This is a genomic window from Cryobacterium sp. TS_SC_7 (genome assembly GCF_056156285.1).
In genome coordinates this window covers 1,427,372-1,883,997 of the sequence record NZ_CM149589.1, presented here as the reverse complement: position 1 = coordinate 1,883,997, position 456,626 = coordinate 1,427,372, and the positions used below count along the sequence as shown (strand labels likewise).

The window sequence follows — 456,626 nt, the reverse complement described above, 5'->3', positions numbered from 1 at the left end:
CACACCCTGCTCGCTGCGGTGAACGCCATCGAGAACGAGCACGGCCGGGTGCGCGCCGAGCGCTGGGGCGACCGCACGCTCGACATCGACATCGTGGTGTTCGGCGGGCTCGAACTGCACGATGCCCGCCTCGACGTGCCGCATCCGAGGGCCTTCGAGCGCGACTTCGTGCTCGCGCCCTGGCTGGACCTCGACCCGGAGGCCGTGCTGCCGGGCCGAGGCACCGTGCGCGCGCTGCTCGCGGCGATCGGCAGCACGGTGTCGCCGCACCCGGTTGCGCTGACTCTGGGCGGCAGTCGGTGAAACGCACGCAGCCGACCCCCGTGATCGCGCTGGGCCTGCTCGGTCTGGTCATCGGCTTCCTGCTTGAAGTGACCGCTGTCGCCGGCGGCTCGGCGATGATCCTGCCGCCGGTCACCCTGCCGATCGCCCTGGTCGCCATCGGCGTCGGCGTGCTGCTGCTGGCCCGGCCGATCCGTCAGGCCACCCGCGGCACCGCACGGAGGCACGTCAACCCGTTCCTGGCCATGCGGGTGGCGCTGCTGGCGAAGGCGTCGGCGCTCAGCGGCGCGCTCGTGCTGGGCGGCGGGCTCGGGATCGTGCTCTACATCCTGACCCGGTCGGTCACACCGGCGGTAACATCGTTATGGCCTGCACTCGGGACGGCGGTGGGTGCCGCGATCCTGCTGACACTGGGGCTGGTGGCCGAGCATTTCTGCACGCTGCCCCCGGATGACGACGATGAAGAGCAGGGAGAAGTGCGTGCCTGACACCGCCGAGCGACTGGACCTTTCCAACGTGGGCGAATGGAAGCGCGTCTCGCCGCGTTACGTCGTGGTCGAAACCGTCGGCACGATCGTCTTCGGGCTGGTGCTCACCGGTGCCGCCGCCGCGCTGTGGCTGCTGGCCGACGTGCAGTGGGCTCTCTACGTGATGGGGGCGATCGTCGTGATCACCGCCGCCACGGTCGCCTTCGAACCCCGCCGGGTACGGGCCATCGGTTACCAGCTGCGGCAGGACGACCTGCTCTTCCGCCGCGGCATCATGTTCACCCGGTTCGTGTCCGTTCCCTACGGCCGCATGCAGCTGGTCGACATCACGCGCGGTCCGATCGCGCGGTGGCTGGGGCTGGCCGACCTCAAATTCGTGACCGCCGCGGCCTCGTCCGGTGTACTCATCCCCGGACTCGCCGAAGCCGACGCGGAGAGCCTGCGCGACCGGCTGGTAGAGCTGGCCGAGAGCCGTCGGGCCGGACTGTGACCACGCTCGCCGACGGGGAATGGCATCGGCTGCACCCGGCCAGCCCCCTGTTGCGCGGCGGGATCTTCATCGTCGCGGTGCTCGGCTTCATCATCACCAACCTGCGCGAGCGGTTCGTCGAGGTGTTTTTCGGGGTGCCGCGTTACGGCGGGGACCCGGTCGACGAGATCCTCGAGCGCGGCGCCGTCGGCTGGGCGCTGCTCGCCGTCGCCGTCGTGCTCCTGCTGATCCTTGCCGTGTTCTACCTCTCCTGGCGCATGCACACCTTCCGGGTCACCGCGGAGGTTGTGGAGGTGCGCAGCGGGATGCTGTTCCGCAGCAACCGCCGGGCCCGGGTCGACCGCATCCAGGGTGTGAACATCGTGCGCCCGCTCATCCCACGCCTGTTCGGCGCCGCCAAGCTCGAGGTCAGCGTGGCCGGCCAGGATGCCAACGTGCAACTGGCCTACCTCGGATCGTCCCTGGCCGACCAACTGCGCCGCGACATCCTTCGCCTGGCATCCGGACTGCGGCAGCCGGCACCGACGCCCCCGACCGCTGCGACCGACCCGGACGGCGCCCTGACCCCGGACGCAGCCCTGGCCCCGAACGGTCTCGTGCTCGCACCCGCCGCCGGGGCCTCCTTCTCTCCGGCAACCGCCGTCGCCGACCGGGCGCGGGATTTCTTCGCGCCCGAGCTGGACCCTGACGCTGCCCCGCCGGAATCGGTGGTGCGCATTCCGCCCGGCCGGCTGATCGGATCCGTCATTCTCAGTGGGTTCACGGTCTTCGTCGTGCTCGCCGGAATCGCGATGATCGTCAGTGTGATCGCCGGCGTCAGCGACTGGTTGCTCGTGGCCTTCATCCCCACCCTGATCGCCAGCGTCAGTTTCTACTTCACCCGTGTGACCAAGTCGCTGCGGTACAGCATCGCGGGCACGCCCGATGGGGTGCGGGTGGGCTTCGGTCTGCTCACCACGAGCAATGAAACCCTGCCTCCGGGCCGGATCCACGCGATCGGCGTCTCGCAGCCGCTCCTGTGGCGTCCGTCCGGCTGGTGGCAGGTGCGCATCAACACGGCCGGCCACTCCAGCACCAAGGGTGCCGCCGGCGAAGCCAACACCACCATCCTCCCGGTGGGCACGCTCGCCGACGTCGCCCGGGTGCTCGAGCTGATCCTGCCCGGATTCGACTCGGAGGAACAGCAGGCCCTGATCGAACGGGGCCTCCGCTCGAAGGGCGGCATCGACGGCTTCACGAACGCGCCGCGCCGGGCGGCCTGGCTGCATCCGTTCTCGTGGCGCCGCACCGGCTACACCGTCTCGAACGGCATCGCCCTGCTTCGCCGCGGAGTGATCTCGCGCGAGCTGGTGCTGGTGCCGCTGGCCCGGTTGCAGAGTGTCGCCATCTCGCAGGGCCCACTGACCCGGATGCTCCGCCTCGCCTCCGCCCGGCTGCACACCGTCGCCGGGCCGGTCTCCGCTGACCTCGGGGTGGTGGACGCCGCCGAGGCCCCGGTGCTCTTCGACCGGATCTCGTCCGGGGCCATCTCGTCGGCCCGGGCGGACACAAGCCACCACTGGAACCAACCTGACGGAGTGACGGAATGACGCAGCGCCCCGGACGTCTCGGAATCGGCATCATCGGTGCCGGCCGGGTCGGTCCCATCCTCGGTGCCGCCCTCGCAGGTGCCGGCCACGCGATCGTCGGGATCTCCGCCATCTCGCAGTCCAGCCGTGACCGGGCCGAGGCGATCCTGCCTCAGGTGCCCATCCTCACCGTTCCCGAGATCGTCGAGCGCAGCGAGCTGGTCATCATCGCTGTTCCTGACGCGCAGCTCGAGAGCCTCGTGAGCGGGCTCGCAGCCACCGGAACCTGGCAGGCCGGGCAGCTCGTGCTGCACACCTCGGCTCGATACGGCACGGCGGTGCTCGCACCGGCACAGGCCGGCGGCGCGATCCCGCTGGCCATCCACCCGGCCATGAGTTTCACGGGCACCAGCATCGACCTGGCCCGCCTCGCCGACAGCTACTTCGCGGTGACGGCGCCAACACCGGTGCTGCCGATCGGGCAGGCTCTCGTCGTGGAGATGGGCGGTGAGCCCGTGATCGTCGCGGAGGCCGACCGGGCCGGCTACGCCGAAGCCGTGGAGACCGCCACGGCGTTCTCCACGTCGATCGTGGAGCAGGCCACGGGACTGCTGGCGGGCATCGGTATCGAGCATCCGGGAGCGGTGATCGCGCCACTGATGCGCTCCGCCATGGAGAACGCGCTGGCCCGCACCAGTCCCGACCGCCTCGACCTCTCGCAGCTCGACGCGCTCGACCCGCTCGACACCCGCGAGCCGCGCGACCAGGACGATTTCGACGAATGACACAACCGCAACACACCGGAGGACGAGTGAACGTGCTCACCAAACCAGAAGTCATCGGCACCATCGAGGAACTGCGGAGCCGCCTGATCGACGCGCAGAGTCGCATCGAGAGCGAGCGTGCCGGGCGCGGCGACGACGCGGGCGGCACACCCCGCATCGTGCTGGTCCCGACCATGGGGGCGCTGCACGCCGGACACCTGACCCTGGTGCGTCGGGCCCGCAGCCTGGGCGAGATCGTGGTGGTGTCGATTTTCGTCAACCCGCTGCAGTTCGGCGCGGGAGAAGACCTCGGCACCTATCCGCGTACCCTCGATGCCGACGTCGCCGCCCTGGCCGCCGAGGGCGTTCCGTTCGTTTTCGCCCCGACCAGCCAGGTGATGTATCCCGACGGTGACGCCTCCACCCGGGTGACCGCCGGCACCGTCGGGAGCCTCTTCGAGGGAGCCGCGCGCCCCGGGCACTTCGACGGCATGCTGACGGTCGTCGCGAAGCTGTTCAACATCGTCGGTCCCGACGTGGCCGTCTTCGGCCAGAAAGACGCGCAGCAGGTGTTCCTGGTCGAACGGATGCTGGCTGACCTCGACTTCCGAACCCGCATCGAGGTCGTCCCGATCGTGCGCGAAGACGGCGGACTCGCCCTGTCCAGCCGCAATCGCGCTCTCGAACCTGACCAGCGCGCCGCCGCCCGGGCGCTGTCCGCGGGGCTTGCGGACGCGGCCTCCGTCGCCGGTCAGGGAGCCGAGGTCGCGCTGCAGGTCGCTCACGCGCGGATCGACGCCGAACCGCTGGTTAAACTGGACTATCTCGTTGTCGTCGACCCCCGGACCTTCCTTCCGGTCCGGGCCCTGCATCACGGCCCGGCTCGCATGCTGGTCGCCGCGCTGGTCGGTCACACCCGGCTGATCGACAACGTGGCCCTGGAACTTTCCTAGGACGCACCACCAGCCGCACCTGTCACCACCACGTCGTCACACCCCTTTATGAGCAAGCGCGGGAGCGCCGGGCACCGCCCGGCCGCCACCTGCCACGGAGAACCGCATGAGCGAGCAGCAGAACCCAGAACCCACCGAGGACGAGACCAACGAGCAGAAGGCCGTGCGTCTGGCCAAGCGTGACCGGCTGAACGCCGCGGCGACCAGCCCCGCCGGCGGCGCCTACCCGGTGTCCGTGCCCGTCACCGACACGATCCCGGCCGTGCGCGCACAGTTCGGCGACCTCGAAGCGGATGCCGTCACCGGGGTCATGGTCGGCCTCGCCGGCCGCGTGGTGCACCTCCGCAACACCGGCAAGCTCTGCTTCGCCAGCCTGCAGTCCGGCGACGGCAGCCGGATCCAGGCCATGATCTCCCTCGGTGAGGTGGGGGAGGAGTCCCTCGCCGACTGGAAGGACCTGGTCGACCTCGGTGACCACCTCTTCGTCTCCGGTGAGGTGATCTCCTCCCGCCGCGGCGAGCTCTCCATCATGGCGACGGAGTGGCAGGTCGCCGCGAAAGCGCTGCTGCCGCTGCCGAACCTGCACACCGAGCTCAGCGAGGAGACCCGCGTGCGCAGCCGGTACCTCGACCTGATCAACCGCGAGCAGGCCCGCCGCAGCGTGATCCAGCGCTCGCAGACCGTCGCGAGCCTGCGTCGCACTTTCACTGAGCGCAACTTCATCGAGATCGAGACGCCGATGCTGCAGGTCATGCACGGCGGCGCATCCGCTCGCCCGTTCACGACCCACTCCAACGCCTTCGACACCGACCTCTACCTGCGGATCGCGCCGGAGCTGTTCCTCAAGCGCGCCGTCGTCGGCGGCATCGACCGGGTCTACGAGATCAACCGCAACTTCCGCAACGAGGGCGCCGACTCCACCCACTCGCCCGAGTTCGCCATGCTGGAGGCCTACGAGGCCTACGGCGACTACAACTCGATCGCCGACCTCACCCAGACCCTGATCCAGGATGCCGCGCTCGCCATCGCCGGCTCGCACGTGGTGACCTGGGCCGACGGCACCGAATTCGACCTGGGCGGCGACTGGGACCGCATCGGCATGTACGACAGCCTGTCCGCGGCTGTCGGCTACGAGATTTCGCCGGCCACCCCGCTGGCCGAGCTGAAGGTGCTCGCCGACACGGAGGGCCTCGATATCGACCACCCCATCCACGGCAAGTACGTCGAGGAGCTGTGGGAGCACTTCGTCAAGGGTGGCCTGACCCGCCCGACCTTCGTGATGGACTTCCCGATCGACACCAGCCCCCTTGTGCGCGGCCACCGGAAGATCGTCGGTGTGGTTGAGAAATGGGACCTGTATGTGCGCGGCTTCGAACTGGCCACCGGCTACTCCGAGCTCGTCGACCCGGTCATTCAGCGGGAGCGTTTCGTCGAGCAGGCCCGTCTCGCCGCCGGCGGCGACCCGGAGGCCATGCGTCTCGACGAGGAATTCCTGCGGGCCCTCGAATACGGGATGCCGCCCACCGGCGGCATGGGCATGGGCATCGACCGTCTGCTGATGGCACTGTCCGGGCTGGGCATCCGGGAGACCATCCTGTTCCCGCTGGTGAAATAATCGCGGTATGAGTTCCGAGCCTCCCCGCGAGCCCGCGCCGGGCGAAGCCGAGCCCGGCGTGCCGGCCCGACGCGCCCGCCGTCGCCCGACCCTGCTGGAACTCTCGATCTGGGTGGGCGTCGCGGGAACCGGGATCTACGCCATCGGCACCGGCATCGCGGGGATGCTGGACAAGTAGCACCGCGCCCCGCCCGCCGTTTTCCCGTATCGTTGGAGACATCATGGACAACTTCTGGGTCAGCGCTTTCTGGTCGCTCCTGCCCACCGTCGCGGTCGGGCTCATCTTCTGGATTGTGATGCGTTCCATCGTGCGGGCCGACCGCACGGAGCGGAAGGTTTACGCCCGGATCGAGGCGGAAGAACGCGCCAAGCTCGGGCTCGACAAACCGGTCACCTAGCACCCGATGTTCGGCATCGACATCTCGACCGTCATCCTGGTGATTGCCCTGGTGGTCGATTTCACCATCCGTGTGGTGGCCATCATCGTCGTTCCCCGCAACAGACGGCCCACCTCGGGCATGGCCTGGCTGCTCGCCATCTTCTTCCTGCCGTATATCGGAGCGCTGCTCTTCCTGCTGATCGGCTACCGCACCCTGCCGAAGAAGCGGTTGGAGATGCAGGAGGAGATCAACCAGTTCATCCTCGACAGCACCGAGGGGATCGAGCAGGTGCGCCGCGACCACCCCTGGCCGCCGTGGCTCGATTCCGTCGTCGAACTCAACCGCAACCTGGGGTCGATGCCCCTGGTCGGTGGCAATCAGGCTCGGCTGCTCGGCGACTACGAGAGCACGTTCGCCGAGATGGTGACCGACATCGACCGGGCGCGCAACTTCGTTCACGTCGAGTTCTACATCCTCTCTCTGGATCCGACCACCGCGCCGTTCTTCGATTCCCTCGAGAACGCCGTCAAGCGCGGCGTCACGGTGCGGGTGCTGATGGACCACATCCAGTCGATGCGCAAACCCGGCTACCGCGAAACCCTGCGACGACTCACCGACTCCGGCGTGAAGTGGGAGTTGCTCCTGCCGCTGCAGCCGCTCAAGGGCAAGTGGCAGCGACCTGACCTGCGCAACCACCGTAAGGTGCTGGTGATCGATGGCACGGTCGGCTACATGGGGTCGCAGAACGTCATCGACCGCACGTACAACATGCCCAGGAACATCCGTCGCGGCCTGAAGTGGAAAGACCTGATGACCCGGGTCGAGGGGCCGATCGTGTCGGGTCTCAACGCGATCTTCATCACCGACTGGTACAGCGAGACCAACGACTTGCTCACCCGGGACATCCAGCCCGTGCCGACCGACATCGCGCCGCACTCCCTGGACTGTCAGGTCGTGCCCAGCGGGCCCGGCTTCGAGGGTGAGAATAACCTGCGCCTGTTCCTCGCATTGCTCTACTACGCCCAGGAACGCATCGTCATCACCAGCCCGTATTTCGTGCCTGATGAGTCGATCATGTACGCCATCACGACGGCCACCCAGCGGGGGCTGCACGTGGAGCTGTTCGTCTCAGAGGTCGGCGATCAGGCCCTCGTGCACCACGCGCAACGCTCGTACTACGAGGAACTGCTGCGGGCGGGCGTGAAGATCTACCTCTACAAGGCGCCCTACGTGCTGCACGCCAAGCACTTCACGATCGACGACGAGGTGGCCGTGATCGGGTCGAGCAACATGGACATGCGGTCATTCAGTCTCAACTTCGAGGTGTCGATGATGGTGCGTGGCCGTTCCTTCGTGAAGCAGCTGCGGGAGGTCGAAGACGGCTACCGGGCTGACAGCCGCGAGCTCACCCTGGAGGAGTGGATGAAGCAGCCGCTGCGCTCCACGGTGCTCGACAACCTCGCCCGGCTGACCTCCGCCGTGCAGTAGCCCACACGGACCAAAACCGTCGTCTCGCCGGGCATCGGTGGTCGAGCCTGTCGAGACCGTGTCACACCCGCACGTAGGCCCAACCCGTGAACTGCCGCGCCGCCAGGTGGGCGACGGCCGCCGGCACGACGCCGACGCCGCCCCGCAACCGGCCGGCTTCCATCCCGGCCGATCGCAGGCTGTTGGTACAGGCCACAACCTGGACGGGCCCGCCATCCAGTGCGGCCAAGTGATGCTCGAGCACCGATCCGGCCGTCAGAAAACTGACGCACGGCCCCTGGATCACGAGCTCGACGATGACGTGCGGCAACTGTTCCCGGGCGTTGAGGGCCATACGGATGCCGGCCTGGATGCTCGCCGCATCGGCGCCGCTGACGTGGAGGAGCAGTCCGGTGTCGTTCCTGCGAGCGCTCACGGCCGGGCGATCGGCTCTGCCGGCTGCCCCTGGTCGGCCTGATCCGGATCCGCCGGTCGGCGGCCGCGCAGGAAGGAGATCACGCCGACGACCATCAGCACGCCGATCGCCAGCAGGCCGAACAGAAGATTGGACATGCCCGATGAGGCATTCAACACGAAGGACTCGGCGGCGAACTGATCGCCGATGGTCAGGATGCCCCCCAGTCCGGCCGTTCCGTCGGTCGCCAGGAGGAGCGCACCGATTCCGATGGAGAGCAAGCCGGAGATGATCAGCAACCACGAGTTCCGCCAGGGTCCGATCTGGACCATCCGGGGCCGAAGCCAGCCTCGCTCCGCGATCCGCAGCCGGTCCCAGACCAGCGCCAGCACGAACAGGGGCACCGTCATTCCGAGCGCGTAGATGGCCAGCAGGACACCGCCGTAGGCGGCGTTTCCGCTCACGGCGGCAACCGTGAGTACCGAGCCGAGGATCGGCCCCGCGCACACCCCGGCAACCCCGTAGACCGATCCCAGGAGGAAGACCGAGGCCGACGAGGTGCCCTCAGCGCCGCCGCCGCGGGAGAACGCCGGCAGTCTGATGCCGAAGAGCTGGACCAGGCCGAGTGCGATGACGAGTGATGCTGCGACGATCACGAATCCGGTTCGGTTCTGAGTCAGGAAGGCCCCGAGCGTGCCGGCGAGAACGCCGATCGGCACCAGAGTGGTGATCAGCCCCAGGTAGAAGAGGCCGGTGCGCGCGAGGAGTTTCGTGGGCGTCGAGAACGCGTAGGCGAAGAACGCGGGGAGGAGCAGGACCGAACAGGGGCTCAGCAGCGTCAGGACGCCGCCGATCAGTGCTCCGGCGTATCCGATATCCATTACGGGGTGGCTTCGGCGAGTTCGCGATCAATGGCCTGGCGGAAGACCTCGACGGGTTGGGCGCCGGAGATGGGAGTGTCGTTCACGAGGAACAGCGGTGTTCCCGTTGCGCCGAACGAGTGAGCCTCATCGGTGTCTGCGGTTACGGACTCCAGGAACCCCGGGTCGTCCAGGTCGCTCTCGAAGCGAGCCATGTCGGGCACCCCGATGTCCCGGCCGATCTGGAGCAGGCGCTCCCGTGGAAGGTCGAGGTGAGCCCGCTCGGGGGCATCCCGGAACGTCGCCTCGTTGAACTCCCAGAACAAACCCTGCGCCCCGGCCGCCCGGCCCGCAACGGCGGCGTCGATCGACTCCTGGCCGAAGACGGTCAGGTCGCGCCATTCGATGCGCACCTGGCCGGACTGCACGTATTCGTCGACGATGGTCGGGAGCGTGTCTCGGGCGAAGACGGCGCAGAAGGGGCACCGGTAGTCCGAATACTCCACCAGGACGACGGGGGCATCCGTTTCACCGAGTGCCGTCGGGTCCCCGTCAATTCGACGGGACATGTCGATGGTCGGTTCCTCGGCGCCCTGTTCGTCGGCAGCTCCTGTTGTCGCCCCCTGCTGGGCTGCGCCGGTCTGCGCCGCGTACCCGACTCCCAGCACGGCTACAATCGCGACAGCAGCAAGGATGAAGTACAGGCGTCCGCGTCGCCGGGGGGAGCCCGCTGAACGGTTGGTCGGTGGTGCAGTCGCCATGCTTTTTTGCCCTCCAAGGTGCGTGAACGAGACGTTCATAATGTATATACATTTAGCGAGAAAGGACAGCGGTGACAGGACACGCACAGGTAGACGCGCGCGCCGCTGAGCCGGCTTTGCGCAGGCCTCTCTGGGAGAGCATCGGCGCGGACCTCGCGGACCGCGTTGCCAGGGGTGAGTTCACGGACGGGTTTCCCGGTGAACTCGGCCTGGCCGAGGCGTACGGCGTCAGCCGGGGTACGATCCGCAACGCGTTGCGCCCCCTCAGGGAGGCGGGCGTCGTCAGCGCGCAGAGAGGCAAGAAGCCTCGGGCGATCGTGGGTGGCCGGGGGAGCGCTTTCGGCCCCGTCTACAGCCTGTTCGCGTCGGTGCAGGAATCCGGGATGTCGCAGCGCAGCATCGTCCTGGAGCGACGCCTCGTGACCGATCCGGCCATCGCCGCACGCCTCTCGCTTCCGCCGACCGAGGAGCTGCTCAAGCTGTCGCGCCTGCGTCTCGCCGACGAGGAACCGTTTGCGGTCGATCACGTGTGGCTTCCGGCCGCGCTGGTTCGCCCGCTTCTCGACGTTGACTTCGCCGAAACCGCGCTCTACAAGGAACTCTCGGAACGATGCGGCATCACCGTGGACGGTGGAGTCGAGGAACTGCGCGCCGACACCGCCGCGGCATTGGATGTCGAACGCCTCGGCTGTGCCCTGGGTGCCCCGATGTTTCGCATCCAGCGAATCGGCTACCACCGAGGGGCCGCCGTCGAACTGCGCTGCAGCCATATTCTGGGCGAGCACTATTCCGTGACCGCAACGTTCGGTGCGGGAGTGCCGAGCTCCTAGGCCCGATGCGCCGACAGCGACAGCGACAGCGACAGCGACAGCGAAAGCAAAATCCGGGGCGATCGGGTCACCGGGCCGGCCTGTGCTGTCGGGGTTGATCAGGACAAGGCGGAGAGGGCACCTCGAGCGCGTTTCAGGGAGGAGTCCAGCCCCCACGCGATCGACAGACGCTCCAGCTCGGCACCCTGTTCGGGGGTGCTCGAGCGGATGCGGGCATCGAACGCCGGCAGGGTGAGGTCGCGCACCACATTCACCACGGCCGGGGCCACCGTGAGGTACTGCGCGGCGGCGAGGATCTTCGCGCGCACGGCCGCGCCCAGAGTGGAACTCGGATCGGCGGCGGCCGCCACGATCGCGTTCAGGTCTCCGTAGTCGGCGAGCAGTGACGCCGCGGTCTTCTCACCCACACCGGCCACGCCGGGCAGCCCGTCCGAGGCGTCGCCGCGCAACGCGGCGAAGTCTGCGTATTGTGCCGGGGTCACGCCGGTCTTGATCGTGAGGGTTGCGTCGGTGAGCACTTCCAGTCGTGCCATACCGCGACCGGTGTAGATCACCCGCACGCCGCGCGAGTCGTCGACGAGTTGAAACAGATCGCGGTCTCCGGTGATCACGTCTACCGGAATGTCGGAGTGTGAGGCGAGGGTGCCGATCACGTCATCGGCTTCGTGGTGGGCGGCGCCGATGATGGGAATTCCCAGAGCGGTGAGCACGTCGCGGATGATCGGAACCTGCGGGCTGAGCAGGTCGGGTACAACCTCGATCGACGAGCCCGCATCAGTTGCCGGCTCCGCGGCCACTCGGTGGGTCTTGTAGGTCGGGATGAGATCAACCCGCCACTGCGGGCGCCAGTCGTCATCCCAGCAGGCCACGATCTCCGTCGGCGCGAACTCGGTCGCAAGCCGGGCGATCATGTCGAGCAGCCCCCGCACCGCGTTGACCGGCTCGCCACTGGGCGCGCGCACGGTGTCGGGAACACCGTAGAACGCCCGGAAATACAGGGCAGCGGTGTCGAGGAGCATCCGGCGCTCGGGCTGAGTGGTCACGGGGGCATCCTTGCACGATGATCGACCGAGTCGCCACTTCCACTTTCCTGCCAACCGGACTGCTCAGGTCGGCAGGAAAGTGGCTCCGCCGGGGTGGAGTCAGTTGCGCAACTCGAGGTACTTGCGGATCAGGGCCTTCGTCGACGAGTCCTGGGATTCGAGGGCATCCTCATCGCCGTCGACGGCAGGAGCGATCTGCTGCGCAAGCTGCTTGCCCAGTTCGACACCCCACTGGTCGAAGGAGTCGATGCCCCAGATGATGCCTTCGGTGAACACAATGTGTTCGTAGAGGGCGATCAGCTGGCCGACGACGCTCGGGGTGAGGGCCGGCGCGAGGATGGACGTGGTGGGCCGGTTCCCGCTGAACTCGCGGGCCGGTACGACGGACTCTGTGGTGCCTTCTGCGCGAACCTCAGCGGCCGTTTTTCCGAAGGCGAGAGCCTTGGTCTGGGCGAAGAAGTTCGCCAGGAACAGCGCGTGGACGTCCTGGCCTGGCTCCACAGCGCCACCGTCACCGGTCTTGTCCTTCAGGGCATGGGCCGGATTCGCGACGGCGATGAAGTCCGCCGGGATCAGGCGCGTGCCCTGGTGGATGAGCTGGAAGAAAGCGTGTTGACCATTCGTGCCCGGTTCGCCCCAGAAAATCTCCCCGGTGTCGGTTGTGACCGGTGTGCCGTCCCAACGCACGCTCTTCCCGTTGGATTCCATCGTGAGCTGTTGCAGGTAGGCCGGGAAACGGTGGAGATACTGCGCGTACGGCAGAACGGCGTGGCTCTGGGCCTTGAGGAAGTTGGAGTACCAGACGTTGAGGAGGCCCATCAGTACGGGAACGTTCCGCTCGAGGGGGGCGGTTCGCATGTGCTCATCGATGGCGTGGAAGCCGGACAGGAATTCGCGCCAGTTGTCGGGGCCGATGGCGATGATCACGGACGTACCGATGGCGGAGCAGATCGAGAAGCGACCGCCGACCCAGTCCCAGAATCCGAAGACGTTCTCGGGATCGATTCCGAAGGCTGCGACCTTGTCCAGAGCGGTGGAAACGGCGACGAAGTGCTTGGTGACGGCGTCGTCCCGCGCAGCGTCTGAATCATCGATGGCGCCCGAGCTGAGCAGCCGGGCCCAGAGCCACTCTCGTGCCAAACGGGCGTTCGTGAGCGTCTCGAGCGTGCCGAACGTCTTCGATGCAACGATGAAGAGGGTGGTCTCCGGGTCCAGGTCCGCCGTCTTCTCGTAGACGTCGACGGGGTCGATGTTCGAGATGAAGCGGCACTCCAGGCCTGCCTGCACGTACGGTTTCAAAGCCTCGTAGACCATCACGGGGCCGAGGTCGGAACCGCCGATCCCGATGTTGACGATCGTCGTGATTCGTTTGCCGGTCACGCCGGTCCAGGCGCCGGACCGTACCTTGTCCGCGAACCCGTAAACCTTGTCGAGTGTGGCGTGAACGTCGGCGTCGACATCCTGACCGTCGACGACGAACCCCGTCGGCGGCACGAGGTCGGCGCCGTCCTTCGGGCGGCGCAGCGCAGTGTGGAGAACAGCGCGGTCTTCGGTCACGTTGATGTGTTCGCCGGCGAGCATGGCCTGGAACCTGTCGGCGACGCCGATCTCCGTCGCGAGTTGCACGAGGTGAGTCAGGATCTCGTCGGTCAGGAGATTCTTCGATAGATCAACGGTGAGGTCGGCCGCTTGAAAGGTGAATCGATCGGCTCGTGCTGCGTCGGAATCGAACCAACCGCGGAGATCAGGAGAAAAGCCCTCGGCGAGGCCGGCGAGCTGGCCCCAGGCTTCGGTGGCGGTGGGATCAACGGGGGCGGATTCGATCATGATTTCTCCTGGATACCGGAATAACACTGTGCCCGCGACTCCCGCAGCACAGCGAGGCGAACCGCTCTCAAGGCTACTGCTCACCGCCGTGTCACCGCTCGCTGAGAGACTAGAGCTGTCACGCACAACCGAGGCCATCCGCCCCAGTCAGGAACCACATGCTCACACCAGCCCCATCGTCGATATGACCTCGGGCGACGGCAACGTCTCCGAGGACAAGTTCGCTCGAGCGGCGCCGGAGGCCGTGCACGCCGGATTCCCCTCACCGGCCGCCGGCTACTACGACGGACCCGTCGATCTGAATCGCCACCCGATCCAGGACCCGACGGCCACGTTCATTGTGCGTGTCAGCGGGGACAGCATGACGGGCGCCGGCATCTTCGACGGCGATGAAATCATCGTCGACCGTTCCCTCGACGCCAGCGACGGCAGTGTCGTCGTTGCTGTTGTCGACAGCGAACTCACCATCAAACGGCTCCGGATCGATGAGTCGGGCATCCGTCTGGTTCCAGAGAACCCGGCGTACCCCGACATCGTCCTCGGGGAGATGAGCGAACTCACCATCTGGGGCGTCGTCACCCGGTGCCTGCACCGTGTCTGACCTGCCCTCGATCGCGATCGTCGACGCCAACAACTTCTACGTCTCCTGCGAGCGCATCTTCGATCCACGACTCGAGGGCAAACCGGTTGTCGTCTTGTCGAACAACGATGGATGCGTCATCGCGCGCTCCCAGGAGGCCAAGGCACTCGGTATCGACATGGCCTCGCCCTGGCACAGCATCGCCGCCGAAGCCACCGCCCGGGGCGTCATCGCCCGGTCCAGCAACTACGAGCTCTACGGCGACCTGTCCGCACGGACAGTGGAACTGCTCGGCCGCTACACCTCGTCTCAAGAGGTGTATTCGATCGACGAGAGCTTCATTCGCCTCACCGGCACTCCGCAGCAGGTGTCGGCGATCGCCCGTGAGATCCGCGTCGCCACGAAGAAACTGATCGGTCTCCCGGTCAGCATCGGGATCGCACCGAGCAAGACCCTGGCCAAACTGGCCAATCGCGGCTCGAAGACCGCTCCGGCGCTGCTCGGAGTCTGCAACCTCGCGGCCTACTCGCCCGCCCAACTGACCTCAATCCTGCAGTCCGTCGAGGTTGGTCAGGTGTGGGGTATCGGAGGCCGCACGGCGAAGAAATTGATCGGCTTGGGCATCTACACCGCCGCCGACCTCCGTGACGCGGATGCGGCGGGCATTCGGAGACGTTTCGGGGTTGTCCAGGAGCGGGTTGTTCAAGAACTCCGCGGTATCGACTGTCTGCCGCTGGAGGAGATGCCGGCCGACCGGGAGCAGATCCAGTTCTCCCGCTCTTTCGCGATACCGATCAGCACAGTCCCGGAACTCCAGGAGGTCCTGTCCGTTTACACGCAGCGAGCTTCAGCCCGGCTGCGCCGGCAGAACTCCCTCGCCCGTCTCATGCGGTGTTATGCGTCAACCTCGCCCTTCCAGGACGAGCACGTGACTCATGCCGTCTCCCTCGCGTTTCCCGACCCCACCGACGATCCGGTCGTAATGTACCGGGCTGCACTCACCGCCCTCGGTCCGCAACTGCAAGCGCACCGGCAGTACGTGCGCGTGGGGGTGAGCCTGCACGAGTTCTCCTCGCGAGACACCCATGCCGCCCTCGACATCTTCGACACCAACCCGGCCCCCTTCGCCGCCGGAGACGTGCTGGACTCCATCACCGCGAAGTACGGCCAGGAAACCCTGGGGCTCGGCCTGGCCGGGTTCAAGAGCAACCGGGCCTGGACCATGCGGCGGAACATGGTCTCACCCCGAGCAACCACGCACTGGGATGAGTTGGCCACCGTCTTCGCCCACTGACGGAGGAACGCGCTAGTTGATGCGGAATGTCGACATGGCGTCGTCAAGGTATTCGCCGAAGGGCTGATCCTGGCTCGATTCGAGCCAGGCCGTTCGGGCCGCCTGCATGCACGCGAACGCTGCGCCGACGACGGCGGCAGGTTTGGGATCGTTCCGCCCGCTCGACTGATCCGCCATCCGCGTGGCGACGCGGCCCACCAGGATCTCCTGAACTCGTTGCATTTTCTCGAGGTAACGGGCATGGAGTTGCGGGCTGCTGCGCACGATGCGTTCCATCGCGTCATTGCGTGCCCGAGCATGATCGTCCTGCACGTAGTCCAGGGTGAGGTCGAACATGCGCCGCAGAGAGTCCCACACCGGTTCGTCAGCGGGTCGGGCATCGAGCGCTTCAGCGATCCGATCGCCGAAGAGGTCGTACTTGCCGATAACCAGGTCGTCTTTCGATGCGAAGTAACGAAAGAAGGTGCGCTTGGACATGCCGGCGGCGGCGGCGATCTCGTCGACGGTCGTGTTTTCGTAACCGTGCTCCAAGAAGAGGTCCTGCGCAACAATGGTGAGTTCGGTCTGCGCGAGACGGCGTGTTCGCTCTCGGATGGACTGCGGGATCGTCTCGGACATATCCCCAGCATACTCCCATGGGCGCGAAGTTGACACCGAGTGACACTACCGGCATATAGTTGCCTCAGTGGCGTCAAGCGGCGCCCAATGTCGAAGGAGTAACACCATGAGCATGGTCTGGTTCATCACGGGTTCATCCAAGGGGTTCGGCCGGGAGTTCGTCCTTGCCGCCCTCGAACGCGGGGACAAGGTCGCAGCGACCGCCCGCAACACCGACTCCCTCTCCGGCCTGGTCGAGCAGTACGGCGATGCCATTCTCCCGATCCGGCTCGATGTCACCGACCGCGACCAGGTCTTCGCCGCCGTGAAGACCGCCCATGAGGCCTTCGGCCGCCTGGATGTCGTCATCAACAACGCCGGCTACGGTCTCTTCGGCGCCGTGGAAGAAATCTCCGAGCAGCAGCTGCGGGACCAGTTCGAGGTGAACCTGTTCGGCGTCTTCCACGTCACCCAGGCCGTCCTGCCGATCCTGCGCGAGCAGCAGTCGGGGCACATCATCCAGATCTCCTCCATCGGCGGCCTCGTCGCGTTCCCGAACCTGGGCGGGTATCACGCCTCCAAGTGGGCTCTCGAAGGCCTGTCCGACTCCCTCGCGCAGGAAGTCGCCGGATTCGGGATCAAGGTCACCCTTGTCGAGCCCGGCGGGTTCGACACCGACTGGTCCAGCGCATCCGCTGTCGCAGCCGACGCGCAGCCGCAGTACGCCCCGCTGCACGAGGGAATGGCCGCGCAGCGGGCCAACACTGTGCAGCCCAAGCCGGTCGGCTTCGGCGCCGCGATTCTCACGGTCGTCGACGCGGAGACGGCGCCACGGCGCGTGTTCTTCGGCGAGATGGCCACACAGGCCGTGCCGTACCTTGTCAATGAGCGTCTCGCCGCGCTGGCCGAATGGGCCCCCGTGGCGCTGCTGGCGGAAGGGAAATAGCGTCGTGGCGACACATAAAACCGTCCTCGTGACCGGTGCTTCCGACGGAATCGGTGCCGCGTCCGCCCGTCAGCTTGCTGCCCGGGGGCACCGGGTTCTCATCACCGGCCGTTCGAAGGAGAAGATCGAGGCGGTCGCCCACGAGACCGGGGCGAAGGCATTCATCGCCGACTACACCCGGCTCGACGACGTCAGGCGTCTGGCCGACGAGGTGCGGGCCGAACTCGACGGTGCGGGGCTGGACGTGCTGGCCAACAACGCCGGCGGTCTCTTCGGCGACCGTGCCAGGACCATCGACGGCCACGAGAAGACCTTCCAGGTCAACCACCTCGCGGCGTTCCTGCTGACCGAGCTTCTCCGCGACGCCCTCAGGGTCGGTGCGGGTGGCCGGTCGAGCGTGATCAACACCTCGAGCATCGGCAACCGGTTGTTCGGCCACCTCGACCTCGATGATCTGAACAACGACAAGAAGTTCAGTGCGAACAAGGCGTATGGCGATGCGAAGCTCGCCAACATCCTCCATGCCCGCGGACTCCAGGCCCGGTACCACGACCAGGGCTTGTCGGCTGTGGCCTTCCATCCGGGCAACGTCGCAACCAACTTCGCATCGGACACCACGAGCTTCATGCGCTTCATCTACCAGACGCCGCTGAAGAGACTCAACCTCATCAGCGCCGACAGGGGAGGCGCGAACCTGACCTGGTTCGTCGACGGCACCCCCGGAACCACCTGGCAGCCCGGCGCCTACTACGACCAGCAGAAGCTCACCACGAAGGTGAATCCGCAAGCCCTCGATGACGCCCTCGTCGACGGCCTCTGGGAACGCAGCGCCGCCCTCGTCGGGATCGCCTGATCGATGGAAAGCGATCGGTGTCGTCAGCCCATGGTTGAGTGCAGGCTCGAGTCATCGACCGCGGTTGCTCGGGGAAGTGGTGCTTCCTGCCCTGACACGATGCTGCGGATGACAGCGACCGGCAGTTTGGGCTTCCGGTACGCGTCGGTCAGCCCGTTGGTTTCCTGCATCGTGTCCGTCAGCTGCGTGTAGCAGAAGCCGGAGAGTATCGGGTTGTCCCGAAGGCTGCTGACGAGACCTGACACTCGACGTTCAAAGTCCTCATAGGTGGTTGCTGTCGTGTATCCCCAGGAGTCATCGGCAGCGTCGGGTGCGAAGCTGACCCCACCGAATTCGGTGACCATGATCGACTGACCATCCACCTCGCGGGGAATGAGCTGCAGGCGACGGCCTGCTGGGCCCATACCCGCAACCAGGGCGCGGATGGCGTCGATGTCCTTGTAGTTGGCGTCGAGTTGTTCGGCCGTACCGGCATAGTCGTGGATCGTGAGGATGTCTGAAATGGCGTGTTCCCAGCCGTCATTGGAGATGACGGGGCGGGTCGGATCGAGCGCTCGAGTCAGGTGGTAGAGCGACTGGGCGAAGTTCAACTGAGCGTCGTCGTGTGCGATCTGTTGAACACCCCAACTTTCATTGAGGGGAACCCAGGTGACGATTGACGGATGCGAACGGTCGCGGCGCACGACGTCGATCCATTCGCGGGTGACTCGTGACACCGCCTCCGAAGAGAACTCGTAGGTACTGCCCATTTCACCCCAAATCAGCAATCCGAGCCGGTCTGCCCAGTAAAGGAAGCGGGGGTCCTCGACCTTCTCGTGGATTCTCGCCGCGTTGAACCCGAGGGCCTTGATAAGCTCCACCTCGGCACGGAGGGCTTCGGCCGACGGTGCAGCGAGGTGCGACTGGGGCCAATAGCCCTGCTCCAGCACCGAGCGTACGAAATAGGGCCGGTCGTTGAGCAGGAAACTGCCGCCCGCGACGCCGACGCTGCGAAGACCGAAGTAGGAGAAGGACTCGTCGAGGAGGGTGCCGTCTTCAGCAGCAATCACGACGTGCGCGTCGATCAGGCGCGGGTTTTCCGGTGACCACAGGAGAGCCTCGAAGGCCTGACCGTTCGCCTGGCGTGCAATCTGAATGGTTGCCTGTGATCGCGGCTCCACGGTCGAGTACGACTGCCGGGCCAGGATTTCACCCTCCAGAGACAGTTCCACGTGAACGGTCAGGATCGTCGCCGGTCGTCGAGTCAGATCCACCTCGATCGCGACGTTCCCTGTCGGTACGTTCGGAGTCCAACTCAGCGCCTGGATGCGCTGTTCTGGCACGGATTCGAGCCAGACGGGTTGCCAGATCCCCGTGGTTCGGTGGTACCAAATGACGTGCGGTTCTTCGAGCCAATCCTGTTTGCCTCTGGGCTGGGCGACGTCGTGAGGGTCATCCTCGGCTCGAACCACGAGAACGCCGTTTTTTTGGGGCGACAGTGCTTCGGTGACGTCGAAGGAGAACGGAGTCTGGCCGCCCTCGTGTGATCCGATGAACTGACCATCGATCCATACAGAGGCACGGTAGTCGACTGCACCAAAATGCAACACAACCCGGTCACGCTCGGGGGACCAGCCACTGGCGGCGACGTCCTCGGGGCTGATGACGCGGGAGTACCAGACAACGGGATGGAAGCCTGGATCGGTGATTCCGGACATCTCCGACTCCGGCGGGAAGGGAACTGTGATGACCCGGCCCAGGTGTGCAGCGTCTACGAACCATTTTTCACTTCTGCCGATGTCCTGGTCGTCGTGTTCGAATGCCCACTCGCCGGCGAGGTCGTGCCAATTCGGGCGGACAAGTTGGGGGCGGGGATAGACGCCGCCCTGGGCACTGGCAGAAATCGGGAGAGAACGCGACATACCGCAATCATGCCGCCAAATTACAGCGCTGTAAAGTCCGGGTGGGATCTGGGTTGCTAGGGCGCGAGCGGCGCGCTCTCGCGCACCTCGAGCGAATGGCCCACGATCATGTGGCGCCCGACCCCTCGGTAGCCTGCGATTCGTTCCTCGAGGAGATCGAACGCAGCCGCAGCAATCGCGGTCTTCTGCGGTGCCACCGAGGTGAGCGTTGGGGATGTGTAAGCGGCCAGGAAGGTGTTGTCCCAGCCGACCACGGACACATCTGCGGGTACCGATCGCCCGGAGTCGTGCAGGGCTTTCAGTGCTCCGATCGCAAACCGGTCATCGCGGCAGACCACGCCGTCGAATCGCACCCCGCGCTCAATCGCCTCAGCGACCGAACGAAGGCCTGCTTCCGCGGTGAATTCCGACGCCGTGAATACCAGCTCAGGATCAAGTGGAACCCCGGCTTCCAGGAGGCCCTGTTGGTAGCCGAGAAGACGCTGATTCGTCGAACCCGTGATGTCCGCCGCGATGACTCCGAGAAAAGCGATGCGTCGACATCCTCTCGCCACCAGGTGCCGCGTAGCGTCGAGAGCGGCGGAGATGTTATCGATCATCACGTGGTCAGTCATGACGGGCATCGCCGCCTCGCCGAGTAGAACCAGCGGAGTGCCGGGATCGAGCTTCGCAATGTCGAGAGATTCCATGCGGACAGGGTGAAAGATGACGCCGTCGACCAGCCCGGCTTCCCGATCGCTGAGTACGGCCCGTTCAACGACGGGATCGCTCAGGGTCTGCTCGATGATTACGCGGTATCCCCGTCGAGTGGCTTCCTCGGCAATATGGCGAGAGAGTTCTGAAAAGTACGGGTGGTCGATCTCGGGGATTGCCAGGGCGATCATTCCCGTTTTTCCGGTAGCCAAACGCCGCGCCGTAAGATTGGGGCGGTAGCCGAGCTGGTCGATGGCCGCTTGCACCTTCTCGCGAAGCGCTGGGGCCACGTGGGGGTAGTTGTGCACCACGTTCGACACGGTCTTCATGGATACGCCCGCGAGTTCCGCGACGTCGATTAGTCGAACCCTTGCCATGTTTGTTCCGTCCAGTCGGTCCGGTCCATCTTAGGGCGACTGTGGCCGGGCGCTGCAAAGGGTGTTTGTCGTGGATTCGCACAGACTAGACAAACATCTTTCCAGCGCTGTACATTGACGGAAGGTGCTCGTGAAACGCTCCGATCGGTGCGGGAAATGGGCGGCGCGCTTCGCACATGGGTTGCGGAGCGATGTTTTCGATGAGGAGGACGAACGATCATGAATCAGAAAGACTTCCTGGGGCGGCGAGCGATTGCGGCTACCGCCCTCGGTGCCGCACTCATGCTGGTGCTGGCCGGATGCTCTGCAGGCGGAACCGGGCAAGCGGCGAGTGAGCCCTTCACCGGTGAATACACCGGGCCTGAAGTGGAGCTGTCCTACTGGAACGGCTTCACCGGCGGGGACGGTCCATTCATGGAGAAGATGGTGTCCGACTTCAATGCCGAGCATGACAACATCAAGGTTGTCTCGAACACGATGCAGTGGACCGACTTCTATCAGCGACTTCCCGCAGCGGTGACCGCCGGCGAGGGTCCCGACGTCGGTGTGATGCACCTGGACCAGCTTGCGTCGAATGCCGCTCGGAACGTCATCGTACCGATCGACGATCTCGCCGATGACCTGGGTCTGTCGGCAGCTGACTTCACCGACGACGTCTGGGATGCCGGCGTTTATAAAGACGCCCGATACGGCATTCCGCTCGACGTGCATTCCCTGGCCATGTACTACAACACCGAACATTTCGCCGCCGCTGGAATCGAAGAGGCCCCGACCGATGCGGCTTCTTTCCAGGATGCGCTCGTCAAGCTCAAAGCAGCCGGCTATGAAACACCCTTCTGGATGCCGACGAGATGGCCGAGCCACCTCATGAACCTCTCCCTGCTGTGGCAGAACGGCGGTGAACCGTATGGTGACGACGGAGCAACGTTCGATTCCGCAGCCGGGGTAGAGGCGCTTGAGTGGCAGCGCTCCATCGTGGATGACGGGTACAGCCCGGGTGACGTCGCCATCGACTCTCAGTACGTCGCCTTCAAGAACGGTGAGACCTCGATCACGTGGGACGGAATCTGGCAGATCAACGATCTCGCCGAGTCCGGACTTCCTCACGCGGTCGCCCCGGTCCCCACGATCGGTGACACGGATGCCGTCTGGGCCAACTCCCATAACTTCTTCCTCCCCCGTCAGGCAAATGCCGATCAGAACAAGGTCAACGCGTCAAAGGTGTTCATCGCCTGGATGAGCGAGCAGTCTGCTGAGTGGGCTGGCTCGGGCATGATCCCGGCTCGTCAGTCGGTGCGCGATGCGGGTGCCCTCGACGGTCTGCCGCAGGAAGCAATCGCGGAGAAAATCGACTCGATGCGTTTCTTGCCGCCCATCCCAGGAATCGGTGGAGTGCAGGCCGAGACCCTCGAAATCGCCGTCGCTGACGGGGTTCAGGGAACGACGTCACCGAGTGAGGCGCTCAAAAAAGCCGCCGGCACGGCGACGAAGCTCATGGCTGACAACAAAGCCTCGTTCGGGGACTGACCAATGTCGACGAAGGTCGGTGAGCGCGCCCTCCCCACGGGGAGGGCGCGCCGCCCCTCGGCTTCCGACCAGAAGCCCCAGAAGAATCGTGGAGTGCCAGCGGGCACTCGGCAACAGGGGGTAGCAACACCCTGGCTCTTTCTTGCCCCCTACCTCCTGCTTTTTGGCAGCTTCGTCATCCTCCCGGCAGTACTCGGCGTCTGGATCAGTCTTCATTCGTGGGACTACACGCTGCCGAACAAACCCTTTATCGGCCTCGACAACTACGTCGCCTTGTTCTCGCCCGGATCTACCGTTTTCGGTCCGTTCTGGGGATCCATGCGGGCTACCGGAATCTTCACGGTGCTCAGCGTGCCATTGCTCCTGATCGTCCCCCTCGCCGTCGCCTTGCTCATGAGCAAGAAATTTCCCGGACGGGACTTTCTCCGAGCCATCTACTTCGCCCCCTACGTTCTCGGCGTCGCCGTCATCTCGGTGCTCTGGCGATACCTGCTCGATAACAACATCGGGCTGGTGAACCACTATCTGGGCCTCCTCGGGCTTCCCGATGACACCGCGTGGACAACAACGACGCCCGCGGCCTGGGTCGCGCTCGTGGGAGTGACCGTATGGTGGACGCTCGGATTCAACGCCGTCATCTACCTTGCCGGCCTTCAGGACATTCCGATCGAACTCTATGAAGCCGCACGAGTTGATGGAGCCGGACCGTGGATGCAGTTCCTGCATGTGACGATCCCGGGCCTCAAGCCCATCCTGTCGTTCATCACGATCATCACCCTCCTCGCATCCGCCAACATGTTCGGCCAGTCCTATCTCATGACGCAGGGCGGCCCCGGACGAGAAACGCGCACGGCCATTTATCAAATCGCCGATGCGGGACTGCGCAACTTCCAGATGGGCAGCGCCGCGGCGATGAGTTACGTCCTGACAGTTTTCCTGATGGCGATCAGCGCTTTGGTCTTCTACATCTTTCGCGAGAAACAGCCCAAGAAGCTCAAGAAGGAGGTGCGTTCGTGAACGCTCTCACGACCACGATGAGTGCAGATTCCCGTGGACGTCGTGCACGCCGGCGGAGTGGCACCATCACTCGGGTCGTCGTTCTCGGCGCGATCGCAATCGCGTTCATCAGCCCGATCATCTTCATGATCGTGACCAGCCTCAAGACCCGGGCTGACGCGACGGCTATTCCACCATCGTGGATTCCCAATCCGATCTCTCTGCAAGCTTTCGCGTCAATCCTCGCTCCCGGGACCTCGACTCCGGTGCTGCAATGGTTTGCAAACAGCATGGTTGCAGCCGCCCTCAATGCCACGCTCGTCGTCATCACGGCGTCACTAGCGGCGTATCCGCTCGCACGAATGCAGTTTCGCGGCAAGAATTTCGTCTTCGTCATCATCGTCGCAACCCTGCTGGTGCCGCCGGTCATCCTGGTGATCCCCAACTACCTCATCGTGAGCGAGCTGGGGTGGCTCAACTCGCTCGTCGCGATCATCATTCCCACGGCGGCATCCGCCTTCGGGGTGTTCTTCATGCGGCAGTTCTTCGTGGGACTGCCGATCGAGTTGGAGGAGGCCGCGCGGCTCGATGGGGCGAATCGATTTGTGATCTTCATGCAAGTCGTTCTGCCGCTCGCCAAGCCAGCTCTTGCAACACTCGCGCTGCTCGCGTTTCTTGGCAACTGGAATGACTTTCTCTGGCCCGTCTACGTCCTGTTCAGCCCGGAGGTACAGACACTGCCAGCTGGACTGTCCACCCTCCAGTCCGCAAACGCCGTGCGCTACGACCTCCTGATGGCCGGCGCGGTCGTCGCGAGCGTACCTGTGCTGGCTCTGTTCATCTTCCTCCAGCGGTTCATCATCGAGGGCGTTTCCCGCTCTGGTGTGAAGGGGTAACGACTGATGAATCCTGATCGCCGCAGAGCGGTCGCGTGGGCTTCTGCAGCCATCATCACTGTTCTCGCGGTGAGTGGCTGCACGGCGGCGGCGGAGCCATCGGCACCCCCGCCGTCTGCCGCAGCAGGCGCCCCGGTCCTCAACGCAAATTTCGCCGACCCCGACCTGGTGGAAGTCGACGGTACGTATTTCGCGTACGCCACCAACGACAACAACCGCAACGTGCAGGTGGCCTCGTCCACCGATCTGGTCGATTGGGAGGTGCTACCCGACGCGTTGCCGGATCTCCCGAGCTGGGTCATTCCGGGCAAGACGTGGGCGCCTGAGGTGACGAGACTGGCCGATGATTCGTTCGTCATGTACTTCACGGCGACGAATTTTGCGCCAACGCTGCAGTGCATCGGTGTCGCCACGGCCAGCGACCCAGCCGGGCCGTTCACCGTTCAGGGCGACGCCATGATCATCTGTCCAGAAGACGAAGGTGGCGCGATCGATGCGAGCACCGTGGTCATCGACGGCGTCTTGCACCTCGTCTGGAAAAATGACGGCAATTGTTGCGACCTCGACACCTGGATCCAGGTGGCCCCGCTCACTTCCGATGGGCTCGGTGTTACTGGTGACCCCATCAGGATCGTGAAGCAGACCGAGGTGTGGGAGGGCGATCTGATCGAGGCTCCCACCATCGTCGCGCGAGGTTCAGGACTCGTGCTGCTGTACTCCGCGAACGCTTACGGAGGCGACCGTTATGCGGTCGGTGCTGCAACGGCTGCGTCGATCGACGGCCCGTGGACGAAGGAGAAGGGCCCGATCCTCTCGACCGACGGGTCGGGTGGTCTCTATCGCGGCCCCGGTGGCCAGGACTTGGTCGTGGGGCTGAACGGCAAGGACTATCTCGTTTTCCACGGATGGGACAAGGACTATACGTACCGCGGACTGCACGTGGCCGAGGCCGAATGGGACGCCGACGTTCCTCGGATCGTGGTCCCCAAGTAACCCCATTGGGAATGAAATCCCAGGTATCTCCACTGAACGGTGTTCACATGTCTCTCACTCCACTGTCGGGAACTCAATTCGTTCTCGAGGCTTCCGGCTACTCCGCATCGATCGCGAGTATCGGCGCGAGCGTTCGATCGCTCCAGCATTACGGACGTAACCTCATCGTGCCGTTCGATGCCGACCAGGTGCGGCCCTTCTTCCGCGGCGCCATTCTGGCGCCCTGGCCGAACCGAGTCGTTGATGGAAGGTACACATTCGCTGGCGTCGAGCGACAGCTGAACATCACCGAGCCGTCACGAGTCCACGCGCTCCACGGCCTCGCGTCGTGGCTGAATTTCGTTGCGGTCAGGCAGGCGGCCGATCGGCTCGTTCTGCAGGCAACCGTCGAGCCGCAACCTGGATATCCCCACCGGATCACGCTGGAGGTGGATTTCACCCTCGACGACGGGGGCCTTCGCACAATCGTGACGGCAGTGAACGCCGGTCCCGACGCCGCCCCTTTCGGTGTCGCTCCACACCCCTATCTTGTCGCCGGTGAGGGCCGCGTCAACGACTGGAGGCTTGAACTCCCAGCCAGGCTCATGCTGACCGTGACTCCTGACCGACTTATTCCCCTTCGCCTGGGTGACGTCAACGCTGAAGATCTTGCCGCCTTTGATTTTCGTGCGCCACGAACAATCGATGACACCTTCATCGACCATGCCTTCACGGGCCTGGACAGGGACGAGGCAGGCGAAGCGACAGTGCGAGTGACGACGACCGCGGGCAGTGGAGTCGAACTGAGTTGGGGTGGCGAATGCCCGTGGGTACAGGTGCACACGGCTGACCAACCCGAACCTTCGACTGACAGGATTGGACTAGCCGTCGAACCGATGACCTGTCCGCCGGACGCCTTCAACTCCGGGACGGACCTCAAGGTCCTGGAGGCGGGAGAGTCCACAAGCGCCTCGTGGACCATTCGAGCCATCGCCTAGCGAGGCGCGGACGCTCCGAAATCGTCGGAACATACCGGCTGGCAGCCTCGAACATCGCGGCGAGTTCACGGGCGCCCGCTGGATCCGGCGGACCCGGGTCAGTTGCGGGGCTTCAGACGCACGGTCGGCAGCTGGGGCGCGGGGAGCGGGGGACCCTCAAAGCCGGCGACCGTGCCGAAGCGGCCCGCGGCATCCGTGCCCTCGATCACCGCGGACTGCCACTCGTCCCGCCATCGGGTGATCTCGTCATGGCTGCGGCCGACGAAGTTCCACCACATCACCAGCTGCTCGCCGAGCGGTTGCCCGCCGAGCAGGATCACCCGGGCCGGCTGCATGGTCTCGTTCGCCAGGCGGATGATGCCGCGCCCCGGCTCCACATAGCCGAGTTCCCAGCGCGCGAGCGTGCTGCCCTCGACAGCGACCGTGCCTGCGTCCACCAGCACGCCGTGCTCGAACGAGGTGTCGACCGGCAGATCGACGGCGACGCCGGCCGGCAGGGTGAGCTCCGCGCCGACGAGGGGGCTGTAGACCGCTGCGGGGGAGCGGATGCCCGCCAGCTCGCCCGCGAACACGCGCAGGCCGACCCCGTCCAGGACGACCGGCGGGATGCGGTGGCTCTCGAAGTGCGGCGCCTGGTGCCGGTGCCGGTCGGGCAGGGCGATCCAGAGCTGCACGCCGTGCAGGGAGCGGGAGCCCGCCGTGGACACCTCGGAGTGGCTGACACCCTGCCCGGCCGTCATCAGATTCAGCTCGCCCGGGCGCACCGGCGCGTGGGCGCCCGTGCTGTCCCGGTGCTCGATCTCGCCCTCGAGCAGCCAGCTCACGGTCTGCAGCCCGGTGTGCGGGTGCGGCGGCACGAGCATGGCGGTGACCGCGTCGGGTCCGTAGTGGTCGATGAAGCACCAGGCGCCGATGGTGGAACGGCCACGTTGGGGGAGGGTGCGCCGCACGTTCATCGCGCGCGGACCGCCGAGGGGAACGTCGCGGGGCAGATAACGGATGAGGGGAGCGCGGGCATCCGTTTCGGCGGCGCATTCAGCGATGACCTCGGCCGGTTCCCGCTCCAGATTGCTCACGCCGAAAAGTCTAACGAGGGACGCTCAGTCGGCGTCGTCGCGGCTGACCGGGACGGTCGCACCCTGCGACTGCGGCGGAAGCTCGGCCGTCTCGGTGAGATCGGCGGTCGTGCTCTCGCCCGCGCCCGGCCCTCCCGGCTCGGCCTGGGCCGTGGTCGCGGTCAGCATCTCCGCGGGCGGGCGCTGCAGCAGTTCGAGCAGCAGCACCACGATGAGGGCGAGCACAGCGGTCCAGATGATGACGGCCGGGGTGAGCGGGCGCCAGAAGAGGGCGACGGCGGCCGCCCCGATGCCGACGGCGGCCCGGATGAAGCGGCGGGCCCGGTAGAGCCAGCTGCCGGTTCGCCCGGTGGTCACTCCGCTGCCGGCGGCGCTGGCCCGCAGGTGTCGTGCGCCGTCGGTAATCAGGCGCCGCACCGCGATGGCGCCGCGGAACGACCCGGCCAGATAGGCCACGATGGCGACGGTCACGGCGGCGAGCCCCACCGACAGGGCGGAGGCGTAGACCAGCGGCACGAGTGAGTCGTAGACCGTGCCGGCCAGGTCGCTCGGCAGGTACTCCGGTGACAGCGCGTTGACGACGAAGAACCGGCCCACCGAGACCCCCGCGGCCAGGAGGGCCATCGAGAGGCCGAGCGTGACGCCCGCCCAGATCAGCGCGAGAGATCTCCGCCGGGCCACGAGCACACCCGCCGCGACGAGGATCAAGCTCACCCACGGCAACCAGGTGCCGGCCACGTTGAGGAGCTGGTAGGCCGTGCGGGCCTGCACGAGGGCGTCCGACTGGGCGATCGGGATCGTGCGGTCGATCTCCGGGATGTTCGCGGCCAGGCCGAAGCCCTGGGCCAGGAGCTGCTGCTTCACCTCCGCGATGATCGGGCCGAGCTGGATGCCGACCTCGCCGGTGTCACTGATGACGAGCGCCGACGAGGTGTCACCCTCCAGAGCGGCGATGATCTGCGTCTGGCTGAGACGCAGCGCCTCTTCCCAAACGTTCGCGAAGGCATCCGAAGTCACCACCCGCTCGGCTGCCGTGCGGACGAGCGAGCGCACCCCCTCCACCGCCGGCGCCTCGAGGAGGATGAGCGCGTCCTGCGCCCGCGGAGGCAGATCAAGGCTGGCCAGACCGTCGAAGAGGTCCGTCGCCAGAGCCTCGATGTCGACCTGTTCCTCGACCACGCCGACGATCTCGGTGACGAGGAACGTCTGGAACGCCGGGTCCTCCGCCAGGGGCGCGACGGTCGCGACGAACGTGTCGGTGTCGGTGACGACCGTCTTGGTCCACTGGGACACCACGGCGACGGGCGCGAGCAGCACGCCGAAGGCGATCAGCACCACGGCCAGGAACGACCGCCAGCGCTGACGGGAGGGTGGGGGCGCGGCCGGGGCGGCGAGCCCGGCAAGCGGGACGGTCTCGGCGCTCGCCGCAGAGGCTGCCTCCACCGCGTCGAGCCGCTCCCGGAGAATCGCATTCTCACGCGACAGCCGCACGAGCTCCGTCTGTTCGAGGGAATTCTGCGCGGGATCGTTCTGCTCGGGGTTGTCGGACTCGGCCATGGACTCCGCCTCTCGCCTGCCTGCGATGGACACGGTCCCCCCGGCGCCCCCGGCCACCGTACGGAGTCATTATTGCGCTCGACAGGCGATGCGCAAGGCGCGCGGGCGCCCCGGCGCACGCTGTCCGTGACCGGTCGCTGTCGACATCCGTCACGCCTGCGGCGAACAGAGGCATGCATTTCAGGGTTCGCTCGTTACTCTCGATGTATCGGCGCCACAACTGCCCTGGCGCCAAGGGAGCGATCACATGTTTGAGAGATTTACCGACCGAGCTCGTCGCGTCGTCGTTTTGGCCCAGGAAGAGGCCAAAATGCTCAACCACAACTACATCGGTACTGAGCACATCCTGCTCGGCCTGATCCACGAAGGCGAGGGAGTTGCCGCCAAGGCCCTCGAGAGCCTGGGTATTTCCCTCGACGCCGTGCGCGAGCAGGTGCAGGACATCATCGGCCAGGGCCAGCAGCAGCCGACGGGTCACATCCCGTTCACGCCGCGCGCCAAGAAGGTTCTCGAACTGAGCCTGCGCGAAGCGCTGCAGCTCGGCCACAACTACATCGGCACCGAGCACATCCTGCTCGGCCTCATCCGCGAGGGTGAAGGCGTTGCCGCCCAGGTGCTCGTCAAGCTCGGCGCCGACCTCAACCGGGTGCGCCAGCAGGTCATCCAGCTCCTCTCTGGATACCAGGGCAAGGAGCAGGTGCAGGTTGGTGCGAATGAGCAGGCGAGCGGTCCGGCGGGCAGCCAGATTCTCGACCAGTTCGGACGCAACCTCACCCAGGCCGCGCGCGACAACAAGCTCGACCCGGTCATCGGCCGCGAGAAAGAGATCGAGCGGGTCATGCAGATCCTGTCCCGCCGATCCAAGAACAACCCTGTTCTGATCGGTGAGCCCGGCGTCGGCAAGACCGCTGTGGTCGAGGGCCTCGCCCAGGCCATCGTCAAGGGCGATGTGCCCGAGACGCTCAAAGACAAGCAGCTCTACTCGCTCGACCTCGGCTCGCTCATCGCCGGAAGCCGCTACCGCGGTGACTTCGAGGAGCGCCTGAAGAAGGTCACCAAGGAGATCCGCACCCGCGGCGACATCATCATCTTCATCGACGAGATCCACACCCTCGTCGGTGCCGGTGCCGCCGAGGGTGCCATCGACGCGGCCAGCATCCTGAAGCCTCTCCTCGCCCGGGGCGAGCTGCAGACGATCGGTGCCACCACGATCGACGAGTACCGCAAGCACTTCGAGAAGGATGCCGCGCTCGAGCGCCGCTTCCAGCCGATCCAGGTGGCCGAGCCGTCGCTGCCCCACACGATCAACATCCTCAAGGGCCTGCGCGACCGCTACGAGGCGCACCACAAGGTGTCCATCACCGACGGTGCCCTCGTGGCCGCGGCGAACCTCGCCGACCGTTACGTCTCCGACCGGTTCCTGCCGGACAAGGCCATCGACCTGATCGACGAGGCCGGCGCCCGCCTGCGCCTGTCGATCCTGTCGAGCCCGCCCGAACTGCGCGAATTCGACGAGAAGATCGCCGTGGTGCGCGCCGCCAAGGAGACCGCCATCGAGGAGCAGGACTTCGAGAAGGCCGCCGGCCTGCGCGACGAGGAGAAGAACCTCCTCGGCGAGCGTCTGCGCCTGGAGAAGAAGTGGAAGTCGGGCGACGTCAAGACGACCGCCGTCGTCGACGAGGGACTGATCGCCGAGGTTCTGGCCCAGGCCACCGGCATCCCCGTCTTCAAGCTCACCGAGGAGGAGTCCTCGCGGCTCGTCTTCATGGAGAAGGCCCTGCACCAGCGCGTCATCGGTCAGGAAGAGGCAATCTCGGCGCTCGCCAAGACCATCCGTCGCACCCGTGCCGGCCTGAAGGACCCGAAGCGTCCGAGCGGTTCGTTCATCTTCGCCGGCCCCACCGGCGTCGGAAAGACCGAGCTGGCCAAGGCGCTCGCCGAGTTCCTGTTCGACGACGAGGCCGCCATGATCTCGCTCGACATGAGCGAGTACGGCGAGAAGCACACCGTGTCGCGTCTGTTCGGTGCCCCTCCCGGGTTCGTCGGCTTCGAAGAGGGCGGCCAGCTCACCGAGAAGGTGCGCCGCAAGCCGTTCTCCGTGGTGCTGTTCGACGAGATCGAGAAGGCCCACCCCGACATCTTCAACTCGCTCCTCCAGATTCTGGAAGAGGGCCGGTTGACGGATGGCCAGGGTCGCGTGGTCGACTTCAAGAACACCGTGATCATCATGACCACGAACCTCGGCACCAAGGACATCAGCGGCGCGCCCGTCGGTTTCCAGCTCGAGGGCGACACGTCCACCAGCTACGACCGGATGAGTGGCAAGGTGAAGGAGGAACTGAAGAAGCACTTCAAGCCCGAGTTCCTCAACCGCGTGGACGAGGTCATCGTCTTCCCGCAGCTGACCAAGCCGGAACTGCTGCAGATCGTGGACCTGTTCATCAAGCGCCTGGGCGAGCGCCTGCTCGACCGCGACATGACCGTGGACCTGACCCTCGCCGTGAAAGAGCACCTGATCGAGGTCGGCTTCGACCCCGCACTCGGTGCCCGCCCGCTGCGTCGCGCGATCCAGCGCGAGGTGGAGGACCGCCTCTCGGAGAAGATCCTGCAGGGCGAGCTCAACGCCGGCGACCACGTGCACGTGGACTTCGTGGCCGGGGAGTACATCTTCACCACGACAGTGCGCGCCTCCACCGTCGCCGTGGGCGTCAACACCACGGCAGCGATCGGAACGGGGCCGGGCTCGCCCGACCTCGCCGTGACCAGCGAGTAGCGGTAACCCGACAGACAGGGCCCGGCGGAGACATCCGCCGGGCCCTGTCTCGTTCTCGTCCGGCCAGAGCTGCCCAACGAATTCGACGGAGATTTTGCTCCTACAACCCCGTTTCGGTCCCAAAACAGGCAAAAACGGCAAAATCTCCGTCGAATTGGCTCGCTGCCTAGACTGGGGGTTTGGGTAACTGAAGCACGAGCGCCAGGAGAGGGCCGGTAGCGACACAATGCAGGAGTATTCGGTGCGCCGGGCTCGCACCACCGACGTACCCAAGATTCAGGCTCTCGTGGCGCCGCTCGTGCAGGAGAGGATTCTGCTCGGCAAGGAAAGCGTCGTCTTCTACGAGGCCGTGCAGGAATTCCGCGTGATCGAGGATGCCGACGGAGCCCTGATCGGCTGCGGCGCCCTGCACGTGATGTGGGAGGACCTGGGCGAGGTGCGCACCCTCGCCGTGACCGCTGAGTGGCTCGGCCGCGGCGTGGGCCACGCGCTGATGGACCGGCTCGAAGCGGATGCCCGCGAGCTCGGCCTGAGCCGCCTCTTCTGCCTGACCTTCGAGGTGCCGTTCTTCGCGCGGCACGGGTTCACCGACATGGGCTCCGAAACCGTCGACCCGCTCGTGTACGCCGAACTCGTGCGTTCGCACGACGAGGGCGTGGCGGAATTCCTCGATCTGGCCCGCGTCAAGCCGAACACCCTGGGCAACACAAGGATGGTCAAGCGGCTCGTCTGACCCGAGCGTTGCCGCTCATGCGAGCGAAATGTTCGAATTCACGAATCGTTACCTTGCACGACGCTCAAACAAACCCCGCTTTCCCTAGTCTTACGAACAATGTCGTTCGTTGAGTAGCTAGGGGAACAATGTCGTCCGCACCACGCAGCCATCTGAAGCTGACCTGTGCCACCCTTCTGGGGTTGGGCCTGGTCGTCTCACCGCTCGTCGCACTGCCTGCCTCCGCCAACACCGGGGGAACCGGCGTCGTCATCAATGAGGCCTATCTCAACGGCGGCAGCGTCGGAGCCATCTATCTGAACAAGTTCGTGGAGCTCTACAACCCCACGGATGCCGCGATCACCCTCGACGGGATGTCGCTGCAGTACCGCAAGCCCTTGGGTACCGCCCTGGAAGCGGCCACCACCGCAGTTGCCCTCACTGGAACGATCCCCGCCAAGGGCCACTATCTTGTGCAGGGTTCCTCCAACGGGGCCAACGGCGCGGCTCTTCCCACTCCGGACGCCACAGTCAGTGACTCCTTCGGCGGCGGAGGCGGCACGCTCTTCCTCGCGAACACGACCACCAAGATGACCTTGCCCCAGGGGAATCAGGCTGGTGCCCCCGGCGTCATCGACCTGCTCGGCTACGGCACCTCACTGACCTTCGAGACCGCGGTCGCCTCCGCGGCATCCGTCACCACGGCTCTCGGTCGCACGGCCGGCGCCGACGCCGACACGAACCTCAGCGACTTCATCCCCGCGGCTCCCACCCCGACCAACAGGGCCGGAGAGACCGCCGCCCCGGTGGTCACTCCGCCGCCCGCACAGCCTCCGGTCACCCCGGTCACCCCGGTCACCCCGGCCAACGCCATCCCGATCAAGGAGATCCAGGGCACGACGGATGTCAGCCCGAAGGCCGGCCAGATCGTCACCACGACCGGCGTCGTCACCGCCTCCTACCCCACGGGTGGGTTCAAGGGCTTCTACCTGCAGACCGCCGGCACGGGCGGCACGGTCGACCTGACCACGCACACCGCTTCCGACGGGATCTTCGTCTACACGAACACCCTCACCGCGCCGGTTGCGATCGGCGACTACGTCTCCGTCACCGGCACCGCGAGCGATTTCGCAAACCTGACCCAGCTCACGGTGTCATCGCTCAACGACGTGACCGCACTGGACAAGGCCGGAATCGTGGCGCCGCTGCCCGCGACCGTCGGGCTGCCGGCAACGGATGCCGCCCGCGAATCGCTCGAGGGCATGCTCGTCTCCCCGCAGGGCGACTTCACGGTCACCAGCAACTACACGACCAACCAGTATGGCGAGATCGGCCTGGCCGCGGGAAAGACCCCTCTCGTGGGTCCGACCGTCACGGCACGTCCCGGAACGGCCGCCTACACCGCGGCCGTCGCCGACAACGCGGCGCGTGCGGTCACCCTCGATGACGGCGCCAGCACGAATTACCTCAGCAACGCGACGAACAAGGGTCTTCCGGTCCCGTACCTCACGACAGCCAACCCCCTGCGCATCGGTGCGGCGACCACCTTCACCAAGCCGGTCATCTTCGATTACCGCAACAAGACGTGGAAGTTCCAGCCGACCACCGAGCTGGTCCCCGCCAACGCGGCCACGGTTCAGCCGGCGACCTTCAGCAACACCCGCACCGCGGCTCCCCGCGCAGTCGGCGGCGACATCCGTCTGGCCACGTTCAACGTGCTGAACTACTTCGCCACCACCGGCGACTCCATTCAGGGCTGCACCTACTACTCCGACCGGGCCGGAACCCCGATCACGGTCAACAGCGGCTGCGACGCCCGCGGCGCGGCCACCCAGGTCAGCTTCGAGCGCCAGCAGGCCAAGATCGTCTCGGCGATCAATGGCCTCGACGCCCAGGTCGTCTCGCTCCTCGAGGTCGAGAACTCCGCCCGTTTCGGCAAGGACCGCGATTTCGCCCTCAAGGCTCTTGTCACCGCGCTGAACGCACAGGCAGGCAGCAACGTCTGGGCGCACGTGCCCTCGCCGGCCGCCCTCCCCGCCACCGAAGACGTCATCCGATCCGGCTTCATCTACAAGACGGCCGCCGTTGAAACCGTGGGCGACTCCGTCATCTTCGACAACGTCGCGTTCGCCAACGCTCGCCAGCCGCTCGCCCAGGCCTTCCAGCTGGTCGGAGACACCGGAAGCAGCTTCGTCGCCATCGCCAACCACTTCAAGTCCAAGGGGTCCGGAAGCGGCGTCAACGCCGATCAGGGCGACGGCCAGGGAGCCTCGAACCTGTCCCGTGTGGAGCAGGCCACCGCCCTCGTCGGGTTCGCCGCCACCATCAAGAAGAGCACCGGCATCGCCCGCGTGCTGCTCACCGGCGACTTCAACGCCTACGACCAGGAAGACCCGATCAAGGTCATCACCGACGCGGGTTACCTCAGCCAGGAAGCCAAGAGCGGCGAATACACCTACGCCTTCGGCGGCACGGTCGGCTCACTCGACCACGTGTTCGCATCGCCCGAGGCCAACGCCGCGGTCACCGATGTGGACGTCTGGAACATCAACTCGGTCGAGTCCGTCGCCCTCGAGTACAGCCGGTACAACAACAACGTCACCGACTTCTACGCGGCCGACGCCTTCCGCTCCTCCGACCACGACCCGGCCATCGTCGGATTGAAGCTGTCCAGCAGCGTCGACATCAACCTGCTGAACATCAACGACTTCCACGGTCGCATCGATGCCAACACGGTGAAGTTCGCCGGCACGATCGAGCAGCTCCGCGCGGAGTATGGTGACGCGGCAACGCTGTTCCTCTCCGACGGTGACAACATCGGCGCCTCTCTGTTCGCCTCGGCGTCGCAGCAGGACAGGCCGACCATTGACGTGCTGAACGCCCTGGATCTCAAGACCTCGGCCGTGGGCAACCACGAGTTCGACCAGGGGTTCGCGGACCTGAACGGGCGCGTCGCTGACAGGGCCAACTTCGAGTACCTCGGAGCCAACGTCTACAAGCTCGGCACGACGACCCCGGCGATGAAGGAATACGCCCTCTTCGAGGTCGACGGTGTCACGGTCGGCGTCATCGGCGCCGTCACGCAGGAGACCCCGAGTCTGGTGTCCCCGAACGGGATCGCCAGCCTCACCTTCGGTGACCCGGTCGCCGCGGTCAACCGGGTCGCGGCCCAGCTGTCCGACGGAATCGTGGAAAACGGCGAAGCCGACGTGTTGATCGCCGAATATCACGAGGGTGCCGGCGCGGGAACGGTTGAGAAGGCCACGCTCGAGCAGGAGCTCGCCCTCACCGACAGTGCCTTCGCCAAGATCGTGACGCAGACCTCAGCGAAGGTCGACGCCATTTTCACCGGCCACACGCACAAGCTGTACGCCTGGGACGCTCAGGTTCCCGGCGCCGCGGCCGGCGTCACCCGCCCGGTGCTCCAGACCGGCAGCTACGGCGAATTCATCGGCCAGGTCGTGCTCAACTACGACCGTGCCACCGGGGCCACCACCACCGTGGTCAATAAAAATGTCAAACGGCTCACCGCAACCCACTCGGTGACCGGAACGTCCACAGAGGTCGCAGCGGCCCAGAAGGCGGCCGATGCCGCACTGGACGCCAAATTGATCGCAACCTACAAGCGCGTTTCCGCAGTCAACGGCATCGTCACGGCCGCACTCGCCGAGGCCGCCGTCATCGGCAACCAGTCGATCGGCAAGGTCACGGCTGACGTGACGCGTGCCTGCCTCGGCGGCGTCGCACCGTGCGTCGAGAACCGGGCCGCACCGTCGGCGATGGGCACCCTGGTGGCCAACTCGCTGCGCGAATCGCTCTCCGACCCGCTCAAGGGCGGCGCCGAAATCGGCGTGGTCAACCCGGGCGGCATGCGCGCCGAGCTGGTCTACTCACCTGACGGCGTGGTCACCTACGCCGAGGCCAACGCGGTGCTGCCGTTCCTGAACAACCTCTGGACCACGAGCCTCACCGGCGCGCAGTTCAAGACCGTTCTGGAACAGCAGTGGCAGCGCAACGCCGACGGCACCGTGCCGTCCCGTCCGTTCCTGCAGCTGGGTCTCTCCGACAACGTGAACTACACGTTCGACGCGAGCCGGGCCGAGGGTGACCGCGTGACGGGCATCTGGATCGATGGTTCGGCCATCGACCCGGCGCGCTCCTACCGAATCGGTTCGTTCAACTTCCTGCTCACCGGCGGCGACAACTTCCGGGAGTTCAAGAACGGAACGGGCACGCGCGACTCCGGTCTCGTCGACCGGGACGCCTGGATCTCCTACCTCACGGCCAACAGCCCGGTCACGCCGTCGTTCGCGGCCCGCCAGGCCAGTGTCACGGGAGTGCCGGCCACGGCCGTCAACCCCGGAGACTCGGTCACCCTCACGGTGTCCAGCCTTAACCTGACCTCGCTCGGGGCCCCGAAGAACACCGAGCTGACCCTGCTCTGGCCGGGCAGCACGGCGGTGCTGGGCACGGCATCCGTTGATGCCAACGGTTCGTCGGTCGTCACCTTCACGGTGCCGCTCGACGCACCGGCCGACAGCGTGCTCGAGCTGACGGCGAAGGAATCCGGCACCATTGTGCGGGTTGCCATCGACGTCAACGCTCCGATCGCGCCGACGGATGCCCCGGCCAGCGTGGGCGACGTCGACGCCGATCTGGAAAACGTCGTCACGACCGACAAGGCCGTCTACAACGCCGGCGACCCGATCACGGTCACCGTGGGTGAGAAGTTCGCCGGACAGTACGTCTGGGTCTCGCTCGACGGCACGAGCCTGGGCGGCTGGCTTCGCGCCAACGCTCAGGGCCAGGTGACCACCGTGGTTCCGGCCGACGCCACGGCGGGTATGTCCCGCCTCGTCGTGCAGGATGCCGCCGGAGGCGTGATCGGCTGGACCGAGATCGAGGTGCTCGCCGCGGCGATCACGCCGACCACGCCGCCGACCACGACGACGCCCGGCACGTCCGCCAGCGCCGCCTCAGGTTCGAGCATGGGCGGCGGCCTGGCGCGAACCGGAGTCGAGCTCGCGCCTCTCGTCGCGGGCGGCACTCTGATGCTGCTGCTCGGCGGATTGCTGCTGGCGCGGCGTCGCCGCGTGGGATTCGGGGAATCGTAAACCGACACGCACAGTAGTGCCGGCGGCGCCGGTATACCTCGCTAGCCTTGGGTCATGTCGACGATCAAACATCCAGTCGGCCCCCAGTCCAGCACGGTGTACTGGCGCCGTCGTCTTGTGGTGGGCCTGGGCCTGCTCCTCGTGCTTGCCCTCCTCATCCTGGTCGTCTCGTTCATCGTGCGCCCGGCCGCCGGCAACGGCGGGCCGGGCAGCACGCCGACCTCATCGGCCACGGCTCCGTCAACGGCGACGGATGCCGCCGCCCCTGACCCGGCGGCCGGCCCGGCCGCGTGCGACCCGGCATCCGTGCAGGTCGAGGCCATCACCGACGCGGTCACGTACGAGCCGGGAGCGGAGCCCCTGCTCTCCCTGAGCGTCACCAATATCGGCACGGAACCCTGCGTGCTGAATGCCGGCACTTCGACGCAGGTCTTCACGGTGTCGAGCGGCGCGGACGTCTACTGGACGTCGACCGACTGCCAGCAGGATCCGGCCGACGCGGACGTCACTCTGACGCCCGGGAAGCCGCTGAGTTCGGGGGCGCCGATCGCCTGGGACCGCACCCGGTCGAGCCCGGAGACCTGCGGCGAAGCCAGCCGTGAGGCCGCACCGGCCGGGGGAGCGGCGTACAACCTGAGCGTGTCCATCGGCGGCGTCGAGGCGGCCACTCCGAAGCAGTTCCTGCTCTCCTGACCCGTCGGTCGTCGAGCCCGTTGCGGTGGTCGAGCCCGTTTCGGTGGTCGAGATCCGTTGCGGTGGTCGAGCCTGTTTCGGTGGTCGAGCCTGTTTCGGTGGTCGAGCCTGTCGAGACCCGCCCGTTCGCTCACGGCAGGTCTCCACGGCTCGAATTCGTCGAGGCCCCGTTGACCCAACTGATTGAATAGATGCCGTGACTGACGAGACTCCACCGACGAATTCCCCCGCCCTCGCCGCGGCCCTGGCCGCGCAGGACGTGGTGGCCGTGGCCTACGCCCTCCGCAATGACGTGATCATCGTGCCCCAACTGGTCGTGAACGGCCAGGCGGAGCAGGTGCGCGTGTTCGGCCGGGAGGGTACCGACCGGCGCACGCTGCTGCTCTTCTCCTCTGCCGAGAACTACGCCAGCATGATTCCCGACGAGGTCGATCAGCGGTTCATGATCGGTGATGCCCAGTGGCTTCGCGAGTTCCTCACGGTGCACCAGAATGTGCTTGAGATGGTGTTCTTCGACGTTGCCGGCCCGCACGTGATGCAGGCTGCTCCGGCGGACCTGATGCGTGCTCTCGGACCGCTTCCCGGCGAGGAACTTCCCGACGGGACCGAAGCCGGGCGATAACCGGCCGCAGCACCTGATTCTGCCCCCTCATGCTGGGGGTCTGCGGCGACGCGGTGTGGCGGCAGGCTGGCGCTAGGCTGACGCTAGACAGTGTTCGGCCCGCTCTGTGAGCGGTATCCGACGGACTTTTCACGGTCAGCATTCGGCCTGTCAGGGAGCAGGTCGCAATGGCGGGGACTCAGGCAGATCCGACCGACGTGCGCTTGGCGCGCGTCGAACGTCAATTCTGGATCGACCGTAATGTGGCCCTCGAATCCGCAGAGGCCTGGCTCGCCGAACTGGGTGACGGGGAGCACGGTGCCACCGCACGTCGATTGCGGGTTGTCGTCGCGGCCGTGCGCATGGATCGCGGAGACCCGAGTCAGAGCGCTGTCGAGGTGCAGGAGATCCTGAGTTGGGCGGAGCAGCACGGCGAGCTCGCCCTGCAATCGCGTTGTCACGACGTGCTGGGGTCGATTTTCGAGTTGGTGGGCGACCGGGCCCTGGCCCTGGAACACGCCGTCGCCGCGAACGACCTGCTCGAGGACTCAGAGGTTCCGCTCATGCGCGCGGCCGCTCGCAAGTGCCTGGCTGACGCGCTGGGCTCGGCCGGGTCCCTCGACGAGGCCCGGCGCCGCTACGCCGACGCCCTCCGTCTCGTCATTGACGACCCTGAGACCATGATTCGCTACAACATCCTCAACAATCTCGCCTACACCGAGTACCTGGCCCACAATCAGGCCGAGGCCCTCGCGGCCGTGGAACAGCTGATCTGCCTGTCCGAGGTGGGGGACCGCCAGATCGGCATGTACGCCCTCGACACCGTCGCGCGCGTCTATCTCACGGCAGGTCGGCTGGACGAGGCGGAGCAGAAACTCCTGCCGGCGATGGACCCGGCCGTGGGCGACCTCCACCCCGACGGCTCGACGGCGGCCCTGGTCACCCTGGCCGAGATCTACCGCACACAGGGCAAGCTCGAGCAGGCGCAGACTGTGATCGATCGGTGCCGGGACCTGTCGCAGCGCCACGGATTGATCCGCTGGTCGACGGAAGCGGCCAGGGAACAGGCCGAGATTCACGCTGCGAACGGGGATTTTCGTGCGGCGTTCGAGGCGTATAGGGATTTCCACGAGCAGTCCGAGGCGCTCGGCGCCAGCGAGGACAAGTCCCGCGGCCGCATCCTGGAGGCTGTATTCCAGACGGCCGAGGCCCGCCGGGAGAGCGAGCGCTACCGGGAGCTGGCCGAGCGCGACCCGCTCACCGGACTGCACAATCGCCGGTTCGTCGACGAGCGCCTCGGCGTCGCGCTGCTCCGGATGCGCGAGGGCGGGCCGACCCTGGCCATCGCGATGGTCGACCTGGACCATTTCAAACGCATCAACGACACCCTGTCGCACGAGGTCGGCGACAGCGTGCTGCGGGAGGTCGGTCGTCTGCTGATCGACGCCGCGGCATCCGTGGCCGACGGTATCGCCGCGCGCCTCGGCGGGGAGGAATTTTTGCTGGCGCTGCCCGGCTTGGAAGCCGGCGAAGCCCAATTGCACTTCGAAGCGGTGTGCCGGGCGATCGCGGATCACGACTGGTCTCCGATCACGGGCACGCTGCCGGTGACCGCGAGCATCGGGGTGGCCCTCGCTCCGGCCGACGGACAGCAGAGCTCCGACCTGCTGCGGGCGGCGGATGTGCGCCTGTACGTGGCCAAGCGCGACGGTCGCAACCGGGTCGTGCACGCGGCCGTCGTCTCGACGCCGGCCCCGGTGCCGGACCTGCTCGAGGCCCGCTGACCGTCAGCCCTTGTGGTCGAGCGCCGCGGTGGTCGAGCCCGCGGTGGTCGAGCTTGTCGAGACCGACCCTAGAACGCCCGGTCGAGCTCGGCGTCCCGTGCGGACTGACCGGTCGCCATCGCCGCGGCCACCGCGGTGCCGATCGCCCCGGCCTGGGCATCGATCCGGATGGTGAACCCCAGCCGTGCGGCCTCGGCCGCGCGCAGCTTCGCCGCCGACACCGGCCGCACCTCCCCGGCAAGGCTGATCTCACCGAAGGCCACGGCGCCCTGGGCGATGGGTTGGTCCTTGAAGGCCGACGCGATGGCGAGGGCGATGGCGAGGTCGGCGGCCGGCTCGGTCAGACGGATGCCGCCCACCGTCGACACGTAGACATCCATGCTGCCCAGCCCTGACAGGCTCGCCCGGCGCTCGAGTACCGCGAGGAGCATGGCCACTCGGGAACTGTCGACCCCGTTGGTGACGCGGCGGGGGTTCGGGGCCTGGGTCTTGATCACGAGCGCCTGCACTTCGACCGGCATCGCCCGGCGGCCCTCGAGCGCCACCGTGACGCACGTGCCGGACACGGGGGTGGAGCCGCGGCTGAGGAACAGGGCGCTGGGGTCGGGAACCTCGGCGATGCCGTCGCCGGTCATCTCGAAGCAGCCCACCTCATCGGTCGAGCCGAACCGGTTCTTCAGCGCGCGCACGAAGCGCAGGGCCGTCTGCCGGTCGCCCTCGAACTGGCACACCACGTCGACGAGGTGCTCGAGCAGCCGGGGCCCGGCGATCGAGCCGTCTTTGGTGACGTGGCCCACGAGCAGGATGGGCAGGTTGCGGTCTTTCGCGACCCGGATCAGCGTGGAGGCCACCTCCCGCACCTGGCTGGGCATGCCCGCGAGGCCGTCGGAGAGCGAGCTGGCCACCGTCTGCACCGAGTCGACGATGACCAGGTTGGGCTGCACGGCGTCGATCTGGCCGAGAATGGTGGCCAGATCGGTTTCGGCCGCGATGTACAACTCGGGCTGCAGCGCGCCGGTGCGCTCGGCCCGCAGGCGCACCTGGCTGACCGACTCCTCGGCGCTGACGTAGAGCACCCGGGACTTGGCAGCCGCGGCCTTGGAGGCCACCTCGAGCAGCAGCGTCGACTTGCCGACGCCGGGCTCACCGCTGAGCAGGATGACCGAGCCCGGCACGATGCCGCCGCCGAGCACCCGGTCGAACTCGGCGATGCCGGTGGGCCAGTGCGAGACGGCCGTGGTGTCGACGTGCGTGATCGGGCGGGCCACGCCGGCGCCGCTGACGCTGGCCGGCTTGAGGGCACGGGCCAGGCTCGCCTTCTCGGTGGTGTCGACCACGGTTCCCCATTGCTGGCATTCGCCGCAGCGACCTGCCCACTTCAGGGTGGTCCAGCCACACTCGGTGCAGCGGAAGGAGGAAACGGGTCTGGCCATTCTGCGAGCCTAGCTCGGGCCGCTGACACCCTCCGTCGCGGAGGTGGCGCCGGCCGGTGAGGCCACGGATTCCGGCTCGGGGGAGGGAAGGTCGGCCGGCGCGGCGGAAGCGTCAGGCGCGGCGGAAGCGTCAGGTGCGGCGGAAGCGGCGGGCGAGGCGGAGCGGCCAGGCACGGTCAGGGTGGCTGCGTGGAGGCCCCGCCCCAGATGAGAGCTCAGCGCCGGCAGGAAGGCCTCGGCCCAGGCCCGGTAGCCGCGGTTATTGGGGTGGAACAGGTCGCCCGCGACATGCGTGGCGACGCTGCGGAGCCCGAGCCGCTTCGTCGTGGCGTGCAACGGCACCACGGTCAGCCGGTGCTCCGTGGCCACCTGGCGGATGATGCGGTTGGCGACGGCGACCATCCGTTCGTTGCGGGGCAGGTGGAAGCAGGGCAGGTCGGCCACCAGCGCGTGCGGGGGCAGCGCCTGGAAGATCTGCCGGATGCCGGCCTCGAACACGGCGGCGTCCCAGAGGGCGATGTCGTTGGCGCCGATCGCGACCGTGACCACGTCGGGGGTGAGCTTCACGAATCTGGGCAGCTGGTCGCGCACGGCGAGCTCGACGGTCGCGCCCGACACGCTCAGGTTCACCACGCGCACCGACCGGCCCGTGGTCAAACGGATGTGGTCGGTCAGGATTCCGACATAGCCGCGATGCGGGGAACTCGCCCCGATGCCCTGCGCGGCGCTGTCGCCGATGACGGCGTAGAGCAGCTCGCCCTTGTCTTTGGCGCGCGTGCGCCACCAGAGGGAGTGCACGGGGAGGGTCTCGTTGAGCATCACCGAGCTCTCGGCGATGCGGCGCTGGAAGCCCCGGTAGTTGACCAGGGCGGCGGCGCCGATCCCGGCCGCCGTGGCCAGGCTCCCGGCCGTCAGAGCGAGAGTCCGGATGCTGTGGTTCGTCGTTATCACCCGGTGAGAATACCGCTCCGCGCTGGGTTCCCGCCGGTCAGGGGCGCTTCAGGGCCTGCTCACGCCCGGATGTCCGCTGCGCGATTCGCGCACGAGCCCCGCTTTCAACTAAACTCTCCCTCGGTACCGTGTCCGAGCGGCCGAAGGTGCAACTCTCGAAAAGTTGTGTGGGGGAGACTCCACCGTGGGTTCAAATCCCACCGGTACCGCCACAGGGTTGTTCTTAGAACTGGTTGATTCTGTTCCTAGAACTCGTCCCAAAACGAATGGCCTCCGAGATTTCGGAGGCCATTCGTCGTTCCGGCGTGGGTGGCGCGTGGTTTCCCGCTCATGCGGGCTGGTGGGCGCGGATTAAATGACAACGCACGGCCAGGGATGCCCGAGAGGCCGTTTTTCGGCGCTGCGGATTGTCCTGGTCTTGCGGTGGAGTGATGAGTGGCGGCGTCGGTGTGCGCGGTTAGGTTCGGAGCGGCGGGTCGAGTTCCTCGCCGGCCGGGGCGCCGGGGAGCACCTTGAGTGGCCACTTCGCTTTGTAGTTGGATATGCCTTCGCGGTCACGGCGGCGCGTCTTCCGCAGGGGCCCCAAGTTCTGACCGGTCGTGTTGCTCTTGGACGTTCGAGTTTCTCGGTCAGTGAGGAAGGTCACGATTTTCCTGATGTTGGCCGACACGAGCAGCATGGTCGCCATGATCTGGTGTGCGGCGAATCCGCGGATTCGGCGGCGTGCTGGAGTGTCAACTGCTTCGTGTCCGACGTCTTTCACGTAGGCGTGGTAGCTCTCGCCGGTGTTGCGGCCGATGCGGTACGCGTCGCTCTATTCCTTCGACTGGTACCGGCGGAGTTGTGCGTCGCGGATGCCGTCTTCGGGTCCAAAGTCCACCGAGGTCTGCGTGCAGATTAAATCGGGGGCCTCTGGAACATTGCCCTTAAGAACGGCGATGCGGATTTTATCGGTCGCGTTGCGGTGGAGTTCGCGTAGGGGGCATCCCAAGGTCGCGTTCGGACCGACGGCGGGGCACATCATCGGTGTGTGCCCCCGTGCGTCGGCTTTCTCCTTGGGGCGGAGCTCGAAGGCCGTTCGAAACGGGGGCTACACCGGTGTCGTCGAGATTGGCCATTTCCGCAGAAGATGCCCGACGACTGCAGGCGTCGCCGCCAGAACGTCGATGTTGGATCCATACTCGCCTGGCGACTGCCCGGCGAGCGAGATCGCCCTGAGCGGCGCACCGGACCCAATGAGCTTCGACAACCCAGTAGCCATCCCCTTATTGATGTAACCGGCCGGATGGTCATCGTCCGCCGAGCACACTGCGACCGCATTCTTGTCGTAAGCGTTGTCAGGCTCCCGCAACAGACGGACGGGTGCTCCTGGTTGAAACGCCCCATTCCGAACGGCTACCGTGTGGTAGCCGACACCCCGCACCCTGGCCGTCCAGATCCCCATGCGGCGCAGTCGCCTGTTGCCGACGCTCACGAGGAGACCCGTCGATGGTTCCGTTAGCCACAGCCGTCCGTCGTGCATCTGGAGGAATAGCGTGGGCAGTCCCTGATCGGTCGTGACCAGGAGTTCGTCCCACTTCTCGCTGGGGAGGTAGATGCTGGCCTCGGCCTGGCTGCGGCTGACTGCCATCTGGGGAGGAAGGTGTTCGACGTTCTTCTTGACGTAGCTGGTTCCCGATCGGGTTCCGGCAGTCGGCGCGGATGGCGGGTGTGTTTTCTCGTTTGGCGGCGGCGGAGACAGCAGGTTTGTGGCCCATTTCAGCACGAAGATGGCCAGTGCCACAACGGCCACCAGGACGAACAATAACTCCATCGAATACCCCCAAGCCAAACCTCTCACAGAAACTTCGAGGTGGGCTATCCCCACTTCAGTGAAGGGAGAGCTTCGACTCAAAGGCTATTCGGGCGAATGTCATATGGAGTGTTATCGGCCATTCGGGGGTCGATGAGGCCATGCGGCCGCTCACCTGTGGCCCGGCGCACGCAACGAAAGTTCACTCAGCTTTCGGTCTGTGAAGTGCCTTCGCGTGTACGAACGGTGACAGAGGGGTAGGGCTGGCTCTCGAAACGGAAACATGGTGGCTTTCTGGCCGATCGACGAATTCGACTCTTGCCGAGCGACCCGCTGCAGTCTCCTGCCTCCCCGCCGCGCTTGTCCGATGGATCGCGAACTCAAGGGCATTCCACCTGTAATGGTTGCGTACAGAGCGGGGTGCGAGGCGGTTGACCCGCAAGAAGCACGACCGGTGCGGCTGCTGAACTGTAGCTTTTCGGCATGTGCTAGTCCGCATTAAGGGGGACTCTATATATAGGGAGCCCTGCTGACTGCTAGACCCTAACTCGCCGACGCGTGGCTGCTGGTCCGGCTTTGCTTCATCCAGAAGAGTGCCTGATAGAAAGGCTTTTTATCCACAGGCTGTGGATAACGACCGAGAAAGCTGCGGACATTCTGTGGATAACATGTGCACTACATATAGTGTCTGTCACCATGGCTTCCGCTAGGCTGAGGCAAGCAAAAGACCCCGGTTGGCAGATAGCTAACCGAAAAGGTCAACGGCCAAACGGGGTCGTGTGTTCTGGCGAGAACTATACGATCTTAAACCTAATTGCCTGGATGAAGTCAATGAGACTGAACGCCGAGCGAGTCAGGGGCCGCTTTGCTTGGAAGGATACGAAATGGCACGCGCCTTGAAGCCCGGTGAAGAAGCGCCCAGGTCAGGTCAGTACGAGCAGGTAGGGCCGCGTGGAGGCCGCACCGGCCATGAGCGGACTGTGACACGGGGCGAACCGTTGCCCCCCACGCCGCGCCCTGGTATGAAATACGTCATGGTAGACCCGACCAAGAAGTAGCCGTCAACAGAGGCGCGGTGCCGTCGGTTCCGCGCCTCTGTTGCGATTTGGACTGACGAGAATCGGAAATGGAACGGGTGCCACACCGGCCCTCACTACCCATTCAGCTCTCACCGGCTGCCCAGTCCGGCAACGGGATTCCAAGTTATTGAAGCAACTTGCCACAGGGTTGTTCTTCGAACTAGTTGATTCGGTTCCAACGACTCGTCCCCACTCGAATGGCCTCCGAGGTTGGGGAGGCCTTTCGTCGTTGCCGGCGGTGCTGGCGTTCGTCTGGTGCTATAGGCCCTGAGCCAGCCTGTAGTACGCCTGGTTCCAGCGCACCTCGCGGCCGAAATCGCGCAGCGTCGTGGACTCTTCGATCACGAGCAGTTCGGTCCGGGCCATCTCGGCGTAGTCCTGGAAGACCTCGATGCCGACCGCGGTCGACATGACCGTGTGGTGCGCGGCACCGGCGGTCAGCCAGGCCGCGGCGGAGGTGGCGAAGTCGGGCGCGGGGCGCCAGACGGCGCGGCCGACCGGGAGATTCGGGAGCGCCTCGGTGGGCTCGACGACCTCGACCACGTTGGCGATGAGCCGGAACCGGTCGCGCATATCGCTCATCGCGACCACGACGGCCGGTCCGGGGGCGGCGTTGAAGACCAAGCGCACGGGGTCTTCGCGGTCGCCGATGCCGAGCGGGTGGATCTCGAGGGTCGGCTTCTCGGTGGAGAGCGCCGGGTTCACCTCGAGCATGTGGGCGCCGAGGATCAGTTCGGCCCCGGGGGTGAGGTCGTAGGTGTAGTCCTCCATCAGGCTCGCACCGCCGGGCAGGCCGGCTCCCATCACGTTGGCCACCCGCACGAGGATGGCCGTCTTCCAGTCGCCCTCCCCGGCGAAGCCGTAGCCCTGTTCCATCAGCCGCTGCACGGCGAGGCCGGGCAGCTGGCGGAGCGCGCCGAGGTCTTCGAAGCTCGTGGTGAAGGCGCTGAAGCCGCCGGCCTCAAGGAAGCTCTTGAGCCCGATCTCGATCGCGGCGCCGTAGCGGAGCGACTCGTGGCGCTCGCCGCCGACTCGCAGCTCGGGGGCAACATCGTAGAGGTCGTCGTACTCCTCGACCAGGGCGGTGATGTCGGCATCCGTCGCCGCGTGCACGGCCTCGGCGAGTTCGTTGACCGGCCAGGTGTTCACCTGCACGCCGAAGCGCAGTTCGGCCTCGGTCTTGTCGCCCTCGGTGACGGCGACGTAGCGCATGTTGTCGCCGAAGCGGGCGAGTTTCATGCTGCGGGATGCGGCCCAGCCGGCGGCCGCGCGGGTCCAGGTTCCGACCTGGTGCGTCACGGCCGGGTTGGAGACGTGGCCGACGACGGTCTTGCGGGACACGCCGAGGCGGGTCTGGATGTAGCCGAACTCACGGTCGCCGTGCGCGGCCTGGTTGAGGTTCATGAAGTCGAAGTCGATCTCGCTCCACGGCAGTTCGACGTTGGCCTGGGTGTGCAGGTGCAGCAGTGGCTTGGTCAGGGCGTCGAGCCCGGAGATCCACATCTTCGCGGGGGAGAAGGTGTGCATCCACGCGATCAGGCCGATCACGCGGTCGTCGGAGTTCGCGTCGAGCGCGGCGCGGCGGATCGAATCCGAGTCGGTGAGCACGGGCTTCCAGACGATTTTCACCGGGATGTCGCTGCTTGCGCCGAGCGCGTCGGCGATGGCCCGGGACTGCTCGGCGACCTGCCGCAGGGTCTCTTCTCCGTAGAGGTTCTGGCTGCCGGTGAGGAACCAGACTTCGTAGTGGTCGAGGGTGGTGGTGAGTGTTGGCATTAGCGCAGTGCTCCTTGCGGTGCTTGTCCGTAGACGTTTTGGTAGCGGTTGAAGAGGGAGTCGATCGCCGCTTGCGGGATCGGGATGAGGTTGCCGCCCTGGCGGGCGAGGTGCACGGTGCGGGCGACGTCTTCGACCATCACGGCGGCCTTGACGGCGTCGCGGGCGTCCTTGCCGATCGTGAACGGGCCGTGGTTCTGCATCAGCACCGCGCGGGAACGGTGGCCGGTGAGGGTGTCGACGATGCCGCGGCCGATCGTGTCGTCGCCGATGATGGCGAACCGGCCGACCGGCACGGGTCCGCCGAACTCGTCGGCCATGGCCGTGATCACGCACGGGATCTCCTCGCCGCGGGCGGCCCAGGCGGTGGCGTAGGTGGAGTGCGTGTGCACGACTCCGCCCACCTCCGGCAGGTTCCGGTAGACGTAGGCGTGCGCGGCGGTGTCGCTCGACGGCGACCGGTCGGAACCGGGGGAGCCGGGGATGACGGCGCCGTCGAGATCGCAGAGGATCATGTTCTCCGGCGTGAGGTCGTCGTAGTCGACGCCGCTGGGCTTGATCACGAAGAGGTCGGCGCCGGGCACCCGGCCGGAGACGTTGCCGCCGGTCCAGACCACGAGCCCGTATCGGGTGAGCTCGCCGTGCAGGCGGGCGACGTCCTCGCGGACACGCAGGATGGCCGCGTCGACGGCGGGGCCGAAGGCGCTCATGCGGGCACCGCCGCGGAGTCGACGGATGCGACCGAGTCGACGGATGCTGCGGCGTCGCGCTTGAGTGCCTTCAGCCGGTGCATCACCTCGTTCTCGCCGCGACCGAAGTAGTCGTGCAGGAGCGTGTACTCGGCGAACAGTTTGTCGTAGGCCGTCGCCGCCGCGTCGTTGGGCGTGTACACGTTCTTGTTGAGCTTGCCCATGGCCTGGCCGGCCGCGCGCACATCGGGATACGCGCCGGCGGCGACCGCCGCGTGGATGGCCGAGCCGAGTGCGGGCCCCTGCCCGCTGTCGATGGTGGAAATCGGCATTCGCAGAATGTCGCTGTAGGTCTGCATCAGGAACGCGTTCTTGAGCAGGCCGCCGGCCACGATGAACTCGGTCACTGGAACCCCGCTCGCATTGAAGGTCTCGACGATCGTGCGCGCGCCGAACGCGGTGGCCTCGAGCAGGGCTCGGTAGATCTCCTCCGGCCGGGTGGTGAGCGTCGTGCCCAGCACGAGGCCGGAGAGTTCGTGGTCGACGAGCACCGAGCGGTTGCCGCTGTGCCAGTCCAGGGCGATCAGTCCGTGCCCGCCGACGGGCTGATTTTTGATCAGTTCCGTGAGGTGCTGGTGCACGCTCAGCCCCGCCGCCTCCGCCGCGGCAAAGTAGCGGGCGGGGACCTGGTCGTTGACGTACCAGGCGAAGATGTCACCCACGCCGGACTGCCCGGCCTCGTAGCCGTAGAGCCCGGAGACGATGCCGCCGTCGACGACGCCGCACATGCCGGGCACCTCGGCGAGCCGGTCCGAGTTCATCACGTGGCAGGTCGAGGTGCCCATGATGGCCACCATCTGGCCCGGCAGCACGGCCTGGGCGGCCGGAGCGCTGACGTGCGCGTCGACGTTGCCGACCGCCACCGCGATGCCCTCCGGCAGTCCGGTCCAGGCCGCGGCCTCTGCGGAGAGGGTGCCGGCGGATGCGCCCAGCTGCCCGATCTCATGGGCCACCTTCTCGGTGGCGAACCGCGCGAAGCCGGGATTGAGCGCGGCGAGGAAGTCTTCGCCGGGGTAGTCGCCGTCCTGCAGGATGCCCTTGTACCCGGCGGTACAGGCGTTGCGCACGTACGAGCCGGTCAGCTGCCAGACGATCCAGTCGGCGGCCTCGACCCAGTGGTCCATCCGGGCGTAGAGCTCGGGGTCCTCTTCCAGCAGCTGGAGACCCTTCGCGAACTCCCATTCGCTGGAAATCAGTCCGCCGTAGCGCGGCAGCCAGCTCTCGCCGCGCTCCGCCGCGAGCTCGTTGATGCGGTCGGCCTGGGGCTGTGCCGCGTGGTGCTTCCACAGTTTGACGTAGGCGTGCGGGCGGTCGGCGTACCCGGGGATCTCATTGAGCGGGGTGCCGTCGGCGATGACCGGAACCATGGTGCAGGCGGTGAAGTCGGTGCCGACGCCGATGACCCGGGCCGGGTCGATGCCCGCGTCGGCGACGGCGGCCGGCACGGCGCTCTTCAGCACGGCGACGTAGTCCTGCGGAACCTGCAACGCCCACTCCGGCGGCAGCTTCGCGCCCGTGGCAGCGAGGGTGGTGTCCATGACCGCGTGCGGATAGTCGAGCACGGCCGAGCCGAGTTCGGCGCCGTCCGAGACCCGCACGACGACCGCGCGGCCGGACAGGGTGCCGTAGTCGACGCCGATGACATAGGACTCGGCGCCGGATGATGTGGGCGCATCGGGCTGTGCTGCGGTCTCGCTCATGAATCGACTCCCTTGCCGGCATGCGGATACAGAACGCCAACTTCGTGCGGGATTCGCCGTTGATGATTGTTGACGTTGATGCATGTTAGCGCACTATCAAGGCGTGTCAATCAGTGATCGGTGCGCTGTTGCCACGGCTTTACTGCCGTTGGAGCGGCTGATTCCCTCTCCCTTCAGGCATTAAAGACACTGCGCAGGGTGCGCTAACATATTTCAACCAGGGATCTCCCCTCGGGAGGGGAGTGCGGATGAGCAGGGAGCCTCGACCGGGCGGCCGCAGCGTGCGCATGATCGACGTGGCGAAACTCGCCGGAGTGTCGCAGCAGACCGTGTCCCGCGTCGTCAACGGGCACAGCAACGTCGGTCCGGAGGTGCGCGAACGGGTCGAACGGGCCATCACGCAGCTGCGCTACAACCGCAATTCCGCCGCACGCGCCCTCGCGACGAACCGGTCGATGAACCTGGGCGTGGTCTCGTACTCCCTCCCGGTGCACGGTTCCGCCCTGGTGCTGTTCGGGATCGCCGAGGAGGCGCGGCGCAACGGCTACGCCACCAGCCTGGTGAGCATTCCCCAGGTCGATTCTGCGAGCATCCGTGGCGCGCTGGACACGCTCGTCGCGGACGCGGTCGACGGGATCATCGTACTCGCCCCCATGACGGCCGCCGTCGAGGTGCTGCGCGGGCTGGACCCCGAGGTGGCAATCGTGCGGTTCGAGCAGGGCTCCCCGGCCAGTTCGACGGCCGTGTCGATGGACGATGTTCTCGGCGCGCGACTGGCCACCCGGCACCTGCTCGAGCTGGGCCACGAGACCGTCTGGCACGTGGGTGGTCCGCCCGGCTGGATGGCCTCTGACGCGCGCCGTACGGGCTGGCTGGCCGAACTCGCCGAGCACCGTCGAACGGTCAATCCCGAGTTCCGCACCGACGACTGGACGGCCGATTCCGGCTACCGGGCCGGCCTGGCCATCGCGGACGACCCCTCCATCACCGCGGTCCTGGTGGCCAACGACTCGATGGCCTTGGGCGTGATCAAGGCGCTGGCCGAGCGGGGCGTCCAGGTGCCCGGCGACGTGAGCGTGGTCGGCTTCGACGACATGAGCGAGGCTCGCTACTTCCAGCCGAGCCTCACCACCGTTCGCCTCGACTTCAACGAGGTCGGCCGGCTGGCGGTGGAGCGGGTGCTGCGCCTGATGGGCGGCGAGCCCGCCGAGCTGATCCCCGTGATCCAGCCGGAATTGATCGTGCGGGGGAGTACTGCGCCCCCACGCCCCTGACTGCACGGGAGAGGGGTGCAACGTTGTAAAATATCTGAGAACGGATGTCGACGCATCCGTCGTTCGCATATCAAAGGGGTCCTCATGGCGGCAACGCTGCACGACGTTGCGCGGATCGCCGGGGTCTCGATCAAGACGGTCTCCAACGTCATCAACGACTACCCGCACATCCGGCCGTCCACCAAGCAGCGTGTCGTCGAGGCGATTGCGGAGCTGGACTACCAGCCCAACCTATCGGCCCGCAGCCTGCGGTCCGGGCGCACCGGAGTGATCGGCCTCGCCGTGCCCGAGCTGTCGCTGAGCTATTTCGCGGAGCTCGCGGACGCCGTGATCCGCTCGGCCGAGCGCCACCACGTGACCGTGCTGATTGAGCAGACCGGCGGCGACCGCCGGCGGGAGATCGAGCTGCTCTCCAGTCCGCGCCGGCAGATGACCGACGGCCTGCTCTTCAGCGCCCTCGGCATGGACAGCGGAGACGCCGAGCACCTGCGGGTGGGCTATCCGCTCGTGCTGCTGGGTGAACGCATCTTCGGTGGTCCGACGGACCACGTCACGATGCGCAACGTGGACGCCGCGCGGGCCGCGACCGAACACCTGATCAGTCGCGGGCGCCGCCGCATTGCCATCATCGGCGCGCACGAGGGGGAGATCATCGGTTCGGCCGGTCTGCGCCTGCGCGGCTACCGCGAGGCGCTCGAGGCCGCCGGCATCCCGTTCGACCCGGCCCTGATCGGTTACACGACGCTGTGGCACCGGTCGAACGGCGCGACCGCGATGCGCGAACTGCTCGCGTCCGGTGTGCAGTTTGACGCCGTCTTCGGGCTCAACGACACCCTGACTCTGGGCGCCATGCGGGTGTTGCAGGAGGCCGGGCTGCGCATTCCGGCGGATGTCGCGGCGATCGGCTTCGACGATCTCGACGAGGCCCAGTACAGCCTGCCGACCCTCTCCACCGTCGATCCGGGCCGGGAGGAGATCGCCGAGACCGCCGTGCGCATCCTGCTCGAGCGCATCGCGGAGAGCGCCCCCGTGGCGCCGCCCCGCGAGATCCTGGCCGACTTCCGCGTGGTCGAACGCGAGTCCACCGGACCCCTGCCTGCCTGATCAATTTTGTTCGGACCAATCTCGGCGAGTCGCTTGACAGCGCGCCTCGAAAGTCGCGATGATTCTTTTACAACGTTTACCTACAACGTTGTAAACCAGCCAGCGACGGCCCCTCGCTCCGCTGGCGTCTCAGAATGACCGCACCACCTCCTGCACCACTCAGCCGCCTCCCGCGCTGATCACAGTATGAACAACGGTGTTCCACCACCGTGAGAGGAAACCAACAACATGAAGGTCAAGTTCATGGCCGCGGTCGGCGTCATCGCCGTCGCCGCCGTCGCGCTCACCGGATGCTCCGCCGACGGCGCGGCATCAAAGCCGAAGGCGGAAGCCTCCTGCACGAACAAAATCGTGAACAAGGATGCACCTCAGGTCAGCGTCTGGGCCTGGTACCCCGCGTTCGAAGAGGTCGTCGACGTGTTCAACAACAGCCACGACGATGTGCAGGTCTGCTGGACCAACGCCGGCCAGGGCAACGACGAGTACACCAAGTTCTCCACCGCGATCGAGTCGAAGTCCGGTGCCCCGGACGTCATCATGCTCGAGTCCGAGGTGCTCTCGAGCTTCACGATCCGCAATGCTCTCGTCGACCTCACCGAGTACGGTGCCAACGATGTGAAGGACAAGTACACCGAGGGTTCCTGGAAGGATGCGTCGAGCGGCGACGCCGTCTACGCCATCCCGGTCGACGGCGGCCCGATGGGCATGCTCTACCGGCAGGACCTCTTCGACCAGTACGGCATCCCCGTTCCTACGACCTGGGCCGAGTTCGAGACCGCGGCGCAGGCACTCAAGACCGCCGGCTCCGACGGCGTGCTGGTCAACTTCCCGACCAACGGCCGCGCCTTCAACCAGGCACTCTTCGCCCAGGCCGGATCGGTGCCGTTCGTCTACGACTCGACCAGCCCGACCGACATCGGCATCGCCGTTGACGACCAGGGGTCGAAGGACGTGCTGAACTATTGGAACGGTCTCGTGCAGAAGGGCCTCGTCACGACCGACGACGCCTTCACCGCCGACTACAACACCAGCCTGGTCGACGGCACCTACGCCGTCTACCTCGCCGCTGCGTGGGGACCCGGCTACCTGCAGGGACTCTCCGACGCCGACACGGATGCCGTCTGGCGCGTCGCCCCTCTGCCGCAGTGGGATCCCGCTAACCCGGTGCAGGTCAACTGGGGTGGTTCGACCTTCGCGGTGACCAGCCAGGCCACGGACAAGGATCTCGCGGCCCAGGTGGCCATCGAGATCTTCGGCACCGACGAAGCGTGGAAGATCGGCGTCGAAAAGGGCGCACTGTTCCCCTCGTACGCGCCGATGCTCGACTCCGACTACTTCGTCAACCTCGAGTACCCGTTCTTCGGCGGGCAGCAGATCAACAAGGAGGTCTTCCTGACCGCGGCCGCCGGCTACGACGGCGCCACGTTCAGCCCCTTCCAGAACTACGCCTACGACCAGCTCACCGAGGAGCTGTTCTCCATGGTGCAGGGCGAGCAGGACGGTTCGCAGGCTCTCGACGACCTGCAGGCCACCCTCGTGAAGTACGCGGCCGAGCAGGGATTCACGGTCGCCGAGTAAGGCGGCTCACGCCGCACCCGCTGTCGGCCGGTCTCACCGGCCGGCCGGCAGCATCCCTCAGCCCGTTTGGGCTTCGCTTTGAAAAAGGATGAATTCATGGCACTCACGCCTGCGGCTACCAGGGCGGCACCGCCGCTGCCGGTACGGAAGCCGCGAAAAAACAGCATCGACCGGATAGACCGCAAGCGCCAGCGCTGGGGCTGGCTGTTCGTGGCCCCGTTCGGAATCGTTTTCCTCACCTTCCTGGTGGCGCCGCTCGCCTACGCGTTCTGGATGAGCCTGCACACGAGCACCCTCGCCACCGGCACCTCCTTCACCTGGTTCGCGAACTATGTGAAGGCCTTCACCGACCCGATCTTCCTCGGCGGGCTCGGCCGGGTGGGCCAGTTCGCGCTGATTATGATTCCCGCCCAGATGATCGTCGCCCTTGTGGCCGCGCTCGTTCTCGACAACCTCTCGACCGCCCTGTCGAAGTTCTCCCGTCTGATGATCTTCGTGCCCTACGCCATCCCCGTCGTGATCGGGGCGTTGATGTGGGGCTTCCTCTACAGCCCCCGCTTCGGACCGGCCACCGACATCTTCGGCCTGGTCGGCCTCGCCGCACCCGACTTCCTGTCCCAGGGGAGCATCTTTGCCAGCCTCGTCAACATCGTCACCTGGCAGTGGGCCGGCTACTACATGATCATCATCTACGCCGCCCTGCGTGGTATCGACCCGGCCATCTACGAGGCCGCCCGACTGGACGGCGCGAACGGCCGCCAGATCGCCCTGCGGGTCAAGGTACCGATGATCTCCTCCTCGATGGTGATGGTGCTGATCTTCTCCCTGATCGGCACCCTGCAGTTCTTCACCGAACCGCAGGTGCTGCGGGCCGTCGCCCAGGGCGCCATCCCGGTCTCATACACACCGAACATGTACGCGTACTCGCTCGCCTTCTCCTACAGCCAGTTCAACTACGCCGCGGCGATCTCGTTCGCGCTCGGCATCGTGGTCTTCATCGGCTCCTACCTCTTCCTCTTCCTCACCCGCAAGCAGAGCGGACTCAAATAATGGCCATTCTCACGCCCCGGAAGGATGCCCCCGTGCAGCCCGCCCCGGCCGGCTCCGGCTCCCTCGTGCGCCGCCGCAACACCACGCGCGACGGCGGCAAACGGATCGGGTCGCACATCCTGCTGCTCATCCTCGTGATCTACTTCATCACCCCGCTGTGGTGGCTCCTCGTGGCCGCGACCAAGGACACTGCCGGGCTCTTCAGCGGCACCGGCGGGCCGCTCTGGTTCGACGAGAACTTCAACCTGTGGAACAACATCGCCGGGCTGTTCGAACACCAGGGCGGCATCTACTGGCGCTGGCTGGGCAACTCGTTCTTCTACGCGTTCACCGCCGGCATCGGCGCCACCATCCTCGCAGTGCTCGCCGGCTACGGCTTCGCGAAGTACCGGTTCCGCGGGCGCAACGCGTTCTTCGCGCTGCTGCTGGGCGCCGTGATGGTGCCCATGACGGCGCTCGTGATCCCGACCTTCGTGCTGCTGAGCAACTTCGGCCTGGTCAACACGATCTGGGCCGTCATCCTGCCCTCGCTGCTCAGCCCCTTCGGCGTCTACCTGATGAGGGTGTACACGCAGGATGCCATTCCGGACGAACTGCTCGACGCCGCTCGCGTCGACGGTGCCGGCGAACTGCGCACCTTCTTCCAGGTGGCGCTGCCGCTGCTGCGGCCCGCCATCGTCACGGTGCTGCTGCTCTCGGTGGTCGGCACCTGGAACAACTTCTTCCTGCCCCTGGCCGTGCTCAGCGACCCGAACCTGCTGCCCGTGACCGTCGGGCTGAATAACTGGCAGGCGCTCTCCAACGCCGGCGCCGGCGGCGAACAGGTCTGGAACCTGATCGTCACGGGGGCCTTCGTCTCGGTGCTCCCGCTCATCATCGCGTTCCTCTCCCTGCAGAAGTACTGGCAGGGCGGCCTCTCGCTCGGCGCACTCAAGTAGGCGGCCGGCCCGGACTCCGGGCATCCGTCGATCGCACCCTTCCATGTCTTGACCAGCTCGAAGAAAGAATCACCATGTCTACCGCCAGCCTCACCCTCGACCCGCACTTCACGGTCGGAGCCATCAACCGCCGCCTGTTCGGATCGTTCGTCGAACACCTCGGCCGGTGCGTCTACGACGGCATCTACGAACCCGGGCACGCCTCGGCCGACGCGGAGGGATTCCGTGAAGACGTGATCGACCTCGTCAAGGAGCTCGGCGTCTCGGCGATCCGCTACCCGGGCGGCAACTTCGTCTCCGGCTTCCGCTGGGAGGACAGCGTCGGCCCGCGGGCCGCGCGACCGACCCGGCTCGACCTGGCCTGGCACTCCACCGAGACCAACCAGATCGGCCTGCACGAGTTCTCGTCGTGGCTGGAAAAGGTCGGCAGCGAGCTCATGCTCGCCGTCAACCTCGGCACCCGGGGCGTGGCCGAAGCGCTCGACCTGCTCGAGTACGCCAACCTCGGTAACGGCACGGACCTCGCCGAACGCCGGATCGCCAACGGCAAGCGGGACGCCTTCGGCGTGAAGATGTGGTGCCTCGGCAACGAGATGGACGGCCCATGGCAGCTCGGCCACCGCTCGGCCGACGACTACGGCAAGATCGCGTCCCGCACCGCGAAAGGGATGCGCCAGCTCGACCCGTCGGTCGAACTGGTCGTCTGCGGCTCCTCGAGCGCGCAGATGCCGACTTTCGGCGAGTGGGAACGCGTCGTCCTCGGCCACACCTACGATGACGTCGACTACATCTCCTGCCACGCCTACTACGAGGAAAAGAACGGCGACCTCGACTCGTTCCTGGCCTCCGGCGTCAACATGGACCGGTTCATCGAATCGGTCGTGGCGACCGCCGACCACGTGAGGGCCGTGCGGGGCAGCGACAAGACCATCAACATCTCCTTCGACGAGTGGAACGTCTGGTACATCGACCGGTTCGAGGGCGTCGACAAGATCACCGGGATCGACAACTGGCCCGTCGCCCCGCGCCTGCTCGAAGACTCCTACACGGTGGCGGACGCCGTGGTGTTCGGCAGCCTGCTCATCTCACTGCTCAAGCATGCCGACCGCGTGACGAGCGCATCCCTCGCCCAGCTTGTCAACGTGATCGCGCCGATCATGACCGAGCCGAACGGCCCGGCCTGGCGGCAGACCACGTTCTTCCCCTTCGCGGTCACCTCCCGGCTCGCCACCGGGGTCGCCCTCGAGGTCAAGCTCGAGGCAGAGCACTACGACACCGAGGTGTACGGCACCGTGCCGCTCGTGGACGCGGTCGCGACGCACGACGCGGCGACCGGGGGGACATCCGTGTTCCTGGTGAACCGCTCCCAGACCGAGGACGCGACGATCACGATCGACGTCGCCGCGCTCGGGCCCGTCGGCATCGTCGAGGCGCAGACCCTGAGCGACACGGATGTCTACGCCGCGAACACGCTCGAGGCCCGCGACCGTGTCGGCCTCGCCGCCAACGCGTCGGCGCTGTGCGCGAACGGAGTGGTCACGCTCACCCTGCCGCCGGTCTCCTGGACGGCCCTCGAACTGCGGACGGAGTGACCGAGCCGTCGGGGGCCCAGTACGAGATCTCCGGCCATGGCTACCGGGCCGTCGTGACGGGGATCGGGGCCACCCTGCGGGTGTTGCAGCATGACGAACGGGACCTGATCGTCAGCTTCGCGGAGGATCAGCCGATGGTCAACTTCCGCGGGGCGCTCGCCGCACCCTGGCCCAACCGGGTCGCCGACGGGCGGTACCCCCTCGACGGGGAGACTCGGCAACTGCCGGTCAACGAACCGTCGCGCGACTGCGCCTTGCACGGGCTCGTCTTCGACCGGGACTGGCAGCTGGTGACTCACAGTGACAGCGAGGTGGTTCTGGGCGTGCGGCTTCCGGCCAGCGACGGCTACCCGTTCCAGCTCGACCTGGTCGCCCACTATTCGCTCTCGACGGAGGGGCTCACGACCACGGTCGAGGCCACGAACTCCGGCACCGGCACTGCTCCGCACGGAGTCTGCCCGCATCCCTACCTGCGGGCCGGCGACTCGCCGCTGGACAGCTGGCAGCTCATCCTGCCAGCCGAGCGGTACCTGCGGGTCACACCCGACCGGTTGCTGCCGGTCGGCCTCGCCGACGTCGACGGCGGCCCGTTCGACTTCCGGCAGCCGCACCCGATCGGTTCCCTGCAGATCGACCACGCCTTCACCGGGCTCGTGCGCGACGCCGACGGCGTCGCCACGGTCGAGCTGCGTGAGGCCGGGGGCAGCGGCGTGGCGATGAGCTGGGGAACGGACTGCCCGTGGCTACAGATCCACACCGCCGACCTGCCCGCGCCGGGGATCAACCGGCTCGGCCTGGCCGTCGAACCGATGACCTGCCCGCCGGACGCCTTCAATTCCGGGACCGATCTCATCCGTCTGGCGCCGGGCCGGTCGCACCGCGCGAGTTGGACCATCGCGGCCCTCGCGTAGCGGTGGTCGGCGCAATCGTGGCGACAATCCCCAGACCCAAGGAGCAATGACATGACCACCACCCCCACACAGCAGCTGTCCGACGCCGGCGTTTCCATCTGGCTCGACGACCTCTCCCGGGGCCGCCTGCGGACGGGCGGCCTTCGGAAGTTGACTGAACAGAAGAAAGTTACCGGTGTCACCACCAACCCCAGCATCTTCCACGCCGCAATCACGTCCGGTTCGGATTACGACGACGCCATTGCCCAGAAAGCGGCGGACGGCACCAGCGTCGCTGACACCGTCTTCGAGCTCACCACGGAAGACGTTTCCAACGCCTGCGACGTCTTCCGCACCATTTTTGACTCGACGAACGGGGTCGACGGTCGGGTGTCCATCGAGGTTGAACCCGACCTCGCTGACGACGCGCAGGGGACGATCGCGCGTGCAAAGACACTCTTCAACGCCGTCGACAGGCCCAACGTGCTCATCAAGATCCCGGCCACACGCGCCGGTCTGACCGCGATCACGGAAACAATCGCCGCCGGCATCAGCGTCAATGTCACCCTCATCTTCAGCCTGTCGCGCTACACCGACGTCATCGACGCGTACCTCGCGGGACTCGAAAAGGCTCACCAAGCAGGCATCGACCTGTCGACAATCCACTCCGTCGCTTCATTCTTCATCTCACGCTTCGATCTTGAAATTGACAAGCGCCTGGAGGCGATCGGCACCGCAGAAGCACGTGCCCTCAAGGGCAAATCCGGCGTCGCAAACGCCCAGCTCGCCTACGAAGTGTACGAAAACGCGTTCAGGACTGAACGCGCCGCCGAGCTCCTATCCGCGGGGGCCAACAGGCAACGACCGCTGTGGGCGTCCACCGGAGTCAAGGATCCCGCCCTCCTCGACACCACCTATGTCGTCGAGCTCGTCGCGCCGGGTGTTGTGAACACGATGCCCGAGAAGACGCTTGACGCGGTCCACGACCACGGTGTCGTCGCCGGCGACACGATCACGGGCTCATACAGCGTAGCCAGGGAGTTGCTCAACTCAATTGCTGACGAAGGTATCTCCTACGACCAGGTCGCCGAGCTGCTGGAGCGCCAGGGTGTCGAAAAATTCGTTGTCTCCTGGAATGAGCTCCTCCACGCCGTCGGCAAAGCATTGCAAGTGCAGACCCCGTCGGCCACGGTATAACCCGCTTCTGACTCGCTCCCCAGGCAGCCCCCAGGACCGGGAAGGGGCGGCTGCAGTCCCTCGTACAAAGAATGGAAGTACCTTCATGTCCACGTTCCTCTGGAATTCCCTCGACGACAAAGCCGTTGATACGAGCCGCATCCTGGCTGCCGATGCAGTCGAGAAGGTGGGAAACGGGCACCCCGGGACGGCCATGAGCCTCGCACCCGTCGCCTACCTGCTGTTCCAAAAGGTCATGCGCCGTGACCCCAGTGACAGTTCCTGGCTCGGTCGGGACCGATTCATTCTCTCCGTCGGACACAGCTCCCTGACGCAGTACATCCAGCTCTATCTGGGCGGCTATGGTCTGGAGATCGAAGACCTGAAGGCACTGCGGACCTGGGGATCCAAGACACCCGGACATCCGGAATACGGCCACACGGACGGGGTGGAGATCACGACAGGGCCGCTCGGCCAGGGTCTTGCCTCCGCCGTCGGATTCGCGTACGCGTCACGTTTTGAACGCGGCCTGTTCGATCCGGATGCAGTGGCTGGCAGCAGCCCGTTCGATCACTTCGTGTACGTGATCGCCGGTGACGGTGATCTGCAGGAGGGAATCACGAGTGAGGCGTCCTCGCTGGCCGGTCACCAGCAGCTCGGCAACCTCGTGGTGATCTATGACTCGAACCAGATTTCCATCGAGGACGATACCAATATCGCGTTCACCGAGGACGTTGCCGCCCGCTACGCTGCGTACGACTGGCACGTGCAGACCGTGGACTGGAAGAAGACGGGCGACTACGTCGAAGACGTCGCAGCCCTGAACCATGCGATCGAGGCCGCCCAAGCAGAGACGTCCAAGCCGTCGATCATCATCCTCAAGACGATCATCGGTTGGCCGTCGCCCACGAAACAGAACAGCGGCAAGATCCACGGGTCGGCCCTCGGCTCGGAGGAACTCGCCGCGGTCAAGGTCATGCTCGGCTTCGACCCGGCAGAAGCCTTTACCGTCGATCCGGCCGTGCTCGCTCACACCCGCGGTGCCATCGAGCGTGGCGGGGAATCCCGTGCCCAGTGGCAGCTGCAGTTCGACGCCTGGGCGCTGGCCCAGCCCGACCGCAAAGTGTTGCTGGACCGGGTGCTGAGCGGAGATCTGCCGGAAGGAATCCAGGACGCACTACCCGTCTTCCCCGCCGGAAAGGACCTATCGACCCGTGCCGCGTCCGGTAAGGTCATCAACGCTCTGGCGGGCGTGATCCCGGAGCTCTGGGGTGGCTCAGCGGACCTGGCCGAGTCCAACCTCACCACTATCGCAGGTGCGGGTTCCTTCGTGCCCGAGCAGTGGTCGACCCGGGACTGGGCAGCGAGTCCCTCCGGGCGAGTGCTGCACTTCGGTATCCGCGAACATGCCATGGGGGCGATCCTCAACGGGATCGTCCTCCATGGGAACACACGGCCCTTCGGCGGCACATTTCTCATCTTCAGCGACTACATGCGCCCAGCTGTGCGTCTCGCGGCGCTGATGCAGGCCCCGGCGATCTACGTGTGGACCCACGATTCCGTGGCCTTGGGGGAGGATGGTCCCACCCACCAGCCGATTGAGCAGCTCGCGACACTCCGCGCCATCCCTGGCCTGGACATTGTGCGGCCGGGCGACGCGAACGAAACCGCATGGGCATGGAAGACCATTCTCGAACGGCGCAAGGGGCCAGCCGGAATCGCCCTGAGCCGCCAGAATATGCCCGTGTTCGAGCGCGGTGAGGGAGCCGCAGCGGGCGACACGTTTGCTCACGCCCGAAACGTGGCACGGGGCGCCTACGTGCTCGCTGAGGCGGCGAATGGTGCACCAGACGTGATCTTCATCGCCACGGGTTCGGAAGTCCAGATCGCCATCGAAGCCCGCCAGGTGCTGAAGGAGGAAGGTATTCACGCGCGAGTTGTTTCGGCACCGAGCCTGGAGTGGTTCGAAGAGCAGACGGCCGAATATCGCGAGTCCGTGCTGCCCGCCGCGATGACTGCCCGCGTCTCCATTGAGGCCGGGCTCTCCCTGACCTGGGACCGCTATGTCGGTGGTGCCGGCCGCAGTGTCTCCATCGAACACTTCGGGGCCTCCGCCGACTACCAGACCCTGTTCCGGGAGTTCGGAATCACGACAGACGCGGTCATTGTCGCGGCCCGGGATTCACTCGCGGAGCAGCAGCCCCGTTGACGGTCTCCCGCCTGACGCAGGGTTTCCTGCGTTGGCCTCGAGTCGAACACGTAAGACGGAACAGCTGCCTGTGTTCTGAGGAGCCGCAGCCCTTTCGGCAGGCAGCGATGGCGAGCACGTCGCTCGTGCCTAGTTCATTGGAGCGAACCGTGGCAGTGCTCAAGCGGGCATGGATTCCTTCTGCGGATAATGCCCGTCTGTTCCGCCTCCGGGCTGAAACTTGTCAACACCCCAGCGACGGGTTGTCACAGCATCGCTCGCACCTCGTTTTTCGGGCGCTCGCCCCGGTGTCGAGGGAGCATGCATTTGTGTCTTCTGCAAGGAGGTGAGTCGGTCGTGGAGTACAACGTGCGGCCCATAGTGTCGAAGCGGCCCACCTCTCGCATCGAGAGAGAGAGAGAGAGAGAGAGAGAGAGAGCCGTCAAGTTCCCGGCCAGTGGGGATCTCTGGTTGGGTTACCGACTTCGTCGCCAGATGCCTACGGTGTGCGTGTTCGAAGTGGGTGGGTGGGGTGTCTTGCAGAACATTGCGCGACGGGTCGATGGCGTGCTTGCTCTCCCGAACGCCTAACCACGTCTCGCTGCCGAAGGCGCTAGCAGCCGGAGGATACGGCGTTGCCAGCGGGGGAATGAATGGGTTCAGGGCTCTGCTCGTCCGGGGCGTTTGGTGGTCTCTTTCTGGCTGCCCAGTTACTGCAGTTCACACAGAAGTCGAAGACGAGGTCGCTCTGCTAGGTGCGCTTTAGGGCTCAGCCCGAGCGATCATGGCGAGGGCAGATCGATTATCGGCACCCTCGTATGCTGGGCAGCGCTTCTGGCCCGAATGGCGCTCATTCCTTCGTGACTGGCAAAGCAGGTAGTCCGGGGTGTCATGTCGGGACAAGCGGGGTAGCAGGGGGGATAGAGGATTATTTGGCAGAGTGCGGAGGATGTGCGTCAAAGTGCCGAAAAACTGCCCAGTGATTCAGCGGCCTGTGAGTTATAGGAACAACCCGCCACAGGGTTGTTCTTAGAACTGGTTGATTCTGTTCCAAGTACTCGTCCCGCAACGAATGGCCTCCGATATTTCGGAGGCCATTTGTCGTTTCTGGCGCGCGTGGCGCGTGGGTTCCCGCTCATGCTGGCTGGTGGGAAGGGATCATCTGACAATGCACGGCCAGGAATGCCCGAGCGAACTCCTTGGCCGGCTCACTCGTTTCACTAGTATGTCCGCAGCGACGGCTACGCGAATCGGAAGCAGGCGTGAAGATGAACAACATGAGCAAAGGATTCCCCATGGTGATGCGGAGCCTCAGCGCGATCACTCTCGCGGCGACCGGCGCCATCCACCTGTTCCTGGTGTTCGACGGTGTAGGCGGCGTGCTCGGCGTGTCTTTCGTTCTCAACGGCATCGCGGGGATCCTGCTGGCCGTCGGGGTCCTGACCCTGCGTGGCAGGCTTCTGGGGCTCACCACCGTGCTTGGCCTTCTGTTCCTGATCGCGAGCCTTCTGGCGCTGGTGCTCGCCCTGACGGTGGGATTGTTCGGCATTGAGCAGACGTGGAGTTTCACGCTCGTGCCGGCGACGGTCGTCATCGAGGCTGCCGGCGTCGTGGTGCTGGCCATCACCTCGGCATTGGTGCTTCGCAAACCACGATCTGCCTGAGCAGACCACGACGTGGATGGCAGGCTGGCACCCCGCGGAGCTGCATCATCCCATCGTCCGCGTCACGTGCGAGTCCTCCTCCTCGCTGTCGGGACGTGCCCGCCGCACAGCGAGCCAAATGACGTCTCGACCGAAGGATTCGACGAGCAGGGCCAGCGCAATCGCGACCAGCAGGGCATCCAACCCCGGGAGGATCCGCGCCACGGCCGTCGCCAGCGCAATGCCCTGCACGGCCGTGACCACCTTCCGCCACGGGCGGGATGGCAATAACCGACGAAACCAGGGAAAGATCAGGCCCGCAAGCACGAAGGCGTAGCGCATCGAGCCGATTGCCAGCACCCAGATCCCGAGGTCATTCGAAACGTACACGCTCAGCACGAGCAACAGGAACGCGTCGACTTCCATGTCGAACCGCGCGCCCAGCTCGCTCACAGAATCTGTACGGCGGGCGACCCAACCGTCGACAGCGTCCAGAAGCAGGGCCGGCACGATCAGGGCGACCAGGAGGGCGACGGGAATCGGCACCGCGAACGATACAACGACCATCCCTCCGATCAGGCCGACCAACGTCGATCGGACCGCTGTGACGACGTTTGCCGGCCCGAACAAAGTTGTCCTCCTGCGTCGAAGCCCGTTCAGCAGGAATACAGTCGACAGCAAAAGATAGCTCAGAGTGGCCAACCACCCGACGATCGGCACCCATGACCGGTACCAGTGCACAGCGACAAGGCCGAGGGCCGTCGCGGCTGCCGCCCCCACGATCGCGGCTGAAATCGGCACGAAGTGAACTCTGGCCATCCCTGCCTCGTTTCTCTTTTGATCCATCTATTCAGGAAGACGGCACTCCGCCGGGAATCGTCCACTTTAGGGGGAAATATGCTCGAATCCACCGCTTTCTGGATTGACAGGCCTGGCGTCGGGGAACTTCGTCGGGAACCGTTGGCGCCACCCGGCGACGGGGAGGTGCTCGTGAGGACTCTCTACACGGCAGTGAGCCGAGGAACCGAAGTCTCGGTGTTCGGCGGACATGTGCCACCCAGTGAGTACGACCGGATGCGTGCACCATATCAGGACGGCGACTTTCCCGGCCCGGTCAAATACGGGTACCTCAATGTCGGCGTCGTTGAGGGTGGGCCGGAGTCGCTCAGAGGCCGGACCGTGTTCACGCTTTTCCCGCACCAGTCCGCATTCGTGGTGCCCGCCGATGCTGTCACCCCGATTCCCGAGGGAGTTCCGGCCCGTCGGGCCGTACTCGCGGGCGCGGTTGAAACGGCCGTCAATGTGCTCTGGGATGCTCGTCCTCATCTCGGTGACCGTGTCTCCGTCATCGGCGCGGGCATGATCGGATGTTGCGTGGCACGACTTCTGCGCGGCGTCCCCGGCGTCGAGGTGGCTTTAATCGACGTGAACCCGGCACGGAAGAAGGTGGCGGACCAACTTGGCGTGGGCTTCGCCGACGCGTCCAGCCCCCCCGGCAACCGGGACATCGTGATCAATACGAGTGGTTCGGATGCCGGTTTGCAGCTCGCACTCGAAACGGTGGTCACCGACGGTGACGTGATCGAGGCGAGCTGGTACGGAGATCGCCCGGCCACACTCAGGCTCGGGACCGACTTCCACTCACGGCGACTGACCATCCGGTCGAGCCAGGTCGGCGCGGTAGCCGCGGGCCATCGGCGGAACCGTACGACGCGGGAACGCCTCGTGCTGGCCCTGCACCTTCTCCAAGACCCGGCCTTCGAGGCCTTGCTGACGGACGAATCCTGCTGGCATGATCTCCCCGAGGTGATGACGGGTCTGGCCAACGGAGCGCCGAACACCCTGTGTCACACAATCAGTTGGGGAGGACCAGAATGACATTCACGGTGACGGTCCGGGACCACATGATGATCGCCCATAGCCTCGCCGGCGAATCGTTCGGGCCCGCGCAACAACTCCATGGAGCCACATTCGTCGTCGACGCCTCCTTCGCGGCCACCGACCTGGACGCCGACGGCGTCGTGGTGGACATCGGAAGGGTGACTGCCGCGCTTGCAGAGATCACGGGTTCTCTCACCTATCGCAACCTCGACGAGGATCCTCGTTTCGCCGGCAGAAACACGACCACCGAAGTGCTCTGCAAGGTGATCGCGGATCGCCTGGCAGAACAGGTGACCACGGGGGCTCTCGCCCCCGGCCAGCAGTTTCAGTCCATCACGGTCACGCTCCACGAGTCGCACATTGCGTGGGCAAGTTACACGAGGGCACCGTGAGCGTCTCCTCGGCACGGTGGGTGTGCTTCTTCGTCCCTGATTCGATCGACGACGCGGACAGGGTCAGCGGCGGCAATGTCTACGACCGTCACGTTCGCGAGGGGCTTCGACGCAGCGGCTGGACGGTTCACACGGTTCTGATTCCGCGGGATGATCACACGCTGACGGCTCAGACCATGGCCCAGCTGCCGAACGGCGCCGTCGCACTCGTCGATGGTCTGGTCGCTGTGCGCGAATCGGTGGCGTTGAGGGCACATTCCACCCGGCTCCGGCTCATCATCCTGGCGCACATGGTCGGAAATGTCGTCTCAGCGGCACTAGCGGAAGCCGATGCCGTGTCTGCCGATCGTGAGCGACACGCATTTCGCGCGGCGAAACGCATCATCGCAACGAGCGGATGGACACGGTCAGAAATCATCGCGCGCCGCCTCGGTCGGCCCCCCGACGTGATCGTCGCCTACCCCGGAACGGATCCGGCCGCCCCGACGAGTGCTTCACGATCTGGCAACCGGCTGCTGTGCATTGGCGCGGTCGCCCCGCACAAGGGTCAGGACGTTCTCCTCGGCGCACTGGCGCAGCTCACCGACATCGACGGGTGGACGTGCACCTTTGCCGGATCACTCGACATTGCAACGGATTTCGTCGACGAGCTGACGCGGATGGCCCACCGAACTCGCCTCACCGACAGGGTAACGTTCACCGGCTCTCTCGCCGGAGCACGACTGGACGAGGCATACGCCCGAGCTGACCTCGTCGTGGTGCCGTCCCGAAGCGAGAGCTTCGGCATGGTTGTCGCGGAGGCGCTGGCACGGGGCATCCCCGTCGTGGCCGCCCGCGTCGGTGGCATACCCGAAGCCTTATCGAGCATGACGGCAGGAATCCTTGTCCCGCCGGACGATGCGCAGGCCCTCGCAGTGGTGCTGCGCCGCTGGTGGGCCAGTCCGGCCCAGAGGTCGCGGCTCACCGAGGCCGCGGTGGAGGCTCGCGGATCGGTCCGACCCTGGAGCGCGACAGTCGCTGCGATTGCATCAACGCTCGACGAGATGGCACTCATTGGAAGGGCGGTGTCCGCATGATCGGAATTCCTCTTGTCAGTGCGGACTGGCTGGCTCTTCGGGAACCGGAGGACGCGGATGCGCGATCACACGACCTCGCGCTGGCAGCTGCCGCGAGGATCGCCGAGGGTCCGGTGATTGTTCACGATCTGGGCAGCGGGACCGGTTCGATGATGCGCTGGCTGGCTCCGCTCCTTCCCGGACCCCAGACGTGGGTTCTCCATGACTGGAATGCGGACCTGATCGAACGGGCGATCGACAGCACGCGTCCGAGGGACGCGAACAATGTGGCGATCTCGGTTCTCGCGCAGCCGGGTGATCTCGCCGACTTGCGTCCGTCCGATCTGGCGGGAGCGTCACTCGTGACAGCGTCCGCATTGCTCGACGTGCTGAGCTCGCACGAGACCCACACGATCGTGAACGCCTGCGTTGAGGCCAGGTGCCCTGCTCTCCTGTCGCTCAGTGTGACTGGACAGGTTCGCTTCAGCCCTCGCGACGACCTGGACGCAGCATTTGAGGCCGCCTTCAATGCGCATCAACTTCGACTGACCGACGATCGCCGGCAGCTCGGTCCGCATGGCGCGCCCATCGCGCGGGGACTGTTCACGGCGGCCGGTTGGACTGTGCGGCCGAGCACGACGGAATGGCGGCTTGACCACCGCCTGCAACGCCTGCTGGTCGAGTGGTTTCACGGCTGGGTGGATGCCGCCATCGAACAGGATCCCCGGCTGCGCACCGAGGTCGACCGATACCGCCGGCTGCGGTTGTCTCAGATCGCGCGCGGGGAACTGGCCGCACGCATCCGTCACGTCGACCTCCTGGCCTGGCCCCGCGGATGACACACGCCATCCGACCCCTGCTTCGCCGGGCAGTTCACTCTCCCGGCTTCCGCCGGACCGTTCGTCTCATCGTCGGCGGCGGCGTTCTCGTCGGTGTGGGCGCGCATGTGGGCGCTGACCCGTTCATCGATGGCATCCTCAGCCTGAACGGTACGAATATCGTCGCGGCTCTCCTCTTCGCGGCGGCCGCAACCGTGGCAGCCGCGTGGCGGTGGCAACTCATCGCGTCGCGCCTGGGAATCCCCCTGCGCCTGCCGACTGCTGTCGGAATGTACTATCAGTCCCAGTTCGTGAACATGATGCTTCCCGGCGGCATCATCGGGGACATCCGACGGGCCGTCACCCGCGTTCCGAGCGGAACACGTCTCGGGCAAGCTGCACGCGCAGTCGCGATCGAACGCTTCTCCGGGCAGGCCGTTCAGCTCGCACTGACCCTGATGGTGCTGGCGTATTTGGGCACCGAGATCGAGGGATTCCTGCTGCCGGCGCTGGGGATCGGTTTCGGTGTTGTCATCGGAGCGCTTGCTGCGGCGTCGGCGGCAAGCGCCCGCGTGCGCCGGGCATTGCTGCGTGAGGCGCACGAACTCCGCGCCGCCCTCGGGTCGATTCGCACCTCCCTGCAGGTCGCGATCGCATCGGTCATCGTGATCGGCTGCCATGTGGCGACCTTCACGATCGCAACCGCGGCGGTGGGCGAGAGAGTGCCGGCGGGGCCCATGCTCACTCTCGCTCTGGTCGTCCTGCTCGGCGCCTCGATTCCGGTGAACATCGGCGGCTGGGGACCGCGCGAGGGAATCGCCGGTTGGGCCTTCGCACTGACCGGCTTCGGAGCCTCGGCGGGGGTGGCAGCATCCACCCTGTTCGGCGTGCTCGCCATCATCTCCATCGCGCCGGGGGCCGTCGTCGCCGCCGTCTTCGCCGTCCGCCGACGAGGATCGAAACACGCCATGCCGGGGACGCCTCGCCGAACGCTTCCGCGCGAGTCATCGACGACGCCACCGACCCGCACAGCATCCATCCTCATTCCGACCGCTCTCGACCAGGAGGAGACATCATGAGCGTCACGCCCTACGTCACTCTGAGTTGCGCCATCTCACTCGATGGGTATCTCGACACAGCGAGTCCTCCACGGCTCACGCTCTCGAATGACGACGACTTCGATCGTGTCGATGAGGTGCGAGCACGCAGCGACGCCATTCTGATCGGGGCACGCACCGTGCGGCGCGACAACCCGCGACTGCTGGTGCGCAGCGTTGCCCGCCAAGGCCGTCGAGAGACCACCGGCCTGGCCCGTTCACCGTGGAAGGTGACGGTGACGGCGACGGGCGATCTGGATCCGAACGCCGCATTCTTCACCGCAGGCGACACCACCAGGCTGGTGTACTGCCCCGCACCGATCGCCGAAAGCCTCCGGCGACGGCTCGGAGGCGCCGTCGTCGTCGGCCTGGGCGGCGACGTGACGATGACCGACCTCGTTGCGGACCTGGGGGATCGCGGGATTGGCGAGCTCATGGTCGAGGGAGGAGCCATGATCCACACCCAGTTTCTGGCCGCGAATCTCGTCGACGAACTCCACCTTTCGATGGCACCGTTCTTCCTCGGCAACGCCGGCGGCGCCCGATTCGTCGGCGACGGAGTGTTTCCGTGGAACAGCGATCGGCGGGCGACCCTCGCGGAGGTCCGGCAGATCGGCGACATGGTCCTGATGCGATATGCACTCTCAGGTCGATTCGCCGAGCACGACACCGAAGCCCAGCACCGCGCCATGACCGCGCCGCTCACGGTGGGAATGCGGTGAAAGCGGGAAAACCCGGAACGTCCACCGGGCGAACCGCACGAGACCCGTCGGCCCGTCGGCGCCTTCGTCCAACACGGGCTGCTTCCCGCATCCACAGTACGCTCGAGGAGGTGCGTTGGCAGAACTAGTTGACGTGCCGCTCGGCGGGCAATGTCCCGTCGCGCTCGGCCCGATTGTGAAGGAAACACCGTGTCTGATCACGCAAGAATCAAGGGCCACACCGTGACCCGCACCGTGCACATCGAGGCCTCGCGCGCGAGCGTCTGGAAGGCGCTGACCGACCCCGAGGTGATGGTCCAGTGGTTCGGAGACGGTGTGGTGTTCGCCGCGCTCGAGCCCGGCGCTACGGGCAGCATCCACTGGGATGACTACGGCAGCTTCCCGATCGAAATCACCGAGGTGGTGCCCGACAGCTCGTTCGGCTTCCGTTGGTCGGGAATCCCCGCCGAGAAGCTCGACGAGTACGCGACGCACGTGCGCTTCACCATCGCCGATGCTGGTACCGGGACGGATGTCACGGTGGTCGAATCGGGCTTCGACACACTCCCCGGCGGCACCCTGTACCGTCGCGAACGTCTTGAGCAGAACCGGGAGGGCTGGGACGTCGAATTCGACGAGCTCGCGATTTTGCTCGAGGGTGTCACCCCGTAGTTCACGATTACGGGGGAGTCGCTCGACGAGTTGGCCGTGTTGCTCGGCCGGCCTCAGAGATTTCGGAGGCCATTCGTCGTGTCCGGGGTGGCGATCATCGTGCGGAATGCCGGGTTAGCCAGCAGAGTGCCGTCGGCGAGTTGCACGAGCACGGCGATGTGGAATCTGTCGGCGACGTGATCCAGCGTCGCCTGGCCGCCCGCGATGATCGCTGTGGTCAGGACATCCGCGGTGACGATGTCCTCGGCGATGACGGTGGCCTGGAGGAAGGACCGGTCGGTGTCTGGCCGCCGCCAGATGTGGTTGCCCCGTTCGGCCGAACCCGACGTCGCTGCGGCCGACCATCCGGGAGTGAGGCACACGCTGGTCAGCAGCCGGGTCCGGTCGGCCGCATCGGTGATCCCGGTGACCCAGATGCCTTCCCTAGGCACACCGCCGGTGAGGATGTCGCCACCCGCGTTGATGGAGAAGACCCGGTGTCCGTGGCCCTCGAGGACCCGGCCGGCCTGCTCCACCGCGACGCCCTTGATCAGGCCCGATAGATCGAGCACGCCGTCTGGCCGGTGCGGCGTGAAGGCGCCGTTTGTGCGCTCCCGCCAACCCAGGGCATCCGTGTAGGCGCCGCGCAGTTCCGGGCTGGCGTGGGAGAGCGCCAGGACGCCCGCGGCGACCAGGGACAGCTCCGAATCGGGGTCGTAGAGGCTGAAGCGTCGGTCGAGGTCGTCGAAAACCCGGGGGACGTCGGCCAGGGCGCCAGCACCGGCATCCGGTGTCAGACGGATGCTGACCACGGTGCCCATGGTCTCGAAGGTGTGCACGCCCATCGGATCGTCCCGCTTATCCCGTGAATCCCGCGGCATCCAGCGCCGATTGTACCGAGCTGAGATAGCCCTGGCACGTGTAGGTGGCCCCGCTGACGTTGCTCACGGCAGTCGACTGTGCCGCCAGTACCTCTTCGCGCAGGATCGGCGCCGCCCGTGCGCTGATCTCCACCGAGGTCTCACTCGTGTCGGTGAGTTTGAGGGCGACGACGTCCGTGATGACACCGTCGGCGAGGACGACCCGCACCTGCACCGTTCCATACCTGGTCTCGATCACTTGGCCGTCATGGGCCGTGGCGAGCGGCTCCACCTCGGTGGGTGTCGGAACCGCGCTCGGCCCGGAATCAGACGGGGGCGGGCTTGGGCTCGCGGTTGGGAGCAGCGTCGGTGGGGCGGCAGGCAGGTCGTCGGCGAATCTGTTCGAACCTGCCTGCCAGCCCATGACCAGCACGGCGACGGAGCCCACCCCGACGATGGCGGTGCTCGACCGTCGCATCACCAGTCGAACCGTTCAGCATGGATCCGGTGTGCGGGAATACCGGCCTCGCGCGCATCGCGGATCACGAGTTCCGCCCATGGCTTCGGGCCACAGACGAAGAGGTCGGCATCGGGGATGTCGGGCGCGAGAGTCGAAATCGTCTGGCCCGCAGCGAACACGGCCGACGGCAGCCAGGTATGACCTTCGCGAGGCGGCAAACCCACGAGGACCTCGAGGCGGGCGCCGACACGGCCGCAGATGTCTTCGACCTCCCGCCTCAGATACACGTGTTCCGAGTCGTCGCCGCGCAGGATCACGGTGAGTGCCCCCGGTGGCGTGTCGATGTCCTCGAGGAGGGCTCTGATCGGAGTGATTCCAATTCCCCCGCCGACCAGCACCGCTCTGCCGGTGGTGCGGGCCGCGGCGGTGAACAGGCCGTACGGTCCCTCGAAGAACACCCGGGTCCCCGGCTGCACCCCTAGAAGGCGGTGACTGCCGTTGCCTAGATTGCGCACTGTGATCCGCAGGCTTCGGCCGTCGGGAGCCGCCGAGAGTGAGTACGGGTGAGCCTCCAGGCGAAGCCCGGGCGACCAGAACCGCCAGCTGAAGAACTGACCGCCGTGCGCGGCCAACCGGTCAAGGTCGTGACCCGTCATCACGATCGACGCTACGCCGGGTGCCTCGGTGCGCACCTCTGACACCCGAAGCCGGTGACGCAGATTACGCACGAGCGGGATCAGGAACCGGAACACTGCGACGGCGGCAAAGGCACCGACATACAGAGACAGCCAATACCAGCGCGCCCAGGATCCGACAGCGAAAAGCTCCCCCTGACCGAACTGGTGGGGGAGCGCGAGCAGCACGGCGGCATAGACCAGGAGATGCACCAAGTACCAGGCCAGGTACGGAAGCTTGTGCCGCACGATCACGAGGGAGGTCACGACAACGAGAACGAAGAGAGCGAGGGCGAGGAACGCCTGCGGCATGTCCGGCATCGCCGTGATCATGGCGATTGCTTCCGCCACGGGGTTGCGCCCCAGTGCGAGGCCGTAGCCGATGAGCAGCAGAACCATGTGGGCGAGAATCAGATAGAGCACAGGTTTGCCGAGCCGCCGGTGGGCCGCAAGGGCGCGGTCGTAGCCGATCGCCCCGTCGATGACCGGCAAGCGGGCGGCGAGCAGGAGCATGACGAGCAGCAGATCGCTGCCGACCAGGCCGGCCACGATCCCCGTTCCCGTGGCGACGTCACGGATATTCGTGAAGTAGGTCCAGCCCCCGTCGGCCAGGAAAAGGGCCAACACCACGGCAACCGAGAACCATGCCAGTCCCTCCAGGGTGTCCGCCCGGCGCTGACGCCACAAGAATCGCCGTGCGTGCGGTTCGGCGACCGGCACGACGGAATCGACACCAACGCCGTTGGGCCGAGTCACGTCGCTCCTCTTATCTCACCGGATGGCTCTCAATGTAGCCGGTTCCGCGCCGGCGCACGGCGACCCAGCAGGCCCTAAACGCGGGCGCGCTGCAGCGACTGGGTGATGCGGCTGGCCTCCTCGAGCAGCAGTTGGCCGAGCACCACGCGTCGATCCGGCGCGAAGCGACGCTCGATGCCGGTCAGTGACAGCGCCCAGCCGGGCTGGCCGGATCGGTCGAAGATCGCGGCCCCCATTCCCCAACTGCCCTCGAGGATGAGCCCCGGGTTCACTGAATAGCCGGTGATCCGGGTCTGTTCCAGATTGGCACGGATGGCCGCGGGCGAGTGCTTCTCACCCCACCGCTCGACGAAGGCGTCGTCCTGCACCAGGAACTGCTCGATCTCTGTCTCCGGCAGATAGGCGAGGATGGCCAACCCCGCCGAGGCGACTCCCAGCGGCAGTCGCAGACCCTCGTGCAGCACGAAGGAGCGAATCGGAAAGCTGCCTTCCTCGCGCAGCAGGCACACGGTTTCGGCGCCGCGCCGGATGGAGAGGAATGCGCTCTCGCCGGTCTCCTCGGCCAGCCGCAGCAGGCTGGGTCGGGCAAGCTCCTCGATCGGGTAGCGGTGGGCGGCGACCGTGCCCATCACGAAGATCTCGGGGCCGTAGTGCCAGGTGTGCCTGACCGGGTTGTGGTCGAGCAGGCCCTCGGCGGCGAGGGAGCTCAGCAGCCGGTGCACGGTGGGGCGGGTCAGCCCGGAGTCCCGCACGATCTCGGCCAGGGGTGTGCCGGCGGGATTGCGCCCTACGAGCTGCAGGATGCGGGCGATCCGGGTGACCACCTGGGCTCCCTGCACGGGCACGGACTGCGGGGATTTGATGCCGGTCACGGTGGACTCCTGTCCATAATGTGGATTCAAGTGAGCCTAGTGCTCATGGCGTGGATGCTCAACGAATTCCGCTTTGTTGTTGCGATTGACAGTCCCTTTCGCGGCCCCCTAACATGACCAACGGAAGTCGTGTCCACAAGGTGGATACATTTACGGATACTCAACGAGGAGAATTCCATGACCAAGGTCCGGTCCAGCGCACGTGAAGCTCTCGGAGACGTGCTCCGCGACGGCATGACTCTCGCCGTCGGGGGCTTCGGCCTCAGCGGTATCCCGGCCGACCTGATCGACGCCGTGCGGGCATCCGGTGTGAAGGATCTCACCGTGGTGTCCAACAACATGGGCGTCGACGGCAAGGGCCTCGGCGTGCTGCTCGAGGCCGGTCAGGTGCGACGCGTGATCGCCTCCTACGTGGGCGAGAACAGGCTCTTCGCCGAGCAGCTGCTCGACGGTCGGCTCGAGGTGGAGTTCAGCCCGCAGGGAACCCTGGCGGAACGGCTCCGCGCGGGCGGGGCCGGCATCCCCGCGTTCTACACGAAGACGGGCGTGGGTACCCTGATCGCCGAGGGCAAGCCGCTGGCCGACTTCGACGGGGAGACCTATCTGCAGGAACGGGCGATCATCGCGGATGTCTCCCTCGTGCATGCCTACCGGGCCGACACCGAGGGCAATCTCGTCTACCGCTATACCGCCCGCAACTTCAACCCCGTAGTGGCCGCGGCGGGCCGCGTGACGATCGCCGAGGCCGAGGTCATCGTGGAACGCGGCGAGATCGATCCGCACGACGTCGTGACTCCGGGGGTGTTCGTGCAGCGGCTGGTGCAGGCCTCGAATCGGGTCAAGGACATCGAGCAGCGCACGGTGCGCCCCCGCCCCGCCGCAATGCCGGCCTGATACGCATCCGACTTCACCGACCACCCACCGACTGCAGGGAGCAAGACCATGGCATGGACGCGCGACGAGATGGCTGCAATCGCGGCCGAAGAACTGAGCGACGGCGACTACGTGAACCTGGGCATCGGCATCCCGACGCTCGTCGCCAACAACCTGCCCGAGGGGGTGCAGGTGACGCTGCAGAGTGAGAACGGGCTGCTCGGCATGGGCCCGTTCCCGTTCGAGGGCGAGGAGGACGCCGACCTCATCAACGCCGGCAAGCAGACCGTCACGGTGCAGCCCGGCGGCTCCATCTTCGACTCCTCGGCCTCGTTCGGCATGATTCGTGGCGGTCATATCAAGGTGGCCATTCTCGGGGCCATGCAGGTGTCGGGCCGGGGAGACCTGGCCAACTGGACCATCCCGGGCAAGATGGTCAAGGGCATGGGCGGTGCGATGGACCTCGTCGCGGGAACGCCTCGCGTGGTCGTGCTCACCGAGCACACGGCCAGGGACGGCTCGCCCAAAATCGTCAATGAGTGCAGCCTCCCCCTGACCGGCCTCAAGGTCGTCGACCGCATCATCTCCGATATCGCAGTCTTCGATGTGACGGATGCCGGACTCCTCCTGCGCCGTCTGGCTCCCGGCGTCAGCATCGAGGAGGTTCGGGCGGCGACAGAGCCGGACTTCACCGTCGCCGCCGACCTGAACGGGGTGGCCGCATGAGCCTGCGCGAGCAGTTCGGCACGGATGTGCTGCTGGCCGGCTGGGGCCACAGCCGCTTCGGCAAGCTCACGGACGAGACCCTGGAATCCCTGATCGTGCAGGTGGCCTCCGAAGCGATCGCCAACGCCGGCGTCCAACCCGCCGACATCGACGAGATCTTCCTCGGCCAGTTCAACTCGGGTCTGCTTCCGCTCGGCTTCCCCTCATCCCTGGTGCTGCAGACCGACCCGGCCCTGGCGAACGTGCCGGCCACCCGGGTGGAGAACGCCTGCGCCTCGGGCTCGGCGGCGTTCCAGCAGGGCGTGAAGTCGATCCTGGCGGGCACCGCCCGCACGGTGCTCGTGGTCGGAGCCGAAAAGATGACCCAGGCCGCACCCGAACTTGTCGGTTCGGCACTGCTCGGCGCCGATTACGACATGGCCGGCAAGCGCTCGACGACGGGATTCGCCGGGCTCTTCGCCACGGTCGCCCAGGCCTACGAGGAACGCTACGGCGCCGTCGGGGACGTGCTCGGGTCGATCGCGGCCAAGAACCACCGCAATGGCGTGGCCAATCCCTACGCCCAGCTGCGCAAGGACCTCGGTGAAGAGTTCTGCCGCACCGTCTCGGACAGGAACCCGATGGTGGCCAGCCCGTTGCGCCGCACCGACTGCTCCCCGGTCTCCGATGGGGCTGCCGCCGTGGTGCTGACCTCTGAGCGGTTCCGCTCGGGCAGCGCGGCAACCGTGCCCGTGCGCCTGGCCGGCTTCGGCCAGGCCAACGATTTCCTGCCGGCCGCGCGGCGTGACCCCACCGAATTCGCGGCCACCCGCGTCTCCTTCGAACGTGCCCTCGCGATGGCCGGCGTGGGGCTGGACGACATCGACTTCGCCGAGGTGCACGACTGTTTCACCATCGCGGAACTGATCATGTACGAGGTCATGGGTCTCACCGAACCGGGGCAGGGCCGTCGGGCCGTCGAGGAGGGCTGGGTGTTCCGTGGCGGCAGGATGCCCGTGAACATCTCCGGCGGGCTCAAGGCCAAGGGGCACCCGGTCGGCGCCACCGGGGTTTCCCAGCACGTGGTGTCGGCCATGCAGCTGACCGGTACGGCGGGGGAGATGCAGCTGCCGGATCCGCGCCGGGCCGTCGTGCAGAACATGGGTGGTGTAGGGATCGCCAACTACGTCAGCGTGCTGGAGCAGGTCTAGCGGTGAAGGGCGGAGCCCCGCCCCTCACTACGCCATATGGGTGCGGGCGAAGGCGGATGCCTCGGCGACCTGCTCCGGAGTCGGGCGCACCCCGGTGTAGCGCTCGAACTGCTCCGCCGCCTGCAGGGCGATGACCTCGGCGCCCGTGATCACCACTTTGCCGGCCGCCCGCGCGGCCAGAATGAGCGGAGTCTCCGCGGGCAGAGCGACCACGTCGAAAACGGTGGTCGCCTCGGCGATGGCCTCGGCAGAATAGGACAGGTCGTTCGCCTCGGCCCCACCCGTCATCCCGATCGGGGTGACGTTCACCAGCAGGGGCGCGGACAGCCCGGCCGGCTCCGCCGCCCACCGGTAGCCGAGCTCGGTGGCGAGAGCCTGCCCCCGCGTCTTGTTCCGGGCGATCAGGGTGCCGTTTTCGAATCCGGAATCGCGGAAGGCGGCAGCGACGGCCTTCGCCATGCCGCCGCTGCCGCGCAGCAGGAACGGGGTGGCCGGATCGATGCCGCGCGCGTGAATCAGGTCGGCCGCGGCGATGTAGTCGGTGTTCGACGCCCGCAGGCAGCCGTCGTCGTTCACGATCGTGTTGATCGACTGAATCGCGCTCGCCGAGGCATCCATCTCGTCGACCAGGGCGATCACGTCTTCCTTGAACGGCATCGACACCGAACAGCCACGGATGCCCAGCGCCCGTACCCCACCGATCGCCGACGCGAGATTCGCCGTCGTGAACGCTTTGTAGACGAAATCGAGCCCCAGCTCGGCATAGAGGTAGTTGTGGAAGCGGGTGCCGAAGTTGCTGGGCCGGGCTGCGAGCGAGATGCAGAGGCGGGTGTCTTTGTTGAGCAGGGGCTGCGAGGTCATGCGTCCCAGTTTACGAGCGCACCGTTGCCATCCCGCGATAGCGGCGCCGAGCTCGCCCCGTGCGGTCGAGCCCTGGCGGTACGCCGGTCGAACTCGACCGGATCTGCCGATCTCGGCGCCGGGGGCGGGCGCCCCATCCGTCCCGCAACACGAGTATGCCCTTGCCGTCCGCCGCCGATAGAGTCTGTCGTAGGAGGCTGGGGGTCAGACGATGGATGCAGAGCCGCGCGAGACAGCGAGCACGACGATCAGCCTGCTGCTGCGCTACGTCCGCGAGCAGGGCGGCGACGGGGCCGTGGCCGAAGTGCTCGACCGGGCTGGTGTGCAGCAGGATGCTGCGGCCTTGGAGGCCACGTCGATGTGGGTCGGGTACGACACACGCATCCGGCTGTTCGAGGCTGCGACGGCGGTTCTGGGCGACGCGACGACCATGTTCGCCGTGGGCGCCAGCGCGGTCAGCGAGAACATCCCGCCCGTGCTCGTGCAGCTCCTGAGCCTGTTCGCCTCGCCCAGTGCGGTGTATCGCCAGATGCCGCGGATTGTGCCCAAGTTCACCACGACTTCCACGATCGATGCAATCGAGGTCGGACGCACCTCGGCCCACCTGCGCTACCGCCTCCACGACGGGTATCGCCCGTCCCGACTGGACTGCCAATACGCCCAGGGGCTGTTCTCCGCCGTCACGGCAAGCTTCGGGCTTGCGCCCGCGGAGGTCAGCCACCCGGAATGCCAGTCGGACGGCTACCCGGCCTGCGAATATGTGCTGACGTGGTCGACGCGGGTGCGCTGGCGGGCGTGGCGCACCCGGAACCGGCTGGTTGCCGCCGCCCTGGACGTTCTCCGGAACAAGGTGCGTGAGGTGCAGTCGGCCGCCGCCGACCTCGTCAGCAGCGACGACGTCGACGAGGTGCTCGCGCGGATCGTCGATCGGGCTGCCTCTGCGGTGCTTGCTCCGGGGTACCTGCTTCTGATCGAATCCGACGGTGATGGTGCGCCGCTGGTTCGCCATCGCGGGCTCAGTGACACCGTTGCCGACGGCCTCGTGACACAGATGTTGCGTGGCGAGTACCTGGGCGAGCATGCGCTGGTCGTCGACATCGCCTCCAACCGCAGGACCCACGGCCGCCTGGCCGCACTGTTTGCGCAGGGACAGGCCCCGATGCCCGGAGACCGGGCTCTTCTGGAGGCCTACGCCGGGCACGCCGCGGCAGCCCTCGACCTGTTCACCGCGCTCGACGAATCACGCCGGGAGGGGCTGCGAACGGCCGCGCTGCTCGGCCTCGCGCACCGACTGGCCACGAGCGACGGCGTCGAGGCGATCGCCGGGGTGCTCACGGCGGCCCTCCCGACGATCGTCGAATGCGACGCGGCCTCGGTGCTGCTGTGGGACGCCGAAATCGGCGTGCTTCGTCCGGCCTCGGTCGTCGGCTTCGAGCCGGCTGTTCGAGACCACTTTCTGAGCGTCGCACTGACGGTGGAGCAGACCCCGGAGTTGCTCGGGGTGCTCCAGCGGCAGGAACTCGTGGTCTTCACCGCGGACACGGCCAGCCCGGCCCTGGCTGTGCTGCTGCGTGATGTCGGGGCACACACCGTCGTGGCGGTTCCGCTTCTGGCCGGCGACACCCTGATGGGGGTGGCCACGGTCAGCTGGACCGGAGCGGTCTCAGCCTCGGTCCTGGCGGAGGCCAGCGCCCTGCTCGAGGGCGTCGGTCACCAGGGGGCGACCGCCATGCAGAAGGCCCGGCTGCTCGCCACGGTTCGGCACCAGTCACAGCACGACGCCCTGACGGGCCTGCCGAATCGTGTCCTCTTCGCCGCAGAGCTGCACACTGCACTAGCGGAGGGTCAGAACCACACCACCACGGCGGTCCTGTTCTGCGACCTTGACAACTTCAAGCGCGTGAACGACCGCCTGGGTCACCGGGTCGGCGATGAGCTGCTGCGGCAGGTCGCGATGCGACTGCGCGCGGAGGTCCGCAGCGGTGACGTGATCGGACGGCTCGGGGGTGACGAGTTCGCGGTCCTGGTCACAGGCCTGGAGGGAGAGGCTGCGGCCATCGACCTGGCCCGTCGGGCGGTGGACCGCCTGAACCTCCCCTTCCACCTCGCCGGCCAGGATCTTCGGATCTCTGCCAGCGTGGGCGTGGCCGTGCACACGGGACAGGGAGGCCGCGGAGAGCGCCTGCTCGACGAAGCCGACGGCGCGATGTACACGGCGAAGAGAACCGGACGCAACCAGATCGCCCTCGCGGGACGCCAGGAGCCGGGGGTCGCCGACACGTCCCTGCCGCTGGAACTGGCGTGCGCCCTGGACGAGAACCAGATGAGGCTGCACTTCCAGCCGGTGGTCGACATCTCCCGCGCGGGGGAGGAGAGCGTGGTCGGCGCGGAGGCTCTCATCCGCTGGGAGCACCCCCGCCTGGGTCTCCTGGCTCCGGCCGCGTTCCTTCCGGTGGCTCAGGAGACGGGTCTGATCACTGACCTGGACCTGTGGGTTGTCGGCGCCGCCTGTGCCGCCCTGGCCGGCTGGCCGCAGCGGGCAGGGCGACCGTACGGCGTCGCGGTCAACCTCGACGCCGCCACGCTGCTCGACCGAAGACTGGTTCCCACGGTTCGTGCCGCCCTCAACCGGCATTCCCTCGAGCCGGAGCGGCTCATTCTGGAGGTTGTGGAGAGCAGCGCCCTCATCGACACCCCTCGCATCGTCGAACGCCTGGTGGAATTGCGTCGCCTGGGCATCCATATCTCACTGGACGACTTCGGGACCGGTTTTTCGACGCTCGCCTGGCTGAACAGCCTGCCGGTCGATCAGATCAAGATCGACCGCAGCTTCATCATGAATCTGCCTGACTCCGCCTCCGTGCCGCTCGTGCAGGGAATCCTGGCGCTCGCGTCCAAGCTTGGCGTCGAGGTGGTCGCCGAGGGTGTGGAGACCCTCGACCAACTCGAAATTCTGCGTGCCAGCGGATGCGTGCTGGCCCAGGGCTACCTGCTGGGTCGCCCGAGCGCGACCTTCGACCCGGCCAGCATGCGGTCCGTGGCGCCCGCCCGCCCTGCCCAGCGCCAGGCGCGCATCCCGGCGGGGACAGCCCCCACGAATTCGACGGAGATTCTGCCGTAAACACCCTCACAGCCGTGGAAACGGGCGCTGGAAGGCGAAATCTCCGTCGAATTGGTTCGGGCCGAGCGGGCCGGCCCGGCGTGCTGCGGCGGGGTCAGTCGATGCGGGCGACGCTGACGGCGATCTCGGCCACGTCCGGGTTGCCGTTCTGCTCGAGCTGATCCGTGATCGCGTCGTGCACGCGACGACTCACATCGATCGCCGTGTAGGGGGCGTTGACTCCGATCTTGACCGCGATCTCCAGGCCGGCCTTCTTCTCGTCGACCGAGACGGAACTGTTCGATTTCTGCTCGCCGGTCACGGCTTCGACGGTGGTGGCGATCACCGTTTTGACCACGGCCGCGACGAGCGGCGCCGCCGAGTACAGCTCATCCACGCCGGGGACGGCCAGCACCACCTTGTCGAGCCGGTCGGGAAGCGTGGACGACGTTCCGGGGTCGGTCGACACCGGGTCCGGCGAAGGGGCGTCACTCATCACTGCTCGCTTTCGCCGGTGGGACAAAGGGTTGGTACAGATCGCGGATGGTGATGTCGATGGCCTCGACCGCGAGCTCGGTGTGCTGGCGCAGCGCGGCGTAGAGCGCCTCCCGGAGCTGATCGGCGAGCGATGCGATGATCTCGCCCTCTAGGACCGTGGCATCCACGCGCACCGTGATGGGTGCGCCCGGCTCGGTGACATCGCCGTCGAGGTGGCACCGTCCGACGATGATGTTCGGCACGCTGTCGCCGGCGGCACGCAGGATGCCGCGCACCGCGCCTTCGGTCACGCTCAGGCGAGCGGTCGGCGAGGAGTGACTGATCGGGATATCGCGGCCTGCGCGGGCCTCGAGGCTGATGTGTTGCAGAATCGAGCTGACCCAGCTGTCCTCGCGCTCGGATTCACGTTGAGCGTCTTTGAGGAGCAGGTCGCGGTGCACGCTGCGCAGTCGCTGCATCCCGTTCAGTGCGGTCTGGCACTCGGGGGAGCCTTCGATGCTCGGATCGGCCGGGGTACGGTCCCGATCGAGGTAGTCGCTCAGCTCTTCGAAGGTGTGTCCGGCAAGCGCGTCGGAGGATGTCATCGCCATTCCTCCATCTCTTGGAGCAGTGTTTTTCGTGCACGGGCCAGTAAGCCGCGAACCGTCGAAACGGGGATCTCCAGTTCGGCAGCGATCTCGCCGTAGCTGCATTCCGCGAGTTCCCGCAGCATCCAGCAGCGGCGCTGGTCTTCGGGTAGTTCGGCAAGGACCCGAGTCAGTGCTTCGGTCTGCGACCCTGCCTCTGCCAGTCTATGGGGGGACTGCTGTGCGGGGGCTGGGGCGTCGGTGAGGTCGATGTTCACGTGCTGGCGCCGGGCGCGAACCCGGTCGACGCTCTTGCGGCTCACGATGCGCATCAACCAGCTCTTGACCGCGGCGCCGTTCTCGAGCGTGGGCAGTTGCTGCCAGGCCGTGATGAAGGACTCCTGAACGACGTCATCCATTTCATCGTTCGATCCCAGGACCCGGCTGGCGTAGACCCGCATCAACGGTCCGTAGCGACGAACCAGCACCTCGAACGCCCGCATGTCCCCGTCTGCGGCGCGATCGGAGAGGACCTGGTCGGGGAACGACTCGAGCGGAGACGCGACTGGTTCGCGGGTCGGGGTAGGTGGCATCGTCCGTTCGCCCTCCATTCACCAGCAAGAAAAACACATGACAGATCCGTGTGACAAATATCCCACAAACAACGTCCTATAACTGACAGCCTCTGTCACCCGCAGACCCGAAGGACGCCCGATGCTCTATCTACCCGCCGCCGATGACACTCGACCCGCCATCGCGATCGTGCCAACGTTCGATGCCCTGCTCGCCGGACCGGCCGACGATGACGCCGAAACCGGGGAGCCGGTGGCTGCGTCCCCGTATGTGTGGCGCACCCGCGCCTGGCTGCCCCCCACGAAACACCAGCGGAAAACCGACATCAGCGTGGCGAAGGCCGGCGCAATCGCCAAGGACACCGTCACGCACTGAACCACTCCCTCAAGACTGGCGCTCGGGCATCCGAGGCGCCGCATGACCGGGGGCCGCGATCGACAGGGGCGAAAAGCGGCCCCCACCACCTCACCGGCTCCGCGCCGTCCGCCCCGGTCGACCTCTCAGATCCAGTCGTTGCGTTTGAAGAGCACATAGAGCAGCGCCGAGAGGCCAACGATGAGCGCGGCCGAACTGTAGTAGCCCAGAGGTTGGGCGAAGCCCGGATACGGCACGTTCTGGCCATAGAAACCCGTGATGGCCGTGGGCACGGCGATGATGGCTGCATAGCCGGTGACCTTCTTGGTGATCACGTTCAGTCGGTTTCCCTGAATCGCCAGGTTCGCTTCGAGGATGCTGGTCGCCAGATCGCGCAGGCTCTCCGTCCATTCCATGGCCCGAAGCACGTGGTCGTACACGTCCTGGAAATACGGTCCCATTTCGTCCTGGAGCAGATGCAAGTCCCGCCGGAGCAGCGTGTTCACTACTTCGCGCATGGGAAGGATGATCCGCCGCAGCGTGACCAGGCTTTTCCGCAGTTGGAAAGAGCGGCGCTGCACCTGCTCCTGATCGGAATTAGGCAGGAAGAGCTGATCCTCGAGGTCCTCGATTTCATCGTCGAGGGCTTCAACCGCCTCGAAGTAGCCGTCGACGAGATAGTCGAGCAGACCGTGCAGCAGGTAGGACACACCGTTGCGAGCCAGATCGGGTGAAGAATCCCACCGGTTCACAACCGCAGCCAGGTCGAACTGTCCGTTGGTGTGCACGGTCACGAGCGCCCGGTCGGTGATGAACGCAGCGATTTCGTTCGTGGTCACCTTCGCCGTGGACGGCTCGATGTCGATGGAATACGCAGACAGGAACAGGTGGTCCGGGTACCGGTCGAGCTTCGGGCGCTGACGCAGGGTGAGAGCGTCTTCCACCGCCAGCTCGTGCAGCCCCAGCTCCCCGGCCAGCAGGGCCAGGTCGCTCTCGCCGGGATCGGACAGATCCACCCAGACGACGCTGTCGGGCAGGGCGAGATGCTCCGACACCTCGGCGAGGGGAAAGTCCTCATCGACGAGGGTGCCGTCGCGGTAACAGCGGGTTCGTGTGCGCACACCTCAGTCAAGCGCGCCGAACGGGTTGCGCCCGCGGGGCGCGCCGGATCAGTCGTTCGAGCCGACCCAGGCGGCGACGGATGCGACCGTGTCCAGCACCTGCGTGCGTCCGGCATCCGTCAGCTCGATGCGGAAGCTCGGTGAGCCCAGAGTCGTGGCCACCGTGAGGCGGGCGCTGGCGTCGGCCGCCGTCCAGAGGAGCTCGAGCCGGTCGCCGCCGACGGTGGACCAGGAGAAGTCTCCCGTGAATGCCGGGTGCGTGCTGCGGATGCGGGCCAGGCCCAGCTGGGCCCGGGTCACGTCGGTGGCAAGGGCTCGGTCGACCTCCTCCGCGGTGTAGACATGACGGTTCACATCGCGGCCGTTGCCGGTGCGCCCGAACAGCTCGGTGTCGTCGAGGCCGCCGAGCAGCCCGACGTAGTACACCTGGGGGCGGCCGGGGAGGAAGTGCTGCACGGCGCGGGCCAGGATGTACGGCACCTCCTCGCCGCCGAGAACGCTGAAGAACGTGGCGTTGATCTGGTGCGGCAGCGTGAACCACTCCGGAATGACGGATGCGATCGCGGAGTGGCCGTTCGTGGCGCGTTCCGCGCGGGCGAAGATGTCGACCATCTCGGCCTGGGTCAGCAGGCCCGGCTTGTCGCCGATCGGGCCGGCGTCGATGATGCCGATGCCGTCGTGGGTGTCGAGCACTGTGATGGCGTTCTCGGGGCGGATCTGGAACCAGTCGGCGAGGCGGTCGACGGTTCCGGTGCCGAGCGAGTGCAGCAGCAGGGGAGCCAGCGCGAAGTCGTAGACACGGTCGACCAGCGGGGCGATCGCGAGCTGCTGGCTGTAGTGCGCGTGAACCTCGACGAGCACCTCGAGGTTCTCCTCGTGGGCGAGGGCGACGACCGTGCGGGCGAACTCGAGGGTCTGCTCGGTCATGAAGCTGTCGGTGCCGGGGGTCTTCACGGCGTAACCGACGGCGTCGAGCCGCACAGTGGACACCCCGCCTCCGGCCAGCGTCTGCAGCACGCGGCGCAGGTAGGCGAGGGCGGCCGGGTGGTTGACGTCCAGGTCGACCTGGGTGGGCATGAAGGTCGTCCAGACCAGGTGGCGGCTGCCGTCGGCGCCCTGATAGGCGGTGAACGGAAGGCCGGGCCGGGGCCGGTAGAACGCCGTCACATCCTTCTCGGTTCCGCCGTTCGGGAACACGGTGTCAAAGGTGAGGAACATGCCCTCGTAGTCGGAGGCGGTGCCGTTGGCCAGCCAGTCGATGAACTCCACCGAGGAAGAAGACACGTGGTTGACGATCAGGTCCGCGGTGAGCCCGCGCGATCCGGCAAGGGCGCGCATATCGTCCCAGCTGCCGAGGCGGGCATCGACCGCCGCGTGGTCGATCGGGTCGAACCCGGCATCCGCGCCGTCGAAGGGTACGTAGAAAGGCAGAACGTGCACGCTGCCGAACGCGCGCAACGGCCCGTCCAGCACTGCCTGCAGGTCATGAATGGTGCCGCCGAGGCGATCGGCGTAGACGAGCAGTTCGACAGCGGTCATGTTCAACTCCGGTTCGATTCGGCGCCACCCGAAGAGGTGCCGATTCAGAAGTTACGGCACCGGGTCGGTCAGTGCAATTCCGGCCGCGTCAGGCCGGCGAATCCACCGACCTCGCCCCGGTTTCCGTGACCATGGCCGAGACGGCGTCGGGATGTCGGGATGACGGGGTGTGCCGGGCTTTATGCGCGCGGAGCGTCCTGGTCGCCGAGGTTGGTCCAGTGCTTCTCGGAGCCGCATTCCTCGCACTGGAACCAGATTTCTTCATCGGCAAGGGTGTCCGTTGACACGGCCCGAGTGCGCATTCGTCCGGCGCATGCGCCCTGCTGGCAGTGGGGATTGAAGTCCATGTGTGGAGCGCTCTCTCTCGGCGCAACCGCACCCTCGTTGATGACCGTGACGGAGACACTACTCCGATACGGCCCTCGCGACCAGAGCCTCGGTGGAACTACCCGCCGAAGCTCGCGAGGAGCAGGGGGAGGGTGTTCATGATCAGGCCGAGCACCAGCGCGGCAGCCCCGACGGCTGCGGGCCACATGCCGGCGGGCACGCCCAGGTGTCGCGCCCGCAAGCCGAAAGCCATAGCAGGAATGGTCGGCGCGATGAGAACGAGAACCGACGGGATTCCGGCCACCGCCACTACGCCGAGCGGGATCAGCTTCGTGCCGCCGCCCTCGTAACCCTGCAGGCTCAGCAGGGCGTCACCCAGAAGTATGGCTGCGACGAAGGACACCGGCAACAGGGCCACGAAAATCCAGGCGGTGATGAGGGCGCGGCGCCCGTGGCGGGGTGTCTGGTCCGCCGGAACATCGGCGTTCGTGCTTGACGTCGTCATGGTCGCTCCCCTGTCATTGCCAGACTGCCCGCCCGTCGCGCACCGAGCAAGGGAGAGTGGCTGGCCTCGCGGGGGCATCAGTTCGTGTATTCCGTGATAATTTCGCCAGATCATGTCAGACCTGCCTGTCGCCTCCTCCCGCCCTGCCGAGCCGGCACGACCGCCGCGGCCGCAGCAGTCGCTATCCCGAGTCGAGGTCGCCGATATCGCGGTTCGCCTGTTTCAGGAGCACGGCTATGAGGCCACCAGCACCGTGGACATCGCCGAGGCGGCCGGGATCTCGCGCAGCACCTTCTTCCGCCAGTTCCGGGCCAAGGAAGATGTGATCTTCGCCGACCACGCAGAACTGGTCGCGAGCATCGATGAGTACTTCCGGGTGTCGCACGCCGACCCCTGGCTGGCCGTGTGCGAGGCGGCCGCCATGGTCTTCGAGCGCTTCCGCGAGCGACTCGAGATCGTGCGGATCCGGGACCGGGTCCTGCGCGACACTCCCGTGCTGCGAGACCGGGAAACCATCATGGCCATCCGCTATGAACGGCTGTTCGCCAGCTACCTGCGCAGCGCCGTTCCCGAAGTGCCGCCTTTGACCGCGATCCGGTTCGCAGCGGCGGTGACCGCCACCCATAACTTCGTCCTGCGCCGGCTGATCCGGGCCGAGGACAACGTCGGCCGGTTCTCGCTGGCCGCCGAACTCGCCGAGGTGCGACGGCTCTTCCATCCGGATGCGGCGGCGCCGGCCCCGGAGGGGCGGTCCGCCGGCGAGCTGGTCGTCGCCGTCTTCCCGGCCGCAACGGACCCCGGAGTGCTGGCTCGCGCCATCGAGGAGCGCCTGCGCGCTCAGGTGCGTTCTCTCTGAGACTCAGTTTCACTTGACCTGAGACTGAGTGTCAGCTAGAACTTGTACTTAGGCATTTTTCTGACCGGCGCAAGGGGGCACCGTGCACGATGGGCTGAGCATACGAGTCGGCGTCACCACCCGACGGGTCGGGGGCCGACGGTTCGCCCTGGTGGGCTTCGCGCCTCCGCCCGGGATGATCCTCTCCTGGGGCTGGGAGGCGCTTGAGGCCCTCGGTGAAGCGGTGCGCTCGATCGACATCAGCCAGGTCGATGCGGTCGCTTTCACGGGAGAGGGCGCCGTGTTCGGCGCGGGAGCCGATCTGGGGCCCTTCCGTTTCGCCGCGTCCCCGGCCGACGGTGAGCGCATCGCCCGCGCCGGCTACCTGGTCCTGGACGACATCAGCCGTCTGGGCGTGCCCACCTTCGCCTTCCTGAACGGGACCGCCCTGGGCGGCGCCCTCGAACTGGCCCTGCGCACCGACTACCGCACCGTGGCCCGGTCGGCCCGCAGTTTCGGGTTGCCCGAGGTTCGATTGGGTCTCGTGCCGGGCTGGGGTGGCCTGTCCTCCCTCGCTGACCTCGTCGGAGTCGACGACGCCGCGGACATCGCGATCTCCCGCTCGCTCTCCGGCCGGTCCCTCACGGCCGTCGAGGCCTGCGATCGAGGTCTCGCTGATGTGATCGTCGCTGACGAGGGCTTCCTCGAGGCGTCGCTCGACTGGGCCGCCCGGACCCTTGCCGACCCGCTGACTCTCGCCCCCACATCCGCGGCGGTGCCCGACGTCTGGGATCCGGCGGCCGTGCGTGCCGGCGTCGCCCGACGGATCTCCGGCGCCATCCCCGCAGTCGAGGCGGCACTGGGACTGCTGGCCATCTGGCATTCCCGCCGAGCGGGCGCATCCGCAACGACCGACTCGGGAGCGCTGGAAACCGCGCCCGGCCTGACCCGCACGGCCGCGCGACGGGCCCGGGGAGCCGATCCGGTGGAGGCCGAGACCATCGAGGCGTTCGGCGCGCTGCTGCACAGCGACGAGTGCCGCGCCGCCGTCTACGCGTTCTACGCCCTTCAGTCCGCCCAGAAACGCAGCAGCCGTGCCGGGACCGGTCGGGAGCCGACCCGCGTGGGGGTCGTCGGCGGCGGGCTGATGGCCACCCAGCTCGCACTGCTGTTCGCCGACCGCCTGAATGTTCCCGTGCGGATCACCGACCTCACGCCCGACCGGGTGAGCCAGGCGATCGACCGCATCACCGACCAGCTCCAGCGTGCCGTGACCCGGGGAACCCGCACGGCCGCGGACAGCGCCCGGATCGCCGCCCTGGTGTCCGGCACCAGCCAGGTCGCCGACTTCGCCGACTGCGACATCGTGATCGAGGCGGTCTTCGAAGACCTCGAGATCAAACGGGACGTCTGGGCGTCGGTCGAACATGTCGTCACCAGTGACACCCTGCTCCTCACCAACACGTCGTCGCTCGGGATCGCAGATCAGGGTGCGCAGCTGAACCACCCGGAACGGTTGATCGGCTTTCACTTCTTCAACCCGGTCACGGTGCTGCCGCTGGTCGAGATCGTGCGGGCACCCCGCACCAGCGCGGAGACCGTCGACGCGGCCTTCGCGCTCGCCGTTCGGCTCGGCAAGACCGCGGTGCTGGTGGCGGACTCGTCCGGGTTCGTCGTCAACCGCCTGATCACCCGCTGGTTCAGCGACACGCTCGCCCTCATCGACGCCGGAGCGGACGCCGAGATCGTCGACGCGGCCCTCGTCGGTGACGGGTTCCCGATGACGCCGCTCACGCTCATCCGTCACATCGGACCGGCCGTGCAACTGCACATCCTCGACACCCTGCACCAGGGCTTCGCCGACCGGTTCACGGTGAGCCCGAGCCTGCAGCGGATCGTGCAGCTCTCGCTGCCCGGCTATATCGGGCCCGACGGCCGGCTCACGGCCGCCGCCGCCGCCGCGGTCGAGGAGATCCTGCCCCCGGCCGCCGCCCGCCCGCCCGTGCCCACCGACCCGGCCGTCGTGCGCCTCGGACTACTGCGGGGTCTGGCCGACGAAGTCGGGCGGATGCTCGCCGACGGCACCGTGCAGAGCCCCGCCGACATCGACGCCTGCATGATCCTCGGGGCGAACTACCCGCACCACACCGGCGGGCTGACCCCGCTGCTCGACCGCTCGGGAGCCTCCCTGGCGGCCCGCGGCGCCCTGTTCCACCCGGCCGGCGTGGCCGGCGTATGAGCTTCGAATCCGTCCTCCACGAAAGGGAAACCGTGCCCGACTACGACGTATCCATGCCCCTCGACACCGACTACTACGGTGTGTTCTCCGACGTCCCCGAGGCCGACCGGGCCTTCTGGGACCGGGCCCGCACCTTCGCCACGGAATCCCTGGACGAACTGACCGAGGCCTGGGACAGGGCCGAGTACCCGCTGCACCTGGTTCGGCGCATGGGTGAGCTCGATCTCCTCACCGACGGCGTCGTCGGCCCCGGACTCAGCCCCATGTCTCCGCTGGCAGCCGGGCTCGTCAACATGGAGATCTCCCGCGGCGACGGCTCGATGGGCACCGTGGTCGCCGTGCAGGGCGGCCTGGCCCTGCGCAGCATCGCCCTCTTCGGCAGCCCGGAACAGAAGGAGCGCTGGCTGGTGCCGCTGGCCCGCGCCGAGAAGCTCGGCGCCTTCGCCCTGACCGAACCCGACCACGGCTCCGACTCCGTGGGCCTGGAGACCACCGCGCAGCGCGACGGAGACGAGTGGGTGCTGAACGGCGAGAAGAAGTGGATCGGCAACGGCTCGGTCGGCGACGTCACGGTGGTCTGGGCCCGCGACGACGACGGCAATGTGCGCGGGTTCCTGGTGGAACAGGACACCCCCGGCTACCTCGGCGTGACGATCACCGGCAAAGGCTCCCTGCGCGCCGTCCACCAGGCCCGGATCACCCTCACGGATGTGCGGATCCCGCAGGACGCTGTGCTCCCCGGCACCCGCACGTTCAAGGACGCCTCAGCGGTGCTCTTCGCCACCCGGCTCGGAGTGGCGTGGTCGGCCCTCGGCCATGCCACGGCGGTGTTCGAGGCGGCCCTGAACTACTCGACCCAGCGCATCCAGTTCGGCAAGCCGCTCGCCGGTTTCCAGCTGGTGCAGGAGCGGCTGACCATGATGCTGTCCCGGCTCACGTCGATGCAGCTGCACTGCCTGCGCCTGGCCGAGCTCGACGCCGCCGGAACGCTGCGGCCGATCCAGGCGTCGCTGGCGAAATACCACAACACCAGGGCGGCGCGGGAGATCGCGTCGATGGCCAGGGACATGCTCGGCGGTAACGGCATCCTGCTCGAGAACCACGTCATCCAGCACCTCGCCGACATCGAGTCCATCCACACCTACGAGGGCACCGAGAGTGTGCAGTCGCTCCTGATCGGGAGGGACCTGACCGGGGTCAGCGCCTTCCGCTGACCCGCGCACGACACTGCGACAGACCCTGCGCCACCCCGCGCCCACGGCGCCGAACGACACTGCTGCACCAACCGAAGGACAAAGGAGTCCACCGTGTTTGAACAGATGACGACGCTCGAACCCCTGACCGGACTGCCCAACGATTCGCCGCTCACCCCGCTGCGCTTCCTGCAGCGGTCCGCGGAGGTGTACCCGAACAAGGACGCCATCCTCTACGGCAGCCGCCGCTACAGCTACACCGAGTTCAAGGCGGCCGCGGAACGGATGGCCCGGGGCATCCGGGCCCGCATCACACCGGGTGACCGAGTGGTGTTCCTGGCTCCGAACGTGCCGGAGATGCTGATCGCGCACTTCGCCGTGCCCTTGGCCGGGGGCATCCTGGTGGCGCTCAATTCGCGGCTGGCCCGGCCCGAGATCGAGTACGTGTTGAGGCACTCCGAAGCCACGCTCCTGTTCGTCGACGCCGAACTCGTCGCCACCGTGGGGGACTCCCGGCCCGCCTCGACCTTCCTGACCGGCACGATCGAGATCCCGGACGCCGAGTTCGGCCTGGCTGCGAGCGGCCTGGACTTCGGCCAGCAGACCCTGGAATCCTTCCTGGCCGAGGCCGACGAGGCTGCAGTGACGGATGCCCGCCCGCTGCGCTGGGATATCGACGACGAACGTTCGCCGCTCACGATCAACTACACCTCCGGCACGACCGGCAAGCCGAAGGGCGTCGTCTACTCCCACCGGGGTGCCTACCTGAATTCGTTCGGCGAGGTCTTCCACAACTCGTTCACGAGTTCATCCGTCTACCTGTGGACCCTGCCGATGTTCCACTGCAACGGCTGGTGCACCCCCTGGGCGGTCACCGCGGCCGGTGCCACCCACGTGTGCCTGCGCGCGGTGCGGCCCGACGCCGTCTGGTCGGCGATCGACACCCTGGGCATCACGAATCTCTGCGGCGCGCCCACGGTGTGCAGCCTGATCGCCAATGCCGAGCAGGCGCATCCGTTGTCCAAGCCGCTCAGCATCACCACGGCGGGGGCGCCGCCGGCACCCAGCGTGATCGAACAGTTGGAGACCCTCGGCGTCACGGTGGTGCACGTCTACGGCCTGACCGAGGTCTACGGGCCGTACACGATCTGCGAGTACCAGCCGGAGTGGGACGGCCTGCCCAGCGAGGAGCGGGCCCGCAAGATCTCCCGCCAGGGCGTCGGCATGCTGCAGGCCGAATCGGCCCGGGTGGTCGATGCCGATATGGTCGACGTGCCGAAGGACGGTGCCACGGTCGGCGAGATCGTGCTGCGCGGCAACAACGTCATGCTCGGTTACTACCGGGACCCCCAGGCGACGGCGGAGGCCTTCCGGGGCGGCTGGTTCCACACCGGTGACCTGGGCGTCATGCACCCGGACGGCTACCTCGAACTCAAAGACCGGGTCAAGGACATCATCATCTCCGGGGGCGAGAACATCTCCTCGATCGAGGTCGAGAACGCGATGCTCGCCCATCCCACCGTGCTCGACGTGGCGGTCGTCGGCATCCCGCACGAGAAGTGGGGCGAACGGCCCAAGGCCTACGTCGTGCTGCGGCCCGACCACGCGGTGACGGCCGTGGACCTGCTCACCCACACCCGGTACCTGATCGCGAGTTTCAAGGTGCCTGATGATGTGCACTTCGTCGAAACGCTGCCCCGCACCGCCACAGGCAAGGTCATGAAGATGATGCTCCGCGACCTGCACGCGGCCACCCCGGACTGACACCCGCCCCCAGCTGATCGGTGCGGCCGGGTTTCCATCGTGTTAACAAAGTGACCAATACTCGCATAATGGCACCAAGTCAACGTACGCTTGCACGCAATCACCAGCCTGACCCATCCGGGAATCGACCAGGCAGCACCGCGCAAGCCGCCGAGGGGGCGGACAGAGCGCCTGAACAGAAACCTGAACCATGAGCCACAGCACCCCCACCGACGACGAACTGCTCCTCGAAACGGACTACACCAGCTACGCCAGTTCCTGCCGGGACCCGCACATCACTCCGACGAATGACCTTGTGGAGTGTCGCCGCCAGACCGGGCACGACGACACGCATGCAACCCGGGGCGGCCTGTGCGCCATCCGCTGGGAGGTGCAGGCCCCCCGCGTGGCGTAGCGCCACCCGCCGACGCGCTTTCTGCCGATAGTCGCCGTACCCGCCCAAACGAGGGGTGGGCTCCGTTCGCCCCGTTAGGCTGAACAGGGCACGCCCGAGGGTTTTTCGACGTGTTCACGCTTGATGAGCTGAGCTCGACGAAAAAAGGCCGAACATGACGCAGAACATTTCCGAACTCCCTCGCATTCGCGCGATGATCCGAAGCGACGGTACGGGTGATCTGCTGATCGACGGAGTCAGCCAGCACATCACCGCAGCCGACGAAGCCGGTGTGCGCGAGGAGATCATCAACCGGGTCACGGATGCCGCGCGCTCGATCCGCCGTGCCGTGCGCCTGACCGCGGAAGACGAGCAGGGGCAATCGCCGCTGATCGTGCACCCCAACGGAGATGTGGAAGACGACGGGGCGTTCATCCCCACTCCCGTCGCACCGCAGCAGGACGCGGTGGAGCAGGCAGGGGACGCCGAGGACGCGGAGGCGGAGGCCGAGAATGCCCCGCAGCACTCACCGCGTCCGGCGGCGCGGATCTCGGCCATGCCCGGGGCCACCCCGGTGTCGGCCACCGCGACCGAAACCGAGGTCGTCGAACTGGTCGCCCTGGTCGTCGCCCCGAAGCCTGAGACGGCGGAGGATCAGGCACCGGAGGATGACGCGCCTGATCTCGACGCCGCCGTGTTGGACGCCGCCGCAGTGAACGCCGGCAACATCGAGGATGCCGTGGCCGACGCCGGCATGCTCGGTGATTCCGAGCACGCAACCACCTTTGACGACCTGGTGCTCGACCTGGACGCCGACGCGGACGACGACGAGGACGGCGCCGAGCAGGACGTCGCCGCCGCCGGCTACTTCGCACCGCGGTCAGCCTCGGACAGTGACACCGCCACGGCCACGGCCGAGCCGGCACCGGTGCCGAGCCCGCCCCTGGTGGATCCCGCCGCGGCGCTGGCCGTGCTGGTCGGGTCGGATTCCCCCGCGGTGATCAGCGGGGAGGGTCCCAACCTCGCGGACTTCATGAACTCCCGCCCGCCCCTCGTGGCCGGTCCCGCCCTTCTGGGCTGGCAGGGTGCGATTCGGCGCCTCACCGGCGGGATGGTCGCCCCTGCCCCCGGTGCCGGCGAGATGGCGCACCGCGCGGCGGTCGCCTCCGTCCAGCGCAGTCTGGTGGGCCCGCGCACCATCGTCGTGCTCAACCCGAAGGGCGGCGCGCACAAGACCACGGCCACCCTGCTCATCGCCGCGACGTTCGGCATCCACCGCGGCGGCTACACGCTCGCCTGGGACAACAACGAAACCATGGGCACCCTCGGCGTACGGGCGCAGACCGCCGCCCACACCAACACGGCCGTCGACCTGCTCCGCGACCTCGACAACTTCGCCTATTCCAGCTCCGCCCGGGTGGGAGACCTCGACAACTACGTGCGCAATCAGGGCGACGCCCGGTTCGACGCGCTGGCCTCCGACCTCGACCCGGCCGGCGCGGCCAGCATCGACGACGTGGCCTTCCGCAAATTGCACGCCGCCCTCAGCCGGTTCTACCGGGTGCTGATCATCGACACCGGCAACAACATGCGCGCCTCCAACTGGGAGGCGGCCGTCGAGACCGCCGACCAGCTCGTCGTGGTCTCCACCATCCGGGAAGACACGGCCTACGGCGCGGCTTCCCTGCTGGACGGGCTGCGCCAGAAGGGCCACGCCGATAAGGTCGCCCACGCGGTCACCATCCTCGCCTCCCCGGCCAAGACGGCCGACCGCCAGCTGTCCGTGCGTCTGCACGATCACTTCAGCCAGCTCACCCGCACCGTCGTGGACGTCCCGTACGACGCGGCGCTGGTTGCCGGCGGCTCGCTCAACATCGACGCCCTCGCACCACGCACCCGCGAGGCCTGGCTCCTGGCCACGGCCGCGATCGCCGAGGGACTGTAGGCTCATCGGTCCAGCGGCCCGCCGGCCCGGAACGACCTCGCGATCGACCGGCTGGCACGTGCGTGCCAGCCGGAACACAGGCGGCGTACCGTTCGGTCGGGCATACTGGCCGGAGCCCGGTCTCGAACCAGACGTCCTCGACCCCCTGCCCGTGTCGTACCAGACACCGTCGAACAGAAAGATCAGTGTGCGTAAACTTCCTGCTTTCATTTCCATTGCCACGGTCGCCGTGCTCGCCCTGACCGGCTGCAGCACGTCTCCCTCCGACGAAACCGGCGCGGCGGGGATCGCCTGCGTCGACTCCGGTAAGGCCTCCGAGGCCCTGAAAGTCTCCGGCAAGGCCGACGCGGAGCCCACTGTGACGTTCGAGTCGCCCCTCAAGGCGGAGGCCACCGAGGTCAGCGTCGTCACCGAGGGCAAGGGCGACGCCGTCGCCACCGATGACATCGTCGAACTGGGATTCTCGGTGTACAACGCGACCACGGGCGAGAAGATGAACGCCGGCGGCTTCGGGGACGACCTCGGCGCACCGATCACCATGGCCGAAGAATCCACCGTCTTCCCGGCCCTCATGAAGGGTGTCGCCTGTGCGACCTACGGATCGCGCGTCGCGGTCGTGTCGCCCCCGGCTGACGCGTTCGGCGATGCGGGCAACGAAGAGCTCAAGGTCGCAGCCGACGACAACATCGTCTTCGTGATCGACGTCAAGAGCAAGATCCCGGCCACGGCGAACGGTGACGACCAGACACCGGAAGACGGTTTCCCGACCGTCGAGCTGGCCAAGGACGGCGCCCCGACCGTGGCGATCCCGGCCGCCGAGGCTCCGACCGAGCTGAAGACCTCGGTCCTCAAGAAGGGCGATGGCGCCACCGTCGGCGAGGGGGACACCGTGGTGATGCACTACTCGGGCGTCGTCTGGTCCACCGGCGTGGTCTTCGACCAGACCTGGGGCAAGAGCGGTCCCACCGCGATTTCCCTTGCCTCCGTCGTTCCGGGCTTCTCCCAGGGTCTCGTCGGCCAGACCGTCGGCTCCCAGGTCATGATCGTGATCCCGCCGGAACTCGGTTATGGTGCCGAAGGCCAGCCCGCCGCGGGCATCGAGGGCACGGACACGATCGTCTTCGTGGTCGACATCCTCGCGGCCGGCTAGCTCAGCTTCGCTCGAAGCGTCCGGTCTTCTCTGTCAGACGGATGCGGTAGAGCACCGCCGCCGTCCCGCTCCCGTTCGGCTCACGGCCGGCAGGGTGCGGAGCCGGAACGTGCGCGCGCACCGGCCCCGGCTTCGGGACGGGTGCCGGTGCGGCTCCGGGCACCGGGGCGCGCAACGGGGTCCCGTCGGGCCCGAGGCTGGGCACGGCGGCGGCGCTGGAGGGGGCGCCGCCGCCGAGGAGCGGCTTGAATCGGTCCAGCAGGAGTTGCCGGCCCGCTGCGGCATCCGTTCCGGTCAGTTCTTCGTAGTGACCCCAGGCGATCACTGTGCGCCAGTTGCCCAGGTCGTCGACCTGCTCCACCTCGAAGCAGACCGACGGGTTGGCTCGCATCATCGTCACCTTGCGGCCGGCGCCTGAATGACCGTAGACGGCTTCTCCGTCGTAGGCATAGGACACCGGCACGATGTAGGTCCGCTCATCGATGTGGCAGCCGATCCGGCCGATCATCGCCTCGAGCAGCACGCCTTCAATTTCCTGGTCGTTCAGTTCACCGAGCATGCGGTCAGTGTGGCCCCAGGCCGGAGGCCGCGCCAGTAGCTGTGGCCGGCGCCGGCGCGCGCATGTCAGGATCGAGGCATGAACCGCACCGTCTCCGCTCACCTCTCGCTCGAGGCCCTGGCTCCGGCACGTCTCGTGCTGTCGATTGCCGTGGCCGCCGATTCCGCTGACGCCGCCGACCCGGGGCGTGAGTGCGCGGACCTGCTCACCGTCGTGCAGAACGACGCCGCCGTGGCGGTGCGCGAGATCACCGATGAACACGGAACCCGCCTGCACCTGGCCAATGTCAGCGCCGGGCCGGTGCAGGTGGATTACCGCGCCGACCTGACCGGCCGGGCGCACCCGCCGACGGTCCGGGACATCGACCTGGTGCGGTACCTGCGCCCCAGCCGCTACTGCGAGTCCGACAGCCTCGGGCCCACGGCCCAGGCAGAATTCGCCGGCCTGGAGGGCACCGATCTGTTGAACAGCGTGAGTTCCTGGGTCGGGCAGAAGCTGTTCTACGTGCCGGGATCGAGCCTGCCGACCGATGGCGCGGTACGCACCCTCCTCGCCCGCCAGGGTGTCTGCCGGGATTACGCCCATCTGGTCGTCGCGCTGCTGCGGGCCCGCGATGTGCCGGCCCGCCTGGTCTCCGTCTACGCCCCGGGTCTGGCGCCGATGGACTTCCATGCCGTGGCCGAGGCCTTCGTCGACGACGCCTGGCAGGTGGTCGACGCGACCACGCTGGCTCCCCGGCAGTCGCTGGTGCGCATCGCCACGGGCCGCGACGCGGCAGACACCGCGTTCCTGACGACCATCGGCGGCGGCGTGCTGCTGCAGTCCCTCACGGTCGCGGCCGTCGTCGACGAGCTGCCGCGCGACGACCTGGGGCAGCTCGTGCGCTTGGCCTGACGAACGCCCCCGCATAGCGGGCCAGGTCAGCGGTTCTGGCCGACGGCGGCGATGCGGTCGATGATCCACGACGCCAGGGTTGCCGTGATCACGCCGACGAGCGTGACGCCGCCCAGCATCAGCGCGACGGCCACGAGCCGTCCGGCGCCGGTCACCGGGAAGTAGTCGCCGTAGCCCACCGTCGACACGGTCACGAAAGCCCACCAGAGAGAATCGCCCAGAGTAATTATGTTCGCGCCGGGGGCCGCCCGCTCGGCGTCGAGCACGGCCAGAGAGCCCATCCAGATCAGCAGGCTGGACGCCCCGACCAGGTAGAGGCCGACCCGGGAGCGCACGGCCTGGCCGGGAGTGCGCTGGAACATCGGCAGCAAGGTCACCAGCCGGAGAAGACGCAGCGGTCGCAGCGCCGGCAGGAACACCACCGCCAAATCGAACAGGTGGGTGATGAACCAGCGCCCGCGCTCGGGCGCGAGGGCGAGATTGACCAGGTAGTCGACGGCGAACACCAGCCAGGCTGTCAGCAGCACGACCGCCGACACCGCATCGCGGGGGCCGTCGAGATCGGCGAGCACCCGCCACGTGTAGCTGATCAGGAAGAGCACCGAGGCGAACAGCAGCGGCCACTGCACGACCTTCTCCCAGCGCGCCTGATCCATGAGCACACCATAGTCAGGAGGATTCGGGAGTGCGATCACCCGCGACGGTTGCCGTTACGGCAGGGCCTCATTAAAATATGAGACGGATGTCGGCAGCATCCGCTTGCGCCCCGCCCGTGAGGCGCCGCTTTCTCTGGCTCGCCCCGCACCGCTCCGGGTCGCCCCGCACCGCGCATACCGACAGACAGGGAACCCCCGATGAATATCATTGAAGCCTCCGGGCTGACCAAGGTCTACCGGTCCAAGTCCGGCCCCGTGCACGCTCTCGCCGGGCTGGACCTGTCCGTGCCGCGCGGAACCGTCAAAGCGCTGCTCGGCCCGAACGGCGCCGGCAAGACGACCGTCGTCAAGATGCTCACCACACTGATCCGGCCGGATTCCGGCACCGCCTATGTCGACGGGATCGACGTCGTCGCCGACCCCAAGGGGGTGCGGCGCGTCATCGGCGTCTCGGGCCAGTATGCCGCCGTCGACGAGAACCTGACCGGGTTCGAGAACCTGGAGATGGTGGGCCGGCTCTACCATCTGGGTGGTGCCGAGTCCCGGCGCCGGGCCCAGGAGCTGATCGACCTCTTCGAGCTGACCGCGGCCGGCAACCGTCCGGTCAAGGGATTCTCCGGCGGGATGCGCCGCCGGATCGACCTGGCCGGGGCTTTGGTGATCAATCCGAAGGTGCTGTTCCTCGACGAGCCCACCACGGGACTGGACCCCCGCAGCCGGATCGCGCTCTGGGCCGTCATCAAACGTCTGGTTGCCGACGGCACCACCGTGCTGCTCACCACCCAGTACCTCGAGGAAGCCGACCAGCTCTCGGATGACATCGTCGTGATCGACGACGGCCGGGTGATCGCCGAGGGCACCTCCGATCAGCTCAAGGCGCAGATCGGCGGCCACCGGCTCGTGGTCGCCCTGGTCGAGTCCGGCGACGGCCCGGCCGCCCGGGAGATCCTCGCCCGCTACGGTGCCGGGGAACCGATGGTGACCAGCGACGGCCGTGGCCTCGAGGTCGCGGTGATCGACGGTCCGCGCGCCCTGCAGCAGGTGCTGGCGGCTCTGGGCGCAGCGGACATCCGTCTGCACGACGCCGGCATGCGTCGACCCACCCTCGACGACGTATTCCTCAAGCTGACCGGCCACAAGGCCGACCAGACGGCAGACGTGGCCGCCGACGCGGAACTGGAGAAGGCGAAATGACCGCTGCAGCAACCCTCCCCACCTGGAACCCGCTCTCGCTCTGGTACTCCGACGGGTGGACCGTCACCAAGCGAAACCTGATCAAGATCAAGCGATCCCCGGACATGCTCGTCTTCGCCGTGGTCCAGCCGATCATGTTCGTGCTGCTGTTCAGCCAGGTCTACGCCGGCGCGATCTCCGTGCAGGGCACCGACTACGTGCAGTTCCTGATGGCCGGGATCTTCGCGCAGACCGTCGTGTTCGGGTCGACGTTCTCCGGCTCGGCCATGGCGCAGGACCTCAAGGAAGGCATCATCGACCGGTTCCGCAGCCTGCCGATGAGCTCCTCCGCGGTTCTGATCGGGCGCACCAACAGCGACCTGGTGCTGAACACGATCTCCATGGTGATCATGATGCTGACCGGGCTGCTCGTGGGCTGGCGGGTGAACTCGTCGGTGTCCGAATTCCTGGCCGGTGTCGGTCTGCTCCTGCTGTTCAGCTACTCCTTCAGCTGGGTGATGGCGCTGCTCGGCATGAGCGTGAAAACACCCGAGGTGATCAACAACGCCTCGTTCCTGATCCTCTTCCCGCTGACCTTCATCTCCAACGCCTTCGTGCCCAGCGACACACTGCCGACCCCGCTGCGGGTGTTCGCGGAGTGGAACCCGGTCTCTTCCCTGGTGCAAGCGGCCCGGGAGCTGTTCGGCAACGAGGGCACGGCGCCCGTGCCCGACATCTGGACCATGCAGAACCCGATCCTCACGGTGCTGATCGGGATCACGGTGATGCTGGTACTGTTCGTTCCGCTGTGCATCCGCAAGTTCGCGTCCATCAGTTCCCGTTAGCAGGAGTCAGTGATCCCCATGAACCGTGCCCCAGAGTCGACGAGTCGCCATGAGTGACGCGGTTCCGTTTCGCACCGACCGGCGCACAGGTGCGCTGCGCGCCCCCCGCAATACCGCACCGGTCGGGGCCGGGCCCTGGGACGTGAAGCGGGTGCACCCGCCGCTCTACGGGCCCAAAAACCGCGACTGGGAGCTGGTCCAGGTTCCCGCCCAGCGGTTCATCGCCGTCGACGGGACCGGTGACCCCAATACGGCACCCGCGTACACGGAGGCCGTCGAATCCCTCTACGCGGTGGCGTATGCGATCAAGTTCGCGGGTAAGCGCGCCCTCGGCCGGGAAATGGTCGTGGCTCCGCTCGAGGGCCTCTGGTACGCCGACGACGCATCCGTTTTCACGGCCGACGCGAAGGCGCAATGGAAGTGGACGCTGCTGATCAGCCAGCCGGACTGGGTGACGGATGCCGCGATCGCCGAGGCCATCGCCGGGGCGCTCGCGAAGAAGAAGCTCCCCGCGCTCGCCCGGGTTCGGGTGGACACCCTCGACGAGGGGCTCTCCGCGCAGGTGCTGCACCTCGGACCGTACGCCGACGAGGCGCCGATCCTCGCCCGGCTTCACGACGAGTACCTGGCGGAGCACGGACTGCGGATGAACGGCCTGCACCACGAGGTCTACCTGGGCGATCCGCGCCGTGCCGCGCCCGCCAACCTGAAAACCGTGCTGCGACAGCCGGTCGCCCCGGCCTGATCGTGGCACGCCGGTGGTCTACTCGGAACGCTCGCTGAGTTCGGCCTGGATCGACAGGGCGAGTTCCCGCAGCAGCACGGTGTCGACCTCGTTCCGGCGGCGGGGTTTCGTGTCGAAGACGCACAGAACACCGATCCGCTCGCCGGAGTCGGCTTCGATCGGGAAGCCCGCGTAGAACCGGGTCACCGCCTGGCCGGCTTCGGGCGGACGCGCTGCGAACCGATCGTCGAGCAGGGCGTCGGACACCACGAACGCGCCTGCCCCGCTCACCGCACGGGCCGTGATCGAACCGGCCAACGGGTAGACCCGGGGCGTGAAACCGAGGTGCACCATGTCCCAGAGCCGATCGCCGTCGACGAAGGTGAGAGCGGCGGAGCTGGTGCCGTAGGTGCTCCGGGCCAGGGCGACGAGCCGGTCGCAGGCCACCTCGGCGGCGGTGCCGATGCCCGTGAGCCGGTCGACGGCACGGCGCGGGCCGGGGGAGAGTTGCTCGGCACCGCGTTCCACCGCGCGCACTTCGGCCGCAGCCCGACCGGAGTCGAGGTGGTCGGCATCGAGCGCGGGCGCCATCCGGTCGGCCAGCGCCTCGGCCCACCGCGTGTAGTGCGCCGACGTGCGCACCCGCCCCGGCGTCGGGCTGAGGTTCGCCCCCATCGGAACGAAGTGGCTCTGCGCCCGCTCGCCGCAGAGTGCCGCGCTGGCAGCGTTCAGCCGGCGGGCGTGCTTCCCGGCCACGGCTCCGAGGGCCGAGTCGAAGGCCGCGATCGAGCGGATCGGCTGCACCCCGAGCACGAAGATCCGGGTGTTGAGCGAGGATTCCCGCTCGATCCGGTCGAGCAGCGCCGACAGTTCGCGCCGCCACACCCGCGCGGACAGCAGGGTGATGGCATCCGACGTGCCGACGCTCACGACGACGGCGTCATATCGCCAGAGGCCCAGCCCGTCGAGCTCAGCCTGGGCCGTGCGGATGGTGACCTGCGGGTTCGGGATGACGTCGACATCCGTGCCGCGCCCGGTGCGCACCGACAGCGCCCGCGCCAGGGATCCCGGCAGGGCCACGTCATGGCTGAGCACGCCCCAGCCCGCGGCGGGACCGTTGCCGAAGATCAGGATGCGATCGCTGTCGTTTCCAGGGGAGTGCGCCTGCGGGCTGTCCCGGGGGCGCGGAACGTCGTCGTAGTCGCGGCTCACCGCCGCGGACAGCGCCCTCATCAGGGGCACCAGCGCCCACCGCAGGAATTCCGGCACGGACGGGCTACCTGCCCCCGCGCCGCTTGCCCGCCCGCGGGCTGGGCGTGTTGCGGGTGCGGCCGGGGGCGCTGGTCGCCTTCTTCGCCACGGCGGGCTTGGACTTCGCCGCCGCGACCCGCACGGCTTTCGCCGCCGCCTTGGCCTTGTCCGTCTTCTTTTCCTTCTTGACCTTCTCGGTGCCGGCCGGCACCGAGTCGACCCGCGAGCTGTCCTTGGTGCGGCCGCGCACGATGCCGATGAACTCCTCGACGTCTTCGGTCGTTTCGCTCGTCAGCCAGGCCAGGGACACCTGGCTCTCGGCGACGTCCTCGACCGGGCGGGACACGACATCCTTGCGGCTGTACATTCGTGCGATCGAGTGCGGGACGATCAGGATGCCCACCCCCGCCGCAACCTGCGCCATCGCGTCGTCGAGATCGCGCATCGCCGGCAGGGGGCGGCGGGTGCCGTCCTTCAGCTCGGTGGCCACGAGGCGCCACTCGGGCACGTCGTCGGGGTCCTGCAGAAGGTGTTCGTCGGCGAGGTCGGCCACCAGCACACTGTCGGCGTCGGCGATGAAGTGGTCCTTGGCCGCGACGACCACGGGAATCTCGCGGTAGAGGGCGATCAGGCTGAGATCGGTTTCATCCACGGGCAAGCGAACGAGGCTCACCTGGGCGCGGCCGTCGCGCAGAACGGCGTCCTGGTCGGACGGGTCCGTGCGGAAGACCTCGAGTGGCTGGTCGGGGCGTCGATCGGCCCAGGTGCGCGTCCACTTGGTGGGAGTCACACCGGCGACGAAGGCAATGGAAAAGGTCACCGGCATCCTTTCTTGTGATGGCGCTTCGAACGTCGATCCGCGGGGAACGGCGCTCTCTCCGGCGATGCGGGTGCTCTCAGGCTATACGCTTGACTGATGAGCGAGAAGAAGACCCAGACCATGAAGCCCGCCACGGCGGCCCAGAAGCTCGGGATTCTGCTCGAAGCAGCCCCGGAAGAATTCCAGACGGCACCCGTCTCCCGCACCGAGCTGGCCGCGCTCGAAGCGAACCCGCCGGCCTGGCTGGTCGAGCTGCGCGCTAACGGGCCGCACCCTAAGCAGGTCGTCGCCGCCAAGCTCGGCGTCTCGATCTCCGGCCTCGTGCGCGGCGCCGTGACCGAGCCGCTCACCTCGGCCGAGATCCAGGCCCTGCTGCAGCAGCCGCCGGCCTGGCTCGTCACCGAGCGCGCCACCCAGTACGAGGTGCGCGAGGAGCAGATCCGGGTCAAGGACCGCGACGCCGAGCGTGCCCGCAAGATCGCCCACGTCGCCCGCCAGGCCGCGCAGAACGAGAAGGCCGGCCGCGGCCGCTAGACCCCGCGGCCGCCGCCGCGCCGCTACTCCTGGGAGTCGTACTGTGCCCGCAAGAACGTGACGATTTCGGCGAGCTCGATCTGCGAGATGGAGTGACCCATCCCCTCGTAGATGCGCTCGGTGAGCGTGGAATGGCCCGGCAGCCAGGCCTGGGTGCGGTCGACGGCGTCCTGCGGGATGACCGGGTCCGCCGTGCCGCGGCCCCAGAACACCGGCAGGCGGCGCTCGGCCAGGCGTTCGTCGCCCGGATGCGCGCTGCGGCCCACGAACCCGGACAGCTGCACCGCGAACGTGAAGCGATCCGGTGCCTGACGCAGCAGCTGCAGCGCCATCGCCCCGCCCTGCGAGAAGCCGAGCAGACCCACGGATGAGGGCTGCTCGGGCAGGGAATCGAGCCAGGCGAGCACGCCGGTGGCCGCCGCGTCCAGGGCGTCGGCGCTCGGCGCACCCGGATTGACCTTCGCGCCGGCCGCGCCGATGGGGAACCAGGCCCAACCGGGCCCGGCCGGCAACGGGGCGCGCAGGGCGGCGATCACCGGATGCAGCGGCAGGTGCGGCGCCAGGGAGAACAGGTCCCCCTCATGCGATCCGTAGCCGTGCAGGATGAGCAGCAACGGGCGTCCGGCACGGTCGGCGGCCGAGGCGCTCCACAGCACGGCCTGCGGGTCGATGGGCTCGGCGCGCGGGCTTGGGGTGCCGGTCGTGTCGCCGGTGTCGTCGCCGGCGTTGGTGCTGTCGTTCTGGTCCATGGTGGTCCTCCTGTTCGAGGTCGACACCGGGAAACGCCGACGGGTCAATCCTTCCACTCCCCGGGTAGCGACGGCATCCGTCGGATCGGCTGCCTCTCGTCGCGGCCCCGTGTGCATAACTCCTGCAATCTGCAGCACACGGGCGAATCGACACCCGGAATTCCGGGAAACTGTGCCGCGGCTCCTCCGATTTGCAGGAGTTATGCACACAACCGGGGTGCATCGGCCCAGGACGGCTGCATCCGAACACGGAACCGAGCTCGGCCCCGCAGATCGCGGCGATCGTGTCGCTGTCGCCCGCTCGACCGCCGGTGTCGTCGAGGGTCCGAGCAGGTCGACGGAGCCGCGCGCCCGCACCCGCGTGTGCCAGTCGAGGGGCTCGTCCGCGACGGCCCGGTCCGGGCACCGGACGTGCCGCCCCGGTGGCGTGGCCGATCCCGCGACGGGTAGTACAGAATGGATTCATGAGCGTGCGCACCCCTGACCCCGATCCGGACTGGACGCCTGGCCCCGAGGGCGCAGGGCCGCCCAATACCAACCCGGGCTGGCTGAGCGATGTCGAGCTCGCCGAGGTGCGTCGCCGACTGCCCATCCTCTACATCGAGGCCGTGCCCGTGCGGGTCGACGGCCTCGGCCAGGTGATCGAGGTCGGCGTGCTCCTGCGTGCCCGCTCCACCGGCGAGATGACCCGGATGCTGGTGTCCGGCCGGGTGCTGTACGGCGAGACCCTGCGCGACGCGCTCTTCCGCCACCTCGAGAAGGACCTCGGCCCGATGGCCTTCCCGCAGCTGCCGACGAGCCCGGTGCCCTTCACCGTGGCCGAATACTTTCCGATGCCGGGTATCACCGCATTCACGGATGACCGCCAGCACGCCGTCTCAATGGCCTACGTCGTGCCCGTCACGGGCACCTGCGACCCGCGCCAGGACGCCCTCGAACTCACCTGGATGACCCCGAAGGAGGCTGCTTCCGATGCGGTGGCAGCCGAGATGGAGGGCGGCCGGGGAGCGCTGCTGCGCATGGCGCTCGCCTCCGTGGGCCAGCTGCGCTGATACGGAGGTGCGCAGCCCCCGAAAGTCGCCGTTCCTGCCCAGTTGACCTGGCGGAACGGCGACTCTCGGCAGAACAGGCGACAGTCGGCGCGGCGGACTGCCGGGCGCGCAGCCCCGCTACCGGCTAGTCGTTCGTGACCAGCGACAACCGGCGTGCCAGCGCCCGGGGGCGGACCAGGCGCACCTCGTGGAGTTGCTCGCCGAGCACCTCCTGGTCCTGATTGTGACCGTCGGGGGCGTAGCCGTTGCGCTTGTAGAACGAGTGCGCGCGCGGGTTCACCTCGGCGACCCAGAGCGAGGACGGTCCGTCGTCGACGACCGCGTCGAAGAGCTGCTGGCCGATTCCGGTGCCGTGATAGGCGTCGAGCAGGTAGATGAAATAGAGCTCCCGGGGCGTCGGCTTGTCCTCGTCGCGGGACGGCCCGCTGCCGGCGAAGCCCACGATCTCGCCGTCGACGAGAGCTGCCACCTGGCGGTAGTTCGGTCCCTGGGAGCTGAAGCGCCGCCACATCGCGGCCAGACGTGCGGGCTGCAGCTGTTCAAGAGCGGCCTTGCTGAGCAGCTGGTCGTAGGTTTCATGCCAGCAGGTGGCATGCACGCGGCCGAGGCTTTCGGCGTCCGTTTCTACGACGGGACGGATGTCTGCGGTGGTGATCATGACCCGAGACTAGCTCAGCGGCAGACGTGTGACTGACACGTCCTCGCCCGGCAACGGAGGATCGCGCCGCCCGACGCAGAACGGGCCGGCCTCGTGAGAGACCGACCCGTTCAACTATTCACTGCGCTGGCAGAGCGTGCCGAGTGACTAGCCCTGCGCGCGGCGCGGGGCCGAGCGGCGTGCGCCGCCGGTGGCGCCGGCACCGCGAACGAGGCCGCCGACCTGCAGGCCGCCGGAGCGACCATTCTGGGCCGGACGGCTCTTTTCGTTGCCCGATCCCTGACCGCGACCGGATGCCGCGGGGCGGCCCGAGCGCTCCTGACGCGCTGCACCGGAGGGTGCCACGGCGTCGCTGCCGCGGTGTCCGCGGTTGCCGCGGGTCGCACCGGCGCGGGCGCCGGTGTCGCGTCCGCCGGAGTCGCGCTCGTCGCGGTTGACGCGCTTGCGCTGGGCGTTGGCGCCCTGCGAGCGGCCGCCCTGAGACTGGCCGTGCGGCTGCTCAACCCGGGGAACCGGCTTGACATAGGCGGCAACGTCGCCGACGAGGGCGTCCACGGCGGGGGAGGCTGCGGTCACGCGCTGCGGGGTCACCTTGATGGCGGCCTTGCGCAGCAGTGCGTCGGTGTCGCGGCGCTGTTCGGGGAGAACCAGGGTGACGACGTCACCGGCGCTGCCGGCGCGGGCGGTACGGCCCGAACGGTGCAGGTACGCCTTGTGCTCGGCCGGCGGGTCGACGTGGATGACGAGTTCGATGTCGTCGACGTGAACGCCGCGGGCCGCGACATCCGTGGCGACGAGCACCTTGACGTCGCCGGCGCTGAACGCGGCGAGGTTGCGGTCACGCGCCACCTGCGAGAGGTTGCCGTGCAGGTCGACGGAGGGGATCCCGGCGTCGGTGAGCGACTTGGCGAGCTTCTTGGCCTGGTGCTTGGTGCGCATGAAGAGGATGCGGCGGCCGGAGCCGCTCGCGAGCTTCTCGACCAGGGCCTTCTTCGATTCGACGCCGTCGATCTCGAACACGTGGTGGGTCATCGCGGAGACGTGGCTGTTGGCCTCGTCGACCGAGTGCATGACCTCGTTGTGCAGGAAGCGGCGCACGATCTTGTCCACGCCGTTGTCGAGCGTCGCCGAGAACAGCAGGCGCTGGCCGCTGCTGGGCGTCTTGTCCATGATGCGGGTGACGACGGGCAGGAAGCCCAGGTCGGCCATGTGGTCGGCCTCGTCGAGCACGGTGATCTCGACGGCGTCGAGGCTGATGAAGCCCTGCTTCATCAGGTCCTCGAGGCGGCCGGGGCAGGCCACGACGATGTCGACGCCGGCCTTGAGTGCGGAGACCTGACGGCCCTGTGAAACGCCACCGAAGATCGTGGTGGTGTTGAGGCCGTAGGCCTCGGCCAGCGGCGTGAGCGCGTTGGTGATCTGGGTGGCGAGCTCGCGGGTCGGGGCGAGGATCAGTCCGAGCGGGCGGCCCGGGCGGCGCTTGCCGCCGGCGAGCTTGCCGCCGAGGCGCGACACCATGGGCAGCGCGAACGCGAGGGTCTTGCCGGAGCCGGTCTTGCCTCGGCCGAGCACGTCGCGGCCGTTGAGCGTGTCGGGCAGCGTGTCCACCTGGATGGGGAACGGGCTGTCGATGCCCTGCTGCGTCAAGATGGACACGAGGGGGGCAGGCACGCCGAGCGCGCTAAAGGAAGTTTCAGACAAAGTGGTGCCTTTCGGGCATCAGAGGCCTCACGGCATCCGTTCCGCAAGGGCGGTAACTCGGAACCTGTGAGGACTCACTTGGCGAAGGTGCCGATGGGCACATCCGTTCGCCGTAAGAAGGTTTGATTCGAAAAATCCGGCCGGCCCGTGGGGGCTGCCGCAATAAGAAGAGGGCGTTCTACGACGCAGCGAGCGCAACTACGCACTCGCAAGTTTCCATCCTAGCGGATGCTGTCAAGCCTCCGGTTCGTGGGCGCGTCCTGCGGGAGCCGTGGGGTGGCGCTCCTCGCCGGGTGCCAGCTCGCCCACGGGCACCTCAGCGGTCACGGTGTTGCCGGCCTGAGGAAGCGGGCAGGCCCACATCGGGTCGTACGCGCAGGACGGGTTGTAGGCGAAGTTGAAGTCGAGGATGATGCTGTCGTCGTCGGCCCCGGCACCCAGGTCGGCGCCCTTGACGGTGTCGAGCAGGTAGCGTCCGCCGCCGTAGGTGCCGCCGGGTTTACCGGCCAGGCCGTCGCGCAGGGGCAGGAACAGTCCGCCGCCGTAACAGGAGAGCCGCCACAGGTCGATCGGTCCCAGATAGGGCAGACGAACGGTTCCGACGAGGTCGAACGGTACCTGGCCGTCGGTTCCGGTGTCGACCGTGATGCGCAGCGGATGCTCCGCCCGGTGCACTTCGGCCTCGAACCGCCAGTCGGGGTCGTAGGCCGCGACCGGCAGCCCGGTGAACCCGGCCCGGTCGTCGGGCATCAGCGGCGACGCCGGATGCCCGCCGAACAGGTCATCCCGGCCGCTCCGCCACAGCTCGTGGCCGGCTGCCGGGTCGTGCGCGCTGAGCTGCCGCACGCCGGCGTAGAGACCGAACACTCGCCGGCGCCAGTCGGCCACCTGCAGCGCGCCGAGGGTGGTGGTCATGAGGTCACCCCGGATGCGCGGGACTCCGGAGCGGCGTCGGGAACGGGATCGGTGCCGGCGGTGCCGGCAGTGCCGGCCGCGTCCGGCCGGACCGGCTCGTCGACGCCGAGGTCGAGGCTCCAGTTCGGGGCCAGGCGCTTGAGCTGGTGCAGCCGCCACTGCCAGAGCGTCCAGAACACAGGCCAACTGGCCAGGGTGAGCACGCCGGTGCGGAAGATCAGCTGGTCCCGGAAGAGCGTCTTGCCGGTGCCGGCCGGGTCGGGAGCGACGGCCATCCGGTGGTCCCAGAGCGTGACCGAGGCGAGCGGCCCCGACACGCCGCGGCCGGTGTCGCGCAGAATGCGCACCCCGTCTTTGCGGGTGGTGGCCATGGTCAGCCGGATCACCTGTTCGCCCATCGGCACCAGGCCGAGCGCGGTCAGGCTGACCGGATGCTCACCCGGTTCCCAGATGGTGGGGAAGCCATCCATCTCGAGGGATTCGACGCTCACCACGGGCGAACTCACCTCGCGGAACACGGCGGGACTCCGCAGGGCGCGCCAGGCGGCATCCGGGGAGCAGTCGAGGATCTCTTTCAGAAGAACACGCATGACCCCAGTCTGTGGTGCCGGGGCATGCAGTACAACTAAGAGGGTGGCAATTCGATACTGGCTGGGCGTCGCGTCCCGCGAACACGTGGTGCGCGCCGTGGCGGTCGGGCTCGTGCAGGCCCGCCACGGGGCCCGGGCGGCGCTCGAGCAGATGGGCGAGTCCGACGGGGTGGTCTACTACTCCCCGAAGACCGACATCGACGGTGACAGCCTGCGTGAATTCACCGCGATCGGGCGCATCGCCCCGGGAATCGTGCATCAGGGGGAATCCGCCGCCCCGAGTTCGTATCGCCCCTGGCGTCGTCACATCGACTACGAGACGGATGCCGTCGCCACCTCGATCCGACCCCTGTTGTCGGTGCTCGAATTCACCCGGAGCGACCCCAACTGGGGGTACCAGCTGCGGCGGGGGCTGCTCGAGATCTCCCGGCACGACTTCGAGTTGATCCGCCGCCAGATGCGCCGGGTGTAGCGCCCGAGCGAGCCCGCTCCCGCTCGTCCGTTGCTCCGCGATTAGGGGCGGGATCGGCGATTTTCGCGGTGGCGCTGCCGAGTGCGGGGCCGGGCGGGAACGCATCCGTTCGGTACACTCAAGGTATGACTGGCGAGTTCTGGTGGGTGCCCTCGGTCGTCGTTTTCGGCGGTGCGGCAGCGGTGTTGGCATTTATCGTGGCGCTCCTGCGCCGCCGCTCCCGGGAGCGCACCCGCGTCGACCAGGCTCTGGCCGCGGAGCGCACGCGTGCCGCCGCGATTGCCCTGGTTCGCGCGGACGACGTGATCGAAGCCGCCTCCGACGAGCTGGGTTTCGCGCTCGCCCAGTTCGGTGAGAACGCGACCGGCGAGTTCGCCGCCGCGCTCGATGCCTCCAAACGGCAGGTGCGCGACGCCTTCCTGCTGCAGCAGCGACTCGACGACAGCGTGCCCGACTCCGAGGGTGAGCGGCGCCGCTGGACCGAGCAGATCATCGCGCTCGCCGACGAGGCCGTCAAGCGCCTCGGCTCCGAGACCCGGGTCTTCGACTCCCGGCGCGGCATCGAACGGGACGCCCCGCTGCTGCTGGAGAAGCTGCGCCGCCGTCTCGACCGGGTTGCCGACCGTGTCGCGGCCGGCACCGCCAGCCTCGCCCGACTCGGCCGCACCTACGCTGCGCCTGCCCTCGCTCCGATCAGCAACAACGTCGCCCGCGCCGAAAGCGCCCTCGACGACGCCCGCCGGGCAGCGGATGCCGCGGCCGCCCGGCTCGCCCGGGAGGCCACCGACCCCGTGGGCGACCAGTTGCTCGCGGCGGAGCAGGCCCTGCATCAGGCCGGCACCCTCCTCGACGCGATCGAACTCGGCGAGGACCAGCTGCACGTCGGCTTCGCCTCCCTGGCGCGCGCGCTCGACGCCGCAGACATCGAGCTGGCGGAGGTCCGCGCCCTGCGCGATGGGCACGAGGAGACCGCTGCGCGCGGCGAACTCAACGGTGTCATCGCGGAGGCCGACCGCGTCGTGGGCGAGCTGCGGCATCCGTCGCGCCTGAGCGACCCGGCAGCGGACCAGTCCCGGCTGCGCACCGCGATGGACGGTCTCGACCTGATCCGTTCCGAGGCCCGCAACCGCCAGTTGCGGCTCGACAACGCCCGCGGCGCGCTGACCGGGGCGCTCCTGGCCGCGCGCAGTCAGATCACCGTGACCCGCGACTTCATCAATGCTCACCCCGGGCGCGTGGGTGCTGCCGCCCGCACCCGCCTCGCCGAGGCCGAACGTCAGCTGAGCCTCGCGAGTGCGGAGGCCGACCCGGTCTCCGCCCTGGACACCGCGCGAAAGGCGATGACTCACGCCACGGATGCCGACGCGCTCGCCCGCTTCGACGCCCGGTAGGAGTGCGGCGGCGCGGGTCCTGGCGCTCCGGCTCCCTGGCCGGCACCAGTACCCTTGAGCCGTGACCAACGCCGCACCCCAGCAGAAGTACCAGGTTCGTTTCGACATGGGTCTGGCCGGGTTCCAGGCCCTGGCTGCCACCGCTGACGTGATCGTCCTGGCCGACGGGCTGCCGGCGACCGACCTCGCCTCCGCGGTTTCCACGTCGGTGGACGCCCACCAGGTCATCGCCGCGAACCTGGCCAACAGCGCCAGCGTGGCGAAATGGGTGCTTGCCCGGCAGGCGGAGAAGGGCGACCGGTTCGCCGTCGCCGTGATCGCCGTGGGGGAGCAGCGGGCCGACGGCAGCAGCCGCTTCGCGGTGGAGGACCTGCTCGTGGCCGGCGCCGTGATCGACGCCCTCGCCGTTCGCGGAATCGACCACTGCTCACCGGAGGCGGCCGCGGCCGCCGCCGGCTTCGCGGGGCTCCGGCAGGCCGTGCGGCACCTGGTCACGGCGTCCGAAACTGCTCAGGAACTCTCCCGGTGCGGTCGCCAGGCCGAGGTGAGGGCCGCGGTGCCGGCCGCGGTGTCGACACCGGCCGGTGCATCGATGACGGATGTCCCCGCGTCGTCCCCGGGAATCTCCCGACTGCGGGAATTCGCCTTTCCGGCCTGAGGTTGCATCCAGCACGATCGATCCCTGGTCGTGACCACCGAACCGCGTCGCAGCGCGCGTCGCAGCGTCGCACACCACCGAGAAGGAGCACCTCCCCATGAAGGCAGTACTCAACGGCGTCGTCATCGCCGAAGCACCCCAGGCCGACCTCCTCAAGATCGAGGGCAACTGGTACTTCCCGCCGGCGAGCGTCAACGCCGACCTGCTCGTCGCGAGCCCGACCCAGTACACCTGCTCGTGGAAGGGTGAGTGCCAGTACTTCAACATCAAGGACGGCGAGACCCTGCTGCAGGACCGCGCGTTCAGCTACCCGACACCGCCCCCGGCCTCGTTCGACCGTGTCGGTCAGGACTACAGCAACTACGTCGCCTTCTGGAAAGAGATTCAGGTCTCCGAGTAGTCCGGCTCCTATCTGTCTCCTGTCGCCGCCGCGGCCCGACGCCGGGCCGCGGCGGTGATCTCCCGCCGCGTCCACCGGATGAGGAACGCCGTGTCGAATCCGCGCCCGCACAGCCCGCAGGCGAATGCCCGGGTCGGTTGGCGGTACCGGTAGTGCACGTGCCCGAACGGACAGGTTCCGACCCAGGGGGCGAGTTCATCCGCGATCTCCCCGTCGTGGGTGCGCTTGCCCTCATAGCCGAGGTTCTGCGCGGTCAGCTTCCATTTCGGCCCGTGACCGGCGCGCGGACCGGCCAGCGCGTGCGCAACCTCATGCAGAAGGATCTGGTGAACGTCGTCGTCGTCATAGCGCGCGGCCAGGTACCGGGACACGGTGATCCGCTGCACGGTGTAATTGCACAGCCCCGCCCGTTTCTTCGCGTTGTCGAAAGCGAAGGTCCAGCCGGGGTCGAGGTGCAGGGTGATCAAGGCGTTCGCCCAGTGGCGCACGCGGTCGAGGTCGGCCATCAGGGTGCCACCGCCACCTGATAGAGCCGATCGTCGCCGGGGGAGGGGGTGCCGCGGCCATCGGTATTGTTACTCACGAACCACAGTGTGCCATCGGGCCCCGACACCACGTCCCGCAGCCGCCCGAAGCTGTTCACAAACCAGTCGTCGACCTCGCCTGTAGAGGGATCGATGCGCCACAGTCGCTCACCGCGGAGGGCGGCCAGGAAGATCGTGTCGTTCACAATCGCGAGTCCGCTCGGGCTGGCTTCGCTCGTGGGCCACTGCTGTACCGGGTCGACGAAGCCGGGGTCGGCATCCGTGCCCTGCATGCCCTCGACGACCGGCCAGCCGTAGTTCCCGCCGGCCTCGATGCGGTTGAGCTCGTCCCAGGTGTTCTGGCCGAACTCGCTGGCCCAGAGCTGGCCGGTGGAGTCCCAGGCCACGCCCTGAGGGTTGCGGTGCCCGAATGAGTACACGAGGGTTCCGAACGGGTTGTCGTCCGGCACGGCGCCGGTCGGGGTCATCCGCAGGATTTTGCCGCTGAGGGACGCCGGATCCTGGGCGTTGCCGGGGTTGCCGGCGTCCCCGGCCGTGGCGTAGAGCAGGCCGTCAGGGCCGAAGGCGAGGCGGCCCCCGTTGTGGTACCCGGCCTTCGGGATTCCGTCGAGCACCGGTTCGGCGTCGCCGAGGGTGTGGCTGCCAACGGAGCCGAGCAGCGGCATCCGCACGATGCGGTTGTCGTCGACGGCCGTGACATAGGCGTAGACCCAGCCCGTGCCGCCCGGTGCGGCCGGATCGGCCAGCGCGGCGAGGCCGAGCAGCCCGCCCTCTCCGTCAGGGCGAGCCTCGGCGATCCGGCCGGCGTCGCGCAGGCTGCCGTCGGGCAGGAGCTCGCGCACAAGCGTCGTGTCCCGTTCGCTGATCAGGGTGCCCTCGTTCGGCAGGCGAAGGATCGACCAGGGCGCGTTCAGGCCGGAGGCGATCACGACCGGGTCACCCACCGGCCGCACCGGGGGACCGGGTGCGACGGATCCGGGCACCCCGGGGTCGGTCGGGGATGGCTGGGCCGGGGTCGAGGTAGACGCCGAGGGGAGCGGCGGGCTCGCCGCGCACGCGCCGAGGAGCAGCAGTGCGCCCAGGGCCAGCGCCCCGGCCGCGCCGGTGCGTGCGTGCATCCGCCGATTCATGCTGCCGTTCACGCTCCACCTCGTCTCGAACCGGCATGCCCGCCGGCAATAAATCCAGCATGCCCCGGATTGCCGCCGCGGGTGAGCGGCCGCTGTTGTGCATAACTCCTGCAAATCGCAGCCGCGGAGTGGGTGAACCCCTGAATTCCGGGCCCGCGGCGATGGCCGCGAGACAAATTGCAGGAGTTATGCACACTGCCCAGGGCGAAGGAAGCAGGGCGCAGGGCGCAGGGCGCAGGGCGCACTGTGCATTTGCACGGATGCTCGCTGCCTCGTCCTGGCGCAGGGGGCCGGTATGCGGTGCGCCGCCCTACTGCTGTGGGCGGCCCTGGCGACGCTCAGCGATGAAGGACTCGACCACCGCGACGGCGACGAGCGCGCTCTCGAGGAGGGCCGGCGTGGCCCCGGCCTGCTCGCGCAGCGTCACGGAAGCCCGGAAGTCGGCCAGGGCGGCGTCGAGGTCGCCCTGTTCGAAGTACACCTTGCCGCGGCTCTCCCGGGCGAACGATGCCACGCTGGCCCATTCGTGCGTCTCGGATTCGAGCACGCAGTGGGTCAGTTCGGTCACCGCTTCGTCGAGCTTGCCCCGGTACTGCTGCACCTGGGCGCGACGGATGCGGCTGAACGCCAGTTCCTCCCGCGACCCGGTGAATCGGGACTGGCGCAGTGCCGTGTTGGCCATGTCCCAGGCCTCGTCGAGCCGGCCGGTCAGTCGCAGCAGCACGACCTTCTCGTTGAGAGCGGAGAGGCTGCGCAGCTCGCCGAGTTCTTCGAGGCGCAGCTGCGCAGCATGGAGGTCGACTTTCTCACGCAGGGTGACGGCATCGTAGCCAGTGATGATGGGCAGGGTGTGGTCCTGAGGCGAAGGCGGCACATGCCGCGGGCGAAACGTGGTCCCGTCCAGCGTAGCCCCGGCCGGGTGGGACGGTCCCCGATCGGGGGCGATCCGTCACATCCGTCGCTGCGTCTGCGGCTGACTCAGGAGATTTCGCCGCGTGAGCGGGCCCGACCCGTCGAGCCTGCGCCCGTTCAGCTTCCGAGCTGGAACACCGTGCGGCCGGGAAGCGGCGACGGCGTGGCCGTCGCATCCGTCGTGACCAGGGCGGTCGCCATGAACTGGGTGAGTTCGGCGCCTTCGACCACCTTCGACGGATGCGGCCCGCCCGCCAGCAACCGCGACACCCAACTCGTGTCGATGGGGGTGTGCGCGGCGACGAAGACGATGTTGCCGAACCGGCGCCCCTTGAGCACCTGGGTCTCGGCGAGGGCGAGCACATGCCCGAACACGGCGGACAGCGTCGCGGCCTGCGAGCGGGCGAACGGCAGCCCGGGTCCGTCGGCGACGTTCACGACGAGTACCCCGCGCGGCGAAAGCAGGGGAGCGGCCAGTTCGTAGAACTCACGGCTGGTCACATGGGCCGGGGTGCGCGCGCCGGAGAAGATGTCGACCACGACGAGGTCCACGGCGCCGTGCAATCCGGCCGGCAGCTTCGCGAGCACCTCGCGGGCGTCCCCGTGCCGCACGCGCAGCTGCGCGCGCTTGTCCCAGGGCAGTTCGCCGCGCACGAAGTCGATCAGGTCGCTCTCCAGCTCGACGACCTGCTGGCGGGACCCGGGCCGGGTGGCCTCCACATAGCGGGGGAGGGTCAGCGCCCCGGCGCCCAGGTGCACGGCGGTGATCGGCTCGCCCACGTCGCCGATCAGGTCGATCACGTGCCCGATCCGCTGCACGTACTCGAAGAACAGCTCACCGGGGTCGTCCATGTTCACGTTCGACTGCGGCGTGCCGTCCACGATCAGGTTGAAGCTGCCCGGGGTGAACCGGTCGGGCTCGATGACGGCGTGGTGGCCGCTCAGTTTCAGGGTGATCGACGGATGCTGCGCGACAGGCCTACTCATCCCTCAAGTGTGCGCCCTCCATCCCAGGCGACAACGCCGACGGAAGACACCCAAAACCGGGTTATACCTGAGAATATGCAAGAGGTCAAGAATTTAGTGGACAGAGCGGGTCAATCAGCATATAGTTGTTCTTTACGCTCCCAGACTAAACTCTGCCTTCATATTGCGGTCGGCTTTGCGTGCTCAAGCCACCTTGACGCATACCTCGTTCAGTAGTTCAGAACTCGAGGGTCTGAGGAGTTCGTACTCGGTATTCCTTACTAACAGTGACTAGACCTGACGGGGTCCACGGAGGTTATTTCCTTGGCTGCTGCGCGCAACGCAACCACCAACTCACCCAAGAACGGACGTGCCGCTGGCCGTCTTTCGTTCGCGAAGATCACCGACAATCTGACTGTTCCGGATCTGCTTGCCTTGCAGACCGAGAGCTTCGATTGGCTCGTCGGTAACGACAACTGGAAACAGCGTGTCGCAGAAGGCCAGGCGGCCGGTCGTCAGGACCTGCCGACTCGCACCGGACTCGACGAGATCTTCGAAGAGATCTCACCCATCGAGGACCTCGGCGAAACGATGCAACTGTCGTTCACCAACCCGGAGCTCGAGCCGGAGAAGTACACCATTGACGAGTGCAAGGAAAAGGGTAAGACCTACTCCGCACCTCTCTATGTGAACGCTGAGTTCATGAACCACCTCACCGGTGAGATCAAGACCCAGACCGTGTTCATGGGTGACTTCCCGCTGATGACCCCCAAGGGCACCTTCGTGATCAACGGCACCGAGCGTGTCGTCGTGTCGCAGCTGGTCCGCTCCCCGGGCGTCTACTTCGACCGCCAGCAGGAGAAGACGTCCGACAAGGACATCTACTCCGCTCGCGTCATCCCGAGCCGCGGCGCCTGGCTCGAATTCGAGATCGACAAGCGCGACCAGGTCGGCGTTCGCATCGACCGCAAGCGCAAGCAGTCCGTCACGGTCTTCCTCAAGGCCCTCGGCCTGACGAGCGAAGAGATCCTCGAAGAGTTCAAGGGCTTCGCGTCCATCGAGCTCACCCTTGAGAAGGACAACATCCTGACCAAGGAAGAAGCCCTCAAGGACATCTACCGCAAGCTGCGTCCGGGCGAGCAGGTCGCCGCCGAGGCCGCGCGTGCGCTCCTCGACAACTTCTTCTTCAACTCCAAGCGCTACGACCTGGCCAAGGTCGGTCGTTACAAGATCAACCGCAAGCTCGGCCTCGAGGCGCCGCTCGGCGACTCCGTGCTGACGCTGCAGGACATCCTGGCCACGATCAAGTACCTGGTTGCGCTGCACGACAACCAGACCACGATCTCCGGCGTCCGCGACGGCAAGCAGACCGACATCCGCATCGACATCGACGACATCGACCACTTCGGTAACCGTCGCATCCGTGCCGTCGGCGAGCTCATCCAGAACCAGGTGCGCACCGGCCTGTCCCGTATGGAGCGCGTCGTTCGCGAGCGCATGACCACGCAGGACATCGAAGCGATCACCCCGCAGACCCTGATCAACGTGCGCCCCGTCGTCGCCGCGATCAAGGAATTCTTCGGAACCAGCCAGCTGTCGCAGTTCATGGACCAGAACAACCCGCTCGCCGGACTGACGCACAAGCGTCGCCTGTCCGCGCTGGGCCCGGGTGGTCTGTCCCGTGACCGTGCCGGCGTCGAGGTGCGAGACGTTCACCCCTCGCACTACGGCCGCATGTGCCCCATTGAAACCCCGGAAGGCCCGAACATCGGCCTGATCGGTTCGCTCGCCTCATTCGCGCGGATCAACGCCTTCGGTTTCATTGAGACCCCGTACCGCCGCGTCGTCGATGGCAAGGTCATGAACGACCAGATCGACTACCTCACCGCCAGCGAAGAAGACGAGTTCATCGTCGCCCAGGCGAACGCCCCCCTCACCAAGGACTGGCACTTCGCCGACGCCCGTGTTCTCGCCCGTAAGAAGGGTGGAGAGGTCGACCTCTTCCCCGCGGAAGACATCGGCTACATGGATGTCTCGCCTCGCCAGATGGTGTCCGTCGCCACCTCGCTCATCCCGTTCCTCGAGCACGACGATGCGAACCGCGCCCTCATGGGTGCCAACATGCAGCGTCAGGCCGTCCCGCTCCTGATGAGCGAGAGCCCGCTCGTCGGTACCGGCATGGAGGTCTTCGCGGCCATCGACGCCGGTGACGTGCTCACCGCCGACAAGGCCGGTGTGGTGATGGAGGTTTCGGCCGACGTCGTCACCATCCAGCTCGACGAGGGCGGCACGCAGGAGTACTACCTGCGCAAGTTCGCGCGCTCCAACCAGGGCACGAGCTACAACCACCGCGTCATCGTCACCGCCGGCGAGCGGATCGAAGTCGGCGAAGTCATCGCCGACGGCCCCGCCACCGAAAACGGAGAGCTCGCTCTCGGCAAGAACCTGCTCGTCGCGTTCATGCCGTGGGAAGGCTACAACTTCGAGGACGCGATCATCCTGAGCCAGAACCTGGTCAAGGACGACACCCTCTCCTCGATTCACATCGAGGAATACGAGGTTGACGCTCGCGACACCAAGCTGGGCAAGGAAGAGATCACTCGCGACCTGCCCAACGTGTCGCCCGACCTGCTCGCCGACCTCGACGAGCGCGGCATCATCCGGATCGGTGCCGAGGTTCGCCCCGGCGACATCCTCGTCGGCAAGGTCACGCCCAAGGGCGAGACCGAGCTGTCCGCCGAGGAGCGCCTGCTGCGTGCCATCTTCAACGAGAAGAGCCGTGAAGTTCGCGACACGAGCTTGAAGGTTCCCCACGGTGAGCGCGGCACCATCATCGGTGTCAAGGTCTTCGACTCGCAGGATGGCGACGACGAGCTCGGCTCGGGCGTCAACCAGCGCGTTGCCGTTTTCATCGCCCAGAAGCGCAAGATCACCGAGGGTGACAAGCTCGCCGGCCGTCACGGCAACAAGGGTGTTATTTCCCGCATCCTGCCGATCGAGGACATGCCGTTCCTTGCCGATGGAACCCCGGTCGACATCATCCTCAACCCGCTGGGCATCCCGGGCCGAATGAACTTCGGCCAGGTCCTGGAAACCCACCTGGGCTGGATCGCCAAGCAGGGCTGGCAGGTGGAAGGCAAGCCCAAGTGGGCCGGCCGTCTGCCCGAGGCCGCGCACAGCGCAGCTCCGAACACCAAGGTCGCGACCCCGGTGTTCGACGGCGCGCTCGAGGTCGAGATCGAGGGCCTCCTCGACTCCACGACCCCGACCCGTGACGGCGACCGCCTGATCGGTTCCTCGGGCAAGACCCAGCTGTTCGACGGCCGCTCCGGTGAGCCGTTCCCGAACCCGGTCTCCGTGGGCTACATGTACATCCTGAAGCTCCACCACCTTGTCGATGACAAGATCCACGCCCGTTCCACCGGCCCCTACTCCATGATCACGCAGCAGCCGCTGGGTGGTAAGGCGCAGTTCGGTGGACAGCGTTTCGGTGAGATGGAGGTGTGGGCGCTCGAAGCATATGGAGCCGCTTACGCCCTGCAGGAACTCCTCACCATCAAGTCGGATGACATCCTCGGCCGCGTGAAGGTGTACGAGGCCATCGTCAAGGGTGAGAACATCCAGGAGCCGGGTATCCCCGAGAGCTTCAAGGTTCTGATCAAGGAAATGCAGTCGCTGTGCCTGAACGTCGAGGTGCTGTCGAGCGACGGTACCGCCGTCAGCCTGCGCGACACGGATGACGAGGTGTTCCGCGCTGCGGAAGAGCTCGGCATCAACATTTCCACCCGGTTTGAGTCGTCCTCGATCGACGACATCTAGGCCCGGCCGATGACGAACACTTCGAATACTTTCCAAGGAGAGAAATTGCTCGACGTAACCACTTTTGACGAGCTTCGCATTGGCCTTGCGACCGCCGACGACATCCGTCGCTGGTCTCACGGTGAGGTCAAGAAGCCCGAAACCATCAACTACCGCACGCTCAAGCCGGAAAAAGACGGCCTGTTCGGCGAGCAGATCTTCGGACCGTCCCGGGACTGGGAATGCTCATGCGGCAAGTACAAGCGAGTTCGCTTCAAAGGCATCGTCTGTGAGCGCTGTGGCGTAGAGGTCACGAAGTCGTCGGTGCGCCGTGAGCGCATGGGCCACATCGAGCTCGCCGCCCCGGTCACCCACATCTGGTACTTCAAGGGTGTCCCCTCGCGTCTCGGCTACCTGCTGGACATGGCTCCGAAGGACCTCGAAAAGGTCATCTACTTCGCTGCGTACATGGTCATCACGGTGGACGAAGACGGCCGCCACCAGGACATGCCGGGCCTTGAGAACGAGCTTCGCCTCGAGATCAAGACCCTCGAGGGCCAGCGCGATTCCCGCATCGCCGACCGTCTGCAGCGCCTGGAAACCGACCTCGCCGCACTGGAGGCCGAAGGCGCCAAGAGCGACCAGAAGAAGCGCACCAAGGACGCCGCCGAGAAGGAGATGAGCCAGGTCCGCAAGTCTCTCGACGAGCAGATCGCTCACCTCGAGCGCGTGTGGGAAGACTTCCGCACCCTCAAGGTCGGCGACCTCAAGCCTGAGGACTCGGTCTTCCACGAGCTGCAGGACCGCTTCGGCATGTACTTCGAGGCCTACATGGGCGCCGAAGCCATCAAGAAGCGCCTGCTCTCCTTCGACCTGGTCACCGAGAGCGAGAACCTGCACCTGCAGATCGCCGAGGGCAAGGGCCAGAAGAAGATCCGTGCGATCAAGCGCCTCCGCGTGGTCAACGCCTTCATCATCACCGGCAACTCGCCGGCTGCCATGGTGCTCGACGTCGTCCCCGTGATCCCGCCCGAACTGCGCCCGATGGTGCAGCTCGACGGTGGCCGCTTCGCGACATCCGACCTCAACGACCTCTACCGTCGTGTGATCAACCGCAACAACCGTCTGCGTCGTCTGCTGGACCTCGGTGCCCCCGAGATCATTGTGAACAACGAGAAGCGGATGCTGCAGGAGGCCGTTGACGCGCTCTTCGACAACGGTCGTCGTGGCCGTCCCGTCACGGGTACCGGCAACCGCGCCCTCAAGTCCCTGAGCGACATGCTCAAGGGCAAGCAGGGTCGTTTCCGTCAGAACCTGCTCGGCAAGCGCGTCGACTACTCCGGCCGTTCGGTCATCGTCGTCGGCCCGCAGCTCAAACTGCACCAGTGTGGTCTGCCCAAGCAGATGGCGCTCGAGCTGTTCAAGCCGTTCGTGATCAAGCGCCTGATCGACCTGAGCCACGCTCAGAACATCAAGGCCGCCAAGCGCATGGTCGAACGTTCACGCCCGCAGGTCTGGGACGTGCTCGAGGAGATCATCCGTGAGCGCCCCGTGCTGCTGAACCGTGCGCCGACGCTTCACCGCCTCGGCATCCAGGCGTTCGAACCTCAGCTCGTGGAGGGTAAGGCCATCCAGCTGCACCCCCTCGTCTGTGCCGCGTTCAACGCCGACTTCGACGGTGACCAGATGGCAGTCCACCTGCCGCTGTCGATGGAAGCCCAGGCCGAAGCGCGCATCCTGATGCTCGCCTCGAACAACATCCTGAAGCCGTCTGACGGTCGCCCGGTGACCCTGCCCACGCAGGACATGATCATCGGTCTGCACCACCTGACCACGCTCAAGGAAGGCGTCATCGGCGAGGGCCGCGCGTTCTCCTCTGTTGCGGAAGCGATCCTTGCTTTCGACCAGAAGTCGCTCGACCTCAACGCCAAGGTGCGCATCCGTCTCACCGACAAGTTCTTCGAAGAGGGCACGCAGCCCGAAGGCGTCGAACTCGTCGACGGACAGGCTGTCGGTGTCGTGCTGGTCACAACCACGCTCGGCCGGGCCATCTTCAACGAGGCCATGCCGGTCAACTACCCGTACTTCGAAAAGGTTGCCGACAAGGGCACCCTCTCGGCGATCGTCAACGACCTCGCCGAGCGGTACCCGAAGGTGGAAGTTGCCGCGACGCTGGACCGCGTCAAGGATGCCGGTTTCTACTGGGCTACCCGCTCCGGTGTGACCGTGGCACTCAGCGACATCCTGACCCCGCCGAACAAGCCGCAGATCGTTGCCGGCTACGAGAAGCAGGCCGCCAAGGTTCAGTCGCAGTTCGAGAAGGGTCTCACGACCGACCTCGAGCGTCGCCAGGAGCTCATCCAGATCTGGACGAAGGCAACGGAAGACGTTGCCGCGGCCATGCAGGAGAACTTCCCGAAGGACAACACCATCAACCGCATGGTCACGTCCGGTGCCCGTGGTAACTGGCTGCAGGTGCGAAACATCGCCGGTATGCGAGGCCTGGTCAACAACCCGAAGGGTGAGATCATCCCTCGCCCGATCATCTCGAGCTACCGCGAAGGTCTGTCCGTCGCCGAGTACTTCATTGCTACTCACGGTGCTCGTAAGGGTCTGGCCGACACCGCTCTGCGTACGGCTGACTCGGGTTACCTCACGCGTCGTCTCGTGGACGTCTCGCAGGATGTCATCATCCGCGAGGACGACTGTGGAACGACCAAGGGTCTCGAACTGCCGATCGCCGAGATCAACCCGATGGGCGATCTCGTTCGTCACCCCAACGTGGAGAACGCGGTCTACGCTCGCAGCCTGGCCACCCCGGCGGTCAACGCCAAGGGTGAGGTTGTCGCTGACGCCGGCGACGACGTGGGCGACGTGCTCATCGACAAGCTGGTCGAGGCCGGTGTCGAGACCATCAAGGTGCGCTCGGTTCTGACCTGTGAGTCGGCCGTCGGTGTGTGTGCGGTCTGCTACGGCCGTTCGCTCGCCACCGGGCTGCTCGTGGACATCGGTGAGGCCGTCGGCATCATCGCCGCGCAGTCCATCGGTGAGCCGGGTACCCAGCTCACGATGCGTACCTTCCACACCGGTGGATCGGCATCCGCCGACGACATCACCCAGGGTCTGCCTCGTGTGCAGGAACTGTTTGAGGCTCGTACCCCCAAGGGTGCGTCGCCGATCGTCGACACCGCCGGTCGCATCACCATCGAAGACACCGACCGCAGCCGGAAGGTCATTCTGACCCCCGACAACGGCGACGAGGCGATTGCCTACCCGGTGCTCAAGCGCTCCACCCTCCTCGTCGAGGATGGCCAGCACGTCGAGCTCGGCACGCAGATCATCATCGGCGCCGTCGACCCGAAGGAAGTTCTTCGAGTCAAGGGTGTCCGCGCTGTGCAGAAGCACATCGTCGGTGGCGTGCAGGATGTCTACCGTTCGCAGGGTGTGCCGATTCACGACAAGCACATCGAGGTCATCGTTCGTCAGATGCTTCGCAAGGTGACCGTCGTCGAGCACGGCGACACCGGCCTGCTCCCCGGCGAGCTCGTTGACCGGTTGAAGTACAACGAACTCAACCGCACCGCGCTCACCGAGGGCAAGAAGACGGCCTCTGCCCGTCAGGAAGTCATGGGTATCACCAAGGCTTCACTGGCGACCGAGTCCTGGCTGTCGGCCGCTTCCTTCCAGGAGACCACCCGGGTTCTGACCCAGGCGGCCATGGAAGGCAAGAGCGACCCGCTGATGGGCCTCAAGGAGAACGTCATCATCGGTAAGTTGATCCCGGCCGGCACCGGTCTTCCCCGCTACCGCGACGTCACCGTCGAGGCAACGGACGAGGCCAAGGCTGAGCGTTACCCGAACCGCATCTTCACCGATGATGCAACGTTCAACGAGGGTGACCTGAGCTTCGTCGACTTCGACAGCTTCTCGTCGGATGACTTCACCCCCGGCACCTACAACTAGTCACTAGCGATAGGTTCCACGGATGGCCCCCTGCTTCGGCAGGGGGCCATCCTCCGTTAACCGCCCGCCGGTGGTCGAGCCGCCGGTGGTCGAGCTTGTCGAGACCCGAGCGCGTCGAGACCCCGAGCCACCCGGTGGTCGAGCTTGTCGAGACCCGAGCGCGTCGAGACCCGCGATAAGCTAGCCGAAATTCTCTCTGGGGGTATCGCATGGCTGCAGGTCCAGTGTCCGCTTCGGCAATGACGCGTCGACGGATGTGGGTGCTCCTCGGTGCCGTCGGCTCCCTGCTGGTCATCGCCCTCGTTGTGTTGCTCATCGTGTGGCGCGGGGGTGCCGGTGTGCCTGAGGCTGAGGCGGCGAGTCGCCCGCAGCCGAGCTCGACGCCGGCCCCGCTGGCGGTCACCGCCTCGCCGCAACCCCCGTCGAAGCCGGTAGCGGACGGGCCGCATCCGTCACAGTGTGAGCAGTTGTACAGCCCGGCGATGGTGGCGGCCTTCGGCGATCTGGCGCTCAATCCCGCCTGGGTCGCCGAGGAGAACTCGGGAGCCAATCGCGGGTCTGCCGACCCGGAACTCGTCACCCTGATCGACGCGGCCGAAGAGAAACTCACCTGCGTGTGGGCCAATGCGGGCGGTGCCTCCGGTGTCGGACTGACCACGGAACTGGTCTGGGTGACGCCCGAGCAGTCTGCCGCGGTGCAGAGCCGGCTGTCGGCGGCGGGAATGAACTGCTACGAGGAACTCGCGGGGATGCGGTGCATCGTCGAGGGCACTGATGACGGTGGCGTCTCCGGTGAGTCGCATTTCCTCAGGGATGGAATCTGGTTGGCCACGTACTACTTCAACGCCGGTCCGGATGGCTACACGCACGACATGATCGCGAATGTCTGGGCCGACGCGTAGCGCCGGATCACAATCCGCGAACGAAGTAGTGTTGGAACAACGAGTGGCAGTCCTGCTTTTCGGAAGCGGGGGATAAGCATGCGCGCGGTCGGCAGGCTCGGTGCGGCATTCGTCGGTACCACGGCGCTCATCATTCTCGCCGGGTGGTACATCGGCTTCGATTCCATGCCCTCGTCGATGGGTTTCCTGCTGGCGATGAAGCCGATGACAGCGCTGGGGCTCGTTCTGGTCGCGGTCGGCGTTTTCTCGTTCGACCGGCGCTGGCTCTCGCTCACACTGGGTTTGATGGCCCTCGTGATCGGGGCTCTCACCGTGGCAGAGTTCGTCTCCGGCAACTCGCTCGGCATCGACGCGCTCCTGCCGGGGATCGACTTCCAGGGCCAGTCGGAGCGGATGGCGCCGTCCACCGCGGTGGCGTTGATCCTGCTCGGGACATCCGTCATCGCCAGCCGAACCGCTCGCTCGGCCGCGATGCTCGGCTTCGCGTTCGCGGCGCTGAGCGTCAGTCTGATCGCGATCATGGGCTATGCCTTCGGGGTCTCGTCCCTCTATTCCGTCGGTGGCTACACGAGCATGGCCTGGCCCACGGCCCTGGGCATCGTGATCCTGGCTTCGGCCGTTCTGCTCCAGCGTCCCGATGCCGGTCTCCTCGGGCTGATCCGCACCGATGGGAGCGCGGGGCGACTTCTCCGTCAGGTGGTTCCGTTCCTGGTTGTCGGACCGTTCGTGCTCGGTTGGCTTGAGCTCTGGGGTGAGCGCCGAGGCTGGTACGACACAGCGTTCGGCATCGCCATCCTGGTCATGAGCGTGACGATTCTCGGCTGCGTCCTCGCGTGGGTCGCGGCTCGTCGACTGCGCGTCGTCGATCGCCTGCGCCAGGCGGCCATGCAGGATCTCGCCGAGGCCAACCACACGCTCGAGGAGACGGTCGAGAACCGCACCCGTCAGCTCGCGGAAACAGCGGACACCCTGCACACCCTCATCAAGATCGCGCCGGTCGGGATCGTGCAGCTGGATGCCGCGGGCGGACTCGTTTCCGCCAACGACCAGTGGCATGCGCTCAGCGGGCTGACGAAGAGTGCATCGCGTCGTGACGGCTGGGCGAGTGCGGTTCATCCCGACGACGCGGAGCGTGTGTTCGCCCAATGGGAGTTGAAAGCCGCCGCCGGTGAGCCTTACGAGACCACGATGCGGTTCCTTACCCCTGTTGGCCAGGTCAATTGGGTGCAGGTGAACACCGCCCCGATGCGCGACGAGAGGGGCATCGTCGGGCACTTGGCCAGTGTCACCGATGTGACGGCGCAGCGGGTGGCCGAGAACGCGGCGGCGGAGGCTGCCGCACGGTTCGAGGCGGCCTTCGCGTCCTCGCCGCTCGGCACGGCCATCGTCACCCTGGACGGGCTTGTGGTGGCCGCCAACAGAAGGCTCCTCAGCCTGGCGGGTGGGAGCGCCACTTTGGTCAACGCGCACATCGAGACGATCTTCATGCCGGCTGTGCACGGTGACGACGGGCTGGCCGAGGGCACGGGCCTCAATAGTGCGTCCACTCGACAGCGCATGGACCGGCGGATGCGCCACGGCGGTGAGCAGGAAACCTGGGTCAAGGTCAGCATTGCCGAGATCCTCGAGGGCGACCAGGCCGGGGGACTGCTGTACCAGGTGGAGGACATCACCGCCCGGCGCCTGGCTGAAGCGCGGGTGGAGCACCTGGCCTTCCACGACCCGCTCACGAACCTTCCCAACCGTCTCTTGCTGCTTGACCGTTTGAATCAGGCGCTTCTGCAGGCGTCGCGCCTGGGGCTCGGCGTCGCGGTCCTGTTCATCGATCTCGACCGATTCAAGTTCGTCAATGACAGCTTGGGGCACCACGCCGGCGACGCCGTGCTGACTGAGGTGGGCATCCGTTTGCGGCAGAGCATCCGCTCCGGTGACACGGTGTCCCGGATCGGTGGCGACGAGTTCGTCGTGATCTGCCCGGATGTCGGCAGCAGCGCCGACGTGCGCCAGATTGCCGATACGATCCAGGCGTCCATCGCGCGGCCGATCGCGGTCGGCGACCAGATCGCATCCGTCGATGCCAGCATCGGGATCGCCTTCGGCCTCGGGCACGACGATGCCGAGCTGCTGCTGCGCAACGCGGACCAGGCCATGTATCAGGCGAAGGATCGCGGGCGGGCCCGCTATGAGGTCTTCGACGACGACCTGCGCTACCGCATTCACCAGCGGCTCGACTGTGAACTGGCCCTGCGCGATGCGGTCGAACTGGGCGAGATCGAAACCTGGTACCAGCCGATCGTGGATCTGCAGAACCACACCGTGGTGGCCACCGAGGCTCTGGCGCGATGGCGGCGGCCGGACCGCGGCATCGTGATGCCGGGCGATTTCATCGCTCTGGCTGAGGAGGTGGGTTTGATCAAGGGGATCGGATCGACTGTGCTCGGCCAGGCGTGCCGTGCGGCCACCGAGTTGGACCGGGGGATGGCGGTCAGCGTCAACGTTTCCGCACGCCAGTTCGTGCAGGATGACTTCGGTGACGTCGTCAAGCGCGCCCTTGCCGAGTCGGGGCTGCCGCCGGAACAGCTCTGGCTGGAGTTGACCGAGAGCGCGGTGCTCGACGCGATCGATTCCGCGGCGAGGACCTTCCAGGAGCTGCGTGGGCTCGGCGTGAAACTGGCGATCGACGACTTCGGCACAGGCTATTCGTCCTTCACTCATCTGCGCGCATTCACGGTTGACCTGCTCAAGATCGACTTGACGTTCATTCGCGACGTGGAGAGTTCTGACCACGATCGCGCGATCGTGGAGGGCATTCTGCGTCTGGCCGATTCCCTGAACCTGGATGTCGTGGCCGAGGGTATCGAGACAACGTCCCAGCGTGATCTGCTGCAGGGGATGGGCTGCCGTTACGGTCAGGGCTATCTCTTCTCCAGGCCGGCCCCGAGTGCGGCTCCCGCGGTGGTCTTCGCGCACTGACCCTCCCCGTCGCCCGAGCCCCGTTGGTCGAGCCTGTCGAGACCCGGCGACCCGCCCCTCCGAGGCGCCCGCGACGGTGGTCGAGCCTGTCGAGACCCGGTGGTCGAGCCTGTCGAGACCCGGCGACCCGCCCCTCCGAGGCGCCCGCCCCGGTGGTCGAGCCTGTCGAGACCAGAGACCAGAGACCAGAGACCAGAGACCAGAGACCAGAGACCAGAGACCAGAGACCAGAGACCAGCAACCAAACACCAACTCCTACAGCCCCACCCGCTTGCTCGGCAGCGCGATCAGGTTCTGTTCCGGGTCAACCTCCACGGGTGGCCGAAGCCAATACTCCGTTCCGGTGCGGATGATGCTCCAGTTCTGGTTATGCAGCAGCAGGTGGTGCGGATGGCAGAGGAGTATTCCGTCGGCAAGGTCGGTGTACCCGTTGCCTTTCAACCATTCGTTGATGTGGTGCGCTTCGCTCCATGCCGGTGATCGGTCGCAGTCGACCCACCGGCAGCCGCCGTCACGCACTCCCATCGCGGCGCGTTGTGCTTCGGTGAAGAGTCGTTCGTCACGGCCGACGTTGATGATCTGGCCGGTGTCGTCGATCTGGATGCCGCGGGTTCCGGTGTCGCAGAGCAACCGGTCGATGGTCTCCTGCGAGACCGGGACCGGACTGCCCTCGATCTGCCCGTGAGCGGCGGCTTCGCGAGCAGTGGTGGCCTCCGGGGCTCCCGTCTGGCCCGGCGTCAGCGCCTTTTCGGTGACGATCACACGAACCGCGGGGCGGCGGCCGCCAAAGACCCGGCCCTGGTCAGCTTCACCGGCGATCTTCAGCAACTGCACCAGGGCGTCGGCGGCGATCTGCTCGGTGCTGCGCGGGTCGTCCTGCACACGTTTGGCCCAGGCGGCCTTCTCCTTGTCAACGAAGCGCACCCCTCCGCGGCGGGGACTGGTGATCGAGTCGAACGTGGAGACCACGAACTCGCCGTCCTCCGGTGCGAAGAGCCCGTTCAGGCGCACCTTGCCGTTGCCGAGCCGGTAGACCCGCAGGAATCGGTCGTCGTGGGCCTGCTTCTCCCGGGCGGCGATGCCGGCCTCGTCGAGCTGGTCGCGCATCCGCCGGGCGAGCTTGAAGACCTGGTCGACGTTCAGTGACGCGGCCTCAATGAGGAGGGAATCGAGCGCGGTGCCAAGCTTCTCGGCGGTGACCGCGGCGTCGATCTGCCCCAGACCGGAACGGATGGACTCGGCCGCGTCGACCGAGAGGGTGCCGGCGGTGATGGCCCGGGCGATCGGCGCCTGCCACGGAACCTTCGCGACGAACGCCGCGACCTCGGCTGCGTCCGCGTCGGATGATTCCAGGGCCGCCTCGACGAGCTTCTCCGCCGCTTCGGCATCGGCCATCATCGTGCCGACCGCGACGAGCTTGAACGCATCGTTCTTCGTCGACCCGGTCACCGTCTGGATGAGTGCCTCGGGCGAAAGGAAGCCCTGCTGGGCGGCCAGACCGGAGTGGCCGAGCTCGGGCCGGGAGCGATGGGCGATGGTTGCCGCCATCCACGCCGAGCGGGTGTCCAAGAGGCGGCGGGCGGCCGCGATCTGCCTCTGCCCGGCCAGCACCTCGGCGTCGGGCAGGGCCTCATAGTCGGCGCAGGAGGATCCCAGGCGGGCGACGGCATCCGTCGCCGTTCTGAGATCGTCTGCGGTGGTGGTCATGCGTCGAGAATAGCAGAGTTAGTAGGTGTAGTCGAGAGTCTGTCATATATTTATAGACAGATACTCGAAGTCGTGTTCTAAGCAGTCAAGGGTTGTCTCGCCGGGTCTCGACGGGCTCGACCACCGGGTTGTCTCGCCGGGTCTCGACGGGCTCGACCACCGGGTTGTCTCGCCGGGTCTCGACGGGCTCGACCACCGAGGGTGACATGCCGGGTCTCGACAAGCTCGACCACCGTTGCGGGAATCAGCGCGTCAACCCTTCTGCCGTCACGGTTGTCTTGATCCACACCCCGGATATGGTGTGTTCACTACCGCGGAGGATGCGCCGATGAGTTCCGACACGAGCGAGAATCCAACCGGGTCACCTACGGCTCGGCGACGTCTCTACATCGGTCTTGCCGTCCTCGGTTCGGCGCTGTCCATCGTTCTCATCGTGGTTCTCGCCCTGCAAGTGGTCGGCGGGCCTCCGGTCGCGGGTCCGCCAACCAGCACGGCCAGTGCCAGCGCCCCGCCCGCAACGACGGCACCCGCCACTCCGAAGCCTTCAGACCCTGCGACGCGCCCTCCCGACACCCCCACCCCCGCCTCGACGCCACCGGGCCAGAACGCGGCGCCGGGGGTGCCGCAGCCGTCCTCCTGCGACGAGCTCTACAGCCCGGCCATGGTCGAGGCGCTCAGCGGCCTCGCGCTCAATCCCGAATGGTCCCAGGACCCGGAGGCCGGCGTGTCCCACGGCACGGACGACACCGAACTGCGGGCAGTGATCGATTCAGCAGATCACCTGACCTGTGTGTGGGGGAGCCCCTACGGCGGCTCCGACACGGGAATCATCACCACTCTGGCGTGGGTGACTCCGGAGCAGAGCTCCGCGGTGGAGGAACGGCTCGTCGCCACCGGCCTCGAGTGCTTCGCGCAATCGGGCGGTGTGCGGTGCGTCATCCAGACGAACACGCTCGACGGTGCCTTCGGTGAATCCCATTTCCTGCGCGACGGCATCTGGCTCGCCACCAAGTACACGAATGCGGGCCCGCTGGGTTACACCCAGGACATGGTCAACAACTTGTGGGCCACGGTTTAGCGTCGGCCCAATCGTGGCGGCAGACGGATGTCGAGTGCCCGCGAGGAGGCTCCGGCGAGCGATTTCCGTGCCTCGGGTCTGCGTGCGGGGCCGCTAGGATCGAACTGAACAGGCTGCATCCGTACCACCCCCCCCCCTGATTGCGGGTCTGGCCGTACTTCCCGGCCAGGGTTACCGTTATCTGTCACCTCATATCTGAGCCTGTTCGAGAGGATCGCGTGGCCAGCCTCACCGAGATCCTGATTCTGCACGGGCTGTTGCCGATCGAGCAGCTGGACAAGCTCATGGCCGGTGACCCCGCTGACGAGAGTGCCGTTCGTGCCCTGGTCGACTCGGGCGTCATCACCGAGGTGCAGTTCGCCCGGGCTCGCGCTGAGCAGGCCGGTCTCCCCTTCCTGGAACTGATGGAATACCCGGTCGACCGCCTTGCCGTCGCCTTGGTCACGGCCGCGATGTGCCGTCGCCACCAGGTGCTCCCCATCACGATCGAGAGCGGCCGTCTCGTGCTCGCCATGGTCGACCCTGGCAACGTCTTCGCGATCGACGATGTGCGCGAAGCGGCACGGATGCGCGTCATCCCCGTCGTCGCCGAGCGCGCCGATCTGCTGGCCGCCATCGCCCGCTACCACCGTGCCGACGACGAGCTCACCAACCTCACCACCACCATGCAGGAGGAGCAGGCCCCGGTCGAGGCCTCCGCCTTCGGAGTGTCGGACTCGATCGAGGACGACGCCCCGATCGTGCGGTTCGTGAACCTGCTGGTGAGTCAGGCCATCCAGGACAAGGCCTCGGACATCCACATCGAGCCCGGGGAGCACAGCCTGCGGGTGCGCTACCGCATCGACGGAGTGCTGCACGAGATGCAGCGGGCGCCGAAGGGCATCCAGAACGGTGTGATCTCCCGGCTCAAGATCATGAGCGATATCGACATTGCCGAGCGGCGCAAACCGCAGGACGGCCGCATGTCGGTCAGTCACGGTGGCCGCCAGATCGACCTGCGCGTCGCCACGCTGCCCACGGTCTGGGGCGAGAAGATCGTCATGCGAATCCTCGACAACTCGAGCACGACCATGAGCCTGCACGATCTGAACCTGCTCGACTACAACTACGAGGCCTACAAGAAGTCGTACTCGAAGCCCTACGGCATGATCCTGGTCACCGGGCCCACGGGTTCGGGCAAGTCGACCACGCTCTACACGACCCTGCATTCCGTCGCCCGGCCCGAGATCAACGTGATCACCGTCGAAGACCCGGTCGAGTACCGCATGAAAGACATCAACCAGGTGCAGGTGAACGTCAAGGCCGGCCTCACTTTCGCGAGCGCGCTTCGCTCGATTCTGCGAAGCGACCCGGATGTCGTGCTGCTGGGTGAGATCCGCGACCATGAGACCGCGCAGATCGCCATCGAGGCCTCGTTGACCGGCCACCTCGTGCTGTCGACCCTGCACACCAACGACGCGCCGAGCGCGATCACCCGCCTCACGGAGATGGGCATCGAGCCCTTCCTGGTCGGCTCCGCGCTGGACTGCGTGGTGGCGCAGCGCCTCGCGCGTCGCCTCTGCGACCGCTGCAAGGCTCCGGCCGACCACACGGCCGAGCACCTGACGAGCCTGAAGTTCGGCTTCGACCCGCTGCTTCCGCTGCCCGTGCTCTACCAGCCGGTCGGCTGCCAGCACTGCTCGAAGACCGGGTATCGCGGGCGCATCGCCGTGCACGAGGTCATGTCCGTGACCGAGAACATCGAACGTCTCGCCGTTGCCCGCGCCTCGAGCGCGGACATCGGCCGGGCGGCGCGGGCCGAGGGAATGATCACCCTCCGGGAAGACGGCTGGGAGAAGGTCCGCATGGGCCTCACGTCGATCGAAGAGATTTTGCGAGTCGTTGCATAGCGTTCGCGTGTGCCAAAGGGGAAAGACTTCATATGGACAAGCCGATTTACGAAATTCCAGCGATCCAGCCGGGGGAGACGGTCTCCTGGTGGGACCCGACGCCCATCGGCGAGCCTGACGCCGGCGATGCGCCCACTCTGGCGGTGGCTGTAGCCGTCGCCGACCCGGTGGTCTCGAACGACACCGAGGCGCTGCATATTGTTGACGTGGCCACCACGGAGCTTCCGGTAGCCTCCATCGGCTCGGCCGAGCCATTCGACGATGAGCTGATCTACCGGCATGGAGCTCGCCAGGTCCCCTCCGGCCGACGTGCCGCTCTCGAGGCTGACCGTGCGGAGACCCCGGCGCCGGTCAAGGTGAAGGCCCCACCGCACATCGGCCCCGACGGCCGGCAGGCCGACCCTGACCTGATCGAGGCGCTCACCCTCGTGCTCGAGTTGGATGCCTCAGACCTGCACATCACGGTCGGTGCTCCGCCGACCATCCGAATGGATGGCAGCCTGCGCCCGATCGAGGGGCTGGAGAAGTGGATGCCCGAGAAGGTGCACGCTGCGCTCTTCAGCATCATTTCCCCACTCGACCAGCAGCGGTTCGAGATCGACCGCGAGCTGGACTTCGCCTTCACGGCGGCCGGTGCCCGGTTCCGGGTGAACTTTTATCACCAGCGCAACTCGATCGGTGCGGCGTTCCGTCTCATCCCGCGCGAGATCAAGCCGCTGAAGGCTCTGGGTGTGCCCGAATCGGTCGGCCGCTTCTCGCTGATGCCCCGCGGCCTCGTGCTTGTGACCGGCCCTACGGGTTCCGGCAAGTCCACGACCCTGGCGGCCATGGTCGACCTCGCCAACAGCACGCGTGCCGACCACATCGTCACCGTCGAGGACCCGATCGAATTCCTGCACAAGCACAAGAAATCCCTCGTCAATCAGCGCGAAGTCGGCCATGACACACTGAGCTTCGCCGCTGCCCTCAAGCACGTGCTGCGTCAGGACCCGGACATCATCCTGATCGGCGAGCTGCGCGACCTGGAGACCATCTCGGTGGCGTTGACTGCCGCCGAGACCGGCCACCTGGTCTTCGCCACCCTGCACACGCAGGATGCCGCCCAGACCATCGACCGTATGATCGACGTGTTCCCGCCGCACCAGCAGGGTCAGATCCGCACCCAGCTCGCGGCGACGTTGCGCGGCGTGGTCTGCCAGACCCTGGTCAAGAAAGCCAACGGCGGCGGGCGTGTCGTCGCCACCGAGATCCTGGTCACGACGCCCGCCATCGCGAACCTCATCCGGGAGGGCAAGACCCACCAGATCACGTCGATGATGCAGGCCGGCGCCGCAGAGGGCATGCACACCATGGATCAGCACCTGGCCGACCTCGTCGACAGCGGCCAGATCACCCGTCAGGCGGCCATCGATAAGGCCCATGACGCCGACAGCATCGGCCAGCTGATCAAGCGGGCGGACACTTCGGCCGACGTGGCAGCACGGAACATGGGTGGTGGCATCGACTACGGCGACACCTACTCCCACGTCAGCCGCTGATGGCGTCGACGCAGACCTATGCGTACACGGGGCGCGACGCACAAGGCAAGACGGTCAAGGGTCGCCTCGACGGTGCCAGCGAGGGTGGTGTCGCCTCCAGACTGAACGCGATGGGTATCTCACCGATCACCATCGCTGAGTCTGCCGAAGCGACCGGATTGAACCGGGAAATCTCGATCCCCGGCTTCACCAAGGGCGTCGGCCTGAAAGACCTCGCCATCATGAGCCGTCAGATGGCCACCATGATCGGTTCAGGACTTTCCCTCCTGCGCACCCTCAACATCCTGGCTGAGCAGACCGAGTGTAAGCCGCTGGCCAAAATCCTTGTGGACGTGCGCGACGATGTGGAGACCGGAGTTTCGATCTCGGATGCTTTTGGCAAGCACAGGGAGTCCTTTCCCCCGATCATGATCAACATGGTGCGGGCCGGCGAGACCGGCGGTTTCCTGGACCGGGCCCTCGAATCGATCGCAGCGAACTTCGAAAAGGAGGTCAAGCTGCGCGGCACCATCAAGTCGGCGATGACCTACCCGGTGATCGTTCTGCTGATGTCACTCGTGTCGGTCATGATCATGCTGATCTTCATCGTGCCGATCTTCGAAAACATGTTCTCCGGTCTGGGCAGCGAGCTGCCCCTTCCGACAAAGGTCCTGGTCAATGTATCCAACTCCATGATCTTCATCGTCCCGGTCATGGCCGTCCTCGGTATCGGCTTCGCCATCTGGTGGCGCACTAACAAGCACACCGACCGCGTTCGCATGAGACTCGACCCTCTTAAGCTCAAGCTGCCGGTCTTCGGTTCGCTGCTGAAGAAGATCGCCGTGGCGCGATTCAGCCGAAACTTCGCGAATATGATCGGCGCCGGCGTGCCGATTCTGCAGGCCCTGAAGATCGTTGGCGAGACGTCCGGAAACTGGGTTATCCAGGACGCCCTCACCAAGGTGGCGGAGTCTGTGCGCCAGGGGCAATCCATTTCGGGTCCGCTGATCCTGCAGCCCGTTTTCCCCCCGATGGTCACGCAGATGATCGCCGTCGGTGAGGATGCCGGTTCGCTGGAGACCATGCTCAACAAGATCGCGGATTTTTACGACCAGGAGGTTGAGTCCTCGACAGAGCAGCTCACGGCGGCCATTGAGCCCCTCCTGATCGCCTTCCTTGGCGTTGTCATCGGAGGCATGGTCATCGCCCTGTACATGCCCATCTTCAGCATCGCTGGCGCCATTCAGTAGCGGTCTCTACGACCCTCAGTTCGGTGCCCCCAAGACTGGGGGCAAGAGAACGTAAAAATACCCCTCCTTCTTGGGTCGTGGCTGAAAATAACCTGCGAATATTATTAGAGCCCCAGCGGACCCGACCGCTAGTTCAATGCCCCCTAGTGAATGGATCCCCGTGCTCTCTCGCAGCCTCGCCGCCCTCAACCGCCGCCGTAACGACCCCGACGCAAACGAGAACGGTTTCACCCTGATCGAGCTCCTCGTCGTCGTCATCATCATTGGTATCCTCGCCGCGATCGCAATTCCGGTCTACCTGGGCATCCAGAACAACGCCAAGGACGCCGGCGTGAAGTCCGACCTCACCAATGCGAAAATTGCCGTGATCGCCTACCAGACCGATACCGGAGGACTTCCGGCAACGATCGATAGCGCGACCCTGACCAAGTACGGCTTCACGCTGAGTTCGGATACCACGACATCCATCGCGTGGAAGGGCACAGTCGCGGCTGCAGCAACCTCCTTCTGCATCGACGGTGTCGGCAAGACCACCAACAAGTTCCGTATCACGCAGGCCAGTGCTGTGGAAGCTGGCGGCTGCCCGTAACCCGGCCAGTACTGAAGCTGTCTGAGTGATGTGGTGGGGCGTCGTACGTTGCGCCCCACCATTTCCCTTGGGAAGTGCATTTCTTTCACAACCGTGACATTCCAAGGAGGCCAGCCGTGAAGGCACTCCCTGGCGTCCAAAGACGGCCAATGGATGAGGCGGGCCTCTCCCTGGTCGAGATTCTCGTGGCCATGATGGTCTTCGCCATGATCTCCATCGCGGTGGCCTACTCGCTGACCCTCTCCCTCACGATGACCGATGACGCCCGCCAGCGCGAGGTGGCTGCGAATCTCGCTGCTGAGGAGGTCGACCTTCTCCGGTCGGTGACCGACGTCTTTCAGGTTCTCGACGACACCACCTCCGTGACCGTCGGCGCTGACACGTACAGCGTCGAACGTTCCACGAACTGGTTCACCGGAGGCACAGACGCCTCTTGCGGCGCTGGCGGTGGCACCCTGCAATATAAGCGAGTCAATATCTCCGTGACCTGGACCGGCATGCGCGCGTCCACGCCGGCGGTACAGAGCCACACTGTTCTCGCGCCAGAAGGCCGCATCAACGATCCGAGCCTCGGCACCATCCTCGTCTCCGTGCTCAACGCTTCTGGAACCGGAAGCGATGGAATCGCGGTGACCGCCTCTCCATCGGCCATTTCAGGTAACACCGCAGTAGCTCTCACCGTGGCGCCCCTGGCAACGGATGCGCAGGGTTGCAGCTACATCCTGAAGGTCGCCCCCGGAACCTACGACGTGAAGATCACGAAGACCGGATACGTCGATACGGCCCAATCCCTCGGAACCAGCGTCAGCACGGTGGATGTGGCCGCCGGAGCCGCTGCGTCCGCCGGATTCCAGTTCGACCTGGCCGGAAACTTCACCGCCACCTACGCCTCGAACTACACGGCCGGCCCGGTAATCAAGCCGACCAATCTCGAGATGACCTATTTGAACACCTACGGCACCTACTATCGCCAGGCATCAGTGAATCCCGCACAGCTTCACCCCTTTCCCGCCGGCTACGTGGCATTGCCCGGGCACTACATTGACCCGATGGTCCCCTCCGGCAGCTGCAAATCGGTCGATCCCGAGGCCTGGCCCGGCAGAACGGTCGGCGCCACGACTTACCTCGGTGAGCGGGAACCGGTGGCTGCCACGACTCCAGGCGGCGCAATCGCCTTCAACGCGCCGATGGGGGTCGCAGTCGTCACACTCAAGAGCGTCAGCGGCACCTTCCTGAACGCGGTGTCCCAGGCCTCGGCTCCGGGCACGGATGACCCCGGCTGCACAGTGGAGATGAAGTACACGTTCGGCGCGGTGCTCTCTACGAGCACCACGAGAACAGTGACCATCGCGCTTCCCTTCGGTTCCTGGAAGCTCTACTCCGGCGCCTCGGGGACGGCCACCACCAACCTCATCGGAACAGCCGCGATGACGATGACGGGTGACGGAACGTTGACACCGGCGTCGGGAATCATCACGTTCGATCCCCGCGTGGCGGTTGTACCGTGACCGGGTTCCGCTGGGGGACGGCCAGGAAGGGCGGTCCGGGAGCGGGCAATGACGCCGGGCTCAGCCTCGCGGAGTTGTTGGTCTCGATCATGCTGTTGGGCATTGTGATGACAATCGTCACAGCGCTCTTTCTCAGCACGACCCAATCGATCGCGACGGCACGGGGTATCAACACCAATACCAAGACGGCATCGAACGGAATGAATGAAGCGGCCCGCGTGATTCGTGCCGGTACCGACAACCCGGTGGCAGGCAACGCGCTCAGCGACCCCGCATTCGTTTCCGCACAGAACGAGACGTTGATCATGTACGCCTACGTCAACCTCGATTCGTCTGCCGAGAGCCCCGTCATGATTCGCCTCACGGTCGACACCAATCGGCGCCTTGTCGAAAGCCGGTGGCCGGCGACGGCTCTCAGTAATGGCAACTGGAGTTTTCCTGCCCCTGCGGCGACCCCGGCATCGACGCGCATCCTAGCTGAGAGCGTATCGCCTCAGTCCGCGGCGCCGTGGCTCTTCACCTACCTGCTGGCGAATGGCGATCCGCTTCCGGTCCCGACGACGGGCACCTTCACCGCGGCACAATTACGCACCATCGCGGCCGTTCGAGTGACCCTTTCGGTGCAGTCGAGTCCGACCGACTCCAAGCACGCCGTAACACTGACGAATGCCGTCGGCATCCCCAATCTCGGCATCCCACGAACGGTTCTCCCATGACAAACAGGATTCATGTACCAGCGGCCGCCGGAGTGAACGAACGCGGAGTGGCGATGATCATGGTTCTTGCCATGGGCACGGTGCTCACGTTGCTCGTCGGCACGGCCCTCGCCTTCTCGCTCAGTGGGGTCGTCAAGGCCCGCACCGACCAGGACTGGACCGGCGCTATGGCCGCTGCCTATGCCGGCGTCGAGGAGTATTCGAGCCGCATCGCCAACGACAACACATATCAGCAATACGGTGACAAGACGGCTTCGTTCAGTGCCGCCAGCACGACTCTGGTTCTTCCCACGGGGACAAAGGTTAATCCTGCGTTCGGTTTGGGTGCGTCCGGAACCTGGGCGACTGTTCCGGGCAGTGGCGGAGATTCGTCCTTCCGTTACGAGGTAGACAGTTCCAAGTACAACTCGACCGGGGTTCTTCGGGTTCGGTCCACGGGGAGGGTCGGAGATGAGACTCGAAGCGTGGTCGCCAACCTGCGGCAGACAGGGTTCATCGACTTCCTGTACTTCACGGACTATGAGATCCAGGACCCGGAGATAAGCGGTGTAAATGCATCGACCTGTACGAAGCATGTGTGGGAAAGCCGGCCCTCAGGGTGCAGCGAGATTGCCTTTGGCTCTGGCGACGTGATCAATGGGCCGATGCACTCCAACGATGCAATCCGTATCTGCGATGCCACCTTCAAAGGTCCTGTGACGACCGCCTATAATCCGGCAACCGGACGCCGCTACATCAATAAGAACTCCCTCGGCACGACCTGCGGCGGCCAGGTCTTCACTGTCGCGGGGAGTCCCTCCTACGCCCCGGTCATTGGGATGCCGCCGACGAACGCTGAGATGAAGAAGGAAGTGCGCACTGATCTGCCTTCTGAGGTGTCCCGGCCGGGCTGCCTCTACACCGGGCCGACCACGTTCACGTTCAACTCAGACGGAACAATGAATGTGCGCTCACCATGGACCAAGAAGACGAGGGTCGCCGGTTCCCCTGCATCGTCGGGGACTACGCCCGCCGAATGCGGCACGCCGGGGACTTCGACGGGGCAGTTGGGTGCCCCTGGCGGAGCCATCGTCACGGTCCCCGCACAGAACCTGGTCTTCGTGCAGAATGTGCCCTCGGGCTCATCGGACCCGAACTGGTGGGCGTCGAACACCTACCCGTCCACCACCAACTGCACCAAGCCTTCGGGTGTCGTTAGGTGTTGGGGCGACTCGGGAACCACCGGCGCCGGTAACGGAATCGGGTTTCCGGCAGCGGTCGGGTCCCGGGATGAAGAGTCGCCCTCCTCCACCGCATATGGATATCGCAACGGTGATGCCTTCGTTAAGGGTTCCCTGAACGGAGAAATGACCATTGCCGCCGAGAACTATGTGTACGTCACGGGCAACATCACATACGTGGACTCGAGTGACGACGTACTTGGGCTGGTCGGCAACAATGCCGTCTGGGTATGGAACCCCATGCAGGACAACGGGTACAAGGTGCTGCAAGACTATGACCGCCGCATCGACGCGGCGATCCTCTCCGTGGCGCACACCTTTCAAGTGCAGAACTACAACTCGGGCGGCGACAGGGGCGAGTTGACAGTGAATGGCGCGATCGCTCAGAAATTTCGCGGAATCGTGCGCAGCGGCAGCAGCGGCTACTCGAAGAACTATGTCTACGATCCGCGCCTTCGCTACATCGCACCGCCGAAGTTCCTGTCCCCGATCTCGACGAGCTACGGTGTCAGCGTCCTGATCGAAGTGAAATCCGCGTTCAATGCGAACGGGACGCCGAATCCATGATGGCCGAGATTTCCGGCGGAATGGTCACACTCCTCGCGGTCTTCGGGGGCATCCTCGGTCTGGTCGTCGGGTCCTTTCTCAACGTTGTCGTCTATCGGGTTCCGCATGGCCTGTCGATCGTGTCCCCACCGAGCGCCTGCCCTCGCTGCTCGGCCCCGATCAAGCCCTACGACAATGTCCCCGTGTTGTCGTGGATCGCTTTGCATGGCAAGTGCCGCAACTGCCACACCGCCATATCGGCGCGCTATCCGCTGGTCGAGCTGGGCACGGCACTGTTTTTCGGAACAGTCGTGTGGGGAATCCTGTCGGGCTGGATCGTCGTCGGGGGTGCCGGCTCGGCACTCGGCACAGTCCTCGTCATCACCGCCTACCTCTACCTGGCTGCGGTGAGCGTTGCTTTGGCTCTAATCGATGTGGACACCCACCGCCTGCCAAATGCCATCGTGCTCCCGAGCTATCTCGTCGGTGCGGGCCTGCTGGCGACCGCAGCCCTCGCCGGAGGCGACCTTCCCGCTCTGCTGCGGGCAGGCATTGGCCTGGCCGCCCTCGGGGGTGCCTACTTCCTGATGGCGCTCGTTTACCCAGGGGGCATGGGCCTCGGCGATGTGAAGCTCGCGGGGGTGCTCGGACTCTACCTGGGCTTCCTCGGCTGGGGCCAGCTCGCCGTCGGCGCTTTTGGTGCGTTTCTGCTGGGTGGCCTCTTCGCCCTGGTGCTCGTACTCCTGCGGCGGGCGAATCGCAAGAGTGGCGTCCCTTTTGGGCCATGGATGTTGGTCGGCGCGTGGGTCGGGATCTTCTTTGGCTCCCGGGTGTGGGACGGTTACTTGACGCTACTTGGTCTGGCATAGCTATGAAGCGATTCAACGGTACAAAGGGAGTGCACACGTGGTCACGAGCGTCGTAGGGATAGATATCGGCAGCGTGTCGCTCCGCGCAGTCGAGGTGAGTGACCCAGGCAAGTCGAGGCCGACGCTGCTGCGCTACCATGAGGTCCCGTTGTTGCCGGGCACGGTGAGCAGCGGCGAAGTCCTCGATCCGCAAGCCGTCGCGGTCGCTTTGAAGCAGCTTTGGTCTGCCGGCGGATTCAAGAGCAAGAACGTGGTTCTCGGCATGGGCAACCAACGGGTGCTGGCCCGCGACCTGACCGTGCCGAAGATGTCGCTTTCACGGATCCGGGAGTCTCTGCAGTTCGAGGTCCAGGAAATGCTCCCCATCCCGGTCGCCGAGGCGGTGCTCGATTTCTATCCGATTGCCGAGACGGCTGGCGACAACGGCCCCGCGGTGCGTGGACTCCTCATCGCTGCGGTCAAGGCCACCGTTCTATCGAACGTCAAGGCCACGACACTTGCCGGGCTTACTGCCATCGACGTCGACCTGATTCCCTTCGCGCTGAGCCGAGTGCTGCTGTCCCGACCGGGTGTCGAGGGCACTGTCGCACTCGTCGATATCGGTGGGAGCACGACGACCGTGGTCATCGCCACAAACGGTGTCCCGCAATTCGTGCGGATCATCGCAACGGGTGGAGACGACATCACCCAAGCGCTGCTGAATGACTTCGGTCCCGAGGCCGAGTCGCCCGACGAACTCAAACGGCGTCTTGGACTTGCCACCGGGTCCGTGGCCCCCGTTGACAAGCTCGCAGTCGAGCTGATCTACAAAATAGCTAGCGAGCAGTTGTCGAGCCTCCGCAACACCATCAACTTCTTCGTCAACACACGTCCGGTTGATGCGGTGCATATGATCGTGCTGAGTGGCGGTGGCGCCCGACTGAGGGGACTCCCGGAGGCTCTGGCCGAAATGACCCGTCTGACCGTTGTGCTCGGCGATCCACTGTCGACTGTGGAGCTGGCCCGCGGTCTCAACTCCGATGATCTGCAGAGCAAAGGGCCTTCCTTCGCCGTGGCGCTCGGCCTCGCCCTGGGGCGTGCAGCATGAGCCGGGAGCGCAAGAGCGACGTGCTCGTCATCGGCGGGGAGCCCTCGGTTGACCTGCTTCCGCCGGAAGTCAAGAAGGATCGGGCGGCGACGGTCGTTCGTCGGCGTCTCGGCCTGGGTGTCATCGGCGTGCTGGCGATCATGATCGTGGGCACGGGAGCATCCGTTGCGCTCGCCCTGCAGGCACAGAGTCAACTCGCCAGCGAGCAGGCACTCACTCCGGAACTCGTAGCTGAGCAGGGCAAGTACGTCGAGGTTCGTTCGGTGCAGCGCGAGGTGGACCTGGTGAAGGCCGCGCAACAGGTTGGGGTCTCGACCGAAATCGATTGGAAGGAGTACCTCGAGAGTGTGCAGGCGATTCTGCCCGCCAGCGTCACGATCGAAGCAGTCGCCGTCGACTCGGCTTCGCCACTCGCGATCTACGTGCAGCCCACCGCGCCGCTGCAGGGTGCACGAGTTGCCACGGTGAGCTTCACTGCAACAAGCCTGATTCTGCCCGATGTCCCCACTTGGCTGGACTCCCTCGCGACCCTGCCAGGATTCGCGGATGCTCTACCTGGGTCCGTCACGCTCGAACCGGAGACCGGCGTGTACAAGGTTGAGATTGTCATGCACGTCAACGATGCGGCGTTCGCGCAGCGCTTCGTCACCGAGGGGGAGTAATCGTGGACAAGAACAGACTGTGGATGATCGGTTCCGTGCTCGTCATGGTGCTCGTCCTGGTTCTCGGTGTGGTCGTGGGGATCATGCCGCAACTGGCCGCGCGGGCTGCCGCTGACGCGGAGAAGACCAGCGTTCAGACATCCAACGCCGGACAGGCGCAGGTGCTGGCTCAGCTTAAGAAGGATTTCGAGGGTATCGACGCTCTCAAGGACGAGCTGGATCCGCTCAGCGCGTCCGTGCCCAACGGCACGGAGATGCCTGCCTTTGTGAATCAGCTCGATGCCCTGGCCATCGAGACCCAGGTGACTCTGACCGGCATCACCGTGGCCGACGCGGTTCCCTACGCCCCCGTCGCCGCGCCCGTTGAAGCAGAAGTCGTCGAAGAGTCGGGCTCGACGCCGACACCGAGTCCGTCCGAAGCGGCCATCGCACCGGATGCCGGGGTTCCTCCCGTCACGAACTCCCAGATCACGGCAGACAATTTTGCGTCACTTGCGGTCACCGTTTCGGTCAAGGGAAGCTACGGAAATGCTCTGAGGTTTGTCAATGGGCTCCAGACCGGCAAGCGGCTCTTCATGGTCTCGGGACTGACCACAACGCTCGAGACTGGCGACGAGGGGGCGTCACCTACGGGAGACGTCACGGCCACCATCGTCGGCCTCGTCTACGTGCTCGTCCCGCCCGCAGCCGCCGCCGCGCCGGCGGCGGAATAGCCGCCGGCCGCGCCGCGCCGATTCCCACCCTGCGCCGCGAGGCTCCCCGTCCGGGGGCCCGCGGATTGCTAAGGTTGCCCGAGAGAACTGCGGCCGCCAGGCCCGTAAGGAGTGCAGCATGAGCGACAACACGCCCAACGACGGCAACATCAACCCCGAAACGGATGCCGCGGCAACCACCCCCGGACGCCACGAGACCGGCCCGGTCGACTACGACTCCGCAGCCGAGCCCGACGCAGCCGAGACCCGCACGTACCAGGCCGCCCCGGTCGAGCCCGTCGGCGAGCCGATCTCCTATGACGCCCCCGAGGCATCCGCGCCCGCGCCGGTCACCCACGACCCCTCTCGTGCGTCCGCCACGCCCGCCTACGTCCCCGCCGCCTCGGTGAACAACACCGCCGAGACCCAGCGCCTCGAGCCGGTCGCGACCCCGGCCGCAGAGACCCACGCCACCGAGGCCCGCGCCACAGAGGCCCGCGCCACGGAGAGCCACGCCACGGAGACCCCGGCCTACGCCCCCACGAACACCAGCGTGCAGCCCCCCATCTACATCCAGGCGCCCACCGCCCCGCGGTACAAGAGCAACCGCGGCCCCGGTGTCGTGATCGCACTGCTCTCCACCGTGATCTTCGCCGCCGTCTACGCCGTGGTCGCGTTCGCCCTGTCCGGCATCGGCAGCCTGTCCATCGCCGACACGGCCGCGAAGTTTGCCGACTTCATCGTGCTGCCCATCTTCTACGTGCCGGTCATCTTCTTCTTCATCGCCTTCGCGCTCCTGGTGCTGATCGTGAACCGCGGCGGCTGGTGGGCCTACGTGCTCTTCGGCTTCCTCGTTGCGGTGGCCGTCTACTTCTCCTACATCGGCGCGGCGCTCCTCAGCGTGCAGGCGTGGAACTTCACGCCCGATCAGGCCGCACGCTTCATCAGCCAGCAGTGGCTGAACCCGGGCGCCATCGCCGCCGCGGTCGTCGCCCGCGAGGTCCCGATCTGGGCGGGTGCCTGGATCGCCCGTAACGGCCGTGCCATCACCGCTCGCAACGAGACCGCCAAGGCCGAGTACGACCGCGTCCTCGCCGCAGGGCCGCAGGGCATCCGCAGCAACTAGCCGGTCGGGCCGGGCGCACACCGCGCCCGGCACAGCACGGCTCGAAGGCCGAGCAGGCATGCACGGCAGGCAGGGGGAGCGATGCGCGAATACCAGAAGTACGCGACGGTCGTCGCCGTCTTCGCGGTAGTGCTTTACGCCGCGCTCCTCGTTGCCGCCTTCGGAATGATCAGCCTGCTGGCCGATACGGATGTCATCAGCGACCCCAACGCCGGACCTCTCGTGGGTCCCGGCATGACCATCGCCGCCGCGGTGCTCGTTTTCATCCTGATGCTGCTGCTCGGGCTGCGCACCCGGCCGGAGAACCAGCGCGTCGCCGTGGGCTACGCCCTCGCCACCGGGTTCGGTGCGTTGGCCGCCTTCGTGCTCACCGGGGCCGTGCTCTACGCGCTCGGCGCGGGCCTCCCAGGCGACAGCGGGGGGTTCGCGGTCTCGATCCTGCTGGGCCCGTTCGCGGTAACCGTGGGCATCCTCGGCTTCATCATCACCCTGCTCTACTCTCTGGTCCTCGCCTCACGAATGCCCGAACGCGGCCGCCCGAAATGGCCGTGGGAACAGGGCGACGACTGAGCCATCGCCGCCGCGAAACTCACCGACCGCGGGGCACCCCGATCGGGTACCCTTAACTTCCATGGATGGTTCCATCGAGTCGCGGGTCAGCCAGCAGGTTGACGACTGGCTCGCGTGGCTGCCGCGTTGGCGCCCCGGCACGCATCGCGGCCGCACCCGCCTGTGCCGCATCTGCTTCGGCTCGCCGGTCATCGTCGCCGCCGGCCTGGCCACGGATGTCCCGCACGCCGTGCAGCACGCCCTCGCCATGCGCATGAAACATCTGATCGATGCCGAGGTCGACGCCTACACTGAGACGAATCTTCCGCTGCTCAGCCGGGAGATTCAGGTGAACGAGCAGCGTAAGGCCGCGGCGAGCTACCATCCGGCCGAGGGGCTCGACCCGGCTTACACAGGCCTCGACCTCGATCCGCCGGCCACACCCGACGCCCCCTACCTGTTCACCTTCGCCGAACTCGCCCGGCCCGAGGCATCGGCGCCCCCGCCTGCCGCGCCGCCGCCGCTGACCGCCGACGAAAAGGCCGCCATCCGTGCCGAGGTGAAACTCGCCGACCGCCATGCCGCCCTGGTCGGCAACCGGGTCTGCCTGGAGCTGTCCCGCCACAGTGAACGGATGCGCGCCGCCGTCGCCGAATTCGTCGAGCCCTGGGTGCTGGCACTCCTCGCCGACCTCGACACCGCGCTCGACTCCCCGCTCTGGCCTCGGGGCATCTGAACAACAGCTGAACGAACCCCCGAGCCCTCGTCATCCATTTGACCCGGCGGTCACCCCCGGGATATCCTTTCGAGGTGTGCGCTTTGTCGTGCGCTTGAGTTATGCCATCGCGATCTTGTCGTGCCGCACCTTAGGCGCCCTGATGCGGCACTCACACAGGGTTTGCTCTCCGAGCAGCCCCCACGGCATACCTGCCTCAGCCCGCGGAATTCATTCCGTGTGTCGGTGGGTCCAGATGAACTCGATCGGGCCGGGAACGGAACGATTCGAATGCTAACCATCAATGAGCTGTCACCGTGCAGCAATAACAAGGAGTAATTAGTGCCCACCATTCAGCAGTTGGTACGAAAGGGCCGCAGCCCCAAGGTCACCAAGACCAAGGCGCCCGCCCTGAAGTCCAACCCCCAGCAGCGCGGCGTGTGCACTCGTGTTTACACGACCACGCCGAAGAAGCCGAACTCGGCCCTCCGCAAGGTTGCCCGCGTCAAGCTCTCGAACGGCACCGAGGTCACCGCCTACATCCCCGGCGAGGGTCACAACCTGCAGGAGCACTCGATGGTGCTTGTCCGCGGTGGTCGCGTGAAGGACCTCCCCGGTGTTCGATACAAGATCGTTCGCGGCGCACTGGACACCCAGGCCGTCAAGAACCGCAAGCAGGCTCGTAGCCGCTACGGCGCCAAGATGGAGAAGAAGTAATGCCTCGTAAAGGCCCAGCGCCCAAGCGTCCCGTTATCGCTGACCCGGTATACGGCGCCCCCATCGTCTCCCAGCTTGTCAACAAGATCCTCCTCGACGGCAAAAAGGGCCTCGCCGAGCGCATCGTTTACGATGCACTCGAAGGCGTCGTTGCCAAGAACGGTGCGGATGCCGTTGTCACGCTGAAGAAGGCACTCGACAACGTGCGCCCGACCCTCGAGGTGCGTTCGCGCCGCGTCGGTGGTTCCACCTACCAGGTGCCCGTCGAAGTCAAGCCGCACCGCGCCAACACTCTGGCGCTGCGCTGGTTGACCAGCTACGCCAAGGCTCGTCGCGAGAAGACGATGACCGAGCGTCTCACCAACGAAATCCTCGACGCATCCAACGGCCTCGGTGCCGCTGTGAAGCGCCGCGAGGACACGCACAAGATGGCCGAGGCGAACAAGGCCTTCGCACACTACCGCTGGTAGTCGCGTTCCGGAGTCCGGCTCCGGTGATCGAGCCTGTCGAGATCAAATCTCGACACGCACGCTCACCGGGGCCCGGACACCGGATGCCCTGTTTCGCCCCAATCACCATAAGCAAACTTCCGGAGGACCCCTGTGGCACTTGACGTGCTCACCGACCTGAGTAAGGTCCGCAACATCGGCATCATGGCTCACATTGATGCTGGCAAGACCACCGTCACTGAGCGCATCCTGTACTACACGGGTGTCAATCACAAGATCGGCGAGACGCACGACGGCGCCTCGACCATGGACTGGATGGCGCAGGAGCAGGAACGTGGCATCACCATCACGTCTGCCGCGACGACCTGTTTCTGGGCCGAAAACCAGATCAACATCATCGACACCCCCGGTCACGTCGACTTCACCGTTGAGGTGGAGCGTTCGCTCCGCGTCCTCGACGGCGCTGTCGCAGTGTTCGACGGCAAGGAGGGCGTTGAGCCCCAGTCCGAGACCGTCTGGCGCCAGGCCGACAAGTACGACGTGCCCCGCATCTGCTTCGTCAACAAGATGGACAAGCTCGGCGCCGACTTCTTCTACACCGTCGACACCATCGTCAAGCGCCTCGGCGCGAAGCCGCTCGTCATCCAGCTGCCCATCGGCGCCGAGAACACCTTCGAAGGTGTTGTCGACCTCGTCGAAATGCGTGCACTGACCTGGCGCGGCGACTCCAAGGGTGACGTCGAGATGGGCTCCAAGTACGCCATCGAAGAGATCCCCGCCGACCTCGTCGAGCAGGCTGCGGAATACCGCAAGCTGCTTCTCGAGACCGTCGCAGAGACCGACGACGACCTCATGGAGAAGTACTTCTCCGGCGAAGAGCTCACCGTTTCCGAGATCAAGCACGCGATCCGCAAGCTCACGGTCTCCAGCGAGATCTACCCGGTCCTCTGCGGTTCCGCGTTCAAGAACCGCGGCGTCCAGCCGATGCTTGATGCAGTCGTCGACTACCTCCCCACCCCGCTCGACGTGCCGGCCATCGAGGCCCACGACGCTCGCGATGAGGAAAAGGTCATCATGCGTCACCCCGACGCGACGGAGCCGTTCACGGCCCTCGCGTTCAAGGTTGCCGTGCACCCGTTCTTCGGTCGTCTGACCTACGTTCGCGTGTACTCCGGTCACCTTGACTCCGGTGCTCAGGTCATCAACTCGACCAAGGGCAAGAAAGAGCGCATCGGCAAGATCTTCCAGATGCACGCCAACAAGGAGAACCCGGTGGCCTTCGTGACCGCCGGTCACATCTACGCGGTCATCGGCCTCAAGGACACCACCACAGGCGACACCCTGTGCGACCCGAACGCGCAGGTCGTGCTCGAGTCGATGACGTTCCCTGACCCGGTCATCGAGGTTGCGATCGAGCCGAAGACCAAGCAGGACCAGGAAAAGCTGGGTCTCGCGATCCAGAAGCTGGCCGAAGAAGACCCGACCTTCCGCACCGAGCAGAACCAGGAAACTGGTCAGACGGTCATCAAGGGAATGGGCGAACTGCACCTGGACATCCTGGTCGACCGGATGCGGCGTGAATTCAACGTCGAAGCCAACGTCGGCAAGCCCCAGGTCGCATACCGCGAGACCATCCGCAGGGCGGTCGAGCGTCACGACTACACGCACAAGAAGCAGACCGGTGGATCCGGGCAGTTCGCGAAGATTCAGATCGCGATTGAGCCGCTCGAGATCACTGCCGACAAGAGCTACGAGTTCGTCAACAAGGTCACGGGTGGCCGCATCCCCCGGGAGTACATCCCCTCGGTGGACGCAGGAATCCAGGATGCGCTGCACGTCGGCGTCCTGGCCGGCTACCCGATGGTGGGCGTCAAGGCAAGCCTGCTTGACGGCGCCGCGCACGACGTCGACTCCTCGGAGATGGCGTTCAAGATCGCCGGTTCGATGGGCTTCAAGGAAGCCGTTCGTAAGGCTGACCCCGTTCTGCTCGAGCCGCTGATGGCCGTTGAGGTACGTACGCCTGAGGAATACATGGGCGACGTCATCGGCGACCTGAACTCGCGTCGTGGACAGATCCAGACCATGGAGGACGCTCAGGGCGTGAAGGTAATTCGCGCCAACGTGCCGCTGTCGGAGATGTTCGGATACATCGGTGACCTGAGGTCGAAGACCTCGGGCCGCGCGGTGTACTCGATGACCTTCGAGAGCTATGCGGAGGTCCCCCGGGCTGTGGCCGAAGAGATCATCCAGAAGAACAAGGGCGAGTAGCCTTAGTCTTTCCGGTCTCTCCGGGCCTTCGGGCCCAAATCGCTTCGGCCTCCCGGCCCGAGTAGCATAAGTACACAAATCCAGCAGTTCCACCGGCCGCAAACCAGCGGTCGATGGAGCCATGAGTCCTAGGAGGACCCACAGTGGCCAAGGCCAAGTTCGAGCGGACCAAGCCGCACGTAAACATCGGAACGATCGGTCACGTTGACCACGGAAAGACCACGCTGACTGCAGCGATCTCCAAGGTCCTTGCCGACACGTACCCGTCCAAGACGAACGTTCAGCGCGACTTCGCGTCGATCGACTCTGCTCCGGAAGAACGCCAGCGCGGTATCACGATCAACATCTCGCACGTTGAGTACGAGACCGAAAAGCGTCACTATGCGCACGTTGACGCACCGGGCCACGCTGACTACATCAAGAACATGATCACCGGTGCTGCTCAGATGGACGGCGCGATCCTCGTGGTTGCCGCCACTGACGGCCCGATGGCTCAGACCCGCGAGCACGTTCTGCTGGCGAAGCAGGTCGGCGTGCCGTCCCTGCTCGTCGCACTGAACAAGTCCGACATGGTTGACGACGAAGAGATCCTTGAGCTCGTTGAGCTCGAGGTTCGCGAACTCCTCTCCGCCCAGGGCTTCGACGGCGACAACGCTCCCGTCGTTCGCGTTTCCGCACTCAAGGCGCTTGAAGGCGACGAGAAGTGGGTCGGCAACATCCTTGAGCTCATGAAGGCTGTCGACGACTACTTCCCGGAGCCCGTCCGCGACAAGGACAAGCCCTTCCTGATGCCGATCGAGGACGTCTTCACGATCACCGGTCGTGGAACCGTCGTCACCGGCCGCGCCGAGCGTGGAACCCTCAAGATCAACTCCGAGGTCGAGGTTGTCGGCATCCGCCCGACCATCAAGACCACGGTCACTGGTATCGAGATGTTCCACAAGCAGCTCGACGAGGCATGGGCCGGCGAGAACTGTGGTCTTCTTCTTCGTGGCACCAAGCGCGAAGACGTCGAGCGCGGCCAGGTTGTCGTCAAGCCGGGTTCGGTCACGCCGCACACCGACTTCGAAGGCACCGCGTACATCCTGTCCAAGGATGAGGGTGGGCGTCACAACCCGTTCTACGCGAACTACCGCCCGCAGTTCTACTTCCGCACCACGGACGTCACCGGCGTCATCACGTTGCCTGAGGGCACCGAGATGGTCATGCCCGGCGACACCACCGACATGAACGTCGCGCTGATCCAGCCGATCGCCATGGAAGAGGGCCTCGGCTTCGCCATTCGTGAAGGTGGCCGCACCGTCGGCGCCGGAACGGTGACCAAGATCATCAAGTAGTTCCCTTCGCCCGCACAGTCACCTCGGTGATCGAGCGGGTCGAGATCAAGGGGTCGGTCCTTCGGGACCGGCCCCTTTTTTCGTCCCTTCTTCGCACCCTCTTTCCACCACTACGCTGATGTGGAACGCGCTGCGCCACGCAGCCCGACAAGGAGGCAGAGCCATGGCACTGGACGACATCACGAAGAAGGCCCGGAATTTCTTGGATGACAACAAGGTCAAGGAAGCCCTGACCAGCCAGCAGGCCGAGGACATCAGCGACAAGCTGCTCGCCTCAGCCGCCGACGCGGCCAACAAGGTCACCGGCGGCAAGCACGAGGACAAGATCGAGGGTGCCCGCAAGGCCGCCGACGACAAGATCGGCAACGACTAGCGTCTGCCCCCACAGCGACCCGCGATAGTCACCTTTCCGGTCGAGAGTGCCCGCTCTTGCGGTCACTCTCGACCGGAACGGCAACAGTCGAGTGCGTTTATGTGGCCGGCTGCCCCCTCCCCGTGTTCTCGGTCGGGCCGCTGCCCACAGATTCGATCCTGCCGGGTGGGTTGGCGTCCCTCGTCGCAACTCTGAGGGGATGAGACACAACGAGATCACCCACAAGTCGGGGCTCGTCCTGGTGCGGGACGTCGTAGCAATTGCTCAGGACGACAGGCCGCTGAGACGCGACGAGTCAGCGGGCGCCCGGGAGCGCATTCGCCGCGGCGCCTATGTGGACGAGGCGCTGTGGGCGGCCATGACTCCCGCCGAACGGTACCGCGCACGAATCATGGCCGTGGTGCGCACCCGGCGACGGATGCCGGTGGTTGCCTACGATTCGGCGGCCGCACTGTGGGGCTATCCACGAGCCAGCGCCTGGCCGGGGGTGGTCCACCTGATCGTCGACCCGGCCTCGAGTGCGCGCAGCAAGAACGGAGTCAGGATTCACCGGGAAGGCCTCGAATCGGCGGATGTCGTCGAACTCGGGGGTTTGCTGGTCACGAGTCCCCAGCGCACCCTGGTTGATCTGGGCCGCGCCCTGCACCTTCGGGATAGTGTCTCTGCAATCGATTACGCCCTCAACCCGGTTCGGAGCACTGTCGAGAACCGTGTCACCAAGGATGAGCTGTTCGAGGTTCACGGCCGCGTGGTGTCGCCGCGGGGTGGAAGGCAGGCCATGAAGGCGATCGAATTCGGGACTGGACTCGCGGCCAACGCGGGGGAGTCTGAAAGCCGCGTCGTGATCTTCGAGCTCGGATTTCCCGACCCGATTCTGCAGCGTCGGCATGTCAATCCCCGCGGTGGGTTCTACTACACCGACACCGAATGGCCGGACTACCGCACAATCGGGGAACTAGACGGCCGCGGCAAGTACCTCAAAGAGGAGTATCTCGGATCCATGACACCGGGGGAGGCTGTGTACGCAGAGAAGACCCGCGAGGATCATCTCCGCGCCGAAGGAAACAGCTTCGCTCGATGGGGGATCGACGACATTCGAGAACCTCGACGTCTGCAGCGGATCCTGACTCAGGCCGGCCTCCCTATCGTGCGCTGAGTGTTCCCGTTCCGGTCGAGAGTGACCGCAGCAGCGGGCACTCTCGACCGGAACGGGAACTGTGGGGGAGATTCCGAGCCGGCGACGCGCCCGGGGTGCAGAGCAGGGGAGGCCCGGAACGACGCGGATGTGCCGACACGCCGCACGCGACACGCCCGGGTTGCACAATGACCCGCCCCTGTGGCAGACTCTTCTAGTTCAACACTTTCGACTGCCGCGCTGCACGCGGTGTCGGGATCACTGCCAGGCAGTGCATAGCTTGTGCCGTTCGCCGTAAAAAGCGCCAGGTGCACAGTTAGGCCGCGGGTAGCAGAACATAGCTCAAACCAACAGCCGGGAATGCTGGGTAAATCCATGCCTTCCCCCACGCGCGAGTGTGGAGAAGCGGGTTGGCTCGGGGAAGACCGCCTGGCGGTCGAACCGAAATTGACAGATGAACAGTGGTGCGACAGCAGCAGTGCTACTACGGCGTCCAATGCAGCCCTCGGGATGTACGAAGCCTTGACAAGAAAGCGAGTTCGACATGGCGGGACAGAAAATCCGCATTCGACTTAAGTCGTATGACCACGAGGTCATCGACATCTCGGCGCGCAAGATCGTCGACACAGTGACCCGCGCGGGTGCAACTGTCGTCGGTCCCGTGCCGCTTCCGACCGAGAAGAACGTGGTGTGTGTCATCCGTTCGCCTCACAAGTACAAGGACAGCCGGGAGCACTTTGAAATGCGCACCCACAAGCGTCTGATCGACATCATTGACCCGACCCCGAAGGCCGTCGACTCGCTTATGCGTCTCGACCTGCCGGCCGACGTCAACATCGAGATCAAGCTCTAGGGCCCGCGATGTCTTACGCAGATACCAAGACCACCAAGGGTCTCCTCGGCAAGAAGCTCGGCATGACGCAGGTTTGGGACGAGAACAACAAGCTCGTTCCCGTCACCGTCATCGAGATCTCGCCCAACGTTGTCACCCAGATCCGCAGCAAGGACATCGACGGCTACGCCGGCGTCCAGATCGCTGCTGGGGCCATCGACCCGCGCAAGGTCAACAAGCCTTCCGCCGGACACTTCGAAAAGGCAGGCGTCACGCCTCGCCGTCACCTCACCGAGCTCCGCACTGCGGATGCCGCTGACTACACCCTGGGCCAGGAACTCACCGTTGACGGTGTGTTCGCAGCCGGTACCAAGGTCGACGTCATGGGCACCAGCAAGGGTAAGGGTTTCGCCGGTGTTATGAAGCGTCACAACTTCAAGGGTGTTTCCTCCTCGCACGGTTCACACCGTAACCACCGCAAGCCCGGTTCCATCGGTGCTTCCTCGACCCCGAGCCGTGTCTTCAAGGGCATGCGCATGGCCGGTCGTATGGGTGGCGAGCGCGTCACCGTGCTGAACCTCAAGGTTCACGCCGTAGACGCCGAGAAGGGCCTCCTGCTGGTCAAGGGTGCCGTTCCCGGTGCCAAGGGCCGCCTCGTATTCGTCCGCAATGCAGTGAAGGGAGCCTAGTCCTATGACTACCTCACTCGATCTCATCGACGCCAAGGGTAAGAAGGCCGGCTCTGTTGAGCTTCCCGCCGAAATCTTTGACGTTCAGACCAACGTTCCGCTGATCCACCAGGTCGTCGTCGCGCAGCTCGCTGCCGCACGTCAGGGTACGCACAAGACCAAGCGTCGTGGCGAAGTTTCCGGCTCCGGCCGCAAGCCGTTCAAGCAGAAGGGAACCGGTCGCGCTCGTCAGGGCTCGATCCGCGCCCCTCAGATGACCGGTGGTGGCATCGTCCACGGACCGACCCCGCGTAACTACGAACAGCGCACCCCCAAGAAGATGATCGCGGCAGCACTGCGCGGATCGCTTTCCGACCGTGCCCGTGGTGACCGCCTTCACGTCGTGACCGCACTGTTCAGCGCCGAGACGCCCAGCACCAAGGGTGCCATCGAGCTGCTCAGCCAGATCGCCAGCAGCAAGCACGTGCTGGTCGTTCTGGAGCGCACCGACGAACTGACGCTGCGCAGCATCCGCAACCTGCCGACGGTGCACGTTCTGCCGTGGGACCAGCTGAATGCCTATGACGTGCTCGTCAGCGACGACATCGTCTTCACCAAGGGCGCGTTCGACGCGTTCGTGGCGAGCAAGACCAAGAAGGAAGAGGTGTCCGCATAATGGCTACCCCGATCAACAAGGATCCCCGCGACGTCATCATCGCTCCGGTCGTCTCTGAGAAGAGCTATGGCCTGATCGATGAAGGCAAGTACACCTTCATCGTGGACCCGCGCTCGAACAAGACCGAAATCAAGCTCGCGATCGAGAAGATCTTCAAGGTAGAGGTCGCTTCGATCAACACCATGAACCGCATCGGCAAGACGCGTCGCACGAAGTTCGGTCAGGGCAAGCGCAAGGACACCAAGCGTGCCATCGTCACGCTCAAGTCCGGTTCCATTGACATCTTCACGGCCGTCGGCTAAGCGGCGCGGACTAGAGGAATAAGAAATGGCTATTCGTAAGTTCAAGCCCACGACTCCCGGTCGTCGCGGTTCATCTGTTGCAGACTTCGCAGAGATCACCCGCTCCACGCCGGAGAAGTCCCTGCTTCGCCCCCTGTCCAAGACCGGTGGCCGCAACAACCAGGGTCGCATCACCACCCGTCACATCGGTGGTGGACACAAGCGTCAGTACCGTCTGATCGACTTCCGTCGTAACGACAAAGACGGCGTCAACGCCAAGGTCGCTCACATCGAGTACGACCCGAACCGTACGGCCCGCATCGCGCTCCTGCACTTCATGGACGGTTCCAAGCGTTACATCATCGCCCCGAACAAGCTGAACCAGGGCGACATCGTAGAGTCGGGCGCCGGTGCTGACATCAAGCCCGGCAACAACCTGCCGCTGAAGAACATCCCCACCGGTACCATCATTCACGCGGTCGAGCTGCGTCCGGGCGGTGGCGCCAAGATGGCCCGCTCCGCCGGATCGTCTGTTCGTCTCGTCGCGAAGGATGGCATCTACGCCCAGCTGCGCCTGCCGTCCGGAGAAATCCGTAACGTCGACGCCCGCTGCCGCGCCACGATCGGCGAGGTCGGCAACGCCGAGCAGTCGAACATCAACTGGGGCAAGGCCGGCCGTATGCGCTGGAAAGGCGTTCGCCCGACCGTTCGTGGTGTTGCCATGAACCCGGTCGACCACCCGCACGGTGGTGGTGAGGGTAAGACGTCCGGTGGACGTCACCCCGTCAGCCCCTGGGGCCAGAAGGAAGGGCGCACCCGCCACCCGAACAAGGAAAGCGACAAGCTCATCGTTCGTCGCCGTACCGTCGGCAAGAAGCGTAAGTAGGAGTAGACGATGCCACGCAGTCTCAAGAAAGGCCCGTTCGTTGACGACCACCTGCTTCGCAAGGTTGTCAAGGCGAACGAAGCCAGTAGCAAGAACGTAATCAAGACCTGGTCGCGCCGTTCGATGATCATCCCCGGCATGCTCGGGCACACCATCGCCGTGCACGACGGACGCAAGCACATCCCGGTGTTCGTCACCGAGAGCATGGTCGGGCACAAGCTCGGCGAGTTTGCGCCCACCCGCACCTTCCGTGGTCACGTGAAGGACGACAAGAAGGGCCGTCGCCGCTAACGCGGTGACGTGAAGGAGGATAAGAAATGGTGGAGTCGATCGCACGCGTGCGTCACATCCGCGTTACCCCCCAGAAGGCTCGTCGCGTTGTCAACCTGATCCGCGGCAAGCAGGCCTATGAGGCCCTGGGAATTCTGAAGTTCGCGCCGCAGGGCGCGAGCGACCCGGTGTACAAGCTGGTTGCCTCGGCAATGGCCAACGCCCGGGTCAAGGCTGATGCAGCCAACACCTTCCTGGACGAGCAGGACCTGTTCGTCAGCCAGGCATTCGTTGATGAGGGTACGACCCTCAAGCGTTTCCAGGCCCGCGCACAGGGTCGCGCATTCCAGATCAAGAAGCGCACGAGCCACATCACGGTTGTGCTCGCCACTCCTGAGGAGGGTACGAAGTAATGGGTCAGAAAGTAAACCCCTATGGCTTCCGTCTGGGAATCACGACCGACCACGTGTCGCGTTGGTTCTCTGACAGCACGAAGCCCGGCCAGCGTTACAGCGACTTCGTCGCTGAAGACGTCAAGATCCGCCGCCTGTTGAGCACCAGCCTCGACCGCGCCGGCGTGTCCCGCATCGAGATCGAGCGCACTCGTGACCGCGTTCGCGTCGACATTCACACCGCCCGTCCGGGCATTGTGATCGGTCGCCGCGGCGCGGAGGCCGAGCGCATCCGCTCCGACCTCGAGAAGCTCACCGCGAAGCAGATCCAGCTGAACATCCTCGAGGTGAAGAACCCCGAGGTCGACGCTCAGCTCGTCGCTCAGGGAATCGCCGAGCAGCTCTCCGCTCGTGTGGCATTCCGCCGCGCGATGCGTAAGGGCCTGCAGGGTGCCCAGCGCGCCGGCGCCAAGGGTGTTCGCATCCAGGTGTCCGGTCGCCTTGGTGGCGCCGAGATGAGCCGTTCGGAGTTCTACCGCGAAGGCCGTGTGCCCCTGCACACCCTGCGCGCGAACATCGACTACGGCTTCTACGAAGCCAAGACCACCTTCGGCCGTATCGGCGTGAAGGTCTGGATCTACAAGGGCGACATCACCAACAAGGAACTCGCTCGCGAGCAGGCCAACGCTAAGTCGTCCCGCCCCGAGCGTCGTGACGACCGACCGCGTCGTGCGCCCCGCGCAGAGGCAGCGGCTCCGGTTGCAGCAGGAGTTGAGGCATAACCATGTTGATTCCACGCAGAGTCAAGCACCGCAAGCAGCACCACCCGGGCCGTACCGGCCACGCAACCGGTGGTACCGAGCTGTCGTTCGGTGAATACGGCATCCAGGCCCTCACGCCCGCTTATGTGACCAACCGTCAGATCGAGTCCGCTCGTATCGCGATCACACGTCACATGAAGCGCGGCGGCAAAGTCTGGATCAACATCTACCCCGACCGTCCGCTCACCAAGAAGCCGGCCGAAACCCGAATGGGTTCCGGTAAGGGTTCCGTCGAGTGGTGGGTTGCCAACGTCAAGCCGGGTCGCGTGCTTTTCGAACTCAGCGGTGTCACCGACATCGTTGCCAAGGAAGCGCTGACCCGCGCTATTCACAAACTGCCCTTGAAGGCACGCATCATCAAGCGCGAGGAGGGCGACGCATAATGGCGATCGGATCCAAGGAGCTCGCCTCAGTCGAGCTCGACACTTTTGAAAACGAGCGGTTGTTCGATGAGCTGAAGAAGGCGAAGGAAGAACTTTTCAACCTTCGCTTCCAGTCGGCCACCGGCCAGCTCGAGAGCCACGGCCGCCTGCGTGCGGTCAAGCGCGACATCGCTCGCATCTACACGGTTCTCCGTGAGCGCGAGTTGGGTATTCGCCCGACTCCCGCGCCGGTCGAGGCTCCGGCCAAGGCTGAGAAGAAGACCAAGAAGGCCAAGCCTGCAGTTGAGGCTGACGCCGTCGAGACGAAGGAGGCCTAGTCATGGCGAAGACTGACGAAAAGGTCGTCGCTGTCGAGGCTGAAGCTCTCGTTCGCGGCTACCGCAAGACGCTGCGTGGTTACGTGACCAGCGACAAGATGGACAAGACCATCGTTGTCGAGGTCGAAGACCGCGTGAAGCACCCCCTGTACGGCAAGGTCATCCGCCGTACATCCAAGCTGAAGGTCCACGACGAGGCGAACATTGCCGGCATCGGTGACCTGGTCCTGATCAGTGAGACCCGTCCGCTGAGCGCCACCAAGCGCTTCCGCCTGGTCGAGATCCTCGAGAAGGCCAAGTAAGCCTCGCGCTTACTTGATAGAAGGGTATAAAAAGTGCTTCAGCAAGAATCACGACTCAAGGTTGCCGACAACACGGGTGCCAAGGAGCTGTTGACCATTCGCGTGCTCGGCGGCTCCGGCCGTCGCTACGCCGGACTGGGCGACACGATCGTCGCCACGGTCAAGGATGCGATCCCGGGCGGCAACGTCAAGAAGGGCGACGTCGTCAAGGCCGTCGTCGTTCGCGTCAAAAAGCAGACCCGTCGTCCAGACGGTTCGTACATCAAGTTCGATGAGAACGCCGCAGTGATTTTGAAGAACGAAGGTGACCCCCGCGGCACCCGTATCTTCGGACCGGTCGGTCGCGAGCTTCGCGACAAGAAGTTCATGAAGATCATCTCGCTGGCACCGGAGGTTATCTAAATCATGGCCAGACTCAAAAAGGGTGACCTCGTAGAGGTCATTACCGGCCGCACCCAGGCCCGCGGCGGAGACCGTGGCAAGCAGGGTAAGGTCATCGCCGTCCTGGTGGAGAAGAACCGCGTCCTCGTAGAGGGCATCAACTTCGTCACCAAGCACGTTCGCGTGGGCCAGACCCAGCGCGGCACCAAGACCGGTGGCATCGAGACCATGGAGGCGCCGATTCACGTGTCCAACGTGGCCCTCGTCGACCCGGAGACCAAGAAGCCGACTCGCGTCGGCTTCCGCCTCGAAGAAGTAACGAAGGACGGCGTCACCAAGACGGTCCGCGTTCGTTACGCCAAGAAGTCAGGGAAGGACCTCTGATGACCGACTCTTCAGTTGCAGCAGCAGAAGCGCCCGTCGAGGCAGCCCTGCCGCGTCTCAAGCAGAAGTACCGCGATGAGATCATGGCCCAGCTCACCAAGGACCTCGGCTTCACGAACGTTCACCAGGTTCCGAACCTGGTCAAGATCGTCGTGAACATGGGTGTCGGCGAGGCAGCTCGCGACGGAAAGATCATGGACGGGGCCGTCTCCGACCTCACCAAGATCACCGGTCAGAAGCCGCAGGTCACCAAGGCCCGCAAGTCGATCGCGCAGTTCAAACTGCGTGAAGGACAGCCCATCGGCACACACGTCACACTTCGTGGCGACCGCATGTGGGAGTTCCTCGACCGGCTTCTGAGCCTGGCGCTGCCGCGCATCCGCGACTTCCGCGGTTTGAGCGACAAGCAGTTCGATGGAAGCGGTAACTACACCTTCGGTCTCACCGAGCAGGTCATGTTCCACGAGATCGACCAGGACCGGATCGACCGTATCCGCGGTATGGATATCACGGTTGTGACGACGGCCAAGAACAACGACGAAGGACGCGCGCTGCTCAAGGCGCTGGGCTTCCCGTTCAAGACGGCCGAAAACACCAAGTAAAGTAGCTCTTTGGCTCTTGTAGTAAAAACCCGGGGCTGGACAACCGTCCAGCCCCACCACGACCAAGGTCGTCACCCGTGTAACGGATGAACGAAACCAGGCGAGAAAGGCACCACAAATGACAATGACAGATCCGGTCGCAGACATGCTGACCAGACTGCGCAACGCTAACTCGGCGTTCCACGACACCGTGTCCATGCCGCACAGCAAGCTCAAAGCGAACATCGCAGACATCCTCAAGGCCCAGGGTTACATCTCGGCTTGGGACGTCAAGGATGCAGAGGTCGGCAAGACCCTCACGCTCAACCTCAAGTTTGGTCCGAACCGCGAGCGTTCCATCGTCGGCATCAAGCGGGTTTCCAAGCCCGGCCTGCGCGTGTACGCGAAGTCGACCGAAATCCCCACCGTTCTCGGTGGCCTCGGCGTTGCCATCCTGTCCACCTCCAGCGGTCTGCTCACCGACCGCCAGGCCGAGAAGAAGGGCGTAGGCGGAGAAGTTCTCGCCTACGTGTGGTAGCCGACAATGTCACGTATTGGAAGACTCCCCATCCCGATCCCCGCGGATGTCACGGTCGCCACTGAAGGCCAGCGCGTCAGCGTCAAGGGCCCGAAGGGTGAGCTCGCGCTCACCGTCGCGAACCCCATCGAGGTCAAGATCGAGGACGGCCACGTTGTCGTCACCCGCCCGAACGACGAGCGCAACTCGCGTTCGCTGCACGGACTGACCCGAACGCTGATCGCAAACCAGATCATCGGGGTGACCGTGGGTTACACCAAGTCCCTCGAGATCGTCGGTACCGGTTACCGCGTCGCCCAGAAGGGCAGCTCGATCGAGTTCGCCCTCGGCTTCTCGCACCCGGTCCTCGTCGAGGCACCTGCCGGAATCACCCTCACCGTCGAGAGCGTCAACCGCCTCACGGTCGGTGGCATCGACAAGCAGGCTGTCGGCGAGGTCGCCGCCAACATCCGTAAGATTCGCAAGCCTGAGCCCTACAAGGGCAAGGGTGTGCGTTACGCCGGCGAGATTGTTCGCCGCAAGGCCGGAAAGAGTGGTAAGTAACCATGGGTCTCGGAACTAGAGGTAAGAGCAAGGCTGCTGCCCGCGGACGCAGGCACACACGTCTTCGCAAGAAGATCGAGGGGACCGCGCTTCGTCCGCGTCTCGTCGTGACCCGTTCGGCTCGCCACGTCTTCGTGCAGGTCGTCGACGACAGCAAGGGCTTCACCCTTGCGTCGGCGTCCACGCTCGAAGACGGTCTGCGCACCTTCGATGGTGACAAGACCGCCAAGGCCCGCAAGGTCGGCGAACTCGTCGCCGAGCGTGCGAAGGCCGCCGGCATCGAAGCCGTCGTATTTGACCGTGGCGGAAGCAAGTACGCAGGACGCGTCGCTGCGATCGCCGATGGAGCTCGAGAGGGTGGATTGAACCTGTGAGCACTGAAACCGCTAGCACAGCAACGAAGGAGACCGTGGTGGCTGCAGAGGCACCCGTCGAAACCGCTGCGTCAACGGCACCCGCCCAGAACGAGCCTCGCGAGGCTCGTCGTGGCGGCCGTGAGCGCAACCCGAACAAGGACCGCGGAAGCCGCGATGCCGACAAGAGCCAGTTCCTGGAGCGCGTCGTCACCATCAACCGCGTTTCCAAGGTGGTGAAGGGTGGTCGTCGCTTCAGCTTCACCGCTCTCGTCGTCGTCGGTGACGGAAACGGCCTCGTCGGCGTTGGATACGGCAAGGCCCGCGAGGTCCCGACCGCTATCTCCAAGGGCGTCGAGGAAGCGAAGAAGAACTTCTTCCGCGTTCCCCGCGTCGGCCTGACGATCCCGCACCCCGTCCAGGGTGAAGCCGCAGCCGGCGTTGTCCTGCTGCGTCCCGCCGCTGCCGGTACCGGCGTTATCGCCGGTGGCCCGGTGCGCGCCGTCCTCGAGTGCGCAGGCATCCACGATGTCCTGAGCAAGTCGCTCGGTTCGTCGAACACCATCAACATCGTTCACGCCACCGTCGAGGCCCTGCACCAGCTCGAAGAGCCGCGTGCGGTTGCGGCTCGCCGTGGCCTCGCGTACGAAGACGTCGCTCCGGCGCGCTTCCTGCGTGCCGACGCCGCCGCAGCAGCAGCTGCAGCAGCAGCAAAGGCAGGTGCCTGATGGCTCGCCTCAAAGTGACACAGATCAAGTCCAAAATTAGTGAGAAGCAGAACCAGCGCGACACGCTTCGCAGCCTGGGTCTCAAGCGCATTGGCGCAGTCACGATTCGCGAGGACAACTCGCAGAACCGCGGCTACGTCAACACCGTTGCTCACCTCGTAAAGGTCGAGGAGATTGACTAATGGCTGACGAGAAGGAAGCTGCCACCGCAGCCGCCAAGCCCGCCACTGCAAAGAAGGCTGCCCCCAAGAAGGCTGCCACCGCCAAGGTCGCTGTGAAGGCTGCTCCGGCCGAAAAGCGCGAGCAGGTCCTGAAGGTCCACCACCTTCGCCCTGCCCCCGGAGCCAAGAAGTCGCGCATGCGCGTCGGTCGTGGTGAAGGATCCAAGGGTAAGACCGCCGGCCGTGGTACCAAGGGCACGAAGGCACGTTACAACGTGCGTATCGGGTTCGAGGGTGGCCAGATGCCGCTGCACATGCGTACTCCGAAGCTGCGCGGGTTCAAGAACCCGTTCCGCGTCGAGTACCAGGTTGTGAACCTGGAAAAGCTTGCCGAGCTCTACCCGAACGGCGGCGATGTAACCATCGCCGACCTGGTCGCCAAGGGCGCGGTCCGCGACAACGAGAAGGTCAAGGTGCTCGGCAACGGTGACATTGCCGTTAAGCTGAACATTGCAGTGGATAAGGTCTCCGGCTCAGCAGAGCAGAAGATCGTCGCTGCGGGTGGCTCAATCAAGTAAGTCCGTAGACGCTGAGCGAGCTTGTCGAGGCCACCAATCGAAATCTTTCGATGCTGGTCTCGACAAGCTCGTTTTTCTCGTTATTAACTGGAGGCATTGTGTTCAGCGCCATTGCGCGGATATTCCGCACGCCCGACCTGCGCAGGAAAATCGGGTTCAGCCTGGGTATCGTTGCCCTGTTCAGACTGGGGTCGTTCATTCCGGCCCCCTTCGTCGACTTCGGAAACGTGCAGTCGTGCCTGGCGGCGAATCAGGACGCCAGCGGCCTCTATGAGCTCGTGAACCTCTTCAGCGGTGGCGCTCTGCTGCAACTGTCGGTCTTCGCGCTGGGCATCATGCCGTACATCACCGCGTCGATCATCGTGCAGTTGCTGCGCGTGGTCATCCCACACTTCGAGACCCTGCACAAGGAGGGCGCGTCCGGACAGGGCACGCTCACCCAGTACACGCGGTACCTCACCATCGCCCTTGCGATCCTTCAGTCGACAACGCTGATCACCGTGGCCCGCAGCGGCGCGCTCTACGGCACGTCGGCCAGCGCCGAGTGTTCTCAGCTGCTCACCAACGACGCCTGGTACGCGATCATGCTCATGGTCATCACCATGACCGCTGGTACCGGCCTGATCATGTGGATGGGCGAGCTCATCACTGAGCGCGGCATCGGCAACGGCATGTCCCTCCTGATCTTCACGTCGATCGCAGCCCTGTTCCCCGGCTCGCTCGCCTCCATCGGCCAGCAGAAGGGCATCGAGGTGCTGCTGATCGTGCTCGCCATCGGCCTGGTCGTGGTCGCCGCGGTGGTCTTCGTCGAACAGTCCCAACGACGCATCCCGGTGCAATACGCCAAGCGGATGGTCGGACGCCGCACCTACGGCGGCAACAACACGTACATCCCGATCAAGGTCAACATGGCCGGCGTCGTGCCCGTCATCTTCGCGTCGTCGCTGCTCTACCTGCCGGCCCTGATCGCGCAGTTCAACCAGCCTGCCGCCGGACAGGCTCCGCCGGCGTGGGTCACCTGGGTCACCAACAACCTCACCCAGGGCAACGACCCGCTGTACATGGCGCTGTACTTCCTCCTCATCGTCGGATTCACCTACTTCTACGTCGCGATCACCTTCAACCCCGAAGAGGTCGCCGACAACATGAAGAAGTACGGCGGATTCATCCCGGGCATTCGTGCCGGTCGACCGACCGCCGAATACCTGGACTTCGTTCTCACCCGGGTGACGCTGCCCGGTGCCCTGTACCTCGGCCTGATCGCCCTGCTGCCTCTGATCGCGTTCTCCGCGATCGGCGCCGACCAGAACTTCCCGTTCGGCGGGGCCAGCATCCTGATCGTGGTCGGTGTGGGACTCGAGACGGTCAAGCAGATCGACGCACAACTCCAGCAGCGCCACTACGAAGGGCTCCTCCGATGACCCGTCTTCTCCTGATCGGCCCGCCCGGCGCGGGCAAGGGCACGCAAGCCGAACGCCTGTCCGAGGCGTTCGCCGTGCCGGCCGTCTCCACCGGGGACATCTTCCGCTACAACGTGAAGAACGACACCGAGCTGGGTCTCCAGGTCAAGGCGTTCATGGATGCCGGCGCGTACGTGCCCGACTCTCTCACCAACGCCATCGTGTCCGATCGGTTGCAGCAGGAGGACGCGGTCGACGGGTTCCTTCTCGACGGCTATCCGCGCACGCAGGACCAGGTTCACGAATTGGACCGTCTGCTCGAAGCTGACAACGGTGCGCTGGACGCAGTCGTGCTGATCGTGGCCGACACCGAAGAGGTCGTGGCCCGACTCCTCAAGCGCGCTGCGGAGCAGGGTCGCGCGGACGACACTGCCGACGTCATCCGTCACCGCCTTGCCGTCTACGAGGAGCAGACCGCTCCTCTGATCGACATTTACTCCTCCCGCGGTCTTGTGGTCACGGTCGACGGCCTCGGCGCCGTGGACGAGGTGACCGGTCGCATCCTCGACGCCCTGGCCGAGCGCGGACTTTCCGTGCCCGTGGCCAGCGGAGACGCAGCCAGCGCCTCCTAACCCGGACGCGCGGCCCTTCGGCGGGCGCGTCCTCAGCAGTCTGCAGAGAATTTCACAATGAGCCTTCGCCGTTCCATCTACAAGTCGCCGGCGCAGATGCGGTTGATGGTCGCCCCCGGGCTGGCCACGGCTGCATCATTGGACGCGGCGCGGGCGGCCATCAGGGTCGGCGCGACCACGCTGGAGCTCGATGCTGCGGCGGAAGCGGCCATCGTGGCCCGTGGCGGCCTGCCCAACTTCAAGCTGGAGCAGGGCTACCACCACACGGTGTGCGCGTCCGTCAACGACGATGTCGTGCACGGCATCCCCGGTGCACGAGTGCTCGGAGCCGGCGACATCGTGTCCATCGACAGCGGCGCCATCATCGAGGGCTGGAACGGCGACGCTGCGTTCTCGTTCGTGATCCCCGATCCGGACCGCCCGGAGATCGTCGCCGAGCGCCAGAAGCTGTCGCACGTCACCGAGCAGTCGTTGTGGCACGGAATCGCCCGCCTCGCGGTGGCCCGCCACCTCAACGAGGTCGGTGAGGCCATCGAGGACTACGTCGAATCCCAGGGCAGCTACGGAATCCTCACCGACTACGTCGGTCACGGCATCGGCCGGTCCATGCACGAGGCCCCGCCCGTGTTCAACTATCGCGTGCGTCAGAAGGGGCCGGATGTGAAGCCCGGACTCGTGGTCGCCATCGAGCCGATGGTCGTTCTGGGTTCCATCGACACGTACGTGCGTGAAGACGATTGGACCGTCGCCACCAGCGACGGTCTGGCGGCCGCGCACTGGGAGCACAGCGTCGCCGTGCACAAGGATGGAATCTGGGTGCTGACCGCTGCCGACGGCGGCGCTGCGGCGTTGGCGCCGTTCGGCATCACCCCCGTTCCTATCCAGTAGCCCGCGTTCGATCGGCAACAGCCAGGCCTGGGGGAGCGGTTGTGGTCTTTTCCCGTGCGCGGAAGCGGGAAGATTGAGGGAAGGACAAAATCGTCCGTCTCGGCAATCGGAAAAGAGCGATTCAATGAGGATTCTCGTCATCTGCGGTGCTGGAGCTTCCAGTGCCTTCGTTGCGCACCGGGTTCGGCACACCGCGGAGGCCCGCGGTCTGGACGTGCATGTTGCCGCGGGCAGCGAATCGGACCTGCCCGCCTCCCTCGGGCCGGTCGACGTGCTGCTGGTGGGTCCCCACCTGGCACCCCGCTTCGAAAAGATCCGCCTGCAGGCCGTTCACGTCGGCGTGGGAGTGGCCCTGATGGAGGCCACCGTCTTCGCCTCGCAGAACGGGGATGAAGCGCTGGACGCGGCCATCTACGCCTACAAGACGCGCGACTGGGCCGAAACGAAGAAGTAGCCTGATGACTCGGCGGATCCTGCCGCTGCTCGACGCGGTCGCTGCGGGCACGGCAACGACGAAGCCCGGCGCCATCCGGGAAGTCGGTGACCTGCTCGTCAGCGCGGGCGCTGTGCTCCCCGACTACGTCGAGTCGATGTTCGAGCGTGAGGCGAGCGTGTCGACCTACATGGGGAACTTCCTGGCCATCCCCCACGGCACCAACGAGGCCAGGGGGTCCATCGTGCGATCCGCCCTGTCGTTCGTGCGCTACGCCGACCCGATCGAGTGGGACGGACAGCAGGTTCGCTTCGTGATCGGGATCGCGGGCCTCGACAGCGAGCACCTTGAAATCCTGCAACAGATCGCGGCCGTCTTTTCCGACGTGAACCAGGTGCAGAAGCTGATCGACGCCGACACGCCCGCAGAGATCCTCAGAATCCTGTCGGGCGAAAGCTCAGAATTCTCGATCGGATTATAGGGAAGAATTGCCAAAAGGCAACTCTGTACCATAGAGTAAACCCTTGGTGTCTGATGCCCGCCTATGCGGCGTGTCATTTCACCACAATCCACGCACGACCAGCAATCAATACCCTAGCGATAGTGAGTTATGGCCAAAAAAGACGGTGTCATCGAAATCGAGGGCGCAGTAGTCGAAGCTCTTCCCAACGCGATGTTTCGCGTTGAGTTGACCAACGGCCACAAAGTTCTTGCCCACATTTCAGGCAAGATGCGTCAGCACTACATCCGTATCCTCCCTGAGGACCGCGTGATCGTTGAGCTGAGCCCGTACGACCTGACTCGCGGCCGGATCGTTTACCGCTACAAGTAGAGAGTGCTGTAAGTAACGGCCCGAGGCGTTCCTGGGGTACGAAGACAGCGAATACAAGGACACACCATGAAGGTCAAGCCCAGCGTCAAGAAGATCTGCGACAAGTGCAAGGTCATCCGCCGTAACGGCAACGTGATGGTCATCTGCGAGAACCCTCGTCACAAGCAGCGTCAGGGCTGATCTCGACAGGCTCGACCACCGCGACAGGCTCGTTCACCGCGACAGGCTCGATCACCACGAGCTCGATCACGGCGACAGGCCCGATCAACGTCGAGTCCGTCGAGATGCAACTGAATACAGAAAATAGCAGTGCCGGGAACCCTTCGGGGGGACACCATCGGTTGGAGGCCGATGTACAGGCACTGTTACAGACCTCCACTCATATACAGGAGAAGCCACAATGGCACGTCTAGCCGGCGTTGATATTCCCCGCGATAAGCGCGTGGAAGTTGCACTGACTTACATCTTTGGTGTTGGCCGCACGAGGGCACTCAAGACCCTCGCCGACACTGAAATCGATGGAAACATCCGAGTCAAGGACCTGAGTGACGAGCAGCTCGTCGCCCTCCGTGACTACATCGAAGGAACCTTCAAGGTTGAGGGTGACCTCCGCCGCGAGGTTGCCGCTGACATCCGCCGCAAGGTCGAGATCGGCAGCTACGAGGGCATCCGCCACCGCAAGGGCCTGCCCGTTCGCGGCCAGCGCACCAAGACCAACGCTCGCACCCGCAAGGGCCCGAAGCGCACCGTAGCCGGCAAGAAGAAGGCGCGCTAGGCCTCGGCCCGGCCCGCCTAAGCCTTTAGGATTCAGGAGAAATTCATGGCAGCACCAAAGTCGGCCGTTCGGAAGCCGCGCAAGAAAGAAAAGAAGAACATCGCTGTGGGCCAGGCCCACATCAAGAGCACCTTCAACAACACCATCGTCTCGATCACTGACACCACCGGTGCGGTCATCAGCTGGGCGTCCTCAGGTGGAGTTGGCTTCAAGGGCTCGCGTAAGTCGACCCCGTTCGCCGCACAGCTGGCTGCCGAGTCGGCTGCCCGCCAGGCGCAGGAACACGGCATGAAGAAGGTTGACGTCTTCGTCAAGGGACCCGGATCGGGCCGCGAGACTGCGATCCGCTCGCTCCAGGCCGCTGGCCTCGAGGTCGGTTCGATCAACGACGTCACGCCTCAGGCGCACAACGGATGCCGTCCGCCCAAGCGTCGTCGCGTCTAACCAACCGGCATCTCGCCATCGGCCGGGCCCGTCGCAAGACGGGTCCGGCTGTGGCGGGTCGTGGGGCACCACCCCTTCCTCGTTCGACGATGTGCTCGATTGTCGGGCTTGTCGAGAGACACACAACTCAAAACCTCGCCACGCAAGTGTCATATAGCGGACACTTAGCCGAAAGGAATCAACAGTGCTTATTGCACAGCGCCCCACGCTCACCGAAGAGAACATCTCGGAGTTCCGATCCAGGTTCGTCATCGAACCTCTTGAGCCTGGTTTCGGTTACACCCTCGGCAACTCGATGCGCCGCACCCTGCTGTCCTCGATCCCCGGAGCCGCTGTCACCAGCATCCGGATCGACGGAGTGCTGCACGAGTTCAGCACCGTTCCCGGTGTCAAGGAAGACGTCACCGAGATCATCCTGAACATCAAGGGTCTCGTCATCTCCAGCGAGCACGACGAGCCCATCACCGCGTACCTGCGCAAGCAGGGTGCGGGCCAGGTCACGGCCGCCGACATCTCGGCTCCGGCCGGTGTCGAGGTTCACAACCCCGAGCTCGTCATCGCGACCCTGAACGACAAGGCCAAGTTCGAACTCGAACTGACCATCGAGCGTGGCCGCGGCTACGTGTCGGCCACCCAGAACCGCAACGAGTACTCCGAGGCCGGCCAGATTCCGGTCGACTCGATCTACTCGCCCGTGCTCAAGGTGACCTACCGTGTCGAGGCAACTCGTGCCGGTGAGCGTACCGACTTCGACCGCCTCGTCGTTGACGTGGAGACCAAGTCGGCGATTTCGCCTCGCGACGCCATCGCATCCGCCGGTCGTACGCTGACCGAGCTGTTCGGTCTGGCCCGTGAGCTGAACACCGCCGCTGAGGGCATCGAAATCGGCCCCGCGCCGGTCGATGCCGTGCTGTCGACCGAACTGTCGATTCCGATCGAAGACCTCGATCTGTCGGTTCGTTCGTACAACTGCCTCAAGCGTGAAGGCATCAACAACGTCAGCGAACTGGTCGCCCTCTCGGAGACCCAGCTGATGAACATCCGCAACTTCGGCCAGAAGTCGGTGGATGAGGTCAAGGACAAGCTCGTTGAGCTCGGCCTGTCCCTGAAGGACTCGGTGCCCGGATTCGACGGCGCCCACTTCTACAGCGGCTACGACGAAGAAACCACCATCTAAAGCGGTCTTTCAGACTGACTTTCGACTTTGATACTGGAGATAACCAATGCCTACGCCCACTAAGGGAGCCCGCCTCGGAGGCGGACCGGCCCACGAGCGCCTCATGCTCGCCAACCTGGCCGCATCCCTGTTCACCCACAAGTCCATCAAGACGACCGAGACGCGCGCCAAGCGCCTGCGTCCGGTCGCCGAGCGACTGATCACCTTCGCAAAGAAGGGTGACCTGCACGCTCGTCGCCGCGTTCTCGCCACCATTGGTGACAAGACCGTCGTGCACGAGCTCTTCACCGAGATCGCACCGCAGGTTGCTCTTCGCGAAGGCGGCTACACCCGCATCACGAAGCTCGGTTTCCGCAAGGGCGACAACGCTTCGATGGTTCAGATGGAACTCGTTCTCGAGCCCGTCACCCCGAAGGTCAAGCGCTCCTCCGTCAAGGCTGCGTCCAAGCCTGCCGCGGCAGCGCCCGTTGCCGAGGCTCCGGCCGAGGTCGTCGCCGAGGACGCAGCTGTTGAAGCTGACGTCGTTGACGAGGAAGCCAAGTAAGCATTCACGCGTGCTGAGCGCGGCCTGACGGCCGCGCGAAACACTGAGGGGCCCGACTTCGGTCGGGCCCCTCTTTCGCGCTTCCGCAACCGCCTATCGGGCGTATCGGGCCCCGGCTACCGTATGCGCCATGGAACGCTCGACGCGCACCCCGACCCGTCGCCCGGACACGGCGGCCGGCAGCCGTCTGCCCTCCCACCCGGAGATCGAGCACTGGCGACCGGCCACCCCCGACGACGTCGACGAGTTGTGGCAGTTCACCCGCGCTGTCGGAAAAGCGGACCATCCGCACCACCTGACCACGCGGGAGGGCATCGCGCGGGACTTCGGGCTGTCGTACTTCCATCCGGCGGAGGATTCACTGATCGGCTTCGCCGCCGACGGGACGCTGGCGGCGATGGGCATGGTCATCTCCCCGCCGCACCGCGAGACCCTGGCCCGGTCGATCCTGGTCGGCGGCGTGCGCCCCGGCTACCGTGGGCGGGGCCTCGGCCGGGAGCTGCTCGCCTGGCAGCTGGCCCGGGCCGAACAGCAACTGGCTGCGGTAGCCCCGACGGTGCCCCGCTGGATACTGGCCTACACCGACGAGACCGCGTACCGAAGCGCCCGCCTGTTCCGGCGGATGGGCATGGAGTGCGCCCGCTACTTCCAATCCCTCGAACGACGCCTCGATGAACCGATCCCCGAGGTCGACCTGCCGGGGGACATCCGTGTGGTGCGATTCAGCCCGGTCGTGTCCCGTGCGGCGCATGCGGCCCGCGACTCGTCGTTCCGGGACCACTGGGCGAGCCAGCCTATGAGCGACGAAGCGTGGGATTCGTTCGTGAACTCGCGCATATTCCGACCCGACCTCTCCTATGTGGCCGTTGTGGCCGGCCCCGGCAGCGCCGAGCAGGTCGTGGGCTTCACCATGGCCACCGTCAACGTCGACGACTGGGCGAACCAGGGCTACACCGGCAGCCACGTCGATCTCGTCGGTGTCATCGACGAATGGCGCGGCAAACACGTGGCGCGGGCCCTGCTGGCCCGGCACCTCACCTCGGCGCGAACCGAGGGATTGGCCCGGGCGACTCTGATCGTGGACTCCGAGAGCCCGACGGGTGCGCTGAGCCTGTACCTCGGGATGGGGTTCACCCCGACCACCCGCAGGCTCGCCTTCACGGTGGAGCTCTAGGGAGCCGCACGTTCGCTCGCGGTGCGTCAGCGCGTCAACCGGTCAGGGCATTCGGGGCGGCCGGTGTTCCAGCGGCCGCATCGGGTCGGGCGCACGGTACGCATCCAGTCCGCCGAACGCCGGCGGCGTGTGAGCAAGCCGGTCCAGGGCCGCCCGCACACTCTCGGTATAGATCCGGCCGCCGGTCGGTCCCGGATGGACGTTGTCCCCTGCCAGGAGGTCGGTGTGCGGGGCGATCGCGCCGTGCCAGTCTGCGAGTTCGACCGCGCGATAGCGGCCGGCGAAGGCGACCAGGGCGTCGTTGACGCCTGCCGTCCAGTCGCGCTCGGCGAAGGCCGTGACCAGGACCAGCTCCCGGTCGGGGCCGATCACGGCGCGGATGTCGTCGAGCTGGCTCGCCCGGATCGGCCCGTTCGTGCCGAGTCCGACGACGACCACCGGCCGGAGTGCGCCGGACTCGGCCTGCGCCTTGAGGATGTCGGGGGCGGCGGCCATTCCCCGCGACACCGCCGCGTCGATCGCGATGCCCGGGAACCCTGCCTGCAGCTCGGGCGCGGAAGCCAGCATGACCGAGTCGCCCACGGCCGTGATCCGCTCACCCGCTCCGGCGGACGCGGGCGCGGCGGCGGCCGACCGGGATGCAAGGCGTTCGGCCTGCAGAGCCTGGCGCTCCGCGGCATCCAGCGCCTTCTGCCCGCGTTCGATCTCGCTCTGCGCGCTCGTCTGTTGCGGGGCTGTCACGATCGCCGCAGTCGTACCCCCGGTCAGGAGGAGGCCCGTGACGACGGCCAGGGCCACCCAGCCGCGCCGGTACGGAGAGCGGGCGGCGCGCGTGCGCAGGCGACGGACGCTCCCGCGCACCCCGTTCGATCGCACCGGAACTTCGAGCCAGCGGTACGACGCGCCAGCCGCCAGCAGCGTCAGGGACAGCGCCGGCAGGCCGATGACAATGCTCGTCAGCACGGTCGGTGAGGTGAGGGCCGCCGGCCACAGGGACTGCAGCAGCACAAGCACCGGCCAGTGCCACAGGTAGATGCCGTAGGAACGTTCGCCGAGATAGCGCAGTGTGCCGGTGTCCAGCGCGGCACCGAAGCGCCGCCCCTGCACGGCCGCCCAGATGACGACGGCAGTCAGCAGGCTCACGGCCAGCAGCCCGCCGCGGTAGGTGGCGGCTCCCGTATCGGGCAGCAGGAACGCGGCGACCAGCACCCCGGCCAGAGCGGCCACGCCGAGCCCGGGGCGCCAGCGGCCGAGCAGGGCCGCGAGTCGGGAAACCGGCCGGGCGCCGCCCCCGGAGCGGTGCAGCAGCAGTGCGAGCGCGGCCCCGGTGAAGAGCCCGAAGCTGTGCGTGTCCGAGCCGTAATAGACCCGGGTGGGGTCTCCGGGCTGGTACAGCAGCCCCATCCACAGGGCCGACGCCAGGGCCAGTGCAGAGACCAGGCCGAGCCGCAGCCGGTCGTTCCGCACGAGCAGCAGGGCCAGCAGGGCGAAGGGCCAGATCAGGTAGAACTGTTCCTCCACCGCCAGCGACCACAGGTTGCGGAACAGTTCCGGCGCGGTGGCGCTGAAATAGCTCGCCGACCCGGCGATCGACACCCAGTTGTAGCCGAACGTCGCCGCCCCGATCAGCTGCCAGCCGAGCCCCACCAGCACATCACCCCCGATCAGCCACGCGGCCGTTGCGGCGATCAGAATGAGCGGGATCAGCGGCGGCACCAGGCGCAGCGCCCGGCGCTGCCAGAACCGGCCGAGAGAGATGCGGCCGGTCCTGTCCCGTTCGGTCAGGAGCAGGCCGGTGATCAGGAATCCGCTGATCACGAAGAAGACGTCCACACCGATGAACCCGCCGGGCAGGGCCGCGGGGAAGAAGTGGAACACCACGACCAAGCCCACGGCGATGCCACGCAGGCCGTCGAGACCGGCCAGGCGTTTGGTGGGGACGCTCACGGAGTGCCGGCAAGCGTCAGAGGGCGGGGGCTACAGGTATTCATGACAGGTGGGGACCGAAGTCCGGGTTCTACGATAACCCGGCCCGGAACATACACTTACCTCCGTGATTCTTCCCCCGGCGCCCGACGAGACCCAAGCAGCGGGCACCACCCGGATCAGGCTCGACATCGCTTACGACGGAACCGGCATGAGCGGCTGGGCCACCCAGCCGGGCCTCCGCACTGTTCAGGGCCAGATCGAGGCCGGGCTCGCCGGCATCCTGCACAGCCATCCGCCCACACCGATTCTGACCGTGGCCGGGAGAACGGATGCCGGCGTGCACGCGACCGGGCAGGTCGCCCACTTCGATCTGAACCCCGACCAGGCCGACGGTCTCGTGCGCATCACCCGCGGAAAGGGCCGGCCGCCGACGCCGCTCGCGGTCATGGTGCAACGGCGTCTCGGCGGCATCCTCGTCACCCAGCCGGAAATCGTGATCAAGTCGTCGATTCTGGCCCCGCCCGGTTTCGACGCCCGGTTCTCCGCGCTCTACCGCCGCTATGAATACCGGATCGCCGACTCCGTGGTCGGGCACGACCCGCTGCAGCGCTTCCGCACCACCTGGCACGGGTTCGCCCTCGACGTGGACGCGATGGATGCGGCGGCCGCGACGCTGATCGGCCTGCACGACTTCGCCACCTACTGCAAACCCCGCCCCGGGGCCACCACGATCCGCACCCTCCAAGAGTTCCGCTGGCGCCGTGACCCGGATGGCGTGCTCGTCGCATCCGTTCAGGCTGACGCCTTCTGCCACAGCATGGTGCGCGCGCTCGTCGGGGCGTGCGTCGCCGTGGGGGAGGGCCGTCTGGCCGGGGACCGCCTGGTCGACCTCCGGATCGAGCGGGCCCGGACCAGCGAGTTCAAGGTCATGCCGGCCCAGGGTCTCACCCTGCTCGAGGTCGGCTATCCGGCCGATGAGCTGCTGGCCCTGCGGGCGCGCGAGACCCGCGCACGCCGTGAGCTGATCGACGACACCGAGTAGCGCCGCCCCGAATTGCGCTCGGGAGTCGGTCGCGTTAGTGTTATTCCTTGGTGTCTGTGCGTTGCAGCCAGGCACACGAACGTGAGCCCTCCATCGATCGTGTTCCCTCTCTGGGAACACACCCGGAGCGGGATTCACGAACACCTCCGTTCGAAAACAAGAAAGCAGCACAATAGTGACGCGCACTTATACCCCCAAAGCAAGCGAAGTCCAGCACGACTGGGTCGTCATCGACGCCACCGACATCGTTCTTGGTCGTCTTGCCAGCCACGCCGCCATCCTCCTTCGCGGGAAGCACAAGGCAACGTTCTCTCCGCACATGGACATGGGTGACTTCGTCATCATCGTCAACGCCGAGAAGATCGCCCTCACCGGCAAGAAGCTCGACCTGAAGATGGCCTACCGCCACTCCGGTTACCCGGGCGGCCTCACGGCCACCAACTACTCGGAGATGCTGGAGAAGCACCCGACCCGTGCGGTTGAGAAGGCCATCCGCGGCATGCTGCCGAAGAACACCCTCGGTCGGGCCCAGCTCGCCAAGCTCAAGGTCTACGCCGGCCCGGAGCACCCGCACGCCGCGCAGCAGCCCAAGCCGTACACCCTCGCCCAGGTCGCTCAGTAGCGCCGGCCACCAGACTTTTCGATTCTAAGAAAAAAGGATTCACACCATCGTGGCGAAAATCGCAGATCAGATTGACCAGGCTCCGGAGAGCTACTCGACCGAGACTCCGACCGAGACTGTAACCAAGGCGCCCCGCGCCATCCTCAACGTTCCCGGCGCAGCCGTCGGCCGTCGCAAGCAGGCCATCGCCCGCGTGCGCATCGTCCCCGGCTCCGGCACCATCACGGTCAACGGCCGCGAATTCGGGGACTACTTCCCGAACAAGCTGCACCAGCAGCTCATCAACGACCCGTTCAAGGTGCTCGACCTCATCGGTAGCTACGACGTCATCGCACGCATCACCGGTGGTGGCCCCTCCGGCCAGGCCGGCGCCCTGCGTCTGGGCATCGCGCGTTCGCTGAACCAGATCGACGAAGAGAACAACCGCGCCATCCTCAAGAAGAACGGTTTCCTCAACCGTGACGCTCGTGTCAAGGAGCGTAAGAAGGCCGGACTCAAGAAGGCCCGTAAGGCTCCTCAGTTCTCCAAGCGTTAAGTCGATCGGCACTGTAGACACATGCCTCGACTATTTGGCACGGACGGCGTCCGGGGTCTGGCCAACCGTGACCTTACGGCTGGACTGGCCCTGGGCCTCGCCCAGGCCAGTGCGGCGGTCCTGACTCAGGGCCGCCGCGCGGAGTTGCGTCGCGCAGAGGGCCGTCGGCCCGTTGCGGTGCTCGCCCGGGATCCTCGGATCTCCGGTGAATTCATTTCGGCCGCGGTTGCGGCCGGATTGGCGAGCTCCGGCGTGGACGTGCTCGACGCAGGCGTCATCCCGACCCCTGCGGCCGCATTCCTGATCGCCGATATCGGCGCTGACTTCGGCGTGATGATTTCCGCCTCGCACAACCCTGCTCCCGACAACGGCATCAAGTTCTTCGCCTTCGGGGGCACCAAACTTCCCGACGACGTCGAAGACCGCATCGAAGAGCACCTCGAGCTCGACATGCTCACGCCTGTCGGCGGCAACGTCGGCCGGATCAGCCGCTTCGCCGATGCCGAGGACCGCTACGTCGTGCACCTCCTCGGCACCCTGCCGAACCGCCTGGACGGCATTCATGTCGTACTCGACTGCGCGCACGGCGCCGCCGCCGGCGTGTCCCCGCAGGTCTTCACGGATGCCGGAGCCACGCTCACGGTCATCGGCGCCGACCCCGACGGCAACAACATCAACGACGGCGTGGGTTCGACCCACCTCGACAACCTCGCCCGCGCCGTGATCGAAGCCGGCGCCGACGTCGGAATCGCCCACGACGGCGACGCGGACCGCTGCCTGGCCGTCGACCGCGACGGCAACATCGTCGACGGCGACCAGATCATGGCGATCCTCGCGGTGTCGATGGCCGAACGCGGCGTGCTGAAAGACCGCACCCTCGTGGCTACAGTGATGAGCAACCTCGGTCTGCGCAAGGCCATGGCCGCCAACGACATCCGCATGATCGAGACCAAGGTCGGCGACCGCTACGTTCTCGAAGAACTCAACATCGACGGGCTCTCGCTCGGCGGCGAACAGTCCGGCCATGTCATCATGACCAAATTCGCCACGACGGGTGACGGCATCCTGACCGGGTTGCACCTGGTCGCCGAAATGGCCCGCACCGGCAAGACCCTGGCCGAGCTGGCCTCGGTGATGACGGTCTTCCCGCAGATCTTGGTCAACGTTCGTGGTGTCAATCACCACGGGCTGAACGCCGACGAGGTCATCGCGGAGGCCGTGCGCGCCGCCGAAGCCGAACTGGGCGACACCGGGCGGGTACTCCTGCGACCGTCGGGCACCGAGCCCATGGTTCGGGTCATGGTCGAAGCGGCCGATCAGGGCACAGCAGACCGGCTCGCCAACGAGCTGGCCGACATCGTGCGGCGGCAGCTCACCCTCTAGCCACCGCGAGCGCGCCCGTTCCGGTCGAGAGTGACCGGCGGAGCGGTCACTCTCGACCGGAACGGGCACTGCGCAGGTCAGACCTTGCGGAGCAGCACCTTGGACACGGCGTGGTTGGCGTCCTTGCGCAGCACGAGAGTGGCGCGGGAGCGTGTCGGCCGGATATTGCGCAGCAGGTTGGGTTCGTTGATCTCAGTCCAGATCTCCCGCGCCCGGCTTCGCGCCTCGGGCTCGGTCATACTCGCATACCGGTGGAAGTACGACTTCGGGTTGCTGAACGCGCCGCGCTGCAGGTTCAGGAAGCGCTCCTCGTACCAGCGCGCGATGTCCTGGGTGCGGGCGTCCACGTAGACGGTGAAGTCGAACAGGTCGCTGACGGCCAGGCCGTGACCCGGCCCGGGAGGCTGCAGCACATTGAGGCCCTCCACGATCAGGATGTCCGGCTGGCGCACGACGATCTGGGCGTCCGGCACGATGTCGTAACTCAGGTGGGAGTAGAACGGTGACCGCACCTCCGCGGCACCGCTCTTGACCGCGGCCACGAAGCGCAGGAGGGCCCGGCGGTCATATGACTCGGGGAAGCCCTTGCGTTCCATCAGGCCCCGTCGGTTGAGTTCGGCGTTGGGCAGCAAAAAGCCGTCGGTGGTGACCAGTTCGACCCGTGGAGTGTCTTCCCAGCGGGCGAGCAGCTCGCGCAGCAGCCGGGCGATGGTGGACTTGCCGACCGCGACCGATCCGGCGACGCCGATGACGAACGGCGTGCGCTGGGCCCGCTCGCCGAGGAAATCGCTCGTGGCCCGGTGCAGTTGCCGGGCGCCGGCGGCGTACAGGTTCAGCAGGCGACTGAGCGGCAGGTAGACATCCGTGACCTCATTCAGGTCGAGCGGCTCACCCAGCCCCCGCAGTTGCACGATCTCGGTCTCTCGCAGCGGGAGCCGGGTGGTCGGCGCGAGGGCGGCCCAGTCTGCCCGGTCCAGTTCGACGAAGGGAGTGCTGTGGCCGTTGTTCCAAGGACTCGCAACCGGATCGGACATTCCACCGAGCTTACTCGGACTAAAATCGAATCCATGTGTGGAATCGTGGGATACGTCGGAGACAACAAGAGTGTTCAGGTCTTGATGGGAGGACTTCGTCGGCTGGAATACCGGGGGTACGACTCGGCGGGCATCGCCGTCATCGACGGCGAGGGTACCCTCAACACCGCCAAGCGTGCCGGCAAGCTGGCCGTTCTGGCCGCGGAACTCGAGGCCCACCCGATCAATAACGGGAACACCGGCATCGGGCATACCCGGTGGGCGACCCACGGTGCGCCGAACAACCTGAACGCGCACCCGCATCTGGGTGACAACGGAAAGCTCGCGGTCATCCACAACGGCATCATCGAGAACTTCTCCACGCTGAAGGACGAACTCCTCGCCGAGGGGTTCAGCTTCGAGAGCGAGACCGACACCGAGGTCGCGGCCATCCTCCTCGGACGTGAATACCAGCGCACGGGTGACCTGGGCGAAGCGTTCCGCGCGGTCGTCTCCCGCCTCGACGGTGCATTCACCCTGCTGGCCGTGCACCAGGACCAGCCCGGCGTCGTCGTCGGCGCCCGCCGCAATTCCCCGCTCGTGATCGGCCTGGGGGACGGGGAGAACTTCCTCGGCTCCGACGTCGCCGCTTTCGTCGAGTACACCCGCCGGGCCGTGGCCATCGGCCAGGACCAGATCGTCACAATCACGCCTGACCTCGTCACCGTCACGGATTTCTTCGGCAACCCGGTCGAAACGGAAGAGTTCGACATCGCCTGGGACGCCTCCGCGTCGGAAAAGGGCGGCTGGTCCAGCTTCATGGCCAAGGAAGTCTCCGAACAGCCGGACGCCGTCGCGAACACGCTCCGCGGCCGCATCGCGGGTGCAGCCGTGGTCGTGCCGGAATTGACGGCCTTCGGTGATGACGCGCTGCGGGACATCCGCCGCATCGTCATCGTCGCGTGCGGCACCGCGTCGTATGCCGGCCAGGTCGGCAAGTATGCCATCGAGAAGTGGACCCGCATCCCGGTCGACGTCGAGCTCAGCCACGAGTTCCGCTACCGCGACCCGGTGCTCACCGCAGACACCCTGGTCATCTCGATCAGCCAGTCCGGCGAGACGATGGACACCCTCATGGCCGTGAAGTACGCGCGGGACGCCGGCGCCAAGGCAATCTCGATCTGCAACACCCAGGGTGCCACCATCCCCCGCGAGTCCGACGCTGTGATCTACACGCACGCCGGACCCGAGGTGGCCGTCGCCTCGACGAAGGCGTTCGTCGCCCAGATCACGGCGCTCTACCTGTTCGCGCTGCACCTGGCGCGCGTGCGCGGAAGCCTGTCCGAGGCCGAGCAGGCGGAACAGGTCGTCGAGCTGCAGGGCATCCCGGCGAAGATCGCGACCACCCTGCTTCAGGAATCGACCGTTCACGAACTCGCCAACTGGATGAGCGACACCCGCGCCGTCCTCTTCCTCGGCCGCCACGTCGGCTTCCCGATCGCCCTGGAGGGTGCGCTCAAGCTCAAGGAGCTGGCCTACATCCACGCCGAGGGTTTCGCCGCCGGCGAGCTCAAGCACGGCCCGATCGCGCTGATCGAGCCCGGCCAACCGGTCTTCGTCGTCGTGCCGAGCCCGCGCGGCTCCGCTCACCTGCACCCCAAGGTGGTCTCCAACATCCAGGAGATCCGCGCCCGCGGCGCGCGCATCATCGCGATCGCCGAAGAGGGGGATGTCGCGGTGCTGCCGTTCGCCGATACCGTCATCCGCATCCCGCTGGCATCGCCGCTGTTCGAGCCGCTGCTGGCCGTCGTGCCGCTGCAGATCTTCGCCATGGAACTCGCCACGGCGAAGGGACTCGACGTCGACCAGCCGCGCAACCTGGCGAAGTCGGTCACGGTCGAGTAGCCGAGGCGGAGCGGACGGGGAGCAGCGCAGGGTGAACGGATGATCCGGGGCATCGGGGTCGACATCGTCGACCTCGCCCGCTTCGAACGGCAGGTCCTGCGCACGCCGGGGCTGATCGCCCGGCTCTTCACGCCAGCCGAGCGCGGCCTGCCGGTGAACTCCCTGGCCGCGCGTTTCGCGGCCAAGGAGGCTCTGATCAAAGCCCTCGGCGACAGCGCCGGCGTCAGCTGGCAGGAGATGGACGTCGTCACCGACACGCACGGCAATCCCGGTTTCGTGCTGACCGGAGCCGCCGCCGCGGCCCTGGCCGTGCGGGGCATCGACACGGTGCACCTCACCATGACCCACGACGCCGGGGTGGCCTGCGCGTTCGTGGTCGCGGAAGGACACGCATGACCGGCTATCGCGAGGCCGTCATCGATCTCGGTGCCGTGTCCGCCAACGTCGCCCACCTGAAGAGCGTGATCGGCACGCCGCACCTGATGGCCGTCGTCAAGGCGAACGCCTACGGCCATGGGGCCGTGCCGGTCGCCCGCGCCGCGCTCGCCGCCGGCGCCGACTGGCTCGGCGTGGCCGACATCGACGAGGCGCTCCAGCTGCGGAGCGCCGGCATCGACGCGCCCCTGCTGGCGTGGCTGCACGATCCGGATGCCGATTTCGCCGCCGCCCTCGCCCGGAACGTGTCCCTCGGGCTGTCGTCCGTGCGGCAGCTGCACCAGGTGGCGGAGGCCGCGGGCACGCTCGGCGTCGTGGCGGACGTGCACATCAAACTGGAGACCGGGCTCAACCGCAACGGCGTGCACGAACCGGACTGGGCCGAGGCGTTCGCGCTGGCGGCCGAGCTCGAGCAGGCCGGCCGGCTCATCGTGACGGGCGTTTTCAGCCACCTCGCGAACGCCTCCCCGGAGGATGACGCCGAGGCGATCGTCCGCTTCGAACGCGGGCTCGCCGTCGCCCGCGCCGCGGGCCTGACCCCGTCGCTGATCCATCTTGCCTCCACTGCCGCGGCCCTGCGGGTCCCGGCGGCGCGGTACACCATGGTGCGCGTCGGCATCGGCATCTACGGGTTGTCGCCATTCACGGACCAGAGCTCTCATGACCTGGGCCTCCGACCGGCCATGACTTTTCGAGGGCGGATTGCCGCGGTCCGTCTGGTGGCTGCCGGCGCCGGGGTCTCCTACGACTACCTGTGGCGGGCTCCCACTGACGGCTACCTCGCCCTGGTGCCCCTCGGCTACGCGGACGGGGTACCGCGTCAGGCATCCGGCACCGCGCTGGTCAGCCTGGCGGGGCGGCTCCATCCCCTCGTCGGGCGCATCGCGATGGACCAGTTCGTCGTCAGCGTCGGCCGGGAGGGCGTCGCGGTCGGTGACGAGGTCGTGCTCTTCGGCGACCCGGCCACCGGCGTTCCGAGCGCCACCGACTGGGCCGACGCCGCCGGCACGATCAACTACGAGATCGTCACCCGGATCGGGAACCGGGTTCCCCGCAGCTATCGGGACGCCCCCGGTGACGCCGTCGGCACCGCCCGCGGCGGTGAGCGATGATGCGCACCGTCATCCCCGACGCCGCCGCAATGCACGAGTTCGGCCGTTCGGTGGCGGCACTGCTGCGGGCCGGTGACCTGATCGTGCTGACCGGGCCGCTCGGAGCAGGGAAGACCACCTTCACCCGCGGACTCGGGGAGGGGCTGCAGGTGCGGGGTGCGGTCACCAGCCCCACGTTCGTGCTCGCCCGCACCCACCCCAGCACGGTGGGCGGGCCCCCGCTCGTGCACGTCGACGCCTACCGGCTCGGAAGCGCCCTCGAACTGGACGACCTCGACATCGATTTCGCCCGGTCCATCGTCGTCGTCGAGTGGGGCCGCGGCATGCTGGACGGCCTCGCCGACGCCTGGCTGGACATCGAGATCGAACGGCCGGTCGGGGCCTCGCAGGCCGAGGCATCCGTCGTCACGGCCCACCCCGACGAGGTGCTCGACCTGGACGAGCCGCGCACGGTCACGGTGACCCCGCACGGCCCCCGCTGGGCTGACTCCGGCGCATTCAACGAATAGGCTGGTGAGGTGCTTCTCGCCATCGATACTTCCGCCGGGACGAGCGTCGCGGTCGTCGACCTCGCCCGAGGCGTGATCGCCGAACAGTCCACCAGCGACACCATGCGCCACGCCGAGGTGGTCGGCCGCCTGATCGCCGACTGCCTCCGCGACGCGGCCGTGCCGATCAGCGCCCTGTCCGCCGTGGTCGGCGGCATGGGCCCCGGGCCGTTCACCGGCCTGCGCGTGGGCATCGCCGCCGCGCGGGTCTTCGCCCTCGGCGCCGGTGTGCCGTTCGTACCGGTCGTCAGTCACGATGCGCTCGCCTTCGGTCACTACCAGGCGGGCCACTCCGGCCCACTGGTCGTCGTCACCGACGCCCGGCGGCGCGAGGTGAACTGGTCCGTGTACAGCGGGACGGATGCCGTGGGCCTCCCGATCCGGGTCGACGGGCCGGGCGTGGCCAAGCCGGCCGTGCTGCTCGAGGCCGCGTGGGTCCACGCCGCAGTGCCCCGCTTCGACGCGGTCGGCGTATCGGCGGGGGACCTGGGGCAGGTCGCCGAGTTGATGTGGGCGCACCAGCGCCCGTTCGCCGTCGACGAGGCGCTGTACCTGCGCTCGCCCGACGTCACCCTGTCCAACGGCCCGAAGCGGGTGAGCTGATGACCTGGCAGCTGCGCCGTGCGAAAGCCGATGACGTGCAGGCGATCATGACCCTCGAGACCCGCATCTTCGTCAATGACGCCTGGTCCGCTGACGCGATGGCCCACGACGTGGTCAGCCCCGACTGCTACTACCTGGTGGCCTTCCCGCCGGGCCGGCCCGACCGGATCGAGGCGTACGCGGGCCTGCTGGCTCCGGCCGGGGCGCACGAAGGTGATATTCAGACCATCGCGGTCAGCGAGCAGGCCCGCGGGCATGGCCTCGGCCGAACGCTGATGCTCAGCCTGATCACCGAAGCCCGGAAGAGGGGCGTGCGGGAGGTGTTCCTCGAGGTGCGCGCCGACAATCCGCCGGCCCAGGAACTCTACCGCCGGCTCGGCTTCGAGGAGCTGGGCATCCGGCGCGGCTACTACCAGCCCGACAACGTCGACGCGATCGTGATGCGCCTGCACGTGCCTGACCCCGAGATGATGATGACGCCGGCCGAGTCCGCGCCGGAGGCCACCGAATGACCGGCGTGAACGACCCCCTGGCCCTGAACCGCACGAACCCGCTCGTGCTCGGCATCGAGACCTCGTGCGACGAGACGGGGATCGGCATCGTGCGCGGCACCGTGCTGCTCTCGAACACGATCGCGTCATCGATGGACGAACATGCCCGCTACGGGGGAGTGGTGCCGGAGGTGGCAGCGCGCGCTCATCTCGAGGAACTGGTGCCGGCGATCCGGGCGGCGACGCTCGAGGCCGGCATCAGTTTGGACGACATCGACGCCGTGGCCGTGACCTGCGGCCCCGGTCTGGCCGGTGCGCTCATGGTGGGGGTCGGCGCGGCCAAGGCGCTCGCCATCTCCCTCGGCAAACCGATCTACGCGGTCAACCACCTCGTCGGCCACGTCGGCGCCGACGTGCTGCGCCTCGGCGCCGACGACACCACCGAGCCGCTCGAATACCCCACCATCGCGCTGCTCGTCAGCGGCGGGCACACCTCGCTGCTGCTGGTGCGCGACCTGGTCTCCGACGTCGAACTGCTCGGCGAGACCATCGACGACGCGGCGGGCGAGGCCTTCGACAAGGTGGCCCGTCTGCTCGGCCTGCCGTACCCGGGCGGACCCCAGATCGACAAGGCGGCGCTGGAGGGCAACCCCTCCGCCATCCGTTTCCCCCGCGGGCTCAGCCAGACCAAGGACATGGAGAAGCACCGCTACGACTTCTCCTTCTCCGGGCTGAAAACGTCGGTGGCCCGCTGGGTCGAGCAGAAACGCGACGCCGGCGAACCGGTGCCGATCCCCGATGTCGCCGCCAGTTTCCGCGAGTCGGTCGTGGACATCCTGCTGACCAAGGCCGTGGCGGCCTGCGTCGACCTGGGCGTGCCGCGGTTGCTGCTGGGTGGCGGCGTCATCGCCAACGCCCGGCTGCGCCAGGTGGCCCAGGAACGCACGGATGCCGCCGGCATCGCCCTGCGCATCCCGCCTCTATCGCTCTGCACCGACAACGGCGCGATGATCGCCGCCCTCGGGGCTCAGCTGATCATGGCCGGGCATGAGCCCTCGTCGCTGGAATTCGGCGCGGATTCGACCCTTCCGGTATCCGACATCCAGGTCTGAAGCCCCGATCACCGGCGTTTCGCCGTCGGGCGGGTATTCTGGGCTTCGGCAGGCCCCGCTCGCGGCACCTGTCCCGCTGTCCCGCCGGGAGCCACCCCGGCAGCCCAGATGCACCATTCTCAAAGGAGCACGCGACATGACCGATCCGAATCAGCCTCCGGTAACCCCGCCCCCGATGTTCCAGCCGCCGGCTGCCCCGGCGCCCGGCGCCGAGACTCCGGCCCCGCAGCAGCAGGGTGCACCCCAGGCTGCCCCGGCGTACGGGCAGCAGCCCTACCAGCAGCCCTACGCGCAGCAGTCCGCGACCGAGAAATACAACGTGCTGTCCATCGTGTCGCTGGTGACGAGCGTGCTGGGGATCTCCCTGGCCGGCATCATCTGCGGCCACATCGGCCTGAGCCAGATCGGCCGGACCGGCGAAAAGGGCCGCGGGCTCGCGATCGCCGGCCTCGTCCTGGGCTATCTCGGGATCGTCGCCGGCATCATCCTGATGGTCGTTCTCATCCCGGTGATGGTCGCGATCCTCAACGACCCGTCCATGGTCGACAGCTTCTGACACAGCGGCCGTTGGCCGCCACCTGGGTTGCTAGCCGGTGACCCCAGACAACCTGCGACGCATACTGCGCCGTTCGGAAAGGAATGAACTCGCATGAGCGATTCGAATACTCCCAGCAACCCCGAGGTCCCGCAGGTGCCCGACGTCCCGCAGGTGCCCGATGTGCCTCAGGTTCCGGACATCCCGCGATCCGACGCAGGTACGGATGTCCCGACCGCGCCGCCTGCCTATGGCACGCCGGCCGCGCCGCCCGCCTACGGCGCCCCGACCCCGCCGCCCGCCTACGGCACCCCGACCCCGCCGCCCGCCTACGGCGCCCCGACCGGCCCGCCCGCCTATGGTGCACCCACGGCCGCCCAGGCACCGGCCTACGGCACCCCCTACGCGGGTTACGGCACTGAACCCGCCACGAAGCAGCCGATCCTGAGCATCCTGGCACTTGTCGCCGGAATCGTCGGTATCCTCGGCGCCCCGGTCGGCTTCATCCCGATCGTGGGCGGTATCCTCGGACTCTTCATCCCGGCCGCAGCCGTCATCCTGGGTTTCCTCGGCAAGTCGAAGGAACCGAGGGCGAAGGGGTTCTGGCTGACCGGCCTCATCACCGGTTTCATCGGCGTCGGCCTGGCCCTCATCAGCATCGTGGCCTGGGCCGTGCTCTTCGCCAGCGTTCCCAGCGACTACTCCACGTTCTGAGCCGGAGCTGGCGACACCGATGGCTGGGGAGTACCGGGACCGGTCCCGCGATGACCAATTCCGGTTAGACCTCACCCGGCCGTCGGCGCCCGTCGAGGGAGAACTGGACTACGCGTCCACCATCACGGCTCCCACCGAATGGGTGCCCTACGTCTACACCGACAGTGAACTCAGCGCCCGCTCCGGCCGGGGCGGGCTGTCCGTTGCGGCACTCATCTTTGGGCTGCTCGGGCTGGGCATCGCCGTCTTCGGGGTGTGGGGTGCTGCACTGTCCCTGGCCGCGGTCGTCCTGGCAGTCATGGCCCGCATCACCGAGCGGCGCCCCGGTGCCGTGTGGGCCTACGGGCTGGCCACCGGTCTGGCCGGCCTGGTCCTGGCTGTCATCTGGGTTCTGATCGTCATGCGGGCCCTGACGTTCGTGCCGGGCTGAACTCGGCGGCGGCGACGTCAGTCGATCGGCGCAACCCGTTCCACCAGAAGGGCGACCCGCTGCCCGGCCGCGCGGGTGAGTATCAGCGTGCCGGACTCCGGCCCCTTGAGTTTCAGCCTGGTGCGCAGGGTGGCGGGATCGACGTCGACGCCCCGCTTCTTGATTTCGAGCGTGCCGATGCGGCGCTCCTGCAGGGCCAGCCGCAGTTTCCTCTCGTCGACCGGCAGCAGCTCCAGCACCCGGAACGCGGTGGCGAAGGGCGTGCGCTGCAGCGTCGGGGAGGTGAGGTAAGCGATGGCGTCGCTCAGCATCCGTGCGTCGAGCGAACGGGCCAGGTCGCCGATCAGGCGGGCACGGATGATCGCACCGTCCGGCTCGTAGACGTAGTCACCCAGAACACCCACCGGGGCATCCTCGCTGTCGCCGGGTGCGGTCAATTCGTGGGTCCCGGTTCGGCCCAGTACGAGGGCGGAGCGACGGATGCCGGCACGCGCCAGCGCCCCGAACCACAGTCCCATCTCCACGAGCTTGCCGTCCACGGACACCCACTGCGCCTCGGCCGCCGCGGGGATGAGGTCGCGGTCGTGCCCCGGACCGAGCTTGACGCCGATGGGCAGCCGATCGCTGAGGCCGAAAACGAAGTCGAGATGCGGGGAATAGTCCTCGGGGCGGGTGAGGCGCTTGGTATTGGCGTGCCCGGCGGTGCGGCGGGCCGGGTCCAGCCAGGCCGCGTCGAAGCCGGCCAGGTCCACGTCTTCCGCGGCGGAGTGCAGCACGCTCGCGTTCTCGAACGGGGCCAGGTTGTAGCTGGCGACCGTCGCGGTCACCTCTTCGGCGTCCACCGCCGTCACGGTGAGATCCATCGCGGCCAGCGCCATGGCGTCGCCGCCGATCCCGCAGCCGAGGTCGACGACCCGGTTCAGGCCGGCGCCGGCGAACCGGCCGGCGTGCAGGGCGGCCACGCGCAGCCGCGTAGCCTGCTCGAGCCCGGCATCCGTGAAGAGCATGCGCCCGGCGAACTCACCGAATTTGGGCACAGCCTTGGCGCGCAGCCTCGACTGGCCGAGCACGGCGGTGACCAGGTCGGGGCTGTGGCCGGCCTTGCGCAGGTCGCTCACCACCCGCACGACATCGGCGGTCGCATCGTACGGCGGCAACGAGTCCAGCAGGCGCAAACCACCCGGCGACAACAGCTCGACGAGCTCTGAGCGTTCCATCGTGCAAACCTATCAACTCAGGCGCATCTGGCACTCACGTTGCGTGAGTGCCAGATGCGCCCTAAACTCGACTTAGCACTCTCGCTGTGAGTCTGCTAACTATGTCTTAGCTAAGAAAGAGGTCAACCGTGTCGGTCTCCATCAAGCCGCTCGAGGATCGCATCGTCATCAAGCAGGTCGACGCAGAGCAGACCACCGCATCAGGTCTGGTCATTCCTGACACCGCCAAGGAAAAGCCCCAGGAGGGCGAAGTTGTCGCAGTCGGCCCCGGCCGCATTGACGACAACGGCAACCGCATCCCGCTCGACGTCGCCGTCGGCGACAAGGTGATCTACTCCAAGTACGGCGGAACCGAGGTCAAGTTCGGTGGCGAGGACCTCCTCGTGCTGTCGGCTCGCGACGTGCTCGCAGTCGTCGTTCGCTAGTCTCACGAACTGATTGATAGAATCCCGGATGGCCTGGCCATCCGGGATTCTTCTTCGTTAAGAAAGGCGCGTCCGTGGAGCAAGGTCCGTCCTCACCTGGCACACCCCGAGGGGGCCGGGCAGCCCGGCCGGTGCGGTCGGAGCAGAGCAAGGGCCTGATCTACGCGATCCTCGCTTACGCCCTGTGGGGCATGCTGCCGCTCTTCTTCCTGCTGCTTTCCCCGAGCGGCGCCTTCGAGATCGTCGCGTGGCGGGTGCTCTTCTCCCTCGTCTTCTGCGCGCTTCTGATCACCGTCACCCGCAAGTGGCGTGCGTTCCTCGGCCTGCTGCGACGGCCCCGGATCGTGTTCACCATGGGGCTGGCCGGGCTGCTGATCTTCGTCAACTGGCAGACCTACGTTTTCGCCGCGCTGAGCGGCCACGTTGTCGAAGCCGCGCTGGGCTACTTCATCAACCCGATCGTCACGGTGTTCCTCGGCGTCCTTCTGTTGGGGGAGAAGCTCCGCCTGCTGCAGTGGGTGGCCGTGGGCATCAGCCTCGGGGCCGTGGTCGTGCTGACCGTCGGCTACGGATCGTTGCCGTGGGTGTCGCTGGTCCTCGCCTTCTCCTTCGGCTTCTACGGCCTGATCAAGAAACGGGTGGGCCGCGACGTCGACGCCGTCGCCGGGCTCACGCTCGAGACGATCTGGCTGGCGCCCATCGCCGTGGTTCAGCTGATCGTGGTGGCTTCGATCTCCGGCCTCACCATCGGCACCCTGTCGACCTGGCACACGCTGGGGTTGCTGGCGACGGGGATCGTGACCGCCGTCCCGCTCCTCTTCTTCGCGGCGGCGGCCCGACGTCTGCCGTTGACATACATGGGCCTGATCCAGTACTTCGCTCCGATCCTGCAGTTCCTGGTCGGCGTCTTCGTGCTCCGGGAACCGATGCCGCCCGAACGCTGGGTCGGTTTCGGCCTGGTCTGGGTGGCCCTGATCGTTCTCACCACGGACATGGTCCTCAGCGGTCGCGCTCCCCGGCGTGCGTCCCTCGAACCCGCGTGAGCCGGGTTACGCTCGGTGGCGCACCTCGTACGCGAAAGGACAACCGGATGCGCGCTGCTTCGACCCCCGTCAGCCTGATCGCAGTGGTTGCGTGCGTGCTGCTGCTCTCCGGTTGTGCGCCGCAGGTGACGCCAACCGTCGCCGCAACGCCTTCTGCCGCCCCCGCCGTGATCGAACCGACCGGCGACGGGACCGTGCGCATCGGCACCCTGTTCCCGATGACGGGCGATGCTGCCGCCAGCGGAGCCGCGCAGGTGGCCGGATCCGAACTGGCGGCCCGGGAGATCACCGAGCAGGGCCGGGTGCTCGGCACTCCGATCGAGCTCATCCACCGTGACTCCGCCGTCGCCGCGGCGGACTCCCTGACCGACCTGCTCACCCGGGGCGTCGACGTCGTGCTCTGGGACGCCACCATTCCCTTCCCGGACGACCTGGCCGCCGCGATCGCCGCAGCGCCGGTCGCGCTGCTGGCACTCGGTGATTTTGCGAACGGCGGCACGCCGCTGGAGGCCGGGCAGGAATTCGCGGCGCGCCTGCGCACCCTCGACCCCGGGCTGACGGCCACCGCCGGCGGCGGGGAGGCCTACGACGGGGTGGTCCTGACCGCGCTCGCCGCTGCCCGGGCCGGCGACGACGGGGGAGCCTCGATCACGCTCGGGATGGACCAGGTCAGCACGGGGTCGGTGAGCTGCTCCTCCTGGGGAGAATGTGCGGCCGCGATGGCCGATGCGCAACAGATCGCCTATGCGGGAGTCACCGGCCGCCGATCGTAACGATTGGGTCTGCGTTACACGGATGTAACACGGTTGCCTTGTTTCGTGCGATCCCTGTCAATAATGTGACAGAACGGTAGTCAATCGACCGCTGTCATTTCTCATTCTCTACTCCCAAGGAGCAACATGAGCGTATTCGCGAAGGCCTCGGCCTCCCGCTCAGTCCGGGCAGTCGTCACTGGAGTCGCCATGGTCGGCGTCAGTGCACTTCTGCTCACCGGATGCAGCAGCAACGCTGCAGATCCGGCTGAATCGGAAGCCCCCGCCGCGAGCGGAGACGCCCAGGCCATCAAGGCCGGCGACCGCGACCTGACCCTGAAGATCGGCACCATCCTTCCCCAGAGTGGCGCCCTGGCCTTCCTCGGCCCGCCCGAAGAAGCCGGCGTCGCGCTGGCCGTCAAGGACATCAACGACGCGAACCTCGGAATGACCGTCGAGGCCATCTTCCGTGACTCCGGCGACACCACGACGGACACCGCCACCGGTTCGGTGACCGACCTTCTTTCGCAGGACGTCTCCGCGATCATCGGTGCGGCGTCCTCGGGTGTGTCCAAGACCGTGATCGACCAGATCACCGGTGCCGGTGTCGTGCAGTTCTCCCCGGCCAACACCTCGGCGGACTTCACGAAGTACGCCGACAAGGACCTCTACTGGCGCACCGCCCCGTCCGACCTGCTGCAGGGCGAGGTTCTGGGCACCCAGATCGCCGAGGACGGCAACAGCACCCTCGGCCTGATCGTGCTCAACGACTCCTACGGCACCGGCCTGGCCGAGTCCACCACCGCGGCCTTCGAGGCTGCCGGCGGCGAGGTCGTCGCCACGTCGCTGTTCAACGAGGGTGACTCCAACTTCGCGGCCCAGATCTCCGAAGTGACCGCCGCCAACCCGGACGCGATCGCGCTGATCACGTTCGACCAGGCCAAGGTCATCACCCCTGCACTCGTCGGCTCCGGTTACCCCGGTGGCAACCTCTACTTCGTGGACGGCAACCTGGCCGACTACAGCAAGGACTTCGACGCCGGCATCATCACCGGAGCCAAGGGCACCCTGCCGGGTCTCGACGTGGGAACCCTCGGTGACTTCACCGACCGTCTTCTGGAAATCGACCCCACCCTGACCGACTTCAGCTACGCGGCCGAGTCCTACGACGCCGTCATGCTCGTGGCGATGGCGGCCTTCGCGGGCAACGACGTCTCGGGTGAGTCCATCTCCAAGTACCTCCGCCAGGTCTCGGGCGGAACCGGCGACGGCGAGACCGTCACCGACTTCGCGGCAGCTGCTGAAGCTCTCGTGGCCGGCGACCAGATCGACTACGACGGCTTCTCCGGCCCGGTCACGTTCGACGAGAACGGCGACCCGACCGAGGCAACCATCGGCGTCTACGAGTACATCGAAGACAACACGTACAAGCGCATCAACTAGTCAGTGATCAGTCGCTGACTGATCCCTGACACGTGAAGGGCCCCGACTTCGGTCGGGGCCCTTTTCGTGCGCCCAGCGCCGCCACAGGGCCCGCGGCGACCCCGGCATCCGTCGCTCGTGCCCCTCGCGCCCCCGCGACCCTCGCGACGTGGCGCACCCTGTGGAAGCGGGCGCACGTTCTACCCTGCGCCCGCTTCCACAACCTGCGCCGCGCGCCCCGCTCGCATCCGGCACCTTCGGTCGAGTTCGCATGGCGCACGTGGCGAAGTCGATCGGAACCGTCGAACTCGCCCCGGGCACGTCGCCCCGGGCACGCAGAAGCGGCGCCCGAGGATCTCGGGCGCCGCTTCTGTGTGCAGGTCGTGCGGTGTCGTGCGGTCGTGCAGTTGTGGCTAGTCGTCCTGGCCGAGGGTGCCGAGGTAGAGACCGATCACCTTGGGATCGTTCAGCAGCTCCCGTCCGGTGCCCGTGTAGGCGTCGCGGCCCTGGTCGAGCACGTAGCCGCGGTCGCAGATCTGCAGGCAGCGGCGGGCGTTCTGCTCCACCATGATGGTGGTGACGCCGGCCTTGTTGATCTCCTTGACGCGCAGGAAGGCTTCGTCCTGACGCACCGGGGAGAGCCCGGCGCTCGGCTCGTCGAGCAGCAGCACGTGCGGGCCCATCATCAGTGCCCGCGACATGGCCACCATCTGGCGTTCGCCGCCCGACAGCGACCCGGCACGCTGCTGCAGCCGCTTCTTCAGCTCCGGGAAGATCTCGGTGACGAACTCGAGACGCTCGTGCAGGCCCTTCGGCTTCAGGAACATTCCCATCTCCAGGTTCTCCTGGATGGTCAGGGTGGGGAAGACGTTGTTCGTCTGCGGCACGAACCCGACACCCTTGGCGACGAGCTTGTTCGCCTTGAGGTTGGTGATGTTCTCACCGCGCAGCAGGATCTCACCCTCCCGCACCTTGACCTGGCCGAAGATCGACTTGAGCAGCGTGGACTTGCCGGCGCCGTTCGGGCCGATGATCCCGATCAGCTCGCCGTCGTAGGCGGTCAGGGAGCAGGCGTTGAGGATGTTGACGCCCGGCAGGTAGCCGGCCGTCACGGTCTTGACCTCGACGACGGGCTGCCCGGTGGGTGCGTAGGCCGGTGCGGCGGCAGGGCTAGTGTTCGTCACTCGAGCAGCTCCTTAATGGCTTCGACATGTTCTGATTCGGCGGCCGGATCCTCGCCGAGGTCCTCGTCGTGGTGCTGGCCCAGGTAGGCGTCGATCACGGCGGGATTGCGCATCACCTCGTGCGGGTCGCCTTCGGCGACCACCCGGCCCTCGGCCATGACGATGACCCAGTCGGCGATGTGGCGAACCATGTGCATGTCGTGCTCGACGAACAGCACCGTCATGCCCTCTGACTTCAGGTTCAGGATGTGGTCCAGCAGCGACTGCGTCAGTGCCGGGTTCACCCCGGCCATCGGCTCGTCGAGCATGACCAGGCTCGGCACGCTCATCAGCGCCCGCGCCATCTCGAGCAGCTTGCGCTGCCCGCCGGAGAGGCTGGCGGCGTAGTCGTCCTTCTTGGCGTCGAGTTTGAACCGTTCGAGGATGTCGATGGCCCGAGCCTTGTTCGCCTCCTCCTGCTTGCGCCAGAAGAAGGGGAAGATCGCCCGGAACAGGTTCTCTCCGGCCTGGCCCTTGGCGCCGAGCAGCATGTTGTCCATGACCGTCAGCAGGCCGAGGGCCTTGGTGAGCTGGAAGGTGCGCACCTGGCCCATCCGGGCCACCTTGAAGGCGGGCATGCCCGAGAGCGGGCGGCCCTCGAACGTCCACGAACCGGTGTCGGGCTTGTCGAATCCGGTGAGCAGGTTGAACAGGGTCGTCTTGCCGGCCCCGTTGGGCCCGATCAGAGCCGTGATGGCTCCGCGGGGGATTTCCACGTGGTCGACATCGACGGCCTTGAGCCCGCCGAAGGTGCGGCTCACGCCGTCGGCCACCAGGATCGGGTCGCGCTTCTTGCAGCCCGGTTCGGCCTCACCGATGTGCAGGTCGGTCGACTTGATCGGCTTGTTGCTGGGAACGGTGTTATTTGACAAAGGCCAACTCCTTTTTATTTCCGAAGATGCCCTGCGGTCTGAAGATGACTATGAGCATGATCGCCACTCCCACCAGGATGAAGCGCAGCTGGCCGGCCTGGATGCTGGTCATGAACGGAATCCAGCCGGCTTCCACCGCACGGGCGATGAACCCGGAGAAGAAGGAGAGCAGCACCCAGAAGACCATCGAGCCGATGACCGGCCCGAGGATCGTCGACGCGCCGCCGAGTAGCAGGATCGCGTAGATGAAGAACGTCAGAGACGTCTGATAGTTCGAGGGCACCACGGCACGGGGGAGCACGAAGATCATGCCCGCGATCGTGCCGAACGCGCCGCCGAGGATCAGGGACTGCATCTTGTAGGAGTAGACGTTCTTGCCGAGCGCGCGCACGGCATCCTCGTCTTCACGGATTCCCTTGATCACGCGACCCCACGGGCTGCGCATGATCTGCCAGGTGAACAGGCAGGCGAGAGCCACGATCGACCAGGCCACGATGCGCAGCCACCAGTCGTACTCGTTGTACTCGAAGGGGCCGAAGCCGTAGCGGCCCTCGGGGATGGGGTTGAGGCCGGCGAAACCGCCCTTGTACCCGCTCAGCCCGTTCGCGGAACCGGTGATGGCCTGGAACGTGTTCGTCGTGAACAGGAGGCGCACGATCTCGGCCGCGGCGATCGTCACGATCGCCAGGTAGTCCGCCCGCAGGCGCAGGGTCGGAATGCCCAGGATCAGGGCGAAGATGACGGATGCGCCGATCCCCACCAGCACGGCACCCCAGACGGGGAAGCCGAAGCTGAGGGTGGAGATGGCGAACCCGTAGGCGCCGAGGGCCATGAAGCCGGCCTGGCCGAAGTTCAGAAGGCCGGTGTATCCGAAGTGGATCGCCAGCCCGAGCGCCGCGAGGGCGTAGGCGGCGGTGGTCGGGCTGATCAGCTCGACGGCTGCGTTGCTAAAGATTGCTCCCCAGTCGATCATCGGATGCCCTTCTAGCCAATTCTCTCTTTGCGACCCAGGATGCCTTGCGGCCGAAGCAGCAGCACCAGGATCAGCACGACAAGTGCACCGACGTATTTAAGGTCGGAGGGAAGCCACAGCGTCGACAGTTCGACGAACAGGCCGACGATGATCGAACCGATCAGGGCGCCGAAGGCGGTGCCGAGACCGCCGAGGGTCACAGCCGCGAACACGAGCAGCAGGATCTGGAAGCCCATGTCCCAGCTGACGCCGGGGCGGAAGTAGGCCCACAGCACGCCGCTGAGCCCGGCGAGGCCGCCACCGAGCACCCAGACGATCCGGATGACGCCATCGACGTCGATCCCGCTGGCCGAGGCCAGACTGGGATTGTCGGACACGGCGCGGGTGGCCTTGCCGATACGGGTGCGCAGCAGGAAGTAGGAGACCGCCAGCAGCACCACGATGCTGACGCCCATGCTGGCCAGGTCGATCGCCGAGAGCCGGATCGGACCGAGCTGCATGTCCGCCAGGCCGGAGCCGGGAAGCTGACTGGTTCCGCCGCCGACGAAGATCTGGAACAGGTAGCGGAGGGCGAGGGAGAGTCCGATGCTCACGATCATCAGCGGGATCAAGCCGACGCCTTTGCGGCGCAGCGGTTTCCAGATTGCCGCGTCCAGGCTCCAGCCGAGACCTGCACTGAGCACGATCGCGACGATGATCGCCAACCAGATCGGAACTCCCAGGGTGACCGAGAACAGGAGCGTCATCAGCGCGCCGAAGGTGATCATCTCGGCGTGGGCGAAGTTGCTCAGCCCGGTGGTGCCGAAGATCAGGGACAGCCCGATCGCGGCGAGGGCCAGAAGCAGACCGAAGTTCAACCCGTTGACGAAACGATTGACGAACTGGTCGAAGAAGCTGACCGTCGTGCGCACGCCCTCGCCGAGGAAGAAGTTGACCGCCTTGACCTTGGTGAGGCCGAACTCTGCCTCGGTCGTGCTGCCGCCCTTGGCGACGATGACGCCCTCGGGCAGCGTGTCCTCGTCGAGGGAGACGGTGTAGGTGGCCTTCTCGGGCACACCCACCTTCCACTTGCCGTCGACGCCCGTCTTCACGGATGCCTCGTAGCCGGATCCCTCGACGGTGATCAACACGCCCTCGAGCGGTTCCTGATTGAACTGCACGTTGCCGGAGAGGACGAAGTCATACTCATCGGTGCCCACCTCGTCGGCGTGAGCCGGACCGGCGGAGAGCGTGGCGAATGTGGACATCGTCAAGGCTGCGAAGAGCAGGCCGAGAAAGATCACCAGCATCCTGGGTGAGAATCTGCGAACAGCTTCAGTGGAATTCACTGCACCTCCATGGGGGCACCGTTGGGTCTGCGACCGAGCGTGCCCCGGGTCTCACCTGCCAACATCTTTGTCGACAGTAAATGACGATTATGTCGCAAATGTTACGACGGGCACCGGCACTCCCTAGATTCTCTGTCGAGGAATGCATGGAGCGCAACGTCGCTTAACATTGACAAGCCGGACTTTGAGTTGGAACGCCGGTCTTTTTCCACTTTCTCGCATCTGTAAAAGGGGTTTCATGGATCAGCCAGATCCGTTCGGTTTCACCGGGCTGACGTACGACGACGTCCTTCTTCTTCCGGGGCACACCGACGTGATTCCCAGTGAAGCCGAGACCCTGTCTCGCCTGACGCGCCGAATCAGCGTGGCCACCCCGCTCCTGTCCAGTGCGATGGACACCGTCACCGAGACCCGGATGGCCATCGCGATGGCCCGCGAAGGCGGCCTCGGCGTGCTGCACCGCAACCTGTCGATCGCGGACCAGGCCGAGCAGGTCGACCTCGTCAAACGCAGTGAATCCGGCATGATTACCAATCCGGTAACAACTTCGCCCGATGCCACCGTCGCGGAGGTCGACGCCCTCTGCGGGCAGTTCCGCATCAGCGGCCTTCCCGTCATCGACGCCGACGGCGTGCTCGTGGGAATCATCACCAACCGGGACATGCGCTTCGTCTCCAGCACCAAGAAGCACACCACCCGGGTGCGCGAGGTGATGACCACGGCCCCGCTGATCACGGGCAAGGTGGGCATGGCCCCGATGGACGCCGTCGCCATCTTCGCCACCCACAAGATCGAGAAGCTTCCTCTCGTGGACGACCACGGCCGCCTCACCGGCCTGATCACGGTCAAGGACTTCGACAAGAGCGAGGAATACCCCTTCGCCACCAAGGATGACGCCGGGCGCCTGCGCGTGGGCGCGGCCATCGGCTTCTTCGGCGACGCCTGGCAGCGCGCCACCGCCCTGCTCGACGCGGGCGTCGACGTGCTCGTGGTCGACACCGCGAACGGCGACAGCGCCGGGGTGCTCGAGATCATCCGTCGCCTGAAGTCCGACCCGGCGTTCGAGGCGGTCGACGTGATCGGCGGCAACGTGGCCACCCGTTCCGGCGCCCAGGCCCTCATCGACGCCGGCGCGGACGCGATCAAGGTGGGCGTCGGCCCCGGCTCGATCTGCACCACGCGCATCGTCGCCGGCGTCGGCGTGCCGCAGATCACCGCCGTCTACCAGGCGTCGCTCGCGGCGCGGGAGGCCGGCATCCCGGTGATCGCCGACGGCGGACTGCAGTATTCCGGCGACATCGCCAAGGCCCTGGTTGCCGGAGCGGACACCGTCATGCTCGGATCCCTGCTCGCCGGCTGTGACGAGAGCCCCGGCGAACTCGTCTTCGTCAACGGCAAGCAGTTCAAGACCTACCGCGGCATGGGCTCGCTCGGCGCGCTGCAAAGCCGCGGCACCAAGACCTCCTACTCCAAGGACCGCTACTTCCAATCGGATGTCCCCTCCGACGACAAGCTCATCCCGGAAGGCATCGAAGGCCAGGTTCCCTATCGCGGACCGGTGTCCGCCGTGGCGTACCAGCTGATCGGCGGCCTGCGCCAGTCCATGTTCTACGTGGGCGCGCGCACGATCGACGAGCTCAAGCAGAAGGGCAAGTTCGTGCGGATCACCTCCGCGGGGCTGAAGGAGTCGCACCCGCACGACGTGCAGATCGTGGTCGAGGCACCCAACTACCGCCGCTAGAGCACGAGCTACACGACAGCGGCCAGCCGGGAGACCGCCTCGGCGAGCACCTCGGGCGAACAGCCGAAGTTGAGCCGGGCGAAGCCCCGCCCCGGTTCGCCGAACAGGGGGCCGGGGCTGAGCGCGACCCGCGCCTGTTCGAGCGCGACCAGGGCCGGGTCGCCACCCCAGCCGAGGCTGCGCAGGTCGAGCCAGGCGAGGTAGCCGGCGTCGGGCGGCCGGTAGCCGACTCCGGGAAGCTCCGCGTCGAGCAGGGCGGTGAGCAACCCGCGGTTGGTGTCGAGCGCCGCGATCGAACCGTCCAGCCACGACTCGCCGTGGGTGTAGGCGGCGATGCCCGCGATCAGGCCGAACTGGCTCGTGCGCCAGGACACCTCCCGCGGCAGGGGCGCGAGCGCGGCGCGCATCCGTTCGCCTGCCGTGACGATCACGGCACATTTGAGGCCGGCCAGGTTCCACGCCTTGCTGGCGCTGGTCACGCAGACGCCGTGGTCGGCGGCCTCGGGGGAGACGGTCAGGTAGGGCGTGAAGACGGCGTCGGCGTAGGTCAGCGGGGCATGCACCTCGTCGCTGACCACCGTGACGCCGTACCGTGCGGCGAGTACGGACAGTGCCGTGAGGTCTTCGACGGTGTGCGGATGGCCGACCGGGTTGTGCGGGTTGCTGAGCAGCACGGCGCGCACGTCGTTCTGGAACGCTCGCTCCAGGCCATCGAGGTCGAGGGTCCAGCCTGTCTGCCCGTTCAGGAGCGGGACGGAAACCACCTGGCCTGCGGCCTCGGGGACGAGGTCGAAGAACGGCGGGTACACCGGTGGCGTGATCGCGACCCGGTCGCCGGGCCGGATCAGCAGTCGCAGCGTCTCCACGATGGCCACGCTGACATCCGTCGTCGTGCTCACCTGTTCCGGGTCGACCGGCCAGCCCCAGCGGCGGCCGGCGAAGCCTGCGAAAGCCTCGGCGAGCCCGTTGACCGGAGCGACGTACCCGGTGTCGCTGCGCCGCACCGCCGCGATCAGCGCTTCGGCCACGGGTGCCGCAAGCGGGAAGTCGGATTCGGCGACGAAGAGCGGCAGAACATCGGCGGGAAAACTGCGCCATTTCATGCTCGTGCGCTCGCGCAGCAAGGACAGAGGGTCGGCGATGACGTCCATCACCTCAGGATGCACCTCGCGGCATCCGTCGTCGAGGAGCCTCGCTGCCTCTAAACTGAAGTCATGGAAATCGAGATCGGCCGCTCCAAGCGCGCTCGCCGCGTGTACGCCTTCGACGACATCGCGATTGTGCCCAGTCGGCGCACCCGCGACCCGGAGGACGTGTCCGTCAGCTGGACCATCGACGCGTACCAGTTCTCGATCCCGTTCCTCGCGGCGCCGATGGACTCCGTGGTGTCGCCGAAGACGGCCATCATGATGGGCCAGCTCGGCGGCGTCGGCGTGCTCGACCTCGAGGGCCTCTGGACCCGCTACGACGACCCCGAGCCTCTCCTCGCCGAGATCCGTGAGCTTCCCGCCGACCGGGCCACCGCGCGTATGCAGGAGATGTACGCCGAGCCGATCAAGCCCGAACTCGTCACCGCGCGCCTCGCGGAGATCCGCGCGGCCGGTGTGACCGTGGCCGGTGCCCTGTCGCCGCAGCGCACGCAGGAACTGTACGAGACCGTCGTCGCCGCCGGAGTCGACCTGTTCGTCATCCGCGGCACCACAGTCTCTGCCGAGCACGTCTCGCAGAACCAGGAACCCCTCAACCTGAAGAAGTTCATCTACGAGCTCGATGTGCCCGTGATCGTGGGCGGTGCGGCGACGTACACCGCGGCCCTGCACCTGATGCGCACCGGCGCGGCCGGCGTGCTCGTGGGCTTCGGCGGCGGCGCTGCCTCGACCACGCGCGCCTCCCTCGGCATCCACGCGCCCATGGCCACGGCCGTGGCGGATGTCGCCGGCGCCCGCCGGGACTACATGGACGAGTCCGGCGGACGCTACGTGCACGTCATCGCCGACGGCGGCCTCAACACCTCCGGCGACATCGTCAAGGCCATCGCCTGCGGCGCCGACGCGGTCATGCTCGGCACCGCCCTCGCCCGGGCGACGGATGCCCCCGGCGGCGGGTTCCACTGGGGTGCCGAGGTGCACCACCCGAAGCTGCCGCGCGGCCAGCGGGTCGAGGTCGGCGCCCTCGCGCCGCTCGAGACCATTCTCAACGGCCCGACGCCGATCGCCGACGGCACCGCGAACCTCGTCGGTGCCCTGCGCCGTTCGATGGCCACGACCGGCTATTCGGACCTGAAGGAATTCCAGCGCGTCGAGGTGGTCGTCGCTCCCTACCGGGGGAACTAGGCCGTCACCGGCCGGATCCGGCCCGGGGGGCGGTTGTCGCGCCGTACCGAGTGAACTAGCTTTTGTGTACACACCAGACCATCCGAAATGGGAGTGAGCACATGGCATCAGGCAACTCGGCGTCACGGTCCACGAAGCTGGGACCGGAAGAACGGGCCGCGGCCCTCGAACGGTTGAAGGGCAAGGAGCTCGACATCCTGGTCGTGGGCGGCGGCATCGTCGGTGCCGGCGCCGCACTGGACGCGGTCACCCGCGGTCTGAGCGTGGGCATCCTCGAGGCCAGGGACTGGGCGTCGGGAACGTCGAGCCGGTCGTCGAAACTGGTGCACGGCGGCATCCGTTACCTGGAGCAGGCCGATTTCCGGCTGGTGCGCGAGGCGCTGACCGAACGCGGGCTGCTCCTGCAGCGCATCGCCCCGCACCTGGTGAAGCCCGTGCGGTTTCTCTACCCGCTCCGGAAGCGGGTCACCGAGCGCTTCTATGTGGGCGCGGGCATGCTGCTCTACGACCTGTTCTCCTATGCGGGCGGGCGCCCCGGAGTGCCGCACCACCGCCACCTGTCCAAGCGTCAGGTGAAGGGGCTCCTGCCGAGCCTGAACACCGACACGATCGTCGGCGGCATCACCTACTACGACGGCCAGGTCGACGACGCGCTCTACGTGGCCTCGCTCGTGCGCACCGCCTCGTTCTACGGGGCGCATGCGGCCAGCCGGGTCCGCGTCGAAGGTTTCATCAAGGTCGGCGAGCGGGTCGTCGGCGTGCACGCCCACGACCTGCAGACCGGGGAGCGGTTCGACGTTCGGGCCCGTCAGGTCGTGAACGCGACCGGAGTCTGGACGGACGACACCCAGCGCATGGTCGGCGAACGCGGCACCTTCAAGGTGCGGGCGTCGAAGGGGGTGCACCTGGTCGTGCCCCGGGACCGGTTCCAGTCGGCGATGGGCCTGTTGCTGCGCACCGAGAAGAGCGTGCTCTTCGTCATCCCGTGGGGACGACACTGGCTGATCGGCACGACCGACACCGACTGGCACCTGGACAAGGCGCATCCCGCCGCCACGGCCGCCGACATCGATTACCTGCTCGAGCATGTGAACGCGGTGTTGCGGGTGCCGCTCACCCGGGAAGACGTCGAGGGCGTGTACGCGGGCCTCCGGCCGCTGCTGGCCGGCGAGTCGGAGAGCACCTCCAAGCTGTCGCGCGAACACCTGGTCGGGCACTCCGTTCCCGGACTCGTGGTGATCGCGGGCGGAAAATGGACCACGTACCGGGTGATGGCGAAGGATGCGATCGATGCGGCCGCCGACGCGCTCGACGAACGCGTGCCGGCCTCCACCACCCACGACATCCCCCTGCTCGGCGCCGAGGGCTACCAGGCCGCCTGGAACAAGCGCAGCCGGATCGCCCGGGCCTTCGGCCTGCACACCGTGCGCGTCGAGCACCTGCTCAACCGGTACGGCACCCTGACCGACGAGCTGCTCGACCTGATCCGCGCCACGCCGTCTCTCGCCGACCCGCTCCCGGGGGCCGACGACTACATCGAGGCGGAGGTGGTCTACGCCGCCACACATCTGGGTGCCCTGCACCTCGAAGACGTGCTGGCGCGCCGCACCCGGATCTCAATCGAGGCCTGGGACCGCGGGGTGTCCGCCGCCCCCGTGGCGGCCCGGCTGATGGCCGGCGTGCTCGGCTGGGACGAGGCCCGGGAAGAACGCGAAGTCGGCCACTATCTCAAGCGGGTGGCGGCGGAGCGTGCGTCGCAACAGCAGCCCGACGACGAGTCCGCCGACCGCGCGCGCCTCGAGGCCCCGGACATCGGGGTCACGAAGTAGGGGCGCACCCGCCGCATCCGTCACCCAAACTCGCTCCGGTAGACTGGCCTGACTGCCCACAAACCTCAGGAGTCGCACCATGGTTGACGTTCGGCGGGTCAAACTTCCCGGGGTGGGAGTGCTGCACACCTTCATTACGGATGACGGCGGCAAAGTCGGCGTCATCGCCCACCGCTCCGGGCACAGCGACCTCATCACCTTCGCGGACGACGAGGGCGGGCCCGACGCGGCCAAGGTGTCCCTGCGTCTGAAGGAAGACGAGGCGCACACCCTCGCCGAACTGCTCGGCGGCACCCAGATCACCGAGTCGCTCACCGCGCTGGACCAGATCCCCGGGCTCAGCATCGACTGGTTCACCGTGGACTACGAGGACCACATCGCCGGCCAGCCGCTGGGCAACCCCGCCGACCGCGGGATCGCCGGCCTCACGGTCGTGGCCGTCGTGCGCGGGGAGTCCGCCAACCCGGCGCCCGCCCACGACTTCCGTGTCTTCCCCGGGGACACCCTGGTCGTCGCCGGGTCTCCGGAGAAGGTCGCGAAGGCGTTCGCCTTCTTCCGCACCGGCGAGGTCAAGCCCAAATCCCTCGACGCGCCGCCCGGAGGATAGCCGATGCATCTCGGCGAAGACCTCATCACTCTTGGCATTCTGCTGGTCGTTGCGTATCTGCTCGGTCGCGCCGGAAAGCTGATCGGACTGCCGTCCATCCCGATCTACATGATCGTCGGACTGATGGCGAGCCCGAACAGCGGCTGGTTCCCGCTCGACTTCCAGTCGGCGGACATCGCCCTGATCGCGACGTTCGGGTTGATCCTGCTCCTCTTCAGTCTCGGCCTCGAATTCGACCAGGAGGCGTTCTTCGGTGACGCCGGAAAACTCCTGCTCTCCGGTGGCTCCTACGTTCTGATCAATATGGGAGTCGGCTTCGCGTTCGGCCTGATGGTCGGCTGGGGCAGCCGGGAGGCTCTCGTGATCGCCGGGATGACCGGCACCTCCTCGAGTGCCATCATCACCAAGCTCCTGATCGAACTGCGCCGCCTGGCGAACAAGGAAACCCCGATGATCCTCGGAGTGACCGTCGTCGGCGACATTTTCATCGCGGTCTACCTGGCGATCGTGTCCGTCGTGCTCAGCGGCAAGACCGAGGTCTGGCCGATCGTGCTGCAACTGAGCATCGCCTTCCTCTTCCTCGTCGTGATGTTCTCGGTGGCCCGCTGGGGGGCCAAGGTCGTGTCCCGGCTGATGCGCACCAAGGATGACGAGCTGTTCACTATCCTGTTCTTCGGGCTCGCCGTGCTGTTCGCCGGGATCGGCGAGATCATCGGGGTGACGGATGCGATCGGCGCCTTCCTGATCGGGGTGGTGCTCGGCGCGAGCACGTACCGCGGACGGATCGAACGCGTCGCCGTTCCCCTGCGCGACGTGTTCGGGGCCTTCTTCTTTCTCAACTTCGGTCTGGCGCTGAACGTGGCCGAATTCGGGTCGGTGATCACGATCGTCGTCGCGGCCGTGGGCATGACCTTCGTGCTGAGCCTGATCTCCGGCATGCTGATGGCCAAGCTGCACGGCATGGGCCCGCGGGAGGGGCTCAACACCGCGGCCATCTTCGTCAACCGCGGCGAGTTCACGCTGATCCTCGCGACCCTGTCGGTGACCGCGGGCCTCGATCAGCGGTTACAGCCCTTCGCCGGACTCTACGTGCTCACGATGGCGATCCTCGGGCCGATTTTCGCGGCGAACTCCGAGAAGATCGGGGCGGCCCTGCGCCGGCGCCGGGCCATCGTTCCGTCGCGGCAGCGCGCCCACGACCGGATGCTGGAAGAGGAAATCGCCCTGGTGGAGGCGGCCATCAAGGCCGACAGCGGCCCGGATGCGCAGCGCGCCGCCGACCGCCTCGCCGCCGACCGCCGCGGACGGCCTGCACCGCCGGCGCCGACCTCTCCCGACGCGGTCGGCGACCTGGATTCCGGCGTGGACGCCGACGCTGACGCTGACGCTGACGAACTCGCCGACAGCGACTCGATGCTCGATTTCATTTCCGGCCGGCTTCCCGCCGAAACCGGACCGGCCGACAAGCCGGTGCGCGACACGGCCTCAGGGGACTACTGATGATCAAGACCATGCTCCGCCCCCGGTGGCTGCTCGCCCTGCTCCTGGCGCTCGCCATCGCCGCGGCCTTCGCCCTCCTCGGCCGGTGGCAGCTCGAACGCGCCATCGCCTCCGGCGAGGTCGTGGAGCGCAGCACCGAAACCGTGCAGCCCCTCGACGCCGCCCTGCAGCCCGACGGGCCGCCCCGCGAGGCCGCCACCGGGCAGCTCGTCACGGTTGACGGTTCCTACCTGCCGGGCGATGAAACGCTGATCAGCGAACGTCTCAACGGGGGCGAGCTCGGGTTCTGGGTGGTGAGCCGCTTCGAGACCGCGGCAACGGCATCCGTGCCCGTCTCCACCATCGCCGTTGCTCGCGGCTGGGCGGCCTCCGAGGCGGAAGCCCGGGCGGCGATCGGGGAGCTCGCGGCCCAGCCGGCCCGGCAGCCGCAGAGCGTGACCGGTCGGTTCGTGCCCTCCGAGGCCCCGGCCGTGCCCGACGCCGACAGCGACCCGCAGACCCAGACCACCGTCTCCACCGCCGCGCTGATCAACCAGTGGACCGACTTCACCGACCAGTCCGTCTACGCCGGCTACATCGTCGACACGGATGCCGCCGCGAACCTGACCGTGATCGACTCGCCCGTGCCCGGCAACGACGCCTCGGTCAACTGGCTGAACATCTTCTACGCCCTGGAATGGGCGGTCTTCGCCGGCTTCGCGGTCTTCCTCTGGTACCGCCTGGTGCGGGACGACTGGGAACGGCAGATGGAACAGGCCGCCATCGACGCGGCGGAGGCCGTCTAGAATTGGCTTATGCCACTTGACCCCAAGCCTGCCGACATCCCCAAAATCCCCGGCGCGCTCCGGCTCTACAAGGTCTCCTCGGTCATCACCGGTGTCTTCCTGCTGCTGCTCTGCGTCGAGGTCTTCCTGAAGTTCGTGCTTCAGCTCGAAATCGAAGCGGGCGGCCCGAACGGGATCATCGCCCTCACCGCCCGGGACTCGGTGACCGCGTTCAACGTGAGCACCGGCATCCTGATTGTGCACGGCTGGCTCTACGTGCTCTACCTGTTCAGCGACTTCCAGCTCTGGAGCCTGATGCGCTGGTCATTCCCCAAGTTCCTGCTGATCGCACTCGGAGGCATCATTCCTACCCTGTCCTTCTTCCTCGAGGTGCGCGTTGCGCGCGAGGTCAACGCCTTCCTGGCGACGCACGCCGACACGTCTGCCGCCGCGGCGAAGGCCCGTCCGTGAGCGCCGCTGTGAGCGCGCAGACCGGCGCACGCCCCGTTCTGGTGGTCGACTTCGGCGCCCAGTACGCGCAGCTGATCGCGCGCCGCGTGCGTGAGGCATCCGTCTACTCCGAAATCGTGACCCACTCGATCACCGCGGCCGAGGTTGCCGAGAAGAACCCGCTCGGCATCGTGCTCAGCGGCGGGCCGTCCAGCGTCTACGCCGAGGGTGCCCCCACCTTCGACCCGGCCATCTTCGACCTCGGCATTCCGATCCTGGGCATCTGCTACGGCTTCCAGGTGATGGCAACGACCCTCGGCGGTGAGGTGGCCCGAACCGGCCAGAGCGAGTACGGCGCGACCCCGGTCAGGGTCACCGACAGCGGCAACGCGCTGCTCGCCGGCCAGCCGGCCGAGCAGACCGCCTGGATGAGCCACGGCGACTCCGTGTCGAAGGCCCCCGCGGGATTCACCGTGCTCGCCTCCACCGAGTCCACCCCCGTCGCCGCGTTCGCGAACGACGAGCGCCGCCTCTACGGTGTGCAGTGGCACCCCGAGGTCAAGCACTCCGAATTCGGCCAGAACGTGCTCGAGAACTTCCTGCACCGCGCCGCCGGCATCCCCGCCGACTGGAACAGCGGCAACGTCATCGCCGAACAGGTGGCCCGCATCCAGGCTCAGGTCGGCACCGGCAAGGTCATCTGCGGGCTGTCCGGCGGCGTCGACTCCGCCGTGGCCGCCGCCCTCGTGCACAAGGCCATCGGCGACCAGCTCGTCTGCGTGTTCGTCGACCACGGCCTGCTGCGCCAGGACGAGCGCCGCCAGGTCGAGGAAGACTATGTCAAGGCCACCGGCGTGCGCCTGGTCACCGTCGACGTGCGCGAGCAGTTCCTGACCGCGCTCGAGGGCGTCAGCGACCCGGAGACCAAGCGCAAGATCATCGGCCGCGAGTTCATCCGCACCTTCGAGCAGGCCCAGGCCGAGCTGATCAAGGAGGCGGCAGAAACTGATGGCGACCCGATCCGCTTCCTCGTGCAGGGCACCCTGTACCCGGACGTCGTCGAGTCCGGCGGCGGCAGCGGCACGGCCAACATCAAGAGCCACCACAACGTGGGCGGGCTGCCGGAAGACCTGCAGTTCGAACTGATCGAACCGCTGCGCACACTGTTCAAGGACGAGGTGCGGGCGATCGGCGCCGAGCTGGGACTGCCGGCCGAAATCGTGCAGCGTCAGCCGTTCCCCGGACCCGGCCTGGGCATCCGCATCGTGGGCTCGATCACGCAGGACCGGCTCGACTTGCTGCGCCACGCGGATGCGATCGTGCGCGCCGAGCTGACGGCCGCCGGCCTCGACCGTGAGATCTGGCAGTGCCCGGTGGTGCTGCTCGCCGACGTGCGCTCCGTGGGCGTGCAGGGCGACGGCCGCACCTACGGGCACCCGATCGTGCTGCGCCCGGTGTCGTCGGAAGACGCCATGACGGCCGACTGGACCCGCCTGCCGTACGACCTGCTGGCCCGGATCTCGAACCGGATCACGAACGAGGTGGATGGGGTGAACCGTGTCGTGCTCGACGTCACGTCGAAGCCGCCGGGGACCATTGAATGGGAGTAGGGGACTGCTCCTCGCTCTTGCTGTGAAAAGAAACACCCTCGACTTCTGGTCGGGGGTGTTTTTTCATTCGGCAGGGGGGGCGGGGAGTGGGCGGGTCGCTCCTCAGCTCAGACAATGGGCGGTCGGGAGCACCCCTCCGCTTCGCTCCGGGGTGCTCCCGACCGCCCATAACTCGACACCCCGCGACCCGCCCACTCCCCGCTGCGCTGCGCTTCGCGGTCGCTCGGACGCGCAGGTTCGGGTGAGTGTTGCCGTTCCGGTCGAGAGTGACCGGTATTGCGGGCACTCTCGACCGGAACGGGCACTGTCGCGCGGATGGTGGGGGAGAGAGGGGGAGCTTGGTGCGAGGGCGGACGAACGAAGGGCCGCTCCTGGGGGCGGCCCTTCCGGGTGGTGCGGTGGTGCGGTGGTGCGGGGTGGGCGCTACTCGCGGGCGATGGCGAAGATGCGCAGCATCTCGATGTAGAGCCAGACGACGGTCAGCATGATGCCGAAGGCGCCGGTCCAGCCGTACTTGCGCGGGGCGCGGTTGTTGACGCCGCGCTGGATGAAGTCGAAATCGAGCACCAGCGAGTACGCGGCCATGATCACGGCGAGGACGCCGATCAGGAGGCCGATCGGGATGCCGAAGATCTCCGCACTGCGGAGGCCGAAGGCGTTATCGGTCGCGCCGAAGACCATCATGCCGAAGTTGATCAGCGAGAACACGCCGTAGCCGATCATTGCGATCATGAAGACCTTGGTGGCCTTGGCCGAGGCGCGGATCTTACCGTTGGCGAAGAGGGCCAGGGTGACGCCGACGACGACGAGCGTTGCGAGAACGGCCTGGGTGACGACACCCGGGTAGATCTGCTCGAAGACGATGGAGATGCCACCGACGAAGAGGCCCTGGGCCGCGGCGTAGGCCAGGATCAGGGGCGGCGACGGCTCCTTCTTGAACGCGTTGACCAGGCCGAGCACCAGCCCGGCGATCGCACCGACGATGAGCGGAAGCATCGTCACCGGCGTGACGACCCAGCCGATGGCTGCGGTCACGAGCAGGAGGGCGAAGCTGAGCACCGTCTTGCGGAGGGTGTCGTCGTAGCTCATGCGATCGGTGTCCTGCGAGCCGGCCGACGGAGCGTTGAACATGCTCTGCAGGTCGCTGTCGGAGAGCACCTTGCCACCTGCAGTGGCGCCAGGAGCGCCGAACGCGGCGTTTCGGGAGAATGCGGGGTTGGAGGATGCCATGGTTGCCGTAGCTCACAATCACGTGGGTAGGGGTGGAGCCAGCATCGGAGGACGCTGGAGCGTTCCTAGATTCTATTCAGATCTGCTGGGGATCCGCCGTATTCACTGTGGGCGGCGTGCGGGGACCGGGGCCTCCGGGGCCTCCTCCACCCCGCCAGCCACCAGGCGAGCCACGCGCCGGCCACGGCAGTGGAGAACCCGAGCAGGTAACCGACCCAGTTCTGTTCGTAGTCGGTCAGGGTCTCCTTGATCAAAAAACTCATCACGATCGACGGGATCAGGGCGAGATAGCCTGACCAGGGGCGGTGGCGAACGAGCAGCCAGCACGCCAACAGCGCCGCGAAGGCTCCGTTGAAATCGGCCCCGCCCAGCAGCAGGATGCTGGAGAGCACGGCTGGAACCAGGACCGTGAGCCGCCGCCACAGCGCACCCGGCAGCACGAGCCAACCCACGACCTGCAGGGGAACGCCGACGGCGAGGAAGAGCAGGCTGTAGGTGCTGGTGAAGATCGTGGCCAGCACCCCGAGCACGACCAGCGTCAGGCCGGTGACGCAGCGTGCGCGATAGTCGCCCCAGCGGTGCCGGCGGGCGGAGGGAGCGGTCCAGGGTGTCATCGCCTCGATTCTGGCAGTTGCACGCGTAGGGTTGGCAAATGCAGCCGATTGTGATCGGTCACCGCGGGGCGAGCGGTTACCGACCAGAGCACACCCGTTCCGCCTATGAGCTGGCCGTTGCCCTCGGGGCGGACGCGGTCGAGCCGGACATCGTGGCCACCCGCGACGGCGTTCTGGTGGTGCGGCATGAGAACGAGATCGGGACGACCACGGATGTCGCGGCGCACCCCGAGTTCGCCGGCCGGCGCACCACGAAGGTGATCGACGGCATCCGCCTCACCGGCTGGTTCACCGAGGACTTCACGTGGGGCGAGTTGCGCACCCTGCGCGCCCGGGAACGCCTGCCCGAGGTGCGCAAGTCGAGCGCCACCTTCGACGACCGGTTCCCGCTGCTGCGCCTGCGAGACGTGTTCCGTCTGATGGACCGGCTCTCCGGGCGGGTGCGCCGGCCGATCGGCGTCGTCGCCGAGCTCAAGCACGCCACCTACTTCGACTCGATCGGGCTGCCGCTCGACGAGCTGTTCGCCGCCGAGGTCAACGACGTCGGCTGGAACGCCGGTGACGGCCGTCTCACGATCGAAAGCTTCGAGCGGAGCCTGCTCGACAAGGTCTACGCGCGGGGCATCTACGGCAAGCGCGTCTTCCTGCTCGAGGCGCGCGGTAAACCCTTCGACGAGCTGACGCTGCTCGGCAAAGAGGCGCCGCGATACGCCGATTATCTGACCGATGCGGGTCTCTACGGGCTCAGCGGCAAGGTCGACGGCATCAGCGTGCCCAAATCTCTGATCCTGGCGACGGATGCCGACGGCCAGGTGTCCGGCGCCTCCGACCTGGTCGACGCGGCCCACGCCGCGGGCCTGGAGATCTACTGCTGGACGCTGCGCCCCGAAAACCGGTACCTCGCGACGACGTTCCGCCGCGGTCGGCTGCGGGCCGATTTCGGCAACTGGCAGGCCGAGTTCCGCACCATCATGGGCACCGGGATCGACGGGGTCTTCGCCGACCACCCCGACCTGGCCGTGCTCGTGCGGGACGAGCTGGCGGCCGAGGGCTGACTCCTGCCCACGGCACACCCGGGCACTGTCAGAGGCAGCACCTAGAATTGGGATCGATATGACGACCCTCTTCGACCCGGATCACACGCCCGCCCGCCAGATTCCGTCCGCGGTGCCCATCATTCTCGACGGAGCCGTTCCCGGCGACCGGGAGAGTCCGCTGCTCGAGGGGCTCAACCCCCAGCAGAAGGAAGCCGTGCAGTACCGCGGTCCGGCGCTTTTGATCATCGCGGGAGCCGGCTCCGGCAAGACCAGCGTGCTCACCCGCCGCATCGCCAGCCTGCTGGAGAGCCGCGAGGCGTGGCCGAGCCAGATCCTGGCGATCACGTTCACCAACAAGGCCGCCGCGGAGATGCGGGAGCGGGTCAAAGCCATCCTCGGCCAGGGGGCCGACGGCATGTGGATCAGCACCTTCCACTCCTCCTGCGTGCGCATCCTGCGCCGCGAAGCCGAAAGCGCGGGCCTGTCCGCTACGTTCAGCATCTACGACTCGGCCGACACCAAGGTCACGCTCAAACGCATCATCAAGGCCCTCGACGCCGACACCCTCGGCTTCACGCCCGGCAACGCGTCGGCGAAGATCTCCAAGCTCAAGAACGAGCTCGCCGACGCCGACTCCTACGCCCGCAACGCGAACATGAGCGACCCGCAGGAGGTCATGTTCGTCGAGATCTTCCGGCAGTACACCCACCGTCTGCGCGCCGCCAACGCCCTCGACTTCGACGACCTGATCGGCGAGACGGTCTACCTGTTCCGCGCGTTCCCGAAGGTGGCGGCGCTCTACCGGCGCCGGTTCCGCCACATCCTGGTCGACGAATACCAGGACACCAACCACGCGCAGTACTCACTCGTGCGCGAGCTGACCCGCCCCGTCGAGCCCCATCTGGCCGAGGAGATGGAGGCGACCGGCGTGCACGTGCGCAACCTGCGCGACGGCACCGGCGCCATCCCGGGCGCCTCACTCACCGTGGTCGGCGACTCCGACCAGTCGATCTACGCCTTCCGCGGCGCGGACACGCGCAACATCAGCGAGTTCGAGCGCGACTTCCCCGGCACCAAGGTGATCCTGCTCGAGCAGAACTACCGCTCGACGCAGAACATCCTCTCGGCCGCCAACGCCGTGATCGGCCACAACTTCGACCGCAAAGACAAGAAGCTGTGGAGCGCGGGCGGCGACGGCGAGAAAATCGTGGGTTACACGGCCTACTCCGGCCACGACGAGGCCCAGTTCGTCTCGGATGAGATCGAGGTGCTGCACCGGGCCGGCATGGCCTACCGGGACATGGCCGTCTTCTACCGCACCAACGCGCAGACCCGTGCCCTGGAAGAGATCCTGGTGCGCTCCGCGGTGCCGTACCGGGTGGTCGGCGGCACCAAGTTCTATGAGCGCGCCGAGATCAAGGATGCGCTGGCGTACCTGATCTCCGTCGCGAACCCGAACGACGAACTGGCCCTGCGCCGCATCCTGAACACTCCCAAGCGCGGCATCGGGCCCGCCACCGAGACGGCACTGGCGAGCTTCGCGGAGGCGAACCAGATCAGCTTCCGGCAGGCCATGCGCGACTCCGCGTCGCTCGGGCTGGGCCCGAAGGTGACCGGGGCCATCCTGAAACTCGCGACCCTGCTCGACGAGGCGGCGCTGAAGCTCATACCGGAGAACCCGGCCGGCACGGCGAACGTGTCCGAGCTGCTCACCTTCCTGCTCGACGGCAGCGGTCTGCTCACCCTGCTGCGGGGCAGCCGCGACCCGCAAGACGAGGCGCGCGCCGAGAACATCGAAGAACTCGTCGCCCAGACCAAGGACTTCAACAAGGAGAACCCCGACTCGGGTCTGGTCGACTTCCTCACCCAGGTGTCGCTGGTCGCCGCCGCCGACGACCTCGACGACGCGTCCGGCACGGTGTCGCTGATGACCCTGCACACGGCCAAGGGGCTCGAATACGAGGCCGTGTTCCTGACCGGCGTCGAGGAGGGGCTGCTGCCGCACCAGATGTCGGCCAACGAGCCCGGCGGGCCCGCCGAGGAGCGGCGCCTGTTCTACGTGGGCATCACCCGCGCCCGCCAGAGGCTCTACCTCTCGCTGGCGATGACCCGGGCCCAGTTCGGCGACATCCAGGTGGCCATGCCCAGCCGCTACCTGCAGGAGATCCCGGTCGACCTGATCGACTGGAAGCAGTCGCCGGGCATGGCGAACTCCCGCGGCGGCACCCAGCCCCGGGCCTTGAACGCCCGGCGTGACGGCTTCGGCGGCGGGTTCGCCAAGCGCGACGAGCCGCAGGCGCTGCCGCCCGCGCCGAAGAAGAAGACCGAGTGGGCCAGCCGGGTGCCGAGCCAGGTGCGGGACAACGGCGACCTCACGCTCGCTGCGGGTGACCGCATCCGTCACGTCGATTTCGGCGACGGCCGCGTCAACCAGGTCACCGGTGACGGCACCAAGCGCATCGCGCACGTCCAGTTCGACACGGCGGGCGCAAAGAAGCTCCTGATCAAGATCGCGCCGATCGAGAAGATCTAGTGTCCGGGGCGGCCGACCGGCCGGAAACCCTGCTCGAACGCCTGAAGTCGCTGCGCACCCTCGACCTGGAGGTGGCGTCCCGGGCCAGCATCGCCGTCGTGGTGCCGCTCGTGGTCCTGGTGTTTGTCGGTCGAATCGACTGGGCCGCCTACGCGGCGTTCGGGGCGATGACGTCGCTCTACGGCCGGAGCGAGCCGTACCGGCTGCGCGCGCGCACGGTCAGCGTCGCCGCGGCCTGCATGCTCGTGAGCGTCACCGCCGGACTGGCGATGAGCGTAACCGAGGCAGCCCTGCCTGCCCTGGTTCTCGGGCTGGTCTTCGTGATCACCGCGGGCATCCTGGTGGCGTCGACGTACGGCCTGTTCCCCGGCACCCCGATCTTCTTCGTCTTCGCCTACCTGGTCTGCGCGCAGGTGCCCGCGCCGGCGAACGAGGTGCTGCCGCGGCTGCTGGTGGCGGTGGCGAGCGCCGCGCTGGCCTGGCTGCTGACCATGTCGGGGTGGGCAGCGCGGCGCCTGGCCGGCGACCGCTCCGGCGACCTGTTCAAGCAGCTGCCGCGCACGCCGGTGCTGCGCCCGGCCGCCTACCGCGACGGCCAGGTCTGGTTCACGATCCTGCAGAACCTGGTCGGCGTGCTGATCGCCGGCGGGCTCGCCCTGGCCTCGAGCATCGGACATCCCTATTGGGCGGTCGTGAGCGTGGTCGCGGTGCTGCCGCCGCCCCGCGCCGCGCATTCCATCTCCCGGGCCGTGCACCGCATCGTCGGAACCGCGCTGGGGGTGATGGTGACCGCGCTCGTGCTGCTGCCCGGGCCATCCGTCTGGGTGTTGATCGTTGTGATCGCGATCAGTCAGTTCGGAGCGGAGATCCTGATCGGCAAGCATTACGGTGCGGCGCTGCTGTTCGTCACGCCGCTGGCACTGACGGTGGCGCACCTGGCCAGCCCGACCGCCGTGCCGACGCTGCTGGTCGACCGGGTGGTGGAGACCGCGCTGGGCGGTGTGGTCGCGGTGCTGATCGTGCTCGCGGCGCGAGGCGCGGTTCGGCTGGGCGAGCGCCGGCCTGCCTGACGGCCCGCCCGAACCGTGACCGTTCGGCCGCCCTCCGACAGGGCAACCCCATTGGAATCGCACAGGTTGCTCACAGCTTCCCCATAGCCCCTCGATTGGCATGCTCGCGAGGCTCAACTCATGAGCATCGACACGCGCACCACCCAGCGGCATCATCGCAGCGCTCCCGCGCCGCTCGTGCGCCCCGACTACCGGCAACGGATGCGGCTGGCCGACACCCTGCAGGTGCTCTGCATCGTCTCCGTCGCCCTCGTCGTGGCCCTGTTCCTGGCCGACGGCGGAGCGGCCCGCTTCGCCACCCCCGCGGACGCGCTCACCTCGATCGGCGTGCTGGCCGGCCTCGTCGGCACCGACCTGCTGCTGATCATGATGCTGCTGGCCGCCCGGCTGCCCGCGATCGACCGGGCCTTCGGCCACGACAGCGCCATGGCGTTGCACCAGTCGCTCGGCAAACCGGCCCTCTACCTGATCCTGGCCCACGCCGTGCTCCTGATCGTCGGCTACTCGCTCGCCGGCCGGGTCAGCGTCTTCGCCGAGGTCTGGCGCATGCTGACCGTGCTGCCGGACATGGTGCTGGCCTTCGTCGGCCTCGGGCTCCTGGTGCTCGTGGTCGTGAGCTCCATCGTGATCGTGCGGCACCGGCTGCCCTACGAGGTGTGGCACATCGTTCACCTGCTCTCCTACGTGGCCGTGCTCGCCTCACTCCCGCATCAGTTGACCGTCGGCGCTCTGCTCGCCGCCGGGTCGCCGCAGTGGTTCTACTGGCTGGCCCTCTACGTGGGCGTCGCCGGGTCGATCCTCGTCTTCCGTTTCATCCTGCCGGTCGTGCGCTCGCTGCGCGCCCGGCTCCGGGTGGAGGGCGTCGACCGGGTCGCCGACGGCGTCGTGTCGATCCGGCTGTCCGGGCACAATCTGCGCCGCCTGCAGGCCCACTCCGGTCAATTCTTCATCTGGCGGTTCTGGACCCCCGGGCTCTGGTGGCAGGCGCATCCGTTCTCCCTCTCGGCGGCGCCCACCGGTACTTCCCTCCGCATCACGGTGCGCTCACTCGGCGATGCTTCGGCGGCGCTCGGAGGTCTGCGGCGGGGCACCCGGGTGTGCGTCGAGGGCCCGTACGGGCTGTTCACCGACCGTGCTCGCACGTCCCCTCGGCTGGTGCTCGTGGCCGCCGGCATCGGCGTCGCCCCGATTCGCTCGCTGCTGGAGACGGCGACGTTCCTTCCGGGGCAGGCCACGGTCATCCTTCGCTCGCACACCGTCGGCGACAGCTACCTGGCCGACGAGCTGGCCGAGTTGTGCCGGGCGCGAGGCGCCGAATTCCGCATCATCGCGGGCACGCGACCGCCGGGTGTGAACAGCTGGCTACCGGCCGACGCGCTGGCGGCCCGGGTCAGCCTGAAGACCCTGGTTCCGCACCTGCGGGACGCGGATGTGTATGTGTGCGGTCCACGGCGATGGACCGACGAGGTCGTGCGGGATGCCCGCGCGGCCGGACTTCCGACGCGACAGATCCATTGTGAAAGGTTTGACTGGTGAGAATACGAGCAGCGGCTGCGGCCGCCCTGGCTTCCGCTTCGGTGCTATCGGTGGGGTGGCTCGTCGGAGCCCCCGCCGTGGAATCGCTCAGGTCCACGCTGACGACGACGCTGTCATCCTCCGCATCGGCTGAGGCGACGACCACGACCGCATCCGGACTGGGCACGTCCTCCGGTTCGGGCACGTCCTCCGCAGCGACGACCACGCCTGAAACGACCGCGCCGGCGGCCGAGGCGCCCGCCGCCACCGAGGTCACCGGCACATTCGATGGCTCGGCCGTGCAGACCCGGTTCGGCCCCATGCAGGTGTCGGTGACCATCGAAAACGGCACGATCACCGAGGTGACGCCGCTGCAGCTGACCAATGACGACCAGAAGTCGGTCATGATCAGCAACCGGGCAGCCCCGATCCTGCGAGACGAGGTACTCTCGGCCCAGTCGGCGAGCGTGGCCAACGTCAGCGGCGCGACCTACACGACCCAGGGTTACCTCCAGTCGCTCCAGGCGGCCCTCGATGCGGCACAGTTCTAGCGTGGTGTCCGGCGTGTACGCCGGGCACCCGGCAATCACGGTCGAGAGCATGGGAACCGTCATCAGCCTCCGTATCGGCGCAGCCGCTGGGAATGCCGGTTCCCCGCACGACGAGGCCCTGCGCGCGGCGGCCCGGCAGGCGGTCGCGGACGTGTTCCGAGGCTGGAACGACCGTTTCAGCCTCTACCGGGAGGGCTCCGAACTCAGTCGCGTCAACCGTGGCGAGCTACGGCTCACCCAGGCCGGCAGCGAACTGCGGGACTGCTACGCGCTCGCCCTGGCCTGGCGGGATCGCACCGACGGGGTGTTCACACCGCACCGTGCCGACGGTGCCATCGACCTGTCCGGCATCGTGAAGAGCCTCGCCATCGCTCACGCCGGCGAGGCGCTCTACGGGCTCGGCCTGCGGGACTGGTCACTCAACGCGGGCGGGGACATCCTCGTGGCGGGCGATCAGACGCCCGGTCTCGACTGGGCGGCCGCGATCGTCGACCCGCTGGACCGGAGCGCCCGGCTGGCGAGCGTGCCGCTGCGCGCGCCGCTCCGGGCCGTGGCCACCTCGGGCAGCGCCGAGCGTGGGGAGCACATCTGGACCACCGTCGACGGCGCGCTCTCGCCCTTCCGTCAGGTCACCGTGTTCGGCCGGGACATTGTGACGGCGGATGTGCTGGCCACGGCCATCATCGCCGGCGGCCGGCCGGCTCTGCATCGCAGCACGGAGACCTTCCCGATCGAGGTGCTGGCCGTGCTGCGCGACGGTTCGCTGCTGGCCACGCCGGGGTTGCGCGCCGACTCAGCCTGATGGTCCGGTGGGCGTGGATGCCTTGTCGCTTCCGGTGGGGGAGCGTACCGTTGCCGCCGCGGGGGAGCTCAGCGTGGGCGACTCGCGTCAATGGGAGGTCATCATGGCGAGCAACCCGGACGGACTCTGGCCGAGAAAAACGGATGCCGCGAGCGACGGACTCGACGAAAACCGCGAGATCGACGACATCGAACTGACCCTCGACGAGGATTTGCCGCCCACCGAGGAAGAAGCCCCGGAGTGGATGATCGACGCCGACCAGCGTCCGGTCGACCTTGACGACGAGGACGAGGACCGGGAGACGGGCGGGCCCGGGGTCGAAGAGTAGGCGGTCAGTGTCGCAATCGACGTGTGACCGTCGCCGTCACGGGCGCACGACCTCGAAAAGAGCACACCATGACTCGTCGGGGAGTTGCCCGCCGGGCAGACAACGCGGCGAGAGTGCGTGCGTGTGGGGCCGGCGCGGCTACGCGGCGGTGACGGTGCGGGTGCGTGCCTGGCGGCGACGGAACAGCACCGCGAGGCCGCGCCAGCCGAGCAGGAACACGCCCAGAACGATCGTCGTCACGACGACGAAACTGAACTCCGTCCCCTGCCCGCTCACGGTGCGCAGCAGCATCCCGACGCCCACGGTGAGGATCCAGATGCCGGTGCCCGTCCAGACGATCTTCTGCGGGCTGTGCCAGGCGCGCATCACGAGCCACCCCGCGAGGAGGCCACCGAGGAACGGCAACCCGGTGATCAGGGTTCCGAGCAGACCCTCGCCGTGGCTGGCCCGGCCGATCAGCACGAAGACCAGAACCAGGGCGGCGTCGAGCCCCGCCGCGAGAAGGAGACCGGACCGGTTGTTCTGCTGGAATGCCATGAATCCAGCCTACGTGCCGCGGTTCGGGAGGCCGGCCGACGGGTCTCGCCGGATGGTCAGACCGCGGTGCCGATCAGGGAGCCGATCGCCCAGGTCACGCCGAGCGCCAGCAGGCCGCCGACCAGCACCCGGGAGATCGCGCGGGCCTTCGGGCTGCCGCCCAGGTAGGAACTCAGCCACCCGGTGATGACCAGGGCGACCGCGACGGCGAGGAAGGTGGCCGGCAGGCGCCACTCCGGCGGAGGCAGCAGCACCGCCAGCAGCGGCAGGATCGCGCCGACCGTGAAAGCGACCGCCGAGGCGAAGGCCGCGTGCCACGGGTTCGACAGCTCATCCGCACCGATGTGCAGTTCCACTTCGAGGTGCGCGCCGAGGGCGTCGTGCGCGGTCAGTTCGAGCGCCACCTGTTTCGCCGTCTCGGAACTGAGCCCCTTCGCCTGGTAGAGATCGGCCAGTTCGGCGAGCTCCTGCTCGGGCATGTTCTCCAGTTCCCAGGTCTCCTTGGCGATCAGGGCACGCTCGGTGTCGCGCTGGCTGCTCACCGACACGTACTCGCCCAGGGCCATTGAGATCGCGCCGGCGAGCAGGGCGGCGACACCCGCGATCAGGATCGCCGCGGCATCCGTGGTGGCTGCAGCGACGCCCACGACCAGGGCCGCCACCGACACGATGCCGTCATTGGCTCCGAGCACGCCGGCCCGGAGCCAGTTCAGGCGCGAGGCGTGGTCGGCGGAATGGGGATCGACGCCGTGCTCCGGTTCAGTCATGACTGAATCCAAGCATCCGGATGCCTGCAGCGCCAGCGGGACTCGCCTGCTGCGGTGCTGCACGCGCCAGGGCGGCGCCCGCGGTTCGCGATGCCGGTTGGTGACGATAGAGTTTCAGATGGTACGTATGTCTTGATGTCGAGCTATCTGCGGCACTGGCGCCGTGCTCCTTGCCCCTCAAGACCTTGCAGGAACGCTACGAAGCGGATTGGAAGAGCAGCGTGGATCTTTACGAATATCAGGCACGAGACCTGTTTGAACAGTATGGAGTCCCGGTTCTCCCGGGCATCATCGCGGACACTCCGGAGGAGGTGCGCGCGGCAGCCGAGAAGCTGGGCGGCGTTGTCGTCGTCAAGGCCCAGGTCAAGGTCGGCGGCCGCGGCAAAGCCGGCGGTGTGAAGGTCGCGAAGACCCCCGACGACGCCGAGGCCGCCGGTCGCGCCATCCTCGGACTCGACATCAAGGGCCACACCGTCAACCGGGTCATGGTTGCCGGCGGAGCGCGAATCAAGCAGGAGTTCTACTTCTCCGTGCTGCTGGACCGAACCAACCGCTCCTACCTCTCGCTCGCGAGCTACGAGGGTGGCGTGGAGATCGAGGTTCTCGCCGTCGAGAAGCCCGAAGCGCTCGCCTACACGGCCATCGACCCGATCACCGGGATCGACCTGGCCACCGCCCGTCAGATCGCGGTCGACGCGAAGTTCCCGGCCGACCTGGTCGACAAGGTCGCACCCGTCTTCGTGCAGCTCTACTCCGTGTTCACAGGTGAAGACGCGACCCTGGTCGAGGTCAACCCGCTCGTCCTCACCGAGGAGGGCGACGTGATCGCCCTCGACGGCAAGGTCACGATCGACGAGAACGCCGGCTTCCGTCACCCGAAGCACGCCCTGCTCGAAGACGCCGCCGCGGCGGACCCGCTCGAGGCGAAGGCCAAAGCGAACGACCTCAACTACGTCAAACTCGACGGAGAAGTGGGCATCATCGGAAACGGCGCCGGGCTCGTCATGAGCACCCTGGACGTCGTCGCCTACGCGGGCGAGAACCACGGCGGCGTCAAGCCGGCCAACTTCCTCGACATCGGGGGCGGAGCATCCGCCGAGGTCATGGCCGCCGGCCTCGACGTCATCCTCGGTGACCCGCAGGTCAAGTCCGTCTTCGTCAACGTCTTCGGCGGCATCACCGCCTGTGACGCTGTCGCGAAGGGCATCGTGGGCGCGCTCGCCGAACTCGGCAGCGCCGCCAACAAGCCCCTCGTCGTGCGCCTCGACGGCAACAATGTCGAGGAAGGCCGTCGCATCCTCGCCGAGGCCAACCACCCGCTCGTCACACTGGCCGCCACCATGGACGAGGGCGCCGCCAAGGCCGCCGAACTCGCCCACGCCGCGAAGTAAGGGATTTTCGAACATGTCAATCTTCCTCAACAAGGACTCCAAGGTCATCGTGCAGGGCATCACCGGCGGTGAGGGCACCAAGCACACCGCCCTCATGCTGGCGGCCGGCACCCAGGTCGTCGGCGGCGTCAACGCCCGCAAGGCCGGCACCTCGGTCATGCACGGCAGCGTCGAGCTGCCCGTCTTCGGCACGGTCGCCGAGGCCATCGAAAAGACCGGCGCGGATGTCTCGATCGCCTTCGTGCCGCCGGCCTTCACCAAGGACGCCGTCATCGAGGCCATCGACGCCGGGATTCCGCTGCTCGTCATCATCACCGAGGGTGTGCCGGTTCAGGACTCCGCCGAGTTCTGGGCGTACAACAAGGCCAAGGGCAACAAGACCCGCATCATCGGGCCGAACTGCCCCGGCATCATCACCCCCGGTGAGGCGCTCGTGGGCATCACGCCGGCGAACATCACCGGCAAGGGCCCGGTCGGCCTGGTCTCCAAGTCGGGCACCCTGACCTACCAGATGATGTACGAACTGCGGGACCTGGGTTTCTCCACCGCCATCGGCATCGGCGGCGACCCCATCATCGGCACCACGCACATCGACGCGCTCGAGGCGTTCGAGGCTGACCCCGAGACCCTCGCCATCGTCATGATCGGCGAGATCGGCGGCGACGCCGAGGAGAAGGCGGCCGAGTACATCAAGGCCCACGTCACCAAGCCCGTGATCGGCTACGTCGCCGGCTTCACCGCCCCCGAGGGCAAGACCATGGGCCACGCCGGCGCCATCGTCTCCAACGGGGCCGGAACCGCCCAGGGCAAGAAGGAGGCCCTCGAGGCCGCCGGGGTCAAGGTCGGCAAGACGCCGAGCGAGGCTGCCACCCTGCTGCGCGAGGCTCTCGCCGCGCTGTAACCGGCAGGTGAACCACGGTGGCACTGAGCCACCGGCCGGGACCGAAAGGGCCTGCCTCACGGGGCGGGCCCTTTCGCTGTGCCGGCCCGCGGCATCCGTGCCCGCCTGCTCGTGACCGCCCGGCCGGCCGAGCCAATTCGACGGAGATTCTTGCTGAAACGCGCCGACATGGCGCCCAGGAGCCCAGGTAGAGCCAAATCTCCGTCGAATTCGTCGGTGCGCGGCGGGGCCGGGGGAGCGTCGGCCGGGGTGACGGTAGGCTCCCTTCGGTGAAACGCTTTACGACCGCCCTGCTTGCCGCACTCGACGCGCTCATTGTCGTGGCCATCGGGGTGGGCATCGCGTTGGTACCGCTCACCGTCTTGTGGGCCACCCAATTCGAGCTGGCCGTGAACTGGCTGGTGTTCTGGCGGGCCGCGGTCGACATCTGGCTCGTCGGCAACGGGGTCGACCTGCTCGTGCAGCTCGACCCGACACTGGTCGCCGCCCTCGCCCTGCCCGGCGCGGAGACCGCGTTCCCGATCACGATCGCCCTGCTCGGCTTCGCCCTGCTGGCCGTGCTCCTGGGCCTGCGCACCGGACGGCAGGCCGCGGACACCGCGCATCCGCGGGTCGGAGTGTCGGCGGCCATCCTCAGTTACGCCATTCTGACGGCCCTGCTCGTGTGGTCGGCCGGCACGGATGCCGTGCGCCCGTCGGCCGCGCAGGGTCTGCTCCTGCCGCCGCTCGTCTACGCCGCCGGGGTTCTGATCGGCGCCGACCGCGGTCAGCTCGGCCGCCTGCTCGGCAGTCTGCCGGGCCGCGTGACGGGTCTGTTCCGTGGCGGGATGCGCGGCGCCCGCGGTGCGGGCAGCGCCGGTGCGAGTGCCGGCGTCCGCGGTGCGATCCGGGGCACAGGCGCCGGCGCCGGACGTCGCCCGGTCGCCGGGGTGCTCCCGGCCCCGGTTCGTGCGGGCGTCGTCGCGGCGCTGCGGGGCGGCACGGCCGCGGCCGCCGGCATCCTCTGCGTTGCCGGCCTCACGCTGTTCGTGCTGATCCTGACCAATTACGCCACCATCATCGGACTCTACGAGACGGTGCAGGCCGGGGTTCTGGGTGGCATCGCGCTCACCATCGCCCAGCTCGCGCTGATCCCGAACCTGGTCATCTGGGCAGCGTCGTGGTTCGTGGGTCCCGGCATCGCCGTGGGCGTGGGAACCAGCGTCTCGCCGGTGGGAACGGCGCTCGGCACCGTGCCGGGACTGCCCATCCTCGGCGTGCTGCCCCAGGGCAGCCTCGCGTTCGGGTTCGTCGGCCTGCTCGTTCCCGTGCTGATCGGCTTTCTCGCCGCCGTCATCCTGCGTCAGCGCACCGGTGCCACGGATGCCCCTGCCCCCACCATCACGGCGCGGCTGCTCACCGGTCTCGGCACCGGTCTCGTCGCCGGCGTGCTGCTCGGCCTGCTGGCCTGGTGGTCGGGCGGAGCGGTCGGCCCAGGCCGGCTCGTCGAGGTCGGGCCGAACCCGTTCCTGGTGGGCGTGCTCGCCGCCGCCGAGGTAGGCGTCGCGGCCTGCCTCGGACTGTTCACGCCCGCGCCCGCGGCTCGGGCCGCGGCAACGGGCGGCGCGAAGAACGGCGCAACGGGCGGCGCGAAGAACGGCGCAACGGGCGGCGCCGGCCGCCTGCTCGGGAAGCTCCGCAACTCACTCCCTCGCCGCTGACGGGCCCGCCCGCATCCCCGCGTCACAGGTGGGTGGCCCCCATGTGGCCGCCGAACGGTAGGCTTCTCCCGTGCTGAACTTGGTCGTATTGATCTCCGGCGGAGGATCCAACCTGCGCTCCCTGCTCGAGGCCTGCCGCGACGCCGAATACCCCGCGCGCGTGGTCGCCATCGGCGCCGACCGCGACGCCGACGGGCTCGAGCTGGGCGAGGAGTACGGCATTTCCACGTTCACGGTTCCGTTCACGTCGCACCCGTCCCGGGAGGCGTGGGGCGACGAGCTCCTCGCGCAGATCCAGCAGTGGGATGCCGACCTCGTCGTGCTGAGCGGCTTCATGCGCCTGCTGCCGCCCCGGGTCGTGGCCGCGCTGACCCCGAACCTGCTCAACACGCATCCGGCCTACCTGCCCGAATTCCCCGGGGCCCACGGTGTGCGCGACGCCCTGGCCGCCGGGGTCGCCGCAACCGGCGCCAGCCTGATCGTCGTCGACACCGGTGTCGACGACGGGCCGATCATCGCGCAGGAACGGGTGCCGGTGCTGCCGGGTGACACTCAGGCATCCCTGCACGACCGCATCAAACTCGTCGAGCGTCGCCTGCTGGTGCAGGCCGTGCTCGACATCGCCAACGGACACGTCGATCTCAAGGAGCATTCCCACATATGAGCGGTCCCACCAACGCCCAGAGCCTGTACCGCCACCGCGACGTCGTGCCCGTGCGGCGCGCCCTGATCTCGGTGAGCGACAAGACAGGGCTGATCGAGCTGGCCGCCGCCCTCGCGGCGACCGGCGTCGAAATCGTGTCGACCGGGTCCACGGCGGCCACCATCCGCGCCGCGGGCCACGCTGTGACGGATGTCTCCGCGGTCACCGGCTTCCCCGAATCCCTCGACGGCCGGGTCAAGACCCTGCACCCCGGAGTGCACGCCGGAATCCTCGCCGACCTGCGCCTTGAAGCGCACGAGGTGCAGCTGGCCGATCTCGGCATTGAGGCGTTCCAGCTCGTCGTCGTGAACCTGTACCCGTTCGTCGAGACCGCCCTGTCGGGCGCGTCCCCGGCCGACGTGATCGAGCAGATCGATATCGGCGGACCTGCCCTCGTGCGTGCCGCGGCGAAGAACCACGCCAACGTCGCCATCGTGGTGGACCCCGACAACTACGACGAGGTCATCGCCGCCGTCGTGGCCGGCGGCACCCCGCTGACACTGCGCCAGAAGCTGGCGTCGCTGGCCTTCGAGCACACCGCCGGCTACGACCTGAGCGTCTCCGCCTGGTTCACCGAGAACGTCTACGACCAGTGGCAGGACGACGCCGCGGCCCTCGACGAGGACATCCTCGAGGAGTTCGACGCTGTGATCGGTGACGCCCTCGCTGACGAGATGCCGTTCCCCGAGACCCTCGTCATCGAGGCCACCCGCAGTGCCGTGCTCCGCTACGGCGAGAACTCGCACCAGGCCGCTGCGCTCTACCTCGGCGAGGGAGGCCAGGGCATCGCGCAGGCCGTTCAGCGTCACGGCAAGGAGATGTCGTACAACAACTACGTCGACGCGGACGCCGCCGTGCGCGCCGCCTACGACTTCGCCGAACCGGCCGTGGCCATCATCAAGCACGCCAACCCCTGCGGCATCGCCGTCGCCAACCCCAAGGCACCCGATGCGATCGCCTCCGCGCACCACCGCGCGCACGACTGCGACCCGATCTCCGCCTTCGGCGGCGTCATCGCCGCCAACCGCACGGTCACCCTCGGCATGGCCGAGACCGTCAGCCAGATCTTCACCGAAGTGCTCGTCGCCCCGGGCTTCGAGCCGGCCGCGTTCGAGCTGCTCAGCGCCAAGAAGAACATCCGCCTGCTGGAGCTGCCGGCCGACTACCACCGCTCCTCGCTGGAGCTGCGCCAGATCTCGGGCGGCCTGCTCGTGCAGGAGTCCGACACCTTCGACGACCTCGACTCCTCGGCCTGGACCCTCGCGGCCGGCGCCGAGGTCGACGAGGCCACCCGGGCGGACCTCGAGTTCGCGTGGAAGGCCTGCCGCTCCGTGAAGTCGAACGCCATCCTGCTGGCACGCGGCGGGGCATCCGTGGGCGTCGGAATGGGCCAGGTCAACCGGGTCGACTCCTGTCACCTTGCGGTGCTGCGGGCCGGCGACCGGGCGGCCGGCTCGGTCGCGGCCTCGGACGCGTTCTTCCCGTTCGCGGACGGCCTGCAGGTGCTGCTCGAGGCGGGCGTCACGGCCGTCGTTCAGCCCGGCGGTTCGGTGCGCGACGCCGAGGTCATCCAGGCGGCGACGGATGCCGGCGTCAGCATGTACTTCACCGGGGAGCGCCACTTCTTCCACTAGGCGTTCGCGGGGGAATCCCCCCTGTGGCTGACTCAGGAGATCGGCGGCATCCGTTTTCTCCGGAGTCGGCCACGGAGTCTGGCACGATTGAGGGGTCCGTGGCTTCATCAGAACCGTCCCGGCCGGAAGGAGCATCGTGCCCGATCTCGAGGGATTCGTGCAGACCGACTACCTGATCGCCCTGGCGATCGCGGTTGTGGCCGCCGTGGGAATCACGGCGATCACCGCCCTGGTGTTCCGGGTGGCCGGCCGCAAAAAGACCTGGGCGCGCACGCTGGTCGGCCTGGTGCGGGTACCGTTCCGGCTGACCCTGCTGGTGGGCGCGATCTGGTCGGTCAACACCGTGTTCCTGGACAGCTCAGAGGAGATCGAGCGTCTGGTCGACTTCATCTTCCGGGCTCTGTTCATCGCCGCGGCCACCTGGCTGGTCTGTGCGCTGTTCTACTTCTTCGAGGAGGTGGCCGCCACCCGCTACCGCGTGGACGTGCGTGACAACCGGGTCGCCCGCCGCGTGCGCACCCAGCTGCGGATGCTGCGCCGGATCGGCGTCGTCGTGGTCATTATCTGCGCGATCGGGGCCGTGCTGCTCAGCATCCCCGGCGCCGCGACCCTCGGCGCGAGCCTGTTCGCCTCCGCCGGCCTGCTCAGTGTGGTCGCCGGCCTGGCCGCGCAGTCCACGCTCGCGAACGTGTTCGCCGGCATCCAGCTGGCTTTCAACAACGCCCTGCGGGTCGACGACGTCGTGATCGTCGAGACCGAGTGGGGCAAGATCGAGGAGATCACGCTCACCTATGTGGTCGTGCACATCTGGGACGACCGCCGGATGGTGCTGCCGTCCACCTATTTCACGACCAACCCGTTTCAGAACTGGACGCGGCACAACAGCGAGCTGCTCGGCGCGGTCGAGTTCGACCTCGACTGGCGCGTCGACCCGGCGGGCATGCGCGTGGAACTCGACCGCATCGTCGCGCAGACCGAGCTCTGGGACGAACGCGTGGTCGTGCTCCAGGTGACGGATGCCGTGGGCGGCTTCGTGCGCGTGCGCGTGCTGGTCTCCGCCGCCGACGCTCCCACCCTGTTCGACCTGCGCTGTCTGGTGCGAGAGAACCTGATCGACTGGATCAACACCCACAATCCGGAGGCGCTGCCGGTCGGCCGGATGGAGCTGCGGCGGGAAACCCCGCGGGCGCCGGCCCCCGTGCGCTCAGAGCCGGCGCACCCCGTCACCGCGCCCATCGGGTTGTTCTCCGGCGACGAGAATGCCAAGGCGCGGGCGGCCGAGTTCACCGCCACCATCCCCGTGCAGAGGGGGCCGGCGGAGGAGCGCTGACGCGCCGCGGCTCAAGGCGAGCGTTCGAGGAGTCGGGTGACTAGTCTGGTGCAGTCGACGCGCCACGATCGCGGCGGCACGATGAGCCCACAAGGCCGACCAGCGAGGAGAACCACCCATGACGCTCACGCACCCCACCACCTCGCTGGATGCCCTGATCGGCCTCCCGTTCACGCACGAACGCGTGGTGATCACCACCGGCATCCGTTCGGGCCTCGTGATCACCGTGGCCGTGCACTCCACCCGGCTGGGCCAGGCCCTCGGCGGCGCCCGGCTGTGGCAGTACGAGAACTGGACGGATGCCGTCGCCGACGCCCTGCGCCTGTCCGCGGCGATGACCCTGAAGAACGCTGTCGCCGGGCTGAACCGGGGCGGCGGAAAGTCCGTCATCCACCTGCCGTTCGGGGTCGAGCTGAGCGAGGCGGAGCGACGCGACGCGATGCTCGACCTCGGTGACGCCATCGAGAGCCTGGACGGCGCCTACATGACGGCTGAGGATGTCGGCACGAACGCCGAGCTGATGGCCGTGGTGAAGGAGTGCACCGACCACGTCTGTGGGTTGCCGGCCGCCAGCGGCGGCGTGGGCGAACCGGCCGACGCGACCGCGGCCGGCGTGTACGCCAGCGTGCTCGCCACCCTCGATGCCCTGTTCGGCAGCCGCGAGGTCTCCGGACGGCACATCGTGATCTCCGGCCTCGGCCAGGTCGGCGGGCGCCTTGCCGCAACCCTGGCCGCCGCCGGCGCCCGGCTCACCGTCAGTGACGTCAACCTCGGCAAGCAGGAGTTCGCCGCCGGCCTCGGGGCCGAGTGGGTTCCCGTCGACGAGGTGCACCACGTGCCGGCCGACCTGTTCGTGCCGTGCGGTCTCGGCGGGGTGCTGACCGCGCGCGTGATCGGGGAACTCAACGTGCTCGGGGTAGTCGGCGCCGCCAACAACCAGCTTGCCCAGCCGGAGGGAGCCGCCCAGCTGGATGCCCGCGGCATCCTCTGGGCCCCCGACTTCGTCGTGAACGCGGGCGGGGTGATCTACCTGGCCCTGGCCTCGGAGCCGAACGCCGACCTGGCCCGGGTGGCCGAGCGGGTCGCCGCGATCGGCGACGTCGTCGCAGAGATCTTCACGGATGCCCGTGAGCAGGGCATCACGACCCTCGCCGCCGCCGAGCGCCTGGCTGCCGCGCGGCTGGACGCCGCCCGCCCGCGCCGGTAGTCGCCCGGCACCGCCCGCCCGCGCCTGTAGTCGCCGCGCACCGCCCGCCCGCGCCTGTAGTCGCCGCGCACCGCCCGGCGGTGCGGCGCGCGTGCTGCGCCGCTGCGCGCGTGCTGCGGTTCGGCGCACGACCAGCGCGAGAGCCTGAGCCGGGCAGCCCGTCCCGCGAGAGTGCCCGTTCCGGTCGAGAGTGACCGGCGCAACGGGCACTCTCGACCGGAACGGTGACTGTGGGGTTGAGCCCTACACTGGCGGGATGGGAACCGCCGACTCCGAAACCTGGCCCGCCGCATCCGTTGCTTCTGAAACCGTTTCCTCCGGGGCCGCCCCTCGGCGGGCGCTCGTGCGCCGGCCGGCGCGAAACCTGGCCGAGGGTCAGCTGACCCACATCACGCGCAACCCGATCGACCCTGACCTGGCCGACGAGCAGTGGCGCGGCTACGTGGCGGCACTCACGAACGAGGGCTGGGAGACCATCGAGGTCGAACCGGCCCTTGACCTGCCCGACTCCGTCTTCGTCGAGGACGCCGTCATCCTCTTCGGCGACCTGGCCGTCGTGGCCAGCCCCGGCGCCCTCAGCCGCCGCGACGAAACCCCGGCCGCCGAGGCCGCCGTGCGTGCCCTGGGCCTGACCGTTCACCGCATCGAGCTGCCCGGTACCCTCGACGGCGGCGACGTGCTCAAGGTCGGCCGCACGGTCTACGTGGGCCAGAGCCGGCGCACGAACGCGGAGGGCATCCGTCAGCTGCGCTCCGTCCTCGAGCCGCGCGGCCACACGGTCGTCGCGGTGCCGATCACCAAGGTGTTGCATCTCAAGACCGCCGTCACCGCGCTGCCCGACGGCACCGTGATCGGCTACCGGCCGCTGATCGACGACCCGAGCCTGTTCCCGCGATTCCTGCCTGTACCCGAGCCGGAGGGCACCGCCGTGGTCGTGCTCGACGCCGCGACCCTGCTCATGTCCAGCGCGGCTCCGCGCTCCGCGGCCCTGTTCGCGGGCCTCGGGTATCGGGTGATCGCAGTCGACATCTCCGAGTTCGAGAAGCTCGAGGGCTGCGTCACCTGCCTGAGCGTGCGGGTGCGCTGACACCCGCCACCCCCGCCAGATGCGGCCCCTTGATCGCCCGGCGAAGGTGTTTTGTCCGCATTTGGGCGGTTGCGTACGAGGCCGGGGAAACGTATCCTGAAAGGCTGCCTGATCAGGGGGGCACAGCTCAGACACGACGCGCTCAGGAGGCCGACATGACACAGACAGCATCGTTCACGCTCGCAACGTACGCGAACGACGGCGCCCGCATCGGCGCAGCCATCTCGTTCCCGCGCAGCGCTTAGAGCCTCTGCCCCGCCCCGACGCCACCCGTCCGCTCACTCCCGGCCGCTCACTCCCGGTCGCTGACGGCCGACGCGCCTCACGCCGGCAGCCACGCTGCCGCCACCGGAAGCATCCTGGCTTCCCCCACCCCGGCCGTCCCGATTCCGGCCGGCCTCCCGACGCCCTACGGCGCCGTTCGCCTGCACCAGACTCGTTCAGGACTCATTCGTGACCACGCTCACTGACCACAGCCATCCGCCCGATCCCGACCCCGCAGCGGGACCCGGCTCCGCCACCGACCCGGCGCGCCGGAACACCGTCCAGGTGCTGATGCGCCTCTACCCCTTCGCCCGCCCGGCCCTGCCGCGCCTGGCGCTCGGCATGCTCGCCGCCCTGCTGGCGGCGCTCGTGGCGCTCGCGATCCCGCAGGTGCTGCAGCGCCTCGTCGACGGGGCCCTGACTCGGCAGGACGCCTCTCAGATCTGGCCCGCCGTCATCGTCGTGCTCGTCCTCGGCGTGATCGAGGCGGTTTTGATCGCGCTGCGGCGCTGGTTCGTGCTCGGCCCCGGCACCCACATCGAGGCCCGGATGCGCAACGCGCTCTACGCCCGGCTGCAGGACCTTCCGGTGACGTTCCACGACAAGTGGCCGAGCGGCCAGCTGCTCTCCCGCGCCGTCAGCGACCTCAACCTGATCCGCCGGTGGATCTCGTTCGGGCTCGTGCTGCTGATCGTGAACGTGGTGACGATCGTGATCGGCGCCGTGATCCTGGTGTCGATGAACTGGATCCTCGGCGTGATCTTCCTGGTCTGCTCCGTGCCGCTCTGGATCGTCGGCTACCTGTTCGAGGAGAAGTACTCCGTCGTCGCGCGCCGCAGCCAGGATCAGGCCGGCGACCTCGCGACGGCCGTCGAGGAGTCGGTGCACGGCATCCGGGTGCTCAAGGCCTTCGGGCGTGGCAAATTCGCGCTGAAGAACTTCTCCGACCAGGCCGAGAGCCTGCGCGGCACGGAGATCGAGAAGGCCCGCGCCATCGCCGGCATCTGGCTGTGGCTGCTGATGATCCCGGATGTGGCCTTCGCCCTCTGCCTCGTCGCCGGCGTGTGGCTCGCCAGCCAGGGCGAGTTCAGCGTCGGCGGGCTGGTGGCGTTCTTCGCCACGGCCACCGTACTGCGCTGGCCGATCGAGTCGGTCGGGTTCCTGCTGTCGATGACCTTCGACGCCCGCACCGCGACCGACCGGTTCTTCGACGTGCTTGACGCGCCGAACGCGATCACCGACCCCGAGCATCCGGTCACACTTGACAGGCCCCGCGGCCGCCTGGCGTTCGAGCGTGTGCACTTCCGCTATCCCGACTCGCCGAGCCGTTTCCCGGATCTGCTCGACGGCGTCGACCTGGTGCTCGAACCGGGGGAGACCATGGCGCTCGTCGGCCTGACCGGCTCCGGCAAGTCCACCCTGACGGCGCTGACCACGCGCCTGTACGACGTGACCGAGGGGGCGGTGACCCTCGACGGGGTCGACGTGCGCCACCTCAGCCGCGAGGAGCTTCGCCGCCATCTGTCGATGGCGTTCGAGGATGCGACGCTGTTCTCGGCATCCGTGCGCGACAACGTGCTGCTCGGTCGCCCGGAGTGGGCCGAGCGCTCGCCCGAAGCGGATGCCGCACTCGAGGAGGCGCTGATGGTCGCCCAGGCCGGTTTCGCCCACGACCTCCCGGAGGGCGTGGACACGCTCGTCGGCGAGGAGGGGATGAGCCTGTCCGGCGGCCAGCGGCAGCGGATCGCGCTCGCCCGGGCGGTGGCGGCGAAGCCCGCCGTGCTCGTGCTCGACGACCCGTTGTCGGCCCTCGACGTGGACACGGAATCCCTCGTGGAGGCCGCACTGCGCGAGGTGCTGTCCTCAACCACGGCGCTGATCGTGGCGCACCGACCTTCGACTGTGATGCTCGCCGACCGGGTGGCACTGCTCGAGAACGGGCGCGTCACCGCCGTCGGACGGCACTCCGACCTGCTCCGGGAGAGCGAGCACTACAAGTTCGTGATCTCGAGCCTGGAAGACGAAGAACGACGAGAGTCAGCGCGAGAGGAGGTGGCGCGATGAGTGTCATCGGTGTCGAGGGGGAAGACCGCAGCAATTTCACCGCCGCGGAGAGCAAGCAGATCCGGCGCCGGTCGCTGCGCCTGCTCGGGTCGCTGCTGCGCCCCGTGCGCTGGCCCGTCGTCGCGGCGATGCTTATCGTCGTCGTCTCCACGGCCGCGCAGGTTGCCGGTCCGGCCCTGATCGCGTTCGGGATCGACCGAGGCCTGCCCGCCTTGATGGAGCAGGACTGGGTGCCGCTCGCCGCGACCGGAGTGGTCTACCTCGCCACGGGTGTGGTCGGGGCCTTCCTGATCGCCTGGTACACGATCATGTCGGCCAGGATCAGCCAGGCCGTACTGATCGACCTGCGCAAGCGGGTCTTCCTGCACACACAGCGGCTGAGCCTCGAATTCCACGAGTCGTACACCTCGGGCCGCATCATCTCCCGGCAGACCAGCGACCTCGACGCCATCCGGGAACTGCTGGACTCCGGCATCAACCAGCTCGTGCAGGGTCTGCTCTACATGGTGTTCACCGCGATCGCCCTGTTCCTGCTCGACGGCACCAGCGGGCTGGTCCTGCTCGCGTCGATCGTGCCGCTGGCCCTGCTCACCCGCTGGTTCCAGGTGCGCTCGCAGACGCTCTTCCGACGGTCGAGAACGGCGTCGGCGAGCCTGATCGTGCAGTTCGTGGAGACCATGACGGGCATCCGTGCGGTCAAGGCCTTCCGGGCCGAGAAGCGCAACGAGAAGGTGTTCGGCGAACTGGTCGAGGACTACCGGAAGGTGAACAGCCGGGTCATCCAGCTGTTCGGCATCTTCGACCCGGGACTCGTGTTGATCGGGAACGTGGCCGTCGCGGTCGTGCTGCTGGTCGGCGGGTTCCGTGTCGTCGACGGGCAGCTCGCCATCGGCGCGCTCCTCGCCGCGCTGCTCTACACCCGCCGGTTCTTCGACCCGATGGAGGAGATGGCGATGTTCTACAACTCCTACCAGTCGGCCGCCGCGGCGCTGGAGAAGATCTCCGGGGTGCTCGAGGAACACCCGGGCGTGCCGGACCCGGTGACCCCGGTGGACCTCTGGGCGGCGAAGGGCGCGGTCTCGTTCGAGGGTGTGCAATTCGCCTACCAGAGCGATCGGGTCATCCTGCCGCGCTTCGACCTGTCGATCCCGGCCGGGCAGACCATTGCCCTGGTCGGGTCGACCGGGGCCGGCAAGTCCACCCTGGCCAAGTTGATGGCCCGCTTCTACGACCCGTCGGAGGGCCGGCTGACCCTCGACGGCGTCGACCTGCGCGACCTGCACCCCAAGGACCTGCGCCGGGCGATCGTGATGGTCACGCAGGAGGCCTACCTGTTCAGCGGGTCGGTCGCCGACAACATCTCGATCGGCAAACCGGATGCGACGCCCGCCGAGATCGTGGCCGCGGCGAAGGCCGTCGGTGCGCACGACTTCATCGCCGGTCTGCCGAACGGGTACGACACCGACGTGAACAAGCGCGGCGGGCGCGTCTCCGCCGGGCAGCGCCAGCTGATCTCGTTCGCGCGGGCGTTCCTGGCCGACCCGGCCGTGCTCATTCTCGACGAGGCCACCTCGAGCCTGGACATCCCGAGCGAGCGCCTGGTGCAGCAGGCCCTGCAGACCCTGCTCGGGGGCCGCACCGCCGTGATCATCGCGCACCGGCTGTCGACCGTGGCGATCGCCGACCGGGTGCTGGTGATGGAGCACGGTCGCGTCGTGGAGGACGGCACGCCCGACCAGCTGATCGCCGGCACCGGCCGGTTCGCGCAGCTGCACGCCGCCTGGCGCGACTCTCTGGTGTAGTCGGCAGGTCTCGCGTCGGCGGGTCTCGCGCTGCGCGGCGCACCCTGCGGAAGTGGGCGCACGGTAGAACGTGCGCCGGCCTCCACAAGGTGCGCCGCGACGGTGACGGATGCGGGCGGTGAAGCGGGTGCGGGGTTAGGCGAAACCCCACGCCTTCTCTTCATCGCTCGAGGCGTCGGAGAGCGGCGTGCCCGACAGAGGTCGGTTGGAGGCGACCGGCCCGAGCGGGCGGTAGCCAGGGTCCCGCGGGGTGACGGGTGCCTCTTTGAGCTCGACGAAGATCGCGTGCGACGGTGTGCTGCCGATGTTCAGTCCGGCGTGCTCCTGGGCCGGCAGCCAGCGGGTCTCGCCGGCGGGCAGTTCGACGTCGATCTCGCGCCCCTCCGACGACAGGCGCCGGGCGTAGGCGTTGAGGGTGATCATGACGCTGTCGGGATGCTCATGGGGATTGGTCTCGTCGCCGGGGGCGTCGAGGAACTCGAGTACGCGAACGCGGTCGTTCTCGAGGAGTACGCGGTAGGAGCCCGGGTCGGTGACGAGGGGATCGAGGGCCGTGTGTGCGGCGGTGTTTTCGCTGTCCATGCGAAAAAGGTAACACCAGAGATGGCCCGGAGCCTAGGCTTTGCGGGCATCCCGGCCGGGATCGCTATGCCGGAGTCCAGCGTGCCGCCGGGTAGTCGATTCGGTAGCCGTCCGGTGCGGCCTGCAGGGGCGTGCCCTCCGCGTTGTAGTGGCGAAGTGCGCGCTCCTCGTGCCCGATCCGCGGGTGCCCGCCGGCCCGGATCACCCGCCACCACGGCAGGTCGGCGCCGTGGTGCGCCATGATCTGCCCCACCAGTCGGGCGCCTCGCGAACCGAGCACCGCCGCGACGTCGCCGTAGGTCATCACGCGACCGGGCGGGATCGATTCCACGATGCCGAGAACGTGGAGGACGAACCCGGGTTCCCGGGTGGCGGCATCCGTCATCGGGTCGGCGTCGGGGCGGTCGCCGGTCAGAGCTGCAGCGCGCCGATGGTCTCGCCGTAGGCGGTCTGGCCGACGTCGCTGAAGCCGAGGTGGTGGAAGAATTCCTCCGGGCCCTCTTCACCGGGCTCCCAGATCACGGTGATGTGGTCGAACCCGCGCTTGCGGGCCTCGGTGGCCAGTGCGTCGGCGGCGAATTTGCCGACGCCCTTGCCCTGGGCTTCCGCATCCACGTTGATGCGCCAGATGCAGGCGCGGAATTCCTCGTGCTCGGAGTCGGGGTCGAAATTGCCGTGGATGAACCCGGCGACCTCGCCGTCGAGCACGACGACGCGCTGCCAGGCGGTGGCCGGGTTGATGACGGATGCCGCGACCGCGTACGAGACCGGGGCGATGAACTGCTCCTGCCCGGGTTTCAGGCTCAGGCTATTCGCCGCGACGATGTTGCGCGCGGACAGTTCTTCCAGACGTAGATCACCCATGCGAACAGGCTAACGTGCGCCGGAGCTGGTCGGGTAGTCGGTTTTTCGGACGACACGGCGGCAGGAGCATGCCGCCCGGGACATCCGTAAAAGTGTCTCGATGTCAAGATAATTACCGGCCTCCACTAGAATCGGTGTGGCTGTTCTTGCCCCCCGATATTCTGAGGAGATTTCCATTGGCGAAGATCAAGGTTGAAGGCACTGTCGTCGAGCTCGACGGGGACGAGATGACCCGCATCATCTGGCACGCGATCAAGGAGACCTTGATCCACCCGTATCTCGACATCGACCTCGAGTATTACGACCTGTCGATCCAGAAGCGCGACGAGACCGACGACCAGATCACGATCGACTCGGCCCGGGCCATCCAGAAGCACGGCGTCGGCGTCAAGTGCGCGACCATCACGCCCGACGAGGCACGCGTCGAGGAATTCGGCCTGAAGAAGATGTGGGCCTCGCCCAACGGAACCATCCGCAACATCCTCGGCGGCACCATCTTCCGCGAGCCCATCATCATCTCCAACATCCCGCGCCTCGTGCCGGGGTGGAACAAGCCGATCATCATCGGCCGCCACGCGTTCGGCGACCAGTACAAGGCCACCAACTTCCGCTTCGAGGGGGAGGGCACGCTCAGCATGACCTTCACCCCGAAGGATGGTTCCGCGCCGCAGGAGTTCGAGGTCTTCCAGGCCCCCGGCAGCGGTGTCGCGATGGGAATGTACAACCTCGACAACTCGATTCGCGACTTCGCCCGCGCGTCGCTGAACTACGGCCTCGAGCGCAAGTACCCGGTCTACCTGTCCACCAAGAACACGATCCTCAAGGCCTACGACGGACGCTTCAAGGACATCTTCCAGGAGATCTTCGACGCCGAGTTCAAGGCCCGCTACGACGCGGCCGGCCTCAGCTACGAGCACCGCCTGATCGACGACATGGTCGCCTCGGCCATGAAGTGGGAGGGCGGCTACGTCTGGGCCTGCAAGAACTACGACGGCGACGTGCAGTCCGACACCGTCGCGCAGGGCTTCGGCTCACTCGGCCTGATGACCAGCGTGCTCTCCACGCCCGATGGCAAGGTCGTCGAGGCTGAGGCCGCGCACGGAACAGTGACGCGTCACTACCGCCAGCACCAGCAGGGCAAGCCCACCTCGACCAACCCGATCGCCTCGATCTACGCCTGGACCCGCGGCCTCGCGCACCGCGCCAAGCTCGACGGCAACCCGGCGCTCGCCGAATTCGCCAACACGCTCGAAGACGTGGTCATCAAGACCGTCGAGAGCGGCAAGATGACCAAGGACCTCGCTCTTCTCGTGGGCCCGGAGCAGGCCTTCCAGACGACCGAGGAGTTCCTTGCGGCCATCGCGGAGAACCTTCAGGCGCGCCTGGCGTAACCCGCCCGCCGAAGAAAGGCCCCGACCGGATGGTCGGGGCCTTTCTTTGTTCGCGGGAGCCCGCCTCGGGGCCGGGCCGAGGGCGAACGAGGAGTGGGGTCCGTCCCGGCTCTAGAGTTGGAACCACTCACGTACTCGCCACTTGCTCCACGTTCCACCCGCAGGAATGGGCCCCAGGCCGACGATGACACCAGAAATCGTTCATAGGGGAATCACCATGGCACTCTTCAATCACGTTCTCGCTCCCGGCCGCATCGGCACCCTCGAACTTCCCAACCGGGTCATCATGGCCCCGATGGGTACCGAGATGGGCACGCACGACGGGCTTTTCACCGAGCAGGAAATCGCCTATTACACCGAGCGGGCCCGCGGCGGCACCGGCCTGGTGATGACGGGAATCAGTGCCGTCTCGCAGGACTACGAGGTCATCAACCCCGGCCTGTGCCGGGTGGACACGGACGCGAGCCTGCCGGGACTGACCGCCCTCGCCGAGTCGATCCACGCCGTCGGCGGCCTCGTCTCCCTGCAGCTCACGGCCGGCCTCGGCCGCAACCTCAACGTGATCGATCCTGACCGTGCGCCCATCTCCGCCTCGGACAACCCGCACTACGCCGACCCGAGCGTGATCTGCCGCCCGCTGGAGGTCGCCGAGATTCAGGTGCTGGTGCGCCGCTTCGGCGAAGCCGCCGCCCGGGCCGCCGCGGCCGGAATCGACGCCATCGACATCCACGGCCATACCGGTTACCTCATCGACCAGTTCATGAGCGCGTGCTGGAACCGCCGCACCGACCTGTACGGCGGGTCGGTCGAGAACCGCTGTCGCTTCGCCGTCGAGATCATCGCGGCCGTGCGCGCGGCCGCTCCCGGCCTGCCGATCAGCTTCCGGCTGTCCGTGAACCACCGCTTCCCGGGCGGCCGCACCACGGAAGACGGCCAGGCCATCGCCGTCGTGCTGGCCGCCGCCGGTCTCGACCTGATCATCGCCGACGACGGTTCCTACGAGGCGATGGACTACGTCTTCCCGCCCTACTATCTCGGCGACGCCTGCATGGTCCCCGCCGCTCGGGCGCTCAAGGACGTCGTGGACATCCCGGTCATGGCCGTCGGCAACCTCACCCCGGAGAACGCGGAGGCGGCACTCCTCGCCGGTGACGCCGACTTCGCGGGCATCGGCCGGGGCCTGATCGCCGACCCCGAGTGGGCCGGCAAACTCGCCGGCGGGCGCCGCGACGACATCCGTCCGTGCATCCGCTGCAACTCACTCTGCGTCGGCAACGCCTTCTTCGCCCTGCCCCTCGGCTGCGCGGTCAACCCCCAGGTCGGTTTCGAACGCGAGCGCCGCATCGATCCGGCCCCCGCGGCCAAGCGCGTCGTGATCATCGGCGGCGGCCCCGGAGGCCTGGAAGCAGCCAGGGTCGCCGGGCTGCGCGGGCACACGGTCGAACTCTACGAGGCAGGCACCCAGCTCGGCGGCGTCCTGTGGCCGGCCGCGACGCCCGACTTCAAGAAGGAGCTCCGTGCCATGATCGGCTGGTGGGAACGCCAGCTGGCGAAACTGCCGGTCACCCTGCACCTGGGGCACCCGATCAGCGCCGACTCCGCCGAGCTCGACGGTGCGGATGAGATCGTCGTCGCGACCGGTTCCCTGCCGCTGCTCCCTCCGATCGACGGCATCGACGGCCCGAATGTGATCGACGTGCTCGAGTTCCACCGGGGCGCGCCCGTCGGGCCGCGCGTGGTCATCGCCGGCGGCGGGCTGTCCGGCTGCGACGCGGCGCTTGAACTCGCGGGCCAGGGCCACGAGGTCACGATCGTCGAACTCGCCGACGAACTGGCCCGCGACATGATCATCATCAACCGGATCACCCTGCTCCGCCAGCTGGCAGAGGGGGGTGTGCGCATCCTCACCGGGCACACCGTCACCGCGATCGATATCGACGGGGTCACCGTCTCCGGCGCCGACGGTGCCGACGGTGCCGACGATGTCGCCCGCGTGGACGCCGACACCGTCGTGGCCGCTTTCGGAGTGCGACCCAACACCGCGCTCACGCTGGCGCTCGCCGGCCGCGCCAACGTGCATCCGCTCGGCGATTGCGTGTCCCCGGCCAAGGTCGGCGACGCCGTCAACGCGGCATTCATGGTGGCGCTCGCACTCTGAGATCGGATCAGGGCCACCTCGACACCGGCCGCACAGGGGAGCCTTTCCTTGCTGGCGCCCGCCTGCAGACGGAGCGAGACTTGGGGTATGTCCAGTCTTGTTGCGGCCATTCGTCGGTACCCTCTCGTCGCCACGACCGTGTTGCTCGGGCTCGTCGGCGCTGTGCTGGCCCTGTTCGGCCAGACGGATGCCGTGCGCTGGCTGTTCAGCGGATTCGGTCTCCTGGTCGCCGGTTACGAAACGATCGGCATGATGCGACGGCTGCGACACGGTACCTTCGGGATCGATGTGCTGGCGATCATGGCCATCGTCGCCACGGTCCTGGTCGGCGAGTACGTCGCCACCCTCATCATCGTCTTGATGCTGACCGGTGGCGCGGCCCTGGAGGACTTCGCCGTGAACCGCGCCAAGCGCGAGCTCGACGCACTGCTCCGGCGGGCCCCGCAGATCGCGCATCGGCTGATCGGCGGCAACAGCACCGACGCCGGGGACCACGGAAACGGCGAGGTGGAGGACGTGCCCGCCACCGAGGTGCGGCCGGGCGACCTGCTCCTCGTCCGCCCGGCTGAGATCGTGCCGGTGGACGGCGAGCTGGTCTCCGTCAGCGCCGCGTTCGACGAGTCGTCGCTGACCGGAGAAAGCCTCCCGGTGGAACGTCAGGCCGGCGACGCCGTGCTGAGCGGGTCGATCAACGGCCAGGCCGCCGCCACCATCAGGGCGACACGGTCGGCCGCCGACAGCCAGTATCAGCAGATCATCGCGCTGGTCGAGGAAGCCGCGGCCAGTAAGGCCCCGGTGGTGCGCCTGGCCGACCGCTACGCCGTTCCGTTCACGGCGGTGTCGGTCTCGATCGCCGGTCTCGCCTGGATCATCAGCGGCGACCCGGCCCGGTTCGCCGAGGTTCTGGTGGTGGCCACCCCCTGCCCGCTGCTGATCTCCGCACCCGTCGCATTCATGGGCGGGATGAGCCGGGCCGCGCGCAACGGCATCATCGTCAAGGGCGGCGGCGTGCTCGAGATGCTCTCCCGCGCCAAAACCGTCGTCTTCGACAAGACCGGCACGCTCACCCACGGCACACCGACCATCGCCCGGGTGCTGCCCCAACCCGGCTTCGGCGAGGATGAACTGCTTGCCCTCGCCGCATCGGCGGAGCAGTACTCGTCACATGTGCTCGCGGCATCCGTTATCGCGGCGGCCCGCAGCCGCGGGCTCGAACTCACCTCGACGGAGACCGCGAACGAGGTTCCGGCGCACGGGGTCGTCGCCCGTTTGGGAGACCGCGAGGTGACCGTCGGCAAGCTGTCCTACATTCGTGACCGGGCACCGGATGCCGTGGCCGCGCCGCTCGAGGGCGGCGAACTGGCGATCTACCTCGCCGTCGACGGCCGGTTCGCCGGGAGCATCGTCGCCAGCGACAGTCTGCGGGAGAACGCACCGCAGACCATGGCCGACTTCCGTGCCCTCGGACTGAGTGACACCGTGATGCTCACCGGAGACGCCCGGCCCACCGCCGAGCACATCGCCGCACTGGTCGGGATCGAGCACGTGCAGGCGGACTGTCTGCCCGTGGACAAGGTCAACGCGGTGAAGGGCCTGGCCAAACGCCCGGTGATCATGGTCGGCGACGGCGTGAACGACGCGCCCGTGCTGGCCGTCGCCGATGTCGGCATTGCCATGGGCGCGCGCGGGGCCACTGCCGCGAGCGAGTCGGCAGACGTCGTCATCCTGATCGACGACCTGACCCGAACGGCGCGGGCGGTCGCGATCGGCCAGGACACCATCCGGATCGCACTGCAGAGCATCTGGCTGGGGATCGCCATGAGCCTCGGTCTCATGCTGCTGGCCGCGTTCGGTTTCATCCCGGCCACGGTCGGAGCCCTGCTGCAGGAATTCGTGGACCTGGCCACGATCCTGAACGCGTTGCGGGCGATCGGCGGCCGCCGGGATGCCGCGGTGAAGGCCCGGCTCGCCGCTCGCGAGCCGGTGTCGGCCGGCGTGCTCACCCGCTGACCCCGTCACGGAACCAATTCGACGGAGAATTTCGGCGAGAAGGGCATTTACCCTGAGTGTCAGCCTGTAGTGAGACAGTTCGTGTTTCACTACAGGCCGCGTTTGGGGCGGGGAATCGAGAGTCCAGTTGGATATTTCAGAGTTGCCCGAACGAGTATCGAAGTATCAGCGGTATAGCCCGAATGAGCGGTTGGCGATCCTGGGCCGGTGGGACACGCTCCTCGAGCATGGCCAGCGTTCCGCGTTCTGCCGTCAGCTCGGGATCAGTCCGAGCACGGTGAACGGGTGGGACAAACAGCGCCGTGAGGGGCTGCTGATCGTGTCCGATGCCCGTAAGAATAAGTACGTGATGAGCAAAGAAGAGCGCGCCGATTATCGGCGGCTGCAGCGTGAGAATGAGCGGTTGAAAGCGCAGCTGGACCAGTCGGAAGCTGCGGTGGAGGTGCTGGGAAAAGCATCCGAGCTCTTGGCTGCTTTGGCCAAGAGCTCGCAAATCAAGGCGCCCCCGCTGCCGGACCAACCCTCGATCCCGCCGGCGTTCCAGAGCCGGAAGCGGGACGAATAAGGTTCCGTGCCGTCACCGACCTCGCCGTCACGGGGATGTCGCGGGTCCGGGCCTGCCGTTTGGTCGGCTACTCGCGGGCCTCGTTCTACCGCCACGGCCGCCCCGCGGCCGATAAGCGGGCACCAATGCCGCAGGGCGATCGCTACCAGCCGGCGGCGTTGTCAGCCTCGGAGCGGGCGTCGGTGTTGGAGACCCTCAACCTCGCCACCTACGCCGGATTATCAGTGTGTCAGGCGTTCTACCGGGCCTGGGATGACGGCCACTATGTGGCGTCGAAGTCGTCCTGGTACCGCATCGCCCGCGAGGCCGGCCAAGTCGGCGACCGCCGCCGGCAGGCCACGGGCTCGCCCAAGAAGATCCCGGAACTGGTCGCCACCGGCCCCTCCCAAGTCTGGTCGTGGGACATCACGAAGGTCCGTGGCCCGCGCCGCGGCCAGCGGTTCCACCTTTACGTCATCATCGATATCTGGTCCCGCCGGGCCGTGGGCTGGCGGATCGAGAACTACGAAGACAGCGACCTCGCCCAAGACATGATCCAGACCGCCGTCACCTTGAACGGGAAAGCACCCGGCTACCTGCACTCCGATAACGGGGCCGCGATGGTCAGCCAACCCGTATCCGTGCTCTTGGAAAAGCTCGGCATCGGGAAGTCCTTCTCCCGGCCGAAAGTCTCCAACGACAACCCCTTCTCCGAAGCACTCTTCAAGACGCTGAAATACGACGAAGCCTTCCCGGGATCTTTCCCCGACCTCGCCACCGCCGAGGAATTCTGCCACTGGTTTTTCCGCGAATACAACCAGAACCACCGCCACTCCGGCATCGGCTGGCACACACCCGACAACGTCCACCACGGCCGCACCACTGCCATCAGCGCGGCCCGACGCAAGCTACTCGACCGCACCGCCACCGCGCACCCCGAACGATTCAATCACCGGCCCAAACCACCCACCCTGCACCGGCGCGTCTGCATCAACGACCCGCACCAAAAAACCATCCTCACCCTGTCTCACACAGGTTGACAAATACCGTTTAGGGCCCGGATGAGGCCGATGTCGGCAGAATCTCCGTCGAATTCGTCAGCGGCGCGGGGGCAGCGCGCGGCGGTCGGACGCCGGGCCACGGTTTACCCTGAGATAATGCGATTCGCACGAATCCGCCGCGGCGGCGAGACCCCCGGCGACAGCCGACCCCGGCTGTCCCGCGAGGTCTACGTGCTCGGCGTGATCGCGTTCTTCGTGATGGTGGGCTTCGGTGTGGTCGTACCGGTGCTGCCCGTCTATGTGCGCAGCTTCGGCGTGGGGTACCTGGAAATCGGTGCTGTGGTCTCCGCGTTCGCGCTGATGCGCTTCGTGGCGAGCCCCTTCACCGGCCGGCTGATCGACTGGGCCGGCGAACGGATGATCCTCGCCACCGGCATCGGGATCGTCGCCGTCTCGAGCGGGCTGGTCGGCGTGGCCCAGAACTATCCGCAGCTGCTGCTCCTGCGCGGTGCCGGCGGTGTCGGTTCGGCCATGTTCACGGTGGCGGCCATGACCCTCCTGCTCGGCTCCACGGCCCCGGGATTCCGGGCCAGGGCCATCGGGTTCTATCAGGGTGGGTTCCTGCTCGGCGGGATGGCTGGTCCCGCGCTCGGCGGACTCCTCGCCACGATCTCGCTCACGGCGCCCTTCTTCTTCTACGCCGGCACGCTCGCCGTCGCCGGTGTGCTCGGGCTCGTGCTGCTGCGCCCGGTGCGGGGAGGGACCGTCGCCGCCGCCGGCCCAGTGCCCGAGCGCATCCCGTTCCGCACGGTGCTGCGGGACACCCGCTTCCGGGCGGCGTGCATCGCCAACTTCTCCACCGGCTGGAACTCGTTCGGCGTGCGCAACGCGCTGATCCCCGTGCTCGTCGTCGAGGTTCTGCGAGGCCCGACGGCGTGGACCGGCATCGCCTTCGCCTTCGCGGCCGTCGCGCAGACGGTGGCTCTTGCCCCCGCCTCGCGGTTCGTCGACACCGTGGGTCGCCGCCCGGCCATCATCGGGGCGTTCCTCGTTGCCGGAGTGACCATCCTCGCTGTTCCGTTCGCACCGAATATCGTCGTGCTCACGGCGCTGCTCTGTGTCTACGGGGTGGCCTCGGCCTTCATGGGAACCGCACCGGCCGCATCCGTCGGCGATGCCGCCGGAGCCGGCGGAGGGCGCCCCGTCTCGGTGTTCTCGATGTTCTCCGACCTGGGCGCCATCGTCGGCCCGCTGGCCGCCGGACTTCTGGTCGACAGCGTGTCCTATCCCGTCGCCTTCGGAGTGGGTGCCCTGCTCTTCTTCGCGACCTCGGCCTACGCGCTGCGGATGCCGCGGCCTGCCCGCCGCACGTGACGGTTCATGTCGCCGTTACTAGAAGATAGATTCGAGATTATTATCAACAATAGGTGACAGACTCTCGTTTACGCGTACTATCTTTGGTATTCTCAAACCATGACCACCACCGCAGACGACCTCAGAACGGCAACGGATGCCGTCGCTCGCCTGGGCTCGTCCTGCGCCGACTACGAGGCCCTGCCCGACGCCGAGGTGCTGGCCGGTCAGAGGCAGATCGCGGCCGCGCGCCGCCTCTTGGATACCCGCTCCGCCTGGATGGCGGCAACCATCGCCCGCCGGTCTCGGCCCGAGCTCGGCCACTCCGGTCTCGCCGCGCAGCAGGGGTTCCTCTCACCGGAGGCGCTGATCCAGACCGTGACCGGCTCAACCAAGAACGACGCGTTCAAGCTCGTTGCCGTCGGCACGATGATGGCCGATGCCGAAGCGGCGGAGAAACGCGTTGAGGCGGCCGTGGAGTCGCCCGACAGCGATCCCGGTCTCGTCGCCGCTTTCGTGGCGAAGGTGCCGTGGCAGGCGCCGATCGCCCGGGCCGTCACCGACGGCACCCTCTCGGTCGATGCGGCCGAGTCGATCCGTTCCGGCCTCGGCCAGATCGATGCCGCGGTCACCGCCGACAAGCTCGGCACCGCCCTCGAGGCGCTCCTTGTCGAGGCGGCGTCGCTGAATGTCGACCAGGTCTTCAAACTCGCCCGGCGCCTGCGCGACCAGCTCGACGAGGCCGGCATCGCCGCCCGGGAGAAGCAGGCCCACGACGACCGGTTCCTGCGGGTCTACCGGCTCGGCAACGGCAAGGTGCGCCTGCACGGGCTCTTCGCCCCCGAAGACGGCGAATTCGTCCTTTCCGTGTTCGACTCCGTGACCAGCCCGCGCCGTGGCGGCGTGCGCTTCGTCGACAAAGAGAAGGCCGCCTGGGCGAAACGGATGCAGGACGACCCGCGCAGCACCGGTCAGATCGCCGCCGACGCTCTGGTGCAGTTGCTGAAGATCGCCGGCGAGGCCGACCAGGGCCGCGTCTTCGGCGGCCGCCGCCCCGCGGTGCGGGTGATCGTGACCGAGAAGGCCGTGAAGCCGGGCCAGCCGGGCGCCGCCGCTCGCGAAGGCGCCGCCCATGGTCAGATCGAGGGCAACCCCGTGCCGATCTCGCAGGAGACCATCGACCGGTTGCTCTGCGACACCGGAACCCGCGGCATCCAGGTTGACGACACTGGGCAGATCATCAACGTCGGCCGCGACCAACGTCTCTTCACCGAAGCGCAGCGCGCCGCGATGGGGGTCCGCGATGGGGGCTGCCGGTGGGTCGATTGCGATCGATCACCCGCGTGGTCTGAGGCGCACCACATCAACGAATGGTTGAGAGACAACGGGTACACCGACCTTGCCGACGGGGTGCTGCTCTGCCATCCGCACCACCTGCTCCTGCACAACCAGCACTGGAGCATCATCCGCACCGGCAACGACTACTGGCTCAAACCGCCCGTGGAGGTTGACCCGGAGCAGACCCTGATCCCGCTGCCGAGCAAACGGGCCACTCTGTAGGAGCTGGTCTCTGGTCTCTGGTCTCTGGTCTCTGGTCTCTGGTCTCGACAGGCTCGACCACCGTCGTGGGAGCGTCTGGAGGGTGGGTCGCCGGGTCTCGACAGGCTCGACCACCGGGTCTCGACAGGCTCGACCACCGGGTCTCGACAGGCTCGACCACCGGGTCTCGACAGGCTCGACCACCGCGCGGAGGTCAGGCGGTGGGGCAACCGAGATCGAGGCGGGGGGGGGGCAGGGCGGCCACCGTCCCCCTGTCGTCCCGGCGGGCGCAATCGAGCAGGACAGGATGTGGTGGCCACCGGTCAATCGCAGGTAGAGAATGGGTTCACCCGGAACATAGCCGAGCATCCGATGGACCGGCACGGGGTGTCGCCACGGATCCAGATCGAGGACCTCACCGGGTTCAAGGGTGAGGATGACACCGTGGAGCGCGATTCCCTGGCCGAAGTGCGTCAGTCCCGGCGAGCCCGGAGTTCCGCGTACCGGGATCAGGGCGGAGGGGCGGGAACGGTTAGCGCAGTTCCGCGCGGCCGGAGATGACGCCGCTGACCGTGGCGACCAGGGCGAAGACCACTCCTACGAGCGGCAGGCCGAGGTCCCACCAGGCGAGTGCCGCGGAACCGAAGACGCAGATCTCGATGACCGCTTTGCCGAACGGGTCGAGACGGAAGACCGCCTTCGGGGAACGGAACAGCGCCCAGACCAGGATGGCGAAGGCCGGGGTCAGGATGCCGACCAGCACGCCGGGCCAGGGCAGCGGCCACGTCGCGAAGCCCCAGATTCCCAGGCTGATGAACGCGAACAGTTCGAGCAGGAATCGCACGATGTCGTTGGGGCTGGTCTTCGTGCTGGTCTCGGTCACTTGCCCCATCCTACCGAGCACTCAGCGACTACCTGGAGGCGGGCACTCACTTGAAGATGATGGTGCGGGCGCCGTCCAGCAGCACCCGGTGCTCGGCGAACCAGGTGACGGCCTGGGTCAGGGTGCGGCTCTCCTCATCCTGCCCGATGGCGACGAGTTCGGCCGGAGTGCGCGAATGGTCCACCCGCACGACGTTCTGCTCGATGATCGGACCCTCGTCGAGGTCGCCGGTGACGAAGTGAGCCGTGGCCCCGATCAGCTTCACTCCGCGGGCGTGGGCCTGCTTATAGGGGTTGGCGCCCTTGAATCCGGGAAGGAAGGAATGGTGGATGTTGATGGCACGGCCCTCGAGCAGCTCACAGAGAGCGGGGGAGAGGATCTGCATGTACCGGGCCAGCACGACGAGCTCGATGTTGTGCTCGTCGATGGCCTCGACGACGCGGGCTTCGAAGGCCGCCTTGCTGTCGGCATCCGTCACCGGACGGGACTCGAACGGCACCCCGTAGAAACCGACCAGGTCGCGGAGCGTGCCGTGGTTGCTCAGCACCAGCGGCACCTCGATCGGAAGCTGGCCGCCGCGCTGCCGGAAAAGCATGTCGTTGACGCAGTTGCCGGCGGTCGACGCCAGGATCAGGGTGCGCTGGGGGCGTCCGACGACATCGATGACGGATTCCATCTCGTACCGGCGCACGACCGGTGCGAGCTCCTCCTCGAGCTCGGCCCGTGTGGCCGGGGACTCCACCTGCAACCGCATGAAGAAGCGGCCGGTGTCGGCACTGGTGAACTGCTGGCTCTCGGTGATGTTGCCGCGCGCTCGCACGATCGCACCGCTGACGGCGTGCACGATACCCGGCTGGTCGACACAGACGAGGGTGATCACCCAGTGGTGGCGGGGGTTCGGCGCAAGCGAAGAAGTCATCCGACTAGGTTACCGGCCCCATGGCACCGGCCGTTGCGCGTTTGCTAGGCTGGTCGATGGTCGGCGCAGCACGCCGGCCCCGGGCGCGCACGTCGGCGCGCAGTCAATCCGGACCGGCCCGCGGCACGACCGCGCAGCCACTGTTCCCGTCTGTGAGCCACAGCGCCATGTCATTCACCGCACCCATCAATCTGCCTCGGGATTCGGGCGACTCGCCTTCGACCCCCGACGCCGCCGCCCCGTTCCCCTGGGTGGGCCTGCTCGCCCTGGCCGCCGCCGTCTTCCTCTCCGTCACCTCCGAGATGCTGCCGACGGGGCTGCTGCCCGATATGAGCCGGGCTCTCGGGGTCAGTGAGGGGCAGATCGGTTTGCTCGTCTCCTGGTTCGCTTTCACGGTGGTGCTCACGAGCACGTCACTGGCCCACGTCACCCGCCGCCTGCCTCGGCACGGGCTGATCGTGCTCGTGCTCGTCGTGCTCGCAGTCAGCAACGTGCTCACCGCCATCGCCCCGAACTACGCGTTCATGGTGGGTGGGCGCATCATCGGCGGCATGGCGCACGGCTTGTTCTGGGCCGTGGTCGGCGCGTACGCCGCCCATCTCGTTCCCCGTGAGCAGATCGGTCGCGCCGTCGCCATCACCGTCTCGGGTGGAACGCTCGCGTTCGTGTTCGGAGTGCCCATCGCCACCGCCGCCGGCCACCTGCTCGGCTGGCGGCTGTCGTTCCTGGCCCTCGCCGGCCTCATGCTGGTGGGCGCGGTCGTCGTCTGGCGCTTCCTGCCCCCGGTGTCGCATTACGGGGCCCGCGTGACGGATGCCGCAGCAGCCGACTCCGCCGCTTCCGCTTCCGCCGCGACCGACGGTCCCGGGTCCGCTGTGGAACACCCTGCGGCCGTTGTCCCCGAACCACGCCGCGACCCCACGATGCGCGCCGTGATCCTGCTCTGCACCATCACCGGCCTGACCATGGTCGGCCACTACACCTTCTACACCTACATCGCCCCGTTCCTGATCGACGAGATGGGCGTGGGATCCGGTGCGGTCGCGCCCCTGCTGTTCGCCTACGGGATCGCGGGCGCGGTCGGCCTGGTGCTCTCCGGGACGGTTTTCGGCCCCAGGCCGCAGCTCGGCCTCGTCATCGGTATCGCCGTGTCGGCGCTGAGCGTCACGGTGCTGGCGCTCTTCGCCGCGACGCTGCCGGTGGCGATCACCGCCTTCGTGCTCTGGGGTCTGGCCTTCGGCGTGCTTCCGCCGCTGCTGCAGACGCGGCTGCTGCACACCGCCTCGCGGCGCATCCGTGACACCGCGAGCGCGATCTACACCACCGCCTTCAACGCCGGAATCGGCGGCGGCGCCCTGCTCGGCGCCACACTCCTGGGCACGGTCGGGATGACGGCGGTGCCGCTGGTCTACGTCGGAATCCTGGCCCTGGCGTTCGTGCTCGTGATCGTCAGCGACGTGGTCGTGCGGCGCCGAGCGGACTGACGGCCGGCACCCGACCCGACACCGCCGGCCCACCGAACCGACACGAATGGGGGGTGCGGACGCATCCGTACCCCCCATTTCCGTCGGTTCAGGCTGTCGGTTCAGCGACCGCCGGTGTACGGGACCGCCGCGAGGATCTCGACCTGGACGGTGGAGTTGTTCGGCGTCGTGTACGACACGGTGTCGCCGACGTAGGACCCGATAATGGCCTTGCCCATCGGCGACGACGGGGAATACACGTCCACCTCCACCGCCGGGTCGAGGGAGACGAGTTCGCGCTCGCCGAGCAGGAACACCGTGGCCCGGGTGTCGCCGGAGAGCATGGCGGTGATCCGCATGCCTGGCTCGACCAGGCCGTCGTCGGGTTTGATGGAGGCCTCGGCCTGGCTGAGGGTCTTGCGCAGCTCACGGATTCGCTCTTCCGTGGCCGCGTCGGGGCTGGGCTGACTGGCCAGTACGGCGAGTTCCTCGATCAGGAGGGCGAGCGCGCTGGGTGGCATCCACACCGATTCGGTGGTCATAGGGTTCTCCGTAACGTCGCGAGACGATCTGCCTCGCAGTGATCAATCGGCCATGTTAGCCGCACCGGCTGGCGGGAAGCGGAATGGCGACTTGTGGGCGTGGCGGTTATTCCGTCCGGTTGTCGTCCGTCGGATCGGTTCCGCGCAGCCGGTCGGACAGCGGCCGGTTGGGCAGAATCGGGACCTGGCCGGTGAACCCCTCGCGGGCGCTCGCGATCTCGAGGATGCGGCCGCGGCAGGCATACCAGCCCACGATCAGCAGCGGGATGATGATCACGAGCGAGCTGATCGTGAGCGTGCCGACGGGCCAGTCGAAGGCCATCAGCACGAGCACGGCGACGAGGAAGGCCAGGCTGGCGTAGCCGGTGTACGGGGCCCCGAACAACCGGAATGCCGGTCGCTGCAGGATGCCGAGCTTCGACCAGGCGTGCAGGCGCAGCTGGCAGAGCACGATCATGCCCCAGGCGCTGATGATGCCGATGGCCGCCATGTTCAGCACGATCTCGAACGCCTTGTCGGGCACGACGGCGTTCAGGCCGACGCCCAGCAGGGTGACCACGCCGGTGAGCAGGATGCCGCCGAACGGCACGCCCGTGCGGCTCACCTTGCCGGCGAAGCGCGGTGCCGATCCCGCCAGCGCCATCGATCGCAGGATGCGCCCGGTGGAGTACAAGCCCGCGTTGAGCGAGGACAGGGCGGCCGTGAGCACGACCAGGTTCATGATCACGTCGACGCCGCCGACACCGATGGTGCCGAAGAACGTGACGAACGGGCTCTCGCCGGCCTTGTAGGCGGTGTACGGCAGCAGCAGTGACAGGAGCAGGATCGAGCCCACGTAGAACACGGCAATGCGGATGATGACGGTGTTGATCGCCTTCGGCATCACCTTCTCCGGGTTCTGAGTCTCCCCGGCGGTCGTGCCGACCAGCTCGATCGAGGCGTAGGCGAAGACGACGCCCTGCACCACGAGAACGGATGCGATCAGTCCGTTCGGCAGCCAGCCCCCGTTCTCCCCGATCAGGCTGAAGCCCGCTTCCTGGCCGGGGATCGGCGTGCCGAAGATGACCATCCAGGTGCCGACCAGCAGGAAGGCCACGATGGCGAGCACCTTGATCAGGGCGAACCAGAACTCGAGTTCACCGAACACGCTGACCGACAGGAGGTTCAGGGAGAGCACCACGGCGAGGGCGGCGAACGCGTACAGCCACTGCGGCACGTCGCCGAAGGGCGCCCAGTACTTGGCGAAGAAGTTCATGTAGATCGCCACGGCCGTGACGTCGACGATGGCGGTCATCACCCAGTTCAACCAGTAGAGCCAGCCCGTGACGAACGCCGTCTTCTCGCCGAAGAACTCGCGGGCGTAGGAGACGAACGAGCCCGACGACGGCCGGTGCAGCACGAGCTCGCCGAGGGCGCGCAGGATCAGGAACGCGAAGAAACCGCAGATCGCGTAGACGAAGACAAGGGAGGGGCCCGCGGTGGCGAGGCGCCCTCCCGCCCCCAGGAACAGGCCGGTTCCGATGGCTCCGCCGATGGCGATCATCTGCACCTGGCGGGCCTTGAGACCCTTGTGCAGTCCCTCGTCCTCGTGCACGTTGACGGCGTCGGAGATGTGCTCGAACGGCGTCTCGGTGCCGCGCCCGTGGTACTCGGGGTGGTCAGGTCTGTGGGGGAGTTGAGGCCCCCGGCTTGCACGCGTCATGGGGCTCTTCCGATAGATCGGGTTTCCGCCAACCCTAGCGGCCCCCGGACGGGGTGTGCGCCATCGGACCTCCGGTAGACTGAGATCGACACTCTGACTGGGAGAGAGCCGGGAGGCCGCATGGCGACGATCCTCCTCATTTTCGCGGCCGTTTCCGCGCTGACGCCCCTCCTCACCCGGTGGCTCTCGCTGCGAGTCTTCTACGTGATCGCGTTGCTCCCGGCGGCAGCCTTCGTCTACACGCTGGGCCAGACCCCGTTCGTCATCTCGGGCGGCTCGGTGACGGAGTCCGTCCCGTGGATCCCCGCGCTGGGAATCTCGCTATCGTTCCGCGTCGACACCCTCGCCTGGCTGCTCGCCCTCGTCGTGACCGGGGTCGGCGCCCTTGTGCTGATCTACTGCGCCCGCTACTTCACGGCCGACGAACCCGCACTTGGGCGTTTCGCCGCGGCCCTGCTGGCGTTCGCCGGCACCATGTACGGTCTGGTCACGGCCGACGACATCGTCGTGATGTTCATTTTCTGGGAGATCACGAGCGTGCTCTCCTACGTCTTGATCGGGCACTACACGTTCAAGAGGGCCAGTCGCGGCGCCGCCCTGCAGGCGCTGCTGGTGACGACCTTCGGCGGACTGATCATGCTGATCGGTGTCGTGATCCTCGCCGTGGAGGCCGGAACCACCTCCCTCGCCGCCATCGTCGCCGACCCCGTCACCGGGCCGGTCGCCACCTGGGCGGTGCTGCTCATCCTGGTCGGGGCGCTGTCGAAGTCCGCGCTCGTGCCCTTCCACTTCTGGCTGCCGGCCGCGATGGCGGCGCCGACCCCGGTGAGCGCCTACCTGCACGCCGCCGCGATGGTCAAGGCCGGCATCTACCTGGTGGCCCGCCTCGCCCCCGGCTACGCCGACACTCCGGGCTGGATGCCCGTGCTCGTCACCCTCGGCGTCGGCACCATGCTGGTCGGCGCGTGGCGGTCGCTGCGCCAGTACGACCTCAAGCTGGTGCTCGCCTACGGCACGGTCAGCCAGCTCGGCTTCCTCATGGTCGTGGTCGGCTTCGGCACCCGGGATGCCGCGCTCGCCGGGGTGGCGCTGCTCCTCGCCCATGCGCTCTACAAGTCCTCGCTGTTCCTGACCGTGGGCATCATCGACCACCGCGCCGGCACCCGCGACTGGCGCCAGCTCTCCGGCGTGGGGCGCACCGCGCCCGCGCTGGCCGTGATCGCCCTCGTGTCGGTCGCCTCCATGGCCGGTATTCCGCCGCTGCTCGGTTTCGTCGCGAAGGAAGCCGTGTTCACGGCATTCCTCGAGGCAGCCCTGGCCGGTGACGGATGGGGCTGGGTCGCCCTGGTCGGCACCGTGCTCGGCTCGGTTCTGACGGTCGCCTACAGCGCCCGCTTCTTCTGGGGCGCGTTCGGCACCCGGGTGAGCCTCGCGGACACCGCCCTGCACCCCGCGCGCTGGGACTTCCAGCTGGCACCGGGACTGCTCGCCGTGGCCACCGTGCTGCTCGGCCCGCTCATCTTCCTGCTCGACCCGGTGCTGGCGTCCTACGCCGACACCGTGCCCGGCGGCGGCGACTACCATCTCGCCCTCTGGCATGGCTTCGAACCCGCGCTCGCCCTGAGCGCCGCGGTGGTGCTGCTCGGTGCCGTGCTGTTCTGGAGACGACAGGGCGTGTCCCGGCTGCAGGGCAGGGTCCCGGCCTACATCGACGCCGGCCAGGGCTACGGCTCCACCGTGCGCGGCATCGACCGGGCCGCGGCCCGCATCACCCACTTCGCCCAGCAGGGCGGGCTGCCGCAGTACCTCTCCACCATCCTCGTTGTCTTCGTGCTGGCACTGGGCTTCGCGGCCTTCATCAACCGCAGCTGGCCCGACGCCATCGTGCTCTGGGACTACCCGGGCCAGGTCGTGATCGCCCTCATCATGGGCATCGCTGCGGTGATGGCGGCTCGCGTCGGGGAGCGCATCACGGCCGTGCTGCTCGCCGGCGTCACCGGATACGGCCTTGTCGCGCTCTTCGCCTTCCACGGCGCTCCCGATCTGGCCCTGACGCAGGCTCTGGTCGAAACGATGACGATCGTCGTTTTCGTCCTCGTCCTGCGTCGGCTGCCCCAGAAGATCGCCCAGCACAACCGGCCCATGAAGCGCCGCCGCCGCGCGCTGATCGGCGTGCTGGTCGGTGCCGTGATGGGCACCATCGGCGTGATCGCGCTCGGTGCCCGGCAGGCCCCCAGTATCGCCGGCGAGTTCCCGCGCCTCGCACTGGAGGAGGGTCACGGGCGGAACATCGTGAACGTCATGCTCGTGGACATCCGTGCCTGGGACACCATGGGAGAGATCTCCGTGCTGATCGTCGTGGCCACCGGCGTGGCCAGCCTGCTGTTCGTCTCGGGTCGAAACGCCGACCTGCCGAGGATGGGCGAGTCCGAGAAACGGCGCAGCCTGATGCACCGCCGCAAAGTCGTCGCCGACCCGCATGCGCCCTCGGACGGGCATGCCGTGACGCGCCAGTCCTGGCTGCTGGCCGGTCGTACGATCGCCGAGAAGGACCGGTCGATCATGCTCGAGGTACTCGTGCGACTGCTCTTCCACCCGGCCATCATCGTCTCCGTCTTCCTCCTCTTCGCCGGCCATAACGAGCCGGGCGGCGGTTTCGCCGGCGGTCTGATCGCCGGTCTGGCACTCGTCTCCCGCTACCTCGCCGGAGGACGCTACGAGCTGGGCGAGGCCGCGCCGATCGACCCCGGGAAGATCCTCGGGCTCGGCATCGTGCTGGCCGTGGGAATGGCCGTCGTTTCGCTCTTCTTCAGTGGGCTTCCGCTGGAATCCGCCTACTTCGAAACCTCGGTGCCCGTGTTCGGTTCCCTCTCCTTCGGCACCTCGACCATCTTCGATGTGGGGGTCTACCTCGTCGTGGTCGGCCTGGTGCTGGACATCCTGCGCAGCCTCGGCAGCGAGGTCGACCGGCAGAGTGATATCGAGACCGATCCGCGCCCGCGGTCGCAGCAGGGTGTGGAGGCTTCGGCATGAGCGCCTCCCTCACCCTCGTCGTCGTGATGGCGGTCATGTACGCGGCCGGCGTCTACGTGATGCTCGAACGCAGCCTCACCCGCGTCTTGATCGGCTTCCTCCTGGTGGGCAACGCCACCAACCTGCTGCTGTTCCTGATGAGCGGCCGCCCCGGCACTGCACCGATCGTGACCGGCACCGCCTCCGACGCTGACATGGCCGACCCGCTGCCACAGGTGCTCATGCTCACCGCCATCGTGATCAACTTCGGCATCACGGCGCTGATCCTCGCTCTCATCTATCGGTCCTGGTGGCTGGCTCAGCTCGGCGACGAGGGCGACACGCTCACCGATGAGCATGCCGCCGAGACCCTCGCAGGCACGGAGGAGTCCTTCCGGTCGGTGACCGACGACGAAGCGGCCAGTCAGGAAGACCTCGACGCGAGCGAACGTGAGCAAGCAAGCGGGCGCGCACCCGCGAGCGAGCGCGACCCTGCCGACGCCCCGGGGGAGGCGATGAACCGATGAATATCACCGCGAATACTCTCGTTCCCCTTGTCGTCGCGATCCCGCTGTTGGGTAGCGCGCTGACCCTCGCCCTCGGCCGACGCCGGCCCCAGCAGATCGCCGTGAGCGTGCTGGCCCTGACCACGGTTGTCGTCATCAGCGCCGTGCTCCTGGGGCAGGTGGATCAAAGCGGCCCGGCCGTGGTGCATGTGGGCGGCTGGGATGCCCCGTGGGGCATCGTGCTCGTCGTCGACCGGCTCTCGGCGATCATGCTCCTGATCTCGGCGCTGATGCTGCTCGGCGTGCTGCTGTTCGCCGTCGGTCAGGGAATCGTCGACGGTGATCGGGAGACGCCGGTCTCGATCTTCCACCCGACCTATCTGGTGCTCGCGGCCGGCCTCTTCAACGCGTTCATCGCGGGTGACCTCTTCAACCTGTATGTCGGGTTCGAGATGCTGCTGTCGGCCAGCTACGTGCTGTTGACGCTCGGCGGCACGGGAGCGCGCATCCGGGTCGGCGTGACTTATGTCATCGTGAGCCTCGTCTCCTCCCTGCTGTTCCTCAGTGCCATCGCGCTGATCTATGGGGCAACGGGCACCGTGACCATGGCCCTGATCGCCGACCGGGTCGGGGACCTCCCGGCCGACGTGCAGCTCATCCTCAATCTGCTGCTCCTGCTGGCGTTCTGTGTGAAGGCCGCGGTGTTCCCGCTGTCGTTCTGGCTGCCCGACTCCTATCCCACCGCTCCCGCCCCGGTCACGGCGGTGTTCGCCGGCCTGCTGACGAAGGTCGGTATCTACGCGATCATCCGCACCCAGACCCTGCTTTTCCCGGAGAGTCCGCTCTCGGTGCCCCTGATGGTGGTGGCGTTCCTGACCATGATCGTGGGTATCCTCGGCGCGCTCGCGCAGGCGGACATCAAGCGGCTGCTGTCGTTCACGCTGGTGAGCCACATCGGCTACATGATCTTCGGCATCGCGATGGGCACCCAGGCGGCCATCACGGCCACCATCTACTACGTTGTGCACCACATCACCGTGCAGACTGCGCTGTTCCTCTGCGCCGGGCTGATCGAGCGAGTGGGTGGAACCACGTCGCTGGCCCGTCTGGGCGGGCTGCTCAAGGCGGCGCCGTTCGTGGCCCTCCTCTTCTTCGTGGGGGCGCTCAACCTCGGCGGGATTCCACCGTTCTCCGGGTTCCTCGGCAAGTTCGCCCTCTTCCAGGCGGGTGCCGAGATCGGCGACCCGGCCACCTACATCGTGATCGCCGCCGGGGCCGCGACCTCGCTGCTCACGCTGTATGCCCTGGCGCGCGTCTGGAACATCGCGTTCTGGCGGTCCCCGGAAGAGGTGTCGGACTACGAGTCCCCGATGCTGGACCGCCTCGTCGAAGACCCCGAGGACACCGGTACGGTCAAGACCCGCACGATCTCGCCCCTGATGACGGGAGCGACGACGGCGCTTCTGGCGTTGACCATTGCGCTCACCGTGTTCGCCGGGCCGGTCTTCGGACTCGCTTCACGTGCTGCCACCAACATCGAGAACCCGTCCACCTACATCGACGCCGTCTTCCCGAACGGAATGCCATGACCACCAGGAAGGAACGACTCAAGGCCACTCTGAACCAGGTGCCGCTGTTCCTGGGGCTGATACTCCTGTGGATGCTGCTCTGGGGGTCCTATTCCGGGCTCACCGTGCTCACCGGGGCGTTGCTGGCCGTGATCGTCTCCGTCGGCTTCTACCTGCCTGCCGTCGAGCTGGGGCTGCGGGTGAACCTCTGGTACTCCTTCGTCTATTTCTCGAGGCTTCTGTTCGACATCGTGCTCGGTTCGGTGCAGGTTGCGGTCCTGGCGCTCTCACCGCGCTACACACCCAGTAATGCCATCGTGGCCGTGCATCTCCGGACCCGCAGCGACTTCGTATTGACGCTGACCGGGGTGTCGACGTCCATCGTGCCCGGGGCGATCGTGGTCGACGTGGACCGGGTGCGATCCACCCTGTACCTGCACGTGCTCAACGTCCATCGGCCGGAACAGGTGGAGAAATTCCGGAAGGGCGTCCTGGCCGAGGAGCGCCGAATCGTCATGGCCCTCGGATCACGGGCGGACGTTGAACGCCTCCGCCGGGTCAGCGGCGAAGACCGGAGTGAAAAAGACCAGCACGCACGCACCCAGCATGCGCGCGAGAAAAGGAAGCGGGGAGGAATCACCTGATGCACATCGTCGCCATCATCGCCGGGATACTATTCGGGGCCGCGGCCCTCATATCCCTCTACCGGATCGTGCGCGGGCCGACCGTGCTCGACCGGGTTATCGCTTCGGACGTCCTCGTCGCCACCGTGATCTGCGCTCTCGGCGCGGAGATGGCCTTCAACCGTCACACCGACACTCTCGCCGTGCTCCTGGCACTCGCCCTGTTCGCCGTTCTCGGATCGTTGAGTGTCGCCCGTTTCCTGCCCGTTCGGGACACCGAATGAGCGACGAACTGCGTGACGTGATCTCGGCGGTACTGGTGCTCGCCGGTGCGGTGATGTGCCTCGCGGCCGGGGTCGGCCTCATCCGTTTTCCGGATGTATTGTCCCGGCTCCACGCCGCCACGAAACCGCAGATTTTCGGGCTGATGGCGATCACGGCCGACGTGGCGTTGAACAACTTCACCGTGGGCACCGTCACTCTCGTCATCGCCATCGTCGTGTTCCAGGCCCTGACTGCGCCGGTGGTGGCGCATCTGGTGGCCCGGTCCTCCTACGACACCCACCATGTGCGCATCGACGTGCTCATACTCGATGAGCTGGGCACCCGGCCCGACTGATAAGATCGACCCTGTCGCGACTGGCGTAGCACGAAAGATGGTTCACCATCGGGGAGCGACTGACACGGTTAGTGACCGCACGCCTGGGCCACGACGATTGATCATCACGTCGTAATCAAAAAGTCTGAGGAGACCCCGTGCCCGATTCCGTGCCTTCGACCGTTCTGCGGTCCACGTTCAATGAGCCCCTCTCGCGGGTCGACCCCGAGATCGCCGCCGTCCTCGAGCAGGAGCTCGGACGCCAGCGCGACTACCTCGAAATGATCGCCAGCGAGAACTTCGTGCCACGCGCGGTGCTGCAGTCGCAGGGCTCGGTGCTCACCAACAAGTACGCCGAGGGCTACCCGGGACGCCGCTACTACGGTGGCTGCGAGTACGTCGACGTCGCCGAGCAACTCGCCATCGACCGCGCCAAGTCCCTGTTCGGCGCCGCGTACGCCAACGTGCAGCCTCACTCCGGCGCCACAGCGAACGCCGCCGTGCTCTCGGCCATCGCGGCCCCCGGCGACACCATCCTCGGCCTGGAGCTCGCCCACGGCGGCCACCTCACCCACGGGATGAAGCTCAACTTCTCCGGCAAGCTCTACAACCCGGTCGCGTACGGGGTCGACCCGACCACCTTCCTGGTCGACATGGACGTCGTGCGCGAGAAGGCGCTCGAAACCAGGCCCAAGGTCATCATCGCCGGCTGGTCCGCCTACCCGCGTCACCTCGACTTCGCAGCCTTCCGCAGCATCGCCGACGAGGTCGGCGCCATGCTCTGGGTCGACATGGCCCACTTCGCCGGACTCGTCGCCGCCGGCCTGCACCCGTCCCCGGTGCCCTACGCGGATGTCGTATCCACCACGGTGCACAAGACGCTCGCCGGTCCCCGCTCCGGTCTGATCCTGTCCCGGGACATGGCGTTGGCGAAGAAGCTCAACTCGAACGTGTTCCCCGGCCAGCAGGGCGGGCCGCTGATGCATGTGATCGCCGCCAAGGCGACCGCGTTCAAGCTCGCGGCCGAGCCCGAGTTCAAGGAACGTCAGGAGCGCACCCTGCGTGGTGCCAGCATCCTCGCCGACCGGCTGATGGCGGATGACTCCCGCGCCGGCGGCGTCGACGTGCTCACCGGCGGCACCGACGTGCACCTTGTGCTCGCCGACCTCCGCAACTCGCCGATCAACGGCCAGCAGGCCGAGGACGCCCTCCACGCGGTGGGCATCACGGTCAACCGCAACTCGGTGCCGTTCGACCCGCGCCCGCCGATGGTCACCAGCGGCCTGCGCATCGGAACCCCGGCCCTGGCCACCCGTGGCTTCGGCGACGAGGAGTTCACGGTCGTCGCCGACGTCATCGCCGAGGCCCTCAAACCCGACGCCGACATCGAGGGCCTCCGCGCCCGCGTCAAGGTGCTCACCGACGCGTTCCCGCTGTACCCCGACCTGCAGCAGTAACACCCGCCGCGCCCTCTCGGAGCGGGCCCGACCCCGCGCCCTGCGCCTGGCCCCCGGCCTGAACGAATTCGACGGAGATTGTGCGTTGAGAACGCGCTGACGGCATCCGTCACCGGCGTGTCGCGTAAAATCTCCGTCGAATTCGCACGCGTCTCCGGCCTCCGGGCACGCAGCACTGACGAACTTGAGAATGACCGAGTGAATGGATCCACAATGACGGCAATCACCCTCGACGGAGTCAAGACGGCGTCCGCGGTCAAGACCGAGCTCATCGACCGCATCGCGGAGTTGCGCGCGCACGGCATCGTGCCCGGACTCGGCACCCTCCTGGTCGGCGACGACCCGGGATCGCGCTCGTATGTCGCGGGCAAGCACCGCGACTGCGCCGAGGTCGGCATCGAATCCATCCGCATCGACCTGCCCGCGTCGGCGACCAGCGCCGATGTGCGCGCCGCGATCACAGACCTCAACTCCGCGCGTGAGGTGACCGGGTACATCATCCAGTTGCCCTTGCCGGTCGGCCACAACGACAACGCCATGCTCGAACTGATCGACCCGTCCAAGGATGCCGACGGCCTGCACCCGACGAACCTCGGCCGGCTGGTGCTCGGCATCGAGGGCGAACTGGACTCGCCGCTGCCCTGCACCCCGGCCGGAATCGTCGAACTGCTGCGCCGCTACGAGGTGCCGATCGTCGGGCGACGTGTGGTCGTCGTCGGGCGAGGACTCACCGTCGGCCGCCCTCTCGGCCTGCTTTTCACCCGCAAGGGGCTGGACGCCACGGTCACTCTCACTCACTCCCGCACAGTCGACCTCGCCGGCGAAGTGCGCCGCGCCGACATCGTCGTGGCGGCCGTCGGCGTGCCGCACCTGGTCCAGGCCGACTGGGTGAAGCCCGGCGCTGCGGTGCTCGACGTGGGCATCACCCGGGTGACTGACCCGATCACGGGCAAGGGCACGCTGACCGGTGACGTGCACCCGGATGTCGCCGAGGTCGCCGGTCACCTGTCCCCGAACCCGCGCGGCGTCGGACCGATGACCCGCGCGATGCTGCTCTGCAACGTGGTGAAGGCCGCCGAGCTGTCCCTCGGCCGGTAGCCCGGCTCAGTCCTGCGGAACCGCGCTCACCGACGCGTGCAGGGCGGAGTGGCGCAGGTACTCCTCGGCGTTGTGGCCGAGACCGGCCACCTCGTCATCCGTCAGGGCGCGTCGTACCTTGGCCGGAACGCCGGCCACCAGCGACCGCGGCGGGATGACGGTGCCCTCGAGCACCACGGCTCCGGCGGCGACGAGTGACCCGGCCCCGACGACGGCGCCGTTCAGCACGGTCGCCATCATTCCGATCAGCGAACCGTCCTCGATCGTGCAGCCGTGCAGCACGGCCCCGTGTCCGACGGACACATTGCGCCCGACGATCAGCGGGAACCCGTGATCCACGTGGCAGGAGACGTTGTCCTGCAGGTTGGAGCCTGGACCGATCCGGATGGGCTCCGCCTCGGCCCGTAACACGGCGTTGTACCAGACGCTGGCATGCTCGGCCAGGGTCACGTTGCCCACCAGTACGGCGCCCGGTGCGACGTAGGCGCTCTCGGCGACGACGGGTCCCGGTCGGTCAGGAAGGGTGATGATGCGGGCGGCGCTGTCGGCAGTCATACGCGTCAGCCTAGCGCCCCCGTTGTGCCGGGCTCCGCCCGCCCCGAACGACCGTCCACCCTCCGCCGAACCGTGAGTATTACCTATCCGCTGCGTGCTTTCAGGAGCGTTTCCCACGGCTCGGCGAGGAGGGTCGTAGGATTTCAGCATGGTGAACACCGCGCATCCGTCCGTCGACCGGGTTCGGGAGGCGCTCCGCGCCCAGGGTCTGGACCCGGAGATCCGCTGGTTCGACGACGCGGCCACGACGGCGGCCGCCGCCGCGGAGGCGCTCGGCATCGACGTCGGTGCCATCGCGAATTCGCTCGTCTTCACCCTGGACGGCGAGCCGCTGCTCGTGCTCACGTCGGGGGCGCACCGGGTCGACGCGGCCTGGCTGGGGGAGCGGCTGGGCGGCACGATCGGACGTGCCTCGAAGGATGTCGTCAGGCAGGCCACCGGACAGGTGATCGGCGGGGTCGCGCCGCTCGGACATCCGTCACCGCTGCGCACCCTGGTGGACGTCGCCCTCGCCGAATTCCCCGTGGTCTGGGCCGCCGCGGGCCATGCGCACACCGTGTTCCCGACCACCTTCGACGAGCTCGTGCGGATCACCGACGGCGAGCCGACCGCGGTTGCCCCCTGACCATGCCCGGGCCGCCGGCGACGGATGTCCGGCTCGCCCCGTGCATAACTCCTGCAAATTCTGCGAAAAGTCTCGAAATCAGGCTGAATCAGGCCTCGGCCGACGAAATTGCAGGAGTTATGCCGAGGCCGCCCGAGTCGGGGCATGCTGCCATTCGGCGCCGAGCGCTATTCCTGGCGCCCCGCCCCATCGGCCGCGCGCACCACGAACAGGTCCGGGACCCCGAAGCCCTGGGCCGCGAAAGCGGCGATGACAGCCGCGGTCACCTGGGGGATCAGGGCGCTCGGGGTCAGGGCGATCGCCGCTCCGCCGAAACCACCACCGGTCATCCGGGCGCCGATGGCCCCGGCACCGCGGGCGGTCTCCACGGCGAGGTCCAGCTCGGGCACCGAGATCTCGAAGTCGTCCCGCATGGACAGGTGCGAGGCGTCCAGGAGGGCGCCGATCGCGGTCGGTCCCTGCGCGCGCAGTGTGCGCACGGTGTCCAGCACGCGCTGGTTCTCGGTGACCACATGCCGTACGCGGCGGAACGTCTCGTCGTCGAGCACGTCGGCGGCCCGGGCGAGGTCGTCCACGGTGAGGTCGCGCAGGGAGGTGACGCCCAGCATCCGTGCACCGAGTTCGCAGGATGCCCGGCGCGAGGCATACCCGCCGGTCGAGTGGGCGTGGCTCACCCGGGTGTCGATGATCAGCAGCTCGAGGCCGGCGGCGTCGAAGCCGAGCGGGATCACCTCGGCCTCGAGGCTGCGGCAGTCCAGGAACACGGCGGCGTCAGCCTCGCCGAGCAGTGACGCGGACTGGTCCATGATGCCGGTGGGGGCGCCGACGGCCCGGTTCTCGGCGAGCTGGCCCACTCGGGCGAGCACGCGCCGGTCGAGCCCGAGCTGCCAGAGGTCGTTCAGGGCCACGGCGACCGCGCTCTCGATCGCGGCGGACGACGACAGTCCGGCTCCGATCGGCACGTCAGAGTCGATGAACACGTCGAAGCCGGGCACGGCGGTCAGGTCCGCGCCGAACTGGCTGAGGGCCCAGGCCACGCCGAGCGGGTAGGCCGACCAGCCCGCCAGGTTCTCCGGGGTCAGGTCGTCGAGGGGAAGTTCAACGGTCTCCGCGGCGAACGAGCTCGCCACCCGCAGCAGGCGATCGTCGCGCAGGCTGAGCGCGACGACGGTGCGCCGGTTGATCGCGAACGGGAAGACGAAGCCGTCGTTGTAGTCGGTGTGCTCGCCGATCAGGTTGACGCGACCGGGGGCCGACCACAGCCCGGCGGGGGCCGCGTCGAAGCGGCTCGTGAAGCCATCCGTCACGGTCGTGATGAGGTCGTTCATGCGTGGGCCTGCCCTTCGAGCGTGGTGCTGATGGTGGAAACGGATGCCGCGGCGCCGGCGAGCTCGTCGGCCGCGTCCGCCGCGGCGGAGCGTTCGACCGCGCGGCGAATGTTGTCGGCCGCCTGCTCAGGTGTGACGTCGCCGATCCAGGCGCCCATGGCGGCCTCCGACCCGGCCAGGAACTTGAGCTTGTCCGCGGCCCGGCGGGGGCTGGTCACCTGCAGCATCAGTCGGATCTCGTCCCGGCGCACCGAAACCGGGGCCTGGTGCCAGGCGGCGATGTACGGCGTGGGGGTGTCGTAGAGGGCGTCGATGCCGCGCAGCAGCCGCCGGTAGAGCACGGCCAGCTCGTCGCGTTCGGCGAGGCTGGTCGCGGCGAAGTCGGGCACGTGGCGGTGCGGCAGCATGTGCACCTCGATGGGCCAGCGGGCGGCGAACGGCACGAACGCCGTCCAGTGCTCTCCGGTGAGGATGACGCGGCCGCCGGACTGCTCACTGGCGAGGATGTCGGCGAACAGGTTCGGCCCGTACTGGTCGAGAGATGCGATCACGCGCTGCGTGCGCGGCGTGACGTACGGGTAGGAGTAGATCTGGCCGTGCGGGTGGTGCAGGGTGACGCCGATGGCCTCGCCGCGGTTCTCGAACGGGAAGACCTGTTCCACGCCGGGCAGCTGTGAGAGGGCGTGCGTGCGTTCGGCCCAGGCCTCGATCACGGTGCGGGCGCGCACGACCGAGAGGCTCGCGAAGGAGCCCTCGTTCTCGGGGCTGAAGCAGACGACCTCGCAGCGACCGACCGATGTGCGGATGCGGTTCAGGCCGATGGTGTTCAGGTCGTCGAGCCCGGCGGGGGCGTCGGCATCGGTGAGCAGAGGCCCGAACGAGGGCGATTTGTTCTCGAACACGGCGACGTCGTAGTTGCTGGGCACCTCGGACGGGTTCCCCGGGGTCGACGGTGCGAGCGGGTCCAGGTGCGCGGGGGGCAGGAAGACCCGGTTCTGGCGGGCGGCGGCGATGGAGACCCATTCGCCGCTCAGGGGGTCCTGGCGCATCCGGGCCGTGGCGGGGCGCGGGTCGAGTTCGCGCAGGTCGGCCGCGCGTTCCGGCGGCAGGGTGGTCTGCGGGTCATCGAAGTAGATGAGATCCCGACCATCGGCGAGGGTGTGGCGGTGACGGATGATGCCGGTGTCGGCTACGAAGTCTGGTGTGTTCATGGCACACAACACGCTATCCGATTTGCGTATCTGAAACCAGAGGCTTCGCATTGAGAACTAAAGCAAACTAAGCGAAGATGGGGAGATGGCATCCGTTGAACCTCCTACCCCGGCCGATCCTGCCGGCGACCGCGACACGATTCCGGCCTACCAGCGGCGTGAGCAGATCCAGCGTCTGGTCGGAGAGCGCGGTTTCGTGCGGGTGCGGGAGCTGCGCGAGGCGTTCGGGGTGTCCGGTGTCACGGCTCGGGCCGACCTCGATCTGCTCGAGTCCGCCGGTTCGCTGCAGCGCGTGCACGGCGGAGCGGTTCCGGTCGCGTCTGCCGGCGGTCGTCCGCAGCGCGAGTCCTCGTTCGAGGAGGCGCTCGCGTCATCCGTGCTGCCCAAGCAGCAGATTGGAGCGCTCGCCGCGTCCCTGGTCACGAGCGGGCAAAGCATCATCCTCGATGTCGGCACCACCACGCTCGCGATCGCCCGTGCCCTGCTGGCTCGCACCGAGTTGACCGACGTCGTGATCATCACGAACGGGCTGAGCATCGCCCTCGCCCTCGAGCCCGCCATCCCACGGTTCACCGTGATCGTCACCGGCGGGTCGCTCCGCCCGCTGCAGCACTCCCTCGTCGAGCCGCTCGCCCGGACGGTGCTCAGCCAGGTGCATGCCGACCTGGCCTTCATCGGGTGCAACGGCGTGGACGCCGGCCACGGGGTCACCAACATCAACCTGCCCGAGGCGGGAGTGAAGACGCTCATGCTCGCGGCCGCGACCCGGGCGGTCGTCGTGGCCGACGGCTCCAAGCTCGGCCAGGTGCATCTCGGGCAGGTCGGTCCGTTGGCTGCGTTCGACACCCTGGTGACGGATGCCGCAGCCGACGAAGCCGCGCTGGCGCCGCTCCGCGAGGCCGGTCTGACCGTTCTGCAACCGGAGTAGGTTGGCCTCATGCGCGCAGTAACGGGTTTCCAGTATGACTTGAGGGCGGCCACGCCGAGCGGGCCGGCCCTGGCGATCGTCACCGAGGTGGCAGCGGGTCTCCGCATGTATTCCGTGGACGGCATAGACCTGGTCGAGCCGTTTGCGGCCGCGTCCGCCCCGCCGTGGGGCGCCGGAATCGTGCTGATGCCGTGGCCCAATCGCATCCGGGACGGCCTCTGGCAGCACGGGGGAGTCGTGCAGCGTCTGGCGCTCACCGAGCCCGAGCTCTCCAACGCCATCCACGGACTGCTGCGGTATTCGCCCTACCGCATGCTCGAGCGCAGCCCGAGCTCGGTCACCCTGGCTGCCACGGTTTTCCCGCAGGCCGGCTACCCGTTCCTGCTCGACACCACCGTGCGATACGCACTGACCGATGACGGCCTCGCTGTCACGCACACGGTGCGCAATGTCGGCCGGGACACGGCCCCGGTTGCCCTCGGCGCGCATCCGTACCTCAAGATCGGCGGGGTCCCCACGGAGGACCTCGTTCTCACCATCGCGGCGAACACCCACATCGACGTCGACGACCGGCAGAACCCCGTCGGGGAATCCGCCGTCGCCGGTACGCGGTTCGACCTGCGCGGGGGCCGCCGGGTCGGCGACATCGACCTGGACGACGGCTTCGGCGGGGTAGCGTCCGAGCCGGCCGAGGTGCTGCCCGACGTGGCCGGCGATGAGCCCGGCAGCACGGTGGCCTCGGTGACCGCACCCGACGGCCGCAGCGTCATGGTCTGGGGCGACCGCAACATTCGCAACGTGCAGGTTTTCACGCCGCGCAACTTCCCCTTCGAAGGCCGGGAGGGCCCGTACCTGGGGCTGGCCGTTGCGATCGAGCCGATGACCGCTCCGGCCGACGCGTTCAACTCGGGAGCGGGGTTGCGCCGGCTGGAACCGGGCGAGTCCTGGACGGTGCGCTGGGGCATCCGTCACACCGGCTTCGGCCTGTAGCCGCAACACCCGGCCAGGTCGGTGCGGCCGGCCCGGTTACGAGAGGACGTCCCTGACCAGGTCCTCGTTCTCGGTCTTCGACAACAGCGAGTGCAGGTACCCGGCCAGCAGCACCACGAACGGCAGGAAGACCAGCACCCAGCCGATCGGGCTCAGGCCCCAGGGAGTCACCGTGGGGTCGACATCCGCGGCCACCGTTCCGGCGAGGAGCCCGAAACGGCTCATCAGCAGGTACTCGCCGAGGACGAGCCCGATGGTCGCCAGCACGGGGGCGATCACGGTCTGGAAGGCATTCTCGTGCCCCGCGTTCCGGCGGAAGAATGCGACGACCGCCACGCAGACGAGAATCTCGATCAGCACGATCGCCACGACGGCCAGGCCGCTGAACCAGTAGAACAGGTTGAGCACCGGGTCCAGTCGGAAGACCGCGAAGGCCGCGATGACGACACCCGTGAGCACTGAGGTCGCGAGGGAAGCGGTGCTCGGAGCGCCGCGGCCGTTCACGTGGCTGAGCTTCCGGGGAAGTGCCCCGCCGCGGCCGAGAGCGAACAGGTACCGGCTAGCGGCGTTCTGGAACGCGAGCAGCCCGGCGAACAGACTGGAGAGCACCAGGATGCCCATCACGGTCGCCATCCACGGGCCCACGTACTGGGTCGCCAGGGAGAAGAGCACAGCGGCCGGGTCGGCGAGGGGGACCCCGTCGAGTGTCGACAGTTCCACGGTCTTCTCGACCACCGACGACGCGCCCATCCCGGTGACCATGGCAAACGCCGTCAGCGCGAACAGCACCGTGATCACTGCGACCGCGAGGTACGTCGCCCGGGGGACCACGGTCTTCGGGTCTTTCGATTCCTCGCCATAGATCGCGGTGGCCTCGAACCCGATGAACGACGCGAACGCGAACGCGAAGGCGATCCCGGCCGAGCCGGCAAGCCCGCCGGCGAGGATCGCGGCCGGGTTGAACGACGCCCAGAGGTTGACGCCCTCCGGTCCGCCGTCCGCGAGGATCGCGACCGAGGTGACCACAAGGGCCAGCAGCTCGAGCAGCATCAGCACCCCGAGAACCTTGGCTCCGACCTCCACGCTCAGCAGCGAGAGCAGAGTGACGGCAGCCCAGGCGACGAGCGACCAGGCCCACCAGGGCAGCAGGCCGACCTGAGCGCCGAGGAGTCCGCCGAAGAACCCGTAGATGGCCAGCTGGATGGCGAGGTAGGCCAGGATCGAGACGAAGGCCGATGCGCTGCCCAGGTGCCGGCCGAGCCCCCGGCCGATGTAGGCGAAGAACGCCCCGGCGTTGGTGACCCGCTGACTCATCGCGGCGTAGCCCACGCTGAACAGGAGCAGGGTGAGGCCCACCACGAGGTACGCGCCCGGGGCGGCGGCGCCGTTGCCGAGAACGATCGCGACCGGCACCGCGCCGGTCATGCCGACGAGCGGTGCGGCGGCGGCGACCACGAAGAAGACGATGCCGATCACGCCGAGGCGGCCCGTGTGCAGGGTGGACTGGGAGTCGGACTGAGGGGTACTGCGGGTAGTCGTCATGGGTTTACTCCTCGATGAGTTGACGATGGCAGGAAGAGACGGTTGAGGGTGAAACGGCGGCCGGGGGGCGGGCGAACGGATGCCACCCCGCCCGAGTGCCTAGTTGCCGTAGTGCATCCAGACGCCCTTGACCTGCGTGTACGCGTCGATCGAATACGGGCCCATCTCGTTGCCCCAGCCGCTGGTCTTGAACCCGCCCCACGGCGCGGCCATGTCCGGCACCGGCGGCATGTTCACGAAGATCGCCCCGGCACGGATGCCGTTCGCCAGGCGGTGCGCCTTTTCGAGGTCCTTCGTCCAGACGGTGGCCGCGAGTCCGTAGTCGGTGTCGTTGGCCCGGTTGATGAGATCCTGCAGGTCGTCGTCGTCGTCGTAGGACATGATCGAGAGCACCGGTCCGAAGACCTCGTCGGTTGCGATGGCCATGTCGTCGCGCACACCGGCGAACACGGTCGGCTGGAAGAAATAGCCGACATCGCCGGAGCGGGATCCGCCGGTCACGAGTTCCGCACCCTCGGCCCGGCCGACCGTGACCATCCGTTCGACGTGGTCGAGGTGTCGCTGCGAGACCAGCGGGCCCAGCTGGGTGGCCGGGTCCATCCCGGCGCCGAGCTTCATACCCGAGACCCCGGCTGCCATCTTTTCGACGAACTCGGCCTCGCGCTTCTTATTCACGTAGAACCGGGTGTAGGCGGCGCAAACCTGCCCGGAATTGAGCATGCCGCCGGCCAGGTTGCCACCGACGGCCGCGTCGATGTCGGCGTCCGCTGTGATGATCGAGGGAGCCTTGCCGCCCAGCTCGAGGGTGATCTTCTTGAGGTTCGAGGCGGCCGAGCCGGCCACGATGGAGCGGCCGACGGCGGTGGAACCGGTGAACGACACCTTGTCCACGTGCGGGTGATCCACCAGAGCCTGGCCGGTGCTGCCGTCGCCCGTGACGAGGTTGACCACCCCCGCCGGGAAGCCGGCCTCGGCAGCCAGCTCGACCAGACGGATGGCCGTCAGCGGGGTCTGCTCGGCCGGTTTGATCACCACGGTGTTGCCCGTGGCCAGGGCCGGGGCGAGTTTCCAGGCCAGGATCATCAAGGGGAAGTTCCACGGTGTGATCAGGGCGCAGACGCCGATTGGTTCGCGTCGCGTGTAGTGGTGGGTGTCGGGGAACGAGATCGGGGAGGTGCGCCCCTCGATCTTGGTGACCCAGCCTGCGTAGTAGCGGAAGTGCTCGGCCGCGCCGGCCACGGAGATTGTGCGGGACACGCCGAGCGGCTGGCCCTGGTCGCGGGTCTCCAGTTCGGCCAGCTCGTCGGCGTGTGCCTCGATCAGGTCCGCGAGCCGGAACAGGAGCCGCGCCCTGGCCACCGGGAGCAGGTCACGCCACGCGGTGCTGTTGAAGGCGGCCCGGGCCGCGTCGACGGCGGCGTCGACGTCAACAGTGCTCGCGAAGCCGACGTCGTCGAGGATCTCCTCGGTCGCCGGGTTCAGGGTGGCGATCGATCCGCCCGTCGCGCTGGTCCACTCGCCGTTGATGAATAGCTTCGTTGTCATGGGTGCTCCTCGTTGAGCGGCTCCGCCTGTGGAAGCCAGTGCCACGACTCTCGCCGAGCATCGGGCCGCAGACTTGTCTTTCCACGAACGGAACTTGCCGGAGCGCGACGGCTCTCGAGGCGTTCCCTCAGCCTCGCCGGTAGGTGCTGGGTGGTTCGCCGAACGCCGTGCGGAAGATCCGGCTGAAACGGGCAGGGTCGAGAAAACCCCAGCGAGCGGAGATCACGCCGACCGACCGGTCCGTGAGGATGGGGTCGCGCAGGTCTCGGCGGCAACGTTCGAGCCGGCGGGCGCGGATCCAGGTGGAGACCGTCGTGTCGGCCTCGTGGAACACCTTGTGCAGCTGGCGGGTGGAGATGAAATGTGCGGCGGCGATGCCGGCCGGGGAGAGGGCCGGGTCGCCCAGTTCGGCCTCGATGTACTGACGGATGCTGGTGAGCAGGTCCCCGTGCGTGCCGGCCACGGGTTCGCGGCGGATGCTCAGCTCGCTCTCGAACATCGTGGCGATCAGATCGACCGCGTTGTAGGCCAGCCGGTGCCCGGTCGTGCCGGACAGTGCGTCGAGGTTCGCGGCGAGCTGCACCATGAACGGGCTGATCATCCGGCCGAGCCCCGCGTCCCCTGCCATCCGCCTGGCGGTGAGCTGGCCCACGGATTCGGCGGGCAGGTCGAGGGCCTCGTGGGGGAACATCAGCACGAGGGTGCGGAAATCCTGCTCGAATGCGAGGGTGTACGGGCGGTGCGTGTCGTAGACGGCCAGGTCGCCGGGGCGCAGGGTGGCTTCCCGGTTGTCCTGGATCAGGATGCCGTGGCCGGAGAGCTGCAGATTGAGCTTGAAATAGTGCCGGTCCGACCGGGCGATGAGGGCGGGGGTGCGCAGCACCTGGTGTCCGTTGGCGGTGACCTCGACGATGGAGAGCTCATCGAGCACACGGGATCGCAGCGTTCCCCGGAAGTCAATCGCATCCGAACGCACTTCCAGCGGAACGAAGGAGTCAGAGACCAACGTGCGCCACTCGGCGAACGTGTCCGCCTGCGCACACTGCACCGGGTCGCCGCCGCCGGGCGGGGCAGGTACGGTCGTCAGAGTCACGGGTAGCTCCTTTGCCAGCGTGAACACCACACATTGCCAGTAATTTAGCTCAGCCGTGCAGCATTGTCACGGGTTATTCCACGTTCGTCGAAAAATGCGTGGAGGCTCAGCTGCCGTCGGCTATCAGGCCGAGGCAGGCATCCAGCTGGGCCACAAGCCGGTCCGCGGAGTTTTCGATCGGGGACAGCACCGCGGTGATCTGGGTGCCGAGAACGAAATTCATCAAAAGCCCCGCGAGGTCCTCGTGGGGAGTGGCGGTGCCCAGTTCGCCGGCGGCGCCGGCCTCCCGGAGGTGCTCGCACATGGTGTCGCGCCACTGCAACATCGCAGCCGCGTGCAGCTCGGCCTTGGCGGGATCCGTCAGCGCCTTCTGCCAGAACGGGATGACGATGCGGGCCTCACTGACCCGGATGTCGTCCAGCGGCAGGATTTCCAGACAATAGGCCCGGAGCGCGCTGAGTCCGGACCGGCCGACTGTGGCATCGGTCATGCGGCGGCCGGTCTGGCTGAAGACGTGGCTGAACGCGAAGGCGAGCAGGTCGTCCTTGCTCGGGAAATACGGTTTCAGGGCGCCGTTGGCGAAGCCGGCCTCGGCGGCGATGTCACGCATCGTCGCACCCTCGATGCCGTGGCGGGCGATGATCCGCCAGGTTGCCTCGACGAGTTCGACTCGGCGCTGATCGTGGTCGACGACCTTCGGCATGATGCCCTCCCGCTGAAAAGTCGGCTGAATAAACCCCTTGCCAGTGAGCTTAGTGACCGCCTATGGTTCTACAACTATAGAAAAAAGATTTCGGCCGGGGCATCGCGTCTGCCCTCCCGCAGCCCCGGAAAGGGGAATCATGACTTCCGTTTCGCTCGCCGTCACCGCCGCCTACGCCCTCGCTACGGACAGCGAGATTCTTGCTGTGCGCGGCATCCTGACCCAAGCCGGTCTGCTCGGGGACAGCATCCGGGTTGCCTATCTCGGGCTGCTCGATCCGCCGCGTGGTGCGGCGGCCGAAGCCGACCGCAGGTTCCGGGTGTTCCTGCACGACGTGTCCGGGTGCACCGCGCCGCGGGATGTCACGGTGTCGGCGACCCGGCAGATCGTCGAGTCCGTGGTCGTGCTGGACACCGCCGAGACCGGTGAACTACCCGTGCTGGAGGAGGAATTCGCTGCGGTCGAAGAGCTCCTCACCCACGACGACCGCTGGTTGAGTGCCCTCGCCGACCGAGGCCTCGATGTGGCGAACGTGCGCGTGGCGCCGCTGTCGGCGGGAGTCTTCGAGTACCCGGAGGAGAAGGGCCGCCGTATCCTGCGCGGTCTCGCCTTTGTGCAGAATTTCCCGGAGGACAGCGCCTGGGCTCACCCCATCGACGGGCTCGTCGCCTACGTGGACATCGTGAGCAGAACCGTGGACCAGGTGATCGACTTCGGTGTGGTGCCGATTCCGGCCGAGCACGGCAACTACACGGATCCCACTCTGACCGGGCCGTTGCGCCAGACGCTCAAACCGATCGAGATCACGCAGCCGGAGGGCCCGAGTTTCACCGTGACCGGTGGCAACCACGTGGAGTGGGAGAAATGGAGCCTGGACGTCGGCTTCGACGTGCGGGAAGGCGTCGTGCTGCACAACATCGGCTTCGACGACAACGGCACGCGCCGCTCCATCATCAACCGGGCCTCGATCGCGGAGATGGTCGTGCCCTATGGAGACCCGGCCCCGGTGCGGTCGTGGCAGAACTATTTCGACACGGGAGAGTACCTGGTCGGGCAATACGCCAATTCGCTCGAGCTGGGCTGCGACTGCCTCGGTGAGATCACCTACCTGAGCCCGGTCATCACGGACGGTTTCGGCAACCCCCGCACGATCAAAAACGGCATCTGCATGCACGAGGAGGACTGGAGCATCCTCGCCAAGCACAGCGATCTCTGGTCGGGGATCGAATACACGCGGCGCAACCGCCGGCTGGTGATCTCCTTCTTCACCACCGTGGGCAACTACGACTACGGCTTCTACTGGTACCTCTACCTCGACGGCACGATCGAGTTCGAGGCCAAGGCCACCGGCGTCGTGTTCACGAGCGCCTTCCCCGGCAAGGGTTACCCGTACGCGTCGGAGTTGGCCCCGGGGCTGGGAGCACCGTTCCACCAGCACCTCTTCAGCGCACGGCTGGACATGGCCCTCGACGGCAACACCAACCGGGTCGAGGAGGAGCAGGCCGTGCGCGTTCCGATGGGCCCCGGCAATGAACGCGGCAACGCTTTCACCCGCAAGCGCACGCTGCTGACCCGCGAATCCAACGGGGTGCGTGAGGCCGATATGCGCAGTGGGCGTACCTGGCTCGTGTCCAACCCGAACGTGCTCAACCGGCTCGGAGAACCGGTCGGCTACAAGCTTTATCCGGAGGGGCAGCCGACGTTGCTCGCCGATGAGAACTCGTCCGTGGCTCGCCGGGCGGCCTTCGCGACCAAGGATTTGTGGGTGACCCGGTACGCCGAGGAGGAACGCTACCCGACCGGCGATTTCGTCAACCAGCACGCGGGCGGAGCCGGCTTGCCGACCTATATCGAAGCCGACCGTGATATCGACGGCCAGGACATCGTGCTCTGGCACACGTTCGGCCTCACCCACTATCCACGGATCGAGGACTGGCCGATCATGCCGGTGGACACCGCCGGATTCAAGCTGAAGCCCGACGGTTTCTTCGACCGCAGCCCGGTGCTCGACGTGCCGCCGTCCACGCCCGTTGACGAGGGCCACTGCCACTGCTGACCCTGCGCTGACGACCCCGGCCGGGCATCTGTTTCTCAGTCGGACAACTGTTGCCGCCGCGGCGGCAACAGTTGTCCGACTGAGCGACACTCGTCCTCAGGTTTCGCTCGGCGGCCGTCATCGGGCAGTCTGGGAAGATGGCCGAGAATCTGAGGCAGAACCTGACCGACACCGTTCCGCGGGGAGCAGCACCCCGGGCCCCCTTGAGCCCGCAGGACGCTGAGCGTCTCAGGGCCCTGATCGGAATGAAGCGGCTCGCCCTCGGTCTGCTGCTGCTGATGGCCGTGGTGTTCGCCACCGCGTTCGCCCTGCAGGAGAGCTATCCCTGGCTGCAGTACGTGCGCGCGGCGGCCGAGGGCGGCATGGTCGGCGCCATCGCGGACTGGTTCGCCGTGACGGCCCTGTTCCGTTACCCGCTCGGACTGCGAATCCCGCACACGAACATCATCGCCGGCCGCAAGGACGAGATCGGGGCGAGCCTGGGCGAATTCGTCGAGACGAACTTCCTCTCCGAAACCGTGATCCGCGGCAAGCTCGAGTCGATCGGTGTCTCCAGGCGGCTCGGTGCGTGGCTCTCCGAGGAGGAGAACGCCCGCCGGCTCACCGATGAGGTCGCGGTGGCAGGGTCGGGGCTGCTCAACCTGCTCAGTGACAACGCCATCCAGGACCTGATCGAGACGGTGGCGCGCGAAAACCTGCTGAAACCCGAGTGGGCACCGCCGATCGGGCGGGTGGGTGAGCGGCTGGTCGAGTCAGGGCAGCAGCACGCCGCCGTCGACCTGCTGCTGGAGCGGGCCGAGGGCTGGTTGCTGGCGCATCCGGAGGCCTTCGGGCGGGCCGTGTCCCAGCGGCTGCCGAGCTGGATGCCCGGCTTCGTCGACAAGCTCGTCGACGACAAGGCGCACCGGGAGGTGCTCGCCTTCATGGCCACCGTTCGAGCGGATGCCGCGCACCCGCTCCGCCAGGCCATCGACCGCTACCTCGGCGAGCTGGCGCACGACCTGCAGCACGAGCCCGAGATGATCTCGCGCGTGGAAGGGCTCAAGCTCGAACTGCTCGACAGCGCCCGGCTGCGCGAGTTCGCGAGCGAGACCTGGGAGGCGGTCAAGCTCTCCCTCGTGGCGGCGCTGGCCGATCCCGAGAGCGGGCTGCGCACCGGCATCCGTTCAACCGTGATGGAGGTCGGCGGGCGGCTGATCAGCGACCCGGCCCTGGGCGCGCGCATCGACCGCTGGCTGGCCGACACGGCCAGCTACATCGTGCGGCGCTACCGGCATGAGATCGCCGGGGTGATCACCGAAACCGTCGCCCGCTGGGATGCCGCCGAGACAAGCGAGAAGATCGAACTGCAGGTCGGCAAGGACCTCCAGTTCATCCGGATCAACGGCACCGTCGTCGGAGCACTGGCCGGCCTCCTCATCTTTGTGGCCGCCCAGGCTGTCGTCTCCCTCGTCTAGGGGGGCGTTCACGCGAATCCCGGATGGGGGTTGCCCGCGCGCACCCCGGATGGGGGATAATTGAGCTTTGGTCGATACACCCTGGTGTCCGAGCAGCAAGGGGCGTCAGTGCAGGAAGTCATACGGTGGCTGCTGGCCCCCGGCATGCGCGCCTGGGCCGCGGCATCCGAACGCGGCTTCGGCGCGATCCCGGTGCCCACGGATGCCCCGCAGGCGCATTCCGCAGGAATCGACTCCGACCGGGTGCTCATCTTCGGCTCCGGGCTGGCAATCGGCCGCGGGGTGGTGAGCCACAACCTGGCTCTGCCTGGTTCGCTTGCGCGTGCGCTGTCGGCACAGACCGGGCGCGGAGTCGACGTCGACCTCATCGCGAACCCGCGGATGACCGTCGGTTCCGCCGTCGCCGATTTGACCGGGGTGAGGCTGTCCCGTTACGACGCCATCGTGGTGTTCCTGGGGGTGAACGACGCCCTCAATCTGACGCCCACCGGGGTGTGGCGGAGCGAATTGGCGAACCTGTTCCGCTTCCTGGAGGGTTCGTCGTCGCGCAGTACCCGGATCATCGTGTCGGGAATCCAGCCCATCCGGTCGATTCCGGTCTTCGACTCGAGGCTCGGCACGGTGGCGGACAGCCATGCCCGGCTCCTGAATCGGGCGACGGAGCGTCTCTGCGCCGCCGCCGACCGGGTCACCTTTGTTCCGTCCATCGCTGCGCCCACGCCGCCGCCGGGCCGGTACCGGTCGGCGGAGACCTATGCGCACTGCGCTGAGGCGCTGGCTGCGCGGATGTCCCCGCTCCTCGCCGCCGACCGGGTCTCGACCCATGATGCGGAGCCGGCGCCGTCCGACGAACAGGCTCAGGCGAAAGAGGTGCGTCGCCAGCGAGCGGTCGATCGGCTCGGTATCGTCGACACCCCGGCGGAGGAACGGTTCGACCGCATCGTGGCGCTCGCCAGCACGCTGTTCGGTACCCGCTCCGCCGCGCTCACGGTGATCGACCGGGACCGTCAGTGGCACAAGGCCCGTGTCGGCGTGGCGGAGCGGGAGTCGGCGCGGTCGTCGTCCTTCTGCGCCGTCACGATCCAGAGCACGTCCGCGATGGTGATCCCGGATGCGAGTCTGGACGACCGGTTCCGGGAGAACGCCCTGGTTCTGGCCGAGGGCGGCATCCGCTTCTATGCCGGGTTCCCGATCGAGTCGCCGTCCGGGGAGTTCATCGGCGCCCTCTGCGTCTTCGACCCGGAGCCGCGCGCTGCGGAAACCGTCGACCTCGTGCTGCTCCGCGAACTCGCACTGATGGTGCAGCGGGAACTCGGCGTTCCCCCGAACCTGGCCTAGATCTGGCGCCGCACGGGTCTACGCGGCGTGTTCGAGCCGGTCGGCTGCCGGCCGAGCGCGCGGCTGCGCCGGGCCGCGGGGCGCACCGATGACGGCGTTGTCCGGCACCCGTTCGTCGCGCTCGACCACCGCACCGGGGGTGATCGTTGCGGAGCGTCCGATCCGCACATAACTGCCGAGGCGGGCGGCGGTGCCGACCACCGCGTCTGCACCGATGTGCACGTTCTGGCCTACGAACACCCCGGCCCCGACCTCGGCGCCGTGGTCGATCCAGCTGCCGGGTCCGATCCATGTTTCCGGTCCGACGCGGGCACCGCTCTCCACATAGGCGGTTCGGGACACGAACGCGCCAGGGTGTACGCGTGCGCCGGGGGAGACCAGGCCGCACCCATGCGGGTGGCGCCGGTACCGTGAGACGACTCCGGCCTCGACTTCGACTTCCTCGTTCACTCTGCCCATGGCGACCTCCGTCTCCTGCTGCCGGCATCGGTCATGCCTGCTTCATCCCCGAAGTATGAAGGACAGACCCGAGCGTCGCCCGAATCAACGCTGGACGCCCGCCGGGAGTCCAAGGGAGAGGTGCAGAGACGGCGGGAGGGGCCGTGGGCAGGCCCAGGCGTGACGACAGGCCACGGCCCGGGCGTGCACCGACCGTATTTCTGAGTGGGCCCCGTCGGGCTCGAACCGACGACCCAAGGATTAAAAGTCCTTTGCTCTACCAACTGAGCTAGAGGCCCGCGGTTAATAATGTACAGGGGATTCCGGATCGGTTTTTCTCGGTAGCGTGGGAGAGAGCCTTCCGAGCCAGCCGCGGATGCGCCCGCAGCGAACACCCGGTGAACCTCGCCGACGACCACAGGAGGATGCGATGGCCGAAAACTTCCACAAGCCGACCCAGTTCTCCGGCAGCAAATTCGAGTCCTTCCAGGGCGGTGAAGACCCCGCGGCGATCAGCCGGGTGGCGCACGAGACCGCCCAGGCACTGCTCGCCCGGGTGCGCAGCGACCCGGACCCGGAGATCGTCGACCGGCTCGTGGCCTACACCGACGAGAACGGGATCGACGCCGTGGCCGAACTCTGGTCTCGGGCGACTCCGCGCAGCCTGCCGGGCGCGCTCTGGCGTCTCTACCTGATCCGGTTGCTCATCCGCCAGGATCCCGAGGGCACGTCCTTCCTCTACCAGCGCGGCACCGAGGTCACGCCGGCGATCGACCCGCTCATCGCCGGGGCGATGGTGCCCACCGGGACGACCGAGATCATCATCCTGGCCGACCAGATCCTGCGCGGGATCTTCACGGGAGACTTCGCCGTGGCCCTTGATCGCGCGGCCGCATTCTGCCGCGTCAGCTCGGTGGGGTGCACCAGCATCGCCGACGATCTGGAGACGACCGAGCCGGGCCGGTCCACCGAACTGACCCGCCGGGCGCTTCGGTTCTCGACCACAGCCCAGGAATTCGCCGCCTGCGCCCGGCTCTGGCGCAGCGAGTCGCTCGACTAGCACCGTGCCCGCGCAGCCCGACCGCAGCACCCGCGAACGGATGCCGACCGAGTCTGTGCGCGAAGGGCATCCGTGTCGTTTACACTGGATGCTGGTCGGGCCGCAGTAACCCCGGGCTCCAATATTCGCCGCTCTGAGCGGCCTCGCGCCGAGAGGCGTTCTGCGGCCCGGCCTTCACTTCGTCCGCGCTCGGGCCGGGCCCGTCACCGTGCCCCCGGTGGCACCAATCCGATCCGGCCGGCGCACCGAACTACGGCTATGGACCCGGACAAGACCTGACATGCTTGTTCTCATGAGTGCTGAATTCGATGTCGACCGGGAGTCGACCGTTCCTGCTTCCCAGGAGGAACTGCTGGGCCGGGTGGCTCAGGGCGATGAAGCCGCATTCGGGGAGCTGTACGACCGGATGGCCCCGCGCGTCCTGGGTCTGGTCCGGCGCCTGCTGGTCGACCCCGCGCAGTCGGAGGAGGTGGCCCAGGAGATCTTCCTGGAGATCTGGCAGACGGCCACGCGCTACGAAGCGCAGCGCGGCGGAGCATCGACCTGGATCCTGACCATGGCGCACCGCCGGGCGGTGGACCGGATCCGGTCGTCGCAGGCGAGCCGCGACCGCGACGTCAAAATCGGCATCCGTGATCTCGCGGTTGCCTACGACGAGGTGTCCGAGACGGTCGCCGTACGAATCGAGCACGAAAGGGTGGAGAAGGCGATGTCCAGATTGACGGAACTGCAACGCCAGGCGATCAGCCTCGCCTATTACGGCGGTCTCAGCCAGAGCGAAGTGGCGGAGCGGTTGCAGATCCCCCTCGGAACCGTGAAGACCAGGTTGAGAGACGGATTGATCCGTCTTCGCGACGAGATGGGAGTGGCGTCATGAGCGACAACACCCGCAACGACGACACCCACGGCGGTAGCGGGGACAACCCGGGCGAGCTCGCCGGTGCCTATGCCCTCAATGCGCTGGGCGCGGACGACGCCGCGGCCTACGAGGCGCACCTCGCGGCCTCCGAGCAGGCCCGCATCGAATCGGCCGAGCTGAGCGACACCGCGGTGGCCCTGGGCCTCGCCGTCACCCCCGTACAGCCTTCGGTCGGGCTCAAGGCCTCCCTGATGGCCAGGCTCGCGTCCACACCGCAGCTGGCGCCGCTGACCGCGCCCGAGGTCGCCCACCCGACCGAGCAGACTGCTCCCGCCGCCGCTCAGAGCGCCGCTCCCGACGCGCCGGTGACGCCGGTGGCGCCGTCACAGGCGTCGGCCGACGCCACGGATGCTTCCGCGCCCCCCCGCGGCGGTGCCGCCGAGCGTGCCCGCCTGCGCTGGTTCCAGCGTCCCGTCGGTGTGCTGGCGGCTGCGGCTGCCGCCGTCGCCCTGTTCGCGGGTGGGACCTTCGTCGGCCTGTCGCTGGAGTCCGACCAGTTCGAGCAGGACCAGGCCGCCGGCCTGGTGCAGATCACGGCGGCCGCGGACACGCAGCGTGCGACGGCGAGAACGGCCGACGGCCAGGAGGCCACCCTGGTCTGGTCCGAGCAGAGCGGGCTGTCCGCCCTCCTGATCGACGATCTGCCGTCCCTGTCGGCCGACCAGGACTACCAGCTCTGGTACATCGGCGGTTCCGGTGCGGTTCCGGCGGGAACGTTCGACTCATCCGGCACCGGCACCGTCTGGCGCGTCCTCGACGGCAGCCTCACCGCCGGGGACACGATCGGTGTCACGGTCGAACCGAAGGGTGGCTCGAAGCAGCCCACGAGCGACCCGATCGTGGCCATCCAGAGTTCCTGACCCGTTCCCTGGGCAGGAACTGATTCCGCTCAGGAAATGACTAAGCTCGGAAAATGACTGCTCAGCCTCAGACGCTGCCCTTCACCCTGCTGATCGATCCGGTTGCCGCCGACTCACCGCGCACGCAGTTCGACGACACCTTTCGGGAGGTCGACTGGACCGCCCCGACCCTGCGCATCGGGGAGCTGAGCGCCCAGCGGGGTGACGGCGTCTTCGAGACCCTCGGCGTGGTCGGCGGCCATCCGCAGGCCGTGAAAGCGCATCTCGCCCGTCTGGCTACCTCGTCCGTCATCTGCGAGCTGCCCGAACCGCACCTGGGTCAGTGGCACGCGGCGATCGCGCGGGCCACCCGGCGACTTCCTCAGCAGGGTGAAATCGTTCTCAAGCTCATTTACAGCCGTGGTGTCGATTCCGGCCCGGCTCCCACCGCGTGGCTGCACGCGACCATGGCCCCCGACTTCGGGGCCGTGCGGGAATCCGGGATCCGTGCGGTCACCCTGGACAGGGGCTACCCGCACGGCCTTGCCGAACAGGCACCCTGGCTCCTGATGGGTGCCAAAACGCTCAGCTACGCGGTCAACATGGCCGCGCTCCGGGAGGCGCACCGCCGGGGCGCCGACGACGCGGTCTTCCTCACGCACGACGGCTTCGTGCTGGAGGGACCCACCTCGACCGTGGTCCTGTGCACGGGCGGCGTGTTCGTCTCACCCGTGCCGAGCGGGGCCATACTGCACGGCACCACGCAGCAGAGCGTGTTCGAGCACCTGCAGGCGGCAGGGGAGCGCACAGAGTACCGCGACGTGACGGTCGACGAGCTGCGGGCGGCGGATGCCGTGTGGCTGCTGTCCAGCGTGCGTCTGGCCGTGCAGGTGACCGAACTCGACGGCCGGCCCCTGCCGTCCGTCCCCGAGCTGACCCGCGCTTTCAACGCCGCCCTGCTCGCCCGCACCGCCTGATTCTGCCCGAGTCTCGCCTGCGTCGGCGGAGCCTGGCCTAGCCGAATCGACCGGAGACGTAGTCCTCGGTCGCCTGAATGCTCGGGTTGGAGAAGATCGTGGTCGTGTCGTCGTACTCGATCAGCTTGCCGGGCTTGCCGGTGCCGGCGATGTTGAAGAAGCCGGTGCGGTCCGAGACCCGGGAGGCCTGCTGCATGTTGTGCGTGACGATCACAATCGTGTAGTCGGCCTTCATCTCCTCGATCAGGTCCTCGATCGCCAGCGTGGAGATCGGGTCCAGAGCCGAGCAGGGCTCGTCCATCAGGATGACGTCGGGCTGCACAGCGATCGCCCGGGCGATGCAGAGCCGCTGCTGCTGCCCGCCGGAAAGGCTCGATCCGGGCTTGTCCAGGCGGTCCTTGACCTCGTTCCAGAGGTTCGCGCCCATCAGCGACTTCTCGATCAGGTCGTCGGCGTCGGACTTGGCCATCCGGCGGTTGTTGAGCTTCACACCGGCCAGCACGTTGTCGCCGATCGACATGGTGGGGAACGGGTTCGGGCGCTGGAAGACCATGCCCACCTGCCGGCGTACGAGCACCGGGTCGACGCCCGGGCCGTAGAGGTTGTTGCCGTCGATGAGGACCTCGCCCGTGACATACGCCCCGGGGATGACCTCGTGCATCCGGTTCAGTGTGCGCAGGAATGTGGACTTGCCGCATCCGCTGGGCCCGATCAGGGCCGTCACCGTGCGAGGCTCAATCACCAACGACACCTCTTCGACAGCGAGAAACTTGCTGTAGTAGACGTTGAGGTCGTTGACTTCAATGCGCTTGGACATGCATTCCTTTGGTTCGGACGGCCGAAGGCCGGGAGGTGGAGCCTAGCGGCCGAGCTTGGGCGAGAAGATTCTGGCGATGATGCGCGCGCCGAGGTTCAGCAGCATCACGATCAGGATGAGCGTCAGGGCGCCGGCCCAGGCGCGGTCGAGGTAGGCCTGGGTGTCCGCGCCCTGGTTGGCGTACTGGGTGTACACGAAGACGGGCAGCGTCATCATCCGCTCGCTGAAGAGGTCGTAGTTCATGCTGGCCGTGAACCCGGAGATGATCAGCAGCGGCGCCGTCTCACCGATCACGCGGGAGATCGAGATCATGATCCCGGTCACGATCCCGGCGAGGGATGTCGGCAGCACCACCTTGAGGATGGTCAGCCATTTCGGCACGCCGAGCGCGTACGCAGCCTCGCGCAGCTCGTTGGGAACGAGCTTGAGCATTTCCTCGCTCGAACGCACGACGACCGGGATCATCAACACCGTGAGGGCCACAGCGCCTCCGAATCCGAAGCGGATGCCGGGGTCGTCGAACAGGAGGGAGAAGAGCGCGAAGGCGAAGAGCCCGGCGACGATCGAGGGGATCCCGGTCATGACGTCGACGAAGAACGTGATGGCCCGCGCGAGTCGGCCGCGGCCGTATTCAGTGAGGTAGATCGCACTCAGCAGGCCGATCGGAACCGAGATGAGAGTGGCGACGCCGGTGATCAGCAGCGTGCCGACAACCGCGTGCAGTGCGCCGCCGCCCTCTCCGACGATGTTGCGCTGGGATTCGGAGAAAAAGCTCGGGGTGAGGAACGCCGGCAGCCCGTTGACCAGGGTCGTGAAGACGAGCGAGAAGAGTGGAAGCAAGGCGACCACGAAGGCGCCGGTCACCAGGGCGGTGACCAGTCGGTCTTTGGCCTTGCGTACGCCCTCCACGGAGTAGGAGAGCAGGTAGATGGCGACGCAGTAGACGAGAGCGCCGAAGAAGAGCGTTCCGACGATGTTGAAGCCCTCGGTGGCGCCGGAAAGCATCAGCACGAAGAAGACCGCGCCGGTGACCAGCCAACTGCCCACGAGCACAGCGAGCGAGGAGCGCTCGGGAAGCTTGCCTGCGGTGAGTGAGTTGGTCAGGGGGGCGGCCGTGGCCGACTTCGTCAAGCTCATCAGTTCGCTCCGGAGAAGGCCTTGCGGCGGTTGATGATGACACGCGCGATCATGTTCACCACGAGCGTGATGACGAAGAGAACAAGGCCCGTCGCGAGCAGGATGTTGACGCCCACGCCGTGTGCCTCCGGGAAGTTGAGGGCGATGTTCGCGGCGATCGTGGTGGGGTTCTCTGAGGTCAGCAACTGGAAGATGACGTCCCGGCTCGGCGACAGCACCATGGCGACCGCCATGGTCTCACCCAGGGCCCGGCCGAGACCGAGCATGGAGGCGGAGATGATGCCGGCGCGGCCGAAGGGCAGCACGGCCATGGTGATCATTTCCCAGCGCGTGGCGCCGAGGGCCAGCGATGCCTCTTCGTAGAGAACGGGAGTCTGCAGGAAGATCTCGCGGGACAGCGCTGTGATGATCGGCAGCACCATGACGGCGAGCACGATGGCCACTGTGAGGGTGGTGCGCCCGGTGCCGGAGACCGGGCCGGCGAAGAGTGGGAACCAGCCGAACCACTCGACCAGGTTCGCGTAGAACGGCTGCACGAGGGGCGCGAGAACGCCGATGCCCCACAGGCCGAAGACCACGGAGGGCACGGCGGCGAGGAGGTCGATCAGGTAGCCCAGGCCCTGCGCGAGCTTACGGGGGGCATAGTGCGAGATGAACAGCGCGATGCCGATGGCAACGGGCACGGCCATGAGCAGCGCGAGGAAGGCCGACCAGAGAGTGCCGAACGCCAACGGCCAGACATACGCCCAGAAGTCAGTCGCATCGCCCTTGAACTCCTCCGGATCGGCGATGAAGGCCGGCAGGCTCTGCACCAGGAGGAAGGCGGCGACGGCGGCGAGGATAGCCAGAATGAGGCCGCCGGCCACAATCGTGCTCGAAGAGAAGATGCGGTCGCCAGGTCGTTCCTTGGCCTTGAGCGCGGGGCGCTCTACTGCGGTCGTCATGCTTGTAACTCCCTGAGAGGGTTGCCTTCAAGAACGGGGATTGACACACGCGACAGGGGCTGGCCGCGGAGTGACCGTATTTCGCTCGGATAACAGAACCCTTGCTAAAAGGTTAACGGAAGATGAACGAGCCTCGGCACGCGTAAGGGACGGATTCGATCGGCGCACCTGATCAGAGTGCAGGAGAGTGTGTTTCGATCGCGACGATTCCCGCGCTCGGATTGTCGGCGGAGAGGTGCACCACCGAGAACGAACCGGTTTCGAGTGCCGCCGCGTCGGAGATGTACGCGCCGTGGGTGGTGCCGGTGGCAAGAGCGATCTCGCGCAGGATCTCGGGGAGGACCGGCCCATGGCTGCAGATCACGGCCGTTTTGCGCGACCGCACCCGTTTGCCGATGCCCGAGCGGACATCCGCCCGGCCCTGCTCGAACGCGTCCTGACTGTAGCGCTCGGTGCGCTTGATCTGGATGCCGGTGGCCGCCGCAAGCGGGGCCACGGTCGTCACGCAACGGGTCGCCGTGCTCGACACGATCCGCTGGGGCTGCCAGGCGGTGATCGTGGGCACGATGGCCGCGGCCTGCTTGACGCCGCGCTCAGACAAAGGCCGGCTGCAATCGGGGCCTTCCCACTGGCCCGGCTGCACGGCCTTGCCGTGACGGAGCGCGATCAGGGCGAAGGTGCGGGTCACGCCGGTGTCGACAAGCTTGGCGAAGGCGTCGATGATGTCCACGTCGGGGGTGTAGCTGAGGTAGGTGCGGGCCTTCTTGATGGTGACCCACTCGATTGCCGCGACCTCGCCGTTGGGAACGAAGGTCGAGTGCTGGATGGCCTCGGGCGTGATCTCCGCAGCCCAGTAGTGCACGATCTTCTCGCGGCCGTTGAGAAGCGAGTAGGCGGACATGCCCAGCGGCACGCCGAGGGCGACGGCCAGGCCGGTCTCCTCCTCGATCTCGCGCACGGCTGTCTGAGGCAGGGTTTCGCCGGGGTCGACCTTGCCCTTGGGGATGGTCACATCGCCGTACACGGTGCGGTGGATCAGGAGAACGTGGATCTTGCCGTCGATCGGGCGCCAGCAGACGGCGCCCGCGGCGTACACGGGTGGAACGCTCATCGGCGGCCGGTCGGGCGTTTACGAAGGGTGATTTGTTGCATGAGCCTGTCCTGCATATCGTCGAGCGGATGGCCGGAGCCGTCCAGGTGGTGGCGCGTCCATTCGCCCGAACTGTCCAGCCACCACGATGAGGTGCGGTCGTCCATGGCCCGGGTGAAGAGGGCGTCGATTTCGGTCAGGTGGTCGGGGGCGACGAGGCGTACCAGCGCCTCGACCCGGCGGTCGAGGTTGCGGTGCATCATGTCGGCGCTGCCGATGTAGACCTGGGGGTCGCCGCTGTTGTGGAACGAGAAGATCCGGGAGTGTTCCAGGTACCGCCCGAGAATCGAGCGCACCTTGATGGTCTCGCTCATCCCGGGGACCCCGGGCTTCAGGCTGCAGATGCCGCGCACCCAGATCTCGATCGGCACGCGCGCCTGGCTGGCCCGGTAGAGGGCGTCGATGATGGCCTCGTCGACCATCGAGTTCACCTTGATCCGGATGCCGGACGGCTTGCCGGCCCGGGCGGCCGCGGTTTCCGCCGCGATGCTCTTCAGCAGGCCGCGGCGCAGGTGCAACGGCGCCACGAGGAGACGCTTGAACTTCTTCTCGATCGCGTAGCCGGAGAGTTCGTTGAACAGGCGGGTGAGGTCCTTGCCGACCTGCGGGTCCGTTGTGAGCAGCCCGAGGTCCTCGTACAGCCGGCTGGTCTTGGGGTTGTAGTTGCCGGTGCCGATGTGGCTGTAGTGGCGCAGCACACCGTTCTCGTTGCGCACCACGAGGGCGAGCTTGCAGTGCGTCTTCAGGCCCACGAGACCGTAGACCACGTGAACACCGGCCTTCTCCAGCTTTCGAGCCCAGGTGATGTTCGCCTGCTCGTCGAAGCGGGCCTTGATCTCCACCAGGGCGAGCACCTGCTTGCCCGATTCGGCGGCCGCGATGAGTGCCTCGACGATGGGGCTGTCACCGGAGGTGCGGTACAGCGTCTGCTTGATGGCGAGCACGTCAGGGTCGGCTGCGGCCTGCTCCAGGAATGCCTGCACGCTGGTCGCGAATGATTCGTACGGGTGGTGCAACAGGATGTCCTGGCGCGAGATGGCGCTGAAGATGTCCGGTTCCGCGTTCGGTTCCGGGGCCAGCAGCTGCACGGCCGTCGTCGGCACGTGCTTCACGTAGCGCAGGTCCGGCCGGTCGATCCGCAGGTCGAACAATCCGCCCAGGTCGAGCGGCGCCGGCAGCCGGTACACCTCCTGGTCGGTGACGTCGAGCTCGCGCACGAGCAGGCCGAGGGTGACCTCGTCCATGTCCTCGGTGATCTCGAGCCGGATGGGCGGGCCGAACCGGCGGCGCAGCAGCTCCTTCTCGAGGGCCTTGATCAGGTTCTCGGTCTCGTCCTCTTCGATCTCGACGTCTTCGTTGCGGGTGACCCGGAAGATGTGGTGCTCGAGGATGTCCATGCCGGGGAAGAGATCGCCGAGGTGATTCGCGATCAGGTCCTCGAGCGTGATGAAGCGCACGCTGCTCGCCTCCTCGCGGCGGTCCACGCGCACGAAGCGGGGGAGCATGGTGGGCACCTTGAGCCGGGCGAACTCCTGCTTGCCGGTCTTGGAATTGCGCACCCGGACCGCGAGGTTGAGCGAGAGCCCGGAAATGTAGGGGAACGGATGCACCGGGTCCACGGCCAGGGGCATCAGCACGGGGAAGATCTGATTCGAGAAGTAGTCGCGCAGCGAACGGCGGTCGGCGTCGTCCAGGGTGTCCCACTGAACGATGTCGATCCCGGCGCCGGCGAGGGCCGGGATGACGAGGTCCTGGAAGGCGCGCGCGTGCCGCGCCTGCAGAACGTGGGCCATGGCGGAGATGTCCGAGAGGGCGTCCTGCGGGGCGCGGCCGATGTTCGTCGGCACCGCCAGCCCGGTGAGGATGCGACGCTTGAGGCCCGCGACGCGCACCATGAAGAACTCGTCCAGGTTGCTGGCGAAGATGGCGAGGAAGTTCGCCCGTTCGAGCACCGGCAGATCCGGATCCTCCGCCAGCTCGAGCACCCGCTGGTTGAAGGCCAGCCAGCTCAGCTCACGATCGAGGTAGCGCTCGGTGGGGAGCGCTGGATCGTCCTCGCCGATCAGTGGATCGAAATCATCGTCAAAGTCGCTGCCCAGTCCCGAGTCGGTCTGGATGTTGTCGCCGTCCATTCGTCCATCTTGACACTGCCGACCGCGCGAACGCGACGATCTTGGATGAACACTGTCTAACGCGCGCCTCGCCGGTACTGCACATCGACGGTTCGATCCAAGAAACCGAGCGATCGGTAGAGCGTCACCGCGGCGGCGCTGTCCGCTTCCACGTACAGGTCCGCGGTCCGGCAGCCGCGCTCGCGGAGACGGTGCAGGCCGGCCAGCATGAGCCGGCGGCCGAGGCCCCGGCCGGCGGCATCCGGATGAACACCGATGACGTAGATCTCGCCGACCGGTGAGTCGTCCTCGATCTTCAGCCAGTTATAGCCGACCATGCGGCCGGTTCCCGCGTCGCGGGCGATCAGGAAATCGCCGGCCTGGAACCAGGGTTCGGCCCGGCGGTCGGCCAGGTCGCTCTCGGTGAGTGCACCCTGTTCCGGGTGAGCGGCGAAGACGAGCGCATTGAGCGCCACCCACTCCGCGTCGTCCTGTCCGGGCCGGAACCCCTCGACGCGCACGTCGGCCGAGGCGTCGGCCGACGCGTCGGAGCGGATGCCGGCGCGTACCGGGACCGTCAGATCCAGGCGAAGCTGAAGCAGCGTTCGGTCGGCCGTGAAACCGAACCGGTCGGCCAGCACCCGGGCGGCGGAATGGTCGCCGTGCGACCACAGGCTCAGCTCGCCGGACGTGTCGGCCAGAACGGCGGCGAGGGCGGCACCGCCGTGGCCGAGCCGGCGCCGGGCCGGGTCCACGACGAGGTCGAGTTCACCGGCGCCGAGGATTCCCGCGCCCACCACGGTGTCCGCATCCTCGACCAGGAACGAGGTCCGCTGGCCGGCGGCCGCATCGAACAGCGCCTGCTCGTTGAAGGGGGCGTAGCCGTCGACGCGAGTGGCGGCGGCGGCGACCCGGTGGAATTCGGCCGCGAAGCCGGCATCCGTTAGGTCAGGCGCGTATCGGATGAATGCCACGGGTTCCGTCCTGTTCCGCCACGTTGAAGCGATAGCCCACGTTGCGCACGGTGCCGATCAGGGATTCCTGATCGCCGAGCTTGGCCCGCAGGCGGCGCACGTGCACGTCGACCGTTCGGGTGCCGCCGAAGTAGTCGTAGCCCCAGACCTCGCTGAGCAGCTGTTCCCGCGTGAAGACCCGCGAGGGGTGCGCGGTCAAAAAGCGCAGCAGCTCGAATTCCTTGTAGGTGAGGTCCAGCGGCCGACCGTGCACTTTGGCCGAGTAGCTGGCCTCGTCGATGATGACGCCGGCGGCGCGGATGGTGGCTGATTCCTCCGTGCGGGGCACACGCCCGGCGGCGAGACGGATGCGCGCATCCACCTCGGCTGGCCCGGCTGTCTCGAGGATGACGTCGTCGACCCCCCAATCCGGGCTGACGGCGGCGAGGCCACCCTCCGTGATCACCAGGAGGAGCGGAACGGTGCTTCCCGTGGTGCGCAGGATCTGGCACAGCGACTTGGCCGCCATCAGATTCGAACGAGCGTCAACGAGCATCAGGTCGGCGTCGGGCGCCGTCACGAGCTGGTCCGGCTGCGCCGGGATGACCCTGGTGCCGTGGGACAGCAGGGCAAGGGCGGGTAGAACGTCACTGTTGACCGCCGAGGTCAGGATCAACAACTGGGCCACGCGCACCCTCCAAGGATTGTGCGCATAATCCTAGCGTGCCGCGGAAAGGGTGCCGGGCAGTGCAGAATGAGGGGGTGAGCTGGCAGTGGAAGAGCGTCGTCGTGGTGTGGCTGTTCGCGCTCGTATGCGCCGTTCTGACGGGGTGGCTGTCCTTGCCTGGCCAACACCTGACCTGGATCGGACTCTCCTTCGCCGGCTGCACGATCGGCACGCTCTGTGTGCAACTCGCCACCGGGCAGAAGGAAGGCTACGTCAACCGGGTCACGGCCAGCCTGGTCGGCGCCGTGACCGTTCTCGCCGCCGCGACCGGTGTTTTCGCCCTGATCGGCCTCGTTTAGGGGTTCTGTCCGTCGGGCGGGCTAGAGTGAGGGACATGTCAATCCTCGCTCTCGAAATCTTCTTCCTGGGGCTGCTCGCACTGGCGAGCCTGTCGATCGCCTGGGTGTCCGGCATGGTTCTGTTCAAGTTGTTCCGGGGGCAGCGGTAACCATCGATGTTTGAGCTCCCCACTCAGCTCCCGTCCGAACTGGTGCCGCTGTCGTGGCTCCTCGGAGTGTGGGAGGGGTCAGGGGTCCTCGACTATCAGATCGGCGACGAGTCCGTCAGTCGCGAGTTCGGCCAGCGGTTGAGCTTCAGCCACGACGGTCTCCCGCATCTGAACTACAACTCCTACACCTGGCTCGAGCCTGAAGCGGGCAGCGGCAGCGACGAGAAGACGCCGCTGATGACCGAGACCGGGTACTGGCGATTGAGTCGCAGTCAGGGTGCCGGTGATCCCGGACCGGGGCTGTTGCCGGCCGAGGGCGCGCATCCGTTCATCACTGCCGCCGCGGTCGAGACCCTGCGCAACGCCGACGACGGCTTCGACATCGACGTGACCATCGTGCATCCGGGCGGGGTCGCCGAAATCTACCTGGGTCAGGTCAAGGGCCCCCGCATCGATCTGGCGACGGATGCCGTGATGCGCACCCAGGGCGCCAAGCCCTACTCCGCCGCCACGAGGCTGTACGGGCTGGTCGACGGCCACCTGCTCTGGGCCTGGGATATCGCAGCCCTCGGCCAAAGCCTGCGCACGCACGCCTCCGGCCGTCTCAAGCGCGTTGAATGATCCGGTGCCTGCGGGCGCCGAGCGTCCGGACGGCACCTCGTCCACCAGCCCGATGGAAAGAGTTCTCATGACCAGCGAATCCCCGTCGTCCCCGTCAGCTTCCTCTCCGCTGCTCGAGCTCGACGGCGCGGTGCAGGCCGAGGGCATCGATGCCGGTGTGGCCGCGCACTACGGCAGCCCCCTCACCGAGCAGCGTCGGCTGTTGGCCGGCGGGACCATCGTGGACCTGTCCCATCACGGCGTGTTGAGTGTGGCCGGACCGGACCGTCTGACCTGGCTCAACTCGATTTCCAGCCAGGAATTGCGCACACTCGCCCCGGGGGAGTCAACCGAGACGCTCCTGCTCGACCCGAACGGTCACGTCGAATACGCCATGGCGGTCATCGACGACGGGGTCGAGACCTGGCTGCTCGTCGAGGCGGCCCAACTGCCCGGACTGCACGCCTGGCTCGACAAGATGCGTTTCACCCTGCGCGTGCAGGTCGTCGACCACACCCTGTCCTGGGCCGTGATCGGTTCCATGGGTGACCCGTCGGGGCTTCCGTGCGTCCCCGCCGCGCCCAACGGCGTACCGCTGGTGTGGCATGACCCGTGGAACCAGGTCGGCGCCGGCGGATTCCAGTACGCGGATGCGCCGGCGCATCCGGGCGCCGCCTGGCGCTGGACGGAGACCCTGGTGCCGCGCTCGTCGCTGCCGGCCCTGCGCGACGCCGTGCGCGACGGCGAGGTCGCCGTGTCCGGTCTGCTCGCCCTGGAGGCGCTGCGGATCGCTGCCTGGCGTCCGCGCCGGGCCCGGGAGGTCGACGAGAAGAGCCTGCCGCACGAACTCGACTGGCTCCGCAGCGCCGTGCACCTGGCCAAGGGCTGCTACCGCGGGCAGGAGACCGTGGCGAAGGTGCATAATCTGGGGCATCCGCCGCGCCGTCTCGTGCTGCTGCACCTGGACGGCTCCGACGCGGTCCTCCCCGCTCACGGCGACGAGGTGCAGGCCGTGCGGCAGCTGCCGGACGGCGGCACCGAGCATCGGGGGATCGGCCTGATCACGTCCAGTGCCATCCACTATGAGCTCGGTCCGATCGCGCTTGCCACGATCAAGCGCACGGTTCCCGCCACGGTCACCCTCTATGTGGCGTCCCAGGGCATCCTCGTCTCGGCCGCCCAGGAGGTCATCGTGCCCCAGTCGGCCGGCTCCGTCGCGGAGATCCCCCGGCTGCCCCGCCTCGGCATCCGCACACCGGGCCGCTGACCGGCCACGGACGCAGGCACGGTCCGGTCTGCCGGTCCAGCACCGGCGCGGCCGCCACATCGGTAGAGTTGAAGGCATGTCAGATGCATACAATCTCATCCTTCTCCGTCACGGCCAAAGCCTATGGAATCAAGAAAACCTCTTCACCGGTTGGGTGGATGTCAGGCTGAGCGAGCAGGGCGCGGGCGAAGCCAAGCGCGCCGGCGAGCTCCTCGCCGAGTCGGGCCTGCTGCCCGACATCCTGCACACCTCATTACTTACCCGCGCCATCCAGACCGCGAACATCGCGCTCGAGGAGGCCGACCGGCTGTGGATCGACGTCAAGCGTTCCTGGCGCCTCAACGAGCGTCACTACGGCGCCCTGCAGGGCCTCGACAAGGCGGAGACCCTCGCCAAGTTCGGTCCGGAGCAGTTCCAGCTGTGGCGTCGCTCGTTCGACGTGCCGCCGCCCGTTCTGGCCGACGATTCTCCCTGGTCCCAGGCGCACGACGTGCGTTACGCGAACCTGGGTGAGGACCTGCCCCGCACCGAGTGCCTGAGCGACGTCGTCGACCGGATGCTGCCCTACTGGGAATCGGACATCACGCCTGACCTGCGGGCGGGCAAGACTGTTCTCGTCACCGCCCACGGCAACTCGCTGCGTGCCCTGGTCAAGCACCTCGACGGCATCAGCGACGCAGACATCGCCGAGCTGAACATCCCCACCGGCATTCCGCTGGTCTACCGCCTCGGCGAAGACATGATGCCGCTCGGCCCCGGCCGCTACCTGGACCCGGAGGCCGCCGCCGCCGGCGCCGCCGCCGTCGCGGCCCAGGGCAACAAGAAGTAGAGCAGCCGCTCCCACCCACACGAACGAGAAAGCCCCGGAAGCAACTGCTTCCGGGGCTTTCTCGTTCGTTGCCGAGCTGGACGCCTGGTCCTAGGCGTTCGAGTTCTGCTGCCAGGCGCCGGTGCCGAGGTACTGCACCTTCTTGGCGATGGAGACCGCGTGGTCGGCGAAGCGCTCGTGGTAGCGGCTGGCGAGGGTGGAGTCGACCGTGTCGATCGCCTGACCCTTCCAGGTCTCGCCGAGGACGGCGTCGAAGACGCTCAGGTGCAGTGCGTCGACCTTGTCGTCTTCGTTGCGAATGGTCTCGGCCAGCAGCATGTCCTCGTTCGTGAGGAGCTCGGTGAGCATCTTCGCGATCGCCGTGACGAGCGAGCCCATCTCCGCGAATGTGCCGCGCAGGCTCTTGGGCACGACCTTGTCCGGGAACCGGTAGCGGGCGAGTTGGGCGATGTGGGTGGACAGATCACCCATCCGCTCGAGCGATGCGCTGATGCGCAGGGCGCTGACGACGATCCGGAGGTCGCGGGCCACCGGCTGCTGGCGGGCGAGGATCGTGATGGCCAGTTCGTCGAGTTCGAGGGTCAGCTCGTCGATCTTCTCGTCTTCGGTGATCGCTTCCTCGGCGAGGCCGACGTCGGACTCGTTGAAGGCGCGCGTCGCCTTGTCGATGGAAATCGCCACGAGGCGCGAGATCTCGACGAGGCGATCCTGCACTTCAGCGAGTTCCTGTTGGAATACTTCACGCATGGTGTGTGGTCCTTCCTGGGCGCGCGTAACGCGCAGACACGTGAGACCCACCTGGGCCCCGGGTAATCATGGGGGAGCGAGGTTAACGGCAGGTGCCGTGGTATTGAACTCTACCTAAAGTAGTCTGCGCGCTTGTGCCGCTGGGTCACCTGTCCCCGATAAGTGTCAGTAATCTGGATAAATGGAATCGACAGGGCTTGTGCTGCTGGCGCTGGCACTGGGCCTGTCCGTCGGCGCCGGATTCATGACTCTCCTGCATGTGGCCGAGCGCCACGGGCGACGGGCGGCCGAGGTCGTGAACCCGGCGGTCCCCGACGGCATCGATCAGGTGCTCGACGCGCTCGAGACCGCCGGTGCCGTGGTCGACCCGTCGAACAACGTGATCAAGACGTCCCAGGCCGCGGTGTCGATGGGCCTGGTCTGGAACCGTCAACTGGTGCACACCGAGTTGCTCGACCTGATCGCCCGGGTGCGCCGCACCGGGGAACCGATCTCGGAGAACCTGGTTCTCTCCCGGGGCCCCTTCGGCGATGCCAGCATGCGAGTACGGGTTCGGTTGGCGCGGCTGGGCACCCGGTATGTGCTGCTGCTGGCAGAGGATCGCACCGAGGCGTTCCGCCTCGATGAGGTACGCCGGGACTTCGTCGCCAACATCAGCCACGAGCTGAAGACACCCATTGCCGCGGTCGGGTTACTGGCCGAAGCCCTCGATCAGGCGGCGGACGAACCGGCCCAGGTGCGCCGCTTCGCGAACCGCCTCACCACCGAGTCGGGCCGGCTCACCCGGCTGACCCAGGAGATCATCGAACTGTCGCGGCTGCAGGCGCAGGATTCCCTGACCGAACCCGAGATCCTCAATGTCGATGCCATCGTGGCGGCCGCGGCCGACCAGAACCGGGTCCCGGCCGACGCTGCCCACATCACCATTGCCGTCGGCAAGAAGTCCGGCGCCGAGGTTGCCGGCGACGAGCGCCTGCTCGTGATGGCCGTGCACAATCTGGTGTCCAACGCCGTGAACTACTCCGCCGAGGGCGGCCGGGTCGGCGTGGGTGTGCGCCGCCACGACGGCGTCGTCGAGATCAGCGTCACGGACCAGGGTGTGGGCATCGAGGAAACCGACCTCGATCGGATCTTCGAGCGATTCTTCCGCGTCGACCAGGCTCGCTCGCGGCACACCGGCGGCACGGGCCTCGGCCTGTCGATCGTCAAACACATCGTTCTGATCCACGGGGGAGACATCCGGGTCTGGTCCCAGCCCGGCAGCGGATCGACGTTCACCATCCGCCTCCCTGAGGCACCGCACACCGCTCCGGCGGCGATAGGAGACACCCTGTGACCCACATCCTGCTGGTCGAAGACGAGAGCGCGCTCAGCGAACCGCTGAGCTTCCTGCTCGAACGTGAAGGCTACGAGGTCACGGTGGCCGAAGACGGCCCGAGCGCCATCACCGAGTTCGACCGCACCGGCGCCGACCTCATCCTGCTCGACCTGATGTTGCCCGGCATTCCGGGCACGGAGGTCTGCCGGGAGATTCGCACGCGGTCCATGGTGCCGATCATCATGCTGACCGCCAAGGACTCCGAGGTGGACATCGTCGTCGGACTCGAACTCGGCGCCGACGACTACGTGACCAAGCCCTACTCGACCCGGGAACTGCTGGCGCGCATCCGTGCCGTGTCCCGGCGGCGCGTCGACGAGGCCGGAGAGGACCTCAGTATCCTGGCGGCCGGAACCGTGCGCATGGACACCGAGCGGCACACCGTCACGGTGTCCGGCGACATCGTCAACCTGCCGCTCAAGGAATTCGAACTGCTCGAATTCCTGCTGCGCAACGCGGGCCGGGTGCTCACCCGCGGCCAGCTGATCGACCGGGTCTGGGGCACCGACTATTTCGGTGACACCAAGACTCTGGACGTGCACATCAAACGGATCCGCTCTCGCATCGAGGCCACCCCGTCGAACCCGACGATGCTGGTCACCGTGCGCGGTCTCGGCTACCGCTTCGACGCCTGAGAGCGCCGACCGCGCCCGCCCTTACGGGGCGGGCGTCGGCAGCAGCGTCGAGTACTCGTCGAGAGTGCCGTCGAGGACCGGTACGAGTACCTCGACGCCGGTCTCGCTGCCGTACTGGAAGAACACCGGGAACAGAGAACCGAGCTCCAGGTCGGCCGTGACCGTGACCGTGGGCGCGTCCTCGGTGCCGAGGGTGACGCTGGAATTCGCATCCACGTTCACCTCCTGGGTGACCTTGTCGGACCCGTCGTCGTACTGCACGTTCAGGCTCTGCGCCGAGTCGGACGAGTTGACGACGGTGACCAGAAGATTGGCGACGTCGCCGTCCTCGGACAGCAGGATGGCGTTGCGGATGGCGAGATCGCCGACATCGCCGCTCACTCCGTCGCTCGCGTCATACTTGGCGGTCGTCGACTGTGGTGCAAAAAGGTTGCAGCCGCTGGTTCCCAACAGGATGCCGGCCGCCACGACGACGGACACGATGGTTCGAGCTCTCACAAGGCCTCCACAACAGTTCACCGTTTTGCCCGATGGCCAAACGCCGCAAATTTAGCTTTCGCCCCAGCCTACTGGCTTCCACCGGGGCCCACGGCGCGCCTGAAGGCGCGGCGAACCTTACCACCGTCGGCTGTGGTATCCTAGACGCTGCTGAAGGGATATACACACATGCTTTTTGAGGTTGGCGAAACTGTCGTTTATCCCCACCATGGAGCCGCGACGATCACCGAGGTGAAGACGCGGATGATCAAGGGTGAAGAAAAACTGTACCTGAAGCTCAATGTTACTCAGGGCGACCTCACCATCGAGGTGCCTGCTGAGAACGTCGACCTGGTCGGCGTTCGCGACGTGATCGGCAAAGAGGGCCTCGACAAGGTGTTCGAGGTGCTGCGCGCGCCGTTCACCGAAGAGCCCACCAACTGGTCGCGCCGGTACAAGGCCAACCTGGAAAAGCTCGCGTCCGGTGACGTGATCAAGGTGTCCGAGGTTGTTCGCGACCTGTGGCGTCGCGATCAGGACCGAGGCCTGTCCGCCGGCGAGAAGCGCATGCTGGCCAAGGCCCGTCAGATTCTGATCTCCGAGCTCGCCCTGGCGGAGAAGACCGACGAGGAGAAGGCCTCCACGGTTCTCGATGAGGTCCTCGCTTCCTGACCCGGAGCATCTCCTGAAACATCCAGAATTGCTTTCGTTGGAAGGCGGTGCCGAGAGGTGCCGCCTTTCGCGTTTCCCTCCCTGCCCCGATTCCGCGTCTCCTGTCGCAGACCTCACCAGATAGCCTCCAGACATGACTGATTCCCCTGTGCCCCAGGTTGCGGTCATCGTCGTCGCCGCGGGCAGCGGCAGTCGGCTCGGGCACCCGCAGCCGAAAGCGTTCGTCTTGCTGGCCGGGCGCACGCTGCTCGAACGCTCCCTGCTCGCCGTTTTCGGGATGCGCGACGCGGCCCAGGTCATTGTCGTCGCACCGAACAGCCACCTCGCGGAGGCGCACCGGATCGCCGCCCGGGCCGGCGGCGGGACCTCCGTCGACGTGGTGGCCGGCGGTGCGACCCGGCAGGACTCCGTCATTCGCGGGCTGGCCGCACTGCAGCCCGGCGTGCGCGTCGTTCTGGTGCACGATGCGGCGCGCGCGCTCACCCCCGCCGCGCTCTGCGACGCCGTCGTCGATTCCGTACGGTCCACCGGGCACGGGATCGTTCCCGGACTGCCCCTGGTCGACACGATCAAGAACGTCACCCGTGCCGGCGCGATCCTCGGCACGGTGGACCGTGCCGAGCTGTCCGCCGTTCAGACGCCCCAGGGCTTCCCGCGGGAGATGCTCGAATTCGCGATCGTGGGCGCCACCGCCTCGGCGACAGACGATGCGGGCGTGGTCGCGGCCGCCGGCTTCCCCGTGAGCGTGATCGCCGGAGACCCGCTGGCGTTCAAAATCACCACTCCATGGGATCTGCGCCGCGCCGAGTCCCTGCTCAGGGCGCGGGAACCGGCCGCGTCCGCCTCGCGGGTCGGCACCGGCCTCGACGTTCACGCCTTCGACGACAAGTCGGAACTGTGGCTGGCCGGTCTGCACTGGCCGGGGGAGCGCGGCCTGTCCGGGCACAGCGACGGTGACGCCGTCGTGCACGCCATCTGCGACGCCCTGCTGTCCGCCGCCGGGCTGGGCGACATCGGCGGCGTCTTCGGCACCTCCGATCCGCGCTTCGACGGCGCCCACGGCGACGTTTTCCTGCGGGAGACACTGCGCCTCCTGGCTGACGGCGGTTTCCGGGTCGGTAACGTCGCAGTGCAGATCATCGGCAACCGGCCCAAGCTCAGTCCCCGCCGGGCCGAGGCGGAGGCGCTCCTGAGCGGGCTGCTGAAGGCGCCGGTCAACGTGTCCGCGACCACGACGGACGCCCTGGGCCTCACCGGGCGCGGCGAGGGCATCGCTGCCCTCGCGACAGCGCTCATTTTCCCCAGGCAGCCGGCAGACCCTGACCTAAGCTGGGAAGCGTGACCATGCGACTCTACGATTCCCGGGCCCAGGCCCTCCGCGACTTCATTCCCCTCACGCCCGGCGCGGTGGGCATCTACGTCTGCGGACCCACCGTGCAGTCCTCGCCCCACATCGGCCACCTGCGCAGCGCGCTCGTCTACGACCAGTTGCGTCGGTGGCTCACCTACCGTGGTCTCGACGTCACCTTCGTGCGCAACGTCACCGACATCGACGACAAGATCCTCGCCCACGCCGCCCGCGGCACTGAGGAATGGTGGGCCCTGGCCTACCGGTACGAGCTGGAGTTCACCGCCGGCTACCAGAAGCTCGGCATCCTGGCCCCCAGCTACGAACCCCGGGCCACCGCCAGTATCCAGCAGATGCAGGACCTCATCGGCCGCCTGATCGAGCGCGGTCACGCCTACCCGGCCGACGACGACTCCAGCGACGTCTATTTCGACACGGCGAGCTGGCCCGACTACGGCGACCTGACCCGTCAGCGCCGCGGCGATATGGAGGCGGCCGTGGATGCCGACCCGCGCGGCAAGAAGGACCCGCGCGACTTCGCTCTGTGGAAGGGACGCAAGGCCGACGAGCCGGAGTCGGCCTCCTGGGCGTCCCCGTGGGGACCCGGCCGGCCCGGCTGGCACGTGGAATGCTCGGCCATGGCATCGCGCTACCTCGGCGAACGGTTCGACATCCACGGCGGCGGGCTCGATCTTCGCTTCCCGCACCACGAGAATGAGCTGGCCCAGTCCGCCGCTGCCGGCGATGGTTTCGCGAACTACTGGGTGCATAACGGGCTCGTGAACGTGAACGGGCAGAAGATGTCCAAATCGCTCGGCAACTCCGTGTTCGCGGCGGAACTGCTCGACCAGGCTCGTTCCATCGTGGTTCGCTACTACCTGGGCGCGGCCCATTACCGCTCCACCATCGACTACCACGAAGGTGCCCTCGTGGAGGCCGAAGCGGCCCTCGAGCGCATCGAGAGCTTCCTCGACCGCGCCGATCGCCGCCTGGCCGACACCCGGTTCGCCGGATCCGGAGTGGAAATCGTCCCGGACGAATTCGCGACCGCCATGGACGACGACCTGGCCGTTCCTCAGGCCCTGGCCGTGCTGCACGAAACCGTGCGGACCGGCAACGCGGCGTTGGACGCCGAAGACCTGCACGCCGCGGCCGCCGCCCGTGGACATGTGCTCGCCATGAGCGAGGTCCTCGGGATCAACCCTCTGTCGCCCGGGTGGGCCGTGTCGACGGACGAACCGGCGATGATCGCACTGACCGCCCTCGTCGAGCGACTGCTCGACGACCGCGAAACCGCAAGGCAGGGCCGCGACTATGCGGCCGCAGACCGTATCCGGGACGAGCTCGTCGCCGCCGGAATTACCATCGAAGACACCCCCTCGGGTGCCCATTGGAGTTTTGACTGATGAAGAACACAGACCGCAAGTCCCGCACCGGGGCCGTGCGCAAGGGCAGCCGGGGACCGCAGGTCGGTTCCGGCGGCCAGGGACGCCAGGCGCTCGAGGGCAAGAAGCCCACTCCCAAGGCCGAAGACCGTCCGTACCACCCGGCCGGCAAGCGCAAGCTGGCTGCCGACCGCTTCGTCGCGGCCGGCGGCGGCCGCAGCCGCAGCTCCGCGGGACCCAAGAGCGCGCCGCGCAGCGCGACCACCGGCAACACCGGCGGCGGCGGCGCCTCCACCCGGCGCGCGAAGCAGATCGACGAGCATGAGGTCGTGACCGGACGCAACTCCGTGCTGGAAGCGTTGCGGGCGAAGATCCCCGCCACCGCCCTGTACATGGCAACGCGGATTGAAATGGACGTTCGGGTGAAGGAAGTCCTCACCCTCGCGACGACCCGCGGCATCCCGGTGCTCGAGGTCATGCGTCCGGAACTCGACCGTCTGGCCGGCCGGGACTCGGTGCACCAGGGCCTCGCACTCAAGGTGCCGGCCTACGAGTACGCCGAGCCCCTCGAGTTGCTGGAACTGACGATCAGCCGCGGCAACAAGCCGCTCTTCGTCGCCCTCGACGGCATCACCGACCCGCGCAACCTCGGTGCCATCGTCCGTTCGACGGCCGCTTTCGGCGGTCACGGCGTGATCGTGCCGCAGCGTCGCTCCGTCGGTGTGACCGCGTCGGCGTGGAAGACATCGGCGGGCGCCGCAGCCCGCCTGCCCGTCGCGATGGCCACCAACCTGACCCAGTCGCTCAAGGCGCTCAAGGAACGCGGCGTGCTCGTGATCGGCCTCGCCGGCGACGGTGACACCCAGCTACCCGAGCTCGGAATCGGTTTCGCCGAGCGTCCGATCGTGATCGTCGTCGGCAGCGAGGGCAAGGGCCTGTCCCGCCTCGTCACCGAGACCTGCGATGCGATCGTGTCGATCCCGATCAGCGCCTCGACCGAATCGCTGAACGCCGGGATCGCAGCCGGCGTGACCCTGTACGAGGTTTCCCGCCTGCGTGCGGCCGCCAAGGCCGCCAAGCTCGCAAAGGCGGCAGCGGCAGCGGCAGCAACCGCGGCGGCAACCTCCGCCTCCTAGCGAACCCTCATCCCGCGAGATGCGGAAAAAGCACCCTCGTTTTCGAAATGGGGGTGCTTTTTCCGCATCTCGCGGGGGCGAGAGTGGCCGGTGACTAGACTTTGAGGCGCCAGTCGGCCTCATCGTCGGCGGCCGACTCGGCCGCGTCCGCCAGGGCAGCGGTGTCATCGTCGGTCACGTCGATCGGAATGGTGATCTCACCGGTGACCGGCTCGATCACGGTGGCCTCGTCGCGGCGGTGCCGCAGAACATCCTTGACGTAGGAGGTCACTGCCTCGGCCAGCGGGATGTCCCGGGACTGGTTCTGGGCCATGAACCAGCGGTGGTCGAGCAGCTGGTGGAAGATCTCCGCCGGTTCGAGCTTGCCCTTGAGGTCGCGGGGGATGGCCCGGATCACGGGTTCGAAGACGCGCACCAGCCATTCGTGCGCCAGCATCTCCTCGTCGGCCTCCGGGTCACCGTACGAGACCCGGTAGGAGTCGAGGTCGTTGAGCAGCCGCCGGGCCTGGTTCTCCTCGGCGTCGAGCCCCGTGAGGCGCAGTAGCCGGCGCTGGTGGTGGCCGGCGTCGACGACCTTCGGCTGGATCCGCACTGTCGTGCCCGTGTTGTCGGTCTTGATGGCGAGTTCCTCGATGTCGAAACCGAGGTCGTTCAGGCGTTCCACGCGTTCCGTGATGCGCCAGCGCTCGGAACTGGAGAACGACTCCGAACCGGTCAGCTCCTTCCAGAGCAGACGGTAGGCGGCGACGATTCCGTTGCTGACCCGGATGGGATCGAGTTCGTCAGCCGCCCGTCCGCCGGCTTCGAGGTCCATCAGTTCGCCGGCGATGTTGACGCGTGCGATCTCCAGGTCATTCTCGCGCTGGCCGTTGGACAGGCCGCCCGGGTAGAGCTGCCCGGTCTCTGCGTCGACCAGGTATGCGGCGAAGGCGCCGGCGTCGCGGCGGAAGAGCGTATTGGAGAGCGAGACATCTCCCCAGAACAGGCCCGCCATGTGCACGCGCACGAGTAACAGGGCGAGGGCGTCGACCAGGCGGGTGGCAGTGTCCGGGCGGAGTGTTTGCGAGTACAGGGCGCGATAGGGCAGCGAGAACTTGAGGTGCCGGGTGACCAGCACGGAGTTCAACGGCTCGGCGTCGTCGTTGGTGCGGTTGGTGATGACGGCGAGAGGTTCGACGCAGGGGATTTCGAGGCCCTGGAGGGTGCGGAGCATTTCATACTCGCGCTTGGCCATCTCGCTGGTGGTCTCCTTGATGGCGACGACACGACCGCTCAAATGTGCGAAGCGCACCAGGTGGCGCGAGATTCCCTTGGGCAGGGCCGCGATGTTCTCGTTAGGCCAGGCGTCGAGCGGGAGGTGCCAGGGAAGGTCAAGCAGGGCTGGGTCGGCCGTGGCCGACGTGATGTTGAGAGAACCGCTCATGAATTGAGTTTACCGGTGGACTCCCGGCCCGGGGAACGACAAAACGGCCGGACGGAGCAAGCTCCATCCGGCCGTTCGACTGGGTCGCAGACTAGTCGGCGACTGCTCCACCGAGGCGGAGGCCGGTCTCGGCGTCGAAGACGTGCATGTGGTGCGGCGTCGGGGTCAGGTAGACGGTGTCGCCGGCGGACGGGTGTGAACGGCCGTCGACGCGAGCGACGATGTCGGTGCGCTTTCCTTCGACCGTGGAGTGGCCGTAGAGGTAACCGTCGGCGCCGAGCTCCTCGACGAGGTCGACGGCAACTTCGAGGCCCTCTCCGTGCGTGGTGGACAGGTGGATGTCCTCCGGGCGCACGCCGATCGTGACCTTGGGGCCGGTGGAGCCGGCCAGGGTCTCACGGGGAACGGGGATCGTTGCCGTGCCGAACTTGATGCCACCGTCGACGGTGTCGGCCAGGAAGAGGTTCATGGCCGGGCTGCCGATGAATCCGGCAACGAAGACGTTGTTCGGCTTCGAGTACAGGTCGCGCGGGGTGCCGACCTGCTGCAGCACGCCGTCCTTGAGCACCGCGATCCGGTCGCCCATGGTGAGCGCTTCGGTCTGGTCGTGAGTCACGTAGACCGTGGTGACGCCGAGGCGGCGCTGCAACGAGGCGATCTGGGTGCGGGTCTGCACGCGGAGCTTGGCGTCAAGGTTCGACAGCGGCTCGTCCATGAGGAACACCTGGGGCTGACGCACGATGGCACGTCCCATGGCGACGCGCTGACGCTGACCACCGGAGAGCGCCTTCGGCTTGCGGCTGAGGTAGGGCTCGAGGTCGAGCAGCTTGGCTGCCTCGAGAACGCGGGTGGCGCGCTCGTCCTTGTTGACGCCGGCGATCTTGAGCGCGAAGCCCATGTTCTCCGCAACGGTCATGTGGGGGTAGAGCGCGTAGTTCTGGAAGACCATGGCGATGTCGCGGTCTTTCGGCGGGACATCCGTCACGTTGCGCTCACCGATGAAGATGTTGCCGTCGTTGACCTCTTCGAGACCGGCGAGCATGCGCAGGGACGTGGACTTGCCGCAGCCCGACGGGCCGACCAGCACGAGGAACTCGCCGTCGGCAACCGACAGGTCGAGCTTGTCAACGGCGGGAATGGCGGAACCCGGGTAGAGGCGGGTCGCCTTGTCGAACGTGACTGAAGCCATGGTTGTTTTCTCCTTCACCGGCAGGTACGTGCCGGACGATCCGTTGTGATGGGTTACTACGCCCGTAGCGCGTCATGTGCTGCGGGTCAACTCCCTCAGTATGTCATGTCGGGGGAACAGCCCGTCTGCGAGAAACGCTGTCTCCGGTGCGCCGGCCGGGCTCGTCTGGACGTTTCCCAGAAAGGGGACCTACTATTTGGGAGGCATTCGCAAAAGGCTTGCCTCTGCACATACCTATTTCGGAGCGAGCATTTATGACTATTGGCGGATCGGGCGATGGCCGTCCCACTAAGAATCATCGACGCGACGCCGTACGCACCAAAGCCAAACGGATCCGCGAAGAGCAGAAGAAGAAGGACCGCCGTAACCGGGTCGTCCTTCGGGGCGGGATCGCAGCGGCCGGTGTTGCCGTCGTCGCCGTGATCGCCCTGGTCATCATCAATTCGATTCCCCCGGTAGGCCCGGGGCCGGCGAATATGGCCAGTGACGGCGTGCTGATCGGCGAGGGGATGACGCCGGTCGTCACCACAGCGCTTCAACCCGACGCCAAGCCGATCCCGTCTGAACCGGACGCTACCGGCACCGTTGCCGACATTCGCATTTACTCCGATTACCTGTGCCCGTTCTGCAGCCAGTTCGAGACCGCGAACAGCGAGCAGATCAGCCAGTGGGTCACATCGGGCGCGGCGACCGTGGAGATCCACCCGGTGTCGATCCTGACCCACAAGTCGTCCGGATCCAAGTATTCGCTGCGGGCCGCGAACGCCGCGGCCTGCGTCGCGAACTACGCCCCCAAGGATTTCTACGCCTTCAACGCCATCCTCTTCGAAGAGCAGCCGGAGGAGGGAACCGTCGGGCACGACGATGCGGCCATCAAGGGCCTGGTGAAGAAGGCGGGCGTGAGTTCGGCGGTGCCGAAGATCAATGAGTGCATTGACGACACGACCTTCAAGTCCTGGGTGATCGCCTCCACCGACCGTGCCGTTTCCGGACCGCTTCCGAACACGGAGGTCGAGGCCATCACGGGAACGCCCACCGTTCTTGTCAACGGCAAGCAGTACGTGGGCGCCCTCGACGACCCCAAGGAATTCGCTGCCTTCGTATTGCAGGCGGCCGGGGAGACCTACTCCACCTCGACGCCGACTCCAGAACCGGCACCGGCGGGTTGATCCCTGCCGGGGAGTGGCCCCACGGGCTACTTTCGTCATTTAGGATGGTGTGTCGAGGCGGCATTCGCCTCATGCCGGCCTGGCGCAATTGGTAGCGCACCACTCTTGTAAAGTGGGGGTTACGGGTTCAAGTCCCGTGGCCGGCCCTGACGTTTGTAATGGACAGGTCTGTTCGGGCCGAGCTCAGAGCTCGCTGAGATAGTCAGAGCTCGCTGAGATAATCCGAGGGGTTGATGGTCTGGCGCACTCCCGGCCGGCAATCGATCGGCACGCCTCCGACGTAGAGCCACCCCAGGAGCTCCTCGGATTCGCGGAGCCCCTGAACACGACGCACGGGTTCTGAGCGGGTGAGCGGCCCCGTGCGCCACATCACGCCCCAGCCTTGATCCGTCAGGAGGAGGCTGAGCATGTGTCCGACACCGGCTGCAACGGCATCCTGTTCCCAGGCGGCCACGGAATCGCTCTCGCGTCGGCTCACGACGATGGCAATGAGAAGTTCGGCACGCAGGGGCTTGGCGGCGAGTTTGGCAGCCTCGGTCCCGGTCAGGCCGGCGGCCTCCACCAGCGCCTCGCCCAGACGGAGTCGAGCGTCACCGCGTACCTCGATCAGTCGCCAGGGACGCAGGGCTCCGTGGTCGGCGACCCGGGCCGCGATGCTCACCAGTGGCAGTAATTCCTCGTGGGTCGGCGCCTGGGCGGTCACCTTGGAGTGGGACCGTCGCCGTCCGACCGCATCGAGGACCGCAGACAACGCTTACTCGACCGGCTTGAAGTTGAGCGAGATGGAGTTCATGCAATAACGGTCGCCGGTGGGTGTGCCGAATCCGTCGTCGAAGACATGTCCCAGGTGCGAGCCGCAATTCGCGCAGCGCACCTCGGTGCGCACGACACCCAGCGTGCGGTCCTCGAGCAGCTCGACCGCCTCGGGGCGCACCGACTCGTAAAAGCTCGGCCAGCCGCAACCGGAGTCGAACTTCGTGCCGCTCTTGAACAGCTCGGCATTGCAGGCCCCGCAGGTGTAGATCCCGGAGCGACCCTCATCGAGCAGCTCACCGGTCCAGGCGCGCTCGGTCGCGGCACCGCGGAGAACGGCGTACTGCTCGGGGCTCAGTTCCGCGCGCCACTGCGCATCCGACTTTTCGACCTCGTAGTCCATGTTCCGTCCTTCCTGCACGGCCGGGGAGCGGCCGAAATCTGTACGTACCAACAATAAACTCACCGCACCGCGCCAGTATTCCTCGATCCGGAAGCGCACCGCCGCACAGAGAGCGAACCGCGCGGACCGCGGACTCAGCGAGTGCGGAGGCCCGGGCAAATAGACTGGCGGAGACAAGGGAGGTGGCAGATGGACGGGGTATCCGTTCCTGATCCGACTCCTGACCCGTCAGCGCCGGCCGCGCTGGCCGCCCACGAACAGTCGATCCTTGCTTTCGAACGCCGATGGTGGAAGCACGCGGGCGCGAAGGAGCAGGCGATCCGGGCCGAGCTCGGCCTCTCGGCCGCCCGGTATTATCAGTTGCTGGGAGTTGTGATCGATTCTCCGCTCGCGCTGGCCTACGACCCGATGCTGGTGAAACGCTTGCAACGGATGCGTGACGCCCGGTCGAACGCACGGGCCGACCGGTCGCTGCGCCCCGCCGATTGACACCCTGACCAGCATGCTGCCTCCATTGAGATCCAGCTCCAAGAGGATTGACACAGCCTGACGATGCCGACTTCCTACGAGAAAGACCGCTTCGACCACCTCCCGCATGACCTGGCCCGGGTGGGCGCTCACCGCGCCCCCGGTAAGAAGGGACGCGGCTGGATCGGTTTCTGGTGGGCACTCGGAGCCACCGTGGTGCTGGTCGGTGCCGGAGTCTTCGGGCTGGCCATGCTGAACAACAACCTTGACTTCGAGCTCCCGGGCGCGACCACCGCGGCGAGCACCGCCGAGACCAGTGACCCGGCCAGCCCCGCAGAAGCCCCCGCGCCTGCGCCTGCTCCTGCTCCTGCCGCAACGGTGGACCCCAGCCTGACCGTGACCGTGCTGAACGGAACGGCGGGTGACGGCGTCGCTCGGGCAGTGGGGGACCTCCTCGAGACCGAAGGCTGGACGCTCGGCGAACTCGACAATGCGAGCACGGAAGACGTACCGACCACGATCGTCTACTACGCCGACGAGACACTGGAAGGCGCGGCTCGCGGCGTCGCCGCCTCTCTTCCCGGATCAGATGTGTTGCTCTCCAGCGACTTCGCCGATTCCGCGGCCTCTTTGACGGTCGTCGTCGGCAACGACTACGAGCCCGCCGAATAAGCCTCACCTATACGTCCGGGGCCTGCACGTCAACCCCCTGTTGTTCTCTCGCAGCTTCCGTAGGTTTGACATTGGTCGCTCATTCGCCCGTCCTGACGTTCTCGTAAGAGGCGTATTCCACTGGTCGGGCGTAATGGACGCAGTAACTGCGCCAGGCCCGGTACGGCCAGCGGGCGCGTGTCGACGAATTCAAAGCAACAGGGAGTTACACATGGCGAACGGAACCGTCAAATGGTTCAACGCTGAAAAGGGTTTCGGCTTCATCACTGTCGATGGAGGTGGCCAGGACGTCTTCGTGCATTACTCGGCCATCGATATGCACGGCTACAAGGTTCTCGAAGAAGGACAGCATGTCATCTTCGAACTGGGTACCGGGGCGAAGGGGCCCCAGGCAGAATCGGTTCGTCCGGTCTGACCCAGCGGGGGGAGGCGGCGGCGACACCATCCGGTGTCAGGCGTTGCAGTTCGAACAGCATTTCGGGATTGCGCTCCAGGTTCACAGACGCGGTGTTGAAGCCGGGTTAGTGTGTGGTGCGTGACATCGAAAAACGTGACAGCGACTACTGTGACTCACCCGCAGCGACGTCGTACGGCACCGTCAGTCCGGTCCCTCCGGAATGCCGGTGCCGTACTGCTGTCCTCTGTCCTGCTCCTCACCGCATGCGCCGGGGTCGGTGATGCGCCACAACCGTCGGCCAGCGCTCCGAGCGACTCTTCCTACGATGCTCCCGCGGTCCTGGACGTCGCCCCACTGCGGGGAACGAGCGTGGTTGCCGGCAGCCTGCAGAATCCGGCTCTCGCCGCGAAGATCGACAACCATGAACAGGCCAGGCCGCAGCTCGCTCTGGAACGCACCGACCTCGTGTTCGAAGAACTCGTCGAGGGTGGCCTGACCCGGTACGTCGCCGTCTGGCAGTCGGACATCCCCGAATCGGTTGGCCCCGTGCGCTCGATCCGACCGATGGACCCCGACATCGTCGCGCCCTTCGGCGGAATCATCGCCTACTCGGGCGGGCAGCAGCAGTTCATCGACATGATGGAGGCGACCGAAGTGGTCAACGCGGCCTTCGACACCGATGACACCGGCCTCTTCGCTCGCGCGGACGACAGGCAGGCCCCGCACGACGTCATCCTGCAGGCGTCCGAATTGGTGGACCGCAACTCCACCCTGCCGCCGCCGCCGCAACAGTTCTCCTACGCCGCGACCGCCCAGGGCTCTTCCGCCGCCGTCGACGGTGTGCCCGTCTCGGCGATCGACTCCACATTCTCCGCTTCCCGCTGGCCGAGCTGGACCTGGGACGCGGCCAGCGCCGCCTTTCTTCGCTCGCAGGAGGGTGCCCCCGACCTCGACTCCACCGGTGCGCAGCTGCGGGCCACCAACGTGGTGGTTCTCCGTGTCGCCATTGACGACCGCTTCCCCGACGTTCCCCAGACGACCATGATCGGATCGGGCGAGGCCTGGGTTGCGTCCGGCGGCAAGTCACTGCACGCGGTCTGGTCCAAGGCCGACCAGACTGCGCCCATCCGTCTGGTCGATGACTTCGGGGTGACGGTTCGACTCGCCGCCGGCAACACCTGGATCGAGCTGGTCCCCGCGGACCGCGGCTCGGTCGTGCTCGTGCCGTAGCCCCTGTCGTTCACTTGCACTCTCGACCCCAGAGTGCCAGAATCGATTTGGCACTCTCTCTGTTTGAGTGCCAACCCATCACCGTTTTGGTAACGTCCGGGAGGGACGAGAAACACATATGGCAAAGATCATTGCTTTCAACGAAGAGGCCCGTCGCGGCCTTGAGCGTGGCCTGAACATCCTCGCTGACACTGTCAAGGTCACCCTCGGCCCGCGCGGACGTAACGTGGTGCTGGAGAAGAAGTGGGGCGCCCCCACGATCACCAACGACGGCGTGTCCATCGCCAAGGAGATCGAGCTCGACGACCCGTACGAGAAGATCGGTGCCGAGCTCGTCAAAGAGGTCGCCAAGAAGACCGATGACGTCGCGGGCGACGGAACCACCACCGCCACCGTCCTGGCTCAGGCACTCGTCCGCGAAGGCCTGCGCAACGTCGCGGCCGGCGCAGACCCCATCAGCCTCAAGCGCGGCATCGAGAAGGCCACGGCTGCCGTGATCGCCGAGCTCATCGCCAATGCCAAAGAGGTCGAGACCAAGGAAGAGATCGCGGCCACCGCGTCCATCTCCGCCGGAGACGCCGAAATCGGCGCCATCATCGCCGAAGCCATCGACAAGGTCGGCAAGGAGGGTGTCGTCACCGTCGAGGAGTCGAACACTCTCGGCACCGAGCTGGAGCTCACCGAGGGCATGCGCTTCGACAAGGGATTCCTGTCGGCGTACTTCGTGACCGACCCCGACCGTCAGGAAGCGGTCTTCGAAGACCCCTACATCCTGATCGTCAACTCCAAGGTCTCCAACATCAAGGACCTGCTGCCCATTGTGGACAAGGTCATCCAGACCGGCAAGCAGCTCCTCATCATCGCCGAGGACGTCGACGGCGAGGCCCTGGCCACGCTCGTCGTGAACAAGATCCGCGGAATCTTCAAGTCGGTCGCCGTCAAGGCTCCCGGCTTCGGTGACCGTCGCAAGGCGCAGCTGCAGGACATCGCCATCCTCACCGGTGGACAGGTCATCAGCGAAGAGGTCGGCCTCAAGCTCGAGAACGTCACGCTCGACCTTCTCGGCAACGCCCGCAAGATCGTCATCACCAAGGACGAGACCACCATCGTCGAAGGTGCCGGCGACCCCGAGGCGATCGCCGGACGTGTTCAGCAGATCCGCAGCGAGATCGAGAACACCGACAGCGACTACGACCGCGAGAAGCTCCAGGAGCGTCTCGCCAAGCTCGCCGGCGGCGTTGCCGTCATCAAGGCCGGCGCCGCGACGGAGGTTGAACTCAAGGAGCGCAAGCACCGTATCGAGGACGCCGTCCGTAACGCGAAGGCTGCCGTCGAAGAGGGCATCGTCGCCGGTGGTGGCGTTGCACTGATCCAGGCCGGCAAGACCGCGTTCGAGAAGCTCGAACTGGTCGGCGACGAGGCAACGGGCGCGAACATCGTCAAGGTTGCCATCGACGCTCCGCTCAAGCAGATCGCCCTCAACGCCGGCATGGAGCCGGGCGTTGTCGCCGACAAGGTGCGCAACCTGCCGATCGGTTGGGGCCTCAACGCCGCGACCGGTGAGTACGTCGACATGCTCGCCGCCGGAATCAATGACCCGGTGAAGGTCACCCGCTCCGCGCTGCTCAACGCAGCGTCGATCGCCGGGCTGTTCCTCACCACCGAGGCCGTTGTCGCCGACAAGCCCGAGAAGAACCCGGCTCCGGCCGGCGACCAGGGCGGCGGAATGGACTTCTAAGTCCACACCGCTTCACCGCTTCACAACACAGGGCGTCTCCTTCGGGAGGCGCCCTGTGTCGTTTCTGCCGCGGTCAGCGCAGGAAGAGGCGTGCGTTGGCCTGCTCGATCTCCGCGTAATGCTGACCGGCCTGGTTCAGGGCCAGGTTGAGGGCCTCTGCGCTCTGTGCCACCTGCTGCTGGGTGGCCCGCCAGTCTGTGACGGCCGTCTGGAACGCGGTCGCCGCCTGCCCCGTCCATGACCCTTCCAGAGCGGTCAGCTGGGTGATCAGCCCGGCTACTTCACTCTGGATGCGTGCGATCGACGCACGGGCCATGGCGGTGGTGTGGAGCACGGCTTCACTGTCGACCTGGTAGCGGGTCATGGGGAGTCCTTTCGGCTGAGGGTGTGCCGATCAGACTACGAGCCGGCGTGCACCGGGGCCGGGGAGGGAGCCGCTCCGTTGCTCTTACGGTGCCGCACCCTGCTGGGGAGGAACGCCAACGGGCCTGCTCGTCGATGATCGTCACGGAGTGACGACCCACGCTACGGGGTGGTGGCAGGAGTGACGCGCTGGGGTGCGCTCGGGGAGCAGGCCAGAGGGAACCAGACCCGGAAGGTCGCGCCGCCGCCGGGGGTGTCGACGACCTGTACCGTGCCGTTGTGGCTGGCCACGATCGAGGCGACGATGGCCAGGCCGAGGCCGCTGCCGCCGGTCTCGCGGGCTCGGGAGGTGTCGGCGCGCCAGAACCGCTGGAAGATCTTGTCGCGGATCTGAGGTGGGATGCCCTCGCCGTGGTCGATGATGGCGATGGACGCCCGCTGGTTGCGGCGGTCCACGGCGACCTCGAGTTCCACCGGGCTGTCGGCCGGGCTGAACCGCAGCGCGTTGCCCATCAGGTTCGTGATGACCTGACGGATCTTATTCTCCTCGGCCATGACCACGGCCTGCACGGTGGCCGGTTCGCTGACGGGCGCCGCTTCCGGTGCAGGGGCCGGGACATCCGTCTTGCGGGGCTTGCGGGTGCGCAGCCGGGCCAGGGTGGCGCCGGCGAAGGAGACGGAGCCGTTCGTCGGATGGGACGTTTCCGGGGGCTTCTCGGCGGGCTTCGGTCCCGTGGCGGACGCCGCGGGAACCTCGCCCGTGGAATGCGCGAGATCGATGGCCGGGCGTTCGACGGTGTCCTCGAACTCGGCCGGAATGGGCGTGATGACCGTGATGGTGCGCCCGGGGGAGGAGGCCATGGCGTCGAGCGCCGCATCGCGGGCGAGGGGCATCAGGTCGACCGGCGCGAGGGCGAGCGGCTTCGTCTCATCGAGCCGGGCCAGCTCCAGCAGGTCTTCGACCAGCCCGCCCATGCGAATCGCTTCCTTCTCGATGCGCTCCATGGCCTGCGCGATCTCCTCGGGCGACTGCAGGGCACCCATCCGGTAGAGCTCGGCGTAGCCGCGCACCGAGACGAGGGGCGTGCGCAACTCGTGGCTGGCGTCACCGACGAAGCGCCGCATCTGATCGATCGTGCGGGCGCGGTCCTTGAAGAGGCGGTCGATGCGACTCAGCATGGTGTTCAGGGACCGGTTGAGACGCCCGACCTCGGTATTGGGTGTGGCGCCGCCGAGACGCTGGCTGAAGTCGCCGTCGGCGATGGCGGCGGCAGTGCGCTCAACCTCGCGCAGCGGAGCGAAGGTGGAGGTGACCAGGAGCCGGGTGAGCAGGGCCCCGACGAGCACGACGCCGAGGCCGAACCCCAGGAAAATGGTGAGATAGGTGGCCATGGTGTTCTCGGTCGGTTTCAACGAGACAGCCATGACGAGCGTTCCGAGAGTTCCCTGCGGGGAGATCACGAGGGGGACGGCCACCGCGAGGAACTCGGTGTCATGAGCCGCGTCCTCCAGCGTCATCGTGCGGCCGTCGAGTTCCATCACGGTTTGCAGGTCGAGCGAGCCGGTCACATGCGGGAGCTCGTCGCGGGGGTGATCACGCCACGTATGGTCCTTGAGGTGACCATGCTCATCGTAGAGGGCGACGTAATAATCAGACGACACCACCGCCGTGGTGCCCTGGCCGAGGGCCGCAGCCGAGTAGCTGTTCGAGGCGGACTGGGCGTCGACCTGAAGCTGGGAGTCAACCTGCTGGATCACATACTGGCGAAGCATGGCCATGGTGCCGATACCGGAGACGAGGAGTCCGAGGGTCAGCATCAGAACCGTGACACCCGTGATCTTGGATCGCAGGGAAACGCGGCTCCACCGCTCCGTAAGTGACTGATGCATCAGGCCTCCCAGTCTATGGGCGCTGCCTGAGACTAAGCCTTGGCGGCCTTGAGCATGTAGCCGAAGCCGCGCTTGGTCTGGATCAGGGGTTCTGTCGAGTGCGCGTCCACCTTGCGGCGGAGGTAGGAGATGTAGGACTCCACGATGCCGGCATCCCCGTTGAAGTCGTACTCCCACACGTGGTCCAGGATCTGGGCCTTGGACAACACCCGGTTCGGGTTCAGCATCAGATAGCGGAGCAGCTTGAATTCGGTGGGGCTGAGTTCGATGGGTGCCTCGCCGACGAGGACCTCATGGGTGTCCTGATCCATGGTGAGTTCGCCGGCCCGGATGACGGCGTCTTCGTCAGCGTGCATGGTACGGCGCAGGATTGCCTTGATCCGGGCGACGATCTCGTCCAGGCTGAACGGCTTGGTGACGTAGTCGTCGCCGCCGACCGTCAGGCCGGTGATCTTGTCTTCCGTGTCGTCTTTCGCCGTGAGGAAGAGGATGGGGGCGGTGTAGCCCGCCGACCGCAGGCGTTTGGTCACCCCGAAGCCGTTCATGTCGGGCAGCATGACATCGAGGATGATGAGGTCGGGTTCTTCCTCGAGCACGGCGGAGATCGCCTGGGCGCCGTTGCCGACGGCGCGAACGGCGAAACCGGCGAAGCGAAGGCTGGTGGTGAGGAGGTCCCGGATGTTGGGCTCGTCGTCGACAATAAGGATGCGGGGGCCGTCAGTCATGACCCTAGTATCTGCGCGTTAGCTGGAAGTTCACTGAAAAGGACCGGTGCGTGCCGAGGTGGGTAGATTGGTGGGCGAATCAGGCCGCGGCGGCGTTGGGAGACCAGGATGCGCGTTCCTACCTTTGTGATCGTGGGCGCCGGCCTGGCCGGCGCCCGGGCGGCTGAGGCCATCCGTTCCGAAGGGTTTGACGGCGGCATCGTTCTGCTCGCCGGGGAGAACGAGTTCCCGTATGCGCGACCGCCCCTGTCCAAGGATTACCTGGCCGGGACGTCCGCCCGGGACACGATCGACGTGCACCCGGCCGAGTGGTATCGGGACCGCGGCATCGATGTGCGGCTGGGCAACCGGGTGACCGGCCTGGCCCTCGACACCCACGAGGTGAACCTGGGGGAGGGCCGGTCGGTGCGCTACGACAAGCTGCTCCTGGCCACCGGCGCGTCGTCCCGGCGCTTCACCGGCCCGGGTGCCGCACTGGACGGTGTGCACCATCTGCGCACGGTCGGCGAGTCGCAGGCGCTGCGGGCCGACGTCGAGGCAGGTACTCGGCAGGTGGTGATCATCGGAGCAGGCTGGATCGGCCTGGAGGTCGCTGCGGCCGCCCGGGGGTACGGGAACGCCGTCACGGTCCTCGGCCGGGAGAGCACGCCCCTGGCGGCCGTGGTCGGCGCCGAGGTCGGATCCGTGTTCGCCGAGTTGCACCGCGTGAACGGTGTCGAACTGCGGATGGGCACCCACCCCGTGGACCTCACCGGGGCGTCGGGCCGGGTCACGGGTGTGCTGCTCAGCACCGGTGAGATCGTTCCGGCCGACGTTGTCGTGGTGGGCATCGGTGCCGTGCCGAACACGGAGCTGGCCCGGGACGCGGGCCTGGCGGTCGACGACGGCATCGTCGTCGACGCGGCGTTCAGGTCGATCGACCCGGACGTCTACGCGGTGGGCGACGTGGCATCCGTCTTCCACCCGGTGCTCCGGCATCACCTGCGCATCGAACACTGGGACAACGCCGAGCGGGCCGGCGCGGCCGCCGGGCGGTCCATGCTCGATCAGGCGATCAGTTACGACGCCGTTCCGTACTTCTACACCGACCAGTTCGATCTCGGGATGGAATACTCGGGGTACCGCAGCCGGGCGCGGGATGCCGAGGTGGTGTTCCGCGGCGACCGGGCCGGCCGGGAGTTCATGGCCTTCTGGGTGGCCGACGGGCAGGTCGTCGCAGGCCTGAACGTGAACGTGTGGAACGTCAACGAGACCGTGCAGCGCTTCATCCGGACCGGGGTTCGGGTCGACGCGTCCCGGCTCGCGGATGAGAGCATTGCACTCGACGAACTACTCGCCGGTGCACCCGATTGAAGGACCTGACATGGACAACGCGATCACCCGGCCCGGCCCGTCGCTGCCTGAGCTGATCCATCCGAAACGACTGATCGGCGGGCGGATGTTCGATTTCTCCCGCGAAGTCGCCGTGATGGCCATCGTCAACCGCACGCCGGACTCGTTCTACGACAAGGGTGCGACCTTCGCCCTCGATCAGGCCGTGAACGCTGCCCGGCGCGCGATCTCCGACGGAGCCGACTGGGTCGACATCGGCGGTGCGAAATTCGCGCCCGGCCCGGCGATCCCGATCGAGGAGGAGATCGACCGGGTCGTGCCGGTGATCGAGGCACTCCGCGGTTCAGGCGTCGTCATCTCCGTCGACACGTTTCATCCGGCCGTGGCACGGGCGAGCCTGGCGGCCGGCGCCCACGTGATCAACGACACGACGGGGGTGCACGATCCGGCAATGGCCGACGTCGTCGCCGACAGCGACGCCACCCTCGTGATCACCCACAGTCTCGCGCCGCCGCGGACGCCCTGGCCGGCGCCGGCCTACGGTGACGTCGTGGACGAGGTCGGGGCGTTCCTGCGGGAACGGGTCCAGCTGGCGCTCGGACGCGGCGTGCCGGCATCCCGCATCATCGTCGACCCGGGACACGACCTCAACAAGAACACCCGCCATTCGCTCGAGCTGACGCGGAGGCTCTCCGAGATCACCGCGCTCGGCTACCCGACACTCGTCGCGGTGTCGAACAAGGACTTCATCGGGGAGACGCTGAACCGCGAACGCGGGGACCGGGTGGAGGGATCGCTCGCCGCCGCCGTGTTCAGCATCGTGCAGGGAGCCCGGATCGTGCGGATGCACAATGTGAGCGCCGCGGTCGACGCCGTGCGGATGACCGAGGCGATGCTGGGCTTCCGTGAACCGGCGTACCTGCGCCACAACCTGGCCTGACGATGCTGGATCGTGACGAGCTGCTCAGCCGCTATTCGGTGCCCGACCGGAGCGTGCCGCACCTGCGGGTGAATTTCATCGCGAGCCTCGACGGCGCGGCCACCCGGGCGGGGGTGAGCGGCGGGCTCGGGAACGCCGACGACAAGCTCGTCTTCGACACCCTGCGGATGCTGGCCGACGTGATCGTGGTCGGGGCGGGCACGGTGCGCGCCGAAGGGTACGGCGGCATCCGCCTCGAGCCTGCGGATGCGGCCTGGCGGGTTGCCGCCGGACTCGGCGCCCAGCCGCCGGTCGCGGTGGTGTCCTCGCGGCTGGACCTCGACCCGTCGCATCCGCTCTTCGCCGACGCCGCGGTGCGCCCACTCGTGCTGACGCACGGAGCGTCCCCGCCGCAGCGTCGCCGCGACCTGGCCGAGGTGGCCGACGTGGTGGTCTGCGGGGAGGATGCCCTGGACCCGCATCGAATGGTGGCGGCGCTGGCCGATCGCGGCCTGGTGCAGGTGCTCTGCGAGGGCGGGCCGCACCTGTTCGGCGCACTGATCGAGGCCGGCTGCGTCGACGAGCTGTGCCTGACCGTCAGCCCGGTGCTCGAGGGAGGCCCGGCCGGGCGGATCGCCTCGGGCGCAGCCGGCGCCACCCGGACGATGACCCTGCTGCACGTGCTGACCGCCGGAGACATGCTCTTCCTGCGCTACGCCCGCCGCGTCGCCTCCTGACGCACGCCCCGTCACCGGCCCGTGCGTGACGGGGCTAGACGGCTACGGTCTGCGCGTCGAGGTTCTGGGAATCGAGGATCGTGTAGGAGTAGCCCTGCTCGGCGAGGAACCGCTGGCGGTTCTGGGCAAAGTCCTGGTCGACGGTGTCGCGGGCCACGAGCGTGTAGAAATTCGCGGACAGGCCGGACTCCTTGGGGCGCAGCAGGCGTCCCAGACGCTGAGCCTCCTCCTGGCGCGAGCCGAACGAACCCGACACCTGGATGGCGACGGTCGCCTCCGGCAGGTCGACCGAGAAGTTGGCGACCTTCGACACGACGAGCAGGTTCTCCTCACCGATTCGGAACGCCTGGTAGAGGCGTTCGCGTTCATCGACCGGGGTCGCGCCCGTGAGCTTGGGAGCGTTGAGGGCGTCGGCGAGCTCGTCGATCTGGTCGAGGTACTGGCCGATCACGAGGATGCGTTCGCCGGGATGTTTGGCCACCAACCGCTTCACGACGTCGAGCTTGGCGGGAGCGGTCGCGGCCATTCGGTAGCGTTCGTCATCGGCGGCGGCGGCGTAGCTGAGACGCTCGGATTGCGGCAGGTCGATCCGCACCTCGTAGCAGGAGGCCGGGGAGATGAAGCCCTGGGCCTCGATTTCCTTCCACGGAGCGTCGAACCGCTTGGGACCGATCAGGCTGAAGACGTCGCCCTCGCGGCCGTCCTCGCGCACCAGGGTGGCGGTGAGCCCGAGGCGACGGCGGGCCTGCAGCTCCGCGGTGAGCTTGAACACGGGCGCCGGCAGCAGATGCACCTCGTCGTAGATCACCAGCCCCCAGTCCATCGCGTCGAGAAGTTCCAGGTGCGCGTACTCGCCCTTCCGCTTCGCGGTGAGAATCTGGTACGTGGCGATCGTGACCGGCTTGACCTCCTTGACCTGGCCGGAGTACTCGCCGATCTCGTCCGGCGTGAGCGTCGTTCGCTTGAGCAGCTCGTCGCGCCACTGGCGGGCCGAGACGGTGTTGGTGACGAGGATGAGCGTGTTGGTCTTGGCAGTGGCCATGGCCCCCGCGCCGACCAGGGTCTTGCCGGCCCCACAGGGCAGCACGACCACGCCGGAACCGCCGTCGAAGAAACTGGAGACCGCCTTGTTCTGGTAGTCCCGGAGGGCCCAGCCGTCTTCCTTGAGGGCGATCGGATGCGGCGTGCCCGGCGTGTACCCGGCGAGGTCCTCGGCGGGCCAGCCGAGTTTCACCAGTTCCTGCTTGAGCTGGCCGCGGGCCCACGGCTCGACCAGGAACGAATCCGGTGACGGATGCCCGATCAGGAGGGGGGCGATGCGCCGTGCGCCGGCGATCTCGGTGAGCACGGCCTCATCGTTGCTCTGCAGGATGAGCTGACCTTCGGCGTCGCGCTCGATCACGAGTCGACCGTAGCGGCCGACCGTCTCGGTGATGTCCACGCTGACGGTCTGCGGGATCGCGAATTTCGAGTACTTCTCGAGCGTGGCCAGCATGTTGGACGCGTCATGCCCGGCGGCGCGGGCATTCCACAGGCCGAGCCGGGTGATCCGGTAGGTGTGGATGTGCTCGGGGGCACGCTCCAACTCGGCGAAAACGGCCAGATCGTGGCGCGCATCCTCGGCGAGAGGGTGCGCGACTTCGAGCAGAACCGTGCGGTCACTTTGGACGATCAGTGGGCCATCAGACATAGCCGTCAATCCTACGCCCGGTCGTCGTGAAGCCTCGCACCGCTTACGGAGCCGGCGTGATGCTGATGATGCTGGACAGGGGAAGGGTGCGCTCGATGTCGGCACGGCGGTCCCGGGCCCGGAAGCGTCCGCCGCCCACGCTGGCCGGTTCGAGGAGGTAGTCGACCACGACGCCGCCGGGCATCGCGATGCTGACGACGACGGTCTGTTTCGCCTTGATGGCCGAGTCGAGCTGGCGGGCGAGCCAGGCATCCGCGGCCTGGCCCTCTCCGCCGTCGGCGGCCCGCAACTTCTCGACCAGGGCGATGGCCGGGTCGGGCGCGTCGACCGGCACGACCCGGGCCAGCTGGTGCCGGCGCAGGTGCACGATCTCGTGATCGGCGCCTTCGGCTGCGACGGGGTAGCGGGCGTCGCTCAGCGCCCAGAACACCACATCGGAGCTGAACCGGCTGGTCAGCCGGCTGCCCTCGGCGGCGATCAGCCCGAGGGAGGCGAGGGTCTGGTCCACGGCGATGGTGCTCAGCAGGGCGGCGTCGTCGGACTGCACATATGACTGGGCCGGGGCATCCGCCTTGTCGGCCGGGCCGACGCGCACCCGCCCGTAGCGGGCGGCGGACTCCCGGATCAGGTAGTCGACCGGCTGCGGGATGCCGGTCAGCGACACCGTGCGCAGGAACTCCAGCAGGGACTCCGCGCTCTCCCCGGCGGCCAGGGCCCGGTTCACGGAGGTGGCGGTGATGCGGTAGCTGAGGGCGAGTTCCCGGCTCTCGACGTCGGCGAGCCCGCGGAGGCGGGTGTCGATCGAGGGGGCGAGCGGGCCGGGGGACACGATCGAGAGGTCGTTCTGCAGGTAGACGGCGCCACCGGTGGCCGGCAGTGAGGCCGACATCGTGGCGACGGCGCCTTCGAGGTCGCCGGCCAGCACCGCGGCTCCGGCCGTGCTCGTGGTCTGGTGGGCGGTGACGCCGATCAGTTCCGCGTCATCGGCGAACTCGGTGACCCGGTCATCCATCCATTGGCCGCCGGCCGGGTAGAGCCACGCCACGAAGCTGCGGAGTACGTCACCCCAGGACACGCCGGGCCGGTGGGCGAGGATTCCGCGCACATCCGGGGGCAGGGCCGAGTGCCAGGCTTCGGCGAGGGTCGCCCAACGGCGGGCGGTGCTTTCGAGCAGCCAGGCCTCGCCCGTCTCGGTCTCATTCCAGTAGCCCTCGGAGTGCGCGATCAGTTCCGCCCGCGCCGCCGTGGCCACGACGGAGGGCACGGCTTCGAGGTCCACGCCCATCACGGCGGCGAGGCGTTTGGTGTCGGGAAGGCCCAGTCCGCCTCTGCTGAGCTCGCGGGCCGGTTCGCGGGCGAGTTCGGTGACCAGTTCGGCGATCGACGACACTGCGGCGAAGGCGCGCTCGGCCGCGAGCCGGTCGGTGAACCGGGCGTCGGTGTTGTCGACGCTGGCCAACGCGGCGGGCGCCGGCGTGGACGCCAGCTCCAGCGCGTTCGGCAGGCCGAGTTCCGGCCAGGACAGCAGTTGCACGGTCACCGCGGAATACGGGCTGAAGCGTCCGTCGGCCAGGCGCGCCAGCATGAGCGCGTCGAGCTCGGCCGCTCGACCGGCCACCTCGGCCACATCCACGGGGGAGCCCGCCAGCGCGGAGAGGCGTTCGGCGAGATCGAACAGGGAGGGCGCGGCATCCGTGCCCTGACTGGACTCACCGGCGACCGCGAGGACCGCCAGCGTGGCCCGGTCGAGCCGCGCCAGCACCCGCTGGATTGCATCAGGCTCGAGGAGAGCCTCGGCCAGGTCGAAGAAATCACGGATGCCCGTCGCCGAGACTGCGCGGAGGTCGATCGTGCGACGCAGCGCTGCGTCATCCAGCGCCCGAAGGCGCGAAGCGAGAGTGAGCATTGCTACTCCTTATTCTGTCGTGCCTCACGAGCGCGACGCATGCCGGTCATCACCATGAGGACGATGATCAGCACGAATCCGAGAGGCAATCCAAACAGCGGCAAAGCAAGCACCGCCGGCCAGACCCCCTGGCCGAAACCGTTGTCCGCCCCTGCGCCGACTGCCGTGCCGATGATGACGGCGAAGAACGCGAGGATGGACGCACCCACCACACCCGCAACCATGTAAGCAAGGATGCGTTCGAGCCGGCTCGCGGCGTGTGGAGTTTGATTGGTCACAGACTCAAGGATACGGGGCGGGAACCGGTAGGACCGAATAGGCTGGGTGTGGTCGGCGCGTATTCCGCGCGCCCGGAATGCAGCGAGGTCCAGATGCCCACCGGCAAGGTCAAGTTCTACGACGAGGAGAAGGGTTTCGGCTTCATCACGTCAGATGAGGGCCATGAGGTCTTTCTCCACGCTTCTGCACTGCCCGCCGGCGTTTCGGTCAAGGCGGGAACGAAGCTTGAATTCGGCATCGCCGACGGCAAACGGGGCGCCCAGGCACTGTCCGTTCGCATCCTCGAGGCGCCACCGAGCCTGGTCAAACTCAGCCGCAAGCCGGCTGACGACATGGCCATCATCATCGAGGACCTGGTGAAGGTGCTCGACGGCATCGGGGCGAGCCTGCGCCGCGGCCGCTACCCCGACAGTGCCCACAGTCACAAGATCGCGGCCATGCTGCGCAAGGTCGCGGAGGAACTCGATGCGTGAGGCGATCGCTGACGAGCGCCTGCTGGCCGCCGTCGACCAGGCGCGCGCCGCGCTCCTCGAAATCACGCCCGCCGACACCGTCGGCGAGCCCCTCGGCCACATCGTCGAAGGTGAACAGCTGCTCTCGCTGCTCTTCGATTGCAACCTGACGGGGTACCCCGGATGGCGCTGGACGGTGACCCTGGCCCGCGTCGGCGATGCCGAGCCCACTGTGCTCGAAGCCGAGCTCACCCCGGGCGACGACGCGCTGATCGCGCCCGAATGGGTGCCCTGGTCTGACCGTCTGGCCGATTACCGCACCGCGCAGGAGCTGGCGGCGGCCGTGGCCGCGGCGGAAGCCCTGGACGTTGACGACGATGACGACGACGAGTCCGACGACGACGACGACGATGACGACGACGAGTCTGACGACGACGACGAGTCCGATGATGATGATGATGACGACGAGTCTGATGACGACGACGACGAGTCTGATGACGACGACGAGTCGGACAGCGACCCCCTCGCTCTCGAGGACGACGACTTCAACGACGACGACGACGAGGACGACGACACGCTCGACGGGATCGACTCGGCGAAGGCCTAGCGGCGCCGGAGGGCCACCCAGGCCAGGCCGGCCACGCCGAGGCCCAGGCCGATGAGGGCAGCCCAGAGCCACCAGCCCACTCCCGCGGCGGCGAGTTCGCCGCGGAAGACGGCCGCGAGAACAAGCGCCACGAGCCAGGCGGCGGAGCCCGCAAGGAAAGCCTTGCGGGCATCCGTTCGAGCCGGCAGCGGGTCTGGCCGACGCTCACTGTCTTTCAGCCAGAACCGCATGCGAGCTACTTGCCCAGGTTCTGCACCACGAACTCGATGGACGCGACCAGCTGGTGCACGTCGTCGGGTTCGATTGCGGTGAACGTGGCCACCCGCAACTGGTTGCGGCCGAGCTTGCGGTACGGCTCGGTGTCGGAGATCCCATTGGCGCGCAGTGTCTTGGCCACCGCGGCAGCATCGATCGCGTCGTCGAAGTCGATCGTCGCGACCACCTGAGACCGGTGTTCCGGGTTGACGACGTAGGGCGTCGCGAACGAGACGCTCTCGGCCCAGTCGTAAAGAACGGATGACGATTCACGGGTACGAGCGGACGCCCAGGCCAGGCCGCCGTTCTCGTTGATCCAGTCCAGCTGGTTCTCGATCAGCAGAAGGGTGGCAACGGCCGGCGTGTTCAGGGTCTGGTTGAGGCGCGAATTGTCGATCGCGTTCTTCAGGCTGAGGAACTCCGGAATGTAACGGCCGCTCGCGGCGATCTGCTCCACGCGCTCGATCGCGGCGGGGGAGAAGAGGGCCATCCACAACCCGCCGTCGGAGGCGAGGTTCTTCTGCGGGGCGAAGTAATAGACATCCGCCTGGTCAGCCTCGTAGTCGATTCCGGCCGCGGCACTGGTGGCGTCGATCACGGTGAGGGCGCCGGGGTCGGCGACCACCCGGGTGACCGGGGCCATGACGCCCGTCGAGGTCTCGTTCTGAGGCCAGGCGTAGACGTCGACGCCTTCCGTCACGACGAACTCGCTGCGCGAACCGGCCGGAGCCTTGACCACATCGGGCGCTTCGAGGAAGGGAGCGGCGGCGGCGGCGGCGAACTTGCCGCCGAACTCGCCGAAGACGAGGTTCTGGCTGCGTCGGAGAATAAGAGAGAAAGCGGCCGCATCCCAGAACGCGGTGGACCCGCCGTTGCCGATGATGACTTCATAGCCTTCAGGTGCGCGGAGCAGATCCGCGAGGCCGGTGCGCACGCGCCCGACCAGATTTTTAACGGGTGCTTGGCGATGGGAGGTGCCAATGATGCTCGTACCGAACTTAATGAGGTGATCGAGCTGTTCTTGACGGACTTTCGAAGGGCCGCAGCCGAATCGTCCATCTATGGGCAGAAGTTCCGGGGGAATTATCAGGTTCGACATACGGCGATTCTAATGGCCGCTGTCACGGCGATAAGGTTGGGCAGTACGTGGAGAGCCGAGAGGAAAGCTGGACATGACGGATCTGATCGACACCACCGAAATGTACCTCCGCACGATCCTGGACCTCGAAGAGGAGGACATCGTGCCCCTTCGTGCGCGCATCTCCGAGCGCCTCGGGCACTCCGGGCCCACGGTCTCCCAGACGGTGGCGCGGATGGAACGGGACGGCCTGGTGGTCGTCTCCGGTGACCGCCACCTCGAGTTGACCGTGGACGGGCGCAGCAAAGCGGTGCATGTCATGCGCAAGCACCGGCTGGCTGAACGCCTGCTCAGCGACGTGATCGGCCTCGAGTGGGAGTTCGTGCATGACGAAGCATGCCGCTGGGAGCATGTGATGAGCGAGCGCGTCGAGCGCAAGATTCTCGAAATTCTCGGTCACCCCACCGAGTCGCCGTACGGGAACCCGATCCCGGGGCTCGATGAGCTCGGCGACTCGCCGGCCATGGCTTTCATGGCCGGGGTCACCAGCCTCGTCGACCTCGTCGCCGGCGAAGACGCACCGGTCACCGCCGTCGTACGCCGCCTGGGCGAGCCGGTGCAGGTCGACCCTGAGCTGCTCGCCCAGCTGAAGGGCGCAGGGGTGATCCCGGGCGCCACCGGGGTGTTCTCCGCGGTCGGGTCCTATGTGCGAGTCCAGGTCAACGGCTTCGTTGACGGGCTGGAATTGCCGGGCGACGTGGCCGGCCACATCTTCGTGGCCACACCGTCGACATCCTCCTAGATTGCGCCTCCCGACTGCACGAGCCGACCATGGTTTCGTTATCAATATGTTAGGGAAAATCTCGTTTCGAGTGACAAACGGCTGACCGTCACATAGTTTGGAAACGTCCCACAGGCCAGATTCCGGCCGTCGGGCCCGGATCAAGACGCCTTTCACTCCCGTCTCTTGTTCCGGTGTCACTCACGCCATGAGCGCAGTGGACGGGGCAACTCCCTAGCGTTGTCGAGGTGCCGGAGGTAAACACTTTGGCTGCATCAGGAAACAAACTGTCCCGTCGAGCCCCGAACTCGGCATCCACCACAATCGACACGCAGCACGCGGAGCTCAGCCACTACCGAGCGTCCCCACCTCATTCCACCCGACGGCCCCGGCGCCGCGGCGCCCTGGCGAACGTGGTCTTCATGACCCTCGCCGGCGGACTGGTCACGACCATGGCCATCCCCGCCTACGCGTTCGCCCCCACCGAAGACCAGCACTCGGCCACGGCCACGACCCAGCTGACCGAGTCGGGAGCGCAGTCCGTGCAGGTCGCCGACCAGGCGGCGACCGTCAGCGTCGCCCGGGATGGGTTCACTGCCACCACACCCGAGGAGCTGGCGGCTGCTGCTGCGGCTGCTGCAGCGGCCGTCGCCGCCGCGGAGGCCGTTGCCGCAGAGGAGCGTCGGCAGGCGGCCGCTGCCGCGATGACGACGTACGCCGCCTCTTATACCGGCCCGTCGACGGCCGACTTCCTGGCCGCGCCCGCGTACCCGAGTTTCGACCTTGCATCCGTCTACGGTGTCGCCCTGCAATACGAGGGCGTTCCGTATGTCTACGGCGGTGCCACACCGGCCGGCTTCGACTGCTCCGGATTCGTCATGTACGTCTACGCGCAGTTCGGCATCTCGCTGCCGCACTCCTCGACCGGGCAGGGTGCCGCGGGTACCCAGATCCCCGTGTCCGAGGCGCAGCCGGGAGACCTGGTCATCATGGACGGTCACGACGGGTTCTACGCGGGCAACGGAAACATCCTGCACGCACCGTATGAGGGGGCGTCGGTGCGCGTGCAGCCGATCTGGACCAGCTCGTACACCATCGTTCGCCTGGGCATCTGAGTCAGGATGACCCGATTGTGAACGTTTCGTAACACCCGCCTGATTCGGTGCCCCACGCTGCACGGGGCACCGAATCTGGGTTAACCTGTTGCTCTGATGTTCTGCGAGTTTTCGGGAGAGCCAATGCGCGAGCGGCGCACGATCCACACCATGGATGTGCGCGGCCGCTTCGCGTTGCGGCGGATCAGTCGAGCAAATCTGAGTTGCGCGTGTCGTGGACGCTGCGTGGCCTGTGGGGCGTTGTCATTGTGACGACGCCCTTTTTTGTTCCCTGTGCGCTCCTTCCTTGCCGGCCGTCGTAGTTCGAATGGCTGGAAGCCGTCCAGCCCTTTTCGAAAGGGAACGCATGCGCACACTGGTCCTCAACGCGGGGTACGAACCCCTCGCCGTGGTGTCCTTCAAACGGGCACTCGTGCTGGTCATGAATCACAAAGCGACGATCGTGCAGGCCGACCAGGGGCATCCGGTCTGTGCCGCCTCCGGTTCCTGGGACCGGCCGAGCGTCATCCTGCTCACGCGCTATGTGCGCATCCCGCGGTCCCGAGCCATGCCGGTCAGCCGGCGCGGGGTGCTGCGCCGGGACGAGCACCGCTGCGGGTACTGCGGCACGTCGGCGAGCACCATCGACCACGTGCTGCCGCGGTCTCGCGGGGGCCGGGACACCTGGGACAATCTCGTGGCCTGCTGTCTGCGCTGCAACAACCTCAAAAGCGACCGCACGCCGGCCGAGATGGGGTGGAACCTCCTGTTCCATCCGGGGCTGCCGGCCGGCACCACCTGGGTGGTTCGCGGGGCCGAACGTCCGTTGCCACAGTGGGACGAATTCCTGGCGCCGGCCGCCTGATCTGTGAATGTGACGGATGTAACGGAAATGTAACGCGGGAGGGTGACTTCCCCGTTCCGTTCCCCTAGTGTTGGGGAGGCGCCGATCCCCGATCTCGGTGCCACAGAGGATCTTCTCTTGCCTTACTCCGGCGTACCCGGCACTCCTGGCTCGCCAGAGACCCCGATTTCCGTTCCCTCGCGCCGCGAATTGCGGGCCCAGCGAGAGGCTGCCGAGGCTCAGGCCGACGCCACCGTGAGCACACCGGTGAACACGGACGGTCCTGCCGTGGCCTCGGCCACGGTCGCGCTGCCGCCGGCCGAGACCGTGGCCGTCGATGTCGCATCGCTGGTCGCGCGGCCCGGTCGACTCAATCCGGTGCCACCGCAGGCGCACCGGGCTGCCGCCAGTCGTCCGGTTCGCACGTCGCGAGTCCGCCGCCCACTGAAGATCGCGGTGACCCTCCTCGCCATCCCGGGGATGTTCCTCACCGCCGGCCTGCCGGCCTACGCGTTCTCGCCTGCCGGCGACGTCGCATCCACCTCAACCCGAGTTGCCGGTGAGACGCAGGGTGTCACGGTCGCCAGTGGCGCCGCCGCCATCACCGTGGCCCGTGACGGCTTCACGGCCACCACGTCCGAGGAACTCGCCCAGCGAGACGCCGACGCGCTCGCCGCGAAGCAGGCCGAAGAGGCCGCGGCGTCCACGAACCGATCGGCCTCGGCGGACTTCGCCGTCTACACGGTTCGGGCCAAGGGCGACGACTACCCCTGGTTCGACCAGGCGACCGACGACCAGGGCGGCGGACTGTCGCCCCTCGGTTACTACTACCGCGAGTGCGTGGACTTCGTTGCCTGGCGGCTCAACCGCGACGCCGGGTCGACCGGCTCCCCGTGGAGCTACACCTGGAGCAGCCTCACGCCCAGCGGCGGCAACGCGAGCAACTGGGCCAGCGCGTGGGCCGGTCACGGCTGGGCCACAGGGGACACGCCCGTCGTCGGCGCGGTCGCGTGGTTCAACTACAACCACGTCGCCTACGTGCAGTCGATCAACAGCGACGGTTCGGTCATGCTCGAGGAATACAACTGGAACAGCAGCCACGCGTACCACACGCGCACGGTCTCGCCCAGTGAGGTTCCGCTCTTCCTGTACCCGCCGACGTAACCGCCACCCCTGCCGCGGCCGTCCCGTCACTGCCGCGAGTCTTGGGGCGCACCCTGTGGAAGCGGGCGCACGATAGAACGTGCGCCAGCTTCCATAACCTGCGCCGCGTGGCGACGGATGCGGCTAAACTTCACAGGTCAGCCTCTGTAGCTCAACGGAAGAGCAGTTCCGTCCTAAGGAAACGGTTGGGGGTTCGAATCCCTCCAGGGGCACCACGCTTTTTAATCACCGTCGGCCTCGCCGTCTGACGTTTTCGGCCTCGCAGGCTCTGTATGTTTGCGCCGCCGGACCCACAGCAGGACGCTGGCGGCCGCGGCGAGGAGCGCGGTCATCAGGATCCAGAACTTCGATCGGGCGTAGTCGAGTACACCGGGCGGGGAAACGGCGGCTGGTTCAGCGCTCGCGGCGAACAAAGCGGCGGCCGGTTTCGCGGAGGCGTCGCGGCGCAGCAGCCCGCCGGCATCCGTTTCGGTATCGATGAACGTTGCCACGCTCACACGCGACAGACCGGCGCGTTCACCGGCCTGGAGCACCCGATCGACGTCGACGACCTGCCGGGCCTCGGTTCGCGGGAGCGGGCTCCAGCCACCGTCGGTATCGAGACCCGTCACAGTGAGCAAAACAGGTCTGTCGGGCACCGCGGTGCGCACTGTCTGGATTGCACCGGCCGGGTCCTCGTTCCCGGTCAGATGGAGGGTCACGCCGTCGACGAGGCCCGCCATGGCAGGATCGGCAGCGGTCGCGCTGGTCGCCCACGAGATCGTCTGCGGCGTTTCTGGGTCGATTTCGCGCAGCGCGGAGCCGGCGTGAACGAGGAACGCGCGGATTTCTGCGGCGCTGGTCGGCCCGCTCGTACGGAGGTCGGGCCGATCGGCGAGGTCCCAGAGAACGAGCGCAGGTTGGCCTCGGACAGCGGTCGCGATTCGGGTCAGATGGGCTCCGGCGCCGACCCACGTCGCCGGAGTGAGGTCCGGGAAGTCGTCGAAGAGGACCAGCGCGACCCGCAGCCCGTGCGCGTCGGCCTCCTCGAGCAGCGTTGTCACTCCGTCGATGGCGTCGTCGGTCGGACGAGTGCCACCCAGGTCCGTGAAGGACAGCGGCACCCGGATGGTGTCAAAACCGAGCGCACGCAGTCGGGTGAAGTCTGCTGCGAGCTCGGCGGGGTCACGCGCCTCCCACCCGTCCGGCCGGTATTCGGTGGCGCGACTCGAGGGGATCGGGAGAGGGGCTCTCGGGGTGGCGCCGGTGATCGTGGTCGCTCCCGCGGCAGCGGTCGTCACCGTGACATCGTCGCTGCCGAGCGCGCGTTTCAGCTGACGGATGCGCCAGAACCCGTCCTCGAGGACCATCACGACGTCGTACGTCTCCTGGCTGAGGATGACAGTCTCGGACTCTCCGGTGCCGACCGTGCGGGCGATGCGCGCACCCTGGTCCTGGAAAGCGACCGTGGCTCCGTCAAGCGAGTAGAACTCGAGCTCGAGGGAGTGCCGGAGGTCCCAGGTGGCGCTCGGCCCAGTGCGCGGCAGCTCGAGAACGGCACGCCGGGCGGCCCCGCTGAACGTATCGATGACGGCTGGCGTCTCGCCCGTGGATTGAAAGCGACCGATCGCGGCCCAGGCCCGGATATAGCTCGCGGCTATCCTGGTGCGGGAAGCGGGCTCCATTTCCCGCTCATCCGGCCAGGCGTCGGGCAACCAGTTCACGAGCTGGTCGGCGTTGGCCGGGACCGTCGCGACTTCGTTCAGTCCGGAGGGCACTGCCGCACCGGTCGACGTTTGCAGGGTGACCTGCCCCGACATGACGAGGAGCCCGCTCGTCAGGGCCACGAGACCCAGGGCGAGCACCGCGGCGGCGACGCGTTTCGTGCGGCCGCGCGTGAGCATGCGCGAACGTCGCAGAGCCGCCCTGGTGTCGGTCATCGGAGCGTCTTCTCGGTCTGGGCGCCGAGCACCGAAACCGTGACGGTGACCCGGCCGACGAGTTTCCGGCTCGGTACGACGACGTCGGCGGTTCCATTGACGAGACCGCCCGAACGGGAACCGGCCGGACCAGTCTCGTCGGTCACACTGACTGAGACCGGGGTTCCGTCAGGCACGAGGCTGCCCCCGTATCCGGTGACCGGTCCGACCGTGACGTTCACGGCGGCAGGGCGCAGGTCCGCGGTCACGGGGAAGTCGCCCACCGCGGCTGAGAACGGAAGCACCAGTGCGCCGGCCGACGCCACGCCGCGGCAGAAGCCGGTGATCTGGAGATCTCCGGGCGTGGAGGGAGCCTGAACGGAGATCTGCGCGACGCCGGCGATCGTGACAGCAGTGGCGCGCGCCGGTCCCTCCGCCCCGGACCACTCCACGGTCACCTGGGTGCCGTCAGGTTCAACGTTCCCGAATCGGTCGCGCAGCACGGATGTCCGCACCGGCACCAACGTCTGACCGTCGGCCATGGCCCTGCCGGCCAGCAGCGGCTCGACCGGTTCGAGCGTGAAGGGCTCGGGGGGACCGGCGACCTCGTCGAGGCTGACGGCGGGGCCGGACACGGTGCCGACGGAGACCCAGACCGTGCCGCGACCGGCACGGGTGCCGGAGAGGAGGTTTGCAAAGGCGAGGAGGTGAGTCATCGTGGTCTGACTGGTACCTTGCGTGCCGTCGGGATTCTGCCGGAAGAACTGCACGGGCGAGCCCTCGGCGACGGCATTGCCCCAGACGTCGACCGGGATGGTGACGACCATCGACGCGTCGGCTCCGTCGGCGACGATGGAGCGCGCACCGACCACCGCCTGCACCGGACCGACCGCGGTGCCGGCGAGGAGCTCGGTGGTGCCGTGCGCGACGAAGCCGGCGGAGGTCGCCACCAGGGTGACCGAGCCGGCGGTGCGGGTGAAAGCGACCGGGAGATGAAAGCGCGCGGTGTCGGCCGTGGCTGTTGCGGTGAGCACGATCTGGCCGAGGGAACCGATGGCGATCAATCGCACGGTGGAGCCGTTGCCGGCGCCCGAGACGGCTACGGTCAGCACCCGTCCGGCCTCGGCCGACGCCGGTGCGTCGACGGCGAGGGCCGTCCGTTCGCTGTGCCGGGGACCCGCGGAGGCGCGGGCGCCCGCGCCGGTGTCTGTGGCGAGTCCCAGGGCCAGCATCGGGGGCAGCAGCAGGGCGAGCAGCGGGCCGGACCGTACCCGCCTCATGGCGCGCCCAATCGGGCGAAGGTCGTGGCGGTGAGAGAGAGCCCGGCGAATCCGGTGTCGGGCGGCAATTGCAGGGCCGCGTCGAGAGCGGACGCAGGCGGGGAATGGGCGGGACCGCCGAACCCTTCCGCCGGGACCGCGGCGGGGATGATCAGCGTGCTCGATGCCAGGGGAATCTGGAACATGGTGACCGACTGCGGGGCGATGCTGTGCTCGAGGTAGGCGTGGTCGACCCACGCCAGGGTACCGTCGGCCGCCGTGTAGGAGAGCAGGAGGTGCGGCACCGAGGCCTCGACCGTGCCGTCGTTCCGCAGTTCCCCGGCCACGAAGTAGCCCAGCTCCGCCGAACCCCCCAGCCGCAGGTGCTGCACCTGCAGCCCACGCTCGGTCGCCCGCGCCGTGACGACGGCCCTGGCATAGACGTCCACCGATGCGACCTGTGCGTCGGCGGCCAGGACGAGGGGGGTGATGGTCTGCGGGTCGAATTCGACGGGACCATAGACGTCGGAGGTCTTGGCGGGCGCCGCCGCCGTGACCGTGGTCGCCGAACCCGGTGTGTCCGGGGTGGCGTTCCTGAGGCCGCCACCCGCCTCCGGGCCGTAGTCGCCGGTGCCGGCGAGGCTCTGGAATTCGATCCGGAATGGACTCGTGGCTCCGGGCATGAGCTTGTGGACGAGTACCTGGGAGGCGTCCCAGCTGGCCAGCAGCGTGCCGCTCCGGTCGCGCAGTTGCGCCTCGACCGTGACGTCGGCTGGATCGACGTCGGCGTTGGTGACCTCCCCGATCACGACCCAGCGGCCGTCGACCAACAGAGACTTCACGTTGGCCAGGGTGAGCTCGGGACGGTCGAGAACATCGACCGTGTCCGTGCCGTCAACGCTGATGGCCCGCCGGCCCTGGGAGAGGAATCCCACCGCGGGACGGCTGGTGAATTGGTCGGGCGGGCTGGTCGCGTCGGCCGCGGGCAGGTCGATGAACCAGCCGCCTGACGCGTGGACCAGGGAGACCGGTGTGGTTACGACGTAGGACTGCAGCGAGGTGAGGTAGGTGAGGCTGGTGGTCAGCACCTGCCCGCCGGGTGTGCTCGACGTCTGGACGGTCGAGACCGAGGCCAGTTTGGCGAAGGATGCGACGAGGCCGCCGTCGCGACCCAGCTCCTGCTGGAACCGCGTGTAGTCCGGTCGGGTGGCCGGGTAGAGGAGGGCATACGCGTCGGCGAACCGACGGAAGTCGAGGTGCTCATAGTAGGCTTCCACGACCGCGGCTGCGGTGGGCTGGCGGGGCTTTGCGACAGCGAAGGCACCCCCGGCGGCGGCGAGGACGAGGAGAACGGTCACCGCTGCGGCCTGCCGGCGGCGGCGGCGGCGCCGCACACGTGCTCGGGCGCGCCTCCGGAGAGCGGGAAGCGGGGCAGCCCACGGCAACCAACCGGTGTCCGTCGAGGCGGATGCCGGATCTTCGACCGGCGGGATGCGGTCGCTCGCCCGGGCGAGAGCGGCGTCGAGCCCGGCGGCGGCTCGGAAGAGGGGGTTGACGAGGGCGCGCAGCGCGGCGCGGAACGAACGGGTTCGCCGGTTCGAGGGCAGGCCCCACGTCGGCGACCCGACGAGTGACCACAGCAGGAGGAGGAGGGCCGTGGCGATCGAGGCCGGGGGGATGATGCCCCACCAGAGGCGTTTCCAGAGCGGCGCCTCGTTGGAGACCTCGTTCGTGGGCAGCGGGGCCACGTCGGCGCGTTCCCAGACCTCGACGCCGTTTTCGAGCGGCCCCAGGTTGGTCCAACCGCTAGCGTCGAGCAGCGGGGAGTAGAACGCGTCATTGCTGAAGACGTACTTGAGGGAGTACCGGCCGGGCACCGCGAGGAATTGCTGCAGGCTCCCGATACCGGGCACCCCGGAGTACTTGGCGCCCTCCAGCCGTTCGATCGGCCGGGACGTCAGTTCGGGGAGCTGGCGGGCGGAGTGGTAGTTGCCGTCGACGGTGCCTGCCGTCATGTTGGCGCCCAGCCATGCCATCTGGTCACCGAAGCCGAGCGTCAGGTATCGCCATTGCGAGTGCTGGTCCTTGTCCATGAAGGACGCGATCGGGGCGACATCGATGGGGGCAGGCTGGAACGCGCGGTAGTGGGTCAGGTTGGCCGCGAACAGGGTCGTGGCCAGGTGGGCGGTCAGAAGAATGGCCGGCAGGACCACGGAGAGGGTTCGCCCGACGTGCGCGAGCAGCCAGGCGCGGATCGACCCGGTGGTGAGACTCGACACGAACAGTCCGACGAACGGCAGCACCGAGATGGTGGCCCAGAATGTGAAACGGTCCAGCGTGAGGATGTCGTATGCGCCTCCCAGCAGCAACCGGGGAATCGGGGTGGTGCCTCCGGTGCCCAGGAACGCCAGCGCGCCCAGCGAGAGGGCGAGGGGCCAGGCCCTGCCGGTCAGGCCGCGAACGAACGCGTAGGGAAGGACGAGCAGGGTCGTGCCCCAGGGGATCGCCCAGAACACCAGGCCCGCGTTGACGTTGACCAGGAAATTGTCGCGGCTGGCGTGCGGTATCGACACCTGGGTGATCGGATCGCTTCGTGAGTACAGCCAGTAGGGGAACACGACGGCGACCAGGGCCACCACGAGCAGCACGCCGAAGATGCCGGTGCGAGTGAGCGCCGGCAGCGCCCGGCGGAGGCGTCGCGCGACCAGCGGCCAGAGGAGTCTGAAACGGAAACGGGGCGGATGCCCGGCGGGTTCCCCCGCGAGCGGGGTGCGCAGGGCGAGGACAACCGCGGCGACCAGCACCGGCCCGAGGAAGAAGATCGAACCGAACAGGGTGGTGACGTGGTGGCAGGCCGTGGTGGCCATGATGCAACCCACCCCCGCGAGCAGGGCCTTCTTGTTTCCCGTTCGCACCCAGGCGTATGCGAAGGGCAGGGCGTTGAGCAGGAACCCGAGCGACAGCGTGGTCGGCAGCTGGCCGAAGACGTGCACGGTTTCGGCGATCGACGAGGCCACAACCAGGGCGATCGCCGCCCAGCCGGCCGACGTGCGATTGACCCAGATGCGGCTCCACCGGTAGACCCCGATGGTGAGGTTGAGCAATGCGAAGATCTGCACCACGACGAACCCCGGTCGCAGTCCGATCACCTTGCTGAATCCGGCGACCAGGAAATGGCTGCCCGGTGGGTAGCTCAGCGTCGAGAATCCGGTGTACCACCGGGTATCCCAGCTGGAGAACCAATCCCTCGCGTAGTGGTCGGCGAAGAAGATGTGTACGTAGGCGTCGTAGGTGCGCTGGTAACTTCCGGAGAGCAGCAGCGAACCGTGGAAGAGCACCACCAGAATGAGCGCGATCAACAGAAGCCGGTGGCGACGAACGAAGCCCATGCTCGGTCGCTCGACGTGGTCGCGAGACTCCTCCGCCCGGGTCAAGGTCAGGGTCATGAGGCAGGGGGAAGGGCAAGATCGACGAGGAGTCGGCGGTGGTCGCTGCCGGAGCTCGTCTGGGTGGCCAGTGAGACGACGCTGATCTCCGAGCTGACGAGCACATGGTCCAGCCGCATCACCGGAGGAACAATGCCGTCCCATCGGGGCCAGGTCGCCCCGAAGCCGGTGCCGCCCTCGACGAACGCGTCCCGCAATCCTTCGGCCAGGAGTCGTCGCAGTGGCGCGTGGTCGAGTGTGGCGTTGAAATCGCCGGCGAGGATGAGCGGACTCGTCTCGGTCCCGGCCATCCGGCTGAGTTCGGCGAACTGCTCCCGCCACGCTGCGGCGTTGCCCGCACCGATCGGAGCGACCGTGTGCACGTTGATCAGCCGGATGAGTCCGCCGGGGAGGTGGATGTCCGCCTGCAACATGGGGGAACCGGCCACGTCGATGGGCCCGCCGCCCGCGATCGCGAACCGGGAGAAGATCGCCGAGCCGTGGTAGCCCGGAAGCGGGTCGAGCAGCCGGTGGGGGTAAGCGGCCGCGAGCGGCGAAGCGGTCAGGGCGGTGACGTGCTCCGGGGTGACTTCCTGCAGCACGATGACGTCGGCGCCCGTCGCGACGAGTTCTCTGGCCAGATCGGGGACCTGCGTGTTGTCGAGCAGCACGTTCGCACTCACGATCCGCAGTGCGCCGGAGCCGACCGGCGCGGAGCGGGTTCCGTTCCAGCCGATCGCGGACACGAGAAGCAGCACCTGCACGCCGACCAGGACGAGTGCGACCGAGGCGAGTGCGACGCACCATCGGAGGCCGGCCGTGCCACGTCGGCGCCGGCGCACGACGGCGATCACGGCGCCCACCAGGAGCGGGTAGGCCGGAATCAGGAGCCAGACGGCGATCCCCTGGATTCCGATCTGAATGGATCTCCCGTCCGCGTCAACTGCCCTGGCCACGGCGACCGCAGCCAGGCTGCCGGCCAGGAGCCAGCCGACGACGATGGCGGCGGTGGCCAGGGAGGGCATCCTGACCTGGGTCACCGGTCGCTTTCGGCCGGACGGACGCCGGCGAGGCACTCGGCGAGAGCGCGCGAGCTGATCGGCTTGGTCAGGTGGCCGTCGACACCGGCCAGGTCACGGCCGACGGACGAGTGTTCCACAACGCCGGTCACCAGGACGAAGAGGGGGCGGTTCGGCGCCTGCGGCAGGGAATTCAGCAGATCGATGCCTGTGCCGCCCGGCATCGAGAAATCAGAGAAGATCGCGGTGAAGTCCCGGGCCTCGGTGAGCGCGACTGCCGGGGCGACGTCGTCGGCTTCGGTGACGGTCCAGCCGGCTCGGCGGAGCATGTGCGAGAGGACGAGGCGGGAAACGATCTCATCGTCCACGACCAGGGCGGTGTAGCTCATTCGCCGGCCCTAACCAGCCGAGTCCGGGAGCATCCGGAACACCTGATCGAACTGGGTGAGCCGGAAGACGCGCATCGCGTCGACGAGATCCGGACTGACCAGCACCACGTCTCCGCCTTCCGCCCGGCATCTGCGCCGGAGCCAGACCAGGACGGCAAGGCCGGCGCTGTCCACGAAGGTGACCGTGGACAGGTCGAACACGACGTTGGCGCATCCGGCGACGTCGGCCTCGGTCAGCCGGAGACGCAGCTCCGGCGCGGCGACGGCATCGAGTCGGCCGGTGAGCGCGACGATCGCGAGTCCGGTGGCCGGGAACGTGAGGCTCGCGCTCAAGGTGGGCTGCGAGTCGTCGAGCGTGAAGACGTCAGTCATGGGTGCTGCTCACTTCCGGTGTGCCGGGATCGGCGGGGCTGGTGCGGTTGACTCGCAGGATCCATTCATTTCCGGCGTCGAGCCGGGTGTATTCGAGGTGATCGACCAGTTTCCGAACGATCATCAGACCGTAACCGCGTTCCTGGGGTGTCCCGGCGGTGGGCGTCTTCTCGGTATCGGGGTCGAAGGGCTCACCCGGATCGGTGACGCTGACCTCGACGACGGTGTCGGTGATCGCGGCCCGGAACCGGAGGAGGGCGGAGGCGGGGAGACGCGCATGGTCGACCATGTTCATCGCTACCTCATGAACGGCCAGTTCCAGTCGCGCCGCGATCTCGCCCGCCTCGTCGGCCGGCAGGCCGTCGAGCCGGTCACGCAGCCAGGGCCCGATCCTCCTGATCGCGAGGCTGTCACCCTCGATCACCAGCTCGTCGCGCTCGGCGGGGGTCATCGTGCCATCTCCACGGCTCGGAGGATGACGAGAGTGCGATCGTCGGAGAAGGGCGCGCCATCGGCGTGTGTGGTCACGGCATCCAGAATATGGTGTCCCAATCGGGCGGCGGATGCGCCCTGAAGCTCAGCACAGACTTCGCCCAGCCGGTCATAGCCGAGCATGACTCCCCGGGGATTCTCCTGCTCGGCAAGACCGTCGGAACCGAGCACCAACGCGTCACCGGCGTCGAGGTCGAAGCGCACCGTTCGGCCAACCGGGGCCGGCAGAACGCCCAGCGGCGGGATCGACGCCGGAACGAGGGTGATCGCACCGTCCCGCACCAGCATGACCGGGGAATGACCGGCGTTGCACAGGTGCAGGACGCCGGTGGCGGGCCGGTACGCGCCGATCACCACGGTGATGAAGAGGCCGACGTCGTCGAGATAGTCGTACAGTTCCGCACCCATGGCCAGCATTGCCCCGGCGGCGTCGTCGTCCGGGTGGGTGAGGAACGCGACCCGAGCGGCGCTGACCGCCCGGGTCATGACCATGGCCGCCGGAAGGCCTTTGCCCGCGACGTCCCCGACAGTGAACCAGATCACCCCGTCGACAACGGCGAAAGCGAAGAAGTCTCCACCGGCGAGGCTGGCCGGAAGGGTATCCGAGAACACGTCGACCCCGGCGAGTACCGGTGCGGGTTGGGAGAAGACCGCCTGCGCCAGGCTCGAGGCCACCTCGTGTTCGCGTTCGAAGGTGGCGCGCTTGATCTCGAGGAGGTGCAGGCGGGTGAGGGTGAACCGCATATTGGCAGCGGCCACCGCTGCCCTGACTAGGCGCAGATCTCCTGTGGAGTAGACCGGCCCCGCTACGCGCAGGAACGCCAGCACGCGGACACCGCCCCCCGGAGTCACGAGGGGGGCGACGACGGCGTGACCGCCCCTGGCGAGTCTCGGTTCCAGGTCTCCGGGTACGTCCGCGGCCTCGAGCAGAAGCTCGGCGAACGCCGCCGAATCCGCGCCGCGGCCTCCTGAGCTCTGCATCAGACGGTCGTCCAGCAGCGCGACGACGTCGGAGGAGGTGAGGTCCCTGGATTCCCGCAGCAGGTCCTGGAACGACTCGAAAACGCCGAGGGTGCCCACGTTCACCTGCGTGAGCGCCCTCAGGGCGAGAAGGTCGTCCTGGCTTCGGACCAGGGCGCCGGCGATCTCGTCCTGGGCGGCGTAGATGTCGTGGATGGCTCGGCGGACCTCGTTGACCGCGTCCAGAGCGTCACGCGACACGGGGCCCGAAATGGTCCAGTCCGGGCCGGGGGACTTGTGGATGCTTCGGGCGCCGGCACCCACGAGCAGACGCTCGAGGGCGGCGTCGGCGGCGTCGCTCTCGATCAATTCGTGGGGCAGCGCGGCGGTCACGAGAGCGTCGAAGCCGTCTGTGGCGTGGTTTCCAGGGTGAAGACCTGCTTCAATTCGGTCAGCTCCAGGATGATGCGGACCGGGTCGGAGACGTTGACGAGGACGACCTCGCCGCCGGCTGCCCGGGCAGCCTTCTGCACGCGCAGGAGCTCGGCGAGGGCGCTGGAGTCGACGAAGACGACATTCGAGAGGTCGAGACGCACGGTGGCCTGGTCGGGGCCGAACAGGGCATCGACGACCACCCGGAAGGCTGCAGTCTCGTGAGCGTCGAAACGGCCGGCGAGGCTCACTGCCGTGTGGCCGATTCCAGATTCTGTGCGGATTCTCATCGTGGTGTCCTATCCGATCGGGGCAAGTTGTGGAGAGAGGGAGCCGGTCGGCCCGCCGGGGAATGGGCGGTGACGGGGTACTGGCCGCGCAGATCGCGGACCTTGATCCTGGCCAGGTCCGCCAGGAACTGCAGGCTGACTTTGGCGGCGTCGACGGTCGAGCCGGGGGCGTCGATCCATTCGACCGGAACCTCGCTGGTGCGCAGTCCGAGCCGGCCGGCCAGGTAGATCACCTCGAGGTCGAACGAGAACCCGTCAATAACCTGGAGCGTGAACAGGGACCGCGCAGCCGGGGCCGTGAACAGCTTGAACCCACACTGGGTGTCGGAGACCGAGATGCCGAAACCACCCCGGACGATCAGGTTGAGACCACGGCTCAGAACCTTGCGCAGCGCGCTCTTGCTACTGACTGTGGCTCCGTCGGCGGCGCGCGAGCCGACGACGACGTCGTAGCCGGCATTGATCTTGTCCAGGAGGCGGTCGAACTGCTCGATCGGGGTGGACTGGTCCGCGTCCGCGAACAGGATGACGTCGCCGCGGGCCGCGAGCATGCCGCGGCGCACGGCGTCACCCTTGCCGGCGTTCCGGGCGGCAACCAGCACTGTCATGTTCGGAAAGCGCAGGTCTTCCAGAAGTGAGACCGTCGTGTCGGTGGACCCGTCGTCGGCGATGATGAGTTCCCACGGTTCGCCCCGCGAACACATATGAGTCGCGATCGCGCCGATGGTCGGCAGAATCCGCCACTCTTCGTTGTACGCCGGAATGACGACCGAGATCAGCGGACGGACCGTCGCCTTCTCGGTGACCCACGTTCGGTAGGCCTGGTACGTGCCGGATTCTGCGCTCATCGCGACGGCCCTTCTGCTGGGAGGATCGGGGAAGAAGAATTTCGCATGACACGACGCGCGGCCATCACCAGGAGGAGCGCGGCCATCGCCACGAATTGGACGAGGATCAGCTGGGCGGTCGACTCGTGCCAGATCAGCAGCAGTCCGAGCTGCAGGACCGATGCTCCGAGCAACAACCACGACTGTGTGTTGCGCCCCTGGGAGAGTTCGTGGCTGGCGATGAGATTCGCCACGGCGAAGAGAGTGGTCATGCCTGCGTACGCAGCGAGTGGGGCGGAGAGGTCGCCGTAGTCCGGTCCGAGGATGACTCCGAGGATCGGGCCGCCCAACCACAGGGCGCCCAGGGTGCAGGTGGCGCCGATGGCCGCGACGGCCGCGATTCCGCCGGTGAGGATCGAGCCGGTGTCGCCGCCGCTCGCGTGCCGACGTGCCACGACGGGGAAGACGACCGTCGCGACCGACCAGGCCAGGAAGAACACGGCCCGGCCGACGAGGGCGATCGCCGCGTAGATACCCGCGGCATCCGGTGTGAAGAAGGCCTTCGCGACGAGGACGTCGCTGTTGTTGGCGATGATCTGTCCGATCAGAAGGACCGCTACGAGGGCGGCGTAGGCGCGCACTTCGGGAGCGGGGGCTGAGCCGGCCAGGGCTGGTCCGACCCTGGCCAGGAGCTTCACGGTGAGCCAGGTGGCGACAAACGATGCGGTGAGCGCGACTGTCGCGCCGTTCACCCCGAAGCCCAGGGCGACGAGCACCACACCGGCGCCCAGCCGCACGATCATCTCCACCACGAAGGACACGGCGAGCTCTCTGAACCGGAGCCGACCCTGCATCACCCCCCGTCCCACGGACTGGACCAGGTAGAACGGCATCCCGGCTCCGAGGATGACGAACGGCCAGAACGATGCCGTCTGGAACAATTCGGACCAGAACCCGCTGCCGCCGGCGAGCGCCAACCCGGTCACGAGTCCGGCGCCGAGCGCGTAGACGCGCAGCGTGCGTGCGAGGCGTTCGGATTTCTCGGGTCGGCCGGCCTCGTCGTACGTTCCGACGAAGCGCGCCGCGACGAGTTGCAGGCCGAGGGCGATGGACGTGAGGGTGAGCATCAGGGTCACCATCAGGTTGGCGTCCGAGAACTCCGCCGGGGTCAGCACTCGCCCCAGGAACAGGTTGAGCGCATAGTTGCCCACATTGGCGACGATCATCGCCACGGCGAGGTACGTGCCACCACCGACGAGGGACTTCGTACCGGCCGAACCGGTACCCACTCCCGTGCTCACCGGGCGGGCCGCCGGTCGAGCAGCCGCTGAATGTGAATCAGGTGCCAGTGCACGACCTCGGACATCGGGATTCCGGAGGCGGCGGCGAAATTGCGGCGGCCGATGGACGTGCGCCGATTCGGGTCATCAAGGACCAGGGCCAGTGCGTCCGCGAGGCTCTCTGCGTCGCCGGGCTCGAAATACACTCCGAGGAACCCCTCTTCCTCGATGATGTCGATGAGGTCGCCGATGCGGGGAAGCACCGCCGCGCGACCGTACTCGCCGGCCTGATGCAGCACCCCCGAGCTCCCGGTGGTCGATGTGTAGGGGAAGGCCACGACGGTCGCTGAGGAGAACAGCGGGGCGACCTCGTCCTCCGCGACATAACCGGTCAACACGAGGTTCGGCAGGGCGGCGAAACGGTCCGCGACGGAGGCCATGTAGCCGGCGGAGTTCGGGCTGTCGGTTCCGGCGAGGGTGAGCTCGAGGTCCCGGTAGCCCCGCCGCAGCAGCTCCTGGTAGGCCTCGACGAGAACATCCACGGTTTTGTAGGTTCCCCACTTCCCGAAGGCGAGGATGCGTCTGCGGCCGGCGGGGATGCCGAAGGACGGGACCGCCACCTCCTCGAAGCTGCCGTGCGGCGCCAGGAGGGCGTTTTTCGCGCCGTAGCTTTCCTGCAGGTATTCGACATAGCGCGGGATGGTCAGGGCGACGAGATCGGCACGGAGCAGTGCCCGGGTGAGAATGCGGCCGGCGAACTTCATCAGGCGGGCCGTCACCGCCGAACCGGCGAAGCCGGCATCCTGCATGTCGACGTTGTCGGCGAGATTGTGCAGCACGACGACGCTCGGCACCCGGATCACCCGAAGAAGCGCCGGGATCAGCAGGCCGAGCGCTCCGGCGATGCGCTTGTCCCCGAAGGTCGCGAACTGCAGGTTGAAAAGGACGGCATCGGGGCGGGTTCGGGCGATGGTGCGCGTCAGACGGAACACGTTCGTCACGCTGTTGAAGGTCCAGCTGGGATGGTCGGTGACGCCGTCCATCGGGGCCGGGGTGCCGGCATCCGTCACATCGGAGTAGAGCAGCACCTCCTGGACCTCGCTCTGCGCAACCAGATGCTTGACGAGGTGGAAGCCGAACTCGTTCAGACTGTTGCGCCCCGGCGGGAAGGCGGTCACGACGCCGATGCGGAGTCTGGCCGGTGGGGTCCGTGCCGTGGAGCGGCTCATGCGGTGAAATCCGGCCTGCCAGGCGGGAACGCGAATGGACTCATGGATACCCCTGACAGCTTGTGGCACTGCGTGCGCAGACGGAAGACGTGAATTGCATGCAATCGCAGCTCAGATACTGAGGCATCTGGGAGCGTTTACTCTGCGTTGCGCGCCAATTCGGGGTGTCACGCATGATCAGTATGTCGTAATTTAGAGCGGCATTGCATGCAAAGTGAGCCAGGGAGGCGTGGAAGTCCGTATCCTTGCCACGAGCGTGATCGCGCCGCAGCGGCGCCTGTCCGGTCGCTATCCAGCAGAAGTCCGACGGACGGAGAGGTCAGAAGGCGAATGACGGTCGATACGGAAACCGCTCGACACGAGGCCGACCCGCGGCAGGCGGCCGTCTCCGGACGGCGGGCGGAGCCGCACGTGATGGCTGCGCCGCCCTGGATCCGGGCCGGATTCGTCCTGGTCGCCCTGGCCGTCCTGGGCTACGCCTGGTCGACTCTCGAATTCACGATCTCGGAGCGACCGGTGTGGGTGGACTACGGGCTGTACCTCGTCCTCGAGTTCGTCATCGCCGGTCTGGTCATCGCGCGTGCGGTCCTGGTGTCCGCTGACCGGCTGGCCTGGAGCCTGCTCGGCGCGGCCATGGTGTGCGTGGGCGTGGCCGACTCGATCGAATCGGTGGCGTTCCCGCCGGGGATCCCTCACCCGACGTCCACTGCGGCGATCATCTTCTTTGCCGCCTTCCTTGTGCTCTGCATCGCCTTCCTCGTCGTGCTGATCCGGGGGCGGCTGCACCCGATTTCCGCAACGGTCTGGTTCGACGGCCTGATCGCAGGGCTCGGCTTGGTCGCTGTGACGGCCTCCTTCCTGATTCGGCCGTTGTCCGACATCGTCGTCGAGGACGTGCTCGCGCTTGCGTACCCGGTCGCAGCGCTGATCCCGGTGGCGATCCTGGGCGGGGCACTGACCATCTACGGGCGACGGCCGAGTCGCGTCTGGGTGCTGCTCACCGTCGCCTTCCTGTCGTTCTCCGCCGCCAACGCGTTCCTCGCCCCCGCGATCGCCGACGGCACTTACGTTCGCGGGGGCATAGTCGACGCGGTCTGGCCCGCCGTGGGTATCCTGCTCGGACTCGCCGCGTGGAGTCCGACAGCCCAGGCTCCACCCGACGGAGCGAGCGCCACCCTGGCACTGGCGGCCCCGGCTTTGTTCAGCGTGGGAGCCCTGAGCGTGATCATCGTCAACGAGTTCACGCAGCTCGCCTCCATCGCCGTCCTCGCCGCAATCTGCACTCTGCTCGCCGGCACCGCACGTTTGGTCCTGGCGGTGCGGGATGCGGATCGGGTGAGCGCCGAGCAGGTTGAATTGAACGCGAGCCTGGCCCGGGCACGGGATGCGGCGCTCGCCGCGACGACCGCGAAATCGGCGTTCCTGGCGACCATGAGTCATGAAATCCGCACGCCCATGAACGCGGTGATCGGGATGACCGGACTGCTGTTGGACACCCGGCTGGACTCCGTGCAGCGCGAGTATGTGGAGACCGTACGTCGCAGTGGGGACCTCCTGCTCGACGTCATCAACGACATCCTGGATTTCTCGAAGATCGAGTCGGGTGGGCTGGAACTGGAGAACCGGCCGTTCGACCTGGTGTCGGCGGTCGAGGACGCCGTCGGCCTGCTCGCCGTCGCCGCTGACGGGAAGGGCCTGACCCTGTCGTGGGACTTCGCCGACGACTGCCCGTCCTGGGTGCTGGGCGATGTCACACGGCTGCGCCAAATCCTGGTCAACCTCGTCGGGAATGCCGTCAAATTCACCGTGGCCGGCTCGGTACTGGTGCGGGTGGAACCGGAAGTGCGGGTTCCGACGCCGGTCGGCGGCGGAGTAGCCGGGGATGCGGAACCGGTCGCCCTGCATTTCCGGATCACCGATACCGGCATCGGGATCCCGGTCGATCGGATGCCCCGGCTCTTCCAGTCGTTCAGCCAGGTGGACGCCTCCACGACGCGGGTCTACGGAGGAACGGGCTTGGGCCTGGCGATCAGTCAGGCTCTCGTGGAACTCATGGGCGGCAGAATCGAGGTGCGAAGCACCGTCGGAGTGGGCTCCACGTTCTCGTTCACCATCGGCCTGCAGCCGTTCGTTCGGGTCGCCGGATCGACGGGCGCGAGCGAAGACTGGCTGAAAAAGAGACTTCCTGACCGTCGTCTGCGCGATGGCGCCGACGCACCGGAGAGTGGTGTGCCGGATCGGAGGCGGGCCAGGACCACCATCCTCGCTTCTCGGACGGTTCTGATGGTGGACGACAATGCGGACAATCGTCGGCTGACCTCGGTGCAGGTCGAGCGCATGGGCATGACCTGCGAGGCCACCTCCTCGGCGGAAGAGTTCCTCGACCGCGCCAGGACCGGCCCCGTTCCCGACATCGCAATCCTCGACATGCAGCTGCCGGGCATGAACGGGGCTGCCGTCGCCGGAATACTCCGTCGCCTGCCCGGTTGGCAGGACACCCCCTTCATCCTGCAGACCAGCCTGAGTGCGACGCTCAACCCGGACGACCGGCTCCTGTTCGCTGCCATCGCGACCAAACCCGTGCGCAGTGCCCAACTTCAACGGATCCTGATCGAGGCGCTGGCCGGTGAGCCGTCGCCCGACCGGCGCGATGCCGCGACGGTCGATCCACCGGCTACGGCGCTGCGGGTGCTGCTGGCCGAGGACAATCTGGTCAACCAGAAGGTGGCGCAGTTGATGCTCGCCAAAGGCCTGCACCGGGTCGACACCGTGAGCAACGGCGCCGAAGCCGTCCAGGCCGTTCGGCAGGGCAATTTCGACGTTGTCCTGATGGACCTGAACATGCCCGTCGTCGACGGACTGGAGGCGACGCGCCTGATCCGGCGGCTGGGCGACACGATTCGTCAGCCGGTGGTGATCGCCCTGACCGCCAGTGCCAGCGCCGAGTCCCGGCAGCTGTGTCTCGATGCCGGCATGGACCTCTTTCTCAGCAAGCCGATCCGCCTCTCCGACCTGGCAGCCACGCTGCAGGCCGTGACTCGGGCCCTCGATGACGACGATGCCGACTCTGACCCGTCCGAGTGGGACCTCGAGACCTTCGACGCGGGCGACGGCCAGGGTGCTGCTGCTGCCGCCCCCTCCGCGATGATCGATCAGGAGGTCTACGGCTACCTCGACGAGATGGGAGCCGAGACGAAGGCGATGCTCCTGCAGCACGTGCTCGACGAGAGCGGAAACCACGTGGCCCTGCTCCGTAGGGAGATCGAGCGCGGCAGCGTCGCTCAGGTTGCCTTCCTGGCGCACCGACTGCGCGGATCCAGCGCGACCATCGGTGCCGCAGCTCTGTCCGCCAGGTGCGCGGAGATCGAGGCCTGCGCCGATGCCGGCGGACCCGTGACGGAGGACCACCTCACCCGGCTCGAGGCGACCATCGCCGCGACCACGCGTGCACTCCTGCCCCATCTGCGAACTCCGGCCCAGCAGCGCCCATAGCCTTTTCCGGTTACGGGGTGCGCGTGTCAGCAGCTAGCGTCGATATATACGACTACACCGCTCCGGCCGTCTTTCGATGATGCAAACGCTCCGGAGAAACACCCGTCTGGAGCACCATGATTTCCCCCCGCATCGCGTTCGTTGACGTCGACGGCACCCTCCTGCAAACCGGCTCGGGGATCGCGGAGTCGTCCATCGCGGCGGTGCGCACCGCCCGGGGCAACGGGCATCTGGTGTACCTCAGCACCGGACGGGCGTCGGTCGAGATCTACCCCGAAATCCGCGACATCGGATTCGACGGCACCATCAGCTCCGGCGGCGGGTTCGCGGAGATCGGCGATGAGCTCGTGATCAAGCGCACGATGCCGGCCGAGGCCGTGGAACGGATGATCGGCTTCTACGAGGAGTCCGGGTACGACTTCTACCTGCAGTCCTTCGACGAGCTGTATCCGAGTCCCGGTGTGCGCGACCGCTTCGCGGAGTACTACGCGGCGGACCGCGCGCGGAAGGCGGAAGCCGGCTCCGAACCGGAATCCGTCACCGACGCCGACGACGACCACCCAGCCCTGAAAGCGTTCGCCGATGTGCGCCCGTACCGGTACACCGGCATCGCTAAATCGGTGTTCCTGGCCGGCGACCTTCGGGCGTTCGACCGCGTTTCGGAGGCGCTCGGCGCGGACTTCCATGTGATCACCGGCACCATCCCGCACATGGGCCGGGGCAGCGGCGAGGTCACGCTGAACGGTGTGAACAAGGGCTCCACCATTCTTCAGCTGCTCGACCGGCTCGGCCTCGACGCGGCATCCGCCCTCGGTATCGGCGACAGCAGCAACGACATCGAGATGCTGCAGGTCTGCGGGGTCGGCATCGCCATGGGCAACGCGACGGATGCCGTCAAAGCCCACGCCGACGAGGTCACCACCTCGGTGCAGGACGACGGTGTCTGGAACGCCTTCCGCCGCCACGGTCTGATCTGACCGTGGACACGCCGGCGCCGGGCAGGCGACGGAGGGTGGCGGCAGCTGTTCGCCGATCAGAGAGAATGGTTACTGTGACGAACCAGATGAAACGCCGATTTGCCCAGGCCGCGGCCACAACCGCCATCCTCGGCCTGATGCTGACCGGATGCGCCGCGAACGAAGCCGGGGACACGCCGAGCCCGCTCTCGGGCACGCTGGACGGCGCCGGATCCTCGGCCCAGGCCGCCGCCCAGGAGGTGTGGGTGTCCGAGTTCCAGGGCGCAAATTCGCGCGTCACCATCAACTACGACCCGACCGGTTCCGGTGCCGGGCGGGAACAGTTCCTCGGCGGAGGAGTGGACTTCGCCGGCTCGGACTCGGCGCTCAACGACGAGGAACTCGCAGGGCAGTTCGCCGGTTGCGCACCCGGTTCCCGGGCGATCGATCTGCCGATGTATGTCTCCCCGCTGGTGCTGATCTTCAACGTCGAGGGCCTCGACACCCTGCGCCTCGATGCGGCCGCCATCGCTGGAATCTTCTCCGGTACCATCACGACCTGGAACGACCCGGCACTGGTCGCGCTGAACCCCGACGTCCTCCTGCCCGGCGCCGATATCAGCGCGGTGCATCGCTCGGACGACTCCGGCACCACCAAGAACTTCGCCGACTACCTGTACCAGAACGTGCCGGAGATCTGGCCCGAAGAACCCGACGACGCCTTCCCGTACACGGGCGAGGGCGCGCAGGGCAACTCCGGCGTGGTCAGCGCCGTGACCAACGGCCGTAACACGATCGGCTACGCGGATGCCTCCCGCGCCGGCGATCTCACCGTCGCCTCTCTGAAGGTGGGCGACAACTTCGTCGACTTCTCCTCCGAGGCTGCCGCCGCGATCATCGACGCTTCGCCGGTGGTGGAACGGGACAACCCGAACGATCTGGTGATCGACGTCGACCGGAAGACCACCGAGGCCGGGGTCTACCCGCTCGTTCTGGTGAGCTATCTGATCGCCTGCGAGGTCTACCCCGACCCGGCCGACGCCGAGCTGGTGCGGGCCTACCTCGGTTACATGGCCAGTGCGAAAGGGCAGCAGGCCGCCGCGGACGGTGCCGGGTCGGCACCGCTCTCGCCGGAGTTCTCCGCCCAGGTGCTGGCAGCCATCGAGACCATCGAGTAGCCGCGGCATCCATCGCGGGTGACGACGAAACAGGACACCTGCTCGTTACCTGCGGGTTCTAAGCTGGTGGCGCGCGGTGGCTGGCACCGCGACCGTGTGAGGAGCCTGTGTGACCCTGACCCCGATTCAGCCCGGCCAGGACGTGCTCGCGGCCGGGCACCGCACTTCGCGCGCCCGGACCCTCGTCGACATTCTGCTCGAGACGGCCGAGCGGCATCCGACCGCCCTCGCCCTCGAAGACGTCGACGGAGCCGTCAACTACCGGGACCTGATCCGCCTGGTCACCGAGCAGGCCGAGCAGCTCAGCCGTGGCGGGGTGCGCCGCGGCGACACCGTGGGCATCCGGATCCCGTCGGGAACCCGCGAACTGTACCTCTCCATTCTGGCCACGCTCCTGGTCGGCGCCTCCTATGTGCCGGTCGACGCCGACGACCCCGAGGAGCGTGCCCGGCTCGTCTTCGGTGAGGCCCGGGTCGTGGGGGTGATCGGGGCCGGGGGCGTGTTCGCGGTGCGCAGCGGCATCGACGCCGAGATGTTCGCCGAACGGATGCTCCCGCCCGGCGACGACCTGGCCCTCGCCGGCACCATCGGCGCCATGCCCACCCCCGACGACGACGCCTGGGTGATCTTCACTTCCGGCTCGACCGGCGTGCCGAAAGGGGTCGCGGTGGCGCACCGCTCGGCCGCGGCGTTCGTCGACGCGGAGGCCGACCTCTTCCTCCAGTCCGAACCGATCGGGCCCGCGGACCGGGTTCTGGCCGGATTGTCGGTGGCCTTCGACGCGTCCTGCGAGGAGATGTGGCTGGCCTGGCGGAACGGCGCCTGCCTCGTTTCGGCGCCCCGGTCGCTGGTGCGGTCGGGTGTCGACCTCGGCCCGTGGCTGATCAAGCACGGGGTGACCGTGGTCTCGACCGTGCCCACCCTCGCCGCGCTGTGGCCGGAGGAATCGCTCGAACGGGTGCGACTGCTGATCTTCGGCGGCGAGGCCTGCCCGCCCGAACTCGCCGCCCGGCTCGCCGTGCGCGGCCGGGAGGTCTGGAACACCTACGGGCCGACCGAGGCCACCGTCGTCGCCTGCGCCGCCCGGCTCGACGGCGAGGGGCCCGTGCGCATCGGGCTTCCGCTGGCCGGCTGGGACCTGGCCGTGGTCGACGCGGCCGGCGCCCGCGTCGCCCACGGCGAAACGGGGGAGCTCATCATCGGCGGGGTCGGGCTGGCCCGCTACCTCGACGCCGCCAAGGACGCCGAGAAGTACGCCCCGCACGCCGAACTGGGCTGGCACCGTGCCTACCGCAGCGGCGACCTGGTGCGCTACGAACGCGAGGGTCTCGTGTTCGTCGGCCGAGCCGACGACCAGGTGAAGCTCGGCGGGCGGCGGATCGAACTCGGCGAGATCGAGGCCGCGCTGCGCGCGCTCCCCGGGGTGGCCGGGGCGGCCGCGGTCGTGCAGAGAACACCGGCCGGCAATCAGGTCCTGGTCGGCTATCTGGCCCAGGTCGAGGGGGCCGTCTTCGACCGGGCGGCCGCCAACATCCGTTTGCGTGAGGAATTGCCGGCCGCGCTCGTGCCGCTGCTGCACGTCGTCGACGAGCTGCCCACCCGCACCTCCGGCAAGGTCGACCGCGGCGCCCTGCCCTGGCCGCTGCCGACCACGGGCGGCGAGCAGACGGATGCCTTCACGCCCACGGCCGCCTGGCTCGCCGACGGCTGGGCCGCCATCCTCGGGGTGCCGGCCGACGGCCCGGATGCTGACTTCTTCGCCCACGGCGGCGGATCGCTCTCCGCCGCGCAATTCGTCTCGACCATCCGCGAACGGTTCCCCGACACCCGCGTCTCCGACATTTACGACTACCCCCGGATCGGTTCCCTCGCCGATGAGCTCGACGGCCGGGTGCCCGCGGCGCCGAGCAGCGGGCGCACGGTGCTGCCGGTTCCCCGGCGCAGCCAGCTGGCCCTCACCCTGCTGGGCGTGCCCCTGCACGTGCTGGTCGGCGCGCGGTGGCTGGTCTACCTCGCGGCGGCGAACAACCTGCTCTCCGCCTGGGGCGGAGCCTCCTTCGCCCCGACGATCTCCTGGTGGTGGGTGGCCGCCGGGTTCCTGCTGTTCGTCACGCCGCCCGGCAAGATGGCCGTCTCCGTCGTCGCCGCCCGCCTGCTGCTGCGCGGCGTGGAGCCGGGCAACTATCCTCGGGGTGGCTCCGTGCACCTGCGGCTGTGGCTGGCCGAACAGGTGGCGCTGCTCTCGGACGCCGTGAGTCTGGCCGGCGCGCCCTGGATCAGCTACTACGCGCGGGCCCTCGGCGCCCGCATCGGCACCGACGTCGACCTGCACACCCTGCCGCCGGTGACCGGGATGCTCACGATCGGTGCGGGGGCGGCCATCGAACCCGAGACCGACCTGTCGGGCTACTGGATCGACGGCGATGTGCTGCGCATCGGGGCGGTGCGGATCGGCGCCGGCGCGACCGTCGGCTCCCGCAGCGCCCTGTTCGGCGGCGCCCGGATCGGGGCCGGTGCCGTGATCGAATCCGGCTCCGCCGTGTCCGGACCGGTTCCGCCGGGCGAACGGTGGGCGGGATCCCCGGCCGCCCGGGTCGGTGCCGCCCACGCGTCGTGGCCGGCCGAACGCCCACCGCGCGGGACCCGCTGGCTGACCGCCTTCGCCGCCGGGGCCATCGCGATGACGGCCCTGCCCGTGATCGCCGTGCTCGTCGGCGCACTGATCGTGGGGGCCGCGATCGGCGACGCCGCCACCCTGGGTGACGCGCTCGGCCGGGCCGCCCTGGCCACCCTGGCCGCGGTGCCGGCCGCCGGCCTCGTCTACGCGGGTCTGGTGCTCCTCGCGGTGCGCGCGCTCGGCGTGGGCCTGCGCGAGGGGTACTACCCGGTGCGCAGCCGCATCGGCTGGCAGGTCTGGATGACCGAACGCATCCTGGACAGCGCCCGCACGCTGCTGTTCCCCGTCTACGCGAGCCTGCTCACCCCGGTCTGGCTGCGCCTGCTCGGCGCGAAGGTGGGCGCGGGTGTGGAGGCCTCCACCGTGCTGCTGATCCCCGCCCTGACGACCATCGCCCCGGCCGCCTTCCTGGCCGACGACACCATGGTGGCCTGCTACGAGCTGGGCGGCGGCTGGCTGCGCATCGGACCGGCGAAGGTCGGTCGCCGGGCCTTCCTCGGCAACAGCGGCATCGCGGGCGCCGGGCGCACCGTGCCGCGCAACGGTCTCGTCGCCGTGCTCTCCTCCACCCCGCGCAAGGCGAAGCGCGGGTCGTCGTGGCTGGGCAACCCGCCCGAACGGTTGCGCCGCACGACAACGGATGTCGACGAAGCCCGCACCTTCCACCCGCCGGCCCGGCTCGTCACCTGGCGTGCCCTGTGGGAGCTGTTGCGCATCGTGCCGGTCATCGTCACGGCCCTGATCGGACTCGGCGTGCTGGCCGCCCTCGATGCGCTCTGGCTGCTGCTCGGTGTGGGTTGGGCCCTCGCGCTCTCGGGACTGGTCCTCCTGGCCGCGGGCGCGGTCGCCGCCGTCGTGACCACGGCCGCGAAGTGGCTGCTGATCGGCCGGATCGACGCCACGGAGCATCCGCTCTGGTCATCGTTCATCTGGCGCAACGAGGTGTCGGACAGCTTCGTCGAAATGGTCGCCCGACCCTGGTTCGCGGCCAAGGCCGCCGGAACGCCCGTGCTCGCCCTCTGGCTGCGCAGCCTCGGCGCGAACGTCGGGCACGGGGTCTGGTGCGAGTCGTACTGGCTGCCCGAGGCCGACCTGGTGACCCTCGAGGACGGCGCCACCGTCAACCGTGGCTGCGTCGTGCAGACGCACCTGTTCCACGACCGGATCATGCAGCTGGACCGGGTCACCCTGGCGGCCGGGGCGACGCTCGGGCCGCACAGTGTGATCCTGCCGGCCGCCGGCATCGGCGAGGGAGCGACCGTGGGACCTGCCTCCCTGGTCATGCGCGGGGAACGCGTGCCGGCCGGGTCGGTGTGGTCGGGCAACCCCATTTCGCCCTGGCGTGCCCCGCCGTGGCAGACTTGACGCCCCATGCCTCGCACCCCGCCGAAGAGTCCCGCCCTCGCCACGATCCCCGCTCCGAGTTCCGCCAAAAGCCTCACCGCGCTGCCGCCCAGGCCAGCGCTCGCCGCCGCCGGCCACGGCTCCGCGTCGGCGGGCGACCCGTACCTGCCGGGTAGCGGCAACGGCGGGTACCTCGCCCTGCACTACGACCTGGACCTCGATTACCGGGTGACCACCAATCAGCTGCGGGGAACAGCGACGGTGACCGGCCTGGCGTCCCTCCGGCTGGACCGGTTCAGCCTCGATTTCGACGGCCTCACCGTGGACCGGGTCACCGTCGACGGGGTGCGGGCGCAGAAGGTCAGCCAGAGCAAGCGCAAGCTCACCATCACGGTGGCCACGGCGATCGAAGCGGGGGAGCGGTTCGAGGTGACCGTGCGGTATCGTGGCACGCCGCATCCGTTGAACAGCATCTGGGGCGAGGTCGGCTGGGAGGAACTGGACGACGGCGTGCTCGTCGCCGGGCAGCCCACCGGTGCCGCGTCGTGGTTCCCCTGCAACGACCACCCGAGCAACAAGGCCTCGTTCCGGATCCGGGTCGCCTGCGAAGACCCGTACACGGTCGTCTCCAACGGCGCGCTGATCGCTCGCACGACGCGGTCGGGACGCAGCAGCTGGACCTACGAGGTGAAGGAGCCGATGGCCACCTACCTGGCCACGGTGCTGATCGGCCGGTACCGCCGGGCCGACGTGGCGGCCGCCCCGGTGGCCCAGCGCATCTTCTTTCCGGCCAACCTCGCCCGTGAGGTGGCGGTGGACTTCGCCCGCCTGCCCGAGATGATCGCCGTCTTCGACGGTCTCTTCGGTCCCTACCCGTTCGGCGTGTACTCCGTCGTCGTCACCGACGACGAGTTGGAGATCCCGCTCGAGGCGCACGGCCTTGCCGTCTTCGGCCGCAACCACGTCGACGGCCTGCACGGCAGCGACCGGTTGATCGCCCATGAACTCGCCCACCAGTGGTTCGGCAACAGCCTGACCGTGTCGCGGTGGCAGGACATCTGGCTGCACGAGGGGTTCGCCTGCTACGCCGAGTGGCTGTGGGCCGAGGCCAGCGGGGGACTTCCCGCGGACACGAGCGCCGCCGCGCACCGCGCCGAGATCGAGGCGCTGCCGCGCGACATCGTGGTCGGCGATCCGGGCCCGCACGATATGTTCGACGACCGGGTCTACAAGCGCGGTGCCCTGGCTCTGCACGCGTTGCGACGGTCACTCGGCGACGATGTGTTCTTCGGCGCCGTGCGCGCCTACACCCGGGCGCGCCACCACGGCTCTGTCTCCACCGACGACTTCGTCGAATTCTTCACCGTGCACACCGACAGCAGCGAGATCCGCCGGATCGTTGACCGCTGGATCTACCGGAGCGCGCTGCCCAAGCTCTAGGCCGGGCCGGCGTCACCGACGGATGGCCGCGGCCGGCACCACGCTCACGGTCGGCCCGCCCGCGGCGAACCCGTCCTCCGAGAGCACGGCCACCGTGCCGACGAGCCCGGCGCCCGGCTCGAAGCCGCGCAGGCGCAGGGCCTCGACCGGGAAGCCGGCTCCGCGCCAGGCGGTCAGGACGACGTCGGGCGGGTCTTCGCGGCCCGGCAGTCCGACGGTCAGGTCGCGCGGGTCCACCCGGAGCCCGTCGCCGGTGCACTTCAGCGCCGCCTCCTTCGCGGTCCACATCCGGGCCCGGGCGTCGGCGGCGTCAATGCTCGGCACCGCGGACAGGGCGGCGAGCTCGGCCGGCCCGAACGCGACCGCGTCGAACAGGGCCGGGTCGAACAGGGCCGGGTCGACCCCCGCCCGGGACACGGCCGCGACGGACTCGACGTCGATCCCGACCGGGCCGAGGAAGGTCAGGGCGAACGCGGCGCTCCGTCCGGCCCGACTGAGGCTGACGTGCAGCGGGCCGGCCCCGCTGCCGGCTCCGGGCGACACCGCCACCAGCGGGCGGCCGTGGTCCGTGCCGCCACAGTGCAGGCAGCTGCGCTCGATCCGCACCGACGGTGGCGCAACGCCGAGCACCCACGCGGCAGCGGCGGCGAGCAGCAGGCGATCGTCGGCATCCGTGGGCCCGCGGGGAGCGAGCACCACGACGACGTCGCCGGCTCGCTCAGGATTCACGACCCCAACCTACCGTCCCCGCCGACGAGCCTGCCCCGGTCAGCGGGCGGTGAGCCCGGTGCGACACTGGTAGCTGGTATCTAAGGAGAACGCGCGTGGCACTGATCGACAACGCTGTATACGTGAACGGCCACCGGGAGGCGAACCCGGGGTCGCTCGACGAGACGTACGAGGTGATGAAGGCCCACCACGGCTTCGCCTGGATCGGGATGTACCGGCCATCGCCCGACGAGATCCGCTCGGTCGCGGCCGAATTCAGCCTGCACCACCTCTCGGTTGAAGACGCGCTGAAGGGCCACCAGCGGGCGAAGCTGGAGCGCTTCGGCGACATCCTGTTCTTGGTGCTGCGCCCGGCCCGTTACCTCGACCGGGAGGAACGCGTCGAATTCGGCGAACTGCACGTCTTCGTCGGCCCCGACTTCGTGGCCACCATCCGCCACGCCGAGTCGCCCGACCTCGCGCAGGTGCGCGAGCGCATGGAGAAGACGCCGGAACTGCTGGCCCTCGGACCGGAGGCCGTGCTCTACGCCATCCTCGACCAGATCGTCGACGAGTACGGGCCGGTCGTCGCCGGGCTGGAGAACGACATCGACGAGATCGAGGACCAGCTCTTCGACGGCAACCAGGCCGTGGCGCGGCGCATCTACGACCTCTCCCGTGAGGTGATCGAGTTCCAGCGTGCGACGCAGCCGCTCGTGGGCATGCTGGAGTCGCTGCAGAAGGGCTTCGCCACCCACCATGTCGCCGCGGAGCTGGGCCATCACCTGCGGGACGTGCTCGACCACACTCTCCGTATCGTCGAGCGCGGCGATGCGTTTCGCCAGCTCCTCGACAACGCGCTCACGGTGCACAGCACCCTCGTCACCCAGCGCCAGAACGAGGAGACCCGGCGTTTGTCCGAGACCAGCCTGGCCCAAAGCGAAGAGGTCAAGAAGATCTCCAGCTGGGCGGCCATCCTCTTCGCGCCCAGCCTCGTCGGCGCCGTCTACGGCATGAATTTCACCCATATGCCCGAGCTCGGCTGGGTGTTCGGTTACCCGTTCGCCCTCTCCCTGATGCTCATGATGGGCGTGGGCCTCTACGGGGTGTTCAAGAAGAACGGATGGCTGTAGCCGGCCCCGAGGCCGGCTGCCGCCGGGTGGTCAGCCAGGTCTCGACCTCGTCGAGGAGCGCGGCCTTCTCGGCGGGTGTCAGGAACGACGCCTCGATGCCGTTCCGGGCGAGCAGGGCCAGCCGGTCCGGCCCGAGGTCGAACTCCGCATCGAGCGCGGCCAGGTTGTCATCGATGTAACCGCCGAAATAGGCCGGGTCGTCGGAGTTGATGCAGGCGAGCAGCCCGCGGTCGAGCATCCGCACGATCGGGTGGTCGGCGAGGGTGTCGATCACCCGGAGTCGCACGTTCGAGAACGGGCAGACGGTGAGCGGCACGCGGTCCCGCACGAGCCGGTCGAGCAGCGCCTCGTCCTCCAGGCTGCGGATGCCGTGGTCGATGCGTTCCACCCCGAGCAGGTCGAGGGCCTGCCAGACGTAGTCGGGCGGCCCCTCCTCGCCGGCGTGCGCGACCAGGCGCAAACCGTGCGCGCGGGCCAGGTCGAAGACCTCGGTGAAAAGCGCCGGGGGATAGCCGACCTCGGCCGAATCCAGCCCGATTCCGTCGATCGCCACCCCGCCGGCGAGGATCTCGCGCAGGATCTGCAGCGCTTCGTCGGCCGGCCGGTCGCGCAGGAACGTCACGATCAGCTTGGTGGTGATGCCCCACTCGTCGACCGAACGGTCCAGGGCGTCGCGCACCCCGGCCAGGGCCGTGCCGAGCGGCACACCCCGGCTCGTGTGCGCCTGCGGGTCGAAGAAGATCTCCGCGTGCCGCACCCCCGCCGTGCGTGCCCGGGCGAGATAGGCGCGGGTCAGGTCGGCGAAGTCGATCCGTTCCCGCACAACGTCCAACGCCCGGTAGTAGAGGTCCAGGAACGACTGCAGATCGGCGAAATCATACTGGGCGCGCAGTTCGTCCAGCGATGCCCACGGCAGGGTCACCGCGTTCCGCTCGGCCAGTTCGAAGAGCAGCTCCGGTTCGAGGGTTCCCTCGATGTGCAGGTGGAGTTCGACGAGGGGTAGTTTCATTGCACCATTCTCGCAAGCCGATTCGATCACGGCCGCACGCGCATCCGGAAGCCCCGATTTGGCCCAATTCGGGCTCGAATCCCCGCAATTCCGGGCCGCCTGCCGGGGAATCGGAGGTGATTGGCTTAGGGTGTCGAGTGTGTGGCGCCTCGATAAGAAACTAGATGACGACGGCTTCCTGACGGAGATTCAGGATGCTCCGTCTGCTGACCCGCACGATTCCGCGGCCGCGCACGCGGTCAGCCTGGGCGATCCGTCCCTCACCGTGGGCAATGTGGCCGACCCCGTCTGGCAGCGCTGGCGCGACGAACTCGCCGAGGTGGGCGGGCGTTCCCCGCTGCTGCACTTCAGCGACGGCCCCCGCACCCGCATCGAACTCAGTGCCACCCACCCGGGCGGCCTGCCCCAGTTCATCACCGGCAAGACGACGCTGCTCTCCAATCTGATCCGCGACGAGCTGGCCCTCAGGAACGCCAGGCTGGCGGCCGGTGAGATCACCCAGAAGGGCATCGAACTGCGCTCCATGCGCGGGATCGAGTCGGTCAACCTCGCCATCGGCCTCGCCGAGTGGCGCTACAACGACGTGGACTACAGCGCCCCCGTGCTGCTGCGTCCGCTCGCGATCCGTCGGTACGGCCGCGACTTCGAACTCAAACTCAAGGGCCAGCCGTTCCTGAACCCGGAGCTGGCACGCGCGCTGAAGGACCAGTTCCAGATCGTGCTCGATGCCGACGCGTTCGTGGCGCTGGCCGTCACCAACGGCGCCTTCAAACCGCAACCCGTGATCGACCGCCTGCGCGGACTGACCTCGCACCTGCCCTGGTTCAACGTGGTTCCCCGTCTCGTGGCGTCCTCCTTCGCCGACGTGGGACGGGCACTCGCCGCGGATGCCGCCGAGCTGGACCATCCGCTTCTTGACGCGATCGGCGGCAACAACAACGCCCGCCGCGCCATCGAGACCGCGTACAACCCCGTCGTCCCGATCGGCCAGGACTCCCGGCCGCCGGCCACCGACACCCTGCTGCTCGACGCCGACTCCGAGCAGGAGAACGTCGTCGCCCAGATCGCGGCCGGCAACTCCCTGGTCGTCAAAACACTTCCCGGCACCGGCGGCACCCAGACCATCGTGAACGCGATCGGATCGCTGATCGCGCAGCACAAGCGCGTGCTCGTGGTCAGCGCCCGCCGCTCCAGCCTCGACGGCATCGCGCACCGTCTGGTGCAGGTCGGGCTGCCCGGGGTCGCGGTCACCCCGCGCACCCTGCGCCGTGACCTGATCCAGTCGATCACCCGCAACGAGAAGGCCACCCAGCCCCTGGTCGGCGACGTGGACGACGCGCTCGTGCGACTGCGCAAGGTGCTGCTCGACTACCGGTCGGCGCTCACCCGGCGCGACCCGGCCCTCGGGGTGTCCGTGCTCGACGCCCTCGGCGAGCTCGCCCGCCTGGCGCAGCTGCCTGCCCCGCCGTCGACCACGGCCCGCCTCGACCGCAACGCGCTCGAACGTCTGGCGCAGGGCCGGCCGCTCGCCGCCGCCACCCTGATCAAGGCCGCCGCGCTCGGCGAATTCCGCTACGGCCCCGGCGACTCACCCTGGTACGGGGCGTCCTTCACCTCCCCGGCCGACGCCTCGGGGGCGCATCAGCTCGCCAAACGGGTCAACCAGGTCGAGCTGCCGCGCCTGCTCGAGCGCGCCGCCGGCCTCGTCGGCCAGACCCGGTTGCGCCCCTTCGAGACCATCGCCGAACTGGGCGTGTACCTGCGTCTCCTGCTCGACATCCGGGAGACCCTCGACAAGTTCCAGCCGGCCGTCTTCGACCGGTCGCTGACCGAACTGATCACGGCGACCGCATCTCGTCGGGAATCGCCCGACATGACCGGAGCCAACCGCCGCCGCCTGCGCAAGCTGGCCGTGGAGTACCTGCGTCCGGGCGTTCACGTGAGCGACATGAACGAGAGCCTGCGTCGCATCCAGCAGCAGCGCACCCTGTGGCAGCGCTTCGTGGTGGCCGGCGTTACCCCCGAGGTCCCTGTGGGAATTTCGGATGTGCATGTGGCCTACCAGCGTGTCTCCGAAGACCTGGCGAGCCTCGACATCCCCCTCGGCACGGCCGGAACGACGCGGCAGCTGTCGAATCGCCCGGTCAAGGAATTGATCTACGCGATCTCCGGACTGGCCGCCGAGAGCGAGGTGCTCGCGAACCTGCACGAGCGCACCGCGTTGCTGGCCACCCTGCGCGAGCACAACCTCGACCCCCTGATGACCGACCTGGCCCAGCGTCACGTGTCAGAGAAAGACGTCGCCGACGAACTCGAGCTCGCCTGGTGGCAGTCCGTGCTCGAGACGATGCTCAGCGGCGACAAGGCACTCCTGAACGCGAACACCCAGGTGCTCGACCGACTCGAGGCCGACTTCCGCCTGGTCGACGAGGCGCACGCCTCGACCACGGGGCAGCTGCTGGCCTGGCTGCTGGCGGAGACCTGGAAGATCGGTGTCGTCGACTGGCCCGAAGAGGCCGATAACCTCCGGCGCCTGCTGCGCGCCGACCGGGCCACCCCCACCCGCCTGCACAAGGCCGCTCCGCACCTGGGGCGCGTGCTCGCCCCGGTCTGGCTTGCCTCGCCCTACGAGGTTGCCGGCCTCGACGACCTGATGAGCTTCGACACCGTGCTGCTGGTCGACGCCGGCGCGACCACCCTGGCCGAAAACGTGGGCGCCATCCGTCGCGGCCGCCAGATCGTGGCGTTCGGCGACCCGGTCACGCAGACGCCGTCCTCGTTCGAGACCGGCATCACGGCCGCCGCCGACGACAAGCCGCTGCAGGAGACCAACGTGGACGCCCTCCACGCCGACTCCGCCCTGGCCCGCCTCGGTGAACTCCTGCCGACCCTCACCCTGACCCGCAGTTATCGCGCGGGCGGCGAGGACCTCGCCGAGCTGGTCAATCACCGCTTCTACGGCGGCCGCATCGACTCCCTGCCCTGGGCGGGCAGCTACCTCGGGCACGGCAGCCTCACCATCAACTACGTCGCCGGCGGGCACGGCATGCCCGACGCCGACTCCGGGGCCGTGGAGAGCGTCGACGCCGAGGTCGCGAAGGTCGTCGAACTCGTCATGGACCACGCCGTCAAGCGCCCGAAGGAATCGCTGATGGTGATCACGGCCAGCGCGCGGCACTCCGTGCGCGTGCACCAGGCCGTGCTGTCCGCCTTCTCCAAGCGCACCGACCTCTCCGACTTCATCCTCAAGGACCGGGCCGAACCGTTCACGGTGCTCACGCTCGAGCAGGCCGTGGCGCAGAGCCGCGACCGCGTCATCTTCTCCATCGGCTACGGCCGCACCCCGCACGGCCGCCTGCTGACGAACTTCGGTTCGCTCGGCGAACCGGGCGGCGAACGCCTGCTGGCCATCGGCATGACCCGCGCGCGCCGCGCCATGGACATCGTCTCCTGCTTCCGCCCCTCCGACATCGACGAGGACCGCCAGCGCCACGGCATCCTCGCGCTCTCCCAGGTGCTCAGCGAGACCGAGGCGCGCCGCAACGAGGCGCAGGTGCCCGACGCGAGCGAGGCCATGCTGGTCGACCTGGCCCGCCGGCTCGAACGGCTCGGCCTCACCGTGTCGCTCGGCCACCGCGGCAAGCTGGCGCTCGCCGGCTCGCACGCGGGCCGCGCCGTCGTCGTCGAGACGGATGCCGTCGTCGGCCGATCGAGCCTGCGCGAGTCCCTGAGGCTCCGCCCCGAAGTGCTGCGCCGGCTCGGCTGGCACTACCTGCGCGTGCACAGCTTCGAACTCTTCAGCAACCCGGACGCGGTGGCCGCGCGCGTGGCCGCCCTGGTCGGGGTGACGGCCACGCCCTCCGCTCCGGGATCGGCGGCACACGGTTCGGCCGGGCCTGGTTCATCCGGCACGGTACGCCGGCCTGGTGCCTGAGCGCGCAGCGCCCGAGGCAGACGCCGGTCACGGTCGAGACGCGCTCGAGGGAGGGACGGCATCCGTCGTTCCCCGGCAATCGGTCGTCAAATCGGCCGGCACCTCGCGGCGCGCCCGGCTGACGCCGGCGCCGGGCACCGACCCGAATCCGCATCCGCCGGTTCTGCGCGAGGAGGGCGGCGTCGTGCCCGCCGACCCCGCGGGCCCGGACACCCGCGGCGTCAACGACGAGCGGCTCCGGCAGGACCGCCCGCCGCACTGGTAGCCGTCCGCGCTGCTGCCTGGGCCACTGCTGCCTGGGCCCCTGCTGCCCGGGCGCAGGTCGAGCGCGCGCGTGTGGCTGACTCAGGACATCCGTCGCCCGCATGCACCGGCCGTCACGGACCAGTGCGGGTCCGGAGCGGACGTTCACCCGCCGCTCGCCGCCCACGCCCCGAACGAATCCGACGGAGATTTTCGTCGTGGAGCGGGGTTTCGGGCTGGTCAAGGCCGATCCGGGCAGAATCTCCGTCGAATTGGTTCGTTTCCGGACCGGACGCTGCGCCGCCGATCGGGTGGGACCCGCCCGGTTACCGGGTGTGCTTCGGACCCTGGTCGATCGTCGCTCCGGCGGCCAGAAGGTCGCGGATCTCGGTCAGGAGGTCGAGTTCCGTCGCCGGGGCGGCGGCCTCGGCCTCGGTGGGAAGCCCGGCCGCGCGGCGGCGCTCCTGCGCGTGCTTGACGTGGTTGAGCGGCATCACGAAGACGAAGTAGACGACGGCCGCGACCAGAAGGAAGTTGATGGCCGCCGCGAGCACGAGCCCGAACGACAGCTCCCCGCCGCCGGGCAGGTCGACGACCATGGCCTTGGCGAGGCTCTCCGAATTGAAGATCGCCGCGATCAGCGGGTTGAAGATACCCGCGACGATGGCGTTGACGACCGCGGTGAACGCGGCGCCGATGACCACGGCGACGGCCAGCTCGATGACGTTGCCGCGCATGATGAATTCTTTGAAGCCCTGGATCATGGTGATTCTCCGGTGAGGTTTCGGCGCCGGGACAGGCGAGTGGGGGGTGGTGAGAGGGGAATTATTTCAGGAGGCTTTCGCCGCCGGCGCTGACGTGCTGCTGGTGGCGGGTTTCGCTGCGGGCGTCGAGGCGGCGGCGGACTTCTCGCTGGAAGTGGAGCTCGAGCTCGAGCCGGAGTCGGCCGATGTGCTCTCGGATTTTTTGTCCGAGGTCTTCGACGAGCGTTCGAGTGAGCGCTTCGCATCCGACCGGGAGTCGTTGCTGTAGAAGCCGGACCCGCTGAAGGTCACACCGATCGACGAGAAGACCTTGCGCAGCTTGCCACCGCAGCTCGGACACTCGGTCAGCGTGTTGTCGGTGAAGGCTTGCTGGATGTCGAACGCGGTGTCGCACTCGGTGCAGCGATAAGAATAGGTAGGCACTGGAACTCCGATGGGGGAACCGGCGCGCGGGCCGGAATCTCCGATTGTTGAATGGCTTTCGTGGAACGGGCGGGAAAGTAGGGGGGAACGGGTCAGAACGCGATGATGCGCGTGGGGGTGACCAGGCCGTCCACCGGCTGGTCGTGCACCTCGCGGGGCACTTCGTCGACGAACTCGTTGTCGAAGACGACGGCGTACACCGGCGGGCACTTCTCCATCGAGCCGAGGGTCTTGTCGTAGTAGCCGCGACCCCAGCCCATGCGCAGTCCGGACGCGTCGATGGCGGCGGCCGGCACGACGATCAGGTCGACGTCGTTGATCGCGATCGGGCCGAGCAGGAGGCCCTGCGGCTCCGGCGCGCCCGAAAGGCCCTCGAATTCGGTCTGGTCTTCACCGACGGTCCAGTCGAGCAGGCCGTCATCGCGGGAGACCGGGAACAGCACACGGATGCCCTGAGCCTCCGCCCAGTTCACGAACGGCCGGGTGTCCGGTTCGGTGCGACTCGACAGATAACAGGAAATCGACCGGGCCGACAGGTCCAGGGTGATGCTCTGCAGGTTCTGGGTGAGGCCGGCCGTCGCGGCATCCCGCTGCACCGAAGACATGTTCTGGCGGCGCTCCCGCAGCTCGGCGCGGAGCGCGCGCTTTCGATGACCGATGTCGGAGTCCATATAACTCATCCTAGATGCCGATATCGTAGGGACCATGGGGACAACAATTACCAAAGCCGTCATTCCTGCTGCAGGACTGGGCACGCGCTTTCTTCCGGCGACCAAGGCCATGCCGAAGGAAATGCTGCCCGTCGTCGACAAGCCGGCCATTCAGTACGTGGTCGAGGAAGCCGTCTCGGCGGGTCTGACCGACGTGCTGATGGTCACCGGCCGCAACAAGAACGCGCTGGAGAACCACTTCGACCGCATGACCGAGCTCGAGGCGATCCTGAAGCAGAAGGGCGACCAGGGCCGCCTGGCCAAGGTCAACCACGCCACCGAACTCGCCGACATCCACTATGTGCGCCAGGGCGACCCGCTGGGACTGGGCCACGCAGTGTTGCGCGCCAAGATGCACGTGGGCAACGAACCCTTCGCGGTGCTGCTCGGTGACGACATCATCGACGATCGCGACCCACTGCTCACGAAGATGCTGTCCGAGCAGGCCAAGCGCAACACGACCATCATCGCCCTGATGGAGGTCGAGCCCTCGCAGATCCACCTCTACGGCGCCGCCGCCGTCGAGCCGACCGACGACCCCGACGTCGTGCGGGTGACCGGGCTGGTCGAGAAGCCGAGCACCGAGGATGCCCCGTCGAACCTGGCCATCATCGGTCGCTACGTGCTGCGGCCCGAAGTCTTCGCCGTGCTCGAGCACACCCTGCCCGGCAAGGGCAATGAGATCCAGCTCACCGACGCCCTGCAGGAGATGGCTCTCACGCCCGAAACCACCGGCGGTGTGTACGGGGTCATCTTCCGCGGCCGCCGCTACGACACGGGCGACCGCCTCGACTACATCAAGGCCATCGTGCAGCTCGCGGTGGATCGTGAAGACCTCGGGCCCGATCTGCGGCCGTGGCTGCACGAGTTCGTCGCGACCCTCGACTAGGGCACGAGCGGTACATTGAGGGAACACCATCGCGGGATTGAGTAGACGGGCACACTGTGGCGATCGCACTACCGACGCTTCATGACGGACCCGTCACCCTGCGGCCGATCCGGTTGCGCGACGACAGGAACCTCGAGCGGTCCCTGATGGAGAACCGCGGCTGGCTGCGAACGTGGGAGGCCACGAGCCCCTACGCGCCGATGTCCTTCGACACCCGTTCCAGCATCCGTAGTCTGCTCGCACACGCGCGCACCGGCAGCGGGCTGCCCTTTGTGATCGAATACGACGGCGAACTGGCCGGTCAGCTGAACGTGTCGTCGATCACCTGGGGCTCGCTGTCCTCGGCCACGATCGGCTATTGGGTGGGCGAGGAATTCGCGGGCAAGTCGATCACGCCGACGGCCGTGGCGCTGGCCACCGACTACTGCTTCGGTCAACTGGGGTTGCACCGGATGGAGATCTGTATCCGGCCCGAGAACGTGCCGTCGCTGCGGGTCGTGGAGAAGCTCGGCTTCCGTTACGAGGGCCTGCGCCGCCGGTTCATCCACATCAACGGTGACTGGCGCGACCATTTCTGTTTCGGTCTCGTGGCCGAGGAGGTGCGCCAGGGCGTTCTGCACCGGTGGCAGTCGGGTCTGGCGCCGGCCGACGCTGCCCGGGTGACGGACGTCGATCGGGCGGCCGCGGCGCATCCGTTGCCGGTGAGCGACCGATGAGGCCGGTAATTGGCCGTGACACACCCTCGGTAATCATCCCCGCACCGCCGTGCCGCTCCTACCTTAGAAACTATGAGTAGCGAGGTTCTCGGCGGGGGAGTGATGATTGCGGTTGCCGCTGCCCTGTGGGTGACCTACCTCATGCCGACCTGGGCGCGCCGACGCCAGTACCTGGCCACCGAGCGCAACGCCGTGCGGCTGCAGCAGACCATGCGGATTCTCGCCGAAACGTCCGAGGTACCCCAGCAGGTGCGGCTCGAAGCGAACGCCCGCACCGTGGTCACCCAGCGCAAGCTGCTCGCCCAGGCCGAGGACGACGCTCGCGCCGAGGCCAAGGCCGTGACGGATGCCGCGGTCGCCGCTCGCCGTTCGGCCGCCGCCCTCGCGGCCGCGAACCGTGCCGCCGCTGCGAAGGCCGTTGCCGCCCAGGCCGCCGCCGTGCGCGCGGGGGCCGCGGCGTCCGGTTCCGCTCGAACTTCATCGCTTCCGGCCCCCTCGGCCGCCCGTGCTCGCCGCCTGCGCCGGGTGCGTGCAATGACCTCCCTCATCCTGCTCCTGGGCACCGTGCTCTTCGTCTCGGGAATCGTCGCCGTGGCGACCGGCGGAGCCTGGACGGCCCTGGTCAGCGGCCTGGTGACGACCGTTCTCGCCCTCAGCGCTCTCACCCGCCTGGCGCGCACCGCACGCCGGGCACACCGGGCGGACGGGGTTGCTGCTGGGTCCGGCGTCGCGACGCGCGCCCGGGTCGGCCAGACGTTCGAGCCCGTGCAGTTGGAGGAGACGCCCGTTGTCGCCTCGAGCTGGACGCCGCTCCCGCTGCCGCGGCCGATGCACCTGTCGCGCGGATCCGTCGCCCAGGCGGCGATGGCATCCGTTGATGCAGCCGCCGAACTGCGCCGGGTCGCCGCCGAAGCGGAGCTCGCCCGCCGCGCCGCGGCCCTCGACGTGGCGGTCACTCCGCTGAAGCGTGTGACGGCCGAGGCGCCGGCAACTCCTGCCGCCGCACCGGCCGCGAGCCGGTTCGCATCAATGGGGGTCGTCGGGGAGACCGCACCCGGCATGAGTGATCTCGACGACGTGCTGCGCCGTCGCCGCGCCGTCGGCTGACCGAATCCCAACCGGGCGAATCCGCACCGAATCGCGCTCTCACGCGCGGGTCGGCCAAACTCGGTCGCTGCGCGTGATATTCTGCATAAGCGGTTGGGGGCTATGGCGCAGTTGGTAGCGCGTCTCGTTCGCAATGAGAAGGTCAGGAGTTCGAATCTCCTTAGCTCCACCGAGATAGTCAGTTGAAAGGCCCCCGGGAAACCGGGGGCCTTCTTCTTTTCCTCCCCTCTTGCCTTCTTCTTTTTTCCTCTCTTCCCGCGGGCCGTTCCTCCGCCTCTGCACGCCTCCGCCTGCACGTATAGCCGGAGAATTTCGGGCTGGGCGGCGAGTCGTGGCTGGGGGACCGGCGTGTCGCGAAAACCTCCTCAGTTCGCGCGTGGGGTTACGGTCGAGGTTCTGGCGCACGGCTCCCCGTGGCGGGCGAGTGTCAGTGGCCGGGGATAGCGTGGGCCTGCGCCGACTGGGGCGCAGGGCGGAGCGTGCGGATGGCTGGCATGACGGGCGGTGTGGCCGGCGGGGCTGCGGGCAGCGGGGTGGCAGGCGGCGGGGTGGCAGGCGGCGGGGTGGCAGTCGGTGGCGGCACGGCCGTGCGCTTTCGCTGCGGGCACGGGGCGCCGGCGACGGATGCCCGCATCACCCTGCAACGCGATTGTCCCCTCTGTATGCTCCTTGCCGAGACGCAGCGCAGCCGCGGACAGCTGCTGCGCAAGGTGGCAGCGGGGCGTCGCGGTGACCTCGGGCAGGAGACGCGGATCGGAGCCGACTACGAGTGGATCTGCGACCGTGGCCACTCCCGCTATGTCGCCACGGTACGGGCTGCCCTCACGGGCTCCGGGTGCCCGAAGTGCACGGCCAACGCCGAAGCGCCCAGTGCTCGGTTCGAGGGCGGAGTGCCGTTCATGAAGCCCGGGTTGAGGCTGGGCACGTCGATGACCGAACAACGGCTGCGGATGCTGCTGGGCGAACGCATCCGTCTGCCGCACCGCGTCAATGCCGTGCGCATCAGCCGCACCTTCTACGGCAAGCCGGAGGTGTGGCCGGACATCATCATTCCCGCCCTGAAGGTGGCGATCGAATACGACGACCCTGGCCGTGACGGCCGCTCCCACCGGGGGTTGAAGGAGGTGTCGGACCGTGAGAAGGACGCCGCGCTGGCCGACGTGGGCTGGGCGGTGATCCGGGTGCGGGCCGGCGGTCTGGCCGAGCTCGGCGCGTACAGCATCGTGTGCCCGGGGGTGTCGGTGAAGGTCGTCGACCGCGTCCTCGAGCTGCTGGGGGAGATCCGCGGTACCGCCGCGGTGGAGGCGCTCCTGATCGAGTGAGTGAGCGGGGCCGCTCAGCCGACGACGGTTTCCATGGTGAGCACGGTCGTGCCGTCAACCTCGGACGTGGACAGGGCCACGCGCACGGCGCCGAGCTCGTCCAGTGAAGAGACGTGCGTGCCGCCGCAGGGGATGCGCACGCTGTGGGCCGGCAGCTCGCAGACCCAGTACCGCCGGTCGGTGAGCAGCGGGCCGTCCCGGTCGATGCGTACGCTCGCTCCGGTGGCCACCCATTCGGCGAGGGCCGCGTTCACGGCGGATTCGATCCCGGCCAGGTGCTCGGCCACCCCCTCGGCGGCGAAGCCCTTGCGGCGGAGGGATTTGCCGAGCCGGTAGGTGTCGACGGATCCGTTCTCACGGATCAGGGACACGTCGATCGCGGTGCCGTCGAAGTCGGGGTGACCGAGGGAATCCGCGCGCACCTCCTTCTTCCACCGGTCCGCCAGCGCCCGGTTGAGGGCGAGGGAGGCGAGGTGGCAGGCCGTGTGGCCCGCGGACATCCGGTGGCGGTAGTCGGCGTCGACGACCACCTCGACCGTCTGACCCTCGGCCAGGGCGGCGCCGTCGACGAGTGCGGCACCCTCGACGAGGTGAACCACGACGAACGCCCAGCCGGGCGTGCCCTTCGGCACCGGGATGTCCCGGCCCCGGTGCAGTGCCGACCCGTCCGTCGCTCCCACGATGCAGTCCAGCACCGTCAGCTCGGCCCCCGCGACGCGCAGCACGGCCCGGTCGGGCCCCTGGTCGGGCCAGCCGGCATCGACCGGGTGCACCGGGGTGGCGTCGAGGAGCACGGCGACGCGCCCGTCCGCCTGCGGCTCGACGTGCAGCACCGTCGCGGTGGTGCGGGTCAGGCCGGCCGGGTAGTCCACCTGGGTGTCCACGGAGGGAAGGGTCATCGACGGGTCCTTTCGGGACGAAAAAGGGTGTTGCCGCAGTTGGCGGCAACACCCTGAGTTTAATCGTGGAGCAGGCGCTAGGCCTTGCGTGCCTTCTCGGTCGTCTCGTTCGCCTTGGCGTGCTTGTCGGCACGCTTTTCCTTCAAGGACTTACCGGCAACCTTTTTGGATGCGTCCTTCTTGGGTGATTTGTCAGCCATGTGTACTCCTTCGAATCGAGCCCCAGCGGCACCGTGACTTCGACCCTACGCGGGTTGCCGCCAAACGGCACCTTCCCGCGGTCGGTGGCAACCGGCCCTGTGCAAGTTGACAGCCCGGCCGTAGGCTGGGCCCGACGCGCCCCGAACGCGAGGCACCCGTCTCCACCCCGGCAGAGAGGGATACACATGAGCGATAAAACCACCTACCAGGCCATCTTCTACGGACCCAACGTGATCGCCGCCGGAACGGAGCACGAACTCGAGTACGTGAACGGCGAGTACCAGAAGGAGGTCCTGCTGGAGGCCACGGAAGACGGCGACACGGTGCGCCGCCTGTTCCGCCTCGTGCGGGCGACCGAGGAGGAGCCCATTCCCTACCGGTTCGTCGAGGACATGCAGGACGAACAGGGCGAAGCGGATATCCCCAACTAGCGGGAGCAGGCCCGCGCAGCCCGTCGCGGCGCAGCGTGGGGAATCGGGCGCACGCTACGCCCGATTCCTCACGCTGCGCCCGGACGCCGCGGTGGCGGCGCCCTGAGCTAGATGCGCTTGCCGGGCCCGCGGCCGAGGCGCACCGGCAGTGCCATCAGTGGTCCCACGAACCGGCGCTGCAGGCGCCGGGCCGGACCCCAGACGAACTGCACCAAATACTGGGCGAGGATGGCGCCGGCCGCCAGCGCCGCGGCGACGGCCCCGGCGGTGAGCATGCTGAGCAGCCCGTCGATGTTGCCGTCGGACAACTGCAGCAGGCCGCGGAACAGGATCAGCCCCGGCACGAGCGGAACCAGCGCGGAGACGACGATCACCAGCGGGGGAGTGCGCACGACGCGGGCCGCGATCGCGGCCAGCAGGCCCACGCCCACGGCGCTCAGGGCCGACGACCAGACCAGGCCGAAGCCGGCCTGCGCGCCGCCCAGGTAGAGCAGCTCGGCGATGGCGCCCAGCAGGCAGACCACCCAGAACGCCCGCCAGGGCACCTGCACGCCGAGGGCGAAACCGGCGACGATGACCATGGCCGCGGCGAGCATCACCGGCACCTCGGCCAGGGTCGGGGTGAGGTTGGCGTCGACGCGCAGCTGGAAGCCGAAGCGAGCCAGCAGCAGCGACGCCCCGGCCACGCCGGTGACCAGGCCGCCCGTGATCAGGAGGGCCTCCATCATCCGTGCCGTGCCCGTCAGGTAGAAGCCCGACAGGGTGTCGTGCACCGCGCCGAAGGTGGTGACGCCGGCCAGGAGCATGATGATGGTCGCGATGACGACCAGGGACGGATTCGCCGTGGGATCGATCAGGGCGACGATCGCGGCGACGATCGGCCCGATCGCCCCGCCGACGACGTTCTGGTAGAACACGGGAACCTGCCGCCGGTCGAGCGAGGTGGTGATCACGTCGATGAAGAACGTGGCGATGAAGGCGGCGATGCAGACCACCACGCCACCCCCGATGAGTACGGCGGCCCCGGCCCCGACGAGGCTCCAGCCCACCCGGCGGAAGAGGGCGGGCACCTGCGGCTTGGCGCTGACGATGGTGGCCAGGCGTTTGCGGGCGTCGGCGACCTCGGGCGGCGAGTCGAGGATCTCCGCGATCAGCTCGGAGGTGGCCGTGAGCTTCCCGTAGTTGAGCGAACGGTACTTGACGTTGCGGGTCCGGGTGATGGACTCGTGCGTGGCCGGATCCTCATGGGTGAGCGCGATGATCGTATGGGTGACGTTCGCCTCGGTGCCGCGCAGCCCGTAGGCCCGGGTGATGGCTTCCATGGCGGCCGTTGCGTCTTCGGCGCCGGCGCCGGCCGCGAAGATGACCTCAGCGAGCCGCATGGTGAGGTCGAGGACCGAGCGCGTGTAGGCGGCGCTGTCGAAGACGTTGATCGTGCGGGTGACGTCAGACATCGGTCGGGCCCAACCAGGCGGTCGCCACGGTGGCGTGCGCCGATTCGGCGTCGGACGGGTGGAAGAGCCCGGCGAGAACGTCGCGGTAGAGACGCCCGAGTTCGTTGCCGGCGAAGTAGGAGGAGCCGCCGCTCACCCGCAGCGCCTGGTCGACGACCAGGCGCGCTGTCTCGGTGGCTCGGTGTTTCAAACCGGACAGCAGGGCGAACCACCGCGGGCCGTGATCGGCCAGGGTGTCGAGGTCGTGCGCCAGCGCGTCGATCTGGGGGTACAGGCCATCCATCGTCATCGCGGCCTCCGCGACGCGCCACCGGATGTCCGGGTCCTGCGCCAGGCTGCGCCCGCCGTGCTTCAGGGACGTGCGCCGCGTCGCCGCCAGCACGGCCAGTTCGACCGCGCGCCGACCGATGCCGGTGTACACGGCGGCCAGCAGGATCTCGAAATTGGCGAAGATGGCGAACACCAGCGGGTCGGGAGTGGGCCCGGGATCGAGCCGGCGGAAGACCTGGTCGGGGCGGGCGGATGCGCCGTCGAGCAGGGTGCTGCGGCTCTGGCTGGCACGCATGCCCAGGGTGTCCCAGTCATCCTTCTGGCTGACGCCCGGGTCTGCCCGGTCGATGAACGCCCAGACGATTTTGGGGCCGTCGGCCGAATCACGGTCGATGCCCATGGTGCCGAGCCGGGTCCAGGCCGGGGAGAGCGTGGTGAAGATCTTGGTGCCGGTGAAGCGGTAGCCGCCGTCCGGTTGCGGGGCGGCCGTCGTGAGCGAGTCGGTGAGCACCAGGTCGTTGCCGGGTTCGCTGACACCGAAGCCGAAGATCTCCCCGCTGACGGCGCCGTGCAGCACGAAGGCCAGGCTGTCGTCGCCCTGCTCGTGCAGGGTGCGGGCCACGCCCGTCCAGACGAGGTGCATATTGACGGCCAGGGCGGTGGCCGGGGCGTGGGCGGCGAGCCGGATCTGATCCTGCGCGACCTGCTGCACGCCGCGTCCGAGGCCTCCGAGCGCCACCGGAACCAACGAACGGAGGTAGCCGCAGGCCACCAGCTCGGCCAGGTCCTCGGCAGGGAAGGTGTTGTCGCGGTCATGGGCGGCGGCGCGGGAACGGATGCGTTCGAGAAGCTCGTCGCCAAGCGGGGAGGGTTCGGCAGACGTGTACACCGAACAAGTTTACGCAGCCGGATGCCTCTTGCGCGCCAACCGGATCACCAGGTAGACGATCGCGGTGACCAGGCCGAGGGCGAGCAGCCAGGGCAGCGCGAACCCGATGCCCACGATCGCGATGCCGAGGGCTGTCACGAGGGCGTTCCAGCCTGCCGCGAGGGCGTCCCAGAAGCCGTCCGGGGTGCCGGGAGCCACCGTGCCGGTCGAGTACAGGTCGAGTGTGATGGTGGAGAAATCGACCTGGTCGGACAGGTAGTCCCGCTGCGCCTGCAGCCCCTCGAGCTCGCTCTGCCGCTGGGACAGCGCGTTCTCGACCGCGATCAGGTCGGCCGTGGTCGTGGCCTCCACCATCAGGGCCAGCAACCGATCGACCGAGGTCTGCAGTGACGTGATCCGGGCGTCGAGGTCCTGGGTCTGCTGGGTGATGTCCGACGCGTTGAGCGAGACGAAGTTGACGGTGCCGAGCTGTTTGAGTTCCGCCAGGGTGCGGTCGAGCTCGTCCGAGGGGATGCGCAGGGTGAGATTCGCGCTCGCCGGCTGGTTGTCGGTGGCCGGGTTCTCGGTGCGGCTGTCGACCCGTCCACCGGCCTGCTCGGTGATGGTGACGGCATCCTGCACGGATGCGATCGGGTCGTCCACCGTGATCGACACCATCCCGGTGGTGATCACGTCGCGCTGGGTGGAAGTGATCTCACCGGTGCTGCCGCCCGGTTCGATGCTTCCCGGGTTCACGGTGCCGGGTTCGGCGAGGCCGGGAGCCGTGGCCGAGCCGCCGGAGTCGGAACCGTTGGAATCGCCGGGCACGGAGCATCCGGCCAGCAGGAGGGCGCCGAGGAGGACGGCGGCCACTCCGGTAAAACGCTTCATGGCCTCACTGTACGGCCGCGATCGGCGGCGCCGGATCACAATCGCGTCTCGGCAGGAGGGGCCGGGCGCACGCCGCGGCAGGCCGCGCAGAATGAGCCTGGTGGCGTGGGGAGGCGATACTGGAAGCATGAACTGGTGGGCGGCCCTCTCTGAACGGCTCGGCCGGCGGCGCCCGCCGCTGCTGCACATCGCCACCGACGAGGGCACCGGGCCCGTGGTGATCCTGGTGCACGGCATTGCGTCCTCCTCGGAGACGTTCCGTGAACTGGTTCCCCTGCTCGTGCCCCGGCATCGGGTCATCGCCGTCGACATTCTGGGCTTCGGCGAATCGCCGATCCCCGCCGGCTGTGAGTACCGGCTCGAGGACCACGTCGACTCGCTGGCCGCCACCATCCGGGCGCTGAAGTTGCGCGAACCGTTCATCCTGGTGGGTCATTCGCTCGGCAGCCTGATCGCGGCCCGGATGGCCGCGTTGCCGCGCACCCGCGCATCCCGGCGCACCCAGGTGTCCCGGGTGGTGCTCGTGGGTCCGCCGGTCTACCTGTCGCCGAACGATATCGGGGACCGGTGGGTGCGAGCCCGGGTCAGCACCTATCTGCGCGCCTACGATTTCCTGCGCCTGAACAAGGAATTCACCCTCGCCAACGCGGCCATCATCGCCCGGCTGCTGCCGAAGGGCATTTTCGAGCTCACCGAGCGCAACTGGACGCCGTTCGTGAAGTCGCTGGAGCACTGCATCGAGTCGCAGACCGTGGTCAGCGACATCGCGACCCTCCGGGTGCCGGTCGACGTGGTCTACGGCACTCTGGACGCGTTCATCGCCGCCGGCACCATGACGGTGATTGAACGGATGCGCCACGTCACCATGCACCGCGTCGAAGCGAACGACCACCTCATCCGCCCGCGCCTCGCCCGGGCGCTCGCCCGCGTCATCGACACGGATACGGGTGCGGAGGCGGACACCGGGGCGGGACCGGAGGCAGGCAGCGCGTCCGAGGCGGCGGCATCCGTTGCCCCACCGGGCGCTGCGCCGGTGGCTAGGCTGGGGAGATGGACACACGCACCCTCGGAAGAACCGACCGAACCGTCTCCGTGATCGGGCTCGGCACCTGGCAGCTGGGAGCGGACTGGGGTGACGTGTCGGAGGCCGACGCGGCCTCGGTGCTCGCGGCATCCGTCGACGCCGGCGTCACCTTCTTCGACACCGCCGACGTTTACGGCGACGGCCGCAGCGAGCAGATCATCGGCCGTTTCCTGGCCGAAAGCTCCGCCGCCGCCGGAATCACCGTGGCCACCAAGATGGGTCGCCGGGTCGACCAGCTGGCCGAGAACTACACGCTGGCGAACTTCAGGGCGTGGACCGACCGGTCCCGCACGAACCTCGGCCTGGACACCCTGCACCTCGTACAGCTGCACTGCCCGCCCACCGATGTGGTCGAGTCCGACGAGGTCTACGACGCGCTCAACACCCTCGTCGCCGAGGGAGCCATCGCCGCCTACGGGGTGAGCGTGGAGACCTGCGACCAGGCGCTCGCCGCGATCGAGCGGCCGGGCCTGGCGAGCGTGCAGATCATCCTGAACGCCTTCCGGCTCAAGCCGCTCGAGGCCGTGGTGCCGGCGGCCCGCGCCGCGGGGGTGGGCGTGATCGCCCGCGTGCCGCTGGCCAGTGGCCTGTTGACCGGCACGTACACCCGGGACACCACCTTCGCGGCGAACGACCACCGCAACTACAACCGTGACGGCAGCGCCTTCGACGTGGGCGAGACCTTCTCCGGCGTCGACTACGAGACCGGCCTCGCGGCCGCCGCGGAGTTCACGGCCCTCGTGGGGTCGCTTCCCGGAGAGATCACTCCCGCGCAGGCCGCGCTGGCCTGGATGGCCCAGATCGACGGCGTCAGCTCGGTCATTCCCGGGGCGCGTTCGGTGCAGCAGGCCCGCGGCAACGCTGCGGCCGGATCGGTCGCCCCGCTCAGCCTCGCTTTCAACGAGGGCGTCCAGGACATCTACGACCGGATGCTGCGCGACCAGATCCACCCCCGCTGGTAACACCTCACCCGATAGTCACCTTTCCGGTCGACAGTGCCCGTTCCGCCGGTCACTGTCGACCGGAACGGGCACTGTCGGTAGTCGGGGAGCCTGTTCGGGCCGTCTAGTCGAGGTCGTCGGGGTCTTTGCCGGTGCGCTCGCCCGAGTCGAGGGCGGCGATGGCCGCGTGGTCGTCGGCATCGAGGGTGAAGTCGAACACGTCGAAGTTCTCGCGGATGCGCAGGGGCGTCACCGATTTCGGGATCACCACATTGCCCATCTCGAGGTGCCAGCGGATCACGACCTGAGCGGCCGACTTGCCATGCCGGGCGCCGATGGCGTCGATGGTCGCGTTGCCGATGGCGCGGCCGCGGGCCAACGGCGACCAGGCCTCGGTCAGGATGCCGTGAGCCGAGTCGTACTCGCGCACGGCGGACTGCTGCAGCCACGGGTGCAGCTCCACCTGGTTGATGACCGGAACGACATCCGTTTCGGCGAGCAGGCGGTCCAGGTGGTGGGGGTGGAAGTTGGACACTCCGATCGACCGGGCCCGACCCTCGGCGCGCAGGGTCTCGAGGGCGCGCCAGGTGTCGACGAAGAGGTTCTGCCGGGGCGCGGGCCAGTGGATCAGGTAGAGGTCGACGTAGTCGAGGCCGAGCTTGCCGAGGCTCACGTCGAAGGCGCGCAGGGTCGCGTCGTAGCCGTGCTGATCGTTCCACACCTTGGTGGTGACGAACACGTCCTCGCGCGGCAGGCCGGAGCGAGCCACGCCCTGGCCGACGCCGACCTCGTTCTCGTACAGCGCCGCGGTGTCGATGTGGCGGTAACCGGCGTCCAGGGCGACCTGCACCGCATCGGCGGCCGCGGCATCCGGAATCTTGTAGACGCCGAGGCCGAGCTGGGGGATGCGGTGGCCGTCCTGGAGGGCAAGCAGCGGTGAGAACGTCATGTTCCCATCTAACCCTCCCCGGCCGGGCGTGAACCGACACGTTTGAGGGTGGGCGCGACGCTCAACCCCTCGAACCTGTCGGTTCGACGAGCGGATGCGGTCAGGAGACCTGCACCTGGATGGGCGCCGTGTCGGGGAGCGGGCTCGGGTCCCGACCGCGAAGGTCGGGGTGCCAGCGCCGGCCGAGTGCGGGGATGATGGTGCCGAGCCCCGCGAAACCGGCCGCGACCAGGATGGCTGCCGTGGCGCCGCTCTGGTCGATCATGAATCCGGCGATGGCGGAGCCCATGGCGGCCCCCATCAGTTGACCGGTGCCGACCCAGCCGTAGGCTTCCGCGGTGTCGCTGAACTTGACGCTCGCGGAGACGATGCCGAACAGCACGGCGAACGCCGGCGCGATTCCGATCCCCGCCACCAGCAGGGTGGCGGCGAGCCACCAGAAGCTGAGGTTGCCGGCGGCGGCGAGGCTGAGACCGGCGGTGACGATCAGCATGCGTCCCGCGAGCGCCCACGGCCCGATCGGGGCGTGCCCGAGGGCGAGGCCGCCGACCAGCGACCCGGCCGCGAAGATGCCGAGCACCCAGCCGGACGTCGAACTGCCGTGCCCGAACGCGGCCACCACGCCGGCCTCGACGGCGGCGCAGGCGGCGACCAGCATGAAGCCGACGATGGTGCTGAGCATGACCGCCGGACGTTTGAGCACGACGCCGAGCTTGCGGCGACTGCGGGGGATGCGCACCCGACCGACCTCGGGCAGCACCAGGAACCAGATGCCGCCGCCGATGAGGAAGATGGCGGCGAGCAGGATGCCGGCGACCGGGCTGACCTGGATGGCCACGAACGTGGCGATCACCGGCCCCAGCACCCAGATGATCTCCTGGGCCGACGCGTCCAGCGAGAACAGCGGGGTGAGCTGGCGCGAGTTGACGATCTTCGGATAGATGGTGCGCACGGCCGGCTGGATCGGCGGCGTGGACAGCCCCGCGACCAGACCGATGACCATCAGCGCCCAGATGGGCATCGGGACCAGGGCCATTGTGACGATGGAGGTCGCGCACACCACGAGGGTGGCCGTGATGACCGGGCGCATACCCCAGCGGCCCATCAGACGGCTGGTCAGCGGCCCGGCGATGGCCTGGCCGATGCTCATGGCGCCCAGTACGAGGCCTGCGGCGCCGTAGGAGTCGAAGATCTGCTCGATGTGGATCAGGAACGCCAGCGACAGCATCCCGAAGGGGAAGCGTGCGGTCAGTTGTGCGGCGATGACGCGAGCTACGCCCGGTGTCTTCAGAAGGGTCAGGTAGCTGCTCACTTACTCAAGTCTACGTCTGCCGCGGTAGCGTGAGCGCGTGCGAATATTGATCACGGCTGACGAGCTGGCGGGGGAGCTCCACACTCGAAGTGACATCCGGGTGCTGGACGTGCGCTGGAAGCTGGGCGGGCCTCCCGGCCGCGCCGAATACCGGGCCGGCCACATCCCGGGCGCCGCCTACGTCGACCTCGACACCGAGCTCGCCGGCGCCGGGGTCGCGGCCGACGGGCGGCATCCGTTGCCGACCCGCCCGGCCCTGCAGGCCGCCGCGCGCCGCTGGGGTCTCCGTGGCGGTGACACCGTTGTGGTGTACGACGACCTGGGCTCGATGTCGGCCGCGCGCGCCTGGTGGCTGCTGCGCCATGCGGGCGTGCGCGACGTGCTGCTGCTCGACGGGGCGCTCGCCGCCTGGCGGGCCGCCGGCCTGCCCGTCTCCGTCGGTGAGGAGACGATCCCCCCGGGCACGATCACTCTTGCGCACGACGTGCCACCCGTGCTCGACGCGGATGCCGCCGCTCGCCTGGCCAGGACCGGCGTGCTTCTCGACGCCCGCGCCGCGGAACGCTACCGCGGTGACACGGAGCCGGTCGACCCTCGGGCCGGCCACATTCCCGGGGCGATCAGCGCACCCACGGTCGACAACCTCACCATCGACGGGCACTTCCGCCCGGCGGCCGAACTGCGTGCCCGGTTCGAGGCGCTCGGCCTGACGACGGAGAGCGCCGTGGGCGTCTACTGCGGTTCCGGCGTCACCGCCGCCCACGAGGCGGCCGCGCTCACCATCGCCGGGTTCGAGCCGGCCCTATACCGGGTTCCTGGTCGCAATGGTCCAACCTCCCGGGCCGCCCGGTCGCCACCGGGGGGTCCGCCGGCTGACGGCTTTGCGCTGGTCAGTGGGGATCGCCATACTTAGGTAATGCTTACCTTACTTTTGGTGGAGTGACCATGGTCCGGACCGGCCGGCGTCCTCTGGCGGCGACCAGGACGACCGCGCGGCCCACGGGCCTCCCACGGGCGCGCTCCCGGACGCTGACGATCGGAGTGCTGCTGACCCTGCTGGGGCTCTCCGCGGCGATTGCAGCCTCCCTGGCCGTCGGTGCGCGGGGCATCCCGCTGGAGACCGTCTGGAGCGCACTGCTCGCGCCCGATCCGACCCTGACCGACCACACGGTCGTGCGCGATCTGCGGGTGCCGCGCACCGTGGTCGGGCTGCTCGCCGGACTCGCGCTGGGCCTGGCGGGGGCGGTGATGCAGGGCCTGACCCGCAATCCGCTGGCTGATCCGGGGCTTCTGGGCGTCAACGCCGGGGCCTCCCTGTTCGTGGTGGCCGGCATCGCCTGGTTCGGGATGACATCCGCTGCCGGCTATGTCTGGTTCGCCTTCATCGGCGCGGCGGTCGCCGCCGTGATCGTCTACGCCATCGGGTCTCTGGGCCGGGACGGCGCGACCCCGTTCAAGCTCGCCCTGGCCGGCACCGCCCTCACCGCGGCCTTCACCTCGTTGATCACGATCGTGCTGCTGAGCGACGGGGAGGCCTTTGACCGCTACCGGTTCTGGGCGGCCGGCTCCCTGGTTTCCCGTGACCTCGAGTCCACCCTGCCGCTGGTGCCGTTCGTCCTGGCCGGGGCCCTGCTCGCCGCCGTCGCCGGGCGCATGCTCAACGCCCTCGCCCTCGGCGACGACCTGGCCCGGGGGCTGGGACAGAACCTCGTGGCGGCGCGCATTCTCTGCGGAGTCGCCGTGGTGCTGCTCTGCGGATCGGCGACCGCGATGGCCGGCCCGATCGTGTTCGTCGGGCTGGCTGTCCCGCATCTCGCCCGCTGGTTCGCCGGGCCGGACTACCGCTGGATCCTCGTCTTCTCCGCACTGCTCGGTCCCACACTGCTGCTGGCAGCGGATGTCCTGGGCCGGGTGATCGCCCGGCCCGGCGAAATCGAGGCCGGCCTGGTGGTCGCCTTCCTCGGCGCCCCGGTGCTCATTGCCCTCGTGCGTCGAACGAAGCCGGTCGGGCTGTGAACCTTCTCACGGGGACGCCCGCCGCACCCGGGAACCTGCTCGCCGACATCCGTGGGCGCAGTCGGCGCCGCGAGAACCGCCTCGCCCTCCTGCTGCTCGCGGCCGTTCTCGTGGTCGCGGCGGTGAGCCTCGCGGTGGGCGCGTACTCGCTCAGCGCGCCCGACCTGCTGCGCACGCTGCTGGGCCAGGGGACAGGCAGTGAGAACTTCATCGTTCTGAAGCTGCGTCTGCCGCGGCTCGTCCTCGCGGTGCTTGCCGGGGTGGCGTTCGCCGTGTCGGGGGCCCTGTTCCAGAGCCTCCTGCGCAACCCTCTCGCCAGTCCGGACATCATCGGGGTCACCGGCGGCGCGAGCGCGGCGGCGGTCTTCGCGATGCTGGTGCTGGGAGTGGGCAGCGTGGCCACGTCGCTGGCCGCCTTCGCGGGGGCGCTCGCCACGGCCGCGGCGATCTACCTGCTGGCCTGGCGGGGTGGGGTCGCCGGTTCCCGTTTCGTGCTGATCGGCGTGGGCGTGGCGTTCATGGTGGACGGCGTGCTCGGATACCTGCTGACCCGCGCCGACATCCGTGACGCCCAGGATGCGCTCGCCTGGCTGGTCGGCAGCGTGAGCGGTGCGCGGTGGCCCGAGATCGCGGTGCTGGCGGGATTCCTGGCCGTGCTCCTGCCGACCGTGGGGCTGCTGGCCGGGGGGCTCCGCGCGCTGCAGCTCGGTGACGAGGCTGCCACGAGCCTCGGGGTGAGCGTCGAACGTTCCCGGCTCGCGCTGCTCGTCACGGCCGTGGCCCTCACCGCGATCGCCACGGCCGCGGTGGGGCCGCTCGCCTTCGTCGCGTTCGTGTCCGCGCCGATCGCCCGGCGGCTGGTCGGCGGCGGGGGGCTCACCCTGCTGCCCGCGGCGCTCGTCGGCATCCTGATCACGACGGTGTCCGACTTCGCCGCCCAGCATCTGTTGCCCGGCTCACTCGAACTGCCGGCCGGCATCATCACGGGGGCCGTCGGAGCTCCCTATCTGCTCTGGCTGCTCGCCAGCACGAACCGACAGGGAAAGGGCGCCTGATGCCCCAGCCAACTCAGCCCCAGCCGCACCGTACCGCCACGTCGCACGCGCTCCGCGCCGAGGGAGTCAGCCTCGGCTACGCGGACGCCACCATCGTCGACAACCTCGACTTCGAGGTGCCGACCGGCGCGGTGACCGTCATCGTGGGCGCCAACGCCTCCGGCAAGTCCACCATGCTGCGCGGGCTGGCCCGGCTGCTCCGGCCGCAGGCGGGCGTGGTGCGGCTGGACGGCGGCGATCTCGCCGCCGTGCCCGGCAAACGACTGGCGGCCGTGATCGGGCTGCTGCCACAGCAACCGCTCGCCCCGGAGGGAATCGGTGTAGCCGACCTCGTCGGCCGGGGACGGTATCCCCACCAGGGGCTGTTCCGCCGGTGGACGAACGCGGATGACCGGATCGTCACGGACGCGCTCACGGCGACCAACACCCTGGACCTGGCCTCCCGCCGGGTCGACGAGCTGTCCGGCGGGCAGCGGCAGCGGGTCTGGATCGCGATGGCACTCGCCCAGGACCCGGACATCCTGCTGCTCGACGAGCCGACCACCTTCCTCGACGTCACGCATCAGATCGAGGTGCTCGACCTCCTGCTGGAGCTCAATCGCACTCGGTCCACGACCGTGGTCATGGTGCTGCACGATCTCAACCTCGCGGCGCGCTACGCCGACCACCTCGTCGTGATGGGTGCCGGACGCATCGTCGCAGAGGGCCCGCCCGCCGCCACTCTGACGGCCGAGGTGGTGCAGGAGGCCTTCGGACTGCAGGCGGTCGTCGTCGAGGATCCGGTGTGCGGGTCTCCGCTGGTGGTGCCGATCGGCCGGTTCCACGGCACCCCGGCCGTGCGTGTGTTAGGTTAGCCTTACCTAATCTAACCTCACTCTCGGAGACCACCATGTCACGTCGTTCGACCTACGCCCTCGCCGCCGCGGCGACCGCGCTCGCCCTCACCCTGAGCGGCTGTTCGGCAGCACCCGCCGATTCGGCGACGGATGCCGCCACGTCGGGCTCCTTCCCCGTCACCATCGACCACGCCTTCGGTGAGACCACGATCGAGGCGCAGCCCGAGCGTGTCGTGACCTGGGGCTGGGGGAGCGCCGACGATGCCATCGCCCTCGGCGTGGTGCCGGTCGCCATCCCGTTCCAGGCCTACGGCGGCGACGAGAACGGCGTGCTGCCCTGGATCGCGGACGCGCTCGAGGAGCAGGGCGAGGACCTCCCGACCGTGCTGCCCGACTCGGAGGAGCCACCCTACGAGGACATCGCCGAGGCCGCCCCCGACGTGATCCTCGCCGCCTACTCCGGCCTGACCGAGGAACAGTACGAGCTTCTCAGCGAGATCGCCCCCGTCGTCGCCTACCCCGGCGAGCCCTGGGCCACGGACTGGCGCGAACTCGTGACCATCACCGGAACCGCCCTCGGAAAGACCGCGGAGGCCGTGGAACTGCTCGACGGCATCGATGCCGAGATCGCGGAACAGGCGGCGGCGCATCCGGAATTCGCCGGCCGCAGCATCGCGTTGACCAGTGACAGTGGCGGAACCTTCTACGTCTACACCAAGGATGACCCGCGCGTGGCCTTCACCCTCGACCTCGGTTTCGTCAGCGCCCCGAGCGTCGACGCCCTGGCCACCGACGACGCCGGGTTCTACTACACGCTCAGCTACGAGCAGCTGGACCAGCTGGACAGTGACGTTCTGGTCAACTTCGGCACGACACCGGAGGAGTCCGAAGCCTTCCTCTCGGCCGCCTACGCCCAGCCCATGCGCCAGGTGCAGAACGAAACGGTCGCGTCACCGGTGGGAGCCGCCTTCATCGCCGCGGTGTCGCCGCCCACCGGGTTGTCACTCACCTGGGGCATCGACGACTATGTCGCCCTGCTGTCGGACGCGGCCCTGCGGGCTGACCCGATCGGTTAGGCCCGCCACCGGTTGTCGGGTGGTCGACCGGGGGCGTGGCGTGAAATCCGCACGAAACACGCTTCCGGTCATACTGAGGCACGAGGATGCTTGTCCGCGCTCGGTTGGACGGGTCTAAAACGTTATCAGCGCACGGAATCGGCTATTGGGAGCTGTTATATGCTCGCTTCTGTCGAATCCCGTTAACGGACCTCAAAGACGAACCAGAAACATCCGACAACCACGAAGAAGGTTTCGCAATGCGCGCTCACCACCTGCTCCCGGCCCTCGCCGCCGTCACGGCCCTCCTCCTCACGGGCTGCGTGGACAACTCAACGGATGGTGCGACGTCCGGCTCCGGCAGCGATATCGCTGTCGATGACGCCGCGGCGGCGCTGCTCCCGGCCGACATCGCCGATGCCGGCACCCTCACCATCGGCACCGACCCCACGTACGCGCCCAATGAATTCAAGAACGAAGCAGGCGAGCCGATCGGCTGGGGCATCGAGATCGCCAGCGGCATCGCCGGCAAGCTGGGCCTGACCCCGGAATTCCAGGTCGCGAAGTTCGACAACATCATCCCCAGCGTGACGGGCGGCAAAGCCGACATCGGCGCGTCTTCCTTCACCGACACGATCGAGCGTGAGGAGCAGGTCGACTTCGTCAACTACTACGTCGCCGGCATCCAGTGGGCCTCCGCGACCGGCAACGATGTCGACCCGGACAACGCGTGCGGGCTCAAGGTCGCCGTGCAGGCCACCACCTATGAGGACACCGAGGAGGTGCCGGCCAAGAGCGACGCCTGCGTCGCCGCCGGTAAAGCGCCGATCGACAAACTGAAGTACGACACCCAGGACCAGGCCACCAACGCGGTCGTGCTGGGCCAGGCCGACGCGCTCAGCGCCGATTCACCCGTCACGTTCTACGCGATCGCCCAGACCGAGGGCAAGTTGCAGGCCGCCGGCGAGACCTTCGACGTGGCGCCCTACGGCATCGTGGTGGGCAAGGATTCCGGTCTGGCCCAGGCCGTGCAGGCCGCACTGCAGTCGATGGTCGACGACGGCAGCTACGGTGACATCCTCGACAAGTGGGGCGTTGCGGATGGTGCGATCGACACGATCACGATCAACGCGGCGTCGAACGGATAACGCGTGAGCTCCACAACTCGTCCTGCGGCGGGCGGGGCCACCCTCCCGCCGGAGGAAGCCCGGTCAGTGCCGATCAAGGCCATCAAGCTGCGGCATCCGTGGCGGATGGTGTTCGCGGTTCTGCTCGTCGTGATCTTCGTCTCCGTCGTCGTCGACGCCGCGCTCCGGCCGGCCTACGACTGGCCCGCCGTGGGCAAGTACCTCTTCGACCGCCGCATCTCACAGGCGGCCGTCGTGACCCTGCAGCTGACCGTGTACTCCATGGTGATCGCGATCGTGCTCGGGGTGATCCTGGCCGTCATGCGACTCTCGCCGAACCCCGTGGTGAAGAGCCTGGCCTGGTTCTACCTCTGGATCTTCCGCGGCACCCCGGTGTACGTGCAGCTCACGATCTGGGGTCTGATCTCCCTGATCTACTCGAGCATCGACATCGGCATCCCGTTCATGGACCCGTGGGTCTCCTTCTCGACCAACGCGGCGCTGAGCACGTTCACCATCGCCATCATCGGGCTGGCCCTGAACGAGGCGGCCTACATGGCTGAGATCGTGCGCGCCGGGCTGCTCGCCGTGGACCGTGGCCAGGAAGAGGCAGCGACCGCGCTCGGCATGAGCTGGTCGCAGACCATGACCCGGGTCATCCTGCCGCAGTCGATGCGGGTGATCATCCCGCCGACCGGCAACGAGGTCATCTCGATGCTCAAGACCACCTCGCTGGTCACGGCCGTGCCGTTCAGCTTCGAGCTGTTCACCCGGTCGAGGGATATCTCCGCGGAGACGTTCAACCCGATCCCGCTCCTGATCGTGGCATCCATCTGGTATCTCTTCTTCACGTCCATCCTGATGGTCGGCCAGCACTTCCTCGAGAAGCGGTTCGCCCGCGGCGTGGGCGACCGGCAGACCGATCGCAAGGATGCCGTCGGCACCGGAACGGGCACCCTCACCGGGGTCGTCCCGGTCGTCGATTCCGGGCAGCCGTCGGTGATCGCACCGCCGCGTCAGGACGATCCACCAGCCAACCCCGGAGGCGTGAAATGACCGACGTGAACACGCAGGCCGGGGCATCCGTCACGATTCCGCCCATGGTCCTGGCCGAGCAGGTCTCGAAAAGCTTCGGCTCGAACGAGGTTCTGAAGAGCATCACGCTCGAGGTCAAGCGCGGCGAGGTGATGTGCCTGGTCGGGCCCAGCGGATCGGGCAAGTCGACGTTCCTGCGCTGCATCAACCACCTCGAGGTGCTGTCCGCCGGCCGGCTCAGCGTCGACGGCGAACTGATCGGCTACCGGGAGGCGAACGGCAAGCTGTACGAGATGGCGCCCAAGGAAGCGGCCCGGCAGCGCCGGGACATCGGCATGGTGTTCCAGCGGTTCAACCTGTTCCCGCACATGACGGCGCTGCAGAACGTGATGGAGGCGCCGATCCGGGTGAAGGGACTGCCGAAGGCCCAGGTGGAGCAGAGCGCGCTCGACCTGCTGGCCCGGGTGGGACTGGCCGAACGGGCCAACTACTACCCGGCACACCTCTCAGGCGGCCAGCAGCAGCGCGTGGCGATCGCCCGCGCCCTCGCGATGGAGCCCAAGCTGATGCTCTTCGACGAGCCGACCAGCGCGCTCGACCCTGAGCTCGTCGGCGAGGTGCTCGACGTGATGAAGGGCCTGGCCAAGTCGGGCATGACCATGATCGTGGTCACGCACGAGATGGGCTTCGCCAAAGAGGTGGCCGACTCGCTCGTCTTCATGGACGGCGGTGTGGTCGTCGAGGCGGGCGACCCGGACGAGATCCTGACGAACCCGCAGCACCGCCGCACGCAGGCGTTCCTCTCGAAGGTGCTCTAGGAACGCCGCACACCGAGCGTCGCCGTTCGTGCCGAGAGTCCCCGCTGGTACGGGGACTCTCGGCACGAACGGCGACTTTCGCGTTCTACGCCGAGGGTGTTACGCCGGACGGCTCTGCGGCGCGGTGGCCGAGGTCATCGCGGAGTCGTGCTCCACGACGTCGCCGAGCACCTCATCGATCTGCTTCATGCTCTCGGCCGGGATCTTCACGCCCGCGGCCTTGACGTTCTCGCGCACCTGCTCGGGGCGGGAGGCTCCGACGAGGGCGGCCGAGACGTTGTCGTTCTGCAGCACCCAGGCCACGGCCAGCTGCGCCATCGACAGGTGGAGGTCGGCGGCGATCGGCTCGAGCTTCTGCACCCGGGTGAGCACGTCGTCGTTCATGAAGCGGCTGATCATGTCGGCGCCGCCCTTGAGGTCGGTGGCGCGGGAGCCGGCCGGCGGGGCCTGGCCCGGCTGGTACTTGCCGGTGAGCACGCCCTGGGCCACGGGGGACCAGACGATCTGGCCGACGCCGAGCTCGCGGGAGGTCGGTACGACCTCGTCCTCGATGACCCGCCACAGCATCGAGTACTGCGGCTGGCTCGAGATCAGGCTGAAGCCCAGTTCCTTCGACAGGGCGTGGCCGGCACGCAGCTGCGCGGAGGTCCACTCGCTGACGCCGATGTAGAGCGCCTTGCCCTGCCGCACGATGTCGGCGAAAGCCTGCATGGTTTCTTCCAGCGGGGTCTCGGTGTCGTAGCGGTGCGCCTGGTAGAGGTCGACGTAGTCGGTCTGCAGGCGGGTGAGCGACCCGTTGATCGACTCCATGATGTGCTTGCGAGACAGCCCGACGTCGTTGTGCCCCTTGGGGCCGGTGGGCCAGTAGACCTTCGTGAAGATCTCCAGGCTTTCGCGGCGCTGGCCCTTGAGAGCGTCGCCCAGCACGGACTCTGCCTTCGTGTTGGCGTAGGCGTCGGCGGTGTCGAAGCTGGTGATCCCCTCGTCGAGCGCGGCCTGCACGCACTGCGTGGCGATGTCGTTCTCGACCTGCGAACCGTGCGTGAGCCAGTTGCCGTAGGTGATTTCGGAAATTTTCAGACCTGATGAACCGAGATAGCGGAATTCCATGACTTCAGCCTAAGGGAGCGGCTCCCGCACGCAGGAAAAGGTTGGCGAAACGACAACTCTGAGGGGTGTGCGGATGCTCCAACCCCTCACAGGTGTCGTCTCACCGGAAATACCGTCAGACCGTCAGCCGGTCAGGGCCTTGTGGATGCGCTGCAGGGAGACGGGCTCCGCGGCCTTGAGCTCCTGGGCGAAGAGGCTGATCCGCAGTTCCTCGATCAGCCAGCGGGCGCGCACCAGGTTGGCGGCGGCGTTCACCTGCAGGGGGATCGTGCCGCCGGCGACCTCGAACCGTCCGGTGGCCGCCTGGCTCTCGTTCATCCAGACCCGGTCGCGGCTCGGGTTGTCTCCGAGTTTCACGATGCGGGCGGTGATGCCGGCCAGGTACCGCGGCAGGTGGCGAAGCTGCACGAGGCCGGTGGCGCTCACGAAACCGGGGTAGACGAGCCCGGCCAGTTGCGCGCGGGCATCCGTCAGTGCCGGCAGCAGGGCCATGCTGGTGGACGCCTTGAGTGCCTTGTCGGCGGCGCGCGCGGCGGCGAGGATGCGGGCCACGAGGCCGACGGTGTCGAACATGGAGTCCATCACCACGCCGGAGACCCGGTCGCGGATGGTGTCGAATTCCGCGCGCATGAACACCTGGCCGCCCGGCTTCACCCGGAACAGCACGTCGTCGACGCTGGCCGCAAGGCAGTCGTCGAAGAGCGCCTGGGTGGTGCGGTACGGGCTGGTGGCCAGGCTGAGCTTCTCGGCCCCGGTGAGGTGCTGCTGAACATAGGCGACCGGGGAGGGCGTGGCCAGCAGCAGCAGGCGGCGCACCCCGCCGGGCAGGGTGCGGGCCTGCTCGGCCTCCGTGCTCATCATGCGGATCGCCACCGAGGTGCCCTCGTCGACGAGCGTCGGGTAGCCCCGGATGGTGTTGTCACCCTGCTTCGTGTCGAGGAAACGGGGCAGCTCGGGGAAGTCCCACGTGGTGAGTCCGGAGCGCTCGATCGCATTGGTGGGGGTGGCAGCGGATGCCGCGGCGACGCTCTCGCGGGCCTGGTTGCCGAGCCGGCGTTGCAGGTCGGTCAGGTCCTTGCCGGAGGCGATCGGCCGACCGCGTTCGTCGACGACGCGGAACGTCATGCGGAGGTGCGCCGGCACCCGGCCCAGCTCGAAGTCGTTCGCGGCGACCGGTACGTAGGTCAGCTTCTGGATCAGCGCGGCGAGCGTCTCGGTGAACGGAACGTCGTCCCGGTCGAACAGTCCGCCGGTGGTCGAGCCGCCGGTGGTGGTCGAGCCTGTCGAGACCCCGATCGACGCCCCGCCCGCACCCGACACCCCGACCGTCACCTCGCCCGGCGCCGGCGGCAGCTCGTTCAGCAGCCGCTTCGCCCAGTCATTCGCGGGCACCACGTTGCGACGGATGCTCTTGGGCAGCGACTTGATCAGCGCCGTGACCAGGTCGGCGCGGAGTCCCGGCACCTGCCAGTCGAAGCCGGTGGGGGAGAGCCGCGCGAGCAGGGCCAGCGGGATGTGCACGGCCACTCCGTCATCGTCCGCGCCGGGCTCGAACCGGTAGCTGAGGGCGAACTTCTGGTCGCCCTGGCGCCAGATCGGCGGGAACACGGCCTCGTCGATCTCCGGCGCATCCTCGGGAACCAGCGCCTCGGCTGTCATCGTGAGCAGGTCCGGCGTCTGGGTGCGCGCCTGACGCCACCAGGTCTCGAATGTGCGAGTGGAGCAGACGTCGGCGGGAATGCGCTTCTGGTAGAACTCGAACACGGCCTCGTCGTCGAAGAGGATGTCGCGGCGCCGCGTGCGCTCCTCGAGCTCCGCGAGTTCCTTGCGCAGGCTCGTGTTGGCCCGGTCGAAGGCGGTGACGCGCTGGTCGATGCGGTCGAGGTCCCACTCGCCCTCGACCAGGGCGTGCCGGATGAAGAGGTCGCGGGCATACGCGGGGTCGACCCGGGAGAACTGGATCCGGCGCCGCGGCACGATCGGCACCCCGTAGAGGGTGACCCGCTCGTAGGCGACGACCGCGCCCTGCTTCTTCTCCCAATGTGGTTCGGAGTAGCTGCGCTTGCAGAGGTCTCCGGCGAGCGGCTCGGCCCAGGCCGGGTCGACGACGGCGTTCATCCGGGCGAACAGGCGGCTGGTCTCGACCAGTTCGGCGCTCATCACCGCGTTCGGCTGCTTCTTCGCCAGCGCCGAGCCCGGGAAGATCACGAACCGCTGCTGGCGCGCGCCGATGTAGTCCTTCTTGGCGGTGTCCTTGAGCCCGATGTGGGAGAGCAGGCCGGCCAGCAGCGAACGGTGGATGCCGTCGGGGTTCACACTGGGCTCACCGATGTGCAGGCCGAGCGGCTTCGCCATCTGCCGCAGCTGCTTGTACACGTCCTGCCATTCCCGCACCCGCAGGTAGTTGAGGAACTCGTTCTTGCACAGGCGCCGGAAGGCGCTGGAGCCGAGCTCCCGCTGCTGCGTCTCCAGGTAGTTCCAGAGGTTCAGCAGGCTCAGGAAGTCGCTGGTCGGGTCGGTGAACCGGGCGTGCTGCTGGTCGGCCTGCGCGCGGCGCTCGAGCGGTCGTTCGCGGGGGTCCTGGATGGTGAGCCCGGAGACGATCACCATCACCTCGCGGCTCACGGCCTGCGTCTTCGACTCGATCACCATGCGGCCGAACCGCGGGTCGATCGGCAGTTTCGCAAGCTGCTGGCCGATGCGGGTCAGCCGGGAGACTCCGGGCTTGCCGGTCTTGGTGCCGGAGCTGTGCCCGGCCGCGCCGAGGTCGACCGCCCCGAGCTCGGCGAGCAGGTCGAGGCCGTCCTTGATTCCGCGCGAGTCGGGCGGGGTGAGGAACGGGAACGCGGCAATGTCGCCGAGGCCGAGCGAGATCATCTGCAGGATGACCGCGGCCAGGTTGGTGCGCAGCACCTCCGGCTCGGTGTACTCGGGCCGGCGGGCGAAGTCCTCCTCCGAATAGAGGCGGATGGCGATGCCGTCGCTGGTGCGCCCGCTTCGGCCCGAGCGCTGGTTCGCGGAGGCCTGCGAGATTGCCTCGATCGGCAGCCGCTGCACCTTCGAGCGCACGCTGTACCGGCTGATCCGCGCGGTTCCGGCGTCGATGACGTAACGGATGCCCGGCACGGTCAGGCTGGTCTCCGCCACGTTGGTGGCCAGCACGATGCGGCGCCGCACGCCGGCGACCTTCGACGGCTGGAACACCTTGTGCTGGTCGGCGGAGGACAGCCGCCCGTAGAGGGGCAGGATCTCGGTGGGGCTCGTCCGCACCGAGGAGGCGTACTTGCCGGCAAGCGCGTCGGCGGCATCCCGGATCTCGGTCTCGCCGCTGAGGAAGACGAGAACGTCGCCGCTGGACTCCCGTTCGAGCTCGTCGAGCGCGGCGGAGATCCCCTCGATGTAATCCCGGTCGACGGTGGGCGCGGCATCCGTCGTGTCATCGTCGTCGTCGCCCGCATCCATCGCCTCGGCGACCAGTGGGCGGTAGCGGATCTCGACCGGGTAGGTGCGCCCGGAAACCTCGATGATCGGGGCCGGCGTGCCGTCGGGCGTGGCGAAGTGCTCGGCGAAACTCTGCGGGTCGATCGTCGCTGAGGTGATGATCAGCTTGAGGTCGGGGCGCTGCGGCAGCAGCTGCCGCAGGTAGCCGAGCAGGAAGTCGATGTTGAGGCTGCGCTCATGCGCCTCGTCGATGATGATCGTGTCGTATTTGCGCAGCAACCGGTCGCGGTGCATCTCGTTGAGCAGGATGCCGTCGGTCATCAGCTTGATGCGGGTGTCCGGGCCGACCTGGTCGGTGAACCGAACCTGGTAGCCCACCGTCTGGCCGACCTCCTGGCCGAGCTCCTCGGCGATGCGCTCCGCGATCGTGCGCGCGGCGAGACGCCGGGGCTGGGTGTGGCCGATGTTCTCCCGGCCGAGCTCGAGGCAGATCTTCGGCAGCTGCGTGGTCTTGCCGGAGCCCGTCGCGCCGGCCACGATGACCACTTGGTTGTCGCGGATGGCGCGGGCGATGTCCTCCCGGCGCTGGCTGACCGGAAGCTCGGGCGGGAAGGTGATGTCGACGGGGATCATGAGCCTTCTATCGTATGACCTCCGTATGACCGTGCGGTGAACGACGGATGCTGCCGGGGCTGGCCTGTCGTGCCGCGACCTAGGGTGGTCGAATGACATTTTCCGTTCCCACCCTCACGCTCAACGACGGCCACACCATCCCGCAGCTCGGATTCGGTGTCTTCAAGGTCGAACCGGACGAGACCACCCGCATCGTCACGGACGCCCTCGAAACGGGCTACCGGCACATCGACACGGCGGCCATCTATGGGAACGAGGCCGGCGTCGGCGCCGCGCTCGGGGCATCCGGGATCAAACGCTCCGACCTGTTCGTGACCACCAAGCTGTGGAACGACCGGCAGGGCACCGCGTCGGCGTTCGAAGCGTTCGACGAGAGCCTGGAGAAGCTCGGGCTCGACTACGTCGACCTCTACCTGATCCACTGGCCGGCGCCCGCTAACGACCGCTACGTCGAGAGCATGAAGGCGCTCGAGCAGATCCGCGAGTCGGGCCGGGCCCGCTCGATCGGCGTGTCCAACTTTCTGGTGCCGCACCTCCAGCGCCTGCTGACGGAGACGGATGTCGTGCCCGCCGTCAACCAGATCGAGCTGCACCCGGCGCACCAGCAGCCCGAGGTGACCGCGTTCGCCCGTGCCCACGGCATCCAGATCGAGGCGTGGGGGCCGCTCGGCCAGGGCAAGTACCCGCTCTTCGAGGAGCCCGTCGTGGCCGTCGCGGCCGAGGCGCACGAGAAGACGCCGGCGCAGGTCGTCATCCGCTGGCACCTGCAGACCGGCAACATCGTCTTCCCCAAGTCCAACCGCCGGGAGCGCATGATTGAGAACTTCGACGTGTTCGATTTCGAGCTGAGCCGCACCGAGGTCGCCACGATCTCCGCGCTCGAGCGCGCCGGCCGGGTGAGCGCGCACCCTGCCGACGTGAACTGACCCTGTCCCGGGAATGGCACCCCGGGCGGGGCGTTAGGTTGGGGTGGGCGGAAAGCGCCCGGCGAGGAAGATGACGGATGAACCCGATCGAGTGGCTTTTCGACGCACAGCTGCAGATCGGAACCCAGACGATCCTCTGGCGCGAGATCATCGGCAACACCTTCGGCATCCTGAGCGCGGTGGGCGGCATGCGCCGCAAGGTGTGGGCCTGGCCGGTCGGCATCATCGGGAACGTGCTGCTGTTCACGGTGTTCCTCGGGGCCGTCTTCGGCACGCCCAACCCGGTCAACCTGCTCGGGCAGGCCGGGCGGCAGATCATGTTCATCGTCGTGTCCGTCTTCGGCTGGATCCAGTGGTCTCAGCATCGCCGGGGTGTGGCGCAGGCCGCCGTGGCACCGCACTGGGCGGGGAACCGGGCCCGCATCCTGCTCGGACTCGGCCTGGTCGCCGGAACCCTGATCCTGACCCCCGTCTTCCGTGCGCTCGGCTCCTTCGAACCGGTCTGGGCCGACGCCTGGATCTTCACCGGCTCGCTGCTGGCGACCTATGGGATGGCGAAGGGCTGGACCGAGTTCTGGCTGATCTGGGTGGCCGTCGACATCGTGGGGGTGCCGCTGCTGCTCAGCGCCGGCTACTACGCATCCGCTGTGCTCTACATCTTCTACGGGGCGTTCACCCTTGCCGGCTTCTTCATCTGGATGCGCGTGCAACGCCGCCCGGCCGCTGCGTCCCACGCCGCCGACCTGGCCGCCACCCGCCGCTGACCCGGAGGGCACAATGGAGGCATGCCCAACCGCCTCTTCGATGCCATCAGCCCGTATCTGCGCTCGCATGCCGACAACCCCGTCGACTGGTACGGCTGGGGTGCCCAGGCTTTCGTCGAGGCCCGGCTGCGCGATGTTCCGGTGCTCGTCTCGATCGGCTATTCGACCTGCCACTGGTGCCATGTCATGGCCCGGGAGAGCTTCAGCGACCCCGAGCTCGCCGACTACCTCAACGCGCATTTCGTGAGCATCAAGGTCGACCGGGAGGAACACCCCGAGGTCGACGCCAGCTACCTGGCCGCGGCCAGCGCGTTCGTGGGCGGGCTCGGCTGGCCGCTGAACGTGTTCGTCACCCCCGACGGTGCGGCCTTCTACGCGGGAACGTACTTTCCGCCGCTGCCGTTGCCGGGACATCCGTCGTTCCGGCAGATGCTCGAAGCGGTGACGGATGCCTGGACCACCCGCCGCGGCGAGGTCACCGACAGCGCGTCCCTCGTTGCCGAGGCCCTCGCGGCCGCCGCCGTGCCGGTCGCCGGAGGGTCGCTGCCCGGTCCGGCCGCGCTCGCCCGGGTCGCAGCCGAGCTCGTGGGCCAGGAAGACTCCCGCTTCGGCGGATTCGGCGGCGCGCCCAAGTTTCCCGTGGCGCCGGCGCTCGGCTTTCTGCTCGGCCGTGAGGGGGAGGGGCAAGCCCTGGCACTGCGCACACTCAAGCGCATCGGCGCCTCGCCCCTGCGCGACCCGGTCGAGGGCGGGTTCTTCCGCTATGCCGTGAACCAGGACTGGACCGACCCGCACTACGAGCGCATGCTCTACGACAATGCTCAGCTGCTCGACCTCTACACGCAGGCCTGGCAGATCACCGGGCAGCAGTGGGCGCAGACGGTCGCCGAGGGCATCGCCTCGTTCCTCACCACGGTGCTGCGCCTGCCCGGCGGCGGTTTCGCCAGCGCGCAGGACTCCGAGAGCACGGTCGCCGGGCGCCGCGTCGAGGGGGCCTACTACGGCCTGGACGCCGACGCCCGGCTGCAGGAAACCCCGCCGGCCCTCGATGAGAAGGTGCTCACCGGCTGGAACGGCCTCGCCATCGCCGCCCTCGCCCGCGCCGGATTCGCATTCGCCGCACCCGGATTCACGGCCGCCGCCGCCGACGCGGCCGACTACCTGCTCGCGCACCACGTGCGACGCGATGGGAGCCTGGTCCGGGCGTCCATCGCGGGGCGGGCCTCCACCGCTCAGGCCACCCTGGAGGACTACGGGATGTGGGCACTGGGTCTCCTCGAGCTTGCTCTGGCCACGGGCGAGGTGCGCTTCGCCGCCGCCGCCCGTCGGCTCGTCGACGGCACCCTGGGTAGAACGGATGCCGGAACGGTACCGCCCGCCGCCGACCCACCCGCCGCCGACACGCCTGCTGTCGACTTACCCGGCGGGATGCCGTTTCGCGCGCCGGACGGCCCGGACCCGATCCTGGCGGGACAGGGCCTCGCCCTGGACGTCGACCCGTCGGAGGGTGCCTACCCGTCCGGGATCACGGCCGTCGCTGAAGCGGCCACCCTGCTTCACCAGCTCACCGCCGACGAACGTTATCGGGTGGCCGCCGTCTCCGCGATGGCGGTGGTCGGTGACCGCGCTCTCGAACGTCCGCTGGCTTTCGGGGCGGCGCTGCGCCTGTCGGGTCGATTGAACGGCCCCGTGGAACAGCTCGTGGTCGTCACGCCCGACGCTCCCGCGCCGGAGGCGGTTGCCGGAGAACCCGCGGACCTGCTCGGAACGGTTCGCCGCCGCGGAACCCGGCTCGTCGCATCCGTCACCGAGAGCCAGGCGCTGGCCTTCGCCGACGCCGGTTTCGACCTGTTCCGGGACCGGGTGGCGCACCGGGGCCGGCCGACGGCGTACCTCTGCCGTGACTTCGTCTGCCGGCTGCCCGTCACCGACCCTGCTGAGCTGCCGGCCTCCTGACAGGGAAGCGCCCCGGAGACCCACCGCCGCAGTACCCTCAGATTCAGCGGCTCACCGGACGTCGCCCCCCTCACTCGAAAGGACCCCCGCCATGGTTCCCGAAATCAATATCTGGGCCGTGCTGCTGGCCACCGCGTCCAGCATGGTCGTCGGTGCGATCTGGTACTCGCGTCGGGTGTTCGGAACCTACTGGATGAAGGCCGTCGGCCATGACGAGCAGAGTGTGAGCACGGGGTCGACGGCGCCGCTGGTCATCACGGTTGTCGTCAGTTTCATCACCGCCACGGTGCTGGCCGGCGCCGCCGCGATCGCGCAGGAGTTCTGCGGCGGCGACTTCCTCGTCAACACCCTGCTGACGGCCGTGATCCTGTGGGCCGGTTTCACCGCTGCCCGGATGGTCACACACGACGCCTTCGACCGCCGGCCGTCCGGACTCACCGTACTCAATATCGCCCACGAGCTGGTCACCCTGCTGGTGATGGCACTGATCATCGGCCTGTTCGGGATCGGCGCCGCATAACGGATGCCGCTCGAGAGTGCCCGTTCCGGCCCGGAGTGACCGGCGAAACGGGCACTCCGGGCCGGAACGGGCTCCCGGCGGGGGCGGGGTGGGAGTCCGCGGCGGCGTGAGCGCGACATAGACTGAGCACGCGCCAACGCGTTCCACCGACTGCTTCGATCCCGGTCTGTGAACAGTCGTTGCCGTCCGGCATCAACGGACGCACTCTCCCCGGCATTGCGTGCGGTTGCCTCGCGAATGAGTGCTCCCCAATCTTCTCGAGGAGGACCATGGTCACGTTCGACCGCCCAGACACCGCCCGGAGCGACGCGACCGACCCTGGGGGCATCCTGCCGACGCTGTCCCTGAGCAACGAACCCGAGCTGGTGCTGCTCTCGCCCGACCCGCGCACGCGGCGCTTCGACCGCGAAGACGTGGTCGTGCGCAAGGGTGAGATCAATCTGATCAACGGTCACTTCACTCCCCACGAGTCGATGGTCAAGGACCTTCTCGCGATGCGCGACGCCCTCGAACGGGCCGGCATCGACTTCCTGCTCGTGCGCGGCGACAACGACCGCCCGGTGATCGCGGTCGACCGCACCTGCCGCAAGAACCTCACCCGGGTACTCGCCGAGGAATTCGCCAATGAGCCCTTCTACGCCAAACCCCTCGACGGCAACCTGACCCCGGCGCTGCTGCTGGCCGACGGCGCCTTGTCGACGCTGCGCAAATCATCCGTCTTCCGGGTCTACCGCCCGCGGATCGAACCGATCGGCCGCCTGCGCTACGGCGCGGAGACGGCGTTCCAGTTCGAACTCTGGCACTTCGGTGACGATGAGATCGTCGCCCCGGTCGAGAACTCCCTGATGCGGGCCCGGCTGCCGCGGTCCGAGGCCCGCGAGACCACCATCGACCTCTTCGGGCGCACCTGGCGCACCCTGCAGCACATGTTCGACGACCTCGCCAGCGACGTCAGTTTCGACATCGACATGGTCTTCTCCTGGGTCGACGGCTCGTCGAGCGACTTCCAGCGTGAACGGGCCAAGCGGATGAAGGCCTACGTCGTCGGCGACGGCGACGATTCGGATGCCCGCTTCCGCCAGATCGACGAACTCAAGTACGCGCTCCGCAGCGTCTACATGTTCGCGCCGTGGGTGCGTCGAATCTTCATCGCGACGGATTCGCCGGCCCCCGAATGGCTGGCGGAGCACCCGCGCGTCACGATCATGCGCAGCGAGGATTTCTTTCCCGACCTGCGCGTTCTGCCCACGCACAACTCGCACGCCGTGGAGAGCCAGCTGCACCGCATCCCCGGGCTGGCTGAGCACTTCTTGTATTCCAATGACGACATGTTCTTCGGTCGCCCGGTCGGCCCGGAGCTGTTCTTCTCGCCGGGCGGTGTGACCAAGTTCATCGAGGCGTCCACCCGGATCGGCCTCGGCGAGAACAACACGACCCGCAGCGGGTTCGAGAACGGGGCCCGGGTCAACCGGGCGCTGCTGCGCGAGCGGTTCGGCAAGGTCACCACCCGGCACCTCGAGCACACGGCGGCGCCGCTGCGCAAGAGCGTGATGGCCGAACTGGAGGCGGAGTTCCCCGCCGATTTCGCCCGCACCGCAGCCAGCCAGTTCCGTTCCGCGACCGACATCTCGGTCACGAACTCGCTGTACCACTACTACGCGTTGATGACCGGGCGGGCCGTCGAGCAGACCCAGGCACGCTCGCTCTACATCGAGACGACCCTGAAGCTGGCGCTGCGCCAGATGAACGCACTGCGCAAGCGTCGCGATCAGGACATGTTCTGCCTCAACGACGGCAGCAACCCCGAGATCTCGGACGACGTGCGCCGCGCGGCCGTGACCGATTTCCTCGAGCGCTACTTCCCGATCGTCGCCCCGTGGGAACGTGAGAGCCAGGCCGCCACCGACCAGGCCTCCGGCGCGCCCCAGTCCGGGCGCTCCCCGCTGGCTAGCGGAGAACCCGGATCGGCGTGGTCATCGGGGATTCACGGAACGCTGGCAGAGTACCCGCGGGCATGATCCGGATGCCGTCGGCCGCGAGGCGTCGCGCGCTCTCGGTGGCCTCGATGTAGTCCAGAGCCGGGTACTCGCCCAGCGGTACGACCGAGTGCAGCACGGTGTCCGCGAACACATGCACCAGATTGAATGTGCGGGCGCCGTCGCGGCCGCGCGTGCCGCCGACCGGCACGTTGAGGTCTTGCGTGTAGCAGGTGGCCGATGCCACCGACACCGGAATGCCGGCGAACGTCGCCATCGACGAGTAGTGCAGGTGCCCGGCCAGGATGCTGCGGACATCCGTGCCGCGCAGTACCTGCGCCAGGCGGGACTGGTCGCGCAATTCGACCGACACGGCCAGGTCGAGAACACTGGGCACGGGCGGGTGGTGCATGGCGAGAATGGTGCCGTCAGGAGCCGGCACACTCAGCTGGTCGGCCAGCCAGCGCAGCTGGGCCTCGGTCACGGCGCCGTAGTGGTGGCCGGGAACGGATGTGTCCAGGGTGATCAGGCGCAGGCCGCCGATGAAGTCGACCCGGTCGATCGGTTCGTCACTGGCCGGTTCGTTCAGCAGCGTGCTGCGAAAGGATGCCCGGTCGTCGTGATTGCCCATCACCCAGAAGACCCGGGCGCCGAGCCGCGCGGCGGCCGGCTCGACGATGCCCTGCAACGCTCGGTAGGCATCCGGTTCGCCTTTGTCGGCCAGATCGCCGGTGATGATGATGGCGTCCGGCCGACCTGCTGAGGCCTCGACCTCCGCGAAGAGTTGCGTGAGGTGGGCGGTGCTGTCGACCCGGTCGTACAGGCGCCCGCCGTTCGCCAGCAGGTGTGTGTCGCTGAGGTGGAGCAGAAAATGATCCGGCCTGGGGTATTCGGCCGTTCGAATGTTCACGGAGCTTCCATTCGTTGGGGCTAAGCACTCTTCGGTGAGTTCGCTGACTCTACTCCGATTATCTGAGCAGTATCGGTTGAACCGGGGGTGAATGACAGGCGAACATCATGAACGGCCCGAGCAGCGCGATGGGCCCGGAGAATTCTCCGGGCCCATCGCCGATCACGGTCTCAGGACTTGATCTTCTTCGCTCCTTCTTTCACCTGCAGTGGCTGCTCGGTCGAGGTCTTCACTTCGATCCGGCGTGGCTTTGCCGCCTCGTGCACCGGGATGGTCACGCTCAGCACACCGTTGTTGTAGGTGGCGCTGATGTTGTCGACGTCGACGCCCTGGCCGAGGTTCAACTGGCGCAGGAACGACCCGGCCATGCGCTCACGAGTGATCCACTTCACATTCTCGTGGTTCGCCATCGTGCGCTCCCCGCGGATGGTGAGGAGTTGGCCGTCCACGTCGATGTCCACGGAGCCGGGGTCGATACCCGGCATGTCGGCGTTCAGAACGTAGTGGTCACCCTCGCGGAAGAGGTCCATCGGCATCACGCGCGGCCCCCGGTTGTCCATCAGAGCGGCGGCCATTCGGTCCAGCTCGCGAAACGGGTCATAGTTCGTTGCCATAGCGCTTCCTTTCGTCGGTCCGGTTGCCCCCCAAAGTTGAGTCCATGTGGCTCAACTATGGATCAATGTAATCCGGAGCGTGGAGTTCTGCAATCGGTGGAACGAGGCGCTGTGTTCGCGCTGAGCGAAGGCGGTTCGGGCGGCGGGCATCCGGGCGTGGCGGACCGGGCGTGGCGGACCGGGTCAGGGGTGGGTCAGCCCGGACGTGGAACCGGGGAAAGCCGGCCGGTCCAGCCGGTCGTCTTCGTACGGATCGATCGGTTCGTCGGCAGCCTCGGCGGCCCGGCGGCGTTCGGCCTCGAAGTCTCCCTCCAGACCGGTGAAACCGCCGATCCGAGGCTCGGACCTGTTCTTCCTGTGGCGCGGCCCTCGGGCGGCACCGGCCTGCCTGCTCTTCTTTTCATCCATCTTTTCACGCTACGCCGACCCCGAACGGAGTCAACGGTGCTTCGCGCCGTGGGAAGCTTGACCGTGCGCACCTCTCCGACGATCAGCCCCGTTCGCTACCTCGCGGGGGCGATCGCCGGCATCGGCCTGTTCACCGGGCTGTACGTCTTCTTCGTGCGCACCCTCGCCGGTCAGGCCATGGATCAGCTCGCGTTCGACGGCGCGGAGTTCGGTCGTCGCAGCGTCACCCCCCTGGCCCAGGAACTCCTGGACGCCGTGCCGCTCGTGTCCGTCGTCATCGGGTTGCTGCTCACCGGAGTCGTGACGGTGGTGCGGCGCAACGGCAAGACCCTGGTCGTGGCCTTCGGGGCGGCGCTCGGCGCCGTCGTCAGCACGCAACTGCTCAAGATGGCCATCCTGACCCGTCCCGACCTCGGTGTCGAAGGCTACGACGGTAATTCATTCCCTTCAGGGCATACGACGGTCGCTGCGGCATCCGCTCTCGCCGTCTTCCTGGTCGCCAGCCCACGCACGCGCGGACTGGCCGCACTGGGCGGCTCCGGCTTCGCCATCGTGGCCGGTGTGGCCACACTGGCCAACGGCTGGCACCGGCCGAGCGATGTGATCGCCGCGCTGCTGGTCGTCGCGATCTGGGGCTGTGTGGCCGGCCTGGTCCTGACCCGAGGTCCGTGGTCCATGGGCATCGTCGGCGAGGGGCGCACCATCCGCCCCGCCGGCGTCGACCGCCTCCAGCTGCGCCTCTTCATTCCCGTCGCCGTGGTCGCGGTGGCCGCGTTCCTGGTGACCTGGTTCCGGGCGTTCGGCGACACCCCGAGCACCCTGATCGCCTACATCGGCGGCGTCACCGCGATCGTGGCCGCGGGTCTCGGAATCGGGCTCACAGGCATCCGCCTGTTTGCACGGCTGCCCTGATCTGAGGCCGAATCCGGGGGTGCGCCCGTTCGGGAGGGCGTGTCACACTGGGGTCTATGTCCGTCACTCTCAGAGCGTTGCAGACCGTGGTTCCCCCGACAGTGCTGATCCAGGATCAGGTGCGCGATGTGTTTTCCGCGCAACCCGGACTCAGCCGACTGGCCCAACGACTGGTGACGGCGTCATTCAACCTGTCCGGGATCGACACCCGGCACAGCGTGATCGATGAGCTCACCCTTGACGGGGCGTCGTCGCCGGATCCCCAATTCTTCGACGGCACGACGCAGCAACTGCTGCGGCCGAGCACGCGGGTGCGCAACGAGCTCTACATCGTCGAGGCGACGAAGCTGTTCGTCGAGGCCGGCCGGCGTGCCCTCGCCGCGTGCCCCGGTATCGAGGCGTCGGATGTCACGCATGTGGTGACCGTGTCCTGCACCGGTTTCTTCGCGCCCGGACCGGACTACATGCTCGTGCGCGAGCTGGGACTGAAACCCTCCACCCAGCGCTACCACCTGGGATTCATGGGCTGCTACGCCGCGATGCCGGCGCTCCGCACGGCGAAGCAGTTCGTGGAGGCCGACCCGAACGCCGTGGTGCTGGTCGTCAGCGCCGAACTGTGCTCCCTGCACCTGCGCACCTCGGACGACCCCGACACCATCGTGGCCTCCTCGCTGTTCTCGGACGGCGCGGCGGCCGGAATCGTGAGTTCCCGCTCCCCGGCGGCGGGCGAGAAGGCGCTCAACCTCGACCTGTTCGAAACCGTGATCACCCCCATCGGCGAGGGGGACATGGCGTGGAAGATCGGCGATGAGGGGTTCGAGATGGTGCTCAGCACCTACGTGCCGCACATCATCGACGAGCACATCGAGAGTGCGCTCGCTCCGCTTTTCGCCCGGGATGCCGCGCTCAGTGCCGTGCTGGCGCCGGCCCCGGTGCCGGTGCTTGTTCCTTCCGCGGTGTCGGCGGGTGTTCCCGAGGGAGTGTCGGCCGGGTCGGTGGCGACCCTGGCCGCTCCGGTGGCGCTTCTCGTCGAAGAGCCCGGCGCCACACCCGGCGCCACACCCGCCGCCGCGATCGCGCACTGGGCGATCCACCCCGGCGGGCGCAGCATCCTGGACAAGACCGAGGCGAAACTCGGGCTCAGCGAGGCTCAGCTGGTGCCCTCGCGGGAGACCCTGCGCAACTACGGCAACATGAGCAGCGCGACGGTCCTGTTCGTGCTCAAGGCGATCCTCGACGCCCCGGCCACGGATGACGGTGAGCGGGTCTGCGCGATGGCGTTCGGCCCGGGGCTCACGGTCGAATCCGGGCTGATGACCGTTTCCGCCGGGTAGCGGGCGTGCCTCTCCCGTCGCTGCGCCGGCGCGCGAGTGACGCCGTCGAGCTCATGGACGACCCCGACTGCGACCCTGACAAACTCGACAGCACCTATGCGAACTTCCGGTTCGTGAACGCCGTGGTGTCGGGGTGGCGCGGGATGTACCGCCGCGAGATCCGGCCGGCGCTGTCGCCGACCCGGGAGAGCACCCTGCTCGACGTCGGGTGCGGTGGCGGCGACGTGGCCCGGGCACTGGCCCGCTGGGCCGCCCGCGACGGACTGCGCCTGCGGATCACGGCCGTCGACCCGGATGCCCGGGCGCACGCCTACGCGACGAGCCTGCCGCCGCTGCCCGGGCTCACGTTCCGTCGGGCGCTCAGCTCGGACCTGGTCGCCGAGGGGCTCCGCTTCGACTTCGTGGTCTCCAACCACGTGCTGCACCACCTCACCGGTGAGCAGCTCGGCGGGCTGCTCGCCGATTCGGAGCTCCTGGTGGCCCCGGGGAGCCTTCCGGCCTCCGGGCGCCGTCCTGCGGCACGGGTGTTGCACGCCGACATCGAGCGCAGCCGGTTCGCGTATCTCGGGTTCGGGCTCGGCACCTGGCCGCTGTTTCGCCGGTCGTTCATCCGCGACGACGGGCTCACCTCCATTCGCCGCAGCTTCACGGCACCGGAGCTCCGCGCGGTGGTGCCGCCCGGGTGGCAGGTGACGCGCGAGCATCCGTCACGCCTTGTTCTGCGCTGGAAGGCGCCGGCGGCCTCGTCGGGGCCTGGTCGAGCGGTTCTTGCTGCGGCGGATGCTGCCGCGAGTGTGTCCGTTCCGGTCGAGAGTGACCCGCGCAACGGGCACTCTCGACCGGAACGGGACCTATCGAGCCAGAGTGGGGGGCCGGTGCCGGTTCGGACGACCGACGTGATCGTGGTCGGCGGGGGGCCGGTGGGCATCCTGCTCGCGGGTCTGCTGGCCGTGCGCGGTGTCGACGTGGAGGTGCTCGAGCAGCGCGCCGAGCCGTCCCTGCGTTCCCGGGCCATCGGCATCCACCCGCCGTCGTTGCGGGCGCTGGAGCAACTGGGTGTGGCCGGGCAGGTCCTTGATCGAGCGGTACGGATCCGTGGTGGCGTGGTGCGCTCGGACGGGCGAACCCTGGGCCGGATGTCTTTCGCCCCGTCCGCCGACCGCACGCAGAGCGTGATCTCCCTGCCGCAGACCGAGACCGAGGCGGTGCTGCGTGCCCGTTTCGCGGAGCTCGCGCCCGGTCGGCTCCGCGCGGGCGTCACCGTGACCGGAGTCTACGATCGGGGCGACCGGGTGGCGGTCGACACCGTGCGCACGGCCGGGGAGGCCGTGGAGACTCTCGAAGCCCGTTACGTCGTGGCGGCCGACGGTGCGCGCAGTCTGGTGCGCGACCTCCTCGGCATCCGTTCTGCAGCACGCACCGGCGGGGAGACGTATCTGATGAGCGACTACCCCGACACGGGGGAGCACCCGGGGGAGGCGGTGCTCTTCTTCGAACGGGGAGGGGTGGTCGAGTCGTTCCCGCTGCCCGGAGGGCGACGCCGCTGGGTGGCCATGACCGAGGCCCTGCTGACGGAGGCCACGTCCGAGGACCTGGCCGCGCTCATCCGAGACCGCACCGGTGTGCGCCTGCCCCCGACGGACGCTGTGGCCAGCGCGTTCTCGGTGCAGCAGCGTCTGGCCGCGAGGCTGGTGGCCGGGCGGGTCGTGCTCATCGGGGACGCGGCGCACCAGATCAGCCCGATCGGCGGGCAGGGCATGAATCTCGGCTGGCTCGACGCGCTGCAGCTGGCCCCGGCGCTGGACCGGGCGTTGCGCGAACCGGATGCCGCGGCCTCGGTCCTCGGGGACTACGACCGCCGCCGCCGGCGCAGCGCCCGGATGGCCGCCCGGCAGGCCGGCTTCAACATGGCGATGGGAGGCCCCGTGCAGGGGCTGCGCCTGCGCGCACGCAACGGTCTCGTGCGCATGCTCGCGGTGCCGCCGGCCAGCGCCGTGCTCGCCCGCGCCTTCACGATGCGCTGGCTGTAGTCCGCCCCTTCTGGTCCCCATTCGGAAGTGCAGGGTTCGGAGGTGCAGGCCGGGCCATGTGCATAACTCCTGCAATTCGGCGGAGCAGCGGAACGGTTGCCCGGAATTCCGGGGGTGGCTCCCGGCCGGCACCAGAATTTGCAGGAGTTATGCAACGGGTGACGGATGACCTGGTCCGGGCTGCCGGGCTGCCGGGCAGGCGACGGACCACCCGCCAGCCCGGCGCGAGCCCTAGCCGACCGGGGCCGGGGCGAGCGGGGTCCGGAGGCCGTGCACCGTCACATCGCCGACGACGGCGGGGCTGATCGGGGTGGCGGTGACGTGGCCGGTGACCGGGTCCGGCGCCAGGCCGAGCACGGTGCCCAGCACGGAGACCGCGGCGGCCGCCGACCAGGCCTGCGGGCGGCAGGCGGCCGGGTAGGGCACCGCCTGGGCGACCGCGGTGGACGCGTCGCCGGAGTGCAGCTCCGGCATGCGGTAGTCGAAGGATTCGGCTGCGGCGAGCAGCCCCTCGATCAGGATGCCGGCCTCGGCGCCGAATCCGGCGCGCCCCAGTCCGGAGATCGCGATGGCGGTGTCGTGGGTCCAGACCGAGCCGCCGTGGTAGCTCAGCGGCCAGTAGCCGGTGGAGTCCGTCGACATCGTGCGCAGGCCGTAGCCGGAGCTGAGCTCGGGGGAGACCAGCCGGGCGGCCACGAGGGCGGACTCCTCGGCGGAGAGCAGCCCGGTGCCCAGCAGGTGGCCGATGTTGCTGGTCACGGTGTCGACGGGGCGCTTGAAGGCGTCGAGGGCGACGGCCGGGTAGCGGCCTGCCGGCGAGTCGATCCAGAACGAATCCCGGAACCGGGTCTGGAGCGCTTCGGCCCGGGCCCGCCAGGCGTCGCCGCCGGGCCGGTTGAACGCGTCGAGCAGCTCGGCACCGCCGATGTAGGCCTCGTAGGCGTAGGCCTGCACCTCGCACAGGGCGATCGGCCCGTCGGCGAGGCTGCCGTCGCGCCACTGGATCGAGTCGCCGGAGTCCTTCCAGCCCTGGTTCGCGAGTCCGTGGCCGGTGATGTCGACGTATTCGAGGAAGCCGTCGCCGTCGCTGTCGCCGAAGTCGCGCATCCAGCCGAGGGCCGCCTCGAGCGCCGGCAGCAGCGCCTCGACCTCGTCGGAGGCCAAACCCCACCGGTAGGCGTCGCGCAGCAGGCAGATCCAGAGCGGGGTGGCGTCGACGGTGCCGTAGTAGAGCGGCGGCAGCGACAGGCTCTCGCCCGGCATCGAGAACACGTCGGGGCGCAGCTCGTGCATGATCTTGCCGGGCTGTTCCGCCGTCTCGGTGTCGCTCTTCGTGCCCTGCAGCTGGGCGAGCAGGCGCAGCGTGGAACCGGCGATCTCGGTGCCGAGGGGCAGCAGGAAACGTGCCGCCCATAGCGAATCCCGGCCGAACAGGGTGAAGAACCAGGGTGCGCCGGCGGCCAGGAACGGCTCGTCCGGGCTCTCCCGGGTGGCCATCCGCAGGCCGGTCAGGTCGTCGAGCGCGCGCGCCACCCAGCGGCCCAGGCGCGCGTCGCCGGAGCGCACCGACACGCCGGCCCACTCCGGCAGCCCGGGCGCGCCCTGCACCACGGTCGCCGCGTGCGCGACGTCGACCGACCACTCCACGGCGACGCTGCCCCTCGCGGGCACCGTGACCGCCCAGGTGCCGGTGACCTCGGTGTCAGCCTCGGCGGTGGACCCGGCCAGCACCCCGTCGCCGCTGACGCCGATCAGCGCCGACACGGCGGCGGTCGACAGACGGATGCCCCCGCTCGCCTCCGTCACGGCGACATCCGGTGCCGCGGGCAGGTCCGCGCCCCCGAAAGCGTCGCGCTCGGCAGCCCCCGCGAGGCCGGCCTTCACGGTCTGCATATCGGCGAAATCGGGCGTCAGGCGCACGGACACGGTCGTCTCGACGGCCTGCTCGAGTCCCGAGATGATCTCGATCCGCTCGGTCATGCGCCCCGCGGTGACCGTGCGGGTGACCTCGAGTCGCAGCCGCGGGTCGGCGGTGCGGTCGTCGAGGTGGCGGAGCAGCGACGTGAAGGTGACCGCGCCTGCACCGCGCTGGGCGTGTCCGATCGCCTCGCCGGTCTGGCCGCCGATCAGCAGCGACCAGCCGGAGAGGACCCGGGTGTCCGCGTGGTAGAGGCCGTGGATGGGCTTCTCCGTCTGCCCGTCGGACCGCGACCACGCCTGGGTGGGGGCCGCCAGAACGATGGCGGAGTCATGGAGCAGAGGCTGGACAGGGTGAGAGAACATGAGCGAGGAACGACTCCAGAGGGGGTTGTGGTGCGGATAGGAAGAAAAGGCGGGGGAGGGAGGAGGGGTTACTCCTTCACCGCCCCGTCGGTGGTGTTCATGATGCGTTTCTGGAAGATGAAGAACATCACTGCGACCGGGATGGTCATGATCGCCGCCGCGGCCAGCTTGAGCGGGTACTGGGTGCCCTGGCTGAGCTGCCCGGACGCCAGTGAGGCCACACCCTTGGTCAGGGTGGTCAGCTCGGGCGACTGCGTGGCGACGATGAAGTGCGACAGCTCGTTCCAGGAACCCTGGAACGACAGGATGATGATGGTCACCAGCGCCGGACGGGCCATCGGCAGCACGATCGACCAGAACACCCGGAAGGTGCCGGCCCCGTCGATGCGGGCCTGCTCCTCCACGCTGGCGGGAATCGACTCGAAGAAGTTCTTCATGATGAAGACGCCGGCGGCGTCCGTGAGCAGCGGCACGATCATGGCCACGTAGGTGTCGTAGATGCCGAGCTGGTTGATCACCAGGAACTTGGGGATCAGCAGCACCACACCGGGCACGCTCATCACGGCGATGAGCAGCGCGAAGATCACGTTGCGGCCCCGGAAGTGCAACCGGGCGAGGGCGTACCCGGCCAGAGAGTTGAAGAAGACGCGGCCGAGGGTGACGAAGACCGTGACGATGGCGGAGTTCTGGAACCAGACCGGGAAGTCCGAGTTGAGGAACAACCTCTCGTACGCGGCCGTGGACCAGGTCTGCGGCAGCAGCGACATGGGATTGCTGGCGGCGTCGCCATCCGTTTTGAAGGAGGTGGCGACCTGGATCAGAAACGGGGCGATGTAGATCATCGCGAGCACGATCAGGATCGCGTAGAGCAGCGACTTGCCGGCGACCTGGCGGTTCGGCAGCTGTTCCCGGCTCAGGGCGCGCAGGCGCCGGGACGGGGAGACGGTGCGCTCGCGGGTTCTCGTGGTGGTGCTCATTTCGAACCTCCGGATGTCGGATTCTGCAGATACGGACGCATCCGTCGTTCGGAGACCTGACGTTCGGCCAGCAGCCAGCGCTGGAAGAGGGTGAAGGCCACGATGATCACGAACAGGATGAACGCGATCGCGGCACCCTGGCCCCAGGCCTGGTTGGTGAAGGCCGCCTGATAGGAGAGGTAGGCCGGCGTGAGCGTGGTCTTGCCCGGACCGCCCTGGGTGCCGGTGTAGATCTGGTCGAAGACCTGCCAGGCGCCGATCAGGCCGAGGGTGAGCACGGTGAAGAGGGTCGGCCGCAGCTGGGGGAGGGTGACCCGCCAGAACCGCTGCCAGCCGTTGGCGCCGTCCATCATGGCGGCCTCGACGACGTCGCCGCTGAGGTTCTGCAGCGCGGCGATGAACAGCAGCATGAACGTGCCGCTGGTGGTGAACACGGCCATCAGGATGAAGGCGCTCATGGCGACGGATGGCCCGGCGAGCCACTCCCAGAAGGAGATTCCGAGGAACATGTTGCCGGTCAGGGCGGCCGGCCCGGTCTCGACGCCGAACAGGCCGAGGAAGTTGTGCAGCACACCGCTGGGGTCATTGAACCAGTTCGGTCCGTTGATGCCGATGAACGCGAGCAGTTTGTTGACCGCTCCGCTGGCGCTGAACAGGAACAGCCAGAGCACCGTGATGGCGACCGAGCTGGTCACCGACGGGAAGTAGAACGCGGTGCGGAAGAAGCCGCGGCCGCGCAGGATCTGCCGGTTGACCAGCACGGCCAGCAGCAGCGACAGCATGGTCTGGGTCGGCACGACCAGGAGGACGTACCAGGCGTTGTTGCGCAGCGCCGTTCCGAAGTCCTGTTCGGCCAGGCCGCCGCCGCCGACCAGGGCGGAGTAGTTGTCGAGGCCCACAAACGACACGGTGCCGCCGAAGGGGCTGCCGCGGCCGTTCCAGTCGGAGAAGCTGACCCAGAGGGCCATCAGCACCGGAATGACCAGGAACATGCCGAGCAGGATGATCATCGGGGCGGTGAAGAGCCACCCCGAGGCGGCCTCGCCGCTCCGGAGGCCGGAGCGGCGAGCTGTGCGTGCGGGCGTCGACATGGTGGACTACTTCAGCAGTGCTTCGAGGTTCTTCTGCACGGAGTCGAGGATCGCCTGGGCGTCCCCGGTCTTGAGCGACTCGAGCTGCGCGTTCAGGTCGCTCACGACATCCGCGGCGCCCTTCACGTTGGGCACGCCCTGGGCGTAGTCAGCGCCGTCGAGGAAGGCGACGAGGGTGGGGTTGGCGGTCTTCCACTCGTCGGCGGCGGACTCGATCGAGGGCATCGGACCGAACTCCTCGGAGAAGGTGAGCTGGGCGTCCTTGCTGGTGAGCTGTTCCACCAGCTCAAGGGCGGCAGCCTGGTTGGGGCTGTCGGCGGCGATGCCCCAGCAGTTGGTGAACTGCAGGGTGCCCTGGCCCTCCGGGCCCGCGGGGAGCTCGGCGACCGTGTAGTTGACCGCGGGGAAGTCGCTCTTCATCGCGCCCGTGATCCAGTTGCCTTCGATGGTCATGGCCGAGAGCTGCTTGCCGAACGCCTCGCCGCCCCAGCCGGCGCCGATTTCGCTGGCGTAGCTCATCACCCCGTCGTTCAGAAGGGTCTGCGCGTATTCGAGGCCCGCGACGCTCTCCGCGCTGTTCGCGGTGACCTCGGTGCTGTCCTCGTTCATCAGGCTGCCGCCGGCCTGCGCCATGAAAGCGCCGAGGCGGGCGTACTCGCCCCCGAGGGAGAGTCCGACCTGGGTGTCGGTGGTGAGGGTCTTGCTCACGGCGGCGAGCTCATCCCAGGTGGTGGGGATGTCGGCGTCGGTGAGTCCGGCCTGGGCCCAGAGGTCGGTGTTGATGACCAGGCCCAGGGTCGAGAAGTCCTTCGGCGCGCAGTAGAACTTGTCCTCGTAGGTGAAGGAGTTGACCAGGCTCGGGTAGAAGTCGTCCTTGTTGGCGAGCTGGTCGCCGTAGGCCAGGAGCGAGCCGTTCGAGGCGTAGCCGGCGAGGGCATCCGTCGAGAGGTAGAAGACGTCGGCGGGCTTCTGGGCGGCGAAGCCCTGGGCGAGCTGCTGGTTGAGGTCGCTGGCGACGCTGACCTTGGCGTCGGTGCCGGATTTCTCGGACCAGGCGGCGACCGCGGCGTTGACGGATGCGGTCTCGGCGTCTCCGCTGGAGCCGATCAGCACGTTGAGTCCCTGGGAGGAGTCGCTGGTGAGCTCTCCGCCCGCATCGGCGGTGTCGCCGAAGCCGGATCCGGAACCGCAGGCGCTGAGAGTGAGGGCGCCGGCGACGGCGAGCCCGGTTCCGATCAACCAGCGAGAGTTGCGTCGTTGCATCTTGTTTCTCCTTGTGTCGCGCATCGATGCGCGTTTGCTTGTGTAGAGGTCACGATAGCTGACTTTATTTGATCGATCAAACTTTTCTTTTGATCGATACAATCCGCGTCTTTCCGGGGAACAGGTCCGCGGGGTGGCCGAGCGGAGAATTGCCTGACCGGCGGGGCGATCGCAGGGGGCGCGCGGACGGGTGGTCGGGCGGGCGCTCCCGTTCCCTGCGATCCGGCGGCACGCGGTAGCCTGTGCAGAACGGTATTTGATCGTTCAATTCAGGCGCGGTCGTGCGCGGTCATCGGCAGGCTTGGGGCAGGAGCAGGTATGAGCGGGCTTCCCACGGTGACGGATGTCGCCCTTGCGGCCGGCGTCTCCCGCCAGACCGTCTCGAATGTGATGAATTCGCCTGGCATCGTGCGCGCTGACACCCGCGAGCGGGTCGAGGCCGCCATCAAGGAGCTCGGGTATCGGCCGCACGCCTCCGCCCGGCGCCTCCGCACGCGGCGCAGCTCGACCATCGGCATCCGTCTGGACCCGATGATCGACGGCATCTCCGGGTCGGTGCTCGACCGGTTCCTGCACGCCCTGACCGAACAGGCCGACGCGCAGGGGCTGCGCGTGCTGTTGTTCACGGCGACGAGCCCCGACGACGAGATCACCCAGTTCCAGCGTCTGAACGACGGCGCGGACGTCGACGGCTTCGTGCTCACCTCGACGTTCGCCGGCGACCCGCGCACCCAGTGGCTGATCGCGAACGGCATCTCCTTCGTCACCTTCGGACGCCCGTGGGGTGACGACGATCTGAACGACCCGCAGCACCTGTGGGTGGATGTCGACGGCTGGGCCGGCCTGCACGAAGCCACCCGGGCGCAACAGGATGCCGGTGCCCGGCGGATCGCCTACATCGGCTGGCCCAGCCCGTCGGGCACCGGCGACGAACGCCGCCGGGGCTGGTACGACGCGATGATGGAACGCGGCGACGTCTCGGCCGAGGAACTCGCCCGGCTCGAGATCGTCACCACCGACGGTGTCAGCCAGGGCACCGCCGCGATGACGGAGCTGCGGCAGAACGCCGGCCGGCTCGACGCCGTGCTCTGCGCGAGTGACTCGCTCGCCCTCGGCGCGATGATCGCCAACCCGGGCCGCGTGCCGGTCACCGGGTACGACAACACGCCGGTTGCCGCCGCGGTCGGCCTCTCCAGCGTCGACCAGGCCGTCGACGAGGTCGCCGCCGGAGTGCTCAACCTCCTCACGGGAGAATTCGGCGGACGCGTGCACGGCGCCCCGGAATCGGACGAGCCGCGGCACCGGCTGATCACGCCCCGGCTGGTCGTGCGCGAGTTCGCCGCCATTCCGATGGACGTGCCGTAGTAGCCGCTAGCATGACGCCATGACTCTCCCCGAGGTTGTCGGTCTCCCTTTTTCCCCCGGTGTGCCGGTGTCTGCCGGCCTCCCGGCCGCCCTGCCCGACGCGTGGAACCTCACCGGCCGCACCGCCCTGGTCACCGGGGCCGGCAGCGCCTCCGGGATCGGATTCGCCGCAGCCCGGATGCTGGGTGAGCTCGGTGCGCTGGTCGTGCTCACCGCCACGACCGAACGCGTGCACGAGCGCGCGGCCGAGCTGGCGGAACGGGGCATCGGGGCATCCGGTTTCGTCTGCACCCTTGACACCGAGGCCGGGGCGCGGCTTCTGGCCGACGCCCTGCTCGAGGCCGGCCTGGCACCCACGATCCTGGTCAACAACGCGGGCATGGTCGCGGTCGGCGACGCGGAGATGCTGCACGGCGACGTGAGCACCACGTCGCCGGAGGAATGGGACCGCGGCCTCGCGATCAACCTGTCGACGGCGTTCCATGCCACGCGCACCGTGATCGGCTACATGCATGAGGCGAACTGGGGACGCATCATCACGGTGTCCAGCGTGTCGGGGCCGGTGATGGCCTCCCGCGGGGACCTGACCTACGCGGCGGCGAAGGCCGGCCTGGCCGGGCTGACCCGGGCGCTCGCCGTGGACGAGGCCTGGCTCGGCGTGACCGCGAACGCGGTCGCGCCGGGCTGGATCGAGACCGGGTCCCAGCTGGAGAGCGAAGCGGTCGAGGGCGCGCTCGTTCCGGTGGGACGCAGCGGCACGGCGGCGGAGGTTGCATCCGTGATCGCCTGGCTCGCGTCGCCCGGCGCGTCGTACATCACCGGCCAGACCATCGTCGTCGACGGCGGCAACAGCGTGGCCGAGGAACGCCGCTAGGCCGGTTGCCGGTGCGGCTTGCGATTCGATTCGCCTGCGCCTGAGTCTGAGTCCGAGTCCGAGTCTGGGTCCGAGTCCGGGTCTGGGTATGGGTCCGGGCAGTGGTCCTCCGCAATGGTGCATAACTCCTGCAATTCGTCGCCCGGGCAGGAAACAGGCCCGGAATCACGCGGAAGTCCGGCGACGCCGGTGCAAATTGCAGGAGTTATGCACACGACCGGCGGTTGACCCGGCCGGAGACCGGCGGTTGAGCCGGGGCTGCGGAGTCGGTGCGGTTGAGCGGGTGCAGTTGAATAGACCGGTGACTTCTGCACTGATCGCCCGGCTTCGCTCCGACCTCGCCACCGCCAACTTCTCGGTTTCGGCCCTCACGGGCCTGTGGGGGATCGACGCCGATGCCGCGCTGCGCCGCAATCAGCGGGTCCCGGCGCTGCGTGCGCTGGACGGCCTCCGGGAGACGCTCGGGCACACCGAGCCCTGCGCCACATTGGCCCGCCTGTTCGTGCTCGGCCTGCCCGTCGACCGTGCGGAGCTCGAGGCCGCCCTGCCCGCACTGGGTGCCGCCGGGGCCGAAGAGCTGGGGCTCGCGGCATCCGTCGCTGCCGACCGGGGCGCCGACGCAGACACCGGTGCCACCGTTCGCCCGCTGCTCGAACTGCGGCCCTACAGCTTCGTCGACGCGCAGGGTGCCGGCAGCTGGTGGATCCTGTCCGACCTGGGCGAGCTCGCACTCGGCCACCCGCTCGGCGAGAGCCATGTGCTGGGCGTGGGCGGGGCATCCCTGACGCTCAGCGGGCTGCTGATCCCCACCCCGGTGGCCAGCGCCCTCGACCTGGGCACCGGCTGCGGCATCCAGGCGATGCACGCGTCCCGGCACGCGGACCGGGTGGTGGCTACCGACATCTCGGTGCGCGCGCTCGAGCTCGCCGCTCTGAACGCGGCCCTGAACGAGATCGGCAACATCGAGTTCCGCCTCGGCAGCCTGTTCGAACCCGTCGCGGGGGAGCGCTTCGACCACATCATCTCCAACCCGCCGTTCGTGATCACCCCGCGGGTTCCGGGGGTGCCGGCCTACGAATACCGCGACGGCGGCCTGGTCGGCGACGCCCTCGTGGAGGCCGTGGTGCGCGGCGCGGCCGAGCACCTCACCCCGGGCGGCGTCGCCCAGCTGCTCGGCAACTGGGAGTATCACGCCGGCCAGGACGCCTTCGAGCGACTGGCCGGCTGGCTCGATGCCCCTGACGAATTCGACGGTGATTCTGCCCGAAACACCCCGAATTCGACACCTGCGGCCCCTCCGGGAGCAAAATCTCCGTCGAATTCGCACGTGGCGCTCGACGCCTGGATCATCGAACGCGAGGTGCAGGCCCCCACGCTCTACGCCGAGACGTGGATCCGCGACGGCGGCACCCGCGCCGACACCGCCGACTTCGACCGTCTCTACGGCGCCTGGCTGGACGACTTCGAGGCCCGCGGCGTGAGCCAGGTCGGCTTCGGCTACATGCTGCTGCGCCGTCCGGTCGCCGGCCCGCCCTCTCTCCGCCGCCTCGAACGACTTCCCGGCGGCCTCGGCCACAACCCCGGCGGAATGGGCAGCCACCTCGCCGCCTGCCTCGCCGCCCACGATTGGCACGCGGCAACGGATGACGCCCGCCTCGCCCGTGCGCGGCTCACCGTCGCAGCCGATGTCACCGAGGAGCGGCACTACTGGCCCGGCCAGGAGGACCCTACCCTGATGACCCTGCACCAGGGCAGCGGCTTCGGCCGGTCGGTCCCGCTGGACACCGGCCTCGCCGCACTCGTCGGAGCCTGCGACGGTGACCTCGACGTGGGCTCGATCGTGGCCGCGCTGGCCGAGCTGCTCGACGTCGACGAACGCGAACTCGCCGCGGACCTGTTTCCGCGGGTGCGTGAGCTGCTGGACGACGGCTTCCTGCAGCATCCGCTCGCCTGACCCGCGCTCGCCGGCCTTGCCTGACCCGCGCTCGCCTGCTGCGCCGACGTCTGCTGGTGCCCGAGTCAACCTCCGTTCACAGGCATAACTCCTGCAATTTCGGCGAGTGCAGCCGGTCTCCCGCGTGATTCCGGGCCTGTATTTCCCCCGCACGACGAATTGCAGGAGTTATGCACACCAGCGGGATGCACACCAGCGGGCGAAGGCTGCGAGCACACACAGGCCGACGCGACGTGCGTGCGTCCCGCCACACTCGCCCCGACCAGCCACTTCGCCGACCTCTGCGGTAGTTTGGTCATACTGCCCGGCCCGCTCGGAAAGGAGAGCGTCAGCGCCACACGTGACGCGGACACACCATGAAACGTCGAACCTTTCTGCTCGGCTCGGTCTCCGGCCTGTCCCTGGTCGCGCTCACCGCGTGCGTGTCGCCGACTCCCCGGCCCTCGGCCTCCGTCACGCCCAAACCGACTTCGGCACCCTCGCTCGTGCCGAAGCCCGCGGCCATGCGTCGCACGTCGTGGTCGGCCGATCCGTTCGCGCGCGGTTCGTTCAGCTTTCCCGCCGTGGGCGCGACGCCCGAGCAGCGGGATGCCCTCAGCCAGCCGGTCGACGACCGGCTGTTCTTCGCCGGTGAGGCGACCTCCACCGATGCGTTCGGCACCGTGCAGGGTGCCCGCGACTCCGGTCAGCGCGCCGCCCGCGACGTGATCGCGGCCGCCGACGTGGGGGAGCGCATCGCCGTGATCGGCGCCGGAATGGCCGGGCTCGCCGCTGCCCGCGACCTGCAGGACGCCGGCTTCGATGTGTTCGTGGTGGAGGCCCGTAACCGCATCGGCGGCCGGATCGACACCGTCACCGACACGGACTGGCCGTTCCCGATCGAGCTCGGCGCGGCCGTCGTGCGGCGCACCGGGGACACCACCCTCGATGAGGACCTCACCGACCGCGGCGTCGCCACCGCCCCGTTCTCCGGAGTACCCGAGGCACGCACCGCGGCCGGCGCGGTCGTGGAGGTGCCGGACACCGGCGCGCAGGCGGTTGCCACCGCCCTGGCCTGGGCCGCCGAGCAGCCTGCCGATGTGTCCATCGCCCAGGCGCTGGCCGATTCCGGCGCCTCCAAGCTCTCGACGACGGATGCCGACATCGGCGTTTCCGACGCCGACTGGCTTGATTACCAGATCACGGTGGTGCTCGATCCGAAGACCGGCGCTCCCGTCTCGGAGCAGTCGTCCTGGTATTCGGCTGCCGATACCGCCGCGAAAAACGGCGCCGACGGCGCCGACGACGGCGCCGGCGAGGACCGCATCGTGCTCGGCGGCTACGCCACCCTGCTCGAGGACCTGAGTGACGGCATCGACGTGCTCGGCTCGAGCGTGGTCACCCGGATCGCCTACAGCGACTCCGGCACCAGCCTGCGGCTCGGCAACGGCGAGTCGCTCTCCGCCGACCGGGTCATCGTCACGGTGCCGCTCGGCGTGCTGAAGACCAAGGTGATGGAGTTCGACCCGCCGCTGCCCTTCGCACATCGCGGTGCCATCGCGGCGCTGGGCATGGGCACGCTCGACAAGATCTGGCTGCAGTTCGAGGAACCGTTCTGGGACACGGATGCCCCGCTCTGGTCCACGGTCGGCGTCGTCGACGATTTCCGCGTCTGGATCAACATGGTTCCGCTCACCGGCGAACCGGTCCTGGTCGGTCTCGTCACTGCGGAAGCGGCTCTGCGCCTCGCGGAGGTCGATGATGACGAGTTCCTGGCGGCCGCACTGACCAGCCTCGAACCGTTCTACGCCGGAGTGCCGACCTCCACCCCGACCCCGGAGTAGGCGCGAACCACCCGTCATCAAAATACCTGACCAGCGCCTCGCCGAAGTCAACCCTTGGCAATCTCGAGATTCGTCGTGTATGCTCCTGCCAACGTCCAGTCGGTGAAATTTGGCCCCCCTTCGGGGTGCGTTTTCATGCAGGCGCAGCCCGTCGTGGTGCAGCGCCCAGAGGTCCAGTCGTTACCCTGACTGGCTGTGCCGACGGATTCCTGAGGGGTGAGTACCCCCGGTCCAGGCCGGGCTCAGCCGCCGGCCGTCTCAGCGTGGTTGCCACTGGGATGCACCACCTCCACCCGCGACTGTTCCACCTCTCTGCTTGACCGTGTGATTGCTGTGCTCCCCATGGATACCCTCCTTGACCTCGACATTGACCTCGAATCCGTCGTTCTCCTCGACTTCGACCCTGACCTGCCGTGCGAAGGCACCCACCACATCCGTGGGCTGAGCGGGCACCTGCCCACCGCCCCGGGCTCCTATATGGTCATCTCGCCCTGCTGCGGCCCGAAGGTGGTGCAGTGCACGCCCCGGGTGCTCGCGATGCAGGCATCCGGTGTGCTTTATTGCGGAGCCTGTCAGGGTGAGCATCTGACCAGCGAATACTCGTTCATTCCGCTGTAGACCCGCGCCGCCACATCCACTGGGGCAGCCGCGACGTGGCCGTGAGAACGGCTGCGATAGCGGTGAAGAGCGTCAGCGCGACCAGGCAGTAGGCCGCCGTTTCGAGCGGCCCGCTGACCTGCACCGGGTCGAGGAAGAAATATGGGTACCAGCCCACGATCGACCCGCGGATGAGCGTGAATACTCCCCACAGGCTGGGCACCACGAGTCCCCAGGCCAGGATTTTCCAGGGCAGGCGGGCCTTGCCGGCATCCGTCAGCCAGTCCAGCAGGGCGATCGCCGGAATCCAGAAGTGCAGCAGCTGGCTCGACCAGGGCACCTCGATCGTGTAGTCCCGGTTTGAGGACTGGATGACGATGGTCAGGAACACGATCCCCGAGACGGTGATGTAGGTCGTGACCAGCAGCCGGAACCAGTCCAGCCACGGTGGGTCGACCGTGTGCCGGAACGCGACGATCGCACCGGCGACGAACGCGACGACCGCCGCCATGCCGCTTTGCACCGTGAAGTAACTGTAGAAGTTGTAGATCTGGAACGTGGCGAAGCCGAGCACGTAGTCGAAGTAGCCGAGGAGGGCCGCCACGCCCAGCCCGGCAAGCAGGAGCCGACCCACGCCGAATGCCTGGCGCACGCGGCGCACGGGGAACGGGCGCGGCCCCCGGGTCAGTGCCGCGCGGGTGCCTGCCGCCGGCAGTGCGCGCATGACCGGGTTCGCCGCCGCCGGGACGCGTTCCGTGGGTTTCGTCCGAGCGGGATCGGCAGCTCGCGCGCACATGCTTCCACGCTACCTCTGCAGGTCGGGTTCCCGCTCAGTAGCCGATCCGGAACCCGGTCTCGTCGAGCGGGGCAATCGTGCTGACCTCGACGGCCTCGACGTGGGCCGACGGCGGTCCGTGCTGCAGCCACGCGAGCATCGCCCAGACGGATGCCGCGTTCCCCTCCACCTCGACCTCCACCGTGCCGTCCGCGCGGTTGCGCACGAATCCCGCGAGGCCGAGGCGACGGGCCTCGGCCTGGGCGTAGTAGCGGAACCCCACCCCTTGCACGACCCCGCGCACGACGGCCTGTTTGCGAACCATGCTCCCAGTCTGCCCCGCGCCCGGCCTGCTCGCACCCCGCGCGGAGTGGCTTGCCCGCCCGTTCAGGCGGAGTCGCGCCAGACGATCGGGGTCTCCAGCAGGATGCCGCCGGGCGGCTGCTCCTCGCCGCGCAACTGGCCGAGCACGCACTCGGCCGCCGCCGCACCGAGGCCGAAGGCAGGCTGGTGCACGGTGGACAGGTGCGGCTGGGTGCGCAGCGCCCAGGTGCTGTCGTCGAAGCCGACGATGCCGACGTCACTGGGCACGCTGCGCCCGGCGTCGCGGAGGGCCTCGAGGGCTCCGGCCGCGACGGCGTCGGACGCCGCGAACACGCCGTCGATCAGCGGGTCGCGTTCGAGCAGCTCGCGCATGCCCTGAGCCCCGTCGGCGAAGGTGTACAGCGGCACACGGGCGACGAGGGCCGGGTCGAAGCGGTCGCCGAGGGCATCCGTGAAACCGGCCAGGCGGTCGGCGCCGGAGTCGCGGTCGAGGGCCGCGGCGACCATGCCGATGCGCGTGCGGCCGGTCTGCATCAGGCGTTCGGTGATGGCGCGCGCCGACGCCCGGTTGTCGATGCCCACGAAGGGGAGCGCCTGCAGGTCGGGCGGATGTCCCACGAAAGCGGCCGGGAGGCGCAGCTTCTCGATCACCCGGGTGATGGGATCTTCGTGGCGGGCGGAAACGATGACGACACCGTCGACGAAACCGCCGCTGAGGTAGCGGGCGACACGGTCGGTGTCGCGCTGGGAATCAATGACGAGGCTGACCATCTGGTAGTCGGCGCGGGAGAGCACGGTGTTGGCGCCGAGCAGGATGCCGCCGATGTTGGGGTCGTCCAGAAAGAGGGAATGGGGCTCGTGCACGATGAAGCCCACGGCCTCCGAGCGCTGCATGACCAGGCTGCGGGCGGCGTTGTTGGGCACGTAGCCGACCTTTTCGATGGCGGCCTCGATGGCGATGCGGGCCGACGCCGAGACGTAGGGTTCGTCGTTCACGACCCGGCTGACCGTGCCGCGGGAGACGCCGGCCTCCACGGCGACGTCGTGGATCGTCGCGCGTCTGCGTCGAGCCGGAATCATCACCATTCGATAACTGTAACGCTCCCACGGGGCAGACGTGCTTGACACGGGAGCCGTGGCGTCCGTACTCTGTGTACGTTCACAGAAAACCCGATGGTGAGTTTTGCTCTCGACTCTGTGCACGTTCACAGAGTCGTCAACACCGGTGTCTGCACACCACGGTCAGGGAGCACATGAACACGCGCGCAGCCACTCACGACGGAACGGCTTCGGCCAGCCCGTTCGTTCACGAGGGCATCGCCTACGGCTGCGACTACAACCCGGAGCAGTGGGGCCCGGGCACCTGGGCCGAGGACGTGCGCCTGATGCGCGAGGCCGGCGTCGACCTGGTGGCCATCAACATCTTCGGCTGGTCGCACATCGAACCGCGCCCCGGCGAGTACGACTTCACGACACTCGACACGGTCGTCGAGCTGCTGCACGCCAATGGCATCCGGGTCAATCTCGGCACCGGCACCTCGTCTCCGCCGCCGTGGCTGACCACGCGCCACCCCGAGATCCTGCCGGTGACCGACGACGGAACCAGCCGCTTCCCGGGCGGTCGCCAGGCCTGGTGCCCGAGCTCGGCCGTGTTCCGCGAGCACGCGCTCGCCCTGGTCGAGCAGGTCGCGAAGCGGTACGGCCACCATCCGGCCATCGCGCTGTGGCACGTGTCCAACGAGCTGGGCTGCCACAACGCGCTCTGCTACTGCGACGACACCGCCGCGGCGTTCCGCCTCTGGCTGCAGGCACGGTACGGCACGATCGAGGCCCTCAACGAAGCCTGGGGTACCTCCTTTTGGAGCCAGCGCTACGGCCAATGGGCCGAGATCCTCACCCCGCGGCTCACCCTCTCCAGCCGGAACCCCGGCCAGGTGCTCGACTTCCACCGGTTCAGCTCCGCCGAGCTGCTCGACTATTACCGTCTGGAGACCGCGGTGCTGCGCCGCCACTCGACCGTGGCCGTCACCACCAACTTCATGGTCACCGCGCACATCCGCAACCTGGACTACTGGTCCTGGGCCGGTGACATGGACATCGTCGCCAATGACCACTACCTCGACCACCGCCTCGCCGACCCCACCACCGAGCTGGCCTTCGCCGCCGACCTCACCCGCGGGCTGGCGGGCGGCGCGCCCTGGCTCCTGATGGAGCAGGCCGCCGGCGCCGTCAACTGGCAGCCGCACAACCTGGCCAAGGCGCCCGGCGAGATGACCCGCAACTCCCTCGCCCACGTCGCCCGCGGCGCCGACGGCATCTGCTTCTTCCAGTGGCGCGCCTCCCTGCAGGGCTCGGAGAAGTTCCACTCCGCCCTGGTGCCCCACGCCGGCACCGACACCGTGCTCTGGCGCGAGGTCGTGGCGCTGGGCGCGACCCTCGACCGGCTCGCCGAGGTCACCGGCAGCCGGGTCGTGGCGGATGCCGCCATCCTCTTCAGCTGGGAATCCTGGTGGGCCGGCGACGGCGAATCCCGCCCCTCCCACGCGGTGCGTTACCTCGACCAGGTGCACGCCGCCTACACGGCTCTGCACGAGGTCGGCGTCACGGTCGACATCGTCTCCCCGGATGCCGACCTCTCGGGCTACCGCCTCGTCGTCGCCCCGGCGCTGTACCTGGTCTCGGACACGCAGGCCGACAACCTGAACGCGTATGTCGCCGCCGGCGGCCACGCCCTGATCACCTTCTTCAGCGGCATCGTCGACGAAGACGACCGGGTGCGCACCGGCGGCTACCCCGGCGCGTTCCGCGAGACCCTCGGCATCACGGTGGAGGAATTCTCCCCGCTGCTTCCCGGGCACGTGCTCGCCCTCGACTCCGGCGCCACCGCCACCCTGTGGGCGGAACGCCTGCGCGTCGACACCGCCGAGGTGATCGCGAGCTATCTCGACGGGCCGCTGCCCGGCATCCCCGCCGTGACCCGCAACCGGCACGAGGACGGCACCGCCTGGTACGTCGCCACCGCGTTGGAGGCCGGAGCGCTGCGCGACCTCGTGCGCACCATCGCCCAGGAGGCCCGGGTCACCAGGCTCGGCCCGGAGAGCGCCGGCCGGGTCGAGGTCGTGCGCCGCGTGGGCCTCGCCCACAGCTACCTGTTCATCATCAACCACGGTCCGGATGACATCGAGCTTGCGGCCGCCGGCCATGAACTCGTCACCGACGAACCCGTCGGTCGAATTGTGCGCGTGCCGGCGGGAGCCGTTCGCGTGATTAGAGAGGACCCCGCATCATGAGCGCACCTGCCGTTCCCCTGACGGATGCCCCGGGCAGCGCTGCCCGGAAGAAGCCCCGCGCAGCGAAGCCCGCCAAGCCGGTCGGAGCGAAGCCCCGCGTACAGCACAAGGGCGCGATCCTCGCGTTCGTTCTGCCGTTCGGCACCCTGTTCGCCCTGTTCTACCTCGTGCCGATCGGCTACGCGATCTACCAGTCGCTGCTCGTGATCGAACGCGAGGGCACCTTCGGCCAGGCCACCGAGGTCTTCGGCGGGCTGACCCAGTACATCCTGGTGTTCCAGAACGGCCCGTTCTGGGAGTCGATCGGCCGGGTGCTCTCCTTCGGCGCCGTGCAGGTGCCGATCATGCTCGGTCTCGCGCTGCTGTTCGCCCTGCTGCTGGACTCGCCGCTGGTGCGCGGCAAGAAGTTCTTCCGGCTGGCCTTCTTCGTTCCCTACGCGGTTCCCGGCGTCATCGCCGCGATCATGTGGGGCTACCTCTACTCACCGAATCTGTCGCCGTTCAGCGCCGTCACCGAGAACATCAACTTCCTCTCGGCCGACCTCGTGCTCTGGGCCATCGCCAACGTCGTCACCTGGGTGTTCGTGGGCTACAACATGCTGATCATCTACTCGGCGCTGCTGGCGATCCCGGCCGAGCTCTACGAGGCTGCCCGCCTCGACGGCGCCGGGCAGCTCCGCATCGCCTGGTCGGTCAAGATCCCGCTGATCATGCCGGCGATCATCCTGACCGCGATCTTCTCGATCATCGGCACCCTGCAACTGCTCGCCGAACCGCAGGTCTTCCGCAGCTTCAGCTCGGCCGTGACCAGCACGTTCACGCCGAACCTGACGGTGTACTCCACCTCGTCGATCCCGAACTTCAACCTGGCCGCCGCGTTCTCCGTGGTGCTGGCCCTGGCCACGTTCATCCTCTCCTTCACGTTCCTGAAGTTCACCCAGCGGAAGGAAGCCAAATGAGCACCCTGACCCCCGCCAAGCCGGCCCGCGGCATCCGTTCGACCGCGGAAAAAGCGCCGCGCGCCCAGCGCGAGAGCCCGTTCGCCCGGGTCAGCGCCATGATCGTGATGGGCGTCTTCACGCTCTACTTCCTGGTGCCGATCTGGTGGCTGCTGGTCGCGGCCTCCAAGAACCGGTCCCAGTTCAACAGCACCAACCCGCTGTGGTTCGCCGACTTCTCCCTGTTCGAGAACATCGGCAACCTGATCGCCTACCGCGACGGCGTCTACCTCAAATGGATGCTGAACAGCGCCCTCTACGCCGGTGGCGGCGCCCTCGTGGGCACCATCATCGCCGGCATGTGCGGCTACGCCCTGGCCAAGTACAACTTCCCGGGCCGGGAACTGATCTTCAACGTCGTGCTCGGCGGCGTGCTCGTGCCCGCGACGGCGCTCGCACTGCCGCTGTTCCTGATCTTCAGCCAGATCAGCCTCACCAACACCTTCTGGTCGGTGTTCCTGCCCAGCCTGGTCAGCCCGTTCGGGGTCTATCTCGCCCGCATCTACGCCTCGGCCAGCGTGCCCGACGAGCTGATCGAGGCTGCCCGCCTCGACGGCGCCGGCGAGCTGCGCACCTTCTTCACCGTCTCGGTACGGATGATGGTGCCCGCCCTGGTCACCGTCTTCCTCTTCCAGTTCGTCGCCATCTGGAACAACTTCTTCCTGCCGCTGATCATGCTGCGCGACGAAACCCTGTTCCCGGTCACGCTCGGTCTCTACGCCTGGAACTCGCAGGTCAACCAGATCCCCGTGCTGCGCGACTACGTGCTGATCGGCGCGCTCTTGTCGATCATTCCGTTGATCATCATCTTCCTGCTGCTCCAGCGCTTCTGGCGAAACGGCCTCAGCGCCGGTTCGGTGAAGTAACCCCCCCAGCTGCCCCACCCCACCCCCACCAAGAGAAAAGAAGAACAATGCAAATCAAGAAGAGAGCAGCCGCCGTCGCCTTGCTCACGGCAGCCACGGTCGTGCTGACCGGCTGCGCATCGGGTTCGACCACGTCCGGCGGCGACGCCGCCGCGTGTGAGCCTTCCGAGGGCAAGGTCGACCTCACGTTCACCACCTGGATCCCCGGGATGGAAGACGTCGCTGCAGTGTGGAACGAGGAGAACCCCGACGTTCAGGTGAAGGTGCAGACCGGCCCGAACGGCAACGGCGGCACGTACCAGAACTTCTTCAACCAGCTCAAGGCCGGCAACGCGCCCGACCTCGGCCAGATCGAATACGACGCCCTCCCCAACTTCCGGGTGCAGGACGGCCTGATGGACCTCGCCGCGTGCGAGGGTGTGCTCGACGCCAAGGCCGACTTCGTGGACTGGACCTGGGGTCAGGTCAACTTCGGTGAAGACGACGCCGTGTACGCGGTGCCGCAGGACGCCGGACCCATGGCCATGTTCTACCGCGCCGACCTCTTCGCGGCCAACAACATCGCGATCCCCACCACCTGGGAAGAGTTCGCGGTTGCCGCCGAAGCCGTGCGCGCCACCGGCGGATACATCACCAACTTCTCGCAGAGCGACATCAACCAGTTCGCCGGCTTCGTCTGGCAGGCCGGCGGAAGCTGGTTCGAGAACGACGGCGACAACTGGACCATCGACCTGACCAGCCCCGAGTCCGTGAAGGTCGCCGACTACTGGCAGGACCTGATCGACCGCGACCTCGTCTCCACCAACCCGCCGTGGACCGACGAGTGGAACAACGCCTACAACACCGGCTCCAACTGGACCTGGAACTCCGCAGCCTGGGGTGCCAACTCCATCGCCAGCGGCGCTCCGGACACCTCCGGCAACTGGTCCGTGGCACTGTCCCCGCAGTGGGCAGCCGGTGACGACGCGGCCGGCAACTGGGGTGGCTCGTCCACCGCAGTGTTCAAGGGCTCCAAGCACCCCTACGAGGCGGCCCAGTTCGCGCTGTGGCTGAACACCTCGGACGAGGCCCTCACGATGCTGAACAAGTCGGCCAACCTGTACCCGGCCGCCAAGAGCGGCCTCGAACTGCCCGCCCTCAAGGAAGGCGTCGAGTTCTACGGCGGCCAGGCCATCTACGACGTGTTCGCCGAGGCATCCGCTCAGGTCTCGCCCGACTTCATCTGGGGCCCGACCATGACGCAGGTCTACAACGACACCTCCGACGGCTTCAAGGGTGCGGTCACCGGCAACGGAACGCTGACGGATGCTCTCACGAGCGCCCAGCAGAGCACGATCGACGCTCTCGAGGCCCAGTCGATCCCGGTCAACAAGTAGCATCAGTCCCACTGTGTCGATTCCCTACCTCCGTGCCGCGGGCACCAGCCTTGTGCTGGATGCCCGCGGCACGGGCGTGCCCGTCATCGTGCACTGGGGTGCCGACCTGGGCGACCTGACCGGTGAGCTGCTCGCTGCGCTGGCCGACGCCTCCGTGCCCGCGATCTCGCCGAGCTCGATCGATGTGCCCCTGCGGCTCAGCCTGCTGCCGACCCTCACGGAGGGGTGGAGCGGACGCCCGGGGGTGAGCGGGTTCCGGCCCGGCCGGCGCGCCGCGGCCCTCGACCTGCGCCTGGCCGAGGTGCGGGCGGGCGGCCTGTCGGAAACCGACCGGCTACTGCCCGGCACCCAGACTCTGACGATCTCCCTGACGGATGCCGCGGCCCGGGTGGCCGTGCGCACCGACCTTGAACTCTCGGTCGAGGGCGTGCTGCGACTGCGCCACACCCTCACCAACACCGACGTCGACCCGGCTGCCGCGCCCTTCGAACTCGGTTCTCTCGACGTCATCCTTCCGGTGCCCGACCGGGCCCGGGAACTGCTCGATTTCACCGGGCTGTGGACCCACGAGCGCCGGCCGCAGCGCAGCACACTCGGCCACGGCGTGTGGAGCCGCGAGTCCCGCCACGGCCGCCCCGGCCACGATGACTCCTATCTGATGGTTGCCGGCACACCGGGATTCGGGTTCCGAACCGGCGAAGTGTGGGCCACCCACCTGGCCTGGAGCGGCGACAAGCGCGCCTGGGCCGAGAACAGCGCGCTCGGCTGTTCGGCGCTCGGCAGCGGCGAACTGCTGGCACCCGGCGAGCTGAGCGTCGCCAGTGGTGCGAGCCACACCACCCCGTGGACCGTGGCCGTGTACTCGGCTGCCGGGCTCGACGGACTGTCGGCGCGGCTGCATCCGTGGATCCGCAGCTGGTCGACCATCACCGGGCCGCGCCCGGTCGTGCTGAACACCTGGGAGGCCGTGTACTTCGACCACGACCTGCCCACCCTGGCCCGACTGGCCGACGCCGCGGCCGTGGTCGGCGTGGAACGATTCGTGCTCGACGACGGCTGGTTCACCGGCCGCTCGGACGACCGGCGCGCCCTCGGCGACTGGTTCGTCGACCCCGTGACCTGGCCCGACGGCCTGCACCCTTTGATCGAGCACGTGCACGCGGCCGGGATGGATTTCGGCCTCTGGGTCGAGCCGGAGATGGTCAGCCTCGACTCGGACGTGGCCCGCGCGCACCCGGAGTGGGTGCTCGGCGGTGCGGCGGACGACGCGGCCGGTTCTGGCGTGGGTGCTGATGCCGGCGCCGGTGGTTCGACGTCGCCGGTAGTGACCTGGCGGTTCCAGCGGGTGCTCGACCTCGGCAACCCGGATGCCTACGACTGGGTTCTCGCGCGCCTCACGGCCCTGCTCACCGAGTACCCGATCGCCTACCTCAAGTGGGACCACAACCGGGACCTCCTGGCCGGTTCCGCCCACCGGCAGACGACGGCGCTCTACCGCCTGATCGACGCCGTGCGCGCCGCGCATCCGGGTGTCGAAATCGAGTCCTGCGCGTCGGGGGGAGCCCGGATCGACCTCGGCATCCTCGAGCGCGTCGACCGGGTCTGGACCAGCGACACCAACGACCCGCTCGAACGGCAGCAGATCCAGCGCTACACGAGCGTGCTCGTGCCGCCGGAATACCTCGGCGGACACCTCGGCGCGGCCACCGCGCACACCACCGGGCGCACCTCCGAGCTCAGCTTCCGCCTCGCCACCGCCCTGTTCGGCAGCGCCGGCATCGAGTGGGACCTGACCCGCGCGAACGAGGCCGAGCTGACGCAGATCGCCACCTGGATCGCCCGGTACAAGCACCTGCGGCCGCTGCTGCACTCCGGCGTGGTCGTGCGGTCCGACCCCAGCGACCCGGCCCTCGAGCTGCACGGCGTCGTCTCACCCGATCAGAATTCGGCCCTGTTCGCCCAGGTGGCCCTTGCCGCCCCGCGCGCCGCCGTGCCGGAGCGGATGCGGTTCCCCGGTCTCGCACCCGAGCGGCGCTACCGCGTGGCGCAGCTGCCGCTCGGTGCGCCGCCGCGCACGATCCAGGATGCGCCCCCGGCCTGGCTGGCGGATCCGGGCGCGTTCGGTGGGGCAGCGTCGGGTGTCGGCGGTGGCGCTGCCGGCGGTTCGGTGACGCTGACCGGGGCGGTGCTCGCGCTGGTCGGGCTGCCCGCGCCGCTTCTCGCGCCGGAGCAGGCCGCGCTGTTCACAGTCGACGCGATCGACTGACCGCTGCTGCGCGGTCGCTCGCCGAGCTCGACCGCACATGTCGAGCTCGGCGGATGCGCACCGAGTGTCGCCGATTCTGCCGAGTGTCGCCCGTCCGGCGGCGTCACTCGGCACAAACGGCGACTGTCGGCGCCCGGCAGCCACCCGCAGCGCCCACCAGCCGCGCCGCCCGCCGGGCCTCCCGGTCAGTACTCGATGACGACCCGGCCGTCGATCTTGCCCTGCTTCATCTCACCGAGAACCTCGTTGACCTCGTCCAGTGTGCGCGCGTGCACGGTGGGGTGGATCAGGCCGCGGGTGTAGAAGTCCAGGGCCTCAACCATGTCCTGCCGGGTGCCCACGATGGAGCCGCGGATGGTGAGACCCTTGAGCACGATATCGAAGATGGGCGCGGGGAAGTCTCCCGGCGGCAGTCCGTTGAAGACGATCGTCCCGCCGCGGCGCACCTCGCCGATCGCGTGCCCGAACGCCCGCGGGTGCACGGCCGTGACGAGCACCGCGTGCGCGCCGCCGATCTCCCGCTGGATGACCTCGATCGGGTCCTCGGTCAGGGCGTTCACGGTCAGTTCGGCTCCGTGCTTCCGGGCCAGCTCGAGCTTGTCGTCGGCCACGTCCACGGCCACGACGCGCAGGCCCATCGCCCGGGCGTACTGCACGGCCAGGTGGCCGAGGCCGCCGATGCCGGAGATGACGACCCACTGGCCGGGTCGCGCCTCGGTCATCTTCAGGCCCTTGTAGACGGTGACGCCGGCGCAGAGCACCGGGGCAACCTCGACCGGGTCCACTCCGTCGGGCAGACGCACGGCGTAGCGGGCGTCGACCAGCATGTACTCGCCGAAGGACCCGTCCACGCTGTAGCCACCGTTCTGCTGCTGCTCACAGAGGGTCTCCCACCCGGTGCGACAGTACTGGCAGTTGCCGCAGGCCGACCAGAGCCAGGCGTTGCCGACGAGCTCGCCGACCGCGAGGTCCGTGACGCCGTCGCCGAGCGCGACGACCCGGCCGACGCCCTCGTGGCCCGGGATGAACGGCGGGCTGGGCTTGACCGGCCAGTCGCCTTCGACCGCGTGCAGGTCGGTGTGGCACACGCCCGAGCTGATCAGTTTCACCAGGGCCTGGCCGTGGCCGGGCTGGGGAATCGGCAGCTGTTCGATGGTGAGGCGCTCGCCGAATGCGTTGACGACGGCGGCCTGCATGGTGGTTGTGGCGGGTCCGAAGGTCTCGGGGGTGGAACCTGATGTCGTGGTCGATGTCATGGTGGATCCTCCTTGGACGAACGTCGATGTCCGTGGGTTCGAGGCTAGGCGGCTCTACGTTGCGCGCACTTGCGGCCGGGTCGCGGCATCCGCTTCGACGGGCCGGGCACACCGCCGAGTTCGGCTGTTCCGGTCGAGCCCGCCACGTGCGCGGGGCGAACTCGACCGGACGTGTCGACCTGGGCGTTCAACCGGTGACGGATGTCCCGCCGCGCCGCCGCCCTCCGCCGTGCCACTAGCCTGAGGAGCCAGAGGCCGCACCACCCCGAACTCCTGGAGGACACCAATGCTGTTGACCGCCGACCTGTACGACCAGCGCGGAGACGAGCTGCAATCCGTGCCGTTGCAGTTTCAGAACCTGGGTGGCACCCTCCGGTTCAGCGGACCGATTCGTACCGTGACGTGCTTCGAGGACAACGCCCGGCTCAAGTCGGTGCTGTCGTCGCCTGCCGCCGGCGAGGTGCTCGTGATCGACGGTGGCGGCTCGCTGAACTCGGCGCTGATGGGCGACATGATCGCCGAGCTGGCGGTGCAGAACGGCTGGGCCGGTGTGGTGATCAACGGCGCGATCCGTGACCGGGTCGCCATCGGCACCATGCCGCTGGGCGTCAAGGCCCTCGGCAGCAACCCGCGGAAGAGCACGAAGACCGGCTCCGGTGTGACGGATGCCGTCGTGGAATTCGCCGGCGTGACGTTCACCCCCGGGCGCACCATCTACTGCGACGAAGACGGCATCCTCGTCGAGCGCTGAACGACCCGGCGCTGAACGACCCGGCGCTGAACCAGACGCGCGGCGCCACCCGAGGGAACTCACTCAGGTGGAGCCGCTGGTGCGTGGGTGCAACGTCTGTGATGTTGCGAGGGCTGTCTGCGGGATTGAGCACACCGTTTCTGCCCTATTGAGCAACGTTACTTCGTTACCGGGTGGCTTGTCATTCTTTCTTGAACCTGCACGCTAACGATTTGAACCGGCGTGCGCAGCTCGGGTCCGTGCGCCGGCGGTCGATCCCGCGGCGGGTGCGACCAACGCGGCGGCTCAGCCCGCGGTCGGGCGGTCGACCCGCACGACCAGGCTGCGCTCGGTGAGATTGATCACCCGTTTCGTGCCGTCGTCGAGGGTGACCTCCACCTCGAAGGCGTGGTCGAGGTCAGTGCTGCGCCGGAAGTCCGTGACCGTGCCGCTGCCGACTTCGGCCAGGGCCGCCTGGCCGGCGGTCGTGCGGTCGACGCTCGCCAGCTCGTCCGGGGTGAGGGCGCGGGGTTCGAGACCGGATGCCGGGTCCCCGGTCCAGCCGGGAAGGCTCACCCAGACGACCGCGAACGAGTGGTCGAGCTCGACCGCGACCTCCACGCCGTTCGGAAGCCGCGTGTCGATTGCGTAGGGCGCTGCGGCCGGGCCGCGTTCGGCATCCGTCACCGTGCCGGGGCCGACCTCGGCCAATGCCGCGCGGCTGGCCTGGTCGAGTTCGCTGTCGGTCAGCCTGGACTCGCTCCCGCCGAGTCCGGCCGCGGCCGTGATCCCGACGGTGCCGGCACCGACCAGGACCACGGCGACGACGGCCCCCGCAACCCAGGAAGACGTGCGGAAACCGGTCATCCTGAATGCATTCACACCCCCCAGTCTGGGGGACGTCGACCCGCGCCGGCGCCACCACCGGTCTGACCAGCCGCCGCGGCCACCTCCCTGCGTGATCGCGGCGCCAGCCGACACGCCGCCATCACCCCAGTTCGGGGAGGCGCGGGTGCGTGTGCGAGTCGCTAGATTCAATTCAGCAGTGGGGGGAGCTCGATGTCGTTGTACAGTGCCACGATGCACAAGCGGTTCGCGGCGCAGTCGGTCATCGGGGATGTGCTGCGTGTGCAGGGCGGTGCGCCCCGCCGTTCGGCGCTCGCACGGCTCTTCGGTCTGACCTCGGTCGGCGATGACAGTATGTCCTGGTATCTCGGGGCCAAAGGAGAAATCGTGGTCGGCTCCTTCCTGGCGAAGCTACCGCCGGACTGGACGGTCTTCCGCGCCGTTCCCGCCGATTCCGCGCGCACCGACATTGATCACCTCGTGATCGGCCCGGGCGGAATCTTCACGATCACCACGAAGAATCACGCCGGCGACATCCGCGTCGGCCGCAACACCTTGCAGGTGGACTCCCAGCCGGTGTCCTACCTGCAGCACGCCGAGTCGGAGGCCGAGCGGGTCACCAGCCTGGTGCGCGAACGGATGCCCCTGGTCGCGCCCGTGCAGCCGGTACTCGTCTTCGTCGACCCGAGTCTGCTCACGATCGAGCAGAAGCCACCGCAGGTCAAGGTGCTCGACGCGATGGACCTGTGCCCGTGGCTGATCCGGCTCCATCCGGTGCTGAGCGCCGGCGAGGTGCAGGAAGTGGCCGACCTCCTGGACAGCCCGCAGGTCTGGCATGCGCTTCCGGACACCACCCCCGAGGACGTGCAGGAGCGGTTCACCGAGCTCGATGCGCGGCTGCGCTCGGCCGGTATCCGTCGGCTGAGCTGGGGCGTGCTCGCCGCGGCCGCCGCGATCGCTGCCGGTTTCGGCGTGCTGCAGCTGATCGCCGCGGTGACCGCCGCGGGCTGACGACCCGGGCCCGACCGCCGCGCCGTGATCTACTCGGTCGGCAGGCGCCGGCGGAACTCGTCCGTCAGGGCGTCCAGTGCGGTGCAAATGGCGACGAGCGCCTCCTCGACCCCGCGCGGTGCGGCCGCATCTTCCTTGATCGTGTTGATGTGGCTTTCAAGCAGTCCGAGCTGGGTCTGCACGACCCTCATGTTGTTGACCATCCATCGATCGTAGTTGTCGTTTGTCGACCCCCGTGCGGGTGCCACCGCCGGAAGGCGGGCCGGTAGACTCCACTCACAGGGAGCTACCCGGATGACCGTGGGAGGCACCATGATGCGCCAGCGCTTTGCGGCACAGTTCATGATTGAGAAGCTGCTGCGCGAGCAGGGCAGCGTGCCGGCGCGTACCCGGTGGGCGCGGTTCATGGGTCGATCCCCGCTCGGGGCGAACTGTGCGGGCTGGTACGAGGGGGCTCAGGGCGAGATCGTCGTCGGCGAGAAGCTGTCGACGTTGTCCCCGGACTGGGTTGTCTTCCATGCCCTCCCGATCGGTGGCCACGGCTGGGATATCGACCACGTCCTGGTGGGTCCGGGCGGCGTCGTGACCATCAACACGAAGCAGCACCACGGCAGCCGGGTGCACGTCGACCGTCGCAGTATCCTCCTCGACAGCCGGCCCGTGCCCTATCTGCGCCACGCGAAATTCGAGGCCGAACGCGTCACGACGCTGCTGGAAGAGCGTCGCACCCTGGCGACGCCCGTGATCCCGCTGGTCGTCTTCGTCGGAGCACGCAGTATCGACGTGCAGGCGGAGCCGGCCCCGGTCACGGTGCTCGATTCCGGGGAGCTGGCCGCCTGGCTGGAGGCGCTCCCGGTCGTGCTCAGCCCGGCGGAGGGGCAGGGCCTGACCGAGATTCTCGACAACCCCTCCATGTGGATCGATGTTCCCCTGGACTCGGGCGATGGTCTCCTGGAGACCTTCACCCGTCTCGAGGCCGAGGTGCGGGCCGCCCGGCTGCAGCGCCGCGTGTTGTTGCCGCTGGAGCTCGTCCTGGTCGGTCTGGCCGCCGTCGGCATGGTCACTGCGGCCGTCACGATGATGCCCGGGCTGCTCGGGACCTCGTAGCCTTCGCCGGCCTCCCTACACCCTGAAGATTAACGCGCGGGGCGTTTCTCACAGGCGTTAGGCGTACTCTCGACACACGGCCCGTCACGAAGGCCGGAAGGGGAGTCAGTGTGTATACCCGCGTGGAGACCAGCGTCGCGGTGCAACAACTCGCGAACGGCCTGCACGATTCCGGTCGGGATCGTCCTTGGGTTGTGGTGTCGTCGCCGTTCGGCACGGCCGTGCCCGAAATCGGGATCGACCAGCTCTCCAGCCAGATCGGAGACGTCGCCCGGGTCTTCCTGATCGAGACGGGCGAGCTCACCCGCCAGCTCGGCGACCTGCTCCCGGCACAGTTCCAGGTCTACGGCAGTGCCGGGCGTTCCTACCCGGTCGGCGACGCGTTCGCCGAGCTCTCCCGCTCCCGGCTCCGGTTCACGCACGGCGACGCGCAGCACGCCACCGATCAGCTGGTGACGGATGCCCTCGCGCACGCGCACCAGGCCGGCCTCTTCGCGCTCGCCCCGGCATCCGTGATCACCGTGGACGGCACCGTCAAGGGCTTCATGCTCGGCGGGTCGCGCGCCCTGGTCGAGCTCGACAGTGGCGGCATGGCCACGGTCTGGCAGGAACTGACCTACCCGCCGGTGCCGCTGGACTGGTCGCTCAAACCCGGGCAGCGCGTTCAGGGGGCGCTCGATGCGTCCACCCATCGCCTCAATGTGGAGAACAAGCCGCCGACCACGGCCGCGATCTCCAAGCGGTATCCGCACGGCAGCATCACCCTCGCCCTCGTGCAGAAGGTCAGCGCCCAGCGCGCCGTGCTGGCGCTGCACCCGCACCTGCAGCTCACGATCACGCGGGCCGATATCTCGGCCAACCCCCTCGACAAGGTCGACGCGCTCCTCTCCGAGGGCGATGTCGTGGCGGCGCGGGTCATCCATCTTCCGAGCGGCGCCCTGCACCTGTGCCTGAGCGACGTCGACGACGACGAGACCGTGCTGCCGTCGCTCTGCGCGGTACGCAACGGGCCCCCCTGGCTGCAGGAGAACCGCCCGCTGCTGCCGCTGGTCGAAGAGAATGAAGACGCCTCCGCGGTGGTCGAGCTGGTCGGAACCCCCTCACCTGCCTCGACGGTGGTGGCCGCGGGCGTGGAGTCCGCCGCAGCCGGCCACGTCGCCCTGGCGACGGCCGGGCCCACCGCGGACCGCCTGCATCCGCGCCCGGCGCCCGGCCCCGGCCGGGTGCGAGCCGCTGCCCGGCCCGCCACCACGGGCGCGATCCCGTTCCGGGTCACTCCCACACCGGCCCCGGCGCCGCATTCCGCCCTGCAGTCCACCCAGCTGTCCCTGGCCGAGGCGAAGGCGCGCATCGTGCGGCTGGAAACCCAGTTGGTCGAAGCCGGTGCCACCGATTCCGATCTCGCCAAGCTGCGGGAGCAGGCCCGATCCGCGCAGATGCAGCTCCGGGACGCCCTCGTGGAGCTCGCCACCCTGCGACACACGGTCGCGGAATTGCGGGATGACCAGCGCACCCAACGACGGATGCTGCGCGAATCCCGGCGCACCGCCCCCACCCCGGCCGCGGCGAGCGAGTACGAGTCGCGGCGAGCCGCCTGGGAGGAACCGTCCGGCTGGGTGCGGCACGAGATCCTGCTCGCCTGGGTCGATCGGGTTCCGGAATCCGACCGGGCGGAGTGGCCGCTGCCGCAGAGCTACGTGCTCGGGGACCGGTTCGCGGAGTCCCTCGCCGGGCTCGACGACGGCCAGCTGGCGAAGGCGTTCAAGGCATCCGTGGATGTGCTGACCGGACGGGTGAAAACCCTCAAGGGCCGCCACCTGCATGCGTTGCGTCAGGGTGCCGGACCGGCTGATCCGCACCTGCTGCGCTGGGACGGCGCACGCTGCATGCGGGTGTCGATCGAGCAGAACACGCCGGCGGCGCGTCGCATGCACTTCTGGCAGCTGCCCGACGGGGGCATCGAGCTCGGCCGCATCGTGACCCACGACGACATGGAAGCCTGACCTCGGCGTCTGGGTGCGCCCTGGCGACGAGTCGACCGCTCAGTCGAGGGCGGCCAGCGCCCCGGCGTACTTGTCGGCGAGGCGTTCCCGGTCGTCGCTCGCCAGTTGGGCCACCCGCCACTCCGCCAGGTTGTCGGCGATGTCCGCGCGCTTCACCGCGAGGGCGATCGGGTTGGCGCGGATGGCCGCGTAATACGCGGAGTCGCTGACCTCCTCCGTTCGGGTCAGCAGATGAACGGCCTCGACCACACCACCCGGGATGCCGGCGGCGAGCAGGTCGCTGGGCGAGATGTCCGTGTCTTCGAGCACGTCGTGCAACCAGGCTGTGGCTCGCGCGAGCGGGTCGGAGAAGTTCTCGGCCACTCTGCGGGGATGGTCGATGTAGTCGGCGCCGAGCTTGTCGACCTGCCCCTGGTGAGCGTTCGTCGCGATGGACTCTGCGGCGGCGACGAATGCATCCGACGTGGTGACTGACATGGGGACCCCCTGTTGACCAAGCGTGTGAACGACTCTGAGTGCTCGGTGCCCCGGGAAGAAAATGCACCCCAATCGGGACAACGCCCACGCCCCAACGCTAGCGCCGGCTCGCATCGATGGCTAGAGGTGACGAACGAGCAGCTCGTTCCTCTGCGCGCTGCCCCTCGATTTGGGGGGCCGGATTTGCGGAAGTTGTGACTTTCTCAGTGGTCTGGCGCAGACTCGGGCTGATAGGTTCTTCTCAGGTGACCTACTGGTCGCTGGAGAGACGGAATTCACGTCAATCGCAAAGGCACACCCGTTGTAAGGCGGGGTCGCAAAGGCACGGAACCCATCGGGTTAGCCGGCCTACCGAATGAAAAGGAACCGTCCAGATGAACTTCACCTCCCTTGAGGCCGACGACAGATTCGGCCGTCCAGGCCTGTCTTCGTTGCCTTTCGGCATGGTGCACACACCTCCGTTTCGTCGTCCCCTTGGGTAGGCACGCGACTGAAACGGCGGAAGCCGGGCGAGATTAGGGATTTCGTCCTGATATGGCATTGCGATCGGGGATTGATTCGGGTTCGATCCCCGATCGCATGCTTGTCTCACCCGTGAACGACCAGCGCTGACGCGCTGACGCACTCAGCCCAGTTCCGTTCAGATCAGTTCAGCTTCGTTGCGGATCAGGTTCCGCTCGACTCGATGCGTTCCTCGGCGGTGAAGCCGCGCTTCTCCTTCTTGCGGACATCCGTCACGTAGCGGCCGAGATTCGCGCTCATCATGGCGACTTCGCCCGGCGCGGCGGCGAACGTCATGGAGCTGTCCGCGTCGAAACCGAGCGCGGAACCGGTCAGTACGGCGTCCTGGTTGGCGCCGAGGAACACGAAATCCCAGCTGTAGGCCGAGGATTGCCGGTTGATCAGGTCACGCACGGCCGCGGCGGTGTATTCGGCGCTGGAGTTCTCGCCGCCGTCGGTCACGACCACGACCTGCACGGTGCCGGGGCGTGCGTGCTCGGGCAGGCCGCGCAGCGTGGCTCCGAACCCGGTGACGGCCACACCGATCGCGTCGTGCAGCGCCGTCATGCCGCGGGGGTCGAGCTCGATGGTGATGTCGCTCGGGTCGGCCAGGGTGTGGGTGTGCTCGATCTCGTCGTCGAACGTGACGATGTCCACGGTGAGCAGGCCCGGCTCGGCGGCCTGCTCGGCGAGCATCGCGGTCAGGCCGCCGACCATGTCGTCACGGATGCTCGACATCGAGCCGCTCCGGTCGATCACGAGCAGCAGAGCGGTGTAGTTGGGATCAGTCATCTGTACCTCCTGGTTGAGGCTCCCGCGTGGGGAGTGATTCACCGTCTCAGAAGCCACTGACATTGCCGGCGGCCGGATACCCATCCGAGGCGACCGGGCAGGGACACTTTCGGGGGAGTAGGTTGCCACCACCTGGCATAACCCGGGTCACAGGCGTGGTCACCGGGTCCCAGAGTCACGAGTCGCAGAACTCGCAAGGGGTGGAAGAACAATGCTCGAAAGCAGTGTCGTGTGGTTCAACGAGATCGGTCTGGAAGACATTCCGCAGGTCGGCGGCAAGAACGCGTCGCTCGGCGAGATGGTGCGTGCGCTCAGCGGTGACGGCGTTCAGGTGCCGGACGGGTTCGCGACGACGGCGAACGCCTACCGCGCGTTCATCGCGGCGAACGGGATCGAGCCGGCACTGCGGCGCCAGCTCGACCTGTTCCACGCCGGCAGCGCCTCGCTGCGCGTCACGGGCGAGGCCCTGCGCGAGCTGTTCCTGGGCGGGGAGTTTCCCGCGGACATCGCCGACGGCATCCGTGCCTCGTATCGGGAACTGTCCGAGAAGGCCGGGCAGCCGAACCTGCCCGTGGCCGTGCGGAGCAGCGCCACCGCCGAAGACCTGCCCGACGCCAGTTTCGCCGGCCAGCAGGAGACCTTCCTCAACGTCACGGGTGAGCGCGACCTGCTCGACGCCTGCCGTCGCTGTTATGCCTCGCTCTTCACCGACCGGGCGATCAGCTACCGCGAGGTGAAGCACTTCGACCATCTCGACGTGGCGCTCTCGATCGGCGTGCAACGGATGATCCGCTCCGACGTCGGCGGCTCGGGGGTGATGTTCTCCATCGACACCGACACCGGCTTTCCGGGCGTGGCCGTGATCAGTGCCGCCTGGGGGCTCGGCGAGACCGTGGTGCAGGGCACCGTCAATCCCGACAAATACCTGGTCTTCAAGGCCTTGCTCGACGAGCCCGACTGCCTGCCGATCATCGAGAAGACCCTCGGTGAGAAGGCCCGCAAAATGGTCTACGCCAAGGGCGGCAGCGCCCGCACCCGCACGATCGACACCCCCGACCGGGAACGGCAGTCGTTCGTGCTGACCGACGCGGAGATCGTGAAGCTGGGCCGCTGGGCCGTGATCGTGGAGAACCACTACGGACGGCCGATGGACATGGAATGGGCCAAGGACGGCCTGACCCGCGAACTGTTCCTGGTGCAGGCGCGTCCGGAGACCGTGCATTCCCAGGCCAGCGGAACCCGCTTCACGGTCAGCACCCTGACCGAAACCGGTCCGCTGCTGGTCACCGGCGTCGCCATCGGTGACAGCATCGCGAGCGGCGTGGCCTGCGTGATCAAGGACCCGGCCGACATCGAGAACTTCGTCGACGGCGCCATCCTGGTCACCGAGATGACCGACCCGGACTGGGTTCCGATCATGACCCGGGCGGCCGGAATCGTCACCGACCATGGTGGTCCGACCAGTCACGCCGCGATCGTCAGCCGCGAACTGGGCGTGCCGGCGGTCGTCGGCACCGGCATCGCGACCGACACGCTCACGGACGGCCAGATGATCACGATCTCCTGTGCGGAGGGCGACGAGGGCTACGTCTACGAGGGCGAGTTGGCCTTCGACACCGAGGAGATCGATCTCGGCACCGTTCCGGAGACCCGCACCAAGGTGATGGTCAACATCGCCAGCCCGGCCGCGGCGTTCGAATGGTGGCGCCTGCCGGCCGACGGGGTGGGGCTGGCCCGGATGGAATTCATCATCAACAACCTGATCAAGATCCACCCGATGGCGCTCGTGCACCCGGAACGCGTCACCGACCGGGCCGCCATCCGACGCATCGAAGAACTCACCCGCGGCTATATGGACCCCAAGGAATATTTTGTGCAGACACTCGCCCTGGGCATCGCCAAACTGACGGCGCCGTACCATCCGGACCCCGTGATCGTGCGGATGAGCGACTTCAAGACCAACGAATACGCGCACCTGATCGGCGGGGCGGCCTTCGAGCATTCGGAGGAGAACCCGATGATCGGCTTCCGCGGCGCGTCGCGCTACTACGACGAGCGCTACCGGGAGGGGTTCGCCCTCGAGTGCCGGGCGATCAAGAAGGTGCGGGAGGAGATCGGCCTCCGCAACGTGATCGTGATGGTGCCGTTCTGCCGCACCGTGACCGAGGCCGACAGGGTGCTCGCCGTGATGGCGGAGAACGGACTGGTGCGCGGCGAGGCCGGGCTGCAGATCTACATGATGTGCGAGATCCCGGCCAATGTGATCCTCGCCGAGCGGTTCGCCACCCGTTTCGACGGTTTCTCGATCGGCTCCAACGACCTCACCCAGCTCGTGCTGGGCGTCGACCGTGACTCCGAGGACCTCGCCGCCCTCTTCGACGAACGCGACGATGCCGTGAAACGCATGATCAGCGACGCCATCCGGAAGGCGCACGCCGCCGGCATCAAGATCGGTATCTGCGGGCAGGCCCCGAGTAACTACCCCGACTTCGCGGCCTTCCTGGTGGAGGAGGGCATCGACTCGATCTCGCTCAACCCGGACAGCTTCCTCAAGACGGTGGGCCACATCGCGCAGGCGGAGCACAATCACGACACGAAGTAGCCGGGAGGGGTGACCCGCGACGACGGATGCCGGTGGCCGGCATCCGTCGTCGCGGGTCGTGACTCGTCGTGATCGGCTAGCGCTCGGCCTCGTCGAAGTCGTCGAGCACGGCCTGCTCGTACTCGGCCTCGGCGGCCTCGGCTCGGGCGCGGGCTTCGGAGACGCGCACGCTGATCGCGTGCTCCGACTTGCGGAGCCGGGCGGCCTCCTGCGCGCTGGCCGTCTCGAGCAGGTCCTCGAGGGTGTCGGTGTCCAGGTGCATGGCGGCCAGGGCATCGACCTCGGACCGGGCGACGGCGGCCTTGCTGCGGAGGATACGAAGTCGGGACTCCTGCGCGAACTGCCTCGAGAGCCGATCGGCGGCCTCTTCGGGTGTCAGCGCGGGCCTGTTCTGATTGGTGTTGTGCTGCTCGGCACCGTCGCCGTGCTCCGTGTTGCTCATTGTGTCTCCCTTTTTTCGCTGGCAGCCTAGCGCGCCCGGTTCCTGCGGCAAATGGATGCGTCGGGAGGGTGCCGCCGTCTACTGCGGGAGCGGAGCAGTGCCGGCCCAGGCGTTCCGCAGCAGCCGGGTCAGGTCGTCGGGGGTGACCGCGCACGGATTCGAAGCGGGAACAGTCGGCAGGATCAGCGCCACGGCCCGGGCCACGTCAGGCTCCTTCAACCCGACATCCCGCAGCGCGGTCGGACCCTGCACCCGGTCTCGCAGGGCGAGCAGTCCCTCGACGGCGGTTGGTGAACCCAGGGCGCCGGCGATCCGCGCCTCAGCCTCGGGCGCGGCCGGTGCATTGAGCGCCACCACATGCGGAAGCACGATCGAGTGCGTCTGCGCGTGCGGCAACCCGAATGAGCCACCCAGCACATGACAGATCTTGTGATGCAGTCCGGAACCGGTGCTGGAGAATGCGCTCGCCGACAGATAGGCGCCGTAGAGGGCTTCCTGGTGGCCGGAGCCGGAGCCGGAGCCCGGGGCGATTCGAGGCAGGGCGCGCGCCAGCATCCGGATGCCCTCCGCGGCGATCAGGGCACTGACCGGGTTCGCGCCCGGAGCCCACAGCGCGTCGACGCCGTGCGCGAGCGCGTTCAACGCGCTCGACACGCTCAGCTCGCGGGGGAGGGACAGCGTCAGCGCGGCGTCGTAGATCACGGTGCCGGGCAGCACCCGTGGATTGAAGCCGGTGGTCTTCACCCCGTTCCGGGTCAGACCCCATACAGCGGTCGCCTCCGAACCGGAATAGGTGGTGGGCACCGCCACGATCGGCAACCCGCCGGGCCGTTCACTCCACAGGGCGAGAATCTTGGCCAGCCCGATCGCCGACCCGCCGCCGAGGGCGACGACCACGTCGATGCCGGCAGCGCCTGCCGCCCGATGCGCGCGTTCGGCCGACTCCGCCGGAACGTGCTGCACGACCTCATCGAACACCACCACCGCACGGATGCCGCCGAGCACCGCCGCAGACCGCTCCAGCTCCCGCCGGGTCGCGATCACCATCACGCGCGGGGCGCCGAGCTCGCCGAGAACCGTGGCGAGCAGGTCGGCGGCCCGGCCGGTGCCGAACAGCACGCGCTGCCGCTGGCTCCGATACTCGAAGTCGAGATCGACCGCGCCGCGGTCGGAACCGCGGCCTGACCCACGTTCGGGCCCGCCTTCGGGCCCGTCGCCGGTTCCGGGGATCTGCTCCATCAGGGGATGCCTAGCCGCGGGTCTGCGCGGGGCGGGCCAGCCAGGCTCGGGCGGCTGCGGCATCCGTGTCGCTGATGCCGTGACCGCCCTCGCGCAGCTCGCGGTCGACGTGGGCACCGTGCTCGGTGAAGGTCCGGGCGGCGCGGTCGGCGCTGGTGAGCGGAGCCATCGGGTCGGAGCGACCGTTGAGCAGGAGCACCGCGGTGCCGGTGAGATCCGTCGTCAGCGCGCGATCGTCGAGCGGGAACATGCCCGAGAACGCCACGACCCGGTCAAGTGCCCTGGGGTACAGCAGAGCCGTGGCCAGGGCGATGTTTGCCCCGTTGGAGAACCCGACCGCGATGATGCGGCGCTCGCCGAGGCCGTAGCGCTGACGGGCGGCGGCGATGAAGCCGGCCAGCTCGCCGGCCCGCATGACCACGTCGTCCACGTCGAACACGCCCTCGGCGAGGCGGCGGAACCAGCGCAGCATGCCGCTCTCGGTGACGCGTCCGCGCGGGGCGAGAACGGTCGCGGTCGGGTCGAGCGCGTCCGCGAGGGCGAGGATCTCCCGCTCGTTGCCGCCGGTGCCGTGCAGCATCAGCAGCACGGGGGAGCCGGTCGGCGAGCCGGCGGATGCCACCGGCGCACCTGCCCGGTATTCGTGCGGCCAGTCGAGAGCGGTCTGCTCCCGGCCGCCCGCCGGAAGGCCGGCGGCGCCGTCGGCAGGTCCCCCGTCGCCGGGGCCGCGTCCGGAAGCGGCCCGGTCGAAGTCGGGCAGGTCGAGGTCGGGCATCTTCTCCAGCATGGTTGCCTACAGCCCGGTGACGAGGGCGGGGTTGTTCTCGCTCGGCAGGGTGATCGGAACGACGGCGCGTTCGATCTGGTCGCGGCTGGGCTCGAGCCACGGCGGCAGCTTGAGTGAGCGGCCCAGTTCGAGCAGGGGCTCGTCGATGTCGAAGCCGGGGGTGTCCGTCGCGATCTCGAACAGCACGCCGCCGGGCTCGCGGAAGTAGATCGACGTGAAGTACTGCCGGTCGAGGATGGCCGTCACGCCGTAGCCGCGCTCGACGAGCTCCTGGCGCCACTGCTCCTGCGTGCTCTTGTCGGGCACGCGGAACGCGATGTGGTGCACGCTGCCGCCCGCGGTGCGGCCGACCTGCCCGTTCGGGTCGGCGATGATGTCCACGATGTTGCCGGCGGCGCCGTCGCCGGCACCCACTCGGATGCGGTCGGCCGTCTCCTCGATCACGTGCATTCCGAGGTCGCGGGTGAGCACCTCGACGGTGCCGGTCGGGTCGGCGACGGTGAGCACCGAGGAGTGCTGGCCGCGCACCGCGTAGTCGGCGGGCACGGATGCCGAGTCCCACGGATTGCGCGGATCGACCGTCGACGAGGCCACCAGATCCAGCTGCAGCCCGTCGGGGTCGCGCAGGGAGAGACGTTCCTCGTCGGCGGAGCGGCGAACGATCTCGGACTCGACGCCGAGGTTCTTGAAGTGAGCGGCCCACCAGCCGAGGCTGCCGGCCGGCACCGAGAAGGCCGTGGACGTGGACTGCCCCGAGCCGGGGCGCCCGCTGGAAATGCCGGTCCAGGGGAAGAAGGTGAGAAGCGATCCCGGGCGGCCCGCGTCATCCCCGTAGTAGAGGTGGTAGGTGCCGGGGTCGTCGAAGTTGACCGTCTTCTTCACGAGCCGCAGGCCGAGGCCGGTCACGTAGAAGTCGATGTTGCGCTGCGGGGCACCGGCAATCGCGGTGACGTGGTGCAGACCGGAAGTGTGCGGAGTCATGGGTCCCTTTCTGGCGGGGTGCGGGTCGGGAGCGAGTGGGGGTTCGTGGCAGTGGTGGTGCTGGTCCGGCGCGAGTGGACGCCGACTTCTATGCAAACACATGCTTCAACGGATTCATTCCCCCGTCGTGCGGTCCAGCCGGCTACTCGTCCGGGCTCTCGTCCCAGGAACGCGTCGGCAGGTGCTCGAGCCACTGCCCGACCGTCTCGCTGTTCGCCGCGGCGCTGCTGTTCGCTGCCGTGCTGCCGCTCTCCGCTGCGTTGCCGCCCTCCGGCAAGGACTCAACCGAACCGGCTGAGAGGTCCGGGGCATCCGTCGGCGGTTTAGCCTCCGCGTTCCCGAACATCAAACCCCCTCAGTCGGCACGATCCGTGCGGCTGCCGGGTCCGGGGCAACACTCCGACGCTACGCGCGCACGGGATTCGCCGTCAAGCAGTTCGCCCGACGGATACTGACGAGCACGGCCCCGAAAAGGCCTCGAAAGGGGAGTTTCGCACGGAGTCCGGACGGGCGATGATGGGCGCACGAGCCGTATTGAGCGGAGGACGCCACGATGAGTGACGCAGGGGACGCAGAGACCAACGATTTCAGTGAGCGCTTTCTACCCGACGACGACGCCGGCGACGCCGACGATACCGCCGACGACAGCACCGGCGGTGACCACGGCGGAGGCGCCGACGACGACGGTTTCGAGGTCTACAACCCGCCGGCGGATCGTTTCCTCACCGCTCAGATGTGGTGGATCGCGGGCGAACTGGTGCGGCGGCATCCGCATCTGCGCATCTCCGGGGTCGAGGTCGACGAGGCCGACCGCCTCCTGATCGTGCACGACGAACAAAACGGCATGAGCGTGCAGTGGGACCTCGTCGGCGGCTGCAAGTTCCTCGTGAACGGGGTGGTGCAGCACATCAGCTGGATTGAGATGCTGGCTGCGCTCAACCCCCTTGAGGTGGTCAAGCGCATCGAGGTGGCGTCCGGGGTCGGTGTTCCGCGGGTCAGGCCGGCCACGTCGACGCGGTCCCTGACCTATCGGGTGATCGCCAACGCGCTGGCCACGACGACCAACGACCGGTACGAGTGGTACGCCGTGCCGGCACCCATGCTGCACGACGAAGACCCCGAGAATCCCGGATGCGCGTACTTTCGCGACTTCCCCTCCACGATCCTGCCGCGGGCCGAGTACGTCGCGATGACCCTGGAGGAGTTTGAGGCCGGCGGTCGGAGCGTCTACTTCTTCCAGCCGTTCTGGGCGTTGCTGCGCGACCTCGAGCCGGTCGCCATCTTCGATTCCGCCGGGGTGGTGCACACCGGCCTCGGCGCCACGACCCTGATGCCGCTGTATGAGGAGACCGGCCACAAGCTCTCACTCGTGACGGCCCGCGTGCTCGGGTCGTACTTCCCCTGAGCGGGGCGCCGGGGATGTCTCCGGCTAGCGGATGCTGCCGAGTTCGGTCAGTTTCGCGTGCAGCGTCGAGTCGCTGGGCTCCACCACGTGCGTGCCGTCGGGGAACAGAATCACGGGGATCTGGGTGCGGCCGCTGATCACGTGGGCGCGGTCGGCGCCGTCCTCGACCAGAAGGAGGTCGACGTAGTCGTAGTCGACCTTGAGGGTATCGAGCAGCTTCTTCGAGCGGCGGCAGTCGCCGCACCACTCCGCGCCGAACATGGTGATGCGCTTCGTGTCGGTTTCGGTGGCAGGGGGAGTGGCGAGATCGGTCATCCGCTCAGTCTAGGTCGGCACCCTGAGTGACCGCGGAACCCGCGCCCCTGCCCGCGCCAACCGGTCTGCGTGAGCCACAGCCGCGACCCGCGAACATCCGTGCGTGCACCCAGTTCTGGGGAGGGTGCCCCTCGAGAGCGGGCGCGAAAACCGGCTTCCGGCGTCGGGCCGACTGCTAGATTCGGTGCTGAGTGAAAACAGTTGGGGGACTGCACGTGTACTCAGACCAGGACGCCGCACCTGAACCAAAGGTTGAACCGACCATCGAATCGACAGTGGAACCAGCGATCGACGAGCTTCTCGCGGAGTGCGAGCTGTCGAGCGCGAACGGGCGCCACCTCGACGGTGTCGGGCAGGCCGAGGCCGTGCTGGCGCGTCCGGGCGCGACGAAGCGGCAGCAGGCGCATGCCCGTGAGCTGCTGGCACTGCATCGGCTGCGGCTCGGCGACTACGAGGCATCCGTTGAACAGGGCCTGCTGGCGTTGGAGTACCTCGACGGCAGCGGAGACCTGATCCGGCAGTCCAAGGTGAACTGCACCCTGGTGCTGGCCTACTCCGATACCGGGCTCTACGAGCAGGCGCTGCGCCACGTTCTGGTGGCGCTGGAAACGGCCCGGGCGAGCGGAAGCGCACTGGCCGAATTCTGGGCGCTGAGCCGGTCCTCGATGGTGCACGGCGGAATGGGCGAGGTCGACCGGGGTCTGGAGCTGGGGCGGCAGGCGCTCGCGCTGTCCCGCACCATCGACGATCCGGAGGCGAGTTTCGTCGGGCTGAACAACCTGGGCGACACCTGCCTGGAGCGCGCTCAGGAGCAGCGAGCCCAGGGTCTGGATGCCGGGCTCCTCCTCAAGCAGGCCCTGCTGCTCGTGCGCGAGGCGGTGTCCGTGGCCCACGCGCAGGGGCACAGCTTCTACGAGAGCATCGCCCGCACCAACCTGGTCAGCATCCTGATCGAGCTCGGCGAGCATGCCGAGGCTCGCGAGCAGGCCGGCCGGGCCCGGCGCCTGGCCAAGGCCCACGGTTTCCGCAGCCTCGAGGAGAACAACGACGCGCAGCTGGCCGAGGTCGCCCGCGCCGAGGGCCGGCTCGATGACGCCACCGAGATGATGAACGCCCAGCTGCTGGTCGCCGCGCTGGAAGACGACCCGGCCCTGCACATCCTGTTGCATCGCTCGCTGTATGAGATGCACAAGGAGTCCGGCCGGTTCGAGCAGGCGCTGGTGCACCATGAGAAGCTGCACGCCCTGATCCTGAAGCGCACCACCGACACCGCCGGCATCCAGTCCCAGATGCTGGTGAACACCCTCGGCATCGAGCAGGCCCGCCACGAGGCGGAGCGGTCGCAACTGGATGCGGAGCGGCTGCGCATCCGTGCCGCCGAGCTGGATCTCCAGGCCAACACCGACCCGTTGACCCGGCTGCCGAACCGCCGGGCGCTCGACCGGGAACTGCCGCCCCTGATGGGCCTCTCCCGCGACCGCCGGCAGCCGCTCTGTGTGGCGATGATCGACATGGACCACTTCAAGCGGGTCAACGACGAACACGGGCATGCCACCGGGGACCAGGTCTTGAACGCCATGGCCACCCTGTTGCGGGCCGTCACCCGGGAGCGCGACATGGCCGTGCGGGTGGGTGGGGAGGAATTCCTGCTCGTCTTCGCCGACACCACGCTGGAACAGGCCCAGCTCGCCTGCGGTCGTCTGCTGGCCTCCGTGCGCGACTACCACTGGGGAGCCCTGGCGCCGCACCTGGCCTGCACGGCCAGCGTGGGTGTGGCCGAACTGCTGCCCGGCGAGACGGTCGCCGGCTGGCTCGCCCGCGCCGATGCGGCCCTGTACGAGGCCAAGGGTGCCGGCCGTGATCGGCTCGCCACTGCCGCAGCCGCGTAACCCGCGACAGGTCGTGATCGGCCCCGGCGGGCGGGGTGGAAACCCCGAGAGTTCCGCGTCCGGTGCCCCTCGAACGTGGCGGAGCCGGTGACCCCGTTTCGCCCGTAGGCTCGATGCGGGGGCTTGTGCCTCGGCAGAGCCCGTAACGGGCGTGCCCGGCCAGGCTTCACTGACAGCACGACTGCACGATCGCACGGGGGAACCGCTTGAAACTGACGTCCGCACAACTGGACCGCGCCGCCGGCGTGCTGCTCGGCATGGCCTGCGGCGACGCGCTCGGCGCGGGCTACGAATTCGGCCCCCCGCTGGCTGCGGATGCCGTCGTCACGATGAAGGGCGGCGGCGGGTTCGACTGGGCTCCCGGCGAGTGGACCGACGACACCTCCATGGCGGTGCCGATCGTGAACGCGATCGCGGCCGGCCATGACCTGCGCGACGAGGCCGTGCTCGACGAGATCGTGGCGGCCTGGGCCCTGTGGGCTCGCACGGCACCCGACGTGGGCAACCAGCTGCGCGCGGTGCTGTCGCGCACCGAGCCCACGGCATCCGCGGTGCGACTTGTCGCCCGCGCCCACCACGACCGGCACGGCCGCAGCGGCGGCAACGGTTCGCTGATGCGCACGGCTCCGGTGGCGCTCGCCTACCTGGACGACCCGCTGGCGCTCGCCGACGTGGCCCGCACGATCAGCACGCTCACCCACTTCGAAACGGATGCCGGCGACGCCTGCGTGCTCTGGTGCCTGGCCATCCGGCACGCGGTGCTCGAGGGCACCCTCGACGTTCGGGTGGGTCTGGACGCGCTCCCTGCCGACCGCCGTGCGCTCTGGGAGGCGCGCATCGCCCAGGCCGAGGCCGGCGTCCCGTCCGACTTCGACCGGAACGGCTGGGTCGTGCAGGCGCTGCAGGGAGCCTGGTCGGCGATCGTGCAGCCGCGGAGTGCGCCGGGCGGCGCTTCCGCCGCGGGCACCGTTTCCGTGACCCCCGCCGGGCACCTGCAGGATGCCCTCGAGATCGCCGTGCGCGGCGGCCGCGACACCGATACGGTCGCCGCGATCGCCGGCGGGCTGCTCGGGGCGCGCTACGGCGCCTCCGCCGTTCCCGCCGCCTGGCGCCGCATCGTGCACGGCTGGCCGGACGGCCTGCGCGCCGACGAGTTGGTGCGCCGCGGAGTGCTGGCCGCCCGCGCGGACGGCGGCCGGTCCCGACGGGACCCGGCGCTGACCGAGCGCAGGGACCCGGCCACGCCTGATGCGCGCGAGCCTGGTGCCGTCGACCGCCGCGACCCGGCGGTGCTCGACCGTCGCTCCCGCAAGGACCGCGTCGCCACGACCTGGCCCACGGCCGACCACCTGGCCTATGCCACCTCGGGTGACCTGTCTGCCTTTGTGCGGCACCCGCACGACGACGGCGTCTGGCTCGGCGCGATCGGCATCCTGGGTGACCTGCCGGCCGAGATCGATGCCGTCGTGTCGCTGTGCCGGGTCGGTCGCACGCAGGTGCCCGGCCGCATTCGTGCCGAGAACAGGATCGCGGTCTGGCTGGTCGACGAACCTGCCCTGAAGGCCAACCCGAACCTCAGTTTCGTTCTCACCGACACCGTCGATGCCATCGCGGCCCTGCGCGCCGAGGGTCGCACGGTGCTCGTGCACTGCGTGCAGGCGGTCAGCCGCACACCCGCGGTGGGTGCGCTCTACGCGGCCAGGCACCGGGGGATCCCGATCGGGCAGGCGCTGCGCGACGTGACGGATGTCCTGCCGCACGCCCACCCGAATGCCGCGTTCCTGCAGGCGCTCTGGGCCCAGGGGTAGGCAGGCAGGCGCCCGGTCGGCTTGTGCGTTGTCCACTCTGATCAGCTAGTGTTCTGGGTTACGACTGAATGGGCCGGGGGGACCACTGTCGCGCGACACGATTGCCGGCGTGAGGCCTCCCACCCTCGATGTGGAATGAGGCAAAGATTTGATCCAGGCACAGGCTCTGTCCAAACGCTATGGCAGCAAGACGGCGGTCGATTCCATCGACTTCACCGTGCAACCCGGCAAGGTGACCGGTCTGCTCGGCCCGAACGGCGCGGGCAAATCCACGACGATGCGCATGGTGGTCGGGCTCGACCGACCCACCAGCGGATCCGTGATCGTGAACGGCAAGCCCTACCGCGAGCACAAGGCTCCCCTGCGGGAGGTGGGCGTACTGCTCGACGCGAAGGCCGTACACACCGGTCGCTCGGCTTATAACCACCTGCTCGCCCTCGCGGCGACGCACGGCATCCCGGCCGGCCGGGTGCGGGAGGTCATCGAACTCACCGGGCTCGAGTCCGTGGCGCGCAAGCGCGTCGGCGGTTTCTCGCTCGGCATGGGTCAGCGCCTCGGCATCGCCGCCGCGCTGCTCGGCGACCCGGCCACGCTGATCCTCGACGAGCCGATCAACGGCCTCGACCCCGAGGGTGTGCAGTGGGTGCGTCACCTGATGCGCCACCTCGCCGCCGAGGGACGCACGGTGCTGCTCTCCTCGCACCTGATGAGTGAGATGGCCCTCACCGCCGACCACCTGATCGTGCTCGGTCGCGGCAAGGTCATCGCGGACGCCCCGGTCGACGCCATCATCAACTCCGGCGGCCGCAGCACCACCCGGGTGCGCAGCCCGCGCGCCGCCGAGCTGGCCGCCCTGCTCGCGAACCCGGCCGTGATCATCACCGGTCTCGAGCCCGACGTGCTCGAGGTCGTCGGCCTCAGCCCCGCCGAGATCGGCGATGCGGCCGCCCGCTCGGGCATCGCCCTGCACGAACTCTCCGCTCTCCGCGGATCCCTTGAAGAGGCCTACATGGCCCTCACCCAGAACGAGGTGGAGTACCGCACCGGCGGATCGAACGATTTCGTCGCCGCCGCCCTGGCCACCAGCGAGCCGCAGGAGGCAGCACGATGAGCACCAGCACCCTGAATTCCGTCACGGATGCCTCCGGCCGGCCCGGCGCATCCGTCACCACCCGCTCGGGTCTGAGCTTCGTGGGCGTGCTGCGTTCCGAGTGGATCAAGCTGTGGAGCCTGCGCTCGACCGTGTGGTCGTTCGCGCTCGTGATCGTCGTCTCGGTGGGCATGGCCCTGCTGATCGCGCTGGCCAGCCGGCTGGACCAGTCCGGGGTGGAGATCCCGCCGGAAGCGCAGGTCGGGTACGTCGTGACCGCGTCGACGGTGGGCATCTTCTTCGCCCAGATGATCGTGGCCGTGCTCGGGGTCATGTCCGTCACGGGCGAGTACTCCACCGGCATGATCAAGTCCAGCCTGACCGCCGTGCCGAAGCGTCTGCCGATGCTCGCGGCCAAGGGCGTCGTGGTGTTCGTCGCGACCTATCTCGTGGGCCTCGGCAGCATCCTCGCCGCCTACCTGATGGCGTCGCTGGTTCTCGCGCAGAGCGACATCAGTGCAGGCCTCGCCGAGCCCGACATGCTGCGCGGCCTCTTCGCCGGGCCGCTGTTCCTCGCTCTGATCGCGGTCTTCGCGCTCGGCATGGGCACCGTCTTCCGCAGCACCGCCGGGGGGATCGCCACGGTTCTCGGCATCCTGCTGGTGCTCCCGATCGTGCTGGGCCTGATTCCGGCCGAGTGGGCGACCAGCGCCTCCCCGTACCTGATCGGCAATGCCGGTCCGGAGATCGTCGCCTCGTCGGGGTTCAGCGAGGTCAAGGAGGGCTGGCAGAACCTGCTCATCGTGCTCGGCTGGGTCGCGGTCAGCAGCGTGCTCGCCGCCCTGCTGCTGAAGCGGCGCGACGCGTAAGACACGTGCGGCGCGACGGATGCCCGGCTCCGGCCGTTCGCTAGAGTCGCCTTCATGACGCTGCCCGCACCCACCCCGGCCGACTCGCTCCTCGTCGCTGCCGAAACCGTGATCGCACCCGACGCGGTGCACACGCCGGGGTGGGTGGACATCCGTGCGGGGCTGATCGTGGCCTGCGGGGCGGGGGAGCCTCCCCGCAGGCCCGACCATGTCTTCGCGCAGAGCACCCTGGCGCCGGGGTACGTCGACATTCACACCCACGGCGGGGGTGGCCGCAGCTTCAACGACGCCGACACTGGTGCCGCCGTGGCGTGGATCACCGCGACCCACCTCGCCCACGGCACGACCACGATGATGGCCAGTCTCGTCACCGCTCCGCTCGACGAGTTCGAGCGCGCCGTGGCGGCCCTGGCCAGGCTGGTCGAAGAGGGGGTGCTGGCCGGAATCCACCTGGAGGGGCCGTGGCTGAGCCCAGCCCACCGGGGAGCCCACGACGAGAGCCTGTTGCGCGAGCCTGACGCCGAGACCGTCGATCGGCTGATGCGGGCCGGGCGGGGCTGTGTGCGCATGGTCACCATCGCGCCGGAGCTTCCGGGCGGGCTCGCGGCCGTGCGCCAGATCACGGGCTTCGGGGCCGTGGCCGCGATCGGGCACACTGACGCGAACTACGACATGACCCGGCAGGCCATCGCCGCCGGGGCCACGGCCGGCACGCACGTGTTCAACGCGATGCGGCAGATCCACCACCGCGAGCCCGGGCCGGCCCTCGCCCTGCTCGAAGACCCGACAGTCTTCGCCGAGCTCATCGCCGACGGTGTCCACCTGCACCCGGCCGTGGTGCGGTTCATTGTCGAGAGCCCGTCGCGGCCTGTCTTCGTGACGGATGCCATGGCCGCGGCCGGCGCGGTCGAGGGCGAGTACAAGCTCGGCGCCCTCGATGTGAGCGTCGCCGACGGCGAGGCTCGCCTGGCCGACGGCACGATCGCCGGCAGCCTGCTCACCCTCGACGCGGCGGTGCGCTACGCCGTGCACACCGCCGGCGTACCGCTGGACGTGGCGGTGCGGGCGGCCACCCAGAACCCGGCCGACATGATCGGCCTCCCCGACCGCGGACGGCTCGCCGCCGGCCACCGCGCCGACCTGATCGTGCTCGACGCGAACCTGCACGTCACGGCAACGATGCAGGCCGGCGTGTGGTGCGCGGAATAGGTCATTTCTTCCGCTGCAGAGGCGTAGCCTGAAAGGGCGCTGGCGGTCTCGCTGAGGGCGGCAGGGCACTTCTCAGAGGAGAGAAAACATGTCTGTCAAGCCACTCAAGGTCACCGTCACCGGAACCTCGGAATCGCCGACCAAGCTCGCCGTTTCGGTGCGGGATTTCTCGTTCATCATCGACGAGCCCGCCATGTTCGGCGGTGAGGATGCCGGGCCCAATCCGGTCGAATACGCTCTGGCCTCGCTCGCCGGCTGCATGAACGTCGTCATCCAAATGGTCGCCACGGAGCAGGGCGTCGAGCTGCGGTCGTTGCGGCTCACGGTGAAGGGTGAGCTTGACCCGTCACGGCTGATGGGGCTGCCCACCGAGAACCGGGCTGGATTCGAGGGCATCGAGCTCATCGCCGAATTCGATTCGGACTCCAGCACGGCGCAGCTCGACGAGGTGCTCCGCCTGGCCGGCCTCCGCTGCCCGGTCTCGGACAACCTGGGCAACGCAACGCCCGTCACCGTGCGGCTCGCCGCCCCGGCCGAGCTGGAGGCAGCCCTCGTCGTCGGCTAGCAACGGATGCCGCGGGCTGGGCCGGTAAGCATCCGTCGCAGCCCGCGAGAGCGCACTATCTGCCCTCTCCCGCTGAGCATGGGGGCAGATTGTGCGCTCTCGCGGAGCTCCCCGCCGGGCGCTGCTACACCCCGAACGCCATCCCTGCACCGAGCGAGAGCATCACGACGGCGATGAAACCGTCGAGGATGCGCCACGAGCCCGGGCGGGAGAAGAACCGCCTCAGATGGCGGGCTCCGAAACCGAGGCTGAAGAACCACACGAAGCTGCCCGTGATCGCACCGGCGCCCCACCACCAGCGGGCGGCCTCGCCTTGCTGGTTGGCGACCGAGCCGAGGAAGATCAGGGTGTCGAGGTAGACGTGCGGGTTCAGCCAGGTCAGCGCGAGCATGGTCACCACGGCGACCCGGGTGCTGATCGGGATCGGTGAGGCATCCGCCACCAGGGCCCCCGGTTTGAACGCCCGAACGGCGGCGAACACCCCGTAGGCCAGCAGGAACGCGGCCCCGACGAAGCGGATCACGACCAGCGCCACCGGGATCTGCTCCACCACGAGGCCGATGCCGAGGATCCCGGCGAAGATGAGCGCGGCATCCGAAATGGCACAGATCAGCACCGCCGGCAGGATGGTGCGGGTGCGCCCCTCGATCCCGAGCCGCAGAACGTAGGCGTTCTGCGCGCCGATCGCCACGATCAGGGCAAGCCCGGTGCCGAACCCGAAGAGCGCGGGGAGGAGGGTGGTGGCGAAATCCATGCTGGCAAATCTAGGAGACGCGCCCCATGTAGTACAGCTAAACTTTCGCAGCATACCTAAGCGAGGCTAATGATGGCATTCCAGTTGGACCACCTGCGCACCCTCGTGGCGCTCGTCGAGGAGGGAACGTTCGAGGCGGCGGCGCAGCGGCTGCGGCTCACGGCATCCGCTGTCTCGCAACGGGTCAAGGCCATGGAACAGGCGGCCGGTCAGGTGCTGATCCAGCGGGTGAACCCGGTCGTTCCCACCGCTGCCGGTGACGTGGTGCTGCGGCATGCGCGCCAGGTGCAGCTGCTCGAGAGCGACGTGGCCACCGAGCTCGGCGCGGGCCTGCAGCCGGGCGGCCGCACCTCGCTGGCGTTGGCGGTCAACGCCGATTCCCTGGGCACCTGGTTCCTCGATGCGCTCGCTGCCGTGCCTGCCGATAGCGGCGCGGTCTTCGACATCTACCGCGAAGACCAGGAGCACACCACCTCGCTGCTGCGTTCGGGCGCCGTGATGGCGGCGGTCACCTCGACGGCGGAGGCGGTGCAGGGCTGCAGCTCGACGCGGCTGGGCTCGATGCGCTACCGGGCCGTGGCCAGCCCCCGGTTCGTCGATGTCTGGCTGGGCGGCGTCGCCGGCGGTAGTGCGGGGCCCGACCTGGCCGGGCCTGACCTCTCGGGGCTCGACACGGCCCCGATGGTGAACTTCGACCGTCGCGACGACCTGCAGCACCGGTTTCTGCGCGGCCTGGGAGGCCGGGCCACGGATGTGCCGCGTCACCACATCCCCACCTCGGCCGACTTCGCCCGCGCGGTGATACTCGGCCTGGGCTGGGGGCTGCTGCCCGAGCAACAGTGCCTCACCGAACTCGGCGACGGCCGGCTCGTGGAACTGGCGCCGGGGCATCCGATCGACGTGGTGCTCTACTGGCAGCGCTGGAATATCGCCTCCCGGCTGCTGGACCAGGTGACGGATGCCGTGGGCCGAGTCGCCGCGGCCAGCCTGCACCCGTAGAGGCTCGCCCGGTGGCCCGGCAGCCTGGCAGCCCGGCGAGGCGCCGGTGTGGCCTCAGCTATTCCTCCACAAAAATACTTTGACCAGCTTATTCACACCCCCGAGAAAACCTCGTGGAATGTCAGTGGTACCCCGTAACGTGATTGTCATGACCCCCTCAGTCAGCACCGCGCAGGCCCAGCTCGGCTCGCGATTCGACGCGATCTCCGCGCTCGACCGCAGCTTGGCGCGGGGCTTCGCGCAGCGGGCCGAGATGATCGACGAGGCCCGCCGGTTCAGCGAAGCCACGGCCGCGAACGCTCCCCGCACCACGAGTGCCCGGTGGGACCCGGCCGAGATCGCCCGGCGTGAGTTCTCGAGCGAGCTGGCCTGCACCCTGCACATCCCCGAACCCACCGCCGTGAGCCTGATCGCCGAGTCCCAGGCTCTGGCCGACGACCTGCCTGCCACCCGGGCGGCACTCGAGGCCGGCGAGATCAGCTACCGGCACGCCCAGGTGCTGATCGGCCAGGCCTGGTCGGTGCCCACCGAGGCCCTGGCCGCCTTCGAAGAGGCGCTGCTGCCGGCCGCGCGCACCCTCACCGCGGCCAAGCTCAAGCACAAGGCCCGCGTGCTGCGCGAGCGCCTGCATCCCGAGTCGATCACCGCCCGGCGGGAGAAGTCCTTCCGTGATCGCACCTCCTGGGTGCAGGCGGAACCCGACGGAATGGCGACCCTGAGCGTCACCACCAGCGCCGACGTGGTGCATTCCATCTTCAGCCGCGCCAACGACTTCGCCCGGGGCCTCCAGGGGCCGGGGGAGACGCGCACGCTCACCCAGGTGCGCACCGACGTGATCAGCGACCTGCTGGTCGACGGTGTGACCCCGTCGGGAGTCGGCAAGGGCGTGCGGGCCACGGTTCAGATCACGGTCCCGGTGATGACCCTCCTCGGCCACAGCGAAGAACCCGGCTACCTCGAGGGCTACGGGCCGATCGACCCCGACACGGCCCGCGACCTGGCTTCCCGGGCGTCGAGCTTCACGCGCATCCTGGTTCATCCCGAGACCGGCGTCGTGCTCTCGGTCGGCCGCACCCGTTACAAGGTGACGAAAGAGATGCGGCGGTTCCTCCGTTTGCGCGACGAAACCTGCCGCTTCGCCGGGTGCAACCAGCCCGCGCGCACCGCCGACATTGACCACACCCACGAGTGGCAAGACGGCGGCCGCACAGCCCACGACAACCTGGCCCACCTCTGTCCGGGCTGCCATGCCCTGAAGTCCGAGACCGGGTGGACGGTGAAGCAGGAGCCGGGCGGCATCCTCACCTGGCATTCACCGACCGGCCGCGATTACGTGACGGAGCCGGCCACCCCGATCGCCCCACCGGGCTCGGCTACTCCTCGAACGCCGAGACCCGCCCGGCCGCCACTGCCCGACGACGCACCGTTCTGACCAGCCCCGCTGTGACCAGGCCCGTTCTGACGACGCGCCGTTCTGACCAGCCCCGTTCTGACCGAAACGGATGCCCGACCGCCCCTAGTAGTGGTACCTCGCCGCGATCACGACGATCTGGTTCTCCTCCACGGCATAGACCAGGCGGTGCTCCTCCGTGATTCGGCGGGACCAATAGCCCGAAAGCTGGTGCTTCAGCGTTTCGGGTTTGCCGATGCCGGTGAATGGCGTTCGTTGCACGTCGGCGGTGAGCTTGTTGATGCGCTTGACCATCGCCCTGTCTGTGGCGACCCAGTGCTGGTAGTCGTCCCAGCCCACGTCGGTGAAGACGATGTTCACTCGCCCAGCGGGCGCTCGGTCGCCGTGCCGGCACGATGCTGCGCAATGCTCTCGAGCAGCCGCGTCGCGTTGGCGGGGGAGCGGAGCAGATAGGCGGTTTCTTCGAGTGCCTGATAGTCGGCGAGCGACATCAGAACCGCGCTGCCCTTCTTCGAGACGATCTCGATCGGCATGTGGTCCTCGTTGACCTTTTCGATCAGCGGGAACAGTTGTGCCCGCGCCTGGGAAGCCGTGATTGCCATGTCGTCAGCCCTTCGCTCGCATTTCGGTACTGGATATCGTACCACTCACCTGCCGGGAGATCCTGGGGGCTCCGTCCTCTGTGAGGGTCGCAAAGCGACCTTCCAGAGGGTGCTGAAGGTCGATTTGCGACCCCTCAGCCCCGGAAGCTCAAGCCGGCTGCCTTCAGCACCGGGCCAATCGTGGGCAGGCGCTGTGGGAACGCTCCTTGAAGCGGGGACCGCCGCTGGTTACTGTCACAGCAGGTTGGCCTGGTGAACGCAACCGGCCGCGACGACGAGACGCCCGGTGGAATCGCCGGGCAGGTTCACATGGGCGAGACGGTGACACGCGAAGCTCTGAAAGGCTTTCTGGATGCCTTCAATCGCCATGACCTGGACGCCATCATGGGCTACTTCGCCGACGACTGCGTCTTCTACCTGCCGAGGGGTGCCAAGCCGCGCGGCGACCGGTTCGAGGGCAAGGAGGCGGTCAGGGCGGGACTCGCCAGGCGCTTCGAGGGCATCCCCGACGTGCACCACGGCGACGACCGGCACTGGGTGTGCATTGACAGTGTCAGCGACGGCATCGTCGGCGGCGTCTCCGAGTGGACTCTGACCGGCACCTCGACCGCGGGACAGTCGATCGAGGTGCGCGGGCTCGACCTGCTCGAGTTCGACCAGCACGGCAAGATCACCCGCAAAGATTCCTTCTGGAAGATCATCGAGTGACGGTGACGGTCACGGTCACGGATGTCGCGGCGCACCCTGTGGAAGCAGGCGCACGTTCTACCGTGCGCCAGCTTCCACAGGGTGCGCCACGGGCGGCCTGACCCCCGCGCCATCAAGGCCCAACGCCCCTCCACGGATGCCCCGGTCGCGTATTCTCGACATCGACGCACTCCTCGGAAAGGCACCATGCCCAGCCCTAAACAGCCAGCAGTCCCGCGCATCGATGTGGAACGCCACCAGCGGGCTCTGCTTGCGGCGGCGGCCGATGTGCTCGCCCGTGACCCCGACTCCTCGATGGCGGATGTGGCGCAGGCGGCGAACCTGACCCGCGCCACCCTTTACCGCCATTTCAGCAACCGGCAGACCCTGCTCAAGGCGATCCAGGCGGAAGCCCTCACCCGCGCGTCGGAGACGCTGCACGCGTGTCGTCTCGACGACGGGAGCGCCCTGGAGGTGCTCCAGCGCGTCATCGGAGAGCTGGGCAAGCACGGGATGCGCTTCCGCATCATTCTGATGAAGGCATCGGACTCCAGTCCGCGATTCCTCACCCAGCGCGACCAGGTTCTCGCGCCCGTGGTGGAGGTCGTCAAGCGGGGCCAGCGTGAGGGGGACATCCGTTCGGACCTGTCACCGGACTGGATCGTCACAGCCATGGCTTCCCTGCTCATTGCTGCCGTGCGCGCCGCGCCCACCACGAAGCACTCCGACGTCGACGTGGCCGAGCTCATCTTCCAAACCCTGGTCGGCGGAATCGCGACAGAGAAGCCTAAAAACTAGACAACGCTGTCTCATTTCCTCTAGTCTCAGGTCAGCAGCCCGAATGGTGCTGCCGACCCGATGAACCGTGATGGGACTCTCCGTGCTCTCTGCACTCGCTCGCATATCAACCCGCCACCGCTGGATCGTGGTCGCGATGTGGCTGGTGCTGCTTCTCGGAGCCCTGTTCGGCAGCCGGTATATCGGCGGCACCTTCAGCAACGACCTCACCCTCGCCGGCACCGACTCGCAGGCCGCGTACGACACCCTCCGCGAGCAGTTCCCGGAACTGTCCGGTGACGGCATGCAGGCCATCGTGCACAGCACGGATGCCGCGGCGCCCGTCACATCCCCGGCCACCCGCACCGCGGTGGAGGAGGCTGTGGCCGAGGTGGCCGCCCTCGACGGTGTCGCCGCCGCACGGTCGCCCTACGGCCCGCCGCAGCCGATGGTCTCCGAAGACGGAATGACGGCGATGGTGACCATCCAGTTCACCGAGCGGGCCAAGGACATCCCCGTCGAAACGCTGGCCGAGGCCCAGGCCGCCTTCGACGGCGTGGAAGATGCCGGGGTCGAGGTCGAATTCGGCGGCCCCGCTGCCCAGGCCGAGTCCGGGCCGTCGGGAAGTGAGGTCTACGGGCTGCTCGCTGCCGCCCTGGTGCTGCTCCTCGTGTTCGGCTCCGTGTTCGCGATGCTGGTCACCCTGGTCAGCGCGCTCATGGCCCTCGGCGTCGGGCTCGCTTCGATCTCCATGATCGCCGGGGCGGTCACCATCGGCACGTCCGGTCCGATCGTGGCCGCCATGATCGGCCTCGGTGTGGGCATCGACTACGCCCTGCTGATCGTCACCCGGCACCGCGAGGGCCTGGACCAGGGCCTGGCCCCGAACGCATCCATCGAAGCGGCCATGACCACCGCGGGCCGTTCCGTCCTGGTCGCCGGCGCCACGGTGATCATCGCCATCCTCAGCCTCTACGCCATCGGCATCCCGTTCGTCTCCTCACTGGGGCTCGCCAGCGCCCTCGTGGTCAGCGCCACGATGCTCGCCGCCGTCACCCTGCTGCCGGCGCTGCTGGCCATCTTCGGCACCAATCTGGACCGCCTGCGGGTGCGCAAGCTCGGCAAGAAGACGGTCGTGACGACGGATGCCGCGAGCACCTCCCAGATGCAGCCCGCCTCCGGCTGGCGCGGTTGGGTCGGCGGCATCCAGCGTCGTCGTTGGGTCTCGGCGCTCGCCGCCGTGCTCGTGCTGGCAATTCTGGCCCTGCCCCTCCTGTCTCTGCGCCTCGGCACCGCCGACGGCGGAGCCCAGGCCGCCGACACCACCCAGCGCAAGGCCTACGACCTCATCGTCGACGGCTTCGGTGCCGGGTGGGCCGGCCCGCTCCTGGTCACGGTCGACTTCGGCGCCGACTCCACGCCGCCCGAGAACCAGGCCGCGAGCATGGCAGTGCACGCCGAGCTGGCGGCAACGGATGGCGTCAGCGCGGTCACACCCCCGCGGCTGGCCGAGAACGGAACGACCGCGTTGTTCACGGTGATCCCCACCAGCTCACCGGACGACGCCGCCACCGAAACCCTCGTCCACGACCTGCGCGGCACCGTGCTGCCGGCCGCGGCACCGGATGCGGCCGCGCACGTCGGCGGGGCAACCGCGACCAGCATCGACCTGGCCGACACGCTCCTCGCGCAGATCGGCTGGTTCATCCTGATCGTCGTCGTGCTGGCCTTCATCGTTCTGCTGATCGAGTTCCGGGCGCCGTACATCGCGGCGATGGCCGTCATCATGAACCTGTTCGCGGTCGGAGCTGCCTACGGGCCGGTCGTCGCCGTGTTCCAGTGGGGCTGGTGGCCCGCCGACCTGCTCGGGGTGTCCTCCGGCCCGGTGGAATCGTTCGTTCCGGTGATGCTTTTCGCGGTGCTGTTCGGACTGTCCACCGACTACACCGTGTTCCTGCTCAGCCGCGTCAAGGAGGAGCTCGCCCGCACGGGAGACGCGAACCGGGCGGTGCGCGACGGACTGGCCGCGACGGCCCGGGTGATCCTGGCCGCGGCATCCGTCATGGTCGTCGTCTTCGGCAGCTTCATTCTGAACGACCAGCGCACCGTGACGATGTTCGGTTTCGGCCTGGCGATGGCGGTCGCCGTGTACGCACTCGTGGTGATGCTGGTGCTCGTGCCCGCTCTGCTCGCGATCGCGGGCCGCAGTGCCTGGGGGCGCACGACGCGTCGGCCGTCGGCGGATGCGGAGGCGCCGGCGACGACGGACGTCGGGCCGGAGTCGGGGCCCGCGCCCGAGCCCGAACCGCTCGTTGCGACGGGCCGAGGCTGAGGTCACCTGACGGATGTCGCGGCGCACCCTGTGGAAGCGGGCGCACGTTCTATCGTGCGCCGGCTTCCACACCGTGCGCCACGACCGCGCTGCCCGTGCCCGGCATCCGCCGTCTTTCGCCACCGCCCCTGTTGCAGCGCCCGGGTCGGTTTTACCATGTTCAGGTGCACGCGAATGGGCACGCGAAGGGGGACAGAAGCCAGGAGGACACCATGACCACATTGGCGACGATCGGCAGCGGCAGCGGCAGCGACCGCAGCACCGGCAGCGGCCGCGTCGAGTTGGATGATCGCGAGGTCGCCGACCTTGAGGCGCACCTGCAGGGCGAGCTGGTGAGACCCGGTGACCCTGCCTACGACCAGGCGCGACGGGTGTGGAACGGTTCGATCAACCGCTTGCCCGGCCTGATCGCGCGCTGCGCCTCCCGGGACGACGTGATCGCCGCGGTTCGGTTCGCCCGGCGCAACAATGTGCTGGTGGCGGTCCGCGGCGGCGGGCACAGTTTTCCCGGGCACTCGGTCTGCGACGACGGACTGGTCATCGACCTGTCGTTGATGAATGGCATCCGGGTTGACCCCGAAGCGCGTACGGCGCGAGTGCAGGCCGGCGCACTGCTGGGCGACCTGGACCGCGCCACGCAGGAGCACGGGCTCGCGGTGCCGTCGGGGATTGTGACCCATACCGGTGTGGCCGGGCTGACCCTGGGCGGCGGACTGGGCTGGCTGATGCGCAAGTTCGGGCTGGCCATCGACCAACTGTTGGCGGTGGATCTGGTCACAGCCGATGGCGGGCTGGTGCGGGCGAGTGACACCGAGAACCCGGAGCTGTTCTGGGGGGTGCGCGGGGGCGGCGGCAACTTCGGGATCGTCACCGAGTTCGAGTTCCGGCTGAACCCGGTCGGCCCGATCGTTATGGCCGGGCCGGTCTTCTGGTCCGGGGCCGATTCGGCGAAGGTGCTGCGCTTCTACCGCGAGTGGATCGCCGAGGCGCCGGACGAGCTGATGACCATGGTCGTGCACCGGCGCGCCGCCGATGTCCCCTACATTCCGGCCGAACTCCGCGGCAAGCCCGTGGTTGCCGTGGTCAGCTGTTACGCGGGGGCAGTGGATGATGGCGAGAGAGTGCTCCGGCCGCTGAAGGAGTTCGGTTCCCCGGTGCTGGACCTGTGCCGGCCGAAGCCATTCCTGGAGCACCAGTCCATGTTTGACGCCAGCTATCCGTCGGGCTGGTGGTACTACATGAAGGCCTGCGATGTCGCGGAACTCACCGACAAGGTCATCGACATCACCGTAGAGCACGCGACCGCAATCACGTCTCCACTGACCGCATTCCCGATCTGGCAGGGCGGGGGCGCGATGGCTCGGGTGGCCGAAGACGACACCGCCTTCCACGGGCGCGCGGCCGGCCACACGTTCAACATCAACGCCGCCACCGAGAACGCCGACGGCTTCGAGCGGGAACGCGACTGGGTGCGTAGTTTCTGGTCAGACCTCGCGCCGTTCCACACCAGCGTCTACGTGAACTTCCTGATGGATGAGGGTGAAGAGCGGGTGCGGCAGGCCTACGGCGAGGCGAAATACGCACGCCTCCGGGCGCTGAAGCGTGCCTGGGATCCGGACAATTTCTTCCGCTTGAACCAGAACGTGGCTCCTTCGCCGGTTGCGGGGTGAGCCCCTCAATCAGCCTCGAAGTAGTCCATCAGCGGCGTCGCGTCGTCGGCGGACACGCACGCCCGTGGGTGGTCGCGCCGACGCCGTCGAGAAGTGGGAAACTGGTCTGTGTGGCATCCACTTGTTTCAGCCGTTCTGGGCGCTATTGCGCAACCTTGAGCCGATCGCTAACTTCGATGCGACCGGTGTGATGTGAATCAAGGAGCACTGCGATGACGCACCACGACGCTCCGGCGCCCCGGAAGATCCTCTACATCGACCTCGACAGCACGCTCATCGACTTTCCGAGCGGCATCCGGCAGCTGACGCACGAGGCGCGGGAAGAGTACGAGGGTCACTACGACGATGCCCCCGGAATCTTCGCACTGATGCAGCCGGTGCCGGATGCCCTGGCGGCCTATCGCGAGCTGGCCCAGCACTTCGACACCTACATTGTGTCCACGGCACCGTGGCACAACGTTTCCGCCTGCCACGACAAGGTGCTCTGGGTTCAGAAGCACCTCGGCATCGACAGCGAGACCGCCGCGCACAAGCGGCTGATCCTCTCGCATCACAAGAACCTCAACCGCGGCGATTACTTGATCGACGCGCGCTCCGCCAACGGCGCCGGCTGCTTCGAAGGCGAGTGGCTGCAGTTCGGGCCGGATGCCGCGTTCCCGAGTTGGACATCCGTCACCGACTACCTCATCACGGGCGCCCAGCCCTCGCAGCTTCACGACGCCATCACCCTGGCGCGCACGGCGCATACCGGGCAGGTCGACAGGGTCGGCGTCGCCTACATCTACCACCCGCTGGCCGTGATGCAGCGCGTGAGCGGCACCGAGGCGAAGATCGTGGGGGTGCTGCACGACGTGGTGGAACACACCGAAACGACCCTCGCCGACCTGCGCAGCCGGGGCTTTGCCACGCAGATCGTGCAGGCAGTGGATGCTGTCACGCAGGTGCACGGAGAGCCGCTCGAGGAGTACCTGGCGCGCGTCAAGGCCAACCCGCTCGCGCTGATCGTGAAGAAAGCCGACCTCTCGCACAACGCCGACCCGGCGCGGCAGACGGGCCTGTCGGCGGCATCGTGGGGGCGGCTGATGCAGAAATATGAGAGGTCGGCGCTGCTGTTGGGCACGACGCTGGAGACGATCCTGGAGCAGTTCGGGGCGCCGCGTGCCCCTGAGCCCGTGTCAGAAGCTCAGAGCGCGTGATGCAGACGGTTCCTTCACGCCGCTGATCAGCGACTGCCGGGCCCTGACGGCGTTGCGAGCCCTTTCTGGGGCTGCTGCCCGCACCGCCGCACCCGCTAGATTCGATCGGGGGAAAACGGGGGATCCATGACAATTCAGGCACCATCAATGCGGCAGCAGTTCGCGGCCCAGGCGGTCATCGAGGAACTGCTGCGGCAGCACGCCGATACGCCACAGCGCACGACCTTCGCACGATTCTGCGGCACCTCTCCGCTGCGCGCCGACAGCGTCAGCTGGTACCTGGGGGCCAAAGGCGAGATCGTGGTCGGCCAGATCCTCGCGACTCTGCCTCCGGAGTGGACGTCCTTCCACGCCCTGCCCATCGGCAAGAAGGGCTCGGACATCGACCACATCGTCATCGGCCCGGGCGGCGTCTTCACGATCAACACGAAGCACCACGCCGGCAAGACCGTGTGGGTGGCCGGGCGAGGCCTGATGGTGTCCGGCCAGAAGCAGCCCTACATCCGCAACGCCGAATACGAAGCCGGGCGGGTCACGAAACTGCTCCGAGAACGGATGCCGCTGCTCCCGGCCGCGCAACCCGTGCTCGCGCTGGTCAACCCCAAGTCGCTGACCGTCAAGGTGCAGCCGGAACAGGTGAAAGTCACAACCGCCGCTGCCCTGCGGCGCTGGCTCGTGAAGCGTCCCGTGGTACTGAACGCCGGTGACCTGGCGGAGCTCACCGCGATCATCGACGATCCGGCGACGTGGCCGGCCCCGGTGTTCCCGCCGACAGAGAACGTGCTGGCCCGCTTCAATGCGCTGGATGCCGAGGTTCTCGCTGCGCGAACGCGGCGCAGAGTGTGGAGCTTCAGTGGCACACTCGCACTGTGCGCAGCAGCCTTCGGCGCGTGGCTGCTGCTGCCGGCCGTGCTCGGCACCGTCCTGACGGGCGCGCCGCAATGAATTCACCGCTGTAGACCCGGTCAGCGATCGGCGCCGGCACGGGTACTCCCGTCGGAGCCAAGTCCGCGACCACGTCGTCATGCACGCCCAGCGTGTGACACTCCGTCGCGCCGGCCCCGACCAACGTCACTAGATTTGGAATATGACTCGACGCATGGCGGATGCTGACTTCCGCACTTCCCAGTGGGATCAGCGGTATGCGCCGCACGTCGCACCGATCAACGAGTACATCGACAGCATCCGGGTGCCGCACTGGCTGCCGTATGTGGCGCCTCTTCACGGCGGCATCGATTCCCGAGTTCTGACTCTGCTCCGCGACCCTGGGCCTCGCACGCAAGACATCGGCGGGAGCGGATTCTTATGTATCGAGAACGATGACCCGACTGCTGAGCGTCAGGGTGAACTTCTGGCAGCGGTCGGTCTGACAGCACATGATGTCCTGCCCTGGAACGCTTACCCGTGGTACATCAACCGGGCACCAAAGGCGGGCGAGCTCGAGCTGGGCGTCGACCCGATTCTTGAACTGATTCGCCTGGCGACCAAGCTACAAGTCGTGCTCCTTCAAGGCGGAAGCGCGCGAGATTCGTGGCGCCGGGTGCAGAAGCGAGTGCCAGGTCTGGTTCGCGACCGCGCCCTCACCGTCATTGAGACCTATCACCCGGGGCGGCAGGCGCTCTGGCACAAGGACCCCGCCGTTCGTGAGGCTCGCGTCGCCCACCAGGTGGCCGCCTTTCAACAGATCGCCGACACGCTCGGCGCAAACGTAGGAGTGCCAACGACATGATTCGCCAGTTCGATCCAACAGAAGTCGAAGCACTCAAGTTCTACGTCTACGTCTATTCCGACCCGCGTAATAACAGGCCCTTCTACATCGGCAAGGGTGTTGGAAACCGTGCATTTTCCCATCTGACGGATGCGAGTGAGAGTGCCAAGGTCGCTCGCATCCGGGAGATCCGAGCGACCGGGAATGAGCCAGAGATCGAAATCCTCGCCTTCGGGTTGGATGAAACGACGGCCTTCAAGGTGGAGGCTGCGGCGATCGATCTGGTCGGGTTCGGCAACCTCACGAATAAGGTTGTCGGCCACGGCGCGAAACGGTTTGGCCGGATGCGGCTCGACGAGGTGCACGGGAAACTGTCCTCAAAACCGATAGAGAAGTTCGATGACGATTGCGTGCTGATCCGCATCCGCGACTCCTATGCGGACACCGGCAAACAGAGCGCGATGGATCTCTACGACGCAACCCGCGGCGTATGGAGGGTCAGCCTCGCGAACGCACAGAAGGCCAAGTTCGCTCTCGCCGTCTTCGGGGGCACGGTTCGTGAGGTGTACCAGATCGCTACTTGGCTGCCGGCGGAGGCAACCATGTACTCCGACACTGCACGTAAGTACGATTCAACCGATCGATTTGAGTTTGTCGGCCGTGTTGCACCCGAGGAAGTCCAGCTCCGCTACCGCTGGAAATCCGTGGCCCACCTCTTCAAACCGGGCGCGGCCAACCCGATCATGTACGTCGGCCCGCATCGCGAGCCCGTCCTGGCCCCGGAGGAGTCCGCTGCGCCGGCCTTGCCTCCCTCCGCAATCGAAGACACGGTCATCGTCGCTGCGCGCGCTGCCTACGGAGAGTACTTGGCGTCGGCGGCCTATTTCTGTCAGCCGGAGCGGTTCTTTCGCGATGAGGTGACTCACATGGGGTTCTACGCGAATCAGGAGATCAAGCCTGAGATCGCGGAGATCCTCTATGTGGAGGAATCGGTCATCTTCACCGAGGCGGAGGCAACAGCTCGGCTGGGTTCAACCCACGCCGACGTTCGCCGAGTCGGCGAACTGATCCAGGAGCAACTCCGTCAAGGCACCCGAGAGAGCGGTCAGGCCTACAAAGTGGTGCTGTTGTCACCGGCGACAAGTGCTCAGACGCTCACGCTCGCACACGCCGTGCGCAACGACAAAGTCACTGCAACTGGCAAGCCATGGGGTTGGACACTGGGGCAGAGGTACACGAGTCGGAGTGCGCTCCGCCGCGGTCCGCTGGTCACCTCCCAGCTCGATTCGGTCGGTGACGAGATCTGAGGCGACACCGGGGCGGCCGAGGGGAGCCAGAAATTGGTGGGCGTGGACAACGTTCTATTAGTCACAATATGGACAACACTCGATGTGAGACGCCTGAACGCCGCTGAACGTTGACTTGCCCCACCGACTTGGAACTCCGATGCCCGCACATCCACAGACCGGCCCGACTGCGCGTGCTCTCGGCACCACTCACTTCAGGCTTCCCCTGATTGCTCGGATCGTCCTGGTCGCATTAGTGGTGCTGGTGTACCTGGTCGTCGTCACAACGTTCGTGCGCCCCTGGATTATCCGGTCCATGATGCTTCACGGATGGTCGGGGCTGGACATCTATTCTGCGTTGGTGGCAGTGGCCGCTGTGCCTGCGTTCGCCTGGTTTGCTGTTCTTTACAGTCAGGTGGCGTTCGTTCGAGTGCCCGAGTCGGATCGCGAGCCCCGCCGCTGGTACCGACTTCAGGTCTGGCTAGCCATAGCTGCAACGGCAATCGCGAGCGTGGGCGTCAGTGGGGTCCCGCGATCTGGCGCCAGCTGGTGGGTGGAGCGGCTGATCGCCGACAACGGATACGAAGCCGGCAACGCCATCGCCGCGGCCTCTGTGACAGCATTGCTGGCCCTGATTCCCACTGCTGGGCTCGCCATGGCGCTGTCGATGTGGTCGACGACGGGACGTGAGTTGGGTTTGCGTCACCGAGGCCGAACAGGCGCATCCATCGTGATTTTCGGGGCGTGGGTCCTGCTTGTGGCTCTGGTCGGCTGGGCGGTCGGCAAGCCGTAATGTCCTGGGCGGTTCATGATCCTGTCCGGCCCCCTCACCCCACCGCGTGCCGGAACACCTTCGCCGGCTTGCCGACCACACCCTGCTGGTAGGCATCCGTCTCCACCAGCTGCCCCAGCATGTAGCGCCGGAACGTGTCCTTCCCGAGTGGCTCGCCCGCGATCGCCGAGTGCAGCCGCAGCAGCTCGAGCAGCGTGAACTCCGGCCCGAGCAACCGCTCCGGGTCGGCGAACGCACGATACGAGTCACGCAGCGTGTCCACCGCCATCTCGATGATCTTTTCGTGGTCGTAGACCGTGCCGTGCACCTCGGCCACGGGCGTCAGGTCGACCTGGGCGACGGATGCCTCCGGCACCACCACGAGATGCGCCACCGACATCACCCAGCCCCGGTTATCCCGGTCCGGAGCATCGAAGACGTGCAACTGGCGCGGCCGCAGCCCCTCGATCTGGGCCTTGTCGCGCAGGGACCGGAGCACGGCCTCCGCCAGCGTCTCACGCTCGTGCACGAACGTTCCGGGCAGTCGCCAGCCGGTGTCATTCTGCACGAGCGCGACGCACAGGGCGCCGTCCTTCACCGTGAGCACGGCCGTGTCCACCGCCACCGACGGGCGCGGATAGTCGGTCAGGAGCTTGTTTGAACTGTCTCGAATTGCGATCACTAGGTAATTGTCGCAGGGTTGATCTATGTTTGGAATAGATCAAGTTTGATCGAATCAAAACCCGAAGCACCACAACACAGGGGGACCAGATGAACCACACACTCCATGTTGGACACGGCGCCAGCTTCGGCGCGGTCGACCCGATGCCCCTCGAACACGGAGGAGACGCCCACGGTGTCGCGCCGATAGTGTCGAGGAGGGGGAAGTTGAGTCTGAGCGGCATCCGTCACCGTGATCGTCTGGTGCTCGCCACGGTGTTCAACACCACGCACCCGCAGATGGAAAACGCCGGGGGGCAGGCATGACTCTCACACGTCCGGAACGCTTCGACTACGCCTACCTCGGTGACGTCTCCACCCTGATCCGCCACCCCCAGGACGATGGAATGTGGCTCGGCGCGGCCGGAGCCCTCGACACCCTCCCCGACGAGATCGACGCGGTGGTCTCGCTCTGCCGGGTAGGCAGCAGGCAGGTGCCGGCGCGCATCCGTCATCACCTGCAGGTGCGGCTCATCGACAAGGATGACCCCGCGGAAAACCCTGACCTCGACGTCGTGCTCATCGACACCGTGAACGCCATGGTCGCGCTGCGGGCGGAGGGGCACACGGTGCTGCTGCACTGCGCGCAGGCACAGAGCCGCACTCCGTCGGTCGCAGCGCTGTATGCGGCCCTGCACCGGGGCGTGCCGATCGGGCGGGCGCTCGCCGAGGTCGTGTCAGCGCTCCCCGCGGCGGCGCCGAAGCGGTTCCTGCGCGAGGCGATTGTTCGGCTGAGCGCCACCGGTGGTCGAGCTTGTCGAGACCTCGACACTGGTCTCGACAAGCTCAACCACCGACGGATGCCGCCCCACAACTGAACCTGACCCCCAAGGAGACAGCATGATTGACGCAGCATCAAACGATTCCGGCAACAACTTCGTGACCAACGATGATGACGGCGAAGGCCGGGGCGACGGCTTCGAGGAGTACAACCCGCCCGCCGACCGGTTCCTCACCGCGCAGGTGTGGTGGATCGCGAGCGAACTGGTGCGGCGGCATCCGCACCTGCGCATCTCGGGCCACGAGGTCCCCGGCGACGGCCGCCTCGTGATCGTGCATGATGAGCAGGACGGCATGAGCATCCAGTGGGATCTCGTCGGCGGCTGCAAGTTCCTGGTCAACGGGGTCGTGAACCGCATCAGCTGGATCGAGATGATGGCGGCGATCAGCCCGCACGAGACCGTCAAGCGCATCGAGGTGGCGACCGGCCTCGGCATCCCGAAGGCCACACCGGTCACGACGCCGCGGTCGCTCACCTACCGGGTGATGGCCAGCGCGCTCGCCACCGCGGTCGACGACCGGCACGAGTGGTACGCGGTACCGGCCCCGATGATGCCGACTGATGACCCCGACTGCCCGTACTTCAACTCGGTCCCGACCGCGCTCGAGGCGCGCGATGATTACACCCGGGCGGCGCTCGAGCAGCTCGAGTCGACCGGACGTGGCATCCACTTCTTCCAGCCGTTCTGGGCACTGCTGCGCAACCTCGAGCCGATCGCGATCTTCGATGCGGCCGGGGTGATCCACACGGTGCTGGGCGCGACCGAGCTGATGCCGGCCTACGAGTACATCGACCGCAAACTCGCCCTCACAACGGCCCGCGTTCTGGGCCCCTACCTGCCGTAAAGACACCCGATCCAAGGAGCACCACCATGACGAACCACGAACCGCCCGCACCCAAGAAGATCCTCTACATCGACCTCGACAACACGCTCGTCGACTTCCCGAGCGGCATCGCGCGGCTGCCCTTAGGAGCCCGAGTGGAACGTGCATAACGCGGCGATTTCGGGGGCATCGCTCGTAGTGGTGATACCAGCCTAGTGAGTGAACCACTGATGCGTGGGGTGCGTTGACTCTGGCCTTTGCGTCGGCGCGAGAGGGAATGTCGGCCCGAGCATTTAGGCTCTTGACCGTGGTCGTGTCGGACACGGACACACCAGCCAACATCCCGATTGCTGGGACGTATATGGGACAGAATGTCTCTTATGACGCCCAGCGTAATTCACTCCTCGCGCCCTGAAGCCCACACTTTACTGTCGGCCCTGAGAGACCGTTTTTCACAACGAGAACTCGCAGACAAGCTTGGTGTGAGCGTAAAGACCATCGGGAGATGGGAGCACGGTGTTACCTCTTATCCTCGATTTTTGGAGTACGCATTGAAGGCCATCGCAGAATCGTCACCCATCACCCGAAAAGTGAGGCCCGAATTCTCAACAATTGATCTTTTCGCAGGTGTGGGAGGGATTCGCACCGGCTTCGCGGCCCACGGTGGGGAGTGCGTGTTTACCAGCGAATGGAACAAATTCTCGAAGGTTACGTACCTCGAGAATTTCCCGGAGACTCACGAGTTCGTGGGAGACATCGTTCCGTTCCCCGCGTCTGACGTCCCCGATCACGACGTACTACTTGCGGGATTCCCGTGCCAGCCGTTTTCCATTGCGGGCGTCAGCAAGAAGAATTCGTTGGGTAGGGCTCATGGTTTCGAAGATCTCACCCAAGGAACGCTCTTCTTTGACGTTGCCCGAATCATCGCGGCCAAACGGCCAGCAGCGTTCTTGCTGGAAAACGTGAAGAACTTACTAAGCCATGACAAAGGAAACACGTTCCGCGTCATTTTGGACACTCTCCGGAATGAACTCAACTATGAGGTTCACTACAAAGTGATCGATGGTGGTCATTTCACGCCCCAACACCGAGAGAGAATTCTGATCGTAGGGTTTGCGGAGCCAACGGAATTCACTTGGGACGACTTGATACTGCCGAACGAGCGCCCAGTGCTGGGAAGTATTATGCACAAGGTAGACGGGTCTGAGCCTTACCTAGAGCATGATGGCGAGCGGTTCTTCGACCATTCCACCGTGTCAGTGCCACCGAAATATACTCTAACTCCCAACCTGTGGGCGTATCTTCAAGCCTACGCGGCGAAACACAAGGCGGCCGGAAATGGGTTCGGGTTTGGGCTCGTCACGCGCGAAAGTGTCACGCGCACGCTTTCCGCCCGCTACCACAAGGACGGCTCCGAAATCTTGGTGAGCCAGGGTGAAGGCCAAGTCCCTCGCCGGCTAACGCCGCGGGAATGCGCTCGACTGATGGGCTATCCCGACGAGTTCCGCATTCCCGTCAGCGACACGCAGGCCTATCGGCAATTCGGCAACAGCGTCGTCGTCCCCGTGATGGCTGAGGTGGCTCGAATAATGAAGCCTCACGTCGCCGCGGTTAAGGAGCAACGTTCCGCGGCAAGTGCGCAAGTACGTGCTAGTTGACTCACCAGCGGGCAGGCGAATGCGGGATCAAGTGTCTGCACGGTGACCAAAAGTGCGAAAAGTTCTAGGGGCTAGGTCTATTTCGCGGCTACTAAGCGCGGACGATCGTGTCTTGGCTGTCCACGCTCGGCGCTAGAAGACGTGCTTATGCCGAACGGCGATCACGATCAAAAAAATTGGGGGCATTCACGTGGAATATGGATACTTGTCAGAGTATTTCGACGGCGTTGCGACGAAGCGCCTGAGCGCTGTAGAGAGCGATCCAGCGAGGTCGCACCAGCATGAATTTCAAGCAGTCCGGGCAATGCTCGATTTCATCGGAAGATCCAGCGAGCCGACCGCCTTCCCAGCTCGGTTCATGTATCTCACCGACGATGGCCCTGAACCAGTCCTCGTTGATGATTCCCTTACTCTGTATGACTCGCGTCGCTCCAAAGCAAACCGATCGCCAGAATACCGGTTCTATTTCGCGAAGAACGATGTGACGGATTTGATGGCCCCCGGGGATTTGCTGGTACTGGCCAAGCAGAAGGGGGGCGATCTGCTTGTGTTGGTGGCAGAGAACGGTTCCAGTATCGCGTCACAGCTTGAGTGGCTCTTTGGATTAGGCACTCAGAACCTTCCCGGGTTTTCCGTTCGGAGCGACCTCACACATGAGGGGGACCGCCTTGAACTTGCCTCGCGGCTAGTTCTAGAGCACATCGGAGTCGAAGTTGAAGTTACTGACGATTCCGTTCTAGGCAAGATTCTGGATAAGTTCGGCAAAGTGTGGCCGGCTACGAACGCGTTCTCCCCTTTCGCTCGCTCGCTCACGACCGAGGTTGACGCAATCGGCGACCCTGACGGGGCCCTTATCTCCTGGGTGGACCGAGAATACGTGCTCTATCAAACGCTCGAAAAACATCTCATCACAGAACGGCTAGATATCGGTTTCACTGGCGAGAGTGCGGTGGAGGCGTTTTTGGCTTACTCCCTCAGCGTCCAGAACCGCCGCAAGAGTCGGAGCGGTTCGTCGCTTGAGAATCACATTGAGGAGATCCTCAAATTGAACGGGGCGGCTTACTCGCGAGGAGCCAAAACCGAGGCCAATTCAAAACCCGATTTCCTATTTCCAAGTGCGGCGAAGTACAACAATCCTGCATTTCCGGCGTCAGAGTTGCACATGTTGGCCTCCAAACGTTCGGTTAAGGATCGCTGGCGACAGATCCTTGCTGAGGCGGAGCGTATCCCGGTGAAGCATTTACTGACGTTGGAAGCTGC

The 456,626-nt window shown here is 67.6% G+C and carries 426 protein-coding genes, 5 tRNA genes, 2 pseudogenes and 2 riboswitches (2 of these 435 running past the window's edge); of the genes and pseudogenes, 290 read left to right on the top strand and 143 right to left on the bottom strand.

Annotated features, from left to right (window positions below; all coding sequences use genetic code 11):
• From folK to cls, 10 genes are all read left to right on the top strand, one after another.
• Positions 1-303 carry the 3' portion of a 2-amino-4-hydroxy-6-hydroxymethyldihydropteridine diphosphokinase gene (gene folK / locus AC0J5J_RS08730; protein WP_474897565.1) on the top strand. 228 nt of this gene lie to the left of the window's left edge, so the window shows 303 of its 531 coding nt (coding positions 229-531); its start codon lies off the left edge, out of view; the stop codon is at positions 301-303.
• A complete protein-coding gene (locus AC0J5J_RS08725; protein WP_474897563.1) occupies positions 300-770 on the top strand; it encodes a DUF3180 domain-containing protein in 471 nt (156 codons plus the stop codon). Before folK ends, AC0J5J_RS08725 begins: the two co-directional genes overlap by 4 nt.
• Entirely contained in the window at positions 763-1,260 is a 498-nt protein-coding gene (locus AC0J5J_RS08720; protein ID WP_474897562.1) for a PH domain-containing protein, read from the top strand. The genes AC0J5J_RS08725 and AC0J5J_RS08720 overlap by 8 nt, the downstream gene beginning before the upstream one ends.
• Positions 1,257-2,849, top strand: coding sequence for a PH domain-containing protein (locus AC0J5J_RS08715; RefSeq protein ID WP_134422725.1), 1,593 nt, complete (start codon positions 1,257-1,259; stop codon positions 2,847-2,849). Before AC0J5J_RS08720 ends, AC0J5J_RS08715 begins: the two co-directional genes overlap by 4 nt.
• Positions 2,846-3,613 carry a Rossmann-like and DUF2520 domain-containing protein gene (locus tag AC0J5J_RS08710; protein WP_134422727.1) on the top strand — a complete coding sequence of 256 codons (768 nt, stop codon included), beginning with the start codon at positions 2,846-2,848 and terminating at the stop codon, positions 3,611-3,613. The genes AC0J5J_RS08715 and AC0J5J_RS08710 overlap by 4 nt, the downstream gene beginning before the upstream one ends.
• Positions 3,610-4,545: a pantoate--beta-alanine ligase gene (panC, locus tag AC0J5J_RS08705; RefSeq protein WP_474897560.1), complete on the top strand. Its 936-nt coding sequence runs from the start codon at positions 3,610-3,612 to the stop codon at positions 4,543-4,545. The genes AC0J5J_RS08710 and panC overlap by 4 nt, the downstream gene beginning before the upstream one ends.
• A gap of 106 nt (positions 4,546-4,651) precedes the next feature.
• Positions 4,652-6,160 (top strand): lysine--tRNA ligase, encoded by a 1,509-nt coding sequence (gene lysS / locus AC0J5J_RS08700; RefSeq protein WP_474897558.1) that lies wholly within the window; start codon positions 4,652-4,654, stop codon positions 6,158-6,160.
• Between the two features lie 7 nt (positions 6,161-6,167).
• Positions 6,168-6,338, top strand: coding sequence for a hypothetical protein (locus tag AC0J5J_RS08695; protein ID WP_166785438.1), 171 nt, complete (start codon positions 6,168-6,170; stop codon positions 6,336-6,338).
• 43 nt (positions 6,339-6,381) lie between these two features.
• The gene (locus tag AC0J5J_RS08690; RefSeq protein WP_166785439.1) at positions 6,382-6,558 is read left to right on the top strand and encodes a hypothetical protein; all 177 of its coding nucleotides are present in this window, start codon (positions 6,382-6,384) and stop codon (positions 6,556-6,558) included.
• 6 nt (positions 6,559-6,564) lie between these two features.
• Complete coding sequence (gene cls, locus AC0J5J_RS08685) at positions 6,565-8,028, top strand: cardiolipin synthase (protein ID WP_134422733.1); 1,464 nt, start codon at positions 6,565-6,567, stop codon at positions 8,026-8,028.
• Between the two features lie 61 nt (positions 8,029-8,089).
• Here cls and AC0J5J_RS08680 read toward each other — a convergent pair whose 3' ends face one another.
• Genes AC0J5J_RS08680 through AC0J5J_RS08670 form a run of 3 tightly spaced genes read right to left on the bottom strand, consistent with a single transcriptional unit; the run spans position 8,090 to position 10,043 of the window.
• Positions 8,090-8,443 carry a DsrE family protein gene (locus tag AC0J5J_RS08680; protein WP_474897556.1) on the bottom strand — a complete coding sequence of 118 codons (354 nt, stop codon included), beginning with the start codon at positions 8,441-8,443 and terminating at the stop codon, positions 8,090-8,092.
• On the bottom strand, positions 8,440-9,303 hold the full coding sequence (locus AC0J5J_RS08675; RefSeq protein ID WP_134422737.1) for a cytochrome c biogenesis CcdA family protein: 864 nt from the start codon (positions 9,301-9,303) through the stop codon (positions 8,440-8,442). Before AC0J5J_RS08675 ends, AC0J5J_RS08680 begins: the two co-directional genes overlap by 4 nt.
• Positions 9,303-10,043 (bottom strand): DsbA family protein, encoded by a 741-nt coding sequence (locus AC0J5J_RS08670; RefSeq protein ID WP_134422739.1) that lies wholly within the window; start codon positions 10,041-10,043, stop codon positions 9,303-9,305. Before AC0J5J_RS08670 ends, AC0J5J_RS08675 begins: the two co-directional genes overlap by 1 nt.
• A 71-nt stretch (positions 10,044-10,114) precedes the next feature.
• On the opposite strand from AC0J5J_RS08670, the gene AC0J5J_RS08665 reads away from it, so the two are divergent.
• Positions 10,115-10,873, top strand: a complete 759-nt coding sequence (locus tag AC0J5J_RS08665; RefSeq protein WP_474897555.1) for a GntR family transcriptional regulator — start codon at positions 10,115-10,117, stop codon at positions 10,871-10,873.
• 98 nt (positions 10,874-10,971) lie between these two features.
• Here AC0J5J_RS08665 and AC0J5J_RS08660 read toward each other — a convergent pair whose 3' ends face one another.
• Together AC0J5J_RS08660 and pgi are read right to left on the bottom strand one after the other, a co-directional pair.
• Complete coding sequence (locus tag AC0J5J_RS08660) at positions 10,972-11,892, bottom strand: 5'-3' exonuclease (RefSeq protein WP_474900205.1); 921 nt, start codon at positions 11,890-11,892, stop codon at positions 10,972-10,974.
• A gap of 123 nt (positions 11,893-12,015) precedes the next feature.
• On the bottom strand, positions 12,016-13,743 hold the full coding sequence (gene pgi, locus AC0J5J_RS08655) for a glucose-6-phosphate isomerase (RefSeq protein WP_134422741.1): 1,728 nt from the start codon (positions 13,741-13,743) through the stop codon (positions 12,016-12,018).
• Between the two features lie 184 nt (positions 13,744-13,927).
• On the opposite strand from pgi, the gene AC0J5J_RS08650 reads away from it, so the two are divergent.
• Positions 13,928-14,344 (top strand): LexA family protein, encoded by a 417-nt coding sequence (locus AC0J5J_RS08650; RefSeq protein ID WP_474897553.1) that lies wholly within the window; start codon positions 13,928-13,930, stop codon positions 14,342-14,344.
• Entirely contained in the window at positions 14,337-15,617 is a 1,281-nt protein-coding gene (locus AC0J5J_RS08645; protein WP_474897552.1) for a Y-family DNA polymerase, read from the top strand. Before AC0J5J_RS08650 ends, AC0J5J_RS08645 begins: the two co-directional genes overlap by 8 nt.
• A gap of 12 nt (positions 15,618-15,629) precedes the next feature.
• On the opposite strand, the gene AC0J5J_RS08640 is transcribed toward AC0J5J_RS08645, so the two are convergent.
• Positions 15,630-16,235 (bottom strand): TetR family transcriptional regulator, encoded by a 606-nt coding sequence (locus AC0J5J_RS08640; RefSeq protein WP_474897550.1) that lies wholly within the window; start codon positions 16,233-16,235, stop codon positions 15,630-15,632.
• A gap of 106 nt (positions 16,236-16,341) precedes the next feature.
• Between AC0J5J_RS08640 and AC0J5J_RS08635 the strand changes: the two genes are divergently transcribed.
• Positions 16,342-17,160, top strand: coding sequence for an SDR family NAD(P)-dependent oxidoreductase (locus tag AC0J5J_RS08635; protein ID WP_474897548.1), 819 nt, complete (start codon positions 16,342-16,344; stop codon positions 17,158-17,160).
• A 28-nt stretch (positions 17,161-17,188) separates the two neighbouring features.
• Positions 17,189-18,013: an SDR family NAD(P)-dependent oxidoreductase gene (locus AC0J5J_RS08630; protein WP_474897546.1), complete on the top strand. Its 825-nt coding sequence runs from the start codon at positions 17,189-17,191 to the stop codon at positions 18,011-18,013.
• Positions 18,014-18,036: 23 nt separating this feature from the next.
• Here AC0J5J_RS08630 and AC0J5J_RS08625 read toward each other — a convergent pair whose 3' ends face one another.
• Positions 18,037-19,914 carry a glycoside hydrolase family 2 protein gene (locus tag AC0J5J_RS08625; RefSeq protein WP_474897544.1) on the bottom strand — a complete coding sequence of 626 codons (1,878 nt, stop codon included), beginning with the start codon at positions 19,912-19,914 and terminating at the stop codon, positions 18,037-18,039.
• 56 nt (positions 19,915-19,970) lie between these two features.
• The gene (locus AC0J5J_RS08620; RefSeq protein WP_474897542.1) at positions 19,971-20,984 is read right to left on the bottom strand and encodes a LacI family DNA-binding transcriptional regulator; all 1,014 of its coding nucleotides are present in this window, start codon (positions 20,982-20,984) and stop codon (positions 19,971-19,973) included.
• Positions 20,985-21,203: 219 nt separating this feature from the next.
• On the opposite strand from AC0J5J_RS08620, the gene AC0J5J_RS08615 reads away from it, so the two are divergent.
• The 5 genes from AC0J5J_RS08615 (at position 21,204) to AC0J5J_RS08595 (ending at position 26,373) form a co-directional block, all read left to right on the top strand.
• Complete coding sequence (locus AC0J5J_RS08615) at positions 21,204-22,511, top strand: ABC transporter substrate-binding protein (protein ID WP_134422757.1); 1,308 nt, start codon at positions 21,204-21,206, stop codon at positions 22,509-22,511.
• A gap of 93 nt (positions 22,512-22,604) precedes the next feature.
• On the top strand, positions 22,605-23,528 hold the full coding sequence (locus AC0J5J_RS08610) for a carbohydrate ABC transporter permease (RefSeq protein ID WP_474897540.1): 924 nt from the start codon (positions 22,605-22,607) through the stop codon (positions 23,526-23,528).
• Positions 23,525-24,403 carry a carbohydrate ABC transporter permease gene (locus tag AC0J5J_RS08605; RefSeq protein WP_241972580.1) on the top strand — a complete coding sequence of 293 codons (879 nt, stop codon included), beginning with the start codon at positions 23,525-23,527 and terminating at the stop codon, positions 24,401-24,403. Before AC0J5J_RS08610 ends, AC0J5J_RS08605 begins: the two co-directional genes overlap by 4 nt.
• A 6-nt stretch (positions 24,404-24,409) precedes the next feature.
• Positions 24,410-25,396 (top strand): glycoside hydrolase family 43 protein, encoded by a 987-nt coding sequence (locus tag AC0J5J_RS08600; protein ID WP_134422761.1) that lies wholly within the window; start codon positions 24,410-24,412, stop codon positions 25,394-25,396.
• Between the two features lie 47 nt (positions 25,397-25,443).
• Positions 25,444-26,373: an aldose 1-epimerase family protein gene (locus AC0J5J_RS08595; protein ID WP_474897538.1), complete on the top strand. Its 930-nt coding sequence runs from the start codon at positions 25,444-25,446 to the stop codon at positions 26,371-26,373.
• Between the two features lie 98 nt (positions 26,374-26,471).
• Here the strand turns inward: AC0J5J_RS08595 and AC0J5J_RS08590 are convergent, their stop codons facing one another.
• Together AC0J5J_RS08590 and AC0J5J_RS08585 are read right to left on the bottom strand one after the other, a co-directional pair.
• Complete coding sequence (locus AC0J5J_RS08590) at positions 26,472-27,449, bottom strand: pirin family protein (RefSeq protein WP_474897536.1); 978 nt, start codon at positions 27,447-27,449, stop codon at positions 26,472-26,474.
• A gap of 24 nt (positions 27,450-27,473) precedes the next feature.
• On the bottom strand, positions 27,474-29,006 hold the full coding sequence (locus tag AC0J5J_RS08585; protein WP_474897534.1) for a hypothetical protein: 1,533 nt from the start codon (positions 29,004-29,006) through the stop codon (positions 27,474-27,476).
• Between the two features lie 247 nt (positions 29,007-29,253).
• On the opposite strand from AC0J5J_RS08585, the gene AC0J5J_RS08580 reads away from it, so the two are divergent.
• The 6 genes from AC0J5J_RS08580 (at position 29,254) to AC0J5J_RS08555 (ending at position 40,683) form a co-directional block, all read left to right on the top strand.
• Positions 29,254-31,779 carry an ATP-dependent Clp protease ATP-binding subunit gene (locus AC0J5J_RS08580; RefSeq protein WP_474897532.1) on the top strand — a complete coding sequence of 842 codons (2,526 nt, stop codon included), beginning with the start codon at positions 29,254-29,256 and terminating at the stop codon, positions 31,777-31,779.
• A gap of 226 nt (positions 31,780-32,005) precedes the next feature.
• Positions 32,006-32,512 (top strand): amino-acid N-acetyltransferase, encoded by a 507-nt coding sequence (locus tag AC0J5J_RS08575; RefSeq protein WP_134425198.1) that lies wholly within the window; start codon positions 32,006-32,008, stop codon positions 32,510-32,512.
• A gap of 128 nt (positions 32,513-32,640) precedes the next feature.
• Positions 32,641-37,605, top strand: a complete 4,965-nt coding sequence (locus AC0J5J_RS08570; protein ID WP_474897530.1) for an ExeM/NucH family extracellular endonuclease — start codon at positions 32,641-32,643, stop codon at positions 37,603-37,605.
• A 54-nt stretch (positions 37,606-37,659) separates the two neighbouring features.
• Positions 37,660-38,298, top strand: a complete 639-nt coding sequence (locus AC0J5J_RS08565) for a hypothetical protein (RefSeq protein WP_474897528.1) — start codon at positions 37,660-37,662, stop codon at positions 38,296-38,298.
• A gap of 196 nt (positions 38,299-38,494) precedes the next feature.
• Positions 38,495-38,920, top strand: a complete 426-nt coding sequence (locus tag AC0J5J_RS08560; protein ID WP_474897526.1) for an SseB family protein — start codon at positions 38,495-38,497, stop codon at positions 38,918-38,920.
• 167 nt (positions 38,921-39,087) lie between these two features.
• Positions 39,088-40,683 carry a diguanylate cyclase gene (locus AC0J5J_RS08555; protein ID WP_474897524.1) on the top strand — a complete coding sequence of 532 codons (1,596 nt, stop codon included), beginning with the start codon at positions 39,088-39,090 and terminating at the stop codon, positions 40,681-40,683.
• Between the two features lie 68 nt (positions 40,684-40,751).
• On the opposite strand, the gene radA is transcribed toward AC0J5J_RS08555, so the two are convergent.
• On the bottom strand, positions 40,752-42,116 hold the full coding sequence (radA, locus tag AC0J5J_RS08550) for a DNA repair protein RadA (protein ID WP_474897522.1): 1,365 nt from the start codon (positions 42,114-42,116) through the stop codon (positions 40,752-40,754).
• 9 nt (positions 42,117-42,125) lie between these two features.
• Entirely contained in the window at positions 42,126-43,067 is a 942-nt protein-coding gene (locus AC0J5J_RS08545; RefSeq protein ID WP_474897520.1) for an SGNH/GDSL hydrolase family protein, read from the bottom strand.
• A gap of 122 nt (positions 43,068-43,189) precedes the next feature.
• Between AC0J5J_RS08545 and AC0J5J_RS08540 the strand changes: the two genes are divergently transcribed.
• Positions 43,190-43,279: transfer RNA gene (locus AC0J5J_RS08540), tRNA-Ser, on the top strand.
• Between the two features lie 878 nt (positions 43,280-44,157).
• On the opposite strand, the gene AC0J5J_RS08535 is transcribed toward AC0J5J_RS08540, so the two are convergent.
• From AC0J5J_RS08535 to araB, 4 genes are all read right to left on the bottom strand, one after another.
• A complete protein-coding gene (locus tag AC0J5J_RS08535) occupies positions 44,158-44,880 on the bottom strand; it encodes an HIRAN domain-containing protein (protein WP_474897518.1) in 723 nt (240 codons plus the stop codon).
• A 1,316-nt stretch (positions 44,881-46,196) separates the two neighbouring features.
• On the bottom strand, positions 46,197-47,714 hold the full coding sequence (gene araA / locus AC0J5J_RS08530; protein WP_474897516.1) for an L-arabinose isomerase: 1,518 nt from the start codon (positions 47,712-47,714) through the stop codon (positions 46,197-46,199).
• Positions 47,714-48,424, bottom strand: a complete 711-nt coding sequence (locus AC0J5J_RS08525; RefSeq protein WP_474897515.1) for an L-ribulose-5-phosphate 4-epimerase — start codon at positions 48,422-48,424, stop codon at positions 47,714-47,716. Before AC0J5J_RS08525 ends, araA begins: the two co-directional genes overlap by 1 nt.
• Positions 48,421-50,163 (bottom strand): ribulokinase, encoded by a 1,743-nt coding sequence (gene araB / locus AC0J5J_RS08520; protein ID WP_474897513.1) that lies wholly within the window; start codon positions 50,161-50,163, stop codon positions 48,421-48,423. Before araB ends, AC0J5J_RS08525 begins: the two co-directional genes overlap by 4 nt.
• A gap of 248 nt (positions 50,164-50,411) precedes the next feature.
• On the opposite strand from araB, the gene AC0J5J_RS08515 reads away from it, so the two are divergent.
• The 10 genes from AC0J5J_RS08515 to AC0J5J_RS08470 all read left to right on the top strand — a co-directional run bounded on the left by AC0J5J_RS08515 (position 50,412) and on the right by AC0J5J_RS08470 (position 63,617).
• A complete protein-coding gene (locus tag AC0J5J_RS08515) occupies positions 50,412-51,437 on the top strand; it encodes a LacI family DNA-binding transcriptional regulator (protein ID WP_474897511.1) in 1,026 nt (341 codons plus the stop codon).
• A gap of 84 nt (positions 51,438-51,521) precedes the next feature.
• Positions 51,522-52,541, top strand: a complete 1,020-nt coding sequence (locus tag AC0J5J_RS08510; protein ID WP_474897509.1) for a LacI family DNA-binding transcriptional regulator — start codon at positions 51,522-51,524, stop codon at positions 52,539-52,541.
• Positions 52,542-52,769: 228 nt separating this feature from the next.
• A complete protein-coding gene (locus AC0J5J_RS08505; RefSeq protein WP_474897507.1) occupies positions 52,770-54,119 on the top strand; it encodes an ABC transporter substrate-binding protein in 1,350 nt (449 codons plus the stop codon).
• A 96-nt stretch (positions 54,120-54,215) separates the two neighbouring features.
• Positions 54,216-55,169, top strand: a complete 954-nt coding sequence (locus AC0J5J_RS08500) for a carbohydrate ABC transporter permease (protein WP_474897505.1) — start codon at positions 54,216-54,218, stop codon at positions 55,167-55,169.
• On the top strand, positions 55,169-56,107 hold the full coding sequence (locus AC0J5J_RS08495) for a carbohydrate ABC transporter permease (protein ID WP_474897503.1): 939 nt from the start codon (positions 55,169-55,171) through the stop codon (positions 56,105-56,107). The genes AC0J5J_RS08500 and AC0J5J_RS08495 overlap by 1 nt, the downstream gene beginning before the upstream one ends.
• Positions 56,108-56,181: 74 nt before the next feature.
• Positions 56,182-57,699 carry an arabinosylfuranosidase ArfA gene (gene arfA, locus AC0J5J_RS08490; RefSeq protein ID WP_474897501.1) on the top strand — a complete coding sequence of 506 codons (1,518 nt, stop codon included), beginning with the start codon at positions 56,182-56,184 and terminating at the stop codon, positions 57,697-57,699.
• A complete protein-coding gene (locus tag AC0J5J_RS08485) occupies positions 57,696-58,610 on the top strand; it encodes an aldose 1-epimerase family protein (RefSeq protein ID WP_474897500.1) in 915 nt (304 codons plus the stop codon). The genes arfA and AC0J5J_RS08485 overlap by 4 nt, the downstream gene beginning before the upstream one ends.
• A 51-nt stretch (positions 58,611-58,661) precedes the next feature.
• Positions 58,662-59,786: a transaldolase gene (gene tal, locus AC0J5J_RS08480; protein WP_474897499.1), complete on the top strand. Its 1,125-nt coding sequence runs from the start codon at positions 58,662-58,664 to the stop codon at positions 59,784-59,786.
• Between the two features lie 85 nt (positions 59,787-59,871).
• Positions 59,872-61,974, top strand: coding sequence for a transketolase (tkt, locus tag AC0J5J_RS08475; RefSeq protein ID WP_474897498.1), 2,103 nt, complete (start codon positions 59,872-59,874; stop codon positions 61,972-61,974).
• A 1,256-nt stretch (positions 61,975-63,230) separates the two neighbouring features.
• Positions 63,231-63,617 carry a hypothetical protein gene (locus AC0J5J_RS08470; protein WP_241972806.1) on the top strand — a complete coding sequence of 129 codons (387 nt, stop codon included), beginning with the start codon at positions 63,231-63,233 and terminating at the stop codon, positions 63,615-63,617.
• 45 nt (positions 63,618-63,662) lie between these two features.
• Here the strand turns inward: AC0J5J_RS08470 and AC0J5J_RS08465 are convergent, their stop codons facing one another.
• Entirely contained in the window at positions 63,663-64,298 is a 636-nt protein-coding gene (locus AC0J5J_RS08465) for a CDP-alcohol phosphatidyltransferase family protein (RefSeq protein ID WP_474897496.1), read from the bottom strand.
• Between the two features lie 309 nt (positions 64,299-64,607).
• On the opposite strand from AC0J5J_RS08465, the gene AC0J5J_RS08460 reads away from it, so the two are divergent.
• The 7 genes from AC0J5J_RS08460 (at position 64,608) to AC0J5J_RS08430 (ending at position 70,212) form a co-directional block, all read left to right on the top strand.
• Positions 64,608-65,474: a zinc-dependent alcohol dehydrogenase gene (locus AC0J5J_RS08460; RefSeq protein WP_474897495.1), complete on the top strand. Its 867-nt coding sequence runs from the start codon at positions 64,608-64,610 to the stop codon at positions 65,472-65,474.
• Entirely contained in the window at positions 65,471-65,869 is a 399-nt protein-coding gene (locus tag AC0J5J_RS08455; RefSeq protein WP_474897493.1) for a 6-pyruvoyl trahydropterin synthase family protein, read from the top strand. Before AC0J5J_RS08460 ends, AC0J5J_RS08455 begins: the two co-directional genes overlap by 4 nt.
• Positions 65,866-66,945 (top strand): glycosyltransferase family 4 protein, encoded by a 1,080-nt coding sequence (locus AC0J5J_RS08450; RefSeq protein WP_474897492.1) that lies wholly within the window; start codon positions 65,866-65,868, stop codon positions 66,943-66,945. Before AC0J5J_RS08455 ends, AC0J5J_RS08450 begins: the two co-directional genes overlap by 4 nt.
• Positions 66,942-67,763 carry an SAM-dependent methyltransferase gene (locus tag AC0J5J_RS08445; RefSeq protein ID WP_474897491.1) on the top strand — a complete coding sequence of 274 codons (822 nt, stop codon included), beginning with the start codon at positions 66,942-66,944 and terminating at the stop codon, positions 67,761-67,763. Before AC0J5J_RS08450 ends, AC0J5J_RS08445 begins: the two co-directional genes overlap by 4 nt.
• Positions 67,760-68,821, top strand: coding sequence for a lysylphosphatidylglycerol synthase transmembrane domain-containing protein (locus tag AC0J5J_RS08440; protein ID WP_474897489.1), 1,062 nt, complete (start codon positions 67,760-67,762; stop codon positions 68,819-68,821). The genes AC0J5J_RS08445 and AC0J5J_RS08440 overlap by 4 nt, the downstream gene beginning before the upstream one ends.
• Entirely contained in the window at positions 68,818-69,561 is a 744-nt protein-coding gene (locus AC0J5J_RS08435) for a RibD family protein (RefSeq protein ID WP_134425180.1), read from the top strand. The genes AC0J5J_RS08440 and AC0J5J_RS08435 overlap by 4 nt, the downstream gene beginning before the upstream one ends.
• 189 nt (positions 69,562-69,750) lie before the next feature.
• Complete coding sequence (locus tag AC0J5J_RS08430; RefSeq protein ID WP_166785535.1) at positions 69,751-70,212, top strand: SRPBCC domain-containing protein; 462 nt, start codon at positions 69,751-69,753, stop codon at positions 70,210-70,212.
• 53 nt (positions 70,213-70,265) lie between these two features.
• Here AC0J5J_RS08430 and AC0J5J_RS08425 read toward each other — a convergent pair whose 3' ends face one another.
• The 4 genes from AC0J5J_RS08425 to AC0J5J_RS08410 form a co-directional block, all read right to left on the bottom strand.
• Complete coding sequence (locus AC0J5J_RS08425) at positions 70,266-71,072, bottom strand: FAD:protein FMN transferase (protein ID WP_474897487.1); 807 nt, start codon at positions 71,070-71,072, stop codon at positions 70,266-70,268.
• Positions 71,050-71,529 carry an FMN-binding protein gene (locus AC0J5J_RS08420; RefSeq protein WP_474900204.1) on the bottom strand — a complete coding sequence of 160 codons (480 nt, stop codon included), beginning with the start codon at positions 71,527-71,529 and terminating at the stop codon, positions 71,050-71,052. Before AC0J5J_RS08420 ends, AC0J5J_RS08425 begins: the two co-directional genes overlap by 23 nt.
• Positions 71,529-72,941, bottom strand: a complete 1,413-nt coding sequence (locus AC0J5J_RS08415) for a ferredoxin reductase family protein (RefSeq protein WP_474897485.1) — start codon at positions 72,939-72,941, stop codon at positions 71,529-71,531. Before AC0J5J_RS08415 ends, AC0J5J_RS08420 begins: the two co-directional genes overlap by 1 nt.
• 74 nt (positions 72,942-73,015) lie before the next feature.
• Positions 73,016-73,813 carry an IclR family transcriptional regulator gene (locus tag AC0J5J_RS08410; RefSeq protein ID WP_474897483.1) on the bottom strand — a complete coding sequence of 266 codons (798 nt, stop codon included), beginning with the start codon at positions 73,811-73,813 and terminating at the stop codon, positions 73,016-73,018.
• A 177-nt stretch (positions 73,814-73,990) separates the two neighbouring features.
• On the opposite strand from AC0J5J_RS08410, the gene AC0J5J_RS08405 reads away from it, so the two are divergent.
• From AC0J5J_RS08405 to AC0J5J_RS08395, 3 genes are read left to right on the top strand one after another with little or no spacing between them, the layout of a single operon-like run.
• Complete coding sequence (locus tag AC0J5J_RS08405; protein ID WP_134425175.1) at positions 73,991-74,707, top strand: CoA transferase subunit A; 717 nt, start codon at positions 73,991-73,993, stop codon at positions 74,705-74,707.
• A 48-nt stretch (positions 74,708-74,755) separates the two neighbouring features.
• Positions 74,756-75,412: a CoA transferase subunit B gene (locus tag AC0J5J_RS08400; RefSeq protein ID WP_134425174.1), complete on the top strand. Its 657-nt coding sequence runs from the start codon at positions 74,756-74,758 to the stop codon at positions 75,410-75,412.
• Entirely contained in the window at positions 75,409-76,602 is a 1,194-nt protein-coding gene (locus tag AC0J5J_RS08395) for an acetyl-CoA acetyltransferase (RefSeq protein WP_134425173.1), read from the top strand. Before AC0J5J_RS08400 ends, AC0J5J_RS08395 begins: the two co-directional genes overlap by 4 nt.
• 27 nt (positions 76,603-76,629) lie before the next feature.
• Here the strand turns inward: AC0J5J_RS08395 and AC0J5J_RS08390 are convergent, their stop codons facing one another.
• The gene (locus AC0J5J_RS08390) at positions 76,630-77,463 is read right to left on the bottom strand and encodes a shikimate 5-dehydrogenase (RefSeq protein WP_134425172.1); all 834 of its coding nucleotides are present in this window, start codon (positions 77,461-77,463) and stop codon (positions 76,630-76,632) included.
• Between the two features lie 211 nt (positions 77,464-77,674).
• On the opposite strand from AC0J5J_RS08390, the gene AC0J5J_RS08385 reads away from it, so the two are divergent.
• On the top strand, positions 77,675-80,584 hold the full coding sequence (locus AC0J5J_RS08385) for a putative bifunctional diguanylate cyclase/phosphodiesterase (protein WP_474897481.1): 2,910 nt from the start codon (positions 77,675-77,677) through the stop codon (positions 80,582-80,584).
• A gap of 94 nt (positions 80,585-80,678) precedes the next feature.
• On the opposite strand, the gene AC0J5J_RS08380 is transcribed toward AC0J5J_RS08385, so the two are convergent.
• From AC0J5J_RS08380 to AC0J5J_RS08370, 3 genes are read right to left on the bottom strand one after another with little or no spacing between them, the layout of a single operon-like run.
• Positions 80,679-81,059, bottom strand: a complete 381-nt coding sequence (locus AC0J5J_RS08380; RefSeq protein ID WP_134425170.1) for a hypothetical protein — start codon at positions 81,057-81,059, stop codon at positions 80,679-80,681.
• Entirely contained in the window at positions 81,052-81,645 is a 594-nt protein-coding gene (locus AC0J5J_RS08375; RefSeq protein ID WP_241972803.1) for a hypothetical protein, read from the bottom strand. Before AC0J5J_RS08375 ends, AC0J5J_RS08380 begins: the two co-directional genes overlap by 8 nt.
• Positions 81,642-82,220, bottom strand: coding sequence for an RNA polymerase sigma factor (locus AC0J5J_RS08370; protein ID WP_474897480.1), 579 nt, complete (start codon positions 82,218-82,220; stop codon positions 81,642-81,644). Before AC0J5J_RS08370 ends, AC0J5J_RS08375 begins: the two co-directional genes overlap by 4 nt.
• 121 nt (positions 82,221-82,341) lie before the next feature.
• Here AC0J5J_RS08370 and AC0J5J_RS08365 point away from each other — a divergent pair, with 121 nt between their 5' ends.
• Positions 82,342-82,575 (top strand): hypothetical protein, encoded by a 234-nt coding sequence (locus AC0J5J_RS08365; RefSeq protein WP_474897478.1) that lies wholly within the window; start codon positions 82,342-82,344, stop codon positions 82,573-82,575.
• A 125-nt stretch (positions 82,576-82,700) separates the two neighbouring features.
• Here the strand turns inward: AC0J5J_RS08365 and AC0J5J_RS08360 are convergent, their stop codons facing one another.
• From AC0J5J_RS08360 to AC0J5J_RS08350, 3 genes are all read right to left on the bottom strand, one after another.
• Positions 82,701-83,675, bottom strand: coding sequence for a magnesium transporter CorA family protein (locus AC0J5J_RS08360; protein ID WP_134425166.1), 975 nt, complete (start codon positions 83,673-83,675; stop codon positions 82,701-82,703).
• Between the two features lie 48 nt (positions 83,676-83,723).
• Positions 83,724-85,214 carry a sucrose phosphorylase gene (gene gtfA / locus AC0J5J_RS08355; protein WP_134425165.1) on the bottom strand — a complete coding sequence of 497 codons (1,491 nt, stop codon included), beginning with the start codon at positions 85,212-85,214 and terminating at the stop codon, positions 83,724-83,726.
• A gap of 445 nt (positions 85,215-85,659) precedes the next feature.
• On the bottom strand, positions 85,660-86,046 hold the full coding sequence (locus tag AC0J5J_RS08350) for a hypothetical protein (protein ID WP_474897476.1): 387 nt from the start codon (positions 86,044-86,046) through the stop codon (positions 85,660-85,662).
• A 112-nt stretch (positions 86,047-86,158) separates the two neighbouring features.
• On the opposite strand from AC0J5J_RS08350, the gene AC0J5J_RS08345 reads away from it, so the two are divergent.
• The 7 genes from AC0J5J_RS08345 (at position 86,159) to AC0J5J_RS08315 (ending at position 95,545) form a co-directional block, all read left to right on the top strand.
• Positions 86,159-86,902, top strand: a complete 744-nt coding sequence (locus AC0J5J_RS08345) for a TetR/AcrR family transcriptional regulator (RefSeq protein WP_474897474.1) — start codon at positions 86,159-86,161, stop codon at positions 86,900-86,902.
• A gap of 82 nt (positions 86,903-86,984) precedes the next feature.
• Positions 86,985-89,120 (top strand): 3-hydroxyacyl-CoA dehydrogenase NAD-binding domain-containing protein, encoded by a 2,136-nt coding sequence (locus AC0J5J_RS08340; RefSeq protein ID WP_474897472.1) that lies wholly within the window; start codon positions 86,985-86,987, stop codon positions 89,118-89,120.
• Positions 89,121-89,173: 53 nt separating this feature from the next.
• Positions 89,174-90,334 carry an acyl-CoA dehydrogenase family protein gene (locus AC0J5J_RS08335; RefSeq protein ID WP_474897470.1) on the top strand — a complete coding sequence of 387 codons (1,161 nt, stop codon included), beginning with the start codon at positions 89,174-89,176 and terminating at the stop codon, positions 90,332-90,334.
• A gap of 93 nt (positions 90,335-90,427) precedes the next feature.
• Positions 90,428-92,077: an AMP-binding protein gene (locus tag AC0J5J_RS08330; protein ID WP_338145428.1), complete on the top strand. Its 1,650-nt coding sequence runs from the start codon at positions 90,428-90,430 to the stop codon at positions 92,075-92,077.
• Between the two features lie 190 nt (positions 92,078-92,267).
• Positions 92,268-92,471 carry a hypothetical protein gene (locus AC0J5J_RS08325; RefSeq protein WP_134425162.1) on the top strand — a complete coding sequence of 68 codons (204 nt, stop codon included), beginning with the start codon at positions 92,268-92,270 and terminating at the stop codon, positions 92,469-92,471.
• A 154-nt stretch (positions 92,472-92,625) separates the two neighbouring features.
• The gene (locus AC0J5J_RS08320; protein WP_474897468.1) at positions 92,626-94,395 is read left to right on the top strand and encodes a hypothetical protein; all 1,770 of its coding nucleotides are present in this window, start codon (positions 92,626-92,628) and stop codon (positions 94,393-94,395) included.
• Between the two features lie 187 nt (positions 94,396-94,582).
• Positions 94,583-95,545 (top strand): FKBP-type peptidyl-prolyl cis-trans isomerase, encoded by a 963-nt coding sequence (locus tag AC0J5J_RS08315; protein WP_474897467.1) that lies wholly within the window; start codon positions 94,583-94,585, stop codon positions 95,543-95,545.
• Position 95,546: 1 nt separating this feature from the next.
• On the opposite strand, the gene AC0J5J_RS08310 is transcribed toward AC0J5J_RS08315, so the two are convergent.
• On the bottom strand, positions 95,547-96,104 hold the full coding sequence (locus tag AC0J5J_RS08310; RefSeq protein ID WP_134425159.1) for a pyridoxamine 5'-phosphate oxidase family protein: 558 nt from the start codon (positions 96,102-96,104) through the stop codon (positions 95,547-95,549).
• Positions 96,105-96,182: 78 nt separating this feature from the next.
• Here AC0J5J_RS08310 and AC0J5J_RS08305 point away from each other — a divergent pair, with 78 nt between their 5' ends.
• Entirely contained in the window at positions 96,183-96,998 is an 816-nt protein-coding gene (locus AC0J5J_RS08305) for a transglutaminase-like domain-containing protein (RefSeq protein WP_474897465.1), read from the top strand.
• A gap of 26 nt (positions 96,999-97,024) precedes the next feature.
• On the opposite strand, the gene AC0J5J_RS08300 is transcribed toward AC0J5J_RS08305, so the two are convergent.
• Positions 97,025-97,654 carry a potassium channel family protein gene (locus tag AC0J5J_RS08300; RefSeq protein ID WP_474897463.1) on the bottom strand — a complete coding sequence of 210 codons (630 nt, stop codon included), beginning with the start codon at positions 97,652-97,654 and terminating at the stop codon, positions 97,025-97,027.
• 198 nt (positions 97,655-97,852) lie between these two features.
• On the opposite strand from AC0J5J_RS08300, the gene AC0J5J_RS08295 reads away from it, so the two are divergent.
• The 3 genes from AC0J5J_RS08295 to AC0J5J_RS08285 are packed head-to-tail and all read left to right on the top strand — an operon-like array spanning position 97,853 to position 100,417.
• Positions 97,853-98,848: an ATP-binding cassette domain-containing protein gene (locus AC0J5J_RS08295; RefSeq protein ID WP_474897461.1), complete on the top strand. Its 996-nt coding sequence runs from the start codon at positions 97,853-97,855 to the stop codon at positions 98,846-98,848.
• Entirely contained in the window at positions 98,845-99,672 is an 828-nt protein-coding gene (locus AC0J5J_RS08290) for an ABC transporter permease (RefSeq protein WP_134425155.1), read from the top strand. Before AC0J5J_RS08295 ends, AC0J5J_RS08290 begins: the two co-directional genes overlap by 4 nt.
• Before the next feature lie 49 nt (positions 99,673-99,721).
• Complete coding sequence (locus AC0J5J_RS08285) at positions 99,722-100,417, top strand: GyrI-like domain-containing protein (RefSeq protein WP_134425154.1); 696 nt, start codon at positions 99,722-99,724, stop codon at positions 100,415-100,417.
• A gap of 18 nt (positions 100,418-100,435) precedes the next feature.
• On the opposite strand, the gene AC0J5J_RS08280 is transcribed toward AC0J5J_RS08285, so the two are convergent.
• Positions 100,436-101,665 (bottom strand): GAF domain-containing protein, encoded by a 1,230-nt coding sequence (locus tag AC0J5J_RS08280; RefSeq protein WP_474897459.1) that lies wholly within the window; start codon positions 101,663-101,665, stop codon positions 100,436-100,438.
• A gap of 7 nt (positions 101,666-101,672) precedes the next feature.
• Entirely contained in the window at positions 101,673-102,467 is a 795-nt protein-coding gene (locus AC0J5J_RS08275; RefSeq protein WP_166785534.1) for a LysR substrate-binding domain-containing protein, read from the bottom strand.
• A 96-nt stretch (positions 102,468-102,563) separates the two neighbouring features.
• Here AC0J5J_RS08275 and AC0J5J_RS08270 point away from each other — a divergent pair, with 96 nt between their 5' ends.
• Positions 102,564-103,001, top strand: a complete 438-nt coding sequence (locus AC0J5J_RS08270; protein ID WP_134425151.1) for a DUF5997 family protein — start codon at positions 102,564-102,566, stop codon at positions 102,999-103,001.
• 23 nt (positions 103,002-103,024) lie between these two features.
• Here AC0J5J_RS08270 and AC0J5J_RS08265 read toward each other — a convergent pair whose 3' ends face one another.
• A complete protein-coding gene (locus tag AC0J5J_RS08265) occupies positions 103,025-103,750 on the bottom strand; it encodes an alpha/beta hydrolase (protein WP_134425150.1) in 726 nt (241 codons plus the stop codon).
• 464 nt (positions 103,751-104,214) lie between these two features.
• Here AC0J5J_RS08265 and AC0J5J_RS08260 point away from each other — a divergent pair, with 464 nt between their 5' ends.
• Positions 104,215-104,802: an NUDIX hydrolase family protein gene (locus AC0J5J_RS08260; protein ID WP_474897457.1), complete on the top strand. Its 588-nt coding sequence runs from the start codon at positions 104,215-104,217 to the stop codon at positions 104,800-104,802.
• A gap of 124 nt (positions 104,803-104,926) precedes the next feature.
• Here AC0J5J_RS08260 and AC0J5J_RS08255 read toward each other — a convergent pair whose 3' ends face one another.
• The 4 genes from AC0J5J_RS08255 to AC0J5J_RS08240 form a co-directional block, all read right to left on the bottom strand.
• Entirely contained in the window at positions 104,927-105,460 is a 534-nt protein-coding gene (locus AC0J5J_RS08255; protein WP_134425148.1) for a GNAT family N-acetyltransferase, read from the bottom strand.
• Positions 105,461-105,607: 147 nt separating this feature from the next.
• A complete protein-coding gene (locus AC0J5J_RS08250; protein ID WP_474897455.1) occupies positions 105,608-107,161 on the bottom strand; it encodes a DEAD/DEAH box helicase in 1,554 nt (517 codons plus the stop codon).
• Between the two features lie 234 nt (positions 107,162-107,395).
• A complete protein-coding gene (locus AC0J5J_RS08245) occupies positions 107,396-108,076 on the bottom strand; it encodes a DUF1684 domain-containing protein (RefSeq protein WP_474897453.1) in 681 nt (226 codons plus the stop codon).
• Positions 108,073-108,666, bottom strand: a complete 594-nt coding sequence (locus tag AC0J5J_RS08240; protein WP_474897451.1) for a hypothetical protein — start codon at positions 108,664-108,666, stop codon at positions 108,073-108,075. The genes AC0J5J_RS08245 and AC0J5J_RS08240 overlap by 4 nt, the downstream gene beginning before the upstream one ends.
• Positions 108,667-108,709: 43 nt before the next feature.
• On the opposite strand from AC0J5J_RS08240, the gene AC0J5J_RS08235 reads away from it, so the two are divergent.
• From AC0J5J_RS08235 to AC0J5J_RS08220, 4 genes are all read left to right on the top strand, one after another.
• On the top strand, positions 108,710-109,138 hold the full coding sequence (locus AC0J5J_RS08235) for an EVE domain-containing protein (protein ID WP_474897450.1): 429 nt from the start codon (positions 108,710-108,712) through the stop codon (positions 109,136-109,138).
• A 125-nt stretch (positions 109,139-109,263) separates the two neighbouring features.
• Positions 109,264-110,529 (top strand): hypothetical protein, encoded by a 1,266-nt coding sequence (locus AC0J5J_RS08230; protein ID WP_474897448.1) that lies wholly within the window; start codon positions 109,264-109,266, stop codon positions 110,527-110,529.
• Between the two features lie 61 nt (positions 110,530-110,590).
• Positions 110,591-111,187 (top strand): 2-phosphosulfolactate phosphatase, encoded by a 597-nt coding sequence (locus AC0J5J_RS08225; RefSeq protein WP_474897446.1) that lies wholly within the window; start codon positions 110,591-110,593, stop codon positions 111,185-111,187.
• Between the two features lie 97 nt (positions 111,188-111,284).
• Complete coding sequence (locus AC0J5J_RS08220; protein ID WP_134425143.1) at positions 111,285-111,587, top strand: DUF427 domain-containing protein; 303 nt, start codon at positions 111,285-111,287, stop codon at positions 111,585-111,587.
• An 8-nt stretch (positions 111,588-111,595) separates the two neighbouring features.
• Here AC0J5J_RS08220 and AC0J5J_RS08215 read toward each other — a convergent pair whose 3' ends face one another.
• The 4 genes from AC0J5J_RS08215 to AC0J5J_RS08200 form a co-directional block, all read right to left on the bottom strand.
• On the bottom strand, positions 111,596-112,093 hold the full coding sequence (locus AC0J5J_RS08215) for a SprT-like domain-containing protein (RefSeq protein ID WP_134425142.1): 498 nt from the start codon (positions 112,091-112,093) through the stop codon (positions 111,596-111,598).
• Entirely contained in the window at positions 112,093-113,250 is a 1,158-nt protein-coding gene (locus AC0J5J_RS08210) for a PQQ-dependent sugar dehydrogenase (RefSeq protein WP_474897444.1), read from the bottom strand. Before AC0J5J_RS08210 ends, AC0J5J_RS08215 begins: the two co-directional genes overlap by 1 nt.
• Positions 113,251-113,572: 322 nt before the next feature.
• On the bottom strand, positions 113,573-114,136 hold the full coding sequence (locus AC0J5J_RS08205) for a hypothetical protein (protein ID WP_474897443.1): 564 nt from the start codon (positions 114,134-114,136) through the stop codon (positions 113,573-113,575).
• 155 nt (positions 114,137-114,291) lie between these two features.
• Positions 114,292-115,161, bottom strand: coding sequence for a spermidine synthase (locus AC0J5J_RS08200; RefSeq protein ID WP_134425140.1), 870 nt, complete (start codon positions 115,159-115,161; stop codon positions 114,292-114,294).
• 303 nt (positions 115,162-115,464) lie between these two features.
• Here AC0J5J_RS08200 and rpoB point away from each other — a divergent pair, with 303 nt between their 5' ends.
• The 4 genes from rpoB to AC0J5J_RS08180 all read left to right on the top strand — a co-directional run bounded on the left by rpoB (position 115,465) and on the right by AC0J5J_RS08180 (position 126,776).
• The gene (gene rpoB, locus AC0J5J_RS08195) at positions 115,465-118,959 is read left to right on the top strand and encodes a DNA-directed RNA polymerase subunit beta (protein ID WP_134425139.1); all 3,495 of its coding nucleotides are present in this window, start codon (positions 115,465-115,467) and stop codon (positions 118,957-118,959) included.
• Positions 118,960-119,004: 45 nt separating this feature from the next.
• Positions 119,005-122,901, top strand: a complete 3,897-nt coding sequence (locus tag AC0J5J_RS08190) for a DNA-directed RNA polymerase subunit beta' (protein ID WP_134425138.1) — start codon at positions 119,005-119,007, stop codon at positions 122,899-122,901.
• 239 nt (positions 122,902-123,140) lie between these two features.
• Positions 123,141-123,803, top strand: coding sequence for a hypothetical protein (locus tag AC0J5J_RS08185; protein WP_474897441.1), 663 nt, complete (start codon positions 123,141-123,143; stop codon positions 123,801-123,803).
• Between the two features lie 78 nt (positions 123,804-123,881).
• Positions 123,882-126,776: a putative bifunctional diguanylate cyclase/phosphodiesterase gene (locus AC0J5J_RS08180; RefSeq protein ID WP_474897439.1), complete on the top strand. Its 2,895-nt coding sequence runs from the start codon at positions 123,882-123,884 to the stop codon at positions 126,774-126,776.
• Between the two features lie 255 nt (positions 126,777-127,031).
• Here AC0J5J_RS08180 and AC0J5J_RS08175 read toward each other — a convergent pair whose 3' ends face one another.
• Together AC0J5J_RS08175 and AC0J5J_RS08170 are read right to left on the bottom strand one after the other, a co-directional pair.
• Complete coding sequence (locus AC0J5J_RS08175; RefSeq protein ID WP_474897438.1) at positions 127,032-128,483, bottom strand: DUF222 domain-containing protein; 1,452 nt, start codon at positions 128,481-128,483, stop codon at positions 127,032-127,034.
• An 85-nt stretch (positions 128,484-128,568) separates the two neighbouring features.
• Positions 128,569-128,691 (bottom strand): hypothetical protein, encoded by a 123-nt coding sequence (locus tag AC0J5J_RS08170; RefSeq protein WP_474897436.1) that lies wholly within the window; start codon positions 128,689-128,691, stop codon positions 128,569-128,571.
• A gap of 120 nt (positions 128,692-128,811) precedes the next feature.
• On the opposite strand from AC0J5J_RS08170, the gene AC0J5J_RS08165 reads away from it, so the two are divergent.
• The 53 genes from AC0J5J_RS08165 (at position 128,812) to AC0J5J_RS07905 (ending at position 169,149) form a co-directional block, all read left to right on the top strand.
• Complete coding sequence (locus tag AC0J5J_RS08165) at positions 128,812-129,561, top strand: hypothetical protein (protein WP_474897435.1); 750 nt, start codon at positions 128,812-128,814, stop codon at positions 129,559-129,561.
• A gap of 218 nt (positions 129,562-129,779) precedes the next feature.
• The gene (locus tag AC0J5J_RS08160; protein WP_134424404.1) at positions 129,780-131,450 is read left to right on the top strand and encodes a GspE/PulE family protein; all 1,671 of its coding nucleotides are present in this window, start codon (positions 129,780-129,782) and stop codon (positions 131,448-131,450) included.
• Between the two features lie 32 nt (positions 131,451-131,482).
• On the top strand, positions 131,483-132,988 hold the full coding sequence (locus AC0J5J_RS08155; protein WP_474897433.1) for a type IV pilus twitching motility protein PilT: 1,506 nt from the start codon (positions 131,483-131,485) through the stop codon (positions 132,986-132,988).
• Positions 132,988-134,217, top strand: a complete 1,230-nt coding sequence (locus AC0J5J_RS08150) for a type II secretion system F family protein (protein ID WP_474897432.1) — start codon at positions 132,988-132,990, stop codon at positions 134,215-134,217. The genes AC0J5J_RS08155 and AC0J5J_RS08150 overlap by 1 nt, the downstream gene beginning before the upstream one ends.
• 160 nt (positions 134,218-134,377) lie before the next feature.
• Positions 134,378-134,806, top strand: a complete 429-nt coding sequence (locus AC0J5J_RS08145; RefSeq protein WP_474897431.1) for a type II secretion system protein — start codon at positions 134,378-134,380, stop codon at positions 134,804-134,806.
• 149 nt (positions 134,807-134,955) lie between these two features.
• Positions 134,956-136,314, top strand: coding sequence for a type IV pilus modification PilV family protein (locus AC0J5J_RS08140; RefSeq protein ID WP_474897430.1), 1,359 nt, complete (start codon positions 134,956-134,958; stop codon positions 136,312-136,314).
• Entirely contained in the window at positions 136,311-137,030 is a 720-nt protein-coding gene (locus AC0J5J_RS08135; RefSeq protein WP_474897428.1) for a prepilin-type N-terminal cleavage/methylation domain-containing protein, read from the top strand. The genes AC0J5J_RS08140 and AC0J5J_RS08135 overlap by 4 nt, the downstream gene beginning before the upstream one ends.
• A complete protein-coding gene (locus AC0J5J_RS08130; protein ID WP_474897427.1) occupies positions 137,027-138,817 on the top strand; it encodes a hypothetical protein in 1,791 nt (596 codons plus the stop codon). Before AC0J5J_RS08135 ends, AC0J5J_RS08130 begins: the two co-directional genes overlap by 4 nt.
• Positions 138,814-139,665, top strand: coding sequence for a prepilin peptidase (locus tag AC0J5J_RS08125; protein ID WP_474897425.1), 852 nt, complete (start codon positions 138,814-138,816; stop codon positions 139,663-139,665). The genes AC0J5J_RS08130 and AC0J5J_RS08125 overlap by 4 nt, the downstream gene beginning before the upstream one ends.
• Before the next feature lie 37 nt (positions 139,666-139,702).
• Positions 139,703-140,752 (top strand): type IV pilus assembly protein PilM, encoded by a 1,050-nt coding sequence (pilM, locus tag AC0J5J_RS08120; protein WP_474897423.1) that lies wholly within the window; start codon positions 139,703-139,705, stop codon positions 140,750-140,752.
• Complete coding sequence (locus tag AC0J5J_RS08115) at positions 140,749-141,414, top strand: hypothetical protein (RefSeq protein ID WP_474897421.1); 666 nt, start codon at positions 140,749-140,751, stop codon at positions 141,412-141,414. Before pilM ends, AC0J5J_RS08115 begins: the two co-directional genes overlap by 4 nt.
• Before the next feature lie 2 nt (positions 141,415-141,416).
• Complete coding sequence (locus tag AC0J5J_RS08110) at positions 141,417-142,127, top strand: hypothetical protein (protein ID WP_474897419.1); 711 nt, start codon at positions 141,417-141,419, stop codon at positions 142,125-142,127.
• 118 nt (positions 142,128-142,245) lie between these two features.
• On the top strand, positions 142,246-143,232 hold the full coding sequence (locus tag AC0J5J_RS08105) for a hypothetical protein (RefSeq protein ID WP_474897417.1): 987 nt from the start codon (positions 142,246-142,248) through the stop codon (positions 143,230-143,232).
• Positions 143,233-143,313: 81 nt separating this feature from the next.
• Positions 143,314-143,802: a DUF6121 family protein gene (locus tag AC0J5J_RS08100; RefSeq protein WP_474897415.1), complete on the top strand. Its 489-nt coding sequence runs from the start codon at positions 143,314-143,316 to the stop codon at positions 143,800-143,802.
• A 61-nt stretch (positions 143,803-143,863) separates the two neighbouring features.
• Positions 143,864-144,517: a spermidine/putrescine ABC transporter substrate-binding protein gene (locus AC0J5J_RS08095; RefSeq protein ID WP_474897413.1), complete on the top strand. Its 654-nt coding sequence runs from the start codon at positions 143,864-143,866 to the stop codon at positions 144,515-144,517.
• A 321-nt stretch (positions 144,518-144,838) separates the two neighbouring features.
• Complete coding sequence (gene rpsL / locus AC0J5J_RS08090) at positions 144,839-145,213, top strand: 30S ribosomal protein S12 (protein ID WP_055811472.1); 375 nt, start codon at positions 144,839-144,841, stop codon at positions 145,211-145,213.
• Positions 145,213-145,683 (top strand): 30S ribosomal protein S7, encoded by a 471-nt coding sequence (rpsG, locus tag AC0J5J_RS08085; RefSeq protein WP_066597688.1) that lies wholly within the window; start codon positions 145,213-145,215, stop codon positions 145,681-145,683. Before rpsL ends, rpsG begins: the two co-directional genes overlap by 1 nt.
• A gap of 132 nt (positions 145,684-145,815) precedes the next feature.
• The gene (gene fusA / locus AC0J5J_RS08080) at positions 145,816-147,930 is read left to right on the top strand and encodes an elongation factor G (protein WP_134424414.1); all 2,115 of its coding nucleotides are present in this window, start codon (positions 145,816-145,818) and stop codon (positions 147,928-147,930) included.
• Positions 147,931-148,073: 143 nt separating this feature from the next.
• Positions 148,074-149,267: an elongation factor Tu gene (tuf, locus tag AC0J5J_RS08075; protein WP_104171753.1), complete on the top strand. Its 1,194-nt coding sequence runs from the start codon at positions 148,074-148,076 to the stop codon at positions 149,265-149,267.
• A 163-nt stretch (positions 149,268-149,430) separates the two neighbouring features.
• Positions 149,431-149,640: an antitoxin gene (locus AC0J5J_RS08070; RefSeq protein WP_134424415.1), complete on the top strand. Its 210-nt coding sequence runs from the start codon at positions 149,431-149,433 to the stop codon at positions 149,638-149,640.
• 199 nt (positions 149,641-149,839) lie between these two features.
• On the top strand, positions 149,840-150,796 hold the full coding sequence (locus AC0J5J_RS08065) for a hypothetical protein (RefSeq protein WP_474897411.1): 957 nt from the start codon (positions 149,840-149,842) through the stop codon (positions 150,794-150,796).
• Positions 150,797-151,319: 523 nt separating this feature from the next.
• Positions 151,320-151,628: a 30S ribosomal protein S10 gene (gene rpsJ, locus AC0J5J_RS08060; RefSeq protein ID WP_035834607.1), complete on the top strand. Its 309-nt coding sequence runs from the start codon at positions 151,320-151,322 to the stop codon at positions 151,626-151,628.
• An 8-nt stretch (positions 151,629-151,636) separates the two neighbouring features.
• Entirely contained in the window at positions 151,637-152,296 is a 660-nt protein-coding gene (rplC, locus tag AC0J5J_RS08055; protein WP_134363320.1) for a 50S ribosomal protein L3, read from the top strand.
• A 4-nt stretch (positions 152,297-152,300) separates the two neighbouring features.
• Complete coding sequence (rplD, locus tag AC0J5J_RS08050) at positions 152,301-152,951, top strand: 50S ribosomal protein L4 (RefSeq protein WP_104100969.1); 651 nt, start codon at positions 152,301-152,303, stop codon at positions 152,949-152,951.
• A complete protein-coding gene (gene rplW / locus AC0J5J_RS08045) occupies positions 152,951-153,253 on the top strand; it encodes a 50S ribosomal protein L23 (RefSeq protein WP_104100968.1) in 303 nt (100 codons plus the stop codon). The genes rplD and rplW overlap by 1 nt, the downstream gene beginning before the upstream one ends.
• Before the next feature lie 25 nt (positions 153,254-153,278).
• The gene (gene rplB / locus AC0J5J_RS08040) at positions 153,279-154,118 is read left to right on the top strand and encodes a 50S ribosomal protein L2 (RefSeq protein WP_104100967.1); all 840 of its coding nucleotides are present in this window, start codon (positions 153,279-153,281) and stop codon (positions 154,116-154,118) included.
• 9 nt (positions 154,119-154,127) lie between these two features.
• Positions 154,128-154,409, top strand: a complete 282-nt coding sequence (rpsS, locus tag AC0J5J_RS08035) for a 30S ribosomal protein S19 (protein ID WP_104100966.1) — start codon at positions 154,128-154,130, stop codon at positions 154,407-154,409.
• A gap of 26 nt (positions 154,410-154,435) precedes the next feature.
• Positions 154,436-154,801 (top strand): 50S ribosomal protein L22, encoded by a 366-nt coding sequence (rplV, locus tag AC0J5J_RS08030; RefSeq protein ID WP_134424418.1) that lies wholly within the window; start codon positions 154,436-154,438, stop codon positions 154,799-154,801.
• On the top strand, positions 154,801-155,562 hold the full coding sequence (rpsC, locus tag AC0J5J_RS08025) for a 30S ribosomal protein S3 (protein WP_134363322.1): 762 nt from the start codon (positions 154,801-154,803) through the stop codon (positions 155,560-155,562). Before rplV ends, rpsC begins: the two co-directional genes overlap by 1 nt.
• 2 nt (positions 155,563-155,564) lie before the next feature.
• On the top strand, positions 155,565-155,984 hold the full coding sequence (gene rplP / locus AC0J5J_RS08020; protein WP_104100963.1) for a 50S ribosomal protein L16: 420 nt from the start codon (positions 155,565-155,567) through the stop codon (positions 155,982-155,984).
• Positions 155,984-156,301, top strand: a complete 318-nt coding sequence (rpmC, locus tag AC0J5J_RS08015; RefSeq protein ID WP_134363323.1) for a 50S ribosomal protein L29 — start codon at positions 155,984-155,986, stop codon at positions 156,299-156,301. Before rplP ends, rpmC begins: the two co-directional genes overlap by 1 nt.
• A gap of 2 nt (positions 156,302-156,303) precedes the next feature.
• Entirely contained in the window at positions 156,304-156,603 is a 300-nt protein-coding gene (rpsQ, locus tag AC0J5J_RS08010; RefSeq protein WP_134424419.1) for a 30S ribosomal protein S17, read from the top strand.
• Positions 156,604-156,636: 33 nt separating this feature from the next.
• Positions 156,637-157,005 (top strand): 50S ribosomal protein L14, encoded by a 369-nt coding sequence (rplN, locus tag AC0J5J_RS08005; RefSeq protein ID WP_134365618.1) that lies wholly within the window; start codon positions 156,637-156,639, stop codon positions 157,003-157,005.
• A 3-nt stretch (positions 157,006-157,008) separates the two neighbouring features.
• Positions 157,009-157,368, top strand: a complete 360-nt coding sequence (gene rplX / locus AC0J5J_RS08000) for a 50S ribosomal protein L24 (RefSeq protein ID WP_134424420.1) — start codon at positions 157,009-157,011, stop codon at positions 157,366-157,368.
• Positions 157,368-157,970: a 50S ribosomal protein L5 gene (gene rplE, locus AC0J5J_RS07995; protein ID WP_134363326.1), complete on the top strand. Its 603-nt coding sequence runs from the start codon at positions 157,368-157,370 to the stop codon at positions 157,968-157,970. Before rplX ends, rplE begins: the two co-directional genes overlap by 1 nt.
• 118 nt (positions 157,971-158,088) lie before the next feature.
• Positions 158,089-158,487, top strand: a complete 399-nt coding sequence (gene rpsH, locus AC0J5J_RS07990; RefSeq protein WP_134363327.1) for a 30S ribosomal protein S8 — start codon at positions 158,089-158,091, stop codon at positions 158,485-158,487.
• A 6-nt stretch (positions 158,488-158,493) separates the two neighbouring features.
• Positions 158,494-159,030, top strand: coding sequence for a 50S ribosomal protein L6 (rplF, locus tag AC0J5J_RS07985; protein WP_134424421.1), 537 nt, complete (start codon positions 158,494-158,496; stop codon positions 159,028-159,030).
• Between the two features lie 2 nt (positions 159,031-159,032).
• Positions 159,033-159,404 carry a 50S ribosomal protein L18 gene (gene rplR, locus AC0J5J_RS07980; RefSeq protein WP_134363329.1) on the top strand — a complete coding sequence of 124 codons (372 nt, stop codon included), beginning with the start codon at positions 159,033-159,035 and terminating at the stop codon, positions 159,402-159,404.
• Positions 159,405-159,439: 35 nt separating this feature from the next.
• Complete coding sequence (gene rpsE, locus AC0J5J_RS07975; protein WP_104101028.1) at positions 159,440-160,111, top strand: 30S ribosomal protein S5; 672 nt, start codon at positions 159,440-159,442, stop codon at positions 160,109-160,111.
• Positions 160,111-160,293 carry a 50S ribosomal protein L30 gene (gene rpmD / locus AC0J5J_RS07970; protein ID WP_174235710.1) on the top strand — a complete coding sequence of 61 codons (183 nt, stop codon included), beginning with the start codon at positions 160,111-160,113 and terminating at the stop codon, positions 160,291-160,293. The genes rpsE and rpmD overlap by 1 nt, the downstream gene beginning before the upstream one ends.
• Positions 160,293-160,850, top strand: a complete 558-nt coding sequence (gene rplO, locus AC0J5J_RS07965; protein WP_474897409.1) for a 50S ribosomal protein L15 — start codon at positions 160,293-160,295, stop codon at positions 160,848-160,850. Before rpmD ends, rplO begins: the two co-directional genes overlap by 1 nt.
• Positions 160,851-160,948: 98 nt before the next feature.
• The gene (gene secY / locus AC0J5J_RS07960) at positions 160,949-162,271 is read left to right on the top strand and encodes a preprotein translocase subunit SecY (RefSeq protein ID WP_134424422.1); all 1,323 of its coding nucleotides are present in this window, start codon (positions 160,949-160,951) and stop codon (positions 162,269-162,271) included.
• Positions 162,268-162,882, top strand: a complete 615-nt coding sequence (locus AC0J5J_RS07955) for an adenylate kinase (RefSeq protein ID WP_134424423.1) — start codon at positions 162,268-162,270, stop codon at positions 162,880-162,882. Before secY ends, AC0J5J_RS07955 begins: the two co-directional genes overlap by 4 nt.
• Positions 162,883-162,939: 57 nt before the next feature.
• A complete protein-coding gene (gene map / locus AC0J5J_RS07950) occupies positions 162,940-163,770 on the top strand; it encodes a type I methionyl aminopeptidase (RefSeq protein ID WP_134424424.1) in 831 nt (276 codons plus the stop codon).
• Between the two features lie 124 nt (positions 163,771-163,894).
• Complete coding sequence (locus AC0J5J_RS07945) at positions 163,895-164,224, top strand: PTS sugar transporter subunit IIB (protein ID WP_134424425.1); 330 nt, start codon at positions 163,895-163,897, stop codon at positions 164,222-164,224.
• 4 nt (positions 164,225-164,228) lie between these two features.
• Positions 164,229-164,684 carry a PTS mannitol transporter subunit IIA gene (locus AC0J5J_RS07940; protein ID WP_474897407.1) on the top strand — a complete coding sequence of 152 codons (456 nt, stop codon included), beginning with the start codon at positions 164,229-164,231 and terminating at the stop codon, positions 164,682-164,684.
• A gap of 129 nt (positions 164,685-164,813) precedes the next feature.
• Positions 164,814-165,035 carry a translation initiation factor IF-1 gene (gene infA, locus AC0J5J_RS07935; RefSeq protein WP_022883252.1) on the top strand — a complete coding sequence of 74 codons (222 nt, stop codon included), beginning with the start codon at positions 164,814-164,816 and terminating at the stop codon, positions 165,033-165,035.
• 66 nt (positions 165,036-165,101) lie between these two features.
• The gene (rpmJ, locus tag AC0J5J_RS07930) at positions 165,102-165,215 is read left to right on the top strand and encodes a 50S ribosomal protein L36 (RefSeq protein WP_035834639.1); all 114 of its coding nucleotides are present in this window, start codon (positions 165,102-165,104) and stop codon (positions 165,213-165,215) included.
• Between the two features lie 220 nt (positions 165,216-165,435).
• On the top strand, positions 165,436-165,810 hold the full coding sequence (gene rpsM / locus AC0J5J_RS07925; RefSeq protein WP_104100946.1) for a 30S ribosomal protein S13: 375 nt from the start codon (positions 165,436-165,438) through the stop codon (positions 165,808-165,810).
• Positions 165,811-165,855: 45 nt separating this feature from the next.
• Complete coding sequence (gene rpsK, locus AC0J5J_RS07920; protein WP_055821293.1) at positions 165,856-166,254, top strand: 30S ribosomal protein S11; 399 nt, start codon at positions 165,856-165,858, stop codon at positions 166,252-166,254.
• A gap of 184 nt (positions 166,255-166,438) precedes the next feature.
• Positions 166,439-167,431, top strand: coding sequence for a DNA-directed RNA polymerase subunit alpha (locus AC0J5J_RS07915; protein WP_134363339.1), 993 nt, complete (start codon positions 166,439-166,441; stop codon positions 167,429-167,431).
• A gap of 46 nt (positions 167,432-167,477) precedes the next feature.
• Entirely contained in the window at positions 167,478-167,975 is a 498-nt protein-coding gene (gene rplQ, locus AC0J5J_RS07910; protein ID WP_474897406.1) for a 50S ribosomal protein L17, read from the top strand.
• Positions 167,976-168,105: 130 nt separating this feature from the next.
• Complete coding sequence (locus AC0J5J_RS07905) at positions 168,106-169,149, top strand: GNAT family N-acetyltransferase (RefSeq protein ID WP_134424428.1); 1,044 nt, start codon at positions 168,106-168,108, stop codon at positions 169,147-169,149.
• A 42-nt stretch (positions 169,150-169,191) separates the two neighbouring features.
• On the opposite strand, the gene AC0J5J_RS07900 is transcribed toward AC0J5J_RS07905, so the two are convergent.
• Positions 169,192-171,096 (bottom strand): acyltransferase family protein, encoded by a 1,905-nt coding sequence (locus AC0J5J_RS07900; protein ID WP_474897404.1) that lies wholly within the window; start codon positions 171,094-171,096, stop codon positions 169,192-169,194.
• Positions 171,097-171,286: 190 nt separating this feature from the next.
• Between AC0J5J_RS07900 and AC0J5J_RS07895 the strand changes: the two genes are divergently transcribed.
• The 4 genes from AC0J5J_RS07895 to glmM all read left to right on the top strand — a co-directional run bounded on the left by AC0J5J_RS07895 (position 171,287) and on the right by glmM (position 174,660).
• On the top strand, positions 171,287-172,120 hold the full coding sequence (locus tag AC0J5J_RS07895) for a tRNA pseudouridine synthase A (protein WP_134424443.1): 834 nt from the start codon (positions 171,287-171,289) through the stop codon (positions 172,118-172,120).
• Between the two features lie 175 nt (positions 172,121-172,295).
• Complete coding sequence (gene rplM, locus AC0J5J_RS07890; protein ID WP_134363342.1) at positions 172,296-172,742, top strand: 50S ribosomal protein L13; 447 nt, start codon at positions 172,296-172,298, stop codon at positions 172,740-172,742.
• A 49-nt stretch (positions 172,743-172,791) separates the two neighbouring features.
• Complete coding sequence (gene rpsI, locus AC0J5J_RS07885; protein ID WP_134424430.1) at positions 172,792-173,277, top strand: 30S ribosomal protein S9; 486 nt, start codon at positions 172,792-172,794, stop codon at positions 173,275-173,277.
• 21 nt (positions 173,278-173,298) lie between these two features.
• Positions 173,299-174,660 (top strand): phosphoglucosamine mutase, encoded by a 1,362-nt coding sequence (gene glmM, locus AC0J5J_RS07880; protein ID WP_474897403.1) that lies wholly within the window; start codon positions 173,299-173,301, stop codon positions 174,658-174,660.
• A 77-nt stretch (positions 174,661-174,737) separates the two neighbouring features.
• Here the strand turns inward: glmM and coaA are convergent, their stop codons facing one another.
• Positions 174,738-175,694 (bottom strand): type I pantothenate kinase, encoded by a 957-nt coding sequence (gene coaA / locus AC0J5J_RS07875; protein ID WP_134424432.1) that lies wholly within the window; start codon positions 175,692-175,694, stop codon positions 174,738-174,740.
• A 33-nt stretch (positions 175,695-175,727) separates the two neighbouring features.
• On the opposite strand from coaA, the gene glmS reads away from it, so the two are divergent.
• The 10 genes from glmS (at position 175,728) to AC0J5J_RS07825 (ending at position 183,558) form a co-directional block, all read left to right on the top strand.
• Positions 175,728-177,578: a glutamine--fructose-6-phosphate transaminase (isomerizing) gene (gene glmS / locus AC0J5J_RS07870; RefSeq protein ID WP_134424433.1), complete on the top strand. Its 1,851-nt coding sequence runs from the start codon at positions 175,728-175,730 to the stop codon at positions 177,576-177,578.
• Positions 177,579-177,617: 39 nt separating this feature from the next.
• Positions 177,618-177,974 (top strand): holo-ACP synthase, encoded by a 357-nt coding sequence (locus AC0J5J_RS07865; RefSeq protein ID WP_134424434.1) that lies wholly within the window; start codon positions 177,618-177,620, stop codon positions 177,972-177,974.
• On the top strand, positions 177,971-179,125 hold the full coding sequence (alr, locus tag AC0J5J_RS07860; protein ID WP_474897402.1) for an alanine racemase: 1,155 nt from the start codon (positions 177,971-177,973) through the stop codon (positions 179,123-179,125). The genes AC0J5J_RS07865 and alr overlap by 4 nt, the downstream gene beginning before the upstream one ends.
• Positions 179,122-179,634: a tRNA (adenosine(37)-N6)-threonylcarbamoyltransferase complex ATPase subunit type 1 TsaE gene (gene tsaE / locus AC0J5J_RS07855; protein ID WP_420898534.1), complete on the top strand. Its 513-nt coding sequence runs from the start codon at positions 179,122-179,124 to the stop codon at positions 179,632-179,634. The genes alr and tsaE overlap by 4 nt, the downstream gene beginning before the upstream one ends.
• Positions 179,635-179,643: 9 nt before the next feature.
• The gene (gene tsaB, locus AC0J5J_RS07850; protein ID WP_474897400.1) at positions 179,644-180,276 is read left to right on the top strand and encodes a tRNA (adenosine(37)-N6)-threonylcarbamoyltransferase complex dimerization subunit type 1 TsaB; all 633 of its coding nucleotides are present in this window, start codon (positions 179,644-179,646) and stop codon (positions 180,274-180,276) included.
• A complete protein-coding gene (gene rimI / locus AC0J5J_RS07845; protein WP_134424437.1) occupies positions 180,276-180,788 on the top strand; it encodes a ribosomal protein S18-alanine N-acetyltransferase in 513 nt (170 codons plus the stop codon). The genes tsaB and rimI overlap by 1 nt, the downstream gene beginning before the upstream one ends.
• On the top strand, positions 180,785-181,879 hold the full coding sequence (gene tsaD, locus AC0J5J_RS07840) for a tRNA (adenosine(37)-N6)-threonylcarbamoyltransferase complex transferase subunit TsaD (protein ID WP_474897398.1): 1,095 nt from the start codon (positions 180,785-180,787) through the stop codon (positions 181,877-181,879). The genes rimI and tsaD overlap by 4 nt, the downstream gene beginning before the upstream one ends.
• Positions 181,880-182,015: 136 nt before the next feature.
• Complete coding sequence (locus AC0J5J_RS07835) at positions 182,016-182,435, top strand: DUF4190 domain-containing protein (RefSeq protein WP_474897396.1); 420 nt, start codon at positions 182,016-182,018, stop codon at positions 182,433-182,435.
• A 93-nt stretch (positions 182,436-182,528) separates the two neighbouring features.
• The gene (locus tag AC0J5J_RS07830) at positions 182,529-183,128 is read left to right on the top strand and encodes a DUF4190 domain-containing protein (protein ID WP_474897394.1); all 600 of its coding nucleotides are present in this window, start codon (positions 182,529-182,531) and stop codon (positions 183,126-183,128) included.
• Positions 183,129-183,147: 19 nt separating this feature from the next.
• Positions 183,148-183,558: a hypothetical protein gene (locus AC0J5J_RS07825; RefSeq protein WP_474897392.1), complete on the top strand. Its 411-nt coding sequence runs from the start codon at positions 183,148-183,150 to the stop codon at positions 183,556-183,558.
• A 17-nt stretch (positions 183,559-183,575) separates the two neighbouring features.
• Here the strand turns inward: AC0J5J_RS07825 and AC0J5J_RS07820 are convergent, their stop codons facing one another.
• Positions 183,576-184,775 carry a class I SAM-dependent methyltransferase gene (locus AC0J5J_RS07820; RefSeq protein WP_474897390.1) on the bottom strand — a complete coding sequence of 400 codons (1,200 nt, stop codon included), beginning with the start codon at positions 184,773-184,775 and terminating at the stop codon, positions 183,576-183,578.
• Positions 184,776-184,903: 128 nt separating this feature from the next.
• Here AC0J5J_RS07820 and groES point away from each other — a divergent pair, with 128 nt between their 5' ends.
• From groES to AC0J5J_RS07800, 4 genes are all read left to right on the top strand, one after another.
• Positions 184,904-185,200 carry a co-chaperone GroES gene (groES, locus tag AC0J5J_RS07815; protein ID WP_066597535.1) on the top strand — a complete coding sequence of 99 codons (297 nt, stop codon included), beginning with the start codon at positions 184,904-184,906 and terminating at the stop codon, positions 185,198-185,200.
• A gap of 131 nt (positions 185,201-185,331) precedes the next feature.
• Positions 185,332-186,243 carry an EamA family transporter RarD gene (rarD, locus tag AC0J5J_RS07810; protein ID WP_241972644.1) on the top strand — a complete coding sequence of 304 codons (912 nt, stop codon included), beginning with the start codon at positions 185,332-185,334 and terminating at the stop codon, positions 186,241-186,243.
• A 47-nt stretch (positions 186,244-186,290) separates the two neighbouring features.
• Entirely contained in the window at positions 186,291-187,016 is a 726-nt protein-coding gene (locus AC0J5J_RS07805; protein ID WP_474897388.1) for an ABC transporter substrate-binding protein, read from the top strand.
• 126 nt (positions 187,017-187,142) lie between these two features.
• Positions 187,143-188,438 carry an ABC transporter substrate-binding protein gene (locus tag AC0J5J_RS07800; protein ID WP_474897386.1) on the top strand — a complete coding sequence of 432 codons (1,296 nt, stop codon included), beginning with the start codon at positions 187,143-187,145 and terminating at the stop codon, positions 188,436-188,438.
• Between the two features lie 392 nt (positions 188,439-188,830).
• On the opposite strand, the gene AC0J5J_RS07795 is transcribed toward AC0J5J_RS07800, so the two are convergent.
• Genes AC0J5J_RS07795 through AC0J5J_RS07780 form a run of 4 tightly spaced genes read right to left on the bottom strand, consistent with a single transcriptional unit; the run spans position 188,831 to position 192,774 of the window.
• Entirely contained in the window at positions 188,831-189,601 is a 771-nt protein-coding gene (locus AC0J5J_RS07795) for an ABC transporter ATP-binding protein (RefSeq protein ID WP_134423762.1), read from the bottom strand.
• Positions 189,598-190,512 (bottom strand): ABC transporter ATP-binding protein, encoded by a 915-nt coding sequence (locus AC0J5J_RS07790; RefSeq protein ID WP_134423761.1) that lies wholly within the window; start codon positions 190,510-190,512, stop codon positions 189,598-189,600. Before AC0J5J_RS07790 ends, AC0J5J_RS07795 begins: the two co-directional genes overlap by 4 nt.
• Positions 190,502-191,482 carry a branched-chain amino acid ABC transporter permease gene (locus AC0J5J_RS07785; protein WP_134363397.1) on the bottom strand — a complete coding sequence of 327 codons (981 nt, stop codon included), beginning with the start codon at positions 191,480-191,482 and terminating at the stop codon, positions 190,502-190,504. Before AC0J5J_RS07785 ends, AC0J5J_RS07790 begins: the two co-directional genes overlap by 11 nt.
• A gap of 14 nt (positions 191,483-191,496) precedes the next feature.
• Positions 191,497-192,774, bottom strand: a complete 1,278-nt coding sequence (locus tag AC0J5J_RS07780) for a branched-chain amino acid ABC transporter permease (protein WP_134423760.1) — start codon at positions 192,772-192,774, stop codon at positions 191,497-191,499.
• A gap of 277 nt (positions 192,775-193,051) precedes the next feature.
• Here AC0J5J_RS07780 and guaB point away from each other — a divergent pair, with 277 nt between their 5' ends.
• Complete coding sequence (guaB, locus tag AC0J5J_RS07775; protein WP_134423759.1) at positions 193,052-194,554, top strand: IMP dehydrogenase; 1,503 nt, start codon at positions 193,052-193,054, stop codon at positions 194,552-194,554.
• A gap of 8 nt (positions 194,555-194,562) precedes the next feature.
• Here guaB and AC0J5J_RS07770 read toward each other — a convergent pair whose 3' ends face one another.
• Complete coding sequence (locus tag AC0J5J_RS07770; RefSeq protein WP_474897384.1) at positions 194,563-195,705, bottom strand: MalY/PatB family protein; 1,143 nt, start codon at positions 195,703-195,705, stop codon at positions 194,563-194,565.
• 63 nt (positions 195,706-195,768) lie between these two features.
• Here AC0J5J_RS07770 and AC0J5J_RS07765 point away from each other — a divergent pair, with 63 nt between their 5' ends.
• The 7 genes from AC0J5J_RS07765 (at position 195,769) to guaA (ending at position 203,647) form a co-directional block, all read left to right on the top strand.
• Complete coding sequence (locus AC0J5J_RS07765) at positions 195,769-196,887, top strand: GuaB3 family IMP dehydrogenase-related protein (protein ID WP_134423757.1); 1,119 nt, start codon at positions 195,769-195,771, stop codon at positions 196,885-196,887.
• A 101-nt stretch (positions 196,888-196,988) separates the two neighbouring features.
• Complete coding sequence (locus tag AC0J5J_RS07760) at positions 196,989-198,716, top strand: glycerol-3-phosphate dehydrogenase/oxidase (RefSeq protein ID WP_474897382.1); 1,728 nt, start codon at positions 196,989-196,991, stop codon at positions 198,714-198,716.
• A gap of 79 nt (positions 198,717-198,795) precedes the next feature.
• Positions 198,796-199,323, top strand: a complete 528-nt coding sequence (locus AC0J5J_RS07755) for a cation:proton antiporter regulatory subunit (protein ID WP_134423755.1) — start codon at positions 198,796-198,798, stop codon at positions 199,321-199,323.
• Between the two features lie 3 nt (positions 199,324-199,326).
• Positions 199,327-200,823, top strand: coding sequence for a cation:proton antiporter (locus AC0J5J_RS07750; protein WP_474897381.1), 1,497 nt, complete (start codon positions 199,327-199,329; stop codon positions 200,821-200,823).
• Positions 200,823-201,608 (top strand): SURF1 family protein, encoded by a 786-nt coding sequence (locus AC0J5J_RS07745; protein WP_474897379.1) that lies wholly within the window; start codon positions 200,823-200,825, stop codon positions 201,606-201,608. Before AC0J5J_RS07750 ends, AC0J5J_RS07745 begins: the two co-directional genes overlap by 1 nt.
• 9 nt (positions 201,609-201,617) lie before the next feature.
• Positions 201,618-202,058: a DUF3817 domain-containing protein gene (locus AC0J5J_RS07740; RefSeq protein ID WP_134423752.1), complete on the top strand. Its 441-nt coding sequence runs from the start codon at positions 201,618-201,620 to the stop codon at positions 202,056-202,058.
• Positions 202,055-203,647 (top strand): glutamine-hydrolyzing GMP synthase, encoded by a 1,593-nt coding sequence (guaA, locus tag AC0J5J_RS07735; protein ID WP_474897377.1) that lies wholly within the window; start codon positions 202,055-202,057, stop codon positions 203,645-203,647. The genes AC0J5J_RS07740 and guaA overlap by 4 nt, the downstream gene beginning before the upstream one ends.
• Positions 203,648-204,070: 423 nt before the next feature.
• Here guaA and AC0J5J_RS07730 read toward each other — a convergent pair whose 3' ends face one another.
• Positions 204,071-204,877, bottom strand: coding sequence for a Bax inhibitor-1/YccA family protein (locus AC0J5J_RS07730; protein WP_134423751.1), 807 nt, complete (start codon positions 204,875-204,877; stop codon positions 204,071-204,073).
• A 65-nt stretch (positions 204,878-204,942) separates the two neighbouring features.
• Entirely contained in the window at positions 204,943-205,491 is a 549-nt protein-coding gene (locus AC0J5J_RS07725; RefSeq protein ID WP_474897376.1) for a hypothetical protein, read from the bottom strand.
• Between the two features lie 38 nt (positions 205,492-205,529).
• Here AC0J5J_RS07725 and AC0J5J_RS07720 point away from each other — a divergent pair, with 38 nt between their 5' ends.
• The 7 genes from AC0J5J_RS07720 to AC0J5J_RS07690 all read left to right on the top strand — a co-directional run bounded on the left by AC0J5J_RS07720 (position 205,530) and on the right by AC0J5J_RS07690 (position 213,327).
• A complete protein-coding gene (locus tag AC0J5J_RS07720; RefSeq protein ID WP_134423749.1) occupies positions 205,530-206,546 on the top strand; it encodes a glycerophosphodiester phosphodiesterase family protein in 1,017 nt (338 codons plus the stop codon).
• 58 nt (positions 206,547-206,604) lie between these two features.
• Positions 206,605-209,061 carry an ATP-dependent helicase gene (locus tag AC0J5J_RS07715; protein WP_134423748.1) on the top strand — a complete coding sequence of 819 codons (2,457 nt, stop codon included), beginning with the start codon at positions 206,605-206,607 and terminating at the stop codon, positions 209,059-209,061.
• On the top strand, positions 209,061-210,131 hold the full coding sequence (locus tag AC0J5J_RS07710) for an FUSC family protein (protein WP_474897374.1): 1,071 nt from the start codon (positions 209,061-209,063) through the stop codon (positions 210,129-210,131). Before AC0J5J_RS07715 ends, AC0J5J_RS07710 begins: the two co-directional genes overlap by 1 nt.
• Positions 210,132-210,251: 120 nt before the next feature.
• A complete protein-coding gene (locus AC0J5J_RS07705; RefSeq protein ID WP_474897372.1) occupies positions 210,252-211,667 on the top strand; it encodes a ferredoxin reductase family protein in 1,416 nt (471 codons plus the stop codon).
• Positions 211,664-212,197 (top strand): FMN-binding protein, encoded by a 534-nt coding sequence (locus tag AC0J5J_RS07700; RefSeq protein ID WP_474897370.1) that lies wholly within the window; start codon positions 211,664-211,666, stop codon positions 212,195-212,197. Before AC0J5J_RS07705 ends, AC0J5J_RS07700 begins: the two co-directional genes overlap by 4 nt.
• Complete coding sequence (locus tag AC0J5J_RS07695) at positions 212,181-212,999, top strand: FAD:protein FMN transferase (protein WP_474897368.1); 819 nt, start codon at positions 212,181-212,183, stop codon at positions 212,997-212,999. The genes AC0J5J_RS07700 and AC0J5J_RS07695 overlap by 17 nt, the downstream gene beginning before the upstream one ends.
• Before the next feature lie 34 nt (positions 213,000-213,033).
• Positions 213,034-213,327 (top strand): hypothetical protein, encoded by a 294-nt coding sequence (locus AC0J5J_RS07690; protein WP_134423746.1) that lies wholly within the window; start codon positions 213,034-213,036, stop codon positions 213,325-213,327.
• Positions 213,328-213,465: 138 nt separating this feature from the next.
• On the opposite strand, the gene AC0J5J_RS07685 is transcribed toward AC0J5J_RS07690, so the two are convergent.
• Positions 213,466-213,864 carry a DUF3054 domain-containing protein gene (locus tag AC0J5J_RS07685; RefSeq protein WP_134423745.1) on the bottom strand — a complete coding sequence of 133 codons (399 nt, stop codon included), beginning with the start codon at positions 213,862-213,864 and terminating at the stop codon, positions 213,466-213,468.
• 56 nt (positions 213,865-213,920) lie between these two features.
• A complete protein-coding gene (locus AC0J5J_RS07680; RefSeq protein WP_134423744.1) occupies positions 213,921-214,631 on the bottom strand; it encodes a VIT1/CCC1 transporter family protein in 711 nt (236 codons plus the stop codon).
• A gap of 221 nt (positions 214,632-214,852) precedes the next feature.
• On the opposite strand from AC0J5J_RS07680, the gene sucC reads away from it, so the two are divergent.
• The 10 genes from sucC (at position 214,853) to AC0J5J_RS07630 (ending at position 228,714) form a co-directional block, all read left to right on the top strand.
• A complete protein-coding gene (gene sucC / locus AC0J5J_RS07675; RefSeq protein ID WP_134423743.1) occupies positions 214,853-216,022 on the top strand; it encodes an ADP-forming succinate--CoA ligase subunit beta in 1,170 nt (389 codons plus the stop codon).
• Positions 216,023-216,035: 13 nt separating this feature from the next.
• Positions 216,036-216,923: a succinate--CoA ligase subunit alpha gene (sucD, locus tag AC0J5J_RS07670; RefSeq protein WP_134423742.1), complete on the top strand. Its 888-nt coding sequence runs from the start codon at positions 216,036-216,038 to the stop codon at positions 216,921-216,923.
• 269 nt (positions 216,924-217,192) lie between these two features.
• The gene (locus tag AC0J5J_RS07665) at positions 217,193-218,623 is read left to right on the top strand and encodes a cell division protein PerM (RefSeq protein ID WP_474897366.1); all 1,431 of its coding nucleotides are present in this window, start codon (positions 217,193-217,195) and stop codon (positions 218,621-218,623) included.
• A gap of 70 nt (positions 218,624-218,693) precedes the next feature.
• The gene (gene purN / locus AC0J5J_RS07660; RefSeq protein WP_474900170.1) at positions 218,694-219,287 is read left to right on the top strand and encodes a phosphoribosylglycinamide formyltransferase; all 594 of its coding nucleotides are present in this window, start codon (positions 218,694-218,696) and stop codon (positions 219,285-219,287) included.
• Positions 219,284-220,960 carry a bifunctional phosphoribosylaminoimidazolecarboxamide formyltransferase/IMP cyclohydrolase gene (purH, locus tag AC0J5J_RS07655; protein WP_474900169.1) on the top strand — a complete coding sequence of 559 codons (1,677 nt, stop codon included), beginning with the start codon at positions 219,284-219,286 and terminating at the stop codon, positions 220,958-220,960. Before purN ends, purH begins: the two co-directional genes overlap by 4 nt.
• A 136-nt stretch (positions 220,961-221,096) precedes the next feature.
• Positions 221,097-222,290, top strand: a complete 1,194-nt coding sequence (locus tag AC0J5J_RS07650; RefSeq protein WP_474900168.1) for a mechanosensitive ion channel family protein — start codon at positions 221,097-221,099, stop codon at positions 222,288-222,290.
• A 118-nt stretch (positions 222,291-222,408) separates the two neighbouring features.
• The gene (locus tag AC0J5J_RS07645) at positions 222,409-223,497 is read left to right on the top strand and encodes a Glu/Leu/Phe/Val dehydrogenase dimerization domain-containing protein (protein WP_474900167.1); all 1,089 of its coding nucleotides are present in this window, start codon (positions 222,409-222,411) and stop codon (positions 223,495-223,497) included.
• A gap of 256 nt (positions 223,498-223,753) precedes the next feature.
• Positions 223,754-224,584: a dimethylargininase gene (gene ddaH / locus AC0J5J_RS07640; protein WP_474900166.1), complete on the top strand. Its 831-nt coding sequence runs from the start codon at positions 223,754-223,756 to the stop codon at positions 224,582-224,584.
• A gap of 555 nt (positions 224,585-225,139) precedes the next feature.
• The gene (locus AC0J5J_RS07635; protein WP_474900203.1) at positions 225,140-226,912 is read left to right on the top strand and encodes an ABC transporter ATP-binding protein; all 1,773 of its coding nucleotides are present in this window, start codon (positions 225,140-225,142) and stop codon (positions 226,910-226,912) included.
• Positions 226,909-228,714 carry an ABC transporter ATP-binding protein gene (locus tag AC0J5J_RS07630; RefSeq protein ID WP_474900165.1) on the top strand — a complete coding sequence of 602 codons (1,806 nt, stop codon included), beginning with the start codon at positions 226,909-226,911 and terminating at the stop codon, positions 228,712-228,714. The genes AC0J5J_RS07635 and AC0J5J_RS07630 overlap by 4 nt, the downstream gene beginning before the upstream one ends.
• Positions 228,715-228,849: 135 nt before the next feature.
• On the opposite strand, the gene AC0J5J_RS07625 is transcribed toward AC0J5J_RS07630, so the two are convergent.
• From AC0J5J_RS07625 to AC0J5J_RS07615, 3 genes are all read right to left on the bottom strand, one after another.
• Positions 228,850-229,296 (bottom strand): cupin domain-containing protein, encoded by a 447-nt coding sequence (locus AC0J5J_RS07625; protein ID WP_474900164.1) that lies wholly within the window; start codon positions 229,294-229,296, stop codon positions 228,850-228,852.
• Between the two features lie 64 nt (positions 229,297-229,360).
• Complete coding sequence (locus AC0J5J_RS07620; RefSeq protein WP_474900163.1) at positions 229,361-229,681, bottom strand: MGMT family protein; 321 nt, start codon at positions 229,679-229,681, stop codon at positions 229,361-229,363.
• Between the two features lie 26 nt (positions 229,682-229,707).
• Entirely contained in the window at positions 229,708-230,160 is a 453-nt protein-coding gene (locus tag AC0J5J_RS07615) for a GNAT family N-acetyltransferase (RefSeq protein ID WP_134424773.1), read from the bottom strand.
• 176 nt (positions 230,161-230,336) lie between these two features.
• On the opposite strand from AC0J5J_RS07615, the gene AC0J5J_RS07610 reads away from it, so the two are divergent.
• The 7 genes from AC0J5J_RS07610 (at position 230,337) to AC0J5J_RS07580 (ending at position 240,177) form a co-directional block, all read left to right on the top strand.
• Positions 230,337-231,551: an NADP-dependent isocitrate dehydrogenase gene (locus tag AC0J5J_RS07610; protein WP_134424774.1), complete on the top strand. Its 1,215-nt coding sequence runs from the start codon at positions 230,337-230,339 to the stop codon at positions 231,549-231,551.
• A gap of 217 nt (positions 231,552-231,768) precedes the next feature.
• On the top strand, positions 231,769-233,709 hold the full coding sequence (locus tag AC0J5J_RS07605; RefSeq protein ID WP_474900162.1) for an oxidoreductase: 1,941 nt from the start codon (positions 231,769-231,771) through the stop codon (positions 233,707-233,709).
• A gap of 87 nt (positions 233,710-233,796) precedes the next feature.
• The gene (locus AC0J5J_RS07600; protein ID WP_474900161.1) at positions 233,797-235,719 is read left to right on the top strand and encodes a heavy metal translocating P-type ATPase; all 1,923 of its coding nucleotides are present in this window, start codon (positions 233,797-233,799) and stop codon (positions 235,717-235,719) included.
• Positions 235,720-235,846: 127 nt separating this feature from the next.
• Entirely contained in the window at positions 235,847-236,284 is a 438-nt protein-coding gene (locus tag AC0J5J_RS07595; protein ID WP_474900160.1) for a transposase, read from the top strand.
• A 35-nt stretch (positions 236,285-236,319) separates the two neighbouring features.
• Complete coding sequence (locus AC0J5J_RS07590; protein ID WP_474900159.1) at positions 236,320-237,303, top strand: IS3 family transposase; 984 nt, start codon at positions 236,320-236,322, stop codon at positions 237,301-237,303.
• A gap of 117 nt (positions 237,304-237,420) precedes the next feature.
• Entirely contained in the window at positions 237,421-238,638 is a 1,218-nt protein-coding gene (locus tag AC0J5J_RS07585; RefSeq protein ID WP_474900158.1) for an MFS transporter, read from the top strand.
• A 99-nt stretch (positions 238,639-238,737) separates the two neighbouring features.
• A complete protein-coding gene (locus tag AC0J5J_RS07580; RefSeq protein ID WP_474900157.1) occupies positions 238,738-240,177 on the top strand; it encodes a DUF222 domain-containing protein in 1,440 nt (479 codons plus the stop codon).
• A gap of 511 nt (positions 240,178-240,688) precedes the next feature.
• Here AC0J5J_RS07580 and AC0J5J_RS07575 read toward each other — a convergent pair.
• Positions 240,689-241,039 carry a YrdB family protein gene (locus AC0J5J_RS07575; protein WP_474900156.1) on the bottom strand — a complete coding sequence of 117 codons (351 nt, stop codon included), beginning with the start codon at positions 241,037-241,039 and terminating at the stop codon, positions 240,689-240,691.
• A gap of 46 nt (positions 241,040-241,085) precedes the next feature.
• On the bottom strand, positions 241,086-241,958 hold the full coding sequence (purU, locus tag AC0J5J_RS07570) for a formyltetrahydrofolate deformylase (protein ID WP_134424397.1): 873 nt from the start codon (positions 241,956-241,958) through the stop codon (positions 241,086-241,088).
• Positions 241,959-242,125: 167 nt separating this feature from the next.
• On the opposite strand from purU, the gene AC0J5J_RS07565 reads away from it, so the two are divergent.
• Complete coding sequence (locus AC0J5J_RS07565; protein WP_474900155.1) at positions 242,126-243,442, top strand: MFS transporter; 1,317 nt, start codon at positions 242,126-242,128, stop codon at positions 243,440-243,442.
• Positions 243,443-243,543: 101 nt separating this feature from the next.
• On the opposite strand, the gene AC0J5J_RS07560 is transcribed toward AC0J5J_RS07565, so the two are convergent.
• Both AC0J5J_RS07560 and AC0J5J_RS07555 read right to left on the bottom strand, forming a co-directional pair.
• Positions 243,544-243,963, bottom strand: a complete 420-nt coding sequence (locus AC0J5J_RS07560; protein WP_134424395.1) for a GreA/GreB family elongation factor — start codon at positions 243,961-243,963, stop codon at positions 243,544-243,546.
• Between the two features lie 106 nt (positions 243,964-244,069).
• Positions 244,070-245,665 carry an amino acid permease gene (locus AC0J5J_RS07555; protein ID WP_474900154.1) on the bottom strand — a complete coding sequence of 532 codons (1,596 nt, stop codon included), beginning with the start codon at positions 245,663-245,665 and terminating at the stop codon, positions 244,070-244,072.
• 120 nt (positions 245,666-245,785) lie between these two features.
• Between AC0J5J_RS07555 and AC0J5J_RS07550 the strand changes: the two genes are divergently transcribed.
• The 8 genes from AC0J5J_RS07550 (at position 245,786) to AC0J5J_RS07515 (ending at position 254,527) form a co-directional block, all read left to right on the top strand.
• Positions 245,786-248,698: a Na+/H+ antiporter subunit A gene (locus AC0J5J_RS07550; RefSeq protein ID WP_474900153.1), complete on the top strand. Its 2,913-nt coding sequence runs from the start codon at positions 245,786-245,788 to the stop codon at positions 248,696-248,698.
• Positions 248,695-249,204 carry a sodium:proton antiporter gene (locus tag AC0J5J_RS07545; RefSeq protein ID WP_134424392.1) on the top strand — a complete coding sequence of 170 codons (510 nt, stop codon included), beginning with the start codon at positions 248,695-248,697 and terminating at the stop codon, positions 249,202-249,204. Before AC0J5J_RS07550 ends, AC0J5J_RS07545 begins: the two co-directional genes overlap by 4 nt.
• Positions 249,201-250,772, top strand: a complete 1,572-nt coding sequence (locus AC0J5J_RS07540; protein WP_474900152.1) for a Na+/H+ antiporter subunit D — start codon at positions 249,201-249,203, stop codon at positions 250,770-250,772. Before AC0J5J_RS07545 ends, AC0J5J_RS07540 begins: the two co-directional genes overlap by 4 nt.
• A complete protein-coding gene (locus AC0J5J_RS07535) occupies positions 250,769-251,395 on the top strand; it encodes a Na+/H+ antiporter subunit E (RefSeq protein WP_134424390.1) in 627 nt (208 codons plus the stop codon). Before AC0J5J_RS07540 ends, AC0J5J_RS07535 begins: the two co-directional genes overlap by 4 nt.
• A complete protein-coding gene (locus tag AC0J5J_RS07530; protein ID WP_134424389.1) occupies positions 251,395-251,658 on the top strand; it encodes a monovalent cation/H+ antiporter complex subunit F in 264 nt (87 codons plus the stop codon). The genes AC0J5J_RS07535 and AC0J5J_RS07530 overlap by 1 nt, the downstream gene beginning before the upstream one ends.
• Positions 251,655-251,993 (top strand): monovalent cation/H(+) antiporter subunit G, encoded by a 339-nt coding sequence (gene mnhG / locus AC0J5J_RS07525; RefSeq protein WP_474900151.1) that lies wholly within the window; start codon positions 251,655-251,657, stop codon positions 251,991-251,993. The genes AC0J5J_RS07530 and mnhG overlap by 4 nt, the downstream gene beginning before the upstream one ends.
• A gap of 6 nt (positions 251,994-251,999) precedes the next feature.
• Positions 252,000-252,089: riboswitch (ZMP/ZTP riboswitch) on the top strand.
• A 41-nt stretch (positions 252,090-252,130) separates the two neighbouring features.
• A complete protein-coding gene (gene glyA, locus AC0J5J_RS07520; protein WP_134424387.1) occupies positions 252,131-253,429 on the top strand; it encodes a serine hydroxymethyltransferase in 1,299 nt (432 codons plus the stop codon).
• A 213-nt stretch (positions 253,430-253,642) separates the two neighbouring features.
• Entirely contained in the window at positions 253,643-254,527 is an 885-nt protein-coding gene (locus AC0J5J_RS07515; RefSeq protein ID WP_474900150.1) for a bifunctional methylenetetrahydrofolate dehydrogenase/methenyltetrahydrofolate cyclohydrolase, read from the top strand.
• A gap of 6 nt (positions 254,528-254,533) precedes the next feature.
• On the opposite strand, the gene AC0J5J_RS07510 is transcribed toward AC0J5J_RS07515, so the two are convergent.
• On the bottom strand, positions 254,534-255,082 hold the full coding sequence (locus tag AC0J5J_RS07510; RefSeq protein WP_134424385.1) for a gamma carbonic anhydrase family protein: 549 nt from the start codon (positions 255,080-255,082) through the stop codon (positions 254,534-254,536).
• Positions 255,083-255,230: 148 nt separating this feature from the next.
• On the opposite strand from AC0J5J_RS07510, the gene AC0J5J_RS07505 reads away from it, so the two are divergent.
• Complete coding sequence (locus AC0J5J_RS07505; RefSeq protein WP_474900149.1) at positions 255,231-255,707, top strand: YbaK/EbsC family protein; 477 nt, start codon at positions 255,231-255,233, stop codon at positions 255,705-255,707.
• 167 nt (positions 255,708-255,874) lie between these two features.
• On the opposite strand, the gene galK is transcribed toward AC0J5J_RS07505, so the two are convergent.
• Together galK and galT are read right to left on the bottom strand one after the other, a co-directional pair.
• Entirely contained in the window at positions 255,875-257,035 is a 1,161-nt protein-coding gene (galK, locus tag AC0J5J_RS07500) for a galactokinase (protein WP_474900148.1), read from the bottom strand.
• Positions 257,032-258,246, bottom strand: coding sequence for a galactose-1-phosphate uridylyltransferase (gene galT, locus AC0J5J_RS07495; protein ID WP_474900147.1), 1,215 nt, complete (start codon positions 258,244-258,246; stop codon positions 257,032-257,034). Before galT ends, galK begins: the two co-directional genes overlap by 4 nt.
• A gap of 85 nt (positions 258,247-258,331) precedes the next feature.
• Between galT and AC0J5J_RS07490 the strand changes: the two genes are divergently transcribed.
• Both AC0J5J_RS07490 and AC0J5J_RS07485 read left to right on the top strand, forming a co-directional pair.
• Positions 258,332-259,174, top strand: a complete 843-nt coding sequence (locus AC0J5J_RS07490) for a DeoR/GlpR family DNA-binding transcription regulator (RefSeq protein ID WP_474900146.1) — start codon at positions 258,332-258,334, stop codon at positions 259,172-259,174.
• Between the two features lie 9 nt (positions 259,175-259,183).
• Complete coding sequence (locus AC0J5J_RS07485) at positions 259,184-260,164, top strand: aldose 1-epimerase family protein (protein WP_134424380.1); 981 nt, start codon at positions 259,184-259,186, stop codon at positions 260,162-260,164.
• Positions 260,165-260,200: 36 nt separating this feature from the next.
• Here AC0J5J_RS07485 and AC0J5J_RS07480 read toward each other — a convergent pair whose 3' ends face one another.
• The 4 genes from AC0J5J_RS07480 to AC0J5J_RS07465 form a co-directional block, all read right to left on the bottom strand.
• Positions 260,201-261,706, bottom strand: coding sequence for an APC family permease (locus AC0J5J_RS07480; RefSeq protein WP_134424379.1), 1,506 nt, complete (start codon positions 261,704-261,706; stop codon positions 260,201-260,203).
• 99 nt (positions 261,707-261,805) lie between these two features.
• A complete protein-coding gene (locus AC0J5J_RS07475) occupies positions 261,806-263,251 on the bottom strand; it encodes an aldehyde dehydrogenase family protein (protein ID WP_134424378.1) in 1,446 nt (481 codons plus the stop codon).
• Between the two features lie 127 nt (positions 263,252-263,378).
• Positions 263,379-264,338 (bottom strand): AraC-like ligand-binding domain-containing protein, encoded by a 960-nt coding sequence (locus AC0J5J_RS07470; protein WP_474900202.1) that lies wholly within the window; start codon positions 264,336-264,338, stop codon positions 263,379-263,381.
• A gap of 112 nt (positions 264,339-264,450) precedes the next feature.
• Entirely contained in the window at positions 264,451-265,047 is a 597-nt protein-coding gene (locus AC0J5J_RS07465; protein WP_474900145.1) for a TetR/AcrR family transcriptional regulator, read from the bottom strand.
• 139 nt (positions 265,048-265,186) lie between these two features.
• On the opposite strand from AC0J5J_RS07465, the gene AC0J5J_RS07460 reads away from it, so the two are divergent.
• From AC0J5J_RS07460 to AC0J5J_RS07450, 3 genes are all read left to right on the top strand, one after another.
• Positions 265,187-267,103 carry a primary-amine oxidase gene (locus AC0J5J_RS07460; RefSeq protein ID WP_474900144.1) on the top strand — a complete coding sequence of 639 codons (1,917 nt, stop codon included), beginning with the start codon at positions 265,187-265,189 and terminating at the stop codon, positions 267,101-267,103.
• A 137-nt stretch (positions 267,104-267,240) separates the two neighbouring features.
• Positions 267,241-268,560 carry a DUF445 domain-containing protein gene (locus AC0J5J_RS07455; protein WP_474900143.1) on the top strand — a complete coding sequence of 440 codons (1,320 nt, stop codon included), beginning with the start codon at positions 267,241-267,243 and terminating at the stop codon, positions 268,558-268,560.
• Between the two features lie 108 nt (positions 268,561-268,668).
• A complete protein-coding gene (locus AC0J5J_RS07450; RefSeq protein WP_474900142.1) occupies positions 268,669-269,898 on the top strand; it encodes a GAF domain-containing protein in 1,230 nt (409 codons plus the stop codon).
• An 18-nt stretch (positions 269,899-269,916) separates the two neighbouring features.
• Here AC0J5J_RS07450 and AC0J5J_RS07445 read toward each other — a convergent pair whose 3' ends face one another.
• Together AC0J5J_RS07445 and AC0J5J_RS07440 are read right to left on the bottom strand one after the other, a co-directional pair.
• Entirely contained in the window at positions 269,917-270,357 is a 441-nt protein-coding gene (locus AC0J5J_RS07445) for a transferase (protein ID WP_241972704.1), read from the bottom strand.
• Positions 270,358-270,562: 205 nt separating this feature from the next.
• Positions 270,563-270,635, bottom strand: a tRNA-Lys gene (locus AC0J5J_RS07440).
• A 131-nt stretch (positions 270,636-270,766) separates the two neighbouring features.
• Here AC0J5J_RS07440 and AC0J5J_RS07435 point away from each other — a divergent pair.
• From AC0J5J_RS07435 to AC0J5J_RS07420, 4 genes are all read left to right on the top strand, one after another.
• Complete coding sequence (locus tag AC0J5J_RS07435) at positions 270,767-271,396, top strand: DNA-directed RNA polymerase subunit beta (protein WP_134424373.1); 630 nt, start codon at positions 270,767-270,769, stop codon at positions 271,394-271,396.
• A gap of 292 nt (positions 271,397-271,688) precedes the next feature.
• Positions 271,689-272,273 (top strand): ECF RNA polymerase sigma factor SigK, encoded by a 585-nt coding sequence (gene sigK, locus AC0J5J_RS07430; RefSeq protein ID WP_241972703.1) that lies wholly within the window; start codon positions 271,689-271,691, stop codon positions 272,271-272,273.
• On the top strand, positions 272,270-273,175 hold the full coding sequence (locus AC0J5J_RS07425; protein ID WP_474900141.1) for an anti-sigma factor: 906 nt from the start codon (positions 272,270-272,272) through the stop codon (positions 273,173-273,175). The genes sigK and AC0J5J_RS07425 overlap by 4 nt, the downstream gene beginning before the upstream one ends.
• A gap of 53 nt (positions 273,176-273,228) precedes the next feature.
• The gene (locus tag AC0J5J_RS07420) at positions 273,229-274,131 is read left to right on the top strand and encodes an aminodeoxychorismate lyase (RefSeq protein WP_474900140.1); all 903 of its coding nucleotides are present in this window, start codon (positions 273,229-273,231) and stop codon (positions 274,129-274,131) included.
• Between the two features lie 37 nt (positions 274,132-274,168).
• Here the strand turns inward: AC0J5J_RS07420 and pstB are convergent, their stop codons facing one another.
• The 7 genes from pstB to AC0J5J_RS07385 form a co-directional block, all read right to left on the bottom strand.
• Entirely contained in the window at positions 274,169-274,948 is a 780-nt protein-coding gene (gene pstB / locus AC0J5J_RS07415; RefSeq protein ID WP_134424369.1) for a phosphate ABC transporter ATP-binding protein PstB, read from the bottom strand.
• A gap of 42 nt (positions 274,949-274,990) precedes the next feature.
• Positions 274,991-276,085 carry a phosphate ABC transporter permease PstA gene (pstA, locus tag AC0J5J_RS07410; RefSeq protein ID WP_474900139.1) on the bottom strand — a complete coding sequence of 365 codons (1,095 nt, stop codon included), beginning with the start codon at positions 276,083-276,085 and terminating at the stop codon, positions 274,991-274,993.
• The gene (gene pstC, locus AC0J5J_RS07405) at positions 276,085-277,029 is read right to left on the bottom strand and encodes a phosphate ABC transporter permease subunit PstC (RefSeq protein WP_474900138.1); all 945 of its coding nucleotides are present in this window, start codon (positions 277,027-277,029) and stop codon (positions 276,085-276,087) included. Before pstC ends, pstA begins: the two co-directional genes overlap by 1 nt.
• Before the next feature lie 172 nt (positions 277,030-277,201).
• The gene (locus AC0J5J_RS07400; protein WP_134424365.1) at positions 277,202-278,140 is read right to left on the bottom strand and encodes an NUDIX hydrolase; all 939 of its coding nucleotides are present in this window, start codon (positions 278,138-278,140) and stop codon (positions 277,202-277,204) included.
• Positions 278,137-280,311 carry an RNA degradosome polyphosphate kinase gene (locus AC0J5J_RS07395; protein WP_134424364.1) on the bottom strand — a complete coding sequence of 725 codons (2,175 nt, stop codon included), beginning with the start codon at positions 280,309-280,311 and terminating at the stop codon, positions 278,137-278,139. The genes AC0J5J_RS07400 and AC0J5J_RS07395 overlap by 4 nt, the downstream gene beginning before the upstream one ends.
• A gap of 56 nt (positions 280,312-280,367) precedes the next feature.
• Positions 280,368-281,264, bottom strand: coding sequence for a mycothiol synthase (gene mshD / locus AC0J5J_RS07390; protein ID WP_474900137.1), 897 nt, complete (start codon positions 281,262-281,264; stop codon positions 280,368-280,370).
• The gene (locus tag AC0J5J_RS07385; RefSeq protein ID WP_134424362.1) at positions 281,239-281,931 is read right to left on the bottom strand and encodes a response regulator transcription factor; all 693 of its coding nucleotides are present in this window, start codon (positions 281,929-281,931) and stop codon (positions 281,239-281,241) included. Before AC0J5J_RS07385 ends, mshD begins: the two co-directional genes overlap by 26 nt.
• 74 nt (positions 281,932-282,005) lie before the next feature.
• Here AC0J5J_RS07385 and AC0J5J_RS07380 point away from each other — a divergent pair, with 74 nt between their 5' ends.
• The 4 genes from AC0J5J_RS07380 (at position 282,006) to AC0J5J_RS07365 (ending at position 285,114) form a co-directional block, all read left to right on the top strand.
• Positions 282,006-282,269, top strand: a complete 264-nt coding sequence (locus AC0J5J_RS07380) for a hypothetical protein (protein WP_134424361.1) — start codon at positions 282,006-282,008, stop codon at positions 282,267-282,269.
• Between the two features lie 155 nt (positions 282,270-282,424).
• A complete protein-coding gene (locus AC0J5J_RS07375) occupies positions 282,425-283,039 on the top strand; it encodes a nitrobindin family protein (protein WP_474900136.1) in 615 nt (204 codons plus the stop codon).
• 67 nt (positions 283,040-283,106) lie between these two features.
• Positions 283,107-284,285 (top strand): CAF17-like 4Fe-4S cluster assembly/insertion protein YgfZ, encoded by a 1,179-nt coding sequence (gene ygfZ / locus AC0J5J_RS07370; RefSeq protein ID WP_474900135.1) that lies wholly within the window; start codon positions 283,107-283,109, stop codon positions 284,283-284,285.
• 76 nt (positions 284,286-284,361) lie between these two features.
• The gene (locus tag AC0J5J_RS07365) at positions 284,362-285,114 is read left to right on the top strand and encodes a phosphoglyceromutase (RefSeq protein ID WP_134424358.1); all 753 of its coding nucleotides are present in this window, start codon (positions 284,362-284,364) and stop codon (positions 285,112-285,114) included.
• A gap of 90 nt (positions 285,115-285,204) precedes the next feature.
• On the opposite strand, the gene phoU is transcribed toward AC0J5J_RS07365, so the two are convergent.
• Positions 285,205-285,861 carry a phosphate signaling complex protein PhoU gene (phoU, locus tag AC0J5J_RS07360; protein ID WP_134424357.1) on the bottom strand — a complete coding sequence of 219 codons (657 nt, stop codon included), beginning with the start codon at positions 285,859-285,861 and terminating at the stop codon, positions 285,205-285,207.
• Between the two features lie 181 nt (positions 285,862-286,042).
• Between phoU and AC0J5J_RS07355 the strand changes: the two genes are divergently transcribed.
• Together AC0J5J_RS07355 and AC0J5J_RS07350 are read left to right on the top strand one after the other, a co-directional pair.
• The gene (locus AC0J5J_RS07355; protein ID WP_134424356.1) at positions 286,043-287,197 is read left to right on the top strand and encodes a sensor histidine kinase; all 1,155 of its coding nucleotides are present in this window, start codon (positions 286,043-286,045) and stop codon (positions 287,195-287,197) included.
• Positions 287,194-287,874, top strand: coding sequence for a response regulator transcription factor (locus AC0J5J_RS07350; RefSeq protein WP_134424355.1), 681 nt, complete (start codon positions 287,194-287,196; stop codon positions 287,872-287,874). The genes AC0J5J_RS07355 and AC0J5J_RS07350 overlap by 4 nt, the downstream gene beginning before the upstream one ends.
• A 21-nt stretch (positions 287,875-287,895) precedes the next feature.
• Here the strand turns inward: AC0J5J_RS07350 and AC0J5J_RS07345 are convergent, their stop codons facing one another.
• A complete protein-coding gene (locus tag AC0J5J_RS07345) occupies positions 287,896-288,372 on the bottom strand; it encodes a DNA modification methylase (RefSeq protein WP_134424354.1) in 477 nt (158 codons plus the stop codon).
• Positions 288,373-288,540: 168 nt separating this feature from the next.
• Here AC0J5J_RS07345 and AC0J5J_RS07340 point away from each other — a divergent pair, with 168 nt between their 5' ends.
• The 4 genes from AC0J5J_RS07340 to rlmB all read left to right on the top strand — a co-directional run bounded on the left by AC0J5J_RS07340 (position 288,541) and on the right by rlmB (position 292,892).
• The gene (locus tag AC0J5J_RS07340) at positions 288,541-289,023 is read left to right on the top strand and encodes a CarD family transcriptional regulator (RefSeq protein WP_134362241.1); all 483 of its coding nucleotides are present in this window, start codon (positions 288,541-288,543) and stop codon (positions 289,021-289,023) included.
• Positions 289,024-289,156: 133 nt separating this feature from the next.
• Entirely contained in the window at positions 289,157-290,365 is a 1,209-nt protein-coding gene (gene ispD, locus AC0J5J_RS07335) for a 2-C-methyl-D-erythritol 4-phosphate cytidylyltransferase (protein WP_474900134.1), read from the top strand.
• Entirely contained in the window at positions 290,362-291,777 is a 1,416-nt protein-coding gene (gene cysS, locus AC0J5J_RS07330; protein WP_134424352.1) for a cysteine--tRNA ligase, read from the top strand. The genes ispD and cysS overlap by 4 nt, the downstream gene beginning before the upstream one ends.
• Positions 291,777-292,892 (top strand): 23S rRNA (guanosine(2251)-2'-O)-methyltransferase RlmB, encoded by a 1,116-nt coding sequence (gene rlmB / locus AC0J5J_RS07325; protein ID WP_474900133.1) that lies wholly within the window; start codon positions 291,777-291,779, stop codon positions 292,890-292,892. Before cysS ends, rlmB begins: the two co-directional genes overlap by 1 nt.
• Before the next feature lie 94 nt (positions 292,893-292,986).
• Here rlmB and AC0J5J_RS07320 read toward each other — a convergent pair whose 3' ends face one another.
• Together AC0J5J_RS07320 and AC0J5J_RS07315 are read right to left on the bottom strand one after the other, a co-directional pair.
• Positions 292,987-294,315 (bottom strand): DUF4032 domain-containing protein, encoded by a 1,329-nt coding sequence (locus tag AC0J5J_RS07320; protein ID WP_134424350.1) that lies wholly within the window; start codon positions 294,313-294,315, stop codon positions 292,987-292,989.
• Positions 294,316-294,406: 91 nt separating this feature from the next.
• Positions 294,407-295,504 carry an ABC transporter ATP-binding protein gene (locus AC0J5J_RS07315; RefSeq protein WP_474900132.1) on the bottom strand — a complete coding sequence of 366 codons (1,098 nt, stop codon included), beginning with the start codon at positions 295,502-295,504 and terminating at the stop codon, positions 294,407-294,409.
• Positions 295,505-295,758: 254 nt separating this feature from the next.
• On the opposite strand from AC0J5J_RS07315, the gene AC0J5J_RS07310 reads away from it, so the two are divergent.
• Entirely contained in the window at positions 295,759-296,673 is a 915-nt protein-coding gene (locus AC0J5J_RS07310) for a DsbA family protein (protein ID WP_134424348.1), read from the top strand.
• Between the two features lie 73 nt (positions 296,674-296,746).
• Positions 296,747-296,819, top strand: a tRNA-Thr gene (locus AC0J5J_RS07305).
• Positions 296,820-296,875: 56 nt separating this feature from the next.
• On the opposite strand, the gene AC0J5J_RS07300 is transcribed toward AC0J5J_RS07305, so the two are convergent.
• Both AC0J5J_RS07300 and msrB read right to left on the bottom strand, forming a co-directional pair.
• Entirely contained in the window at positions 296,876-297,424 is a 549-nt protein-coding gene (locus tag AC0J5J_RS07300; RefSeq protein ID WP_474900131.1) for a nitroreductase family protein, read from the bottom strand.
• Positions 297,425-297,427: 3 nt separating this feature from the next.
• Entirely contained in the window at positions 297,428-297,829 is a 402-nt protein-coding gene (gene msrB / locus AC0J5J_RS07295; RefSeq protein ID WP_134424346.1) for a peptide-methionine (R)-S-oxide reductase MsrB, read from the bottom strand.
• Positions 297,830-298,018: 189 nt separating this feature from the next.
• Here msrB and AC0J5J_RS07290 point away from each other — a divergent pair, with 189 nt between their 5' ends.
• From AC0J5J_RS07290 to groL, 5 genes are all read left to right on the top strand, one after another.
• Entirely contained in the window at positions 298,019-298,318 is a 300-nt protein-coding gene (locus AC0J5J_RS07290) for a DUF3263 domain-containing protein (RefSeq protein WP_474900130.1), read from the top strand.
• A gap of 63 nt (positions 298,319-298,381) precedes the next feature.
• Positions 298,382-298,969 carry a LytR C-terminal domain-containing protein gene (locus tag AC0J5J_RS07285; protein WP_474900129.1) on the top strand — a complete coding sequence of 196 codons (588 nt, stop codon included), beginning with the start codon at positions 298,382-298,384 and terminating at the stop codon, positions 298,967-298,969.
• A gap of 211 nt (positions 298,970-299,180) precedes the next feature.
• On the top strand, positions 299,181-299,384 hold the full coding sequence (locus AC0J5J_RS07280) for a cold-shock protein (protein ID WP_134362230.1): 204 nt from the start codon (positions 299,181-299,183) through the stop codon (positions 299,382-299,384).
• Between the two features lie 351 nt (positions 299,385-299,735).
• Positions 299,736-300,596 carry a DUF3048 domain-containing protein gene (locus AC0J5J_RS07275; RefSeq protein ID WP_474900128.1) on the top strand — a complete coding sequence of 287 codons (861 nt, stop codon included), beginning with the start codon at positions 299,736-299,738 and terminating at the stop codon, positions 300,594-300,596.
• A gap of 118 nt (positions 300,597-300,714) precedes the next feature.
• The gene (groL, locus tag AC0J5J_RS07270; RefSeq protein WP_134362228.1) at positions 300,715-302,334 is read left to right on the top strand and encodes a chaperonin GroEL; all 1,620 of its coding nucleotides are present in this window, start codon (positions 300,715-300,717) and stop codon (positions 302,332-302,334) included.
• A gap of 73 nt (positions 302,335-302,407) precedes the next feature.
• Here the strand turns inward: groL and AC0J5J_RS07265 are convergent, their stop codons facing one another.
• The 3 genes from AC0J5J_RS07265 to AC0J5J_RS07255 all read right to left on the bottom strand — a co-directional run bounded on the left by AC0J5J_RS07265 (position 302,408) and on the right by AC0J5J_RS07255 (position 305,312).
• On the bottom strand, positions 302,408-302,698 hold the full coding sequence (locus AC0J5J_RS07265) for a WXG100 family type VII secretion target (RefSeq protein ID WP_134424342.1): 291 nt from the start codon (positions 302,696-302,698) through the stop codon (positions 302,408-302,410).
• 161 nt (positions 302,699-302,859) lie between these two features.
• Positions 302,860-304,587 (bottom strand): sensor histidine kinase, encoded by a 1,728-nt coding sequence (locus AC0J5J_RS07260; RefSeq protein ID WP_134424341.1) that lies wholly within the window; start codon positions 304,585-304,587, stop codon positions 302,860-302,862.
• A 32-nt stretch (positions 304,588-304,619) separates the two neighbouring features.
• The gene (locus tag AC0J5J_RS07255) at positions 304,620-305,312 is read right to left on the bottom strand and encodes a response regulator transcription factor (protein ID WP_134369100.1); all 693 of its coding nucleotides are present in this window, start codon (positions 305,310-305,312) and stop codon (positions 304,620-304,622) included.
• 108 nt (positions 305,313-305,420) lie between these two features.
• Here AC0J5J_RS07255 and AC0J5J_RS07250 point away from each other — a divergent pair, with 108 nt between their 5' ends.
• Genes AC0J5J_RS07250 through AC0J5J_RS07240 form a run of 3 tightly spaced genes read left to right on the top strand, consistent with a single transcriptional unit; the run spans position 305,421 to position 308,300 of the window.
• Positions 305,421-306,665, top strand: coding sequence for an NAD(P)/FAD-dependent oxidoreductase (locus AC0J5J_RS07250; RefSeq protein ID WP_474900127.1), 1,245 nt, complete (start codon positions 305,421-305,423; stop codon positions 306,663-306,665).
• A gap of 10 nt (positions 306,666-306,675) precedes the next feature.
• Entirely contained in the window at positions 306,676-307,584 is a 909-nt protein-coding gene (folP, locus tag AC0J5J_RS07245; RefSeq protein WP_474900126.1) for a dihydropteroate synthase, read from the top strand.
• Positions 307,585-307,586: 2 nt separating this feature from the next.
• Entirely contained in the window at positions 307,587-308,300 is a 714-nt protein-coding gene (locus tag AC0J5J_RS07240) for a pyrimidine reductase family protein (protein WP_474900125.1), read from the top strand.
• 34 nt (positions 308,301-308,334) lie between these two features.
• Here AC0J5J_RS07240 and AC0J5J_RS07235 read toward each other — a convergent pair whose 3' ends face one another.
• From AC0J5J_RS07235 to AC0J5J_RS07225, 3 genes are read right to left on the bottom strand one after another with little or no spacing between them, the layout of a single operon-like run.
• Positions 308,335-309,990 carry a DNA repair helicase XPB gene (locus tag AC0J5J_RS07235; RefSeq protein WP_134424337.1) on the bottom strand — a complete coding sequence of 552 codons (1,656 nt, stop codon included), beginning with the start codon at positions 309,988-309,990 and terminating at the stop codon, positions 308,335-308,337.
• A gap of 43 nt (positions 309,991-310,033) precedes the next feature.
• The gene (locus AC0J5J_RS07230) at positions 310,034-311,896 is read right to left on the bottom strand and encodes a helicase-associated domain-containing protein (RefSeq protein ID WP_474900124.1); all 1,863 of its coding nucleotides are present in this window, start codon (positions 311,894-311,896) and stop codon (positions 310,034-310,036) included.
• 2 nt (positions 311,897-311,898) lie between these two features.
• The gene (locus AC0J5J_RS07225; RefSeq protein WP_134424335.1) at positions 311,899-312,174 is read right to left on the bottom strand and encodes a hypothetical protein; all 276 of its coding nucleotides are present in this window, start codon (positions 312,172-312,174) and stop codon (positions 311,899-311,901) included.
• 93 nt (positions 312,175-312,267) lie between these two features.
• On the opposite strand from AC0J5J_RS07225, the gene AC0J5J_RS07220 reads away from it, so the two are divergent.
• A complete protein-coding gene (locus tag AC0J5J_RS07220; RefSeq protein WP_134424334.1) occupies positions 312,268-312,648 on the top strand; it encodes a cold-shock protein in 381 nt (126 codons plus the stop codon).
• Complete coding sequence (locus AC0J5J_RS07215; protein WP_474900123.1) at positions 312,641-313,234, top strand: DUF3027 domain-containing protein; 594 nt, start codon at positions 312,641-312,643, stop codon at positions 313,232-313,234. Before AC0J5J_RS07220 ends, AC0J5J_RS07215 begins: the two co-directional genes overlap by 8 nt.
• Here AC0J5J_RS07215 and AC0J5J_RS07210 read toward each other — a convergent pair.
• The gene (locus AC0J5J_RS07210; protein WP_474900122.1) at positions 313,231-313,464 is read right to left on the bottom strand and encodes a DUF2530 domain-containing protein; all 234 of its coding nucleotides are present in this window, start codon (positions 313,462-313,464) and stop codon (positions 313,231-313,233) included. The genes AC0J5J_RS07215 and AC0J5J_RS07210 overlap by 4 nt on opposite strands.
• A 5-nt stretch (positions 313,465-313,469) precedes the next feature.
• Entirely contained in the window at positions 313,470-314,588 is a 1,119-nt protein-coding gene (gene serC, locus AC0J5J_RS07205; protein ID WP_474900121.1) for a phosphoserine transaminase, read from the bottom strand.
• Positions 314,589-314,661: 73 nt separating this feature from the next.
• Here serC and AC0J5J_RS07200 point away from each other — a divergent pair, with 73 nt between their 5' ends.
• The 5 genes from AC0J5J_RS07200 to AC0J5J_RS07180 all read left to right on the top strand — a co-directional run bounded on the left by AC0J5J_RS07200 (position 314,662) and on the right by AC0J5J_RS07180 (position 318,665).
• Positions 314,662-315,369, top strand: a complete 708-nt coding sequence (locus AC0J5J_RS07200) for an iron-dependent transcriptional repressor DtxR (protein ID WP_474900120.1) — start codon at positions 314,662-314,664, stop codon at positions 315,367-315,369.
• 245 nt (positions 315,370-315,614) lie between these two features.
• On the top strand, positions 315,615-316,463 hold the full coding sequence (locus AC0J5J_RS07195) for a C40 family peptidase (protein WP_474900119.1): 849 nt from the start codon (positions 315,615-315,617) through the stop codon (positions 316,461-316,463).
• Between the two features lie 346 nt (positions 316,464-316,809).
• Entirely contained in the window at positions 316,810-317,307 is a 498-nt protein-coding gene (locus AC0J5J_RS07190) for an HNH endonuclease (RefSeq protein ID WP_134424329.1), read from the top strand.
• A gap of 117 nt (positions 317,308-317,424) precedes the next feature.
• Positions 317,425-318,450, top strand: coding sequence for a CHAP domain-containing protein (locus tag AC0J5J_RS07185; RefSeq protein ID WP_134424328.1), 1,026 nt, complete (start codon positions 317,425-317,427; stop codon positions 318,448-318,450).
• A 140-nt stretch (positions 318,451-318,590) separates the two neighbouring features.
• A tRNA-Arg gene (locus tag AC0J5J_RS07180) sits at positions 318,591-318,665 on the top strand.
• Positions 318,666-318,671: 6 nt separating this feature from the next.
• Here the strand turns inward: AC0J5J_RS07180 and AC0J5J_RS07175 are convergent.
• The 12 genes from AC0J5J_RS07175 to AC0J5J_RS07120 are packed head-to-tail and all read right to left on the bottom strand — an operon-like array spanning position 318,672 to position 332,322.
• The gene (locus AC0J5J_RS07175; protein ID WP_474900118.1) at positions 318,672-320,369 is read right to left on the bottom strand and encodes a glycoside hydrolase family 5 protein; all 1,698 of its coding nucleotides are present in this window, start codon (positions 320,367-320,369) and stop codon (positions 318,672-318,674) included.
• Positions 320,366-321,628 carry a hypothetical protein gene (locus AC0J5J_RS07170; RefSeq protein ID WP_474900117.1) on the bottom strand — a complete coding sequence of 421 codons (1,263 nt, stop codon included), beginning with the start codon at positions 321,626-321,628 and terminating at the stop codon, positions 320,366-320,368. The genes AC0J5J_RS07175 and AC0J5J_RS07170 overlap by 4 nt, the downstream gene beginning before the upstream one ends.
• Positions 321,625-325,053, bottom strand: coding sequence for a hypothetical protein (locus tag AC0J5J_RS07165; RefSeq protein WP_474900116.1), 3,429 nt, complete (start codon positions 325,051-325,053; stop codon positions 321,625-321,627). Before AC0J5J_RS07165 ends, AC0J5J_RS07170 begins: the two co-directional genes overlap by 4 nt.
• Positions 325,050-326,072, bottom strand: coding sequence for an endonuclease/exonuclease/phosphatase family protein (locus AC0J5J_RS07160; protein ID WP_474900115.1), 1,023 nt, complete (start codon positions 326,070-326,072; stop codon positions 325,050-325,052). Before AC0J5J_RS07160 ends, AC0J5J_RS07165 begins: the two co-directional genes overlap by 4 nt.
• Positions 326,069-326,440, bottom strand: a complete 372-nt coding sequence (locus AC0J5J_RS07155; protein ID WP_134424323.1) for a response regulator — start codon at positions 326,438-326,440, stop codon at positions 326,069-326,071. The genes AC0J5J_RS07160 and AC0J5J_RS07155 overlap by 4 nt, the downstream gene beginning before the upstream one ends.
• 9 nt (positions 326,441-326,449) lie before the next feature.
• Positions 326,450-326,812: an STAS domain-containing protein gene (locus AC0J5J_RS07150; RefSeq protein ID WP_474900114.1), complete on the bottom strand. Its 363-nt coding sequence runs from the start codon at positions 326,810-326,812 to the stop codon at positions 326,450-326,452.
• Complete coding sequence (locus AC0J5J_RS07145) at positions 326,805-327,263, bottom strand: ATP-binding protein (protein WP_134424321.1); 459 nt, start codon at positions 327,261-327,263, stop codon at positions 326,805-326,807. Before AC0J5J_RS07145 ends, AC0J5J_RS07150 begins: the two co-directional genes overlap by 8 nt.
• Positions 327,260-328,657, bottom strand: a complete 1,398-nt coding sequence (locus AC0J5J_RS07140; RefSeq protein WP_474900113.1) for a PP2C family protein-serine/threonine phosphatase — start codon at positions 328,655-328,657, stop codon at positions 327,260-327,262. The genes AC0J5J_RS07145 and AC0J5J_RS07140 overlap by 4 nt, the downstream gene beginning before the upstream one ends.
• Positions 328,654-328,986 (bottom strand): STAS domain-containing protein, encoded by a 333-nt coding sequence (locus AC0J5J_RS07135; RefSeq protein ID WP_134424319.1) that lies wholly within the window; start codon positions 328,984-328,986, stop codon positions 328,654-328,656. Before AC0J5J_RS07135 ends, AC0J5J_RS07140 begins: the two co-directional genes overlap by 4 nt.
• Positions 328,983-329,834 carry a dolichyl-phosphate beta-glucosyltransferase gene (locus AC0J5J_RS07130; RefSeq protein WP_474900112.1) on the bottom strand — a complete coding sequence of 284 codons (852 nt, stop codon included), beginning with the start codon at positions 329,832-329,834 and terminating at the stop codon, positions 328,983-328,985. The genes AC0J5J_RS07135 and AC0J5J_RS07130 overlap by 4 nt, the downstream gene beginning before the upstream one ends.
• A complete protein-coding gene (locus tag AC0J5J_RS07125; RefSeq protein WP_474900111.1) occupies positions 329,831-331,114 on the bottom strand; it encodes an oligosaccharide flippase family protein in 1,284 nt (427 codons plus the stop codon). The genes AC0J5J_RS07130 and AC0J5J_RS07125 overlap by 4 nt, the downstream gene beginning before the upstream one ends.
• Positions 331,111-332,322 carry a glycosyltransferase gene (locus tag AC0J5J_RS07120; protein WP_134424316.1) on the bottom strand — a complete coding sequence of 404 codons (1,212 nt, stop codon included), beginning with the start codon at positions 332,320-332,322 and terminating at the stop codon, positions 331,111-331,113. The genes AC0J5J_RS07125 and AC0J5J_RS07120 overlap by 4 nt, the downstream gene beginning before the upstream one ends.
• A 330-nt stretch (positions 332,323-332,652) precedes the next feature.
• Between AC0J5J_RS07120 and AC0J5J_RS07115 the strand changes: the two genes are divergently transcribed.
• The 5 genes from AC0J5J_RS07115 to AC0J5J_RS07095 all read left to right on the top strand — a co-directional run bounded on the left by AC0J5J_RS07115 (position 332,653) and on the right by AC0J5J_RS07095 (position 343,409).
• Positions 332,653-335,814: a hybrid sensor histidine kinase/response regulator gene (locus AC0J5J_RS07115; RefSeq protein ID WP_474900110.1), complete on the top strand. Its 3,162-nt coding sequence runs from the start codon at positions 332,653-332,655 to the stop codon at positions 335,812-335,814.
• Between the two features lie 116 nt (positions 335,815-335,930).
• Positions 335,931-336,791: a Cof-type HAD-IIB family hydrolase gene (locus AC0J5J_RS07110; protein WP_474900109.1), complete on the top strand. Its 861-nt coding sequence runs from the start codon at positions 335,931-335,933 to the stop codon at positions 336,789-336,791.
• An 86-nt stretch (positions 336,792-336,877) separates the two neighbouring features.
• Entirely contained in the window at positions 336,878-337,948 is a 1,071-nt protein-coding gene (gene pstS, locus AC0J5J_RS07105; protein ID WP_474900108.1) for a phosphate ABC transporter substrate-binding protein PstS, read from the top strand.
• A gap of 109 nt (positions 337,949-338,057) precedes the next feature.
• Complete coding sequence (locus AC0J5J_RS07100) at positions 338,058-341,990, top strand: Pls/PosA family non-ribosomal peptide synthetase (protein ID WP_474900107.1); 3,933 nt, start codon at positions 338,058-338,060, stop codon at positions 341,988-341,990.
• Between the two features lie 6 nt (positions 341,991-341,996).
• Positions 341,997-343,409, top strand: a complete 1,413-nt coding sequence (locus AC0J5J_RS07095) for a M1 family metallopeptidase (RefSeq protein ID WP_474900106.1) — start codon at positions 341,997-341,999, stop codon at positions 343,407-343,409.
• A gap of 12 nt (positions 343,410-343,421) precedes the next feature.
• Here the strand turns inward: AC0J5J_RS07095 and AC0J5J_RS07090 are convergent, their stop codons facing one another.
• Complete coding sequence (locus AC0J5J_RS07090) at positions 343,422-344,138, bottom strand: 4'-phosphopantetheinyl transferase family protein (RefSeq protein ID WP_474900105.1); 717 nt, start codon at positions 344,136-344,138, stop codon at positions 343,422-343,424.
• A 95-nt stretch (positions 344,139-344,233) separates the two neighbouring features.
• On the opposite strand from AC0J5J_RS07090, the gene AC0J5J_RS07085 reads away from it, so the two are divergent.
• Complete coding sequence (locus tag AC0J5J_RS07085; RefSeq protein WP_474900104.1) at positions 344,234-345,250, top strand: magnesium and cobalt transport protein CorA; 1,017 nt, start codon at positions 344,234-344,236, stop codon at positions 345,248-345,250.
• Here AC0J5J_RS07085 and AC0J5J_RS07080 read toward each other — a convergent pair.
• Entirely contained in the window at positions 345,228-346,259 is a 1,032-nt protein-coding gene (locus AC0J5J_RS07080) for an adenosine deaminase (RefSeq protein WP_474900103.1), read from the bottom strand. The two genes, AC0J5J_RS07085 and AC0J5J_RS07080, sit on opposite strands and share 23 nt — an antisense overlap.
• 139 nt (positions 346,260-346,398) lie before the next feature.
• Between AC0J5J_RS07080 and AC0J5J_RS07075 the strand changes: the two genes are divergently transcribed.
• Both AC0J5J_RS07075 and AC0J5J_RS07070 read left to right on the top strand, forming a co-directional pair.
• On the top strand, positions 346,399-350,193 hold the full coding sequence (locus AC0J5J_RS07075; protein ID WP_241972702.1) for an AAA family ATPase: 3,795 nt from the start codon (positions 346,399-346,401) through the stop codon (positions 350,191-350,193).
• Positions 350,186-350,458, top strand: coding sequence for a hypothetical protein (locus AC0J5J_RS07070; protein ID WP_474900102.1), 273 nt, complete (start codon positions 350,186-350,188; stop codon positions 350,456-350,458). Before AC0J5J_RS07075 ends, AC0J5J_RS07070 begins: the two co-directional genes overlap by 8 nt.
• 304 nt (positions 350,459-350,762) lie before the next feature.
• Here AC0J5J_RS07070 and mscL read toward each other — a convergent pair whose 3' ends face one another.
• Positions 350,763-351,200, bottom strand: a complete 438-nt coding sequence (mscL, locus tag AC0J5J_RS07065; RefSeq protein ID WP_474900101.1) for a large conductance mechanosensitive channel protein MscL — start codon at positions 351,198-351,200, stop codon at positions 350,763-350,765.
• A gap of 49 nt (positions 351,201-351,249) precedes the next feature.
• Between mscL and AC0J5J_RS07060 the strand changes: the two genes are divergently transcribed.
• The gene (locus tag AC0J5J_RS07060) at positions 351,250-351,468 is read left to right on the top strand and encodes a hypothetical protein (protein WP_474900245.1); all 219 of its coding nucleotides are present in this window, start codon (positions 351,250-351,252) and stop codon (positions 351,466-351,468) included.
• Positions 351,469-351,482: 14 nt separating this feature from the next.
• On the opposite strand, the pseudogene AC0J5J_RS07055 reads toward AC0J5J_RS07060, so the two are convergent.
• A pseudogene (locus AC0J5J_RS07055) lies at positions 351,483-351,623 on the bottom strand (FmdB family zinc ribbon protein); the annotation flags it as partial.
• A gap of 92 nt (positions 351,624-351,715) precedes the next feature.
• The gene (locus tag AC0J5J_RS07050) at positions 351,716-352,294 is read right to left on the bottom strand and encodes a 5-formyltetrahydrofolate cyclo-ligase (protein WP_134424305.1); all 579 of its coding nucleotides are present in this window, start codon (positions 352,292-352,294) and stop codon (positions 351,716-351,718) included.
• A gap of 34 nt (positions 352,295-352,328) precedes the next feature.
• Between AC0J5J_RS07050 and galU the strand changes: the two genes are divergently transcribed.
• From galU to AC0J5J_RS07025, 5 genes are all read left to right on the top strand, one after another.
• Positions 352,329-353,222: a UTP--glucose-1-phosphate uridylyltransferase GalU gene (gene galU, locus AC0J5J_RS07045; protein WP_134424304.1), complete on the top strand. Its 894-nt coding sequence runs from the start codon at positions 352,329-352,331 to the stop codon at positions 353,220-353,222.
• A 56-nt stretch (positions 353,223-353,278) separates the two neighbouring features.
• Positions 353,279-353,938, top strand: a complete 660-nt coding sequence (locus AC0J5J_RS07040; RefSeq protein WP_134424303.1) for a GNAT family N-acetyltransferase — start codon at positions 353,279-353,281, stop codon at positions 353,936-353,938.
• 72 nt (positions 353,939-354,010) lie between these two features.
• On the top strand, positions 354,011-355,045 hold the full coding sequence (locus AC0J5J_RS07035; RefSeq protein ID WP_474900100.1) for a hypothetical protein: 1,035 nt from the start codon (positions 354,011-354,013) through the stop codon (positions 355,043-355,045).
• 96 nt (positions 355,046-355,141) lie between these two features.
• Positions 355,142-355,214: transfer RNA gene (locus AC0J5J_RS07030), tRNA-Ala, on the top strand.
• A 316-nt stretch (positions 355,215-355,530) separates the two neighbouring features.
• On the top strand, positions 355,531-356,367 hold the full coding sequence (locus AC0J5J_RS07025; protein WP_474900099.1) for a hypothetical protein: 837 nt from the start codon (positions 355,531-355,533) through the stop codon (positions 356,365-356,367).
• Positions 356,368-356,381: 14 nt separating this feature from the next.
• Here AC0J5J_RS07025 and AC0J5J_RS07020 read toward each other — a convergent pair whose 3' ends face one another.
• Both AC0J5J_RS07020 and AC0J5J_RS07015 read right to left on the bottom strand, forming a co-directional pair.
• Complete coding sequence (locus AC0J5J_RS07020) at positions 356,382-357,266, bottom strand: alanyl-tRNA editing protein (protein ID WP_474900098.1); 885 nt, start codon at positions 357,264-357,266, stop codon at positions 356,382-356,384.
• A 77-nt stretch (positions 357,267-357,343) separates the two neighbouring features.
• Positions 357,344-357,466 carry a hypothetical protein gene (locus tag AC0J5J_RS07015; protein WP_255408599.1) on the bottom strand — a complete coding sequence of 41 codons (123 nt, stop codon included), beginning with the start codon at positions 357,464-357,466 and terminating at the stop codon, positions 357,344-357,346.
• Between the two features lie 186 nt (positions 357,467-357,652).
• On the opposite strand from AC0J5J_RS07015, the gene AC0J5J_RS07010 reads away from it, so the two are divergent.
• Positions 357,653-357,898: a hypothetical protein gene (locus AC0J5J_RS07010; RefSeq protein WP_134422577.1), complete on the top strand. Its 246-nt coding sequence runs from the start codon at positions 357,653-357,655 to the stop codon at positions 357,896-357,898.
• Positions 357,899-358,005: 107 nt separating this feature from the next.
• On the opposite strand, the gene AC0J5J_RS07005 is transcribed toward AC0J5J_RS07010, so the two are convergent.
• The 3 genes from AC0J5J_RS07005 to AC0J5J_RS06995 are packed head-to-tail and all read right to left on the bottom strand — an operon-like array spanning position 358,006 to position 361,381.
• Positions 358,006-359,352: a threonine/serine exporter family protein gene (locus tag AC0J5J_RS07005; RefSeq protein ID WP_134422579.1), complete on the bottom strand. Its 1,347-nt coding sequence runs from the start codon at positions 359,350-359,352 to the stop codon at positions 358,006-358,008.
• The gene (locus tag AC0J5J_RS07000; protein WP_474900097.1) at positions 359,345-360,511 is read right to left on the bottom strand and encodes an acyl-CoA dehydrogenase family protein; all 1,167 of its coding nucleotides are present in this window, start codon (positions 360,509-360,511) and stop codon (positions 359,345-359,347) included. Before AC0J5J_RS07000 ends, AC0J5J_RS07005 begins: the two co-directional genes overlap by 8 nt.
• A gap of 9 nt (positions 360,512-360,520) precedes the next feature.
• Positions 360,521-361,381 carry a DUF4349 domain-containing protein gene (locus tag AC0J5J_RS06995; RefSeq protein ID WP_474900096.1) on the bottom strand — a complete coding sequence of 287 codons (861 nt, stop codon included), beginning with the start codon at positions 361,379-361,381 and terminating at the stop codon, positions 360,521-360,523.
• A gap of 127 nt (positions 361,382-361,508) precedes the next feature.
• Here AC0J5J_RS06995 and AC0J5J_RS06990 point away from each other — a divergent pair, with 127 nt between their 5' ends.
• Positions 361,509-362,477, top strand: coding sequence for an alpha/beta fold hydrolase (locus tag AC0J5J_RS06990; protein WP_134422585.1), 969 nt, complete (start codon positions 361,509-361,511; stop codon positions 362,475-362,477).
• Entirely contained in the window at positions 362,432-363,427 is a 996-nt protein-coding gene (locus tag AC0J5J_RS06985) for an aldo/keto reductase (protein WP_474900095.1), read from the top strand. The genes AC0J5J_RS06990 and AC0J5J_RS06985 overlap by 46 nt, the downstream gene beginning before the upstream one ends.
• A 103-nt stretch (positions 363,428-363,530) precedes the next feature.
• On the opposite strand, the gene AC0J5J_RS06980 is transcribed toward AC0J5J_RS06985, so the two are convergent.
• Positions 363,531-364,355: an aldo/keto reductase gene (locus AC0J5J_RS06980; protein WP_474900094.1), complete on the bottom strand. Its 825-nt coding sequence runs from the start codon at positions 364,353-364,355 to the stop codon at positions 363,531-363,533.
• A 100-nt stretch (positions 364,356-364,455) separates the two neighbouring features.
• Positions 364,456-365,667 (bottom strand): MFS transporter, encoded by a 1,212-nt coding sequence (locus AC0J5J_RS06975; protein ID WP_134422591.1) that lies wholly within the window; start codon positions 365,665-365,667, stop codon positions 364,456-364,458.
• Positions 365,668-365,704: 37 nt separating this feature from the next.
• Here AC0J5J_RS06975 and AC0J5J_RS06970 point away from each other — a divergent pair.
• From AC0J5J_RS06970 to AC0J5J_RS06935, 8 genes and pseudogenes are all read left to right on the top strand, one after another.
• Positions 365,705-366,543 (top strand): annotated as a pseudogene (locus AC0J5J_RS06970) (sulfurtransferase).
• Positions 366,544-366,612: 69 nt separating this feature from the next.
• Positions 366,613-367,683 (top strand): FecCD family ABC transporter permease, encoded by a 1,071-nt coding sequence (locus AC0J5J_RS06965; RefSeq protein ID WP_474900201.1) that lies wholly within the window; start codon positions 366,613-366,615, stop codon positions 367,681-367,683.
• Positions 367,680-368,738, top strand: a complete 1,059-nt coding sequence (locus AC0J5J_RS06960) for a FecCD family ABC transporter permease (RefSeq protein WP_474900093.1) — start codon at positions 367,680-367,682, stop codon at positions 368,736-368,738. The genes AC0J5J_RS06965 and AC0J5J_RS06960 overlap by 4 nt, the downstream gene beginning before the upstream one ends.
• Positions 368,738-369,592: an ABC transporter ATP-binding protein gene (locus tag AC0J5J_RS06955; protein WP_474900092.1), complete on the top strand. Its 855-nt coding sequence runs from the start codon at positions 368,738-368,740 to the stop codon at positions 369,590-369,592. The genes AC0J5J_RS06960 and AC0J5J_RS06955 overlap by 1 nt, the downstream gene beginning before the upstream one ends.
• A gap of 35 nt (positions 369,593-369,627) precedes the next feature.
• The gene (locus AC0J5J_RS06950) at positions 369,628-370,650 is read left to right on the top strand and encodes an iron-siderophore ABC transporter substrate-binding protein (RefSeq protein ID WP_134422601.1); all 1,023 of its coding nucleotides are present in this window, start codon (positions 369,628-369,630) and stop codon (positions 370,648-370,650) included.
• 239 nt (positions 370,651-370,889) lie between these two features.
• Entirely contained in the window at positions 370,890-371,777 is an 888-nt protein-coding gene (locus AC0J5J_RS06945) for an ABC transporter substrate-binding protein (protein ID WP_134422603.1), read from the top strand.
• 3 nt (positions 371,778-371,780) lie between these two features.
• A complete protein-coding gene (locus tag AC0J5J_RS06940; RefSeq protein ID WP_474900091.1) occupies positions 371,781-372,812 on the top strand; it encodes an amino acid ABC transporter permease in 1,032 nt (343 codons plus the stop codon).
• Positions 372,809-373,609 (top strand): amino acid ABC transporter ATP-binding protein, encoded by an 801-nt coding sequence (locus tag AC0J5J_RS06935; RefSeq protein WP_420898520.1) that lies wholly within the window; start codon positions 372,809-372,811, stop codon positions 373,607-373,609. Before AC0J5J_RS06940 ends, AC0J5J_RS06935 begins: the two co-directional genes overlap by 4 nt.
• Positions 373,610-373,708: 99 nt before the next feature.
• Here AC0J5J_RS06935 and AC0J5J_RS06930 read toward each other — a convergent pair whose 3' ends face one another.
• Together AC0J5J_RS06930 and hrpA are read right to left on the bottom strand one after the other, a co-directional pair.
• Positions 373,709-374,719: an aldo/keto reductase family protein gene (locus tag AC0J5J_RS06930; RefSeq protein WP_134422607.1), complete on the bottom strand. Its 1,011-nt coding sequence runs from the start codon at positions 374,717-374,719 to the stop codon at positions 373,709-373,711.
• A gap of 123 nt (positions 374,720-374,842) precedes the next feature.
• Complete coding sequence (gene hrpA, locus AC0J5J_RS06925; protein ID WP_474900090.1) at positions 374,843-378,793, bottom strand: ATP-dependent RNA helicase HrpA; 3,951 nt, start codon at positions 378,791-378,793, stop codon at positions 374,843-374,845.
• Positions 378,794-378,885: 92 nt separating this feature from the next.
• On the opposite strand from hrpA, the gene AC0J5J_RS06920 reads away from it, so the two are divergent.
• The 5 genes from AC0J5J_RS06920 to AC0J5J_RS06900 all read left to right on the top strand — a co-directional run bounded on the left by AC0J5J_RS06920 (position 378,886) and on the right by AC0J5J_RS06900 (position 384,977).
• A complete protein-coding gene (locus AC0J5J_RS06920) occupies positions 378,886-379,719 on the top strand; it encodes an aldo/keto reductase (RefSeq protein WP_134422611.1) in 834 nt (277 codons plus the stop codon).
• 77 nt (positions 379,720-379,796) lie between these two features.
• Complete coding sequence (pnuC, locus tag AC0J5J_RS06915) at positions 379,797-380,483, top strand: nicotinamide riboside transporter PnuC (protein WP_474900089.1); 687 nt, start codon at positions 379,797-379,799, stop codon at positions 380,481-380,483.
• Between the two features lie 21 nt (positions 380,484-380,504).
• Entirely contained in the window at positions 380,505-382,439 is a 1,935-nt protein-coding gene (locus AC0J5J_RS06910) for a thioredoxin domain-containing protein (RefSeq protein WP_474900088.1), read from the top strand.
• 91 nt (positions 382,440-382,530) lie between these two features.
• Complete coding sequence (locus AC0J5J_RS06905) at positions 382,531-382,959, top strand: DUF1761 domain-containing protein (protein ID WP_474900087.1); 429 nt, start codon at positions 382,531-382,533, stop codon at positions 382,957-382,959.
• 269 nt (positions 382,960-383,228) lie between these two features.
• Positions 383,229-384,977, top strand: a complete 1,749-nt coding sequence (locus tag AC0J5J_RS06900; RefSeq protein WP_474900086.1) for a stealth family protein — start codon at positions 383,229-383,231, stop codon at positions 384,975-384,977.
• Here the strand turns inward: AC0J5J_RS06900 and AC0J5J_RS06895 are convergent.
• The 3 genes from AC0J5J_RS06895 to AC0J5J_RS06885 form a co-directional block, all read right to left on the bottom strand.
• Positions 384,907-385,845: a phosphodiesterase gene (locus AC0J5J_RS06895; protein WP_474900085.1), complete on the bottom strand. Its 939-nt coding sequence runs from the start codon at positions 385,843-385,845 to the stop codon at positions 384,907-384,909. The two genes, AC0J5J_RS06900 and AC0J5J_RS06895, sit on opposite strands and share 71 nt — an antisense overlap.
• 170 nt (positions 385,846-386,015) lie before the next feature.
• Positions 386,016-386,459, bottom strand: coding sequence for an Hsp20/alpha crystallin family protein (locus tag AC0J5J_RS06890; protein WP_134422623.1), 444 nt, complete (start codon positions 386,457-386,459; stop codon positions 386,016-386,018).
• 183 nt (positions 386,460-386,642) lie between these two features.
• The gene (locus tag AC0J5J_RS06885; RefSeq protein ID WP_474900084.1) at positions 386,643-386,867 is read right to left on the bottom strand and encodes a hypothetical protein; all 225 of its coding nucleotides are present in this window, start codon (positions 386,865-386,867) and stop codon (positions 386,643-386,645) included.
• Positions 386,868-386,930: 63 nt separating this feature from the next.
• On the opposite strand from AC0J5J_RS06885, the gene AC0J5J_RS06880 reads away from it, so the two are divergent.
• Genes AC0J5J_RS06880 through AC0J5J_RS06870 form a run of 3 tightly spaced genes read left to right on the top strand, consistent with a single transcriptional unit; the run spans position 386,931 to position 391,143 of the window.
• Positions 386,931-387,779 carry a phosphatase PAP2 family protein gene (locus AC0J5J_RS06880; protein ID WP_474900083.1) on the top strand — a complete coding sequence of 283 codons (849 nt, stop codon included), beginning with the start codon at positions 386,931-386,933 and terminating at the stop codon, positions 387,777-387,779.
• Positions 387,780-387,835: 56 nt separating this feature from the next.
• The gene (locus AC0J5J_RS06875) at positions 387,836-389,113 is read left to right on the top strand and encodes a type III polyketide synthase (RefSeq protein WP_241972570.1); all 1,278 of its coding nucleotides are present in this window, start codon (positions 387,836-387,838) and stop codon (positions 389,111-389,113) included.
• A 5-nt stretch (positions 389,114-389,118) separates the two neighbouring features.
• Positions 389,119-391,143 carry an FAD-dependent monooxygenase gene (locus AC0J5J_RS06870; protein WP_474900082.1) on the top strand — a complete coding sequence of 675 codons (2,025 nt, stop codon included), beginning with the start codon at positions 389,119-389,121 and terminating at the stop codon, positions 391,141-391,143.
• Between the two features lie 231 nt (positions 391,144-391,374).
• Here AC0J5J_RS06870 and AC0J5J_RS06865 read toward each other — a convergent pair whose 3' ends face one another.
• The 4 genes from AC0J5J_RS06865 to AC0J5J_RS06850 form a co-directional block, all read right to left on the bottom strand.
• Positions 391,375-393,426: a glycogen debranching N-terminal domain-containing protein gene (locus AC0J5J_RS06865; RefSeq protein ID WP_134422627.1), complete on the bottom strand. Its 2,052-nt coding sequence runs from the start codon at positions 393,424-393,426 to the stop codon at positions 391,375-391,377.
• Positions 393,427-393,494: 68 nt separating this feature from the next.
• Positions 393,495-394,403: a carbohydrate ABC transporter permease gene (locus AC0J5J_RS06860; protein WP_134422629.1), complete on the bottom strand. Its 909-nt coding sequence runs from the start codon at positions 394,401-394,403 to the stop codon at positions 393,495-393,497.
• Positions 394,400-395,494, bottom strand: coding sequence for a carbohydrate ABC transporter permease (locus AC0J5J_RS06855; RefSeq protein ID WP_474900081.1), 1,095 nt, complete (start codon positions 395,492-395,494; stop codon positions 394,400-394,402). The genes AC0J5J_RS06860 and AC0J5J_RS06855 overlap by 4 nt, the downstream gene beginning before the upstream one ends.
• Positions 395,495-395,500: 6 nt before the next feature.
• Positions 395,501-396,757 carry a sugar ABC transporter substrate-binding protein gene (locus AC0J5J_RS06850; RefSeq protein ID WP_474900080.1) on the bottom strand — a complete coding sequence of 419 codons (1,257 nt, stop codon included), beginning with the start codon at positions 396,755-396,757 and terminating at the stop codon, positions 395,501-395,503.
• Positions 396,758-397,075: 318 nt separating this feature from the next.
• Here AC0J5J_RS06850 and AC0J5J_RS06845 point away from each other — a divergent pair, with 318 nt between their 5' ends.
• The 5 genes from AC0J5J_RS06845 (at position 397,076) to AC0J5J_RS06825 (ending at position 403,391) form a co-directional block, all read left to right on the top strand.
• The gene (locus AC0J5J_RS06845) at positions 397,076-398,122 is read left to right on the top strand and encodes a LacI family DNA-binding transcriptional regulator (protein WP_474900079.1); all 1,047 of its coding nucleotides are present in this window, start codon (positions 397,076-397,078) and stop codon (positions 398,120-398,122) included.
• 19 nt (positions 398,123-398,141) lie between these two features.
• On the top strand, positions 398,142-398,996 hold the full coding sequence (locus tag AC0J5J_RS06840) for an SDR family oxidoreductase (RefSeq protein ID WP_474900078.1): 855 nt from the start codon (positions 398,142-398,144) through the stop codon (positions 398,994-398,996).
• Between the two features lie 301 nt (positions 398,997-399,297).
• On the top strand, positions 399,298-400,950 hold the full coding sequence (locus AC0J5J_RS06835; RefSeq protein WP_474900077.1) for a DUF7059 domain-containing protein: 1,653 nt from the start codon (positions 399,298-399,300) through the stop codon (positions 400,948-400,950).
• Between the two features lie 356 nt (positions 400,951-401,306).
• Positions 401,307-402,773, top strand: a complete 1,467-nt coding sequence (locus tag AC0J5J_RS06830; protein ID WP_474900076.1) for a flavin monoamine oxidase family protein — start codon at positions 401,307-401,309, stop codon at positions 402,771-402,773.
• A gap of 342 nt (positions 402,774-403,115) precedes the next feature.
• On the top strand, positions 403,116-403,391 hold the full coding sequence (locus AC0J5J_RS06825) for a hypothetical protein (RefSeq protein ID WP_474900075.1): 276 nt from the start codon (positions 403,116-403,118) through the stop codon (positions 403,389-403,391).
• Here AC0J5J_RS06825 and AC0J5J_RS06820 read toward each other — a convergent pair.
• The 3 genes from AC0J5J_RS06820 to AC0J5J_RS06810 form a co-directional block, all read right to left on the bottom strand.
• Positions 403,378-404,166, bottom strand: a complete 789-nt coding sequence (locus AC0J5J_RS06820; protein ID WP_474900074.1) for a Pr6Pr family membrane protein — start codon at positions 404,164-404,166, stop codon at positions 403,378-403,380. The genes AC0J5J_RS06825 and AC0J5J_RS06820 overlap by 14 nt on opposite strands.
• Positions 404,167-404,200: 34 nt before the next feature.
• Entirely contained in the window at positions 404,201-404,470 is a 270-nt protein-coding gene (locus AC0J5J_RS06815) for an acylphosphatase (RefSeq protein ID WP_134422649.1), read from the bottom strand.
• Positions 404,471-404,532: 62 nt separating this feature from the next.
• Positions 404,533-405,555: a LacI family DNA-binding transcriptional regulator gene (locus tag AC0J5J_RS06810; RefSeq protein WP_241972572.1), complete on the bottom strand. Its 1,023-nt coding sequence runs from the start codon at positions 405,553-405,555 to the stop codon at positions 404,533-404,535.
• A gap of 167 nt (positions 405,556-405,722) precedes the next feature.
• Between AC0J5J_RS06810 and AC0J5J_RS06805 the strand changes: the two genes are divergently transcribed.
• Genes AC0J5J_RS06805 through AC0J5J_RS06785 form a run of 5 tightly spaced genes read left to right on the top strand, consistent with a single transcriptional unit; the run spans position 405,723 to position 413,265 of the window.
• On the top strand, positions 405,723-407,759 hold the full coding sequence (locus AC0J5J_RS06805; protein ID WP_474900073.1) for a beta-galactosidase: 2,037 nt from the start codon (positions 405,723-405,725) through the stop codon (positions 407,757-407,759).
• Positions 407,756-408,718, top strand: coding sequence for a carbohydrate ABC transporter permease (locus AC0J5J_RS06800; RefSeq protein WP_134422653.1), 963 nt, complete (start codon positions 407,756-407,758; stop codon positions 408,716-408,718). The genes AC0J5J_RS06805 and AC0J5J_RS06800 overlap by 4 nt, the downstream gene beginning before the upstream one ends.
• Positions 408,715-409,623 carry a carbohydrate ABC transporter permease gene (locus tag AC0J5J_RS06795; protein ID WP_134422655.1) on the top strand — a complete coding sequence of 303 codons (909 nt, stop codon included), beginning with the start codon at positions 408,715-408,717 and terminating at the stop codon, positions 409,621-409,623. Before AC0J5J_RS06800 ends, AC0J5J_RS06795 begins: the two co-directional genes overlap by 4 nt.
• Before the next feature lie 47 nt (positions 409,624-409,670).
• Positions 409,671-410,999 (top strand): sugar ABC transporter substrate-binding protein, encoded by a 1,329-nt coding sequence (locus AC0J5J_RS06790; RefSeq protein ID WP_134422657.1) that lies wholly within the window; start codon positions 409,671-409,673, stop codon positions 410,997-410,999.
• 13 nt (positions 411,000-411,012) lie between these two features.
• Positions 411,013-413,265: an alpha-galactosidase gene (locus tag AC0J5J_RS06785; protein WP_474900072.1), complete on the top strand. Its 2,253-nt coding sequence runs from the start codon at positions 411,013-411,015 to the stop codon at positions 413,263-413,265.
• Between the two features lie 185 nt (positions 413,266-413,450).
• On the opposite strand, the gene adhP is transcribed toward AC0J5J_RS06785, so the two are convergent.
• The gene (adhP, locus tag AC0J5J_RS06780; protein ID WP_134422675.1) at positions 413,451-414,461 is read right to left on the bottom strand and encodes an alcohol dehydrogenase AdhP; all 1,011 of its coding nucleotides are present in this window, start codon (positions 414,459-414,461) and stop codon (positions 413,451-413,453) included.
• Between the two features lie 346 nt (positions 414,462-414,807).
• Here adhP and rraA point away from each other — a divergent pair, with 346 nt between their 5' ends.
• Positions 414,808-415,272 carry a ribonuclease E activity regulator RraA gene (rraA, locus tag AC0J5J_RS06775; protein WP_474900071.1) on the top strand — a complete coding sequence of 155 codons (465 nt, stop codon included), beginning with the start codon at positions 414,808-414,810 and terminating at the stop codon, positions 415,270-415,272.
• 285 nt (positions 415,273-415,557) lie between these two features.
• On the opposite strand, the gene AC0J5J_RS06770 is transcribed toward rraA, so the two are convergent.
• Complete coding sequence (locus tag AC0J5J_RS06770) at positions 415,558-416,133, bottom strand: PepSY domain-containing protein (protein WP_134422663.1); 576 nt, start codon at positions 416,131-416,133, stop codon at positions 415,558-415,560.
• A gap of 198 nt (positions 416,134-416,331) precedes the next feature.
• Here AC0J5J_RS06770 and AC0J5J_RS06765 point away from each other — a divergent pair, with 198 nt between their 5' ends.
• Positions 416,332-417,108 (top strand): nuclease-related domain-containing protein, encoded by a 777-nt coding sequence (locus AC0J5J_RS06765; RefSeq protein ID WP_166785433.1) that lies wholly within the window; start codon positions 416,332-416,334, stop codon positions 417,106-417,108.
• Between the two features lie 29 nt (positions 417,109-417,137).
• Here the strand turns inward: AC0J5J_RS06765 and AC0J5J_RS06760 are convergent, their stop codons facing one another.
• Positions 417,138-417,311 carry a hypothetical protein gene (locus tag AC0J5J_RS06760; RefSeq protein ID WP_166785434.1) on the bottom strand — a complete coding sequence of 58 codons (174 nt, stop codon included), beginning with the start codon at positions 417,309-417,311 and terminating at the stop codon, positions 417,138-417,140.
• A gap of 91 nt (positions 417,312-417,402) precedes the next feature.
• Between AC0J5J_RS06760 and AC0J5J_RS06755 the strand changes: the two genes are divergently transcribed.
• Positions 417,403-418,215, top strand: coding sequence for a nuclease-related domain-containing protein (locus AC0J5J_RS06755; protein ID WP_474900070.1), 813 nt, complete (start codon positions 417,403-417,405; stop codon positions 418,213-418,215).
• A 110-nt stretch (positions 418,216-418,325) separates the two neighbouring features.
• Complete coding sequence (locus AC0J5J_RS06750; protein ID WP_474900069.1) at positions 418,326-420,218, top strand: S1 domain-containing protein; 1,893 nt, start codon at positions 418,326-418,328, stop codon at positions 420,216-420,218.
• Between the two features lie 39 nt (positions 420,219-420,257).
• Here the strand turns inward: AC0J5J_RS06750 and AC0J5J_RS06745 are convergent, their stop codons facing one another.
• Both AC0J5J_RS06745 and AC0J5J_RS06740 read right to left on the bottom strand, forming a co-directional pair.
• Positions 420,258-420,695, bottom strand: a complete 438-nt coding sequence (locus AC0J5J_RS06745; RefSeq protein ID WP_134424120.1) for a phosphohydrolase — start codon at positions 420,693-420,695, stop codon at positions 420,258-420,260.
• 281 nt (positions 420,696-420,976) lie between these two features.
• A riboswitch (cyclic di-GMP riboswitch) is annotated at positions 420,977-421,051 on the top strand.
• 310 nt (positions 421,052-421,361) lie between these two features.
• Positions 421,362-421,988 (bottom strand): vWA domain-containing protein, encoded by a 627-nt coding sequence (locus AC0J5J_RS06740; RefSeq protein ID WP_134424119.1) that lies wholly within the window; start codon positions 421,986-421,988, stop codon positions 421,362-421,364.
• A 211-nt stretch (positions 421,989-422,199) separates the two neighbouring features.
• Between AC0J5J_RS06740 and ppsA the strand changes: the two genes are divergently transcribed.
• Complete coding sequence (gene ppsA, locus AC0J5J_RS06735) at positions 422,200-424,590, top strand: phosphoenolpyruvate synthase (RefSeq protein WP_474900068.1); 2,391 nt, start codon at positions 422,200-422,202, stop codon at positions 424,588-424,590.
• A 76-nt stretch (positions 424,591-424,666) separates the two neighbouring features.
• Here ppsA and AC0J5J_RS06730 read toward each other — a convergent pair whose 3' ends face one another.
• The 5 genes from AC0J5J_RS06730 to AC0J5J_RS06710 form a co-directional block, all read right to left on the bottom strand.
• Complete coding sequence (locus tag AC0J5J_RS06730) at positions 424,667-425,032, bottom strand: hypothetical protein (protein ID WP_134424117.1); 366 nt, start codon at positions 425,030-425,032, stop codon at positions 424,667-424,669.
• A 78-nt stretch (positions 425,033-425,110) separates the two neighbouring features.
• A complete protein-coding gene (locus AC0J5J_RS06725) occupies positions 425,111-426,271 on the bottom strand; it encodes a maleylacetate reductase (protein WP_474900067.1) in 1,161 nt (386 codons plus the stop codon).
• A 10-nt stretch (positions 426,272-426,281) separates the two neighbouring features.
• Complete coding sequence (locus AC0J5J_RS06720) at positions 426,282-427,058, bottom strand: alpha/beta hydrolase (RefSeq protein WP_474900066.1); 777 nt, start codon at positions 427,056-427,058, stop codon at positions 426,282-426,284.
• 6 nt (positions 427,059-427,064) lie between these two features.
• A complete protein-coding gene (locus AC0J5J_RS06715) occupies positions 427,065-428,039 on the bottom strand; it encodes a ring-cleaving dioxygenase (RefSeq protein WP_474900065.1) in 975 nt (324 codons plus the stop codon).
• Positions 428,040-428,181: 142 nt separating this feature from the next.
• A complete protein-coding gene (locus tag AC0J5J_RS06710; RefSeq protein WP_134424114.1) occupies positions 428,182-428,385 on the bottom strand; it encodes a hypothetical protein in 204 nt (67 codons plus the stop codon).
• Positions 428,386-428,592: 207 nt separating this feature from the next.
• Between AC0J5J_RS06710 and AC0J5J_RS06705 the strand changes: the two genes are divergently transcribed.
• Positions 428,593-429,444, top strand: coding sequence for a TY-Chap2 family putative peptide chaperone (locus AC0J5J_RS06705; RefSeq protein ID WP_474900064.1), 852 nt, complete (start codon positions 428,593-428,595; stop codon positions 429,442-429,444).
• Positions 429,445-429,468: 24 nt separating this feature from the next.
• On the opposite strand, the gene AC0J5J_RS06700 is transcribed toward AC0J5J_RS06705, so the two are convergent.
• Positions 429,469-429,759, bottom strand: coding sequence for a glutaredoxin family protein (locus AC0J5J_RS06700; protein WP_474900063.1), 291 nt, complete (start codon positions 429,757-429,759; stop codon positions 429,469-429,471).
• A 275-nt stretch (positions 429,760-430,034) separates the two neighbouring features.
• On the opposite strand from AC0J5J_RS06700, the gene AC0J5J_RS06695 reads away from it, so the two are divergent.
• From AC0J5J_RS06695 to AC0J5J_RS06670, 6 genes are all read left to right on the top strand, one after another.
• Complete coding sequence (locus tag AC0J5J_RS06695) at positions 430,035-431,648, top strand: GGDEF domain-containing protein (protein ID WP_474900062.1); 1,614 nt, start codon at positions 430,035-430,037, stop codon at positions 431,646-431,648.
• 206 nt (positions 431,649-431,854) lie between these two features.
• Entirely contained in the window at positions 431,855-433,456 is a 1,602-nt protein-coding gene (locus AC0J5J_RS06690) for an ADP-ribosylglycohydrolase family protein (RefSeq protein WP_474900061.1), read from the top strand.
• A 148-nt stretch (positions 433,457-433,604) separates the two neighbouring features.
• The gene (locus tag AC0J5J_RS06685) at positions 433,605-434,567 is read left to right on the top strand and encodes an ABC transporter ATP-binding protein (RefSeq protein ID WP_474900060.1); all 963 of its coding nucleotides are present in this window, start codon (positions 433,605-433,607) and stop codon (positions 434,565-434,567) included.
• On the top strand, positions 434,564-435,415 hold the full coding sequence (locus tag AC0J5J_RS06680) for an ABC transporter permease subunit (RefSeq protein WP_474900059.1): 852 nt from the start codon (positions 434,564-434,566) through the stop codon (positions 435,413-435,415). The genes AC0J5J_RS06685 and AC0J5J_RS06680 overlap by 4 nt, the downstream gene beginning before the upstream one ends.
• A gap of 54 nt (positions 435,416-435,469) precedes the next feature.
• On the top strand, positions 435,470-436,624 hold the full coding sequence (nagA, locus tag AC0J5J_RS06675) for an N-acetylglucosamine-6-phosphate deacetylase (RefSeq protein WP_474900058.1): 1,155 nt from the start codon (positions 435,470-435,472) through the stop codon (positions 436,622-436,624).
• Between the two features lie 88 nt (positions 436,625-436,712).
• Positions 436,713-437,189, top strand: coding sequence for an OsmC family protein (locus tag AC0J5J_RS06670; protein WP_134424474.1), 477 nt, complete (start codon positions 436,713-436,715; stop codon positions 437,187-437,189).
• A 124-nt stretch (positions 437,190-437,313) separates the two neighbouring features.
• On the opposite strand, the gene AC0J5J_RS06665 is transcribed toward AC0J5J_RS06670, so the two are convergent.
• Entirely contained in the window at positions 437,314-437,943 is a 630-nt protein-coding gene (locus tag AC0J5J_RS06665) for a LysE/ArgO family amino acid transporter (RefSeq protein WP_134424473.1), read from the bottom strand.
• 69 nt (positions 437,944-438,012) lie between these two features.
• On the opposite strand from AC0J5J_RS06665, the gene AC0J5J_RS06660 reads away from it, so the two are divergent.
• Positions 438,013-438,942, top strand: a complete 930-nt coding sequence (locus tag AC0J5J_RS06660; protein WP_474900057.1) for a LysR family transcriptional regulator ArgP — start codon at positions 438,013-438,015, stop codon at positions 438,940-438,942.
• 148 nt (positions 438,943-439,090) lie between these two features.
• Positions 439,091-440,374 (top strand): HNH endonuclease, encoded by a 1,284-nt coding sequence (locus AC0J5J_RS06655; protein WP_474900056.1) that lies wholly within the window; start codon positions 439,091-439,093, stop codon positions 440,372-440,374.
• Between the two features lie 84 nt (positions 440,375-440,458).
• Here AC0J5J_RS06655 and AC0J5J_RS06650 read toward each other — a convergent pair whose 3' ends face one another.
• Both AC0J5J_RS06650 and AC0J5J_RS06645 read right to left on the bottom strand, forming a co-directional pair.
• Positions 440,459-440,713, bottom strand: a complete 255-nt coding sequence (locus AC0J5J_RS06650) for a Txe/YoeB family addiction module toxin (RefSeq protein ID WP_134424470.1) — start codon at positions 440,711-440,713, stop codon at positions 440,459-440,461.
• Positions 440,710-440,955, bottom strand: a complete 246-nt coding sequence (locus tag AC0J5J_RS06645; protein WP_134424469.1) for a type II toxin-antitoxin system Phd/YefM family antitoxin — start codon at positions 440,953-440,955, stop codon at positions 440,710-440,712. Before AC0J5J_RS06645 ends, AC0J5J_RS06650 begins: the two co-directional genes overlap by 4 nt.
• A gap of 252 nt (positions 440,956-441,207) precedes the next feature.
• Between AC0J5J_RS06645 and AC0J5J_RS06640 the strand changes: the two genes are divergently transcribed.
• The 9 genes from AC0J5J_RS06640 (at position 441,208) to AC0J5J_RS06600 (ending at position 451,404) form a co-directional block, all read left to right on the top strand.
• Positions 441,208-441,663: a nuclear transport factor 2 family protein gene (locus AC0J5J_RS06640; protein ID WP_474900055.1), complete on the top strand. Its 456-nt coding sequence runs from the start codon at positions 441,208-441,210 to the stop codon at positions 441,661-441,663.
• Between the two features lie 186 nt (positions 441,664-441,849).
• Entirely contained in the window at positions 441,850-442,440 is a 591-nt protein-coding gene (locus AC0J5J_RS06635) for a TetR/AcrR family transcriptional regulator (protein ID WP_474900054.1), read from the top strand.
• 82 nt (positions 442,441-442,522) lie between these two features.
• Positions 442,523-444,751, top strand: a complete 2,229-nt coding sequence (locus AC0J5J_RS06630; protein WP_474900053.1) for an MMPL family transporter — start codon at positions 442,523-442,525, stop codon at positions 444,749-444,751.
• A 95-nt stretch (positions 444,752-444,846) separates the two neighbouring features.
• Entirely contained in the window at positions 444,847-446,421 is a 1,575-nt protein-coding gene (locus AC0J5J_RS06625) for an FAD-binding oxidoreductase (RefSeq protein WP_474900052.1), read from the top strand.
• A gap of 212 nt (positions 446,422-446,633) precedes the next feature.
• Complete coding sequence (locus AC0J5J_RS06620; RefSeq protein ID WP_474900051.1) at positions 446,634-447,617, top strand: 5' nucleotidase, NT5C type; 984 nt, start codon at positions 446,634-446,636, stop codon at positions 447,615-447,617.
• 147 nt (positions 447,618-447,764) lie between these two features.
• Entirely contained in the window at positions 447,765-448,562 is a 798-nt protein-coding gene (locus tag AC0J5J_RS06615; RefSeq protein WP_474900050.1) for a nuclease-related domain-containing protein, read from the top strand.
• Between the two features lie 154 nt (positions 448,563-448,716).
• Positions 448,717-449,346 (top strand): uracil-DNA glycosylase, encoded by a 630-nt coding sequence (locus tag AC0J5J_RS06610; protein ID WP_474900049.1) that lies wholly within the window; start codon positions 448,717-448,719, stop codon positions 449,344-449,346.
• Positions 449,343-450,632, top strand: coding sequence for an LEM-3-like GIY-YIG domain-containing protein (locus AC0J5J_RS06605; RefSeq protein ID WP_474900048.1), 1,290 nt, complete (start codon positions 449,343-449,345; stop codon positions 450,630-450,632). The genes AC0J5J_RS06610 and AC0J5J_RS06605 overlap by 4 nt, the downstream gene beginning before the upstream one ends.
• Before the next feature lie 139 nt (positions 450,633-450,771).
• Positions 450,772-451,404 (top strand): hypothetical protein, encoded by a 633-nt coding sequence (locus AC0J5J_RS06600; RefSeq protein WP_474900047.1) that lies wholly within the window; start codon positions 450,772-450,774, stop codon positions 451,402-451,404.
• Positions 451,405-451,438: 34 nt separating this feature from the next.
• Here the strand turns inward: AC0J5J_RS06600 and AC0J5J_RS06595 are convergent, their stop codons facing one another.
• Positions 451,439-452,065: an NUDIX hydrolase gene (locus AC0J5J_RS06595; RefSeq protein ID WP_474900046.1), complete on the bottom strand. Its 627-nt coding sequence runs from the start codon at positions 452,063-452,065 to the stop codon at positions 451,439-451,441.
• A 301-nt stretch (positions 452,066-452,366) separates the two neighbouring features.
• On the opposite strand from AC0J5J_RS06595, the gene AC0J5J_RS06590 reads away from it, so the two are divergent.
• From AC0J5J_RS06590 to AC0J5J_RS06570, 5 genes are all read left to right on the top strand, one after another.
• Positions 452,367-452,921 carry a protein-tyrosine phosphatase family protein gene (locus AC0J5J_RS06590; protein WP_474900045.1) on the top strand — a complete coding sequence of 185 codons (555 nt, stop codon included), beginning with the start codon at positions 452,367-452,369 and terminating at the stop codon, positions 452,919-452,921.
• A 22-nt stretch (positions 452,922-452,943) separates the two neighbouring features.
• The gene (locus tag AC0J5J_RS06585; RefSeq protein ID WP_474900044.1) at positions 452,944-453,729 is read left to right on the top strand and encodes a TY-Chap2 family putative peptide chaperone; all 786 of its coding nucleotides are present in this window, start codon (positions 452,944-452,946) and stop codon (positions 453,727-453,729) included.
• Positions 453,730-453,755: 26 nt separating this feature from the next.
• Positions 453,756-453,878 carry a hypothetical protein gene (locus AC0J5J_RS06580; protein ID WP_474900043.1) on the top strand — a complete coding sequence of 41 codons (123 nt, stop codon included), beginning with the start codon at positions 453,756-453,758 and terminating at the stop codon, positions 453,876-453,878.
• Positions 453,879-454,079: 201 nt separating this feature from the next.
• Complete coding sequence (gene dcm / locus AC0J5J_RS06575) at positions 454,080-455,366, top strand: DNA (cytosine-5-)-methyltransferase (protein WP_474900042.1); 1,287 nt, start codon at positions 454,080-454,082, stop codon at positions 455,364-455,366.
• 304 nt (positions 455,367-455,670) lie between these two features.
• A protein-coding gene (locus AC0J5J_RS06570; RefSeq protein WP_474900041.1) for a type II restriction endonuclease crosses the window boundary here: on the top strand, positions 455,671-456,626 show its 5' portion. Its footprint extends 145 nt past the window's final position; 956 of the gene's 1,101 nt are visible here — the first part of the coding sequence; the start codon lies at positions 455,671-455,673; its stop codon lies off the right edge, out of view.

Bases quoted from the DNA above. Each gene is read 5' to 3' on its own strand.
- AC0J5J_RS08710 (WP_134422727.1), top strand. From the start codon at position 2,846: ATGACGCAGCGCCCCGGACGTCTCGGAATCGGCATCATCGGTGCCGGC.
- panC (WP_474897560.1), top strand. From the start codon at position 3,610: ATGACACAACCGCAACACACCGGAGGACGAGTGAACGTGCTCACCAAA.
- lysS (WP_474897558.1), top strand. From the start codon at position 4,652: ATGAGCGAGCAGCAGAACCCAGAACCCACCGAGGACGAGACCAACGAG.
- AC0J5J_RS08695 (WP_166785438.1), top strand. From the start codon at position 6,168: ATGAGTTCCGAGCCTCCCCGCGAGCCCGCGCCGGGCGAAGCCGAGCCC.
- AC0J5J_RS08690 (WP_166785439.1), top strand. From the start codon at position 6,382: ATGGACAACTTCTGGGTCAGCGCTTTCTGGTCGCTCCTGCCCACCGTC.
- cls (WP_134422733.1), top strand. From the start codon at position 6,565: ATGTTCGGCATCGACATCTCGACCGTCATCCTGGTGATTGCCCTGGTG.
- AC0J5J_RS08675 (WP_134422737.1), bottom strand. From the start codon at position 9,303: ATGGATATCGGATACGCCGGAGCACTGATCGGCGGCGTCCTGACGCTG.
- AC0J5J_RS08670 (WP_134422739.1), bottom strand. From the start codon at position 10,043: ATGGCGACTGCACCACCGACCAACCGTTCAGCGGGCTCCCCCCGGCGA.
- AC0J5J_RS08660 (WP_474900205.1), bottom strand. From the start codon at position 11,892: ATGCTCCTCGACACCGCTGCCCTGTATTTCCGGGCGTTCTACGGTGTT.
- pgi (WP_134422741.1), bottom strand. From the start codon at position 13,743: ATGATCGAATCCGCCCCCGTTGATCCCACCGCCACCGAAGCCTGGGGC.
- AC0J5J_RS08650 (WP_474897553.1), top strand. From the start codon at position 13,928: ATGACCTCGGGCGACGGCAACGTCTCCGAGGACAAGTTCGCTCGAGCG.
- AC0J5J_RS08640 (WP_474897550.1), bottom strand. From the start codon at position 16,235: ATGTCCGAGACGATCCCGCAGTCCATCCGAGAGCGAACACGCCGTCTC.
- AC0J5J_RS08635 (WP_474897548.1), top strand. From the start codon at position 16,342: ATGAGCATGGTCTGGTTCATCACGGGTTCATCCAAGGGGTTCGGCCGG.
- AC0J5J_RS08625 (WP_474897544.1), bottom strand. From the start codon at position 19,914: ATGTCGCGTTCTCTCCCGATTTCTGCCAGTGCCCAGGGCGGCGTCTAT.
- AC0J5J_RS08620 (WP_474897542.1), bottom strand. From the start codon at position 20,984: ATGGCAAGGGTTCGACTAATCGACGTCGCGGAACTCGCGGGCGTATCC.
- AC0J5J_RS08615 (WP_134422757.1), top strand. From the start codon at position 21,204: ATGAATCAGAAAGACTTCCTGGGGCGGCGAGCGATTGCGGCTACCGCC.
- AC0J5J_RS08600 (WP_134422761.1), top strand. From the start codon at position 24,410: ATGAATCCTGATCGCCGCAGAGCGGTCGCGTGGGCTTCTGCAGCCATC.
- AC0J5J_RS08595 (WP_474897538.1), top strand. From the start codon at position 25,444: ATGTCTCTCACTCCACTGTCGGGAACTCAATTCGTTCTCGAGGCTTCC.
- AC0J5J_RS08585 (WP_474897534.1), bottom strand. From the start codon at position 29,006: ATGGCCGAGTCCGACAACCCCGAGCAGAACGATCCCGCGCAGAATTCC.
- AC0J5J_RS08580 (WP_474897532.1), top strand. From the start codon at position 29,254: ATGTTTGAGAGATTTACCGACCGAGCTCGTCGCGTCGTCGTTTTGGCC.
- AC0J5J_RS08575 (WP_134425198.1), top strand. From the start codon at position 32,006: ATGCAGGAGTATTCGGTGCGCCGGGCTCGCACCACCGACGTACCCAAG.
- AC0J5J_RS08570 (WP_474897530.1), top strand. From the start codon at position 32,641: ATGTCGTCCGCACCACGCAGCCATCTGAAGCTGACCTGTGCCACCCTT.
- AC0J5J_RS08565 (WP_474897528.1), top strand. From the start codon at position 37,660: ATGTCGACGATCAAACATCCAGTCGGCCCCCAGTCCAGCACGGTGTAC.
- AC0J5J_RS08555 (WP_474897524.1), top strand. From the start codon at position 39,088: ATGGCGGGGACTCAGGCAGATCCGACCGACGTGCGCTTGGCGCGCGTC.
- radA (WP_474897522.1), bottom strand. From the start codon at position 42,116: ATGGCCAGACCCGTTTCCTCCTTCCGCTGCACCGAGTGTGGCTGGACC.
- AC0J5J_RS08535 (WP_474897518.1), bottom strand. From the start codon at position 44,880: ATGGAGTTATTGTTCGTCCTGGTGGCCGTTGTGGCACTGGCCATCTTC.
- araA (WP_474897516.1), bottom strand. From the start codon at position 47,714: ATGCCAACACTCACCACCACCCTCGACCACTACGAAGTCTGGTTCCTC.
- AC0J5J_RS08525 (WP_474897515.1), bottom strand. From the start codon at position 48,424: ATGAGCGCCTTCGGCCCCGCCGTCGACGCGGCCATCCTGCGTGTCCGC.
- araB (WP_474897513.1), bottom strand. From the start codon at position 50,163: ATGAGCGAGACCGCAGCACAGCCCGATGCGCCCACATCATCCGGCGCC.
- AC0J5J_RS08515 (WP_474897511.1), top strand. From the start codon at position 50,412: ATGAGCAGGGAGCCTCGACCGGGCGGCCGCAGCGTGCGCATGATCGAC.
- AC0J5J_RS08510 (WP_474897509.1), top strand. From the start codon at position 51,522: ATGGCGGCAACGCTGCACGACGTTGCGCGGATCGCCGGGGTCTCGATC.
- AC0J5J_RS08505 (WP_474897507.1), top strand. From the start codon at position 52,770: ATGAAGGTCAAGTTCATGGCCGCGGTCGGCGTCATCGCCGTCGCCGCC.
- AC0J5J_RS08500 (WP_474897505.1), top strand. From the start codon at position 54,216: ATGGCACTCACGCCTGCGGCTACCAGGGCGGCACCGCCGCTGCCGGTA.
- AC0J5J_RS08495 (WP_474897503.1), top strand. From the start codon at position 55,169: ATGGCCATTCTCACGCCCCGGAAGGATGCCCCCGTGCAGCCCGCCCCG.
- arfA (WP_474897501.1), top strand. From the start codon at position 56,182: ATGTCTACCGCCAGCCTCACCCTCGACCCGCACTTCACGGTCGGAGCC.
- tal (WP_474897499.1), top strand. From the start codon at position 58,662: ATGACCACCACCCCCACACAGCAGCTGTCCGACGCCGGCGTTTCCATC.
- tkt (WP_474897498.1), top strand. From the start codon at position 59,872: ATGTCCACGTTCCTCTGGAATTCCCTCGACGACAAAGCCGTTGATACG.
- AC0J5J_RS08470 (WP_241972806.1), top strand. From the start codon at position 63,231: ATGAGCAAAGGATTCCCCATGGTGATGCGGAGCCTCAGCGCGATCACT.
- AC0J5J_RS08455 (WP_474897493.1), top strand. From the start codon at position 65,471: ATGACATTCACGGTGACGGTCCGGGACCACATGATGATCGCCCATAGC.
- AC0J5J_RS08445 (WP_474897491.1), top strand. From the start codon at position 66,942: ATGATCGGAATTCCTCTTGTCAGTGCGGACTGGCTGGCTCTTCGGGAA.
- AC0J5J_RS08440 (WP_474897489.1), top strand. From the start codon at position 67,760: ATGACACACGCCATCCGACCCCTGCTTCGCCGGGCAGTTCACTCTCCC.
- AC0J5J_RS08435 (WP_134425180.1), top strand. From the start codon at position 68,818: ATGAGCGTCACGCCCTACGTCACTCTGAGTTGCGCCATCTCACTCGAT.
- AC0J5J_RS08425 (WP_474897487.1), bottom strand. From the start codon at position 71,072: ATGCCGCGGGATTCACGGGATAAGCGGGACGATCCGATGGGCGTGCAC.
- AC0J5J_RS08420 (WP_474900204.1), bottom strand. From the start codon at position 71,529: ATGCGACGGTCGAGCACCGCCATCGTCGGGGTGGGCTCCGTCGCCGTG.
- AC0J5J_RS08405 (WP_134425175.1), top strand. From the start codon at position 73,991: ATGACCAAGGTCCGGTCCAGCGCACGTGAAGCTCTCGGAGACGTGCTC.
- AC0J5J_RS08400 (WP_134425174.1), top strand. From the start codon at position 74,756: ATGGCATGGACGCGCGACGAGATGGCTGCAATCGCGGCCGAAGAACTG.
- AC0J5J_RS08395 (WP_134425173.1), top strand. From the start codon at position 75,409: ATGAGCCTGCGCGAGCAGTTCGGCACGGATGTGCTGCTGGCCGGCTGG.
- AC0J5J_RS08390 (WP_134425172.1), bottom strand. From the start codon at position 77,463: ATGACCTCGCAGCCCCTGCTCAACAAAGACACCCGCCTCTGCATCTCG.
- AC0J5J_RS08385 (WP_474897481.1), top strand. From the start codon at position 77,675: ATGGATGCAGAGCCGCGCGAGACAGCGAGCACGACGATCAGCCTGCTG.
- AC0J5J_RS08380 (WP_134425170.1), bottom strand. From the start codon at position 81,059: ATGAGTGACGCCCCTTCGCCGGACCCGGTGTCGACCGACCCCGGAACG.
- AC0J5J_RS08375 (WP_241972803.1), bottom strand. From the start codon at position 81,645: ATGACATCCTCCGACGCGCTTGCCGGACACACCTTCGAAGAGCTGAGC.
- AC0J5J_RS08370 (WP_474897480.1), bottom strand. From the start codon at position 82,220: ATGCCACCTACCCCGACCCGCGAACCAGTCGCGTCTCCGCTCGAGTCG.
- AC0J5J_RS08365 (WP_474897478.1), top strand. From the start codon at position 82,342: ATGCTCTATCTACCCGCCGCCGATGACACTCGACCCGCCATCGCGATC.
- gtfA (WP_134425165.1), bottom strand. From the start codon at position 85,214: ATGACCGCTGTCGAACTGCTCGTCTACGCCGATCGCCTCGGCGGCACC.
- AC0J5J_RS08350 (WP_474897476.1), bottom strand. From the start codon at position 86,046: ATGACGACGTCAAGCACGAACGCCGATGTTCCGGCGGACCAGACACCC.
- AC0J5J_RS08345 (WP_474897474.1), top strand. From the start codon at position 86,159: ATGTCAGACCTGCCTGTCGCCTCCTCCCGCCCTGCCGAGCCGGCACGA.
- AC0J5J_RS08335 (WP_474897470.1), top strand. From the start codon at position 89,174: ATGCCCCTCGACACCGACTACTACGGTGTGTTCTCCGACGTCCCCGAG.
- AC0J5J_RS08325 (WP_134425162.1), top strand. From the start codon at position 92,268: ATGAGCCACAGCACCCCCACCGACGACGAACTGCTCCTCGAAACGGAC.
- AC0J5J_RS08320 (WP_474897468.1), top strand. From the start codon at position 92,626: ATGACGCAGAACATTTCCGAACTCCCTCGCATTCGCGCGATGATCCGA.
- AC0J5J_RS08310 (WP_134425159.1), bottom strand. From the start codon at position 96,104: ATGCTCGGTGAACTGAACGACCAGGAAATTGAAGGCGTGCTGCTCGAG.
- AC0J5J_RS08305 (WP_474897465.1), top strand. From the start codon at position 96,183: ATGAACCGCACCGTCTCCGCTCACCTCTCGCTCGAGGCCCTGGCTCCG.
- AC0J5J_RS08300 (WP_474897463.1), bottom strand. From the start codon at position 97,654: ATGGATCAGGCGCGCTGGGAGAAGGTCGTGCAGTGGCCGCTGCTGTTC.
- AC0J5J_RS08295 (WP_474897461.1), top strand. From the start codon at position 97,853: ATGAATATCATTGAAGCCTCCGGGCTGACCAAGGTCTACCGGTCCAAG.
- AC0J5J_RS08290 (WP_134425155.1), top strand. From the start codon at position 98,845: ATGACCGCTGCAGCAACCCTCCCCACCTGGAACCCGCTCTCGCTCTGG.
- AC0J5J_RS08285 (WP_134425154.1), top strand. From the start codon at position 99,722: ATGAGTGACGCGGTTCCGTTTCGCACCGACCGGCGCACAGGTGCGCTG.
- AC0J5J_RS08270 (WP_134425151.1), top strand. From the start codon at position 102,564: ATGAGCGAGAAGAAGACCCAGACCATGAAGCCCGCCACGGCGGCCCAG.
- AC0J5J_RS08265 (WP_134425150.1), bottom strand. From the start codon at position 103,750: ATGGACCAGAACGACAGCACCAACGCCGGCGACGACACCGGCGACACG.
- AC0J5J_RS08260 (WP_474897457.1), top strand. From the start codon at position 104,215: ATGAGCGTGCGCACCCCTGACCCCGATCCGGACTGGACGCCTGGCCCC.
- AC0J5J_RS08255 (WP_134425148.1), bottom strand. From the start codon at position 105,460: ATGATCACCACCGCAGACATCCGTCCCGTCGTAGAAACGGACGCCGAA.
- AC0J5J_RS08245 (WP_474897453.1), bottom strand. From the start codon at position 108,076: ATGACCACCACCCTCGGCGCGCTGCAGGTGGCCGACTGGCGCCGGCGA.
- AC0J5J_RS08240 (WP_474897451.1), bottom strand. From the start codon at position 108,666: ATGCGTGTTCTTCTGAAAGAGATCCTCGACTGCTCCCCGGATGCCGCC.
- AC0J5J_RS08230 (WP_474897448.1), top strand. From the start codon at position 109,264: ATGACTGGCGAGTTCTGGTGGGTGCCCTCGGTCGTCGTTTTCGGCGGT.
- AC0J5J_RS08220 (WP_134425143.1), top strand. From the start codon at position 111,285: ATGAAGGCAGTACTCAACGGCGTCGTCATCGCCGAAGCACCCCAGGCC.
- AC0J5J_RS08215 (WP_134425142.1), bottom strand. From the start codon at position 112,093: ATGGCCGACCTCGACCGCGTGCGCCACTGGGCGAACGCCTTGATCACC.
- AC0J5J_RS08210 (WP_474897444.1), bottom strand. From the start codon at position 113,250: ATGCACGCACGCACCGGCGCGGCCGGGGCGCTGGCCCTGGGCGCACTG.
- AC0J5J_RS08200 (WP_134425140.1), bottom strand. From the start codon at position 115,161: ATGAGTAGGCCTGTCGCGCAGCATCCGTCGATCACCCTGAAACTGAGC.
- AC0J5J_RS08185 (WP_474897441.1), top strand. From the start codon at position 123,141: ATGACGCGTCGACGGATGTGGGTGCTCCTCGGTGCCGTCGGCTCCCTG.
- AC0J5J_RS08180 (WP_474897439.1), top strand. From the start codon at position 123,882: ATGCGCGCGGTCGGCAGGCTCGGTGCGGCATTCGTCGGTACCACGGCG.
- AC0J5J_RS08175 (WP_474897438.1), bottom strand. From the start codon at position 128,483: ATGACCACCACCGCAGACGATCTCAGAACGGCGACGGATGCCGTCGCC.
- AC0J5J_RS08170 (WP_474897436.1), bottom strand. From the start codon at position 128,691: ATGTCACCCTCGGTGGTCGAGCCCGTCGAGACCCGGCGAGACAACCCG.
- AC0J5J_RS08165 (WP_474897435.1), top strand. From the start codon at position 128,812: ATGAGTTCCGACACGAGCGAGAATCCAACCGGGTCACCTACGGCTCGG.
- AC0J5J_RS08155 (WP_474897433.1), top strand. From the start codon at position 131,483: ATGGACAAGCCGATTTACGAAATTCCAGCGATCCAGCCGGGGGAGACG.
- AC0J5J_RS08150 (WP_474897432.1), top strand. From the start codon at position 132,988: ATGGCGTCGACGCAGACCTATGCGTACACGGGGCGCGACGCACAAGGC.
- AC0J5J_RS08140 (WP_474897430.1), top strand. From the start codon at position 134,956: ATGGATGAGGCGGGCCTCTCCCTGGTCGAGATTCTCGTGGCCATGATG.
- AC0J5J_RS08130 (WP_474897427.1), top strand. From the start codon at position 137,027: ATGACAAACAGGATTCATGTACCAGCGGCCGCCGGAGTGAACGAACGC.
- AC0J5J_RS08125 (WP_474897425.1), top strand. From the start codon at position 138,814: ATGATGGCCGAGATTTCCGGCGGAATGGTCACACTCCTCGCGGTCTTC.
- AC0J5J_RS08115 (WP_474897421.1), top strand. From the start codon at position 140,749: ATGAGCCGGGAGCGCAAGAGCGACGTGCTCGTCATCGGCGGGGAGCCC.
- AC0J5J_RS08105 (WP_474897417.1), top strand. From the start codon at position 142,246: ATGAGCGACAACACGCCCAACGACGGCAACATCAACCCCGAAACGGAT.
- AC0J5J_RS08100 (WP_474897415.1), top strand. From the start codon at position 143,314: ATGCGCGAATACCAGAAGTACGCGACGGTCGTCGCCGTCTTCGCGGTA.
- AC0J5J_RS08095 (WP_474897413.1), top strand. From the start codon at position 143,864: ATGGATGGTTCCATCGAGTCGCGGGTCAGCCAGCAGGTTGACGACTGG.
- rpsG (WP_066597688.1), top strand. From the start codon at position 145,213: ATGCCTCGTAAAGGCCCAGCGCCCAAGCGTCCCGTTATCGCTGACCCG.
- AC0J5J_RS08070 (WP_134424415.1), top strand. From the start codon at position 149,431: ATGGCACTGGACGACATCACGAAGAAGGCCCGGAATTTCTTGGATGAC.
- AC0J5J_RS08065 (WP_474897411.1), top strand. From the start codon at position 149,840: ATGAGACACAACGAGATCACCCACAAGTCGGGGCTCGTCCTGGTGCGG.
- rpsJ (WP_035834607.1), top strand. From the start codon at position 151,320: ATGGCGGGACAGAAAATCCGCATTCGACTTAAGTCGTATGACCACGAG.
- rplC (WP_134363320.1), top strand. From the start codon at position 151,637: ATGTCTTACGCAGATACCAAGACCACCAAGGGTCTCCTCGGCAAGAAG.
- rplD (WP_104100969.1), top strand. From the start codon at position 152,301: ATGACTACCTCACTCGATCTCATCGACGCCAAGGGTAAGAAGGCCGGC.
- rplW (WP_104100968.1), top strand. From the start codon at position 152,951: ATGGCTACCCCGATCAACAAGGATCCCCGCGACGTCATCATCGCTCCG.
- rplB (WP_104100967.1), top strand. From the start codon at position 153,279: ATGGCTATTCGTAAGTTCAAGCCCACGACTCCCGGTCGTCGCGGTTCA.
- rpsS (WP_104100966.1), top strand. From the start codon at position 154,128: ATGCCACGCAGTCTCAAGAAAGGCCCGTTCGTTGACGACCACCTGCTT.
- rplV (WP_134424418.1), top strand. From the start codon at position 154,436: ATGGTGGAGTCGATCGCACGCGTGCGTCACATCCGCGTTACCCCCCAG.
- rpsC (WP_134363322.1), top strand. From the start codon at position 154,801: ATGGGTCAGAAAGTAAACCCCTATGGCTTCCGTCTGGGAATCACGACC.
- rplP (WP_104100963.1), top strand. From the start codon at position 155,565: ATGTTGATTCCACGCAGAGTCAAGCACCGCAAGCAGCACCACCCGGGC.
- rpmC (WP_134363323.1), top strand. From the start codon at position 155,984: ATGGCGATCGGATCCAAGGAGCTCGCCTCAGTCGAGCTCGACACTTTT.
- rpsQ (WP_134424419.1), top strand. From the start codon at position 156,304: ATGGCGAAGACTGACGAAAAGGTCGTCGCTGTCGAGGCTGAAGCTCTC.
- rplX (WP_134424420.1), top strand. From the start codon at position 157,009: ATGGCCAGACTCAAAAAGGGTGACCTCGTAGAGGTCATTACCGGCCGC.
- rplE (WP_134363326.1), top strand. From the start codon at position 157,368: ATGACCGACTCTTCAGTTGCAGCAGCAGAAGCGCCCGTCGAGGCAGCC.
- rpsH (WP_134363327.1), top strand. From the start codon at position 158,089: ATGACAATGACAGATCCGGTCGCAGACATGCTGACCAGACTGCGCAAC.
- rplF (WP_134424421.1), top strand. From the start codon at position 158,494: ATGTCACGTATTGGAAGACTCCCCATCCCGATCCCCGCGGATGTCACG.
- rplR (WP_134363329.1), top strand. From the start codon at position 159,033: ATGGGTCTCGGAACTAGAGGTAAGAGCAAGGCTGCTGCCCGCGGACGC.
- rpmD (WP_174235710.1), top strand. From the start codon at position 160,111: ATGGCTCGCCTCAAAGTGACACAGATCAAGTCCAAAATTAGTGAGAAG.
- rplO (WP_474897409.1), top strand. From the start codon at position 160,293: ATGGCTGACGAGAAGGAAGCTGCCACCGCAGCCGCCAAGCCCGCCACT.
- AC0J5J_RS07955 (WP_134424423.1), top strand. From the start codon at position 162,268: ATGACCCGTCTTCTCCTGATCGGCCCGCCCGGCGCGGGCAAGGGCACG.
- map (WP_134424424.1), top strand. From the start codon at position 162,940: ATGAGCCTTCGCCGTTCCATCTACAAGTCGCCGGCGCAGATGCGGTTG.
- AC0J5J_RS07945 (WP_134424425.1), top strand. From the start codon at position 163,895: ATGAGGATTCTCGTCATCTGCGGTGCTGGAGCTTCCAGTGCCTTCGTT.
- AC0J5J_RS07940 (WP_474897407.1), top strand. From the start codon at position 164,229: ATGACTCGGCGGATCCTGCCGCTGCTCGACGCGGTCGCTGCGGGCACG.
- infA (WP_022883252.1), top strand. From the start codon at position 164,814: ATGGCCAAAAAAGACGGTGTCATCGAAATCGAGGGCGCAGTAGTCGAA.
- rpmJ (WP_035834639.1), top strand. From the start codon at position 165,102: ATGAAGGTCAAGCCCAGCGTCAAGAAGATCTGCGACAAGTGCAAGGTC.
- rpsM (WP_104100946.1), top strand. From the start codon at position 165,436: ATGGCACGTCTAGCCGGCGTTGATATTCCCCGCGATAAGCGCGTGGAA.
- rpsK (WP_055821293.1), top strand. From the start codon at position 165,856: ATGGCAGCACCAAAGTCGGCCGTTCGGAAGCCGCGCAAGAAAGAAAAG.
- rplQ (WP_474897406.1), top strand. From the start codon at position 167,478: ATGCCTACGCCCACTAAGGGAGCCCGCCTCGGAGGCGGACCGGCCCAC.
- AC0J5J_RS07905 (WP_134424428.1), top strand. From the start codon at position 168,106: ATGGAACGCTCGACGCGCACCCCGACCCGTCGCCCGGACACGGCGGCC.
- AC0J5J_RS07895 (WP_134424443.1), top strand. From the start codon at position 171,287: ATGAGCGGCTGGGCCACCCAGCCGGGCCTCCGCACTGTTCAGGGCCAG.
- glmM (WP_474897403.1), top strand. From the start codon at position 173,299: ATGCCTCGACTATTTGGCACGGACGGCGTCCGGGGTCTGGCCAACCGT.
- coaA (WP_134424432.1), bottom strand. From the start codon at position 175,694: ATGTCCGATCCGGTTGCGAGTCCTTGGAACAACGGCCACAGCACTCCC.
- glmS (WP_134424433.1), top strand. From the start codon at position 175,728: ATGTGTGGAATCGTGGGATACGTCGGAGACAACAAGAGTGTTCAGGTC.
- AC0J5J_RS07865 (WP_134424434.1), top strand. From the start codon at position 177,618: ATGATCCGGGGCATCGGGGTCGACATCGTCGACCTCGCCCGCTTCGAA.
- alr (WP_474897402.1), top strand. From the start codon at position 177,971: ATGACCGGCTATCGCGAGGCCGTCATCGATCTCGGTGCCGTGTCCGCC.
- tsaE (WP_420898534.1), top strand. From the start codon at position 179,122: ATGATGCGCACCGTCATCCCCGACGCCGCCGCAATGCACGAGTTCGGC.
- rimI (WP_134424437.1), top strand. From the start codon at position 180,276: ATGACCTGGCAGCTGCGCCGTGCGAAAGCCGATGACGTGCAGGCGATC.
- tsaD (WP_474897398.1), top strand. From the start codon at position 180,785: ATGACCGGCGTGAACGACCCCCTGGCCCTGAACCGCACGAACCCGCTC.
- AC0J5J_RS07835 (WP_474897396.1), top strand. From the start codon at position 182,016: ATGACCGATCCGAATCAGCCTCCGGTAACCCCGCCCCCGATGTTCCAG.
- AC0J5J_RS07830 (WP_474897394.1), top strand. From the start codon at position 182,529: ATGAGCGATTCGAATACTCCCAGCAACCCCGAGGTCCCGCAGGTGCCC.
- AC0J5J_RS07825 (WP_474897392.1), top strand. From the start codon at position 183,148: ATGGCTGGGGAGTACCGGGACCGGTCCCGCGATGACCAATTCCGGTTA.
- AC0J5J_RS07820 (WP_474897390.1), bottom strand. From the start codon at position 184,775: ATGGAACGCTCAGAGCTCGTCGAGCTGTTGTCGCCGGGTGGTTTGCGC.
- AC0J5J_RS07805 (WP_474897388.1), top strand. From the start codon at position 186,291: ATGCGCGCTGCTTCGACCCCCGTCAGCCTGATCGCAGTGGTTGCGTGC.
- AC0J5J_RS07800 (WP_474897386.1), top strand. From the start codon at position 187,143: ATGAGCGTATTCGCGAAGGCCTCGGCCTCCCGCTCAGTCCGGGCAGTC.
- AC0J5J_RS07780 (WP_134423760.1), bottom strand. From the start codon at position 192,774: ATGCTGGTGATCTTTCTCGGCCTGCTCTTCGCAGCCTTGACGATGTCC.
- guaB (WP_134423759.1), top strand. From the start codon at position 193,052: ATGGATCAGCCAGATCCGTTCGGTTTCACCGGGCTGACGTACGACGAC.
- AC0J5J_RS07770 (WP_474897384.1), bottom strand. From the start codon at position 195,705: ATGGACGTCATCGCCGACCCTCTGTCCTTGCTGCGCGAGCGCACGAGC.
- AC0J5J_RS07765 (WP_134423757.1), top strand. From the start codon at position 195,769: ATGGAAATCGAGATCGGCCGCTCCAAGCGCGCTCGCCGCGTGTACGCC.
- AC0J5J_RS07760 (WP_474897382.1), top strand. From the start codon at position 196,989: ATGGCATCAGGCAACTCGGCGTCACGGTCCACGAAGCTGGGACCGGAA.
- AC0J5J_RS07755 (WP_134423755.1), top strand. From the start codon at position 198,796: ATGGTTGACGTTCGGCGGGTCAAACTTCCCGGGGTGGGAGTGCTGCAC.
- AC0J5J_RS07750 (WP_474897381.1), top strand. From the start codon at position 199,327: ATGCATCTCGGCGAAGACCTCATCACTCTTGGCATTCTGCTGGTCGTT.
- AC0J5J_RS07745 (WP_474897379.1), top strand. From the start codon at position 200,823: ATGATCAAGACCATGCTCCGCCCCCGGTGGCTGCTCGCCCTGCTCCTG.
- AC0J5J_RS07740 (WP_134423752.1), top strand. From the start codon at position 201,618: ATGCCACTTGACCCCAAGCCTGCCGACATCCCCAAAATCCCCGGCGCG.
- AC0J5J_RS07730 (WP_134423751.1), bottom strand. From the start codon at position 204,877: ATGGCATCCTCCAACCCCGCATTCTCCCGAAACGCCGCGTTCGGCGCT.
- AC0J5J_RS07725 (WP_474897376.1), bottom strand. From the start codon at position 205,491: ATGACACCCTGGACCGCTCCCTCCGCCCGCCGGCACCGCTGGGGCGAC.
- AC0J5J_RS07720 (WP_134423749.1), top strand. From the start codon at position 205,530: ATGCAGCCGATTGTGATCGGTCACCGCGGGGCGAGCGGTTACCGACCA.
- AC0J5J_RS07715 (WP_134423748.1), top strand. From the start codon at position 206,605: ATGACGACCCTCTTCGACCCGGATCACACGCCCGCCCGCCAGATTCCG.
- AC0J5J_RS07705 (WP_474897372.1), top strand. From the start codon at position 210,252: ATGAGCATCGACACGCGCACCACCCAGCGGCATCATCGCAGCGCTCCC.
- AC0J5J_RS07695 (WP_474897368.1), top strand. From the start codon at position 212,181: ATGCGGCACAGTTCTAGCGTGGTGTCCGGCGTGTACGCCGGGCACCCG.
- AC0J5J_RS07685 (WP_134423745.1), bottom strand. From the start codon at position 213,864: ATGGCATTCCAGCAGAACAACCGGTCCGGTCTCCTTCTCGCGGCGGGG.
- AC0J5J_RS07680 (WP_134423744.1), bottom strand. From the start codon at position 214,631: ATGACTGAACCGGAGCACGGCGTCGATCCCCATTCCGCCGACCACGCC.
- sucD (WP_134423742.1), top strand. From the start codon at position 216,036: ATGTCAATCTTCCTCAACAAGGACTCCAAGGTCATCGTGCAGGGCATC.
- purH (WP_474900169.1), top strand. From the start codon at position 219,284: ATGAGCGGTCCCACCAACGCCCAGAGCCTGTACCGCCACCGCGACGTC.
- AC0J5J_RS07645 (WP_474900167.1), top strand. From the start codon at position 222,409: ATGACGCTCACGCACCCCACCACCTCGCTGGATGCCCTGATCGGCCTC.
- ddaH (WP_474900166.1), top strand. From the start codon at position 223,754: ATGGGAACCGCCGACTCCGAAACCTGGCCCGCCGCATCCGTTGCTTCT.
- AC0J5J_RS07635 (WP_474900203.1), top strand. From the start codon at position 225,140: ATGCGCCTCTACCCCTTCGCCCGCCCGGCCCTGCCGCGCCTGGCGCTC.
- AC0J5J_RS07630 (WP_474900165.1), top strand. From the start codon at position 226,909: ATGAGTGTCATCGGTGTCGAGGGGGAAGACCGCAGCAATTTCACCGCC.
- AC0J5J_RS07625 (WP_474900164.1), bottom strand. From the start codon at position 229,296: ATGGACAGCGAAAACACCGCCGCACACACGGCCCTCGATCCCCTCGTC.
- AC0J5J_RS07620 (WP_474900163.1), bottom strand. From the start codon at position 229,681: ATGACGGATGCCGCCACCCGGGAACCCGGGTTCGTCCTCCACGTTCTC.
- AC0J5J_RS07615 (WP_134424773.1), bottom strand. From the start codon at position 230,160: ATGGGTGATCTACGTCTGGAAGAACTGTCCGCGCGCAACATCGTCGCG.
- AC0J5J_RS07605 (WP_474900162.1), top strand. From the start codon at position 231,769: ATGGCACTCTTCAATCACGTTCTCGCTCCCGGCCGCATCGGCACCCTC.
- AC0J5J_RS07600 (WP_474900161.1), top strand. From the start codon at position 233,797: ATGTCCAGTCTTGTTGCGGCCATTCGTCGGTACCCTCTCGTCGCCACG.
- AC0J5J_RS07590 (WP_474900159.1), top strand. From the start codon at position 236,320: ATGTCGCGGGTCCGGGCCTGCCGTTTGGTCGGCTACTCGCGGGCCTCG.
- AC0J5J_RS07585 (WP_474900158.1), top strand. From the start codon at position 237,421: ATGCGATTCGCACGAATCCGCCGCGGCGGCGAGACCCCCGGCGACAGC.
- AC0J5J_RS07580 (WP_474900157.1), top strand. From the start codon at position 238,738: ATGACCACCACCGCAGACGACCTCAGAACGGCAACGGATGCCGTCGCT.
- purU (WP_134424397.1), bottom strand. From the start codon at position 241,958: ATGACTTCTTCGCTTGCGCCGAACCCCCGCCACCACTGGGTGATCACC.
- AC0J5J_RS07565 (WP_474900155.1), top strand. From the start codon at position 242,126: ATGTCATTCACCGCACCCATCAATCTGCCTCGGGATTCGGGCGACTCG.
- AC0J5J_RS07560 (WP_134424395.1), bottom strand. From the start codon at position 243,963: ATGACCACCGAATCGGTGTGGATGCCACCCAGCGCGCTCGCCCTCCTG.
- AC0J5J_RS07555 (WP_474900154.1), bottom strand. From the start codon at position 245,665: ATGACGCGTGCAAGCCGGGGGCCTCAACTCCCCCACAGACCTGACCAC.
- AC0J5J_RS07550 (WP_474900153.1), top strand. From the start codon at position 245,786: ATGGCGACGATCCTCCTCATTTTCGCGGCCGTTTCCGCGCTGACGCCC.
- AC0J5J_RS07545 (WP_134424392.1), top strand. From the start codon at position 248,695: ATGAGCGCCTCCCTCACCCTCGTCGTCGTGATGGCGGTCATGTACGCG.
- AC0J5J_RS07540 (WP_474900152.1), top strand. From the start codon at position 249,201: ATGAATATCACCGCGAATACTCTCGTTCCCCTTGTCGTCGCGATCCCG.
- AC0J5J_RS07535 (WP_134424390.1), top strand. From the start codon at position 250,769: ATGACCACCAGGAAGGAACGACTCAAGGCCACTCTGAACCAGGTGCCG.
- AC0J5J_RS07530 (WP_134424389.1), top strand. From the start codon at position 251,395: ATGCACATCGTCGCCATCATCGCCGGGATACTATTCGGGGCCGCGGCC.
- mnhG (WP_474900151.1), top strand. From the start codon at position 251,655: ATGAGCGACGAACTGCGTGACGTGATCTCGGCGGTACTGGTGCTCGCC.
- AC0J5J_RS07515 (WP_474900150.1), top strand. From the start codon at position 253,643: ATGACGGCAATCACCCTCGACGGAGTCAAGACGGCGTCCGCGGTCAAG.
- AC0J5J_RS07510 (WP_134424385.1), bottom strand. From the start codon at position 255,082: ATGACTGCCGACAGCGCCGCCCGCATCATCACCCTTCCTGACCGACCG.
- AC0J5J_RS07505 (WP_474900149.1), top strand. From the start codon at position 255,231: ATGGTGAACACCGCGCATCCGTCCGTCGACCGGGTTCGGGAGGCGCTC.
- galK (WP_474900148.1), bottom strand. From the start codon at position 257,035: ATGAACGACCTCATCACGACCGTGACGGATGGCTTCACGAGCCGCTTC.
- galT (WP_474900147.1), bottom strand. From the start codon at position 258,246: ATGAACACACCAGACTTCGTAGCCGACACCGGCATCATCCGTCACCGC.
- AC0J5J_RS07490 (WP_474900146.1), top strand. From the start codon at position 258,332: ATGGCATCCGTTGAACCTCCTACCCCGGCCGATCCTGCCGGCGACCGC.
- AC0J5J_RS07485 (WP_134424380.1), top strand. From the start codon at position 259,184: ATGCGCGCAGTAACGGGTTTCCAGTATGACTTGAGGGCGGCCACGCCG.
- AC0J5J_RS07480 (WP_134424379.1), bottom strand. From the start codon at position 261,706: ATGACGACTACCCGCAGTACCCCTCAGTCCGACTCCCAGTCCACCCTG.
- AC0J5J_RS07475 (WP_134424378.1), bottom strand. From the start codon at position 263,251: ATGACAACGAAGCTATTCATCAACGGCGAGTGGACCAGCGCGACGGGC.
- AC0J5J_RS07465 (WP_474900145.1), bottom strand. From the start codon at position 265,047: ATGCCGAAGGTCGTCGACCACGATCAGCGCCGAGTCGAACTCGTCGAG.
- AC0J5J_RS07460 (WP_474900144.1), top strand. From the start codon at position 265,187: ATGACTTCCGTTTCGCTCGCCGTCACCGCCGCCTACGCCCTCGCTACG.
- AC0J5J_RS07455 (WP_474900143.1), top strand. From the start codon at position 267,241: ATGGCCGAGAATCTGAGGCAGAACCTGACCGACACCGTTCCGCGGGGA.
- AC0J5J_RS07445 (WP_241972704.1), bottom strand. From the start codon at position 270,357: ATGGGCAGAGTGAACGAGGAAGTCGAAGTCGAGGCCGGAGTCGTCTCA.
- AC0J5J_RS07435 (WP_134424373.1), top strand. From the start codon at position 270,767: ATGGCCGAAAACTTCCACAAGCCGACCCAGTTCTCCGGCAGCAAATTC.
- sigK (WP_241972703.1), top strand. From the start codon at position 271,689: ATGAGTGCTGAATTCGATGTCGACCGGGAGTCGACCGTTCCTGCTTCC.
- AC0J5J_RS07425 (WP_474900141.1), top strand. From the start codon at position 272,270: ATGAGCGACAACACCCGCAACGACGACACCCACGGCGGTAGCGGGGAC.
- AC0J5J_RS07420 (WP_474900140.1), top strand. From the start codon at position 273,229: ATGACTGCTCAGCCTCAGACGCTGCCCTTCACCCTGCTGATCGATCCG.
- pstB (WP_134424369.1), bottom strand. From the start codon at position 274,948: ATGTCCAAGCGCATTGAAGTCAACGACCTCAACGTCTACTACAGCAAG.
- pstA (WP_474900139.1), bottom strand. From the start codon at position 276,085: ATGAGCTTGACGAAGTCGGCCACGGCCGCCCCCCTGACCAACTCACTC.
- pstC (WP_474900138.1), bottom strand. From the start codon at position 277,029: ATGACGACCGCAGTAGAGCGCCCCGCGCTCAAGGCCAAGGAACGACCT.
- AC0J5J_RS07400 (WP_134424365.1), bottom strand. From the start codon at position 278,140: ATGAGCGTTCCACCCGTGTACGCCGCGGGCGCCGTCTGCTGGCGCCCG.
- AC0J5J_RS07395 (WP_134424364.1), bottom strand. From the start codon at position 280,311: ATGGACGGCGACAACATCCAGACCGACTCGGGACTGGGCAGCGACTTT.
- AC0J5J_RS07375 (WP_474900136.1), top strand. From the start codon at position 282,425: ATGTTTGAGCTCCCCACTCAGCTCCCGTCCGAACTGGTGCCGCTGTCG.
- ygfZ (WP_474900135.1), top strand. From the start codon at position 283,107: ATGACCAGCGAATCCCCGTCGTCCCCGTCAGCTTCCTCTCCGCTGCTC.
- AC0J5J_RS07365 (WP_134424358.1), top strand. From the start codon at position 284,362: ATGTCAGATGCATACAATCTCATCCTTCTCCGTCACGGCCAAAGCCTA.
- phoU (WP_134424357.1), bottom strand. From the start codon at position 285,861: ATGCGTGAAGTATTCCAACAGGAACTCGCTGAAGTGCAGGATCGCCTC.
- AC0J5J_RS07355 (WP_134424356.1), top strand. From the start codon at position 286,043: ATGGAATCGACAGGGCTTGTGCTGCTGGCGCTGGCACTGGGCCTGTCC.
- AC0J5J_RS07340 (WP_134362241.1), top strand. From the start codon at position 288,541: ATGCTTTTTGAGGTTGGCGAAACTGTCGTTTATCCCCACCATGGAGCC.
- ispD (WP_474900134.1), top strand. From the start codon at position 289,157: ATGACTGATTCCCCTGTGCCCCAGGTTGCGGTCATCGTCGTCGCCGCG.
- rlmB (WP_474900133.1), top strand. From the start codon at position 291,777: ATGAAGAACACAGACCGCAAGTCCCGCACCGGGGCCGTGCGCAAGGGC.
- AC0J5J_RS07320 (WP_134424350.1), bottom strand. From the start codon at position 294,315: ATGAGCGGTTCTCTCAACATCACGTCGGCCACGGCCGACCCAGCCCTG.
- AC0J5J_RS07315 (WP_474900132.1), bottom strand. From the start codon at position 295,504: ATGGCTTCAGTCACGTTCGACAAGGCGACCCGCCTCTACCCGGGTTCC.
- AC0J5J_RS07310 (WP_134424348.1), top strand. From the start codon at position 295,759: ATGACTATTGGCGGATCGGGCGATGGCCGTCCCACTAAGAATCATCGA.
- msrB (WP_134424346.1), bottom strand. From the start codon at position 297,829: ATGGACTACGAGGTCGAAAAGTCGGATGCGCAGTGGCGCGCGGAACTG.
- AC0J5J_RS07290 (WP_474900130.1), top strand. From the start codon at position 298,019: ATGGACGGGGTATCCGTTCCTGATCCGACTCCTGACCCGTCAGCGCCG.
- AC0J5J_RS07285 (WP_474900129.1), top strand. From the start codon at position 298,382: ATGCCGACTTCCTACGAGAAAGACCGCTTCGACCACCTCCCGCATGAC.
- AC0J5J_RS07280 (WP_134362230.1), top strand. From the start codon at position 299,181: ATGGCGAACGGAACCGTCAAATGGTTCAACGCTGAAAAGGGTTTCGGC.
- groL (WP_134362228.1), top strand. From the start codon at position 300,715: ATGGCAAAGATCATTGCTTTCAACGAAGAGGCCCGTCGCGGCCTTGAG.
- AC0J5J_RS07265 (WP_134424342.1), bottom strand. From the start codon at position 302,698: ATGACCCGCTACCAGGTCGACAGTGAAGCCGTGCTCCACACCACCGCC.
- AC0J5J_RS07260 (WP_134424341.1), bottom strand. From the start codon at position 304,587: ATGCATCAGTCACTTACGGAGCGGTGGAGCCGCGTTTCCCTGCGATCC.
- AC0J5J_RS07255 (WP_134369100.1), bottom strand. From the start codon at position 305,312: ATGACTGACGGCCCCCGCATCCTTATTGTCGACGACGAGCCCAACATC.
- AC0J5J_RS07250 (WP_474900127.1), top strand. From the start codon at position 305,421: ATGCGCGTTCCTACCTTTGTGATCGTGGGCGCCGGCCTGGCCGGCGCC.
- folP (WP_474900126.1), top strand. From the start codon at position 306,676: ATGGACAACGCGATCACCCGGCCCGGCCCGTCGCTGCCTGAGCTGATC.
- AC0J5J_RS07240 (WP_474900125.1), top strand. From the start codon at position 307,587: ATGCTGGATCGTGACGAGCTGCTCAGCCGCTATTCGGTGCCCGACCGG.
- AC0J5J_RS07235 (WP_134424337.1), bottom strand. From the start codon at position 309,990: ATGTCTGATGGCCCACTGATCGTCCAAAGTGACCGCACGGTTCTGCTC.
- AC0J5J_RS07230 (WP_474900124.1), bottom strand. From the start codon at position 311,896: ATGCTCACTCTCGCTTCGCGCCTTCGGGCGCTGGATGACGCAGCGCTG.
- AC0J5J_RS07220 (WP_134424334.1), top strand. From the start codon at position 312,268: ATGCCCACCGGCAAGGTCAAGTTCTACGACGAGGAGAAGGGTTTCGGC.
- AC0J5J_RS07215 (WP_474900123.1), top strand. From the start codon at position 312,641: ATGCGTGAGGCGATCGCTGACGAGCGCCTGCTGGCCGCCGTCGACCAG.
- AC0J5J_RS07210 (WP_474900122.1), bottom strand. From the start codon at position 313,464: ATGCGGTTCTGGCTGAAAGACAGTGAGCGTCGGCCAGACCCGCTGCCG.
- serC (WP_474900121.1), bottom strand. From the start codon at position 314,588: ATGTCGAACCTGATAATTCCCCCGGAACTTCTGCCCATAGATGGACGA.
- AC0J5J_RS07200 (WP_474900120.1), top strand. From the start codon at position 314,662: ATGACGGATCTGATCGACACCACCGAAATGTACCTCCGCACGATCCTG.
- AC0J5J_RS07190 (WP_134424329.1), top strand. From the start codon at position 316,810: ATGCGCACACTGGTCCTCAACGCGGGGTACGAACCCCTCGCCGTGGTG.
- AC0J5J_RS07175 (WP_474900118.1), bottom strand. From the start codon at position 320,369: ATGACCGACACCAGGGCGGCTCTGCGACGTTCGCGCATGCTCACGCGC.
- AC0J5J_RS07170 (WP_474900117.1), bottom strand. From the start codon at position 321,628: ATGAGGCGGGTACGGTCCGGCCCGCTGCTCGCCCTGCTGCTGCCCCCG.
- AC0J5J_RS07165 (WP_474900116.1), bottom strand. From the start codon at position 325,053: ATGACCCTGACCTTGACCCGGGCGGAGGAGTCTCGCGACCACGTCGAG.
- AC0J5J_RS07155 (WP_134424323.1), bottom strand. From the start codon at position 326,440: ATGAGCTACACCGCCCTGGTCGTGGACGATGAGATCGTTTCCCGCCTC.
- AC0J5J_RS07150 (WP_474900114.1), bottom strand. From the start codon at position 326,812: ATGACTGACGTCTTCACGCTCGACGACTCGCAGCCCACCTTGAGCGCG.
- AC0J5J_RS07145 (WP_134424321.1), bottom strand. From the start codon at position 327,263: ATGACCCCCGCCGAGCGCGACGAGCTGGTGATCGAGGGTGACAGCCTC.
- AC0J5J_RS07135 (WP_134424319.1), bottom strand. From the start codon at position 328,986: ATGAGAATCCGCACAGAATCTGGAATCGGCCACACGGCAGTGAGCCTC.
- AC0J5J_RS07130 (WP_474900112.1), bottom strand. From the start codon at position 329,834: ATGAGCGCAGAATCCGGCACGTACCAGGCCTACCGAACGTGGGTCACC.
- AC0J5J_RS07120 (WP_134424316.1), bottom strand. From the start codon at position 332,322: ATGAGCCGCTCCACGGCACGGACCCCACCGGCCAGACTCCGCATCGGC.
- AC0J5J_RS07115 (WP_474900110.1), top strand. From the start codon at position 332,653: ATGACGGTCGATACGGAAACCGCTCGACACGAGGCCGACCCGCGGCAG.
- AC0J5J_RS07110 (WP_474900109.1), top strand. From the start codon at position 335,931: ATGATTTCCCCCCGCATCGCGTTCGTTGACGTCGACGGCACCCTCCTG.
- pstS (WP_474900108.1), top strand. From the start codon at position 336,878: ATGAAACGCCGATTTGCCCAGGCCGCGGCCACAACCGCCATCCTCGGC.
- AC0J5J_RS07095 (WP_474900106.1), top strand. From the start codon at position 341,997: ATGCCTCGCACCCCGCCGAAGAGTCCCGCCCTCGCCACGATCCCCGCT.
- AC0J5J_RS07080 (WP_474900103.1), bottom strand. From the start codon at position 346,259: ATGAAACTACCCCTCGTCGAACTCCACCTGCACATCGAGGGAACCCTC.
- mscL (WP_474900101.1), bottom strand. From the start codon at position 351,200: ATGATCCAGGGCTTCAAAGAATTCATCATGCGCGGCAACGTCATCGAG.
- AC0J5J_RS07050 (WP_134424305.1), bottom strand. From the start codon at position 352,294: ATGGACTCCGACATCGGTCATCGAAAGCGCGCGCTCCGCGCCGAGCTG.
- galU (WP_134424304.1), top strand. From the start codon at position 352,329: ATGGGGACAACAATTACCAAAGCCGTCATTCCTGCTGCAGGACTGGGC.
- AC0J5J_RS07035 (WP_474900100.1), top strand. From the start codon at position 354,011: ATGAGTAGCGAGGTTCTCGGCGGGGGAGTGATGATTGCGGTTGCCGCT.
- AC0J5J_RS07025 (WP_474900099.1), top strand. From the start codon at position 355,531: ATGGCTGGCATGACGGGCGGTGTGGCCGGCGGGGCTGCGGGCAGCGGG.
- AC0J5J_RS07020 (WP_474900098.1), bottom strand. From the start codon at position 357,266: ATGACCCTTCCCTCCGTGGACACCCAGGTGGACTACCCGGCCGGCCTG.
- AC0J5J_RS07015 (WP_255408599.1), bottom strand. From the start codon at position 357,466: ATGGCTGACAAATCACCCAAGAAGGACGCATCCAAAAAGGTTGCCGGT.
- AC0J5J_RS07010 (WP_134422577.1), top strand. From the start codon at position 357,653: ATGAGCGATAAAACCACCTACCAGGCCATCTTCTACGGACCCAACGTG.
- AC0J5J_RS07005 (WP_134422579.1), bottom strand. From the start codon at position 359,352: ATGTCTGACGTCACCCGCACGATCAACGTCTTCGACAGCGCCGCCTAC.
- AC0J5J_RS06995 (WP_474900096.1), bottom strand. From the start codon at position 361,381: ATGAAGCGTTTTACCGGAGTGGCCGCCGTCCTCCTCGGCGCCCTCCTG.
- AC0J5J_RS06990 (WP_134422585.1), top strand. From the start codon at position 361,509: ATGAACTGGTGGGCGGCCCTCTCTGAACGGCTCGGCCGGCGGCGCCCG.
- AC0J5J_RS06985 (WP_474900095.1), top strand. From the start codon at position 362,432: ATGGACACACGCACCCTCGGAAGAACCGACCGAACCGTCTCCGTGATC.
- AC0J5J_RS06980 (WP_474900094.1), bottom strand. From the start codon at position 364,355: ATGACGTTCTCACCGCTGCTTGCCCTCCAGGACGGCCACCGCATCCCC.
- AC0J5J_RS06965 (WP_474900201.1), top strand. From the start codon at position 366,613: ATGGTCCGGACCGGCCGGCGTCCTCTGGCGGCGACCAGGACGACCGCG.
- AC0J5J_RS06955 (WP_474900092.1), top strand. From the start codon at position 368,738: ATGCCCCAGCCAACTCAGCCCCAGCCGCACCGTACCGCCACGTCGCAC.
- AC0J5J_RS06950 (WP_134422601.1), top strand. From the start codon at position 369,628: ATGTCACGTCGTTCGACCTACGCCCTCGCCGCCGCGGCGACCGCGCTC.
- AC0J5J_RS06945 (WP_134422603.1), top strand. From the start codon at position 370,890: ATGCGCGCTCACCACCTGCTCCCGGCCCTCGCCGCCGTCACGGCCCTC.
- AC0J5J_RS06935 (WP_420898520.1), top strand. From the start codon at position 372,809: ATGACCGACGTGAACACGCAGGCCGGGGCATCCGTCACGATTCCGCCC.
- AC0J5J_RS06930 (WP_134422607.1), bottom strand. From the start codon at position 374,719: ATGGAATTCCGCTATCTCGGTTCATCAGGTCTGAAAATTTCCGAAATC.
- hrpA (WP_474900090.1), bottom strand. From the start codon at position 378,793: ATGATCCCCGTCGACATCACCTTCCCGCCCGAGCTTCCGGTCAGCCAG.
- AC0J5J_RS06920 (WP_134422611.1), top strand. From the start codon at position 378,886: ATGACATTTTCCGTTCCCACCCTCACGCTCAACGACGGCCACACCATC.
- pnuC (WP_474900089.1), top strand. From the start codon at position 379,797: ATGAACCCGATCGAGTGGCTTTTCGACGCACAGCTGCAGATCGGAACC.
- AC0J5J_RS06910 (WP_474900088.1), top strand. From the start codon at position 380,505: ATGCCCAACCGCCTCTTCGATGCCATCAGCCCGTATCTGCGCTCGCAT.
- AC0J5J_RS06905 (WP_474900087.1), top strand. From the start codon at position 382,531: ATGGTTCCCGAAATCAATATCTGGGCCGTGCTGCTGGCCACCGCGTCC.
- AC0J5J_RS06900 (WP_474900086.1), top strand. From the start codon at position 383,229: ATGGTCACGTTCGACCGCCCAGACACCGCCCGGAGCGACGCGACCGAC.
- AC0J5J_RS06890 (WP_134422623.1), bottom strand. From the start codon at position 386,459: ATGGCAACGAACTATGACCCGTTTCGCGAGCTGGACCGAATGGCCGCC.
- AC0J5J_RS06885 (WP_474900084.1), bottom strand. From the start codon at position 386,867: ATGGATGAAAAGAAGAGCAGGCAGGCCGGTGCCGCCCGAGGGCCGCGC.
- AC0J5J_RS06875 (WP_241972570.1), top strand. From the start codon at position 387,836: ATGTCCGTCACTCTCAGAGCGTTGCAGACCGTGGTTCCCCCGACAGTG.
- AC0J5J_RS06865 (WP_134422627.1), bottom strand. From the start codon at position 393,426: ATGTTCTCTCACCCTGTCCAGCCTCTGCTCCATGACTCCGCCATCGTT.
- AC0J5J_RS06860 (WP_134422629.1), bottom strand. From the start codon at position 394,403: ATGAGCACCACCACGAGAACCCGCGAGCGCACCGTCTCCCCGTCCCGG.
- AC0J5J_RS06855 (WP_474900081.1), bottom strand. From the start codon at position 395,494: ATGTCGACGCCCGCACGCACAGCTCGCCGCTCCGGCCTCCGGAGCGGC.
- AC0J5J_RS06850 (WP_474900080.1), bottom strand. From the start codon at position 396,757: ATGCAACGACGCAACTCTCGCTGGTTGATCGGAACCGGGCTCGCCGTC.
- AC0J5J_RS06845 (WP_474900079.1), top strand. From the start codon at position 397,076: ATGAGCGGGCTTCCCACGGTGACGGATGTCGCCCTTGCGGCCGGCGTC.
- AC0J5J_RS06840 (WP_474900078.1), top strand. From the start codon at position 398,142: ATGACTCTCCCCGAGGTTGTCGGTCTCCCTTTTTCCCCCGGTGTGCCG.
- AC0J5J_RS06830 (WP_474900076.1), top strand. From the start codon at position 401,307: ATGAAACGTCGAACCTTTCTGCTCGGCTCGGTCTCCGGCCTGTCCCTG.
- AC0J5J_RS06825 (WP_474900075.1), top strand. From the start codon at position 403,116: ATGGATACCCTCCTTGACCTCGACATTGACCTCGAATCCGTCGTTCTC.
- AC0J5J_RS06820 (WP_474900074.1), bottom strand. From the start codon at position 404,166: ATGTGCGCGCGAGCTGCCGATCCCGCTCGGACGAAACCCACGGAACGC.
- AC0J5J_RS06815 (WP_134422649.1), bottom strand. From the start codon at position 404,470: ATGGTTCGCAAACAGGCCGTCGTGCGCGGGGTCGTGCAAGGGGTGGGG.
- AC0J5J_RS06810 (WP_241972572.1), bottom strand. From the start codon at position 405,555: ATGGTGATGATTCCGGCTCGACGCAGACGCGCGACGATCCACGACGTC.
- AC0J5J_RS06805 (WP_474900073.1), top strand. From the start codon at position 405,723: ATGAACACGCGCGCAGCCACTCACGACGGAACGGCTTCGGCCAGCCCG.
- AC0J5J_RS06800 (WP_134422653.1), top strand. From the start codon at position 407,756: ATGAGCGCACCTGCCGTTCCCCTGACGGATGCCCCGGGCAGCGCTGCC.
- AC0J5J_RS06795 (WP_134422655.1), top strand. From the start codon at position 408,715: ATGAGCACCCTGACCCCCGCCAAGCCGGCCCGCGGCATCCGTTCGACC.
- AC0J5J_RS06790 (WP_134422657.1), top strand. From the start codon at position 409,671: ATGCAAATCAAGAAGAGAGCAGCCGCCGTCGCCTTGCTCACGGCAGCC.
- adhP (WP_134422675.1), bottom strand. From the start codon at position 414,461: ATGCAGGCCGCCGTCGTCAACGCATTCGGCGAGCGCCTCACCATCGAA.
- rraA (WP_474900071.1), top strand. From the start codon at position 414,808: ATGCTGTTGACCGCCGACCTGTACGACCAGCGCGGAGACGAGCTGCAA.
- AC0J5J_RS06765 (WP_166785433.1), top strand. From the start codon at position 416,332: ATGCACAAGCGGTTCGCGGCGCAGTCGGTCATCGGGGATGTGCTGCGT.
- AC0J5J_RS06760 (WP_166785434.1), bottom strand. From the start codon at position 417,311: ATGGTCAACAACATGAGGGTCGTGCAGACCCAGCTCGGACTGCTTGAA.
- AC0J5J_RS06755 (WP_474900070.1), top strand. From the start codon at position 417,403: ATGACCGTGGGAGGCACCATGATGCGCCAGCGCTTTGCGGCACAGTTC.
- AC0J5J_RS06745 (WP_134424120.1), bottom strand. From the start codon at position 420,695: ATGTCAGTCACCACGTCGGATGCATTCGTCGCCGCCGCAGAGTCCATC.
- AC0J5J_RS06740 (WP_134424119.1), bottom strand. From the start codon at position 421,988: ATGACTGATCCCAACTACACCGCTCTGCTGCTCGTGATCGACCGGAGC.
- ppsA (WP_474900068.1), top strand. From the start codon at position 422,200: ATGCTCGAAAGCAGTGTCGTGTGGTTCAACGAGATCGGTCTGGAAGAC.
- AC0J5J_RS06730 (WP_134424117.1), bottom strand. From the start codon at position 425,032: ATGAGCAACACGGAGCACGGCGACGGTGCCGAGCAGCACAACACCAAT.
- AC0J5J_RS06725 (WP_474900067.1), bottom strand. From the start codon at position 426,271: ATGGAGCAGATCCCCGGAACCGGCGACGGGCCCGAAGGCGGGCCCGAA.
- AC0J5J_RS06720 (WP_474900066.1), bottom strand. From the start codon at position 427,058: ATGCTGGAGAAGATGCCCGACCTCGACCTGCCCGACTTCGACCGGGCC.
- AC0J5J_RS06715 (WP_474900065.1), bottom strand. From the start codon at position 428,039: ATGACTCCGCACACTTCCGGTCTGCACCACGTCACCGCGATTGCCGGT.
- AC0J5J_RS06710 (WP_134424114.1), bottom strand. From the start codon at position 428,385: ATGTTCGGGAACGCGGAGGCTAAACCGCCGACGGATGCCCCGGACCTC.
- AC0J5J_RS06705 (WP_474900064.1), top strand. From the start codon at position 428,593: ATGAGTGACGCAGGGGACGCAGAGACCAACGATTTCAGTGAGCGCTTT.
- AC0J5J_RS06700 (WP_474900063.1), bottom strand. From the start codon at position 429,759: ATGACCGATCTCGCCACTCCCCCTGCCACCGAAACCGACACGAAGCGC.
- AC0J5J_RS06680 (WP_474900059.1), top strand. From the start codon at position 434,564: ATGAGCACCAGCACCCTGAATTCCGTCACGGATGCCTCCGGCCGGCCC.
- nagA (WP_474900058.1), top strand. From the start codon at position 435,470: ATGACGCTGCCCGCACCCACCCCGGCCGACTCGCTCCTCGTCGCTGCC.
- AC0J5J_RS06670 (WP_134424474.1), top strand. From the start codon at position 436,713: ATGTCTGTCAAGCCACTCAAGGTCACCGTCACCGGAACCTCGGAATCG.
- AC0J5J_RS06665 (WP_134424473.1), bottom strand. From the start codon at position 437,943: ATGGATTTCGCCACCACCCTCCTCCCCGCGCTCTTCGGGTTCGGCACC.
- AC0J5J_RS06660 (WP_474900057.1), top strand. From the start codon at position 438,013: ATGATGGCATTCCAGTTGGACCACCTGCGCACCCTCGTGGCGCTCGTC.
- AC0J5J_RS06655 (WP_474900056.1), top strand. From the start codon at position 439,091: ATGACCCCCTCAGTCAGCACCGCGCAGGCCCAGCTCGGCTCGCGATTC.
- AC0J5J_RS06645 (WP_134424469.1), bottom strand. From the start codon at position 440,955: ATGGCAATCACGGCTTCCCAGGCGCGGGCACAACTGTTCCCGCTGATC.
- AC0J5J_RS06635 (WP_474900054.1), top strand. From the start codon at position 441,850: ATGCCCAGCCCTAAACAGCCAGCAGTCCCGCGCATCGATGTGGAACGC.
- AC0J5J_RS06620 (WP_474900051.1), top strand. From the start codon at position 446,634: ATGACGCACCACGACGCTCCGGCGCCCCGGAAGATCCTCTACATCGAC.
- AC0J5J_RS06615 (WP_474900050.1), top strand. From the start codon at position 447,765: ATGCGGCAGCAGTTCGCGGCCCAGGCGGTCATCGAGGAACTGCTGCGG.
- AC0J5J_RS06610 (WP_474900049.1), top strand. From the start codon at position 448,717: ATGGCGGATGCTGACTTCCGCACTTCCCAGTGGGATCAGCGGTATGCG.
- AC0J5J_RS06605 (WP_474900048.1), top strand. From the start codon at position 449,343: ATGATTCGCCAGTTCGATCCAACAGAAGTCGAAGCACTCAAGTTCTAC.
- AC0J5J_RS06600 (WP_474900047.1), top strand. From the start codon at position 450,772: ATGCCCGCACATCCACAGACCGGCCCGACTGCGCGTGCTCTCGGCACC.
- AC0J5J_RS06590 (WP_474900045.1), top strand. From the start codon at position 452,367: ATGACTCTCACACGTCCGGAACGCTTCGACTACGCCTACCTCGGTGAC.
- AC0J5J_RS06585 (WP_474900044.1), top strand. From the start codon at position 452,944: ATGATTGACGCAGCATCAAACGATTCCGGCAACAACTTCGTGACCAAC.
- AC0J5J_RS06580 (WP_474900043.1), top strand. From the start codon at position 453,756: ATGACGAACCACGAACCGCCCGCACCCAAGAAGATCCTCTACATCGAC.
- dcm (WP_474900042.1), top strand. From the start codon at position 454,080: ATGTCTCTTATGACGCCCAGCGTAATTCACTCCTCGCGCCCTGAAGCC.